The following is a 454410-nucleotide window of genomic DNA, read 5'->3' as shown; positions in this document are numbered from 1 at the left end:
CACCGGTGCCCGGCTGGGGGACCTGTGGGGCCGCCGGCGGGTGTTCCTCGTCGCGGTCGCCGCGTTCGGGCTGGCGAGCCTGGTGTGCAGCCTCGCGCGCGATCCCGGGCAGCTCATCGCGGCGCGGGCGGTGCAGGGGGTGGCCGCGGCGGGGCTGGCGCCGCAGGTCCTGAGCACGTTGCAGGCGATCTTCCAGGGCCGCGAGCGCGCGGCGCGCTCAACCTGATCGTGCCGCCGCTCGGGATGGTGGCACTGGCGGGGGTGCCGCCCGAGCACGCCGGCGCGGCGTCGGGCATGTGGAGCACCGTGCAGCAGTTCGCCGGCGCGTCCGGGGTGGCGGTGCTCGGGTCGGCGTTCGCCGTCTGCGCGGTGCTCGGCCTGGCGCTGGAGCCGCGGCGGCGGGCGGGGGAGGGGTAGCGGGCGGACCCGGCGGTCAGGCGGACCATTCGCGGCGGCGGGCCTCGCCGAGCGCGATGGCGGTGGCGACCGCGACGTTGAGGGATCCGACCCGTCCGATCTGGGGGATGTAGGCGACGGCGTCGGCGGCGGCGAGCAGGGCGGGTGAGCAGCCGTGGTCCTCGCCGCCGACGGCCAGGCAGACGTCGCCGTCGAGGGGGGCCTCGTGCAGCGGGAGCGCGTCGTTGGTGAGCTCGATCGCGATGAGCCGCAGGCCCTTCTTGCGGACGGCGGCGGCGGCCTCGGCGGGGGTGCCGGCGTGCTCCCAGGGGACGAGGCGCTCGGTGCCGAGCGCGGTCTTGCTGACGTTGCGGTGGTCGGGGGGCGTGGCGTTGCCGGCCAGCCACAGGTGCTCGACGCCGAAGACGGCGGCGGTGCGGATGATCGAGCCCATGTTGAAGGGCTGGGTGACCGACTCGACGAGCAGCCCGAGGCGGGACTCGGTGCGGCGGCGCCAGTCGCGGTTGAGGCGCTTGACGTCGGTGGGGCGGAGCTGCCTGCGGGGCTGCGCGGGTTCGGGGGCCTGCGGGGGGTTCGGGGTGCTCATCGGGCGTGACCTTCCGTACGGGCGTCCGCCCGGGCCGACACTTGCAGAATCCGGTAGGCCGAGCGGGACGCGATCCGCTCGGTGGGGAAGCCTTGGTCGTTCAGCCACCGCTGGAGGGAGTCGGAGCCGAGGTGCTTCTGGACGACGAGGTGGGCGAGGCCGCCGGGAACGAGCCGGGGGAGCCAGGCCAGCAGGAGGTCGTGCAGGGCCGGTTTCCCGATGCGGATCGGGGGGTTGGACCAGATCGCGGCGAAGCGCAGGCCGGGGTCGGTCTCGTCCACCAGACTGAACCTTACATTGTCAAGGCCGCTGGCTGAGGCGTTCGCCTCGGCCAGCTCGATCGCCCTGCGGTTCACATCCACACCCCAGACACTCGCCTGCGGCGAGCGCCGCGCCATGGTGAGGGCGATGGGGCCGTATCCGCAGCCCAGGTCGAGCAGGTCGCCAGTGGGCGGGGGAGCGGGGACGGTCTCCAGCAGGATGCGGGTGCCGGCGTCGACGCGGTCGGGCGAGAACATGCCTCGATCGGTCTCCAGCCGCAGGTGCAGGTCGGGCAGGACGAGATCGACGGCGCGTCGGCGGCTGGCCGCTCCGGGCCGTTCCGCGAAGTAGTGTTCCCCCACGTCGGCCGACCGTATCAGCGTCCGGAGGGTGTTGATGCCGCCCGCGGGGCACGGGGGGTGGGACAGTGCAGTTGATGGCGGGTCCATGATCGCGGGGGCGGGATGGTCGTTGCGGGCGGGGTGCTCATCCTGGCGTGGTACGTGCTGCGTGTGCTGGGGCTGTGGTGGGGGCGGGCCGCGGCCATGGTGCGGCGGCTGTCGCCGTGGACGCGCCGGATGCACGCCTGGGTGCTGTCGGCGCCGGCCACGTTCTGCTACGTCGCGATCTTCACCGCGTCCACGCTGGTGCAGGTCGCCGCGCCGCCGTCGCTGATCCGTGTACTGACGACGCTGGAGAGCACCAACCTGGCCAATCTGAGCCGGGCGGAACTGCATGTGCTGCTGGACAGCGCGCTGTGGGTGGCTGACAAGGGCGAGGGGCTGGGCCTGTACATCCTGGTGTTCGTCACGGTGGTGGCGTGGGGCGAGCAGCGGCACGGGACGCCGCGGATCATCGTGATCGGGTTGACCGGGCATGTGCTGGGGTCGCTGCTGACGGCGCTGCTGGAGACCGAGGCGCTGGAGTCGGGGCGGGCGCCGGCGCGGCTGGCGGTGTCGACGGACGTGGGTGTCAGCTACATGATGGTGGCGGGGTGCGCGGCGGCGGTGCTGCTGATGCGGGGCCGGTGGCTCACGGCGGGGGTGTCGGCGCTGGCGGTGGGGGTGCTGGGTCCGCTGGTGTGGAGCAGGTCGTTGTGGGATCTGGGGCATCTGCTGGCCACGTTGTGCGGGCTGGCGGCGGCGTGGGTGATGCTGCTGGTGGTGCCGCCGCGTGCGGCGCCGGACCTGGTGGGGTGCTTGCCGCGTCCTCGGTGGCGGCGGGGCGCCCCGGGTATGGACGCGGGCACAGGTGCGGGCGCGGGCGGGCGGCTAGGGGAGCCGGGCGAACCAGGCGAGTGAGGCGCCGCCGGCGGCGAGGGCGAACAGCAGGGCGAGGCCGGTGAAGCGGGCGGCGACGTCGCGGTGCTCGGTGGTGAAGCCGAGGGAGCTGCCGATGTTGGCGTAGACCTCGCTGAGCTGGCCGGCGTCGGCGGCCTCGTAGGCCTTGCCCTCGGTGTTGTCGGCGAGGCTGCGGAGGGTCTCTTTGTTGACCGAGACGCTGGTGGTCTCGCCTTCGATGTCGACGGTGCCGTAGGGGGTGCCGAACGCGATGGTGGAGACGGGGACGTGGGCGGCGCGGCTGGCGTCGATGGCCTCTTGGACGGTGCGGCCGGTGGTGTTGTCGCCGTCGGACAGCAGGACGACGTGGGCGGGGGGCGGGTCCTGGCTGGCCTGGGAGTCGAAGGAGCGGACGGCCTGGAGTGAGGTGAAGACGGCTTCGCCGATGCCGGTGCGTTTGGCGAGGACGAGCTGGTCGATGGCGGCGGTGGCGGCGTCGCGGTCGGCGGAGGGGGCGGAGATGAGGCTGGCGTTGCCGGCGAAGGAGACGACGCCGACGTTGAAGCGGGTGGGGAGGTCGCGGATGAACTTCTTGGCGGCCTCCTTGGCGGCTTCGAAGCGGGTGGGGGGGACGTCCTTGGCCATCATGGACAGGGAGACGTCGATGGCGACCATGATGGTGGCGCGGTCGCGGGGGACCTTGACGGCGGTGGCGGGGCGGGCGAAGCCGATCATCATCAGGACGAGCATGGTGAGGAACAGCCCGGCGGCGACGTGGCGGCGCCAGCCGGGGCGCCTGGGGGCGACCTGGGCGAGCAGGGCGAGGTTGGTGAAGCGCACGGCGTACTTGCGGCGGCGCAGCTGGAGCAGGACGTAGAGGCCGGCGAGGAGCGGCGCGAGCGCGAGGATCCAGAGGCGCTCGGGGGACAGGAAGGTCATGTGCGTCCCCCGGCGGTACTGAAGGGCCGTCCGGCGGCTCGGCGCTGGCGGAGGGCGAAGCGGGCGACGTCGGCGATCCAGTCGCGGTCGGTGCGCAGGACGAGGTGATGGGTGCCGCAGCGGCGGAGGGCGGCGCGGGTGCGGTCGCGTTGTTCGGCGGCGGCGCGGGCGTACTGTTCGCGGACGCGGCGGTTGAGGACGATCTCGTGGACGGCGCCGGTCTCGGGGTCGGTCATCTCGACCAGGCCGATGTCGGGGAGGTCGAGTTCGCGGGGGTCGATGATCTCGACGGCGAGGACCTGGTGGCGGGTGGAGAGGCGGCGGAGGGGGCGTTCCCAGGGGGGTGGGGTGCCGGGTGTGGCGGGGGTGGGGTCGAGGAAGTCGGAGATGACGACGCGGAGGCCGCGGCGGGTCTGGCCGCGGTCGAGTGCGGTGATTCCGGCGGCGAGGCCGGTGGTGGCGTCGGGTGGGGTGCCGGGTGCGGTGTGGGGGGCCGGGCCGCGTTCGGTGCCTCGGGGTGGGCGGTCTTCGGCGTCGGTGTGGGCGTCGAGGACGGCTTGGAGGAGGGCGTAGAGGGCGGCTTTGCCGGTGCGGGCGGGCCAGCGGCGGGTCTGGTCGTGGTGGAGGAGGTAGGCGCCGACGCGGTCGCCGAGGCGGACGGTGAGGAAGCCGACGGCGGCGAGGGCGGCGACGGCGAGGTCGCGTTTGACCAGGGTGGTGGTGCCGAAGTTCATGCTGGGGGTGAGGTCGACGAGGGCCCAGGCTTCGAGTTCGTGGTCGGCGATGAGGTCGCGGACGTGGGGGGTGGTGGTGCGGGCGGTGACGGCCCAGTCCATGTGGCGGACGTCGTCTTCGCCGGGCTGGTAGAGGCGGGCTTCGGCGGTTTCGGTGCCGGGTCCGGGGAGGAGGCCGAGGTGTTCGCCGTTGAGGAGGCCGTCGAGGCGGCGGGTGACGGAGAGTTCGAGGCGCCGCAGGGTGCGTTCTGGGGCGAGTTCGGCGAGTTTGTCGCTGTGCCGGGTGTGCGGGGTCATGCCTGGGCCACCGCGGCGCCGTGGTTCCAGACCACGCGGGGCGGGGGGACGGCGGTGATGATCTGGGTGATGATGTCGCCGGTGTCGACGCCGTCGGCGAGGGCGTCGAAGGTGAGGACGATGCGGTGGGACATGACGTCGCGGGCGACGGCGCGGACGTCGTCGGGGAGGACGTAGTCGCGTCCGGAGAGCAGGGCGAGGGCGCGGGCGGCGGAGACCAGGCCGAGGGTGGCGCGGGGGCTGGCGCCGATTTCGATGATCTTGGCGAGGTCGGGGAGGCGGTACTGGGCGGGTTCGCGGGTGGCCATGACGAGGCGGACGATGTAGTCGGCGACCAGTTCGTGGACGGAGACTTCGGCGGCGGCGCGTTGGAGGGCGGCGAGGCGGCCGGTGTCGAGGATCTCGGTGGCCTCGGGCGGGTCGACGCTCATCCGCTGGAGGATCTGGAGTTCTTCGTGGGCGCCGGGGTAGCGGACGTCGATCTTCATGAGGAAGCGGTCGCGCTGGGCTTCGGGGAGGGGGTAGACGCCTTCGGACTCGATGGGGTTCTGGGTGGCGAGGACGATGAAGGGTCTGGGGAGGGGGTAGGTGTTGCCGCCGAGGGAGACCTGGCGTTCGGCCATGACCTCCAGGAGGGCGGACTGGACTTTGGCGGGGGCTCGGTTGATCTCGTCGGCGAGGACGAAGTTGACGAAGACGGGGCCGAGTTCGACGTCGAACTGTTCGGTGGAGGGGTGGTAGATGCGGGTGCCGACGATGTCGGAGGGGACGAGGTCGGGGGTGAACTGGAGGCGGGCGAAGGTGCCGCCGGCGACGCGGGCGAGGGTGCCGACGGCGAGGGTCTTGGCGACGCCGGGGACGCCTTCGATGAGGCAGTGGCCTTGGGCGAGGAGGGCGACGACCATGCGTTCGACCATGTGCTCCTGGCCGACGATGACCTTTTTGACCTCGGCCACGGTGTGCTGGAGCAGGGCCGCGGCCTCGTCGACATCGTGGGCGGCGATGGTCATCTGGTGTGTCCCTCACTTGTCCTGCGGGCGTGGGTCGGCGGTTTTCGACCCTACGCGATCACTTGTACCCCGTTGCGCGGCGTTCTGTGCGGGTGGCGGGCGCCGGTTTCGGGCGTGAGGTGCGGGGTGCGGGTGGGGGTGGCCGGATGCGCGCTGGTCCGATGGTAGGGCGCGGTTGTTAGTCTGGCGGCCATGTCGAGGCCGTTGCCCCCAGGGGATCCAGCTCAGCTGGGGCCGTTCCGTTTGTCGGCGCGGTTGTCGGAGTCTCCTGCGGGGATCGTGTTCCTGGGGGTGGACGGTGAGGGGCGGCGGGCGACGGTCGCGGTGTTGACGCTTGGGGCGGCGGGTGATGCGGCGGCGCGTGACCGGTTTCGGGCGGCGATCGAGGCGGCGGTGCCGGGTCCGGGGCGTTCGCCGGGGCTGGGGCCGGGTGATCCGGCGCCGGTGGTGGCGGCGCAGCCGGTGGGGCCGGCGCCGTGGGTGGCGGTGGCGTATGAGGCGGAGCGGGTGGGTGCGGAGCGGTTCTTGGATCCGGTGTTGCTGGGGGCTGGGTTTCGGGGGCGGTCGCGGGGGCCGCAGTTCCGGCCGCATTGGTCGGGGCCCGGGGAGCCGGCGTTGGAGGGTGCTCCGGTGCCGGTGGTGCCGGGGCCGGGTGGGGGGCGGCGGCCTGAGCGGGGTCTGGTCGCGGCGATTTTGACGTTGGCGGGTGTGCTGGTGGTGCTGGCGTTGTTGTTGCTGGTGCTGTTCGCGTGTGAGCCGAGGGCTGAGGATCCGCCGCCGTTGCCGCGTGAGCCGAGTCCGTCGGTGCAGCAGCCGTCGTCGTCTCCGTCGCCGAGTCCGTCGCTGTCTCCGTCCTCTCCGGGGATGCCGTCGCCGGGTCCGACGGGGAGTGCGGGCGGCGATGACGGTGGCCCGCTTTAGGGGGCGTCTGACCTTCGCTGTTGGTGGTCTCGGGGGTGTGGGCCGGAGGGGGCGGGCGGTCTGGCGACAAGATCAGGTTCGGTATGTAGTGTGATCGAGGTGACCGCATTGGATGCCTTCGCCGACCGTTATGTGGACGACTTCGCTGCTCTGGATCCGTGCAGGGCGGCGATGATGGGGATCGCAGGTCAGGAGGCGTGCCTGACCGATTACGGGCCGGACGGCATGGCGGCCCGTGCTGAGCTGTCCCGCCGTACTTTGGCCGGGCTCGCCGCGATTCCCGTCCAGAACGGCGGTGCGGGCGGTGCGGGTGGGGCCGAGAGGGTTGCGGCGGAGGTGCTGCGCGAGCGGCTGGAGACCGAGATCGCGCTGGACGAGGCGGGGGTTCGCGAGGGTTTCCTCGACACCACCGATGGGCCGGTCCAGTGGCTGAGGCAGGCCGTGGAGCTTGTGGACCAGGGCCCGGACACGCCCTGGGAGGCGCTGCATTCCCGTCTTCGGGGGCTGCCGGCCGCGCTGGCCGGGCTCCGCACGTCGTTGGAGCGGGCGCGGGACGGGGGCCGGATCGCGGCGCGCCGCCAGGTCGTCCGCAACGCTGAGACCTGCCTGGAGTTCCCGGCGTATCTGGCGGGGCTGCCGGCCGGTTGTGGCGACGGCCGGTTGCGCGGGGCGCTGGAGGGTGCGGTCGTCGAGGCGTCCGCTGCGCTCGCGGGTTTCGCGGAGTTCCTGTCGCGGGATCTGGCGCCGCTCGCTCCCGAGACCGATGCGCTGGGCCGTGACCGTTACCAGCTCGGTGTCCGTGATTTTCTGGGTACGACGCTGGACCTGGAGGAGACCTACGCGTGGGGGTGGGAGGAGCTGGCCCGGATCGAGGGCGAGATCGCCGCCGCGGCGGGCCAGGTCATGCCGGGGGAGCCGCTGGGGGCGGTGCGGGCGGCCTTGGACGCCGATCCTGCCCATCGTGTGAGCAGTGCGGGGGCGTTCCGCGACTGGATCCAGGAGTTGGCCGACCGGGCGATCGCTGATCTGGACGGGGTGCATTTCGACATTCCGGAGGGGTTGCGGCGGGTCGACTGCCGTATTCCTCCGGTCGAGTCGGGGATCTACTATCTGGCGCCGTCGGAAGACCTGTCGCGGCCGGGGACGGTGTGGTGGACGTTCACCGGTCCGGAGATGGTGACCTGGACCGTTCCGTCGACGATGTTCCATGAGGGTGTCCCGGGCCATCATCTCCAGATAGGTGCGGCCACCCTGAACACCGCGGTGCTCAACCGGTACCAGCGGACGTCGTCGGAGCTGTATCCGGGGGTGTGCGAGGGGTGGGCGCTGTATGCGGAGCGGTTGATGGACGAGCTCGGGCTGTACCGGGATCCGGCGCATCGGCTGGGGATGCTGGCGGGCGGGCAGCAGTTCCGCGCGGCCCGGGTGGTCTTGGACATCGGGTTGCATCTTCGGCTGCGGATCCCGGCGGGGACCGGTTTCCATGAGGGGGAGCGGTGGACGCCGGAGCTCGGCCGCGAGTTCCTGCGCGCTCATATCGGGCCGGAGCCCGAGGCGCGTGTCGCGTTCGAGATCGACCGGTATCTCGGCCGTCCGGGGCAGGCCATCGCCTACAAGGTGGGTGAGAAGGTGTGGCTGGAGGCGCGTGCGGAGGCTCGGCGGCGTGAGGGCGCGGCGTTCGACCTCAAGGCGTTCCATCGCCGTGGCCTGGATCTGGGGCCGATGGGTCTGGACCGTCTCCGCGTCGAGCTCGCCCGCGCGTGACCCTCTGGGGCGCTGCCGTTTCGGGGGTGCCGGGGTGGTGGCTGGGAGTCCTTCGAACTGGGTCTGGCTTGGCCGGTCTCGACCGCCCAACTTATTCCTTGACACGAATATTCTCCATGGTGCATATTTGTGCTCATGGACGCACTCCTCGCCGCCCTGGCCGACCCGGCCCGCTGGCGGCTCGTCACCCTGTTAGCAGAGCGGCCCCGCCCGGTCGGTGTCCTCGCCCAGCTCACCGGGGCGCGACAGCCGCAGACGACCAAGCACCTTCAGACCCTGGAGCGCGCCGGCGTCGTCACCTCCCAGCGCTCCGGCCAGCGCCGCATCTACGCGCTCCGGTCCGCACCCCTGCGGGATCTGGCGGCTGCACTCGGCCGGCTCGCCGACACCGCGGACCGGGCCGGCGGCTCGCGCGAAACCTTTGAGCGCTACGGGCTCAACCTGCACACCGAGCGGCTCGCCGCGGAGGGGTCGGGGTGGGCCGACGGCCGCTCGTTCAGGTTTCTCCGGTCGCTGACGGGGAGCCCTGAGCTGGTCTGGCGCCACCTGACCGAGGCCGGTCTGCTCGCCCGATGGTGGGCGCCCGACGACCTGCGCGTCTCCGAGCTGGTCTTCGAGGCGGGACCGGGTGGGCGGATCGCCCTGGAGTACCGCGACGCCGAGGACGCCGACGGCTCCGACCCGGTCGCCGGGCGCGCGGAGGGTGTCGTCGACGAGGCGCGTCCCGGTGAGCACCTGGCCTACCGGCTCTCCCCGCGGCTCCCCGACGGCGGTCTCGCCTTCACCTCCCACCTCGACATCGGCCTGCGGCCCACCGGCACAGGCACCGACCTCGACGTCCACTGGCGGATCACCGACAGCGCCGTCGACTCCGCGGACTTCGTCGCAGGCATCGAGATCGGCTTCGGCCAGAGCCTCGACCGACTCGCGGCGATCCTCGCCGCGGATTCCCCCGACACCGACGACACCAACACCAACACCAACACCAACACCGACATGAGGAGCACGACATGACCGAGCAGACCGGCCGCAGGGTGACCGCGAACATCAGCCTCTCCCTCGACGGGCGCTACAACGGCCCCGGCGGAGCCAATGACTTCGGCGCCTTCGCCCCGTATGTGACCAGCGAGGTCGCGCGGAACTACCTCACCCGCATCTGGGAGGGCGCGACGACGGCGCTGCTCGGCCGGATCAACGCCGAGGGGTTCCTCGGCTACTGGCCGACGGTCGCCGCGGACGAGAACGCCGACCCCCGTGACCGCGGATACGCCAAGTGGCTGGTAGACACGGACAAGGTGGTCTTCTCGACCACCCTGACCAAGGCGCCGTGGGAACGCGCCCGCGTGGTGAACGCCCCCGTCGCCGACGTCGTCACCGACCTCAAAGCCACCGGCGAGGGCGACATCCTCGTCAACAGCAGCGCCAGCCTCATCAAGGAGGTCCTCGCGGCGGACCTGCTGGACCGGCTGTATCTCATGATCTTCCCCGAGATCACCGGGGGCGGGCAGCGGCTGTTCCGCGACGGCCTGCCGGCCACGCAGTGGACGCTCACCCACCAGGAGACCGGCACGATGGGCGAGATGGCCATGGTCTACGACCGGGTCCGCTGAACCGGCGCGGCCCGCGCCGCGGGGGAGCGGGGCCCCTATGAGGCGCGGCCGGCGTGCGGGGCGTCCGGGAGCGGTGGCCGCCACCGGTAGAGGGAGTCGGCCTGGCGCAGGAGCGCGGTGGGTCCGAGGCGGCCGCTCAGCCACAGGGCGGCGTCGCGGGCCGCGACGGTGGCGTGGCCGTTGAGCGCGGTGAGGCGTCCGATGCGGTGCGAGCGCTGCATCACCTCGGTGGTGCGGGGCCGCCGCGCCGCGGTGTAGGCGGGCAGTCCGCCGCCGGCGGTGACCTCGTGTGCGAGGACGACGGCGTCTTCGAGGGCCTGGCAGGCGCCCTGGCCGAGGTTGGGCGTCATGGGGTGGGCCGCGTCGCCGAGCAGGGCGACCCGTCCGCGATGGTAGGCGGGGAGCGGGTGGTCCATGAACGCGATGTCGTTGCGCAGCACCGGGCCGCCGGCCGCGGCCGACAGCAGTGCGGGGATGGGGTCGTGCCAGGTCCCGAACAGCCGCCGCAGCGCGGCGTGCTCGGTGCCGGCCTCGCGGGTGTTCTCGCGGGTGTTCTCGCGGGTGTTCTCGGGGGCGGGCGCGGTGGCGTAGCAGTAGATGACGCCGCCCGCCATGGGCATCACCCCGAACACCAGGCCGCGTCCCCAGGTCTCGGACGGCCCGGTCCCGGCGGGGCCGGCGGTGGTGAGGAACCGCCAGGCGGTCAGGCCGGAGTAGCGCGTGCCGGGGTGGCCGGGGAACAGGGCGGCGCGGGTGGGGGAGGCGATGCCGTCGGCCGCGACGACCAGGTCAGCGTGCTCGGTGCCGGCGGGGGTGGTGACGGTGCCGTCGGGGGCGACCGAGGTGACGGTGACGCCGAGGTGGACGGTTCCGGGTGGCAGCCGGTCGGCGAGGATCCCGACCAGGGTGCTGCGTTTCAGGACGAGGACCGGGTCGCCGTAGCGGGCGGCGGCGGCCTCGGCGCTGGTGCGGCTCAGCCAGGCGCCGCCGGCGCGACGCAGCCCGCCGCTGCCCTGGAAGGCGGCCAGGTCCCGGACGGCGTCGCCGGCGCCCAGGGTGTCGAGGGCGCGCAGCCCGTTGGGGCCGATCGCCAGCGCCGACCCGACGGGGTCCAGGGACGCCGCCCGCTCGTAGAGGGTCACCGTCCAGCCGTTGCGGTGCAGGGCCGCGGCGGCGGTCAGCCCGCCGATGCCCCCGCCGGCCACGATTGCGTGCCGTGTCATCGAACTCCTCCCTCACTACATCCGTAGTGTCATACTACGGTCGTAGTGGGACTACGCAAGTAGTATCCGGCTGTGACGTCGCCACGCGCCGAGCTCATCGCCGAGACCGCCATCACCCTGCTCGCCGAACGCGGCATGCGCGGGCTGACCCACCGCGCGGTCGACGAGGCCGCCGGACTCCCGCCCGGCTCCACCTCCAACCTGGCCCGCACCCGCGCCGCCCTGCTGGAGCTGACCCTCGTCCGCCTCACCGAGCTGGAGAACCGCCGCTTCGCCCTTTTCGCCGACACCGGCGCTCCCAGACCCGGGACTGGGGACGGGGACGGGGGGACGCTCGACATGGGCGTGCTCGCCGATCTCGTCGCCCGGATGCTGCACCTGCAGGTCACCGACGACCGGCGCCGCACCCTGGCCCGCTACGAACTGGCGCTGGAGGCCACCCGCCGCCCCGAGCTGCGCGCCATCTACAACGCCAGCGGACGGGGCTTCCGCGCCGTCGCCACCGACCTCATGGCCGCCGCCGGATCCTGCGATCCCGTCCGGCACGGCCACCACCTGGTCGTCTTCGCCGAAGGCGTGATGTTCGACGCGCTCGCCGGCGCCGGAGCCCCGCTCGCCCCCGCCGACCTGCGCCGGGGCGTCCACGAGGTCCTCACCGGCCTGCTGCGCTAGCGGTCACCCCTCGGCGGGCGACCCCCCGCCGCCCGCCGCGCCCCCGGCCCGCCACGTCGCCGTGTCCAGCCGCCACAGCACGTGCCGCTCCAGCCGGTGCCCGGCCGGCAGCCGCGGATGATCGAACGCGCCCGCCGCGTCCGGCCGCATCCCGATGCGGCGCATCACCGCCTGCGACCGCTCGTTCGGCACCGAGGTGAACGACACCACCTCCCGCAGGCCCGCGTCCTCGAACCCGAACGCCAGCGCCCGCCGCGCCGCCTCGGCGGCGTAGCCGTGCCCCCACGCGTCCCGCGCCAGCCGCCACCCGATCTCCACCGCGGGCAGGAACGGCGCCTGGAAGGAGGGCACCGACAGGCCGGTGAACCCGATGAACGCGCCCGTCGCGGCGACCTCCAGCGCCCAGAGCCCGAACCCGCGCCGCTCGAAGCCCGCCTCGAACCCGTCCACCAGCGCGTCGCTGCCGGCCCGCGTCAGCGGCGCGGGGAAGTGCTCCATCACCCGCGGGTCGGCGTTCAGCTCCGCGAACGGCGCACGGTCCTCGTCCCGCCAGCGCCGCAGCACCAGCCGCCCGGTCCGCAGCACCGGCCCGCCCTTCTCCGCCAACGCCGCCACCTCCTCCGCAGCCGCGAACGGTACCACCGGCCCGACCCGCCTGACAGGCTCACCGTCGGCGGCCCCGCCCCCGGTACCCGGATCCGCGGTCAGGCGTGGCCGCCGACCGTCACCGGGCCCAGCGTCAGTCGCGGCTCGCCCTCCAGTACCTCACCGACTCGCGCGACCTGCGCCTCCAGCTCCGCGCGGCGCGTCCCGTCCAGGACCGCGAACGACTCCACCGTCATCTCGATCCGGCGGCCCGAGCGACGCTGATGCCACAGCCCCGCCACCCGCCCCTCGACCAGCAGCAACTGGAAATTGCCCCGCAGTGCCCGTTGCCCCGCCGTCCCCGGATACAGCAGCGCGGGCGGCTGGTTCCCCACCCGGTAGGCGTATCCGTCGAAGTAGGGCAGCAGCCGCACCCCCTGAGGCGGATCCGCCGGGACGGCGGTGTCACCGGCCGTCGTCCACGCCGCCTCGCCCTCCACCTCCACCCGCTCCAGTCCCGCACCGAGCGAGGCGAACAACTCCCGCGCCCACGCCGCCGGCACACTCGCCCAATGCGCGAACCGCTCCGGTGTGGAGGGCCCGTAGGCATGCAGGTAGGACCGCACCAGCCAGCCCAGTGACTCCTCCGCTCCGGCCGGCCGGAACCCCGGCACCCGCCGCCGCGGGTCGGAGTAGGTGACTTTGCGGCCCCGGTTCGGGCCGAAGCACACCGCGCCCCGTGCGCCCGCCAGCGGCAGCGCCTGCCGCCACCGCGGCCACATTCCCTGGAACGCCGGCATCACCAGATCGCCCGCCCATCCGCCGGTCAGCGCGACGATCCGGTCGCCCAACTCCTCGACCGTCAGATCCCCGTCCCGCACCGCCTCGCCCGCCGCCGCGACGACCTCCTCGGTCTGCCCCGGCGTCAACGCCGCCTTCTCGGTGAACCCGGGACGCTCCTGCGGCAGCGCCGACAACGCCCCCACCCACCTCGACAGGTCCACGGCCGGCAGCAGATGCACCGTCCCGCGCGGCCCGAACGCCTTGACCAGGCTCCGGTCGCCCCACAGCGCCTCCCGCACGTCCGCGCGGGTCGCGCCCTCCAACCGAAGCCCCACCGCCAGCTCCGCCGCCGACATCACCTGCGCGTGCGTCCCGGCCATCGCCGCGACGACCTCCGCGGGCGTCCCCCGCACCGGCGCCGCCAGCGCGTGCCGCTCCAGCCGCCGAGCGCACACCTGTTCAAACGACAGGCGCAGCACGCTCTCGGCACGAACGTTCATCGGGCACGGCTCCTCGGTGTCGACGGTCTCCGGGCACCCACACTAGGCAGCAACAAGGACAGCTTCGGTCCTCGACTACAGGCTCCGGCGGATGGACCGGCGGGGCGGCGGCGGAGCGATCACGGCGAACGGAAGTTATGGTGATTTGAGGAGCCGGACGGGATATAGGGGCGTGGCCGTGGACGAGAACGCCGAGATCGCCGACGACACCGGCGGGCGGGCGCCCGGCCCGGCGGACGATCCGGCCCGGCGGATCGCGCGCGACGCCGCCGCCCGCGCCGCGTCCCGGATCGTCGAGCAGATCTCCGGGACGCCCGTCATGCGCGCCGTGGAGCAGGCCGCCCACGACGCCGCGGTGAAGATCGCCTCCGCCGCCGCCGGGCGGGCCGTCGCCGAGGCCCGCGCCGCCGCCGCGGCCAACCCGGTCACCGGCACCGCGCTGGAGGTGACCACCGCCGCGATGATCGCCGCAGAGCAGGCCGCCGCGCATCCGATGGCCGTCGCGGCGCGCCGCCTGGCCACCCGCAGCCCGTTCGCCCGCGCCGCCACCGCGACCGCGCTGGACGTCGCCGGGCGCACCGCGTCCGCGCCCCTGGTCCAGGCCGCCACCAAGGCCGTCGTCGACGCCGCCCTCGACACCGTCGCCGACGTCGCGGTCGACGTCGCCCTGGACGTCGGCCGCGACATCGTCGTGCGGGTGGTCAAGGAGACCGCCCGGGAGACCGCCCGCGAGGTCGCCGGGTCCGTGCGCGACCGCGCGCAGGAGGCCGTCACGCTCGCCGAGCTGACCCCCCTCACCGCCGCCGCGGCCGGCCTGGCCGCCCGCGCCGCCGGAAGCGACGCCGCCCGCACCGCCGGCGACCTGGTCGCCGCCGCGGCCGGCAGCGACCTGGCCCGCACCGCCCGCGGCCTGGCCGGACGGCTCGCCGACCGCGCCGCCGCCCTCGCGATCGAGACCGTGATCGCCGACCTCGTCCGCGACGCCCTCAAGATCGCGCTGCGGGAGGTGCTGCGCGCGATGATGCGCGACGTCGCCAAGGACGTCGTCATCGACGTCGTGAAGACGACCTGGACGAGCGCCACCCGCCCCGCACCCGGAACCCCCGTCCCGCCGCCCCAGCCGGGGGCGCCGTCCTCGGCCGCGCCGCCCGTGGTGATCGTGACCACCGGAACGGGACCCGGCGGCGGGTCGGCGTGGGCCGACGCCACCGCCGAGGCCGCCCCAGCCCCCGCGGTCCCGGACGCGCCCGCTGAACCGGGTCTCAGAAGTTCCTGAAAGGACCATGAGAATCGCAGGCCGCGGCACCGGGACGGTCCCGCCGATGGCTACCGTGAGGGCATGGAGTCTGGGAGCCGGGGAGCGGCGCGGATACTGATCGTGGACGACGAGCCCGCCGTCCGCGAGTCGCTGGCCAGCAGCCTGGAGTTCGAGGGCTACCGCATCGCCGAGGCCGCCGACGGGATCACCGCCCTGGACCGCGTCGAGCACGACCGGCCCGACCTGGTCGTCCTGGACGTGCTCATGCCCCGGATGGACGGGCTGACGGCCTGCCGCCGGATGCGCGCCTTCGGCGCCACCATACCGGTCCTGATGCTGACCGCCCGCGACATGGTCGGCGACCGCGTCACCGGCCTGGACGCCGGCGCCGACGACTACCTGGCCAAACCGTTCGAGCTCGACGAGCTGCTGGCCCGCGTCCGCGCCCTGCTGCGCCGCGGCGCGATGGCCGCCGCCGGGCCGCCCCGCGAGGACGTCCTGGCCTTCGACGACCTCCGCATGAACACCCTGACCCGCGAGGTGACCCGCGACGGCCGCCCGCTGGAGCTGACCCGCACCGAGTACATGCTGCTGGAGATGTTCCTGGCGCACCCCCGGCAGGTCCTGACCCGCGAGCAGATCCTGGAGACGGTGTGGGGGTTCGACTTCGAACCCGCCTCCAACTCCCTCGACGTGTACGTCATGTACCTGCGGCGCAAGACCGAGGCCGGTGGGCTCCCGCGCGTGGTCCACACCGTCCGCGGCGTCGGCTACGCGCTGCGCTCGGCCGCGGCGGCGCCGTGACCCGGCGGCTGACGCTGCGCGCCCGCCTGGCCCTGCTGGTCGCGGCGGCCGTGGCGCTGGCCGTCGCCGCCTGCGCGGTCGCCAGCTGGTACCTCACCCGCGACCGCCTCTACCAGGAACTGGACCGCAGGCTCGGCGCCACCGCCGACGGGCCGCCGGGCGCCCGGGCAGGCGGGCCGCCCCGCGAGCAGCGCTTCGCCCACGAGCTGTCCCGCGCCCTGTTGGCCTGCGACCCCGCCGCCAGCACCACCCCCGACGGCAGCCGGCTGCCCGGCCCCGAGTTCATGCAGCTCGTCACCACCGCGGGCGGCCCCTGCACGGTCCCGAACGCCGGATCCCTCACCGTCACCGGCGCCGACCGGCAGGTGGCCCGCGGCGAACGCGCATCGGCCACCCACGACGGCACCGGCGTCGACTCCGCCGGCACCCCCGTGGACGTCCGCGTCCTGACCCGTCGGTTCATCTCGATCGACGGCACCCCCGCGGCGATGTCGGTCGCGATCGCCCTCGACGAGGTCCGCGGCCCGCTGGACGGCCTGGCGCTGCTGCTCACCGCCGTGTCCGCGCTCGGGGTGCTGTTCTCGGCGGGCGCCGGCCTGCTCATCGCGCGCGCGTCGCTGCGCCCGGTCGACCAGCTCACCGGCGTCGTGGAGCACATCGCCCGCACCGAGGACCTCGACACCCGCATCCCCGACGAGGGCGCCGACGAGATCGCCCGCCTCAGCCGCTCCTTCAACACCATGACCACCGCGCTGGCCGCCTCCCGCGACCGCCAGCAGCAGCTGATCGCCGACGCCGGGCACGAGCTGCGCACCCCGCTGACCAGCCTGCGCACCAACATCGACCTGCTGCTGCGGTCCGAGGCGACCGGCCGCGAGCTGCCCGCCGCGGCCCGCCACAACCTGCTCGTCAGCGTCAAGGCGCAGATGCTGGAGCTGTCCAGCCTGGTCGGCGACCTGCTGGAGCTGGCCCGCCCCGCCGAGACCGAACCCGTCCAGGAGACCGTCGCGCTCCACGAGGTCCTCCACCGCGCCGTGGAACGCGCCAGGCTCCGCGGCCCCGGCTTGACCGTGGTGGCCGACGCCGCCCCCTGGTATGTGTCCGGCGACCCCGCCTCCCTGGAACGCGCCGTGGTGAACCTCCTCGACAACGCGGTGAAGTTCTCCCCGCCCGGCGGGCGGGTCGAGGCCCGCCTGGACGGCGGCGTCCTGACCGTCCGCGACCACGGCCCCGGCATTCCCGCCGGCGACCTCCCGCACGTGTTCGAACGGTTCTGGCGCTCCCCGTCGGCGCGCAGCCTGCCCGGCTCGGGGCTCGGCCTGTCGATCGTGGCGCGGGTCGTCCAGGACAGCGGCGGACGGGTCGCGCTCGGCCCCGCGCCCGGCGGCGGCACCCTGGCCCGCGTCGACCTGCCCGGCGCACCCCACCCCTCCGACTGACCCGCCCACCGCCCTGGGGCGCGGGGCTCGGGGCGATTCTCATGCCGTGTTCATCAACGGCTCAGGGACCTCCCACACCCGCCGGCGACCGTGGTCCCATGAATCAGCTGGTCACCGAACGGGGCACGCCCGCCGCGCCGCCCCCGCCCGCGCCGGACCACGGCGGGCGGGAGCGGCTGGTGGAGGTGGTCGTCCCCGTCCACAACGAAGAACGCGTCCTGGCCGCGAGCGTCGAGCGGCTGCACGCCTACCTCGACGACAACCTGCCGTACCCGTTCCGGATCACCATCGCCGACAACGCCAGCACCGACACCACCTGGTGGGTCGCCGAGGAACTCGCGGCCCGGCTCGCCCGGGTGCGGGCCGTCCGGCTGGACCTCAAAGGCCGCGGCCGGGCCCTGCGGCACGTGTGGAGCTCCAGCGACGCCGACGTCGTCGCCTACATGGACGTGGACCTGTCCACCGATCTGGACGCCTTCCTCCCGCTGGTCGCGCCGCTGATCTCCGGGCACAGCGACCTGGCCATCGGCAGCCGCCTCACCCGCGGCTCGGCGGTGGTGCGCGGCCCGCGCCGCGAGGTCATCTCCCGCTGCTACAACCTGCTGCTGCGGACCGCGCTCGCCGCCCGCTTCACCGACGCCCAGTGCGGCTTCAAGGCCGCCCGCACCGAGATCGTCCAGGCACTGCTGCCCTCCGTCCAGGACCAGGAGTGGTTCTTCGACACCGAACTGCTCCTGCTCGCCGAACGCAACGGGCTGCGCATCCACGAGGTCCCCGTCGACTGGGTCGACGACCCCGACAGCCGCGTCGACGTCGTCCGCACCGCACTGGACGACCTGCGCGGCATGACCCGCGTCGGGCGGCGGATGCTGACCGGCGCGTTCCGCGCGCCCGTCGGCGCGCGGCGGCCCCGCCCCGAACTGCCCGCCGGGATGTCGCGGCAGCTTCCCGCGTTCGCCGTCATCGGGATCGTCAGCACCATCGCGCAGCTCCTGCTGTTCGTGCTGCTGCGCACCGTGATGGGGCCGCTGTTGGCCAACGCGGTGTCGCTGGTGGTCACCACGATCGGCAACACCGCCGCCAACCGCCGCTTCACCTTCGGCGTCACCGGCTCCGAACGCGCGTTCCGGCAGCAGCTCGAGGGCGGGCTGACGTTCCTGATCGGCCTGGCCCTCAGCACCGGCGGCCTGGCCCTGCTGCACGCCGCCGCGCCCGGCGCCTCCCGGGCCCTCGAGCCGGCCGCGCTGGTCGCCGCGAACGGCGCGGCGACCCTCGTCCGGTTCCTGCTGATGCGAGCCTGGATCTTCCACCCGCGGCGCCTGCGCCACCACCCCGCCGCCACCGAACCGACCAGCACCGAACCGACCGCCACTGCCGAACCGGTCGGCACCGGGGACCCGGGCGGCGCACCGCCCGCGGGGACCGCGACCATGGCAGATGCCGAGGAGCCCACCCGATGACCCCCGCGCAGACGATGCCCGCGCCCCCCGCCGCGCCGCAGGAACACCCCACCGCCACCCGGCGGCTCCGCGCCCTGCTGCTCGGCCGCCCCGACGACCCCCGCTGGTCCCGGCCCGCGCTCTGGGCCGTCCTGCTCCTGGCCCTGGCGCTGTACGCGTGGAACCTGCCGGGCGGCGGCCACGCCAACACCTACTACTCGGCGGCCGTGAAGAGCGGCACCCAGAGCTGGAAGGCGTTCTTCTTCGGCTCCCTGGACGCCGGATCGTTCATCACCGTGGACAAGCCCCCCATGGCGCTGTGGGCGATGGGCCTGTTCGCGCGGGTCCTCGGGTTCGGCGCCTGGAGCCTGCTGCTCCCGCAGGCCCTGTTCGGCGTCGCGTCCATCGCGGTCCTGCACGCCACCGTGCGGCGCGCGTTCGGGCACCCCGCCGCGCTCATCGCCGCCGCCGTTCTCGCGCTCACCCCCATCACCGTGGCGATCAACCGCGACAACAACCCCGACACCCTCCTGGTCCTGCTGCTGGTCCTGGCCGCGTGGGCGTGCCTGCGCGCGATCGAGGACGGCCGCGCGCGCTGGCTGCCGGTCTCGGCGGCGTTCGTCGGCTGCGGCTTCAACACCAAGATGCTCCAGGCCTACCTGGTCGTCCCGGCGTTCGCGCTGGTCTACCTCATCGCCGCCAGGCCGGGGCCAGTGCGCCGTGTCCTGCACCTGCTCGCCGCCGGCGTCGTGCTCGCGGTGTCGAGCCTGTGGTGGATGGCGGTCGTCGACCTCACCCCCGCCTCCAAACGGCCCTTCATCGGCGGCAGCACCGACGGCACCGTCCGGGACCTGGTCATCGGCTACAACGGGCTCGGCCGCATCTTCGGGCAGAGCGGCCCCACGGCCGGACGCGGCCCCGGCGGCGGAGCGGGCTTCGGCGGCGCGTCCGGCGCCGGGCGGCTCGTCAACGACACCCTCGGCGGGCAGATCTCCTGGCTGCTCCCCTTCGCCGGACTCGCCCTGGCCGCCGGACTGATCCTGCTGTGGAAGCGTCCCCGCACCGACCTCGCCCGCGCTGCGCTGCTGCTGTGGGGCGGCTGGCTGGCCGTGCACGTCGTGGTGTTCAGCTTCGCCGCGGGCACCTTCCACCCCTACTACTCCACCGCGATGGGCCCCGCCATCGCCGCGCTCACCGGCGCCGGCGCCGTCTTGCTGTACGGGGCGTACCGCAGGTCCCGGGCGTGGGCGTGGGCGCCGCCCGTCGCGATCGCCGTCACCGCGGCGTGGGCGTTCGCGCTGCTGGACCGCACCCCGGACTGGAACCCGTGGCTGCGGTGGGCGCTGCTCGCCGCCGCGGCGTTGGCGATCGCGAACCTGGCCGCCGGGCGGCTGATCCGCCGCGCGGGCCGTCCCGTGATGGTCGCCGGACCGGCGCTCGCGCTGGCCGCGGGCCTGGCCGGGCCGTCCGCCTACGCGGTCTCGGCCGCGTCCACGGCGACCACCGGCACCAACCCGCTGGCCGGCCCCGCATCCGGCATGGGCTTCGGCGGACCCGGCGGGCCGGGCGGTGCTCCCGGCGGCCGGCGGGACGGAGACGACGGACGCCCGGAGGGAACGCGGGGACGCCCGTCCGGCGCGCAGAACGGGCCGGGCGGCGGCATGCCCCCCGGAATGCCCGCGGGCGGGACGACGCCCGAAGGCATGCCCCCCGGCGGCGCCGGAGGTCCCGGGGGCGCCGGAGCGCCCGGCGGAGGAGGCGGGACCAGGGGCGGGGGCGGGCCCGGAGGAGCGGTCGACGCGAAGATGACCGCCTACCTGGAGCAACGGCAGGGCACCGCCGACTGGCTGGTCGCCGTCGACAACTCCCAGCAGGCGTCCTCGCTCATCCTGCAAACCGGCAGGCCCGTCATCGCCATGGGCGGCTTCACCGGCATCGACCCGGCCATGACCGTCGCCAAGCTTCAGCGGTACGTCCAGCAGGGCCGCCTGCACTACGTCCTGGTCGGCACCGGACGCGGCGGCGGCTTCGGCGGGCCCGACGCCGGGAACTCCGCCGTCACCGCCTGGGTGGAGCGCAACGGCACCGCCATCGCCGCGAGCACCTACGGAGGCAGGTCCACCACTTCCGGCTCCCAGCTCTACTACCTGCGATAGGGAAACCACGATGACCGTGCTCGACACACCGGCGCCGGCCCGCCGGACCGGGCCCCGCACCGCCCACGACCCGCCGTGGACCCGTCCCGCGCTCGCCGTCCTGCTGGCCGCCACCGCCGCGCTGTACCTGGGGAACCTGGGCGCCTCCGGCTGGGCCAACTCCTTCTACTCCGCCGCCGTCCAGGCCGGAGCCACCAGCTGGAAGGCGTTCTTCTTCGGCTCCTCCGACGCCGCCGGCGCCATCACCGTCGACAAGACCCCCGGCGCGCTGTGGCCGATGGCGCTGTCCGCGCGGATCTTCGGCGTGAACGCCTGGAGCATCCTGGCGCCCCAGGCGCTGATGGGCGTCGCCACCGTCGCCGCGCTGTACGCCACCGTCCGGCGCCGGTACCCGGCCTGGGCGGCGCTGCTGGCCGGCGCCGTCCTGGCGCTGACCCCCGTCGCGGCCCTGATGTTCCGCTTCAACAACCCCGACGCGCTGCTGGTGCTCATGCTGACGCTCGCCGCGTACTGCCTGGTCCGCGCACAGGAGAACGCGAGCACCCGCTGGCTGCTGCTCGCCGCGTCGTGCGTCGGGACCGGGTTCCTGGCCAAGATGCTCCAGGCGTTCCTGGTGGTGCCCGTCCTCGCGCTGGTGTACCTGGTCACCGCGCCCGCGCCGGTGCGGCGCCGCGTCTGGCAGCTCCTGCTCGCCGGGGTCGCGCTGCTGGTCTCGGCGGGCTGGTGGGTCGCCGCCGTCGCGCTCGTCCCGGCCTCCTCGCGCCCCTACATCGGCGGCTCCCAGAACAACAGCGTCCTGGAACTGGCCCTGGGCTACAACGGCCTCGGCCGGCTGAACGGCGAGGAGACCGGCGGCCTGGGCAACCTCAACCAGGACGCGGGCTGGGGCCGCATGTTCGGCGCCACGATCGGCGGCCAGATCTCCTGGCTGCTGCCCGCCGCGCTGATCCTGCTCGCCGCGGGCATGTGGGCCGCGCGGCGGGCCCCGCGCACCGACCCCGGCCGCGCCGCGTTCGCGCTGTGGGGCGGATGGCTGCTGCTCACCGCCGCGACCTTCAGCTTCATGCAGGGCATCTTCCACGAGTACTACACCGTGGCGTTGGCCCCGGCCGCCGCCGCGCTCACCGGAATGGGCGCCGCGCTGCTGTGGTCGCGGCGCCGGGCCCTCAAAGCGCGCCTGGTGCTGGCCGGAACCGTCGCCGCCACCGCCGCGTGGGCGTTCGCGCTGCTGCGCCGCACCCCGGACTGGCATCCGTGGATCGCGCCGGCAGTGCTGGCCGCGGGTCTCCTCGCCGCCGCGGCACTGCTCGCCGCGGCGCGGCTGCCCGCCAGGGCGGCCCTCGCCGCCGGTGCCGTGGCCGCGGTGACCGCGCTGACCGGCCCGGCCGCGTACGCGCTGGACACCGCCGCCACCCCGCACACCGGCGCGATCGTCACCGCCGGCCCGTCCACGCGGGGCGGCTTCGGCGGCATGCGCGGGCCAGGCCGCGCCGGGGGCCCTGGCGGGCAGGGCGGGCAGGGTGCCCGGGCGCCCGGCGGAAGCGGCGCGGGCGCGGGCGCGATGCCGCCGCCTGGAACGGCGGCGGCCCCCGGCGGGGGATTCACCAGGCCCGGCGGCACCGGCGGCCGGCGGAGCGGCGGATCCCGGCCAGGCGGGCCCGGCGGCCTGCTCAACGGGACCACGCCCGGCTCCGCCGTCACCGCGGCGCTCAAGGCGGGCGCGGGCTCCTACACCTGGGTCGCGGCGGCCGTGGGCTCCAACAACGCCTCCGGCTACCAGCTCGCCGCCCGCGAGCCGGTGATGGCCGTCGGCGGCTTCAACGGCACCGACCCCGCGCCGACACTGGAGCAGTTCAGGTCCCACGTCGCCGCCGGGAAGATCCACTACTTCATCGGCGGCGGGACGGTCCGGACGGGCGGCACCGACAGCGGCAGCGACGCCGCCCAGCAGATCAGCGACTGGGTCCAGAAGACCTTCACCGCCAAGACCGTCGACGGCGTGGCCCTCTACGACCTGACCTGACCTGCCCTGAGGTGAACCGGCCCGGCCCGCAGGGGCCGGGCCGGGCGTTCCACCACGGCGGCGCGCGGGTACACGACGGGGAGCACGCCCCGTCCACCCATGATCGAGGAGCGAACCGATGGCCGAACTACTGGACGACGCCGCCGTCGCCGGCCGGTTGAAGGAACTGCCCGACTGGTCCCGCGCGGGCGCGCAGATCAGCAGGACCCTCAAAGCGCCCTCGTTCCTGGACGGGATCGGGCTGGTCAGCGCGGTCGCCGAGGCAGCCGAGGCCGCCGACCACCACCCCGACATCGACGTCCGCTGGCGCACGGTGACGTTCACGCTGTCCACCCACAGCGCCGGCGGCCTCACCGAAAAGGACTTCGACCTGGCCGCCCGCATCGACGGGCTCGCCGCCGAACTCGACACCGCCTAAGCACTAACTCGGTGCGCTATCGGCGCGCGATGATGCTGCTGGCCTCGGCCGGCGGGAATCGGGTGCCGGTGATCGCCCAGCTGGTGGCGGCCGACGAGGACACCGTGCGCGATGTGATCCACCGGTTCAACGAGATCGGCCCGGCCTGCCTGGACCCTCGGTGGGCGGGAGGCCGTCCCCGCCTGCTCAGCGATGACGACGAGGACTTCGTCGTCCAGGTCGATCCGCGCCGCCCGGCCCGACGGCGCCCCCATCTACGTGATCCTGGACAACCTGTCCGCCCACAAAGGCACCGACATCCGCCGCTGGGCTAAAAAGCACAAGGTCGAGCTGTGCTTCACCCCGACCTACGCCTCTTGGGCCAACCCCATCGAGGCCCACTTCGGACCGCTGAGGCAGTTCACCATCGCCAACTCCAACCACCCCAACCACACCGTGCAGACAAGAGCCCTGCACGCCTATCTACGCTGGCGCAACGCCAATGCCCGCCACCGCGACGTCCTGGCCGCCGAACGCAAGGAACGCGCCCGCATCCGAAGCGAGAAGGGCATCCGTTGGTGCGGACGCCCCCTCAACACCAGCCTGACCAACCGCGAACTGACACAGCCACAGCGCATCATCGGTCCGCTCGTGGCCAAACGCGGAAGACCGAAGCGTTGTGAAGATGATCTCGGCTGGGCAGACCCGGAGCCCCGAACGGGGCCGGTTCAGGAGAAGGACGGCGCCAGAGGAGAATGACTCAGGAGGCGGACGGCTCGATCTCTCCCGCGAAGACGATGACCTGGTCGATGAGGCTCCGCCGCAGATGGACGACGTCCGTTCCCGCCAGGCGGGGGCCTCCATCCGGCGTCGTGAAGACCCACTGGTACCGGGCCCACTCGTCCGGCATGTCCACCGCCGAACAGCGCACCATCGTGCCGGTCCCCGCGGGGTGGCGCCGGATGTCCAGCACGAACCGCTCGACCGCCTCGATCCCCTCACTGCGGCCCAACGGTCCCCAGAAGACCACGTCCGAGGTTAGGGCCTGGGAGAGCAGCGCAGTCACATAGCTGTCGTACGAGGCGTTGAACGCGGAGATGAACGTGTCGATCGCGGACTGCGCGGTCTCTTCCTGCATGCACCAGTAATACCAGTCGCCTTGCGGACCGCGCTCGTCCCGTGAGTCGTCTCCCGACCACGGTGAACCATCCCGGTCACAGCACTAGCCGAGCGCCCGGCCGCCGGGCGGGGCCGCGTCGCCGTGCGGCGGGCCTCAGTGGACCGAGAAGCCGCCGTCCACGAAGACCGCCTGCCCGGTGACGTAGCCGGACGAGGGGCCCGCCAGGAACACCGCCGCGCCCGCGAAGTCCTCCGGCAGCCCGTTGCGGCCGGTCATGGTGCGCGCCGCCAGCGCCTCCACCCGCGCGGGGTCGGTCGAGAGCCGCTCGTTGAGCGGCGTCATCACGAACCCCGGCACCAGCGTGTTGGCCGTCACCCCGCGCGCCGACCACGCCTCGGCCTGCGACCGCGCGAGGGCGACCAGCCCCGCCTTGGACACCCCGTAGGCGCCGCTGGTGACGAACGCCCGGAACGCCTGCTGCGAGGCGATGTGGATCAGCCGGCCGTAGCCGCGCTCGGCCATGCCCGGCCCGAACCGCCGGCCGAGCAGGAACGGGGCGTCCAGGTTCACCGCCATCGTGGCGTCCCAGACGTCCTCGCCGAGCTCCTCCATCGGGGGCCGCAGGTTGATCCCGGCAGAGTTGACCACGATGTCGGGCTCGCCGAACGGCTCCGCAGCCGCCTCCGCAGCGGCGCGGACACCCTCGCGGGAGCCGAGGTCGGCGCTCACCCGGGCCGCGCGGCAGCCGAGGGCCTCCAGCTCGCGGACGGTCCGGTCCAGCTCGTCCTCCCGCCGCGCGAGCACCACCACCCGCGCGCCCGCGCGGGCGAGGGCCTCGGCGACGGCCCGGCCGATGCCCGAACTGCCGCCGGTGACCAGGGCGACACGGCCGTCCAGCGAGAACAGCCCGGCCAGATACGGCTCATCGGTCATGACCGCCAGCCTAGAGCGGGCCTGCGGGACCCGCGCCGCCGGACCGGGCGCCCGGACCAGGCGCCCGGATCGCGGGCCAGGGTTTGCGGGCCACGGCGCCGTAGGTCGTCACCACCTCCGGCGTCCCGAACGGGCCCGGCTCGGGACGCCACAGCGACACCGGGACCACACCGGGATTCAGCAGCTCCAGCCCGTCGAAGAAGCGGCCGATCCGCGCGGGGGAGCGCAGATGGTAGGGCACCGCGCCGCTCTCGGCGTAGCGGTCGTGGGCCACCGCGCGTTCCCGGCTGACGTCGGCGCCGTCGCTCAGCACCAGGTGGCTGCCCGGCGGCAGCGCGTCCAGGAGCCGCCGGGCCAGCGACCACGGGTCCTGAGCGTCGGGGATGTGCCCCATGATCCCCAGCATCATCAGCGCGACCGGCCGGTCCAGGTCCAGCAGCCCGGCCGCGTGCCGCACGATCGCGTCCGGGTCGCGCGCGTCGGCGGCGACGTAGGCGGTGGCGCCCTCGGGGGCGCTGGTGAGCAGGGCCCGCGCGTGCACCAGGACGAGGGGGTCGTTGTCGACGTAGACGATGCGGGAGCCGGGCGCGACCCGCTGCGCCACCTCGTGGGTGTTGTCCACGGTCGGGAGCCCGGTGCCGACGTCCAGGAACTGCCGGATGTTCTCCTCCTCCGCCAGGTGCCGGACGGTGCGGGCCAGGAAGTGCCGGGCCGACCGGGCGACGTCCACCATCCCCGGATAGACCTCCAGGAACCGGTCCCCGGCCTCGCGGTCGACCGGATAGTTGTCCTTGCCGCCCAGCCAGTGGTTCCAGATCCGGGCCGAGTGCGGCACGGTCGTGTCGATCCCGGGCTGCCGGCCGGACGCCGGCGTGTCGTGCACCATGACTGCATCTCCTGACGGGACGTCGATGCGGCGTTGCCCTACCGTAGATCGTCCGCGCCGCCGCCCGGGCCCGCGCCCCGGGTGAGCAGGATCGCGTTCTCGGGGACGGCGGCCGGGGGGCAATGAGGCCAGGTCATGGCCTCGTTCGCGGACATACTGGGGCCGTGACCGACACCTCAGCCCGCCTGCTGCGACTGCTGTCCCTGCTCCAGACCCGCCGGGAGTGGACCGGGCCCGAGCTGCGCGAGCGGCTCGGCGTCAGCGCCCGCACCGTCCGCCGCGACATCGAGCGGCTGCGCGGCCTGGGCTACCCCGTGCACGCCTCGCTCGGCGCGCTCGGCGGCTACAGCCTGGAGGCCGGGACCGCGATGCCGCCGCTGCTCCTGGACGACGAGGAGGCCGTGGCGATCGCGGTCGGGCTGCGCGGCGCCGCCGGCGGCGCGGTGGAGGGCATTGAGGAGAGCTCGGTGCGGGCCCTGGCCAAGCTCGCCCAGGTGCTCCCCGAACGGCTGCGGCGCCGGGTCGACGCCCTGCACGCCGCGACCACCCCGCTCCTCGGGACGCCCGCCGGCCCGGTGGTGGACCCCGGGACCCTCACCGTCCTCGCCGCCGCCTGCCGCGACCGCGAGCGGCTCCGCTTCGGCTACCGCGCCAAGGACGACACCGACAGCGGACGCCTGGCCGAGCCCTACGGGCTGGTGTCGGCCGGGCGCCGCTGGTACCTGGTCGCCTGGGACGCCGACCGCCGGGACTGGCGCACCTTCCGCGTCGACCGGATGCGGGACCCCCGGCCGACCGGCGTCCGGTGCCCGCCGCGCGAGCTGCCCGCCCGGGACGCCGCCGCGTACGTGGCGGGGGCGCTGACCGTGGGCCGGCCGGTCCGGCAGGCCGTGCTGACGGTGCACACCTCGGCCGAGCGGCTCGCCGAACGGTTCCGGGTCACCGGCGCCGAGCTGGAGCCCGTCGACGAGCACACCTGCACGGTGCGGACCGCCGCCGACTCGCTCCAGTGGGTCGCGCTGCGCATCGCGTTCCTGGACGTGGACTTCGAGGTCCGCGAGCCGGCCGAGCTCGCCGACGTCCTGCGCGAGGTCGGGCACCGCCTCGTCCGCGCCTCCGGACCGCCCGCCGGACCGCCCCGGACCGCCGGCCCGCTGACCCGTCCGGCCGTCGGGCGCTCGGGAGAATAACTGGGATGTACCTGACAGAAGGTGGCAGGTACGGCGGCCATACTGGCACCAGATCAGCCGAACGACGAAAGGCCCCATAGATGTCCGCCAACGCCGAGTTCATCGCCGTCAACATCGACTGCCCCGAGCCGCCCGTGCTCGCCGCGTTCTACCGGGACATCACCGGCGGCGAGGTCACCTACGAGCAGGAGGACTACGCCGCGACCGTCCTGCCCGGCGGGGTGACGCTGTACTTCCAGAAGGTCGCCGACCACCGCCCGCCGCAGTGGCCGGACGCCGACCACCCGCAGCAGTTCCACCTGGACTTCTACGTCGACGACCTCGACAAGGCCGAGGCGTCCGCGCTGGAGGACGGTGCGACCAAGCCCGCCTTCCAGCCCGGCCCCGACGCCTGGCGGGTCCTGGCCGACCCGGCCGGGCACCCGTTCTGCCTCTGCCTCCGCAAGACGTCCTGACCGTCCCCGGACGTCCAGGGACGGTCAGGGGATGGCGCGCCGGGGCCGGGCGGGATCGTCGGGGACTTCTGCCGTATCCACGCCGTTGTGACCTGTGTTACACACGAGGGGACCGGTGATCGCCCACCAACGGAGTGTGCACATGACAGTGACGCGTCGTCAGCTCCTCGCCCGGACCGGCGCGGCGGGGGCGGGAATCGCCTTCACCGGCGCCGTCGAGCACCTGTTCGCCGGCAGCGCCGCCGCCGCGCAGACCGGCGGCGACGCCGGGTACGGGCCGCTGCGGCCCGACCCGGCGGGCGTCCTGGACCTGCCGCGCGGGTTCCGCTACACGATCCTGTCCCGGGAGGGCGAGCCGCTGCGGTCCGGCGAGGGCCCGGTCCCGAGCCACTGCGACGGCATGGCCGCCTTCCCCGGCCGCGGCGACCGCCTGCACCTGGTGCGCAACCACGAGAACCGCGCCGACGCCGCGCACCGCGTGCCCGCCGTCGACGGCGTCACCTACGACCCCGAGGGGCTGGGCGGCTGCACCGCGCTGGAGGTGTCCGGCGGCGGCCGGGTCCACTCCGAGCGGGTCGCGATCGCCGGCACCGCCGTCAACTGCGCGGGCGGCCCAACCCCCTGGAACACGTGGCTGACCTGCGAGGAGACCGAGGACAAGGCCGGCACCAACGGCTACACCAAGGACCACGGGTTCATCTTCGAGGTCGACCCGTACCGGCGCGACCGGACCGTCCCCGAGCCGCTGACCGCGATGGGCCGCTTCCAGCACGAGGCCATCGCCGTCGACCCCCGCGATGGAACGGTCTACGAGACCGAGGACGCCTTCGAGAGACCGTTCGGGCTGTTCTACCGGTTCCTGCCCGACAAGCCGGGCGGCGGGTCCGGGAGCCTGCGCGCGGGCGGACGGCTGGAGGCGCTGCGCGTGCCCGGCGTCGCCGACCTGTCGCTGGTCGGGGAGACCGGAACGGTCTTCGAGCACGTCGAGTGGGTGCCGGTGCCCGACCCGCTGGCCGCCCGGACCCCCATCCGCTTCCAGGACTTCGGCCGGGGCGGCATCACCCATGCGCAGAAGCTGGAGGGCTGCTTCTGGGGCGGCGACCGCGTCTACTTCGTGTCGAGCTTCGCGCACCGGGAGGACGGCTCGGGCGCCGACCACTTCGGCCAGGTGTGGTCCTACGAGCCGCGCCGCCGGCGCCTCACCCTCATCGTGATGTTCGGCCCCGGCACCGACGTGGACACCCCCGGCGAGTCGCCCGACAACATCTGCCTGGCGCCGCAGGGCGGCCTGATGGTGTGCGAGGACGGAGGCGGCGCGCAGCACGTGTTCGGCGTGACGCGGCGCCGCGAGGTGTACCCGATGGCCCGCAACCGGCAGGACATCGGCACCGCGTCCGAGCCCGCGTGGGGCGAGTTCGCCGGGGTCACCTTCGCGCCGGACGGCCGCACGATGTTCGTCAACGTCTACGAGCCCGGCACCACGTTCGCGGTGACCGGCCCCTGGCGGCGCGGCTGACCCCGGGACGATGACGCCACAAGACCCCCGCGCGGCCCCGGCACCCGAGCCGGGACCGGGCGGTGGCCGTGCGGGGCTGGCCCGGGGACCGGAGCCTGGACCATGATCAAGGGATGAGCATCTCGATCGAGGAGGCGCAGCGCGAGTTCGGCGCCGACGTCGCCTTCCTCAACACCGCGACCTACGGGCTACCACCGCGCGCCGCGCACGAGGCGATGCTGGCCGCCGAACGGGACCGGGCGGCGGGCCTGCTGGACCATGCCGCGATGGACGAGGCCGTGACCCGGTCGCGGGCCTCGTTCGGACGCCTGATCGGGCTGCCCCCCGAACGGATCGCCGTCGGCGGGCAGGTGTCCTACTTCGCCGGCCTGGCCGCGGCGTCGCTGCCCGACGGCGCGACGGTCCTGACCGCCGACAGCGACTTCACCTCCCTGCTGTTCCCGTTCCTGGCCAGACCCGGCCTGACCGTCCGGTCGGTGCCGCTGGAACGCCTCGCCGACGCGGTCGACCGCGACGTCGACATGGTCGCGGTGTCGGCCGTCCAGTCGGCCGACGGGCGGATCGCGCCGATGGAGGACCTCATCGCCGCGGCGCACGCCAACGGCGGCCGGATCCTGCTGGACGCCACGCAGGCGGCGGGCTGGCTGCCGCTGCCCGCAGACCGCGTCGACCTGCTGGTCTGCGGCGGCTACAAGTGGCTGCTCGGCCCGCGCGGCACCTGCTTCCTGGCGGGCACCGCCGAGGCGCTCGCGCAGCTCCCGGCGATCGGCGCCGGCTGGTACGCGGGCGGCGACATCTGGGACTCCATCTACGGCGGGCCGCTGCGGCTGGCCACCGACGCCCGCCGCCTGGATCTGTCCCCGGCCTGGCAGTCGTGGGCCGGGCACGCGCCCGCGCTGGAACTCCTCGAACAGGTCGGCGTCCCGGCGGTCCACGCCCACGACGTCGCACTCGCACGGCGCTTCCAGGCAGGTCTCGGCCTGCCCGAAGGCGACTCGGCCATCGTGTCGATCCCGGTGCCCGAGGGCACCGCCGGGCGGCTGCGGGACAACAACGTCCTCGCCTCGCTGCGCGCGGGCCGGCTGCGCTGCGCGTTCCACCTGACCACCACCGACGCCGACGTGGACCGCGCCCTGGACCTGCTCACCGGCATCCCCGCCGCCCGCCCCCGCCGACCGTGAACACGCCGGCGCGGCGCACCCGCCGTCCCCGGGCGTCGAGCGGCGCTCGGCCGACCGGTCTCCGGGACGGCGGCGGGCCGCCCCCCGAGACCGGCGGCTCGGCGCCCGCCAGGGCCCGGTTCACCATCTGAGCGTCAAACGACTCTTACGAGTCGCGTACGAGACGGCAGCCAGACGCGTTTTCGCCGATCAGCGGGGTGCCCGGCGACCTACGTTCGACCGCATGCGAGTACTGCTCACCGGCTCGGCCGGTTTCATCGGTTCGCACGTCGCGGAGGAGCTGGAGGGATCCGGCCACCAGGTCCGCCGCCTGGACGCGCGCCCGGACGGCGCCGCGCCGCAGACCCCGGCCGCCGACGTCCGCGACGCCGAGGAGGTGGCGCGGCGGCTGCGCGGCGTGGACGCGGTCTGCCACCAGGCCGCGATGGTCGGCCTCGGCGTGGACGTCTACGACCTGCCCGCCTACACCTCGGTGAACGCGCACGGCACCGCCGTGCTGCTGGCCGAGATGGCGCGCGCCGGGGTGGGCACGCTCGTGCTGGCCTCCTCGATGGTGGTGTACGGGGAGGGCGCCTACGCCTGCCACCGGCACGGCGCGGTGACCCCGGGCCCGCGCACCGAGGAGGCGCTGCGCGCGGGACGCTACGAGCCCGGCTGCCCCGAGTGCGGCCGGCCGCTGGAGCCCGGCGTCGTCGGGGAGGACACCGCGCCCGGCCCCCGCAACGTCTACGCCGACACCAAACTCGCGCAGGAGCACCTGGCCGCGTCGTGGGCGCGGATGACCGGCGGGTCGGTCGCCGCGCTGCGCTACCACAACGTGTACGGGCCGAGGATGCCGCGCGACACCCCGTACGCGGGCGTCGCGGCGATCTTCCGGTCCCGGCTGATGCGCGGCGAGGCGCCGCAGGTGTTCGAGGACGGCGGGCAGCGGCGCGACTTCGTCCACGTCCGCGACATCGCGCGCGCCAACGTGCTCGCGCTGGAGCGGCTGGCGATCGCGGCGCCGCGGCCGGGCGGGCTGCGCGCCTACAACGTCGCCAGCGGCGAGCCCCGCACGATCGGCGACATGGCCGAGGCCCTCGCGGGCGCGTTCGGCGGGCCCGGCCCGGTCGTCACCGGCGGTTACCGGCTCGGGGACGTGCGGCACATCGTGGCGCGTCCCGACCGGGCCCGCCGGGAGCTGGGCTTCACTCCGTCGGTGCCGTTCGCCGACGGGATGGCCGAGTTCGCGCACGCGCCCGCCCTCGGGTGACCGCCGTTCCCGTCCGGGCCCGTCGCCAGTCCGTCAGGGCCGCCCACCGTCACCGAAAGTAGCGTCAGAGATCGTGATCGACGTAGTGCTCCCTTGCCTCAACGAGGCCGCGGCGTTGCCCTGGGTGCTGTCGCGGATGCCGGCCGGCTTCCGTCCCCTGGTGGTCGACAACGCCTCCACCGACGACTCCGCGCGCGTCGCGGCGAGCCACGGCGCCCGCGTCGTCCCGGCCGCGGTGCGGGGGTTCGGCGCGGCGTGCGACGCCGGGCTGCGCGCCGCGTCCTCGCCGGTGGTGTGCTTCATGGACGCCGACGCCTCCCTCGACCCCGCCGAGCTGCCCCGCGTCGTCGCCGCCCTCCTCGAGGACCGAGACCCCGGCGCCGGTGGCGTCCCGGCGCTGGTGCTCGGGCGCCGCCGCCCGGTGGGGCGCGGCGCGTGGCCGCCGCACGCGCGGCTGGGGAACGCGGTGCTGGCGCGGTCGCTGAACCGGCGGGCCGGGACGCGGCTGCGCGACCTCGGCCCGATGCGCGCCGCCCGCCGCGAGGACCTGCTCGCGCTGGACCTGGCCGACCGCAGGTTCGGGTACCCGCTGGAGATGGTGCTGCGCGCGGCGCGGGCGGGCTGGCGCATCGCCGAACTCGACGTCCCCTACCTTCCGCGCACCGGCGCGTCCAAGGTCACCGGCACCGTGGGCGGGACGGTCCGCGCCGTCCGCGACATGCGCCGCGTCCTGGCCGAGGTGGCCCCGTGACGGACGCCCCCGTGACGCACGCCCCCGCGACCGGCGGACCGGCGACCGGCGCCGCGGCCCGTCCCGGGCGGCCCACCCCGGACGGGCCCGCCGACCTGATCGTGATCGCCAAGGAACCGGTACCGGGACGGGTGAAGACACGGCTGACGCCCGCCTACACCGCGCGGGAGGCGGCGGAACTGGCCGAGGCGGCGCTGGCCGACACCCTGCGCACCGCCGCGCGCGCCCGCGCGGGCCGGCGGACCCTCGCGCTCGCGGGCGAGCCGGGCCCGTGGCTGCCCGCCGGGTTCACCGTGATCCCGCAGCGCGGCGGCGGCCTCGACGAGCGCCTGGCCTGCGCGTTCGAGGACGCCTACGACGGCCGCCCGCTGGTGCTGATCGGGATGGACACCCCGCAGGTCACCGCCGCGCTGCTGGAACGGGCCGGGGACGCGCTCGGCGCCCACGACGCGGTGCTCGGACCGGCCGACGACGGCGGGTTCTGGCTGCTGGGCCTGGCCCGCCCCGACGCAGCGCTGCTGCGCGGGGTGCCGATGTCGCGGCCCGACACCGGGGCGCTCCAGCTCCGCCGGCTGCGCGCGGCGGGCCTGGAGGTGGCGCCGGCGCCGCGGCTCACCGACGTCGACACCGCCGCCGACGCCGCGCGGGTCGCCGCGCTCGCGCCCCGCGGACGGTTCGCGGCGGCGGTGCGGCGGCTCCAGGACCGGGCGGTCCCGGCGTGATCGGCCAGCTCTACGAGGAGGCGCTGCGGGGCCGTCCGGCCGTGGAGATCGAGGACGCCGACGGGCGCCGCCGCCCGCTGCCGGTCGGGGACTGGCTGGCGCTGCGGCCCGGCGACACCGGGCTGCTGGACCGCTGCGCGGGCGCCACCCTGGACGTCGGGTCGGGGCCGGGCCGGCTGACGGTGGCGCTGGCCGGGCGCGGCCTGCCGGTGCTGGGCATCGACATCGCCCCGTCCGCGGTGGCGCTCGCCCAGGCGGCGGGAGGCCCGGCGCTGTGCCGGGACGTGTTCGGCCGGGTGCCGGGCGCCGGCCGCTGGCGGACGGTCCTGCTGGCCGACGGCAACATCGGCATCGGCGGCGACCCGGTGGTGCTGGTGCGCCGCGTGGCGGGGCTGCTGGCGCCGGGCGGCCGGATCCTGGTCGAGGTGGAGCCGCCCGGGTCGGGGTCGCGGACCGAACCGCTGCGGCTGCGCGCCCCCGGGTCGGTCGGCGAGTGGTTCGCCTGGGCGCGGGTGTCGGCCGACGCGATCCGCGGCGTGGCCGCCGACTCCGCGGTCGCCGTCACCGAGGCGTGGGAGGAGGCCGGCCGATGGTTCGTCGCCCTGAGCTCCTGAGAACCGCCGCCGCCGCGCCCGCCGCGTTCGCCAAGGGGCTGCCGGGACGGTTCACCAGCGCGCTGCACGACGAGCGCGTGGCGTCCTGGCTGGGCATCGCGCTCGGCGTCGGCTTCACCCTCTCGTTCGTCACCGGCCTGATCAGCCACTTCATGCAGCACCCGGCGGGCTGGATGGTCTGGCCGTCCCGCCCGGCCGGCCTGTACCGGGTGACGCAGGGCCTGCACGTCATGGGCGGGATCGCGACGGTGCCGCTGCTGCTGGCCAAGCTGTGGACGGTCTACCCCCGGCTGTGGCAGTGGCCGCCGGTCCGGTCGGCGGTGCACGCGGTGGAGCGGCTGCTGGTCCTGGTGCTGGTGGGCGGCGCGCTGTTCCAGCTGGTGACCGGGCTGCTCAACATCGCCTACTGGTACGCCTTCCCGTTCTATTTCACCGTCGCGCACTACTGGACCGCGTATGTGCTGTTCGGCGCGCTGCTGGTGCACATCGCCACCGAGTGGCCCAAGGTGCGGGCCACGGTGATGACCCGCCCCGGCGACGCCGTCCACCGCCGCGCGTTCCTGGGGGCGGTGGCCGCCGCCGGGGGAGTGACGCTGCTCACCGTGATCGGCGAGACGGTGACGCCCCTGGCGCGGCTGGCGGTGTTCGCGCCGCGCCGTCCGGGCGTCGGGCCGCAGCGGCTCCCGGTCAACAAGTCGGCCGTCGCGGCCGGGGTGACCCGCACGGCCCGCGACGCCGGGTGGCGGCTCACCGTCACCGGGCGCGTCGACCGCGAGGTCACGCTGACGCTCGCGCAGCTCCGCGCCCTGCCGCGCCGGACGGTGCGGCTGCCGATCACTTGCGTGGAGGGGTGGAGCGCCGAGGCGACCTGGGAGGGCGTGCGGCTCCGCGACGTGCTGCGGCTGGCCGGGACGTCCGGGGACGCCCGCGTCCGGGTGGAGTCGCTGGAACCCGGCGGGCTCTACCGGACCTCCGACGTCGACCCCCCGCACTGGCGCGACCCGCTGACGCTGCTGGCGTTCGGGCTGAACGGCGCGCCCCTCGACCTCGACCACGGCTACCCCTGCCGGCTGATCGCGCCGAACCGCCCGGGGGTCATGCAGACCAAGTGGGTGCACCGGGTCGTGGTCGGATGAAAGGCCGCGCCGTGGTGTACGCGGCGGGCCTGGCGCTGATCGCGGTGGGATTGCGCGGGGTGCTGGCGAACGTGGGCGTGCCCGGCTGGGCGCTGTGGTTCGCCGGGGCGGCGGTGCTGCACGACGGCGTCCTGGCCCCGGCGGTGCTGCTGGCGGGGCTGGCCACGACATGGCTGCCCGGCCGGTACCGGTGGATCGCGCGGGCGGCGCTGGCCCTGGCGGGGACGCTGACGCTGGTGGCGCTCCCGGTCGTCCTCGGGTTCGGGCGCGTCCCCGACACCCCCTCGCGGCTCCCGCTGCCCTACGGCCGCAACCTGATGATCGTGCTGGCCGTGATCGCGGTCGCGGCGGCGGTGGCCGCGGTGACGGCGCGGCTGCTCACGGGCCGCCGCGCCCACCCGAAGGGAGAGGGTCCCCGATGACCGTGACCGAGGTCCAGCCGGGCCATCCGGGCCATCCGGAGGCCGCCGCGCCCGAGCGGCGGGCGCGCCGCGCCGGACGGCTCGCGGTGGCGATGTGGGCGGCGGGGATCGCCGCGGCGTTCGTCACCGGGTGGTGGCTGCGGCGCGCGGGGCTGGAGACCGAGGACGCGCTGCCGCCGCTGCACGGCAAGGCCCGGCTGCTGACCTGGCCGTTGCTCCCGGCGGCGGGCGTGGCCGCGCTGGCCGTCGCGGTCCTGCCGCCGCTGGCGCGGCGGCTGCCGTGGTGGGCGGCGCTGGCGGCGGCGTGGGCGGCGGCCGGGCTGTGGGCGGTCGCGCTCGCCGTCACCGACGGCGGCCCGGCCGCGCTGACCCGTCCCCTGGAGGCGCCGACCGAGTACGCGGCCGGGCTCGGCGCGCTCCAGCCCGACCCGCTGGAGTGGCTGCGGACCTTCAGCGACCGCCTCTACGCCTACACCACGCACGTGCGCGGGCATCCGCCGCTGCCGATGCTGGTGCTGTGGGCGCTGGAGCGGATCGGGTTCGGCGGCACCGGCTGGGCGGCGGCGTTCATCATCGCCGCCGGGAGCTCGGCGGTCGCCGCGATCGCCGTCACGGTGCGGCACACCGCGGGGGAGCGCGCGGCGCGGCGCGCGCTCCCGTTCCTGGCGCTGGCGCCGCTGGCGCTGTGGGTGGCGACGTCGATGGACGCCTTCTTCCTGGCCGTGGGGGCGTGGGGGACCGCGCTGGTCGCGGCCGGCGCCCGCCGCGGCGCCCGGCTCGGCGGCGTCCCGGCAGCCGCGGTCGGCGGGATCGCGCTCGGCGCGCTGCCGTACCTGAGCTACGGGCTGCTGCCGCTGGCGGCGGTGCCGCTGGCGGTGCTGGCGTTGAGCCGTCCCCGGCCGCGGGTCCTGGCGGCGCTGGCGTGCGGGCTGGTGGTGGTCCCGGCGCTGTTCACCGCCGGGGGGTTCTGGTGGTTCGACGGTGTGGCGGCCACCCGGGACACCTACCTGGTCAGCCGCGGGTCGGCCCAGCGTTCCTACGCCTACTTCGCGTTCGCCGACCTCGGGGTGCTCGGCCTGCTGACCGGTCCCGCCGTCGCGCATGCACTGCCGTCGGCGCTGGCGGCGCTGTGGCGCGGAGCCCGCGCCCGTGCCCGGGTGCCGGGGCTGCCGGTCGCGCTGCTGGCGGGCGCGGCGCTGCTGGGGACGCTCGCGCTGGACGCGTCCGGGGTGACCAAGGGCGAGGTCGAGCGGATCTGGGTCCCCTACGCCGCCTGGGTCGTGGTGGCCGCCGCGCTGCACCGTCCCCCTGCGCGGCGCTGGCTGGCCGCGCAGGCGGTGACGGCGCTGGCCGTCCAGGCGCTGGTGCTGTCGCACTGGTGAAGGTGCAGGCGGGCCCGCCGCGGGCCGGGGCGGTGTCAGATCATGTCGGGGGTCCAGGGCGCCAGTGCGGTGCGGAGCTGGAGGCCGGCGCGGGCGGCGGCGCCGGGGCGCAGCTCCTCGACCAGGCCCGCCGCGGCCAGGCGCGGGACGGTCCGGCCGCCGAGGTAGAGCGCGGCCAGGGCCGAGGCGTCCAGCGCCAGGTCGGGGTCGGCGGTGGTGGGCGTCAGGGCGCCGGTGCCGTCGGCGGCGGTGTCCAGCAGCCAGCGGCCCGCGACATGGCCCTGGGGGTCGGCGACGTCCAGGACGGTGCGGCCGGGGACGTCGTAGGTGCGGGCGGCGAACGCGCGCGGCGCGTCCAGGACGCGCAGCCACATGTCCTCGGCCTGGTCCCCGGTCCACTCGGCGGCGCGGGGGTTGCGCAGCCACAGCGGGAGCGGGTCGTCGGGCGCGAGGTTGCGGACGGTCACGGTGCGGACCCAGTCGGCCTGGAGCGCGTGCCGCCACAGCGCGGCGGCGGCGCCGGGGCCGGTGGCCAGGACGTCGTCGACGGTGAGGGTCCCGTCGGGGTCGCCGCCGCTCCACCGCACCTGGGTGCGGTAGGTCATCACGCCGGTGGCGCGCCCGGCGGGGTCGCGGTGGACCGCGACGAACGGAGGGGTGAAGGTGTGGCCGGCGTCGACGGCCTCGCCGGTGGCGTACAGCCAGTGCCGCGGCGGGCGGCTGACGGCGCCGTGCCGGGCGGCGCGGACGCGGTCGTGTAGCGCGGGGCCGATCTCGGCGAGGTCGGCGAGGTCGGCCAGGTCGACGCGGCCGGGGGTCTGGCCGATGCCGGGTCGCAGGCCGCCCGAGCGGGGCACGTCGATGGTCAGGCCGCTGGAGCGGGCGGCGTGCCCGAACCCGAAGCGGCCGTAGATGCGGTGCTCGGAGGAGCACAGCGCGGCCAGGGCGTCGCCGCGGTCGCGGGCGCGCGCCAGGCCGGTCTCCAGCATCCGGGTGAGGATCCCGCGGCGGCGGTGGGTGGACAGCACGGCGATGTGGGCGATGCCGTCGGCGGGCAGGGCCGCGCCGCCGGGGACGGTCAGCTCCAGGGGGACGCCGCGCAGCACGCCGACGCAGCGGTCGCCCTCCCAGGCGCCGAGCAGGCGGCCGGGGTCGGCTCTGTGGCGCCACCAGGCGGCGGCGTCCTCCGGCGCGACCGGCGGTGACAGGAACGCGGTCCTGAGCGCGTTCACCCAGGCGGCCGACTCGCGCTCACCGGCGATCCGGATCTCGATGTCTGGCTGCGTCATGGTTCTCAACGCTACCGGGGCCGGGCGGCCAGGCGATCACGGTGTGCGCCCAGGTCAGTCCGGCGCCGAACCCGGCCAGCAGGACCAGCTCGCCGGCCGCGATCCCGCGGGTGCGGACGGCGCGGTCCAGGGCGTAGGGGAGGCTGGCGGCGCCGATGTTGCCGACGTCGTGCCCGGCGATGACCATCTGGCCGGGGTTCAGGCCGGCCGCCCCGGCGAGCGAGGCGACCAGCAGGGGGTTGGGCTGGTGCGGGACGACCAGGGCCAGGTCGGCGGGTTCGACGCCGGCGGCGCCCGCCGCGTCGGCGACCAGCCGGGGCAGGATCGCGGTGATGAAGCCGCGGACGGCCCTGGCGTCCATCTTGATGGTGTGGCCGAGGGACTCCAGCGTCGCGGCGCTGGCGGGGGAGCGGCTCCCGCCGGCGGGGATCAGCACGTCGCCCGCGCGGGTGCCGTCGGACCCGAGGGTCACCGGGCCGGTGCCGTAGGGCGGTGGGACGGGCCCGACCACGGCGGCGGCGGCGCCGTCGCCGAACAGCGCCGAGGTGCTGCGGTCGGCGGGGTCGAGGAACCGGGAGTAGACCTCCACGCCGATCACCAGCGCGTTCGGGGCGGCGCCGCGCTGGGTGGCCAGCCAGCCGAGCGCGGTCTGGAGCCCGAACACGAACCCGGTGCAGGCGGCGGCGACGTCGAACGCGGCGGCGCCGCGGGCGCCGAGCAGCGCCTGGACGCGGCAGGCGGTGGAGGGGCCGAGCTCGTCGGGGGTGGAGGTGCCGAGCACGATGAGGCCGATGTCGCCGGGGCCGAGCCCGGCCGCGCGCAGCGCGGTGCGCGCGGCGGCGGCGGCCAGGTCGGAGGCGGCCTCCCCGGCGGCGGCGACGTGCCGGTGCCGGATCCCGGTGCGGTCCTCGATCCAGCCGGGGGGAAGGCCCATCGCCACCGACAGCTCGCTGCTCGGGATCCGCCGTCGGGGCAGGTGGGATCCGGTGCCGCGGATCGCCCAGGGGTGCCGTGCGGGCGGCTGCTCGGTGCTCATGCGTCGCTCCCTGTGCCCGGCCGGTGGGCCGGTGGTGTCGTCGGCCGGTCGGCGGATTCGGCGGGATCCGGCGCTGAGACGCCACCGATGGTTGTCAGACCGATCTCATGAGTGAATAATCCCATTTCATGACTTTTAATCCATGACACTTTGTGAAGGGACATTTATCCAATAAGAGAAGAGAGACTTCCCCTGAGGTAAGGAGACACCGCGTGTCCCCAGCCGCCACGTCCGCCGCCTGGACCCAGGACCTCGAACCCGACGCCGCCTGCGCCTTCCTGTTCCCCGGCACCGGGTCGGCCGCCGCTCCCGACCTGCACGCCCTGGCCGGCTCCGGACCCGCCGCCGTCCGCATCGTCCACGACGTCCTGGACGCGGTCCAGGAAGGACTCCCGCCCGGCCGGCCGCCGATGCGGTCGATTCTGCTCGAGCACCCCGACCGCTACCGCCCCGCCGCCCGTGCCCCCGGCGTCGCCCAGCTCGCCGCCTACAGTGCCTCGGTCGCCGTCGACCGCGTCCTGCGCGCGGCCGGCATCGCCCCCGCCCACGCCGTCGGGCAGAGCTTCGGGGAGATCGCCGCGCTGGTCTGCGCCGGCGCCTTCTCCATCGCCGACGGCGCCCGCATGGCCGTCAGCCTCGTCGACGTCCTGGCCCGCCGCGGCGCCGGCGGCGGCATGGGCCTGCTGGAGACCGGCGAGGACGGCGCCCGCGCCTGCATCGGCCTCGCCGCCGAACCCTCCGTCGTCGTCGCCTGCCTCAACGCCCCGTCGGTGACCGTCCTCAGCGGCCCCGACGCCCCCCTGGACCACGTCCTGGACGCCGCCCGCCGCTCCGGCGTCCGCGCCGTCCGCCTCGCCGTCCCCTACCTGTCGCACCACCCCTCGATGGCCGGCGCCGACGACGAATGGTACGAGCGGATCCGCCACTACCCGCAGCGCGGCCTGGAGGTACGGGTGCACTCCCCGGTCCGGGGCCGCGCCTACACCGACGGCGACGACCTGCACCGCGCCCTCGCCGACTGCATCGTCAAACCGGTACGGCTCCCCGAGACCCTGCGCGCCGTGGCCCGCGACGGCGCCACCGTCTTCACCGAGGCCGGCGCGGGCAACGCCCTGTGCGCATGCGCCCGCCTCACCATCCCCGGCGCGCAGACGCTGACGCCGCTGCGCGAGCGCACCCACCACGCCCAGACCGGCAAATCCGCGCCCGGAGTCGCCCCCGTCCCCCCACACCAAGACCACACCCCCCACACGGTCCCCGCCCCGCAGCCCGGCACGGCCCCCGGCCCGCCCCCGTCCCCGAACCTGACAGGAGCACCGTGATGGGCACCGTGATGGGCACCGGCACCACCCCCGACCCCGCCCTGCTGCGCCTGGTCCGCGGCGACTCCCTGGACGCCAAGACCCGCGCCCGGCTGGACGAGGCCGTCCCGCCGGAATTCTTCGGCTACCCCGCCGGGCTCACCGCCCGCGAGCACCAGGCCCTCACCTACGCGCGGCTCCGCCGCGCCGGGCTCGCCGCGCCGCCCGCGCCCGAACTGCTGGCCGACCCGCCCGCCCTGTGCGCCCTGCTGGAACGCGCCGCGATCGCTGACCCGGCGCTGTTCCACGTCATGCTGCTGCACTACACCCTGGCGCTCGGCCCGATCCTGCGGTTCGGCGCCGGGCAGCGCGGCCCGGCGCAGGCCCGCGACGACCTGGAGACGATGGCCTCCTTCGGGACGCTGCTGATGACCGAGGTCGGCCGCAGCAACAGCCACCTGTCGCCCCGCACCCTGGCCCGCCACGATCCCGGGACCGGCGGGTTCGTGCTGTCCACCCCCGACGCCGAGGCCGCCAAGTTCCCCACCAACAGCGCCCACCCGCAGATCCCCAAGACCGCCGCCGTATACGCCACCCTCGTCCACGGCGGCCTCGAACGAGGCGTGTTCGTGTTCGTCGCCCCGCTCCGCGGCCCCGATGGCCAGGTCCCCGAAGGCGTCCGGATCGTCCCCGCCCCCGAGACCGGCGGCCTCCAGGTCGACTACGCCGCCGTCCACCTCGACGGCCTGCGGCTGCCGCACGAGGCGTGGCTGCGCGACGGCGCCGGCATCGGCGACGACGGCGCCTTCCACGACCCGGCAGGCGACCCCGCGGCCCGCCTGACCCGCTCGATGGGCATCGCCCCCGCGGTATGGCGCGCGGTCATCGCCGCGTCCGCCGCGATCACCCGCGCGTCGGCGGCGGCGCTGCTGGCCCACTCCACCGGACGCCCCACCCTCGGCCGCCTCGCACCGCGCCGCCCCCTCACCGACTACCGCAACCAGCAGGAGGCGATCCTGGGCGCGCTCGCCTCCGCCTACGCGCTGACCGCCGTCGCCGGGCACGTCAAGGCGCGCCGCACCTCCGCCGACGCCCCCACCGCACCGGACGGGCCGGCACCCCCACCCGGGGCGGGCCCGTCGACGGCATGGGCGCCGTGGTCGGCGGTCGACCGCGACCTGGCCCTCCTCAAGACCGCCGCGACCCTCCAGGCCCAGGAGACGGTGTCGCTGTGCCGCGTCCACAGCGGCGCCCCCGGCTTCGCCGCCAACGACCGCCTCAACGGCTACCGCGGCCTCGCCCACGCCTACACCAACGCCGGCGGCGACAACGAGCTCATCCTGTTCGACACCGCGCGGGCCATGGCCGACCTGGACCGGTACACGCCACCGCACACCGCCGACCAGCCCCCCGGCGACGGCGACCTGACCTCACCGCCGATGTGGCTGCACCTGGCCGGCGGCTGCGAACGGCGCCTGCGGCGGCGCCTGGCCGACCGGGTCGCCGCCGGCCGGCGCGGCGGACAGGACGCCTTCACCGCCTGGAACGACAACCTCGCCCTGGCCACCCGCACCGCGACGGCCCACGCCGACCGCATCGTCCTGGAGATCCTGGCCGCCGCGCACACCGCCCACAAGGGCGTCCTGCGGCAGGTGCTGACCCTGTACGCCCTCGGATGGATGGAACGCCGCGCCGGGATCCTGCTCAACGAGGGGATCATCGCGCCGGGCACCCTGGACCGGGTGTGGGAACTGCGCCGCCGCGTGTGCGACGAACTGGCGCCGCACGCCGCCGGGCTCGCCGCCGCGTTCGAGCTGCCCCCCGAGATCACCGCCCCGGCCCGGTGGGTCACTGAGACTTGACCCGCAGGCCCCACCCTGCGGCCGATCCGGTGCCCGCGGGGCCGGGTCCGCGCACGCCACGCCCGTACTTTCACAAGGAGCCCGGGGAACCAGCGCCGGGTGGCTACCGTTCTCGTTACAGACCGCGCGGCCGAATCGGGCCGCGCGAGCCCGATACGGAGGTAGACACAGTGGGAGTCAGTCTGAACAAGGGCGGCAACGTCTCGTTGAGCAAGGAGGCTCCCGGACTGACCGCGGTCGTGGTGGGTCTGGGCTGGGACGTGCGCACCACCACCGGCACCGACTTCGACCTGGACGCCAGCGCCCTGCTGTGCTCGGCCGAGAACAAGGTGCTGTCAGACCAGCACTTCGTGTTCTTCAACAACCTGAAGAGCCCGGACGGCAGCGTCGAGCACACCGGCGACAACCTGACCGGCGAGGGCGAGGGCGACGACGAGGCGATCAAGGTGAACCTGGCCGGCGTGCCGGCCGAGGTCGCCAAGATCGTGTTCCCGGTGTCGATCTACGACGCCGACGGCCGCCAGCAGAGCTTCGGGCAGGTCCGCAACGCCTTCATCCGCGTGGTCAACCAGGCCGACAACAGCGAGCTGGCCCGCTACGACCTGTCCGAGGACGCCTCCACCGAGACCGCCATGGTCTTCGGCGAGCTGTACCGCAACGGCGCCGAGTGGAAGTTCCGCGCGGTCGGCCAGGGCTACGCCTCCGGCCTGTCGGGCATCGCGTCCGACTTCGGGGTGAACGTCTGATCCACCGGCACGCGTCCGACCGGCGCGTTCCAGGGGGCGGCCCGGCGCCCGGCGCCGGGCCGCCCCCTTGCGCGCCGGCCCAAGAGGCGGGCCCGGCCCAAGAGGCGGGCCAGGCCGGTCAGGTCAGGGGGACCACCGCGAGGGCCTCGACCTCGATCAGCAGGCCCTCGCGGACGAGGCCGGACACCTCGACCAGGGACGCCGCGGGTGTGACGCCGACCGGAAGCATCTCGTCACGGACGGAACGCACCACACCGGCGTGCCGCGCGTCGCGCAGGAAGTAGCCGATCCTGACGACGTGCTCCCAGCCGGCTCCGGCGGCGGTCAGCGCCGCCTCCAGGTTGGTGAACACCTGCCGGGTCTGCGCGGCCACGTCGCCCGCCCCGACGAGCTCGCCGGCACCGTCCACCGCGATCTGCCCGCTGAGCACGACCAGGCGGCCGGGCACGTCGACGGAGACGGCATGGCTGTAGCCGCGGCCCGGCGCGAGGCCGGGGGCGTTGATCTGGCGGATGCCGGCGCCGCCGGGCGCATTGCTCTCGCTCACATGATCAACCTACCGCCCGGCGCCCTCGGGGCCCGGGGCGCGCGCGGGGCGGGTCATGCACCAGGCGTGCGGTCCGCCGTCGGGAACGTCGGTCTCGGCGGTGACCTCGAAGCCGTACCGCCGATAGAAGCGCACGTTGCTCTCGGAGGCGGTCTCTAGATAGACGGGACGGCCCTCACGGTCGGCCTCGGCCAGCCCCGGACGCAGCACCGCGCCGCCGAGCCCGCGCCCCTGATGGCCGCGCCGCACCCCGATGGTCGCCAGGAACCACGCCGGGGTCACCGGCCGGTACGGCGCCACGGCCTGATCGGCCGCATGCGCCTGCGCCGCGCGGTCCCCGTGCAGCTCGGCGAGCTCGGGCGCGGTGAACAACTCCGCCGGGACCACCGTCGCGGGCGTGGTCCACACCGACACCGCGTTGACGGCGCCGTGGCCGCCGGCGACCCAGACGCGGCCGTGGGGCAGCCCGATGCGCTCGGTGAAGTAGAGCTGCAACGCCCGCACGCGGCGGGTGTGGTCGCCGGCGGCGACCGTCCAGCGCATCCAGGCGTAGTCGTGGAACGCCTCGGCGAGGGTGTCGGCGATGGCGGGCAGGTCCTGTGCGGTCGCGGGTCTCACCGCGATGTCTTCAGCGATCATTTGATGGCCACTGTAGGCACGTCCCGACGCGCGGCGCACGCCGGGACGCCGCCCCCGCGCCGTCTCCCCGCGGGCGCGGGGGACCGCACCGCGCATCCACGGCCTGGCCCACGGCGCATCCGCGGGCGCATCCGCGGCGCGCCCGCCCGGGGGCGGGTCAGCCGAGCAGTTCGGCGCGCAGGCGGGTCTTGAGGAGCTTCCCCCCGGGGTTGCGGGGCAACTCCCCCTCCCGGAACCACAGGTGCGCGGGCACCTTGAACGACGCGATCCGCCCGGCGAGGAACTCCCGGAGCGCGGCGGGCGTGGCGGCGGCGCCGGGACGCAGCCGCACCACGGCGCCGACCTCCTCACCGAGGACCTGGTGGGGGACGCCGATGACCGCGCAGTCGAGCACCGCGGGATGCTCGTAGAGCGCGGCCTCGACCTCGGCGCAGTACACGTTCTCGCCGCCGCGGATGAGCATGTCCTTGGCGCGGTCGACGATGTAGACGAACCCGTCGGCGTCGACCCTGGCCAGGTCGCCGCTGCGGAACCAGCCGCCCTCGAACGCCCGTCCGGTCGCCTCGGGCCTGTTCCAGTAGCCCTTGATGACGTTGGGCCCCCTGATCAGCAGCTCGCCGACCTCACCGTCCGGCAGGTCCTCACCCGCCGCCCCGACCACCCTGACGTCGCACACCGCGACCGGAGGCCCCACGCTGCCGGGACGCTCCAGGTAGTTCGCGCCGCTGTTGTAGGTGGTGACCGACGAGGTCTCGGTGAGCCCGTAGCCGTTGCCCGGAACGCGCTCGGGCAGCCGGTCGCCGATCGTGTCGACCAGCGCCGGGGGCGCGGGCGCGCCGCCGTAGCTGACGCCGGTGAGGCTGGAGGTGTCGTGCTCGCCGAACCGCGGATGGGTGAGCACCTGCCAGGCCATGCTCGGCACCCCGCCGAACGCGGTGACGCGCTCGCGCTCGATGAGCTCCAGCGCCCGCCCCGCGTCCCACTTGTGCATCAGCACCACGGTGCCGCCCTGGACGGCGCTGCCCACCAGGACCGAATGGCAGCCGGTCACGTGGAAGAACGGGACGCTCAGCAGCGTGACGCGCGGCCCGGGGGCCATCAGCTCGGCCAGCGGCCGGCCCGCGCGGACCCCGGCCGACAGCGTCCCGTAGGCGAGGTTGAAGGGAGTGCCGGCGATGTTGCGGTGGGTGCCGAGCGCGCCCTTGGCGCGGCCGGTGGTCCCGGAGGTGTAGAAGATCGTGGCGTCGTCCTCGGGGTCCAGCGGCACCGCGGGCAGCGCGGCGCCCCCGGGGACCTCGCCGAGCACGTCCCCGAACGCCTCGGTACCCGGCACCGGCGGCCCGCCGCCACGCACCACGATCACCGGGACGCCCAGGCCGGGCAGCGCCGGCGCCAGCCGCCGGGCGCGCTCGGCGTCGGCGACCAGCAGCCGGGCACCGCTGTCGCGCAGCCCGTACTCCAGCTCGGCGGCGCTCCACCAGGCGTTGAGCGGAACGACGACGGCGCCCGCCACCGCGGCGGCGAAGAACACCACCGGCCACTCGGGATAGTTGCGCATCGCGATCGCGACACGGTCGCCCTTCCCGATCCCGTACCGCTCGATCAGCCGGCGCGCGAACACCGCGACCCGCGCGTGGTGCGCGGCGAAGCTCGTCCGCTCGTCCCCGTAGACCAGGAACGGCGCGTCGCCGTGGGCCAGCGACCCCTCCAGGACGTCCCGGAGCGTGCCGGGACCGTGCTTCCAGACCCGGGTCCGCACGCCGCGGACGTCGATCTCGTCCATCTCGAACGGCTGCCCCGGAGCGGTGATGGCCGCCCGCACCTCAGCGATGCTCCGCACTGCGCACCTCCGGCGATCACGGTGTCCGTCCCGTGGCCGTCCGCCGAAGGTGATCGGCACACCGTGGGGCGAATCTACGATTCGGCCCGGCCGCCGGTCAACGGCCGCGCCGCACCCCCGCCCGACGCCGCTCCCAACCTGCGACAATAGGGGGCATGACCGAGCGCAAGCCCATCGAGTACTGGCTGTCGGACATGGACGGGGTGCTCGTGCACGAGGGCCGGCCCGTCCCCGGCGCCGACGAGTTCGTCCGGCGGCTGTCGGCCTCCGGCAAGCCGTTCCTCATCCTCACCAACAACTCGATCTACACGCGGCGGGACCTGTCGGCCCGGCTGTCGGCGATCGGGCTGGAGGTGCCGCCCGAGGCGATCTGGACCTCGGCGCTGGCCGCCGCCCGGTTCCTGGCCGACCAGCGGCCCGAGGGATCGGCGTACGTGATCGGCGAGGCGGGCCTGACCACCGCGCTGCACGAGGCCGGGTACGTGCTGACCGACCTGGACCCCGACTACGTGGTGCTCGGCGAGACCCGCACCTACAGCTTCTCCTCCATCACCCGCGCGATCCGGCTGATCGACCGCGGCGCCCGGTTCGTGGCGACCAACCCCGACCCGATCGGCCCGTCCCTGGAGGGCTCGCTCCCGGCGACCGGCGCGGTCGCCGCGATGATCACCAAGGCGACCGGGGTGGAGCCCTACTTCGTCGGCAAGCCGAACCCGCTGATGATGCGCAGCGCGCTGAACGTGGTCGGCGGGCACAGCGAGAGCACCGCGATGATCGGCGACCGGATGGACACCGACATCGTCGCGGGCGTGGAGGCCGGCCTGGAGACCATCCTGGTGCTGACCGGCGTGACCCGCCGGGAGCAGGTCGAGCGGTTCCCGTTCCGCCCCTCCCACGTGCTGGCCTCCATCGCCGATGTCATCGGCATGATCGACGGCTGACATCCGAAGGAGCACCCCGGCGATGCGCATGATCAGGGAGGCGGGCTCGCACGCACTGGAGATCCGCAAGTCCCGCTTCGTGTGCACGCTGGCCCGCGCACACGGCGAGGCCGAGGCCGCCGCGTTCCTGGCCGGGCACCGCAAGGCGCACCGCGACGCCACCCACAACTGCACCGCCTACGTGCTGGGCGGGCACGGCGAGATCACCAAGAGCAGCGACGACGGCGAGCCCGCCGGCACCGCGGGGATCCCGATGCTGGAGGTGCTGGTGCGCCGCGGCCTGACCGACACCGTGGCGGTGGTCACCCGGCACTTCGGCGGCGTGAAGCTCGGCGCGGGCGGCCTGGTGCGCGCCTACGGGCGGGCGGTGGCCGGCGCGATCGACGCGGTCGGGCTGGTGGAGCTGAGGCCGGTGGTGACGGTCACGGTGGCCGTGGAGCACGCGCTGGCCGGCCGGTTCCTGGGCGACCTCCACGCCCGCGGCCCGCTCCCCTCCGACGTCCGCTACGGCGCGGGCGTGGAGGCCGACGTGCCGGTCCCGGCGCCCGGGCTGGAGGAGTTCGAGGCGTGGGCCGCCGAGGTCACCGCGGGCCGCGCACGGGTGCGGCGCGGCGCCGCCGGCCACGTCGAGGTGCCGGTCGAGGACTGAGCCGGGAATGCGCGGGCGAGATCAACGGGTTCGTGCTGGTCATGGGGGAGTCGGGGATCGATCGGGAGAGGGTGCGCGCGGTGCTGGCCGCCGAGCGCGAGCGGACGCTGGCGCGGATCGGCGCGCTGGCGCGCGACCGCGCGGGGATCGTGGAGTCGGCGTCGCTGGTCGCGGTCGACGACGAGCACGACCCCGAGGGCGTCACGCTCGGATTCGAGCGCGCCCACGTGGAGAGCCTGCTCGCGGGCGCCGAACGGCGGCTGCGGGACCTGGACGGCGCCGCCGCGCGCCTGGAGGAGGGCACCTACGGCCGGTGCGCCGAATGCGGCGCGCAGATCGGCGCGGGACGCCTGGAGGCCCGCCCCGAGGCGTCCCGCTGCATCGCCTGCGCGTCCAGGCGGGCCTGAACCCGCCCGCTCCGTGCGGCCGTCCGGCCGTCCCGCTCCGTCGAGCCCGGTTTCGCCGGACGGTTCGGCGCCGCCGGTTCGGCACTGCCGGTCAGGCGGGCACGGCCAGGCCGGGACGGCAGCGCAGGCAGGGACGGTACCCGGCGGCCTCGGCGGCGGCGACCGTGCGGAACCCGCGCCGGTGCGCAGGCGTGATGCGGCGCGCGTCGCCGCAGGTGGGGTAGCACACGATGCCGGTGGTGTCGCTGCCGAGGAAGAACACGCCCTCCCGGGCGAACCCGGCGACCGCGTCGAGATCGACGTCCTCGGCCCGCAGCAGCCACTCCTTGGCGGACGCGCCGAACACGTACTGGCCGGGGGAGCCGTCCGAGCGGGTGACGCGGTGGCAGGGGATCAGCAGCGGCACCGGGTTGCGGCCGAGGGCCGATCCCGCCGCACGCACGGCCTTCGGGCGGCCCGCCTGACGCGCCACCCACGCGTAGGGGCGGGTCTGCCCACGGGGGATCGTCGCGGTGGCGCGCAGCACCGCCGCCTCGAACTCGCTCAGCCCCCGCAGGTCCAGCCGCAGCCCGCCGAGCCTGCCGCTGCGCAGCGCCGGCAGCAGCCCGGCGGGCGTACGGCCCGCCGGCAGCAGCGGCCGGGCGAACCGCGCCCGGAACTCGGCGGCGAACTCGCGCTCGTCCACCCCGGCGCGGACGAACGCGACGCCGTGGTCGGTGAAGGCGACGTGCAGGCCGTCCAGCGGACCGGGGACCTGGACGCGGCGCGCGGCGATGCGGTCCAGCAGCGCGGCGGGCGCGTCGGTGGCCAGTGCGGCCAGCCCGGCGGTGAGCGGGTCGTGCCCGAAGCCGCCCTCACCGGTGCCGGGGTTCGGGTCGCGGGTGGGCGGGTCGAAACGCGTCATGAGGTGCCCCCTCGGGTGGCGTGCAGCGTGCGGAGCCGGGCCAGGCCCCGGGAGATGTGGGATTTGACGGTGCCGACCGGAACGTCCAGCACCGTGGCGATCTCGGCGACGGGCAGGTCGGCGACGTGCCGGAGCACGACCGCGGCGCGCTGCGCCTCGGGCAACTCGCCCAGCAGCCCGGCCAGCTCCCGGCCGGTCTCGTGCCGGGCCGCGGCGCCCTCGACGTCCTGGCCGGGATCGGCGGGGTCGGGCGCCTCCTCCAGCGGCCCGGATGCAGGCCGCCGCGCCGCGGTGCGCAGGTTGTTGCGCCACACGTTCATCAGGATCGTCATCAGCCAGGCCCGCGGCCGCAGCTCGGCGATCCGGCCCGGCCCGTAGCCGCACAGCGCCCGGTAGGCGCGCAGGAACGCCTCGGCCGCCAGGTCCTCGGCCTCGGCCCGGCGCCCGCACAGCCGCAGTGCCGAGGAGAACACCGCGCCTCGGTACGCCTCGTACAGGGCGGCGAACCCGGCGTCCAGATCGTCGGCGAGCGCGGCCACGACCGCGTCGCCCACCGGGGCGGCCCCCGGCTCGGCCCCGGGCTCGAGTTCGGGCTCGGTCACCGGGGTGAGAACTTCGTCCGTTACCGTCACATAGTCTCCAACACCGCCGGGCCTCGCCAGGTTGCGCCGCGGCGTCCCGTCCCGTGCGGTCCCCTGGGGGCGGGGGCGTACCCGGGCGGGTCAGTTCAGCCAGCCGGGGCGGATCACCCCGGTCTCGTAGGCCAGGACCACGAGCTGCGCGCGGTCGCGCGCCCCCAGCTTGGACAGGATACGGCTGACGTGGGTCTTGGCCGTCGCGGGGCTGAGCACCAGCCGCGCGGCGATCTCCTCGTTCGACAGCCCCGCCGCGACCAGCTCCAGCACCTCGCGCGCGCGGTCGGTGAGGGCGTTCAGCTCGACCGCCGGCGGCGGGGCGGTGATCCTGGACGCGAACTCGGCGATGAGCCGCCGGGTCACCGTGGGCGCCAGCAGCGCGTCGCCGCGCGCCACCACCCGCACCCCGTGGATCAGCTCGGTCGGCTCGGTGTCCTTGACCAGGAACCCGCTGGCCCCGGCCTTAATCGCGCCGTACACATAGTCGTCCAGGTCGAACGTCGTCAAGATCACCACCCGGACCGCCTCCAGCCGGGCGTCGGTCGTGATCCGCCGGGTCGCCTCCAGGCCGTCCAGCACCGGCATCCGGATGTCCATCAGCACCACGTCGGGGCGCAGCTCGGCGGCCAGCCGGACCGCCTGCTCCCCGTCCCCGGCCTCGGCGACGATCTCGATGTCGTCCTCGCCCTCCAGGATCGAGCGGAACCCCGCCCGCACCAGCGTCTGGTCGTCGGCCAGCACAACCCGGATCACATGATCTCCCTCGTCTGTCCGGCCGGCCCGCCGAGCGGCAGCCGTGCCCATACCCGGAACCCGCCCGCCGGGCCCGGCCCGGCGGTCAGCTCCCCACCCGCCGCGGCGGCGCGCTCCCGCATCCCGCGCAGCCCGTTCCCGTGGACCACCGCGTCCGGATCGGACGGCCCGGTCCCGTCGTCGTCGACCTGCACGACCACCGCCTCGGCCGTCCGGCGGACACCGACCGTGACGGCCGCCGCCCCCGCGTGCCGCAGCGCGTTGGTCAGCGCCTCCTGCACGATCCGGTACCCCGCCAGGTCGACCGGCGCCGGCAACCCCGCCAGCACCTCGAACGCGGCCAACGCCCCACCCCCGGCCACCCCCTCGACCCCGGCTCCCGCCCCCGCCCCGGCCCCCGCCCCGACCTCGGGTTCGGGTTCGGGGCCCGGCTCGCCGGGAGCGGGCCGGGCCGGGGGAGCCAGATCACCGGCGAGGCGGACCCTCAGCCCGGCCGCCGAGGCCCGCTCCAGCAGCTCCCCGAGCCGCACCAGCGACGGCGCGGGCGCGACCGGAGGCCCGCCCCCCGCCCCGTCCTGGTCGACCTGCCGCAGCACCCCCAGCACCCCGCGCAGCTCCCGCAGCGTCACCTTGCTCGCCACCTTGATCGCCTCCAGCGAGGCGTAGGCCTGCGCCGGGTCGTCGCGCCGGAACAGCGCCGCACCCGCCTGCACGTTGATCAGCGAGATCTGGTGGGCGAGCACGTCGTGCAGCTCCCGCGCGATCCGCAGCCGCTCCTCGGTCGCGCGCCGCCGCGCCTCCTCCTCACGGCCCCGCTCGGCCTCGGCGGCGCGCAGCTCGGCCGCCAGGATCCGGGCCCGCCGGTCCCGCACGTACTGGCCGAGCGCGACCGTGCCCACCAGGAACGCGCTGAGGCTCGCGACCGCCCCCGAGTCCACGACCGGGCTCCGACGACCCGGATCGGCGTCGCGCAGCAGCCCGGCGACGACGAACGCGACGTCGATCGCGACGATCGCGCCCAGCGCCACCACCAGCCGGCACTCCAGCGCCGCATTGAACAGCGCCACCAGGAACACGAAGGCCAGCGGCCCGTCGGGATACCCCATCGGGTAGTACAGCGGCGCCACCAGGCCCGACACCACCAGCACCAGGATCGGACGCCGGCGCCGGAACACCAGCGGTACCGTCCCGACCAGGATCAGCAACACCCCGCCCGGCCAGATCGGCGCGTCCCCGGGCCGCGCCGCCGCCCACGACATCACCAGCGTGATCACCGCCGCCGCGGCGGCCAGCGCGACGTCGCCCGCGAACCCGCGCGGCCACCACCGGCCGCGCGGCCCGCCGACGCCGCGCGGGGGACCGGATGTGGGCATACTCACCGCCTCAGCGTAAAACGGCGGATTCGCCCATACCGCCCGGCACTCATCGTATGCCCGGCAGCCCCCGCCGATCCCTGACTTTCGACAGTGTCGACGCAGCTCACCACGCTTGTAACGTGGGGCGCGTGAACGACTCGGCGCCCCCCGTCCGGTCCCCCCGCCGCACGGCGCCCGCGGCGCTGCGGGACGCAGTACGGCGCCCGACCCGCCGCGCGGCCCGGCTCGACGCGCTGCTGTGGGCCGCGCTGGCGTTCCCGCCCGTGACCGGCGACATGATCCCGCCCCGCCCGGACGACCCGCGATGGTGGGCACAGGCGGCCGGGCTCGCGCTGCTCACCGCCGCGGTGGCACTGTGCCGCGCCGCGCCGCTGCCCGCCCTGCTCACCGTGTTCGCGATCATCCCCGCGCACGGCAACTTCGCGTTCGCCCTCCCCGTGATGTCCTACCTGGTGGGACGGCGGACGGTCCGCTCCCGCCCGGTGCTGTGGGCCTTCACCGCCGTCTTCGTCGCCGGAGCGATGCTCAACCTGGTCCGCGGCACGGACGTCACCCTCTGGTTCCCACTGACCATCTGGCTGGTGCTGCTCGGCGTCCTGCCCTGGCTCGCCGGCCACTACTGGCGGCAGTACCAGGAACTCGTCCACGCGGGCTGGGAACGCGCCGAGCACCTGGAACGCGAACAGCAGATCATCGCCGAACGCGAACGGCTCCGCGAACGCGCCCGCATCGCCCAGGACATGCACGACTCCCTCGGCCACGAACTGGTCCTCATCGCGGTCCGCGCGGGCGCCCTCCAAGTCGCCCCCGGCCTGGACGAGCGGCACCGCACCGCCGCGGCCGAACTCCGCGCGGGCGCCGCCGACGCCACCGACCAGCTCAGAAAGATCATCGGCGTGCTCCAGCCCGACTCCGACGGCACAGCGGCCACCGACACAGCGGCCACCGACCCGGGGGAGGACCCCACACCCCCCGGCACCGGCACGGGCACCGCTCCGATCCGTCCCGCCCACGAGAGCATCACCGACCTCATCGCCCGCGCCCGCGCCTCCGGCATCCCCGTGCGCCTCACCGGTGACGACGCCCCCGCACGCCTGGCGCCCATGGCCCGCCTGGCCGCGCACCGCATCGTCCAGGAAGCCATCACCAACGCCGTCAAGCACGCCCCAGGCGCCGCCGTCACCGTCCGCCTGACCCACGACGCCCACGGCACCCTCACCCTCACCGTCGTCAACGACGCCCCACCCCAGCGCCCCGACGAGACCGGCGAACCCGGCAGCCGCGGCGGACGAGGGCTCACCGGGCTCACCGAACGCGCCCGGCTGGCCGGCGGCACACTCACCACCGGCCCCACCCCCTCCGGCGGCTTCCACGTCACCGCCGAACTGCCCCCCGCCGGCGACACCCCCACCGGCCCGCCCACCCCAGGACACCACCACCCCGCCACCGCACCCGGCGAGACCACCACCCCCGAATCGGAATCGGCGCTGCGCCTGGCCCGCGAACGCCGCCAGGTCCGCCGCAGCCTCATTACCGCCATCACCGTCCCCGCCGCCCTCATCACCGTGCTCGGCACCGTCATGGCCGCCTACTACATCGTCGTCACCCCGATCTCGGCCCTGTCCCCCGACCGCTACACCGCCCTGCGGATCGGCGCCCCCCGCGCCGACGTCGAACGCTCGACGCCCCGCATGGAACTGATGAACGCCGGGACCGTCCGCGCCAGGAACCCCGAACCCCAAGGCGCCGACTGCCGCTACTACCGCAGCGACGCCAACCTGCTCGGCAGCGGAGCGGTGTACCGGCTGTGCTTCGTCCAGGGACGCCTGGCCGCCAAGGACGTCCTGCACCCCGCCACCGACCCCGACGACCGCTGACCCCGCCGCCGCCCACGAAAAGGACGATCAGCTTGATCCGCGTACTCCTCGCCGACGACGAGACCATGATCCGCGCCGGAGTCCGGGCGATCCTGTCCGCCGACCCGGGCATCGAGGTGGTCGCCGAGGCCGGCGACGGCCGCGAGGCGATCGAGCTGACCCTCGCCCACCGCCCCGACGTCGCCCTCCTCGACATCCGGATGCCCCGCCTGGACGGCCTCGCCGCCGCCGCCGAACTCCGCCGCACCGCCCCCGCCACCGGGGTCGTCATACTGACCACCTTCGGCGAGGACGAGTACATCGCGCGGGCCCTGTCGGACGGCGCCAGCGGCTTCCTGCTGAAATCGGGCGACCCGCACGAACTCCTCGCCGGAGTGCACGCCGTCGCCGCCGGCGCCGCCTACCTCTCGCCCAAGGTCGCGCACCGCGTGATCACCGAGCTCAGCGGCGGCCGGCTGGAACACGGCGCCGAGGCCCGCCGCCGCACCACCACCCTCACCCCCCGCGAACGGCAGGTCCTGGCGCTGGTGGGCGCCGGACTGTCCAACGCCGAGATCGCCACCAGCCTCCACGTCGTGGAGGGCACCGTGAAGTCCTACGTCAGCGCGATCCTCACCCGGCTGGAGGTCCGCAACCGGGTCCAGGCGGCGATCATCGCCTACGAGGCCGGCCTGGTGAACGGCACCACCTGACCGGCCCCGCAGATCACCCCGAGCCGGTCAGGCGTCCCGGCGGCGCAGGATCACACAACCCGCCCACAGCGCCGCGACCACCCAGGCCACCAGGATCACCAAACCCGCCACCGCCGGATACGGGACCGAGTCGCCCTTCATGAAATGCCGCCCGGCGCTGCTGGGCAGCGAATCGGCGATGTGCGCCATCACCTTCGACCCACCGCTCCCCAGCATCATCGGCACCACCATCAGAAGCAGGAACACCGTCGTCAACGTCCCGGCGGTGCTGCGCAGCACCGCCCCCACCCCCAGGGCGAACACACCGATCAGCGCCAGATAGACCCCGCAGGCCAACGCAGCCGACACCGCGCCGCCGACGGAGAAACGGCCCCACACGCCCAGCATCGGATACGCCACCGCCGTGCCCACCGCACCCAGCGCCACCCCGACCGGGAACAGCACCCCGGCGACCACCGACGCCTTGGCCAGCAGCATCCGCGCCCTCGACGGCGTCCACTGCAACGTGGAACGGATGCTCCCGCTGGAGTACTCACCGGTGATCACCAGCATCGCCAGCGTCAGCACCACGAACTGCACGATGTCGACGGCGTCGACCGCGATCCCGCCGACCGCCACCACACCCTGGTCGTCCTCGGCGATCGCGTTGGTGTTGTTGGAGGCCACCGCCCCACCCAGGATCACGCACATCACCCCCATCACCACGAACGCCCCCACCAGCCCCCACCACGTCGAACGCAGCGACCACAGCTTGGTCCACTCCGCCGCGACCGCGCCCCGGAACCCGCCCGGACCGCCCTCCCCGACCCCGTCCCCGGACCCGCCCGGCGCCCGCTCCATCACCGCCGTCATCGCCCGGCCACCGCCCCCAGGCCAGCCGCCACGCCCGCCCTAGCGCCCGCGCCCGCCGCCGGTATGCCCGCCGCCGCCCCGTACTCCACACTCGCGCCCGTCAGCTCCATGTACGCCTCCTCCAGCGACGCCTCCCGCGCGCTCAACTCATACAGCGGGATCCCGTGCTCATGGCAGAGCAGGCCCACCCGCTCCAGCGACACCTCCACCGCCACCAGATCCCACCCCTCCACCTCGACGACCTCCACACCCTCGGCCGCCAGCAGCGCCGCCAGATCACCCGCCCGCGGGCTGCGCACCCGCACCGCGTTCCGGGAACTCCCCGCGATCACCTCCGCGACCGGCGCGTCCGCGATCAGCCGGCCCCGCCCGATCACCACCAGCCGATCCGCCATGAGCTCCATCTCGCTCATCAGATGACTGGACACGAACACCGTCCGCCCCTCGGCCGCCAGCGACCGCATCAACCCCCGCACCCACAGCACCCCGTCGGGATCCAGCCCATTCACCGGCTCGTCCAACATCACCACCCGCGGATCACCCAGCAGCGCCCCCGCGATCCCCAGCCGCTGCCCCATCCCCAGCGAGAACGACCCCACCCGCCTCCCGGCCACCGCCGTCAGGCCCACCGTGTCCAGCACCTCCTCCACCCGCCGCACCGCGATCCCATTGCTGCGCGCCATCGCCACCAGATGAGCCCGCGCCGACCGGCCCGGATGCACCGCCTTGGCGTCCAGCAGCGCCCCCACCTCCCGCAGCGGATGCCGCAACGCCCCATACGGACGCCCGCCCACCAACGCCACCCCGGCCGTCGGCCGGTCCAACCCGAGAATCATCCGCATCGTGGTCGACTTCCCCGACCCGTTGGGCCCGAGGAACCCTGTCACCCGCCCCGCCGGGACCTCCAGCGTCAGGTCCCGCACCGCCGTCCTGTCCCCGTACCGCTTCGTCAATCCCCGCAACGTGATCATCATGCCTCCGCGGCAGCGCTCTCGGAATCCACCGGTACCCGGCACCACTCGCCGGCACCTGTACCTGCCAACCCCGAAGCTAGGCGCCGGGGGAGTACCGCCACAGTGCGCGAACGTCGGCCGCCCACCCCCACTTTCGTCAACCACCGCCCCTGCCCCCGCCCCCGCCCGGCGCAAGCCCACGCCCCAGAAGGCCCCAGGACATGGACCGCAAGCCCCCGGACACGCGGAACGGGCCGCCCCCGGCGGCGCCGAAGCACCCCCGGGAACGACCCGCACACTCGTACCGACGCCCGATCAGATCAGTCGTGCGGGCGACGGTGCCGCCCCATGCCCCCCATCACGTCCGGCATCGTCTGCGCCGCCTGCCCCGCATCCGGCGCACCGGGCGCCGCGTGCGCACCCGAAGCACCCGGCCGCACCTCCCCGGGCCGAGCCCCGCCCGGACGCGCCGAACCCGGCGGGATCATGCCCGCACCCGCCACCGCACCCGCCGGAGACGGACCCAGCAGGATCACACCGAACGGCAACCCGCGCACCAGCGTCACCACCGGAACCGCCAGCCGCACCAGCACCAGCGCCACCAGCGGCGCCACCACCACCCCGACCAGGAACCCGGCCGCCACATCGTGCGGGTAGTGCACCCCGACGAACACCCGCGACAGCGCCATCAACGCCGCCAGCGGCAGCACCAGCGGCGCCATCGCCCGCCACGCCACCACGATCGCCGCCGCAGACCCCGCCGCGATCGTCGCGTGGTTGCTCGGGAACGACCAGTCGCCCGGAGCCGGACAGGCCGCGATGTTCATCGCCCCCGCCACCGCCCGGCACGGCCGCTCCTCCTGAATGAAACTCTTGGAGACCTCGCTCACCAGATAGGCCGCCACCATCGCGCATGGCGCGGCCAGCGCCAGCCCCATCGCCCGCGCCTCACCACCCCGCGCCCGCCACCAGCCCGCCACGAACAGCACGGCGAACAGCAGCAGCCCCGCATCCGTGCCGACCTCGGCCACCGAATGCACCCACGACGGCGTACCGTGCGCGAACTCGGTGATGCCGCGATACCAGTCGGCGCTGAACTCAGGCGCTTGCATTGTCTCCCTCACGCTCGAGGCGCCCCCACGGGAACGAGACTCCCCGCGGGACCACCGACCTTCACCCTACGTCCATCGATCTGTAGAGAATGTCATGTAACCGAGGTCAGAGACCGGAGATCGACTCCACCGGCACCGCATCCTCGCCCACACCCCCGCCGCGCCCCGGCTCCACGGCCACCGGGCCCGGACGCCTCCGGCCGCGCAGGAAACGGACCCCCTCGGCACCCACCGTCACCGAAACCGCCAACCCGAGCCCCACCACCACCCCCAGCACCGGATCGTCCTCGAACACCACCCCGCCCACATAACCCAGCAGAGTCCCGTACAACGCCCACGACACCGCGGCCACCGCCGCGAACAACGAGAACGACCGCAGCCGAAACCCCACCACGCCCATCGTCAGCGTCACCGCCGTCCGGCCCCCCGGCACGTACCGCGCCACCACCAAGATCAACCCGCCCCGCTCGGCCATCGTCCGCCGCGCCCACCCGAACGCCCGCCCCCGACGCGTGCCCGGCCGCATCCGCCGCACCAGCCGCGGCCCCCATCCCCGCCCCACCCCGTACGACACATGATCACCCGCGAACGCCCCCAGCGCCGCGAGCACCACCACCGCCACCACGTCCGGCTCACCCGACGCCGCGTACACCCCCGCGGTGATCACCATGCTCTCGCTCGGCACCACCGGGAAGAACCCGTCGATCGCCGCCACCGCGAACAGCACCAGGTAGAACCACGGCGAGGTCACCGCCGTATGCAACAGACCGGCCACAACGTCCATGCCCCGACGCTAGGCACCGGACATCCCCGCCGGCATCCGGCGATGGACCACCCCCACCCCCCACTTTCGGCAGCACGACCGAGCGGGCGGCACCTCGACCACGAGCGCCACCCCGGGCCTCACCTGCCCGAGCGCGGGGGAGCGGCGGTCCTCATGACCCGCCCACCGGCGCCCCCACACCGCCACAATGAGCAGTTGTGGGAACCCTGCACATCTTCGACATGGACGGCACCCTGCTGACCGGCACCACCGCCAACCAGGAGGTCGCCCGGCACCTGGGCACCCTCCCCGAACTCCACGGCCTCGAGGCCCGCTTCGCCGCCGGCACCCTGGACACCCGCGGCTTCTCCGCCGCCATCCACCGCCTCTGGCACCACCTCACCCCGAGCACCGTCGCCACCGCCTACACCACCGCCACCTGGCTCAACGGCATCGCGGACGTCTGCGCCGACATCCGCGCCCGCGGCGAGCACTCCGCCGTCATCACCATGTCGCCCGACTTCTTCGCCCGGCACCTGCTGGACCTCGGCTTCGACGACGTCATCGCCTCCCGCTTCCCTCCACTGCCCTTCACCGAACCCCTCGACCCGGACGGCGTCCTCACCCCCGCAGACAAGGTCACCATCACCGAAGACCTCCGCACCCGGCACGACCTGCCGTCCTCCCGCTGCATCGCCTACGGCGACTCCATGTCGGACGCACCGCTGTTCCGCCACCTCACCAACACCGTCGCCGTCAACGCCGACCACCACCTGGCCGACCTCGCCGCCCTCGACTACCGCGGCGACGACCTCACCCAGGCGTACGCCCTCGCCCGCACCCTGCTCACCCCCTGACCACCCCAGGCCACCACCCCAGGCCACCAGCCCCGCGCCGACAGGCCCCGCACCGACAGGCCCCGCACCGACAGGCCCCGCACCGACAGGCCCCGCACCGACCACCACCGGACCCGGCTCCCCGCCACCGGCCCGCGAGCCCGCACGGCGAAGCGGCGCTCACATCAGCGCTCCACCGGCCCCAGCAGCGGATGCACCCGCATCGCCGCCTCCAGCTCACCCGGCAACTCATCCCGATAACGCCCCAACGTCGACAGATCCGAATGCCCCAGCACCCGCCGCACCGCGTCCATATCCGTCGCCGCAGCCAGCAGATGCGTCGCCGTCGTATGCCGCAGACCATGCGGCGTCACACTCCGCCGCCGCCCCGGCTCCACCCGCGCCTGCACCCGATCGATCACCGCCTGCACGTCACCCCGCGCCAGCCGCCGCCCCCGCCACGACAGCAACAACGCCTTCGGCTCACGCCCCCGATCCAACAGCGAACGCCCCTCCGCCACATACGCGTCCAACACCTCGACGACCGGACGGGGGAGCGGCACATCCCTCGTCCGCCCACCCTTACCGAAGATCCGCCAATACCGCGTCCCCGCGTTCACGAAGAAATCCTCGACGTTCGCCCGCGTCAGCTCTGACACCCGAGGCCCCACCGCCGCCAGCAACAACACGATCAGCCCATCCCGCAACTCCGTCCGCTGATCGGCCCGCCGCCCCGGCTCGGGCGCATCCCGCACCAACCCCCGCGCCGCCCCCAGCAGCCCCTCCGCCTGCTCGGCCGTCAGCGCCCGCCGCTCAGCCCGCAACCCGCCCCGCTCCTTCGCCCGCAACGTCACCGCACCCATCGGGTTCAACTGCACCCACCCCGCGATCGTCGCGTACTGGAAGAACGCCGACACCGACCGGCGGAACCGCGCCTGCGACGCCGCACTCTGCAACGGACCCGCACCGGCCGAACCTCCCGGCGCCCGCACCCGCCGCCCGTCCGGCTTACGCGCGAACCTCAGCAGCACCTCATCGACATCCTCACCCGACAGGTCGTCCAGCACCCGCTCCCCACCCGCCAACCCCGCGAACGTATGCACATCACGCGCATACACCTCGGCGGTACCGGGCGCCAGGGCACCCGTCGCGGTCTTCGCCCGAACCATCTCCGCATAACGGTCGACGGCCACGGCCACGGTCAACGGCTGAACATCGGTGGGACGCACCCGCCGACGCTACCGTCCGCCACCGACAGAAGCCCCACTAAGATCGAACAGGAGGTGCACCATGGCCGAATGGGAACTGTTCGACCAGGTCGGCGAAGTCGTCCGGGGAACCACCCCGACCGAACTCGGCGACCTCCACCTGCGCGTCCACCCCCGCGGCGTCAAAGCCTGGTTCGACAGCCCCGAACCCGGCCGCGAACACTACGAGGCCCAGCTCATCAACGCCGACCTCCTCCCACAAGCCCGCACCCGCGCACTGGAGATCGGCTTCCACGCCGAACACCGCGCCGAAACCGACAACGACGCCGCCCTCACCCGCCTGACCGCCGCCGAACCCCGCTGGCGCCCCCAACTCGGCACCGCCCCCGTCGCCGGCCCCTTCATCGGCCCGGCCACTTGGCGCCGTGTCTCCGAAACCTGGCTCGACCCCGACCTCGACGGACCCGACATCGCCATCGAGATCGGAGTCCGACTCGTCGACTACATGCGCGCCCTCGAACCCCACCGCACGGCCCCGGCCACCTGACGCCCCCGACGGCACAGCCACACGCCGCGCCCACTCTCCACGGCCCGCGGCACTCACCCGTGCGGGACGCCTCCCGCGTACTCGGACCGCAGGAACCGCACCAGACGCCCGTTCACCTGGCGCGCACGCTCCTGCTGCGTCCAATGACCACACCCGCGCAGGACCACCACATCGCGCAGACCCGGCACCATCGCGCGCATCGGATCGAGATCCTTGTTGAACACGTACGCGGAGTCCCGATCACCCGTCACGTACAACGCGGGCTGCCCGACCTTCAACGTCCCGATCTCCGGCAGATCCGACCAGTCGAAATCGAGAGACCGATAACGCCGGATCGCCCCGGCAAACCCCGTCCGCCCGAACTCCCGCACATAGTGGCCGAACTCGGCATCACCGAGCCAATGCGACCAGTGTGAAGGACGACCGGGATCGGGAAGGGGATCCAGATAGCCGGACCCCTCGGGCGTCCGCATCAACCAGCGCGGCACCAGATCGGCCGGGGCATCGCCTGACAACGCGAACAACGTCATGCGCAGCGTGCGATCCACATCCGCGTCCAGCTGCGCCTCCGCGACACCCTGCCGCTGAAAGTAGACGACGACGTTGAACATGCCCGGATTGGTCTGCCGCATGTACTGCGTAATGGGCAAGGGAAGCCGCCCCGGATAAGGCACCCCCAACGACACCACCACCGGAAAACGCTCCGGATACAACTGCGCACCCGCCCAGGCGACCGTCGCCCCCTGATCATGTCCGACGACCGCCGCACCCCGCACACCCAGCGCATCGAGCAACCCGGTCAGATCAGCCAGATTGTCGCGCAGGCTGTACCCGCCCGCCACCTTCGGAGCATCCGTACGCCCGTACCCCCGCAGATCCGGAGCGACGGCGCGAAAGCCCGCCGCCGCCAGAACGGGAAGCTGATGACGCCAGGAATACCAGAACTCCGGAAAACCGTGCAGGAGCAGAACGACCGGCCCCCGACCCGCCTCGGCCACATGCATATCGATCCCGTTCGTCCGCACGATCCGATGACGAACGGCGAAACGCCCCCCGGTGACACCGTCGTCCGCCGGCCCCGGCACCGCCCCCGCTGACGCCATTCCAGAACCCGCCGCCACACCGGCGGTCGCCAGCCCCGCGACACCGGACACCCGCAGAAAACCCCGACGATCAAAAGACCCGCGCATGGCAACTCCAATCGGCCACGAATCGATGATGCGGACACCGACGATTGTCAGTCGCACCAGCGCCCCGGGTCGTCGTCCCTCTGCGGTGTCCCTCACTACCGCACCGGACGTACACACCCCCGCAACCGTCCTACTCGCGAACAACACGGCAGGCCCCCGCCAGAAAACCCGGCCGAGGCCGCCCTCGCGGCCCCGTCGGCTGCGAGTCCGGGCCACGACCCGCCGGGGGAGTGGACCTGTACCCCCATCCGTGGCAAGTCCCGCCCATACGCTCGAGGCCTGTGCCACGACCCTCAGCTGCGCACGACCTTCGACAGAGCGGCTTCGCTGTACCAGAAGGCCCGTCCGGACTATCCGGACGAGCTGGATGGCGACCTGCTCACGATGACGGGGGTGAAACCGCCCGCGCGCCTCCTGGAGGTGGGGTGCGGCCCTGGGAAGGCGACACTGCCGCTGGCGCGGATGGGTTTCCGGATCACGGCGATCGAACTGGGGGAGGCCCTGGAGAAGGAGCCCGTCGTTATACGGCGGGGGACTACATCGCCCTGCTGGAGTGGAGGTGATCACCGAAACGTCCGGGAAGTCGGCCTGGTTGTGCCGCGCCCATGGAACCGGCCAAGCGTGAGCACCTCTTCCAGGAGATACGCCGCCGCCTTGCGGCACGTCCAGGCGGACAAGTGACCCGCCATTGGTCGGCCGTCCTGACAGGCGGCCGCCGACTGTGACGCCCTCCGGGCATTGAGTGAAAAATAGCTCATATGTGGTCATACCGAACAGAAACGAAATTCTGTTCGGTATGACAGCCGGAACACGTGGACGGGCCCGACGGGGAGCGGTCCCGTGATGACCACACTTCTCCACCTCAGCCATCAGCAGATGGGAGAACGGCCACCACAAGATCAAACCAACCGACCTCCAGCGACCGCCTGTCAGCGGTTCTGTCACCAGGGCGCGATATCCGCAGATTTGTGAGAACGCTCGGATCGTCGACGGCGGCGTCGTTGTGTGCCGTTCGAGAAGTGGCGCGGGGCCCGGTGTGTGGGGACACCATAGGCCCGGGATGCCGAACACGAACGGAACGACCGGCGCTCTGCCGACCTCAGGCATGCAGCGGAGCTGAGCGGCCCGCATTGGTTCAGTTGGCGTTGGGTGTGCCGAGGGCGCCCTTTGCTGGCCACCAATCGAGCGTTCCACCCGGGGCATACCGTGGGAGTGTTCACTCGGCAGGTCCTCGGCGAGGGGTGTAGCAGGTCGTCGGGGCGTAGGCCGTGCGACAACCTGCTGCTTCACCTTCTCGCATCCGGCGAAGACTCTGGGGTGCAGACGAACTCCGGCTCGCTCGCGCCGCACCTTGGTGCCCGAGGTGAGGGCGATCAGGCTGCCTGGTCGCGCCCCATCCAAGAGCAGAGCCGGTCCTGCGAGGTTTATCGCTTGGCCAGAGGCCCGGTCTGTCGGAGCCTGATCTGGACCCGTTGCCTTGGCCGCAGAGTGAGTCCCAGTTGCGGCCGGGTCGGAGGTGATCCGACCACCTGGGGACGGAATCTGCTGGTGATGGCGGCCAGGATGAGTTGGACTTCCGCGGTGAAGAATTGCTTCCCGACGCAGGCGTGGGGACCGCCACCGAAGGTCATGTAGGCGAATCGGTGGCGTTGCTGGCCGGGATCGTGCCGTCCGGGGTCGAACTCCAGGGGGTTCTCCCAGACATCGGGGAGCCGGTGGGTGAGGTAGGGGCTCATCACGATGAGGCTCCCGCCCTTGATCGGCACTCCGCCGATGACATCGTCGTTGGCGACCATGCGCGGAAGCATCCACCCTGGTGGGTACAGCCGCAGCATCTCCAATGCGACCTTGCGGGCGTAGCCCAGTTCCAGCAGGTGAGCGCCGGTGATCGGCCCATCGCCGACGACTCGGTCGACCTCTTGCTGGAGGGTTTCGGCGACCTGCGGCTGGGAGTCCAGCACCGTCCAGAGGAAGGTCAGCGCGATGGTGGTGGTCTCAGTGCCGGCGACGAACAGGGAGACAAGCCCATCGCGCAACTGTTGTAGATCGAAACGCTGCCCGTCGGCGGTTCGGGCCTGCAGGAGACGGGACACGATGTCCTCGCCATCAGAGCCCTGTCGCTGCGCCTGCTCGACGATGGGGAACACCAGGCTGTCCACGACCCTCACGGCGCGGCGGAACGTGCGGTCACCTGGAAAGGGAACGGCGTTGGGGACGAAGGGGAACGCCAGCCGGGGGCGCAGCGCCGCGGAGGCGGCCTGCAGGGCAGCGCCAATCCGGTCGGCCTGATCATTGGTGATCTTGTCGCCGATGAGCACTTTGGTGATGGCCCGGTACACGATGCGGGCCATCTCATCGGCGGCGTCCAGCGGCCTTCCATTCTCGGCTCGGGCGGCCATTTCTTGGACCGACGCCGAGATCGTTCGCGCCATTGCATCAGAGAATCGCTTGATGCTCGGGCCGGACACCAGATTTTGGAACACTTCACGTTTTGTCCACCACAGATCGTCGCTTCCCGAAGGATCGCCGATCAAGCGACTGAGTGGACGCCATAGCCAGCCCTGACGCTGATAATTCTCCTTGTTGTCATATAGAACGCGATCAAGATGTTCAGGGCGGGTTATGAGGTAGGGACGGAAGGCCCCTAGGTTTATTCGCAGGATATCACCGCCGACTTCTGCGCCGATCAGTTCCACCGCCTCCAGGGGGTCCCGGATGAGAGCCGGAGCGATGCGATGAAAAGGCATGTTCCTGGTCGACCTTGCAGAAACCATCACGCGAACTCCCCAGTCCTCGTTACAGCGCCATCCACGCCGAAATCAGCGCAAATAGGCATGAAAATACTACTAACGGTGCAATCCGTAGTGAAGTATCACATTCCCTGCTTCTGGCAGCAAGATCCACAGGGGTTAGATCGACGTCCCCGGCACCGAGGTGGACACCGGATCGGGGAGCCCCCAGCCACAGCGCCGGGCTGCCCTTGGCGAGGCTCTTTGCTCTCGGTGGAGTTGCGGCCTCGCACCCCGCGCCACCGGCGATAGACTCGGTGGACGGTCCGCGTTCTGTTGGTGCCGGGGCACGCCGAGTGGGAGCGACTCGGACACCAGGTGACCGACCGAACCGGGATCAAGATCTTCACCCCCGGCCCGATCCACCCGGACGAACGGTTGCTGGTCTGGCGCGACCGACTACCCGAGCTAGCCATGCTCGGAAACCACCGCACCGCCATCGTGTTCGATGTCAGCCAGACCACCGCCGACGAATACCGCGAAGCCCAGGCAAGTCCGTCTCCCCTCGATTTCATCGAGGGGAGCGCCCGCGCAGAGCTCCGCCTGTTCGGTGTCAGCACCACCAAGCCCACCGCCGCGCCCAGCGAGGCGAGCGCTCTGCTGCTGCAGAACCTGGCGCACCACTGGTCAGCCGTCGAGGGCCGCGAGGTCGAGGGCCCCCTCTATCGCTCACCTCGTGGCGCGCATGGCCAGACTGCGCAACCTCGGCCCCGCCCCCGTCCCACCGCACGAACCCGGCGAGATCAACTCGGCGATCAAGGCCAGCGCGATTGCCGTCATCTACATGGCGCGCGAGATCTGGGAGCGGCCCAACGAAACCTGCCCTAACTGCTGGGAACTCGCCGATCAGTGCACCGGACGGCCAGGAGATTAGGAGCGGAGTGCCCGCCCCGCCCCACACCACGTTGGCCGTGACCTTGTGGTGGCGCCGTCGACCGGCCGGACCGGGCCAGCGCACGTTCGGCCGCCGCCCCGGAACCGGGGACCGGGAACACCTGTGGTGGTCACCGGCGCGGTCCGGCTTCAGAAGGTCTGAACGAGCAGGTAAGGGCGTCCGCTCTGAGCGGGCGCCCTTACCTGCGTTGCGGCTCTCTCGCTCCGCTGAAAGTGCTGGCCCAAGCCCGACCGCTCCGACAGTGACGGCACCGCGGGAGACCGTCTCCAGCGCGACGCGCCGGTCGGGACCCGGCCATTTTGCGGGACAGCGATCAGCCGCGCAGCCGCGAGCTCGAGCGGCCGTTCACGACGATCGGCGATCAGAGGTGCACCACGAGGCGATGGAGACCCGTTTCGCCCCTCTTCCTGGCGGTCTCGGGGATGGTCGATAATGTACATTATGTTAAGTTGACTCCTCGGGAGTCCCCGCCGGCCACCACATGCGTCGCTCGCCAGTGACGCCAGTGAATGAGCGCGTCCCTGCTCGGCCGCCCGGCACTTCGAGCAGAGCCTTGAGTGGGGCGTGGTCGGCGCCATCGCAGTTCAGTGAGCCTTTTCCACCCCCCCCGAACGAAGGAGCTCGGACGGCTGGCGTGCGTGGTGGGCTGGTGTAGCGCGATTCGACCTGAACCACGCGCAGGGCCGCGCGGATACATAATGGTGCGCGCTACATCATGTGGTGCGCCGTTGCTGCAGCACGACCCCAGACAGGCCGGGCCTTGCGGCAGCACGAGCCGGGACGCCAGACCCAAGGGAGATAAACGCCGTGGGCGTGTACACATACCTGCAGCCGGTACACGGCGCGGAGCCCGCCGGCAAGGAGGTCGACATCGACACGAGCTGGTTCGACCTCGCCGAAGGCCTCAACGCAGTCGGGCTCGACGGCGAATTCATCGTGACCGGGAACATCTTCATCGCGACCGGGGACGAGGACTCTGACGGCGGAGGTATCTACGAGAGGCAGCTCGACCCCGAGGAAGTCCAGCGGAACTGGCAACAACTGCAGATCGTGACCTTCGAGCGATACTTGGCCGCTTACCAGGAAACGCCGCAGGGGAAGGGTTGCAACGACCCGGGCATCGACAACTACCTCAAGGCTCACTTCATGGCCCTCATGGATGTCTACCGAAGGGCGGCCGACGCAGCGGCAGGTATGAAGATCACGGCCTGGTAGCAGGTGAACCAATCATGCTGTGATCAACCGCCCTCGGACGCCGGTGGAAAACACTCAATGCGTCGACGACTACCTCGCCGATCGTGAACGCGGCTTGGGTACCGTAGACCCCGCCTATCCCCCACGACGGGCCTGATCGAGTACCGAGTAGACCTGTGGTGTCGTTGGGCGGCAGTTACACGTTCCGCCGGTGAGCTCGCGCACGTCTTCCGTCTACTTTCGCCGTCGGCGTCTTGCGTAATGGACTCAACGAGTTGCAAGCGGTGCTCGGGCACAAGAACCTCTCTACGACCAGTCTTTACCCCAAGTCGCCGCCGACACAGCCCGCGACCTCGCCAACCTCTCCCCCGTTCTGGCGCACCTCCAGTAAACACAATCCACGATCCCCGCTCAGGAAACAGACTCGCTGTGATCCTCAGCCCACTCCCCTACCGCAACATCTGCCTGTTCCGCGCCCTGACCGATCAGATGCTGTCGAGGGTGGACTTCCCCGGGCTGCTGCTGGGGGTGTTCGACCGGACCGGGCTGGCAGCCGACTTCACCACATCTCCGGTGCCGACCCGGCGATGGAGGACTTTGCGGCCAGCCTGTGCGGGCTGATCGTGGCCGAGGCCCGCAACCTTGCTCTCGTGCCGATCAAGAAGCCGAACATTCCGCCTCACCTGAGTGGCCCGCACCGTCGAGCGCGGTGATGCCGCGGTCGTGGTGCAGATGGGAGACGAGGAACGTCCGGCCCTTCTCGGGCGGACCGAGCGCGCTGCCGAGTGTGCGGCCGACCGCCTCCCATGCAAGGCGGCCACCTGCGCTCGGTTCCTTCGCTAATCCCCCGGCGCAGACTCGGTGCGCCTCCGCTTGTTCGATCTCCACCGACGATCATAGTACGCTCGTTCTGAAAACGACCGTTTAGGATTCGATAGTTCTGAGGAGTGCCGTGAGCACCCGACCACGTACGGAGAGCCCCTCGCGCCCCCTGCCCACGACACGGGAGGAGCAGTCAGGCAGCGCCCGGCTGGCGCAGGTGGACGCGCTGCGCGGCTTTGCGCTGCTCGGCATCCTGATGGTCAACATCACCTACATGGCCTCCGCCTATCACGGCACCGGCCTGGAGGACCCGGGTCTGGGCGGCCCGCTGAGCGAGGCCGTCCGCTGGCTGGTGGCGGTGCTCTTCGAGGCGAAGTTCTTCCTGCTGTTCTCGTTCCTGTTCGGCTACAGCTTCACGCTGCAGATCGACTCGGCCGAGCGACGCGGCACCCGGTTCACGCCACGCTTCCTGCGGCGCCTGACCGGGCTGTTCGTGATCGGCGTCATCCACGCCGTCGTCCTGTTCCCCGGCGACATCCTCACGCTGTACGCCGTCCTCGGCCTCATCCTGCTCGCGCTGCGCCGCATCCAGCCCCGTACCGCGATACGGATCGCCGTGGCGCTGCTGGCGGTGACCGCCGTCGGATACGCGCTCCTCGCGCTCGCCGTCGCCCATGCGGGCGGGGGCGGTACGATCGCTGCCTCCACGGCATCCGCCGCGGCCGAGGCGACCGAGGCCCTGCGTGGCGGGCCGGCATCGGTCGTCGGCGCTCACCTCCAGGTACTGCCGGACGTGGCCGTTCTGCTGGCCTTCTTCCAGGCGCCGTCTGCGCTCGCCGCCTTCCTGCTGGGACTGGCGGCCGGACGCCGGCGAGCCCTCGCGGACACCGACCGGCACCAGCGACTCCTGCGGCGGCTCCAGTGGATCGGCTTCACGGTTGGACTGCTGGGCGGCATCGTGTACGCGGACGCGAGCCTGAACCACCCCGAGTCCGCATACCAGCTCTTCGCCTTGGGCCTCGACGTGATCACCGCTCCCCTGGTGGCCGCCGCCTACGCGGCGACCGTGTTCCGCTTGGTCCGCGGCCGCTTCAGCCGGGCCGTGGTCACCGCGCTCGCACCAGCGGGCCGCATGTCGCTGACCAACTATCTCGGTCAGTCCCTGGTCTGTGCCCTGCTGTTCACCGGCTTCGGGGCCGCCCTGGTCGGCCGTGTCCCGCCCATCGGCATCGCTGCGATCGCCCTGACCTTGTTCGCGGCGCAGACAGTGGCTAGCCGATGGTGGCTGCGACACCACGCCTACGGCCCGCTGGAGTGGCTGCTGCGCGCCTGGACCACGCTGTCGACACCACCGTGGCGCCCGCACAGCGGGACACGGTCGCCCCAGCCATAGTTTTATTTCGTGCGTTTACTCTCTTGTCCGCTTCAAGAGGAAAGGCGCATTGGTTTGTCCGGCACGGAAATGAAGACCGTCATTCGACAGAAAGTGTCGAACCGAATTCTGGTGGCGGCCGGATTTCCGGTCCTGGGGGCGCGCCTACCGGCAAGCACGAGCAGTTCGGTGGCGGCCAGTGCGCAGTTGATGCCCCAGATCCGGGCGGCCGTCAGATCGTGCACCGCCCCGCGCAGCGGCCCGACAGCCGGGCGAGAGCACGCTGGCCGATCTCGCTCGACGGCACCTTCGCGGCGACCAGGCAAGGGACGGCGTGAGGACCGGCTCCCCCTCCTCCCACGCCAGCCTCCCGATCACCTCCGACTGGCGGACAGCGACCGCCCACACCTCCTCCGAGGCCATCAGCACACCCCGCTCAGGGACTTCCGCCGACCCACCGTCCATGCCACACCATCACCCTTGAGCACGGGAGTACTGACAGCGGAAGAATCAGAAGTTCTCTGCAGGGAACGTCTGACATCGACACAGGGCGATCTTCAGAAAACGAAGGGCTTCTTGAAGGTCGGGGCACGGTCAGACGGCGGCAGTGAGGCCGATCTCTCAGCGTAACGCGTTCGGGAATTCTTCTGCCGCCAAGATCGTTTAATTGGCATGCCACAGCACCAGAATGCCGCTTCCGTACGCCCCATCACCGACGCCGACATCCCCACTGCGGTGGACACCCTTACCCAGGCCTTCGCCGACTACCCCTACACGCAGCACGTGATCGCCGCAGATGACCACGAGGATCGGATTCGGCGCTTCCAGAAGCTGTGCCTGACCCGCATCGGGATGGTGTACGGCCGCGTCTGGGTCGCCGACGCGAGCCGCGCTGTCGCTGTCTGGGCCACTCCCGACCAGGACCCCTCGCCCGCCTTCGCCGAAATCGGCCCACTGGTCGGCGACCTCACCGGTAATCGGGCGGCCGCCTACGAGTCCGCAGAGCAGGCCGTCGCCCCGTATCGGCCGCAGGGGCCGGCGTGGTTCCTCAACACCGTGGCAGTCGCACCCGAAGCCCAGGGGCGGGGCCTTGGCAGCGCGGTGCTGGTCCCCGGCATCGAGGCGGCTGCGCGCGACGGACACCCGGCATTCCTGGAGACCTCCAGCGAGCGGAACGTGGTCTTCTACGAGCGCCTCGGCTTCAAGGTCACAGCCGACGTCCAACTCCCCGACAACGGCCCCCGCACATGGTGCATGCGCAGGGATCCTCGCTAAGAAACTGTGTCAGAACCGCTGATGGGCGACTCGGTGAAGCTGGTCGCGGTGATGACGGGCTGCCAGTTCGCGCTCGGTGACATCGCGTTGGAGTTCGAGCCGATGCGCTCCCACAGCGGGCACCAGCCGGTCGAAGACGAGGACACGCTGAGCGTGGAGGTGTCGCTGCGGATGCTCGCCGAGCGAATCGGGCTGTCCTTCCGCACCGTTCGCACTTCCTGTCAATCAGCAGGACAACGAGGACATGATCGTTGGCGAGCGACAAACGGCCCCCTGCTTCGCGGTGCGCCACTCCCCTGGGCCGTGAGGCGGTGTCAGTGTGCGGTGGGGCCGCCGCGCCAGGTTGGGAGCGGGGTGCGGCCGATGGCGGTGTCGAAGGCGGCGGCGGCCAGGAGGCGGGTGGAGTCCAGGGTGGGCAGCGGTGAGACTTCCGGGGTGATCAGGAGCGGGATCTCGGTGCAGACCAGGGCGACGGCGTCGCAGCCGCGGGCGGCGAGCCGTTCGATGACGGCGAGGTAGGCGTCGCGGGCGGGTTCGGTGAAGACGCCGTTCACCAGCTCGGCGAAGATGATCTCGTTGACGGTGCGGCGGTCGTCCGCGTCGGGGATCTCGGCCTGGATGCCGTGGGCGGCGAGGGCCCGGGGGTAGACGGGGCCGTCCATGGTGTAACGGGTGCCGAGGACGGCGACGCGTTCGCGCCCGTCGCGGGATGCCTGGGCGGCGACGGCGTCGGCGATGTGGAGGCCGGGCAGGGCGAGGTCCTCCCCCGGTTGCTCCAGGGCCATGTGGGCGGTGTTGTCGGGGCAGGCGAAGAAGTCGGCGCCGGCGTGGGCGAGGCGTTGGACGCTCGTCGCGAGGGTGGCGCGGATGGATTGGTGGTCTCCGCTGTCCCAGGCGTCCATGCTGCGGGCCATGGAGATGCAGTCCAAGGTGACGTCGGGGTGTTCGTGCGGGCCGAGTTCGGTGAATCCTCGCTGGCAGAAGGCGCGGAAGCACAGGGCGGCGCCTTCGGTGCTGTGCGCGAGTATGCCGAGGTGCTTCATGGGGTCTCCCCTGGACGCTGGACGGATCGTTCGTTCTGGCGAACTTTTGTTCATTAGAATGAACAGCCTTGTGTTCGTCAAGTCGAACGCATCGGAGTCTGGAGCGAACCCGTGGGAGATGGACCGCCGGAGCCGCCGCTCGATCTCATCGCGCTGATCGCGGCGTCGATCCGCCGGGAGCGTGGTCGGGCCGGGCTGTCGCTGACCGAACTGGCGCGGCGGGCGGGGTTGGCGAAGTCCACGCTGTCCCACCTGGAGTCGGGGGCGGGCAATCCGAGCGTGGAGACGTTGTGGGCGCTCGGGACGGCGCTCGGTGTGCCGTTCAGCCGGCTGGTCGATCCGCCGCGTCCGGGGGTGCGGGTGATCCGTGCGGGGCAGGGGCCGGTGGCGCGTTCGGAGCGGTCCGACTATGGGGCGGTGCTGTTGGCCGCCTGTCCCCCGGGCGCGCGGCGGGACGTGTACCGGGTGACGGCGGAGCCTGGTGGTTCGCGGCTCTCCGAGCCGCATTCCCCGGGGACGGTCGAGCATGTGGTGCTGAGCAGTGGGCGTGCGCTGGTCGGTCCCTCCGGGGAGCCGGTGGAGTTGGGGCCCGGTGACTACGTCGCCTACCCGGGTGATGAGCCGCATGTGTTCCGGGCTGTCGAGCCGGGCACGTCCGCGGTCGTCGTCATGGAGAACGGCTGAGGTGGGGCGGGTCTCTACATCCTGAGGTGTAGGGGGCCGGGCGCCGGTACGCCAAAGGCGCAGGGCGGGTGCACGCTCGCGCCTGATTCGCCGGTGGTGGGGATCGGCCCAGGATCGGTGCGTATCGATCGACCGATCCCCCTTGGAGGGTGAACGTGGACCCGCTCATGCTGGCGCGGGTGCAGTTCGGCCTGACGGCCGGAACGCACTTCCTGTTCGTGGCGCTGACGCTGGGCCTGGCGACGCTGGTGGCGCTGGTGCAGACCCGGGCGGCGGTGACGGGTGGCGCGGTCCACGAGCGGATGACGCGTTTCTGGGGCCAGCTCTATGTGATCAATTATGCGGTGGGCATCGTCACCGGGTTGGTGATGGAGTTCCAGTTCGGGTTGAACTGGGGCGGGATGACGAAGGTGACCGGCGGGGTGTTCGGTGCGCCGCTGGCGATGGAGACGATCGTCGCGTTCTTCGTCGAGTCGACGTTCCTGGGGTTGTGGATCTTCGGGTGGGACCGGTTGAACCGGTGGGTGCATCTGGCGTTGATCTGGGTGGTGACGCTGACGGCGTATCTGTCGGCGTACTTCGTGCTGGTCGCGAACGGGTGGTTGCAGCGGCCGGTGGGATACGAGATGCGGGACGGGGTGGCGCGGCTGACCGATCTCGGGGCGCTGCTGACGAATCCGCCGGCGGTGCTGGCGTTCTTCCATGTGCTGTTCGGGGGGTTGCTGACCGCGGGGCTGTTCATGGCGGGGGTGAGCGGTTACCACCTGCTGCGGCGGACGGCGGAGGTGGAGTTCTTCCGGCGGTCGATGCGGATCGGGTTGCTGACGTTGATCCTGTCGGTGTTCCCGGCGGTGGCGTTCGGGGGGATGCAGTTCCAGTACACGCAGCCGACCAAGAGCGGTAGCGCGTCGAGGATGGCGTCGATGGTGGCGGACTTCACGGCGCGGTTCGGGCCGGACGAGTACCGGGCGCCGGCGCTGGCGGCGGTGGGCGAGGCGCTGATGATGACGGCGTGGACGCTGATGCTGGTGCTGGCGTTGGTGGCGTTGGTGAAGTTCCCGTTCGGGCGGTGGCTGGAGCGGGGGCGGGTCTTTCATGTGGTGGTGATGCTGGCGGTGCCGCTCCCCTATGTCGCGATGCTGTCGGGGTGGGTCTTCCGTGAGGTGGGGCGGCAGCCGTGGATGGTGTTCGGGGTGCTGAAGACCCGGGACGCGCTGTCGGAGGTGGGGGCGGGGAGGATCACGGCGTCGTTCGTGGCGTTCGCGGTGCTGTTCGGGGTCCTGTTCGTGGTGAACGCGTGGTTGCTGGTCCGGTTCGCGCGGCGGGGGCCGGAGGGGGCACGGCTGGGAGGTGCTCCCCCGGTGGAGGCGTCGTCGGCGTTGACGCCGACGTTCTGATCCGCGTTTCTCTGGCCTGCTCGTCTCTGACCTGCGTGTTTCTGATGGGAGTTGATGATGGAGCCGCTCGCGGTGTTGATGATGGCCGTGTTCACGGTGGGGTATCTGGTGCTGGCGGGGGCGGATCTCGGGGTGGGGATGGTGCTGCCGTGGTTGGGGCGGGATCAGCGTGAGCGGCGGTTGGTGATCGCGTCGTTCGCGCCGTTCTTCCTGGGGAACGAGGTGTGGCTGGTGTCGGCCGCGGGGATCGCGGCGGGGGCGTTCCCGGGGTTGGAGCATCGGTTGCTGGAGGGGTTGTATCCGCTGTTCGTGGTGTTGCTGGTCGGCTGGGTGGTGCGTGACATGGGGTTGTGGTTGCGCGGGCGGGTGGACGGGGTGCGGTGGCGGGGTGGTTGTGATGGCGCGGTGGTGGCGGGGAGCTGGTTGGTGGCGCTGGCGTGGGCGTCGGTGTTCGGGTCGGTGCTGTTCGGTGGTGTGGGGTTGAACGCGGGCAGTGTCGTGGGGTTGCCGTTGGCGGGGTTGTTCGTGTTGCACGGTGCGGCGTTCGCGGGGTTGCGGCTGACGGGTGCGCCGGCGGGGCGGGCGGGGCGGTTCCCGGGGCAGTATCCGGCGACGGCGGCGGTGCTGGTGGCGGTGCCGGTGGTGGCGGGGTTGCGGTTGCCGTGGTCGGAGATGGCGGCGCCGGGGATGGGGTTGTCGGTGACGGCGGTGGTGGCGGTGGTGATGCTGCCGTTGCTGGTGGGGGCGCAGGCGTTGGTGTGGTGGACGTTCCGGGGGCGGGTCCGGGCCCCGTCGTATCTGTAGGGGTGTGTTGTGAAGGCTGTCGAGCGGCGGTTGTTGCGGGGCTTTCCTCGCGGGGTGCTGGTGGTGCTGGCGTTGTCTGCGGTCGCGCAGGGGGTGCTGCTGGTCGTCCAGGCGGATCTGCTGGCGCGGATGATCGCGCGGGTGGAGGTGGGTCCGTGGCCGTATCTGGTGGCGGCGGTGGCGGGGCGCGGGGTTCTGGTGTGGGCGGGTGCGCGGGTGGCGGGGCGGGTCGCGGCGGGGGTGAAGGGTGAGCTGCGGGGTGCTCTTGTGGGGCGTTCGGGGGTGGGGTCCGGGGTGGTGCCGGCCGTGGAGGGCGGTGCGGGTGCGCGGGTGACGTTGTTGACCCGGGGGTTGGACGCGCTGGATCCGTTCTTCACCGGGTATGTGCCGCAGTTGCTGGCGGCGTGTGTGGTTCCGGTGGTGGTGCTGGCGCGGTTGGCGGTGGCGGATTGGGCGTCGGCGCTGGTGGTGGCGGTGACGGTGCCGCTGGTGCCGGTGTTCGGGGCGCTGGTGGGGTTGCGGACGGCGGCGTTGACGGGGCGGCAGTGGGGGCTGCTGCATCGTCTGGGCGGGCATTTCCGGGATGTGCTGGCGGGGTTGGCGACGTTGCGGGCGTTCGGGCGTGCGGGGCATCAGTCGGGTGTGGTGCGGGCGTTGGCCGATGAGCATCGGCGCGCGACGGTGGGGGCGCTGCGTGTGGCGTTCTTGTCGTCGCTGGTGTTGGAGCTGGTGTGTGCGTTGTCGGTGGCGCTGGTGGCGGTTCCGGTGGGGTTGCGGTTGCTGGGTGGGGAGATGTCGCTGGTCACGGGGCTGCTGGTGTTGATTTTGGCGCCGGAGGTGTATGCGCCGTTGCGGGCGTTGGGGGCGCGGTTCCATGCGAGTGCGGAGGGGGTCGCGGCGGCGGAGGCGGCGTTCGCGGCGGTGGACGCGCCGGTGGTGCCGGTCGGGGGCGGGGTGCCGGTGGGCGGGGGTGCTCCGGAGATCGTGCTGGAGGAGGTGACGGTGCGGTTCCCGGGTGCGGGGCGTCCGGCGCTGGACCGGGTGTCGTTGCGGATCGGGGCGGGTGAGCGGGTTGCGGTGACGGGGCCGTCGGGGGCGGGGAAGTCGACGTTGCTGCTGGTGTTGCTGGGTTTGGTGGTGCCGGAGTCGGGGCGGGTTCTGGTCGATGGGGTCGATCTGGCGGGGTTGGATCCGGTGGCGTGGCGGGCCCGGCTGGGGTGGGTGCCGCAGCGGCCGCATCTGTTCGCGGCGTCGGTGGCCGACAACATCGCTCTGGGTGTGCCGGGTGCGGATGGGGCGCGGGTGGTGGAGGCGGCGCGGGCTGCGGGGGCCGATGGGTTCGTCCGGGGGCTGCCGGGTGGTTATGGCGCGGTGTTGGGTGAGCGTGGGGCGGGTTTGTCGGCTGGGCAGCGGCAGCGGCTGGCGGTCGCACGGGCGTATGTGACGGACGCGCCGTTGATGTTGCTGGATGAGCCGACCGCGCGGCTGGATCTGCGGAGTGAGCGGTTGTTGGTGGAGGCGGCGGGGCGGTTGCTGTCGGGCCGTACGGCGTTGGTGGTGGCGCATCGTCCGGCGTTGCTGGCGGTGGCCGATCGGGTGGTCCGTCTGGATGAGGGCCGGGTGGTCGGTGACGGACGCCGGGTTCGGCCGGTCGCGGCCCCTCTGGCCCGTCCTGTATCGCCGGAGTCCTCCGCTCCCCCGGTCTCCCCGGTTCTGTCGGTGGCTGCGGGGGTGGTGTCCGGTGTCGTGCACGAGGGGGCTCGGCGCGGCGGCGGGGGCGGGATGTGGGGTGCGGTCCGGCCGCATGCGGTGCGGCTGGTGCTGGCGGCGTTGGCGGGGACGGCGGCGGAGCTGTGCGGGCTTGGGTTGATCGCCGCCGCGGCGTGGCTGATCGCGCGGGCGGCGCAGCGGCCGGAGCTGGCGGTGTTGTCGCTGGCGATCGTGGCGGTGCGGGGGTTCGCGTTGGCAAAGGGGGTGCTGCGCTATCTGGAGCGGCTGGCCGGGCATGACGTGGCCTTGCGTGCGTTGGCGGAGTTGCGCGGACGGGTGTTCGATGCGTTGGCGGCGGGGGGTTCGGGTCGTGCGGGTGGGGGGCGTTCTGGTGCGGGGCGTCCGGCGGGGCGGGGCGCGGTGGTGCGGGAGGGGGACGCGCTGACGCGCATGGTGTCCGATGTCGACGCGGTGCAGGACCTGTTGTTGCGGTGCCTGCTTCCGGCGGTCGCGGCGGTGGCGTGCGGTGGTGCGGGGGTCGCGTTGTGCGCGGTGGTGGCGCCGGGTGCGGCGGTCGCGCTGGTGTGCGGGGCCGCCGTCGCGGGTGTGGTGCTGCCGGTGGTGGCGGCGGTGGCGTGCGGGCGTGCCGCGGCGCGGACGGCGGTGGAGCGTCAGGTGTTGGCGGTCCGGGCGCTGGACGTGCTGGAGGGGGCCGAGGATCTGGCGGTGTTCGGTGCGGCCGGGCGGTTCGCGGCGGTGGCCGAGGAGTCGGTGGGGCGGCTCGCGCGGGCGGAGCGGGCGGCGTCCCGGGGCGCGGCGGGGGTGGCGGCGGCGGGGGTGGCGTTGCAGGGTGTCACCGTGGCGGCGGTGGGGGGGGGGGGTGGGGGGGGCGGTGTCGACGAGGTGGGGCTGGCGGTGCTGGTGTTGACGGCGCTGGTCACGGTCGAGGCGGTGCTCGCGCTGGCGGGGGCGGCGCAGCGGTTGCGGGAGGTGTGGCCGGCGGCGCGGCGGGTCACGGATCTGCTGGCCGCTCCCCCGCCGGTGCGGCCCGTGCGGCCTCGGGTGGTTCCGTCCGGTCCGCTGGGGGTGGAGTCGCTGGGGGTGTGCGTGGCGTTCGGCGGGGAGGGGGCCGTGGGGGGCGGGGTGGCGTTGGACCGGGTGGATCTGGGGGTGGAGCGCGGGCGGCGGGTCGCGGTCGTGGGGGCCAGTGGCGCGGGCAAGAGCACGTTGCTGGCGGTGCTGGCCGGTGCGGTGGTGCCCGGGGCGGGTTCGGTGCTGCTGGCCGGTCATGATCTGGCCGAACATGATCCTGGGGATGTGCGGGCGGCGGTGCGGGGGCTGACGCAGGACGCTCATGTGTTCGCGGGGACGGTTCGCGCGAATCTGCTGCTGGCCCGTCCGGACGCGAGCGAGGGGCAGGTGCGGGCGGCGGCGCGGCGGGCGCGGTTGCTGGAGGTGGTCGAGGCGCTGCCGGCGGGATGGGACACGGTGGTGGGGGCCGGGGGGCGTAGTCTGTCGGGCGGGCAGCGGCAGCGGCTGCTGCTGGCGCGGGCGTTGCTGGCCGATCCGCCGGTTCTGGTGCTGGACGAGCCGACCGAGGCCCTGGATCCGGGGATGGCCGATGAGATCACCGGTGAGCTGCTCGGTGCGCCCGGTGGTGGCACGTTGCTGCTGGTGACCCATCGGCTGGCGGCGCTGGGTGCGGCCGATGAGGTGGTGGTGATGGATCGGGGCCGGGTGGTGCAGCGGGGTCGTCATGATGATCTGCTGGCGCTGCCGGGTCCGTACCGGGATCTGTGGGACGTCGAGGTGCTGGCCTCCCCGACCGCCGGGTGAAGCCCGAGGCCGGAGGGAGGGGTGCGGGGCGGGGGTGCGGCGCACCACCACCCACAAAAGCCACATTTCGGATATTAGTCTCACTATCGAACATGTCGTTCAGCCGGCATTGATCACCTCTTGTTCCTGTGCCACCCTGATCCCTGCCCGCTTCAGGCGGCGCCCCCTCCATACCCCGCCCGGTCGGCGCCGCTCGTTCGGCGCCCGTTCAGCGCGGCGCCGCCGGCGTCGCCCCGGCGCGGAGAACCTGGCCCGGGGCGCGTCCCGCCGGGCACCCGACAGTCAAGGCTGGGAAGGACGCTGTGCTGATGCACCGTGCTGAAGACGGCACGAACACCGCCCGGACGAAGCGCGAGGGCGGACCGGTCCTCCGAACCGCCGCACAGGCCGCCGCACAGGCCGCCGCACGGGCCGCCGCACGGGCCGGGGGCGGCAGGTGAGGTGGCGGGGCAGAGACCGGCGGCGACCGCCGCGCCCCCCGGCGCCCGGATGGGGCACCCCCGACCAGCACCCCTCCCCGCCTCCGCACATGCCTGCGCCCACCTTGGCGTCCACGCCCGCGCCCGCATTCGCGCCCACGCCGGCGCCGACGCCCGCACCGGCACGCGAGTCCCTGCCCTTCGCCGCGTCCGAGCCCTCTGCTCCCCCGCCCGGAGCCGGGGCCGCACCCGCGGCCTTCCCCGCGTCCGCCGTGGGCGCGACGATGCCCGAAGGCACGCGCCCCGAAGGCACGCGCCCTGGAGCGGGCGGCACCGGGAGCGAGGACCCGTGGCCCGAGCTGTTCGAGCGGTTCAGCCGTGAGCTCCTCGTCCTCGCCGAGCAGGTGCGCCCCGCCATGGACCACCTGGAACGCGAGGAGGAGGACCCCGACCGGCTCCAGGCGCTCTACGAGATCGACCACGGCATCACCCGGATGCGGCGCCGCGCGCAGGTCCTGCGGGTGCTGACCGGCCGGGACGACGAGGAGGCCTCCGGGCACGTCACCTCGCTGCTGGACATCGTGCGGATGGCCGAGTCCTCCATCGAGCAGTACACCTCGGTCGCGATCGTCAAGGTGGTCGAGCTCTCGGTGCTCGGCTACGCGGCCGAGGACCTGGCGTCCCTGGTCGCCGCGCTGCTGGACAACGCCACCCGCTACTCGCCCGCCAAGGCCACCGTCAGCGCGCACCTGCTCGACAGCGGCGCGGTCATGCTGCGGATCGAGGACACCGGCATCGGCATGGCCCCTGGACGGATCGAGGATCTCAACCGGACGCTCGCCGGGCCCGTCCCGGCGATGACCCCCGAGACCTCCCGGCACACCGGGTTCCCCACAGTGCACCGGCTGGCCCGCAGGCACGGCGTCGGCGTCCGCCTCGACAGCAGGCCGGCACGCCCCGGCGCCGCCGGCGGGACCATCGCGATGGTGACCGTCCCGGCCGCTCTCCTGTGCGAGGCCGAGACGCCCGCCCCCGCCCGCGCCGCCGGCCCCGCCGCCACCCGTCCGGTTTCCGGCAGGCCGGAGCCGCGGAGCGCCGCCGCGCCCGGCGGCGCGATGCCGCACCTGACCATGGCGCACCGCGCGGGACCCGCCCGGCCCGAGGCCCCCGAACCGACCGCCGCCGCGACTCCCGCCGCCAACGGGCTGCCCCGCAGGCAGCGCACGAGCCTGCGCCCGGTCAAGGAGCAGGACGCCCCCGCCGCCGCCGTCTCCCTGGCCGCCGCGCCCCCGGAGGGCCGCGGCGACCCCGCGTCCCCCGCGGGTTCCCAGGCCGCACCGGACCGGTCGTTCGCCGCCGACCTGGACGCCTTCACCACCGGCGCCCGGCGGCTTCCCGACCCGCACGCCGCTGACAACGACTCGGAAGGACGGCCGTGACCCAACCCCCTGGCAGTGCCCCCGGCAGCCCCGCCGGACCTGGCAGGCCGCAGGAGTTCGGCTGGCTGCTCAGCCAGTTCGCCTCCTCCACCCCCGGCGTGAAGTTCGCGCTGATCGTGTCGTCCGACGGGCTCGCGCTGGTCGAGTCCGGCACCCTGCCGGCCGACTTCGTCGACCCGATGGCCGCGCTGACCAGCGGCATGATCAGCCTCAGCAACAACATCGCGCGGCACGTCGGCGAGAGCGGCTGCGACCAGATCATGCTGAAGTTCGCCGCCGGGCACCTGCTGTTCATGAGCATCGGCACCCTGGCCGGCCTGGTCGTACTGGTCGGCGAGGGCGCCAACCTCGGTGCCGTCGCCCACCAGATGACCCAGTTCGTCGGCGGCGCCGGGCACGTGCTGACCCCGCAGATGCGCGACGACCTGCGCCAGATGACCGTGCGGGCGACGTCGTGACCGCCCGGACGGCGCCGTGACCGAGCCGGGAGGACGACCATGACGGCCAATCCCTGGGTGCGGCCCTACGTGCTGACCGGCGGCCGGACCCGCGGCCGGCGGCACCTGCTGGTGCACACCCTGGTGTCGGGGCGCGGCTACGACGCCGCGTTCGCCGCCCGCCTGCTGCCCGAGGCCAGGGCCCTGTACGACCGGGTCCACACCCACGGCGAGTCGGTCGCCGAACTGTCCGCCCACTGCGGAGTGTCGCTCGGGGTCACCCGCGTCCTGCTCGCCGACCTGGCCGCCGGCGACCGGGTCCTGATCGCCGCGGAGCACACCTCGCCGTACGACCCGCGCGTCCTGGAGAGAGTGATCGATGGTCTACGCGAGCTCGCCTGACCTGCCGCCGACCCGCCGCACCTCGGTCAAGCTCGTGGTCGCGGGCGGGTTCGGCGTCGGGAAGACCACCCTGGTGGAGGCCATCTCGGAGATTCCCGCGGTCAACACCGAGGCGTGGATGACGCAGGCCGCCAAGACGGTGGACCCTCTCGCCCCGGACGGCGGCGGGGGCGGGGACGGCAAGACCACCACCACGGTCGCGATGGACTTCGGCCGCGTCACCCTGGCCTCCGACCTGGTCCTCTACCTGTTCGGGACGCCCGGCCAGGATCGCTTCTGGCCCATGTGGGACGACCTGTGCCGCGGCGCCAGCGGCGCGCTGGTGCTGGTCGACACCCGCAGACTGGACGTGTCGTTCGCGGCGGTCAACTACTTCGAGAACGACTCCGACGTGCCCTTCACCGTCGCGGTGAACCTGTTCGAGGGGCGGCAGACCCATCCGCTGCCCGACATCAGGGACGCGCTCCAGCTCGACCCCGCCGTCCCGCTTACCACCTGCGACGCCCGCGACCGCGGCTCGGTCGTGGCGGCCCTCACCGGAACCCTGGGCCACACCCTGGACCGCACCGCCGGGTCCGGGGCACCCCGGATCCGGGGCGGGCCGGCCGCCGAGCCCGTCCACCCGATGACTCCGTCCACCCGATGAACCCGGGCGTCCCCCGGGCGAGGAGGAAGCAGTGCGAAGGATCCTGATCGTCGGCGCCGGGCAGGCCGGGCTCCAGCTCGCCCTGAGCCTCCAGTCCGCCGGCTACGACGTGACGGTCATGTCGGCGCGGACCCCCGAGGAGATCCGCGCCGGCCGGATCATGTCCACCCAGTGCATGTTCTGGCCGCAGCTCCAGCTGGAACGCGACCATGGCCTGAACCTGTGGGAGCACGAGGCCCCCGACATCGTCGCGCAGCGCGTCACCGTCGCCGCGCCGCCCGGCACCGCCGCGTTCCAGACGCTGGGCCGGTGGGACCAGTACGCGCAGTCGATCGACCAGCGCGTCAAGATGGCCGGCTGGCTGGAGCTGTTCGAGGAGCGCGGCGGCAACGCCGTCTACCACAGTGTAATGACCTCCGATCTGGAGGGCCTGTCCGCGCTGTACGACCTGACGATCATCGCGGCGGGCAAGGGCGAGCTGGTGGAGCTGTTCGACCGGGACGTGAGCCGGTCCCCCTACGACCGGCCGCAGCGGCACCTGTCGTGCATCTACCTGCACGGCATGACGCCCTGGCCGGGCCACCCCGAGCCGCATGTGCGGATCACCGCGACCCCCGGTGTCGGCGAGCTGTTCTTCATGCCCGGCTACACCCTCACCGGTCCCTGCGACATCCTGCTCTGGGAGGCGGTGCCCGGCGGCCCCTTCGACTGCTGGTCGGACCGGCCGGACCCCGCCGGTCATCTTGACCGGACCCTGGACCTGCTGCGCCAGTACGTGCCCTGGGAGCACGAGCGCGTCGTCGGCGCCGAGCCGACCGACGCCCGCTCCACGCTGTACGGGGGCTACGCCCCCGTCGTCCGCCATCCGGTCGGCCGGCTGTCGGCGTCCGCGTCGGTCCTCGGCATGGCCGATGTGGTGGTGGCCAATGATCCGGTGACCGGGCAGGGTTCCAACAACGCGGCGCGCTGCGCCGAGGTGTACCTTCGCGAGATCCTCGGCCACGGTGACCGGCCCTTCGACGACGCCTGGATGCAGCGGACCTTCGACGCCTACTGGGACTACGCCCGGCACCCCACCGCCTACACCAACATGATGCTCGGCCCGCTGCCCGACCATGTCCAGAAGGTCCTGGCCACCGCGGCGCAGAACGAGACGGTCGCGCACCGGTTCGCCCACGGGTACGCCAACCCGGCCGATTTCGAGAACTGGCTCATGGACCCCGAGCGGGCCGAGGCCTATCTCGCCTCGGTCACCACCGGCTGAACCACCGAGTGAACCACCGCCCGCATCCCCCGGCCGGCGCCGGACCCCGGCGCCGGCCGGTCAGCGGGACGGGGACGCGGGCCGCCAGTGGGAGGGACGGGCCAGCGCCGCCGGGAGCGTGGTGGCGGCGTCGCCCCGGGCCGCGTTGAGCTGCGCCTGGGTGAGGAAGATGCTGCCGGTCAGGTCGGCGCCGCCAAGGTCGGCGTCGCGCAGGTCGGCGCCGATGAGGTCGGCCGTCCTCAGGTCGGCGCCCCGCAGGTCCGCCGCGATGAGGCAGGCCCCGCGCAGGTTGGCGCCCCGCAGGTCGGCGTGCCTGAGGTCGGCGCCGAGAAGGTCGGCGCCCCGCCTGTTCCTCCTCCGGCCCGCGCCCCGGTCCCGGGCTCCCGCCCGTGCCAGTTCGCTGGCCCGCAGCAGCAGGACGTTGACCTCGTCCCGGTGCGCGGCCACGTCCAGGGCGGTGAGCTCTTGGGCGGTGCCGAGCGTGAGGCGCTCGGTCCGCTCCCGCGCCGCGCGCAGCCCCTCGTGGACGGGACGGGCCGCCGGCAGCGCCAGCGCCTCGGTCAGGTACCAGAGCAGCTCGTGGAGCTGCCGCATGACGGGGAACACGCCGAACATCGAGGGCGCCGAGTCCGGGGCGCGGCGCCAGTCGCGTCCCCCGAAGGTGATCTGGGAGACCTTCTGCCCGGCGCCGAAGCAGTCGAAGACCGTGCAGCCCGCGAAGCCCTCCCGCCGCAGCCGGGAGTGGATGCCGCAGCCGAAGTCGTCGCGCAGGTTGCGGCACGGCTCGCCCGCGTCCTTCCCGACCGCGAAGTCGGCCGAGGCCGCGAACGGCAGCGCGACGCAGCACAGCCCGAAGCAGCTGCCGCAGTCGGCCTCGAGGCCGGAACGGTCCCCGGCGCTGGCCGGGCCTGGGTGGGGCACGTGCACGGCCGCCTTTCGCTGGCCTGACCTGGACTGGCCCATTCTCCCAGTCCGCGGCGGGTGCGGGCTACGCCCCGCCGTGGTCCTCCGGCTCGGCGGCGAGCTGCGCGGCGGTCATCAGGCCCCGGGTCTGGAGCAGCAGCAGGATCGACAGGAGGCGGCCGGACTTCACGCGCCCGCCATGGCGGCCGGTGCCTCGCCAGGCCCGCCCGCGCCCTTCGGTTCGCCCGGTTCGTTCGCGCCGTTCGGGCCGGTGAGGTAGTGGTGCAGGTGGCAGGAGCCCTCGAGCATCGCTCTCGCGCGCTCGGCCAGCCCGGCCCGGCGCTGGGCGATGGCCTCGCGCAGCGCGTCGCTGCCGCCCGTGCGGCGCAGGCCCTCCAGGACGGGACGGATCTCCTCCAGCGGGTAGCGGCCCTGGCGGAGCATGCTGACCATCCGGGCGTCCCGCACGTCGGACGCGCCGTAGCGGCGGTACCCGGTGCCCGGATCGCGCCTGGGGACCAGCAGGCCGGTGGACTCCCACACCCGCAGGGCGGACGTGCGGACGCCGAGATGCGCGGCGACCTCCCCGATGCGCAGCCCCGAACGCGGCAGGACCAAGGCGTCGGGGGGACGCTCCGCCACCGCCTCGAGCGCCTCGCCCGCCGCCTCCAGCGACAGCCGCTGCTCGTGCAGCGCCGCGTGCCCGGCGTCCACCAGGGCCAGCGCCCCGGGAAGGTCCCCGGCGTGGACGGCCCGCATGATCGCCTGGGCGTCGCGCGGGCCGTACCCGCGCACGAGCGTGCGGTGGGCGGCCAGGGCCCGGCGGTGTCGCTCCTGGAACCTGCGGTGGCCTGAGGGAATCCGCTCCGCCGGGGGCAGGATCCCCGCGTCCTCGTAGTTGCGGATCTGCTGGGTGGACACGCCCGCCCAGCGGGCCAGGTCGATGGGGCGAAGCCCCGCCGCCGCGCCGTCCACGGTTCACCGTCCTCCGCGTCTGGCTTCACGGTCGAGTTTAAGATTATCGCGCATATCCCCAGCACCGACCGCCGATAGTCCGCACAAAGTCTCAATGAGCTACTTCAATGAAATACTTGAAGGTATGGCCGTCGCCGACAGCGCCGGCCGGCCGGACGTGCGTGCTCGGCGCCGACCCGGGCCACGGCGACGAGGCCTGGCGCGCGCGACCTGACCGCCCGCCGGGACGGGGACGCGGCCGCACAGCGCTCGACCTGACACCCCCCGTACCGCCCCATCAGACGACCGTCCCACCGGACAGAGGAGTTCCGTGCTTTCCAGCCACCAGGCCGACACCGACACCGACGGGCCCGTGTCCCGTGCCGCCCGCGGAGGACCGGGCCACGCCCCCGCCGACGACCACGACCTCATCCAGGTCCGCGGTGCCCGGGAGAACAACCTGACCGGGGTCTCCCTCGACCTCCCCAAAAGACGCCTCACCGTCTTCACCGGCGTCTCCGGCTCGGGCAAGTCCTCCCTGGTCTTCGACACCATCGCGGCCGAGTCGCAGCGGCTGATCAACGAGACCTACACCGCGTTCGTGCAGAACTTCATGCCGAGCCTGGCCCGGCCCGACGTCGACTCGCTGCGCAACCTCAGCGCGGCGATCATCGTCGGCCAGGAGCGGATGGGCGCCAACGCCCGCTCCACCGTCGGTACCGCCACCGACGCCCACACCATGCTGCGCATCATGTTCAGCCGGATCGGCACCCCCCGCGTCGGCCCGCCCGGGGCCTTCAGCTTCAACCGCGCCGAGGGCATGTGCCCCGAATGCGAGGGCCTCGGCCGGATCTCCGACATCGACGCCAGGCAGCTCGTCGACACCGGCCGGTCGCTGAACGAGGGCGCCATCACCGCCCCCGGCTACGCGGTGGACTCCTGGCACTGGCAGCTGGTCGCGCACTCCGGCCTCCTGGACCCCGACCGCAAGTTGGAGGACTACACCCCGGCCGAGTGGGAGGACCTCCTGCACCGGCCCGCCACCAAGATCAAGATCGGGTCGAGCAACCTCACCTACGAGGGGCTGATCCCCAAGATCCGCCGGCTCTACCTGGCCAAGGACCGCGACACGATGCAGCCCCAGGCCCGCGCGTTCGCCGACCGCGCGATCACGCTCGCCACCTGCCCCGCCTGCGCCGGGTCCCGGCTGAACCCCGCCGCCCGCTCGGCCACCATCGAGGGCCGCGGCATCGCGGACTGCTCGGCCATGCAGATCAACGACCTGGCCCGGTTCGTCCGCGGCATCGACGACGCCTCGGTCGGGCCGATGCTGGAAACCCTCGGCGAGACGCTGGACTCCCTGGTCGGCGTCGGCCTCGGCTACCTCAGCCTCGACCGCGAGTCCTCCACGCTGTCGGGCGGCGAGGCCCAGCGCGTCCGGATGGTCCGGCACCTGGGCTCCAGCCTCACCGACGTCACCTACGTCTTCGACGAGCCCACCGCGGGCCTGCACCCCCACGACGTCCAGCGGATGAACGACCTGCTGCTGCGGCTGCGCGACAAGGGCAACACCGTCCTGGTCGTCGAGCACAAGCCCGAGACGATCGAGATCGCCGACCACGTCGTCGACCTCGGCCCCGGCGCCGGCGCCGCCGGCGGCCGGATCTGCTTCGCCGGCGACCTGGACGGCCTGCGCGCCTCCGGCACCCTCACCGGCCGCTACCTCGGCCACCGCATCGCCCCCCGCGCGAAGGTCCGCGTCCCCACCGGACAGCTGCCGATCAGGGGCGCCTCCCTGCACAACCTGCGGGACGTGAGCGTCGACATCCCCCTCGGCGTCCTCACCGTCGTCACCGGCGTCGCCGGATCGGGAAAGAGCTCCCTGATCCACGGCGCGCTGCCCCGGCGGGACGGCGTGGTCGTCGCCGACCAGTCGGCGATCCGCGGCTCCCGCCGCAGCAACCCGGCCACCTACACCAAGCTCCTGGACCCGATCCGGACCGCGTTCGCCAAGGCCAACGGCGTCAGGCCCGCCCTGTTCAGCGCCAACTCCGAGGGCGCCTGCCCCGCCTGCAAGGGCATCGGCCTGATCTACACCGACCTCGCCATGATGGCCGAGGTCGCCTCCCCCTGCGAGGAGTGCGAGGGCAGGCGGTTCACCCCCCAGGTGCTGTCCTACCGGCTGCGCGGCCGCAATATCGGCGAGGTCCTGGCCATGCCGGTCACCGAGGCCCGCGCGTTCTTCACCACCGGTCAGGCCCGGGTGATCCTGGACCGCCTCGCCGCCGTGGGCCTGGGCTACCTCGTCCTCGGCCAGCCGCTCAGCACCCTGTCGGGCGGCGAGCGGCAACGCCTCAAGCTCGCCATCCACATGGCGCGGAACGGCACCACCTACGTCCTGGACGAGCCGACCACCGGCCTGCACCTCGCCGACGTCGACCAGCTCCTGGCCCTGCTGGATCGCCTCGTCGACGACGGCAACACCGTCATCGTCGTCGAGCACCACCAGGCCGTGATGGCGCACGCCGACTGGATCATCGACCTCGGCCCCGGAGCCGGCCACGACGGCGGCCGGATCGTCTTCACCGGAACCCCCGCCGACCTGATCGACACCGGCACGTCCCTCACCGCCCGCCACCTGCGCGACTACACCGGCCACCCGCAGGACCACCCGCAGGACCGCCGGTGATCCCACCCCCCATCCGGCGCCGCCGGGATGATTGATCTACTTTTGCACCGACTCAACGACATGAATAAGGGTGATGGCGTGCATCCGTTCCGCAAGGCCGTGGAGGACGGCGCCCCCGAGACCTTCGAGGGACTGCTCGCCGAGAACGTCGCGTTCACCAGCCCGGTGGCCTTCAAGCCCTATCCGGGCAGGGCGCTCACCGCCGCGATCCTGCGCGCCGCCTTCCGGGTGTTCGAGGACTTCCGCTACGTCCGCGAGATCGCGAGCCCGGACGGCCGCGACCACGCGCTGGTCTTCCAGGCCCGGGTCGGCGGCCGGGAGGTCACCGGCTGCGACTTCCTGCACACCGGCGACGACGGGCTGATCGACGACTTCATGGTCATGGTCCGGCCGCTGTCGGGCGCCAACGCCCTGGCCGAGGCCATGGGCGCGCAGTTCGAGCGGATCGAACGCGAGGCCTCCGGAGGCTGAGGCCGAAGGAGCCGAGGCCGAACCCGCCGCATCCGCCGCGCCCGGCACCGCCCGCGCCGGCCCCGGAACCCGGCGCGGGCGGCGGACGTCACAGGCCGAGCCGCCGGGCCGCCAGCGCGGTCCCCTCGATCCGCGCCCTGATCTTGGCGAACGCGACCTCGCGGGAGGTGGAGGTGTCGTCGGCGAACGGGGAGAAACCGCAGTCGTCGCCGGTCCCCAGCCGGTCGGCCGGCAGGTGCCGGGCCGCCGCCAGCACCCGGTCGCTCACCTGCTCGGGCGTCTCGACCCGCGGGTCGATCGGGTCGATGACGCCGACGAAGATCAGCGCGTCCTCGGGCAGCCGGTCGGCGATGGCGGCCAGCACCTTGTCGGGCTCGGCCTCGCTCGCGAGCTGGACGTAGAAGCGGCCCGCCTTGAGCTGGAACAGCTTGGGCAGCAGCCCGGCGTAGTCGACGTCCAGGCTGTGCGTGGAGTCCAGGTCGCCGCCCGGGCAGGTGTGCACCCCGATCCGGGCCCGCTCGGACTCGGAGAACCGCTCCAGCACCCGGTTGTTGAGCGCGATGAACTCGTCCAGGACGCCGCCGCTCGGGTCGAGCTTCAGCGACAGCCGCCCCTCGGTGAAGTCGAGCTGCACGACGTGCGCGCCGGCGTCCAGCAGCCCCCGGATGTCGGCCTCCGCCTCATCGGCCAGGTCGTCGAGGAACGCCTCGCGCGGATAGCCGTCGATGCCCGCCGCCGGGTACAGCAGGCTCAGCGCGGACGGCGCGATCACGGCCTGCTTGACCGGGACGGTCGCGTGCCGCTGCGCGGCCTTCAGATACCCCTCGGCCCGGACCTGGTACCGGAACGGCGCGGCGGTGAGCTGCGGCAGCTCCCGCTGGTGGCCGTCGGCGAACGGGATGGCGACGCCGCCGGGGGCCAGCCCCGCCAGACCCGCGATCGGATAGGAGACGAAGCTCGGCTTGGACTGCTCCCCGTCGGTGACGACCGGCGAGCCGATCTCCTCCAGGCGGCCGATGGTGTCGCGGACGGCCTCGTCCTGTGCGGCGGCGAGCGCCGCGTCGCCGATCCCGCCCGCCTCGTGCGCGGCCATCGCGGCCAGCAGCGAGGCGGGACGGGGGATGCTGCCGATCTGCTCTGTGGGCATGGTCATACCCACAGACAGTAGATAACGCATCGCGACTCATCAATCGCTGTAGGTGAATCCCGGAGTCTTTCCGCCGAGCGGACCGGAACCGGTCAGGACGGCGGCGGACACCGGCCGCCGGCGTCCCCGAGGGGCCGCCACCCGGCACACTGCGCCTTCGCGACTCCGTCCCCGCCCGAGATCCCCGGCCTTCATCATCGCGGCCGTATTCGGATACCCCGTGCCCATCGGCGCGCCGACCGGATTCACGCGCCGCGGGCCGAGCATTTTCCTTCCGCGGCGCGGACGGTGCGGAGCCGCGCGGGAAATCGGCCGGGTGAAAGCACAGGATCAGGCCAAAGCACAACCAGACTTCGGTCACCAAGGGGTGCGGGACGGGCCACTGTCAATATCCACCGGAGGATCACCTACTATTGTTCGAACTGAGGAACAAACGAGAGGAAGGCAGCTCATGGCGCAGAAGGTTCAAGTCCTCCTGGTCGACGACCTGGACGGGGGCGAAGCCGTCGAAACCGTGTCGTTTTCGCTCGACGGACGGGCCTACGAGATCGACCTCAATAAGAAGAACGCGGCCAAACTACGCAAGGCCATCGCGCCGTTCCTGGAGAACGCCCGCAAAGCCCGCCCCACCGGCCGGAAGTCGGCCGCCCGCGCCGCCGGCAGCCGGGAGCGCAGCAGCGAGATCCGCGAGTGGGCCAGATCGGCCGGCGTCAAGGTCAACGAGCGCGGCCGCATCCCCGCCAATGTCATCGAGAAGTACGAGGCGGCCCACTGAGCGGACGGATCGACGCGAGCCGCCCGCGCCACGGGCCGCCGCACCGCCGCACCACAACCCGCCGCGCCACGCCCGCCGCACCGGCCTCTCACGCAGGGCCGCCAGGCCGGCGACCGGGCCGGAGCGGCGGCCCCAGAATGGCGCCGGCGTTCTCGGGAACCGGCGCGCGGCCGAAGGCGACCGCGCCCGGCCCGGCGCCGTCAACGTGAATCGGGCCCACCGGAGCGCGCCCGCCGCGGCGGGCGGATAGACGCACGGCCATGTACACCAGGAAGACCGATCCGGCCACCAGATAGCAGTTGGCCACCAGCGTCAGCAATCCATGAAATCCGTACTGGCGCGGGCCGCCGCCCTGAGGCGTCCACCACAGCGGGGCCAGGAGAAAGAGCAGATACCCGCACAGCGCGATGGCCCGGCCGCCATTTCGGACGAGCAGAATCAGCACGGGCACGATCCATACCCAGTGATGCGCCCAGGAGATCGGCGAGACCAGCAGACCGGTCACGCCCGCCACGGCCGCCGCACTCAGCCAGTCGCCCCTTTTGGCCCACCCTGCCGCCACCGCCAGCCCGAAGAACCCGATGGCGAGCGGCACCGGCTCGAACCAGCCGCCCACGTGCGCCACCCCGCCGGAGATCCGGGCGGCCGCGCCGTAAGGCGACTGGTTGCTGATGTAAGGGACGCCGACCCGCGAGGTGTCGTAAAAGGTGTGCAGCCAATAGAGCCGCGAGGCGTCCGGCGCGATGAGGAACGCGGCCGAGCCGCACAACACGAAGGTCACCCCGGCGGTCAACGCGGCCCTGGTGCGCCCGGCGATCAACAGCAGCATCACGAAAATGGCCGGCGTCAGTTTGATCGCCGCCGCGATCCCGATCCCGATTCCGGCGGGACGGCCGAGCGAGACGCGCCGGACGTCGACGAGCACCAGGGCCAGCAGGAACAGATTGACCTGCCCCAGGAACAGCGAATGCCACACCGGCTCCAGCAGCAGCCCCCCGGCCACGGCGGCGGCCACCGCGAGCCGTGAGGGGCGCCGGCCGGCCAGCTCCAGCGCGGCCGAGCAGGCCCAGGCGAACGCCCCGACCGACGCCAGCTGCCACACCACCCGGGCGACGCCGAGCGGCACCGCGGACACGGGCGCGAACAGCGCGGCCATGAAAGGCGTATTGGTGAACCAATGCGCCGCGAGCTGCTCGCTGTAGACGCGCGTGCCCTCGGTGATGGCGCCGCCGCCCAGCCAGTAGATGCGGAAGTCGAGCGAATCGTAGACGGCGGCGAACACCGCGACCCCCACGACCTCGACGAGCAGAGCCCCGCGAACGGCGGTCCTGATCCAACGCTTCACGGCACCGCTCCACACCCCGGGGATCCGACAGGACCGCCCACGGTGCCGGGGGACGCGCCCGGACGGCATCGGACCACCGGCCACATCCGGGGCCGCGCCGGGTAGCCCGCGGGCGTACGCCTCCGGGCTCATGCCCAGGTCAGGGACCGACCGTTACGATCAGGACATGTCCCCCACGACGCCTCCTCCGGCGCGGTCCCCGGAGTCGCCCGCCCGGGCCCGCGCGGGCGCGCGAACGGTCCTGGCCTGGTGCGGGGCCATCGCCTACCCCGCCGTCCTGTACCTCACGATGCAGGAGGCCAAGAACGGCGTCGGAATTCTGGAGACGGTCCCGGCGGCGGCCCTCACGGTCGTGGTCGCGACCCTGCTGCCGCGCCGTCCGCTGCCGGTCCTCGCGCTGCTGCTCACCGGCTGGACCGTCGCCCTGACGGCGATGCCCAACCCGGAGGTCGGCTACCTGGAGATGCTGGTCACCGACCTGGCCGTCGGCCTCATCGCGGCCGTCCACCCGCGCCGGTCCTCGATCATCGCCGCCGTGCTGACGCTCGCCGCCCAGCTCGGCGCCGCCACCCTGTTCACCGGGGCCTGGCCGTGGGAGGCCGGCAGGCCCGCCGCGGTGCTCGTCCTGGTGGCGATCGCCGCGGCCTGGACGGCGGGCAACTCGATCCGGGAGCGCCGCAAGCACGCCGAGGAGCTGGCCTCGCGGGCCGCGTCGCAGGCCGTCACCGCCGAACGGCTCCGGATCGCCCGCGAGCTCCACGACATGGTCGCGCACAGCATCGGCATCATCGCGATCCAGGCCGGGGTCGGCAGCCGCGTCATCGACACCCAGCCCGCCGAGGCGCGCGCCGCGCTGAGCGCCATCGAGGCCACCAGCCGGGACACGCTGTCGGGCCTGCGCCGGATGCTCGGCGCGCTGCGCCGCGCCGAGCCCGGCTCCGCGGCGCCGCTCGACCCAGCGCCGGGCCTGGCCGACCTCGACCGGCTGGCCGCGGCGACGATGGACGCCGGCGTCCGCGTGGACCTGCGATGGCACGGGGAGCGGCGCCCGCTGCCGCCCGACATCGACCTGTCGGCCTTCCGTGTCGTCCAGGAGGCGGTCACCAACGTGGTGCGCCATGCCGGCACCCGCCACTGCCAGGTGTCGATCGGCTTCCAGGACCAGGAGCTGTCGGTCGAGGTCGTCGACGACGGGCGCGGCCACACCGGCCACGGCGGCGGCCCGGGCACCGGGTACGGCCTGGTCGGGATGCGCGAACGGATCGGCCTGCTGAACGGCCGCCTCGCCGCCGGGCCGCGCCCCGAGGGCGGCTTCCGGGTGGAGGCGCGGCTCCCGGTGCCGGTGGAGGCCCGGTGACGGTCCGCGTCGTCCTGACCGACGACCAGCCCCTGATCCGCGCCGGTCTGCGGGTGCTCATCGCCGACACCTCCGACCTGGACATCGTCGGGGAGGCCGGCACCGGCGCCCAGGCGGTCCGGCTGGCCCGGGAGGTTCGGCCCGACGTCGTGGTCATGGACATCCGGATGCCCGGCATGGACGGCATCGAGGCCACCCGGATGATCATGGCGGATCCCGGCACGGTGCGCGTCCTGGTGCTCACCACCTTCGACGACGACGACTACGTGTACGCCGCGCTCCGGGCGGGCGCGAGCGGGTTCCTGGTCAAGGACATGGCGCTGGAGGACATCCTGTCGGCGATCCGCGTGGTCGCCGCCGGGGACGCACTGATCGCGCCGAGCGTCACCCGCCGCCTGATCGGCGAGTTCGCCGCGCGCCCCGAGCCGTCCCCGCCGAGCCGGTCGGTGGAGGGCGTCACCGAACGGGAGCGCGAGGTGCTGACCCTGGTCGGAGGCGGCATGTCCAACGCGGAGATCGCCGCCCACCTGTTCATCAGCATGGCCACCGCCAAGGCCCACGTGAGCCGCCTGCTCACCAAGCTCGACGCCCGCGACCGCGTCCACCTCGTCATCATCGCCTACGAGGCCGGTCTGGTCGCCCCGCCCCGATGACCGCGCGATAACCGATGGGCCGCCGCCGCGCGGCACGCTGGAGCGGCTCGACCAGAGCCCCGGCGACCTCTGCGGCTACCGGGACTGCGGGGCCGGCGTCCGATGATCGGTTGCGGACGGCGGGGGCGTGGGTGATCATGGGATCACGGTGCCGGGTCTTCCCGGCGGAGTGCAGGAGGCGCTGCTGGTGAACGCCGCATATGTGCGGCGCGCCTCGGCATGCGCGCCAGACGTCGTCCCCTTCGCTCCGCCCACCGGCTGAGCCTTCTCACGCGCGGTGGGCGCGTCCCCCATGGGAGACCACCGCGGTGTCCGAACGACCCTTCCCTCATCACGCCCTGCCCGGACCGGGCACGGACGGCCTCACCACGAACCACGCGACCACCGGCGACCCCGCCACCGACACCCCCGCCGGTTCTGGCGGCCGGCTCGCGCTGGTGCTGTCGACCCACCACCTGACCGTCTCGCTCGGGCTGTACACGGTGATGCCGGTGCTCGTGCTGGTGCTCAGCAGCCGGGCCGCGAGCGCCGCCGGGCCGGGGCTGTTCTGCTACACGGCCTCGGCCGGGCTGGGCGCCCTGCTGGTCAGCCGATGGCTGTCACGGCGGCGGTATCTGCCGGCGATGTTCGCGGGCACGGTGCTGGCCGCCGCCGGATTCGGCCTCCTGCCCTACGCCGCCGGCACGGCGGGCCTGCTGGCGCTGCTGCTGGTGGCCGGGCTCGGAATGAGCCTGCACTCGCTGCTGTCGCGCGTCCTGGTCGCCGAGACCGTCGCCGACGACATCGGCAGGCAGCGCGTCTACTCCACCCTGATGATCGCAATCAACGTCGCCGCCTCGGTCGGGCCGTTCCTGGCCATGCTGCTGTACCGGGGCGGCGACGCGCGGCCGCTGTTCACCGTCGTCGCCGGCTGCTACCTGCTGGCCGGAGCGGTCCTGCCCCTCGGCGTCCGCGCGGGACTGCGCACACCGGCCGCCACCACCCGATGGCCGATCGGCCGCAGCACGCTCCGCGCCGCCCTGCGCGAGGCGACCACGAGATCGACGGTGCTCACCACCCTGGCCGGCACCTTCATGTTCGCCCAGTTCGCCTCCGCCCTCGTCCTCCTGCTCGCCGACGAGATCGCCTCGCCGGCGGCGCGCGCGGCGTTCCTGGCCGCGCCCGCCGTCGGCGTCGTGCTGCTCCAGGCGCCCGCCACCGCGCTCATGACCAGGCTGATGAGCCGCGGGACTCCGCCGTACGCCTTCATCGGCGTGGCGTCCCTGGGCTTCGGCGGGACGGCGCTGCTGCTCGGCTCGGGCCTCCCCACCGTGTCCGCCATCGTCTTGGCGGTCGCCCTGTTCACACTCGCCGAACCGTTCTTCCACTCCACGGTCAGCACGGCCTTCGCCGGGCTGCCGCACGGATCCCGCCTGGAGACGTTCAATCTCCGCCAGGTCTGCTGGAGCACGGGCGAAGCCCTGGGCTCGCTGTGCGGCGGAACCGTCTACCTGCTCCTGCGCCATGGCGGCCACCAGCGGCTCTACTGGCTGGCGCTCGGCCTGGGCACGCTGATCACCATCGCCCCGGTCGTCGCAGGCGGCGCCCGGCACCGGCGACATCGGCAATCCCTCGATCTCCACTGACACACCGCGTCAGCGGACCCTCCCGACCTTTTCGACGGCACGTGGCCCTTCCGCCCGCGCTACACCGATGCCGCCGGATTCCGGCTGCACTGCGTGGACGAGGGGCCACGTGACGGCGCGGGCGTCATCGCGCTGCGGGGCCGGCGGACACCGTCCCCCCGCTGCCCTCCTCAGAGAGGCCGCTCAGCTCAGGGCAGCCGCAGGAGGCGGGTCGCGTTGCCGCCGAAGATCTGGCGGAGATCGCGCTCCGGCATGTTCATCTCGTGGCAGATCCGGAGCTGATCGGCGAGGTAGCGGTCGCAGTAGCCGCGCGGGAACCAGGACGAGTCGCTGCCGAAGACGATCCGGTCGGGCCCGATCGTCTCGTAGCAGCGGCGGAACAGGTCCTCCAGGGTGAGCCGGTAGGGCATCCAGCGGACCCACTGGTTGGAGCCCGAGGTGTCCACGCACACGTTGGGGCAGGCCCAGCACAGGAACAGCGCCTGCTGCACGTGCTGCACGCCGAAGTGCGGGATCACGAACGTGACGCCCGGATGGCGCTTGGCCACCGGCTCCAGCCAGGCCGGCTCGATCCGCGCGTTGTGCGCGATCCCGCCGCTGGACCCGCAGTGCCCGAAGTGGATCAGGACGGGGATGTCGTACCGGGCGGCGACCCGCCAGACCGGGTCCGCCGCCGGGTCGTCGATCCGGTGCGGCAGCAGCGGGGCGAACAGCTTGAGGCCGCGCAGCCCGAGCTCGGTGACCGCGTGCTCCAGGCGCGCGGCGGCGTCCGGGGCGGTCAGGTCCGTCAGGTTGGCCATCCCCGAGAACCGGCCCGGGGCCCTGGCCACGAGCCGCGCGACGTTCTCGTCGCCGCAGCCGGTGACGAACGCGGCGTGCTCGATGCGGTGGCGGTCGAGCTCGGCGAGCCACAGGTCGGCCTCGGCCTCCCAGCCGCGTCCGGCACCGGGCCCGGACTCGGGGTCGGGAAAGCCCCAGGCCCGCCGCCAGCGCCGCGACTGCTCGGCGACCTGCTCGCGCCGCCGCGCCTCGGCCCGCTCGTCGTGGTCGGCGCAGCCGAACTGGCCCCCGGCCAGGTCGCGGGTGGCCGGGTCGTGCTCCATGCGGAAGTGCAGGTGGAAGTCGACGACGGGGATGTCGCGCGGTGCCGTGGTCACTGTGCCCCCTCGAGCACGTCGCCCGGGGTGAAGGCCCGGTCGTCGGAGGGTCTGCTGATCACGGTGGCGGCGACGCGGGTCCCGTACTCCACCGCGTCCGCGGCGTCGGCGCCGCCCGCCAGGCGGTGCAGCAACCCGGCGTTGAAGGCGTCGCCCGCCCCCGTCGAGTCGCGCACGGCCACCTCGGGAGTGGCGTGCACGCTCAGCGGCGCGCCCGGGCGGGCGAGCAGCGCGCCGCGCGCCCCGCGCTTGACGACCACGGTGGCCCCGGTGCCGTCGGCGATCTCCTGCGCGCCCGCCTCGGCCGACGCCGCGCCGGTGAGCGCCAGGATCTCGTCCTCGTTGGGCAGGAACACGTCCACGCCGCCGAGCACGGCGACGACCTCCGCGCGGGTGGACGCGGGCCAGCCGCCGGGATCCCATCCGGTGTCGAGCGCGGTGCGGGCCCCGGCCGCCTTGGCGCGCGCGAACAGGTCCCTGGCCGGGTCCCCCTGGACGGCCGGCAGCAGGAAGTAGCCCGACAGGAGCAGGAACTCCGCCGGCAGTGCCTCCTCGGGGACCGAACCGGCGTCCAGCACGGCCATCGCGCCGAGCGCCGACAGGAACGCGCGGTCGCGTCCGGGCGCCTCCACCGCGACCGTCACCCCGGTGGGCCGGTCCGGGACCCGCGTGAGGTGGGTGCGCAGGCCGGGGATGTCGAGCTGCCGGCGCAGCAGGTGCGCGGTGTCGTCGTCCCCGACCAGCCCGGTCAGCACCGTCTCCCGGCCGAGCCTGGCCAGGGTGATCGCGGTGTTGGCCGCCGAGCCGCCCGCGCGCAGCACGACGGGCGGGACGATCCGCTCGGTGCCGGGCGGGGGCAGCTCGGCCACCCCGGAGACCAGGACGTCCAGGTTCACGTTGCCGACCACGGTGATCCGGGCCGGCCCGGCTACGGCACCGCTCACCGGTCGCTCGCGGCGAGACGTTCGTCGACGGCGTCGCGCAGGGCGTCCTCGGCGCGGCGCAGCGCGCCGCGCCGCTCGGCGAACTCGCCGGTCAGCGCCTCGGCCGCCGCGGTCACGCCCGCGGCGGTGCGGCGCACCGCGTCGCGTCCGGGACCGCCCGTCTGGGGGCGGTCCAGCACCCGCTCGGGCCGCAGCCCGGCCTCCAGCGCGGCCCGGACGACCGCGCGGTCGGCGGTGCCGAGCCCGGCGCCCGCGATCGCCGACGCGACCAGGTCCTCGGTCCACTCCGCGGGGGGCGCCTGGCGGACCAGCGCGCCGACCACCGAGTGCGCGCCGCGCCAGGGGACGCCCGCGCCGGCGAGGGCCTCGGCGATCGCGGTGGTGGTGGCGCCGGTGGCGACCACCTGGTCCGGCGCCGGCGGCTCCAGCGGCGTGATCTCGCCGAGCAGGCCGCGCATCAGGGTGAGGAAGCGCAGTGCGCGGTCACCGCCGCGCCACAGGTGCTGCTGGACGTCGGTGGTGGCGTTGTTGGAGTCCTCGTACCAGGCGGCGCCGACGTTGTTGAGCGTGGCGGCCATGTCGGCGGCGGCGGCGCCGGCCATCGACCACATGTGCTCCAGCACCACCGGGTTCTTCTTCTGCGGCATGATGCTGGACCCTTGGCAGTAGGCGTCGGGGGTGGCGATCCAGCGCCAGGTCATCCAGTCCAGCAGGGTGCGGGCCATCCGCGCGCCGGTGGCCAGCGCGCGGGCCTGGATCGCGCCGGTGCGGACCAGGTGCTCGGCCCCGGCGACCGCCTCGTAGCTGGAGGTGAAGCTCTCGCGGAAGCCGAGCAGCCCGGTCAGCCGGTCGGCGGAGATCGGCAGGTCGGTGCCCGCGAACGCGCACGAGCCGAGCGGGTTGACGTTCAGCTCGTCGTAGACCGAGAGCATCTCCCGGGCCTGGCTGATCAGCGCCTCGCCGTAGCCGGCCAGGACGTGGCCGAGGCTGGTCGGCTGCGCGGGGCGGCGGTGGGTCTGCCCGGTGATCAGCACGTCAGCGTACCGGTCGGCCTGCGCGGCGGCGACGGCGGCGGCGCCGAGGGCCTGCTCGGCCTGGTCCAGGACGCCGTCGCGCAGCACCATCCGGAACACTCCGGCGTCCAGGTCGTTGCGGGATCTGGCGAGCTGGACGTCGAGCTCGGACGGCTCGATCCCGGCGGCGGCGGCCAGCCGCTGCTCGGTCAGGTAGTACACGTCCTCGACGCTGCCGTCGAAGGCGAGCGCGTCGTCGTCCTCGGCCAGCAGCGCGCGCAGGCCGCCGAGCAGGCGCCGGGCCCGTTCGGCCGGGAGCAGGCCCTGCTCGGCGAGCATGACGACGTGCGCCAGGCTCGCGTGCAGCATCGGCCGGTACAGCTGCGGCGCGGACTCTTCGAACGCCACCCGCAGGTGGTTCTGCCAGTACACGGAGAGGGGCATCGAGAACACTCTTTCCACGAATCGACGATTTGCACAGGGGGGTCGGCCGGTCAGCCCACCGTCAGGGCCGACGCCGCCGCGGATCCGCTGCCGGCCGGGCCGTCGCGGCGGGAGCGGCGGGAGCGGCCCCTGCGGGGGCCCTCCTCGAGCCGGCGGGAGGCGAACAGGACGAGCAGGATCAGCACGATCTGGAGGCCGCCGTAGGCCGCGGCGGTGCCGAACTCGGAGGCGTAGATCCGGTTGTAGATCTCCACCGACATCGGCACGACGCCGGGCGGGTAGATCACGACCGAGGCCACGTACTCGCCGACGCCGTCGACGAAGGCCAGCAGCGCGCCGGCCAGGACGCCGCGCAGCACCAGCGGGAACGTCACCGTGCGCAGCACCCGCAGCGGCCCGGCGCCCAGGTTGCGGGCGGCCTCCTCCAGCGACGGGTCGAGCTGGTCGAGGGAGGCCCCGGTGGACCGGAACACCAGCGGGACGAACCGGACGAAGTAGGCGACCGGCAGGATCCACAGCGTCCCGACCAGGGTGAGCCCCAGGTTGGAGGCGCCCGGCTCGTTGAACGCGGTGACCAGGTTGACGCCGATCACGGTGCCGGGCAGCGCCCAGGGCAGCATGATGACCACGTCCATCGTCCACCGTCCGGGCAGCTTCCACCGGGCCACCACCCAGGCCGCCGCCGCGCCGACCAGGACCGCCGCCGCGGTGGCGAGCAGGCTGGCCTGCACGCTGACCGAGACCGGCAGCAGGCTGCTCGGCTCGGTGAAGATCTGAAGGTAGTTGTCCAGCGTGTACGAGGGCGGCAGGATCTGGGTGGTCCACGCGCCGTCCGCCGAGAACGACACCAGCACGATCACCAGGACGGGCGCCATCAGCACCACCGTGAGCAGCAGGCTGCCCAGCCCCGCGGCGGCCCGCGCGGGTCCCGACGACGGCCCGCGCCGCACCGCCGCGGCCCCCTTCGACAGGCTCCGGTGCACCCGCCGGTTCTGGTACCAGCGCATCCCCACCAGGAACACGATGGACACCACCGACAGCCCGGTCGCCTGCGTCGCGGCCAGCTCGGCGTTGCCGGACGTGCGCGCCGAGACGATCTCCATCGTCAGCGTCTGCACGTTGAACAACTGCGGCGCGGTGAAGGAGGCCATCGACATCATGAAGGTGAGCAGCGCGCCCGACACCAGCGCCGGGGTGAGCATCGGCAGCAGCACCGTCCGCCACACCCGGAACCGTCCCGCGCCGAGGTTGGTCGCGGCCTCCTCCAGCGAGACGTCCTGCCCGGCCAGGGACGCCGACACCGACAGGTAGAAGTAGGGGTACATGGTGAAGGCGTGCACCAGGACCACCCCGGCCACACCGCCGACCGACACCGCGCCCGGGTTCAGCCCGGTGACCGCGTGCAGGGCCCGCGGCACGATCCCGGTCTCGCTGTAGAGCAGCACGAACGACACCGCGCCGATCAGCGGCGGCAGCGCCATCGGCAGCACCGCGAACACCGAGAGCGCGCGCCGTCCGGGGAACTCGAACCGGTTCAGCAGGACGGCCAGCAGCGTGCCGAGGAGGCCGCAGAACAGCACCGACGCCAGCGAGGTGCCGATCGACAGCAGCAGCGCGTGCGCGCCCGACCCCGACAGCAGCGCCCGGTAGTTGGCCGCGAACCCCGCGCCGCCGGCGGAGGTGCGCGCGGTGGCCAGCATCGGGATGAGGACGAAGAACACCAGGATCGCGATGACCGGCAGCGCCAGCACGTACACGAACCTGTCGGAGTCGCGGGAGGGCAGCCGGCGGCGGGCCCGGCCGCCGGTGTCGGGCGGCGCGGTGGTGAGGGTGCCGGTACTCATCGGCGCACCAGCCATGCGTGCCCGGGGTCCACCCGCAGGCCGACGGTGTCGCCGGGCCGGGGAAGTTCGGCCGAGTCCGGCGCGGTGACCGAGAGCTCGAGGTCGCCGCAGGCCACGTCGAACTGGCTGCTGGCGCCGGTGAACTCGGCCGCGGTGACGACCGCGTCCAGCGTCCCGGTGCCCGGCGCGGTCAGCCGCAGGTTCTCCGGCCGGACCGACACCGCGACCCGGTCCCCCGCGGCGACCGCCAGGTCCGCCGGGCGGGCGGCCTCGACCCGGCCGCCGCTCGCCAGCTCGACCACCGCGCCGTCCGGCGAGCTCGCCACGACCTCGGCGTCCAGCACGTTGCTGCTGCCGATGAACCGGGCGACGAACGCGGTGGCGGGACGGTGGTAGATCTCGCGCGGGGTGCCGACCTGATGCAGGCGGCCGGCGTCCAGCACCGCGATCCGGTCGCTCATCGCCATCGCCTCGGCCTGGTCGTGGGTGACGTAGACGCTGGTGATGCCCGCCTCGCGCTGGGCCCGGCGGATCTCGGTCCGGGTCTCCTCGCGCAGCTTGGCGTCCAGGTTGGACAGCGGCTCGTCCAGCAGCAGCACCTCCGGGGAGATCACCAGGGCGCGGGCCAGCGCGACCCGCTGCTGCTGGCCGCCGGAGAGCCGGTCGATGGGCCGGTCGGCGAGGGCGCCGAGCCCGACCGACTCCAGGGCCCGCTCGACCCGCCGCGTCCGCTCGGGCTTGGGCACCTTGCGGGTGACCAGCCCGTACGCCACGTTCTGCGCGACGTTGAGATGGGGGAACAGCGCGTAGTTCTGGAACACCATGCCGGTGCCGCGCTTGTTCGGCGGGGTGGAGGTGACCTCGCGTTCGCCGAACAGGATGCGGCCGGTGGTGGGGGCGACGAACCCGGCGATCATGCGCAGGGTGGTCGACTTGCCGCAGCCGGACGGCCCCAGCAGGGTGAAGAACTCACCGGAGCCGATGGTCACGTCGATGTCGTTGACCACGAACTCGTTCGTGCCGTAGCGCTTGCCGACGCGGTCGAGCCGGACGGGGATCATGGGTGCCTCACTTAGACGCTCGCGGTGCTCGGGGAGCGCGGACGGAACGAGGGGTGGCACGTTCCAGGGGGCGGCGCGGCGCCCCCTGGAACGTGCGGTCAGCGCGGGCCGGTCAGCCCTTGTTCTTGATGGCCGAGCCCCAGTGGGTGATCCACTCGTTCTCCTTGGCGGCGGCCGCGTCCCAGTCGACCTTCATCTCGGTCAGCTTCAGCGGCGCCAGCCAGCTCGGCGGGGCGTCCATCTTCACGGTCGGGATCTGGAACCACTCCTCGGCCAGCTTCTTCTGCTGCTCCTGGCCGAGCAGGAAGGTCAGGAACGCGTCGGCGCCCGCGGAGTTGGGGCCCTTGGCGATCTTGGCGACGCCGTCCAGCAGCTGCGGGACGCCCGAAGCCGGGGAGACGACGGCGAAGGGGGCCTTGCTGTTCTTGCGCTGGAGCAGCACGTCCTGGAGGTTCCACACCGACACCGGCGCCTCCTGCCGCTGCATGCGCAGGTAGAGGTCGGTGGGGTTGGCCGCGTAGACCTTGGTGTTGGCGTCCAGCTTGCGCAGCCAGTCGTAGCCGGCGGCCGGGTCGCCGTCCTTGCCCTTGCGGGAGATCATCGCCGAGTAGATGCTGCGCATGGTGCCGGACGCGGCCACGTCCCGCACGATGATCTTGTTCTTGTAGGCCGGCTTCACCAGGTCGTCCCAGTCCTTGGGGGCCTGGTCGGGCTTGAGCATCTTGTCGTTGTAGAAGATGACCTCGTTGAGCAGCATCTCGGCCACCCAGCGGCCCTGCGCGTCGCGGTACTTCTCGGGGATGCTGGTCTTGACCGCCTCCGGCACGGGCGCGAGCAGCCCCGCGCCGGCCGACTGGACGAACTGCTGCTGCGTGCCGCCCCACCAGATGTCGGCCTGCGGGCGGCCCTTCTCCGCCGACACCCGCTCGGCGGCCTCCTGCGCGCCCAGCGTGAGCAGCCGGACCTTGCCCTTGTAGTCGGGGTTGGCGGCCTCGAAGGCGTCCACGACGTTCTGGGCCAGGCCCTTGTCCCGGGCGGTGTAAATGGTCAGGTTGGACTCGTCCGAGGCGCTGATACCGCACCCGGCGGTGACACCGGCGAGCGCGAAGGCGCTCGCGACGAGCAGGACGATCTTGCGCATGCTGCTACTCCTTCAGGGGGTCGGCCGGGTTGCGACCACGGCCGACGATGAAACCGCGGGCGACACCGCGCCCACATGCAGGGCACGGGCCCCGAGCTCGGCGAACATCACTTCTGGGGCGGACGGCGCGGACGCGGCGACCAGCGCGCGCAGCTCGGCGAGCCCCGGTTCGCCGAGCCGCACCGCCGCGCCCGCGTACACCACCCGCGCGGGGTTGACCACGCACGAGCAGACGATCGCCGCATACGCCCACGCCTCGATGACCGAGCGCCGCAGCGTGGCGACCTCCGGCTCGCCGGCGCGGCGGGCCAGCTCGCCGACCGGGTCGGCGGGCGCCGGCCCGTCCGGCCCGGCCAGCGCGGCGGCGATGCCTGGCACGCTCCAGCGCTGCTCGAACCGGCCGCGCCCGCCCTCGTGCGGCTCCGGCGGCGGCCCGGCGGGCAGGAAGCCGATCTCCCCGGCGAACCCGGCCGCGCCCCGGCACAGCGCCCCGCCGGTGACCAGCGCGGCGCCGACGCCGTACCCGACGTAGATGAGCACGAGGTCGTCCACGTCGGCGGCGGCCCCCTGCTCGCGCTCGCCGAGCGCGACCAGGTTGACGTCGTTCTCGGTCCGCACCGGCAGCCCGACTCGGTCGGCCAGCGTGCTGGTGAGCGAGTCGTCGCCGAGCGCCCGCAGGACGGGCGACAGGGTCACCGCGCCCTCGACCGTGGCCACCCCGGGCACCGAGAAGACCACCCGGCCCGGGACCGGCCCGGTCGATCCCGCGACCGCCTCGCCGATGAGGGCGACCAGCCCGGTGAACGGGTCGGCCGCGTCGATCCGCCGAGTGTGCTCGCCGTAGGGCTCTCCGGCCAGGTCCACCACCGCGGCGCGGGCCTGGTCGCCTTCCAGCGACACCACGACGAGCGTTTCGGCGGCCGGATTGAAGGCGAGCAGGCGGGGCCTGCGGCCTCCGGAGGAGTCTCCGGTGCCGACCTGGAGGACGTGGCCGCTGCCCATCAGATCGCGCACGATCTCGGTGAGCGAGGACGGCCGGTACCCGGTGAGATCGGCCAGGCCGGTGCGCGACACGGGGCCGTGCTCGCGCAGCGCGGCGAGCACGGCGTCGGTGCGGATCCGGCGCAGCGCCTCGTTCCCGGTCGGGGCAGAACGTCCCGTTGTGTCAGGCATGGCGTACTTTATACGGCATCCGAAGTAACTTTGTGAAGGTGTCAGGCCGAGGAATTCCACCGGTCCGGCGGATGAAGGGGCACGCACCGAACGGTGTGACGCCTAGAGCCGGGTCCAGCGGACGCGGAGGCCGGCGCCCCGCGGTCGCCAAGGCGCTGGACGGGGCGGCCGACGCGGCGTCACCCCGGCCTCCGGCAACCGCGTCGAGGACGGCTACCGATCATCTAGACAACGGCGTCATGGACGGCGCGCACGTCACCTTCGAGGCCGGGCGGGCGGGCCGAAGCGCACCGGGACGCCGGGCGAGTACAGCACGCTCACCGGTGCGCCCACCGGCTCCGGCAGGCCCGCCGCCGACACCAGGTCCTCGTCGCACTCGATCAGCTCGGCCCGGTGCAGGGGCCAGCGCGGATGGTCGTTCGGCAGGTACATCGACCGTCCGAACGAGGCGTTGTGCATCCCCCACCGGGCGGTGAGGAAGTGCTCCAGCTCGCTCGGCTCCTCCAGCGGCCCGCCCACCCGCACGGTGATCCGGCTGTGCGCACCGCGCGGACCCGGCCAGCGCCTCGAGCTGGTGTAGCCGATGGTGTCGCCATCGCGGCGGACGGACATGCGGGACCACAGATAGGGCAGCCGGAAACCGACCCGCGCCATGATCACGGGAATCAGCCGGGAGGCGTCCAGCGAACGGAAGACCACGCCGCGCCGCCCGTGCCCGTCCACCGAGTAGAGGCGGACGTTGGTCTCGGGGAACGTGCCGAGATACGGCACCCCGGGAAGGCGGAACCACCCCACGCGGTGCATCCGGAACGCGACCAGGCCGACGTAGGTGACGCCGCCTAGCGTGTCGGGCGCCGTCCCGGCCGGCAGCAGCCCCGCCACGTCCGCGGGGTCAACGACCCAATGGACGAAGGCCAGATCGAGCCAGGACTGGGTGAGCAGCGGACTGGTGATCGGCACCGGGGGGTCGGCGGTGATCGGCTCCGGAACCGGCGGAACGGTGGGCATCGCGCCAGCATCGCAGAAGGCCGCGGACTCGGTCTGCCATCATCGTCCGGTGACCGATCAACGGCGCAGGGAACCGTCCAAGACCGCCGGCGACCGTGCGTCACTGACGGCGTTCCTCGATTACCAGCGCGCGACCCTCGCCTGGAAATGCGAGGGCCTGACGGACGGACAACTCAAGCGAAAGGCGATTCCGGCCTCGGACCTCTCCCTCCTCGGCCTCGTACGGCACGCGGCCGAGGTCGAGCGCGCCTGGTTCCGTCTCGCGGTCAAAGGCGAGCACGCCCCGCCCCTTTGGCCGCGAGCCGAGGGCGAGCTCGCCGAGTTCCAGGTCGAGGACGCCGAGGTGGACGAGGCGTTCGCGCTCTGGCACACGGAATGCGACCGTTCCCGCGCCACCGCGGACACGATCGCCTCCCTGGACGACACGGTGGATTTTCGAGGCGAATCCATCTCGCTCCGCTACGTCCTCACCCACATGATCGAGGAATACGCGCGACACAACGGCCACGCCGACCTCCTGCGCGAGACCATCGACGGTGCAGTGGGCGAGTGACCCGCCGCCGGGACTGTTCTGTCGGTCCCGGGCGGCAAGCTGGGGCGTCGAGCTTCGAGACCACAGGGGAGTCCATGGCGAACTGGCGTGAGGTATCCGATTCGGCACCGGAGTTCGCCGCCCGGATCCGGGCGGCGTTCGAGGTGAACAAGCACAAGACCATCGCGACGCTCCGCAAGGACGGCTCGCCGCGCGTCAGCGGCATCGAGGCCTACTTCGTCGGCGACGACCTGTGGTTCGGATCGATGCCCGGCGCCCTGAAGGGCCGGGACCTGCTGCGTGATCCGCGGTTCGCGCTCCACGGCCCCCCGGTCATTCTCGGCGACGCCGGTGCGGCGCCCGGTGACGCCAAGCTGTCCGGCCGCGCCGTCGCGGTCACCGACCGCGACCAGATCGCGCCGATGCTGACCGCGCGGGGACTCGACCCCGCCGCCTTCGGCGAGTCGCACTTCTTCAAGACCGACATCCGCGAGGCCGTGCTGACGCGGATCGAGGGGGCCGTCATGGCCATCGACCTGTGGCGGCCGGGCCGGGAACTGCACCACTTCACGCGCGCGTAGCGACCGCTACTCCCCCGGCACGGGCGGCTCCTCGATCGGGAACAGGATCGGGCTGATCAGGTGCCGGGTGCGGTGCGGCGAGGGCTCGTTCGCCAGCCGGGGCGCGATCGCGCCCCGCATCTCGGAGATCATCTCGGCGAGCTCGTCCGGGCTGAGCCAGAGCGCGTGCTGCCGGTAGCCGACGGCATCGGCGGCCGGGTCGGCGCGGTCGCGGTCGAGGTAGGCGTTGAACTCGGCGATCAGGACGGCCATCGCCGCGGCGAACGCGCGGCGGTGGTCGCCGGCGGACAGCGACGCGACCGTGCCGGCGTCGATCACCGCCCGGTCCCGGCTCAGCCGGTACCGGCGCTCGACCGCGCCGCGCACCCGCTGCTCGGCGTCCACCTCCAGGACTCCCCCGTCGGCGAGCACGCCCACGTGCCGGTACACGGTGGCCTTCGAGACGTCGGGGATCAGGGCGCACAGCTCGGAGGTCGTGACGACCCGTCCCCCGGACAGGGCGTGCACGATGCGCAGCCGTACCGGATGCGCGAACAGCTCCAAGGCCTCCACGCCGGAATGATCTCATATGCGATACCGTTCGCAAAGTTGCGAACAGTCGGCGGGATCCCGCCGCTCACCGAGGGAGCCGCGATGCACGGCCGATCAACCGACAGCCGGGCCGGGACGATGGAGGACGCACCGCCGCTGGGGCGTCTCCACGACGCGGGCGGACGGCGGCTGATGCTGCACCGCTCGGGCACCGGCGGCCCGAGCGTGGTGTTCCTGCCCGGGGCCGGCCTGGTCGGCCTGGACTTCCTGAACGTCCAGGACCGGACGGCCGAACTCACCACGAGCGTGCTCTATGACCGCGCCGGGACGGGCTGGAGCGAGCCCGTCGACCTGCCCCGCACGCCGGCCGAGGTCGCGGGCGAGCTCCGGCACCTCCTGCGCGCCGCCGCCGTGCCCGCCCCCTACCTGCTGGTCGGCCATTCGCTGGGGGCCTTCTACGCGCGCCGCTACGCCCAGCTCTTTCCCGGCGAGGTGGCCGGGCTGCTCCTGCTGGACCCCGGCCATGAGGACATCCTCGACTACATGCCGGAGCAGGCGGCCGGAGCGGCCGAGCAGATGAAGCCCGACCTGGAGGAGCTGCCGGAGCTGACCGCCGAGCAGATCCAGGCCGCCCGAGAGCAGTACGCGCAGCTCCACGCCGAATGGCCGGGCCCGGTCCGGACGGCGCTCATCGAACACCACCTCGCGGAGTGGCGGACGAGCCTGCGGGAGACGCAGAACTTCGAGACCGAGGTCTACGACGAACTCCGCCACGGAGGGGAGCTGCCCGACGTCCCCCTGATGGTGCTCACCGCCGGTGGCGAAAACCCGTACTGGGCGCAGTTCATGTCCGAGCAGCTCATGCGCGAAGCGCACGATGGCGTGCGCGCCCTCCATGCGGCGATGGCCGCGTCCGTTCCCCGGGGCGAGCAACGCGTGCTCGAACACGCCTCCCACCAGTACATGCACATTCAGCAGACCGACGCCGTGCTCCAGGCGATCCGCGACCTGCTCGGCAGATGACACGGCGGCGCCCCGCGAGGGCGCCGCCGAGGCCGGTCGCGGCGGTGATGCCGTGCCGGGCGCAGAAGTCGAGCATGTCCTGGGTCTCGCCGGTGCCGCCGCTGCCCGCACCGGCCGGCTCTCAGACCGTCAGCTGTCCGGTGTGGTAGCGGAAGCCGTCGCCATCGCCTCCCGGCCCGAAGCGGGACGCCCATTCCGCCAGCATTCCGGGGGTCGGCGCACCGGCCAGCGCGGGTGCGGCCAGTGCGGGCAGACGATCGGTCCGCTCGAACAGATCCGTCCACTGGTCGTGGCGCAGTGACAGATACAGCAGCCCCGCCATTTCCGAGACCGCCTCGATATCGCGCACCCACGCCTGCGACAGGTCCAGTCCGTACAGCCGCGGGCAGTCGCGAAGCGGCGCGAGGGAGACGGGGCCGGACGCCTTGACCGTCAGCATCCGCAACGTCGGGTGGCCCGCCAACGAGGCCAGATCGGTCTCCCCGGTCAGGGAGAGCACCTGTACTTCATCGCGACGCGGCCCGGTCTCTCGGACGGTGCCCGGGCCGGAGGGCCCGCGCCGCGCGGGCAACTCCGCATCGATCCACAGTTCCGCATTCTCCGCATCGCACGTATAGGCACCGCGTTCCAGCGCCTCCAACTGGAGGCGCAACAGCGTGGTCACGGAATCGGCGACGAAGACGGCACCAGCGTCGTGGTTGCGGCCGATGCGGATGACCTGCCCCGGCCGGCCGGCCTGCGCGGGGTCCATGTCGACGGCGAGGAAGTCGCCGCCGGTGCTCTCGGCGAACGGGATCCAGCCGGGACGGTCGGCCGAACGCCGTACGACGCCCGGCGGGGAGGTCTCATCGCGCACGCGGTGATCGCACCAGGTGTCGCGGGCCGCCCACCAGCGGTCGCCCAGACAGAAGTCGACGAGCCTTCTGAACCCGAACCACGGATGGCGGTCCATGAGCCCGGCGCCGCCGTCGCCGTCCGCCACGGTGTAGAGCGCGCGCAGGTCGTCGGGGAGGTCGAGGCCCAGGGTGTGCGCCAGGTCCTCGATCGCCGTGGATTCGAGCGGCTCGGGCAGGGGTTCGGCGAGGTCCGCCGGACGCTCGAAGATCTCAGCCCGCTTCTCCAGGTGACGCCGCAGCAGCCGCACCGCTTCCCCGGGATCCCCCGCCTGCGCGGCGTCCAACGGCCCCGGCTGGTCGTCCCCGATGTCAGGCGGAGGGACATCGGGATCGAGCGCATAGACGTGACCGCCCGTCCCGGCCCCCGAGTGGCGGCTCGGGCTGATGGCCCGGCTGGTGAGCGCCTCGAATCGGCCCGTCGGATAGACGGCCAGCTCGATGGAGAGCGTCTCGGTACCGGCCCCGTCCAGGTCGTGAATCCTGCTCAGCTGCTTGCGGAAACTCTGCGGGCCGGGGCGCGACCGGCCGTTCGCGAGCACATTGGTCACCACCCCGTCCTCCATGCCGTGCCGGTCGGTCCGGGCACTGAGGGAAGCACGCCGGTAACCCTGCGGCGCCCCCTTGGCCAGGCTCAGGGCCATCTTCTGGAACAGCGCCTCCGCCTCGACGTTCTGGTCGTCTGCCATGGCACTCACTTTCCTCGGCGAAGGTCGGTCCCGCAGCGATCATCTTTATCAGGGCCCACCGACATCGGAGGCCGCCTCCTGATCACGCGCTGACCAGACCGATCAGGAATCGAGAAGCGCCGTTCACCGAGCCGCAACTAGCGTGATCGACATCGACCTCACCGTTCACCGGTGTGACCCACGACTCCAGGAGCGACCATGACCGGCTCTTCCACCCAGGGGATCAAGACCGTGCTGCACCCCGTCTCCGACCTGGCGGCGTCCAAGAAGGTGTACGCCGCCCTGCTCGGCGTGCCGCCGCAGGCCGACGAGTCCTACTACGTCGGCTTCGAGGCCGCGGGCCAGCACATCGGGCTGGTGCCGGGCGGCGGACCGCAGGCCCCGGCCACGCCGGTGGCCTACTGGCACGTGCCGGACATCGAGGCGAAGCTCGCCGAGGTGACCGCCGCCGGCGCCACCGTGCGGGAGCCCGCGCACGACGTCGGCGGCGGCCGCCTGGTGGCCACCGTCACCGACCCCGACGGCAACGTCCTCGGGCTGCTTCAGGACCGCTGAGTACCGACCACGGCTCCCGCGCTCGTACTGTCGCCACACCGGGCATCGGCCCACCGATGACACGAAGGCGGTCCCGGCCGACAGAGGGAGGAACGGTGAACATGGCCACGAGGACGGACGCGCAGCCGCCCGCACCGCACGTTTCCGACAGCCACGACCTGATCCGCGTGCACGGCGCGCGCGAGAACAACCTCAAGGGCGTCAGCATCGAGATCCCCAAGCGGCGGCTGACGGTGTTCACCGGCGTCTCCGGCTCGGGCAAGACCTCGCTGGTGTTCAACACGATCGCCGCGGAGTCGCAGCGGATGATCAACGAGACCTACAACGCGTTCGTGCAGGGCTTCATGCCGGCGCCGGCGCGGCCCGAGGTCGACGTCCTGGAGGGGCTGACGACGGCGATCATCGTCGACCAGCAGCGGATGGGGGCCGATCCGCGCTCGACGGTCGGCACCGCGACCGATGCCAACGCGATGCTGCGCATCGTGTTCAGCCGGCTGGGCGAGCCGCACATCGGCTCGCCCAACGCCTACGCCTTCAACGTCCCCTCGGTCCGGGCGCGCGGCTCGATCACGGTCGAGCGCGGTGCCCGCAAGACCGTGCGGGAGACCTTCAACCGCCTGGGCGGCATGTGCCCGCGGTGCGAGGGCCGGGGCACCGTCTCCGACATCGACCTCACCCAGTTGTACGACGACGAAAAGTCGCTGAACGAGGGTGCGCTCACGGTCCCCGGCTACAGCATGGACGGCTGGTTCGGCCGCATCTTCACCGGCTGCGGCTACTTCGATCCGGACAAGCCGATCCGCAAATACACCAAGAAGGAGCTGAACGACCTCCTCTACCGGGAGCCGACCAAGATCAAGGTCGATGGCATCAACCTGACGTACGAGGGCCTGATCCCCAAGATCCAGAAGTCGATGCTGTCCAAGGACATCGACGCGCTCCAGCCGCACATCCGCGCGTTCGTGGAGCGGGCGACGACGTTCACCGTCTGCCCCGAGTGCGACGGCACCCGGCTCAGCGCGCCGGCCCGGTCGTCGAAGATCGAGGGGATCAGCATCGCCGACGCCTGCGCGATGCAGATCAGCGACCTTGCCGGATGGGTCCGCGGCCTGGACGAGCCGTCGGTGGCGCCGCTGCTCGTCTCGCTCCGGCGGACCCTGGAGTCGTTCGTGGAGATCGGGCTGGGCTACCTCTCGCTCGACCGGCCGGCCGGCACGCTGTCGGGGGGCGAGGCTCAGCGCGTCAAGATGATCCGCCACCTGGGCTCCTCGCTCACCGACGTCACCTACGTCTTCGACGAGCCCACCGCGGGCCTGCACCCCCATGACATCCAGCGGATGAACGGCCTGCTGCTGCGGCTGCGCGACAAGGGCAACACGGTGCTCGTCGTGGAGCACAAGCCGGAGACGATCGAGATCGCCGACCACGTCGTCGACCTCGGCCCCGGCGCCGGCGCGGCGGGCGGCACCGTCTGCTTCGAGGGCACCGTCGAGGGACTGCGGGCCGGCGGCACCACCACCGGCCGCCATCTGGGTGACCGGGCCGCCCTCAAGGACAAGGTCCGGACGCCCACCGGCACGCTGGAGATCCGCGGCGCGAGGATGCACAACCTGCGCGAGGTGGACGTCGACATCCCGCTCGGGGTGCTCGTCGCCGTCACCGGCGTCGCCGGCTCCGGCAAGAGCTCACTCGTGCACGGGTCGATCCCCGCCGGCGCGGGCGTGGTGGCGATCGGCCAGGGCCCGATCCGCGGCTCGCGGCGCAGCAACCCGGCGACCTACACCGGGCTGCTCGACCCGATCCGCAAGGCGTTCGCGAAGGCCAACGGCGTCAAGCCGGCGCTGTTCAGCGCCAACTCCGAGGGCGCCTGCCCCGCCTGCAACGGCGCCGGCGTCATCTACACCGACCTGGCGATGATGGCCGGCGTCGCCGCCACCTGCGAGGAGTGCGGGGGCCGGCGGTTCGACGCCTCGGTGCTGGACTACCACCTCGGCGGCCTCGACATCAGCGAGGTGCTCGCGATGTCGGTGGCCGAGGCCGAGGAGTTCTTCGGCGCCGGCGAGGCGCGGGTCCCGGCCGCGCACACCATCCTCGGCCGGCTCGCCGCCGTCGGGCTCGGCTACCTCACCATCGGCCAGCCGCTGACCACGCTGTCGGGCGGCGAGCGGCAGCGGCTCAAGCTGGCCACCCACATGGCCGACAAGGGCGGCGTCTACGTCCTGGACGAGCCGACCACCGGCCTGCACCTCGCCGACGTCGAGCAGCTGCTCGGCCTGCTCGACCGGCTCGTCGAGTCCGGCAAGTCGGTCATCGTCGTCGAGCACCACCAGGCCGTGATGGCGCACGCCGACTGGATCATCGACCTCGGCCCCGGAGCCGGCCACGACGGCGGCCGGATCGTCTTCACCGGCACCCCCGCCGACCTCGTCGCCGCCCGCTCCACCCTCACCGGCGAGCACCTCGCGGCCTACACCGGCACCTGACCGAGGCCCGCGCGGACCCGATCACCTCCGTCAGTGCTCACCGGCATCAGGGGCCAGCCGCGCGGCCTGGTCCCTCAGGTACCGCTGTTCGGGGAGGCTCGTCGTCAGCCGCGCCGCCGCCTGGTAGCCCTCCCGCGCGGCGGCGGGCTCGCCGGCCAGCTCCAGCAGGTACCCGCGCACCGCGTGGAGGCGGTGATGGCCCTGCATCCGGGCGTCGCGGTCGAGGGTCTCCAGCATCTCCAGCCCGGCGCGCGGGCCGCGGGTCTTCGCGACCGCGACGGCATGGTTGAGGGTGACCATCGGGTTGGGCGCGATCCGGCCGAGGATCCGGTAGAGGACGCGGATCTGTTCCCAGTCGGTGTCCTTGTCCCGCGGCGCCTGCACATGCAGCGCGGCGATCGCCGCCTGGAGCTGGTAGGGGCCGAGGGGGGACGCGGCCATGGCGCCGGCCACCAGGGCGGTGCCCTCCTCGATCATGGCGGCGTCCCACCGGCTCCGGTCCTGTTCGGCCAGCGGCACCAGGGCGCCGTCCGTGCCCGTGCGGCTCGGCCGGCGGGCGTCGGTCAGCAGCATCAGCGCCAGCAGCCCGGCGACCTCGCTGTCACCGGGCAGCGACCGGTGCACCATCCGGGTGAGCCGGATCGCCTCCTCGGTGAGCTCATGGCGCTGGAGATCGGGTCCGGAGCTGGCGGTGTACCCCTCATTGAAGATCAGATAGAGCACGTGCAGGACGGCCCCGAGCCGCTCGGCCCGCTCGGCCGCCGGCGGCGGCGCGAAGGACCCGCCGGCGGCCCTGATCCGCTGCTTGGCCCGGCTGATCCGCGGCGCCATCGTGGCCTCGGGGACCAGGAACGCCCGCGCGACCTCGGCCGTGGTCAGCCCGCCGACGGCGCGCAGCGTGAGCGCCACCTGCGAGGCGGGCGTCAGTGCGGGATGGCAGCACAGGAACAGCAGCGTCAGCGTGTCGTCCCGGTCCCCCGGACCGCCGTCGCCGGGGGCCGGTGCGAGGTCGGCGTCCGGTGCCTCGCGCGCGGCCACGGCGGCCTCCCGGCGGCGGCGCGCCTGCTCGCTGCGCACGTGGTCGACCAGGCGGCGGGAGGCCACGGTGACCAGCCAGGCCGTCGGGTTGTCCGGAACGCCCTCCTCCGGCCACTGCGTCGCCGCCGCCAGCAGCGCCTCCTGGACCGCGTCCTCGCAGGAGTCGAACTCTCCGTGCCGGCGGAGCAGCGCCCCGAGGACCCGCGGCGCCAGCTCGCGCAGCAGGTCCCCGAGGCGTTCGGGTGTGCTCACCCCCCGGCGGCGGCCGCGAAGAGCACCGGGCGGACCTCGATGCCGAGCCCCTCGACCCCGGCGTCCGGGATCAGCGCGGCCAGCTCGAGCGCGCGCTCGCGGTTCTCGCATTCGACCAGGTAGTAGCCGCCGACGTACTCCTTGGCCTCCAGGTACGGCCCGTCGGTCACGGCCGGGACCCCGTCCCGGACGCGCACCACGGCGCTGGCCGACGGCTCCGCGAGCGCCGCGGTCGAGATCATCTCTCCGGACGCCTCGACGGTCTCCATGAACGCGCCGTGGCCGGTCATCACCTCGTTGCGCTCCGCCTCGGTCAGGGCGTCCCAGACCAGCGGGTTGGTGTGCATGATCAGTAGGAACTTCACGTCGTCTCCTTGATGTCACGGCCTTCGGTGGCGCGTCGCGCGCCGCCTTACGGAGGTGGGTCGTAGCGGGCGGCGCGATTTTGACATCCCGCAGGGGACCAATCGCCTGGTGGCGCCACCGGCCACCTCGAAGAAGGCCGCAGTCCAAGGATAGACAGGGACGTTCCATCCATCGGCGCCGGCCTGCCGCAGTTCGGGGCCGCGCGGTCCCGGCGCCCGGCGCCCTTCGCCAGGTGGCGCGCCTGTCAGGCACCCTCCTCGGGACGGGCGGGATTCAGGACGGGCGTGGCCCAGGCGGCGCCCGCGATGAGGACCAGCAGCACCGGAATGAGGCTGAGCGCGATCGGCTGCGAGGTGCGGTCGGCGAGGAACCCGATCACCGCGGGCCCGCACATGAACCCGGTCCAACCGATCGCGGAGACGGTGGCGATGCCGGTCCCCGGAGGGAGGCGCGGCTGGTTGCCCGCGGCGCTGAACACCACCGGGACCACCGAGGCCAGACCGATGCCGAGCGCGGCGAACCCGGCGATCGCGGCGGCCGGCTCGGCCAGCAGGAGCCCGCCGGCCAGGCCCGCGGCGGCGAGCACGGACAGGGCGGTGACCAGCGGGCGGGGGCCGAAGCGGGATTGCAGGTGGCCGCCGGACAGGCGTACGACGACCATGGACGCGGCGAAGGCGGCGTAGCCCAGTCCGGCGGCTCCGCCGTCCAGGCGCAGCGTCTCGCGGAGGTAGACCGCGGCCCAGTCGGCCACCGCCCCTTCGCACAGCAGTCCCGCGAACGCGATGGCCCCGAGGACCAGCAGCGGCCGGGAGGCGCGGGAGCCGCCGCGCCGATCGCCGTGCGGGGGCGCCGGATCATCCGCGAAGCGCGCCGTCGGCCAGAGGCCGGCGAGCATCCCGACCACGCCGAGCGGCAGGAGCTGGGCCGGCAGCGGGACCCCGGCGGCGACGCCGGCCGCCCCGATGCCCGCGCCGGCCAGCGCCCCGACGCTCCAGCACCCGTGCAGCGTCGTCATGATCGGACGGCCCCGGGCCCGTTCGGCCGCGACGGCCTGGGCGTTCATCGCGATGTCCAGGACTCCCTGGAACGCGCCCCAGAGCGCCAGGGCCGCGAACAGCTGCGGCATCGATCCGGCCGCTCCGATCAGGGTGCCCGCCAGGCAGTATCCGGGCAGGGTGATCCGCACGACCGTGCGGCTGCTCAGCCGGGACAGGAGCGCGCCCGCGAACACCATCGCGCAGACCGATCCCACCGGGGCGCCGGCCAGGGCCAGCCCGAGCGACCCGTCCCCGAGCCCGAGACCGGCCTTGACGTCGGGGATGTGCGCGGTCCACGAGGCGAACAGCAGCCCGTGCACGACGAAGACGACCGTGACGGCCGTCCGGGCGGCCCCGCCCCTCGCCGCGGCGGTGACTGGCGGGCGCTCCCGGCCGGACGGGAGCGCCCGCGCATCACACACGGTGCACCTCGATGCCGAGCGCGGCGATGGCCTCGAGGGCCTCCGGCGGCGCGGCGGTGTCGGTCACCAGCACGTCCACCCGGGTCAGGGGGGCCACCACCGCCATCGCGGTCCGGGCGAACTTGGCGGCGTCGGCGGCGAGGATCGTCCGCGCCGCCGAGGAGATCGCCACCGACTTCAGCGACGCGTCCGCCGGATCGTAGGCGGTCACCCCGTGCTCGGCCGAGGCTCCGCAGCAGGACAGGACCGCCGTGTCGAACCGGAGCGCCCGAAGTCCCGCCTCCGCGAGCGGGCCGGTGACCGCGAGCTCGCCCGGCCGCACCTCCCCGCCCGCCTGGATGATCCGGGTCGGCGCCGCGTTCGCCAGGGCGCCGGCCGCCTGCATCGACAGCGGCATCACCGTCACCCGCCGTCCGGCCAGCGCCCGGGCCACCTCCAGGCCGGTGGTGCCGCCGTCGACCACCACCGCCTCCCCGTCCTGGATCAGTCCCGCGACCGCGGCGCCGATGCGCCGCTTGGCCTCGACGTTGTCGACCTCGCGGAAGGCGAACGGCGGTCCCTCGCCCCGGGACAGCAGGCTCACCGCGCCGCCCCGCACCCGCCGCAGCACGCCCTGCTCGGCCAGCTGCTCCAGGTCACGCCGGATCGTCACCTCGGAGGTGCCGATCGCCCGGGCCAGCTCGGCCACGTCCACCCGCTCCACACTTCGAAGCCGGTCAATGATCAGAGCGTGGCGTTCTGAAAGATCCATGTTTTCATACGAACATGGGATGCGACTCTTTTCAAGTGCGAGCTCGTCACCCGGTGAGCTGGGCCCCGACCGGCTCCCCCTGACCCGCCGTCCCCGGCCGCCGGCCGCGCGGTCGGCGATGCTGGTGCCATGAGCTTCCCCAACGACGCCGCGACGCCGCCGTTCACCCGCATCAAGGTCCGCGTCGGCGCCCTGGTGTTCTGCGGCGACGAGGTCGCCCTGATCCGCCGCGACCGGCCCGGATCGGTCCACTACACCCCGCCCGGCGGCAACGTCGAGCACGGCGAGGACCTGCTCGCCGCCCTGCGGCGCGAACTGGCCGAGGAACTCGGCCTGGCCCCCTCCCAGGCCCGCGAGCCGGAGCTGCTGTGGGTGGTCGACCAGATGGTCTCCCGTCCCGGGGCCACTCCCCCGCCGCGCAAGCTGCACCTGATCTACCGGCTCCACGTCACCCCCGAGGTCCGCGCCGGACTCGCCACCGAGGAGTACGACGAGGTCCCCGGCGGGCACGAGATCGGTCTGATCCAGTGGATTGACCACCGCACGGCCGCCGGGTTGCCGATCTTCCCGCCGATCGGCCCGGCGCTCGCCGCGCTCCCCCGCCCGAGCGCCGCGCTCGCCGACGCGGCCCTGCCCGCCGTGACCGACGACAACTACGTGTGGGTGTGACCGCTCGACCGCCCCGGGGATCCGGGCGCCCACGGCGTCGCCGCGAGCGGCGGGCATCGCACGCTCCGGCCCCGGTCAGGTGGCGCGTGCGAGGGCGGCGGCGAGATCGCCGAGGTACCGGGAGACCGGGCCCAGAGTGAGAAGGCCGCTGCCCGCGCCCGCCAGTTCCGCCGCGGCGGGCGCCAGCTCGCGGCGCGCGCGCTCCATCGCCGCCCTGTCGCCGACGGCGATGGCCGCCCGCGCGATGAGGCACCACAGGGCCTCGAGCAGCAGGTCGCGGGGCGGATCGGGGACGTCGCGCAGCGCCCCGGCGGCCTCGGCCGGACGGTCCTGGGCCAGCAGCACCAAGGGGCGGGCCCAGGGCCGGTAGGGGCCCCAGTCGACGCGGTCGTCGGTGGGGGCGGGCAGCCCGTGCTGCACGCGCAGGCCCAACAGGGCGAGCGGCAGCAGGCCGTGTTCCAGCCCGGGCATGCCGGCGCCGTCCAGCAGCGCGGCGGCGTCCCGGTAGGCCGCCTCGGCCACGGGCACGGACGCCCGCTCGGACGCGGCGAGCCGCAGCGCCCGGTACCACCGGGTGAACACCTCCACCAGCGGAAGCTCATGGTGCTCGGCGAGCGCGTCCGCGGCGTCCGCGTGCCGGTCGGCCCCCGGGAAGTCGGCGAGCGCGCTGCGGGCCTGGATCCGGACGAGGTGTCCGAGCACCTCGGAGGTGACCAGGCCGTGCCGGGCCGACAGCGCGACCAGCTCGGCGCCGATCCCGTCCCGGAGCGGCGCCGACCCCGCGCGCTGGAACGCCTGCATGAACACGCCGTTGAGGGCGAAGGCCAGCAGCGCGGGATCGTCCAGGCGGCGGGCGATCTCCTCGGCCCGGCGCGCGGCCTCGGGTCCCCGCGCCGAGCGGGTGCCGCGCGACTCCACGGCGATGGTGGCCAGCAGGCGGGCCCGCGCCGCCTCGTGCACCCCGGGCGGGACGCGGGCCAGGGTGCGTTCGGCCGCGGCCACGATCCGCGCCGCCTGCCGCGGGTCGTCCGACCGGGTCCAGATCGCCGGGACGTCGTAGGCGCCGATCACCCGGGCGGTCAGTTCGGCGTCGCCCAGCTCCTCGGCCGCGGCGATGGCCGCCAGGCGGTGCCGGCGCGCGGCCTCCAGGCCGGTCCCCCCGGTCACCGCGAGATTGCGCAGCAGGCCGACCGTCGACTCGAGCCGGGCCCGGGACCCCGAGCTCACGGTCCGGTCGTAGACGGCGGCCGTCTGCGCCCACACCCGGGCCGCCGCCCCGTCCGGCCCGGACGCGGGGTCGAGGTGGCCGGCGTGGTGGAGGATGTCGCTCTCCAGGCGGCGGAGCGCCGGGCCCGGATCGGCGCCGAGCTGCTCGACCAGCAGCGTGCGCGCGCGGCGCAGGACGGCGAGCGCGTCGCCCTGGCGGCCGGTGCGGTAGAGCGCGAGGGCCAGCAGCCACCAGGCGTCCTCGCGCCAGGGGTGCTCGGCCACGTGCGCGTCCAGGTCCGGCACCGCCTCGGCGGCCAGGCCGAGGGCCAGCCGCGTCCCGGCCCGGCGCTCGACGGCGTGCAGCCGGAGTTCGGCCAGGCGGGAGCGTTCCGTGCGGGCCCACGGCTGGTCGGCGAACTCGGCGTAGGCGGGCCCCCGCCACCAGCCGAGCGCCTCGGTGAGCCGGTCGAGCCCGTCCTCGGGGGGCAGCGTCGCGGCGGCGGTCACCGCCTGCTCGAACCGCCAGGCGTCCACCGCGTCAGGCTCGGCGTGCAGCGCGTACCCCGGCCCCTGCGTGACCAGCAGCCGGGCGGGCGTACGGGGCGGACGCCCGGGTTCCAGCGCGCGGCGCAGCGCGGCTACGAAGGTGCGCACCGCGCCCACCGCCCCGGGAGGCGGATCGTCCCACAGATCCTCGATCAGCCCGGACAGCGGGACGACGCGGCGGCGGGCGATGATCAACCGGGCCAGCACCGCGCGGTGCCGCGGCCCCTTCAGGGCGATCGCGTTCCCGGCACCGTCCCAGGCCGTCACCGGTCCGAGCACCCCGAACACGATCGGCACCCCTCGACCGTCCTTCCCGGCGCGTTCCCCATGGTCACGGTAGCGCGCTGACCGGATGCTCATTCGCGCCGGGCAGGCTGGAGGCGACCGGACAACAAATGGAAGGGCCGAGCCATGACATCGACCATCGCCGACTTCGAATACCGGCGCGTCCCCGTCGCCGACGGCGTGTCCCTGAACGTTGCCGTCGGAGGGACGGGCAGCCCGATCGTGCTGCTGCACGGCTTCCCGCAGACCCACCTGATGTGGCGGCACGTCGCCGCCGACCTGGCGTCCGACCACACCGTCATCTGCCCCGACCTGCGCGGATACGGCGCCAGCGACAAGCCGGCGGAGACCGACGGCACCACCTACGCCAAGCGCACCATGGCCGCCGACATCGTCGCCCTGGCCCGCGCCCTGGGCCACGACCGCTTCGCGCTGGCCGGGCACGACCGCGGCGCCCTGGTCGCGTTCCGCGCCGGCCTCGACCACCCCGGCACGATCACCCATCTGGCCTGCCTTGACGTGCTGCCCACCCTGGACATGTGGGACGTGATGCACGGCACCACCGCCGCCGTCGGCTTCCACCTGTACCTGATGGCCCAGCCGCCGGGCCTGCCCGAGCGGATGATCGCCGCCGGCGCGGACGCCTTCTTCGGTCACTTCCTCGACATCTGGGCCAACGACCCCGCGGCGATCCCCGCCGACGTCCGCGCCGCCTACCTGGATGCGTCCCGCGAGGCCGTCCCCTCGATCGTGGCCGACTACCGCGCCTCCGCCGGCATCGACGTCGAGCACGACAAGGCCGACCTGGAGGCCGGCAACCGGCTGCGGATGCCGGTCGCCGTCCTCCAGCAGGACTGGGGCGCCGCCCTCGGCTTCGACGCCGCGGCGCTGTGGAGCGCCTGGGCGCCCGACCTGCGGCACACCGGCGTCACCTGCGGCCACTTCATGGCGGAGGAGGCCCCCGCCGACATCGCCAAGGCCCTTCGGGACCTGCTCGCCCGCTGACCCCAGCGTCAGCGAAGGCGGGTCGCGGTGACCGTCACCGTGGCATAGCGCATCGCGACGTTGCCCCCGATCGCGTCGATGGCGGCGCCGACGCCCGCCAGCACCTCTGCCAGCGTGGCCGGCGGGAGCCGGGTGTGGCCGCCGGTGGTGGGCAGCTGGTCCAGCCACTTCGCCGACTTCGACGCCTTCCTCGCCGAACTCGTACTGGACCGCGTCGCCCGGATCGACGGCCAGGCCGCCGCCCTGCGCGACTCCGCCGGGACCGGCACCGTCGCCGCCAACCTCACCGGCGCCCTGACGGACCTGTTCGAGTCGGTCGCCGTGGCGATCGTCAGCCTCGTCACCTCCCGGGACGACCTGCGCACCCGGCTCCGCCAGACCACGCCGGCCGGCATCCCGGTACTGACGGAGGCCACGGCCATGATCGCCTCCTACCTCACCGCCGAGCGCGAACTGGGCCGCATCACGGCGGACGCCGACATCGCGACCCTCGCCCCCATGCTGATCGGGACCGGGCACCTGCTCTTCGCCGACCGGAAGTCCGCCCCGCCGGACGCCGGAGCCGTCCTCAAAGCCGTGACGGCGGCCACCGCCGGCGTCACGCCGACGACCGAGCCGGCATGACCGACCTGGGTCGAAGGGCCTACCGGCCAGCGCTCCGGACGAGCCGCAGTATCCGCTCGGCCGGACCAGGGAACAGCGCGCTGGTGATGAACACGGCGAACGACACCGGCACGACGAGGATCAGACCGGTCAGGGGGTAGTCGACCACGGCCCTCCATCACCGGCCTGCCACAGGATGAGGAATGAGGCGACCGGATGCTGAGAAGCACGATCGACCTGCGCCCGACAGACGAACTGAGCGCGAGCATGCCGGCGACCACGGCTGGTGCGGCAAGCATGTCTGGATCCGACGGTGGCGTGGGTCGCCCGCGCTCGCCGGCGTCGCCCGGTGCTCGTCGAACTGCAGCGAGAACGCGAACGGCTCACCGACGCCGTGACCGGCCTCCTGAACGCCCGCGACGCTCTGGACACCGTCATCGGGGCCGGCCCACAGGCCGACACCGCCCGTCCATCGTCCAGGTCATGAGCTCGCCCGCCCGGCGGTCCCGGTGAGGTGGCCGAGGAACGCGAGCGTCCGGGCGACCTGATCGGGCGAACCGAACGGCACGGCGATGAACTCGGTCGCACCCGCGTCCGCGAAACGGCGAAGCTCCTTCTCCACCTCGCGCTCGGCGCCGACGATCGCGACATCCGCGCCGCCGCCCGCGCCTTCCATCTCGAGCAGCGCCCGGTAGCGCGGCACCATGCCGACGCCTGCGAAGTGAGCGGCGATCCGGTTCCGCGTGCCCGCGGGGTCGTCGGTGACGGCGATGGGGAGGTTGACGAGGACGCGCGGCGCAGGCCGTCCGGCGGCGTCGGCCGCGGCGGTGACGCGCGGGGTGATGTGCGTCGCGACCGTCCGCACCCCGGTCCAGATGGCGACGGTTCCGTCGGCGAGTTCACCCGCGATGCGCAGCATCACCGGCCCTAACGCGGCCAGGAGCACGGACGGCGGCTGCGCGCCGGGCGTCGGGACCTGCCCGACGACATGGTGGACGTCGCCGCGGAACTCCACCTGTTCGCCGCGCAGCAGCGGCATCAAGGAGCTCAGGTATTCACGGGTGTGCTGGGCGGGACGCTCGAAGCTCAGCCCCAGTGACGCCTCGACGTGCTGCCTGTGACCTGGCCCGATGCCGAGCGTGAGCCGGTTTCCGATGGCGGCCTGCACGCTCAGGGCCTGGCCGGCCAGTGCCAGCGGATGACGCGGATAGGTGGTGACCACGGCCGTTCCCAGCGGGAGGTCCGGCACGGCCAGACCGGCGACGGTCACGGCCGTGAGTGCGTCGAAGGTGCGCCGCTCCGCCCACCAGGCGCCATCGAGCCCGAGGTCAGCGGCGCGCCGGACTTCGGCGACGGTCTCGTCGAGCGTCCGGGGGCGGTCGATACCGATGCCGACGTTCGTGCTGATGCGCATTCGCCCTCCTTGATCAGATGCTGCGGGCCGCACGGTGCGCGGCTGAGGGGGCGTGCCGCCGGCGGGCCATGGCGGCGGGCGGCACGCCCCGTCAAGGACGCCGGGTCAGGCGGCCACCGCGGTCAGCGAACGATGGTGCTTCGGGGTCTCGATCTCGTCGACGAGCGCGACCGCCAAGTCCGCGTAGGAGAACCCGGACGCGCCTTCACCGGCGGGCAGTACCTGGCCACCGCCGGTCCGGTACCGGCCGGTCCGCGGCGCCTCGTCGTCCAGGACGACGGGCGGCGGGGCGAGCACCAGCCAGTCGATCTCGGCCCCGGCGGTGCGGAGCGCGTCGAGTCCCGCCGCATGCCCGAGGGAGAAGGCCCGTCCCTCCTCAGGGAAACCGGGGGTGTCATGGACCGGCACTCCGGGCGCGGCCTCCAGCATGGTGCCGATCCCGATCCAGAGCAGCCGACCGACTCCCACACGGGGCAGGCCGCTCGACAGAGCGTGCGCGGCGCTCACGTAGAACTCGTCAGAGGCCATGTCGAGCCGGGCCGCGGCGTTGATCGCCGCGTCGTGCCCCGAGGCGACCGCCGCGACGCTGTCCGCGCGGGTGACGTCGCCGGATACCACGGTCACGCCGTCACCGGCCAGACTCCGGTGCTTGGCCGTGTCGCGCACGACCGCGGTGACCTGATGGCCGCGGGCGACGGCCTCGGTGACCGCGTGCCGGCCCGCGCGCCCGCCCGCTCCGAAGATGACGACCTTGCTCATGAGGGATCCCTTCGACAAGGCCGGCTCGACGCCGGCCGATGCCGCGGACGCTAACCCGTGGACCCTTGGTTTCCGCAAAGATAGTTACGTACTCTCGCGAGAGTGAGCCAACCACTCGATCCCGAGATGTTCGCAGGATGCGTCCGCGCCACCCCTCCCATCCGGATCGGCGACAAATGGACCGCGAAGGTCATCAGGTGCCTGGAGAGCGGCCCCCGGCGCTTCTCCGAGCTGAAGGTCCCGCTGCGCGGCATCACGCCGAAGGTGTTGACCGAGACGCTGCGGGCGATGCAGCGGGACGCCCTGATCACCCGTACCGCCTACCCCGAGATGCCCCCACGGGTCGAGTACGAACTGACCTCGCTGGGCCGGACGCTCCTCACGCCGATGGCCGCCTTCTGCGACTGGACCGAGGCGCATCTGCCCGAGTTGCTCGACGCCCGAGATGCCTACGAGGACCACATCCTCGCGCCGCCGCCGTCCGCCCGACCCCCCGCGCGGTGAACCCGGCGCGTGCCCGCTCGTCGTCGCGTGGGCCGTCCCGTCAGAGGTCGGCGTCCGACGGGGGCTCGGCGAAGACGCCGGCGGACGCGGCGAGGGCGGCGGTCCTGGCCGCGTGGTCGGGCAGGTGCGGGTCGAGTGGCGTCTGAAGAAGCACCAGCTCGTGGTAGAGCGGCGCGGTGGCGGCGATGAGCAGTCTCCGCGCGTCGGTGTGCGGCGGGAGTTCGCCGCGCCGGACGGCCCGGCTGACGACGATCTCGCAGCGCGTGTACCGGTCCTCCCAGAGCCGCCGCTGCGCGCGGGCGGCCACGTCGGAGCGGAACGAGGCGGCGATCAGGGCCGCGGCGATCGACGGCCGGGCGGTCAGGGCCTCCTGGATCTCGTGGTTCAGGGCCGCGAGGTCGCCTTGCAGGGAGCCGGTGTCCCGGGGGCGCCAGTCGTCGTCGCCCGCCGCGTCGTAGACGTCGGCGAGCAGGCCGCCGACGTCCCCCCAGCGCCGGTACACCGTGGTGCGGTGCACGCCCGCGCGGGCCGCGACGGCGTCCACGGTGAGCTGGTCATAGCCGTGTTCGCCGAGCTCCGCGCGGACCGCGTCGAGGACCTGCGTGCGGATGCGGGTGGTACGGCCGCCAGGTCGACGCAGGGGCGGAGGCGCCGGTCGGTCGTCCTCCGGCCGTGGCGCTACGGGAGTCATCGTCGAGATTCCGTTTGCTTAGGGGGCGGCGTCGTGCCAGCATCTTAACGCAGCAGTTGTCGCACTAGTGGAGTCTCGTATCATGATGCCGCCCGTTCCCGCCGACCCGACCGTGGTGCATCCGATACCCGGGCAGCCGCGCGTGGTGCTGCTGAAACCCCTGGTCACCTCTCCCCTGATCGAGGTCGGGGAGTTCTCCTACTATGACGACCCCGATGATCCGACCGCGTTCGAGACCCGCAACGTGCTGTACCACTACGGGCCGCAGAAGCTGGTCATCGGGAAGTTCTGCGCGCTGGGCGAGGGCGTGCGCTTCATCATGGACGGCGCCAACCACCGCATGGACGGCCCCTCGACGTTCCCCTTCCCGATCATGGGCGGTTCCTGGGCCGAGCACTTCGACCTCATCACCGGCCTGCCCGGACGGGGCGACACCCGGGTGGGCAACGACGTCTGGCTCGGATACCGGGCCCTGGTGATGCCTGGCGTCCGCATCGGCGACGGAGCGATCGTCGCCTCCGGTGCCGTGGTCGTCGACGACGTCCCCGACTACGGCGTCGTCGGCGGCAACCCGGCCCGGCTCATCCGCCGCCGCTACAGCGACGAGGACGTCAGCCGCCTTCTGGCCCTGGCCTGGTGGGACTGGCCGCTCCAGCACATCACCGAGCACGTCCGCACGATCATGTCCGGCAGCGTCGACGACCTCGAGGCCGCGGCACCCGAACGGCGGTAGCGCCACGTCAAGGCGGAGGGCGGTCCGTATTTCGCCGAGACCGCCCGCGCCCCGCCATTCCCCGACGGACTCGAGCCGCCCTCCTCATGAGCATGAAGACCTTCGAGCTACAGGCGAAAGCGCCACTCGTCGCCGTACAACAGGCCGTGAACGCGCTGCTGTGGACTGAGGCCGAGATGGTGTTCGAGACGTCCGCGCTTCTCCCCGACCCTGACGAGGTCCTCCAGCACCTGGAGCTGCGCACGTTCGTCCTCTGCGAGGACGGCGACTGGACGGTCGTCACCGGCCACCACTCCGGCGAGTGGCACCGCGACACGGGCGGCCACCTCTCGGCCGACCTACAGACCACCGTGCTGACCGGTTGGTACCACGAGGGCAACCTCACGCACGGCTGGACGGCCCACGAGAACGGCGACCGCATCGGCGGGCACGACTGGGTGGACACTTCCACGGCCGGACCGGCGACCGAAGACTCCTGGCCGGACCACGGCTTCGCCACCTGGGGCCGTTCCTACACCCACACTCCACTTTGGTGGGCCATGAGGACGCAGCCTCATATCGTCCTCATCGCCGCCGAGAGCCTCGACTGTCCCGCCTACCTGTACGACCTCTGATCCCGCGCGAGGTGAGCCCGGACGCGGCTCCGCCCAGGCGCAGCGAGCCGGACTCACAGGCGCCGCCCATTCTGGCTGATCGCGGTCAGGCCGCCCAGCGGAGGGCGGGCCCGTCACACCGGGCGTTCGAAGCGGGACTGGCGGCGGGCGACACCGGCCCGGAGGGTCTGGCCGAGGGCGTAGGCGGGTGAGCGGTCGAGGCTCTCGCGGTCTTCGTCGTAGCGGCGGGTGGTGTTGGGGTTGGCGTGGCCGAGGAAGTCCTGGACCACGTGCAGTGCGTGGCTGCCGAGGAGGAGGGTGGCCACGCCGTGCCGGATGCTGTGCGGGGACAACTGGTCGGCGCCCTGGACGTCGGCCGCCGCAGCAATGCGTCGCACCAGCCTGAAGACATACGGCTGGTCGATATGCCGCCCGGTCCTGGTGGCGAAGAGCGGCGCGTCGCCGGGAAGGGGGCCGCCGGGCCCGGCGGTGTCCTCGGCCCGCTGCTCGAGGTAGTCGTCGATGGCCTCGCTGGCCAGCGGGGGCAGCACGAACCGCTTGGTCTTGCCGCCCTTGACGGGCAGGTCGATGGTGCGGTGTCCGGAATCGTGGCCGAGGCTGCCGACCGTGGTGTCGGTGACGGAGCCGACCCGGCAGCCGGTGGAGAACATCACGGCCAGCAGGGCGTAGGTCCGCGTGGATTCCCGGGCCTTGGCGCAGGCCAGCATCCTTTCCATGTCGTCGGCGGAGATGCCGCGGGTGGAGGAGTACTGGTCGACCCGCGGCCGGTCCATGCCCGGGCCGAAGGGATTGCGTGCGGCCAGTCCGGCGCGGTGCAGGTAGGCGTACCAGGAGCTGACGGCCGAGAGCCGCCGCGCCCGGGTGGCGTCCTTCAGGCCCTGCGCGCGCAGCGCCGCGGCGTACAGGTCGGCCTCGACATGGCTGACGTCGGTCGGGTCCAGGCCGCGCGCGGCGACCCAGGTGATCCACCAGGCCACCTCCCGGATGTAGCCGGCCTGCGTGGCCGGAGAGGAGCGGCGTTCGCCCTGAAGCCAGGTCCCGGTCGTGGTACCCATCTCACGCAGGACCCGCTCGGGCAGCCCGGCGCCGGCGCTGCGCAGCAGGTCGGCCAACTGCTGCGGAGTACGGGCCGGAGCCCGTCCGCGCAGGACCACCACCCCCGCCGCCGGCGCGCCGAGGGTGGACACCATGGTTCCCGGCCCGGCGGCGCCGAACCCCGGCCGACGGTCCGGCTCCTGCTGCGGACCTTGGTGCACGGGCGACTGCGGGGACAGGAGTGGTACCTGGGCGGACACCTCTGAATCCGCCCCTGGGGGCCTGGTGGGCAGGTTCATCGTGTCCTTCCGCGGTGGGACGCTGCGCCGGGTGCACATGATCCGGCATGAGCCCACCGGGTTCGGCGAGCCCGGACCGCCTGGCGCCGGCCGGCGCCCATGTGTCGATCGAACGGTACTCCCGCTGACGGTGGCGGTCGTTGCAGGCGTCCCTGCACAGCGTCGGGACGGCCGTGGATCACCTTTGGGGCTGATCCACGGCCGTGTCGGGACTCCGTCCGGGCGCGGCTCGGTCAGGAGGTCAGGAGCTTGGCGCGCAGGGCGGCGATCGTGGCGTCGTCGAGCTCGAGGCCCTGCTTGACGTAGGCGTCGAAGCTGCCGTAGAGGTCGTCGGCCTCGTCGAAGGCGGCGCGGAGCCAGGCGATCTGCACCGCGTCGTCCCTGCCGAGGTAGGTGTTGCTGGCCAGGTAGTCGGCTTCGACGGTGGCGCGGGGGACGCCGAGGATGGTCAGCAGGACGGCGGTGCCCCACCCGGTGCGGTCCTTGCCGGAGCTGCAATGGAAGACCGTGGCGCCGTTGTTGGCCGCGGTGGCGTTGAGCAGGTCGCGGTAGGCGCGGTCGGCGCCGGTGAAGTTGACCATGAACGGGTAGCCGATGCTCTGGCCGAGATCGGAGGAGCCGCTCAGCAGTCCCGCGAGCAGTGCCTCGGCCAGGGTCATCAGCGCGGGGTCGTGGAACTTGACGCCGTGGGTCAGGTCGGCCACATCAGCGACCTGGTACCGGACTCCGGCGGGTAGCCGGTCGGGGTCGTCGCGGCGTTCGCTGATGTTGCGCAGATCGACGTCCAGGGTGATCCCGAGGTCGGTCATGCGCTGCTGGTCGGCCGGGGTCGTGGACGAGAGCTTGTTGGAGCGGTAGACCATGCCCGTGCGGACCCAGTGGCCGTCGGTGGTGCGGTAGCCGCCGACGTCGCGGAAGTTGCGCGCCGTCTCGATGCCGGCCGACCGCTCGGCCACGATGAGGGGCCGGCCCTGGTCGGGGGTGAGCCGGAAGTACCAGCGGGCCGCGGCGGGCAGGCGTCCGGCGGGGACGGTCAGTTGCCCGTTGCCGGGGCCGCTGCCCACCTCGCTCCCGCCCTGGGTGGCGTCGGGGTCGGTGAAGGCGGTGACGTTCACCGTGGCGGCCGGTGAGGCCCAGGTGATCAGGTGGCTCCCGTCGGCGGCGCGTTCGGCCCGCGCCTCGACGAACGGGATCCCGGCGACGGCGCCGGCCGCCGGGCCGGCCGGGCGGGCCGCGACGGCGGCGTGCGCCGGGGCGGCGGTGATGGCTCCGGCCCCGCTCACCAGTGAGGCGGCCAGGAGTACGCGGGGCAGGCGGGCGCGGGACGGGGGGGTGCGCATGGCGGTCCTTTGGCGGGTGGTGAGGGGGTCCGGGGGCAGTCCTGTTGCCGAGGAAAGGGATCTGATTGGTGTTGCTGAAATAATCCAGAAAAGGAGGGATTCATTCAATTGTTGGACAAATCAGAGTCGATCGGGAGATGTTGTTCCGGGAGACAAGCGGCGGTCCGCCGCCAGTTCGGGGCCCGGGTCGAGGTGTCCGGTGGTGCGGACACCCAGACCAGGCTCATCGGTTTCATCGGCCGGGACCCGTTCTGGTCGGGCGGTAAGCCGTCCACTGGAATCCGGGGCGGGCCCGCCGACCGCGGGCTGGGCCGCTCGTCCGCTCTTCCTTCGCTGTCCGTGAACGCATGGGGTAAATGGGCACAAGCCCACTTATGGTGGACGCGTGATCACTCCACCGTCTGGCCCTGAGGGGGACTCCGAGACCGGAACCGGGGGCGACGAGCGGGCGCGGGCATCGCATCTCCAGCGGCAGGTCGCCGAGGGATTCGGTGCTGACGCCGGCCGCTACGACCGGGCCAGGCCCACCTATCCCGTCGACCTGGTGGAGCGCGTCATCGCCGCCAGCCCGGGAAGCGACGTCCTCGACGTCGGGTGCGGCACCGGCATCTCCGCCCGGCTGTTCGCGGCGGCAGGCTGCCAGGTGCTCGGCGTGGATCCCGACCCGCGAATGGCCGAGCTGGCCAGGCGCGGCGGGACCGAGACGGAGGTCGCGAAGTTCGAGGACTGGGACCCGGCCGGCCGCACGTTCGACACGGTCGTCGCCGCGCAGGCCTGGCACTGGGTGGACCCGGTCGCGGGCGCGGCGAAAGCCGCCGCGGTGCTGCGCCCCGGCGGCAGGCTGGCGGTGTTCTGGAACGCCTTCGACCCGCCGAAGGACCTGCGCGAGGCGTTCGCCGGGGTCTTCCGCCGGGTGCTGCCGGACTCGGCACCTGCCGGCTTCTGGGCGAGGCCTGCCGTCGACACCTACCGGGCCGGATGCGCGAGGGTGGCCGACGTGATCCGGCAGGCGGGGACGTTCGGCGAGCCGGAAGAATGGCTGTCCTCCTGGGAGCGGCCCTACACCCGGGACGAGTGGCTGGACCTGGTCCCCACCACCGGCGGCTTCACCCGGCACCCCGAGGCCGTCCAGCAGGAACTCCTCGACGGCCTCGGTGCCGCCGTCGACGCGGCAGGCGGCACCTTCACCATGTCCTGCACGACGATCGCCGCCACCGCCGCCCGGCTGGCCTCTTAGCGAACCGGAGCCGTCCGTCCTCGCCCTGGGCGGTCTGACCGCGCGCAATGCTTGAATCTGTGGATCGGCGGGGAAGGGCGTACCTTCCCGAAGCACTCAGCAGGTTCTCCAAGCAGGCCGATGCCCGCCGAAGCGGTGCAGGCCGAGGTCGACGCCTACATCGCCCGGTTCGCCGGAAGGCCGGCCGAGTCACAATGTCCAACCATACTGAGGGAGTACTGATGAACAGTGACATGCCCCAGTCCGCCCAGCACATCGCGACGCGCTACTTCGAGATGTGGAACACCGGCGACCCCTCGATCGCCGATGAGATCCTCAGCCCCGATTGGATCGACCACGCCCACCCTGAAGTGACCGGTCCGCACCACGTGCGGCAGGCCGTCGAACGGATCCGCACAGCACAACCGGACCTGCGGTTCCAGATCGATTCCATCCTCGGCGACAGCGACTTGGTGGCCATCGTCGGCAGCGCCGGCCACGGACCACAAGACAACCCGACCACCACCCGCCTGGTCTGGCTCATCCGAGTGCAGGACGGCCGGCTCGCCGAGATGTGGACTTACCGCGACGCCACCAAGTGATCAAGATTCAGAGCGTCCACAGGAATCGACAATCGCTCCTCGACGGGCCTACCAGGCGGTGACGGTCAGCTCGTCGCCGACCGACACCTTGCCTTCCCGGGTCACTGAGAACTTGACCCCGAAGGCCACCCCATCGGGGGTGCGCCGGTAGCCGGCCAGCGTGCGCAGCGGTTCGGGCCCGGCCCGTCTCCCGGCCTGATCGACCACCGTGACCGCGCACCGGATGGCGAGCTTGGTGAAACCGAGTTCGGCGTCGCCGACGGCGGCGCGGCGGATCCGATCCTCCAGGTGCGGCTCGTCCCAGCCGTCGATGACGATGTTGGGGCGGAAGCGGCTCATCGGAACGGTCCCGGCACCCCGCGCCGCGATCCGTTCGTTCAGGGCCGCCAAGGACGACACGGCGGTCAGATGCACGGCGCTGCCGTCGGCATAGCCGGCCGTCCCGGGCGTCAGGCCATCGGTGACACGGTGATACTCGGGCGGCAGCCTGACCAGGCGGCTGGATGAGCCGAGCACGTCCGACAGCCACTCGGCCGCCGTGTCGCCCTGGTCGATGCCCGGATACGGGTCGCCGAACATCCGCACTTCGCGGCGCGGGCCGGTCAGGTCCACCGCGACCGTGATGGCGTCCGAGCCGTCCGTCCGGAGGGTGAGCAGCGCGCCGTCCGCGCTGACCCGCGGCCTGACCAGCGCCAGCCTGGGATCGCGGCGCAGGCTACGGAACACGCCGCCGGTGCCGGTGACCATGAACGTCCGGTCGTGCGCGATGCCCGCGGGGGTCAGCACCGCCTGATCGAGCGCGGTGCCGGCGCACCCCTTGACCGGATGGCAGTTCAGTCCGACGATCTTGACCATGCCTGGACGCTACGGTTCCCGCGGACCGGAGCCAAGGGAGAGGGGCGATACCTGCCACAGACCCGTCAGTTTCACCCGACTCGAGGTATCTGCCGATCATGTGCCCGTGACACTGGCAGTTGACGAATCATGGGACCGAATCCTGGCCTGACTCGCCAGGTACGCCCCGGCCGGCGGATTCCATCGGTGGGCCCGCCGGCCGGGCCGGTGCCCGCCAACCTAAGGTTTGGGCTCGTTGACGTGCACGGTCAGCTCGGATTCGTTGGAGGTGACGGGCTGGTCGTCGTCCTCTCTCTGGCCTGTTGCGGTTGCGGTGTTCGTGACGTATCCGCGTTTCCTGTCCTCTTGGGTGACGTTGTGGCGGCCGGTGCAGGTCACTGATTCACCTGGGGCCAGTGTGGTGGTCGGGCAGCTGAGCCCTTCTGCGAGGGTGTCGCTGATGGTGATGGTGTTCAGTGGTTCTTCGGTCACCACCGGGTTCGGCGCGGGCGACACCACGACGTGAACGGTCCGCTTCACCGGCTCCAGCAGCGCCTCGGCCTGTTCCGGTGTGGCGTCGGCGGGAATCTGGGTGAGGTCGCCTTGGAGCCGTCCGGGAAGCGTGGACGTCCAGGGGCCGGTCGTCGTCATGTTGTCGGTCGTCGCGTCCAGCCAGCAGTACCCGGTCGTGCCGTTCCCCGGGCCGCGGACGGTCACCATGTTGGGACCGGGGATCCGCGCCGCCGGGGCATCGCGGACCACGTCACGGCCGACCTGGCGGACCCCGGCAGCATCCGCGCGGCCGTCCATCGCGTCCGAGCCGGCGCAGGCCGCCGCCTGTCTGCTCAGCGACCGCGCCGCCTTCGTCACCGGCGTCGTCCTGCCCGTGGACGGCGGTCTCAGCGTGGAGGCGGCCACCGGCACCGCCCACCCTTCGAAGTCGTCGGCCGCCGGCATGCCGGAGCGCGGTCGCTAGGCCGAAGTACCGGCCTCGGCCGCTGCCGGAGCCTTGCGCGGGCTGTCGTCCTGCCGGCATCGCACCAGCAGGCAGGAGACGGCGCCGACCGTGATCGCGGCGATGGGCAGTGCCAGGGTCGGCCGCATGGCGTGGACGAACCCGTGCTCGAACACCGATGCCGCCGCCTGCTGGATGTGGTGGGCGAGGCTCGCCGGCGTCCCCGGCGGTGGTCGGAGCGTCGCGCCGGTCTGCCCGGCGCCGACCTCCAGGCCGCCCTTGGCGGCGTTGTCGAAGCCGGTCACGAACTGGCCGCGGACGCCCGCCGGAAGGCCGGCGGCCCGGTCGGCCGCCTCGTTCTGGAGTGAGGAGGCCAGGCGATTCTGCAACACCGCGCCGACCGCGGCGCTGCCGATGACCGTGCCGATCTGCCGGATCGTGTTCAGCACGCCGGAGGCGGCCCCGGCCATCTTGGGCTCCACGTTGTACATCGCGACCGTGACCATCGGGCCGAACACGCAGCCGATGCCGACCCCGGCCACGATCAGGGCCGGCTGGAACTCCCACCACGCACGGCCGACACCGGTGACCCAGGTGAGCCAGGCCATGCCGACCGCGAACAGGGACAGGCCGGTCATCAGGACGTACTGGCCGCCGACCCGGTCCGCCATCCGGCCTGAGAACGGCGACAGGACCGCCGATACCACCATCGCCGGCGCCATCACCAGTCCGGCCTTGAGGGCGCTGAAGCCCAGCACCGATTGCAGATAGATCATCACCGGCAGGAACAGGCCGATCATCCCGACCTGGACGGTCGCGGACACGAAGCTCATGACCGCGTAGTTGCGGTCGTGGAAGAGCACGAAGGGCAGCAGTGGTTCGCCCCCCTGCCGGGTGCGCTGGTGGACCAGGAACCCCACCAGCAGCAGCGCGGCCCCGCCGAGCAGCGCCCAGATCCCGGCGTTCCAGTGATAGCGCTGGCCCTCGGTGAGCGCGAAGGTCAGGCACGCCAGCGTCGCCGTGGCGAGCAGCACGCCCGGCACGTCCAGCTTGTGTCGGGTGCCGTGCCGGACGTCCGGCACGAGCGTGACGGCCATCGCGAGCACGATCGCGCCGAGCGGGACGTTCACGAAGAAGATCCAGCGCCAGCCGGCCGTGCTGACCAGGAGTCCGCCGATCGTGGGCCCGGCGATCGTGGCCACGCCCGCGACCGCTCCCCAGACGCCGAGCGCCGTGCCGCGCCGCTCGGCCGGGAAGGTGCCGATGATGATCGTCATCGTCTGCGGCGTCAGCGCCGCCGCGCCCAGGCCCTGCATGGCCCGGGCGGCGATGAGCTGGGCCGGATCCTGCGACAGGCCGCACAGCACGGACGCGACCGTGAACAGGGCGACGCCCCCGATGAACATGGTGCGCGGCCCGTGCACATCGCCCAGCCGGCCGAACGTGATCAGCAGCGCGGCGAGGACGAGGATGTAGATGTTGATGACCCACAACACCCGGTCCAGCGACGCGTCCAGGTCGTCGATCATGCTGGGAATGGCGACGTTCACGGCCGTCAGGTCCAGCAGTGACATGAAGAATCCCAGGCTGAGCGTCAGCAGCACCGCCCAAGGATTGCCGCGCCATCTTTTCATTCGTATCCCTTCGTGGACGTCGGCAGGAATCGCCTGGGCAGGGCACAGGCCCGGTCGGCCGAGGCGGACCGGGCCCGGACGGGTCAGCTCTTGGTGGGCGCCTGTAGGCTCCACAACCGCCCGTCGGGATCCCGGACGGTCATTTCCCGGGTCCCGTAGTGGGTGTCCTGGAACGGGGTCACCACATCGATGGCGGGATCGGCGCGGAACGCGTCGGCATCGGGCACCTTCAAAGCGATCTGTACGCCCGGCTCCCGATCCTCGGGGATCTCCACGAGGACGAGATAAGGCCCCTCGCCGTTACGGAACACACCGGATCCGTCGCCGGCGGACATCTCCATTTCGTACCCCAGTGCCTGGAAGAACTTCGCGGCCTTCCCCCAGTTGCGGGTCTCCAGGAACACCGCCTCGATTCCTTCTGTCCCCATGTCATGACTCCTTTTCGGAAGAGTGATGTTGCTGCCCGTTGGTGTCGTCGAGGTAGACACGCAACGCGTCGGCGACCAACGCCGACAACGACATGCCCGTCTCGATCGCGTGATGCTTGACCTGCCTGATCAGTCCTATCGGCAGGTACACGTTGAACTGCTTGACGTCCTCGTCGCCCATGGGTTCGATGCTAGCATACTAGCTAGCTAGCAAGGCCAGGGAGAGATGTCTGTCTTCATGGCCAAGCCGCACGATCCGGACGTCGTCCGCGCCGGCGACGCCGAGCATCTGCCCGAGATCGGTCACCTTCTGCTGGCCGACGCCAGTGCCGGCAACTGCGCGCTCAGCGCCCACCGCGTCCGACTCCCCCGCGGCGCCGACGGCGCGGTCCCGCATCGGCACGACCACTCGCCCGAACTGGCATGGCCTCGGTTGCTTGCTGCTCGGCTCGAAGGTGTTCCCGATCGCGGAGCCAGGTGTCAGCGGCGTTCGTCGGTGCCCGCGACCCTCGCGGTGGTGATCGCTATACGGTTCCAGGTGTTGATCGCGGAGATCACCGCAAGGACCTGGGCCAGTTCGGCGGGGTCGAACTGCGCGGCGGCGCGGGCGTAGACGTCGTCGTGGACGCCGTCCGCCGCGATCAGGGTCACCGCCTCGGTCAGGGCCAGGGCGGCCCGCTCCTTGGCGGAGAAGTAGTGGGACGCTTCGGACCAGACCGCGACCATGTGCAGGCGCATGTCGTCCTCGCCGGCCTTGCGTGCGGCGCCGACGTGCATGTGCAGGCAGTAGGCGCAGCCGTTGAGCTGCGAGGAACGGATCTGGATCAGCTCGACCAGCGCGGGGTCGAGCCCCTCGCGGGCGGCTGCGTCGAGACCGATCAGGGCCTTGAACGCCCGCGGCGCGGAGGCGGCGAAATCGATCCGGGGTGTGCAGGTGTTCGTCATGGTGCCTAATCTAGGGAGCCGAAAGACCGACGAGGAGGTGCATCAAGGTGCCGGAATCATGGGTCAATTCTGGGGTCGACCTGCATCTTGAGCTGGCCGGTACCGGGCCGCGCCGGGCCGCGCTCAGACAGGCTCTGCGCGAGGCGATCCAGGACGGACGCCTGGGGGCGGGAACGCGGCTGCCGCCTTACCGGTCGCTCGCCGCCGACCTGGGCCTCGCGCGGAACACCGTCGCCGAGGCCTACTCCGAGCTGGCCGCCGAGGGCTGGCTGATCGCCCGTCAGGGATCGGGCACCCGGGTCGCCGAGCGCCCGGCCCCTGGCAAACGGGTGCGGGTGCCGAAGAAGGCCCCCGCTGCGTCGGGTGCGCCCACGCACAATCTGCTGCAGGGTCGTCCGGACATCTCGTCGTTCCCGAGGAACGCCTGGGCGGCCTCGACGCGCCGGGCGCTCACCGCCGCGCCCAACGAGGCCTTCGGGCCGGGCGACCCGCAGGGCCGGATCGAACTGCGCACGGCGCTCGCCGACTACCTCGCCCGGGTCCGGGGCGTGCGCACCTCGCCCGAGAACATCGTGATCTGCGCGGGCTTCTCCGACGCGATCCGCCTGCTGTTCGGCGGGGGCGTGCTCCGCGGGAAGCTCGCGGTCGAGGCCTACGGCCTGGGTTTCCACCGCGCGCTGCTGGCCGGCGCGGACGTCCACACCGTGCCGCTCGGCCTCGACGAGCACGGCTCCAGGACCGAAGAGCTGGACGGGCTGCGCGGCGTAGGCGCGGCCCTGCTCACCCCGGCCCACCAGTTTCCCATCGGCGGCCCGCTCGCTCCGGCCAGACGCATCGCCGCGGTCGACTGGGCGCGGGCCCGGGGCCGGGTGGTCGTCGAGGACGACTACGACGGTGAGTTCCGCTATGACCGCGAGCCGATCGGCGCGGTCCAGGCACTGGACCCCGACCATGTCCTGTACGTCGGGTCGGCCAGCAAGAGCGTGTCGACCGCGCTGCGCCTGGGCTGGATGGTGCTGCCCGAGCGGCTGGTCGATTCCGTCCTGTCGGTGAAGGGAGAGCGGGAGCGGTGGACGAGCGTGGTGGACCAGCTCACCTTCGCGGACCTGATCACCTCTGGGGCCTACGACCGGCATATCCGGCGGATGCGCCAGCGTTACCGCGACCGCCGTAACCGCCTGGTCGACGCCCTCGCCGCGCAGGCCCCGCACATCGACGTCACCGGGATCGCCGCGGGACTGCATGCGGTGCTCCGCCTGCCGCCGGGCACCGAGACCTCCACCGTGAAGGCCGCCACCTGGCTGGGCCTCGCGCTCGACGGTCTCGCGGGCTACCGCCACCCTGGGGCCGCCACCGCGCCGTGGGACGGCCTGGTCGTCGGCTACGCCGCCCCACCCGACCACGCCTACGCCGCCGCCCTCGACACGCTGTGCCAGATCCTGCCGCACCCGCCGTGAACCCCGTCGACTCGATCACGGAGTCAGCGGGGTCCGGCTCCTGCGGTCAGCTCTATTGGCGCGGCGGTGGCGATCCGCCGTCCTCTGCTCAGGTCGAGCGCGGCCAGCAGGACTGCTCCGGCTAGTGCCGCGCCGGCGACGGTCATCGAGTGCGTCTGCGAGGTCGAGTACGTCCCTCAGCGAAGCAGGTCGACACCAGGTTCAGCGTCGCGGGGAAGAGGGACGCGCCGCCGATGCCCTGGACCACCCGGGCGGCGATCAGCGTCGACGGTGACGCGAATGGATGGCGGAACCGTGCTCTCTGCTCCGGTGGTTGGCGTCGGCTCAGCGCGCGGCGAGTTCCTGCTGCCAGACCGGGCTCTCGAAGTAGTGGTTGTCGAACCGCTCGGAACTGTCACGGATGTCCTGGATCGTGGCCTCGCCGCGGTAGACGCGCTCCAGCAGGCGGTAGTAGTCGAACCGGTCCATTCCGGGCGTGAAGGTGACGAGCATCTCGGCCTCCGATCCCAGGGCCGGCGCGAACGCGTGCGGCACGGTCGGCGGGACGGTGAGGAAGTCGCCCTGCCCGAGAGTGAGGACCTGGTCGTCGAGCAGGATCCGCATCGAGCCGCTGAGAACGAGGAACGTCTCGGTGGCACGCGTGTGGAAGTGCGCGGGCGCACCGGGTGAGCCCTTCTGGAACGTCGCACGGTTGGCGGTCAGCGCGCCGCCGGTGGCGTGGGAGTCGGCGAGGAGCGTGATCAGGCTGGTCGCGCCGTCCTGGAGGGACTCGGCCTCCGCGGCACGGACGAGTACGGGCTTCGGTGCGTTGCTGACGGTCATGATCGCTCTTTCCCTCGACGTTCGGTTCTGGCTGCACTGATGAACCTAGAGGCCAGAAAGACCTCTCACAGGGTGCATTCAGACCGGAGAATCATGGGTCAATCTCAGGAGCGCGCCGAAGCGCCGGGACACCATCTTCCGGATGGCCTCGACGTCCAAGCCGGTCACGGTCGCGGCGGCGAAGGTGCTGCTGGACGAGTGCAGGCCGCGGCCGGACGATCTGGTGAAGCCGTGGCTGCCGGAACCCGCAGACCGGCGGGTGCTGACGCGGGTCGGCGGCCCGCTCGACGACACCGTACGGGACGTGCTGACCTCCACGTTCGGGCTCGGCATGGACATGACGGCGCTGGGCACGCCGATCATGAACGCGGTCTTCGAGCAGGGGCTGACCCCGAATCTGCCGGAGCCGATGCCCAAGCCGGATGAGTGGACGCGCCGCCTGAGCGCGCTTCCGCTGATGCACCTGCCCGGAGAGCACTGGCAGTACAACATCAGCAAGGATCTGCTCGGCGTGCTCGTCGCGCGGGTCACCGGCCAGTCGTTCGAGGTGTTCCTGCGCGAACGCATCTTCGACCCACTGGGCATGACCAACACCGGCTTCCACGTGCCCGCCGACCAGATCGACCAGGATGTCCACCCCGGATTCGGCGCGGGCCATCCACGACTTCTGGACCACGCTCCACCGGCCATCGACAACTGACAGTGAGCCCACGTCCCGGGTACGCCCCGAAAGAAGCAGGACGGTTCACCATTCCCGTCGAAGAGCATCAGTATTGTTAAATGTCGGTGGCGCGATGCCACCACCTCGCCGCCCAGGAGGCCGGATGACTGCAGATCCGCACAGCTCGCCCGCGCTGCGTGCGTCCGACGCCGACCGCGACCGGGTCATCGAGCTGCTGCACACCGCCGTCGCCGACGGCCGGCTCGACCCGGTCGAGTTCGACGAGCGGCTGGGCATGGCACTGACCGCCCGCACCCATGACGCGCTGACCCCGCTCATCACCGATCTGGTCGCGACGCCAGGCAGCCACGGCGCACTCACGCCGCCGCCGGCCGACCCGGCCGCCGAACTGCTCACCATCAAGGAGCGGCACGGCTCGGTGCGCCGTGACGGCCGGTGGACACTGCCGCACCGGTTGGTGCTGCGCACCGCGTGGAGCGAGGTGGTCCTGGACCTGACGAGCGCGGTGCGCAGCGCGCCCGAGCTGGTCATCGAGCTACGGGTGAGTGGCGGCACCGTGGAGCTGGTCCTCGCGCCGGGCATGGTGGTGGACGCCAACGAGCTGTCGGCGCGGCACAGCCAGGTGGCGATCAGCAGGAACGCAGGCGGCAACACGCCCGAGACGCTGCACGTCCGCCTGGTGGGCCGAATGCGGCACGGCCGGCTCGACATCCGGTGGCAGGCGCCGCGCCCGTGACGCGGCAGGGCCCGGACACAGCGGCGATATCCGGGCCCTGACATCTCGCGCTTGGTGCAGGCGCACCGCCGGCGCGCCGCGAGGAGTGGGCCCGCACCGTCGAGCGGTACGGCGGCCTGCGCGCGCCCTCCGACCGGATCGCCGACCCCGACGGCTGGGGCCTGCTCGCTGCCTGCTGTCCGAGGTTCCCAACCCGGCCACACCTTTCATCCGCTGACCGGTGACCGTCTGTCGTTCCCTGGTGTTAGCCTCTGCGGCACTCGAAAGTGATCATGAGTGGAGGCCCTTGCAGTGGACGTGTTCTCTCCCATCCCCGAACTCAACCTTCTCAAGGAGTTCTACGACGCCCAGGAAGACTTCTTCGCCAACGGCTTCGAGATGTACGAGTACGGTGACGAGCCCGAGGACCGGCTGGTCTCCTTCGCGCAGGCCAACGGCAGTGGGTCGCGGTACGGAATCTGGCGCAAGGACGACCGCGAAGACCTGGCCGCCCTGCCGGTCGTCGCCATGGGCGATGAAGGCGGGGTCCACGTCATCTCCCTCGACTTCCGGGAATTCCTCCGTCTGCTCGCGTCGATCCCTGCCGACTGCGAGCCGGACATCGATTGGGAGTCTTTCGGCCTCCGCGAGTGCGATGAGCCAGTGGAGAACAAGCCCTACCTCGCCTGGCTGAAGGAGACGTTCGGCATCACGCCCGCCGATGACTGGAAGGCCATCGTCTACGGCGCGGAAGCAGAACTGGGAAAGGAATGGGCTGCCTGGGTCCACCCGATCATCCCGGACGCGGTCTGGTCACCGGTCCACGAACTGAACCTCCTCCCCAATGCGGCCTTCGACGGATTCGCGAACGGCTTCTGGCTGCTCGACGAGTACGGCGAAGACGGAGGGTTGGAGAACCCTGAGCTCACCGCCGATCTGGCGCCGTTCGCCACCAACGACAGCGACACGTTCTTCGCCCTGTGGCGGCTCGACGACCGCCCAGACCTCCCCGTTGTCGCGTTGGGAACCACTGCAGGCGCCCATGTCGTCGCCCGCAACGTCCGAGAGTTCTACCAACTGGTCGCGGCCCTCACCGACACCGAGATCTGGTGCGACGAGACTCGGGTGGGCCTTCGCCCCTGCGAACCTGCGGCCAAGCGCACGATGTTCCTGTCCTGGCTGGAAGAGACCTTCGGCCTGCGACCCACTGACGACCCGGCCGCCGTCATCGCGACCGCACGGGCCGAACTGGGCGAACGACTGGCGACCCGGCCCGCCCGAGGCTGAGAACCGGCTCCCCCCTTACCTGAGTTCCGCGAGGTCCTCCGGACCCGGCTTCAGCCCGGCTCCTCCAGACGCGCCGGGGATCGGCAGGATGTTCGGTGCTACTCGGGATGCCTTGTCTACTCACGCCTACGGCGAACCGGCCTGCGGCGTACTCAAACGCTTGATCAGTCGCGGCATCCTCGTCGCGACAGAGCCGGGGTTGTTCCCTCAGCCGCGTCCATAGCCCGGCAGCGAGTCTCCGACGAGCCCGCCCCTCCCAACCTCAACGACGAAGAGGACATCAACTCGCGAACGGCCCTCTGAAAGCACTTCAGCTCCAGCACCAGCGCGAACAACGCCTCGGGGCTCGCGGTCCGGGCCCGCGCCCAGCCGATCTCCTCACCCGTCGGGGTGAAGAACACGTGCAGCACCCGAGCCGAGGTCACCCTCTTGAACTGCGGATACGCGGTGCGCTCGATCGACGTCAACGCGGGCTCCTCTCCGGCCAACCAGATCCAGAACCCACGCACCGTGACCGTCAGCGATCAGCCCACACCTCACGGTTCATCGAACTGCAACCAAAGCAACGCAGCCCGTCACCAAAGACGACCGACGTCAGGAGACCCGAGCAACCCCACTGCCCCTCTCGCGCTTACTTGGTCTGGCCCCCCAGATCGGCCAGGTTGCCGAACTGACCGGCCTCGGCATGCGCACCATCCGCCACTACGAAGAGGTCGGGCTGGCCCCGCCCACCGCCCGCTCGGCCGGCGGATTCCGGCTCTACACCGACACCGACGTCGCCCGGCTGCGGGTCATCATGCGGATGAAGCCGCTGGAGTTCACCCTGGAGGAAATGCGTGACCTGCTGGAGGTCCTGCACCGGCTCGACGACCCCGGCACCGGCCCCGCCGAACGCGAGCGTCTCCCCTGCCAGGTCGCCGCCTATCGCGACCGGGTCGACCAGCGCTGCGCCAAACTCCCGGCCCGCCTCGCCGGCGCCGAAGACTTCTCCACCGAACTCGGCGACCGCCTTGAAGCCGGCCGGCCCGCGCCACGCCCCTGACGCTCACCGGCCGCCGCGCCGTGCTCAGTCCGGCTCGCCGCAGGCCTGGGCGATCGCGGCCAGGACCTGCTGCCGGGCGGTGTCGGCGGTGCTGACTCCGATCAACGTGTAGTAGGCCAGCCCCTCGGTCAGCGCCACCAGCCGCACCGCCACCTCCCGCGTAGCGGCCACCTGCCGACCGCCGGTGCCGGTGCCGGTGGCCCGGTCTTGGGCGAGCAGGGCGCCGAGCCGGTTGTGCAACACCGCGTACTCGGCGCGCAGGCGGGCGGCAATGGCCTCGTCGGCCAGTGCCAGCGCACTGAAGGCCTGCCGTACCCGCAGATGGGTCCGCCTCGCCCGGTCGTAGGGGAGCAACTCGGTCAGCACCACCGTCAGCACGTGCCGCGCCGGAGCGCTCTGCAGGTCCTGGCCGACCAGCTCGCGGATCCGCTCCTCACTGAGCGCGTTGCCGCGTTCGAACGCCGCCTCGATGAGCTGCTGCTTGGCGGGGAAATAATGCTGGACGCGGCCCGCCGACACCCCGGCCCGAGCAGCGACCCGGTTCTGCGACACCGCCCCCAGGCCGTGATCGGCCACGATCGCCAGCACCGCGTCGGCAATCTGCGCCCGCCGCTGCTCGTACTCGGCCCCCATCCCGCGCGCCCGACGCTGCGCCACCAGCCACCCCTCACGATTACCGATGCGATCACATCGGATTGACCGGACTCCCCGTCGCGGCTAGCCTCCGCCATTAAATCAATGTAACCACATTGTTCTGATGGGAGGGCGATGACGCAGCCAAGCGACGCCCGGGACGCCCCCTCACGCAGGACGGCCGCCGGCGTACTGGCGCTGGCGTGTGCCGCACAGTTCATGGTCGTGCTGGATGTGTCGGTGGTGAACGTGGCGCTGCCCTCCATCCAAGCCGAGCTGCGCCTGAACGCGGCGTGGTTGCCGTGGGCCGCCGGCGCCTACGCCCTGGCCTTCGGCGGGTTCCTGCTGCTGGGCGCCCGACTGGCCGACCTGTACGGGCACCGCAAGGTGTTCACCGCCGGGCTCGCGCTGTTCACCGCCGCCAGCCTGGCCGGCGGCCTGGCGGGCAGCGGCAGCCTGCTGATCGCCGCCCGCGCCGTCCAGGGCCTGGGCGCTGCTGTGCTCGCCCCGATCACCCTGACCGTCTTGACCACCACCTTCCCCGAGGGGCCCGCCCGCGTCCGGGCGCTGGCGATCTGGACCGCCGTCAGCCTCACCGGCGGCGCCGCCGGCAACCTGCTGGGCGGCGCGCTGACCCAAGCCCTATCGTGGCGATCGATCCTGCTGATCAACGTCCCGATCGGGATCGTGGCCGCCCCCGCCGCCGCCCGCCTGCTCACCGCCACCGCCACTGCCGGCCGAGGCCGCCAACGCCTTGACGTGCCCGGCGCGCTGCTGGCGACCGCGGGTCTGACCGGCCTGACCTTCGGCATCTCCGAATCCCGGCACGGCCCCGGTGACCCGGCGGCGCTCACCGCGCTCGTCGTCGCGCTGGCCTGCCTGGCGGCGTTCGTCCTGGTCGAGGCCAGGTACGCATCAGCCCCGCTGATGCCACCGCGGCTGCTGGCCGCCCGACCGATCGCCATCGGCAACACCGTGATGCTGCTGGCTGGCGCCTGCTTCCAGATCCCGATGTGGTACTTCCTGACCCTCTACCTGCAAAACGTCCTGCGCTACTCCGCGCTGCAAACCGGTGCCGCGTTCCTGCCCCACACCCTGCTCACCCTGACCGTCGGCCTGCAGGTGACCCCGCGGCTGATGCGGCGCGTGGACTCCCGGACCCTGATCACCGCCGGCGCGCTGATCGCCGCCGCCGGGTTCTGGTGGCAGAGCCGCATTACCCCCGACAGCACCTACCTGACCGGCGTCCTCGGCCCGGCCATCCTCATTTCGGTCGGCGGCGGCCTGTTCAACACCCCGCTCACCACCACCGTCACCTCCGGCGTCCCCACCGCCGACGCCGGTGCCGCCTCCGGTCTGATGAACACCGCCAAACAACTCGGCGGCGTGCTGGGCCTGGCCGCCCTCACCACCCTGGCGCCCGGCACCAGCACCCAACCCCACACCCTCACCACCGGCTACGGCCACGCCTTCCTCGCCTGCGCCGCGCTACTCACCGCCGTCGCCGCCCTCGCCCGCACCCTCCCCGTCGCACACCCGACCCCGAGCCCACCAGCCCCGCCACCGCCGCGGGCCCCGCACCAGCAAGACCCCCAGCAAGCAACCTGACCCCAGGCACCCGCAGCCAGCCGCGCAGGACGACCGACCTACAGCCCAAGCAGTCGGTGCCCGCCTCGTGCCAGAGGAGTTCTCGATCGGGTGGTCGCCTGCCTCATGAGTGCTGAACACCTCGATCCCGAGTTCCTGGCCAGGGCGTGCACACGATCCTGCCGGGGCCGATGAACTGGCCTCCCAGGTCGAGGATCTCGCCGTCGGCCTCAACAACGCGGGTGCGCCCGCCGACCACCATCAGCGCTGACTCATGGTCTTTGATCATCAGCAGGTGATCTCGGGGTGACTGGCGTCTCGAGGCGATCTGGTCGAACTCTCCTGTACTCCCCCGGTGACCGCAGGCCCCTCAGCGCCTGAAGTGGGAGGGCTTGACCGCATCGGAACGAGAAGTCACGCCAGCGTCCGCCTAACGAGACTTTTCGAGTCACAGTTCCGATGCTGGTCGCCCCCCGCGTGCGGTTCAGGGGTTGATGGTGTGTTCGGTGAACTGGCCGCAGGAGCGGAATCCCAGGCGGCGGTAGACGGGTTCGCCGTCGGTGGACGCCTGCAAGACCGCGATGTGGTGGTCTCGGTCGCGGGCCGTGTGGAGTGCGGCGAGTGTGATGGCACCGCCGTAGCCGCGTCGGCGGTGGGTGGCCAGGGTGGAGATGTTGTAGATCCCGGCAACCCTCGCGTGATGAAACACCTCGGCCGAGCAGACCGGACGGCCGTCTATGTAGCCGACCAGGTAGCGGGCCGGACAGTGCGCGGCCAGTGCCTGCGGGGCGGCATGGGCGAAGAAGCGGTGGACGGTGTCAGCGGGCGGGGTCCAGTTCGCAGCGAGAACCGTGGCGTAGTCGGCGAGCTGTTCGGACGTGGCCACCGTCTGAATGTCCAGCCCTTGGGCGGCGGGCAGCGGCAGGCTGTCGTCCAGCTCGGCCCACATGGCTGTCTCGCGTTCGGATGCCGGAAGACCGGCCGCAATCAGACGGGCGGTGAGGTCTGGTGGTGTCGAAGCAGGTCCCACCCACCAGGAGAAACGGCGGCCGGTGCGAGCCAGCGTCCGGGCGGTCTCGGTGATACGTGCCGCAGCGGTGGCGGCGGTGAAGCGGGCCGCGGCAACGATGTTGAAAGTGTCGTCGTCCAAGCCGCTGTCGGCGACCAGGAGGTCACCAGTCTCCGTTACGGTCGCACCGGCCATACTCCGATGCAGGTGGCAGGCGTGTTCCGCCAGATTCCGCTCCATCCTATCCATCAAGTCGGCTTCATTGAGGAAATGGGCATTCATAGTGATCGATCCCAGCATGAATGGTCGAAGGTCGCACGTGATTTTGGGTCGTCCGCCGAGAGTGTCGCGCTGGCGACGTGATCCGGGCTGAGCGTGCAGGAGGGCTACCGCGCAGGCTCACCCGGGTGCGGCCTGTCGTCCGGGCCGCACTCTACTTCACAGATGTGCCGCTGCCAGGCTTTTGCCCTGTGGGCCCGTAGATTCCCGGGCTCGTGTAAGTGCGCGCCGCTGCGTGCCCGGGAACGGGTGCGCGGTGTCTACGCCTCAGAGGGCGGTGGCGAACTCGTCCGCGCCGGCCTGGAGGTTGCGGAACCGATACGCGACAACGGCATCGACCTTCTGGTGTCTCCGCCGGACTAGGCCCTCCGCTCCCGAACGTGTCCCCAGCCGCCAGGTAGCCAAGTGAAGGGTCACGGTTGCGGTTCGTGATCGTTGCAAGTCGGGTTTACCGAGCGGTAGTGCATCTCGGCCGTTCAAGGGTTTTTCCGACCTCGGGGGGCCGATCGAGCGAATGGGTGCATGGTGCGTCGGGAGTGGGAGCCGGAGGAGCTGATCGCGGCGTGGATGCTGCTGGACGGCGACGGGCGCGGGCCTGGCCGGTGAAGTGTCCGCCGGAGATGACAACATTCCACCACGTGATCAAGTCCGACGAAAACTTCACCTGGGCGGGCCGCTGCCCCGGGACCCTCGCGAGAACTACGCCGTGGCGATGGTGCGCGGCCTGTCCCCTCAGCAGCTCCTGGAGAGGCTGGGGCTTCTCTCGGTCGATCCGCCGCGCATCACCGGGGCCGAAGCCATGCACGAGCTGGACATGGACGAGGACGACGACCTGGTCGGCGTCTTCTCGATCGACGATTGGGCGGTGGCCTTCGAACCCGGCGCGTACCTGCTCGGCCACCGTGACAGGCTCACCCGGCTGTCGGCCGGCACCCGCCTGGTCTGCCACTCCAGCAGCGTCTATACCCAGGATCCGGCCATTCTGGCTCGAGGAGCGGCAGGGCACCGCCGTCACCGACCTCATGGACGCCATGCGCGCCATCGGCTTCCGGTTCATCGAGGACGAAGGCGAGGAGAACCCGATCGCCAAGGCGTTCGCGCTGGCAGAGCACATCACCGGTGTCCCCCTCACCGAGGGGAGGTTCGAGAAGGCGGTCTACCTGCTGGGCGCCGTGCCGAACTGACCGGCACCGAAGTGCGGCCGGGCCCCAGTACATCTGCCCCCACACCGGCCGGCCCCGCCTCGGCTACGAGGGGTGCGGCCGGTCAGGTGGCCCCGGGGTGCGATTCTCCGGGGCCACCCGACCGGCCGCACCCCCAGTGCGCGATCTGGGGCGTGGTCACGTGGCGGCTCCGGCGCGTTCCAGGACCCGGTAGAGCCGGCAACCGCCCCCGCCCACGCCCGCCGCTGGAGGTCCCTGGCAGCAGATCCGTGACCACCGCGGGCAGCTCCCAACAGCCCCGTCCGCGGCCCGTCGCCGACGCCAGGATGAGATGGGCAGCTGATCAGTTACCGGCCCAAGTGCAGAGCACTGTGGACATCAGTGCAGACGACTTCGGAAATCGACAACGCTCTACAAGCACGTCCCCGAAGCCAAAGGCCGGCCCCGCGCCATCAAGGCAACAGCCTCCCACGACGTCCTGGACGAGGCCGCTCCCTGAACTACACCAGCGCTGACCTGGGTGAACTCAATCGCGTGTACCTGCTGACACGGCTCTTACCGACACCCCTTGTCCCCGGGGTGGCCGTTTGTCGGGGTGGCCGCCGGCCAGCTGCCACCTCCACCAGGCGTGGGGGTCGTAGTCGCAGTACGGGTCGGGTGCGGCCGGATCGACGCGCCACAGATCTGCCTCGGGAGGCTCACAGGACACGGTGACGCCCGGCTCCCCGCGGTCCAGGAGGCGCAGCGCGTCCACCTGCTGGGCCGACAGCGGCGGCCTCACCTTAAAGTACCGGCCTCCATGGTCTGGCTCCAGATGGCGGCTGCGTGCGCCGGCCGCGATCAACGCCTCCACCATCCAGTCCCGCGACTCCACCGGCCCGGCGTGCACGTCGAATCTGGGTGAACGGGGATGCGCACGGCACGCAGTGGCAGCCGCGGCGAACACGGCCTGCTCGTCCGCCGCCTCCTCGCCGCCCGCCAGGGGCTGCCAGGGGTAGGCGGTCTTGAGCGTGGTCACGGTGTGGGCGCCGCGGAAAGCCTCCAGGGAGAACCGCCAGCCCTGACCCGCTTCCCACAGCAACGTCGACACATCGGTGTCCGCCTTGGCCAGATCGACCAGCTCGTCCAGACCGAAGAGCACATAATCGGGCGACAATTCGGGGCCGTTGGCGTTCTCGGGCCATACCCAGACACCCGCTCCACCGTCCAGGGCGAGTGCGCTGGCCAGCCGATCAGCAAAGTCCCAGAACTCGCCGTACCGCCAGGCGGTCGCCGGCGGCTGCCGCTGCTCGCGCCCTTCGGTCGGGTCCGTCACGACGTCACGCCCGGGGACGTCGTGGCGGTTCCGCCCGCGCGCAGCGTGCGGCTTTCCTGCGAAGTGACCTGGATATGCACCGGTATGTCTCCTTCGATGACCGAGACTGGCCGGAGGAACATAGCGGGCCCGCTTATCGATCGGTTTACGCCGAGGTCCGCGCCCGATCGCCTTCCCGGCCACCGGCTCTCGGTGGTGGACCGGCCGGCCCTGGAGCCGCGTGCGCCCACCGCCTGGTGGTGGGCGCACGCTGTGGCCGGGGTGGTGGAGATCAGGTGCGCTTGCGGCCCTTGCGGGGGAGGTTCTGGTCACCGGGAATGATCTGCCGACGGGTGGCGTCGGCCTGGTCCTGGATGGTGGTCAGGATGTGCGCGGGGAGGTGCCGGGCGCGGAAGTGGTCGACCATGCGGTCAAGGGTGGTGTCGGCGGCGGTGCGGTCGCCAGCCTTGGCGTGGACGGTGGCCAGGCGGCGCATGGCTGCGTTGAGGGTGATGTCGTTGAGGCCACCCGGGCCGGTGGAGGCGTCGACGGCGGCGGTCAGCTGGGTGACGGCGTCTTGGGTGTCGGGTTGCCGGATGTGAAGCCGGCCGTCGCGGATGTGCTGGTAGTGGCGGCCGGCGTTGGCGCCCTGGGCGAGGTGGGAGTAGACGGCCAGGGGGTGGTCGGCGAAGCGGTCCGACAGTTCGGCCAGGGCGGTGTTGCCCGATTGCAGGGCGGGTGAGTCCGAGCCCAGCAGCGCCATCAGGGTGCCGGCCTGGTCGCCCATGAGGAGTTCGCCAGCGTCCTGGTCGTCGCCGGTGCGCGGCAGCCGGATCCGAATGGTCAGGTCAGGTGAGACCACGCGGGAGCCGTCGGGTGCGGTGTAGAGGGCGCGGACGGTGTAGAGGCCGGGGTCGGTGAAGTACTGGCCGTCGGCTCCCGAGCCCAGGTAGGCCGACTCGTACAGGGCGGGCACCCCGGCGGTCAACGTGGTCAGGGTGTCGTCGCTGTGCCCGTTGCACTGGCGGGCCAGCGGCCGGAACGGCCGGGTGATGCCGGAGGGGGCGGTGATGGCGATGGTGAGGTATTCGCTCTTGGGCGACAGGTCGCGGTGCACGGTGACATCCCGGCCGTCGCGGGCGAGTTTGATCTCGACGGTGACCGGCTCGCCATAGGCGAACGGCCGGGCCGACAAGGTGAGGGCCAGGCCGGAATCGTCGGCGATCGGGTCGTCCATCGCGGCCAGCGCCGGGTCTTGGGTGTTGTAGGCGGCGCTGCCCTGCGCGGCCCAGTTGGCCCCGCCGGGGATGATGTCGTAGCGGAAGGCGTGCCGCAGGTGGGCGAGCTCGTTGGCGGTGAAGGTGAACGGGAACCGGCTCCAGAAGACGTCCCAGCCGCTACTGCCGTTCTCGGCGGTGTACAGGTTCCAGTACTGCATCCACGACAGGTCGCCACGGCCGTCTCTGGGGCCGAGCGGGGCCCCAGAGTCGTTCTTCTGCCACGAGTGCTGCAGGTTGAGGCAGTGGCCAAGCTCATGGACGTACAGGCCCAGGATGAAGTAGCCGGGCTCACCGCTGATCTGGTCGTAGAAGACGGCCATGCCCTGCCGCTGCTTGCCTTCGTTGACATCGAACATGACGCCCGTGTTGTCGTTGACGTGCCGACTGGCTACGAACGTCCACAGCTTCCACTGCTCGGTCTCGGCGTGGCCGGAGAAGTTGTGGAGCATCGCGGTGTGCAGTTCGGAGTCCGACCACCTCAGGTCGGTGCCGGAGTCGGCGGTGCCGACCTCGTTGACCGTGCCCGCGGAGCGCAACTCGATGCCCGCCTCAGCGAAAGCGGAGGCGATGGTCAGCTGCCGGTCGACGTAGTCGGGCGGGCCTGCCACCGCATCGGTGGCGGTGTTGTAGGAGGCCAGCGCGGCCCGGCCGGCCATCGCGTCGATCTCCAGGTCGACGGTACGCAGGTGCGCCGTTTCGTAGGGCAGAACGTAGGGGACGACGTTGCCGTCGTCGAAGCGCAGTTCCAGCCGCAGGGTGGGGGCGGAGGTGCTCTCCGCTACCCGCGGAATGGTGATCTTGGCGGTGCAGCCGACGTACGGTGGTTTCCACTGCACACTGCCGACGGCGGTCACCTCGGTGGCCGAGGCGGCGATGGCCGGCGCACTGACGCGGAAAGAGTACAGGAAGGACCGCGTCGCGCCGTTGAACTGGTCGATGTCGCCGCTGAACTGCCGCGTCGCGCCCAGGCCGTCCAGATCGACACGCACGGTGACCGGGTTGGGTGCGGCCGAAGTGGTCCAGCGGCCCACGATCGGCTTGTACTGCGTGGTGAATGGCGCGGGCAGCGCGGCCAGCTCGGGCATCAGCGTGGTGAGCGCGCCGGTCTTCTCCGGGCCGGTGTTCCAGTTGAACACGCACCCGTTGCCGCCCTTGATCAGCAGGCTGCGCTTGGCGCCCGACACGCCCGGCAGCGGCAGTACGTGGTCGTAGTCGCGCAGCCACTCGGCCGGCAGCTTTGCCCAGCCCGCGGTGGGCTGCGCGCCCTCGTAGATCCGGCACTCCCGGGTGCAGCCGTTTCGCCAGTCGATGGTGGCGACCCGGTCGTTCTTGAACACATAGGTCGTCCAATACGGCGACTCGGCCGTGGAGTCCATCAGCAGCGCGTCCACGCCCTCGCGGTAGCCGGCGGGCAGCATCGTGCCCCAGGCCGGTAGTCCGTCGGCGTGCCTCAGTTCGGTAACTGGGCCCTCGCTGCGGACCTTGGTGTCCCAGTGGTACCAACACACCCGGTCGCCTTTGAACAGCAGCATCTGCCAGGACCCGCCGGTCATCGGCAGCATCAGCGCGCCCTCACAGGCACTCTTGTACGGTTCGGGAATACCGTTCAGCTTCCCGCTGTGAATGCTCGCGGCGCCGATCGGCCCGTTGTGGTCCAGGCCCGCCGCGCTGGTCTGCGCCACCTGATCGCCGCGCACGAACATCGCTTTCCATGCCCCGGTCGGCAGTACCAGCGCCGAGTTGTACCCGGTGTTCTTGATCCGCATGAATCCCAAGAAGAGCAGCCCCTTTGCCGTGTCCCCGGTTTCCGTCGAACCGGGTCCTACGGCACTGTCCCCCCGCCTTCCCGAGAGGGCAACCCGCACCAAGGGCGCCACAATAAGGGACCGAAAACACAAGCCCCAAAACCACGCGCATTCCCCGGCAGGAGCGGTCAGCCCCCCACCGCCGAAGCGATCCGGCTACCACGACAGCACTTCCCGCCCGAGCGATGCACGCAAGTCGGCACAACGCGACACCGGGCTACTTCCGCCCGTCCCGGTCCATTCATCCGAATTAACCGCCCAGTCACCCAGCGTGCTCACATTGGTGTTTCACCCCAGACTCGGGCGAGGCTGCACGGGCGCCTGTTGACTGGAGTAGCCCGTGGGATCGGCCACCAAGACGCACCCACCACGGGCCGACACCGGTCATGACGCAATCGGGCCACTGATGGCGCGCTTTGCCGACAGGCCGGTCACCCTCGAACTCTGTCGCACGCGGTGATGGTGCGCGCAGCGCGGCCGAGTTCTTCAGGGACGCCTGACCATCCACTTCGCTCCTGGTGCGGCGATCCTTGCTCTCGCGGACCGGTGCGTTCATGGCCGCTCGGCTGAAGGGTCGGGGTTCTCGGATGAGGTCGGCCGCGCTTGGTGCGCGTGCAGGGCAAGGATGGCGGAGGCGACTTCCAGTGCGGTCTCGGCGGGGATCCGGGTGGGCAGCCCGTCGAGCACAATGCCACCGTCGGTGGAGGCGGTCTCGGCGAGGACCGCGCCGGAGGCGCCGATCCTGACGCCGGAGACGGAACCGATGTCCGTGATCGCGGGCAGGTGGGCGGCGATCTGAGACGCCGCTTCGGCCGTCACGGCACGGTGCTGGGCAAGGGCGGCGCGTTCGCGCTGGTTGTCGGCGGTGTCGCGGGCGGTGTCGCGGTCCCGGGTGAGGGCGGCGACCTCAGCCTGGCGGCCGGCGCGCTCGGCGGCCAGTTCGGTGCGGGCCGTGTCGGCGGCTGCGCGGGCGCTCTCGGCACCGGTCTCGGCGTGAGCCAGCTGACCACGGAGCGCTGCGGCGGCGTGCTCGGCGTGCTCGGCGCGGACGGTGGCCGAGCGGGCCCGGGCGTCGGCGGCGGCGGCCTGTTCGGCGAGGGCTTCGCGTCGGGTTCGTTCTTCTTCCAAAAGCACTCTCACCTGAGCGAGTTCCTCGCGGACCTGCCCCAGCCGCTGCTCGGCGCCGGCGAGTTCGGCGCGGGTGCTGTCGCGCTCGCCGCGCGCTTCGTCGCGGCCGTCGAGGGCCGACCGTGTCTCCCTCTCGGCTTGGTGGCGGGCCAACTCGTGAGCGGTGGTCAATTCTTCGGCGAGCCCGGCGCGGTTGTCGGCCGCCACCGCCGCCGCGCGGGCCTGGTCGCGTTCTCGTTCGGCCGTGGCGCGGGCCTCGGCCGCGCTCTCTTCTCGGCGCAGGGCCTGCTCCTGGGCAGCCTCGGCCTCGGTCGCCGCCGTGCGAGCCGCAGCGGTCTGACGTTCCAGTTCGGTGTTGCGGGTGGTGACGGCGTCCACAACCTCGTTGAGGCGGCCGGCACCCTCCCGCTCCAGGACGGCAAGATCTCGCAGGGCCGCCATGTGCTGGTCGAGTCGCTCTGCGAACGCGGCACGCTCGGCGGCGGCGCGGTCGGCGAACGCGCGCAGCCCGGCCAGCGGTTCGGCGGCGGCCGTGGCGGTGGCGGTCTTGCGCGCGGCGTCGGCCAGCGCCTTGCAGTTCTGCCCATCCGGCCCTTCGCCCGCCTGGTGGTAGCGCTGCGGGCGGCCGCCGCGGCGGGGGTTGCGGGGCGGCGGAAGCGGCTGCTGGCACCACTCGCATCGCGCCAGGGCCTTCCCCGCCGCGCCCGCGGCCCCGGACGAAGGCTCGCTGTCGGCCGGCCCGGAGCCGGTGACGGCTGAGGCATCTCCTGAATCATTCTCGATCACGACACGATCATAATGCCTTCACGTGAAACGTGGAACTAGTTTCGCGGTTTATTGTTCCGCGAAACTAGGCTACATGACAATGCTGATTATCATGTACTCGCATTGATCGTGGATGGCGGACCGTCTCCGCGCGGAATGAGACTGCCGATTGGGGTGCCGGTAAGAACCGTGTCTAGCCCCAAACGGGCCCGCGGTAGCGGATCAGTACGGTCAGGGGCTGGTGAGCCCGGCGGGGCGGCGTGGTTAGTTGCCGGGCGTCCTCTGCTGTTGAGCAGCTGTGATGCGGGTGGCGTACACCCGGTAGGCCTTGCTTTCGGCCGGCCCGGCGCCCTCGGCGGCGAGGGCTGCGCTCTGTTGCAGCGCGGCGTGGTGGAGTTCGAGCGGCATCGGCCTTGGGGACCAACGGGACAGCCAGTAACGCTAAGCACTTGATCATGGATGGCCGATAGCGCGTGACGGCCCTTCAGCGCCGAGCGTCGGTCACGAGGGAGCTGACGCGGCTCTCATACTCCAGCCGGGCCTTGCGCTGTGCCGGGATCGCCGGGTTGCCGTCAAGGGCCTGGCAGTGGGCGAGGAGTTCGCGGTGGACTGCGGGCGTGGCGCTGACACGCAAGGTGTAGCCCTGGCCGCGTCGTACGGTCACGCCGTGGTCGAGGGCGGCCCGCTCGGTGTCGTCCAGCTCGGTGGTGCGTAGGAAGTCGGCGACCTTGCCGGGCACGTCGAGCGTGACCGCCATCTCCGGGGCTGGGGTGTTTTCGCGGCCGGCGGCGGCGTGCTTGGGAAGGAGGTCAGTGACGGCTGTACGGATGGCCCCGCGGCTGACCTCGTGCTCGCGGGCCAGGGCGGCGATGGACTGACCGTCCAGGTACGCGGCGCGCACGTCGTCGGTCTTCCCGGCGGTGACGGCCGGGCGGCGTCCGCCTTTGTTTCCCTTGGCCTTGGCGGCCCGTAGTCCGTCGTATGTCAGCTCCCGTTGGAGGTCGCGCTGGAGTTCGCCGGCGGCTGCGAGAGCCTGAACCATGAACTTCACGGTGGACAACAGCTCTCCGGTGCGCGGGTGGCGTGCGGTGAGGTCCATCGCGGAGAACGCGCCGTCGTGGATGCGCAGGGCGAGCCGGTCGTGGTGGAGGACATCGAGCACGTCGAGGATGTGCTGGGTACCGCGGACGAGGCGGAACATCTCGGAGATGTGCACGATGTCGCCCGGCCGCGCGTAGGTCGGGCTTGGGGAACATCGGTACAGCGGTTGGCGCTGAGAACGATCATGGTTCCTGGGTGGCGGTCTCCGAGTTCGGGTGAGCCTGGCTCTGGAGTCGCTGGCGGAGATCGGCTTCTTCGGCTGTGAGCGGGTCGCCGGGGCGCCGGATGCGGACTCGGCGGGGGCGAGGGATGTCGTCGACGTCCTGGAGGTCGGCGAAGTCAGCGTGTGCCTGGGCGACGGCCTCGGGGTACGCCTCCTGCTTCTCGTGCTCGGCAAGCGCGCGGTAGACGCTCGCGACGCTGGGGGCCAGATCTTTGCGCTTGCCGGTGGGGATGATCAGGTCGGGCTGGATCTGCTCGACCGACTCGCCGTTCGCCCGGCGCCGGAGCACGGTGTGCAGCATGTCCTCGGTGATGACGGGCGGCCGGCCGCCGTGCTTGCCCTTGCGGGCCGCTGCGTCGAGTCCTTCGAGGGTCGACTCCCGGATGTTCTCCCGCTCGGTCTCCGCCATTGCCGCGAAGAACGCGAACAGCAGCCTTCCGGGCCCGCTCGGGTCGTACATCCCCGGCAGAGGTCCGGCGAGCATCTCCAGGACCAGGCCATGAGCGGTGAGGTGGTCGGCGAGTGCGGTGAGTTCGGCGGCGTCGCGGCCCAGGCGCTTCATCTCGTACACGGTGAAGATGACCCGGCAGTGCGGGGCGTGGGCCTTGATCTGGCGGGCGAGTGCGAGCGCGGCCTCGAACTGCGGGCGGACACGGACCCGGGTGCTGATCTTCTCGGAGAACACTTTGTCGCGCGGGATGCCGTGCTTGGTGAGGGCGTCGAGCTGCGACTGGAGTTCCTGGGTGAGCGTCGAGCACCGCGCGTACCCGATACGGATGTCGGCGGTCGGGGTGTCCGGCGCGAGGGCGAGCGGGACCGGGGTACCGGGGCGCCACGGCTGGCCGGGCCCGCGGTCGGCTGGGGTGGGCACGCGCAGGAGCTTGGCGAGCCGGGGCACCTTGGTGAAGCGGCCGGTGTGGTAGGTGCCGGCGACCGCCCCGGAGCGAGAGCGGCACGGCGAGCCGGGCTCGGCTCGGCAGCGCGGGCAGGGGTGGCGCTCGACATCGTCCGCGTCGCTCGCGGAAGCCTCTAGAGGGACCGTCATGGCACCGGAGACTGTCACAAACGATTCCCAGAAGTACCCCGAACCCACCTTTGAGTGAGAACGAGTTCTGCGAACCGAACCGCCGGTTCGCGATCACGGGGACGCTGTCGCTTTCAGAAGTCCTCTGCACAGATGTCAGAAGATCTCTTCACGTTGGCGGTTGACCGTCAAACCGCGAGGCCCGTGGCGTGGGTGTAGCGGTCCCACGTGGCGCCGAACAGATCCATGGGGGTAGCTGCAATTGCGGGAGTAAAAGTCGGGGCGTTGCTTGGTGATGATGTTGCCGACGTCCGCCGGACGGGCGCAACCGTCGTCGTCGGAGGCGGCCTCCACAGCCCGGAGTCCTGAAGCTACGGCGAGCCGCAGAACGCGCAGCCGCGCTCATGCACGCCTCCCTGACGGGCTTGCGGTCGGTCGGGAACGCGGGCGGACCTTCGAGGAACTGGACGAGGCGACCGCCTCGGAGATCCTCACCGACCTGGAGACCCCTTGCGAACGACGTAAATCGGGATGCGTGGTCGTTTGTCAGGGTGTGTGACTACGGTGAGAGCCCATGGCCGATCATCGAACCGCGGCGGACGAGGACGTCCTGCTGCTCCCGTCCAGCCTGCGCCGCCAGCTCCATCCCCGCCGCGGCGGGCACCCCGGCACCCGGATCCAGCCATTGCCTGCCGCCCCGACATGGATCCCGGAAAAGATCGCCAAGGAGCTGGGGAAGGACCCCGGCCTGGTGGACCGCCTGGCGGACCTGGACTGGCGCGACCGCGTCCGGCGGCACCTGGAGGGCGAGCCCGATCCGATGGGGGCCGCGGCGCTCAGGCTGTTGCTGGAGGTCGCGCCGAGCGCGCGGCGCGGCAAGGATCTGGGGAACTGGCGGCCGGTGGTCTGGAACATCGACGTGGACGGCTGGGTGCACGCGCACGGGGTGGCGTTCGCCGCGTGCGCGCTGGTCGAGACGGGCACTCTCGACTTCGAGGTGGAGGCTGCCGGGCGGGACTGGAAGCTGAGGCTCGACCGCGACGGCGCGATCCACTGGGACCTGGAGGTTGCCCAGCGCATGCGGATCCTGCTCGCCGCCGCGTCCGACGAGGAGTTCCAGGACGCGGTCGACCGGCTGGCGGAGCACCGCACGAACCCGGTCAGGAAGGTGCTCGTCTCCTACCTCGTGCCGACCCGCCTCGACTGGCTGGAGGAGTGCGGCGCCGACGACACCTGGGGGATCGCCTGGACGCTGCTGTGCCATACGTTCAGCACGCCGGGGCGACTGGCCCAGGAGGACGTGTTCAACAGGGAGAACTGCTCGACGGGCCTGTTCGTCACGCTCGCGGACGCCGCTGGTGAGGACGCCCTGCCGCTCTTCCTCGACGCCCTCGACCGTGACCGCGTCTACGGCAAGGAGAAGCGGCTGGTCGAAGTGATCGGCCTGATGCCGTACGACGGGGCCTTCCAGGCGCTGCTCGATCGCAGGAGCCGCCCCGAGGTCCCGACGGTCCTGGCGAAGGCGATGACGCGGTTCCCGGCGCGGGCGCTGCGGCTGCTGGCCGCCGGGCGGAGCGACCTGCTCGCCGAGCACGTCCGGGCGCATCCGGAGGTGACCGCCGCGCTGCTGCCGGACATTCCCGACGCGGAACGCGCCGCGGTCGAGGAGGTCATCGCCGCCGACCCGCGTGTTCCGGACGCGGCGCCGGACGAGCTTCCGCCGCTGCTGGTCGACCCGCCCTGGACGCGGAAGCGCAAGAAGGCCAAGCCCGTCGTCATCACCGGCCTGACGCCGCCGGAGGGGCGGGAGCTGGCCTGGCTCGACGGCGAACGCGATGCCTGGGCGGCTTCCAACCCCGTCCGCAACCAGTTCTGGCGGATCCCGGCGGACACCGACTGGGGCCTCAAGGTGAAGGAGTACCGGACCAGTGGCCGGAACTGGGACGACCTCTTCCCGCAGGGCCCCGAGGAGGTCGTCCGTCCTCTGCTCGCCGACTGGAAAGAACCGGAATACCACTACTGGTCCGAGGCGGACGTGCCGTGGGTGGGGTCCGTGCTGGGCCGGTACGGCACGGACGCGATCCCGTTGGCGCTGTCCGCCGCCCGGGTAGCCCCCGCGGCGTGCGGCAAGCTCCTCGGCCCCTGCCTCAGCGCCGACGTCGCGGCGTTGGCGGCCGCCCTACTGGCGAAGAAGGCGGGCCGCCGCCCTGCCGTTGCCTGGCTCGGCCGGCACGGCGTGGCGGCCGCCCGCTACCTGTTCGCGCCCGCGCTGGGCAAGGCCGGGAAGGACCGCCGGAACGCCGAGGCAGCGCTGCACGTCATCGCGTCCGACACCGGCATCGGGCCGGTCGTCGCGGAGGCCCGGGCAGCCGGTGACGAGGTGGGCGACGCGATCGAGGCGCTGCTGAACGCCGACCCGCTGGAAAAGCTCCCGTCCAAGATCCCCGTCCCGGGGGAATGGGCCGCGGTGGGCGCGCTGCCGCAGATCCTCTTGCGCGGCAGGGAGCGGGCCCTCCCGGCGGAGGCGGCCGGTCACGTGGTGACGATGCTGGCGATATCGAAGCAGGGCGAGGTGTACGCGGGTGTCGAAGCGGTCCGGGAGATGTGCGATCCGCGCTCGCTGGAGGACTTCGCCTGGGAGCTCTTCGAACGTTGGGAGCTGCACGGTTCACCGGTCCCGGACGGCTGGGCGCTGGCGCAGCTCGGCTGGCTCGGCGGAGACGAGACGGTACGGCGACTCACCCCGCTGATCAGGACCTGGCCCACCGCGGGCGGCATCCACAAGGCCACCGTCGGGCTGGACGCGCTCGGCACGATCGGCACCGAGATCGCCCTGATGCACTTGCACGGCATCTCGCGGAAGGCCCCGTCCAAGAGCCTCAAGCGACGCGCCCAGGACAAGATCCAGGAGATCGCGGACGGGCTGGGCCTGGATGCCGAGCGCCTCGCCGATCGGCTGGTCCCGGACTTCGGCCTGGACGCCGACGGCACGATGGTGCTCGACTACGGGCCGCGCTCGTTCACCGTCGGGTTCGACCACACCCTCACCCCCTTCGTCCTCGACGGGGACGGCAAGCGCCTCAAGTCGCTCCCGAAACCGTCCGCAAAGGACGACCAGGAGCTCGCCCCGGCCGCCCACCAGCGCTTCACCGCGGTCAAGAAGGAGGCGCGGAGCGCGGCGACCGAGCAGATCCGGCGGCTGGAGCGGGCCATGGCCACCCGGCGCCGCTGGACCGCCGCCGAATTCCAGGACCACTTCGTCTCCCACCCCCTGATCTGGAACGTGGCGCGCCGCCTGGTCTGGCTGGCAGACGGCCGCGGGTTCCGGATCGCCGAGGACCGCTCGTTCGCCAACGTGAACGACGACGCGCTCACACTCGCGGGCAGCGCGGAGATCGGCATCGCGCACCCGCTCGACCTCGGTGACGAGGTCAAGCTCTGGCGGGAAGTGTTCGAGGACTACGAGCTGTCCCAGCCGTTCCCCCAGATCGACCGGCCCACCTATGCGCTCACCGACGAGGAGTGGCAGGCCGGCCGCCTCATCCGCTTCGAGGGCACCACGGTCCGGTCGGTGTGGCTCTTCGGGCTGTCCTGGCGCGGATGGCTGCGCGAAAGCCCGCGCCTGCTCTCGCGCCCGCTGCCCGGCACCGGCCGCGCACTGGTCGAGTTGCATCCCGGCCTGGCGCCGCACGATCCGGAGGAGGTGCCCGAGCAGCGGCTCGCCGCCATCCGGCTGAACGGGACCGGGGACCTGGACCCGGTCGCCGTGTCCGAGATCATCGGCGATCTCGCGAGGATGCAATGACCGGTGGCAAGGACGAGGAGACCCTCGTCCTTGCCACCAAGCTGCGCCAGCTCAGGACCCTATCCGGAGAAAGTTTCTCGATCACTACCGGAACCCCGCACAGCTCAACGCCGTGATCCCTGCGCGGGCGCGCCCCGCGCGGGCGTTCCTGGCCCGCCCATCGGGCCCAGGCGTTCTCGACTTTGTCTTTCAGACGGACACGGAACTCCTCCGCAGGGGCGCGGGAATAGGTGTTCGGGCCGAAGGTCAGGACACGGCGCTCATCGACGGTCACCGTGGCCCCGGGGGTGAACTCAGAAACCTCGATTCCGCGACCGGCCGCGGCTTGTCAGTCGTTGAGATAGCGGTGCAGGGAGGTCTTGGGGATGCCGGTCTTGGCGGCGATGATGCCGAGGGAGTCGCCTTGGGCCTTGAGGAGCCGGGCGTACTCGATCTTGTCTTCGGGGTGGGCGACAGGGCGGCCGATCTGGCGGCCGGAGGCTTCGGCGACGGTGCGGGCGTGGGCGGCGCGTTCGGCCGTGAAGGTCCGTTCCATCTCGGCGAACAGGGCCAGCAGCAGGAAGGCGATGCGGCCCATGCCCTCGTCGGTGGTGTTGATCGGGAGTGGGTCGGCCAGCGACCGGACGCCGATGTTGTTCTCGGCCAGGTCGTGGACGAGGTTGAGGACCTCGCGCAGGTTGCGGCCGAGTCGGTCGAGGGTGTGCACGACGATGGTGTCGCCGGGCCGGGCATAGGCCAGCAGGGCGTTCAGGCCGTCGCGGTCGACGGTGGTGCCGGTCTTCTTGTCGACGTAGATCCGTTCGTCGCCGATCCCGGCGGCGGCCAGGGCGTCGAGCTGGCGTTCAAGGGACTGCCTGGTGGTGGAGACGCGGGCGTAGCCGAGTTCCATGCCGCCCTGAGAGTGATCGTTGCCGGTTCCCATACCCAGAGCGTACCGAAATTCGTCTTCGTACGCCCTTTCTGGAACGGATCTTGTGGGACGACTTTCGGAACGACTCGTGTCCGACGGTGTCGGCGGTGTTCTCCCGAACGTGACCCCAGGCCCAAAGTAGAGATCTCTGTGCAGGTCACAGGCTGTACACGGTGTCCGGCGTCCGGCCGGGTTTCGGTCCGGGTGCGGCGGGATAAGTCCGGCGCACCGCGCACCGGCGGGGCCGGATAACGGCGTGGCGCCGCCCCGGACGCGGTCGGATCTGTGAAACCGCCGCAGGTCAGGACCGGTGTCCGGCGGCGGCCGCGCGGGTCCGGCGCCGGTCGGGTTCGGACACTATGTCCACTCGCCCGTCACGCTCCGCCACTTTGGCCCTGGGGCCACGTTCGGGAGGAGGACGCCGTGTCCGGTTTCCCGGCCCGGGATCGGGACGCTGCGGGGTCGTTCCACTTCCTTGGAAGTGGAACGAACGGTCAGAGCAGATCCAGGCGGCCCAACTCGCAGGCGTCCGGCAGGAGCGCCTCCGGGATGCCCCAGTCGATCAGGAACCGCCGTTCCCGGTCGAAGTCCAGAAGAGTCCGGCAACGGTGGGTGAACAGGGCCAGTAGCTGGCGGGCGGTGGCCGACTCGGTGCGGGCGGCTTCGAAGACCGCCTCGGCGTCACGGCGGAACTGTGCCCACGGGTCACCGGTGGTGGCGGGTGGTTCTCCGTCGTAGACGGGCTGGTGCGGCTGGACGGTCAGCAGCGGGCCGAGGGTGCCGCGCGGGGTGATCGCGCCGGTCTGGGCCAGGTGGAGCGCGGTGGCGGCGGCGGTGAGCATCGCGTCTTGCTGGTGATCGCGCAGTTGTTCGTACGGTCGCCATACCGTGATGCCGCCGCGTGGCGGGCAGCCGCTGGCCTCCCATATCTGGTCCAGCATGCGCGCGGAGGCGGCGCGGATGCGGGAGGTGGAGATGCTCACCTCGTCGATGAGGGTGCGCAGGAGTCGCAGCCAGACCCCGAGGTGAACCGGACGGGCGGGCAGGGTGACGGTGCCGGTGGTCAGCGCTTCCCAGGTGAGCCGGTCGACGGCGGCGACGGGCTCGGGGGCCGGCCGGGCGGGGGTCGGCTCGCCCAGGAGGTGCCCGATGCGGACAGAGCCCTCGGGTTCCTGCAGGCACCCGTGGTCGGGGCAGCTGAGCATGAGCAGCAGCCCGGCCGTCAGCGCGACGCCACGGTCGGGATCGGCCGCGCACACCGGGCACACGCGGGGCGCCGCTCGGTGGGGTTCTCGATCCACCGGCATCCAGGGCAGCCACCGCCCGACGATGTTGGTGCCAGTCTCCCCGCGGCGCAGCAGGACCGAGTCCTGGCGGGCGTAGGTGGGAAAGGCATCTGGGCCCTCATCGGGGTCGAGCGTGTCGGCCAGCCAGGGCACCCACCGGCGATGGTCATCAACCGCAGCTCGGCGGGCTCGGTACCCGTCCGCTCGGCCAGGACCTCCAGGATCTCCGGCGGCGGGTCCCAGTCCAGCGCGTGCTGCTCCACCGTCGCGGCCAGCGCCGAGGCGGGGCCGAGGTTGTGGTCCAGCAGTTGCCGGACCGATAGGTCGTAGGGCTCGGTGAGCCGGGCGAGCCAGGATGACAGGGCCTCACCCGGCACGGGCGGCGGATGCAGCGGCCACCGCCGGGGCCTGCCGGATCTCACGCCAGTTCGCGTTCGAACAGGCGCCGTCGTTCGGTCGGCCCGGCGTAGTCCGCCATGAGCAGGGTGCGCTGGTTGATCGCCTCTTCGCCGGACTCGATCGCCGCGACGGCGGCGTCGGTGAGCAGCGCGGCCAGCTCGCCGATGGTGCCCTCGCTGCGGGCCAGCAAGTACTCGACCATCTCCGGGGCGGCCAGGTGGGAGCGGCGGCGCAGCGGGAACGCTGCGGCGAAGCTGGCCAGCAGCGCGCCGGCTTCGGTGTCGGGCTCCCAGCGCGGCAGCACAAAGGGAGCGAACCGGTTCTCCAGCTGGTCGTCGGAGCGGACGGCAAGGTAGGCGTCACGGGTGCCGACGCCCACCAGCGGGATCCGCAGCTCGTTGCCCAGGAACCGCAGCAGGTTGAGGAACTCGCGGCGCGCCTCGCCACGTCCGGCCAGCGCATTGTGCAGCTCGTCGATCACCAGTACCCGCACGCCCGTCTCGCGGAGCAGCCGCAGCGTCAGCTGCTCCAGCACCGGCAGCACCTGCCGCGGCCGCAGCGGCGCCCCAAGCGCGGACAGCAACGCAGTGTAGAAACGCGCCACCTTCGGATCCGAGGGCATCTGCACGACCAGGACCGGGATCTCCTCCCGATCAGAATGCGAAACCGGTGGATGGGTGCGGCGGAACTTCTCCACGATCATCGACTTGCCGTTGTTGGTCGGCCCGATCAACAGCAGGTTCGGCATCCGCTGCTTGGCCGGCCACGTCAACAGCTCCTCCAGCCGGGTGACGGCCTGAGTGGCGCGGGTGTACCCGATCCACCGGTCCGCCCGCACATAGGCCAGCCGCTCAGCCGCGGGCAGCCGCGCCACGCGCCGGGCCCCCTCATGCAGATGCGACAGATCCTCCGGGTCGCCGACCTCCAACTCCCCGGTCACCACTGCTCGATCACCTCGAACGGCTCGGCAGTTGCTCCCGCCGCCCGATCGCCCTCACCGGCTGGCGGCAGTGCCGGTGCCGGCACCGGCCGGGCTGGTACGGCCGAACGGCGCTGGGCTTGGCGCCGCGCCTTGCGGGTGGTGGCGGCCGCGGTTTCGGTGATCTGCCGCATCTGCTCCACCATCGCGAACAGCGCGTGCTCATCAACCTGGTCACGGCCTTGCTCACGCAGCCGGGCGATCGCGGCGCGCTGTTCCCACACGCTGATCGGCGGCCGTGACAGCGTCCGGTAGGGCAGCTGCACATAGGAGCCGCCGTCCGGGTCCAAAGCCCAGATCCGGGAGATGTCGCGCGGGTCGCGGCGCAGCACGAACTTCTCCAGCCGGTCGCGGCGGGCGATCCACGGCTTGAGCGCGTCGCTGAAGTACTGGACGTGGTCGATGGTGAACCCGGTCCGGGTCAACGTGCGGCGGACCACCGGCAGGAAGTCGACCAGGAACGCCGTCTCGCCGGCCACCGTGACCGGGCGGCCGGACTCGGCAACGCCCTGCTCCCACCGCCCGGCCGGGGTCTGCCGCAGCGTGCCGTGCACCTGCCCGTGGTAGGACGCCACCGCCAGGGCCAGCCACTTGTTCAGCTCGGCGACGGTCAGCACCGCGCTGGCCTGGCTGTCGTAGTCGCCGCGCTCGGCCGGGTTGGAGAAGGTGGTGCCGGGCAGCTCGTGCACCATCTCCATCATCGTGCCGATCAGCCGCTCGACGATCCCGCCGAAGTGCGGCAACCCCAAGGGCCGGTACTCCAGCGTGATCCCATGCTGGTCACAGCCCCGTCGCAGCGCCTCGCTCTTGAACTCCGCCGCGTTGTCCACGTGGATCATGCGCGGCTTGCCGCTCATCGGCCAGACCGCCTGCACCCCGAGCCGCTCCAGCCAGATCCGCTTGTCGGTCGCCGTGTGCGCCAAGCACAGCCCCACCGACAACGCCGACGGCGGCTCCAGCGTGACGACCAGCCCGACCACGCACCGCGACGCGACATCGATCGCCACAGTGACGTACGGCCTCCCGATCGGCCGACGGTACCGATCATCCACCACCTCCACATCGACCACCGTGTGATCCATCTGCACCTGCTCCAGCAGGCCCTCGACCACCGGCGGCTGCCCGCCCGCCGACCGCAGCGCACGAACCTGGTCCGCGCTCTCGCGCACCGAGGCGACCGCCACCGGGTCCAGCCCCTCGATCCGCCGCACCAGCGTGTTCCTCGCCGGGACCGGCAGCCCCCGGATCCGGCACTGCCGCACCACCTCGCGGTAGACCGCCGCCACCGACCGGCGCTGCCTGCTCAGATACCGCGCCCCGACAACCTCAGCCAGCAGCGCCTCCACCTCCGCCGGCAACCGGCCCCGCCCGCGCCCGCCACTTGAGGTCCCCGGCAGCAGATCCGTAACCACGCCTTCGCCCCGGCGCCACCGGCTCAACAGCGCATACACCTGCCGCCGGGAAATGCCCAGCTGAGCGGCGGCATCATCCGCCGCATCCACACCGACCCGCGACCGCAGCGCCAGCGGGCCGATCACCTCCGCCCGCCGCACCGCGACCGCCCATGCCTCTCCCGAGGCCGTCAGCACACCCCGTTCAACGACCTCCGTCAGCCCCTCGTCCAAGCCACGACCTCACCGTTGCGCACACGAGTGCGGACGAAGAGTGACCGTAGTGCACACGACTACGGACAGCAGGAGGATCCGAAGTTCTCTGCAAACCAGTCCATAACCCAGGACGAACGTGCAGAGGAGTTCGGACATCGACAGGGACGCCATCTTTGATCTTGCTCGGGCAAAGGGTCGTTTGTGAGAATCACTCGGCGTCTGGGTCGACGTCGCTCGGGTGGGCGCCCGTAAGTTCCCATTCCATCATCCGCATCCGTTCGACCTGTCGCCGTGCGACGGCGACCATCCCGGCGTCGAACTCGTGGTCGGGGCCGATGTCTACAGCCTTGGGGACCATCGGGGCAGCCCTTGGCGCTAACGGCTGCCCCGATGGCCCTCAAGGCCGGAGTCCGTGTGCCGGGCAGCCAGGACGATCGGCTGACCGGCACACGGAATGCGTGTCAGCCGGAACACCGGACCGAGGACGGCCGCGCCGATGGCTTCGATGCCGGCCCAGACGGCGTAGCCGACGACGTCGATCTTCTTCAGGGTGACCCGCCGATGCCGTCGCTGTCCCACGTGGGCCACAATGGATCATATGGCGATCATTCAGCTCGGTGAGGTTGCGACCTGGTACGACGAGCAGGGCGACGGTGAACCCGTCGTCCTGCTCCACGGTGGCTTCGTCGACTCGCGGATGTTCGTCCCGGCCCTGCCCGTTCTCGATGGCCTGCGCGTCATCACGGTGGACCGGCGCGGTCACGGCCACACACCCGACGTCCATGGCCCGCTGTCGTATGACGTCATGGCCGACGACATGATCGCCTTCCTGGAGAAGGCGGTCGGCGGCCCGGCGCACCTGGTCGGCCACAGCGACGGCGCGAACGTGGCGATGATCGTCGCGATGCGCCGCCCCGACCTCGTGCGGCGTCTCGTCCTGATCAGCGGCAACTTCCGACACGGCGGCCTGGTGCCCGGCGTTCTGGACGGATTCGCCGAGGCCGTGCCGTACCTGGGTGCCCGCTACGGCGAAGTGTCACCCGACGGCCAGGAACACTTCCCCGTCGTCGTGGACAAGCTGCTGCGCATGGCGCGGTCCGAGCCGAACCTGACAGAGGACGACCTCGGCCGCATCGCGAGCCGCACCCTCGTCATGTCCGGGGACGACGACGCGGTAACGCTGGAGCACACGATCGCGCTCTACCGGGCGATCCCCGAGTCCGAGCTCGCCGTCGTACCCGGCACATCCCACCTCCTGGTGATGGAGAAGCCGGAGCCGGTCTATCGGGCCATCCTGGACTTCCTCACCACCAATCCCACCCAGACCAGGCAGCCCATCCGCCGCGCCCGCTGAGCCGCTGCCCAGGCGGCGAAGTGCCGCGAGACCTCATCGCTCGCACCTTGATGCGCGTCCATCAGAGTTGCCGCAACCGCCCCGGCAGCGAGACGGCCGGGCGATCGATGACCGCTCAGCCCGGCGAGAAGGCTCGATGCGTTCCCAATCAGAGGAGGCGTTCCCGCGATCTCTCCCGACAGTCTGCTCAAGGGCCGTTCAAAGACGGGTTCTAAGGGCCATATCGTCCGGTTCGTTCATCACTCTCCTCTCAGCTTCCACCTGGAGGGCCGAAGCGTTCGCCTCACCCTGCTCCCAGCCCAGTCGTAGTACTGCGAGAAGTTGACGAGTCCTGTGCCGGGGCGGCCCACTCGTCCCCGTCTTCGTCATCGTCGAGCTCGGGAGCGTCCGGGTCGCGCAGCGGACGCAGGCCCTGGCGCGGGGTGGAGGGGGTGAAGCTGTAGCGGCCCAGGACGTTGAGGTTCTTGAACTTCAGCGGGGAGAGGCGGGCGACATCCTCATCGCTGATCTCGTAGCCCTCGGCACGCAGCTGGGCGACCGCAGCGTCGATGTACTTCGTCGTCCAGAGCACGACGGCGTTCAGCACCAGTCCCAGCGATCCGAGTTGGTCCTCCATGCCGTCCCGGTATGCCTGGTGGATGGTGCCCCGCTTGCCGTGGCAGATGTCCCGGGCGAGCGTGTGGCGGGACTCCTGGACGGACAGCTGCTTGCCCATCTGCCGCCGGTAGGTGTCATCGACCGGGTCGACGACCTGGAGCAGGTGCAGGGTCTTGGCAATGCGCCCGTACTCGGCGAACGCCTGCCCCAGCGGCGTCGGTCGTCCATGGCTGCCGAACATCCGCAGCAGGTCATAGGCCCGCACCTGGTTGGTGACCAGCGAGCCGGCCACCTTCAGCATCTCCTCCCACTCTGCGGTCACCTTCTTCAGGTTCACCTTGTTCGTGCGGGCCAGGTCCGTCAGCGGCCCGTAGCCGCCGGTCTCGATCCGTCCATCTCCGCCCGCCACAACCTTTGGTCGTCCAGGTCCTTGAACCGCGGGGAGAAGTTGTAGCCCAGGATCTTGAACAGGCCGAACACCATGTCGCTGTACGAGGCGTTGTCGGTGGCGACCATCTCCGGCTTCACCCCGCCATCGAGGTTCAGCAGGGCGTCCAGGATGTGCAGGGAGTCGCGGGGCGTGCCAGGGACGACCATCTGCCCGATGCCGAAGACCTGGTCATTGACGGCGTTCAGCCAGGTGATGCCGCGCTTGAACCCGAAGTACTTCGGGTTCGGGGCGGTGCTGATGGAGCGGACCGGGACGACGAAGCGCAGTCCGTCGACGGAGGCGAGCAGTCCGTTGCCCCAGTGCGCCACGATCGGCACCTTCGCCTGGGCCTCGATCAGAGCGGCGTTGGCCGCGGCGATGGTGTCGGCGCGAAGGTAGTACTGGTCGACGTGGACCAGCCGGGAGCGGGTCAGCGCCTCGTGGCCGGGGTTGGTCACCGGGGTCATGCCGATGTTGCACGCCTCGCTCACCAGGAGCGCGACGACCGAGGTGGTGAGGTCCTTTATGCGGGTCTTGCCGTCGCCCAGGTGCACGAAGGCGTCCAGGAACCCGGTCCAGGAGTGCACTTCGAACAGCAGGTCCGGCAGGTCGATCTTCGGGAGCATCTTCTCCACCCGGCGCCGCAGCCAGGCCAGCGACTTGGGCACCCCGAGTGCCCCGAGCGCGTCCACGTTCAGCTTGGCCCGCCCGTTGGGCTGCACCTCGATGCTGACCTTCGCATCCGCGCCGGCCTCTTCGAGGCGTTCGGCCATCTGCTTCCACGCCGCGTCCAGTACCCGCACCAGCTCCGCCAGATGCTCCTCGACGGGCGCCTCCAGGCTCAGGCCCGCCAGTACGTCCTCGCGCACCGCCAGCCACGGCTTGCCGTCCAGCAGACGGGCGCGCGGGTTGGAGAAGCGGTGCGAGGGGGAAGCGAAGATGGCGCGGCTGACCAGCGCCCGGTACAGCTGCTCCAGCACGCACACCACATAGGCGTCGCGGTCCACCGCGCCCTGCGGCAGGTCCTTGTTCGCGTACACCGCCTTGCGCCAGTACGGCGGCACCACCTTGTCGTCAACCTCCCGCTTCAGCAGCGGCTTCTTCGTCACCTGGCGCCGGCTGAGCGCGGGCAGGCCCTTGACCGCGGCCAGGACCCGCTCCCCGGCTGGGGCCGCGCCGAGCATCTTGGTGTCGCCGAGCAGCGACAGGAACGGGCGCACCGTGTTGTAGCGGTTGGCCAACGCCTCGCGGATCGCGATCTCCGCCGAGTTGTCGTCCTCCGGGACCAGGCTCGCCACCGTGGCGGCCGCGCTCCACAGCTGGGCCCTCGGCGCGACCTCCTCCAGGGCCTTCCACATCGCGGCCGCATCCACCGCCTTGCCGCTCTCCTCGATGTGCTCCAGCTCCTCCATGAACACCTTCGAGATGCGGGCCGTGATGCGGGACGCCTTCTCCAGCTGCGGCAGCGTGGAGAGCCGATCCTTGTTCGTGAGCCGCTTCGCGGTACTGAGTAGCTTGGTCGACATCAGCACCGTGAACAGCTCCAGCGCGTCGTCGATGGCCTTGGCCTCCAGGTGCCGCATCACCGCGGTCAGCATCGCGGTGCGCTTCGGCTCGCTCGCCCGCTCCAGGCTTGTCGCCTTCGACCCCAGGCCGTAACGGGCCAGCGCGGCGAGCCGGTTCGGCGGTAGCTTGTCCAGCTTCACCCGCCCCAGCCGGTACACGGCGATCTCATCCACCCGCTCCAACGCCCGCTTCATCGCCGTCCCCGTGGTCTTCGTCGGCGGCCGGCGGGTGGTCTCCAGATACGAGTACCGCCTGCCCTCCGGCGTCTCCAGCAGCGCCACCAGGTCGGCGGGCAGCGACCGGTCCGCCCACCAGGCCGCCCTGGCGACTGTCGTGTGCAGGCGCTTGTCCGCGATCTCGCGGACCTCGGACACCTGCCGCGCCAGCACCGACACCCCGGGCAGCAGCACCCGGTGCTTACGCAGCCAGCCCACCGCATAGTCGAACAGCGCCTTCGGCCCCTCCGAATGCGCGGTCCACGCCCGCCCGTGCAAGAACGTCCGGAACTTCCGACCCCACTCCGGGTCGTCGTACTCGTGATACTCGTACGCGTCCCGGATCTCCCACGCGTGCTCGTACGCGGTCTTCGGACGCTCGGTGTACCGCTTCACGACCGAGACGTCCTCGATGCCGAGCTGCTCGGCCAGGTGCTCCACCACCGGCCACGGCACACCCAGAGGATCGTCGGGGAGGAACCTGCCGATGTAGCGCACCGTGCACATCTGCAGCGCGAAGCCCAGTTGGTGGTACCGCGTACGCCGCAGCGCGATCAGATCCCGGTCCACGTCATCCAGGAAGAAGAAGCGCTCCAACTCCGGGCGCGTCGGCTCCTCAACGAACTTCCCGTACGCCTCGGCCTGCTCGTCCGTCAGAAATTCCACCGGCATGCGGCGGAGCCAACCACCCGCCGCTACAGAACGTGGATCTTTGGCCGAAGGGCCCCGGGAAGCAGACCACCCGTGCTAGAAGTTCACCGCTCACGTCTCAAGATCGTTCTCAGCGCCAACCGCTGTACCGATGTTCCCCAAGCCCGGACCTGTTGGATGGCTGAGTTCGCGGCTCATGCCTGACGGTGTTCCGGATTCGACGTATGGATACCGTTTTCGAGCGTGCGGATGACAGCGGAGACGATGCCGTGCCTCGGCAGCCCACAGGCCTCGGCGTCCTGGTACCCGGTGTACACCAGCGACCAGAGCACACGTTGGATCCAGGCGGGAGTGACGTCCGGGTCGAAGGCGCCTTCGGCTTGCCCGCGCTTGATGAGAGTGAGCACCGGGTCATCGAGAGGCTCCGGTGTCTTTGCTGCGCCGCGGCCTTCCAGAACGCGTGGATCGCCGAAGAGGAATACCAGCCGGTCGCCGACCGCCACCATCGCCGTGACCAGCCTGCGCATCGCCTCGATGGGGGAGCCCTGGTCGATGGCCGCGCCGGCCACCGACTCATCGATCGCCGCGATGGAGTCCTCGATGGCTGCGCTGATGAGCCCGGTGCGGTCGGAGAAGTAGCGGTGCAGTGTCGTGCGGCCGACGCCGGCGGCGTCTGCGATATCCGCCAGCGTGGCGTGATAGTCACGGCCGAGCACAGAGGCGGCCGCGCTGAGGATGGCGCGGCGTGTACGACTGCGCGTTCGTGCTCCTGCGGCCTCGGGTCCAGGCTCATTCATACTGGTCACTGTACTACCGGACCCCGATAAGTTACATCGCTGATCATTAATGGAACATCAATGTTCCATTAGGTGATACGTTTGTCCCCCTGGTGACCTTTGCTCAGAGGAGGAACGGCGATGGCCCGCGGAGACCGGCGTCACCCTGAGAACGTGGCCGGAGACTGGTTCGTCGACGACCGCTGTATCGGCTGCGGAGGTTCGGTCTCGCTCGCGCCGACGCTGTTCGGGCTGGCAACTGACGGCGAGCATTTCGTCATGACCCGCCAGCCGGCCACCGAAGACGAGATCCTGCAGGCACAGCTCGCCGCCGAGGTGTGCCCGTCCCGGTCGATCGGCACCGAATCCGGCGTGACGTGGCGGCGACACCACCCCTTGGAGATCACACCCGGCACCTGGCGGACGGGCTCGAACTCGCCCAAAACCGCAGGCGGCAACGCCTTCCTCGTGCAGCGCACCGAGGGCAACCTCCTCGTCGACGCGCCGCGCTTCACCCCGTCGCTCTGCGCCTGGATGGAATCGCTCGGTGGAATCACGGCGATCTTGCTGACGCACCGCGACGACGTCGGCGACGCCGAGCGCTATGCCGATGCATTCGGCTCTGAAGTGGTCATCCATGCCGCCGACGCTGACGCCGCCCCATTCGCAGGCCGGATCCTGAGAAGTGCCGAGACCTGCGAGGTTGCCGCCGGCGTGCTGGCGATCCCCACCCCCGGGCACACCGAGGGACACGTTATGTACCTGAATGACGACGGCACCCTGTTCACCGGCGACTCGCTCGGCTGGGACCCCTATCGTCATGACCTCAGCGCAGAACCGTCCGTGTGCTGGTACTCCTGGCCCGCCCAGGTCGGCTCACTCCAGCGGCTCGACGGCTTCAATTTCGCACGGGTCGTTCCCACCCACGGCACGATGAGCCCGACGCTCGAACCGGGCGACATGCGCCGGCGGCTGCAGGCGCTGGTCGCCCGCCTGCAGCGCGACCTGGCGGACGAGTAGCACGCTCCACTCGCACGGGTTCGCGTCAGCGCCGCGAACCCGTGCGAGTGGAGCGTGAGGTGGGGGCGGTCGGACGGTTCCCGCGTTGCCAGGCGCTGCCAGAGTCGGCAGTTGGCAGGCACGCGGCACCGCTGAAGCCATCCCGGGGGCCACCACGCCGATCGGTACGGCCCCATCCGCGTGACGATCTTCAAGAAACCTTCGTTTTCTGAAGATCGCTCTGGGAGGCCGCCCGGATCCCGCAGAGCCTTCAAAAACCCCTTCAAAAACCTGGGTCATTCAATAACCTCGAATCGCCGTTTTCTGACACGATCCGGGGCCATGACCGCCCTCGAACCGGCCGAGCCGGACCACTCGTCCGCACCGAGATCAAGATCGGGTACGCGCGAGTCTCGACCAGCGGGCAGAAGCTGGAGCGGCAGCTCGACGCGCTCACCGCCGCCGGGTGCCGGAAGATCTTCGCGGACAAGAAGTCCGGCAAGAACGCACTCCGCCCCGAACTGAAGGCGTGCCACGCCTTCCTCGACCCCGGCGACACCCTCGTCGTCCCGAGTCTGGACCGCTACGGCCGCAGCCTCCAGGACCTCATCAACATGGTCGCCGAACTGCGCGAGCGTGGGATCGGCTTCACCTCGCTGCACGAGAACCTGGACACCACCACCCCCGGCGGCCGGCTCGTCTTCCACGTCTTCGCCGCGCTGGCCGAGTTCATCCGCGAGCTCATCGTCATCGGCACCAACGAGGGCCTGGCCGCCGCCCGCGAGCGCGGCCGGGTCGGCGGGCGCCCGAGCGTCGCCACTGAGGAAGTCATCCGCGCGGCCCGCGATCTGCTGCCTGACCCCGGCCGCTCGATCACCTCGATCGCCAAGCTGCTGGGCGTCTCCCCAGGCACCCTCTACAACCACATCCCGGACCTGCGCGAGCTGCGCGCTGGCGCCGTGCCCCGTCAGCTCGAAGCGCCGACGAGGTAAGCCAATTTCAACATGATCAACCTCAGCGGCACTTTCTGTACCGCAACTACTCACACCCGGTCTTGCCGCGCAAGCACGGTGGCGACGGCTTCGGCGGTGACGTCGGCGTGGATGGTCAGGTGCGGATGTACTCGTGCCCGGACGGGGCCATGAGCATGGGAGCTGATCCATGTTGGTCTCCAACGGGCGCGCGCTCGGCAGCGTGGCCTCGGCCGGGCACGGGACGATGTCGTGGTGGTTCGACCTGCGCGCCAAGCCGGGCAGCCCGTTCCGGGGCGACGCTCCCGACGTGATGGACCGGCTGCGCGAACGTTTCGGCCACTGGTCGGAACCGCTCCCCACCGTGCTCGTCCACGCCCAGACCGCCCAGTTCTCCCCGCACTACGGCCACTGCGTCCCGGCGACCTGGGGCCGCGACCCCACCACCCTCATGGGGGACGCCGCCCACACGATGTCTCCGGCGATGGCGATGGGCAGGGTCCAGGCGCTGGAGGACGCCCGGGCGCTGAGCCGGTCCGTCGGCGACCTGCGCGGCTACGAACGCACCCGCGCCAAGATCGTACGCAGGGTCGCCAGGTTCGCGGGTCGGAAGATCCCAGCCGCCGGGGACCGCTGATGGGCCTCATGCCCGACTCGTTCTCCACCAGGTCCTCCATCTCCTGGCTCCGCTCGGCCAGCGGCTACCTCCAGCGAGCCCCCCGACCGCCCAGCGGCTCGAAAGCCGGTGTAGGCCCGCCACCGCCGGTCAGTGGCCGATGTTGCGGTCGCCTGCCTCGACCAGGCCGCTCTCGTAGGCGAAGATGACGATCTGGGTGCGGTCACGTAGGCCTAGCTTGGTGAGGATGCCGGAGACGTGCGTCTTGACGGTCGCGGGTCCGATGAAGAGCTCTTTGGCGATCTCGGAGTTGCTCGACCCGCGGGCCACGGCGGCCATCACTTCGCGCTCGCGGTCGGTCAGGCGTTCCAGACGTTCGGCCACGGCGGTGTTGACGCTCAGCCGCCGGGCGAACCGGCCGATCAGCCGGCGGGTGATCGAGGGGGCCAGCAGAGCGCCGCCGTCGGCGACGGTGCGCACGGCGGTGGCGAGCTGGTCGGGTGGGATGTCCTTGAGGACGAAGCCGCTGGCACCGGCGTGCATCGCCCGGTAGACGTACTCGTCCGGGTCGAACGTGGTCAGGATGAGCACCCTGACGTTCCAATCGGATTCGGCCAGGATCCGCTCGGTGGCCTCCAGACCGTCCATGTCCGGCATCCGGATGTCCATGAGGATCACGTCGGGCCGGTGCCGGCGCGCCGCCTCGATCGCCTCGGTGCCGGTCCCGGCCTCGGCGACGACCTCGATGTCGTCGTGGATCTGCAAGATCATGGCGAAGCCGCCGCGGACGAGAGCCTGGTCGTCGACGATGGCGACACGGATGCTCACGCGGGCTCGCCTCCGGTGGGCAGGTGGGCGGTGACGTCGAACCCGCCGTCCGGGCGCGGCCCGGCGTCGAGTGTGCCGCCCAACAGTAGCGCCCGCTCCCGCATCCCCACGATGCCGTGGCCGCGCGTTCCGTCCCGGGCGTCTCCCGGCAGGGCGGCGGTGCCGCCGCCGTCGTCGCGCACCTCGATGACGATCTCGCCACCGGCGGCCCCGAGCCGGACGTCGGCGTGGGCGCCGGGACCGGCGTGCTTGAGCACGTTGGTGAGCGCCTCCTGAACGATGCGGTAGGCGAACAGGTCCACGCGAGCGGGCAGTCCGGTCGGGAGCGTGGCGAGCGACAGGGTCACCGCGACGCCCGTTGCGCGGATCTGGTCGGCGAGGCGGGAAACGTCGGCCAGGCCGGGCTGGGGCTCGGGGCCGCCCGCATCGTTCTCAGGACGCAGGACGCCGAGCAGGTGGCGCAGCTCGGCCAGCGCCTGCCGTCCCTCCTCTTCGACCGCCCCCATCGCCCGCAGTGCCTGCTCCGGAATCGGGCCGTCGTCGGCGTGCGCGGCCATCGCCTTGGCCGCGCCCGCCTGAACGGTCATGACGCTCACCCGATGGGCCACCACGTCGTGCAGCTCGCGGGCGATGCGCGTCCGCTCCTCGGCCACGATGCGGACGGCCTGTTCGGCGACGAGCCAGGCGGCGTGGCGATCGCGCAGCCGGAGACCGCGCCCCACGTACCACAGGCCGACCATGACGATGACCCCGAAGACGGCCTCACTCCACGGCGTGGATTCCGTACGCAGGTCAACGGTGACCAGGGCGACGGCCGCCACGACGCCCGCGGGCCCCCGCCATGAGTCCGGCGAGTACCGCCCGGCGCTGTACAGGGCGATGAGCACCGGAACGCCGACGAGGTTGCGCGTGGTCGGCAGCAACAGGGCCCAGGCGATCAAGGTGACGCTCAGCACGGCCAGCGGGGCCCGGCGCCGCCAGTACAACGCCGTACCGGCCGCGGCGAAGACCGGCAGGGCGGCGAGATTGAGGTCGCGAAGGGGACGGAAGGCCAGCTCGTCTCCGGGCATGTCGTGCACGAGCACCAGCACGAGGAGGACCAGCCCGGCGAGGACGGCGTCCATGGCGCGCGGCCAGCGGGCGAAGGGCCCCCAGGGCCTTCCGGGGCGGCCTGCCGCGGCCTCGGCGGGCGGGCGGGAAGGCGGCGTTGTGCGGTTCACCAGCGCTCCACGGTGCGAGATGCGGTGCCCTCCGCGGCTTGTCGGCGGGCGCGGGGCCACCGTATGCGGGAACCGCACACCGGTCATCCGCCGCGAGGCGGAGCGGGCCTCCGCTGCGCGACGAGGATCGGTTCCGCCGGTGGAGGGGCGACTGCGGCGGCCCCGGCGAGCACGGTGGGTGCGACAGCTCACCCCGGCGCACTCGCCGCCGCATCCGCCCCCGAAGGAGCACCGTCATGCATCGCGTCATCCGTCGCATCGGCGACGCCAGCGCCCGCCGACCATGGCTAACGATCGGGCTCTGGACCCTCCTGGCCGTCCTGGTCATCGGGCTGGCGGGCACCGCAGGCGGCAGGTTCGCCGACGACCTCGTCGCTCCGGGCAGCCAGAGCGAACGGGCGATGGAGCTTCTGGAGGAGCGCTTCCCGCAGGCGGCCGGTGGCAGCGCCAAGGCGGTCTTCGCCGCTCCGGAGGGTGACCGGCTCGACCGCTACCGACCCGCCATCCAGGCGGCCCTCGCCCGGATCGCCGATGCCGAGGACGTGGCCGCCGTCGCCGACCCGTTCGCCACCGGCACGGTGTCGCGCGATGGGCGCATCGGCTACGCCGAGGTCACCTTCGACCGGCCCTCGGCCGGGCTCGGCCCCGAGCCGGTGAAGGCGATCACCGGCGCGCTGGAGCCGGTACGGGCCGCCGGCGCCGTCGCGGAGGTCGGCGGCGACGCCGCGTTCGTCAACGCCGAGACCGAGACCTCGGGCACCGAGGTGGCCGGTCTGCTGGCCGCTCTGGTCGTGTTGCTCATCGTCTTCGGAACGGTCGTCGCCGCCCTGGTGCCGATCGCGATCGCGATGGTCACGGTGGCCACCGGGCTGTCCGGCATCGCGCTGCTGGCCCATGCCATGGACGTCACGAGCGCCGCAACGAGCGTCGGAATGCTGATCGGTCTGGGCGTCGGCATCGACTACGCCCTGTTCATCGTGACCCGCTACCGCCAGAACCGGACGGCCGGTCAGGACAATCGCACCGCACTGTCGAACGCCATGGCGTCGGCAGGCTCGGCGGTCCTGTTCGCCGGAGGCGCCGTCGTCGTCGCGATGTCGGCGCTGCTGCTGACCGGCTTGGGCCTGCTGGCCTCGATCGGGCTCGGCGCCGCGCTGGTCGTCCTCTTCGCCGTGGCCACCGCCCTCACCCTGCTGCCCGCACTGCTGTCCCTGCTGGGCGACCGCATCGACGCCGGACGCGTCGTCCGCCGCCGCCGCTCCCCCGCCAAGCGCACCGAAGACGGGGCATGGTGGCGTCTGGCGCATCATGTCTCGGGCCGCCCCTGGCCGTATCTGCTCGGCGCATCGGCGCTGCTGCTCACGCTCGCCGCCCCGGCGTTGTGGATGCAGACCGGCTACCCCGACGCCGGCGACGACAGTACGAGAACGACCCACCGCCGCGCGTACGACCTGCTGGCAGAGGGCTTCGGCCCCGGCCACAACGCCCCGCTGCTGCTCGTCGCCGACCTGCGCCGCCCGGGCGTGACCGCCCAGACCATCCCCGACCTCACCGAACGTCTCACCGCCGACCCTGGCATCGCCGCGGTGGGCTCGCCGCGGACCTCTCCCCAGGGAGACGCGGTCGTCGTGCCCGCGATCCCCACCGGCGCCCCCGCGGACGCCGAGACCTCCCGGACGCTGGAACGCGTTCGCGACCTGGCCCCCGCCAACGTCGCCGTCTCCGGCATGACGGCCATGACCGACGACCTCACCCGGCAGCTCGACAAGACCCTCCCGATCTTCATCGCCGCGGTCCTGGCCACGTCGTTCCTGCTGCTGATGGTGCTGTTCCGCGCCGTCGTCGTGCCCCTGAAGGCCGCCGTCATGAACCTGCTGTCGATCGGCGCCGCCTACGGCGTCGTGGTCGCGGTGTTCCAGTGGGGGTGGTGCGCGGACCTGTTCGGCCTGGACGGAACGTATGCGACCGCCTCACCGCTGCCCACGATCTTCTTCGCGGTCCTGTTCGGCCTGTCCATGGACTATGAGGTGTTCCTGCTCTCCCGCATCCGCGAGAGCTACGACGCCACCGGCGACAGCACCGAGTCGGTCGCGCGCGGCCTGGCGGGCACCGGCCGGGTGATCACCTCCGCCGCTCTGATCATGACGGTGGTCTTCCTCGGCTTCGTCGCCCACCCGTCACCGCTAGTGAAGATGCTCGGCCTGGGCCTGTCCACTGCGATCATGCTCGACGCCACGCTCGTCCGGATGCTCCTCGTGCCCGCGACCATGGCCCTGCTGGGCAAAGCCAACTGGTGGCTTCCCCGCTGGCTCGACCGCCGGCTCCCCCACCTGACCGACCCGGCCACCGAGCCCCTCCCCGGCACCCCCGCGTCGACCCCGGCGCCCGCCGCCCGCCGCCGCTGAGAAGAACGCCCAGGTGACCAGCGCGCCCAGCGCGAGAGCGGCCCCGAGAACGGCGGGACCGAGCCAGCCGGTGGCGTCGAACAGCGCCGTCGTCGCGGCCGCTCCCAGCGCGGAACCGAGCGAGTAGAAGACCATGTTGGCCCCGATCGCGGCGCTGGTGCGGTCGGGGTAGGCGGTCGCGAGGGCGCGCTGGTTCGGGTGCCGTTGACCAATCGGCTGCGGGCCTCATTCATCGAGCCGCCGCGGATCCTGTGGAGCGGATCCGGTGACCGAGCCCCAGCTCGACACTGTCCGGCGGACCGCCGTTGTCGGCGAGGCCCGGCGACCGCCCGGATCCCGGTGTTGGTGCCGTACCCGAAGATCGCCAGCATCAGCCGCTCGGCCAACACCTCCGGCGCCAGGCTGGAGGTGCCCGCCACCGAGGTGACGGCGTTCAGGCAGCCGGTGCGCAGCACCGCCTCCTTGAGCATGTCGATCAGCGGCACCGAACCCCAGCGGCGTCCTACCTCGTTCTTGATCTTGCGTAGGTTCCGCGGCTCCTCCGCCGGGCCGATCTTCGTCAGCTGGATCGCACCGGAACCGCTGGGGCCTGGGAGGACCTGGTGTTCAAGCGCGACAAGCGCGGCCGCCGGCGGGTGGTGCGGATGGTGTACGAGATCGTCACCTTCCAGGCGCTGCGCGAGGCGCTGCGCTGCAAGGAGATCTGGGTGGTCGGCGCGGACTCCTTCCGCGACCCGGAGGAGGATCTACCCGCCGATTTCGCCGCCCGCCGTGCGACCAACTACGCCGAGCTGCGCAAGCCGCTGGACCCGGCGGTGTTCAGCGCCGAGTTGAAAGCCGAGATGCGCGCCGAGCTGGAGGCGCTGGACACCGCGTTGCCCACGCTGGACTGGGTGGAGATCAAGGACCGCAAGTTCCCGTCTCCTCGGGGCCGCTCCTGTCGTTTCGGCGTTCAGGCCGCTGATCGCCGTCGACGGCGGGCGCCACGCCCTGACAAACGCCTGACCATCGGGTCCACCGGCGGCGCCGGCACCTGACGTACCCGGGGGGAGACCAAGTAAGCGCGAAAGGGGGTTGCTCGGGTCTTCTGACGCCGGTCGTCTTTGATGACGGGCTGTCTGGGATCAAGAAAGGGCCGGCATCGCCGGGCCCTCATGTGGTGCAGCGAACGTCAGAGGTACTAGAGGTACTCGACCTTGCCGCCGCCGCTGGTGGTTCCCCTGACGACCTCCGGGTCGTATGTCCCCTGAAGGCGATGTTGCCGCCGCCGGAGGTACCTGTGGTTTCGTCCGCGTCTAGCGGCAACGTTTGTCGATGAGTTTAGGCACACCCCGGGGCTTGCGGTGTGCTGGCGGACAGCCGGCGCTAAAGAACAATTTCCGGGCGCGCGATTGTCCCGAGTTCTCGCTTGACCGTTGCGCGTCAGCCTGCAAGGGTGGCGCGTGCTTGCGATATGGATTGGGCTCATAACCCTGGGTGGCGCATCGCTGCAGCGGCTCACGGGTATGGGTTTTGCGCTGGTCGCCGCCCCGGGCCTGGTGCTGCTGCTTGGGCCCTGGCAGGGCGTGCTGCTGACGAACGCCGCAGCGTGCGCGATCAGTTCGATCGGACTCGCGAGCACCTGGCGACGGGTCACGTGGTCGTCGATGCTGCCGCTAGTCGGGGCTGCGGCGCTGACGATCCCTGCTGGAGCGTGGGTCGCGGACAAGCTCAGTGCGCAGTCGTTGTTGGTTGGTGTCGGCACCGTGGTCGTGGTCTCGGTTCTGCTGGTACTCGCAGGCGTTCGCGTACACGCGTTGTCGGGACGCACCGGCGCCATCACGGCGGGCGCGGCAAGCGGATTCATGAACGCTACGACGGGTGCTGGCGGGCCGCCGATTTCGCTGTACGCCACGAACGCCGGCTGGTCGGCGGCGAAGTTCGTTCCGAACATGCAGGTCTACAGCGTGATGGCAAACAGTCTTTCCCTGATGGTGCGCGGTGCACCGAGGCTTACGTGGTTCGCATGGTCGCTAGCCGGTATCGGAGTCGTCGGCGGTGCGCTGATCGGGACCGCCTTGGCGAAGCAGATCACGGATGTTCGCCTCAAGGGCCTTGTGATGGGACTCGCGCTGATGGGTGGCACGGTCCTTCTTCTCAAGGGCCTGACGACGGGCTGACCTGGCATCGCCCTCGCGCCAACGGCGCAAGGCGCCCCGTTCGCCGGACGCCTGGGCTCGCCCGGCTGCTGGAGGCCTGACCCTCTTATCCGGCTTTGGAGACCAGCGGTACAGCCGTTGGCGCTAAGCGCTTGATCATGGACTTGGTGTAGGAACATTCGTGTCAGATCGTGCGCTAAGCCTTCGTCGACCGTCTCGCGGGGAGCCTGTTGGCCAGGGTCTACCGCTACGAGCACACGCCCCCGGAGCCACTGACCGTCGGTCGTCTCCTTCTCCTCCTCGCGGGGGCTGGACGACTCGACTCAGATCGAGGTGGTCGTGCCCACAGGCCCGAGCGCCGAGGGCGGGATCGGTGACGAGCCGCCGCTGATCCTCACCGGCGGTTCCGGGGACTGGACGGTCTTGGGAGAGACGGGCCGACCGGTCCTCCCCCTCAACGCGGACTACCCGGCCGGGCACTACATGCGCCTGGACGATCGACGCCACGTCCCCGACCACAGCCGGTAGCACGCAGGGCAGGCTCTACCGCATCTCGGCGTTCGGGTGGGGCTGGGATTGGAGCCGATCGCGCAGGTCGATCTCCTCGGCGGTGAGCGGGTCTTCGGGCCAGCGGCTCCGTACGGGCTTGGGCCGCAGCGGCAATCCGTCGTCCACCGCGGCGTCATCGGCTTCGGCCAGGGCCCGGTAGAGCGAGGCGACCGAGGGGTGCTTGCCCGCGCTCTTCCCGACCTTGATGGTGAGCTTCTTCGCGATGTCGGGGGACGGGGACGCCCTTGTCCTTCAGGGCGACCGCGAAGTTGAGCATGTCGTCGTCGACGACCTTCGGCCGTCCGCCGTGGTTGCCCTTGGACGCGGCGATGACCTGGCCTTTGAGGGTCTTCTCCCGGATGTAGTTGCGCTCGATCTGCCCGGCGACCGCGAGAACATCGCGCCCATGCCGTTGGGGTCGGAGATCCCGGTGAGCGGCCCGGTGAGGAGCTCGAGCTGGATGCCGCCGGCCTGGAGCTCGGCGGACAGCGTCATCAGCTCGGCGGCGTTCCTGGCCAGACGCTCGAGCTCGTGCACCGTGAGGATGACGGACGTCTCGGGCGCGGCCCGGGGGAACCGGTCGGCGGGGACAAGGATCTCCAGTTCCCCGCGGAGCGCGGGGACGAGGACGAAGCGGGGAGTGGTACTTCGCGGCGGTCCTCCCGCCCCGGGTGCGGCAGGCGCTGCCTGCGGGCGCGTCACAGTTCGGGCAGTCGTGACGTTCTACCGCAAGTGCGGCCTGATTGGGCGTGAGATCCATACGGGAGATCTCTCAGAAGTGCCTCACACAACGCGCAGGTTCTGAGGGGACTTTCGCGAACGGCGACCTGCGGAAACGTGATCACCCGGGGGCCGTTCTCAGAACTCTCACAGATGGTCATTTCTGCGAACCGCACGAGCTACATCCGGGTACGCGCGTACGTGTGCAGCGCGTCGCGGACGAACGTCGCCCCCGCCTCGTCGTCGTACATGGCGGCGAAGCGGGGGTCGTCGACGAACATGTCCCCAATGCCGTTCACCATCTCGATCGAGCGCTCCCGGTCGCCCTCGGCGGTGGGGGTGCCCGGGATCTGACTCAGCCACTGGACGTGCCGGGCAGCCAGTGACTGAGCGTGTTCCGATGTCGGCGAATCCCCGGCCTTCACCGCGGCGATCCATGCGGCAACGAGGTCTTCGGTGTCCTGCTTCCAGGCCCGCTGCTGGTCGAGACTCTTGCCATGCCACCAGTCGTTGCTCACTTGGAACGCGCGCTCGCCCCAACGTGAGATCACCTCGTCCTTGTAGCGGTCGTTGAACCCCGCCAACATGACATCCATCCGCGGTTCCACCCCCGCCTGCATGGCCTCCAGCGTGTGACGCACAGAGTGGATCCGCCGTTCGATGCGGTCCCGTTCCTCTTCCAACGCGGCGATGTGGGCGCGGAGCCCGTCGAGCGCGTCCACCTCCTCGGCCAGGACTTCGGCGATGGCCGGCAAACCCATGCCGAGCCGACGCATGAGCAGGATCCGCTGAAGCCGGGCGACCGCGGCGGGGTTGTAGTAGCGGTACCCGTTCGCGCCGACCCGGGACGGGACCAAGAGCCCGAAACGGTCGTAGTGACGCAGGGTCCGGCTGGTGATGCCGGCCCTCGCCGCGAGCTCCTGGATCGTCCACTCCATCGCTCCATTGTCACCCGCGGCGCAGCGTGGTCGCGATGATCTCCGAGGCGTCGGCGAGCAGGGCCTGCGCCGCCGTCTGCCCGGTCGCCGCCAGGTAGGTGTCGACCAGCCGGTTGCCCGCGGCGTACCCCGCGCCCATCGGCAATCCCACCGGGGCGACGCCGAGGTGCTCCGCGCCGGGGTCGCCGTGCACCCAGGCGGTGAAGTTCTGCATGCCTGTCACGTCGAGCCCGGTGAGCACCTTGGCGAAGACCTCGTCGTCGTGCAGGTGCGGCACGCCGATGCGGGCGGGGCCAAGCTCGTCGCCGTAGAGCTGTCGGGCGAAGGCGTCGGCCAGGCCCTCGCCGACGATGTGCTCGCCGACCGTGACGGTCATCGGGTCCCAGATGACCCCGCCCGGGCTCCAACGCAGGTTGTGATTGAGCTCGTGCACGGCGGTGGCCTCCAGTCGCTCCACGTTCTCGGGGAAGGGCCAGAACGTGATGGCGATGTTGCCCGAGATGCCGCCGAACCCGGTCAATCCTTGGCAGGGACCCATGAAGTGTTCGTCACCCGGATCGCCGAGGACGAACAGCACGGTGATGTCCGGGGCCTCCAGCCCCGGCGTCGCCTCCAGCAGTACGGCGAGAGCGTTGTCGAGCGCGCGTTGCATCCGCTCCCAGGCCCCGGCCGCCGCCAGGGTCTCGAGCGCGTCGAGGCAACGCTCCTCGTCGCGGTCGATGGGGAACCCGGACGATTGGAGGTGTACGGCTACCAGATCGAGCTCGCCTGGGTGGTAGCGGTACATGCCCGCGTTGGCCTCCAGCATCGAACGCAGCAGGCCAACGCGGTCCGCGACCGGGGCCAGCAGGATCTGCCGCATGGCGGAGTAGGTGTCAAGAACGGTGATCGGCATGGCCCCGATGCTAGAAGTTGACGCAGCGTCAAGGTCAAACCAGCGGCGCTCTTCGTCGAGATACAGCCCGGCATGCCGCCACCCAGGCCCGTCGCGACCGGCGGTTCGCCGCTTTGTCCGCCACCACCGCCCGCGCCTTGGCATCCAGGCGGAAGAACTGCTCCAGCTCGCCGACCGTCACCTCATCACGGAACCGTCGATACCGCGCGACCTGCTCATGCGACAAGAAATCAACTGGCATGCCCAGGAACGTAGAGCCCCACCAACCACGCCAGACCTGCCGTCACCGAACCGTCGCCAACCCCGCCGCGCTACCGCCAAACCCGGTCCGATCCTCCTCGTGGGCCGATCCGGCATGTCCGGAGCGGTCGCGCGACCCGTGACGTCGACTGTAGGCAGAGTGACGCCATAGGTCGCTTGACGTGACGTCATTGTGGCGTCATGATTGAGGCATGGATCTGATGCCGTACGTGGAGAACCTCCGCCGCGAGCTCGCCGTCGCCGCCGAGGCGGGCGGCCCGGATGCTCGCGCGCTGGCCGAGCGCCTCACCGGTGCCCTGGAATCGGCCGCCAGGCTCACCATGCTGGAGGTGCTGTCGGCGGCGGCGGACGAGATCACCCGTGATCTCGCGCCGGGTTCGGTCGACGTGCGGCTGCGCGGCGGCGACCCCGCGTTCGTGGTGACACCTCCGCAGCCGGGACCGTCTTCGGTGAGCATGGCCGGCGGGGCGGAGACCGCACGGGAGGCCGGGCAGGCGTCCGCCGAGGTGCCGTCCGCCGAGGAGGGCGGTACCGCTCGGATGACGCTGCGATTGCCAGAGCATCTCAAGGGGCGCGTGGAGGAGGCGGCCGGCCGGCAGGGGATCTCGGTCAACGCCTGGCTGGTGCGCGCCGTCTCCGCGGCGTTCGAGCCTGGCACGAGGAGCGGCTCCACCGACCGGCCGCAGCAGCCCCAGAGCGGGCGCAGCTACACCGGCTGGGTGCGTTAGCGGCACCCGCCCGGCCCCATCACCACTCATCGCCCGGCCCCGAGGCCGGGATGTTCCACCGGACCCATGAGGAGGGCTCCGCCATGCCTGCTTTCGACACCCCCGAGCCGATCACCGCCGACATCCAGATCTACGTCGGCCAGGTCCGCATCCACGCCGGCGACCGCGCCGACACCGTGGTGGAGGTGCGCCCCAGCGACCCGTCCACCGAGGCGAGCGTGCGGGCCGCCGAGCAGACGATCGTCGAGTTCTCCGGTGGACGGCTGCTGGTCAAGGGCCCCAAGCCCAAGGCCCTGGGGTACCTGCTGCCCTGGCGCGGCTCCATCGAGGTGACCGTCGACCTGCCGGCCGGGTCCCGCGTCGAGGCCGAAGTCGCCGCGGACTTCATCGCCACCGGCCCGCTCGGTCAGACCGTCCTGCACAGCTCGAACGGCGACGTCCGGTTGGAGGAGACCGGCCCGCTGGAGGCCAAGACGTCCATCGGCGACATCTCCGTCGACCGGGTGACCGGCCCCGTCGAGGCGACCACCTCCACCGGGACGATCCGGATCGGAACCATCGACGGCCCCGGCACGGTGAAGACCTCCACTGGCGCCATCACCCTCGGCGATGCGACCGGTGAGCTGCAAGTGAAGACCGCCACCGGCGACATCAACATCGACCGCGTGCTGGCCGACCTCACCGCCAAGGCCGCGCACGGCCGGATCCGGATCAGCGCGGCGGTGAAAGGCACCCTCCACTTGGAGAACGGCTCCGGCAAGGTCGACGTCGGGATCGCCGAGGGCACGGCCGCCTGGCTGGACGTGCACTCCAAGAACGGCGTGGTGCGCAACACCCTGACCGCAGCCGAGGGCCCCGAGACCGCCGAGGCGGTTGTCGAGGTGCGCGCGCAGACCAACTACGGCGACATCGACATCCACCGGTCCTGACCCCCCGAACACCAGCGAGGAGACCCCCCATGAGCGACGCGATCACGGCCGAAGGACTGGTCAAGAGATACGGCGAGGTAACCGCGTTGGACGGGCTGAGCTTCTCCGTCCCGCAAGGCACGGTGCTCGCCCTGCTCGGCCCGAACGGCGCCGGCAAGACCACGACGGTGCGGGTGCTGACCACGCTGCTGCGCCCCGACGGCGGACGCGCCACGGTCGCCGGATGCGACATCGTCGATGACGCCCGGCGGCTGCGCTCGTACATCGGGCTGTCCGGCCAGTACGCCGCCGTCGACGAGCACCTCACCGGCGCCGAGAACCTGGAGATGGTCGGGCGCCTGTACCACCTGGGCGCCAAGCGCAGCAGGGCCCGCGCCCGCGAACTGCTCGAACGCTTCGACCTCACCGACGCCGCCGACCGTCCGGTGAAGGGCTACTCCGGCGGCATGCGCCGCCGCATCGACCTGGCCGGCGCGCTGGTCGCCGACCCGCCGGTGCTGTTCCTGGACGAACCCAGCACGGGCCTGGACCCCCGCGCCCGCGCCGCGCTGTGGGACACCATCTCCGAACTCGTCGCGGCCGGCAGCACACTGCTGCTGACCACCCAGTACATGGACGAGGCCGACCGCCTCGCCGACCAGGTCATGGTGGTCGACCACGGCCGCGCCATCGCCCGCGGCACCGCCGACGAGCTCAAGGACCAGGTCGGCGGCAGCCGCATCGAGCTGACCGTGTCCGACGCCGCCGAGCTGGAGACCGCCCGGCAGACGCTCGCCTGGGTCGCCGTCGGCGCCATGCGGACCGTGCCGGATTCGCTCCAGATCACCGTCCCGGTCACCGACGGTCCCGAGTCGCTCCGCCAAGCCCTCGGGCGGTTGGCCGAGGCAGGAGTCCGGGTGCGGGACGCCGGGCTGCGGCGGCCCACCCTCGACGACGTCTACCTCACCCTGACCGGGCACCAGGCGTCCGGCGCCGACGAGCAGGTCCAGGAGGCCACCCGATGAACGCGCTCACCATGCCCGTCGCCGACGGCTGGACCATCGCCAGGCGCAACACCCTGAAGATCCGGCGGTCGCCGGACCTGCTCGGTGCCGCGATCATGTTCCCGATCGTGTTCGTGCTGATGTTCGCCTACGTCTTCGGCAGCGTCATCGACGTCCCGGGGATGTCGTACCGGGAGTTCCTGCTCCCCGGCATCTTCGTCCAAGCCGTGATCATGGGCGCGCAGATCACGGGCTACACGCTGACCCTGGATCTGCAGAAGGGCATCTTCGACCGGTTCCGCTCGCTGCCCATGGCCCCGTCCGGGGTGCTGATCGGCCAGACGGTCAGCGACCTGCTGATGAACCTCGCCAGCCTGGTCGTCATGGCGGTGATGGGACTGATCGTCGGCTGGCGCGTGCACACCTCACCCTACGAGGCCGTCCTCGGCTTCGGGTTGCTGCTGCTGTTCGCCTACGCGTTCTCCTGGTTCACCGCGACCGTCGCGCTGGCCCTGCGCACTCCGGAGAGCTTCAACAACATCGCCACCATGGTCTCCTTCCCGCTGATGTTCATCTCCAACGCCTTCATCGACAGCTCCAAACTGCCCACGCCGCTGCGCGTCGTCGCCGAGTGGAACCCCGTCTCCACCTTCACCCAGGCCACACGCGAACTCTTCGGCAACACCAGCTCCGCGATGAAGACCTCGGACGCCTGGCCCATGCAGCACGCCATCCCGGCATCACTGCTCTGGATCACCGTCATCCTGATCGTGTTCGTCCCGCTGGCGACCCGCCTCTACAAGAAGGCGGTCAGCGGCTGACCGTCGACGCAACGCAAAAGGCGCCCCACTGCCGCCCGCACCGGAGGGGCGCCTTCAGCGTGTTCGCTCGAGCTCCCGCATGACTCCGGACCCGGGGAACAATGGAACAGCCGTTAGCGCAAAGGCATTAATCTTACTGGCTACTCGGTCTCCGTGGGGTGGAGGACCTGGTCCTGGAGGCGTTGCCGGAGGTCGGCTTCCTCCGGCGTGAGCGGATCGTCCGGGCGTCGGATGCGGACTCGGCGGGGGCGGGGGATGTCGGAGCTTGGCGAGCCGGGGTCGGCCTTGCAGTGCGGGCAGGGGCGGCGCTCGACGTCGTCAGCGTCGCTCGGGGAAGCCTATTGAGGGACCGTCATGTCCGTGGATACTGTCACAAACGATTCTCAGAAGTACCCCGAATTCACCTTTGAGTGAGAATGGGGTTCTGTGAACCGAACCGGCGCTTCGCGATCTCCGCACGGCTCTTATTTACCTTGCTCCGGGAAAGGACCGTTTAAGCGAGACGCGTAGTGGAGTCGCCGCTACCACTTGGGAGTGTTCCTGGTACGGATCAAAGTGTGGGATCTGGTTTCCGGGCCGCCGGTCAGCTCATTCCACCGATCCACCCTGCCGTATCGGGCGGTGGTCGCCGCTCCCGGTCTGGACGCACGTCCAGCCGGGCGCTCTTACTTCAGATCGGCGAGGAGGTCATCCAGGGCCTTTGCGAGGGCTGCGGTGTTGGCCGCGTCGAACCAGGTGGTGCGGATGCGCTCGTTGTTCCCCTTGGGCGTCTCGTGGTCGGCGGCGAGTTGGTGCAGAGGGCGGGTCTCGTCGCCCAGGGAGCGGCCGACGTTCTGGAAGAGGCCGCGCACATAACGGTCGGCGGCCTCGGAGGCGATGTCGTGGCCGGTGGCCCACGAGGTGAGCGTGGCGAGATAGGTGTAGTGGGCGGTGAGCGTCCCCGTCAGTGCGGAGAAGACGTTGAAGGCGCCCTCGTCCGCGACGGGGAGCACTCCGCCCAGCTGCTCGAAGAGAGAGTCCACCACGGGGTGCGAGGGGCAGGCCACGGTGACGGAACGGCGCTCGCGCACCGCGGGCAGCGGGATGGCGCGGATCCATCCGCACCGTCGCCGCCGGCGTCAAAGTCTCGGTCGGGGTCGTCCACAAGACCCTTACAGACGTTCAGCCCGACGTCGCAGCCGCCGAGGACACCGCCCGCTGACCAGCCTCCTCAGTGCCTGCTGCCCGGTTGGCATTCTCAGGTGCGGCTGTCGTACACGCGCCGGGCCGTGAGCAGGTCCGGAACGGCGTGGCGTGCCCAGTCGGCGAGCGCCTCCAAGGGGTCGCGGATCTGCTCGGCCAGCCGGGTGATGGCGTACTCCACGCTCGGAGGCGCGGTCGGGTAGACGGTCCGGGTCACCAGGCCGTTGCGTTCAAGGTTGCGCAGGTTAAGGGTCAGCATCCGGCGGCTGACACCCTCGATGGCACGTTCGAGCTGGGTGAATCGTCGAGGTCCCTCGCCCAACTCGACCAGGATCTGGATGCACCATTTGTCGCCGATCAGTGCCAGTACCTCCGGGAGCGGGCAGTCGTCGTTGGGTGCGGGCTCGACCTGGTCTGTTACTGCGGTGTTCCGTCGCGCCAAGAAAGTGCCTCCTTCCCGCAGGACTGATCCTGTCCCAAGATGAGTGTCGTTACAAGTCGTAACGTTCCTGGCCAGAAGGATGTCTTCATGCCTTTCGCGCGAAGTGACGGACGCAAGATCGCCTATGAGGTGACCGGGAGCGGCTCACCCGTGGTGCTGCACCCGGGCATGTTCGAAGACGGCGGGCACTGGGCCCATCTCGGCTACACCGACGCCCTGGCGGCATCGCACACGGTGATCGCCGTCGACCCGCTCGGGCTGGGCGCCAGCGACGCGCCCCGCGAGCGCGCGGCCTACGCGGTCGAGCGGCGCGCCGCGTACGTCGTCGCCGTGCTGGACGACCTCGGCCTGGACCGGGCGGCCTTCTGGGGGTACTCCCTGGGCGCGATGACCGGTTACGCGGTGGCCGCGCACGCCCCAGAACGGCTGACCCGGCTGGTGGCCGGAGCATTCGACCCCAACGGCTTCCTGGCACGGGTCCCCGACACGCTCGCCGCGCTCGGACTGCCCGCCGATTTCGACGTCTACAAGATCGTCAGGAACGGCGCGCTGGAATCCCCCTACCAGACCGCTGTGATGGACGCCGGCGACACGGCCGCATACCGAGCCAACTACGACATGTTCTCCCAGGAGCCCGGCCTGGGCGGCGCGCTGGCCGCCTCCGGGGTGCCCACGCTGATGTATGCGGGCACGGCCGACCCCTGGCACGACCCCATGCAGGACTACGCCCGCGCCCAGGGCATCGAGTTCTTCTCCGTCCCCGACGCCGACCATGGCGGCGCCATCCGCCGACCGGACCAAACACTCCCCCGAGTGCTGCCATTCCTGCGTGAGAGGTAAACGTGCGCCGTGGCGACGAAGGCTCGCCAGAAGCCATTGTGTGCGGTAAGAATCCGCAGCGGGCAGGACGAAAGCGACCTTCTCCACCACGACGCGCTGCGCCTGGCGGCGCTGCCAAAGCCATCGCCACTGGCCAAGAAGTACCAGGGGCATCGGCGGACGGTACGTGAGGCGCTGACCTCGGCGTTGCCGCCGGCTCCGCGTAAGAAGCCACCCCCCCGGTCCTCGCGGCTGGATCCGTTCAAGCCGGTGATCGACCAGATCCTGTGGACGGACCTGGATGCCCCACGCAAGCAGCGGCACACGGTGCGGCGCATCTTCAAACGCCTGGTCGCCGAGCGGGAGATGGAAGGCATCTCCTACTCCGCCGTCGCCAACTACGTGGTCTGCCGCAAACCGCAGATCATGGCCGAGGCGGGCCGGGGCTCGCCGCCCGAGGTGCCCATCGACCAGGTTCACCAGCCCGGGGTCGAGGCCGAGGTCAACTTCGGAGACGTGTGGATCAACCTGGCCGGGACGATGGCCTAGTAACTCCTGTTCGTCTTCCGGCTGTCGAATGGGTCGGAAGGGATACACGCTCTGCCTGATCGGCGACTCGGGCACCGGCAAGTCCACCTACTCATCCCGCATGGCCCACACCCGCGCCCGCCAAGCCGCCGAACCCACTTGACCGAGCTGTCCCGTGCCAGCGAGAGTGAGGCGGTTGAACGGCCGTTGGTGCCTCAGGTCGAGTGACAAGGCCCTCGACCGCTACTTGCCATCGAACCTGAGACATCATGACGGAGGCCGAGCGGAAGCGAGCTGAGGCTGGTCTCGGTGAGGTCCGGCTATGGGAGAAGGGCGAGTTGCCGGGACTGGGCGATCAGAGTGCCCTGGGAGTCCCAGATATCGCAGTCTTCTTCGTGGAAGCCACCGGTGAGGTGCCGGGTGTTGATCTGGCAGGCGAGCCAACCGGGGGCAGGTCGGTTGCGCAGGTGGATGGTCAGTTCAACGGTGGCGGAGGGGAGTTCCCCCAGTTCCATGACGGCCGGGTAGGCGGCGTCGGCGAGGAACGGCAGGCTCACCAGGTCGGGTTCACGGCCGTCGGCGAACCTCATCCAAAAGGTCATGCTGGGTTCGCCGCTGGGCTCGCCGCGCAGCCAGCCGGGCGGCCGGGTCGCGCGGTATTCGACCCGGTCGGCGACGGTGATGCCGGGCAGGGCGACGTCGGCCAGCGGGTCCACGAGCTCGTCCGGCGCGGGCAGGTCGGGCATGGGCGCCAGGGACAGGGTGCGGCCGTTGGACTGGTCGAGGTCGGCGAACGTGGCGACGACGCGCAAGATCTCCTTGCCGTCCTGGTGCATCCGGGCCTCACTGGTGGACGTCCGGCGCCCCTGGCGGGCCGTCTCCACCTGGATCCGGGCTGTTCCGGGTGCCCCGGGCCGGAGAAAGAACGCCGAGGCCACCAGCGGATCGCCGAACTTGGAGTGCTGCTGCAGAGCACGAACACCCACCGCCATCAGGTAGCCACCGTTGGGGTTGCCGCTGGCGGTGTTCCAGCGGTCGGTGAGCTGGGCGGCATAGATGTCGACGCCGGCTGAGGTGAGCCGGGTGTCCTGGTCGAAGAGGTACTCGGTGATCTGCTGCATGAGGCAGAAGCTACTGAACAGCCGGAAGCTTCCTGGACCTGGGGCGGGCGACGGGCCGCCTCTGCCGCTCGATGGCACTGCCTCGGACTCTTGGGCCGGGACACGAGCGAAACCATCAAGTGAGCTTCCCCAGCCAAACGGTGGGGCCCTTTCGCGCTCGCCGGATCAAGGGCAGTCAGGGCCCACGATCGGAACCCTGCGCTGATCCCCCGGGCTGCGGTGTCGGTGGTGGTCGGGCGTCCTGTTCATGGACAGCCCCTGAACAGAACACCGACCAGAAGACCGGACGGAACCCCGGGACGACCGGCGCCGGGTGGGCGCCGCCCGAGGACAGCCCGGCGAGGGCGTCAGCCTGCTCAGCGAGGTTCTCCTCCGGCGAAGGCCCGACAGTACCGTTGGAGTGCAGTGCGATCCGGGCCTTCATCAGGGAGGTCGACGGCGTGGGCGATGGTGCTGCGGAGCTGGGCGGCGATGTCGGCCAGGACCTCGAGGCCGGGCAGCGGCCAGGCCGAGCGTTCCCGGATCCGCTCGGGGGTGTTCCAGTCCGGCAGCGCGGCCGTGCACGCGGGCGCGGACCTGCACACGGTGTGACGCCTGGCAGGACGAGGAGTCGTTGTGCGGTCGGGGCCGGTCGAGGACCTGCCCGGGGCCGGGTGTCACTTGCTGTAGAAGGCGCGGATGCCGGTGCTGCCGTCGCTCTGCTTGACCACCTTGAAGCTCTGCGTCTTCTGACCTGTGTATTGCGCGCCGAACACGCGGCCGTTCTGCATGGTCAGCGCCGTGCGCTTGTAGTAGGAGCGGATGCCGGTGCTGCCGTCCTTCTGCTTGACCATCATGAAGCTCTGCCAGGCGTTCCCGGCGTACTTCTGGCCGGAGACCGACGTGCCGTTCAGCGTCAGCACCATCTTGTCGTCGTAGAAGGAGCGGATACCGGTACTGCCGTCCTTCTGATCAACGAGGCGGAAGCTCTGCGTCTTCAGTCCTTTGTAGGGAGCGGCGCTGACCGAGGAACCGTTCATGGTCACCACCTGCGGAGCCGACGCCCGAGCCGGCCCGGCGCCTGCACCGGCGGCGAGCGCAGCGGTCACGGTGACTGCGGACACGTGGCGTAGGTCGACCGTGCGGCGCGAGTAGCGAACGAACATACCAAGCAACCTTCCGTAGCAAGTTGACCACACTGCGGTCATCTTGCTACGGGGGTGGTCGCCTGAGCGGCGCAACGCGCCGAAACGACTCACTCACATGAGCCGGGGGCCTCGCCGACGGACGCGTCGACCTGCTCTGCATCGACGAACTGGGCTACATGGAACTCGACCGGCGCGGCGCCGAGCTGGCCACCGCGAGTCGACCACACGGCCGATCACCCGGCGACACCCCGCACGAAGGGCGGGACCGCATCGCGGTCCCGCCCTTCACCTGTCCAACCGCCCCGCCGCCGTCGATCCCGATGGCATTCCGACAAATGGATGGCCGCGCGGCGAGATCGTTCTTACCGTTGCCGGATGGTCGTACAAGGAATGCGGCCGGGCGACCGGCGGGTGCGGATCGCTGTTCAGCGGGTGCGGCTGGACGACCGCGAGTATCGCGTCGTCAGGCCCGCCCGCCCTTTGAAGAACGCGTCATTGCGCCAGATGGACGACTGGTTCAACTTCATTGTGGACCGGATGGAAGGGCGCCTGATGGGCGCGTTCTGGCTGTTGGCGGCACGGTCGCGGCGTTCGATCATCTACCTCCCGACCCGCACCGCGCCGTGCCCGTGCCCGTGCACGGGCAGACGCTGTTCCTGACGGGCAGCTCCACCGTGTTCAGGGAACAGGCACGGCACTTCTTCGAGGTGGCGAAGACCGGCCCCGCAGTGGCCGCCCGCAGTTACCGATACTTCCCCGGCGGGTGCAACTACCACTACTGCGTGGGCTTCGACTATTCGATTCATGAACCGGATCGCCAGGGGATAGTGCATGTCGTGTACCTGCCGAGCTGGACGCGGTGACAGTCAGGCTGACGGAGCGGCGGTCCTCCGCGCCGGGTGCGTCACGCCGTGGTGCGCAGAACCCCGATCCACCGCCTGACAGCCGCGCCTGTCCGCGCTCATACCACCTGGCGGTGGCATACGAGAACCGGGCCGTCTCGACCTGGATCTGAGCGCCCGGGCACCCAGCAGTGCCCAAACCGTGCATCGGTGGGAGTGAGCCGGCCGGCAGCCTCGGTAGTGGTGGCTCGATCCAATGAGCCGGGATAATGGATCTCATGAACGCACTACTTACATTGTCTGCCACTGAGATCACCACGAATCGTCTCCGGCTGCGAAAAGCGCACGACGCCGACATCGACGGCCTCATCGAGCTCCAGACCGATCCACAGGTCCGTGCGCACCTCGGCGGACCGCGGCCCCGTGGCGTCGTCGAGCAGTACTTCGACGTGAACGGCATCAGCGCCATTGCAGGCAAGCCCGGTACCTATGTCATCGCCGACGAGGAAACCGACCAGTTCATCGGGACACTCGTACTCGACCGCCGCTCGGCCGACCTGCCCGGACATGTCACCGAGGAAGGCGGGGAGCTGGAGCTGAGCTACCTGCTCCGGCGCGGACGTTGGGGTGCGGGGCTGGCATTCGAGGCCGCCACGGCCATGTTGCGCGCCGCTGCCGGCGAGCTGCCCGACCAGCCGGTCTTGGCGGTGACCCAGACGGCCAACGAGCGTTCCCTCAAACTCGCCACCCGTCTCGGCTTCCAGCGCATGGGCACCTTCGAGGCGTATGACGCGGAGCAAACCCTCGCTGTAGCCGACCTGCACTCGTTCAAGGCCCGGTCTCCCATGTCTGGCCCACGCTGAAAGTTGGGCAGCCGATACGACCTACGACGCGCCAGGAAGGCCACGCACTCCCCTGCATGGGCGTCCACGTGCCGTCCTGGGTGGCGTCGGGCCCTCGACGAGCACGACGTGCGCCACCTCGTCCGTGACCGGCCGGTGCCGCCTTCCCGCCGGGACAACCGGGCCTCACGCACACAGCACCCTTGGAAGGACCCGCTATCGTGCGTTGCGTATCCCGAGAATGTATGCCGCAGTAAGCGCGACGGCACGGTCTTCGTCATGTGACAGGTCTGCGAGTGCACGTGAGGCCGTGCTTCCCGGGATATCCGCGAGCGCCTGTGCCAGCCGTCGACGCGCGGACGAATCACCGGTGCCGCGGGCTAGGTGGTCAATGAGCCTGGTGGCGATCTGATCCGCCAATGCGGGACGACTCGCCAGCGCGCTCAGTGCATCGGCTGCATCGACGTCATTCGTCTCCTCGACGACCATATCGATGAGCGTCGGGACCGCGTCGGCCACTCCACGTGCCCCGAGTGCCAGAGCCGCATACCTGCGGACGACGATGTCGGAGTTCGCGAGGGCGTCCTGTAGCAGTGCGGTCGCCTCACCGTTCGGAATTTCGGCGATGGACTGGACGGCTCGTTTCCGCACCTCGGCTACTGGTGCGCCGAGGCCCTCCTCCAGCAGCGCCAATCCGCCCTCGCCCGATTGCGCCAGAGCCCATCGAAGGGCTCCGGCGACATGCGGGTCGGTCTCGCTCAGCGCTGCCTCAACCAGTGCTTCCACTGGCACCGGAACGTCTTCGACCGAGGACAGGACCGCGCGCTGGCGCTTCCCGGCGCTCTTCGACTCCAGTGCCTGGAGGAGTGCGACGATCTGGAGGACGTCCTCCCAGCCGGCGGGTTCCGCGGCACCGATCCGACGGAGCCGCGTGAGCAGCTCCGTCTCACCTGCAATGCGTTCTCGCGTCTGGCGGATGAGGTCGGCGACGAGCTCTGAGGGCGCGAAACCGGGGTCATCGAGCGCGCGCCTGACATCACGCAGCGACAGCCCCAAGGACCGCAGGCTCTCGATATGGAAGATCCGCCGGATGTCCTCGCCGGAGTACTCCCGATAGCCGGCGGCGGTACGACCCGTCGGCCGCGCCAGGCCGAGCGAGTCGTAGTGCCTGAGCATGCGGGCACTGACCCCGGACCGTCGTGCCACATCACCGATCAACATCGCCTACTCCCCCTCCTGGCCGGTCCCGCCGAGGGCTACGACGCGTTTCGCCTCCTCGATCGCGAACTCGAATCCGGCGTCCGGGTCGCGCCACAGCCGCTCCGTGGCGATCGCGTGCGCGCGCACGCGAGGGGCGAGATCCGTCGTCGCAGCGCGCAGGATCGGCAGAATCGCCTCACCGAGCGCGATCAGCGCCCGGCTGAGGCTCAGCTGCGTCTCACGTTCACCGCGTCCGAGCTGTGTCGACAACACTGCGGCCAACTCGCGTTCTTCACCTTCGGGCACGAGCACGACCGCTGCTCGCCAAGCGCTCCGCGCCACCTCATCGTCGGCGTCGGACAGCAGCGCCCGGGTGATCGCCGGCCACGCCTGCCGATCCCCGATCTTGGACAGCGTGTGCAGCGCCTGGCTCCGTGCCTGCGCACGCTCCGAGCGGACTTCATCGAGAAGCCTGGGGACCGTCAATGATGAGGAGTGGCGCGTGAGTGCCCACGTAAGCGTGTCGCGCACGTGGAACTCTGGTTCGATCGCGCATCGCTCGATGAGCATGTCGATGAACCGCGGGTCAGGGGCCGTGCCGACCGCCAGCGCCGCCCGCAGCCGCACCGACGAGCGGCTGTCCTCCAGCCCCTGGAGAGCTCGAATCGTATCCGTGTCCGGTTTCGGCATGGTCATCGGAACCACCTCCTCGGCAACAGTGAAGACCTTGCCACTGTGTCAAGGTCAAGCAGGACCACTCGCAACACTGCCCTTCTCCACGACCTGTGAGTCCTGGGGATCTCTTTGGCGGCCCGGTCTCGGTCAGCTCCTCCTTTGGCGACGGATTCAGCAGGTCAGCCGTTTCTGCCGGCGCGGGTCAAGAACCATCGATCGGCTCCGACCTCACCGTGACGACCAACCCGAAGGAGGTTGACCCATGAGCACGACGACGACCGAGACGGAGCCGGCCGTGGAGCGGGCCGGGCGGCGGGCCTGGCTCGGCCTGGCGCTGCTGACGCTGCCCACCCTGCTGGTCAGTCTGGACATGAACGTCCTGTTCCTGGCACTGCCGAGGCTGACGGCGGACCTGGAGCCGAGTAGCACTGAGCAGTTGTGGATCACCGACGGCTACGGCTTCATGACGGCCGGGTTCGTGATCACGATGGGCACGCTGGGCGACCGGATCGGCCGGCGCAGGCTGCTGCTAATCGGCGCGGCTGGGTTCGGCGCCGTGTCCGTGCTGGCCGCGTTCTCGACGAGCGCGGAGATGCTGATCGCGGCGCGGCTGCTGCTCGGGCTGGCCGGCGCCGCCCTGATGCCGTCCACGCTGGCGCTGATCACCAGCATGTTCACCGAGGAGCGGCAGCGCGGACGGGCCATCTCGATCTGGGCCACCGGCAACTTCACGAGTGCGGCCCTCGGGCCGGTGCTCGGCGGGTTCCTGCTACAGCACTTCTGGTGGGGTTCGGTGTTCCTGGTGGCCGCGCCGGTGATGGTGCTGGTGCTGGTGGCCGGGCCGGTGCTGCTGCCGGAGTACCGCACCCCGGCCCACGGCAGGCTGGACCTGGCCAGCGTGGCGCTGTCGCTGGTGGCCGTGTTGCCGATCGTCTACGGGATCAAGCGGCTGGCCGTGTCCGAGGGCGGCGGCCCGGCGCTGCCGGTGGCCGCGATCGGCGTCGGTGTCGGCGTCGGCGTCCTGTTCGTCCGGCGGCAACTGCGCCTGGCCACTCCCCTGCTTGACCTGCGGCTGTTCCGGAGCCCGACCTTCACCGCGGTGCTGTGCGCGTTGGTTCTGGTCGGCGCCACGATGGCCGGCACCGGGCTGCTGGGGACCCAGTTCCTGCAGAGCGTGCTCGACCTGTCGCCGACCGCCGCGGCGCTGTGGTTCACGCCGATGGGGCTGGCCGTGGGGCTGAGCACGATGCTGGCGCCGATGCTGGGCCGGAGGCTGCCGGCGCCCGCCGCGATCGCGGCCGGGCTGACCTGCTCGGTGCTGGGCTGTCTGCTGATCACGCAGGTCGGCGCCGGCGGCGGGCCGCTGCTGTTGGTGGTCGCGTTGGCGGTGCTGGCGCTGGGCACCGGTCCGCTGTTCGCGCTCGGCATCGGCGTGGTCATGAGCGCGGTGCCGACGGAGCGGGCCGGCTCGGCCGCGTCGATGTCGGAGACCAGCAACTTCCTCGGCGGGTCGCTGGGCATGGCGCTGCTCGGCGCGGCCGGCGCCGGCCTCTACCGGCAGCAGATGGCCGACTCGGTGGCGGACGCGACGTCGGCCGGGCTGCCTGCGGGTGCGGCGCATTCGGCCCAGGAGTCGCTGGCCGGCGCGGTGGGATCGGCGCATCGGCTTCCCGATCGGGCCGCGGCCGACCTGCTGCGCGCAGCGCACGACGCGTTCACCGGTGGGTTGCACGTGGCGGGAGTCGCCGGCGCGGTCATCTTCGCGGGCCTGGCGGTGTGCTTCCTGCGGGTGCATCGCCGATCCCGGCAGAGCTGACCGGGGCCTGGCGCATCCGCACCTGCCCGGAGCGGGTCATCGCTGCGACCGAGGGGGCATGCCCGTGGCCGCGCCTGCCTTGAGCCGCCTGATGGGGCGTCGGTGATCAGGCCCGCATGCCGCCTCCGGCAGCCCTACCGGAGGCGGCGAGGTCGCATTACGCGACGGCGGTCCCCTCAAGCTCGACCATCAGGGTGGGGATCGCCAGCCGTGTCACTCCGAGCATCGTGGTGGACGGCGCCACCCCGGCGGCGCCCAACCGCGACGCCAGCACGCCATAGTGCTCGAAGAGCCGATCGACGTCGGTGGTGTAGACGTTGAGCCGGACGAGGCTCGCGAGGGACATGCCGGCCTCGGCGAGCACGGCCTCCAGATTGTCGAGGCTCAGCGCCAACTGCGCCTCCATGTCACCGGCATGCTGGGGCTTGCCGTCGCCGCTCATCGCGGTCTGCCCGGCGCAGTACAGGGTCCGGGTGTGCCCGGAGACGATCTCACCCTGGTTGTACCCCATCTCCGCTGACCACGCCCACGGGTTGACCGCCGTTCGCTCCATTGCCACATCAGCTCCGTTCGTTTCGTCGACATCACGGACGTCCATCGGCTCGGTAGCCGCCATCCGTTCCGTCCTGCTGATGAGCCTCCCGGAAAATCACGACATCCTATGTCGTGTATTTCGGTAGAATTCTCGTATGCGCGCCGATCGGTTGGTCTCGCTGGTTCTGCTGCTGCGCCAGCGCGGTCGGCTGTCCGCGGCCACGCTGGCCCGCGAGCTGGAGGTGTCCACCCGCACCGTGCTGCGCGACATCGAGGCGCTGTCGGCGGCCGGCGTCCCGGTCTACGCCGAACGCGGCCGGCACGGCGGTTTCGCATTGCTGCCCGGTTTCCAGACCGACCTCACCGGACTGAACCACGACGAGGCACTCGCCCTGGTGATCGCCGGATCGCGGCGCGGCGCGCAGGCATTCGGCCTCGGCTCGGCGCTCGCTTCGGCCATGCTCAAGGTGGTCGACGCGCTGCCCGAGAGCTATCGGGCCACCGCGACCGGCGCGGCCCAGCGACTGCTCATCGACCCGGAGACCGACCTTCTCTCGCGCCGGCTGGTCGCTGAGGAGGCGCCCGACACCGTCATGTCCGAGGTCCGGCGCGCGGTGCTCGCCGGACACAAGCTGCGCATCCACTACGCGGCCGTGGACCAGACCCCGAAGTGGCGCACGGTGGACCCGATCGGCCTGGTCACCGTGCGCGACCAGGGCTACCTGCTGGCCACGAGGTCTGGGGTGGACCGCACCTACCGGCTGTCCCGGGTCTTGGCCGCCAAGGAACTCGCCGAACCCGCACAGCGACCAGACCGGGTCGATCTGGACCGGGCCTGGCAGGAGCGCAGCACCCGGTTCCGAACCGGCGGCGACCAGGTCACCGTGCTGGTACGGATGAACCCGACGCGCCGCGAGGACCTGGTGGGCACCGCGCTGGCCGTCCTCGCCGAAGAAACCGACGCAGACGGCCGGCTGCGGCTGGAGGTGACCTTCCAAGATCCCAGACACGCCGAATGGGCGCTGTGGCAACTCACCACGAACGCGGAAGCCCTGGCCCCGCAGTGGTTGCGCACCTCCCTGCGCAACCGCGCCGCCGCGATCGCCACCCTCTACGGAGAGTCATCCTGAGAATCGTCGCCTTCTGCGGGCGGCGGGACGGCGGCGGCCTCCGTCCTGATCCTCATCGGCCGGGTGGTGAGCGGGTGGGGCCGGAACGGATGGGCGCGCTTCTACGGCGTCGCCCAGTTAGGGCGTGGGCAGGTCGAGCTTGGCCGCGAGGGCTTCCAGCAACTCGACCTGCTCCTCCGGGCCGGCAGGCAGGAGATGGAGCGCGATGTGCATCTCGTCGGCGCCGACGGCGGTGATGCGGTCGATGTCGCTCAGCACGGCGTTGGTGAAGTCGGCGGGAGAGACCGGGACGCCAGGAGGGACCGGGATCGTGTTCACCACGACGGTGCCGGTGCCGCCGGCCTCTCGGTACCAGCGGATCTGTGTCCGGGTGTCGTCCCAGTCGACCCCGACGGTGACGAAGCCATCCCCGATGCGGGCCGCACGTTCGATGGTGTGGCGGGCCGTCGCGCCGATGAGCAGGGGAATGGTGCTGCCCCACGGCTTCGGGCCGACCAAGGACGGCGGAATCTGGTAGTAGTCGCCGTGGAACTCCACGGGGTCGGGACCCCAGCAGGCCTGCATCGCGGCCACGTGCTCGACGAATCCGGCGCCTCTGCGGCTTGCCGGCACGCCCGCCGCGATGAACTCCTCGGGGATGTAGAACGGCGGCTCCCGGGTGCCGCCGCCTTGGCCGATGCCGACGTCCAGCCGTCCCTGAGACAGCTGGTCGAGCGTGGCGAGCCTGCGGGCCAGGATGACGGGCGACTGGAAGATCGAGTTCAGGATGCTGGTGCACACGCGGATCCGCTGAGTGTGCGCGGCCGCCCAGGTCAGCATTTCCAGCGAGTCCCAGGCATAGGACTCAGGCAGGCCCGCGTCGTTGTTCCAGTGCGGTCCGGCGGGGGTCAGCAGCCGCTCGCTGGCGGACACGGCGTGGAATCCGAGCCGTTCGGTCGCCTGGGCCACGGCGACGACGGCATCGGGACCGGCGTAGGGGCCGACGTGCGGAAGGCTGACGCCGATGCGTGGAAGGTTCATTCCTATCCTCCATGAAAGCCGTTGGGCATGAAACGCCCAGGTCAGGCGTGCCCTCTTCAGTACATGGTCGGAGCGGGCGGGAGATTCTTGCGGCACCGGACCGCAAAAAATCTTCCGCCCGCTCCGATTCAGCGCTTCCGGCCGCTCGGTCAGCGGTCGCCGGTCATCAGTCGCCGGTCATGGTGTGGCGCAGGCGGGCTTAGGCAGGTCTGTTCAGCGCGGGAGAGGGGCTTTCGCGTGCTTCTGGGGGTGGGTGCTCGCGGTCTTGGCGACGGCGAGCCAGAGGACGCCCCAGGTCAGGAAGAAGGGGGACCAGAGGACGAGGTCCCAGCGGGCGAGGTGGCGGGAGAGCTGGAGGTATTGGGCCGGTGGTGGTCGCAGTCCGGTGAGCGTGAGGGTGTCGCCGAGGAGCCCGAAGCCGACCGGCCCGATCGAACGCAGCACCATCAGGACGCCGAGTGTCCAGGCCAGGGTGCTCCTCGACGGCCACGAGTCCCGGCGGGCCGGGCGAGGGTGACCCTACAGTGACACCATGCAAGATCATCTCTGGACGTCTGGCGACGAACCCGCCCCGCCGAGCCATGCCGAACTGCTGGCAGCCATCGGCCGGACCCTCGGGCTGGACGGCTCGTACCGGGAATGGCCGGTCCCCACCGGCTGGTGGCGAGAACCATCCGACGAGGATCGGGAACCACCCGGCGGCGGCCCCGCGGTGACCGTGCTGAGCGGAGCCGTGGACGGGGGCCGGGTCGCCTGGGTCGAACGGTACGTCCATCCGCCGGGGCTCGCCGTCGACGGTGACCTGTGGGTGACGGTACTGGTGAATGTCAGCGGGCCGGGCCTGGTCCAGTCCCCGCGCGGATGGGTGCACGCGCATTCCGACGTACCGCATCGGCCCGAGGTGTCGACGCATCTGGCCGATGACCGCGCCGACCGCGTACACGAGGTCTCGGCCGTGAGGTTCACGTCCGACGACCGCCTCATCGTCAGTTGCGCATGGGGGCGACTCGACGCTGAATGCCACTTGTGGCTGCCCACACCCGCACGCCCGGAACTCCGTCGGACATGGACGACGCGTGAACAGGCGCTTCTCCCGACAGAGTTTCCCCGAGCCCGGTGAACGCGCCGTTCAGAGCCAGGTGGCGCCCAGCCAGGCGGTTGCGGCCGCAGCGGCCAGGAGGGCGATATTGAGTCCGATCTGCCGGGCCTCACCACGGGAGACGTGGACCGCGATTCCGCCGACCTGGATCAGGACGAGGCCGGTCGCCGCGGCGATGGCGAGCCACGGCGTGATCCCGGTCAGCGGCGGCAGGATGAGGCCGGCGGCACCGAGGAGTTCCAGCACCCCGATCAGCCGGACGACCGGCATGGGGACACGGTCGACCCAGCCCATCATGGGCTGGAGCCGTTCCTGGCTCTGGACGGCCTTCTTGCCCCCGGCGTAGAGGTAGAACACCGCCAGCAGTGCGGCGATGATCCAGTAAGCGACGGTCATGTGGGCTCCGAGGTAGATGGTTACCTTTCGTAAGCTGCCCCATGATGCGTCACTATTGAGAGCCTTACAAAAGGCACATGCGTGTGCGTAGGGCACAAGGGGCTGTCATGCCGCAGTACGAGCACACCTGCATGATCCGCGGAGACGGTGGCCGGACGATCCGCACGGTCCTCGACCGGATCTGCGACAAGTGGACCCTTCTGATCGTGGCGACCCTTGATCAGAAGCGGCTGCGCTTCACCGATCTGCATCGGCAGATCCCCGGGATCTCCCAGCGGATGCTGACGCTGACGCTCCGGAACCTGGAACGCGACGGACTGGTCTCCCGGACGGTCTACGCGGAGGTTCCGCCGAGGGTCGAATACGCGCTGACCCCGAACGGGCGGAGCCTCATCCCACCCGCACTGGCTCTCGCCGACTGGGCGATCGAGCACATCGCCGACATCGAGGCCAGTAGAACCGCCTACGAGACCCGGGGCGGACGCCCTTCGCGCCCGGCCGCACCTCTTCCCCCGGCGGCGGAGCCGGGCTGACCTGGTGACCGATGCCTCCCAGGCGTTCACCACGGCGACGGCGTCCGGCGGCGGGGAACGTGCCGGCGACAACGCCGCAGATGGGCGGCTTGCTCGGTGGTCGGAGTCAGCCTGTGAGTTCGCTGAGACTTTGAACGAAGGCGCGGGTCCGGGAGTTCTCCCTGTCGGACGGCCAGACCAGGCCGTACACGATGGGCGGTGCGTCGCTGATGGGGAGGAAGACGAGGTCGGAGCGGCTGTAGTACTGGGCGGCGCGGAAGCACGTGGGTGAGACGCCCTTGCCCAGGGCGACGAGGGAGAGTACTTCCTGCCAGTAGGTGGCGGCCGGGCCGTGCGTAATGGGGCGGCCTGCGGGGGTGTAGTGCGGGTAGTGCTGGTCGAGCCAGTACTGCGGGATGGCGCCGGCGATGGTCACCAGTGGGGTGGAGGCGAGGTCTTCGAGGGAGACCGAATCGCGTCGGGCGAGCGGATGGTCCGCTGGGACTATGAGCGCGCGGGGTTCGTGGGAGACGACGGGGCCGGCGACGATGTCGGGTTCGTCGATGGGGAACTCGCTGATCTGAAGGTCGAGTGCGCCGGTCCGCAGCGGGCCGAGGGGGTCGTGGAGCTGTACCTCCCGGATGTGGACGTCGCACTCGGGGTGGCGGGAGTGGAAGGCGTCGGCGGCCTTGATCATCAGGTTGCCGTTCCACGGGGCCGAGTAGCCGACCCGCAGCGTGCCGTGGATGCTGCCGGCCATGTTGACGGCCCGTTCCAGTCCGGCTTCCATCTGCTGATGGGCCTGGCGCAGATCCTCGTGAAGCTGCCGCCCTATCGCGGTGAGGGCCACCTTGCGGCTGGTGCGCTCGAACAGCGGCGCCCCGATCTGACGTTCCAGCTTCTTGATCGTCTGACTGATCCTGCCGGTGCTCACGTGCAGGCGCTCGGCAGTGCGCCCGAAGTGCAGCTCCTCGGCCAGCGTCAAGAACGCCTCGAGCTCAAGACGTTCGAGCACCGCGCTCCCCATCGTTGAACGTGACTAAATGACCGTTCCATTATCACCCCTTGTTGCGTTTTCTGCCGCATTACATCCTGATCTGGCCCACTTCCAGCACACGCCGCGATGTGGATCACTCAGGAGAAGGAAGTCATGGAGATCAGCGTCAACACCTTCGTCAGCCTCGACGGCGTCATGCAGGGCCCGGGCGGGGTCGAGGAGGATCGCAGCAACGGCTTCGAGCGCGGGGGCTGGCTCGTGCCCCAGAGCGACGCCGGCCAGCTGGCCCCCGTCGGCGAGTGGTTCCGCCGGGCCGATGCCTTCCTGCTGGGGCGCAGCACCTTCGAGATGATGCGCACCTACTGGTCGCAGGTGACCGAGCCCGACAACATCGTGGCCACCGCCCTCAACACCTGGAAGAAGTACGTCGTCAGCGACACCCTGGCCGACGCCGATGCGGCCTGGGGGGACACCACGGTGCTGCGCGGCGACATCGTGGAGCAGGTCCGCGGGCTCAAGGAGCAGCCGGGCGGTGAGTTGCAGGTGCACGGCAGCTGGCAGCTGGTGCGCAGCCTGCACGACGCCGGGCTCGTCGACATCTACCGGTTGCTCCAGGTTCCCGTCGTGGTCGGGGACGGCAAGCGCCTGTTCGCCGGCGGCGCCGTCCCGGCGACCTACCGGATCACCGAATCGGAGGTGCTGGACGGGGGGTCGGGAGCGGTCTCGCTCACCCTGCGCCAGACCGGCTTCGCCACCACCGGCACCGGCGAGTTCGTGGTGCACGACGGTCAGGAGGCCATCGCCTGAGCGGGTGAGAGTGGCAGATGATCGGCACGCGGCGGTCTCGGCGCAAGCTCGGCCGAGACCCCCGCGAGGGCCCGATTCCGTCCAGACCGGCATCGGGCGCCTCGCCGACCGGCCCGTCACGACGAACCCGTAGGAGGACGATGCATCTGACCAGGGACCAGGCATTGCCCGCCCGAGACGCGGCGGCCATCGCCTGCGAGCTGAAAGACCGAGAAGAGGTCGTCGACGCGCTGTACCGGTTCGCTCAGGGACTGGACCTCCAGGACAGGCAGTTGCTCGCCTCGGCGCTCGCGGCCGATGCGGAGCTGGATTCCCGCTCGGCGGCGGCCAAATGGGGGGCGTACAGCCCACTGATGATCGGCCGCGACACGATCGTGAACCTGCTCCTGGGCCTGATCATCGACCGCGTCGACACCACCCACGTGGTCACCAACCCCCGCGTCCAGGTGGACGGCGACACCGCCCGGTTCACCGCGATGGTGCAGGCCAAGTACCTGCTCAGGGCCGACCACGACCGGCACGCCCTGCTCACCAACCGCTACACCCTCGACCTCGCACGGGACGGAGCGCACTGGGTCATGCACCGCGTCCACATCGAGACCGCCTGGTACACCGGCGACCCCGCCGACGTCCTCGGCGGGTAGAAGCCGCCGGCCGCCGTCAACGGCCTGTGTTGGCGGCGGCGCGGCGGACGCGTAGCGCACCAGGTCAGAGGGCGAGTGCGCACGACCGTGTCGGTGGTCGAATCAGGTCGGCTTTCGGTGCAGTCCCGCCACGTGGAGCTCGTCGAGGGCGTGGAAGGTGAGGGAGTCGCGCCGGCGGTGGCCCGTCAGGCTCATTCCGGGGAAGTCGGTGAAGAGGCGCGGGAGCGTCTCGACGGCCTCCATGCGCGCCAGCGCCTGGCCGAGGCAGTAGTGGATCCCGCTGCCGAAGGCCAGGTGGGGCAGCGGGTCCCGGGACAGGTCCAGCGGGCCCTGCGCCCGGTTGACGTCCTGGAGGAGGACCTGCACGGTCTGGCCCGCCTCGATCCGCCGGCCGGACAGCTCATGCCCGGTCACGGCGACGCGGACGACGCGCTTGATGGGGCCTTCGACCCGGAGCAGCTCCTCGACCGCGCGGGCCGGGTCTGCCAGCAGGAGCGGGATCTGGCCGGGATCGCCGAGCAGGGCGAGGACGGAGCCGGCGATGAGGCCGGCGGTGGTCTCGTGTCCCGCGGTCAGCAGCAGGACGCAGGTGGCGGCGACCTCGGCCTCCGTCAGTCCGTCCGGCACCGCCAGCATCGCGCTGATGAAGTCGGCGCCGGGCCGCTTGCGCCGTTCGGCGATCAGCGGCGCGAGGAACATGGCCAGGTCCGTCGTGGCGGCCGTGCCGGCCACGATCGCGTCGCCGTCGGCGTCCGGCTCCAGCAGGCGGACCAGCGGCGGGGTGAGCTCCAGCAGCAGCTCGGCGCCGTCCTCGCCCACGTCCAGCAGCTCGGCGATGACGGCGACGGGGATCAGGTGGGCGACCTCCCGCAGCAGGTCGGTCTCGTCGTCCAGCCCGGTCAGCACGGCCTCGACGATCTCCACGATCCGGGGACGGAGCGACTCGACCGCCCGCGGGGTGAAGGCGGGGCTGAGCAGCCTGCGCATCCGGGTGTGGTCGGGCGGGTCGGAGAACAGCAGGTTGCCGGGCGGCATCTCGCGGAGCTCGGCGGGGGCGTCCGGCCTGAGCGCGGGACTGCTGCTCCAGCCGACGCCGCGCAGCACCGCCGCGGCCTCCTCGTGCCCGGACACCAGCCAGGTGGCCGACGGCTCGTCCCAGCGGACGGGTTCAGCGCACACGGACGCCTCCCCAGAACTCCTTGTCGAGCTCGCCCATCGGCGTCGCGGGCGGCCCGTCCCAGTCCCACTCCTGCCGGATCCGCTCCCAGTCGGCGGTGGCGCGGAACTGGCTCAGGACGGCCGACATGCCGAGCTGGATCCGGGTCAGCGTCGTCATCGCCGGGTCCATCCGCCACTTCCTGATGAACTCGCCGTACGGGCCGGTGAGGCCGAACTCGCCCCGGGTGGCGACCGCGTCGGTTTCGGGGGTGTAAGTGAACGGCTGCGGCCGGGTCCAGGCGTAAAGGGTCGAGGTCCACCAGCCGAGGACCTGATCGGCGGGCGGCGGGTCGTCGCGGTCCAGGACGCCCTCGTCGTAATGAAGGCGCAGCAGGGTCTCGGCATCGCCCGTGACCGTCGCCTCGGCGACGGCCGTCATGAAGCGGACCTGCTCCGGCTGGAAGCGCTTGACGCAGCCGAAGTCCAGGAAGGTCACCGTCCCGTCGTCGTGGAAGAGGAAGTTGCCGGGGTGCGGGTCGGCGTGGAACAGGCCGAGCCGGCGGATCCCGCCGATGTAGAAGCGGAACACCGCCTCGCCCCAGCGGTCCTTGAGCTCCTGGCCGGCGCCGAGCGCCTCGCGGTGGCGCATCCCGTCGACCAGGTCCATGGTCAGCACCCGCCGCCCGGACAGCTCCGGGACGATCTCGGGGATGCGGATGAACGGGTGGCCCCGGTAGTGGCCGGCGAACTCGCGCTGGTTGCGGGCCTCGGCCCGGTAGTCGATCTCCTCGCCGATCCGTTCGGAGACCTCCTTGGCCACCGCCCGGACGTCCATCCGGGTCATCCCCGGCAGCAGGCCCCGGCCCATCTGGAAGAAGGTGGCGATCAGCTCGGTGTTGGCGAGGTCGGCCCGGATCGCCTCCTCGACGCCCGGGTACTGGACCTTGACCGCGACCCGGCGGCCGTCGCGGGTGGTGGCGCGGTGCACCTGGCCGATCGAGGCGGCGGCGATCGGCTCGGGCTCGAACTCGGCGAACACCTCCTGCGGCGGCGCCCCCAGTTCGGCCTCCACCATGGCAGCCGCCATCTCCGGCGGCATCGGCGGGGCGTCGTCCTGGAGGCGGGCCAGGGCCCGCTGGTAGATCGACTGGTTCTCGCCCTCCACCGTGAAGCCGACGAAGGACATGATCTGGCCGGCCTTCATCAGCACCCCCTTGGAGCGCCCCAGCCGCTCGGCGTACCGTTCGGCCGCCCGCGCATGGAACTCCGCGGTGTCGGCGCCGCGCACCCGCTTGCGCAGCGAGGCCACGACCGCCTCCCCCGCCGTGCGGCCCGCCAGGCCGACCAGCGGCGCCGTCCGGGCCACGCGCCCGCTCCTGATGTCATGCTCAGCCATCCCAGACCCCCGGAAGTAGCTTCTTTGGTTTCCTCAGTGTTTACTTAGGAGCATGACGACGTCAACCCGTGACCGCATCGTCGACGCGGCGATGGAGCTGTTCGGCCGCAACGGCTACAAGGGAACCAGCGTGGTTCAGATCGAGAAGGCGGCCGGGCTGACCCCGGGGGCGGGCGGCATCTACCACCACTTCCGCAGCAAGGAGGCGGTGCTGGCGGCCGGGATCGAACGGCACCTCGGACGGGTCGCCGCCCTGCGCGACCTCCGCCGCGTCTTCGCCGGGGTCGGCGACCTGCGGACCGAGCTGACCCTGACCGCCCGCTATGCCCTGGCCGAGCTGGACAACGAGACCGAGCTGCTGCGGATCATCGCCTCCGAGGCCCGTGCCCGTCCGGAACTGGTCGGGGGCGCGGTCCAGCAGCTCATCGGCGCGACCTACACCGGCTTCGCGGGCTGGCTGCGCGACGGCGCGGGGCTCGCCGAGGAGAAGGCGACCGCCGTCGCCGCCGTGGGCCTCGGCGCACTGCTCTCCTCCCGGCTGCTCCCCGTCCTGCTCGACTCCGACCCGATCGGCGTCTCCGACGACGCGTTGGTCGAGACCTGGGTCGAGATGATGCACGCCCAGCTCGAACGCGACTGAACGGGCTACGTCGTCGCCGCCAGGCGCCGTCGGGTGCGGGACGGCACCGACGCGGGCAGCGTGGCGAGGACGTCGGCGAGGGTGACCCCGGCGAGGCTGCTCCGCCACGCCTCGTGCGCGTCGGCCATCTTCTCGGCGAGGACGCAAGTGCGTTGGCAGTCTTCGGGGGGCAGCGCCCCGCGTCCTTGCTGGCGGATCTCGCGGCATTCGTACGGCGGGGACGCGCCGGCGACGGCCTCGACGATCTCCAGGAGCGTGATCTCGGAGGTGGGCCGCGCGAGCCGGAAGCCTCCCCGTGGGCCCGTGGTCGCGGCCAGCAGGCCGGCTCTGGTGAGCGCCTGCAACTGCTTGGCGAGGTAGGCCGCCGGGAGGTCGAAGTACTGGGCGAGCTGCGCCGCCGAGGCGGTGGTCCCCGGGTCGAGCTGTGCCAGCGTCGTGGTGCAGTGCAGGACCCATTCGGTGCTCACAGGCAGCTTCACGGCACACAGCCTATCGCAGACATTGCGGACCTTTTTAGTCCTTGATACTGTCCGTACGACACCGTGATACGAGGAGAGATCGTCATGAGACTTGCCGTCGCCGGCGCGACCGGGAACATCGGGGCCCTCACCGTCACCGCCCTCGAACGGGACGGGCACGACGTCGTGCGCATCAGCCGTTCGCTCGGCGTGGACCTGTCGACCGGCGACGGGCTCGACGGCGCCCTGTCGGGCGTCGAGGCGGTGATCGACGCGACCAACGCGGCGGCGTCCGACGTGGCCGGGACGGTGGCGTACCTGGGCACCGCCACCCGGAACCTGCTCGCCGCCGAGGAGCGGGCCGGGGTCCGCCACCATGTGCTGCTGTCGATCGTCGGGATCGCCGGGATCGCTCACGTCGACGGCAACGCGCACCACGCCGGCAAGCGGGAGCAGGAGCGCCTCGTGGCCGAGGGACCGGTGCCGTGGACGATCGTCCCGGCCACCCAGTTCCACGACTTCGCGGCGATGGTGGCGGGCTGGACCGAGCAGGACGGCGTCGCCACGATCCCGCCGCTGCTCGTGCAGCCGGTCGCGCCGGCGGACGTGGCGGCCGTCCTCGCCGAGGTCGCGGTGGGCGAGCCGCGGGGGCATTACGCCGACGTCGCCGGGCCCGAACGGCAGGACCTGGTGGACATGGCCCGGCGCACCAACGAGGCGCGCGGCCGTGCCGTGAAGCTCGTGCCGACGTGGACGGCGATGTTCAGCCCGGTGATGGCCGGCAACGTGATGCTGCCCGGCGACGGCGCCCGCATCATGCCGACCACCTTCGACACCTGGCTCGCGGACCAGACGTCCTAGCGGACCGCGGGCCTCACCGCTCGGCCCGTCCCTTCGCGCAGATCAATGCGCGCCCGCATCCGGGGCCGGCCTGCTCCTGCTGCGTCTGGTCTTCCATGATCCTCCTCGAACGGACATCGCGGCCTGTGCGCGAACTCCTGAGCGGTTCTGGCCTCCAGCCTGGTGTGGAGAGCATCGTCAACGACCGTCCGCCCCCGGCATGGCCGCCCCCTCCGGTCCATCCGCACCGGCTCCCGGTTCATTCGTCGGGAACAGGATCAGGCTCAGCAGATGGGGGGTGCGGCCAGGCGCGGGCCGGTTGCCCCTCCGGGCGGCGAACACGCCGCGGAGCGCCTCGATCATCTCGGCGAGCTCGTCGGGGCTGAGCCAGAAGGTGCCCTGCCGGTAGCTCACCGAGTCGGCGGTGGGGTCGGCTCCGTCCCGGTCGAGGTAGCCGTTGAACTCGGCGTGCAGGGCGGCCATGGCGGCGGTGAAGCCCTGGCGGTGGTCGTCCAGGGACATGGACGCGGCCGTGTCGGCGTCGATCACCGCCTGCTCGCGGCGCAGCCGGTAGTGGCGTTCGACGGCGCCGTGCACGCGCTGCTCGCCGGCGACTTCCAGCACTTCCGCCTCGGCCAGCAGGCCGACGTGCCGGTACACGGTGGTCTTGGGGACGTCGGGCAGGCAGGCGCACAGGTCGGAGGTCGTGCGGGTGCCTCCGCCGGACAAGGCGTGCACGATGCGCAGCCGCACCGGGTGCAGGAGCAGTTCAAGGGTGTCCATGCCCTTACGTTTCCATATTTGGTACTGTTTCCAAAGTTGGGAATGCGATCGGCGGACAAGGAGTCAGGGATGCATCAAATGACCGGGGCGATCCCGCCGGTGGGACGGCACCACGAGGTCGGGGGCCGGAGGCTGCTGCTCCACCGATCGGGCAGCGGGAGCCCGGCGGTGGTGTTCCTCCCCGGGGCCGGCTCGTCCGGCATGGACGGCTATATCGTCCACCGGCGAGTCGCCGAGCTCACCACGAGCGTGATCTACGACCGGGGCGGGACGGGGTGGAGCGACCGGGTCGAGCTGCCGCGCACCTGCGCCCAGGTCACCGACGAACTGCGCGAGGCACTGCGGGTCGCCGGCGTGCCCGCCCCCTACCTGCTGGTCGGTCACTCACTCGGCGGCCTTTACGCACGCCACTACGCGCAGCGTTTCCCCGGCGAGGTGGCGGGTCTGGTCCTGGTGGAGACCGAGCACGAGGACTACGACTCCTGCATGCCCCGGGAACTGAACGAGCTGTACCAGGCATGGGACCCCGGCGAGGCGTTGCCCGACGAGCTGCCGGACGAGATCGTCCAGTTCTACCGCGACCTGTTCGCGCGGGAGATGGCCGACTGGCCGGAGGAGATCCGCGCGCCGCTGATCGAACGTCACGTCAGCCCGGAATGGCTGAGGATCGGCGGTCAGGAGGCGGCCAACCGCGACCGGCTCCACGACGAGGTGCGCACTGCGGGACCGATGCCCGACATCCCGCTGATCGCGCTCACCGCCACGGCCATCGACCCCTTCAAGGAGGCGGTGACCCAGGGCATTCCCAGGTCGCTCCTCCTCCAGGAGGCCGAAGCCAAGACGCGGCTCTACACCGCGCTGGCCGCATCGGTTCCGCACGGCGAGAACCGCGTTGTCGGCGATGCCGGGCACGCCTCCGTCATCTTCCGCCGTCCCGACGCCGTCGTCCAAGCGGTCAAGGATCTCCTGGGCGGTCTCGGCGGCTGATCAGGGAGGTGGTGTCCCCGGCGTCGGGACGCCGCCTCCTGCGGGCTTGCGTCAGAGCACGAGCGGTGGCGGAAGGACCCGGCGCCGCGCCGGTCGGCCGAGCCGGCCGAGCCGGCCGAGTGCGGGATGGGCGCGGCCGTCACGCGGGCGGCTGTGGCCCGACCGGCCCCGCCCGTTCCCTCAGCCGCCGCAGCAGGCCCGTCCACCCGTCACCGGTCTCACCTTCGAGCGGGAGCGGGAGGCCGCTGTGACGGAGCGTGAGACTCGTCCCGCCGTCCGCGGGCGTTAGGGTCACCTCCACCCGTGACGCTCCGGGCGGGATGGCAGGCGCTTCCGGCATCGGCTCCCAGCCGAAGGTGAAGACGATCCGCTCGTGCGGGAGGAGCTCCACGAACTCCCCGCGCATCACCGGGCGCGGCCCGTCCGGCATTGACACCCTCAGGGCGCCGCCGGGCCGGGCGTCGGCCTCGGCTTGTCCCCACCAGTGCGCCAGCCGCGCGGGGTCGGTGAAGAACCGCCAGACCGTCTCGGGCGGCGCCTGGATCCACACCGTCCGCTCGATCGTCGCGTTCACGATGGTCCCCCCTCTTCCTGTTCGGCCGCGCGCTTCAGGCGCGCGAGCGGACCGGACCACAACGTGTCGAAGAACGCCGCCGCCTCGACGAGGCCCGCCGTCTTCAGCCGGTAGAGGCGGCGGTTGCCCGCGCGCCGGACGTCCAGGAGGCCGGCCGTGACCAGGATCCGCAGGTGCTGGGAGACGGCCGGGCGGCTGATGCCGGGGCAGTGCGCGGCGATCTCGCCCGCCGGCACCTCCCCGTCGCGGACCAGCATCAGGATCGCGCGGCGGGTCGGGTCGGCGACCGCCCGCAACACCTCGTCCACCGCTGAGCCTCCTCGGTTGCCTGACCGAAGGCAACATGTAAGTATTTAAGCAACATCTTACACAAGTTGGCAGAGAGAAGTGGACCATGACACCCGAGAACGCGCGACTGGAACCCCTCGTGGGCCGCTGGCGCACGGCGGGCCGGACGGTGTCCGGCCCGGCCGTCGAGATCGCCGGAACCGACAGCTACGCGTGGATGGCCGGCGGAGCCTTTCTGATCCACCGCGCCGAAGTGCGCGTGGGCGATGAAGAGCTCGAGGTCATCGAGATGATCGGCCCCTACGACCCGGCGACCGGGACGTGGCCCATGCGCTCGTTCGACAGTCGGGGCGCGTTCGGCACCATGCACGCCACCGTGGACGACGACGTTTGGACGTTCACGGGCGCAACCGAGCGCGCGACGCTCACCGTCACCGACTCCACCATGGCGGCCAGATGGGAACGCACCGAGAACGGTTCGGACTGGACTGGCTGGATGGACATGACCTTCACCCGGATCCCGTGAGCGATCACCGCACCAGCGACCGCCCGATACCCCCGGGCCGGGTGTCGTTGCTGGTGGGGCCCGGCGCGGAGCGGTTCGAGACTCTGCCCTAGATCGTTATATGGGAGACTGGCGTGTTCGCTGGCGGGAACGCGAGGACTGGAGCGTCTGGTGGGGGATGTGCTGCGGGTTTCGCGGCCCAACGCGCGGTTCCAGCAGTGGGAGGCACTGCTGCGGAACCGGAACAAGCGGCAGCGGGCGGGAGAGTTCCTGGTCCAGGGGGTTCGGCCGATCAGCCTGGCGGTGGAGCGCGGCTGGCCGGTGCGGGTGCTGATCTACGATGCCGAGCGGCCGCTGTCGCGGTGGGCGGCCGAGATGCTGGAGCGGGCCGGGGCCGAGCGGGTGGCGATGGCGCCCGAGCTGCTGCGGGAGCTGAGCGGCAAGGAGCAGGAGGTTCCCGAGCTGGTGGCGGTGGTGGCGCTGCCGGACGATGACCTGTCGCGGATCGCGGTGGGGCCGTCGTTCCTGGGAGTGGTGTTCGACCGGCCGGCCGGGCCCGGCAACATCGGCACGATGGTGCGTTCGCTGGACGCGTTCGGCGGCGCCGGGCTGATCGTCACCGGGCACGCCGCCGACCCCTACGATCCCAAGGCGGTGCGCGCCTCCACCGGGTCGCTGCTGGCGGTCCCGGTCGTCCGCGTCCGCTCCCACCGCGAGGTGCTGGACTGGGCGCAGCGGGAGCGGGCGGCCGGACGTCCGCTCACCGTGGTCGGCACCGACGAGAACGGCACTGCCGACATCGCCGAGGTGGACCTGACGGGGCCCGTGCTGCTGGTGATCGGCAACGAGACCGCCGGGCTGAGCGCGGGCTGGCGGCAGGGCTGCGACACGATGGCGCGGATCCCGATCGGCGGCGCGGCCAGCTCACTCAACGCCGCCAGCGCCGCCACGATCACGCTGTACGAGGCCGCCCGCCAACGCGGCCGCCGGCCTTAGCCCCCTGTGGCCTACCGTTGCCTTCCCGGTGGGAACCGGACGCCCTGCCGGTTCCCGTCGGCTCCCGGTACTGACACGGTCCCCCGCCGCGGCCCGATCGCCCTTGACGGCCTCGTCGTCCTGACCGCTGGGTCGCTGCGGACGCGGACCCTCAGGCGGGGGCGCGGTGACGGGCCAGCGGAGCGTGCGGGTCGGTGTCGCCGTGACGGGTGGCCGGATCGGCGTGGACCAGGGCGGCGGCCAGCCGGGGAACGGCGTGCAGGAGGGCGTGCTCGGCCTCGACGGCGATCCGGTGCGCGTCGCGGACGCTGAGGTCGCCGGCCACGACGATGGCGATCTCGGCTCGCAGCCGGTGGCCGATCCAGCGCATCCGCAGCTCGCCGACCTCGACGACCCCGTCGACCGCGCGCAAGACGTGCTCGGCGCGGTCGATCAGGGCGGGATCGACGGCGTCCATCAGGCGCCGGAAGACCTCGCGGACCGCGTCCTTGAGGACGGCCAGGATCGCGATGGTGATCAGCAGGCCGACGATCGGGTCGGCCAGCGGCCAGCCGAGCGCGGCCCCGCCCGCGCCGAGCAGGACGGCCAGGGAGGTGAAGCCGTCGGTGCGGGCGTGCAGCCCGTCCGCGACCAGGGCCGCCGATCCGATCCGCCTGCCGGTGGCGATGCGGTAGCGGGCCACCCACTCGTTGCCGATGAACCCGATCACCGCCGCGGCGGCGACCGCGGGCAGGTAGCCGATCGTCCGGGGATTCAGCAGCCGGTCGACCGCCGTCCAGGCCGCCAGTGCGGAGGAGGCGGCGATGGTGAGCACGATGACGATGCCGGCCAGGTCCTCCGCGCGGCCGAAGCCGTAGGTGAACCGGCGGGTCGCCGCCCGCCGTCCGAGGACGAACGCGACGCCGAGCGGAAGCGCGGTCAGCGCGTCGGCCGCGTTGTGGACGGTGTCGCCCAGCAGTGCCACCGAACCGGACAGCACCACCACGCCGGCCTGGAGGACGGCGGTGACCGCCAGCACACCGAGCGAGATCCACAAGGTGCGCATGCCTTCGGCGGAGGTCTCCATCGCCGGGTCGACCTTGTCGGCGGCCTCGTGGCCGTGCGGCCTGGCCAGGTGCGCCACCTGGTGCCCGAAGCGCGACCACCGTCCCGGACCGTGCTCGTGGCCGTCGTGACGGTGGCCGCCGGGCCGGCGGTCGTGGTGGTGCGGCTCGCGGGATGTGCTCTGGTCGCTCACGTCGGCTCACGCTTCCCGGATCGGAGGTCGGCGCGGCGGACCGGCTGGACACCGTCCGCCCACCCGTCCATTATGTGCATATGAGTGCACGCATGCACCTATCAGGTGCGCAGGACCCGCAACAGCGAGACGGAGGCGATCGCCACGCGGTGGCCGCGCAGGTGCTGGGGCTGCTGGCCGACCGCACCCGGCTGATCCTGCTGGAGCGCCTCGCCGAGGGCGAGGCCGACGTGGGCACCCTGACCGAGGCGTGCGCGGTGGCCCGTCCGTCGGTCAGCCAGCACCTGGCCCGGCTCCGGCTGGCCGGGCTGGTCACCACCCGCAAGGAGGGCCGCCGGGTGATCTACGCACTGCCGCACGGGCACGTCAAGCGCCTGGTCGACGAGGCTCTCCGGTCCGCCGACCACCGGCTCGGCGACCTCCCGCCCCACGACTGACCGGGCGGGCCATGTCCGCACGCCAGGTCCTCCACGGCGACGACCTCGCCCTGCTCGCTCAGCTACTCCGGTGGCTCCGCGAACGGGCGGTGAGCCTCAGGGCGGGCCCGGTGCTCCAGAAACTCTGACGGCGGCCGGGCGACGCCGTCCTGGAGGAACTCGACGGCATATCGTATATCGACGAGCGACTGCCTCCATCGATCACCCACCTCAGCCGCTGGAGCCGTGCGGACGGCGCGGCACTGGAGGGCCTGCTCGGCATCGCCTTCGTGGCTGTTCCTGCTCACCCGCACGCTGCGCAAGGGTGATCCGTTCGCGCCCGGCAACCTGCGCCGCCTCTACGGGATCGCCTTACTGGTCCTCTTGGGCGGCGTGCTCGGCAACTGGCCGGAAGCCATCACCGGCACCCTGCTCGTCACCGGGACGCCCCTGAGGGCCGGGTCCTGACCTCATTGGAGATCTCACTCCTGCCCGTGGTGGCCTTCTTCCTCGTCGTGGCTCTGGCCGAGGCGTTCTGGCTCGGCACCCGGCTGCGTGAGGACACCGAGGGGCTGGTCTGATGCCACCAGAGGACGCCCACCGCGTCCAGGTCCATCTGGCCCGCCTGCTGGCCGAGCGCGACATGACGCTCACCGAGCTGGCCTAACGGGTCGGCGTGACGGTGGTGAACCTGTCGATCCTCAAGAACGGCCGGGCCAAGGCCATCCGCTTCTCCACCCTCACCGCCGTCTGCGAGGCCCTGGAGTGCCGGCCCGGCGACCTCCTGGGCCTGAGCGACGACGACTGAACGCATCGTCCCCCCGACCGAACGCGCCCCTGCCCGCCGCCACCGCTGAGCAGCACCACGCCTGCTTCACCCCTGCCGCGTCGATCCTTGACGGCATCCCCGGGAGGGGGGAACGGGCGCCGTCTCACCGGAACCGCCGGACGAACCGGAGGCGGCGAGGTCGAGGAGCATCATCGCGTCGTGGTCCGGGCTGCCGGGCGGCGCCATGTAGACGATGAGGCGCTGGCCTTGCGCGCGGTTCAGGGACAGTCCCTCGTGCGAGAGCGTCATCGTGCCGACCTCCGGGTGCCGGAGGGTCTTCTCGCCGTCGCCGATCGTGCGCACCTCGTACCGCTCCCAGAGCCGGCTGAAGTCGGGGCTCTTGACGATCAGCTCGCCCACGAGCGAAGCGAGCTCCGGGGCGTCCGGATCGGTGCCAGCGATCGCCCGCAACTGGGCGACGCAGCCCTCCGCCTTCTGCTCCCAGTTCGTCCACAGCTCGCGGGCCGCCGGGTGCAGGAAGACGTACCGGATGGTGTTCCGCTGCCGCTCAGGCCAGTCGGCGATGCCGTGGAGCAGCCGCAGCCCGGCGGGATTGGCCGCCAGCAGGTCGTTGGTGCGGCTCACGACGTAGGCCGGGTTGGGCCGGAGCGTCTCCAGAAGCCGCCTGACGGTCGGACGGACCCGCCGTGACGGCACGGGACGGGGACCGGGCGCACGCTGCGCCGCCCGCGCCGCCAACTCGCGCAGGAAGCCGCGTTCCTCCCCGTCGAGGCGGAGTGCGTCGGCCAGCGCCTCGACCACGGAGGGGCTCGGACGGGTCTCCTTGCCGCGTTCCAGCCGTACGTAGTAGTCGATGCTCACACCGGCCAGCGCCGCCACCTCCTCCCGGCGCAGGCCCGGCGTACGGCGCGTGCCGGTTCCGGCGGGCAGCCCGACGTCCGCCGGGCGGAGGCCGCCACGGCGAGCCAACAGAAACTTCCCGAACTCGGTCACTTCGTCATTCTGCCAGCGTGTGGTCACGGGTCCGGCCCGGAGCCTGGCCCTGTCACACCCCTGGTGGCGCACCCCGGAAGATCGCGGTCTGCCCCGCCCCCGCGAGCCTCACCAGGCTGGACGGATGACCACCCCCGCACCTGCCCGCGCGTCACAGGACGCCCGGCAACGCACGGCCGCACCGAAGCTGATCCTGGCGACCACGTTCATGGGCATCTTCCTGCTCAACCTCGATGCCATGGCGGTGACCGTGGCGCTGCCCGGGATCGGGCGGGCGCTCGGTGGCGGCACGGCGGGACTGCAATGGATCGTGGACGCCTACACGCTGATGTTCGCCGCACTCCTGATCTCCGCGGGCACGCTCTCCGACCGCATCGGGGCGAGCCGCGCGTTCGGCGCCGGCGTCGCGGTCTTCACGGTCGCCTCGGCGGCCTGCGGACTGGCGCCGGGGCTGGACGAGCTGATCGCCGCCCGCCTGCTCCAGGGGAGCGCGGCGGCGATCATGCTGCCCTCCTCGCTGGCCCTCGTCCGGCAGGCCTTCCCGGACGCGGCCGAACGGGCCCGGGCCATCGCGCTGTGGACCGTGGCCGGAGCCGTCGCGGTCGCCGCCGGCCCGGTGGCCGGCGGGGTGCTGTCCAGCACCCTGAGCTGGCGGGCGATCTTCGTCGTCAACCTGCCCGTCGGCCTCGCCGTCCTCGCGGTGCTGACCCGCGTGGAGCGTTCGCCGCGCCGGGCCGCGCCACTCGATCCGTACGGCCAGCTCACGGCGATCGTCGCGCTCGCGGCCCTCACCTTCGGGGTGATCGGCGGAGGGGAGTACGGCTTCGGCGAGCCCCTGGTGCCGGGCTGTCTGGGGCTCGCCGCGGTGGCGGCGGTCGCGTTCGTCATGATCGAGGCGCGTACCGCCGCGCCGATGGTCCCGCTCGGCCTCTTCCGTTCGCGCACGGTGACGGTTTCAGTCGTGATCGGCTTCGGCGTCAATGCCGCGTTCTACGGGCTGGTGTTCGTGCTGAGCCTGTTCTTGCAGGACGTTCTACACCTGTCCGTCATGGCCGCGGGGGTGATGTTCCTGCCGATGATGGCCGTGATCGCCGGAGCCAATCTGGTCTCGGCCAGGGCTGCGGCACGCTTCGGGCCGCGGATGCCGATCGCCGCGGGACAAGCGATCTTCGCGCTGGCGATGTTCGGCCTGCTCTGGATGGACGAGGGGACCGGCAGGCCGGTGATCGCGGCGATGCTCGTCCCGGCCGGCCTCGGCCTGGGTCTCGCCGTGCCCTCCCTGACCGCCGTCCTGCTGAACGACATCGCCGCGGACCGGGCCGGCACGGCCGCCGGGATCCTGAACTCCTTCCGGCAGACGGGCGGCGCGCTCGCCGTGGCCGTCGTCGGAGCCTTGGTCGCGGACCGGGGTGAGTTCATGGTGGGTCTGCGGGTCGCCTTGTGCGTCGCGGCCGTGATGCTGGTAGTCACCACGGCCGCGGCCCTCAAGCTCCCGCGCGGTTGATGACGCAGCCCGTACGACGGGCTCGGCGCCAGGACGGCACGGACGAGACGCGACACCGGTGGCGCCGAGCTGGTCTGTATCCGTCGCCCCGACGGTTCAGCCGGGCGGCTCGTCCAGTACCAGCCCCAAGGCGGCCGCCAGGTCGATGGTTCTGCGGGGTGTTGAGCACTGCTTGGCCAGGCTGATCTGGTCGAGGCGGCCGTTACGGGCTTGGAAGAGAGTCCTCGCTGCGGGATGCCGGCGCAGTTCGTCCGTGGTGAGCTCGTCGGCTACTCGATGCGCTGCGGCGGCCAGGGCGGGGAAGGCCGACTGGAGATCGGCGGCCCATTCTCGGAGTGCCTCCAGCCACTTCAGCACGGCGGCGTCATGTGCCGAGGAGAACCGCTCTGTCGCCTGAGCCAACTCGCCCCAGGTGGAGTCAGGCCATGTCCTGGTCTTCAGGACGGGCAACTGCCACTGGCGCTTGGTGGTCGACCAGTGGTCGGCGCGTGCCTGGACCGAGTGGACCGTGAATCCCGGGAGGCACACTGCGGTCAGGTTCCAGCCATGGCAGGCACCGGTGTCGAGGCCGAAGATCCTGCCGTCGCGGATCATCGGTTCCCGGCCGGTCACGTGATGGCCGAACACCACCGGCTTGGCATCGGTGTAGTGGTCGTGCCAGTAGCCGTCCGGGAACAGCGCCGTGAGCTCCCGTTCCCCTCTCGTCGAGCCACAGAGGATTTCCTCCTTCTGGTCGGACAGCGGAATTCCGGACAGCATCGCGGCGTGGACGACACGGACGTGCTCGTCCTCGAAGTAGTACGGCAGCGTCCGCATCCAGTCGACCGTTTCGGCGTAGTGGTCGCCAAGCTGCAGGCGCGTGATCTCCTGTGCGTAGGAGAAGATCCCGCGTACGTGCTTCCGCTCATGGTTGCCCATGACCACGACCGAGTTCGGGCGCTCGCGGAAGAGCCCGACCACGTCACCGGGCGCTGGGCCGCGGTCGACCAGGTCACCGACGCTGACCAGCAGGTCGTCCGGTCGGATGTCGACGTCCTCGAGCAGTTCGAGCAGCTCGTCGAAGCAGCCGTGGATGTCGCCGATGATGATCGTGCGCCTCATGCGCGCGATCCTAGGGAGCCGTCGGTTCGGCGGGCAAAGGATTATGTGCGTTGCTCCCGTGGTTCGCCGGTGATCGTGGTGCGCATCAGGGGGGCGGCGGCCTGGAGATGGTGGGGATGCAGGGGGAGCAGGGCACCGGCGCGTTTGACGGTGCGGATGACCGGAGCCGTCTCGATGCTGCGGATCGCGTCCAGGGACGCGATCCGCTCGGTCAGATAGCGGGAGAGGTCGAGCGGGTCACGGCAGTTGACGGCGGCGAGCAGGTTGGTGGGTCCGGTGGTCAGCGCCACCAGGGAGACCTCGGGGTGATCGGCCATCGCCGCCGCCACCGCGGTGAGCTGTGACGGGCGCACCGACATCCAGAGGCGCGCTTCGGTGCGGTAGCCGAGCGCGGCGGGCGGGACGTCGACCAGGAAGGTGAGCGCCCCGGCCCGGCGCAGGGAGCTCAGGCGGCGCCGCACGGTGGACTCCGACCATCCGGTCGCGGCGGCGAGCTCGGTGTGGCTCGTCCGGCCGTCCCGGGACAGCAGGTCGAAGAGGGGGCGGTCCGCCGGGCTGAGGGAGACGTCGGAGCCGTCGGCGGGCGGCGGGGCGAGCAGGGCGACCTGCTCGGGGGTGAGGCGCGCCGGTCCCGCCCAGTTGTTGGGCAGCGCGTAGTGGCCGAGCAGGAGGTGGGCGGAGACGGCGGTGACGCGGGTGGTCCGGGGCAGCTTGTGCAGGAGCAGGGCGTCGCTCTCGTCGCTGGTGGGGGTCTGGGTGCTACAGGAGATCTCGGTTCCGCCGGAGAGGAGGTGGACGTACGACGTGTCGGTGCGGGCGGCGAGCGCCCTGGCGATGGCGTCCGCCGCGTCCGGTGTGCACTGCACCCGGATGGTCCAGGCGTTGTAGCCGAGCCGGGCGCCGTTGAGCGTGCCGACGACCCGCAGGATTCCGGCGGTGCGCAGGCGGCGGTAGCGGCGGGCGACGGTGTTCTCGGAGACGCCGAGGGCCCGTCCGATGAGGCGGTGCGAGGCGCGCCCGTCGATCTGCAGGGCGTGCACCAGGCCTTGGTCGATCTCGTTGAGGGGGACGGCATCGGTCTTCATGAGCCGAGAGTGTGCCAGTTTCCGCCGCGAGGACGGGCACTGCTGGCGGTGATAGGCCGGTGACTCCGAACGTATGGGGCGACCGATCTAGGAGGAAGTCCCATGCGCAAGTGGTGGCCCTTGGCGGCCGTCTGTCTCGGCACCTTCATGTTCCTGCTCGACACCACCGTGCTGTCCGTCGCCCTGCCCGGCATCGGAGCCGAGCTGTCCGCGCCGTTGTCCTCGCTCCAGTGGGTCGCGAACGTCTACACGCTCGTCCTGGCCGTGCTGATGCTCCCGATGGGGTCGCTGACCGACCGGTTCGGCGCGCGGACGGTGTACATCGCCGGGCTGGCGGTGTTCGGCGCCGCCTCGCTCGGCTGCGGCCTGGCGCCGAACGCGGGCGTGTTGATCGCCGTCCGCGGGGTGCAGGGAATCGGGGGTGCGGCTCTGGCCGTGACCTCGTTCGCCCTGCTCGGCGCGGTCTACCGGGGGCCCGACATGGGCCGGGCGATGGGGGTGTTCGGTGCGGTGACGGGGCTCGCCGCCGCTGCCGGGCCGGTGCTCGGCGGCGTGCTCACCCAGTACCTGGGCTGGCGGGCGGTCTTCTTCGTCAACCTTCCGCTCGTCGTCGCCACCATCGCGGTGTCCTTCCGGATTCCGGCGGCGGAGCGCCGGCCGGCTCCGGCCCGTGTCGATCTGCCGGGCGTGGTCGCGTTCGCGCTGTGCGCGGCCTCGCTCACCTACGCCCTGACCTTGGCCGGTGAGGACGGCCGGCCTTCGCTCCCGGTGATCGGTCTGCTGGTGCTCGCCGCGCTCGCGCTCGCCGCCTTCGCCCGCATCGAGCTGCGCGCCTCCGCGCCGCTGCTCGATGTGCGGCTGTTCTCGCGGGCCTCTTTCTCAGCGGTGATGATGTGCGTGGTCGCCTCCACCGCCGCCTTCGCGGCGCTCGTCTACACGTCGGTGTGGCTCCAGTCGGGGCTCGGGCTGGGCCCGGTGCGCGCCGGGCTGGCGCTCCTGCCTCTGGCCCTGGCGTCCTTCGCCACCTCGCTGCTCAGCGGACGCAGGCTGCACGGCCGGTCGCCGCGCGCGGTCCTCGGCACCGGGCTGCTGCTGAGCGGGATCGGCTGCGCGCTCCAGGCCGGACTGGACGCGGGGTCGTCCGCCGGATCCATCGCGGCGGGGCTGGCGGTCGCCGGTGTCGGGGTGGGGCTGATGGGACCGGCGATGGGAGCCGCGGTCTTCGCGGCGCTGCCGCCGGAGCGGGGCGGCATGGCCGCCGGGGCCATGACCACGTTCCGCCAGTTGGGGCAGACGCTCGGCGTCGCGGTGTTCGGCGTGCTGTTCCAGCAGGGCGGCACCGCGTCCGGCGGGCTGAACCGGGTCCTGATCGCGGCCGCGGGGATCGGGCTTGCCGGAGCCGCGCTCGCCCGCGTCCTCGTTCCGCGTCCGGTGGCGGGTGAGGCAACGGACGCGGTCAGCCGGGACCTCACCGGCTCCCGATGATTTGCACTGGTCATGGGGATGTGTGCTGAGATAGGGCCCGCTTCGCAAAGATCGAGAAGGGTGTGGCCCACGCATGCGCACGACACTGAGCGTCACGGCCCTCGGGCTGGCCGCCGTCCTGCTGTCCGGCTGTGGCGGTGACGGTGACGAGAAGGGCGGCGGTGAGACGCCGTCCCTGGCCGCGACCGCTCAAGAATCGCAGCAGGTGGCGGAGCCGGCGGGCTCGAAGGGGCTCGCGGGGACCTGGAAGCCGATCAACAAGAGCCCGATCGCCGAGCTCACCATCACGGGGAACACCGTGCGGACGACCGGTCGGCTCGCCTGCCCCGGCACCATCACCGGGGCCGGCACCCCGAAGCCGGTCCTCACCCTGAAGTGCGCCACCGAGAACGCCGACCGCAAGCGCGGCACCCTGAAGCTCAAGCCGGACGGGTCGGCGCTCGTTGTCACCTGGGACGGCCCGTCCTACGGAGGCGTGATCGACAGCCTGAAGCGGTCCGGCTGACGATCCGGGTGGGCCCGGCCCCTGGGCGGGGCCGGGCGTTCAGGCGTCGCGGCGGTGGCGGGCGGCGACCACGGAGATCCAGAGCATCGCGGTGAGGGCGCCGACGGCCAGGGTCAGGGAGCCGCCCTTGCCGCCGGTCATCGACCAGCCGTTCCCGATGAGCAGGGCGGTGCCGGCCACGCGGGACGCGATGGCGTGGCCGCGGTTCCCGGCGCGGCTGAAGTGGCGGCCCAGCACGTAGCAGGCGGCGATCAGGGCGGTGAAGGCGATCGTCCCGGCGGCCATGTGACCGTAGCTGTGCCAGGTGAGGGCCTCGGGCATCCCCGCGGGGGTGCCGGTCGGGAAGCCGTCGGCCGGGTCCATCACGAAGGCGCCCGCGGCGATCATGCCGAGCCCGTTGACCCGGATCAGCCGCGGCGCCCAGGTGCCTCCCGGGGTGCCGGACAGGGCCCGGCGCAGCCCGGTCGCCCCGGCGATGGTCAGGGCGCCGGCGACCATGAAGTTGGTGATCTGGAGCCAGCCGAGGGAGCCGTTGCTCAGCGTGCTCAGCGGGTGGCGGGTCAGGTCGAAGCCCTCGCGGGTGGCGGCCTGGGCCAGGGAGACGGCCCCCCACAGCGGCGCCGAGGCGATCGCGCAGGTGAGCAGGGCGCGGGTGGACGGGGCGCGGGTGGACGGGGCGACGGCGGCGTGGGCGGGGGTCTGGACGGTGGCGGTCATGGTCTGTCCTCTCGGGTCCGACTGGTTCTGCCCACACGTCGATCCGAGCATATGACAGGGAACGCCACCCTTCCCTGTCGGATAACGTCGTTCGACGTGGTGGCAGAGCAACCGATCAGAAGGAGAACGGCCCGTGCGCTACCTGATGATGACCAAGGCATCCGACTCCGTCCCGGACGAGAGCCTGTTCACGGAGATGAGCAGGTTCACCGAGGAGCTGGCCTCCGCGGGCGTGCTGCTGGCCACCGGCGGCCTCGAGCCGGGCGGCGTCCGGGTGACGTCCTCCGGGGGCGAGATCAGCGTGACGGACGGCCCCTTCGCCGAGGCCAAGGAGGCGGTGGCCGGCTTCGCGCTGGTCGAGGTCCGGTCACGGGAGGAGGCGATCGAGCTGGCCCGCCGGTTCCGCAAGATCACCGGCGACGGGGAGAGCATCCTCCAGCAGGTCTTCGGCCCTTGATCACCGGCATCGCCGTCCCGGCCGGGGCCCCGGCCGGGACGGGGACCGCGCGATGACCGGCGCGATGACCGGCGCGCACCGCACGGTCGACGCGGTCTGGAAGCTGGAGTCGGCCAAGATCATCGCCGGGCTGACCCGGATGGTGCGCGACGTCGGCCTCGCCGAGGAACTGGCCCAGGACGCGCTCGTCGCCGCGCTGGAGCAGTGGCCCGCGGCCGGCGTCCCGGACAATCCCGGCGCCTGGCTGATGGCCGTCGCCAAGCGCCGGGCCGTCGACCACATCCGCCGCTCGCAGCGGCTGGAGCGCAAGCACGAGCAGCTCGCCCACGAGCTGGAGCGGCGGCCGGAGCCCGAGCAGGACGACGTCCTGCGGCTGATGTTCATCTCGTGCCATCCGGTGCTGCCGACCGAGGCGCGGGTCGCGCTGACGCTGCGGCTGCTCGGCGGCCTCACGGCCGCGGAGATCGCGCGGGCCTTCCTCGGCAGGGAGGGGGAGATCGCCCAGCGCATCGCCGCGGCGAAGCGGACACTGGCCGAGGAGCGCGTCTCGTTCGACCTGCCGGAGCGGTCCGAGCTGGCCGAACGGCTGTCCTCGGTGCTGGAGGTCATCTACCTGATCTTCAATGAGGGCTACTCGGCGACGTCCGGGGACGATCTGATGCGGCCGGAGCTCTGCCTGGAGGCGCTGCGGCTGGGCCGGCTGCTGGCCGAGCTGGCGCCGGACGAGGCCGAGGTGCACGGGCTGGTCGCGCTGATGGAGATCCAGGCGTCCCGCTCGGCCGCGCGGATCGGGCCGGCGGGCGGGATCGTCCGGCTGGACGAGCAGAACCGGGGCCGCTGGGACCGGCTGCTCATCCGCCGCGGCTTCACCGCGATGCTGCGGGCCCGCGAGATCGGAGGCCCGCCCGGCCCGTACGTGCTCCAGGCGGCGATCGCGGTCTGCCACGCGCAGGCGCGGACCGCCGACGACACCGACTGGGCGCGGATCGCGGGCCTGTACGAGGCGCTCGCGCGGCTGCTGCCGACCTCGGTCGTGCGGCTCAACTGGGCCGTAGCGCTCGGGAGGGCGCGTGGCCCGGAGGCGGGGCTCGCCCTGGTCGACTCCCTGGCCGCCGATCCGTCGCTGCGCGATTACCACCTCCTTCCCGGCGTCCGGGGCGATCTCCTGGCCCGGCTCGGCCGGAACGAGGAGGCGCGGCTGGAGTTCGCGCGCGCCGCGTCCCTTACCGGGAACGTCACCGAGCGCGCCTTCCTGCTGCGCCGCGCGGACGAGATCGAGGTGGACGGCGCGCCTGGGACCATGCTCGGGGACGCCGCTCAGGACTTCCTCGGACGCGACGGCCTGACCGCCGAGACGGTCCGCTCGTACGGGCAGACGCTCCGGCGCCTGCGCCTGGCCTTGGGTGATCGGATGCCGCTGGAGTCCCTGACCGCCGACGATGTGGCGCGGGTGTTCGCCACGTCCTGGGGCGGGGCCGCCGCCAAGACGTGGAACCGGCACCGGTCGGCCGTCCGGTCGTTCGGCGCCTGGGCGTCCCTGGACGGTCTCGATGCGGGACTCGACCGGCGCGCGGAGACCCGTCCCCGGACGGAGCCGATCGGCCCGGCCGAGCTGGAGGCGCTCTGGAGCCGTCCCGGCCTGCCGCTGCGGGAACTGGTCCTGTGGCGGCTTCTGCACGAGTCGGGCGCCGGGGTGACGGCCGTCCTGGCGCTGAACGTCGAGGACCTGGACCTGGACGACCGCCGGGCCCGTTCGGGCGACGCCTGGGTGAGCTGGCGTTCGCAGACCGCCCGGCTGCTCCCCCGGCTCGTGGCCGGACGGGCCCGCGGGCCGCTGTTCCTCTCCGACCGGCGGCCCTCCCCCGCCCGCGCGCCGCAGCCCGCCGACCTGTGCCCGGAGACGGGCCGCCGCCGGCTGTCCTACCCGCGGGCCGAGCACCTGTTCAAGCAGGCCACCAGGTCGCTGGACCCGGCGGGCGACGGCTTCACACTGCGGCGGCTCAGGCCCCGTCCCTGACCGGCGAGACGAACTCGGGCTGGTCGAGCAGGCGCAGCCAGCTCCCGTCGGGCTGGCGCCGGACGACCTGCGCGCGGGCGCCGGAGCCGTCCTTGGGCGGGGTGGAGGTGAGGGCGATGCCGTCGCTGACCAGCGTCGGCAGCGGCTGCTCCGGCTCGAAGTGGGGACGGCCGGCCAGCACCTTCTCCCACAGGGCGCGGATGGCGTCCCGGCCGACCGTCCGCTCCCCCGGCGGGAAGGCCATCACCGCGTCCCGCTCGTAGAGCGCGGCGACCCCGGCGGCGTCGCCGGCGTTGGAGCGCTCGACGAACAAGCGCGTGATGTCCTCGGGCCGCATGGCCTTCTCGTATTCCGGCATTGGTTCCTCCTGAGGTCGGGCTTCGTGCTCGCTCGTCCAGCGTGCCCAGTCACCCGTCAGAAGTCCAACAGATGGATCTGATCGAAGCTAGAATCAGCAGTCATGGAACTGAGGCAGCTCGAGTACTTCGTCGCGGTGGCCGAGGAGCGGAACTTCACCCGGGCGGCCGAACGGGTGCACATCAGCCAGTCCGGCGTCAGCGCCCAGATCCGCCGGCTAGAACGGGAGCTCGGCGCCGAGCTGTTCGACCGGTCGGCGCGCGCCGCCACCCTCACCGTCGCGGGGAAGGCCGCGCTCGAACACGCCCGCGACGCGCTCGCCGCCGCCAAGGCCGTCGGCCAGGCGGTCGGCGAGGTGACCGGCCTGATCCGGGGCGGGCTGACCGTCGGCATGGTCATGGGCTGCACCCTCACGCCGCTGTTCGACGCCCTCGCCGCCTTCCACCGGGCGCATCCCGGCGTGGAGATCTCGCTGCTGGAGGACCGCTCCGACCGGCTCGTCGAGGAGGTGCGCGCCGGCACCGTCGACCTGGCCCTCATCGGGACCGCGAGCGCCACCCCCGAGGGGCTGGAGGCGCTGACGATCACCAGCGAGCGGCTCGTCGCGGCGGTCCCGGCCGGGCACCCCCTGGCGGGCCGGGGGCACGTCGCCCTGCGCGACCTGGCCGGCCATCCGATCGTGTGCATGCCGCCGGGCACCGGCCTGCGCACGGTGTTCGACCGGGCCTGCGCCGCGCAGGACCTCCACCCCGCGATCGCGCTCCAGGCCAGCGCCCCCGACGCCATCGCCGACCTCGCCGCCCGCGGGCTCGCCGTCGCCGTGCTCAGCGATTCGATGGCCGTCCACTACCGCGACCGGCTCACCGCCGTCACCATCGACGACGTCGGGACGCCCGCGCTGCTCGCCCTCGTCTGGAGGAGCGCGCACGGTCCGGCCGTGCGCGAGCTGCTCGTGCACGGCCGGCGGGCGTTCGCCGGGCCGGGCCGGACCGGCGCGCCCGGCTGAGTCCGGCGTCGCGTGCAGCCGGATGGACGCACGTTCGGCCGGGCGTCACGTCCAGCCGTAGCTCAGCCGTGTGAGCCTGGGGTTCAGGGCGAGGCGGAGCGTCGAGCGGCAGATCTGTTCTTTGATGAGCGCTCCCGCCCGTCCGGTCACGATCAGCGATGCCGGTTCGTCGGAGAGCCTCGTGCGCTGCCACAGGGCCGAGCGCCGGCCGAGGCTGACGCACTGCGAGGTGAACTTGGGGCGCACCGGCCGGGGCTCGGTGCCGTCGATCAGGTGCAGGACGGTCTGCGCGGCGTGCGCGCCGAGCGGGATCGCCGCCTGGCAGCTCATGCGCAGCGGGCCCGCGCCGATCCAGGACGCGTCGCCCGCGCCGACGATGGCGGGACTGCTCGCGCTGACCAGCGTCCGGTCGACCGCGAGGGCGCCCCCAAAGCCGACCCTCAGGCCGCTGTCCCGGGCCAGCGCGGGCGTCTCGAACGCCGCCGTCATCACCGCGAGGTCGCTGCGCAGCACCCGGCCGTCCGCCAGCACGACCTTGGCCGCCTGGACCTCGGCCACCGCGGCGTCCTCGGTCACCTCGGCCCCGAGCGCGGCGAGATGGCGCCGGATGTACCGCCGGCCCCCCTCGCCCACGCTGGCGGCGATCGCCCCGCCGGTGACCAGGTGGACGCGGTGCGTCCGGAGTTCGGCGAGTTCGGCGGCCAGTTCCACGCCGGTCAGCCCGCCGCCGATGATCGTGACGGACGACCCGCGGGGAAGCCCGTCGAGCCGCTTCCGGGCGGTGATCGCGTCCTGGAGACCACCCACGTTCACCGCGTGCTCGGACGCTCCCGGCACGAGGTCGAGGCGGCTCCGGCTGCCGGCGGCGTAGATGAGGTAGTCGTAGTCGACGGTCCCGCCGCCGCCGAGCTCCACCTTCTTCCGATCGGCGTCGATCGTCCGCGCCGAGTCCCGCACCAGCGCCGTCGAACGCGGCAGCAGCGAGGCGAGCGGCCGCGTCGCCGGATGGTTCCCGGCCATGAGCTGGTGCAGGCGGATCCGCTCGACGAAGTCGGGACGCGGGTTCACGACGGTGACCTCCACGTCGTCCCGGGCGAGCCTCTTGGCCGCGCTCACCCCCGCGTAACCCGCTCCCACGATGACAACCTTCGCACTCATGCTGGGCTCCTTCCCACCGAGTCGTCATCAGTAGGACTGGGCGGCCCGCCGGAATGTGACAGGCCGGGCGGGACGCCGGAAGGCGGCCCTACTGCTCCGCCGGGCCGGCCGGGGGCTCGCCCGCGGTGCGCAGCGTGATCTCGCCGTTCTCGGTCCGCGCGATATAGGGGCGCAGGGCTGCGCCGAGCTCGTCCGGGATCTTCTCCGGGACGAGCCCGTCGCCCGTCCGGACCATGCACGCGACCGTCTGCTCGCCCCGCGCGACCAGGAGCGCCGGGCCCCGGCCCACCCGGTAGTAGTCGAAGGCCATGGTCATCTGGTTGCCCTCCTGGCGGACGAGGGTCATCCGCACCGACACCTCGTCGAGCGCGAAGAGCTCGGAGAAGTACTCGCACGAGCACGACACGGTGACCAGGGCCAGATCGCGATGCAACCGGTCGATGACCTGCGGGGCCTTGTCGGCGAGGAAGAGCTCGCGGCAGGCGCCCTGCCAGGACAGGTAGCCGGTGAAGTACACGTTGCCGACGACGTTGGTCTCGGCGAACGTCACCCGGTGCCCGAACTCGTAGTACGGCCTCACGTCCGTCCCTCCACGGCCACCGCGAGTGCGATCGGGCCGTCCAGTCCCCCGATCGTGAGGACCACCGAGACCACCTCGTGCGCGCCCGCGCGCAGGACCACCCACCCGTTCTCGTAGACGCCCTGGACGGTGAGGGACTCCGGTGACCCGCGTCCGGCCTTGGAGAGGCACTCCTGCACGGTGCGGAGGCGGCTGCGCACGTGCGCGCCGGGCTCATCGGTCAGCTTCCCGAGCCGGTCCGCCAGCGCGGTCCGGGCATCGTCCGCCCGGTCGGTGACCCGGTCGCAGGCGACCAGGCCGCCCGGCGACACGGCCACCGCGAAGCCGCCGGCGTCGTCGCGGTTCCAGCCGGGCTCCGCCGCCGGCCCGGTGGCGCCAGCGTAGTTCACGGTGAGGCGGAGGTTCGCGCCGGGCAGCAGGGCGCGGAGACTTCCTTGCAGGTAGGGGCCGACGAGGACGGGCTCCAGACGGGGAGCGAGCTGGAGCGGCCCGGTGTCGCGCAGGCGCAGCCCGGTCCAGCTCAGGAGGGGTTCCCCCGCGCCGTCACCGAGCACCACGTCGTAGGTGTAGTCGTCGCCGTCGTGCGATCGTTCGACCGCGTCCAGGACGAGCCCGCCTCCCCCGTCGTGGTCGCCGTGCACGGCGAAGTGGTCGCAGCCGACGGGCAGCAGCCGCCGATGCGGGACGCACGCCTGTAGGACGTGGACGGAGGCGTCGTTGCGTGCGACGTCACCGAGGACCGCGCCCGCCGGCCCCTCCGGACGGTCTCCGCTGAGCAACGCGGTGCACGAGGTGGCGTCCAGGTGCTCGTAGCGCAGCAGCCGCTGGAAGCATGGGCCGTGGAAGAACGTCGGCCCGTACAGCGTCCGGCCGTCGTGAGGCGGAACGCCGCCGTGCCGGCGCGGAACCTTGGGCGGCTCCCCGGCGCCGGTGACGGTGCCGGAGAAGTGGTCGACCGCGAAGTCGGTCTCATCGCTGCGCAGCACGATCCGCACACCGCCGCCCTCCTCGGCGAGCGCGCACACCCGAAGCGTCCGGGCGCCCTCCTCCGGGACGATGACCGGACGATCGAAGCGGCCGTCGGCGATGCCCGCGCGACGCTCGCCGGTGAGCATCACGGCGGCCTCGGCCATCATCTCCAGCGCGCTCACCGCGGGGAGGACCACCATCCCGTCGATGCGGTGATCGGCCAGGTGGGGGGCGTCCCGCAGGCTCAGCCCGGTCTCGATGACCAGCTCGACTCCGGGCGTGCGCGTCCGCACGCGCACCGGGACACCGGTGGTCTCCTGCGCCGCGGTCTCTTGCACGGTGGTCTCCCGCGCGGCGTCGTCGAGTTGCGGAAGGCGGCCGGTCGCCAGGACCGTGGGTCCTCCCGCCGCGGACTCCGCGATCTCCGCGAGGAGCCGCACGCCCGCCTCGACCGGCAGCGGCGTGACGCCCGCGCTGGTCAGGGCGTCGAGCACGTCGAGGCGTTCGCCCATCCCGGCGCCGGACCAGGCCGTCCAGTCGACGTTGCGGACCCGGCAGCGGGGAAGCTCCCGGGCCAGCACCCGGGCGAGTTCGCGCTGGCGGCCGTTGGCGAGGGCGTAGTGGGCCTCGCCGGGCAGGCCGAACCGGCCGATCACCGAACCGTGGGTGATCAGCAGCCGGAGCGCGCCGCGGTCGAGGGCGCCGAGCAGGGTGCGCAACCCGTGATGCTTGGGAGCGGCGTGCTCGGCGAAGTCCGCCGCGTCGAGGTCGGTGAAGCGGGCGGGCCGGTTGACGGCGCTGCCGTGCACGACTCCCCGTACGGGGCCGAGCCTCGCGGTGAAGCGCCCGATCGCGGCCCGCACCGCCGCGGGGTCGGTCACGTCGGCGGACTCGTACTGGAACGCCGTCCCGGCTCCGTCCAGCCGGGCCAGGTTCGCGCGGAGCCCGGCATCGTGTGCGGGCTCGCCCCGTCCGACGAGGGCGAGCCGCACCCCCCAGCGCTCGCCGAGGAAGGCGGCGGTCTCCAGGCCGATCCCCCGGGCCCCGCCGGTGACCAGGAGGACGTCGCCGGGGGCGAGGGGCGGCCCGTCCGGCCGGGACGGCGCGGGACGGTAGGTCGTCTCGCACGTCCGTCCCGCCGCATCGATCACGATCTCGGCGTGCCCCCGCCACGTGCCGGCCAGCGCCGCGGCGGTCGCGGCGGCGGACCTCGCAGACGCGACGCCGATCCACCGGAAGTCGAGGCCGGGGTGCTCCTGGGCGAGCGTGCCGACGAATCCCGGCGCGGTGTCGCCGAGGTCCACCACGGTCAGCGGCACACCGGACCCGACCGCGCTCGACGCCGCCCCCACGAGCCATTCGGCCGCCCGGTCATCAGGGTCTTCGGGCAGGAACACCACCATGGCGGGCGGAGCCCCGGCGGCGACGTCCAGCAGGGGCTCGACGGCGGAACGCAGCGGCCCTTCCCCCGAGATCCGCCAGTCGCGCGGCGGCCTCTGCCCGTCCGGCCGAACCGGGGACGGGACGCCGGTCAGGACCCGGTGCCACTCGGCGACGCCCGCGGGCACGCCGCCGCCCGGCCCCGCGGACCGCTCGGCTTCCGGCAGTGCCGCGACGACCGCGGCCAGGTCGGCGACGGTCGCGGTGGCGAGGGGCGGCGGCGCGGACGGTACCGCGCGCCCGAAGCGCACGGCCGCCTCGACCGCGAGCTGCGTGCTCCTGAGGGAGTTCAGATGAAGGTCGCCGAGCAGCGCGTCATGGTCGCCGACCATCTCGACCGGCAGTTCGAGGACCTCGGCGACCAGGGCGCGCACCACGTCCAGCGCGTCGCCTGTCCGGATGCCCGGATCAACGCCTGTCCCCACCCCCGGCCCGTCGTCCTCAGGCTCCTCACGGGCCGTTCCGTGTGCAGCGGCGGGGGCTGCGTGCTCCGGCTCGGCGGGGAGCCGCGGGGCGCTCTCGCACGGGTTGGCGAGGAAGCGCGGCGGGCGTTCCAGGTCGAACGGACGGTGGAAGCGCTCGGCGAACAGCGCCTTGAGGTCGCCGACCGCTCCAGCCGCGAACAGCGCACCGGTCGCCCGCGCGACCGGCTCGGCCGACTCGGCGCCCGCGTCGAGCGCGATCACCGGGACGCCGGTGACCGCCGCCGCCAAGGCGGTGAGCGTCTGGCCCGGACCGCACTCGACCAGCAGGTCGCAGCCGTCCGCGAGCGCCTCCAGCGCGGCCCGGAACCGGACCGGCCCGGTGATCTGGTCGGCGAGCAGCCCGCGCAGGTCATGGTCGGCGGCGAGGACGGCGCCGGTGACCGTGGAGTGCACCCGCCGCCGCAGCGGGCCGGTCCGGACGCCGCGCAGCAGCCGGGCGAACTCCGGCCGCGCGGCGGCGACGGCGGGGGTGTGGAAGGCGTGGCTGACGTCCAGCCGACGGGCCGCCACCCCGGCGCGGCGGGCGCGGCCGAGGACCTCCTCGACGGCGGCGAGCGGCCCGGCGGCGACCTGCGCGGCCCCGTTGTCGGCCGCGATCACCAGCCCGGTACCGGCGATCAGCTCGGCGACGGCGGCGGGCGGGGCGGCGAGCGAGACCATGCCCGTTCCGGGGGCGCCGGTCTCGGCCATGATCCGTCCCCGGGCCGTCACCAGGTCGAGCGCCGCGTCCTCGGCGAGCGCACCCGCCCAGCACAGCGCGGTGATCTCGCCGAGGCTGTGCCCGGCCGCGGCCACCGCGTCGACCCCGATCCTGGCGAGCCAGTGCAGCCCGGCCATCGAGGTCCGGAAGACGGCGGGCTGGGCCACGGCAGTGCCCGCACCCCCTTCCCCGGCCGGGGCGCCGATGGGCGGGCCGCCCAGATCGGGTAGCAGCACACCGAGGGCTCCGGCCCCCGTCCGCACCGGGGCTCCCTGGCCTGGGAACAGCAGGCCGACCCGGCCCGCGGCGCCGCGTCCCAGGTAGACGCCCGGACCGGCGACCAGGCCGGGCCAGTCGGACCCGCCGAGCAGCGCCGCGGCCCGGCGGGCGCGGCGCGCCAGCTCGCCGGGGTCGCCGGCGACCACCGCCGCGCGGAACGGCGGCGCGGCGTGCGCGCCGGACTCGGCGAGGGCGGCGGCCATGTCGATGTGCTCGGCCTCGGACATCCCGTCGGCGCGGGCCGCCGCGCGCTCCAGCGCCGCGGCGAGGTCGGCGGGCGTGTCGGCGGTGAAGGCGAAGACCTCGGCGTCGAGGCTCCGCCGGGCCAGGCGCCGCTCGCGGACCGACAGCCCGCGGGCGCGGCGCGGGACCGCGGCCTCCAGCACGACATGGGTGTTGATGCCGCCGAACCCCACGGCGCTCACCCCGGCCCGCATCGGCGCATCGGGCCACGGCGCCGCCTCCCGGACGATGCGCAGCGGCGTCCCGGAGCCGCGCAGCGACTCGTGCGCGTCGACGCATCCGACGGTCGGCGGGACGACCTGATGGTGCAGCGCGAGCGCCGCCTTGATCAGCCCGGCCGCGCCGGCCGCGGCCTTGGTGTGCCCGATGTTGGCCTTGACGGAGCCGAGCGCCGCCGGGGGCAGCCGCCGCCGACCGCCCTGGACCTCGATCAGCGCGCCGATCTCGGTCCGGTCGCCGACCTCGGTGCCGGTGCCGTGCCCCTCGAACAGCGCGACGGTCTCGGGCCCGAATCCCGCCCGCGCGTACGCCCGGCGCATCGCGAGCATCTGCCCGGCGCGCTCGGGCCTGGTCAGACCGCCCCGCCCGTCGGAGGACACGCCCCAGCCCCGGATCAGCGCCAGCGGCCGGTGCCCGGCGGCGACCGCGTCGCCGGCCCGCATCAGCGCGACCATCCCACAGCCCTCGCCGGGGAGGAACCCCGTCGCGCGCGCGTCGTAGATCCGCATCGCGGACGTCGCCAGCGCCCCGATCCGCGCGAACCCGACGAGCTCGAACGGGTCGAGGCTCAGGTCGACGCCGCCTGCGAGCGCGAAGTCGAGGTCGCCATCCACCAGCGCGGCGCACGCCGCCGTCACCGCGAGCAGCGAGGACGAGCAGGCGCCGTCGACGGTGTAGCCGCCGCCGCGCAGGTCGAAGTGGTTGCAGACACGTCCCGCGATGGCGTTGGCCAGGCCGCCCACCAGGGTCTCGTCCGTCGGCTCGGGGAAGGGCTCCTTGAACCGCCGTTCGAGCCGCGCCATCAAGCCGCCGAGGTCCCTGCCGGCCCAGCCCTCCGCCGTAAGGGCGTCCTGGACCACCCTCCGGACGTACGGCCAGCGCAGCCGCAGCAGCGACGCGCGGCTGAACTCTCCGGTGAGGGTGTTGCCCAGCACGACGCCGGCGCGTTCGCCGTCGAGCCCGCGCCCTTGGGGGAAGCCCGCGGCGGCCAGGGTCTCTGCGGCCACCTCCAGGGCCAGCCAGTGCGTGGGGTCGGTGACCCGGTACGCGGCGCCGGGGACGCGGTGGGCCGCCCGGTCGAACGTCCAGTCCTCCAGTACCGCCGCGGACCGCACGTACGTCGAGTCGGGCCCGCCGCCCCCGTAGTCGCCGAGGTCGAGCCGCTCGGGCGGGATCGGCCGGAAGGCCCGCCGTCCGGCGAGCACCGTCTCCCACAGCCGTTCGGGGCCGGCGGCGTCGGGATACCGGCACCCCGCGCCGACGATCGCGATCGTGCCGGGGGCCTCCCCCGCCGGGGTCATCGCGCCTCATCGGACGAGGCCGCGCGCGCCGGCTCGGGGGACGGCCCGTCAGCCGCCCCGGCCGTTCCCTTCGCCCCTTTCGCTCCGTCCGCTTCGGCCCCGTCCGCCGGAGCGTCCGGCACGGCCCGCGCCTGGTGCTCCGGCGGAGGCACCGGTGCGGCGGGCTCGCCGACGCGCCGCCGGGCTGACTGCGCGCCGAGGGCGAACGCGCGCAGGGCGCACACGATGACCAGCGCGAAGAACAGGCCGTAGACCACGTGGACGGCGACCAGCAGCCCGTAGACGCCGGCCGTGGCCGCGCCGAACCAGAACTGGTTGCGCGGCCGGAACGGGGTGGTGCCCGGGTCGGTGATCATGTAGTTGGTGAAGAGCACGAAGGCGACCCCGGTCATGGCCAGCAGCGCGCTGGCCGTCGCGGTGCCCTCGACCGTCGTGCGGACGACCGCCTGGAGGGCGAACCCGCCCACCCAGCCCAGGATCAGCGGCACCTTCTTGGTCAGCATCGCGTTCAGCATCGTGCCCGAGACCAGGATCAGCGCCGGGACGACCCAGTCGAGCGCCCCGCCGATCCACTCGGTGAACTGGTAGGGCGGCGCGATCCCGACCCACGGGAAGAGCACCAGCACGACCGCGATGCCCAGGTTGGACGGGTTCATCACGTGCCGGACCTTGCCGTTGATCCGGATCCGGATCAGGTACTTGGAGGTGATCCCGACGGCCACGGCGAGGACCACCGGCCCGAGCCTGCTGTTGGCGTAGAGCAGCATCGCGCAGGCCAGCGCGGTGATGTGCGCGGGGAGCAGGAACTCCATCAGCGCCCGCGGGCCGCCGGCGAACTTGCGCGGGCGCTGCGCCGCCCAGGCGTCCAGCGCCTCCAGGCCGAGCTCCAGCACGTAGGCCGCGGCGAGCGCGGCGAGCGGTGTGGCGTACGCCTGCTCGAATCCGAGCACGGTGTGCCCGAGCACGGTGAACACCGTGATGGAGAGCGCGAACCGGCGCAGCGCGATGAGGCGCGGGTCCTTGGCCGGCCGCGCGGCGGGCGGTGCCGTGGTGGGCGTGGTCGCTGAGCTCACGGGGTCATCTCCCGGATCGAGCCGTCGGAGTTCAACAGGAGGGTGTGCCAGCCCGGGGTGGGCCGGACGTCGCCGGTACGGCGGACACCGCAGGCGTCCCGCCAGGACAGCGTGACCGGCACCGACGCCGTTCCGCGCTCCAGGCCGAAGAGCAGCTCGGGCGAGGAGGCCCCGGCGTGCCCGTTGGTCGGGTAGACCTGCCCCACCCGCACGCCCTTCGTGCCGCCGTGCAGCTCGGCCGCGGCGCCGACCGCGGGCGTCACCGCGCCGCCGCCTGCCGTGCCCGCCGTGCCCGGGGTGCCCGTCCCGGCCGGACGAGCGGTTCCGGCGGCGCAGCCTCCGGCCGGGCGCACCAGCCGCAGCCCCAGGTAGGGGGGACGGTTCGTCCTGGTGTTGCGGAAGAGGTACGACCGGCCCCACTGGTTGGCGATCGCGTAGTCGAGCCTGCCGTCATGGTCGATGTCGGCCAGCCCGATGCCGCGGGTCACGCTCGAGTCGTCCACGCCGAGCCGCGCGGAGATGTCGTGGTAGCGGCCGTCGGTCCCCCGGACGAAGAAGGGATCGTGGTCGTCGCCTGAGACATCGTCCTCGCCGGGACGGAAGTCGGGCCACATCGCGGGGTGCGCCAGCAGGTCGTCGTTGGTCATCGCCAGCTCTTGCAGCTGGGGCCAGCGATCGACCCTGCCCTTGACGAACCCGGTCGCCTGGACGATCTGGGTGCTGCCGTCGCCGGCGAAGTCGCCCGCCTTGATGTCCCAGCCCCAGCCGCTGCGGGACAGGCCGAGCGGCTCGCTGTGGTCGTCGTACTCGACGACGTCGCCGCGCAGGATCCGCCGGCCCCGGCTCATCCAGGCGAAGTTGCTCTCCAGCAGCCCGTACGTCTCGGTGATGTTGCTGACCAGCATGTCGGGCACCGTGTCGCCGTTGAGGTCGGCGAACGCCACCCCCATGCCCTTGAACGAGTCCTTGCCGAGCACCTTCGACTTCGGCGTGGTCAGGTGCCGCCGGCCCTGGACGAGCCGGAACCGCACCCTTCCCGGGCGGGAGAGGTTCTGGAAGAGCCGGTCGGGCCCGAAGTCGTTGGCGAAGTAGAGCTCCGGAAGGCCGTCGCGATCGAGGTCCTGGGCGCCGACCGCCAGCGTCCACCCCTGGCCCTCCCGGTCGCCGAACGGTTCGGGGACCTCGGTGTAGGAGGCCGACGGGCGCGCGCCGCCCTGCCCGGACCGCCACAGCAGCACCCTGTTGGGCCCGCCGTTGTAGGCCGCGGACATGGACCGCTGCATGACCAGCTCGCGCTGGCGCGCGTGGACGTCGAGCACGCGGGCGCGGTCGGGGAAGTAGTTGCCCACGATGATGTCGCTGTGCCCGTCGCCGTCGACGTCGGCCACCGAGACCGCGTCGGTGTTCCACACCTGGGACGGCCTCACCAGCTCCTGGGCGGTGAAGGCACCCGGATCGCCGAGCGCCACCGGCGTGCGCAGGAACAGCACCGGTGAACGTCCCCAGTAGGAGACCAGCAGATCGGTGCGGCCGTCCTCGTTGAAGTCGCCGGGGGTGCAGACCATCGGCGCCATGGTCGCGTCGTAGGGCAGCCCGGCCGGCGTCAGCCGGATCGGCGGCATCCGACGCCCCGTCCCGGGCGCCGGAGCGAGCGTCACCGAGTCGTCGCGCGGGTCGACCAGGCACACGTCGTCGGCCCGCCCGTTGCCGTCGACGTCGGCCAGCGCCACCGCGGCGCCGACCGCCGAGATCCAGTGCTGGATGTGCTGGTAGGCGGGGGCCACCGGGCGGGCGATCCGCTGCGGGCCCGTGCCGTTGAGCGCGACCTTGGCGAACGAGAAGCGCTGTGCGAGCCGCGCGTTCTCGCTCGAGGACTCGGACGGCAGGGCCGCCGTGTACCAGGCCACGAGAAGCAGCGCGATCGAGAGGATCTGCACCAGCCGGGTGCGCAGGCCACCGATCATGTCGGGACACCGCCGCTCTGGTTCTGCCACGCGTTCCGGATCCGGGCCCGCCAGAACTGGTAGGCGGCGACGCCGTCGCCCCGGCCGGTCGCCTCGGCGAGGGCCGCGTCGGTCCATCCCGCCGCGACCTTGACCGGGACCCCGCACAGCGCCAGCGCGGCCGGCTCGCAGTGGTCGGGCACCTCGCCCGACAGCACGTGCGCCTTGGCGGCGAAGGCCGCACCCTGGGCGAGGTGGTCACGGTGGCCGGCGGCAGCATCGGAGAGCCGGGCGAGCACCTCGGGCGGCTGCGCGCCGGTGTAGACGGCCGCCAGCCCGATCCCCGCCCACACGTCCGCGCGCCGTTCCGCGGGGAACGCGCCGATGATCCGCGCGATGTGCGCGGGGTCGGCGCAGGTGTGGAACCACAGCGCGCGCCCGATCCCCTGGTCGCGGACGGGGCGGACCGCGCCGCGCGCCGCGCGCTCGATCCGCTGCCGGGCGAACACCGTCTCGGGGTGGAAGTAGGCCTGGTGGAAGCCCCATCCGTCCCAGGCGAGCCAGCGCGACAGCCCGGTGCCGTCCTTGATCCCGCGCCAGGGCCGGACGCGCAGCCGGGCGAACGCCCACCCCGCGCCCACGTCGATGAGGTGGAGGTAGCGGCGGCCGGATCCGGCGAGCAGGTCGTTCAGGCCCCGCCCGCGGGACAGCGTCATGAGGTCCAGCAGCGTCCGGCTCATCGCCGCGCCCTCGTGCGCGAAGCCCCGCAGTTCGTGTGGGACCGCGCCGAGGTCGAGGGGCCCTCGGCGGACGGCGAGCGCGGCGTTGTAACCGGTCGCGAACGAGCCGACCACGGTTTCGAGCCGGTGCCGGATCTCGGGATCGCCCAGGGCGAACAGAGCATGACCGGTCTTGTCGGGCGCGATCCGGTGCGGGTCGAGCGCGAAGGGCCGCAGAAGCCTTGGACAGAGCGGGGGGCTGTTCAAAGTCACTTATCGACCTCCGCCGGGAAGTTGGACCAAATCCAACAACTAGTTAATATTAAAGCGAATAGTCAAGACCGTCTGACTTGACTGACCAGATCCGGACAGCTCACTTTTGGTCGACTTTTCAGCGTGTTATGCTCCGCCGCCAGAGAAATTCGAAACTCTTTCACGATCGACATCATCCCAGGTCAGGGCGCGACCATCCGGCCGAGGGCGTCGACGATCTATCAATTCGAGCGCTCATCGGTTTTTATCGGACAAATTATTACAAAACAATCACGATGGGAGATCTTGGATGCGGTCCGTGGGTCGCATTTCTCTCCCACGAACTCTATTCATTTCGCCGGATATGGTCACTCGACCGAGAGGGAGAACTTACCTGGAGGGAACGCCCCTCAGAAGAATGCGGGCGCGTCCTCATGGTCGGGATCCTCGTGGTCGGGATCGCCGTCCATGGCGAGCAGGCCCTGCATCGCGTACGGGGCGGCCTCTAGCTGGAAGTCCATCGACGGGTGATTCCTGCGGACCGTGCCCTCCAGGGTGAGCAGGCAGAGCATCGGGAAGGCGAACTCCGGTTCGGCGAGGAGGCGGTGCCTGCGCTGGAGGTCGAACAGCTCGACGCAGAACGCCGAGAGGCTGAAGCTCCCGGCGGTCAGGCCCGCGTTCCGGACGACAAGCTCGGCGACCCGCTCGCGGAACGCCGCGACGTCGGCGTCCCGTGCGGGGCCCCGCACGGTCGACAGCAGGACGCCGGCGCACGCCTCGCCGTCCCCTCTGACCATGCCGCCGAAGAACTCGGTGAACTTGCGGCGGGCCTGCCCGCTCATCTGGAAGACGAGGCCGGCGTCCAGCAGCACGACCCTCCCGTCCGGCATGAAGTAGACGTTGCCCTGGTGCAGGTCGACATGGACGAGGCCCTCGACGAACAGCATCCGGTAGACGGCCCGGGTCAGCTCGGTGGTCTGCGCCCGGCGGTACTCCGGCGGCAGCGCGCCGGCGCGGGCCCGATCCAGGCCCTCGACGAACTCCATCGTGATGACGCCGTCCCCGCACAGCTCGGGGACGATGTCCGGGACGACCACGCCGGGGGTGTCGGCGAAGACGTCGTGCAGGCGCCGCAGGCACTCCGCCTCGGCCCGGAAGTCGAGCTGCCGGACCAGCAGGTCGCCGAGCTGCCCGGTGATCTCGCCGACCGGCACCCGGCGGAGCGCGGGGAGGCCGGACGCGGCGCGCGCCAGCCGGCGCAGGATCGCGATGTCACCCGCGATGGTGTCGCCGACGCCGGGACGGCGGACCTTCACCGCGACCGCCCGGCCGCGGTACTCCGCGCGGTACACCACCGCGATCGACCCGCCGGCCACCGGCGGCCGGGTGAACGCGGCGGCGAACCCGTCCGGCAGCGGGCCGAGCCCGGCCCGCACCGCCCGCAGCGCGGCGGGCCCGGTGGGCGGGGCGACGTCGTCGTGCAGCCGGCCGAGCGCGGCGGCGACCGGCTCGCCGACCAGGTCGACGCGGGTGGCGAGCAGCTGCCCCGCCTTGATGAACGCCCCGCCGAGCCGTTCGAGCAGCCGGGCGGTCTCGGCCGCGAGGCGGTGGGTGCGGACCTCGCCGGACGAGGTCGCCGCGATCCAGACCATCCGCGTCAGCGCGGGGCCGCCGATCGCGGCGATCGCGGCGACCCGCCCGGCCAGGATGCGCCGGCGCGTCTTGGCGGCCACGTCACGCGGGCCCGTCGGGCCTGGCGGGGAACCGGTGCTCGAGCGCCTCCCGCAGCCGCTGCGGCCCGCCGTCGAAGTCGGCCGCGGGGACGGCCGCCGGCTCGCCGACCCGGCGGAAGTCGGTCCACCGCTCCGCGCCGGGACGCTCCCCGCCGGAGACCCCCGCGCGGGCACACCCTGCGTCGGGAGACCCCCTGCCGGGACGTCCGGCCCGGATGAGCCTCGGCAGGCCCGTCACGCTCGGATCGCCGAGCTCCACCACCTCCCAGCGCCGCTCGGGCTCCCGGCGCCGGTCGACGGCGCGGGCGACGACGATGCCGCTCGCCGGATCGACCGCCTCGGTGACGGTCAGCCCCGGCGTGGAGGCCGGTCCGAGGAAGCAGTACGCCTCGGCCCCCGGCCAGCCGCTCCAGGACAGGTCGGAGTCGCGGTCCTCGGGGGTGCTCCCGAGGCCCGGATAGCGCCAGGCCATGAGGTCGAGGTAGCCGACCTCGGTGAGCGGCAGGCAGCCGAACAGGTAGCGCTCGGCCAGGCGCAGCGAGCACCTCATCGTCGGCACGTAGGTCTGCACCTCGCAGGCGCCCCGTCTCCGGTCCTCGCTGATGCGCACGTGAGTGCCCGCCAGGGTCTCGGGCTGGGTCACGAACAGGCAGGTGAGAGCGGTGTCACCGGTGAACCGGCGGCCGATCAGGTAGCGCATGGGCCGCCGCCCGATGGCGGCCTCCACGGCGAATCCGAAGGAGCCGAGCGAGCCCGCGCTGAGGTTGGCGCGGTCCTGGCGAGTCGTCCGGCGACTTGGCTGATGCAGGCCCACGATGTCCCTGCCCGTCCCTTCGAGCGGTGGCGGTGCGCGCGATGGCCTCCACCGGGCCGCCCACCGGTCGAACGTGGCCGGCCGGGCCGTGACGGCGCGCGCGATCCGCCCGCCGGGGCGCCGGGCCGGGTACCGGAGGACGGCTTCGAACGGGGTGCCGTCCGCGCTGTCCGATTGGGAGTAGAGCACCGGGGAAACCCGGAGTCAAGGGGGCGGTCAGGGCCCCCGGACGGTTCAGCGGACCAGGCCGAGCAGGCGCGAGCAGCGCAGCACCGCGTCGTCGTCGCCCTCCATGACCAGCCGCCGGGTGAGCGTGGCCTCGAGGGGGTTGAGCCGGCCGGCCCCGATCTCGACGAAGGTCACCGCGTCGGTCGTGACCAGCAGCGCGGGGTCGAAGTCGGGCTTGCCGTGCCGCACCGCGACCCGGCCGCCCTCGATCGCGATGTGGAACACCTCGTCGTCGATCCGGAACTCGTACTGCTCGTCCTGCACCACGGCGCCGAGGTCGACCATCGCCTCGACCGCGAGCACCGCCCACCGGGGCCGGACGACGTCCTCGGCGGCCGGTGCCTGGAGCAGGCCGAGGCCCCAGCGCGCCACGGAGAGGACCGCCTCGCGCAGCCCCTCGCCCTGCTCGGTCAGCTCGTACATTTTGATCTTCGACTCCGGGCTCATCAGGCGCTGCCGGATGAGCCCGGTCTCCACCAGGAACCGGAGCCGGTCGGCCAGGAGGTTGGTGCCAATGCCGGGCAGGTTGGCCTGGAGTTCGTTGTAGCGGCACGGGCCGGTGAGCAGCTCGCGAATGATCAGCAGCGTCCAGCGCTCGCCGATGACGTCGAGCGCGCTGGCGAGACCGCAGTACTGGCCGTAATTGCGACGCTGTTGCTTGGCCACGACCGAACCTCCCGTGTTCACTTGACAAGTGTATTCCGAACGGGAGGCAACTGGGGCACCGCGGTCACTCCTGGACACGGCGCGAGAAGGCGGGCACCGCCCGCCCTCCGCCGTGCTGCGGGTCAGCCCGCCGCGGTGTGCTCGTCGAGGTTGGCCAGTACCTGCGGCCATGCCTCGTCGTGCCGGTCGCGCGCGGCCTGGTCGGAGAATCCGGCGTGCGTCAGGCGCAGCGCGGACCCGCTCCCGGCCGGGGTGAGGTCGATCGTGACGACCGTCTCGGCGCCATCGGTGCCGCCGGCCCCGGTGATCCAGGTCAGCTCGATGAGCCGGGCGGGGTCCAGCTTGAGAAAACGACCGTAGTGGGAGTGGAGCTCGCCGTCCGCTTCGACCTGGAAGAAGAACGGGGCGTTCACGGCGGCGGTCATCGAGAGTGTTCCGGGGGCCGCGAACCACTGGTCGAATCGTTCTGTCCATTCGGTGTAGAGGGCCTGCGGCGTCGCCCTCATCGACCGTTCCACCTGCACGCGCCATGGCCGGGACGAGAGTCCGGGCACCGTCAACGGGTTCACCATGGGCTCCATGACTATCCGCGGCGCCGGAGGGCTGTCAACACTACTGGCCGCACTGGCTTGAGATAAATATAGTTCTGGTCTGTACGGTCCGAACACAGTCCGGCGGCCGTCCCCCCGGCGCCGCCGCCACCGGAGGTGGCCGATGACGGAGCTGGACGCGGCGTTCGAGAGTCTGCCGCTGCACGCGATCGCCGACGCCGCGCTCGACCGGGCCGCCCGGCTGGGCGCCAAGCACGCCTCCGTCCGCGTGGGACGGGTCCGCGCGGGCGGTGCGCTCCTGCGGGACGGCGTCACGGCCGGGAGCCACGACACCACGCACACCGGCCTCGCCGTGTCCGTGGTGTGCGGCGGGACCCGCGGGTTCGCGGCCACCACCGAGCCGACCCCCGAGGCCGCCGCGCAGGTCACCGAGCGCGCGGTGGCGGTCGCCCGCGCCTGCGCCGCCCTCGGCGGCGACCTCGGAGAGCCCGCGGACGAGCCGGTCTACCCCGGGGCCGCGTGGTCGTCCAGCCATCGGATCAACCCCTTCGACCTTCCCCAGTCGGAGTGGGCGGCGCCGCTGGCCGAGTGGAGCCGGCGGCTCATGGCCGCGCCCGACGTCGTCCACGTGCACGCGAAGGTCAAGGTCACCCAGGAGAACACCTTCTACGCCGACCTCGCCGGCACGACGGCCGTCCAGCAGCGCGTCCGGATCCATCCGCAGCTACTGGCGCTGGGGGTGGACCCGCGGACCGGGCGGGCCGAGACCCTCCGCACCCTGGGGCCGCCGACGGCCCGCGGCTTGGAGTACCTCACGGGCGAGGGATGGGACTGGGACGACGAGGTCGCCGGGATGCCCGCGCACCTCGGCGCGAAGCTGCGCGCCGCGGCGGCCGAGCCGGGCCGCCACGACCTGGTGATCGATCCGTCGAACCTGTGGCTGACCATCCACGAGACCGTGGGCCACGCGACCGAGCTCGACCGCGCCCTCGGGCACGAGCTGGGCTACGCGGGCACCACGTTCGCCGCACCGGACCGGCTCGGCTCGCTGCGGTACGGGTCCGGGCTGATGAACGTCACCGCCGACCGCATCGCCGAGCACGGCCTGGCCACGGTCGGGTTCGACGACGAGGGCGTCGCGGCGCAGTCCTGGGACCTGGTGACCGGTGGTGTGCTGACGGGGTTCCAGACCGACCGGCGGAACGCGCGGATCGTCGGGGCCGAACGCTCCACCGGCTGCGCGTTCGCCGAGTCGGGGTCGCGCGAGCCGCTCCAGCGGATGCCCAACGTCTCCCTGCGGCCCGCGCCCGGCGGCCCGTCCACGGCGGATCTGATCAGCGGCGTCTCCGCGGGCATCTACGTCGTCGGATCGGGAAGCTGGTCGATCGACACCCGGCGCCAGAACTTCCAGTTCACCGCGCAGCGCTGCCACCGGATCAGGCACGGGCGGCTGACCGGCCAGATCCGCGACGTCGCCTACCAGGGCGACAGCACCGACTTCTGGGCGTCGCTGTACGCGCTCGGCGGCCCGGCCGACTACCGGGAGTTCGGCGCGGACCTGTGCGGCAAAGGGCAGCCGGTGCAGGCGGCGGCGGCCAGCCACGGCTCCCCCGCCGCCCTGTTCCGCGACGTCCGCGTCCTCAACGCCTCGCAGGAGGCCGCGCTGTGAGCGGCGGGCGCGCGGTGCGGGCGGGCACGCCCCAGGAGATCGCGGAGCGGGCGCTGGCGGCGAGCCGGGCCGACGGGTGCGCCGTGATCGTCGACGAGTCGGACGGCTCGCACCTGCGCTGGGCCGGCAACACCGTGACCGCCGCAGGACACGTCCGCGACCACCGGGTGACCGTCATCGCGCTGGCGGACGGGCGTGGTGGCACGGCCACGGGGGTGGTGACCCGGCACGGTGTGGACGGGCCCAACGGCACCGGCGGGGCGGACGGCGATGTGCTGACCGGCCTGGTCCGCGCCGCCGAGTACGCGGCGCGTCAGGGCGGCCCCGCCGAGGACGCCTGCCCGCTGCCGCCGGCCGGCGGCGGGCAGGGCTCGCAGGACTGGTCGGCGCCTCCGGCCACGCCACCGGCCGAGGGCCTCGGCATCCTGGCCGACGGCCTGCGGACGGCGATCGGGCAGGCGCGGGCGGAGGGCCGCCTTCTCTACGGGTACGCCGAGCACGGGCTCCTCTCCAGCTACCTGGCTACCACCTCCGGGTTGCGGCTGTGCCATGTCCAGCCGACCGGCCTGGTCGATCTGACCGCACGGGCCGAAGACGGCGACGCGACGTCCTGGACGGGCATGAGCCTGAGCGACCGCGCTCCGGACGAGCCTCCGCGCGCCGACCTCGCGGCGATGGACCTGCGGCTGCGGACGCGGCTCGGCTGGGCCCGCCGCCGCGCCGACCTGCGGCCCGGCCGCTACGAGGTGCTGCTCTCGCCCTCGTGCGTCGCCGACCTGATGCAGCACCTCTACGACGCGGCGGGCGCCAAGGACGCGCTCGACGGACGGTCGCCCTTCAGCGGCGATGGCGACGCTCACGGCGGCGGCCTGCGGATCGGCGCGCGGGTCGCCCCGGCCGGCCTGACGCTGAGCAGCGACCCCGGCGCCGCCGGGCTGGAGTGCGCGCCGTTCGTCATCGCCCGGTCCTCCGGCGACACGTCCTCGGTCTTCGACAACGGCCTGCCGCTGCACCCGACGAACTGGATCGCCGACGGGGTCCTGACCGCCCTGGTGCAGACCCGGCACACCGCCCGCCTGACCGGCCTGCCCGCCACGCCCCGGGTCGACAACCTGCGGCTGGACGGCGGGCCGGGCGGGCGCACCCTCGCCGAGATGGTGGCCGGCACCGAACGCGGGCTGCTGCTGACGTCCCTGTGGTACCTCCGAGAGGTCGACCCGCGGTCGCTGACGCTCACCGGCCTCACCCGGGACGGCGTGTACCTGGTGGAGAACGGCGAGATCGTCGGGGCGACGCGCGACTTCAGGTTCAACGAGAGCCCGCTCGGAGTGCTCCAGCGGACCGTCGAGACCGGACGCACCGAACGCGCCCTCCCCCGCGAATGGGACGACGGGCTCACCCGGGCGGCCATGCCGCCGCTGCGCGTCGGCGACTTCACCGTGTCGGCCGTCAGCGGCCGGTGACCTCCGGTCCGGGCACCCATGACAACACTAGACTTTTTTAAAGTGACTTCTTAGAGTGAGGCTGAATTCGTCCTCCTGCCCCCTGAACGGAGGGTGTCATGGACAGCAGCGGAACAGACTCGGCGATCGTCGAGATGGCGCGCCGGCGCACCGAGGCCGAGGCGGCGTCCACCGGCTCCGGTCCCCGGCCCCCGGCGGAATGGGCCGCGCACGTCCCGTCCGGCCCCCTGGAGGACCCGTCGAACTGGCGGGCGCTGCGCGCGCTGTTCCCCCTGGACCCCGAGCTCGTGCACCTGAACGTCGGAACGCTGGGGTCGACGCCGCGTCCCGTGCTGGAGATGCTGCGGACGGCCGACGCCGAGTACGCGCGCTACCCCCGCGACCCCTACCCGCCGACCACCTTCAGCGAGCCGCGGGCCGTGCTGGCGCGCTGCTACGGCTGCGACCCCGACGAGATCGCGATCGTGCAGGGCGCGACCGACGGCAACGCCCGGATCCTGAACGGGCTGGAGCTGGCCGAGGGCGACGAGGTCATCACGACCACGCACGAGTGCTACACGATGCAGGCCCCGCTCAACGTGCTGCACAACCGCCGCGGAGTGGTGGTGAAGAAGCTGACGCCGCGGCTCGGCCCCGACCAGTCGGCCGAGGAGATCGTCGAGATGTTCGAGGCGGCGATCACGCCCCGCACCAAGGTGATCGAGTGGGCGGCGGTCACCTTCACCGTCGGCACCACCATGCCGACCAGGGCGCTCGCCGAGCTGGCGCACCGGCACGGCCTGATCAGCGTCGTCGACGGCGCCCACCTGCCGGGACAGTTCGACATGGACCTGCACGAGCTGGGCGTCGACTTCCTCAGCGGATCGGGCGCGAAGTACCAGTGCGGCCCGATGGGCACCGGGATCGTGTACGCGCGCAACAAGGTGCTGCGCGAGCACAACCCGCTGCCGCTGCCGGCGTTCTGGCCGGTGATCTCGCTGTGGTACCCGATCGAGGGCGAGCTGCCGCCCCGGGCGACGGGCCGCGAGCCGACCTACGACATCGGCACCTTCCTCCAGAAGACCGGCTCGGCCGACCTGTCCCGCGGGCCCGCGCTCCAGGCCGCCGCCGAGATCTGGGAGCACATCGGCAGGGACAACGTCCAGCGCTACGTGCACGGGCTGTGCGACCGGCTCAAGGAGCGCGTCGTCGACCGCTGGGGGGCGGAGTCGCTGTTCAGCCCGCTGAACGACCGGCGGCTGCACTCGGGGATGGTCGCCTTCCAGCCGTTCGCCGACCCGGCCGACGCGGTCGACCCGGCCAAGTTCATGGAGTTCGAGGAGCGGATGGAGAGCGAGTACGGGGTGAACCTGCGCTTCACCTTCTTCCCCGTGCGCGGCGCGTCCTCCGAGCGCTACGCGATCCGCCTCGCCCCGCACCTCTACAACAGCCCCGAGGAGATCGACGGCGCGGTCGACGCGATGATCAAGCTGACGGACGAGATGGCCACCCGGTGACCCGCACGCCGGACGAGCCCGTGGTGCGCGACTACCTGCTGCTCGGGCTGCGGCTGGGCCGGCTCGTCGACGGGTTCGTGGACTGCTGGTTCGGCGATCCGGCGCTGGCCCGGCGGGTCGCCGCCGAGCCGGCGCCCGACCCGGCCGCCTTGGCCCGCGACGCGTCCGGGCTGCTGCGCGCGCTGGACGACAGCGGCCTCGCCGAGGACCGCCGGCGGTTCCTGCGCGCGCAGGTGCGGGCCCTGGAGTGCTCGGCGAACCGGCTGGCCGGTGCCGGGACGACCTTCCTGGACGAGGTCGAGGCGTACTTCAACGTGGAGATCGGGCTCGCCGACACCGGCCGCTACGCGGAGGTCCACGATCAGATCGCCGCGCTGCTGCCGGGGCCCGGGGACCTGCGCGCCCGGCTGATGGCCCACCACGACCGCGACCGGCTGCCACCGGAGCTGCTGGGCCCGGCGCTGCGCGCCCTGTCGGGCGGGCTGCGCGACCTGGTCGGCGCGCGGTTCGGTCTTCCGGCGGACGAGACCGTCGAGTACGAGGTGGTCGGCGACAAGCCGTGGAACGCCTTCAACCGCTACACCGGCGGGTTCCGCTCCCTGGTGACGATCAACGCGGACGCGGGGCACGGCATGTCGGCGCTGCCCCACCTGGCGACCCACGAGTGCTACCCGGGCCACCACACCGAGCACTGCGCCAAGGAGGCCGGACTGGTCCGTGCCGGAGGCCACGGCGAGCAGGTGATCTCGCTGGTCAACACCCCGCAGTGCCTGATGGCCGAGGGCACGGCCGAGCTGGCCCTGACCGCGGTGATGGGCGAGGGCTGGGGCCCGTGGACGGCCGGGATCCTCACCGGGATCGGCGCCCGCATGGACGGCGGCCTCGCCGAGCGCCTGCTGCCGCTGACGGCGCGGCTGCTGGCGGCCCGCCAGGACGCGGCCATCCTGCTGCACGACCGCGGCACCGACCCCGACGCCGTCGTCGCCTACCTCCAGCGGTGGATGCTCGTCAGCGAGGAACGGGCCCGGCACATGGTCCGGTTCCTGACCGATCCCCTCTGGCGCGCCTACACCGTCACCTACATCGAGGGGGCACGGCTGGTGGGCGCGTGGCTGGCCGCCCGTCCCGCCGGGCAGTCCGTCACCGAGCGCTACCGCAGGCTGCTCGACGAGCCGCTGCTCCCCGCGACGCTGTCGGCGGACCTCGCCGCCGCCTCATGACGATCGCCGCCGTCTCATGACGGCCCGCCCGGCCCCGCTCCGGATCGCCCGGTCCGCGCTGTGCCGGGACGGCGGAGCAGGCCGGGACTCCGGGAACGGGCGGGCCGCCGGGCCGGACGGCGTCCAGGCGTGGCTCGACCAGGCCGCGCTCCGGACCCACATGGAGGTGACGCGGGTCCCGCTGAGCGGGCTGGCGGCCTGGTCCCGCGATCCCGGCACCGGCGACCTCGGCCACCGCAGCGGCGGCTTCTTCACGGTCCGCGGGCTGGAGGTGGACCATCCGCTCGGGCCGGTGCCGCACTGGAGCCAGCCGATCATCGACCAGCCGGAAGTCGGGATCCTCGGCGTCCTGGTCAAGGAGTTCGGCGGCGTCCTGCACTGCCTGGCCCAGGCCAAGGTCGAGCCGGGCAACCTCGACGGGCTCCAGCTCGCCCCGACCGTCCAGGCGACGTACAGCAACTACACCCGGGTGCACCGCGGGCTGCACGTCCCCTACCTCGGGTACTTCCTGGACGTCTCCCGCCATCACGTGATCGCCGACGTGTGCCAGTCCGAGCACGCGGCCTGGTTCCTGCGCAAGCGCAACCGCAACATGGTGGTCGAGGTCGCCGGCGACGTCGAGGCGGCGCCGGGCTTCCGCTGGATGACGGTGGGGCAGCTGCACCGGCTCCTCACCCGCGACGACCTGGTCAACATGGACCTGCGCTCGGTGCTGTCCTGCCTGCCGTTCGCCGGCCCGGACGTCCGGGCGGCGTTCGGGGCGCGCGGCGACGGGTTCCGGGCCGCCCTCACGCGGTCGTGCGACGCGGCCGGGCGCGCGCTGCACGGGGACGCCGAGATCCTGCGCTGGATCGCCGAGACCCGCGCCCGTACCGCCGTCCGCACCCGGCGGGCGCCGCTGGACGGGCTGCGGCACTGGCACTCCGGCGACGACGCCGTCACGCACGAGAGCGGGCTGTTCTTCGACGTGATCGGGGTGGAGGTCGAGGCCGCCGGCCGGGAGGTGGGCCGGTGGGCGCAGCCGATGCTCCGCCCGCACGGGACGGCCGTCGTCGCGTTCGTCGTCACCCGCATCGACGGCGTGTTGCACGCGCTCGTCCACGCGCTCGCCGAACCCGGCTCCATCAACGGCGTCGAGCTGGCGCCGACCGTGCAGTGCACGCCGGAGAACCACGGCCACCTGCCCCCGTCCGCCCGTCCCGCCTTCCTGGACGAGGTGCTGCGGGCGGGGCCCGACCAGATCAGGTTCACGGCCCGCCTGTCCGAGGAGGGCGGACGTCTCTACCACGCGCGAGGCCGCTATCTCATCGTCGAGACGGAACCGGGCGGCCGGTGGGAGCGCCCCGGCTACCGCTGGCTGACCCTGCGCCAGCTCGCCGCGCTCCTGCGCCGCGGCCACTACGTCAACGTCCAGGCGCGCAGCCTGGTCACCTGCCTGTTCAGCCTGACCGGGGACACGGCGGTCGCATGAGCGCGGCCGTCCGCCCCGCCCGGGAGCCCGCCCCCCAGCCACGAGGACTGTCATCGATGAAGAGATGCCGTATCTGCGATGGCCCGGTGCGCGAGACGCTCGACCTCGGCCGCCAGCCGCTGTCGGACGCGTTCATCGACCCGACGGCCCCGCCCGGCCCGGGCGGCGAGTTCTTCTTCCGGCTCGGCGTCGGGGCGTGCGAGTCGTGCACGATGGTGCAGCTCGTCGAGGCGGTCCCCAGGGAGCGCATGTTCCACCACGACTACCCGTACCGCTCGTCGCGCTCGGACCGGATGCGCGAGCACTTCGAACGCACCGCCCGCACCCTGCTGGACGGGGTCCGGGCCGGCCCGGACCCGTTCGTCGTCGAGATCGGGTGCAACGACGGCGCCATGCTCGCGGCGATCGACACGGCGGGCGTCCGGAGCCTCGGCGTCGACCCGTCCGGCCGGGCGGCAGCGGTGGCCGCCCGGAACGGCCTGCGCGTCCGGACCGACTTCTTCGAGGAGTCCTCGGCGGCCTCGATCCGCGCCGCCGAAGGGCCCGCCGACCTCATCTACTCGGCCAACACCATCAGCCACATCCCCTACCTCGGCTCGGTCTTCCGCGGCGTGGACCGGCTGCTCGCGCCGGACGGCCTGTTCGTCTTCGAGGACCCCTACCTGGGCGACATCCTGGACCGCTCGGCCTTCGACCAGATCATCGACGAGCACTTCTACTTCTTCACCGTCCGCTCCGTGCGGGCCACGGCGCGGCGCTTCGGGTTCGAGCTGGTCGACGTCGAGCGGCTACCCGTCCACGGCGGCGAGATCCGCTGCACGGTGGCGCGCGCCGGCCGGCGCCCGCCCGCGCCCGCGGTCGCGGCGCTGCTGGCCCGGGAGGACGCGCTCGGCCGCACCAGCGGCCCCGCCTTCCGCGGGCTGGCGACCGCCGCCCGGCGCATCCGGGACGATCTCCTCACACTGCTGCGCACGCTGCGCGCGGACGGCCGGCGGGTGGTCGGGTACGGCGCCACCGCCAAGAGCGCCACGGTGCTGAACTACTGCGGCATCGGCCCCGGCCTGGTCCCGTTCGTCTGCGACTCCACCCCGGAGAAGCAGGGCAGGCTGACGCCCGGATCGCACCTGCCGGTGCGTCCGCCCGCCGCCTTCTCCGACCCCTACCCCGACTACGCCGTGCTGTTCGCCTGGAACCACGCCCAGGAGATCATGATGAAGGAGCAGGCGTTCCACGCGGCCGGCGGCCGGTGGATCCTGTACGTCCCCGACGTCCACCTCGTGTGATGGCCGCCCAGTCGCTCCTCGACGGCGCCGCGCTGCTCGGGGCGTGCGTCGTCGCCGCCGGGGCCCTGCTGCGCCCGTTCGCGGGCGTCCCGTCCCGGACGGTCTCGCGCGCCGTCACGGTCGCCGCCGCCGTGACCGTCACGTGCACCCTCATGGCCGTGCACCGCCCCCTCATCGCGATCCCGCTCGCGGTCCCGGCGCTGCTGGCCGCCCTCACGCTGGACCGCGCGCGGTGGGCTTTCGCGTTCGGGCTGGCGACGGCCGCGACGCTGATCGCGACCGTGACGGTCACCGCGATCACGCGGTCCGGGCCGGTCGAACCCGGCGTGCCGCTGCTGGCCGCCGCCACGGGCGACCGCGGGCCGGTCCTCGTCGTCCCGCACCGCCCCGGCTGGAACCTCGTCCACGTGGGCGCCGCCGCCGAGGTGGGGACCGACCGCGCCCGTCTCCGGGCCGCCGTGCCCGTCCCCGGGACGAACGGACGATGGGCGATGGTGCGGCTGCCGGACGGACCGGGCCGGCTGTGGATACGGCAAGGCGGCCGAGTCTCCTCCCAGCCCGTCGACACCGGCCGCACGACCGCGTCCGGCATCACCTGGAACGACGGCCCCGAATGCGCGAGCGCCGCCCTCGGCGGCCTGGCCGCGGGCCGCGCCGAGCCCCTGCGGGCCTGCCCGGCCGACGGGCTCGACGCCCGGGACGCGGCAGCGCTGCGTGCCACCGTGCGCTTCATCGCGGCGCGCCGGGCCCGCTCCATCACCCTGATCGGCGACTCCTCGCCCCGTTCGGCGGCGGCGGCGCGGGCCGTCCGGGCGGCGAGCGGCGCCGCGGGGATCACCGTGGCGGACCGGCCCCGGCCGGAGCAGCCGATCGTCGTCGTCTCCGGCTGGTCCACCGCTCACACCCGGCTGCGCGACGTCGCGAAGGGCCGGCTGCCGGGCGCGGGCGCCTACCTCGCGCCGTGGCTCCTCGCCGCTCCGCTGCTCACCATCCCGGCCGGGCAGCTTCTCCCGCTGCGCTTCTCCCCCCGTGACGAGCTGCCGCTGCGCTACGCGACCGCGCTGGCGGAGCGGTTCCCCGGCGAGCCGCCCACAAGCGCCGGATATGACGGCTGGCTCGCCGCGAGAGGGTCCGCGCCCGCCGACGAGACACGCCTGTACGCCGCATCGGTGGTCCGGTTTCCGACACCGGGGGGCGGCGGCCACGCGCACGGGGACTGGGGGTGGCTGCCCGAGGGGACGGTCACCGCGGTGTCAGGTCCCCTGAAGTGATCGCGCGGACGGACTCCATCAGCGCCACGCCCCGCACACTGGCCTCCAGCGCCCCCGCGTCCCCTCCGCCGCCGCGCACCGAGGCGACGAAGACCTCGAGGGTGTTGAGGTAGTGGTTGCTCGGCCGGAGGGTGAGGGTCTCCTCCCGGTCCTGCCGCTCGATGCGGACGACCGGCTGCCAGGTCTTCGGCGGCGTGAACGCGCGATCGACGATGATGCGGCCTCGGCCGCCCCACAGCTCGTAGCGGGACCGGTAGAAGTGCTGGAAGCCAAAGGTGAGATGGGCCGCGGCGCCGTCCGAGCCGCGCAGTAGGACGTCGCCGCCGATCTCGACGCCCCGGGCCGCATCATGGTGCAGGACCGCGCCCGCCACCTCGAGCGGTGCGCCGAGATAGGCCATCGCGGCGTGGATCGGATAGAAGCCGACGTCCATCAGCGCGCCCCCGCCCAGCTCGGGGGCATAGCGGATGTCGTCGGCGGGCCGGGGCGGAATGGCCATCGCCGCGGTGAACACCCTCAGCTCGCCGATGACCCCCTCGGACACCAGCCGGCGGACGGTCTCGTGCTGCGGATGGTGGACGAACATGCGGTTCTCCATCAGCCGGAGATCATGGCTCCCAGCCAGGGCCACCAGTTCGTCGGCCTCCCGCACGCTCGTCGCCAGGGTCTTCTCCACCAGGACGTGCTTGCCCGCCTCTAGCGCGCGGCCCGTCCACTCGGCGTGCATTCCGGTCGGCAGCGGAATGTACACCGCGTCGATGTCGCCGCGGCCGAGCAGCCGCTCGTAACCGACCACCGCCTCGCCCCCGAACCGGTCGGCGAACCGGCGGGCCCGCGCCTCGGTCCTGCTGGCGACGGCCACGAGCCGCGCGGACGGGCACTCGGCCAGGGCGGGCAGCACATGGCGCCAGGCCACGTCGGCGCAGCCGACGACTCCGAACCGAAGCGAGCGCTCGCACATCGCCCGGATCTCCCTTCCCGCGATCGGACCGGGCGGCCGGCGCCGCCCGGCGTGCTCATCCGGAGAGCGCGAGGTCGAGCAGCCTCGGGACCATGGCCGCCGGAGAGGGCAGCGCGGCCGACTCCGCGCGGACGTCAGCGGTCGCCTTCCGCAGGCTCTCGTCGGTGAGCAGCCGCTCCAGAGTCGCGGCGGTCACCTCGTCCTGGAGGGTCACCAACCCCACGCCACCCTTCTCCACCGCCGGGGCCAGGGTCTTGTGGCCGAGATAGCGGGGATCGAGCGCGACGAGCTGCGGCACGCCCGCCTCGACGGCCGCCATGGCGGTGCCGCCGCCGCCGTGGTGCACGACCGCCGCGCAGGTCGGCAGCAGCAGGTCGAGCGGGGTCCAGCCGATCGGCACGACGTTCGGCGGCAGCTCGCCCAGCGGCGCCGGATCGGCGTCGCCCAGCGCCAGCAGGAAGTCGGCGTCGGTCCGCCCCGCGGCGGCGACCGTCGCCTCCAGCGGGCCGAGCCCGTGCATCCCGGGCCGGATGCCGCCCATCGTGATCACCACGCGCGGGCGGCCCGCCGGCTCGGGCAGCCGCTCCCCCACGACGACGCCGCCCGTGTAAGGGACGTAGCGCATGTACGCGCCCTCGGGCTCGGGAAAGGGCAGCATGCTCGGCGGGACGAATTCCAAGGTCATCGCGGGATCGGGCAAAGCGGCGATGTCATAGCGGTCGAGCACATCGGTCAGCTGCGCCGCGGTCGCCGCGTGCAGACCGCCCGTTCGGATGGTGCCGAGATTGCGCTGGACGGCGGGCACTCCGATCCGGGCGGCGGCGATCAGGCCATAAGGGGCCGATTGTTCGAACACCACCAGATCGGGGCGCCACTGTTCGGCCAGCTCGACGGTCCGCTGCACGAACGGCCGGTTAAGCACGGCCACCCCGGGGGCGAGCGGCGACGGGTCGTCGCCCAACGGTTCCAGCCATCGCCGGACCAGCTCCGGCCGGGCCGTGAAGATCTCCGCCAGCAGTTCGTTCCCGCTGGTGCCGGGCGCGGCGTCGATGATCTGGAGCCCGGTCCCGGCGGCCTTCCCGGTCTGCTCGGAGAAGGTCATCAGGACCTCGTGGCCGGCCGCCCGGAAGGCCCACGCGAGCGGCGCCAGCGCGAACACCTTGCTGAGCGGCGGAGTGGCGGCGAACAGCACGCGCATGGCCTGGCCATCCTTCCCGGATACCGAAACTCCCAGCGAGAGTACACTAATCATTATTCAAGTCAATGAGGAACATTTGCCGACTTGACCGGCTTATCACTCCACCGCGAAGGCGTTATTTTTAAGGCCCCCGATCACCTTTACGGTGCGCCGGATGCGGGCACGCATCGCTGTTGCTACTATCTTTTCAGATAGCCAAGGACGCGTCCGCCGAGTCGCCGGAGCACAGCGCGAACCCGGCCGCCGCGCCCGCTCGTCCACGTCCACCGGGAGGACGGCTTGGATTCCCGCACCGATCTCGCCATCGAGACGTCGGGCCTGGTCAAGGTCTTCGGTGAGACCCGCGCGGTCGACGGCGTCGACCTCGCGGTGCGCGCCGGCTCGGTGCACGGCTTCCTCGGGCCGAACGGCGCCGGCAAGACCACCACGATCCGGATGCTCGCCACGCTGCTGCGCCCGAGCGCCGGCCAGGCCCGCGTCTTCGGGCACGACGTGGTGCGCGAGGCCGACACCGTGCGCGGCCGGGTGAGCCTGACCGGCCAGTTCGCCTCCGTCGACGACGATCTCAGCGGCGCGGAGAACCTCGTCATGCTGGCCCGGCTGCTCGGCCACCCGCGGGCGCGGGCGCGCAGCCGCGCCGAGGAGCTGCTGGCGGCCTTCGACCTGACCGAGGCGGCGGGGCGGCCCGCCAAGAAGTACTCGGGGGGCATGCGCCGCCGGCTCGACATCGCCGCGAGCATCATCGTCCCGCCCGACCTGCTCTTCCTCGACGAGCCGACCGCCGGCCTCGACCCGCACAGCCGCAACCACGTCTGGGACATCGTCCGCGCGATCGTCGCGGCCGGCACCACCGTGCTGCTCACCACCCAGCGCCTCGACGAGGCCGACGAGCTGGCCGACCAGATCGCGGTGATCGACCGAGGGAAGATCATCGCCGACGGCACCGCCGCCGAGCTCAAGGCGTCGGTCGGTTCCAGCGCGGTGCACGTGCGCCTGGCCGACCCCGGGCGGCGCCCCGACGCCGTCCGGGCGCTGGGCGAGACCCTCGGCGTCGCCGTGCACACCGGCTCCGACCCGGCGACCCTGACCGCGGGCGTCCCCGTCGACACGGGCTCCGACGGCGGCGAGCGCGTCGCGCGGGCGCTGGCCGAGCTGGCCCGCTCCGGCGTCGCGCTCATCGACTACACCTTCGGCCCGCCGAGCCTCGACGAGGTCTTCCTCGCGCTGACGGGGCACCGCGCCGACGACGCCGTCGCCACCGGCGAGGAGGACGCGGCATGAGCCAGAGCACCCCGACCACCACCACGCTGAACGGCGGCGGCGCCGACCGGCCCTCCGTCGACGAGGCGCTCCGCGCCGCTCTCGACGCGGGCCCGCGACCGCCCCGGCCGGGCGCCGTCGCGGCCTCGCTGACCTTCTGCAGGCGGGCCCTGCTGAAGGTCAGGCACGACCCCCAGCAGCTCTTCGACGCCATCGCGTTCCCGGTCATGGTGACGCTGGTGTTCACCTTCCTGTTCGGTGGCGCGATCGCCGGCTCCACCCACGACTACGTGCAGTTCCTGCTGCCCGGCATCGTGGTGCTGACGGTGGTGATGATCAGCATGAGCACCGGGGTGGCGCTGAACACCGACATCTCCAAGGGCGTCAACGACCGGTTCCGCTCGATGTCGATCTGGCGGCCGTCGGTCCTGGTCGGCGAGCTGCTCAGCGACACCGTCCGCTACCTGATGGCCTCGACCGTGGCCGTCCTGCTCGGCCTGGCGCTCGGCTTCCGCCCGCACGGCGGGTTCGTCGGCGTCGTCGCCGCGCTGGCGCTGATCCAGGTCTTCGCCTTCAGCCTGGCCTGGGTCTGGACGGCGCTCGGCCTGGTGGTGCACCAGCCGCAGACGATCATGACCCTGAGCGGGCTCGGGGTGTTCCCCCTGCTGTTCTGCAGCAACATCTTCGTCTCGACGCGCAGCATGCCGGGCTGGCTCCAGGCCGTCGTCAACGTCAACCCCGTCACCCGCACGGTGACGGCGGTGCGCGGCCTGATGAGCGGCTCGGTCACCGCGACGCAGATCGGCACGGCCTTCCTGGCCTATGCCGTGCTCATCGTCGTCTTCGGGTCGCTCACCGTACGGCTGTACAACAAGGAGCGCTGACCCGCGCGACGCCACCGACCCCGCGGCGCGGAGCACGTCCCGCCGCGGCCGAGCCAAGGAGGTACCCGCATGTCACACCCCAACCTGGAGATCATCGACCGGTTCTTCGCCGCCTACGGCGACCACGACCTCGAGGCCCTCGGCAAGGTCGTGGCCGAGGACGTGCAGTGGCACTTCCCCGGGCGCAACCCGCTCAGCGGCACCAAGAAGGGCGTCAAGGAGGTCGTCGCCTTCTTCGACGAGATGGGCAAGTACAAGGTGCGCGGCGAACAGTACGTCTCGGGCGTGAACGACGGCGCCGTCATCGAGGGCCAGCGCACCTGGAGCGTGGAGGAGGGCGTCGACTACGAGATGGAGTGGTGCGTCGTCTGGAGGTTCGCCGGCGGCCGGATCGTCTCCGGCACCCACTTCTGCGCCGACCAGTACCGGGCCGACGAGTTCTTCCAGGACCGGGCCGCGGCCCTCGGCTGACGCCGGGCGCCGCCGCTCTCCGCCCCCCCGTCCCTCCGGCCTGGAGCGCGCACATGGACCACCCGACATCCGAACCGGCGACCGCGGAACGGGCCAGCGTGGCCCGCGTCTACGACTACTACCTGGGCGGCGACCACAACTACCCGGTCGACCGGGAGTTCGCCCGCAAGATGATCGAGACCGTGCCCGAGGCGCCGGTGGTGGCCCGGCTGAACCGCGGCTTCCTGGGCCGGGCGGTCCGGTACTGCGCCGAGGCCGGGATCAGGCAGTTCCTCGACATCGGATCGGGCATCCCGACCGTCGGCACCGTCCACGAGATCGCGGAGCGGACGCGGGCGGGCTCCCGGGTGCTGTACGCCGACGTGGACCCGACCGCGGTCGCCTACGGCCGCGACATCCTGGCCGGCCACGACCGGACGGCGATGGTGCGGGGCGACCTGCTCGACCAGGACGGGCTGCTGTCCACGCCCGAGGCCGCCCGGCTGCTCGACTGGAGCGAGCCGATCGCGGTGCTGATGCTCGGCGTCCTGCACTACGTGCCCGACTCCGGCGACCCGCTGGGCCTGGTCGCGCGCTACCGCGACATCATGGCCCCGGGCAGCCGCCTGGTCCTGTCGCACGGGACCGACGAGGCCATCCCGCAGCACGTCAAATCAATGACCGACCTGTCGCAGGACCGGCAGAGCGCCGCCTACATGCGGACCCGCCAGGAGGTCGCGGGCTTCCTCGCGGGGTTCGAGACGGTCGACCCGGGCGTGGTCTTCCTGCCGCAGTGGCGCCCCGAGCCGGGCGACGAGCCGGGCATGCCGAAGGCGCGGGTCATGGCCTACGCCGCGGTCGGCCGCAAACCCTGACGGCGGCCCGGGCCGGGGCACCACGCGGTGCCCCGGCCCGGGCCCGCCAGATCGGGCGCACACCGGACCAGGCTCACCAGACCGTGGGCGGTCCGGCCGCCTGTGGCGGTCACTCCGGCTTGTCTCCGCTGACCAGGAGGATCTCGCCGGTGGGGCGGACAGGGCCGTCCGGGAACGCCTTGGCGAAGGTCCGCTCGGCGTCCTCATCGATCGCCCGCCGCGTCTCGTCCGGCAGCGACGACAGCAACTGGATGAAGGGCCCGGCCGTCTCGGTGAACAGTGCCCACGCGGCGGCCGGATCCGGGGCCTCGAAGATGGGCGCCTCGAACACCTCGGTGCGCACGCCGGTGAAGCCCGCGCCGGTGAGGAGGCCGGCGAGGTCCGCCGGCGACGACAGCGCCACGGGCCCGTCGCCGTCGTCCCCGCCGGTGGGCAGCGGTACGTGCCGGGACACGATTCCGTTGGTGAGCTGGAACGGCATGCAGCGCTCGGCGGAGCCGAGCGTCATCGCGACGAAGCGGCCACCGGGCCGCAGCGCGGCCAGCACCGCGTGCACGGCGCCCCGCCTGTCGGGCATGTACTGGAGCCCGGCCCGGCAGGTCGCGACGTCGAAGCCGCCCGCGGGGACGCCCAGCTCATGCTCGCCGGGGATCGTGCGGAACTCGACGTTGGCCGCGCCGAGTTCGGCCGCCAGCGTGCGCGCCTCCGCCACCATCGGCCCGCTGAGGTCCAGGCCGAGGACGCGGCCCTCGGGCCCGACCAGCCGGGCGAGGTCGAAGGCCGGGTTGCCGACCCCGCAGGCCAGGTCCAGTACGCGCTGACCGGCCCGGGGTGCGGCCAGGCGCAGCATCCGCTCGGTGATCTCCCGGCCGGGCTCGGTGAAGCTGGTGCGGTGGCGCCGCCAGGCCGAGGCGCACAGCGCCCACTCCACCCGCTGCCGCTCACGTGCCGCCTCCATGGTCATCCGGCCTGCCTCCTCGTTCGGGACGGGTTGCTCGATCCCTGCAATGCTAGACATTTTTCAAGTGAATGGATAATGTTCGGATGTCGTGATCCGACGGCCGGGCCGAGCGCGGAGACGGAGGCCCAGACCGGGCGACTGACAGGAGTTCCACGGTGGACACCCTTCACGATCAGGCCATCCCGGACGACCAGGCCGAGCTCGTCTTCTTCCGGATCCTCCAGAATCCGGTGGACGAGGATCCGGCGGAGCATTATCGCTGGCTGCACGAGAACGCTCCAGTTTTCTGTACCGAGACCGGCATGGTGGTGCTGTCGCGCTACGCCGACGTCGACGCCGCCCTGCGCGACCGGCGGCTCGGCCGCGGCGAGGAGTCGGTGCAGCACCTCACGAACCTCCCCCCGGACCTCCTCGAACCGGTGATGGCCCGCTGGAAGCGGACCATGGTGTTCGCCAACCCGCCGCTGCACACCCGGATGCGCCGTCCGATCGCGTCCGCCTTCACGCCCTACCACGTGGAGCAGCTCAGGAAGACCGTCCGCGACACCGCCCGGCGGCTGCTCGAAGGGCTCGCCGACCGGCCGGGGGGCGATTTCGTCCGGACGGTCGCCTCCCCCCTCGGCTCGGCGGTGGTCGGCGACATGCTCGGCGTCCCCGAGCGGGACCGGGCCGAGCTCGCCCGGCTGTCGCCCGAGTCGATGAAGGTCTTCGACCCGCTCACCGCGACGGACGACCTGCCGGCCGCCGCCGCGGCCGAGATCCGCATGGCCGACTACTTCGCCGAACTGCTGGCCGAGCGGCGCCGCGAGCCCCGCGACGACATGCTCACCCGGCTCGCCGCGGCAGCGAGCGACGGGACGCTCGAAGAGGTCGAGGTGGTGGCGGCGTCCGCCAACCTGATGAACGCCGGCAGCGACACCGCCGTGAACCTCATGAGCAACTCCATGGCCATCCTCCTGTCGCATCCCGACCAGCTCGCGCTGCTGCGCGAGGATCCGGGGCGCATCCCGCGCGCGGTGGAGGAGCTCGCGCGCCTCGATCCGCCGCTGAACCTCAATCCGCGCACGGCGCTGACCCCCTGCACGGTGGCCGGCGTCGAGCTCACCGCCGGGCAGATCGTGATCGGGATCCAGGGCGCGGCCAACCGCGACCCGGAGCGCTTCACCGATCCCGACCGCGTCGACGTGACCCGCGACGAGGGCCCCTCGCTGTCGTTCGGCGGGGGCGTCCACTTCTGCCTCGGGGCGCACCTCGGCCGGCTCGTCCTCGCCGAGCTGCTGGCCTGCCTGGTGACCGACTTCTCCGCGGTGGAGCCGGCCGGGCCGGCGCGGCGGCGGCCCGGCCACAACCTGCGCGGGCTCAGCCACCTGCCGGTGAACCTCCGCCGCTAGCGCACCGAGACCGGGACGCCGGCGCGCCGAGGCCGGGGGACGGTCCAGAAGGGCGAACGATGCGTGTGCTTTTCCTGTCCACCCCGCTGGCGAGCCACCTGTACCCGATGGTCCCGCTCGCGTGGGCGCTGCGCGCGGCGGGGCACGACGTGCTCGTCGGGACGACCGGGCCCGCGCTCCAGGTGGCCGGCGCCGGCCTGCACGTGATCGACTTCGACCCGCGCCGGGAGTGCGCGTCGGTGGCGCAGATCAACGCGGGCCGGCCCGACCTGGTGACCGCGCGCGCGACGCGGGTGGCCGACGGGCGCCCCCTGCTGGTCGAGGCGACCCGCCGCTACGCCGACCAGATGATCGCGACCGCGAAGCTGTGCCGGCCCGACCTCGTCGTGCACTCCCAGTTGCAGGGCGGCGGGCCGCTCGCCGCCGCGAGCCTGGGCGTGCCCGCCGTCGAGCACGGCTCCAGCCTGCTGCGCACCGACGACTTCTACGACCGCCTGCCCGAGCTGATCCCGGAGACGTTCGCCGCGCACGCGCTGGACGGCCTGCCGCGGCGCGCGGCGCTCGACGTCGCGCCGCCGAGCATGGTCGCCGAGCAGCCCGGCGCGTGGCCGATGCGGCACATCCCCTACAACGGGGGCGGGCGGCTCCCCGAGGAGCTCGCCGGCCGGCCGCCGGGGCGCCGGATCGCGGTCACGATCGGCACGTCCATCATGGCCCCCAACATGGCGCCGCTCCTGGCCCGCGTCTTCGAGGTCGCCGGCGACGTCGACGCCGAGTTCGTGGTGCTGCTCAGCGGCGTCGCCGGCGATGCCGAGCACGACGCGAAGGTGCCGCCGAACGTCCGGATCATCCGCGACTGGGTGCCGCTGCGCCCGCTCCTGGACGGCTGCGCGGGGATCGTCCACCACGGCGGGGCCGGTTCCACCCTGGCCGCGCTCGACGCCGGAGTCCCCCAGCTCGTGGTGCCCTCGGGGGCGCCCAACTTCCTCCAGTCCGACTCGGTGCGCGAGCGCGGCGTGGGGCGCACCGCCGAGGTCGGAGAGCTGGACGCGGCCCTGGTCGAGGGGGTCCTGGACGACGCCGGGATCCGCGCGGCGGTGGCCGAGGTCCGGGCGGAGATGGCCGCGCTGCCGTCCCCGGTCCAGATGGTGCCCCGGCTCGCCGAACTCGCCGCCTGAGGCGGCGCCGTGCAGGAGCGGGCGGACGTGCGGCCGGGCGGGGCGCTGGCGGGCAGCACCGCCGCGGCGCTCACCGACGTCTCGATCTTCCGTGCGGCGGCCGGGGTCCGGCACCGCGTCGGCGTCGAGATCGCGGGCTGCCGGTATCCGATCTCCCCGGTGTCGGCCGGATTCCTGTCCCTGCACGCGGACCTGTTCCCCGCCGCCCACGACGTCGCCACCGACGCGCTCGGCATGGGGCGGCCGGTGGTCCTTTCGGGCGATGGTGCCGAGGCGGCGGCGCGGCTGACCGCGGCGGTCGGCGGCAGCAGGTGGATCCGCGCGCACGGCCCGGAGGAGGTGCACTTCGTGGTGCCGGCCCGGTTCGTCCGCGACCGGGCCGCGGCGCTCGGCCGCCGCCTGCCGCGCCGCCCGCCCCGGCCGGACGCGCCGCACCAGCACCTCACCGCCGTCGGGGTCGGGCCCCGCCCGCTCGGGACGCAGGCCGAGATCCTCGGCGTGCTCGACCGGGCGGAGGCCGTCGTCGCGACCGACTGGACCTACGCGAACACGCTCCCACGGCTCCTCGGCGCGCCGCTGCCGAGGGGGCCCGGCCGCCATGTCGTGCCGTACGACATCACCGACTACGACGCGACGATCAGCGGGGTCGACGACGTCCTGACCGCGTTGCAGGGCTCCGGGGTGCGCGAGGTGGCGCTCCTGGTCGAGGGGAACCCCGACACCTACGACGTGCTCGACGGCGTCCGCCTCGACCGGCGCCGGCTGCACGTGGTGCCCGGCGTTCCGATCGCGCTGGTCGCGGCCGCGGAGTTCGGCGCGCGCCTGACGCCGAGCCCGTTCGCCTCGCAGCTGGCCTACCTGTCGGGGCTGCCACTGCGGCACGAGCAGACGCCGGCCGAGCTGCGCGTGGAGCTGGGCCGCTACCTCGCGGCCGGGGTGTCCTGCGTCCTGGTCGAGATGACGTTCGGCGATCTCGGTCTCGCGGTCCAGGCGGCGCGCGCGGCCGGCCCGCCCAAGGTCCTCGCGCTGCTCACCGACCGCTATTCGCCGGACGCCCGCGAGATGGTGGCGAGCGCCGCCTCCCCGGACCAGACGCGGGCGCTGCTGGAGCAGGCGAAGGGGACGCTCAGCACTCTGCTGATCTTCGACGCCCCGGCCGGCGGCGGCGGGGGCGGGTGAGCCCGTGACCGCCCCCGGCGCGGTCCCGCTGGCCGAGGTGGTGGCGCTGCTCGACGCGGCCCGTCCGGGCGGGCGGGCGGACGGCGGCGCCCCGGCCGGGCTGGTGTGCGGGGACCCCGGCTCCGGCGCGGCCGTCCGCCGGGTGCTGTTCGTCGTCGACGTCGTGGCCGGCACGGTCGCGGAGGCGGTCCGCGCCGGCGCGGACCTGCTGGTGGCCCACCGCGCGCCGTACGCGCGCGGCATGGGCGCCCCGTCCGGTGCGGGACTCGACGGCCGGCTGCTCTACCGGCTGGCGCGCTCCGGCGTGCCGCTCTACATCGCCGGCCCCGACGGCGAGGGCGGCCGCGATGCCGGGGCCGTTTCGGACGCCCTCGCCCGGCGGCTCGGCCTGCGGGACGTCCGGCCGCTGGTGCCGGTGCGCGAGCGGCTGGACCAGGTGGTCGCGTTCGTGCCGGGCGCGGACGCCGGCAAGGTGATCGACGCGCTGTCCGGAGCGGGCGCGGGCGTCGTCGGCGACTACAGCCGGTGCGTGTGGACGACCGAGGGCACCGGCTCGTTCCTGCCCGGGGCCGGGGCCAGGCCCGCGGTCGGCTCGGTGGGGCGGATCACCGAGGAGCCGGAGACCCGGGTGGAGATGGTCGCGCCGCGCTCGCTGCGCGACGCCGTCACGGCTGCGCTGCACGCTGCACACCCCTACGAGGAGCCGGCCTACTACCTCTACGAGCTGGCGGGGACGCTGAGCGACCGGGGCCGCGGGCGCCTCGGCGAGCTGCCCGAGCCCGCCACGCTGAGCGAGTTCGCCGCGCGCGTAGCGGCCCGGCTCCCGGCGATGCCCGCGGGCGTGCGCGCGGCGGGCGCCCCCGGCCGGACGATCCGCACCGTCGCCGTGCACGGCGGCGACGGCGAGGGTCTTCTCGCCGACGCGGAGCGTTCCGGAGCGGACGCCTTCGTGACCGGCGAGCTGCGCCGGGACCCGGCGGCGGACTGCCTGGCCGCCGGGGGCCCGGCGCTGGTCGTCGCGGGGCATTGGGCGACTCTGCGGCCCTGGCTGGACGTGGCCGCGGCCCGGCTCGGGCGCGATCTCGCGGACGCCGGGCGGCCCCCGGTGGCGGCCCTGGTCTCGGACCTGGTCACCGACCCCTGGACGGTGTTCGGGTCAGGCGGGGCGCGCGATGGTGAGCAGGTAGGGCATCTCGATCGTGAGTGAGCCGGTGCCGTCCTTGCTCTGGGCGGCCAGCATCTCGGTGAGCGCGGCGTACGCCTCCGGCCAGCGCCCGCTCTCCTTGAGTGCGGAGACCGCGCCGGTCAGCGGGCCGCACCGAGTGGTGATCATCGTCGCGGCGTCCTCGGCCGACTCCCACTTGACGTCGATCGACCGTTCGAGCAGCGACAGCTCGACCGGCAGGTCGGCGAAGAACGCCGGGACCTTCTCGGGCCTGGCCCAGTCGGCGGGGTCGTGAGCGGGCGCGGACCCACCGTCCGGTTGGGGAAGGAACCGCGAGACGACGTCGCCGACCTTGGAGAATCCGGCCTCCGGCGACCACGCGGTCGACGCGACGGCTCCGCCGGGACGGCACACCCGCAGCAGTTCGGCGGCCATGAGGGCGGGTTCGGGCGCGCCCATCGCCCCGAACGTCGAGAGCACCCGGTCGAACGATCCGTCCGGGTAGACGAGGTTGCGCATGTCGCCCTCGCCCCACTCGATGTTCAGGCCGCGGGTCTCGGACCGTTCGCGGGCCGAACGCAGCAGCTCGGGCGTGATGTCCTGGCCCGCCACGCGGGCGGCGCCCGCCTCGGCCGCGGCGATGGCGGTGTTCCCGGTGCCGGTCGCCACGTCGAGCACGTGCAGCCCGTCCACGCCGATCTCGTCGACCAGGGCGCGGCCGACCTCGGCGAAAAGGTCGCCGAAGGTCACATAGTCGCCTGCCGCCCACATCTTGCGCATGGCTTCTGTCTGCTCCACGACTACTCCTTACGGAAGCGAATGTGCATGGGCCCCATCGGGGCCCGCCACGCTACCAGAGAGCCCCGTCCGGGCCGGCTCACGCGGACCATTCGGGCGGGCCGGGCCCGGCCATCTCCAGCAATACCCCAGCAACCGAACATAATTCGCAGATCAGCCACCCGCCATGGGCGGGACAATGGTGATGACGTTTCCGGCGCCGACCGTTGTCGAGGACCGGTCGCCACGCGGGACGGCGGTGTCATCGAGGTAGACGTTGAAGTAGGTGCGCGGCTCGCCGTCGGGGTCCAGCAGCCGGCGCCGGTAATGCGGGTGGTCGTCCGCGAATCGCTTGATGACCTCGTGCAGCGGCCCTTCACCGCCGTCGAACTCGCTCTGCCCGCGGTGCGACCATCCGGCCGGTAGGACGATTCTCGCCATCTCAACCTCCCGCGCCCGGTCCGCGTCCGGCCTAGGCGTCGCGCGCGCAGCGGAAGCCGAGCGCGAAATTGGACCACCCGCCGGGATCGCCGTGCATGCGCTCGCTACAGCGGACCTGATAGCGAAAATTCATCCACGACCCGCCGCGGATCACCCGGTAGAAGCCCATGACCTTGCGCACGACGGGATCGCACGCGGCGACCTCGCCGTAGAGGTGGGAGAGCGTGGCGGTCCATTCGTAGACGTTCCCTGCCATGTCACTGCATCCGAAGACGCTGTCGCCGCCCGGGGAGAAGGACCCGACGGGCGTGGTCTGTGGCAACGGACCACTGCGCCGGTGAACCGAGTGCCACCATTCGCGCCAGGCGTCGAGCGAGCCCAGCGGACCGGCGTGGAGTTCGGCCGTGTTCGCCTCGTGCGTCCCCTCGGAGGGCTGCCATTGGTCCCCCCAGGGCCAGACCTTGAAATGAGCGCCTCTGGCGGCGAATTCCCATTCGGTCTCGGTCGGCAGCCGTTTTCCCGACCATCGCGCATAGGAGTTCGCGTCGTTCCAGGAGATGTGCACGACGGGGTGGTTCTCGTAGTCGCGGATCTCGCCGCGGACCTCACCGCCGTGTCCGCCGGGACGTTTCCAGCAGGAGCCTTCCCGTTCCTCCCAGTACTGGTCGCCGTACACCATGCCGTAGCCGGCCCGTTCAGCGTCGGTGACATAGTCGGTGCCGTGCGCGAACTGCCGGAACTCACCCACGGTGACCGGATGGCGGTCCATCCAGTAGGGCTGGACCGAGGCGCGGAACTGCGGGGTCTCGTCGGCGAACCATTCACCGGGGAGCGGCTGCCCCTGATCTTCGAGCCAGTCGCCCATCCACGGCGGGGCGCCCTGGAGGAACGTCCCGCCCGGAACATAGATCATCTTCGCCATCGGAACTGAATTTCGCTATATGTTACATTAGCAACTTCCCGAGGTGGGGGGACGCCATGACCGGATCGCCGCGCGCCGCCGAGGCGGGCGCCGACGTCTTCGAAGGCCGCGTGGACGCCTGGGACACGTGGCGGGCCGCGCCGTGGAACCGGCTGCGCTACCGGCTGGTCGAGCAGACCCTCGACCGGGGGTTCGGCCGGGCCGGTGCCGGCTGCCGGGTGCTCGACGTCGGCGGCGGCGACGGGGGCGACGGCCTGGGGCTCGCCGAGCGGGGGCACCGGGTCACGATCCTCGACCATTCGCCGGCCCTGCTCGACCGCGCGGCGGCGCGGGCCGAGGCGGCGGGCCTGGCGGGCCGGGTCCGGACCGTGCGCGCGGACCTTGACACCATGCCCGCCCTCGATCTCACCGGGCCCGGGGGCGAGGCGCCCGGCGGGTTCGACCTGGTCCTGTGCCACAACGTGCTGCACTACCGGGCCGACGTCGCGGGCACGATCGGCCTCCTGGTGCGGATGGTCGGGCCCGGCGGCACGCTGTCGGTCATGGCCCCGAACCCGGCGATGGACGTCCTGTCCAGGGCCGTCCGGCTGGCCGACCCGGCGGGCGCCCTCACGCTCATCGATGCCCCGACCCTGCGGTCGGAGACCTTCGAGCACGACATGTGGCGGCTGGAGCCGGGGTCCGTCGAGGCCGCGCTGGCCTCCGCCGGATGCCCGGTCCGCCACCGGTACGGGATCCGCTGCGTCATGGACCTCATCACCGATGACGCCCGCAAGGCCGATCCGGCGTTCTCGGCCGCGGTCGAACGGCTCGAGCTGGAGCTGTGCGACCGGGAGCCCTACGTGCGGACGGCCCGGTTCTGGCAGCTCCTCGCCGTCCGCGACGGCGGGCCCGGCGCCGTCCCGCCGGGTCCGCCGGTCACCTGACATCGGCGTCGGCGACGGCGAACAGCACCCCGTGCGGGCGGGCGTGGCCCCAGGAGCCGTGCGGCCACTGCTGCCGGTCGAAGTCCAGGCACGGCGTGCCGTTGTTCTCGTCGCGGAACGACAGGTCGAGCGAGAGCCCGCGGGCGGGGTCGAAGTCGGTCATGCAGATCTTGTGGTCGCCGTCGATGCCGGCCTGCGCGACGAAGTAGTCGCTGGTGACGATGCGGCGGATCTGGTCGGTCTCGCGGTAGTAGCCGTCCGGGCCGGGCCGGAAGTTGTCCATCGCGCCCCAGTGCGGGCCGATCCCGACGCGTCCCTGCGGGCCGCCGATCCCGCCCTTGATCTGCTGGGCGTCGAGCAGCGCCGGGCAGTCGGGTTCGCTGCCACCGCGCGTGATCTCCCCGAGCCGGTCGATGCTGCACCGGGGATCCTTGCCGGAGCGCAGCAGCTTCCGCACGTCCAGGACGAACACCATGCCGCTGTTCTGCTTCAGCGGGACGCGCGGGTCGGAGCCCATGACGGCCTGGAACAGGTAGCGGTCGTCGGGGGTGATCTGGAGCCAGCTGCTCCCGGCGTTGGACCCGGTGAGCGGCGGGTCCAGGCCGAGTCGCCGGTAGGCGGCGGTGCTGTCGAAGATCTCGCGCCACTTGGGCGCCCGCGCGGTGATGTCGGGGGTGTAGAACACCGCTCCGCCGGCCATGGTCGAGGCGAACGCGCCGCGATGCGCCGGCAGTTGGGTCACCGACGTCTCCATGACCATGCGGTCCTCGTCGAACGCCGGGAGCTTGTCGACGCGGGGACCGGTGGGCAGGTGCGAGACCGACAGCAGCCGGGGACGGGCCCGGTCGGCGATGTCGAAGATCCGCACGGTGTTGCGCAGCAGGGTGGGGTCGGTCAGCTTGGTGTCGGGGTCCAGATAGTTGCGGACCTCGGCGAAATCGCTCATCACCAGCCGGTTCAGGTCCTCGCGCGCCTGGATCCCGTGCGGGTTGGCGCAGCTGGCCTTCGGCAGCGCCGGAGCGTTGTGGCACTTGGCGGGGTCCTCGGCCGCCGCGATCGCGGCCGGCGTCTCGCTCACGGTCCTTCCGTCGGTGCCGATCCGCACCAGCTCGCCCGGGGAGCCGGCGAAGCCGTTGCCCTCGCGGGTCTCGCCGTTGGTGTAGCGGCACGGCCCGGACACGTCCGGGCCGCCCAGGTACGACCCGTACGCCGACCCGTCTTTGGTGGTCCAGAAGGCGTCGGGCACCGAGCCGCACGGCGTGTCGCGCGACAGGTTGATCCCGGTCAGCTTCAGCTCGGGCAGCTTGGCGACGTCGAACACGTAGGTGGTGTCGGTGAACATCGTGCCCGCGAAGACGCGGTTCCCCTTGTGCCAGACGTACTGCATGTGGTGCGGCTCGCCCTTGACCAGCGGGCCGAGCGTCACCGTGTTGACCACCCGCCCGTACGTCCGGGAGCCCTTCGTCGCGTCGATCACCGCCATGAAGTCGGGCGGGGTCTGGCCGGTGGTCGCGGCGGGCGACGCGCCGTGCCGGTGGGACGGGGCGGACTCGATGCCGCCCGCCGTCTCCGCCCCGGTCCATGCGAGCAGCCACTCCCGGCGGTGCGCGCCCGTGCCGGGGTCGGCGGTGACCAGGTGGTTGGTCGCCGTGTAGGTCTTGCCGTCCGATCCCTTCACACTCGTCGGGACGACCCGCACCGGTGAGGACGCGGCGGAGCGGCGGGCGGCGGCGGTCAGCGGGCCGATCAGGGCGATCAGGACGGCGACGGCGACCAGGGCCGTCGCGGGGCGCCGATGCGGTGACGTGAGCGCGGGCACGGGGACCTCCTCGAACACGCGGCGATAGTTCGTTTAGAAACATATAGTTATTCGTCAAAGGTGACAAGACTCTAGAACCACCCTCAACGCGCTGATCTTCCGATCTATCGCCGGACGATCGAGCGAGATACTACATAATCAAGAAGTTCGTTCATTTCGGGGGGCGCGTTCAGCGCACGCGGTCGAGGCCGTATCGCGCGTCCGCCCGCCGGTAGGTGTCGAGGCTGCTGCCGACGTCCGTCCACCACCCGGTCACCTCGGTGCAGGCGAGCCGGCCCCTCCGGGCGTACACGCGGTTCAGGTCCCAGATCTCCGTCTCTCCGCGCGCCGAGGGACGCAGGGCGCGGATCTCGTCGAACACGTCGCGGTGGTAGAGGTAGCAGCCGAGGTCCATCAGGCCGGGCCCATGCCTGGCGGGGTCCTTGTCGGGGATGCCGGTCACCCTGGCGCCGGACGTCAGCAGCGGCGTGTAGCCGGCCGTGTCGGGGGTCCGCGTGGCGAGGATCCGCGCCCCGCCGCGCTGCGCCGCGAAGTCGGCCACCGCGGGTGCGAGCGACGGCTCGATGAGCACGTCGCCGCAGGCGACCAGGAACTTGTCGGTGCGCAGATGCCGCTCGGCCTGGGCGATCGCCGACGGCATCCCCCGCCCGTCCGGCGGCTGCCAGACGTAGGCGAGGCTGCGCAGCCCGAACCGCCGGCCGTCGCGGAGCGCGTCCAGGAACCCGCCGGCGTGGCGCTCGTCGATGACCACCAGCACGTCGGCCACGCCGGCCCGCGCGAGCTGGGCGGTCACCCGCGCCACCAGGGGCTCGCCGCCGATGGGCAGGAGCTGCTTGCTGGTCCGGTCGGTGAGGGGGGCCAGCCGCGTTCCGTTGCCTCCGGCGAGGATCACGCCCGTCACCGGTCCGCCCGGCGGATGCCCGGCGTCCACCGGGCCGGTGCCCATCGGACCGCCGCTCATCGGGACGATGGCCGTCCGGACGGCGCTCCTCCGGACGGGGCGACGGCCCGCAGGCACAGTGCGGTGGACGGCAGGGACAGCCCCCCGTCCGCCGACCGGAAGCGCTCGGCGGCGGTCCCGACGGCCCCCCAGGTGGCCGGGTCGTCCTCGGACCCGAACCGCTCCCCCACCCTGCGGATCAGCGCCCGGGGCGTCACGGCCCTGGTGAAGTCGACCCACTCCCGGGTCGAGCCGAACCGGAACGGCACCGTGAACTCCTCCACCGACACACCGGTGAACCCCGCGCCCGCCAGGACGCGGGCGAGCCGTCCGGGGTCGGACATGCTGAACGGTCCGGGCTGCCCGGCGGGCGGCGGCGGCAGCTCCAGCCGCTCGCCGAGCACCGAGTAGCCGAGCGACATCATCGGCACGGCCTGCGGCGGGCCCCAGACCGCGGCGGCGAGGACGCCGCCCGGCGCCAGCAGGCCCGCCAGGCTCCGGAACAGCGCGGCGTGGTCGACGGCGAACATCAGCCCCCAGCGGCTGAGCACCACGTCGAACGAGCCCGGCGCGAGGCCCGGTTCCAGGTCGAGCGACTCCAGGTCGCCCGCCGCGAACTTGACGTTGCCGAGCTCTCCGGCCCGCCGCCGCGCGATCTCGAGCATCGCCGGGGAGATGTCGGTGCCGAGGACGCGGCCCGCGGGCCCGACCATCCGGGCCGCGGCCAGCGCCGGTTCGCCGAGGCCGGTGGCGACGTCCAGGACCCGGTGCCCGCGCCGCACGCCGCCGAGGGCCAGCAGCCGCCCGGTCACCGCCGCCGCGCCCCGTTCGAACGTCTCCAGCGACGCCTCCCAGCCCGGGCCGATGCCGTCCCAGGTGGTGCGCTGCTCCCGCTTCACGGTCCGCGGGTCGAGGGGTGCGGCCTGCATCGGCGTCCTCCTAGACGTTGTCACCCGCCCACCCGCGCCGCCCCGTTCCGGGCCGCCGCGAGATGGGCCGGGGTGGTGCCGCAGCAGCCGCCGAGGATGTCCGGCGCGTACTCCTCGCCCCACCGGGCGAGGAGGTCGGCGAACTCGGCGGGCTCCAGCGCGGCCGGCAGGTGGCGGTCCAGGTGCGTGCGGGCCCACGTCCCCTGGCGGTCCTCGATGTTGGGGTAGGCGCCGATGGGCCCCGAGAGCGCCTCGCGCAGCAGCCGGAGAGCGGTCTCGGTGGCCTCCGGCCCGGCGCAGTTGACCAGGACGGCCTCGGCGCCGTCGCGCTCGGCCGCCTTCGCCGCGTCCACCAGCGGCTCGCCCGACAGCAGCAGGCCGTCGGCGCCGATGACGAACGAGACCCAGGCCCGTCCACCGGCGGCCTGGACCTGCTCGAGCGCGATCGCGGCCTCGCGCGCGGTGTTCATCGTCTCGACCAGGACGAGGTCGGCGCCCGACCGCATCAGCTCGGTCGCCAGCCACCCGTGCTCGGCGCGCAACTCCTCGTCGGACGGCACCAGGTCGGGCCGGTAGCAGTCCTCGACCGGCGCCATGGAACCGGCGATCCGCGCCCGTTCCGCACCGCGCGCCGACCGTGCCACCCCGACCGCCGCGTGCACCATCCAGGCCAGGCCGGCGTCCTCGAGCCCGACGCGGCGCAGGGCCCGCAGGTTGCACCGGAAGGTGTTCGCGGTGATCACCTGGGCGCCCGCGCCGAGGTACCCCTCGTGCACCTCGCGCAGCCGGGTGCGCCGCGCCTCGCCGTTGAGCGCCAGCGTCGTCCACCAGGGCGCCCGCACCGCCAGCCCGGCGCGCTGGAGCTCGCTCCCGGTCGCACCGTCCAGCCAGGTGGTCGTCTTGCCGTTCCGGTCATCGCCCATCGGTCATCGCTCCTCACCCGGCCGCAACGCGGCCACCAGATCCGTCACCAGGTCCTCGGGGTCCTCGATCCCGGCCGAGACGCGGACGAGGCCGTCGGTGATCCCGAGCGCCAGCCGGTCCTCCCGGGGCAGGGGGGCATGCGTCATCAGCGCCGGGCACTCGATCAGGGACCGGACGCCGCCGAGACTGACCGCGCACGCAAACAGCCCGGCCCGGTCCATCAGCTTCTCCGGGTCGCCCGCGTACTCGAAGCTGACGATCGAGCCGGGCGCCGACATCTGGCGTGCCGCCAGCTCGTGCTGGGGATGCCCGGCGAGCCCCGGGTAGTGCACCGCCGTGACGTGCGGCGAAGCGCACAGCGCCGCGGCGATCGCCGCGGCGTTGGCGGTCTGCCGGGCGGTGCGCAGCGAGAGCGTCTTCAGGCCGCGGTGCACCAGGAAGCAGTCGAACGGGCCCGGCACGTTGCCCGTGGCGGTGCGGTGGAAGCGGAACGCTCGGTGCAGGTCGGGGTCGTCGTAGACCAGCGCGCCGCCCAGCACGTCGGAGTGGCCGGCGATGGACTTGGTCGTGCTGTAGAGGGTGATGTCGGCCCCGAGGCGCAGCGGCTGCTGGAGGGCGGGGCCCGCGAAGGTGTTGTCGACCAGCACCAGGGCGTCGTGCGCCCGCGCCCGCCGGCCCACCTCGGCCAGGTCGGCGATCTTCAGCAGCGGGTTGGTGGGCGTCTCGGCCCACACCATCGCCACGTCGTCGCCGAACGCGGCGTCCAGCGCGTCCGGATCGCTGAGATCGACGTGGTCGACCGCGATGCCGAACCGGCCCAGCAGGGAGAACAGCGCGTGGGTGCCACCGTAGAGATCGTCCGAGGCGATCAGCCGGGAGCCGGGGTCGAGCAGCGACAGGGCCGTCGCCCCGGCCGCCTGGCCGGAGGAGAAGGCCGTCGCGTGCCGCGCGTCCTCGAGCCCGGCGAGGCATTCCTCGAGTCCCTCGCGGGTCGGGTTCTCCCCGCGCGCGTAGAAGTAGCGCGGCGGGTCCTGGGCCCGCCGCTCGTAGGTCGCCGCGACGTGGATCGGGGGGACCACGTCGCCCGTGCCGTCCGCTGGTTCCTGGCCGAGCCGCACCAGCCTGGTGTCGAAGCGCATGTCACAGGAACCGCGTGTTCGGGTGCTCGTGCGTCCAGACGCCCGGGCGGACGGTGCGCAGCGCCTCGGCGACCAGGTCGAGCTCGGCGGTGGTGTTGTAGACGCCGAAGGACAGCCGGACGGTGCCGAGCAGCCCCAGATCGTCGAGGAAGGTGCTGGCGCAGTGCACGCCGCTGCGCACCGCGACCCCGTGCCGGTCGAGGTGCCCGCCGACGTCGTAGGGATGGATCCCCTCGACCACCAGGGACACGATGCCGCTCGGCGTCTCCTCCGGGCTGCCGACGACCCTGACCCGGGGGATCTCGCGGAGCGTCCCGACCGCATACTGCACCAGGGCCGCGTCGTGCTCCTGGACGGCGTCCCAGCCGAGGTCGCCCACGTAGCGCAGGGCGGCGGCGAGCCCGACCGCGCCCGCCACGTCCGGCGTGCCCGCCTCCAGCCGCGCCGGCACCGGGACGTAGGAGACCGGCCGGTCGTGGGCGACGCCCTTCACCGTCCCGCCGCCGACCTGGTACGGGGGCAGCTCGGCCAGCAGGTCGCGCCTGCCGTACAGCACGCCGACCCCCGTCGGGCCGTAGACCTTGTGGGCGGAGAAGCAGTAGAAGTCGGCGCCGAGCTCACGGACGTCGACCGGGCGGTGCGGGACCGCCTGCGCCCCGTCCACCACGACCGGGACGCCGGCCCGGTGCGCCGTGGAGATCATCTCGCGGACCGGGTTCACGGTCCCGAGGACGTTGGAGACGTGCGCGACGGCGGCGAGCCGGGTCCGCGGGCCGAGGGCCGCGGTGAAGTCGGCGAGGCCGACCCGGCCCCGGTCGTTCACCGGCACCACCACCAGCCGGGCGCCGGCCTCCTCGCACAGCCGCCGCCAGGGCAGCAGGTTGGAGTTGTGCTCCATGCCGCACACGGCGACCTCGTCGCCCGCGCCGACCAGCCGCCGGCCGAAGGTGTCGGCCAGCAGGTTGATCGCGCCGGTGGTGCCGCCGGTGAAGACCACCTCGTCGGGGTGCTCGGCGCCCAGGGCCCGCTGGACGGACGCGCGGGCCTCCTCGTAGCGGTCGGTCGCGACGTGGCTCAGGGTGTAGAAGCCGCGGCCGATGTTGCCGTTGGCGGTGGAGTAGTGGTCGACGATCGCCTCCAGCACCGCGCGCGGCTTCTGCGTCGTCGCCGCGTTGTCCAGGTAGACCAGGGGCGTCCCGTCGAAGCTCGCCCGGAGGATGGGGAAGTCGTCCCGGATCGACGCGGCGAGGCCGGCCGCGCCGCGCCCGGATCCGGCGGGGTCCGGCGCGGCCCGTGCGGGCGTCCCCTCGCACGGGAGAGGTCGCGGCGACCGTTCCGCGGGCGGCCTGACGTGGGTCATCCGGGCTCCTCCTCAAGCTGGAACATGGCGTGGAACGCGTCCAGGAAGTGGTCGGGGTACGTGAAGACCTTCTGCCGGGGGTAAGGACGGCGGGACGGCGGGACGTAGCCGGGCTCCCCGCGGACGGGCAGGCGGCCCGTCCGGGTGAGCAGGTGCGGCCCGAAGAAGAACCAGCAGAGCTGGCCGATCTGCTCGGTGAACAGCACCGGGTGGACGTCGCGCGTGTACAGGTGCATCTGGCAGCGGGTGGCCAGGAACTCGCCCTTCGGGCCGAAGCCGTGCCCGAACATCACATGGCCGAACAGGTCGTGCACCGCGCGGAGAAGGTCGTTGTGCCGGAATTCGACGCCGCCCTCCCGGACTCCCGACGGTTCGCGCAGCGGATGGGCCCCGGTGTCGGACGGCGGGCCGTGCCCGGCGCCGGTCAGGTACACCTGGAGCCTCCGGGTCAGGGCGACGCTGCCGCACAGGTCGCTGGAGTCGCGGTAGGGCTGCCCCTCGCCCCGCCACGGCTCCACCGCGACCCCGGCGTCGGTGGCCGCCTGGTACAGCCGAAGGTTCTGCCGCTTGAGACTCTCGTAGCGGCGCAGCAGGACGGGATCGTCGGCGGAGCCGTCCGCGGCGTCGTAGCAGGCCGCCACCTCGCGGCAGAACTCCTCGTCGAGCCGGACGCGGGCGCGCCCGAGCCGGGCGATGGGGACGCGCCGGGACCGCCGGCCCGGCAGCCATCGGTCGACATGGGCCTGGGCCGCAGATTGCAGGTCGAGTCGTTCCGCGCGTACCTCCGTGCCTGCCTCCCCCACCGCTCCACGCCCCGGCGGACCGTCGGGCATGCTGCCTGTCCACGTCGCCATCTTACGCATTTTACTTAATAATTCTATAGTAAACGATCGATGGGCTCTCTAGAGTCCAGAGGAGAGCCGGAGACCTGCCGCACCGCGCGCGGGGCAGAAGGAGGCGGACGACGATGGCCAGCACGGCACCAGAGACCACGGCGCGACCCGGCGCCCCCGGGTACGGCGGGACGCTGCGGCTGAGGGGCCCCGGCGGGGTCGACCACATCGACACCGCGAGCGCCTACTACGCCACCTCGGCCCAGATCCTGCGGGCACTGTCACGGCACCTGTTCGCCTACCCGGCGCAGGACGACCTGTCCGCGCCCGGCGCCGCGTTCACCCCGGCGCCCGACCTGGCGGCCGAGATCCCGACCGTCGACAACGGCGGGATCAGCGCCGACCTCCGCACCTACACCATCCGGCTCCGCGAGGGCGTGCGCTGGGACTCCGCGCCGCCCCGAGAGGTCACCGCGCACGACGTCGTCCGCGGCTTCAAGCGGCTGCCCAACCCCGTGTCGGGCGCGGGCGCGCTGCCCTACTTCACCAGCACCATCGAGGGCATGCGGGAGTACTGCGACGCCTACCGGGACGCGTTCGCGGGCGCCGAGCCGACGGCCGCGGCCATGGCCGCGTTCCAGAACTCCCACGACATCGCCGGGCTGCGGGCGGTCGACGACCTGACGCTGGAATTCCGGCTCAAGGGGCCGGCCAACGACTTCCTCAACATCCTGGCGACCGGCTTCACCGCCCCCGCGCCGGTCGAGTACGACGCGCACATCCCCGACAGCATGGACTTCCGGCGCCGGACACTGTCCTGCGCCCCCTACCGGCTCGCGCACTACTCCGACGGCGGGATGGAGATCCTGCTCGAGCGCAACCCGGTCTGGCGCCAGGAGACCGACCCGATCCGCGGCCAGTACGTCGAGCGGATCGAGATCAAGGTGACCGACCTGCCCGTCCCCGAGATGGAGCGGCTGATGGACGAGGGCGAGGTCGACCTCGCCTGGTCCTACACCGCGGTGTCCTGGGACCGGCCCAAGCCGGGCCAGGAGGCGCCGCCGCGCAGCTACCCGGGCTTCGCGATCAACCCCTACCTGGTCTTCAACCTGCGCAGCCCGAACTCCGGGCGCGCCACGAGCGACCTGCGGGTGCGCAAGGCGATCGCCTACGCCATCGACAAGGTCGCCATCGGCGAGATCCTCGACGCGCTGGACGCCCCCAACCTGCCACTCCACTCGGTGATCCCGGCCGGCAGCATCGGCCACCGCGAATACAACCCCTACCCCACCACGGGCGACCGGGGCGACCCGGCCAAGGCCCGCGAGCTGCTGGCCGAGGCGGGGTACGGCGACGGCCTGACGCTGATCGCCGCGGTCCGCAAGATCGGCATCCATCTGAAGGTGATGGAGTGCGTCGCGGCGAGCCTGGCCGAGATCGGCGTCACCCTCGACTGGCGGCACTACACCCAGGCCGAGTACTACGGCTCCGCGCTCTCCGACCCCGAGGCGGGACGGGCCGGCGCGTGGGACATCGCCGAGCCGGGCTTCACCCCCGACTGGTTCGGCAACAACGGGCGGGTGATCGTGCAGCCGCTGTTGCAGAGCAACGACGTCCCCGGGACGACGAACTACGGCGGCTACAGCAACCCCGAGGTCGACGCGCTGATCGAGCGGGCGCTCCAGGAGCCCGACCCGGCGCGCGCCGAGGAGCTGTGGCACCAGGTGGACGTGCGCGCGATGGAGGACCTGCCCCTGGTGCCCATCCTGTCGTTCGCCGCGATGACCTCGCGCTATCACGGCAGCCGGGTGCGCAACCCGGTGCACGTGCCGCAGATCGAGTTCTTCGACATCACCAACCTGTGGCTGGACCCCGCCTCCTGACTTCCAGGCACCGGCTCGGCCCGAGGGCCGTGCCAAAGTGCCGGTAAGGCACAAGCCGCCAGGCGAGTGCCTTACCGGCACTGGAGAAGTACTGCCGGGCTCAGCCTCTGGCCGCGCCCGGGTAGTCGTTGCCGGCATACCACTCGCCCCGGCCCTGTCCCATCAGGTCGAGCACCTGCCAGACGGGCGAGAGCAGGTCGATGCCGCGTTCGGGTAGGTCGGAGGAGACGGTGGCCTGCATGGTGTAGCGGTGCCGCACCTCGTCGCCGTCACGGCTGAACACGCTGATGCCGGGGAACTGCGCGCCGCCGGCCCCCTCGGTACCGAGGTCGGCGTTGAACGTCGAGTCGTGGCTGGAGACCAGGCGCAGGCCGTCCCAGCCCCGGCGGCGCCCCCACTCCCGCAGCTTCGGCAGCGGCGCCTTGGCCACGACGGCGAACCCGGCGTGCCGGGCGAGATGGTGGGAGACGCCATGGAACCCGTCCACCCACATCGAGCACATCGGGCACGCCTCCTGCGCCTCCGGCGCATACATGAGGTGGTAGGTCACCAGCGTGTCGTGCCCGTCGAACAGGTCGTGCAGCCGAGGCGCGGCCACAGGCTCGTCCACGGCCAGGTCGCGGGGCCCCTCGGCGAACTTGTAGGGCGGCAGGACCGGCCCGGCCGGCAGCGCGCGGCGGGCCGCCGCCACCCGCTCGGCGTGTTCGAGCAGTTCCTTCTCTGCGGCGAGCAGCTCGAGCCTCGCCTCGACGTAGCCCGGATCGGTGCCGGCGGGCCAAAGCCGCCGTTCCTCCATGCGATCGGCCATCGCAGCCCCCTTCGTCCGCTTCGGAATCGGGCTGCCCAGGCTATAGGAAAATCAACCGTCAGGCTCGGCGACGGCACCGGAAAGACACGTGGCGCGGAACGTCGGGATCGGGACGGCGGGCCGTGGCGGGGGCTCCCGGCGCGGGCCGTCCCTCGGAGAGCTCCTCCAGATGGAAGCCGCAGCAGCGGAGCTCGTAAAGGTAGCCCTCCAGGGTCCGGTGCCAGATCGCGGTCTCCCCCGGGGTGTCGTCGCGACCGCCGTCGGGGGCGGGGCGTTCGCCCTCGCTGAAGTAGCCGCTCACCCCTCCCCCGCCAAGGTCGCCCTTCCCGTCCGGGCTCGCCGTCACGAACGGGTGCGGGACGGAGAACACCAGCCGTCCGCCCGGCACCAGGTGGTGATGGACCGTCTCCAGAAGCCGGGCGAGGTTGCGCACCCGGTGGAACGTCATCCAGGAGATCACCGCGTCGAACGTGCCCAGGTCATGGCCGGACCAGCGGTGCAGATCCTGCGCGCGCGCCTCGCCCGCGGTGCCCGCCAGGGCGTGCCGCGCCGCGTCCAGCGAGCGCTCGCCGACCGCGAGCCCCAGGTAGGCTGCCGCGCCCCGGTCCAGCGCCGAACGCCCGGCCTCCGGGGCGGCGCAGCCGAGGTCGAGCACCCTCAGCCCGCGCGGGTCGCCGAGGAAGGCCAGGAAGACGGCGTGCCCGTCACCCGCCGTCATGCCCGCGCGCCGAACAGGCCGCGGTTGAGGACGGGTTTGGCCTTCTCCTGGAAGTCGATCTCGGGGTCGAGGTCGCGGATCGTCCCCTCGATCACCAGCAGCGACAGCAGCGGGAAGATCAGTTCGGACGCGGCGTGGATCCCGAACCGGCGTTGCAGGTCGAACATCTCGGCGGCGAACGCGATCAGGCTGAAGTCCTTGGCGGGCAGCCCGTGGCTGCGTTCCACCAGATCGGCCATCCGCACCGTGAAGCCCTCAAGGTCGGCGCCGGGGTGCAGGCCCTCCGAGCTCTCGATCACGATCTCGGCGCAGCGGCGGCCCCGGCCGACCGCCATGTTCATGAAGAACTCGGCGAACAGGCGCCGCAGCCGCTCCGAGAGCTGCACGCTGAAGCCCGCGTCGAGCACGACGACCTGGCCGGCGCGGGTGAAGTAGAGGTTCCCCGGGTGCAGGTCGCAGTGCACAAAGCCGGTGACGAACAGCATGTGGTAAACGGCGGTCAGCGCCGACTCCGCGAACCGCCGGCGCATCGCCGGCGGGCACGCCGCGGCGGCGTCGAGGTCGAGGTCCGGGATGAACTCCATCACGATGCAGCGGGGCCGCGACTCCCCCGGATGCACCCGCGGCACCCACACGCGCGGCACCGCGGACAGGGTGTCCCTCAGCCGGGTGAGGCTGTCGGCCTCGCGGGCGAAGTCGAGCTGACCCAGCACCGCGCCGCACATGCTGTCGACCACCTCGGTCACCGGCATGCCGCGGAACGGGCGCAGCCGGGCGGCGACCCGCGCGCCGGCCCGGATGAGCTCCAGGTCCTGCCGCATCACCCGGTCGATCCCGGGGCGGCGCAGCTTGACCGCGACGCGGCGGCCCGAGGGCAGGACGGCGGTGTAGACGCAGGCGACGCTGCCGCTGGCGATCGGCCGCTGGTCGATCTCGGCGAGCGGCACCGCGACCCGGGCGGTGGCGGCCGTTCCGTCCGGCGCGTACGCCTCGGCGAAGCCCGACCTGGTCTGCGCGCGGGTCAGCGGCACCACCGAGTCCTGGAGCACCGAGAGCTCGTCGCACAGGCCGGCGGGCAGCACGTCGCGGCGGGTACCGAGCACCTGGCCCGCCTTCACGAACGTCGGGCCGAGCGCCATCAGCATGCCGGTGCCGCGCCGGTAGAGGTGCCGCCGCCCGGCCGCCCGTCCGCGCACCGCGCTCCTGACCAGGAATCCCGGCAGTGCGAGCGCGACCATCACCAGGGCCGTCGCCAGCACCCGGGCCGCCCGGGCGAACAGCGCGGCGCTCGTGAGGGCGCCCCGCCGCCGGGCGGCCCGCGCCGGAGCGGATACGGCTTCGGTCATGCCGTCCTCCCTCAGTCTCCGGCGATGCCGGGGATCTCGATCGCCCGAAGTTGCAGGGTCGTGTAGTCGCAGTACCAAATCCGGGTGCCGTCCCAGGCGATCCCGGTCGGGTTCCCGGCGACCGAGATCGAGGCGACCTCGGTCCCCCGTTCCAGGTCGATCAGGTTGATGGTGCCGCCCTTGTAGTCGGAGTAGGCGACGAAGCCGTCCGACACGGTGACGCCGGCCACCGCGTGCCGGACCGGGTAGTGCCCGATCAGGCGCAGGTCGTCCGGATCGCGCAGGTCGATCACCCGCAGGTCCTCGTAGCCGAGCCACAGCCCGTGCCGGGTGGCCTCCATGCCGCACAGCACGTTGCCGGGCCGCGGGTTGGGCTTCTCCTCGACTGTCCCGCCGGACTCGGTGTCGATGACGCGCAGGGCGCGGCGCTCGCCGGCCACCTGGACCAGGTCGCCGTCGAGGGTGGTCAGGTCGGTCCGGACCTCCGGGCACGGGATCCGCCGCGCCACCTCGCCGGTGGCGGGGTCCAGCTCCATGATCTGGTTCGACACGGCCTCGGAGAACCACAGGCACTGCCCGGTCCAGGTCAGCCCGCACAGTTTCAGCGCGCGCACGGGGATGTCCCGCACCGAGCCCGCCGCGAACGGCATCGTCATCTCCTCTGTCTGAGGCCGCAGGACAGCCGGTAGTCCAGGACGTTGCGGACGTCCTCGGGAGGCCGCAGCCCGACCCGGAGCAGGTCGCCCGCCGACACGGGGGTGTGCCGCAGCGGCCAGACCCACACCGCCCAGTTGCAACCGGGGTAGGAGGGAAGGTTGGAGAGCGTGACCCCCTTGGCGAGGGTCGCGGAGAAGTAGCCGACGATCGCCTGGAGCCGTCCGGGCCGGGTGACCGTCAGGGTGCGGCTCTCCCGCGCGTGCGGCCGCCGGCCGTCGCCGGACCGGTGGTCGGCGATGGTGACCGGCCTGCTCAGCAGCGTGGGGGGACGCTGGAAGAAGTGGAGCTGCGCGGCGGGGGCGACGCGGTCCTGCACCGCGTCGAGCCGGTGGCCAAGGAAGTCCTCTCCCCACAGTCCCCAGCCCTCGCCGTCGAACTCGATGGCGGCCAGCCGGGTGGCCAGCCGGTGCGGGACGACGCGTCCGCCGGGCGCGAGGTTGGTCTCGGTGAAGGCGCCCAGGACCTCCATCATCTGCTCTTCGGGTCCGAGGTTGCCCATCATCTCCGACACGACGACGTCGGCCTTCTCGGGGAGCCGGACGGTGCGGGCGTCGCCCTGGACGATGGTGAGCCGGCCCTTGAGGTCGTTGGCCTGGGCGATCTCGGCGGCCAGCGCGGCGGTCTCGGGGTCGGCCTCGATCGCGTAGACGTGCCCCGCGCCGTGGCGCAGGGCCAGCATGGACAGGACCAGCAGTCCGGCGCCGACATCGGCCACCACGTCGCCGGCGCCGACGGCGCGTTCCAGCGCCCGGTCGTAGGCGGCCAGGCGCGGGCGGTCGGCGAGCATAGTCTGGTGCATCAACAGGAGCCGTTGGTCCACGCCGTCCTCCAGTTGCGGATCGTCTCTCCCGGGCATCCGGCGGATGCCCGGGAGAGACGATCCGGCGGGTCGGCACTATGTGTTTTTCCATCAGAACCGAACCCGCCGGACACGTCAAGCGTCGTGCACGGTGGTCAGATGTTCACCGCCGCGGTCTCGCCCACGTGCGCGTCCCGCATCATCAGGCGCGCCCCGGTGAGGCGTGCCCGGACGGTGCCGTCCTCGGTGACCAGCGGCGTGTCGGAGCCCGCCATGGCCAGTTCGGTGCCGGTCGCCTCCATGCTCCTGAGCTTGCCCGCCACGTGCACCGGGCTCGCCGCGTACAGGTTGCCCTGCGGTGTGACCAGCTCGAACTCGGCGTCGATGTGCATCTCGCTCGGGTACCTGATGCGGCTGAGACTGTCCTCGGTCCCTTCGCCGAGGGTGCCGCCGGACGGCCGGGGCCAGCTGGCGCGCAGCATCACCCGTCCGCCGAGGGCCTCGTTGGTGCCGACCATCGCCACCCGCGACATCTGGGCGAGCACGCCGGAACCCTCGTGCTTCTCGGGCCCGAACAGCAGGATCTCGGTGCCCGCGGCGTTGCGGTAGTCGCCGGCCAGCTCGATGGTCTCGGTCCGGCCGTTGACCTCGACGTCGATCTGGCCCTCCAGCGAGACCTGCATGATCATGGAGGGGTCGACCAGCATCGACATGCACGGCCCGGCGCTCTCGGCGAAGAACACCGTCGGGGTGAGGCCGACCGGCTCGTTCTCGTCGTTGGCCGGATACCACGCCTCGGGGAGGGTGGTGCCCCGCACCACGTTCGGCGCCTGGACGACGTCGAACGGGCCGTCGCCGCGCGGGCTGCCCAGGTAGGGGCCGGTGAGCGGCTTCTTGTACGGGGGGATGCTGTCGACGACACCGTAGATGTCGATGACGTTGCGGTGCGCCAGCCGCAGGGTGCTGGTCTCCAGGATCCCGAAGCGGCGGATGTAGAACTCGGCCGGGAAGTTCTTGCCCGGGACGATCTGCCGTACGTGACCGGAGTTGGGCAGGAACGGGTTGGACAGGACCTGGATGCGGTCGTCCAGCTCGTAGCTGAACCCCTTGATCCCGACCTCGGGCGCGCTGATCAGCTCGGTCTCCAGCTCGGCGTGGCCCTTCTCGTCCACCCGGTGCTCGAAGCCCGGCATGGGCCACTTGTTCAGCTGGACGAAGCCGGACAGGTTGATCGTCTCGCGCCGGCCGGCGTAGTAGTCGTCACCGAAGACGACCGTGGCCGCCGCCAGGATGTGCGGCCGGATCGGTTTGGGTTCGAGGTTGAGCGACTCGTACGTCTCACGGAGAGGACTCAAGCCAGACACCTCCAAGGGTCTGTTGAGAGCGTCGTGATGGGCCCCGGCCCGCGGCTCCGAGGACAACCCCATGGGAGACTCACTATAGCTTTTTATAGTTACTCGTCAACAGTCCCCGTGACAGATCAGCATCAGCCAGGATCAACAGTGACGCGAGGGGCGGATGTGCTGACGAATGCTAATGATTATTAAAGCGTCTAGCTTCGGAGTCGGACGCCCGCGCCCTGCTCTCCGGCCTTCCGCGGGATTTGCCCGGCGCCGTCCACCGGGCACCCCCGGGGGGCGCGGCCCGCGGGTGAGGGGGGGCGGGCCCTCGTTTTGACAGACGTCGGGCGGGTGGTTGTAATGGTGCCCGTGTCGCGTGACTCCGGCCAAAGAGCAGTGGGCCGGCCGGAGATCGGGCGAGCACCATTCAGCAAGGGACCGTGCCATGAGTTCGAACTCCGCACCGCGCGCCTGATCTGAGCGCCGCACCCCGCGCCTTCTCTTCCTCTTTCGTTTTCTCGTACTCCCTTTCGCATCGCGGCTCTGCCGCGCCTTGTCTGGAGACCCGCACCGTATGCCCATGTCCTTCAACCAAAAGATCATCGAGGAGTTCCGGGCCAATCGGGGAAAGGTCGGCGGCCCCTTCGAGGGCGGCGACCTCCTCCTCCTGACCACCACCGGCGCGAAGTCGGGGGAACAGCGCACCGTTCCACTCGGGCGCGTCCGCGACGGCGACCTGCTGATGGTCGTCGGATCGAACCTCGGTTCGCCCCGGCATCCCGCCTGGTACCACAATCTGCTGGCCCATCCCGTGGTGCGGGTGGAGACCGGCACCGAGGAGTTCGAGGCGATCGCGGTCCCCGCCGAGGGCGCGCGGCGCGACCGGCTGTTCGAGCACGCGGTCGGCGTGGCGCCGGGCTACGCCGCCTACCAGGCGAGCACCTCCCGGACGCTGCCGGTCGTGGTGCTGGAGCGCCCCGAGAGCGGGGCCCCCCGCGAGATCGCCACCCTCGCCGACAAGATCATGGAGGCGCACGCCCACCTGCGCTCGCAACTGCGGCACATACGCTCCGAGACCGAGGCCCATTTCGCCGCCCGCGCGGCGCACCAGGGGCCCGGCGAACCGCCGGCGCCCGGTCTGGGATTGCAGATCCGGCAGCACTGCCTGGCCTTCTGCGACGCCCTGGAATTCCATCACAGGGGCGAGGACGCACATATCTTCCCCGCCCTCGGCGCCCATCATCCGCAGCTGCGCGGCGCCCTCGAGCAGATCCGCGAGGAACATCGGGAGGTCGCGCGCATCAAGGACGGACTCCAGGCGTTGCTGGCCGATATCGGGAGCGCGGACCCCGGGCGCTTCCGCACCGAGCTGGAGCGCATGGCGCAAGAGCTGACGGCGCATCTCGACTACGAGGAGGAGTCGCTTCTCCCGGTGCTGGCCGAGATCCCCTTCCCGCCGGCCGCTCCGGCCCCGCCGCTCGCCGGCCGGGGCCGCGACACCGCGGGCTAGAGTCGATGATCAGGTTCGGACTTCACTTCGGGAGCGTCGCCGCATGCGGGTCAAGGACTTCGATCATCTGGTGCTCAACGTTCAGGACGTCGAGCGCGCGCTGGCCTTCTACTGCGGGCCGCTCGGCCTGGAGCCGGTCCGGGTTGAGGAGTGGCGGGCCGGCAGGGTCCCGTTCCCGTCGGTCCGGGTCAGCCCGAGCATGATCATCGATCTCCTCGACCGTCCCCGGGGCGAGTCCAATGTGGACCACATCTGCCTGGTCGTCGAGCCGCTGGACTGGCAGGAAGTGATCGACGGGGGCGCGTTCACCGTGCTGGAGGGCCCGGTCGGCCGCTACGGCGCCCGGGGCGAGGCGCAGTCGATCTATGTGCGGGACCCGGAGGGCAACACCGTCGAGCTGCGCTGGTACCCGCAGGACGCCGTCCGGTGAGTCTCGCCGTCCGGTGAGTCTCGCCGTCCGGCGCCCCTCGTCCTCCCCTGCCGTTCATGCCGCGGCGGCGCGGGAGGACGAGGGCCGCGGCGATCGCCAGGAACGCGTGGCCGTAGCCGTCGGTGGGGGCCTGCGGGGTCGGGGGACGGCCAGCCGGCCGCCGGGCGTTGAGGTCGCCAGTCTGATTGGCCCTGACCATCTGGGCCAACGCCCTCGCGTCACCTGAGGAACAGGCTTGTTGCGGCTCATCGCATGGTGCGAGCGGTGCCGGGGAGCCCGCGCCTACGGTGCCTCGACAGTGCTGGTGGTCGCGGTATCGCGTGTTCGGCGCTGTGCGCTCAGCACAGAGTCGAGCAGGCCGGGGAACAGTGCGTTGAGGTCCTCTCGCCGCAGCCGTACCAGCCGGGACCGGCCCTGAAGCCTCGTCCACGTCACGCCGGCCTCGCGCAGTACCCGGTAGTGGTGCGACAGGGTCGTCTGATGCACGTCGATCTCGGCGCCGATCGCGTTGCAGAAGTCCTCGCCCATCCGGTCGAGGCGCAGGACGAGGTCCAGCCGCACCGGATCGGCCAGAGCGCGCAGCACCTCCACCAGCCGGATGGCCTCGGTCGCCGGCTGGGACACCTCACGCATCGCCGCCTCCTGTGTTCCGCACCCCCGCACACTACCAACTCATGGATACATGGACAAGCATCCATGTATTGCTTTAAGGTTCCGCTCGGTACTTCTGAGGTTCGTCCGGAAAGGCGGCACCACCGGTGTTGAAGCGACTTCTGCCCTTGGCCCTGGCGACCTTCGCTGTCGGCACCGACAGCTACGTCATCGCGGGCCTGCTCCCCGCCATCGCCACCGACCTTCGGGTCTCCACACCCGCCGCCGGGCAGCTGGTGACGGTGTTCGCCCTGGTGATGGCCCTGTCCGCGCCCGTCATGGGCGCGCTCACCAGTGGCCTGGACAGGCGGTCCGCGCTGCTGATCGCGTTGAGCGTCTTCGTGGTCGGCAACGCCGCCACCGCCCTGGGCACCAGCTACGAGGTAGTGATGATCGCCCGCATCGTCACCGCGGTCGGGGCCGGAATGATCAACTCCGCCGCCTCCAGCACCGCGGGGGCCATCGCGGCCCCCGAACGCCGAGGCAGGGCACTGGCCTTCGTGTTGGGTGGCCTCACGTTGGCGACGGCGCTGGGCCTTCCTCTCGGCACGCTGATCGGCCGTACCGACTGGCACATCACCCTGTGGGCCGTCGCCGGGACCGGCCTCGTCGCGCTCGTCGGAATCGCCGTCGGCCTGCCCAAGGTGACGCTCCCCGTCGCATCGCTGGGCGACCGGCTGCGCCCGCTCAAGCAGGGTCGGGTCCTTGGGCTGCTGGCCGTCACCACGCTGGTCTTCCTCGGCGCCTACACCCTTTACACCTACATCGGCCCGGCCCTACAGGAGGTGACCGGTGGCTCTGAGTCGCTGCTCACCGTCATCCTGCTGGCCTGGGGAGTCGGCGTCCTGGCCGGGAACATCATCGCCGGACGGCTGGTCGACCGGCGCGACCCCGCGCACGTGTTGACCGGGCCCCTCGCCGTCGCTGCTGTCGCTCTCGCCCTCACGTCGGTGGCGACCGCCACGCTCGTGTCCACCCTGGTGTGGGCCGTGGTCTGGGGTATGGCCCTGGGCGTCGTCGTCGTGCCCCAGCAGCACCGGCTCATCGCCCTCAGTCCGTCCGCGGCACCGGTTCTCCTCGGTCTCAACTCCTCGGCCATCTACGTCGGGATCGCCCTGGGCGGCGGTTTGGGCGGGCTGGCCCAGGAGTGGTTCGCCATCGTGCCCGCAGAGCTGGGGCTGCCGGCCGCCGGTGTCACGGCCCTGGCGCTGCTCTACCACCTGACGACCACGCGCCACCGTGCGCCCGCAGCACCTCAGCCGGCCCCCTCCGCCCCGGAGAAGGCCGAGGCGTAACGCCCCCGCCACGGACATGGCGGCGCTCGGGCTCGGCAACGACCCCGGTGGATCGGTGCGCGTCCCGGCCCACTTCCGCGATGTGGCCGGGCTGAAGCCGTCCATGGGCCGGTTCCCCGCCGACCATCGCATTCTCGGCCCGGACGACCCCGGCCTGGCGTCCCAGATCCTGGTCACCGACGGCCCGCTGGCCCGGAGCGTGGGCGACCTGCGGCGAATGGTTCGGCGACTGGGTGAGCCTGCGCCGTGCCCTCGTGGACGAGGGGCTGTTGCGCAGAAACGAGTCCGGCACCACCTACGGGCGCGTCTGACGGATGGTGCGCGTATCGGCCGCAACTTGCGGCCGGTCCGGCGCCGGATTCCCGGGTGGCGGCGGTGGGTCAGGCGAGGCCGGCGTCGTGGGCGAGCAGGGCGACCTGGGTTCGGTTGTCGAGGCCGAGCTTGCCGAGCACGTGGGATACGTGGGCCTTGACGGTGGCCACGGTCATCAGCAGCTCGGCGGCGATCTCGGCGTTGGTGCGGCCCCGCGCCACGGCGAGGACCACCTCGTTCTCCCGGGGGCTGAGGACCTCCAGCGCGTCGCGGGCGCGCTGGAAGGCGCCCGCCTGGTCGGCGGCGCGGTCCATGAGCCGGCGGGTCACGCGGGGCGACAGGATCGGGTCGCCCGCCGCGACCCGCCGGACGGCCTCGACGATCTGCGCGGGCGGGGTGTCCTTGAGCAGGAAGCCGCTGGCGCCGGCGCGGAGCGCGCGCAGGATGTTCTCGTCGGCGTCGAAAGTGGTCAGCACGATGACCTCGGGCGGGCGCGGGCGGCCCCGCAGCCTGCGGGTGGCGGTGATGCCGTCCACTCGCGGCATCCGCAGGTCCATCAGCACCACGTCGGGCGCGTGCCGGTCGGTGGCGGCCGGTACCTGGTCGCCGTCGGCGGCCTCGCCGGCCACGGTGATGCCGTGGATCCCGTCGAGCATCATGCACAGCCCGGCCCGGACCAGGGCGTCGTCGTCGACGACGAGCACGCGCAGCGGAGGGATCACGCGGGCCATGGTATCCAGGCGTGCAGGCGGAACTCGCCCGCGGCCACCTCGTGGTCGAGCCGCCCGCCGGCGAGCTGGACGCGCTCGGTCAGCCCGACCAGGCCGGTGCCGGAGCCGGGCGCGGCCGGTGGGGCGGCGCGGTCGGCCGGCAGCGGGTTGCGGATCTCGATCACCAGCCGGGCCCCGGGGCGGCCCTCCAGCACCACCTGGACGGGACGGCCCGCGGCGTGCTTGCGGGCGTTGGTCAGCCCCTCCTGCACGACGCGGTAGGCGGTGCGTCCGGCGGCGGGCGGCAGCGCGGCCGGGTCGACCACCTCGTCGCGCAGCCGCACCCGCCCGCCCGCGTCGCGGGACTCCTCGACCAGCCTGGGGAGGTCGGCCAGGACGGGCTGGGGGCGTCCGCCCGCGTCCTGGCCGTCGCCCGCGGAGTCGTCGCCGCGCAGCAGGATGATCACGTCGCGGAGCTCGTCGAGCGCCTGGTGCACGCCCGCGCGGACCACCCCGGCCGCCTGGGAGAGCCGTTCGGGCGGGGCGTCGGGACGGTACTCCAGGGCCCCGGCGTAGGTGGCGACCAGGGACAGCCGGTGGGCCAGCACGTCGTGCATCTCCCGGGCGATCCGGGTCCGTTCGAGCATCCGGGCCTCGGCCACCCGGCGGCCCTGCTCGGCCTCGGCGCGGCGGGCGCGCTCGCGCAGCGAGACCAGGAGCGCGCGGCGCGCGCGGGCCAGCGCGCCCCAGCCGATCAGCGCCCCGTACCCGGCGGTGATCAGGACCAGCCACCAGCCGAGGGAGATCCCGCGGTTGGGGCGCCACATCCCCTGGACCGCGTGGGACGCGATCCCCGCCGCGCCCACCGCGACCGCGACGGGGAAGGGGCGCCGCTGGGCGACCTGGAGCGCGCCGAGCGTGGCGGCGGGGGTCGCCGTCGGCGACAGCACCGCCAGGACGAGCAGGACCAGCGCAGTGGGAACCGGGCGCCACAGCAGGACGGGCACCAGCAGGCAGCCCAGCACCCCGGCGGCGAGGTCGAGCCACAACAGCGCGCCCGGCGGGCTCGTCTCGAACCGGGCCCAGAACGTCAGGGCGGTCATGGCGCCCACCCCGCCGACCATGCCGAGCAGGCCGATCACCGGGAAGGCCGGACGGTCGTGCCGGTCCTCGGTCTCCGCTTCCGCCGTGCCGCAGTTCTCGCTGTTCACGGGCGAAGGGTAGCCGCGGCGGGCGGGGCGCCGACACCTACCAAAGTCGGTGCCCCGCCCTACCCCGGTCGGACCGCCGCGCGCCACGCGACCGATGCGGCGACCGTGCCGGGGCCGCGACTCTGTGCGAGGTGACCAGAGGGACCGGCCGCGCCATCGGCGCACGGCCCGCCGTCGAAAGGGGAATCGCATGTCCAGCAGAACCACTCCCGTACCCGCCGCGCCGGGGCGTGTCCGCCGCACCGCCGGGCGGCGCGCGCTGGCGGTGGCCGGCGCCGCCGCCGCGAGCCTGGCCCTGTGGGCGCTGGCCGGTCCGGTGGCCGGGGTCGACCTGACCGTCCGGAGCGGCGGTGCCGATCAGGCCGTCGGTGCCGGGACGGTCGCCGTCGCGGGCCTGCTCGCGGGCCTGGCGGGCTGGGCGCTGCTCGCGGCGCTGGAACGGCTCGTCAGCCGGCCGGGACCGGTCTGGACGGCCGCCGCCGTCGTGGTGCTGGCGTTCTCGCTGGCAGGGCCGCTGGGCAGCGGCGCCGGAGCCGCGAGCGTGGTGGCGCTGGCGGGGATGCACCTGGTCGTCGCAGCGGTGCTCGTCCCCTGTCTGGGACGTTCGGCGCACCGCCGATGACCGCGGTCCACGGCCGCCCGTCCGTTCGTCCACGTCCACGGCCACATGCGCAGCGCCGGTCCGGTCCCTCCGCTTCGAGACGGTCGTCGATGGGGTCGAGGCGTTCGCCGCGTGGGTACTGACGCGGGAGGGGCGCGGCGCCGGTAGGCGGCGGGACGGTGCGGCGGGGCCCGCGAGCGCGGCCGGGGCGGACGCCGGCCGCCTTCTCGGGGGTCCCCGGACTGTTCCCGGTGCTCGTCAAGGGCGAGCGCCTCCGGTCACGCGCAGACCGTCCCAGGGCCGGGAAACCTCTGGTGCGAGGCAAGAGATCGTCAGGTGATTGAAGATACCCGGCAAAGGCCCGGTCAACGGACCGGCCCGGCGTCCGGCCGGTCCGCGAGCATTCCAGCGGCTCGGGCGCACAAGGGTGCCCGGGCAATGTGATTTCGGGGGGTCGGCATGACCATGGGAATGATCGAAAGCAGAAGACTCGGCCAGCGCTTCCGGTACGCCGGGCAGCGGCCGGGCTGATCGGCGATGAACGGTGTTCTCACCGCGCAGCCCGGGACCACGACGGGTGCGGCGGCCGAGTTCCGGCTGCCCGACCTGTCGCTGCCGTTCCCCGCTCCGCGGACTCGTGACGACGCTGATGCGCTCCGCGCCGACCTGTGCCGGTGGGCCGAGCTGAACGGGCTGATCGGCCCGCGCGGCAGCACCCGGCTGCTGAACTCGCGGCTCCTGGATCTCGGCCTCGGCCTCCTCGGCGACGCCCGCCCCGAGCGGGAGCCGGTGCTGCTGGGCTGGTTCCTGTGGATGCTGCTGCTGGACGACCGGATCGACGACGGCCCCTGGGCCGACGCCGGCGTGCTGGCCGGCTTCGCCGCGTCCGCCGCGGCCATCGTCGCCCCGGCCCGCGAGCCCGGGACCGGGGCCGCGGGCACGGGCGGTGCCGCGGACGGCTGCCCGGACCCCGCGGGCGGGGTCTGGATCCCGGACGACCCAATGCTGCGGACGCTGGCAGGCGACCTGTGGCCCCGCACCGCCGAGCTGGCCGGCTCGGACTGGCGGGCCCGGTTCGCCGGGCACCTCGCGCGGCACCTGTCGGCGCAGAACGCGCTGGTGGGCCTGCGCGGCACCGAGGCGGGCGCCTTGGACGCCTCCACCTACATCGCGCTGCGCCGCGACCTGTTCGGCGCCGATCTGTTCTTCGACCTGTTCGAGGCGGTGGACGGGACGGTGCTCGGCGACGCCGACCGGCCGTCGGGGCTGCGCGACGCGGCGGCCGACGTGATCGCCTGGACCAACGACGTGTACTCGGTGGAGAAGGACCTGGCCTTCCAGGAACGTGCCAATCTGGTGCTCGTCCTCCAGCGCGAGTCCGGCCGGTCGTGGCAGGACGCGATCGACACCGCCCGCGACATGATCGCCGGGCGGGTCCGCGACTTCCTGGTCGCCCGCGCGAACCTCCCCCGCTCCCCCACCGGCGGCGAAGGCCCCGGGCACGCCTTCGCCGACCGACTCCAGGCCGCGATGCGCTCCTCCCTGGACTGGCACCGGTCGGTGCCGCGCTACCACTGGCAGGCGGACGCCGGGACGGGCGTGGTCGACACCCGGTGGACGCCGCCCAGCCTGCTGTGGCCGCAGTTCGAGCGGGACCCGTATCCGCTGTACCGCAGGCTCCGCGAGGAGTTCCCGATCGTCCGGGACGAGCCGATGGACGCCTGGCTGGTCAGCCGCTACGAGGACGTGCGCGCCGCCCTCACCGACCCGCGCTTCACCCCGCGCAACTACGCCTGGCAGCTCGCGCCGATGTTCGGGCGGACGGTCATGCAGATGGAGGGCCGCGAGCACGCGGGGCACCGCGCGTTCCTCACCCCGGCGTTCCGCGGGAAGGCGCTGGCCAGGCTCACCTCCTCGATCGAGCGGACCGCGGCGGGCCTGGCGGGCGCGCTGCGCGGCCGTGCCGAGGCCGACCTGGTCGCGGGGTTCTGCGCCCGGCTGCCCATCACGGTGGTGGTGACCGCGCTCGGCCTGCCCGAAGGCGACATCCCGCTGTTCCAGGACTGGTACCGGGCGGGGTTCTCCTACATGGGGAACTACCGGCAGGACCCGGCGACGCTGGCCCGGGGCCTCAGCTCCCGCGACGAGCTGTACGCCTACCTGAAGCCGCATGTGGCCGCCCGCCGCGCCGGGCCCGGCGAGGACCTGTTGTCGGTGCTGTGCGAGGCGCGGGTGGAGGGCCGCCGGCTGCCGGACGAGATGATCATGGGGTTCTGCGGGGCGCTGCTCGGCGCCGGCGGCGAGACGACCGACAAGTCGCTGTCGTCGCTGCTGCGCAGCCTGCTGGACGACCCGGCGCTGCTGGCCGCGGTGCGCGCCGACCCCGGCCTGATCGCGCCGGCGTGGGCCGAGTCGCTGCGCCGCGATCCCCCCGTCCAGATCGTGCTGCGGCAGACCGACGTCGAGGCCGAGCTGCCGTCCGGGACGGTGCCGGCGGGCGCGACCGTCGCGTGCCTGGTCGGCGCGGCCAACCGCGACCCGGCCCGGTTCACCGATCCGGACCGGTTCGACCCGCACCGGACCGACGGCGCGGTCGACCGGGAGTTCACCGGGGCGGCCACGCACCTGTCGTTCGGCGCGGGCCGGCACTTCTGCCTCGGGTCGCGGCTGGCGCGGGCCGAGGCGGAGATCGGCATCCGGGTGCTGCTGGAGACGCTGCCGGGGCTGCGCTGGGCCGACGGGTTCGCGCCGGTCGACACCGGCCTGCTCACCCGGGCGCCCGGACGGCTCCTGGTCGCCACCGGCTGATCCCCCCCCGGTGACCCGCCCCGGTCGGGTCGCCGCCCGGCCGGGTGTTCCCGGCCGGGTGAGGGGACGCCGCGCACGGCGGCGGCGCTCACCGCCGCCGGAGCGCGGCCGGTTCATCGTGGGCGCTCCGGCTACCTAGGGTCTGTCTCACAGTGCCTCGGCTGTCGCGCGAGCGTGTGTTGCCTGGCCGGTGGGGCGATGCCGGAGGCGAGCCTCACCGGGCAGATCGCGGAGCGATGTCGCGCTCGCCCAAAGCGCGGTCGGCGTCCGAGCCGCCAGGCGAGGATGCCGGGCCGGGCTTGGAATACGGCCTAGGCTGGCCGGTCTGCGGGTGGCGTGGCGGGTGCCTGGGCGGTGGCGGGCGGCGTGGTGAGGTCGGCCCGGCGGAGGGCCGGGCAGGCGGCGGCGACCGCGACGGCGGCCACGACGCAGACGAGCCCGCCGGTGATCACGGCGGCGCGGGCGCTGGTCAGCTCGGCGAGGAAGCCGATCGCGGCGTTGCCCAGGGCGGGTGAGACGGTCGCCTGGACCATCCACAGGCTGCTGACCCGTCCGCGCAGGTCGTCGGGTGTGCCGTGCTGCAGGAGGGCTGAGCGGAGGGTCTCGGAGATCAGGTCGCCGAGCCCGGCGAGGGCGAGCAGTACCAGGGCCAGGGGCAGGAACGAGGTCAGGCCGAAGCCCGCGAGAGAGGCCCCCCACAGCAGGACGGCGCCGATCAGGGCGTGCCCGCCTGCGCGCGCCGTCCAGCCGCTGGTGGCCGCGCCGGCCAGGGCACCGAACGCGGGCGCGGCGTACAGCAGGCCGACCACGCCGGGGCCGCCGCCGAACTGGCGGTCGGCGAGGACGGGGTAGAGCGCCTGCGGCATCGTGAAGACCACCGCGGCGGCGTCGATGAGCAGCAGGCCCATGATGAGGCGGTGGCCGCGGACGAAGCGCGCACCGGCCGCCACCGCCCCGAACGCCTGCCGGACGCCCTTGCCCGCGCCGGTGGCGGTGGCGGCGGGCGGGAGGGGCCGGACGAACAGCAGGGCCAGGGAGAACACCAGGAATCCGGCGGCGTCGACGGCGAAGCACGCGGCCAGTCCCGGGCCGGCGATGAGCAGGCCGCCGAGGGCGGGGCCGACGAGGGCCGCGAGCTGGGTGGAGGCCGAGGTCAGCGCGCCCGCCGCCGCGAGGCGCTCGGGGCCGACCAGGGCGGGGATGGCGGCGAGCATCGCCGGGCCGCCGAGCCCGGCGAGGAGCCCGGTGACGCCGGTGGCGGCGTAGATGACCCACAGGTGCGGGTGCGGGAGCAGCGCGTTGACGGCGAGTGCCGCCGCGACGAGCGTCAGCGGCAGCCGGGTGGCCAGCATCAGCAGGCGGCGGTCCATGCGGTCGGCGAGGACGCCGCCGGCCAGCACGCCGGCGACCAGGGGCAGCGCCCTCGCGAGGCTGACCAGGCCGATCTGCAGCGGCGATCCGGTGAGGTCGTAGATCTGCACGGCGATCGCGACGCTGGTCAACAGCGTGCCGAGCATGGCGCCGAGGAATCCGGCGTACAGCAGCCGGAAGTCGCGGCTGTCACGGAAGGGGGTGAGGTCCATGGCGAGGCCGGCCAGGCGCATGAGCGACTCCAGAGGGAAGTTAGGTGAGCCTTACCTGGGTCACCCTGGCGGCTGCCGCGATTAAAGTCAACATGTGTGAAATTCAAGGGGGTTGCGCTAACCTCGGGGCCGATGAGCAGCCCCACCCCGGCCCGGCGGCGGCCGACCCACCGCAAGGGCCGCGCCACCCTCACCCGCGAGTCGGTCGGCCGGGCGGCGCTGGAGTTCCTCGGCCGCAGCGGCCCGGCCGAGCTGACGATGCGGTCGCTGGCGGCCGACCTCGGCGTCTCGCCCCGCGCGCTGTACAACTACGTCGAGGACCGGCGTGATCTGATCACCGTCGCGGCCGAGATCTTCGAGTCCGGGTGGCGGCCACCGGAGCTGGATCCCGCCCGCTGGCGGGACGCCCTGCGCGCGTTCTGCCGGGACCTGCGGGCCCACCACCGGCGCCATCCCGGCATGACCGCGCTGGCACTGAGCGAGAACATCACGATGGCCCGGCATCCAGTGATGCTGCGCAACGTGGATGCCCTGATCGGGTTCTTCGCGGCGGTCGGGCTGCCGCTGCAGGACGCCTACCGCGCGTGCATGGAGACGATCCGGCTGGTGGTGGGGTTCGTGGAACTACAGGACACCGTCCACGATCGTCCGCCCGCGCACCTGAACCCCGGCGACCTGGAGCGGATGCCGCCGCCGTGGCTGAGCGCCGACGCCGACGCCGACGCCGACCTGCCCTACCTGAGCCGGATCGGTGAGCTGGAGCCGGACGCGCCCGACACCCTCTTCGAGTTCTCCCTGGACGTCCTCGTCGAGGGGATCGCCGCCCGCGCGGGCAGGGACGGCAGCGGCTGAACGCCGTCCGGCGCCCACGTTTCGAGGCTCGGCGTAGCGTCCGAAGGCCGGCCTTGGGAGCATGGACTCGTGCTGGGCGGGTTCCTGTGGACGGCGCGGGCCGGCGCTGGGTCTTCCTGGTGAACGTGCCGCGTTCGGGCCGACCCCATTGGTCGCGGCGCGCTGACCGCCCCGCCGCGGCGGGGCGATATTCGGTTGGCAGGCGGGGCGCGGTTCGTTAGAACGGTCGGCATGCTTCGCAAGTACCCCCGGACCCGGCATGTGCAGGGCTCCCGGTTGCAGCCCGGCGACCACGACCTGGCCGCCGTGCCGTTCCGGGAGATCGCCGGGCGGTACCTGGTGGTGGAGGAGAAGCTGGACGGCGCCAACGCCGGCATCAGCTTCTCCCCCGGCGGGGAGCTGCGGTTGCAGAGCCGCGGGCATTTCCTGGCCGGGGGTCCCCGCGAGCGGCAGTTCGGGCCGCTGAAGGCGTGGGCGGCGTCGGTCCAGCATGTCCTGTGGGAACGGCTCGGCGACCGCTACGTCCTGTACGGGGAGTGGCTCTACGCCAAGCACACCGTCTTCTACGACGCGCTCCCCCACTACTTCTGCGAGTTCGACGTGCTGGACCGGGCCGATGGGACGTTCCTGTCGACCGTCCGCCGCCGCGAGCTCCTGGACGGGACGCCGGTGGTGCCGGTGCCCGTCCTGTACTCGGGCGTCCTGGACGATCTGGGCGCGCTGACGGCGCTGGCCGGTCCATCGGCGTGCCGGACGCCCCGGTGGCGGGACGCGCTGCGCGAGGCCGCGTCCGCCGGGGGCGCCGACCCGGACCGGGTCGCGGGCGAGACCGACGGCGCGGACGAGATGGAGGGCCTCTACATCAAGGTCGAGCGGGGCGGGGAGACCGTGGGGCGGCTCAAGTGGGTGCGGCCGAGCTTCCTGACCGCCATCCTCGATTCGGGCACGCACTGGCAGGACCGGCCGATCGTCGCGAACGGCCTGGCCGATCCGGAGGTGCTGTATGCAGGTGTTCGCTGAGCTGTGCCCCGCGCCGCCGGGCTGGCAGGTGCCGTGGACGGAGATCCGCGAGCGTTTCGGGTGGGTGCGGGGGCTGGCGGGCGTCCCGCAGGACGCGGTCCACCACGCCGAGGGCGACGTCGAGGTGCACACCCGGATGGCGTGCGAGGCCCTGGCGGCGCTGCCGGACTGGAGGGCGCGTCCCGTGGACGAGCGGGTGCGGCTGTTCGCGGCGGTGCTGATGCACGACGTCGCCAAGCCCCGGTGCACCCGGGTCGACGCCGACGGCCGGATCACCGCGCACGGGCATTCGCGGCGCGGTGACCTGATGGTCCGGCGGATCCTGTGGGAGCTGGGGGCGCCGGTGCCGTGGCGGGAGCACGTCGCCGCGCTCGTCCGGCATCACCAGGTGCCGTTCTGGGCGCTGGAGCGGCCCGACCTCCAGCAGATCGCGTTCCGGGTGAGCCTGCTGGCCCGCAACGACGACCTGGTGCTGCTGGCCACCGCCGACATCCTCGGCCGGGTCTGCGGTGACGCCGGGGAGGTGCTGGAGAACATCGCGCTGTACGGGGAGTACTGCGCCGAGCAGCGCTGCCTGGACGGGCCGCGCGTCTTCCCGTCCGACCACGCGCGGTTCTGGTACTTCCGCAAGCCCGGCCGTGATCCCGACTACGCCGCCTACGACGACACGCGGCTGACGGTGACGGTGCTGTCGGGGCTTCCCGGTGTCGGCAAGGACCATTGGATCGCCGCGAACCGTCCGGGCCTGCCGGTGGTGAGCCTGGACCGGCTGCGCGCGGAGCTGGGGGTGTCGCCGCGCGGCGACCAGCGGCCGGTGGCCGCCGCCGCGTACGAGCTGGCCCGCGGGCATCTGCGGGCGGGCCGCTCGTTCGTGTGGAACGCCACCAACGTGTCGCGGATGCTGCGCGAGCAGTGCACCGGGCCGATGGCCGACTACCGGGGCCGGGTCGAGATGGTCGCGCTGGAGGCGCCGCCGCACGTGCTGCGCGAACGCAACCACGGGCGGCCGGCGCCGGTCCCCGACACGGTCATCGAGCGGTTCGTGCGCCGCTGGGAGACCCCGGACCTGACCGAGGCGCACCGGGTGAGCTGGCTGACCACCGCCTGACGCTCCGGCATCCGCGGTGCTTCCGCGGGTGCCGGCGGGGTCAGCCGGCGGCGACGGCTCCGGCGATGAAGGCGACCTGCCGGGTCAGTTCGCGTTCGGCCGCGACGCCGCCGAAGGCGATGAAGCCGTGGGCCGCGTCCGCGACCACGTCGAGTTCGGCGGTGTTCCCGGCGGCCTGCCAGCGCGCGGCCATGAACAGGGAGTCGTCCAGCAGCGGGTCCTCGGTGCCGACGGTGAACCGGGCGGGCGGCATGCCCCGCAGGTCGGCGTACAGGGGCGAGACGGTGGGGTCGCGGCGCTCGGCGGTCCCGAGTCCGGGCAGGTACTGGTCGTAGAACCAGCGCATGGTGCGGGTGGGGATGAACATCTTGTCGTGGCCGGCGAGCTGGCTGGGGGTCATCGACAGGTCGTAGGCGCCGAAGGTGAGCTGCGCGGCGCGGAAGGCGCGGGCGCGGCCGGCCAGCCGCACCAGGGTGAGCGCGGCCAGGTGGGCGCCGGCGGACTCGCCGGCGATGGCCAGGCGGCCGGTGCCGAACTCGGCGGCGGCCTCGGCCATCAGCCAGTTCGCGGCGTCCTCGCAGTCGTCGGCGGCGGCAGGGTGGGGGTGCTCGGGGGCCAGCCGGTAGCCGACGCTGACCACCGCGACGTCCGCGGCGTGCGACATCCCCCACAGCAGCGGATCCTGGGCCCCGGCCGAGCCGAGGGTCCAGCCGCCGCCGTGGAGGTGCAGCAGGACGCCGCGCGGCTCGGCGGGGCGGAAGATCCGCACGGGGATGGCGCCGGCGCGGCCGGGGACGGTGCGGTCGATGCCCTCGGGGATCGGGGCGGCCTGGGCGAAGGGGCCCTCGCCGCGTTCGCGGGCGGCGCGGCTGGCCGCCGGGTCGTCGATCTCCTCCAGGGCGGGCCGGCCCTCCATCGCGGCGGCCAGCCGCTCGTTGGTCGCCCTGGTCTGGTCGGCCACGTCGTCGTCGGTCAAGCTGAATTCGGTGATCGCCATGGCAGGAGTGTGCCATCGCGCGGCGGCGGGGTCAGCCGGTGTAGTTGAAGGTGTCGGGGTCGGGTCCGGTGCGCTCGTCGCGGTTCAGGGCCGAGATGGCCTTGATGTCCTCGCCGGTGAGGGTGAAGCCGAAGACGTCGAAGTTCTCCTGGACGCGGGCGTGCGTGACGGACTTGGGAAAGACGATGTCGCCGCGCTGGAGGTGCCAGCGCAGGGTCACCTGGGCGGGTGTCCGGCCGACGCGGGCCGCGATGCGGCCGATCGTGGGGTCGTCCAGCACCTTGCCCTGGGCGATCGGGGACCACGCCTCGGTGGCGATGCCGTGCTCGGCGTCGAAGGCGCGGGCGTCGTCCTGGGTGAGGTAGGGGTGCACCTCGATCTGGTTGACGGCGGGGACGATGCCGCCCTCGGCCAGGATCCGGCGCAGGTGGGGCGGCTGGAAGTTGGAGACCCCGATCGCCCTGCTGCGGCCCGAGGCGTAGATTTCCTCCAGCGCGTTCCAGGTCTCGGCGAAGTCGCCGACGCCGGGCAGCGGCCAGTGGATCAGGAACAGGTCCAGGTGGTCCAGGCCGAGATCGTCCAGGGTGCGGTCGAACGCCTTGAGCGCGTCGGCCGGGGCGTGGAAGCCGTTGTTCAGCTTGCTGGTGACGAAGATGTCGGCACGGTCGATCCCGGAGGCGCGCACCGCTTCGCCGACCTGCTTCTCGTTGCCGTACATCTCGGCGGTGTCGATGTGCCGGTAGCCGACCTCCAGGGCGCTCAGCACCGCCTCCTTCGTCCGCTCGGGCGCGATCTGGTAGGTCCCGAAGCCGAGCTGCGGGATCTCGACGCCGTTGTTGAGCTCGATGGAGGGCACTGCCGTCATCGTCGCTGCTCCCTACTGATCGTCCATTTATGTCGACTACTGTGTGTATGACCGGATAGGTGGCCGATAAACAGGGAGTGACGGCAGCGGAGGCGCTGCCCGCCGATCGGCCCGGCGCCCCGCCGTCCTGACCCGGACCGCCGCCGGGGGCGCTGGACGGCGTGTCATATCGGTCGCATGTGGCGGAAGGACGCGAATAGGATCACCGCGTGCTGCAACCCACCTTTCCGCTCGAGACCGAACGTCTGACGCTGCGCCCGTTCGACGACGACGACCTCGGGAGCCTGCACGCCTACCAGTCGCTTCCCGAGGTGGCACGCTACCTGTACTGGGAGCCGCGGAATCTGGAGGAGTCCCGGACCTTCCTGAAGCAGAAGATGGCCGCGACCGGGATCGAGCGGGAGGGCGACTGGCTCGTCCTGGCGGTCGTCCCGCGCGAGACGGGCACGCTGATCGGCGAGGTCAACCTCCAGTGGAGCAGCCGCGAGCACCGGCAGGGCGAGATCGGCTACATCATCAACCCCGCCTACCACGGCCAGGGGTTCGCCACCGAGGCGGCCGAGGCCGTGCTGCGGCTGGGGTTCGAGGGGCTCGGCCTGCACCGCGTCGTCGGGCGGCTGGACGGCCGCAACGCCGCGTCGGCGCGGGTGCTGGAGCGGCTCGGAATGCGGCACGAGGCGCATCTGGTGCAGAACGAGCTGGTCAAGGGCGAGTGGACCGACGAGGTCGTGTACGCGATGCTCGCGCAGGAGTGGAAGGCCCGCTCGGCGATCAAGCCGGGCCGGCGGGGGCGGCGCAACCGCCACGACTAGGGCGGGCCCGGTGCGGGCCGGCCCGCGCCCGGGTTCGAGTTCGGGCGGGCGGCCTGCTCGGTCAGGACGCGGGCGAGGTCGCGGATGTGGGCGCGCAGCTCGTCGGGGCGGTGCACGACGAAGGGCCAGCCGAGCCCGGCCAGCATCCGCGCCATGCCGTCCAGGTGCTCGGCGCGGGTGGACATGAGCACTCCCCCGCCGGCCCGGGTGAGTGTGGCGACCGATGGGGGGACGCGGCGGCGCGCCTCGTCCAGGGAGGTCTCCAGCAGCACCTCGACGTCGTGCGCGTAGGGGACGGCGGCCAGGGCGCGGGTGACCTGGCGGACGGGGTCGGCGTCGTCGGGGACCTCGTAGGTCTCGGTGCCGGGCTCGGCGGACAGCACCCGGTCGACGCGGAAGGTGCGGACCTCGCCGCTGCGGTGGTCGTGGCCGGTGACGTACCAGCGGCCCGAGTGGAACACCAGCCCGTAGGGGTCGAGGTCGCGTTCGCTCTCGGCGTCCCGCCATGACCGGTAGCGCAGCCGGACGCGGCGGCGGGCGCGGGCGGCGGCGGCGAGGGTGAGGAGCGCGGCGGTGGCGGGGGTGGTGCCGTCGCGGGCCGCGAGGGTGAATCCGAGGGTCTCCTCCAGCGCCTGGACGCGTTCGCGGAGTGCGGCGGGCAGCACGCGCTGCACCTTGGCGAGGGCGCTCTCGGTCGCCCCGGCGGGGAGCCCGATGCGGCGTCCGGCCAGCAGGCCAAGCACGACGGCGGTGGCCTCATCGTCGGTGAGCATCAGGGGCGGGAGCTTGAAGCCGGGCGTCAGCCGGTAGCCGCCGTACCGCCCGCGTTCGGCCACGACGGGGACGCCGAGGTCGCCCAGCCGCGCCGCGTACCGGCGGACGGTGCGCTCGTCCACCTCCAGGCGCCGGGCCAGTTCGGCGCCGCCCATCCGGTGGTTGGCCTGGAGCAGCTCGAGCATGGTCAGGACGCGGGTGGTCGGGTGTGACACGGGGCACTCTCTTAATCCGGGCGGGTTCTGTCCGGATTCGACCGTACCTTCGGGGCGGCGCCAACGAGGCACCGATGAGGCAGGGAGATCGAGATGGCGACGTTCGTGCTGGTCCCGGGTTATTGGCTCGGCGGGTGGGCGTGGGACGAGGTGGCCGGCGTCCTGCGCGCGGCGGGCCACACGGTGCACGCGGTGACGTTGACGGGGCTGGCCGAGCGGGCCGCCGAGGCGGGTCCGGGCGTGGACGTGGACACCCATGTCGGCGACCTGACCGCGCTCATCGAGGGCGGTGATCTGCGCGAGGTGGTGCTGGTCGCGCACAGTGGCGCGAACATGGCGGTCACCGGGGCGGCCGACCGGCTTGCGGGCCGGGTCGCGCGGGTGGTCTACGTCGACAGCGGGCCGCTGCCGTCGGGGATGGCGGGGATCGACTTCCACGATCCGGCGGAACGGGCGGCGCTGGAGAAGCGGGTCGCGGACGAGGGCGAGGGGTGGCGGATCCCCGTGCCGCCGTTCGATCCGGACGCCGATCCGGGCAATCTGGCCGGACTGGACGCGGAGCGGCTGGCGCAGATGCGCGAGCGCGGAACGCCGCAGCCGTTCGCCACGGCGACGCAGCCCCTGCTGCGTCCCGACCCGCTGCCGTCCACGCCGCGGACCCTGATCGCCAGCACCATCCCGCTCGCGGCGGTCGAGCAGATGGCGGCGGCGGGGAACCCGGTGTTCTCGCTGATGGCCGGGCCGGAGTGGACCCACCGGGACCTGCCGACGGGGCACTGGCCGATGTTCTCCAGGCCGCGCGAGCTGGCGGCGCTCCTGGCCGAGGCCGCCGGCGACCCGATGGGGCGTGAGGCCGTCCGGGAGGTCTAGGCCCTGTTTCAACGCCCGGCCCGGCGTCCTCGCCTGACGGCTGTGTTCCCAACACCCCCGGCCCGGCGTCCTCGCCTGGCGGCTCGGACACCGACCTGGCTTAGGCGAGCGCGACATCGCTTCGCGATCTGGCCGGTGCGGCTCGCCTCCGGCTTCGCCCCACCGGCCAGATAACGCGCTCGCGCGACGGCCGAGGCACTTTGAGACAGGGCCCTAGGCGGGCGGGGCGGCGGGGGGTGGGGTGAAGGTGCAGGGCAGCCTCTTGAAGCCGTTGATGAAGCCGGACATCAGCCGGTCGGGTTCGCCGTCGGCGCGCAGGTCGGGCAGGCGGGTGTACAGCTCGCGGAACATCACGGCGATCTCGCGGCGGGCCAGGTTGGCGCCCAGGCAGAAGTGCGGACCGGGCCCGCCGAACCCGACGTGCGGGTTCGGGGAGCGGGTGATGTCGAAGGCGTCGGGGTCGGTGAAGACCGCCTCGTCGCGGTTGGCGGAGTTGTAGAAGAGGATGACCTTGTCGCCGGCCTTGTAGTGGTGGCCGTTCAGCTCGTGGTCGGCGGCCAGGTTGCGGCGGAACATGATGACGGGCGTGGAGTAGCGGACGATCTCCTCGACGGCGCCGGCGATGCGGCCGTCGAAGTCCTCCATGAGCAGGTCGAGCTGGCCGGGGTTGTCGGTGAACAGCTTCAGGCCGTGCGCGATGGCGGTGCGGGTGGTCTCGTTGCCGGCGACGACCAGCAGCAGGAAGAACGTGCCGAACTCCCGGGCGGTGAGCTTCTCGCCGTCGACGTTGGCGTTGACCAGCGCCGAGGTGAGGTCGCCGGTGGGCGCGGCGATCCGCTCCCTGCCGAGCTTGGCGGCGATGACGTGCAGGTCGCGGCCGGCCTTGGCGACCTTGGCGAGGCCGAGGCCGGTGCGCAGCCGGCCCATGTCGGGGGTGATGCCGGTGTATTCGGGGTCGGTGTTGCCGAGCACGATGTTGGTGAGCCGCAGGACCCTCGGGTACATCTCGGCGGGGATGCCGAGCATGTCGCAGATGACCTCGACCGGCAGCCGCACCGCGACCTTGGCGACGAAGTCGCCGGGGCCGGAGGCGATCAGCTCATCGACGATCCGGACGGCGCGGCGGCGCACGTCGTCCTCGGTGCGGGCGAGCATCTTGGGGCTGAACGCGCGGGACACGATGCGGCGGATCTTGGCGTGCCGCGGGTCGTCCATGTTGATCATGGAGTCGACGTAGCGGGCGAGCCAGCTCGGCGAGTCGATGATGCTGGTGGCGTTGGGCTCGCTGCTGAAGATCGTGGGGTTGCGGCTGGCCTCGACGACGTCGGCGTGCCGGACCAGCGCCCAGTAGCCCTTGCCCCGCTTGGTGAAGGGCACCGGCGGGTCGGCGAAGAAGGAGGGGCCGTCCTGCGCGCGGAGCGTGGCGAAGACCGCGGCCCGTTCCTCCAGCGGGCGGCCCCAGAACCGCAGGTCGCTCAGGTCGATGCCGCCGACTGCCCCGTCCGCGTGCTGGATGGTCACCGTCGTGCCTCCGCTCCTCGTCCTGGCCCCATGCTTGGGTAAGCGACCGGTTACGGTCAATGGCGGACGGAAGCGTGTGACTTACGACACTGCATACATTTCGCTGCGTTCCGGGCGGGTGCCGGCGCGCCGCGGGACCAGGGCGCGGCCCGCGCAGCCGAGCAGCACCCCGAGCGCCCAGCCGGCCAGGGCGTCGGTCGGCCAGTGGTAGCCGAGGGTCACGACCGCGACCGCGACGACGGCGGCCAGGGCGTGCGCGGCGATCGTCCAGCCGCGGGACGCGCCGCACAGCGCCGCGACCAGGAGCAGGCAGGCGGCGGCGTTGGCGGCGTGCCCGGACGGATAGGACAGGTATCCGCTCTCGAACAGCACGTCGTGGCCCGTCCGCGGCGGGGTGCGCGCGAACGCGAGCTGCGCGCCCCGGATGACCGCCTCGGTGACGACCAGCCAGGCGCCCGCCCGCACCGCCGTCCACGGGCCGGCGCCGCGCCGCCACGCCGCAGCCAGCGCGGCCACCGCGACGGCGGAGGCGGCCAGCCAGTGCTGGCCGCCGTTGACCACCGTCCGCCAGATCCAGTGCCAGGCGCCGTCGCGGCGCGGGAGGCCGCCGGAGAAGACCCACTGGTCGAGGTGCCGGAGCGGCCCCCCGGCGAGCACGTCCAGCGTGACCGCGACCGCGACGGCGGCGGCGATCATGGGAAGGGCGGAGGGGCGCGGCGGCACCGGCCGGCGCCCGCCTCCGTACCGGAGCACCTGCATGCCCTCGATCCTGCCGCACACCGCGAGTGCCCGGTCCGCGAGCCGGCGGCGGACGGCGCGGCCGGTGGGGGCGGTGGGGGCGGACGGTCCACGGTCTCAGTCCGCCGCCTGGCCGCCCGGCCCGTCCGCCACGCGCCGGGCGGACTCCTCCTCCTGCTGTTTGATCTTGGCGGCGATCGCGTCGGTGGTGGCGCCGAAGAAGGCCGGCCGGTTCCGCGCCGCCCAGTCGCTGGAGGCGGTCAGCGAGCGCGCCGAGCCCTGGAACACCGGCGCGACGTACCGGGCGAACAGCTCGTAGGAGCGGCGGGTCTGCGCGGTGTCGGCCCACTCGTGGCCCATCAGCAGGTAGGTGCCGAAGCCGCCGGACTGGGCGGTGAGGCGTTCGATCTGCGCGATGGCGTCGTCGGGGGTGCCGATCACGCCCATCCCGGTGGCGTTGATCGCCTCGACCAGCGCGTCGGGGTCGGTGGTGTCGGGCGCGATGGGCAGCGCGGCGATCCGCTGGAAGTAGGCGACCCAGTCGGCCAGGCCGAACGCCACGTCCCGGGCGGCCTGCTCGCGGGTGTCGGCCAGGTGCATGGGGCCGACCAGCCGCCAGTTCCCGCGGTCGGCGGTGGTGCCGTACTCGGCGGCGCGGTCGCGCAGGGCGCCCCAGTGGTAGCCGAGGGCGTCGAATCCGGCGGACTGGGTAGCGCCGAGCGACAGCAGCCCGCAGCCGAACCGGCCGGCGGCGCGGGGGCCGCTCGGCGAGACCATCGCGGCGACCGCGACCTCCAGTTCCCGCTGGTAGGGGCGGAGCTGGAGGCGGGCGTCGCGCAGCTCGAACCAGTCGGTCCGCATCGTGACCGGCTCGTCGCCGCGCAGCAGCAGCAGGATCGCCTCCAGCGCCTGTTCCATCATGTCGCGCTGCCGGGCAACCGGGATGCCCATCATGTGGGCGTCGGAGGGCAGCGCGCCGGGTCCGGCGCCGAGCATGACCCGGCCGCGGGTGAGGTGGTCGAGCAGCACCATCCGGTCGGCGAGCAGCAACGGGTGGTGGAAGGGCAGGGAGGAGACGCCGGTGCCGAGCCTGATGTGCCGGGTGCGTTCGGCGGCGACGCCGATGAACACCTCGGGCGAGGCGATGATCTCGTAGCCGGCCGAGTGGTGCTCGCCGATCCACGCCTCGTCGAAGCCGAGGGCGTCCAGGTGGGCGATCAGGTCCAGGTCGCGTTCCAGCGCGAGGGTGGGGTTCTGTCCGGAGGGGTGGAACGGGGCGAGGAAGATGCCGAACCGCCGGGGCCCGGTCGGAGGGGAGGTGCTCATGTACGTGCCTACCATCCCTGACCGGATCCCGCCACAATGATGCACTTTGACTCACTTTGTAACAGGAGATGGTGGTTTTCTTGTTACTCCGCCCTGTAGATCGTTTAGCCGGATGGCGGGACACTCGGCGGCAGTCGCGCGGCCACGGGGGCCGTGCTGTGCCGCGAGGTGATCCATGACACGCTCCGCCCGTCGAGAGGTCCTCGATCCGTCCTCCCGATGGCGCCGTTCGGTCGCGGCCGGGGCGATCGCCGCGGCCGCCGTGGCGGGCACCGGGACGGCGGGCGCGGTCACCGCCCTCGCCGGGACCGCGGCCGCGGCCGCCCCGATCGGCGCGGACGACGGGGCGAGGATCACCGGCGAGACCCGGATCAACGCCGGCGAGGTCGACCTGACCATCAACTCCCCCGCGCTCGGCAAGTCGGTGAAGACGCGGGTGCTGCTGCCCCGCGGCTGGCAGCGCGGCGCGCGGGCCGCCTACCCGGTGGTGTACGCCTTCCACGGCGGCCAGGACCGCTACGACTCCTGGACCCGCAACACCGACATCGAGGCGTGGGCCGCCAAGTACAACGTGCTGGTGGTGATGCCCGAGGCCGCCGACGGCTCGTACACCGACTGGTACAACTACGGCAAGGGCGGCACTCCCAAGTGGGAGACCTTCCACACCGCCGAGGTCCGCCAGCTCATGGAGCGCAACTACGGGGCCGGGTCGGAGCGGGCGGCGATCGGCAACTCCTCGGGCGCGCAGGGCGCGATGTCCTACGCGGCCCGGCACCCGGGGTTGTTCAAGTACGCGGCGGCGCTGAGCGGGACCCTGGCGATGCGGGCCCCGGGCATGCCGGCGATGCTGATGTTCACCAACGCGGGCAACGGGCAGGACCCGTTCGCGATCTGGGGCATCCCGCGCGTCGACGACGCCAACTGGGCGGCGCACGACCCGTACGCGCTGGCCGACAAGCTGCGCGGCGTGGGCCTGTTCTTCTCCGCGGGAACCTCGGGGCGGCCCGGTCCGGGCGACCCCGACGTGGCTCCGTGGGACATCGGCCTGCTGAGCGAGATCGCGATCGGCGCGAACAACAAGGACTTCCAGAAGCGGCTGGACGAGCTGAAGATCCCCTACACCGCGCACATCTACGGCGACGGGCGGCACAACTGGCCGGCCTGGATCCGGGAGGCGCAGTTCGTGTGGCCGGCGATGATGAAGTCGATCGGCGCCCAGCCCGCGGCGGCGCGCTGACCGGCGCCCTGCGCCGCACCCGGCGTTCATGAGGGGCCCGGCCCTGGAGCGGTGACCGCTCCAGGGCCGGTCTCATCCCGCCGTGCCCGGACCGGAATACCTTGGCGGCCGGTCGGCATGCACACCAGTGACCTGCACGAAGATCTCTACTTTGGGGACCATCGCGCCTTCCCGAGTCCCGGGCCGACTTCAATGCCATCATGGACGACCTCGACGACCTCGACGACCTCGACGACGCCGATGACACTATGCAAGAGATGAGCTGATCGATGCCGCTTCTCGAACCTCAGGTGGAACAGGCCGTTCAGCGCCGGTTGCAGGGAAATCCGCCTTTCAGCGACGCCGACTTCGCCCAGCTCGACACCCTGGCCGTCCTGTTCCCCTGTGACCTCGGCGACCTTGCTCGTTTCCCCATGCTGAGCACGCTGCACGTGGTCGGCTTCGGGGGATGCGATCTCGCGGCGCTGGCCGGCCACCCGCGGCTGGCGTCGCTTTCCATGCGGTTCAGTGCGCTCGCCGACGTGAGCGCGGTGCTGACGCTGCCCATGATCCGCCGCCTCCAACTGCCCCTCAACGCCATCGAGGACATCAGCGCCCTGCGGTCCGGGCTGCCCAAATTGCGCGAGGTCGACCTCACTGGCAACCCGCTCTCCGAGGAGAGCTATTGCGAGGTGGTGCCCGAGTTGCGGCAGCGGGTCAGGGAGACCGTGACCGTCTCCGAGGAACGGGAGTGGCAGATCACCCGCAGGCTCTACGCCGCCGGGGTGCCGTTCGACTACTTCCGGCACGGCGACACCTATCTCCTGTGCCGGCCTGGCCTGGCGTTCACCGGCACGCCGGACGCGGGTCACGCGGAAATCGGCCCCGACGAGCTGGAGGCGGTCCTGCAGCGGGGCCCGGAGGAAGTCCACAAGCTGTTCGCTCGGGAAGCAGGCTAGGCGCACCCGAACCATCGCCGCGAGCGCGGTTGTCTCACGTCTCGTCTCACTGCTTCCCCGGCCCCAACGCGTGCGGGCACGCGCGACTGAGACGACCGCGGCTGAGACTTCGGCAACGAGCACCAGGCGCTCGTCGTCGCCGACACGAAGGCTGTCTTTGCAGGACACCGCCGATCCCCTGCGCCAGGGGAGCCGACTCGCCCTCCCCGGAGTCGCCTCGGGGACCAGGTTGACCAACCTCCCTGGGCGGTACAGCTAGGTGGTCGTTCGCGACCGGGCCGCGGCAGCCCAATGAGGTGCGTTCCACCGGTCGGCGATGGCGGCGGCCTGAGCGAAGTGGGCGGCGGCCTGGTGGTCGCGGCCGAGGAGGACGGCCAGCTCGCCGAGGGTGTGAGCGACCGGGCGCAGCGCCAACGACAGGCTCGTGGCGCCCGCCGGGGGGCCGTCGCGGTGAGGAAGCAGCCTGGCGTAGATCTCCTCGGCCGCGGCGCGGTCGTCCAGGGCGATGACGGCCATCGCGCGGAGGGTCGTGAGGAAGGTGAAGAAGTAGTCGGGCCGGATCGGGGCCGAGGTATCTACCCGGTGGGCTTCGGTGATCAGGCCGTTGCCGTGCAGGGCGAGGGCCAGCAGGTCGGAGGCGATCGGGCCGGACGCCTCGTGGAGGGTGCGCACCTCGTCGAGGTGCTCGCCGAGCGTGCCGTTGTTCACCCACGTCGCGGCCAGCGCGAAGCCGAGGAAGCCGGAGGAGTGCAGGGATCCGGCGCGCCGCATGCCGTTGGCGGCCTGGGTGTAGAGCCGTTCGGCCTCGGCGAACCGGCCCTCGATGAGGGTCAGGGTCGCCAGTGTCACTTCGGCGACGCCTGTCGCCTCGGGCACCCGGTAGGTGCGCGCGAGGTCGAGGGCCTCGGTGGCCACCCGGCGCATGGTGGTCGGGTCGTTGGCCTCGGCGGCGGCACAGGCGTGGTTGAGCAGGCCGGTGACGCGGTAGGCGGGCACACCGTGCTCCACGCCGATCGCCACCAGTTCGCGGCAGAGCTCGGCGCGTCCGGACGGTCCGCCGACGCCGCGGGCCAGGACCCCGATCGCCGCCGCCCGGAGGTGGGGCCCGGTGGCGAGGTCGAGCGCCTCGCGGGCCGCCGCCAGGGCGGTGGGGTCATCCTCGCCGGCCAGTTCGTCGGCGTAGGCGGTGAGGAGGCGGCCGCGTACCTCCGGAGCCAGGTCGGTGCGCTTGAGTAGGCGGCTCAGCCGGTCGACGATGGGCCGGTCCACCGTGCCGTACGGGCGGGACTGCCATGGCGTCGGCTCGGTCCAGGCGGTGAACGCGGCGATCATCAGGTCGTCGCGTCCCAGCGACTCGGCGTACTCGACGGCCTGACGGCGGGTCCGGCGGGCGGCGGCCACGGCACCGGCCCGGACCTGCGCCCGCAGCAGCCTGCCGTGCAGGTCGACGCGTTCCTGTGGGCTGGTCGAGTTCGCGACCGCGTCCTTGAGGAGATCGGCCGCGACGTCGTGGGCGTAGCGCGCCTCGGCCAGTTCGGCGGCCCGAACGCAATAGCCGACGGCCTTGGGAGACCCGGCTCGCGCGTAGTGGTGCGCGAGCGCCGTGATGTCACCGGTGGCTTCCAGGGCGGCGGCGATGCGGGCATGCATGCGGGACGCCCGCAGGCGGCTGACGTCGGCGACCAGGGTGTCGCGAACGAGGGCGTGAACGAACCGCACCCGTCCGGGGCCGGGCTCGCTCAGCAGCCCGGCGATCACCCCCGCGTCCAGTGCGTTCAGCACGCCTTCCTCGTCGGTGTCGGCGGCGTTCACCAGCACCTCCACCGAGCTCTCCCGGCCCGCGACCGCTGCCAGCCGCAGCACGGCCACACCTCCCCCGGGCAGCCGCGCCAGGCGCCGCCGCAGCACGTCCCGTACGCCCTCCGGGACCTCGGAGAGGGCGACCAGCGCGCCCTCTCCGTTCACCAGCCGCGCGCTCTCCCGCACATAGAACGGGTTGCCGCCGGTGCGTTCGGCGATTCCGGCGACGGTCTCGTCGTCGGCCTCGCACTCGTTCCGTACGACCTGCGCGACGGCCGCGTCGTCCAGGCCGGGCAGGGCGAGCCGGAGGGGCGTGGCGCGCGCGAGGGAGGCCAGCGTTTCGGTGAGGTGGCCGCTCTCGTCCGCCCGGTACGCCGCCACGACCAGAACGGGGGCCCGCATGCCGAGGCCGCCGCCGAGCAGCTCCAGCGTGACGGCGTCCGCCCAGTGCAGGTCGTCCAGCACGACGGCGACCGGGCGTTCCGCGGCGACCGCCGCGAGCCACTTCCACACGGCTTGGCGCAGGTGGAACCGTCCCGCGGTGGCGTCGACGTTCACCGGCTCGGTGTCGGCGAGTAGCGGCGCGAGGTCGTCCGCGAACTCGCCCGGGGACGTGGTCGCGGCAACGGCTCTCAGCGCCTCGGTCCAGGCCCACGCGGGCGGCGCGCTGTCGACCTCGGGACAGCGGCCGACGGCGACCAGCCACCCGTCACGTTCGAGCCGCCTGCCGAGGTGTTCCAGCAGCGTCGACTTGCCGAGCCCGGCCTCGCCGGTGACAAGGGCGATGCGGGCGCCGTCGGCCGCGGCCTCGGCGGCGGCCGTGACCAGTGCCGACAGCTGTGCCTCGCGTCCGACGAACGGCGCCTCGATGATCGGAGCCGGCCGCGGCAGCGGTGCGGCCGGCGGTGGCGGGGGCACGGTCGCGCGCATGACGTCCGTGCGCTGGGTGAGGATCGCCTCCTCCAGCGCCCTCAGGTCCGGGCCGGGGTCGAGCCCGAGCTCATCGGCGAGGATGCCGCGGGCGCGGCGGAGCGCCGCCAGCGCGTCGGCTTGGCGGCCACTGCTCCACAGTGCCAGGGCGTGCAGCCGCCAGCCTTCCTCGCGCAGCGGCTCGTGGCGGGTGAGCCGCTCGGCCTCGGGAACCACCGCGGCGGGGTCGCCGATTCGCAGACCCGCCGCGACGTGCAGTTCGGTGGCGACCAGGCGCAGCTCGTTCAGCCGGGCCGTCTCGGCGGCGGCCCACGGCTCATCGGCGGCCTCGGCGAACGCCGGTCCCTGCCACAGCCCCAGCGCCTCGGCGAGCCGAGCCTGGGCGGCGCGCGGGTCGGTGACCGTACGGGCCTGGTCGAGCAGGCCCTCGAACCGCCACGCGTCCACCGACTCCGGCGGCAGCCGCAGCGCATAGCCGGGCGCCGCGCTCACCAGCAGCCGGGCCGGCGTGCGCGGCGGCCGGCCGGGCTCCAGCAGCCGGCGCAGGTTGGACACATACGCCTGCAAGGACATCAGCGCCCGCGCGGGCGGCTCCCCGCGCCACAGATCCTCGATCATCCGGTCGACCGGCACGACCTGCCCGCGCGCCGCCACCAGCAACGCCAGCACACCCCGCTGCCGCGGCCCGCCGAGGTGAACGGCCGCACCGTTCACCTCGGTCGCGAACGAGCCCAGCACCCGGATGAAGACCATGATCCGCACATCGTATGTGGACTGTCCAAGTCGGCTCCAAATCCCCTCCAAACACCCGGGAGCAGCCTGAACACCTCGCGACCGACCAGTCGCAATCGAACAGAGGCAGGAGCAGATGAGCGTCAACACCCAGGACATGGAGATCGTCCACCGCGTCCTCCGCCGTGAGTCACGGCTGCTGGTGGAGCTCGTCGCGGCCGTCGCCCCGGGTGACACCGCTCGCGCCTAACAACACCCCCAAGCCCACCCTGCTCACGCTCTTCGGCGCCGTCCTGGAAGACGCGAACCCGGCCGAGCGCGCCATCGTCCTCAGCGGCCTCCCCGCCCCGGTCCGCGTCATCTGGCACGTCATCGGCCGCCCCCGCTACGCCCGCCACATCCGCCGCGTCCGCGGCTGAACCCTGCCCAGTTTGAACATCGGAGGAGAAGAACCATGTCGCTGAAGAACGTCAACACCGTCCTGGCCACCGCCGGCGTCCTGTTCACCCTCTACCTCGGGGTGTCCTTCATCCTGACCCCCGAGACGTCCGCTCCAGGCTTCGGCCTGCCGAGCTGGCCCGCTGGCGACGGCGGCGGCTTCCTCATCGTGAAGGGCAGCCGCGAGATCGCGATGGGCCTGGCCATGGGCATCCTGCTGGTGTCGGGCCACCGCCGGGCCCTGGGCTGGGTCCTGCTGATGACGGCCGTCGCCCCGTTCGGCGACATGATCACCGTCCTGGCCCACCACGGCTCCGTCGCCGCCGCGTTCGGCATCCACGGCCTGACCTCGGCGCTGATCGTGGCCGCCGGCCTGCTGATCCTCCGCGAGACCGGCAAGGCCCGCAAGGCCCAGGAGGCCGCCGCCCCAGCGCCCGCCGCGCAGCCCGCCTGACGTCTGCACGCCCCGAAGGGGTGGCCCGAGAACTTGCCGAAGCAGCAGCGTGTTGACGTGCACCAGCGCGGACCACCACAGGTGCAGGGCCAGCATCGAGGTTTCGGCGTGATCCTTGTCCGGCCGGTCGGGGCGCCGTCCTTCCCGTAGTGCAGCACGGTATTCCTTCGCATTTTCTGAGAACTCGAAAAGGGAGACGACGATGACGATCAACGATCTGCGCGGTGTCCTCAAAGGGCGCGTGCTCCTGGCCGATGACGACGGCTTTGAACAGGCGGCCACCGCGTGGAATCTGACCGTCAGGCAGCCCGTGGCGGCCGTGGTGGAGGCCGCGGATGCCGATGACGTGGCGGCGCTCGTGCGTTACGCGCGGCGGGCGGGTATGACGGTGACCGCGCAGCCGAGCGGGCATGGCGCCTCGGGTGATGTGGAAGGCCTGATCCTGTTGCGTACCGGCCTGCTGAACGAGGTGGAGGTATGCGCGGAGGAGCGCGTGGTCCGGGTGGGCGCGGGTGTGAAGTGGGGGCAGGTGCTGGCGGCGGCCGGTCCGCTGGGTCTGACCGGCCTGTCCGGCAGCGCGCCGGGAGTCAGCGTGACCGGCTACACCCTGGGCGGTGGGGTCGGCTGGCTCAGCCGCAAGTACGGCTTCGCCTCCGACAGCGTGCGGGCCATCGACATCGTGGACGCCGATGGCGAGCCGGGCCGGGTGACCGCCGAGTCCGATCCCGAGCTGTTCTGGGCGCTGCGCGGCGGTGGCGGGGACTTCGCGGTGGTGACCGCCCTCGAACTCGAGCTGTATCCCGCGCCGGTCCTGTACGGCGGGCGTGTGATCTGGCCGGAGCACCGGACCAGGGAGGTGTACGACGCGTTCCTGGAGATCACCGCTGAGGCGCCGCGTGAACTCAGTGTCTGGATCAACCGGCTCCAGCCACCCGGCGCGTCGCCGATGGTGACGCTGGATCTGGCCTACCTGGGTGAGGCGGCTCAGGGGGAGGATCTGCTGGCGCGCATCGACAAGATCGAGGGTGCGATCTCCGACAGCCGCGGCGTCGTCCCGGTTGCCGACCTGGGTGGCATCACCGCCGAGCCCACCGATCCGGCTCCGTCCATCGCTCGTGCGGAGCTGCTCACCCGCCTGGACGCGGACGCGGTGGAGCTCCTGCTGGCCAAGCCGGTCGAACCGCTCATCAACGTGCAGATCAGGCACCTGGGCGGGGCGCTCGCCGAGCCGGACGGCGGGGCCGGTGCGAGCGGCGCGGTGGCCGAGCCGTACCTGCTCGGCCTGCTGGGTCTCGGCCTGCCGCACGCGGCCGATGCGACGCGCGCCAAGCAGGCCGAGGTCGTGGCCGACCTGGAGGCCTACATCAGCGGCCGCAAGCCGTACACCCTGCTGTCCCCCGGTGAGACGGCGGCGAAGTCCTTCTCCGGCAGCGCGCTCGCGCGGCTGCGGGAGATCAAGCGGGCCCGTGACCCGCACAACGTGTTCCGTGCGAACTACCCGGTGCTCGGATAGATCGGTTCCCAGCAGGTCACGGCCCCTCCGCCCACCGGGGCGGCGGGGCCGCACCGAATTCGCGTGACAGATGTCATCGAGAGCACACGACATCTCCACATCGACACCTATGGTTTGGCACCACTGGTCATCTGCCGCCGTGAGCACTGTGAAGGGCACACCCGCGCGGCAAGGACTCGCACAATGAGCGTCGCCAACCTGAATTGGTCGGTCACGGGGCTGGCCTGTCGGTGGTTTGGTGTGATCGTGCCGGCCCGGACGGGGTTGCGACCTCGAGATCGTCTGCCAGTGTCGGAGGTGCTTTCCGGAGCGAGCGGATGGCGTGGAGAGCTTGACGTCGTGTCCGAAGCCGACGCGTGTGGCGGTAAAGCAGGCCCACGGCTCGATGGTTCCGTTGTCGGGCCAACCGGCCTTGACGTTCTCGCACGGCGGGTTGCCGCGCTTACGGGTGGGATGCCCGCAGAAGGTGTTGTAGTCGTCGCGGTCGATGAGGATCTTGCGGAACCGGGCACGCAACGTGGCGCGTTCGGCGACAACCCCGGCGACGTGCTCGCGGTCATCCGGATCACCATGAGCCTGCCAGTCCCAGACTTCCAGCAACCGCCGCCACAGCCGGAACTGATTCGGGTGTGAGTAGTCGAGGTACAGGAGATCCCGGTGAGATTTTTTGAGAGCTGAAGGACGACGTCGTTCAGATGAGGTGATGGCGGTTCAGCCAGCCGGCGATGGCCTGGCCGATGGCGTGGGGCTGGTCTTCGGGGGCCTGGTGGCCGGCGGGTCCGATCCCTTCGATTTCGAGGGCGGCGATGCTCTGGCGGGCCCAGTCCACGATCTCGGGGGAGGCGATACCGACCCCCTCCTCGACCGTGAGGAGAAGTTTGGGCACCTCGGGGCTGCCGGCGAGCCATTCGCCGTAGGCGTCCATGCGCTCGGCCACATCGGCCGGTTCGCGGTCGTAGGGAATCTCGCGAGGCCACTGGAGCAGCGGACGGCGCGACGCAGGGTCGGTGTAGGGCGCGCGGTAGACGTCGTGGTCCTCTGGGCTGAGACCTGTCTTGATGGCGAACGGGTGGGGCAGGGCGAACTCGATGGCGGCATTCTCCTCCAGCAGTAGCCGCTCGCCGAGCCCGGGGGTGCGCAGCGCCTTGGAATGGTCGATCACGTCCTGCGGTAGCTCCGCCCACATCTGCGGTCGCAGGAACGTCTCCAGGACGGCGACGCCGCGCACCTGGTCGGGGTGGCGTGCGGCACGGTCCAGGGCCAGTGCGCCGCCCCAATCGTGGCCGACCAGGACGGCCTCCTTCAGCTCCATGGCTTCGAACCACGCGTCCAGGTAGCGGGCGTGGTCGGCGAAGCGGTAACCGATGTCGGGCTTTCCGGAGGCGCCCATCCCGATCAGATCAGGGGCCAGGACCTTGGCGCGATCGGCGACGTGCGGGATGACGTTGCGCCAGATGTGGGACGAGGTGGGGCTGCCGTGCAGGAACACCACGGGCGACTCGCCCTGCCCGGTCTCTGTGTAGGCGAGGTGGGAGTCGAGGACGGCGACAGTGTGCATGATCGTCAGACCCTTCGCTGATTTGGTACCTGGAATCTAGATCTACACTCCTCCAACTGTCAACATTCCAACTAATGTCGATGCAACCGTCACTGACAGAAGTATCAGCCTGCTAACATCACGCCCGGAGGTGAGGCTCGTGCCCGACCAGGCAGGAAACGCCGTCGACGACGAATCCGGACCGCTGCATGCGACCACCGGTCACCTGATGCGCCGCGTGTTCACGACCGTCACCGCTCACGCTGTGCAGGACGGGCCCCAGACGCGCGAGTTCGTGGTGCTCGACATCCTCGCCGACGCGGACGCCCCCTCCCAGCAGGACCTCGCCCACCGACTCGGCATCAACCGCACGATCATGGTCAGGCTGCTCGATCGGCTCCAAGAGGCGGGCCAGGTCGTCCGCACCCGCAACCCGGCCAACCGCCGCACCTACATACTGTCGCTGACCGAGGCGGGCCGTACCGCCCTGGACGGCATGCGCCAAGCCGTCGCGGACAGCGACGCCCGGGTCACCACCGCGCTCACCGACCTCGAACGGCGGCGCCTCACCGCGCTGTTGACCATGCTCGTCGCCGACGACGGGCCATCCGCCATCCACAGCATCGAGCACCTGATAGCTCAAGCCCACTACCGCCTGCGCCGTCTTGGGGATCATCGGCTCGCGGCGCACGGCCTGCGCACCCGCCACTTCGCCTTGCTGCCCGCGCTGGACCGGCTCGCCCCCTGCCCGCAAGAACAACTGGCCCGATACCTGCACCTGACCGACCCCGCCACCGCATCGCTCATCGAGGAACTGGTCCAGGTCGGTATCGTGTCCCGCGGCCAGGACCCGCACGACCGACGCCGCTATGCCCTACAGCTCACCGACCTCGGCCGCGCCCGCATGCCTGTAGTGCGTGAAGCCCTGGAGAGCATGGAGCGCGACATCGACGACGTCCTCGGCTCGGACCACGCGCAAGAACTTCGCGCCCTTCTCACCAAGCTCTTGCCGTAAGCAGATCGACACACCCCGCCGCATCTCGCAGCAGTTGGGCCGACGTTGCCGGCGGGCGGCCGCCTTGCAGGCGCGGCTGCAGTAGCGGGCGTCGATCGAGTGTTCCCTAAGGGATCCTCCAACGGAACACCGAACGGTCCGGATCGCGGCCCAGGTGGGAGTGTTCCGTAAGGGTGTTCCGTCAGGCCGGATCGCCTCCCACTGATCGCCCTCCAGCAGCTCGGCCTGAGGATTGCGCCACTTGGTGGAGGCGTCGGCGTAGATAGATCTCACGGCGCTTGAGCGCCCGCCAGAACTGCTCCAGCACGCAGAAGGCGTAGGCGTGCCGGTTCACCGCGCCGTCAGCGTGCGCAGGATGGCCGAACACCAGCCGCCTCCACGGCCCGTTCACCACCTCGACGTCGACCAGACGGCCCGGGATCAGCGGCGCGGGTAGGCGGCTGTGATAGCCGAGCACGTTCGGCACTCGGTATAGCGCTTCACCTGCGAGGGGTCATCAACCCCCAGCTGTTCAGCCACGAACTCCAGCACCACGCCCGGCACGTCCAGAGGATCCTCCAGGAACGTCCCGAGCCACCGCACCGTCACCAACTGGAGCGCGAACCCGAGCCTCATGTGCTCCCCGCGCCGCCGCCCCACCAGCGCCCGGTCCTCGTCATCGAGGAAGAACACCCGCTCCAGATCAGCCTGCGACGGCGGTCCCGTGAACCGCCCGTACGCAGCTGGCACTGGCCAGGCGGCGGCTCGGTGACGGCGTAGCCCTGCACGAGGTCGACCTGGGCGACCCTCTGCCGTTCGACGACGGCGCGTTCGACGACGTGATCGCGTCGCTGGTCCTGCATTACCTGGAGGACTGGGGGCCGACGCTGGCCGAGTTGCGACGGGTACTCCGGCCCGGCGGCCGGCTGATCGCATCGGTGAGCCACCCTTTCACGGACTACGCGCACCGGGATCCTCGGCCCGACTACCACGCGACCACCAGCTACACCTTCGACTGGGCCTTCAACGGCCGGTCCGTCCCGATGAGGTTGTGGCGCAGGCCGTTGCACGCGATGACCGATGCCTTCACCGCCGCTGGCTTCCGCCTTGCCGCCATCAGCGAACCGCAGCCCGACCCGGCCGCCCGGGAGGCGTTCCCGGATGGCTTCCAGGACCTTTCGACCAATCCCAACTTTCTGTTCTTCGTCGTCGAAGTACCGCCGTCGGCCACCGGCTCGGGCGGCTGACCCCCGCGGGTCACGAGAGAGCCAGAGTCGGCGCTTGCCCTTGTACTGTCGCGTCGTATGAACGACCCCGAGATCGAGATCACCGCAGACCTGGTCCACGCCCTGCTGCAGGAGCAGCATCCGGACCTTGCGGGGCTGGCCATCTGCGAGGTAGTGGGCGGATGGGACAACCAGCAGTGGCGCCTTGGGGACGAGTTGGCCGTGCGCATGCCGCGTACGAAGCGTGCCCCGGATCTCCAGCGCAAAGAGTGCCGGTGGCTGCCCGTCCTGGCCCCGCGCCTGCCGCTCCCGGTCCCGAACCCTGTACGGATCGGTGAACCGTCCGAGCGATTCCCGAAGCCCTGGACCATCATGACGTGGGTTCCCGGCGAGCCGCTGGACCACACCTCGATCAGCCGCGGCGACCACGCGGCCGACACTCTGGCGGGCTTCCTCAGAGCGCTCCACGTGGAGGCACCCGCCGAGGCGCCGACCAGTTCGGACCGCGGCGCTCACCCCAAGCAGTACACCGACGGCTTCGACCACTTCTTTCACGCCGTCGCCCTGGGCGGCATCGCCGACGAGGTCCGAGCCGTCTGGGATGACGCCGTTGCGGCCCCCGAGTGGGAGGGCCCGCCGGTTTGGGTGCACGGTGACCTTCATCCCGCGAATGTCATCGTCTCGGACGGGACGCTCTCGGGCGTGATCGACTTCGGTGACATGCTCGCCGGTGATCCGGCGTGGGACCTCGCGGCCGCATGGGTGGTCCTTCCCGCGGGCGGCGCCTCACGCTTCTTCGACGTATACGCGCATGCGGACGAGGCGGCGCTCCGGCGCGCCCGCGGGCTCGCCGCTCTGAAAAGCCTGATCCTCATGCTGATGGGCCAGAACGGAGACCGGGGCCTTCCTGGCGGCAAGCCGACATGGGGACCCGCAGGCCGGGCAGCGCTCGATCGTGTTCTGCAAGGCAGTGTGATGTAGGCACGGGAGCGGAGCGACGATGTTGCAGCTCTCGGAGACCAGCAGCGCGACCAGGGAGACGAGCAGACGACATTTTGGCCCGGCCGCCGCTCTCGGGAACGACGGTCTCCACCTTCGCCTCATCGCCTCCCACCGCGGCCCGTCCAGCAGCCGGGCCCCCCTACCAGGGCCGACGAAGGCTTAGCGCCGGTTTTCGTTCCGATGTTCTTCAACCTCCGGGTAGGCCAGGCCGTGCCCGAAGGGGTAGAGGGTCCGTCCGGGCCGGTCGTGGACGGGGATCGGTACGGGGAGGCGGCCCTTGGGCGGGTTGTCCCCGAACAGGGTCGCGGCGGCGGCCCGGATGGCCTCGGTGGTGTGGGAGTAGGCGGCCAGGTAGGTGGGGACCTCGGTGAACCAGGCGATGTCGTGGGGGTCGCGGGCGGCGATGACGATGACGGGTGTGCCGGTGGCCGCGAGCGCCTTGACCAGGTTCGTCTGCCCGGGGCCGTTGTGGGGGCCGCCGGTCTGGACGTCCCAGGCGCGGTTGGTGACCGCGATGACCAGGTCCCGGCCGCGGGCGGCGGCGACGGCCCGGCCGATCTCGGCGGGGCCGGGGCTGAGGCCGGTCTCGTGGACGGTGGCGGCGGCTCCGCGGCGGCCGAGTTCGGCGGCGAGGGTGGCGGCGGGCCCGTCGGGTCCGGGGCCCCATCCGGTGACCAGGACGTCGCGGGGGCCGGGTTCGAGCGGCAGGAGCCGGGCGTCGTTCTTGACCAGGGTGGTGGCGGCGTCCGCGGCGCGCCGCACGGCGGCCAGGTGCGCGGGGGTGCCGACGAGGTCGTCCAGGCGGGCCTCGTCGGCGTAGGGGTCGCGGAACAGGCCGCGTCTGCGTTTGAGGTCGAGGATCCGGTAGAGGGAGGCGTCGATGCGGTCCTCGGTGAGCTCGCCGCGGCGGACGGCGTCGACGACGGCGTGGAGCTGGGTGGCGAACACGCCGTTCCCGGAGGCGTCGGCGGGGGGTTTGAGTAGGACGTCGACGCCGGCCTTGAGGGCCAGGACGGGGACGCGGTCGTCGCCGTACTTGTCGCGGACGCCCTGCATGTCGAGGGCGTCGGTGACGACGACGCCCTCGTAGTGGAGCCGGTCGCGCAGGATGCCGGTGACGATGGGGCGCGACAGGGTGGCGGGGTCGCCGGAGGGGTCCAGGGCGGGGACGACCAGGTGGGCGGTCATGATCGAGTCGGCGCCGGCGGCGATCGCGGCGCGGAAGGGCGGCAGGTCGGTGCGTTCCCACTGCTCGCGGGTGTGGGTGATGGTGGGGACGCCGGTGTGGCTGTCGACGGTGGTGTCGCCGTGGCCGGGGAAGTGCTTGACGGTGGGCGTCACTCCCCCGGCGCGGTAGCCGCCCGTCTGGGCGGTGACCATGCGGGAGACCAGGGCGGGGTCGGAGCCGAAGGACCGGACGCCGATGACGGGGTTGGCGGGGTTGACGTTGACGTCGGCGTCGGGGGCGTAGTCCTGGTTGATCCCGACGGCGCGGAGTTCGCGGCCGGTGACGGCGGCGATCTCGCGGGCGGTGGCGGTGCTTCGTCCGGCGGCCAGGGCCATGCTGCCGGGCGACTGGGCGGCGGGCGGCGGGACGCGGGTGACGGCGCCGCCCTCCTGGTCGGTGGCGATGGTCGCCGGGACGCGGTGCGGCTGGGCGAGCGCGGCGCGCTGGATGCCGTTGGAGAAGGCGGCGAGCTGGCGGGGGCCGGTGATGTTGGCGGGGTCGGCGGCGTAGTAGATGATCCCGCCGGGCCGGTAGCGGGCGATGACCTGGGCGGCGTTGTCGACGCCGTACAGGCGTCGGTTGCGTGCGACGTCGCCCGGGTCGCGGGTGTCGGCGCTCTTGCCGTGGACCTGGATGACGAACAGCTGCGCGGCCTTCTCCTCCAGGGTCATGGAGGCGATGAGGCGGCGGAGCCAGGGGTCCTCGCCGGGGGTGCGGCCGGGGGCGGGCGCGGCGCCGGCGCCGGTGGCGGAGGTGGGTCCGGCGGTCATGGCGACGGCGGCCGTGGCGAGCAGGGCGAGGCGGCGGGGACGGCGCATGGCGGCTCCTGGCGGGTGCTCGGGTGCTCGCTGTCGGGTGGGCGGGGCGGTGCTGGTCCGGCTCGCACGGTAGTCGCGGGCCGGCCGGGGGGCCCGGGCGGAGGCCGGTGGTCGGCGGCCGTCACCGTCGGTCCCGCCTGTCCTGCCCGTCCTCGTCGGGACTTGCGCGTCCTTCGGCCTCGTCGCCCTCGCCGGGTCCGCGGTCGCGGGGGCGGCGGCGGCGGGGGCGGGGGCGGCGGCGGGCGGGGGTGGTGAGGGGGTGTTCCTCGACGGTGTAGCGGCGGATGTAGGCGCCGAGGAAGGCCTGGAGGCTGGCGCAGACGGGCAGGGCGAGGAGGGCGCCGACGGGTCCGATGATCGCGGTTCCGGCCAGGACGGTGCCGAACGCGACGGCGGGGTGCATGTCGAGGGTGCGGGCGGTGATGCGGGGCTGGAGGAGGTAGTTCTCGAGCTGCTGGTAGGCGGTGATGAACAGCAGTACCCACAGTGCGGTGGAGGGCGAGTGTGCGAGCCCGACCAGGACGGGGACGGCGCCGGCGAGGTAGGTGCCGACGGTGGGGATGAACTGCGACACCACGCCGACCCACAGCGCGAGGGTCAGCGCGTAGGGGACGTGCAGCAGGGACAGGGCGGCGAAGTGGGCGATGCCGGAGATCAGGGCGAGCAGGGCGCGGGAGTAGATGTAGCCGCCGGTCTTGGCGACGGCGATCTCCCAGGCCCACAGGACCTGGCGTTGCCGGTGCGGCGGGAGCAGTGAGCACACGGTGCGGCGGAACTGGGGGCCCTGCGCGGACAGGTAGAAGGTGAACAGCAGTATGCCGAGGCCCTGGAACAGGACGCCGATGGCGGTGGCGCCGATGCCCCAGACGTTGCCGGCCAGCGAGGACAGGTGTCTGGAGAGTTGGTCGGCGGCGCTCGGGAGCTTGTCGAACAGGGTGGCCTGGGACAGGTGCGCGCCGGTGGTGTCGTTGATCCAGCCGATGACCTCGTCGATGTAGCCGGGCAGGCCGTTGACCAGGTTGGTGGCCTGGGCGACGACCAGGGATCCGAGGATGCCGAAGAAGCCGCCGACCAGCAGGGCGATGAGCAGGAACATCGCGCCGGTGGCCAGGCCCCGGCGCCAGCCGCGGGCGGCAAGCCAGGTGACGGCGGGTTCGATCGCAAAGGCGATGAACAGGGAGGTGAGCAGGAGGAGGAGCAGGCCGCGCAGCCGTTCCAGCAGCCACAGCCCGGCGACGAACAGCAGCACGGTGCCGCCGGCAAGCAGGAACGCCCGTGGCAGCCAGGGCGGCATCCGCCGCGTCCCGCCGCCCCGGGTGCCGGGCGGTGGCGTCTCGCCTTCGGTCCCGCCCGTCCAGCGGGTCGCGCCGGTCGCCTCGCCGGTCGCGCCGCCGGTTTCGCCGTGCCCTTGCGGGGGCGGGTCGGCGGGCGTCTGCGGCATGGCCCGCACGCTAGCGGCGGGGTGGGAGCGTGCTGTGGCGGACGCTCCTCTGCGGAGGCAACCTTTGCCGAGACTTCAGCCCGCTGCGTCTGCCGGGGAGCGGGGACAGGCGGCCGGCGCCTCGTCGGTGTCGGTGTCGTCGTTGGTGACGATGCCCAGAGGTGGAGTCCGGTCCGCCCGACGTGCCCGGCACAGTTCCCGTGGTCTGATTGAAGTGGTCCGCGGCGCCGGGGGCAACCGGTTTGCCCGATCGTCTTACGTGCGGCCGGGGCGGGGCGGCCTCTCGGGGCGGTCCTGCCCGGTCATGCGGGCAGGACGCCGAGGAGGCGGTCGGCCTGCCGGTCGAGGGCGTCCAGGCGGGCGTGCAGGGCGGCGCGGAGCCAGGGGGCGCCGGCGTCGCAGTGCCCGAGCATCCAGGGCAGCAGCCCGGCGAGGTCGTCGTGGTTCGGGAGGCCGCGCCGGGGTGGTGCGGGATGGGGCGGTGCTGGATGGGGTGGTGCGGGGTCGTGGCCGCCGGGTGCGGGGTGGCAGAACACCACGGGCGTGGTGACGCCGGTGTGCGGGAGTGCGGCGATGATGCGGGCCAGGTCGCCGGGGTGGTGGTCCTCGTGGCCGCCGGGGACGACGGCGACCAGGTCGGGTGCGGCGGCGAGGGCGTCCAGGACGGCCGTGGCGAGGTCGGCGGCGACGCGGGGGGCGGGTGCGCCGCCGATCTCGATGACCTCCAGGTGTGCGCAGGTCTCGGCGAGGGCGGTGCGCAGTGCGGCGGCCTGCGGTGGTGCGCCGCTGTGGCCGTCGTGGCCGGGTGCGGGCGTGCCGGTGTCCAGGACGAGGGTGAGGGCGCCCTCGAAGCGGTGGCAGGGGGGCACGGCGGCGTTCAGGTGGCGGCCGAGCGCGGCGCAGGGGTCTTCGGCGGGATCACCGCGGTGGACGGGATCGGCGGCGCCGGCGTCCCGGTCGGTGCCGGTGGTGGGTTCGGCGGTGGTGGGTTCGGCGGTGGCGTAGAGGGCGCGGACGCGGGGCAGTGCGAGGTCGGGTGCGGTGAGGAAGCGCAGGAGGCGGCGCTGGAGGTAGTCCGAGCCGGTGTCTCCTTCGGCGACGCGGCGGGCGCAGCCGCGGGCGGTGGCCTTGCCGAGGGCGTGTTCGAAGCAGTCGACCAGGGCGGGGCGGCGGGCGGCGATGAGGGCGTCGGCGCCGGGGTGCTCCAGGACGAACCGCAGCGCGGTGCGGGTGGTGTGCTTGTGGTTGGCGCGCAGCCGGCGCAGGCCGAGGAGCACGGTGACGACGTGCGCGGGCGGCAGCGCGAGGGTGAGGACGCGGGCGGTGCGCGCGAGGGTGGCGCGGGTGGTGTCGTCGAGGCCGGCGTGGGAGGCGGCCAGGACCTGGAGCAGGACGCGGGCGCGCTGCCAGGGCCGGACGCCGGGGGCCAGGCCGAGCAGGGCGTAGCGCTCGGGGCCGGCGGTGTAGGCGGCGCGGTGGAAGTCCGCGTCGTCCCAGCACAGGGTGCCGCCCCGGGGCAGGCTCAGGGCCTCGCCGCGGGTCTGTAGGTGGGCCAGGAGAGTGGGGGTGTCCATGATTGTTCGCCTCCGCAACCATGGAGTCTAAGAATCGCCGGGAGCGCCCGGACACTCATTTTCACCCGGGAGGCCGTCCGGGGGTGTCGCCGGGCGGCCGGGCGCCGTAGCCGCCGATGCCGTGTTCGAGGAGGTCGAAGGCGTGGCGGGCGTTGGCGTAGACGGTGTCGCGAATGTCGGCGAGGGTCTGGCCGGCGAGCCTGCGGCGCAGGACGTCGCCGGTCAGCTCCCGCTGCACAGCGAAGATCATGGCGGCGACGGCGCGGGGGGCGAGGTCGTCGGGGGCGGCGCCGGTCTCCTCGGCGAGGAGGTCGGCGAGCCGGTCCTGGGCGAGTTGGCCGATCTCGCGCTGGCGGGCGGTGAGGGCCGGGGAGTCCTGGACGGTGCGGGCCCAGGTTTCCGAGCCGTCGTGGAAGCCGGTCCGGTGGGCGCCGGTGTCGAGTCCGTCCAGGTGGAGGCGGCGGAACACGGCGGCGGCCGATTCGCCGGGCCGGCGCAGGCGGAAGGCCTGGGCGGCCTGCTCGACGGTCTCTTCCTGGCGGTCGAAGAACAGGTCTTCCTTGGTCTTGAAGTAGTTGAAGACGGTGTTGACCGAGACGTCGGCGGCGCGGGCGATGTCGGCGACGGTGACCTGGTCGAAGCCGTCGCGGGTGAACAGGCCGGTGGCGATGTCGGAGATCCGGCGCCGTGTGGCGAGCTTCTTGCGCTCGCGCAGCCCGAGTTCGCGCGTGCCCGGTCCGGCGGCCGGGGCGACCTGTTCCGCCATGCCGCAGATCCTACCTTCGATGACGTGACCCAATACTTGGTGTGACTAAAATTTTGGGGTTACTCTACGGTGGTGCTGCTGCTGGTGGTGTCAGTGGCCCTCGGTGCCGGCCGGTTCCGCCGGGAGAACGGCTGACCCCGCGGCGCCGGCGGTGCCGGTGGCGGGCGTCCGGTCGATCACCGCACGCTGGGCGATGAACGCGCCGGTCAGGACGATGACGCCGCCGGCCAGCTGCACGGGCGCGAGGCGCTCGCCGAGCACGGCCCAGGCGATGAGCGTCGCCGCGACCGCCTCGGTGTAGCAGATCGCCCCCGCGACCTGCGCCGACAGGCGCTGCACCCCGGCGACGCCGGTCACGTACGCCAGCACGGTGCTGACCAGGACGATCCAGGCGGCCGGCAGCCAGGCGGGCGCGGTGTGCCCGGCGATCGGGACGGTGCCCGCCAGCACGGCCCAGGGGACCGTCCAGGGCGCGCAGAGCGCGGTGAGCACGGCGGCGGCGACCACGCTGCCGGCGGCGGTCATGACCAGCGGGTCGATCCGCCCGGTGAGGCGGTCGACCAGGATGAAGTAGGCGGCCTGGCAGGCGGCGGCGGCGATCCCGGCGGCCAGGCCGAGGGCGTCCAGCCGCAGGCCGGTCCAGACCTGCACCACCAGCGCCAGGCCCGCCATCGCGACCGCGACGCCGAGGACCGCGGTGCGGTGCACGGGCGCGCGCCGCACCAGGCGCAGCCAGCCCAGCACCATGACGGGCCCGGTGAACTCAAGCAGGATCGCGACGCCGACCGGCAGCCGGGACGCCGCCAGGAAGTAGAACGCCTGGCAGCCCGCCACGCCCGTCAGCCCGTACAGGGCCAGGCGGGGCAGGTGCGCGCGGACGCCGCGGACGGCGGCCCGCCCGCGCAGCGCCGCCACCAGCGGCACCAGCACCAGGGCGGCGGCGGCGATCCGCAACCACACCGCCTGGAGCGGGTTCAGCCCGGCGCCGATGAGCGCCTTGCCGAACGGGCCGGACGCGCCGAAGCAGACCGAGGAGAACACCGCCAGGCCGAGGCCCTTCGCCCGCGCCCGTCCCGCGCCCCCGGCCAGGCCGCCGCCCGGGCCGCCCGCCGCGACCTCCGCCACCGTCCACCTCCGCTCGCCCCGATCACGAGCATCGTGCCATAACGCTCCTTACCGGTCGATGCCGGAGATCGCGTGGATGGCGGTCGATCCACGCGAGACCACTACTATTCGCCGAGTGAGCTGGCAGGCGGCCGGGGCGGGACCCGGCGGAAGCGGAGCCGGAGCGGGCGCGGACGCGGGTGCGGACCTGTTCGCGGCGGTCGAGACCAACGTGCGGGATCTGGTCGCCGCGCCCTGGTGGGCGGCTGCGGCACCGCAGCAGCGCGCCGAGCAGATCGCCGCGCGGATGCTGTGGGGCGCCGGCGAGTGGTGGCTGTTCGGCGCCTGGGGCCGCTGGTACCGGTGCGGCCTGGACGGGACCTGGCACCCCTGCCCCCCGCCCGCGGACCCCGGCGACCGCCGCGCCGTCGTCCCCGCCCCGCCCGGCGCCGCGACCCCGCGCGTCCCCCCGCAGCTGTTCCCGACCGGCCCCGACCTGGCCGCGGGACGGATGGCCTCGCCCGGCTTCCTCGGCCCGGTGCCCGACACCGCCGTGGTCGCCGGGATCTCCCAGGCCCTCACCACCGCGCTGGCGGTCGACCCGGCGCAGTTCGCCCAGCGCGACCCGATGTTCCAGCCCGGCACCCCCAGCACCGTCGCCGCCGCCTGGGGCGCGCTGCTGTGGTGCGCGGGCGCGCCGGTCGCGCTGACCGAGCACCCGCTGATCGAGTCGTTCGTGCCGTTCCTGACCACCTCGGCCGAGCGGCTCCACTGGATGATGCCGCCCGACTTCGGCACACTGGCCGGCTACTACATTCACCGGCTCGGCGCCGGCGACATCGGCGGCGCCGCGCACATCGCCCGGGTGATGTACGAGGTCGCCTCCGGCCTCCAGGGCGACCCGCGGTTCCGGCCCGGAGCCGACGCGCTGGCCGCGGTGACCGGCGCGTCCCTGCGGATGGCGCAGCAGGACATGGCCACGGTCCGGTACGGGCCCGAGGCGATCCTCCAGGAGTGGCGGCGCCGCTGCCCCGCCGAGTTCGCCACGCCGATGGTCCGCGACACCGCCCCCGGCGAGTACCTGCGGCTGGCGCTGTACGACCTCCAGCAGATCGTGGCGGGGCTGACCGGCCCGCGGCATCCGGCCGGCGGGCGCGGGCACGACGAGGTGCGCCGTGCCGGGATCGCGGTGCTCGCCGCCGACCTCCAGGCCGCGCCCAACGCGCTGGCCGCGCTCGCGCCCTGGCTCGACCCCGACAGCGCCCGGACGCTCCAAGCGGTGCTGACCGATCCGGCGCATCCGCTGCGGTCGCTGTGGCCGCGCGACGGGCGGCTGCCCGACGCGCTGCGCAGCGATGACCCCGACGCGCTGGCGGCGTTGCTGGCCACGACCTACACCCTCGGGCTGACCTGGTGCCGGCTGGCGCAGGTGCCGCCGCCCGCGACCGGGTTCGCGGTGCCGCAGGCGGTCGCGGCCGAGCTGACCTCCCCGGCGATGCACAGCCCACCCTCCACCGACGAGCTGAGCGCCTGGGACATCATCAAGGCGGCCCGCGCGCACCTGGCCTCCGAGCGGCAGGCGCAGGGCGGCGACCAGCCGGTCGCACCGGCGCCCGAACCGGCCGGGGAGCCGCCGGGCCCGCCGCCCGCGGTCGCGCCGATCGGGCCGCCGTCCGCGCCGATCGGCCCGGTCGGCGCCCCCGGCCCCATGCCCGACGCGCCCGGCCCCGGCCCGGGTCCGCTGGGTGCGGTGTCGCCGGTGCCGCCGCCCGCGCCGCTCGATCCGTTCGGGCCCCGTGCCGAGTCCGCCCCCTCCCCTGCCGCCGAGGAGGTCGGGCCGCGGCCCGACCCGTTCGCCGCCGACGTCCCGCCGCCGAGGATCCCGCCCCCTCCCCCGCCGCCCGCTCCGGCCGAGGCGCCGCCTTCCCCCGCGCCGTTCTCCGCGCCGCCGGGGCATCCGCCCGCACCGCCGATGCCGCCCGCCGCGCCCGCGCCCGCGGTGTTGGAGTGGCCGGCCGAGCCGTCCGCGACGCAGTTCGACCCGGATCCGCGCGGCCGGGATCCGCACGCCACGCAGCTCGACCCGGGTCGGGAGCGGCAGGTGGGGCTGCCGCCGCCGCCCGCTCCGGTGCCCGAGCCGCCGCCGCCGATGCCGCCCGCGCCCGCTCCCGAGCACGGCGCGCAGATCGCCGAGGTCCGCGGGGTCCGGTTCCTGTGCGGCGCCGACGACATCGGGCGCGTCGTGACCGAGGTGCGGCGGCGCGGGAAGTGGTCGCAGCGGCTGCGCGGGCAGGAGGCGACGAGCGCGTCGGTTCCGGCGCTGCTGCTCATCGGCGCGCCGTCCAGCGGGCAGCGGCGGCTGGCGCGGATGGTCGCCGGTGCACTGGCCGAGGTGGAGGTCTCCAGCGGCGAGGTCCGCAGCGTGCACGCCGAGGACCTGCGCGACCTCGGCCCCGCGGGGCTGCGGGCGGCGCTGGAGGAGCACGCGGGGCACACCCTGCTGCTGGACGGGCTCGACGCGCTGATCCTGGACGAGCCGCAGGGCGCGGCCTACACCTCGGTCCTGTACCGGGCCCGCCTGGAGAACGTCAGCGACACCACGCTGCTGGCGACGTGCGAGCCGGACCGGGTCGGCGAGCTGTCGGCGGCGTCGCCGGAGCTGATGACCGACCTGCGGGCCGTCCGGCTGCCCGACTTCGGCGACGGCGGGGCGCGCGCCGCGCTGCTGTCGCTGCTGGCCGGGGAGCGGCGGATGCGGGTGGGGCCGGACGCCTGGGAGGTGGTGCGCGGTGATCTCGGCGCGCTGCGGGGGCGGGGCCGGGTGACCGGCGCCCGGCTCGTCGAGGCGTACCTGGACCGGGCCGCGACGCGGCGGCTGGGCCGGGCCGAGGGGACGCAGGCGCTCGGCAGCGCGTCGTCGCTGACGCTGTCGCGGGCCGATTTCGAAGGCGTGGCCGGGGAGCTGTCCGCGCCCTGACCTCGCCTGGCCTCACCTCGCCGGGACACGTCCGGGGAAGCGGCCGAGGCGGGTGCCTGGGACGGGTCTGGTGGCGGCCGGGTGAGGGTCTTGTGGCGGTCGCGGTGGATCCCGGCGGGGGCCGCATAATGTCGGCGGCGCGGGTCACGATGGTGGGGTGGACCGTGAAGACCGGTTGCTGGCCCTGGTCGCCGAGTTCCGCGCGGCCTCGCCCGAGCCGCTGGGGCCGCGGGTGCTGGCGGGGCGGCTCGGGGTGAGCGAGCGGACCGTGCGCCGCGATGTGGAGCTGCTGGTCCATGGGGGCCTGCCGGTGCGGCCCGGGCGGGGGCGCGGCTATGTGCTGGCGCCCGGTCCGGCTCCTGCGGCGTTGTCCGAGGCGGCGTCGCTGGTGGGGCCGGTCCGCGACACGCTCGCCGAGGCGGTGCGTTCCCGCCGGGTGGTGCGGCTGGCCTACACGGGCCGGTCGGGTGGCCGGACGTTCCGTGACGTGGAGGCGCACGGGCTGGTCATCGCCCCGTACGCGGAGTACCTGGTGGGGTGGTGCCGGTTGCGTGACGCGGCGCGGATGTTCCGGCTCGACCGGATCGGCGCGGCGTTCCTGTCGGGGCGGGGCGCGGGGCCGCGCGATCTCGACGAGCTGCTGGCGGCGCTGCGGGTGCCGTTGCCGCGTCCGCCGTCGGACGCGGCGCCGCCGGGGCCGCGCAGGCCGGGTGGGCCGTCCGGGGCGGGGGGCGCGGCGGGGGCGGTGCGGGCTCGCGCGTGGACGCTGGACCGGGTGGAGTCGGTGCGGGGGCGGCTGGGCGGGGTGGTGGCGGAGGCGCGCGCCGGGCCGGAGGGCGCGGCGGCGCTGCGGGGGGTGCTGGGGCATCTGGCGGAGTGGTCGCGCTGGCAGGTCGCGGCGGTGCGGGCGGCGGCGACGGGTGAGGATCCGGTGCTGGAGGGGCGGCGGCCGGTGTTCCCGCCGGGGTTCGGCGGGGATCTGCCGTACGCGGTGCGGGAGCGGATGATCCAGGACGCGATGGCGGTGCGTTCCCTGGGTGAGGTGGCGTGTGATCTGCGGGAGGTGCTGGAGGGGGCGGCGCATTGGGCGGCGGGCTGCGACGAGGTGCTGTGGGAGGGGCCGCTGCCCGATCCGCGTCCGTTCGGCCCGCCGGGGCCGCCGCGTCCGCTGGCCGATCTGCTGGCGGGGTGGCGGGGGCCGCTGGCGCATGTGGAGTGGCATCTGGACCGGCTGGCCGACGACCGTCCGCGTCCCCCGGACGGCGCCGTCGAGGGCGCCGGTGAGGACGAGGAGGTGTGGGTCGTCGACCGCTGCCCGTTGCAGGTGTGACGGCGCCCGGGCTTCTCAGATCAGCCCGCCCCGTTGCCGCTCCCGTAGACGCGGCTGTTGATGCCGTGCAGGACGCGGGAGAACCACACGGTCTTGCCGGTGCCGGTGCCGTCGTGGTCGGGGTGGGCGCCGAAGTCGGTGGCGAGGGCGTCGACGAGGAGGCCGCGGCCGGCTTCGGCTCTGGTGGAGCACTCAAGGCGATGTGGCCGGTCGTCGGCGGTGCGGCTTTGTACCGGCGGGCTCAGTGATGAGCAGGCGCGGCGTCGGTGTGGTCGGCAGGGCAGCGGGGCTTCTATAGCGTGTGGGGGCCGAAGCGCCCCCAGGCGATGACTGCCGCTGCGATCAGCAGTACCGCGTTGAGCGCGATCGCTGTGGACTCTTTGCGTCGCAAGTGGGTGAGCGCGGCCAGCGCCATCAGCAGAGCCAGGCCAGTGGCTGCCAGGGGGGTGAGGATCGGGACGAGGCCGGTGGCGGCGGGCAGGATGAGTCCGAGCGCGCCGACCAGTTCGGCGAGCCCGATGAATCGGACGGCGTGGGTGGAGAAGTCGACCGTCCAGGGCAGCTTGGGTTCGAGCTTGTCCTTGGGCTGGGTCAAGGTCATCACGCCCGCGGCGCCGAACAGCGCTGCGAGTGCCGCTTGCAGAATCCACAGCAGCAGGTTCATGTCTGGGTTTCCTCATCGTTCAGGGGGTTCAGGGAGGCGGGAACACCGGATGGTGGCGTTCGGGGGAGCTGGAGCCGGTCGCCGGCCCTGTGTGGGCGCGGCTTGACGACTGCGGGCCATGAATCGCCGTGCCCGTCTGCGCTCAGGGCTGGCCGCTGATGTCGGCCCGGTGGTGCAGCCGCACTGGGGTGTAGGTCGCGACTCAACCTGTAGCCGTTGTCTTGCGAGCCGACGCAGCGCGCGTGATGCCGACCGGTGTCCGCCCGCAACTACGGCGAGCTCGTGGCCTCGGGAGAACACCGGCCGGCTGATGCTTCCTAGGCGCTGCGGCGCAGCGTGAACCAGGAGGTCGGCACCGAGTTGGTGCCCGGTGTGACGTCGAGTAGTTCCCAGCCGGGGAACCTGGCGCAGAGCTCGTCGGCTGTGACGCCCGCCGCCCACGACGTGACCTCGGGCTTCGGATTGCCGAGCGGCTCGGGGCCGTACCCGAACATCAGCAACCGTGCTCCGGGAGCGGTGCGGTGGGTGAGCCCGGCGGCGTAGGCGTCGCGGCGGTGCAGCGGGACCCCGCAGTAGCAGCTCAGGTCGAAGAACAGGTCGAAGGGGCCCGGCACGTCCAGCTCGTCGAGGCGGGTGGCGTCCCCGTGCAGCAGCCGTACCTCCACTCCCGCCGCCGCAGCCTTCTCCCTGGCCTGGTCGACAGCTCGGTCGATCAGGTCGACGGCCGTCACCTCCCAGCCGTGCCGTGCGAGGTAGGTGGCGTTGGTCCCCGTGCCGCAGCCGAGTTCCAGGGCGCGGCCGGGCGGCAGCGCGCCGTGCCCCTCTACCAGGGCGACCAGCTCGGGCGGCGTCACGCCGGTGTCCCACGGTGGCTTGCCGGTGCGGTAGTAGCCCTCCAGTGCGCGGTGGACGGACTCCTCCTCAGGGTCTCGCTGCGTTGAGGCCAGGTCCGGTTCCGGCTTCTGGGTGGCGTTGGGCTGGTCCATCGTCGTCTCCTCCAAGAATCTAGAGTTGAACTCTAGTGATGTGCTCTAGAGATATACTCGCAATATGGACAAAGTCAAGCGGCCGGACAAGCGGGCCGAGCGCTCACGCCGCACCCGTGAAAAGGTCGTCGAGGCGGCTCGCGAGCTGTTCGTCGCGCAGGGTTACGGGGCGACGAGCCTGCAGGAGGTCGCGGACCGGGCGGGCGTGGCCGTCCAGACGGTCTACTTCGTCTTCGGCAACAAGCGCACGCTGTTCAAGGACGTCGTCGACACGTCCATCGCCGGTGACGCCGAGCCGGTCGCCACCATGGATCGTGAGTGGTTCCGCGCCGCGTGCGCCGAGCCCACCGCAGCCGGGCAATTGCGCGCGCACGTCCACGGCACCAGCGAGATCCTGGGCCGGGTGGCCCCGATCATGCCGCTGATCGCGGCCGCCGCGGCCACCGATCCGCAGATCGCCGCGCAATGGCCCGACGGCCCCGACCTGCGCTACACCGTGCAGCACGCCGCGGCCCAGACGCTGGCCGGCAAGCCCGGAGCCCGCCCCGACGTCTCCGTCGAGACGGCCGCCGACCTGCTGTTCGGGCTGCTCAGCCCGCAGCTGTACCTGCTCTTCGTCCAGGACCGCAACTGGTCGCCGGAAGAGTGGGAAGAGTGGGCCTACGCCACTTTGACCGCCCAGCTCTGCACCGCCCCTGCGGCAGGAACGGGGCGCCCGTAGAACCACGGCCAGGACGACCATGCTCCAGAACCCCGTAATTCCTCGCCCGGCTCTGCCCTGCGTCCATCGGTGGTGAGGACGCTCCGGGGGCGGGGGTGGTGCACGGGTCCACACAATCCTCACTCCGAGGTCAGGTGACGCAGGACACGTGGGCCCGGGGGGAGGGTGCACCCCCTGGTTGCCGTTATGGTGGACGAGGTCGGTGTGGCATGTGTCCCCCGGGCTCTACACAACGCCTTCGAGGAATACCGTCGGGCCCTCGGTCCGGGCTGGAGCTTCGTTGTGCCTTTCGCCGTGAGGCGGCCTACCACACCGGCCGACGCGTCGAGGCCCCGGCGAGATCTGATCTCGCCGGGGCCTCGGCGTTCGCGTTGCCGGTGGGAGGGCGGGCACCGTGGAGGCGCCGTGCCGCCGTCCGGCGCCGTACGCGGCGCCCGCCCTCCTACGACATGACGATGACGACCGTGGCGACGGCGGCCGTCAGCACGCAGGCGCCGGCGACCGCCAGCGCCGTGATCAGGGCGATCCGGCGGCGGCGCCGGGGGGTGCCGAGTTCGGACAGCCGATGGGCCAGCCGCGGGTCGTTCTCGCTGAGGTGGACCTCGATCTGGGTGAGGATCTGCTGCTCCTCCATCGACAGCGCCATGCTCATACCTCCGGGGGGCGTTCCAGTGCCTGGTTCCTCCCCCGGCTTCAAGATCATTATCCCCGGGGGGCGGTAACCGTTGCGCCGCGTCCGGGGGCGCTCTCGTGGTGCAGCCGGTCCAGTGCGGTGACGTAGTAGGTGTAGGTGCGGCCGGGCCGGGCGGACGGGTCGACGATGCCGCCGCCGCGGACGGCGGCGACGAGGCGGGCCGGGTCGACGGCGGCGCACGCGGGGGCTTTGCCGTCGACGCGGTAGACGCCGTAGGCAGTGGCGTCGCCGGCGGGCCGCCACTGGACCTGGACGCCCTTGGCGCCGCCGGCGGCGGGTCCGGCGCGCAGGCCGCGGGCCGGTGCGGGGGCCTGCCCGCCGCGTCCCTGCACCACGGGCGGGATCGCGGGGCGGGGGTAGTGGTCGTCGCGGAGCCGCTGGGCGAAGCCGCGGCGGTTGGAGGCCAGGTCGGCGGCGGAGAAGTAGACGTCGCCGCGGACGGCGGGGTGGCGCCGGTTGAGGTCGAGGTGGCGTCCCAGCTCGGCGGGCTTCTTCCAGGTGGCGTCCTCGCCGACGCGGTAGGCGGCCTGGCCGATGCTGAGCTGGACGCGGGTGCCGGCGACCTGGCGGGACCACCAGTCGACGAGGGTGGCGTAGTCGGCGCGGGCGTCGCCGACCGCCCAGTACAGCTGGGGGGTGACGTAGTCGATCCAGCCCTGCTTGATCCATTTGAGGGTGTCGGCGTACTGGGCGTCGTAGCTCTCCAGGGCCTTGGTGGCCGAGCCCTTGGGGTCGGTGGCCTTGTTGCGCCACACGCCGAAGGGGCTGATCCCGAACCGCATCCAGGGTTTGGCGCGGTGGATCTGCTCGGAGAGGGTCCGTACGAGGGTGTCGACGTTCTGCCGGCGCCAGTCGGCCTTGTCCATGCCGCGGCCGTGGGCCTTGTAGGTGGCCTTGTCGGGGTAGTCGGCGGCGCCCTCGGGATAGGGGTAGAAGTAGTCGTCGAAGTGGACGGCGTCGATGTCGTACTTGCCGACCACGTCCATGACGGCCTTGGCGGCCAGGTCGCGGACCTGGGGCAGGCCGGGGTCGTACCACAGGCCGGTCCCGTACTTGCGGACCCAGTCGGGGTGCTTGCGGGCGGGGCTGCCGGGCGCGAGCTTGCCGAGGTCGGACTGGCGGCTGACGCGGTAGGGGTTGAACCAGGCGTGGAACTCCAGGTTGCGGGCGTGGGCCTCCTTGAGCATGAAGCCGAGGACGTCGTAGCCGGGGTCCTTGCCCTGCTTCCCGGTGATCCACTGGGACCACGGTTCGTGCGGGGAGGGGTAGAACGCGTCGGAGTTGGGGCGGATCTGCACGAAGACCGCGTTGAGGTTCATCGCCTGGGCGGTGTCCAGGAGTTTGCGGAATCCGGCCTGCTGCCGCTCCTTGGAGGGGCTCTTGGGCCAGTCGATGCCGGCGACGGTGGCGATCCACATGCCGCGCAGTTCCCGTGAGCGCGAGTCGCCGGGCGCGGCGACGGCGGCGCATTCGGCGCGGGCGCCGCCCGGCGCGGCGGCCGGTTCGCCGCCGTGCCCGTCTCCGCCGCCGCAGGCGGCCAGCACCGCCGCAGACGTCGCCGCCGCCAGCACTCGGATTACCGTCCCCGCTCGCCATGCCATAGCGGCCCATTGTTACGTACGTGTTGTGGTGCTACGTACCGAACGCCGATGCCGGTGGCCGGGCCGGGCCGCTGCTGAGGGGCTCGATTGGGGAGGGTCAGTTCTGCGGGACGTCCTTGACGAACACGATGCCGTCGCTGTCGGCCAGGTGGGCCGGGTCGAACGAGGCGTAGCCGAACCAGGGGGATACGCGATGCGCGGGCTGGCTGTCGCCGAGCGCGATGACGAGCCGGGGGGCGTCGATGAGGCAGCGGTCCTGCGGGAGCGCGTACAGGAGTCCTTCGAGGGTGCCGGGCGGCGGGGTGTCCACTCCCCGGTGCCGGATCGTGCCGAGGGCGGTGGCCACGAAGGCGTAGTCCCGGCCCAGGTGCGCGTGCACGATCGCGCCGGCGCTCCACCACTCCAGCGGCATCCCGCCCAGCCGCATGGAGCTCTTCTCCCGCTGGAGGTGGAAGTTGTGGGCGTGGACGAATGCCGGGCCCCGCTCGGCGACGGCGAGGAGGTTGTGGGCCATCATCTGGCCCCGCACGCCGAGCAGCCGGGTCATGCGTGCCGGTGAGGTGTCGGCCATCCAGTGGTGGTAGCGCAGCAGGCCGGTGGCGGTCCGCCCGTACAGGCGGGCCCGGTCCCACTCGCCCCGCGAGGCCGCCGTGATCAGGTGCGGGGTCTGCGCGTCGAGCAGCGCCACCAGGTCGTCGGCGAGCAGCCGCAGGCGGCCGGCCTCGGCCGACTGCCCCACGGACCGGGACGGGTCCATCATCACGGCGGGGTCGGTCCACCGGTCGTCGGCGCCGATCAGACGGTCGAGTGTTTCCGCGGTGCAGGGGAGCAGGTCCGCGTCCACGTGGGCCGCGAGGTGGCCGTGGAGTGCGGTGAGGGCCTGCCGGGGGCTGGCGGCGCCGGTGATCTCCAGCGGGCCGTCGAAACCGGCGAAGCGGACCTGCTCGGACGCGGGCCGGCCGTCGTTGTGGGCGCGCATCCAGCGGACGAGCTCGCGGTTGGCCGCGGAGGCGCCGAAGCCGTGGCTGAATCCGTGCTCCATGACCTCCTCGAGGGTGCCCGTGCCCGAGGTGACGTAGTCGTCCACGACCAGGCCCATCATGCAGTCGCTCTCGATCGTGATCGTCTGGTGGCCCTCCTGCTCGACGAGCTGCCGGAAGAGCTCGTTGCGCAGCTCGAGCAGGGTGTCCTCGCCGTGGGTGGGTTCGCCCAGGGCCAGCAGCCGTGGCCGGGCCGGGAGCAGCCTCATGACGGCGGCGGCCTCGACGGCATGGGCGGTGTCGGTGATGTCGGGTGCCATGCCTTCAACGGTATCGTTGAACCTTCGGTTGAAACTTTTCCGCGACATTGGCAGGCCTATGAGGCAGAACCTTCAAAACGGTGTGCGGCTCAGGCCGGTGGATCTGGCGCGCGGGCACGGTCTGTCCACGCAGGCGGTCAGGAATTACGAGGAGGCCGGCGTCCTTCCGGCCGCCGGCCGCACACCCCACGGCTACCGCATCTACACCTCGCTGCACGCGGGGGCCCTGGACGCGTTCCTCGCCCTGGTGCCCGGCCACGGCCACCAGGCGGCGACGTCGATCATGCGGGCCGTGAACCAGGGCGCGCTCGAGGAGGCGTTCGGCCTCATCGACGAGGGCCACGCCCAGCTCCTCGACGACCGGCGGACCCTCCAGGCGGTGGAGGGCGCCCTGCGCGACCTGGGGCCGGCCGCGATACCCGGACCCGGACCCGGACCCGGACCCGGGTCCGGCGGGACGTTCATCGGGCCGCTGGCGGGCAGGCTCGGGATCCGGCCCGCGACGCTGCGCAAGTGGGAGCGCGCCGGGCTGGTGAGCCCGCGCCGCGACCCGCGGACGGGGTACCGCGTCTACGGCGAGGCCGACGTGCGGGACGCCCTGCTGGCCCACCAGCTCAGGCGGGGCGGCTACCTGCTGGAGCAGATCGCCCCGCTGATCGCCCAGGTGCGGGCGGCCGGCGGGCTGGAGCCGCTGGAGGCCGCCCTGCGGGACTGGCGCGGCCGGCTGTCGGCCCGCGGGCGGGCGCTGCTGGCCGGGGCCGCCGAGCTGGAGGGCTACCTGCGCGAGCGCGGGTGAGTTCCGTCTGAGCTCGCGTCCGGCCGGGGGCCTGCCGGCCGGACACGTCCGTCGGGCCGATGACGTTTGGGTGGACGGTGGTCAGGGGGCCGGCGGTCAGGGGGCCGGCGGTCAGGGGGCGGTGACGCCGCTGAGCCGTGCGCACAGGTCCCCCACCGCGCGGGTGTTGCGCTCGTCCAGGACGGTGGCGGGCCAGGGGGTGCGGCGTGAGTGGGCGTTGTAGTAGGCGCCGGTGACGCCGTCCAGGTCGGGGCTTGAGGCCAGGTGGAGGCTGGACCGGGCGGGTTTGGCGAGGTCGCTGAGCAGGAGCGGGCCGAGGAGCCGGATCAGGGGGGCCAGGGGCCGGTAGGCGTAGGGGAACGCGCGGATCGGCAGGGCCTGGTTGCCGGGGGTGTGGGCGTGCCCGGGGTAGGCGACGTTGACGGTGACGCCGGTGTCCTCCAGGCGGGCGGCGAGGTGGCGGCTCATCGCCATGACGGCGGTCTTGGCGTGGTTGTACTGGGAGAACCTCCAGCCGAGGTAGGCCTTCTCGCCCTGGAGGTTGGCGGGGTCCAGGGCGCCGCCGGGGATGCCGCCGGTGAGGTTGACCACGCGGGCGTCGCCGGCGGCGCGCAGGGCGGGCAGCAGCAGGCAGGTCAGGGTGTAGGGGGCCAGGACGTTGGCGGCGAAGGTCTGCTCCACGCCGTCGGGGGTGAGGGTCCGGGCGGGGGTCATCCCGCCGGCGTTGTTGATCAGGATGTGCAGGCGGGGGTGCCGCTGGGTGATCTCGGCGGCCAGGCGGCGCAGGTCGGCGCGGCGGGTGAGGTCGGCGGTGTGCGCGGTGATCTCGGCGCCGCCGCGGGCGAGCTCGGCGGCGGCGGCGTCCGCGCGGCGGCGGTCGCGGCCGACCAGGACCACCCGGGCGCCGAGGGCGGCGAGCCCGCGCGCGGTCTCCTTGCCGATGCCGCCGGTGCTTCCGGTCACCAGGGCCGTCCTGCCTCGCAGGGTCATCGGGGCCTCCCGTGGTTCGCTCATCCCGGCACTATATGACACCGAGTGCCATCTTTGACACCTGGTGCCGTCTCGGTAGCCTGGGCGCATGGCGCATGGGGACGGGACGGGCGGGGCGGGGCTGCGGGAGCGGACGCGGCGCGCGGTGCGGGCCGAGCTGGCCGGGGTGGCGGTGGCGATGTTCGCCGAGCGGGGGTTCGAGGAGACGACGGTGGAGGACATCGCCGCAGCGGCAGGGCTGTCCAAGCGGACCTTCTTCCGGTACTTCCCGGCCAAGGAGGACGTGGTGTTCGGCGACGTGGAGGAGGTCGCCGCGCGGATCGCCGAGGCCGTCGGGGCCCGTCCGGCCGGGGAGCCGGCGTGGACGTGCCTGCACGTGGTGCTACGCGAGTGGGAGGGCCGGGTGCACGCCGCGCAGCGCGAGCTGGCGGGGCTGCGGCTGATCGAGTCGACCCCGGCGCTGCGGGCCCGGCTGCACCACAAGCGCGACGAGATGCGGACCCTGATCGCGCGGGCGCTGCGCGAGCGGCCGGGCGCGGAACTGGACGCCTTCACCGCCGACCTGCTGACGGGCGCCGCGGCGGCGGCGCTGGACGCGGCGGGCCGCGAGTGGCTGCGTTCGGACGGCGCCGCCGACCGCGCCGGTCTCCTCGACCGCGCGTTCGCCGCCCTCGCCCCGCCCGCCGCCGGCTAGACCCCGCCGGTGCGGCCCACCCCGCGGCGGTCCCGCGCACCGGGCGCGTGCCGCGCCCCGGCCGCCGCTCCCCCGTTCGCCGCGATGATCCCGGGCGCCGGACGCGGCGGCGGTTCTGGTTTACTCCCCCGGTGGACGCTTCACTTGCCGGTACCGAGGACGTGCCCGATCTGCTGGTCAGGGCCGGAGAGCTGGCGCTCGAATGGTTCCGCGCCGATCCGGCGCGGCTGGGCGAGCTCGACAAGGGCGGGCCGGGCGGCTACGACCCGGTGACCGAGGCCGACCGGGCAGTGGAGGGGCTGCTGCGGGCCGAGCTGTCGGCGCGGTTCCCGGGCGACCGCGTGGTCGGCGAGGAGGCGGGCGCGAGCGGCCCGGGCACCAGCGGTCGGACGTGGCTGATCGACCCGGTCGACGGGACCAAGGCGTTCGTCAGCGGGGTGCCGCTGTGGGGGGTGCTGCTCGGCCTGTCGGTCGGCGGCGAGCCCGTCGCGGGCTGGCTGCGCCAGCCGTACCTGCGCGAGACGTTCAGCGCGGTCGGCGGGACGGGCCTGTTCGAGGGGCCGGGGCTACGGTCGGCCCTGCGGACGCGGCCGACGACCTCGCTCGGCGACGCGGTCATGTACAGCACCCATCCCGGGATGTTCGGGACGCCCGCCGAGCGGGCGGCGTTCGAGAAGGTCGCCGGCGCGGTGCGGCTCCAACGGTTCGGCGGCGACTGCTACTCCTACGGGCTGCTCGCACTCGGGCAGCTGGACCTGGTGGTGGAGGCGAGCCTGGAGCCCTACGACGTCGGCGCGCTGATCCCGATCGTGCGCGCGGCGGGCGGGGTGATCACCGGGCTGGACGGGACGGCGCCGACCGGCGGCGGCTTCGTCGTCGCGGCGGCGACGGCGGAGCTGCACGCCGAGGTCCTGGACCTGATCGGCCACTGAACCGCCCGCCGCCCTCGCATCCGCCGCGCCCGCACCCGTCCTCCCGGCTGCCGCCCTCGCCTCGGTACTCATGCCCGTCCGCACGCCCCCGGGGGGTCAGGCAGAGTCCTCGCGGAGGTGGACGCCGAGGCCGGCGCGCCCGGGGGCCAGGTCCGGGCGCAGCACCAGGTCGCCGTCGAAGTCGCCGCCGTGCTCGGGCCGGTAGGGCAGGGCCGCGTCGTCCGGGAGGCCGCGGAGCCGGTCGCGGAGCGCGGCGACGGCCTCGTCGTGGCCGTCCGCGGTGATCCGGTCGGCGCCGAAGACCGTCAAGGGCGGCAGCGCGGCGACACCGGTGTACCACAGGACGCCGTGCAGCAGGGGGAACAGGACCTCGGCGGCGTCGCCGTGCACGCCGCGGGGCCCGAAGGCGCTCGCGCGGGCGCCGATGGTGGTGATCACCAGGGCGCGCTTGCCGCCCAGGCCGCCCTCTCCGTAGCGGCGGACGCGCCCGTCGGGTGCGGTGAGCCCGAACGCGAACCCCTGGACCAGGACGCGGTCGAACCAGCCCTTGAGGATCGCCGGGACCCCGGCCCACCACAGCGGGAACTGGAACACGAGCACGTCGGCCCAGGCGATCTTCTCCTGCTCGGCGCGGACGTCCTCGGGGAGGGTGCCGGCGGCGTGGGCGCGCTCGGACTCCGCGCCGACGATCAGCCGTTCCCGGGGGGCGAGGCCGTAGTCGGCGGCGCTGACCAGAGGGTTCCAGTTCATCGCGTACAGGTCCGACTCGCGGACCTCGTGGCCGAGTTCCTTGAGGGTGTGCAGCCCCTCGTCGCGCAGCGCGCCGTTCAGCGAGCGCGCTTCGGGGTGCGCCAGGACCCACAGGACCTTCAGGCTCGGGCTCCCGGCGCCGCCGATCACCCCCGTGATGGTGTCGCCGGTGCTGGTGGCCGTGGTGGCGTGGGTGCTCATGGGTGTCATCATGCGCGGCCGGCGCGGGCGGCCACGAGTGGCCGGTCGGCCATCATGTGAAAGGATCGGGCCATGAGCGCTCCGGAGTGCCACCGGGTGGCGGTGCTGGTGCGGCCGGGCGTGCTGCCCCTGGAACTCGGGATCGCCCACCAGCTCTTCGGGAACGCCTCGAGCGCGGCCGGCGACCCGCTGTACGAGATCGTGACGTGCGCGCCGGAGCCGGGAACGGTCCGCACCGGCGCCGACTTCACCGTCGAGGTCGAGCGGGGCCTGGAGGAGCTGGAACGGGCCGGGACGGTGATCGTCCTGGCCTCGCACGAGGAGGACGAGGCGCACGCCGGGTGGGGCGCGGCGGCGCGGGCGCTGGCGGAGCTGCGGCCGGGCCCCCGGATCGCCTCGATCTGCACGGGGGCGTTCGTGCTGGCGGCGGCGGGCCTGCTGGAGGGACGGCGCGCGACCACGCACTGGCTGTCGGCCGATCTGTTCCGGGAGCGGTTCCCGGGGGTGCGGCTGGACCCGGACGTCCTCTACACCGACGAGGGCCTGGTGCTGACCTCGGCCGGGGAGGCGGCGGGCATCGACCTGTGCCTGCACATGATCCGCGGTGATCACGGTGCGGCGGTGGCGAACGGGGTGGCGCGCCGCACCGTGGTCCCGCCGCACCGCGAGGGCGGCCAGGCGCAGTTCGTCCCGCGGCCGGTGCCCGAGGCGGGGGCGTCCTGGACGGGCACCGCGCGGGCCTGGGCGCTGGAGCACCTGGACCGCCCGCTGACGCTGCGGGACCTGGCCGGGCGCGAGTCGATGAGCGTGCGGACCTTCACCCGCCGGTTCCGGGAGGAGACGGGCGAGTCGGCGTCGCGGTGGCTGGCCCGGCAGCGGGTGGAGCGGGCCCGGCAGCTGCTGGAGGAGACCGACCTCCCAATCGACCGGGTGGCCGAGAAGGCGGGTTTCGGGACGGGCGCGTCGCTGCGCCAGCATCTGCGCGCGGTGCTCGGGGTGTCGCCCGGCGCCTACCGGGCGACGTTCCGCGGAGTGCGGGGCGGTCCGGGGACCTGACCCCGCCCACCGCCGCCCGGCCCGCCCGACCCGGACCGCTCCTCACACCGCGACCCGCATGCCCCTCACCTCAGCCCGGTCACCTCGGCCCGGTCATCTGGACTCGCCGCGCAGGATGCTGTAGATCACCGCATCGCGCCAGCGGCCGTCGCGGAAGTTCCAGTTGCGCAGGACGCCCTCGCGGGTGAACCCGGCCCTCTCCAGCGCCCGCCGCTCGGCGATGTTGGCCGCGTCGGTCTCGGCCTGCACCCGCGCGACCTGGGTGTGGGCGAACAGGTACCGGGCCAGGAGCCGTTGCGCCTGGGTGCCGGCGCCCTGGCCGCGCGCGGAGGGCAGCAGCGCGATGCCGATGCTCCAGCAGTACGAGCTGCGGGAGGTGCCGATCCTGCGGTACGCGACGAACCCGAGGCGCTCGCCGCCGCACACCACCATGAGCCGTCCGCCGTCCTGCCCGGCCAGGCCGTCGCGTTCCCAGCGGTGTCGCAGCAGGAACACCGCCGCGTCGGCGACCTCCCACGCGGTGCCCTGCCGGCGCATCGGGATCGCACGGACGGCCCGGTCGCGGCCCGCGTTCCCGGCCGACGCGGCCCGTCCCATCACGGTGTCGATCAGGCCGGGCGCCACCACGTTGGCGCGCACGCTTCGGCTCCCGCCACCAGGCCCCAGTCGATCCTCACCGGGGAGCGGCCGCCGGCGCGCTTCGGCCGCCCGCCCCTTCTCCAGCGGGCCGCCGCGGGCCGCCGGAACGCGAGGGCAGCAGCACGACGATGAGCACGGCGCCGAGCGCTACGCACACCGCGCCCGCCACGAGCCCGCCCGAGTAGCCCATGACGGTCAGCGCGGCCACCCCGACGGCGCCGCCGATCTGCTGGACGGAGGTGAACAGGGCCGAGCCGAGACCGGCGTCCTCCTCGGTGGTGCCCTCGACCGCGGCCGCGGCTATGACGGGCAGGCTCAGCCCGTTGCCCACGCTCAGCACGAGCATGCCGGGCAGGACGTGGGCGGCGTAGGAGTCGCCCGCCGCCACGCCGGACAGCAGCAGCAGGCCGGCGATGTTGACCAGGAACGCCAGCAGGAGCGCCTGGCGCGTCCCGATTTTGAGGGAGATGCGGGAGGACAGCCACATGCCCGCCAGGATGCCGGCGCCATAGGGCAGGTAGGCGATGCCGGCCAGGAGCGGGCTGTATCCCAGAGCGGTCTGCACCTGGATCATCAATAGGAACGACATCGCGTACATGGCCATCGAGAACAGCAGGGTCGCGCCGTTGGCGACCGCCCGCGTCCGCGAGGCCAGGAACGCCCTGGGCACCAGCGGTGCCACCGCCCGCGACTCGGCCACCAGGAACGCCACCACCAAGGCGGCCGACAGCACGACGGCGCCGATCGCGACCGGATCGCTCCAGCCGGTCCCGCCGGCACGCAGCAACCCGTACACCAGCGACACCGCGGCACCGGTGACCAGGACCGCGCCGGGAACGTCGAGGTGGCGCCGGCCTGGGGCGCGGGACTCGGGGACCAGCCGGGGAAGCAGCGCCAGGGCCACGGCGACGATGGGCAGGTTGATCAGGAAGATCCCGCGCCAGGACACCAGGTCGGTCAGCACCCCGGACAGCACCAGGCCCGAGGTCCCGCCCAGGGCCGCGATGCCACCCCAGACGCCCAGCGCCCTGGTCCGCTCCTCCGGCCCCGGGTACAGCAACGTGATCATCGACATCGCCGCCGGGCCGGCCATCGCGGAACCGGCGCCCTGCACGAACCGCCCGATCACGAGCTGCCACGGCTCCTGCGCGACCCCGCAGGCCAGGCTGGCCACCCCGAACAGCGCCACACCGATGAGGAAAACGCGGCGGCGGCCCAGCACGTCCGCCAGCCGGCCGCACAGCAGCAGCAGCCCGCCGAAGGCCAGGAAGTAGGCGTTGACGACCCAGGGCAGCCCGGACGTGCTGAAGCCCAGCTCATCACGGATGCTGGGCAGGGCCACGTTCACGACGGTGTCATCGAGCACGAGCATGAATTGGACAAGACACAACACGAACATCGGCATCGGACGACGCTATGATTCGCCGCATTTGGCCACAATCCGCGACGAGGCCAGACCATAGCGCATAGAGGACATGGACGCGATCATCGTCCGCGCTCGCCGGAGGGGCCGTCGTCCTGACATTGGCCGGAGCGGGCGCCGCCGTCGCGACCACCGCCGTGGGCGGCGTCTACCAGGCCGTCCGGCCTGAACCGGCGGAAACGGCCCGTGGCGCCACCGCGAGCCCCAGCCCGCCGCGCAGATGATGGCGAGGACGGCGACCGCGGCACAGGTCTACGGCCCGCCAACAAACAGGCCGACGGCACCGCATAAATCAATGGGAAATTCATTTTGTAGCACAATAATTGTCGTATAACAATGGCCGTGAGCCTTTCTGTCGAGTCTCCACGCACGCTGTCGCCGCGCGGACGGACCGTCGTGCTGGTGACCTGCTTCCTGAGCGTGATCGTGGCGGGGCTGGACACGACGATCGCCAATGTGGCGCTGCCCTCGATCCAGAAGGCACTGCACGCGCCGGTCAGTGGCCTGCAGTGGGTGGTCGACGCCTACACGCTGGTCATCGCATGCCTGTTGATGTTCGCGGGTTCGGTGGCCGACCGGTTCGGCCGGCGCCGGGTGTTCCAGGTCGGGCTGGGATTCTTCTCGCTCGGTTCCCTGCTGTGCGGCCTCGCGCCCTCCCTGGGTGCCCTGGTCGCCTTCCGCGCGCTCCAGGCGGTGGGCGGCGCGATGCTGAACCCGGTCGCGATGTCGATCATCGCCACCACCTTCACCGACCCGAAGGAGCGCGCTCGCGCGGTGGGCGCATGGGGAGCGGTGGCGGGTCTGAGCGGGGCCGGCGGCCCCGTGCTCGGCGGCCTGCTGGTCAGCGGCCTCGGATGGCGGTCCATCTTCTGGGTCAACGTGCCGCTCGGCGCCCTGGCCATCTACCTGACCCAGAGGTTCGTCCCCGAGTCCAGGGCGGCGCGCGGCAAGCGGTTCGACCCCCTCGGCCAGCTGCTCGTCGTCACCTTCCTCGGCCCGGTCACCGCCGCCGTCATCGAAGGGCCCCGGCACGGCTGGAGCTCACCGTTCATCATCGCGCTGTTCGTCCTGGCCGCCGTCTCGCTGTCCGGGCTGGTCGTGACCGAGTCCCGGCGCGCCGAACCACTGGTGGACATCCGGTTCTTCCGCAGTCCGGCGTTCTCGGGGGCGGCGATCATCGCGCTGGTCGCCTTGATGACCCTGGGCGGGTTCTTGTTCCTCAACACCCTCTACCTGCAAGACGTCCGCGGCTACAGCGCGCTGCACGCGGGCCTGCTCACCATCCCGATGGCCGCCGCACTGGCGGCATGCGCGATGATCTCGGGGCGCATCGTGGCCGCCCGGGGCCCCAGGCCGGCGCTCGTGCTGGCCGGGCTGCTGCTGGCGGCGGGAACCGGCCTGCTCGTCGGGGCCGGACGCGAGACCGGGGCCTGGTACCTCGTGCTCGCCTATCTGCTGTTCGGTGCCGGCTTCGGCCTGGTCGGCACCCCGATGACCACCACCGCCCTGTCAGGGATGCCACGCGACCAGGCCGGGGTCGCCGGAGCGATCGCCTCGACATGCCGCCAGACCGGCGGCGCGATCGGTGTGGCGGTGTGCGGTGCGATCGTCGCGGGCGGCTCGACCGGGTTCGTCGCGTCCAGCCGTACCGCCTGGGCCGTTCTGGCCGGCTGCGGCATCGCGACCGCGCTGCTCGGCCTGATCTCGACCGGGCGCTGGGCCCGCGCCCAGGCCGAACGCAGCGGCCGGCAGCTGAGCACGCACGCCATGGAGACGCCCCGATGACACGGAAAGTCACGCCCACGCCAGCCACGACGGTTCACCAGCGCGGATTCTCGTCGACCCCGTTTACTGGTAGGCCGTACATCGACCCACCGAAGGGGTACGACGATGACCTCGCGCCGCCATCCGCTGTTCGCCCGCGCCTACTCCCGTATGAGCCCGCGGTTGGAGCGCGGCCTTGTCCCGCACCGCGCCACTCTGCTGGCCGGTCTGGCCGGTGACGTCATCGAGGTCGGCGCGGGCCCGGGAGCCACCTTCGGCCACTACCCGGCCCAGGTCACCAGTGTGCTGGCCGTCGAGCCCGAAGCGCGCCTGCGGCGGCTCGCCCGGGCCGCCGCCACCCGGGCCTCCATGCCGATCGAGGTCGTCGACGGGTTCGCCGACCGGCTCCCCGCCGCCGATGCCTCCCGTGACGCGGCCGTCGTCTCGCTGGTGCTGTGCACGGTGCCCGACCCCGCCGCCGCCCTCGCCGAGATCTTCAGAGTGGTCAGACCCGGCGGGCAGTTGCGGTTCTTCGAGCACGTCCGCGCCGACACCCCCACCCGCCAACGGCTCCAACGCCTCGCCGACGCCACTCTCTGGCCGCTGTTCGGCGGCGGCTGCCACACCAGCCGCGACACCGCCGCCGCCATCCGGGACGCCGGATTCACCCTTACCCGCCTGGACCGGCTCGGCCACGCCGACACCGGCCTGCCGTTCCCCGCCGCTCCTCAGATCCTCGGCACCGCCACCCGCCCCCGAGCCTCTGCCACGACCGCCTGAAATACGGCTGGACGGAGGGCTCGGTCCCACCGGAGATGCCGTCGGCCTCCCGGCCGTTGACGGGGAGCTGGGCATCGTCGCTGGTGAGGAGCGTCCCGGATCGGGGTAGCCGGATGGTGTGGACGGACGGGCTCTGATCGGGAGGTGTTGGTCATGCGAGTGTTCGTGGCGGGTGGGACCGGGGTGCTGGGGCGGCGGCTGGTACCGCGGCTCGTGGAGGGTGGCCACCAGGTGACGGCTTCGACGACGGGCGCGGCCAAGCTGAGGCTGCTGGAGCGGCTGGGCGCGGAGGGCGTCGTGATGGACGGGCTGGATGCGGCGTCGGTCGGTGAGGCGGTGGAGGCCGCCCGGCCGGACGTGATCGTGCACCAGATGACCGCGATCTCGGTGGCGCACGCCGGTGAACCCGATATGAAGCACATGGATCGGTGGTTCGCCGGCACCAACCGGCTGCGCACCGAGGGGACCGACCACCTGCTGGCCGCCGGCGAGGCGACCGGCGTCCCCCATTTCGTCGCCCAGGGCTACGCCGCCTGGAACGGCATCCGCGAGGGCGGCCGGGTGAAGACCGAGCAGGACCCGGTGGACCCGATGACCGGAACAGCGGCGGAGCCCGCGATGGCGGCGATCCGCCACGTCGAGGACGCGGTCGTCAGGGCCGGCGGCGCGGTCCTGCGCTACGGCTGGTTCTACGGGCCGGGCGCCACCGACGGCCTGGTCGAGCCGGTGCGCAAGCGGCGGTTCCCGATCGTCGGGGGCGGCGTCGGCTACTGCTCGTGGGTGCATCTGGACGATGCTGCGAGCGCCACCGTGCTGGCTGTGGAGCAGCGGGCGAGGGGCGTGTTCGACATCGTCGACGACGAACCGGCCCCGGCCGTCGAGTGGCTGCCCTATCTGGCCGAGTGCGCGGGGGCGAAGCGGCCGATGCGTGTCCCCGCCTGGCTGGCCCGGCCGCTGGCGGGGGAAGTGGCGGTGACGATGATGACCGAGGGGCGCGGCTTCTCCAACGCCAAGGCCAAGCGGGAGCTCGGCTGGGAGCTTCGCTTCCCGTCCTGGCGCCAGGGTTTCAGGGAAGAGCTGGCGTGACCCGTTGGCGCGGCCGGCCGTCCCGCCCCACGTCGTGGCCGGCCAGGCGGCCAACGGGGTGCCGTTGGCCGCCTGGCCGGTTCCACTTCCCTGAACGGTCCGTCAGCCGCAGTGCATCCAAGGGCTGGTGTAGCTCGTATTGTTGTGGTATCCGAAGAAGCGCACGCACCTGACGCGGTCTTAATCGTCACCACGCAGTTATATGTGCCATTGTAGAGCAGGTAGACCCTGGTGCCGGAGAGCGGCGCCTGCTCCTGCACGTAGTAGCCGCTCCCGCAGATGGACTCGGGAGTATACGCCGCAGCCTTGGTGGTTACGTTGCTGCCGGGCTCCGCCGCTTGGGCAGTACCGATACCGCCTAGCAGCACGGTTGCACCGAGCATGCCGAGGGCGGCGGTGTTCCTCGTCCGCGCGCAGCGCTTGACTCTTTCCGCGTCCTCTCGCGCCAACCGCTGAGAATCGCGTTGCGCAACTCGTTAGTACCTTCTGCGGGCCGTTTCGGCCTCAGCGGGTCACGGTGGTCTCTCGTTCTATCCGCGACAGTTTCTCGGGGTTGCGCACGTGATAGAGGCCGGTGACGCGGCCATTCTCGACCCGTACCGCCAGTACGCCATCGAGCTCCCCGTCGAGTCGGACGAGCAGCGCCGGGCCGCCGTTGATCTGCACCGGTTCGACCGATATTCCGGTGCCGCGCTTGTACCAACCGGTGGCCAGCAGGCGAACCACCTTTGCGGCCCCCAGGATGGGCCGCGGCAGGGCGTGTTTGATGCCGCCGCCGTCGCTGAGGGCGACGACGTCCGGCGCGAGGATGTCGAGCAGGCTCTGTAGGTCGCCCGTTTCGATCGCCCGCTGGAACGCTTGGAGTGCGTCGCGGGTGTCGGCCGCGGAGACGGCCCCGCGGGGTCGGCGGGCGGCGACGTGCGCGCGTGCCCGGTGCGCGATCTGGCGGACGGCGGCGGGGGTCTTGTCGACCGCTTCGGCGATCTCGCCGTACTCCAGGTCGAACACCTCGCGCAGCACGAACACCGCCCGTTCGGTCGGCGTGAGCGTCTCCAGGACCAGCAGCATCGCCATCGAGACGCTCTCGGCCAACTCGACGTCGTCGGCCACGTCGGGCGCGGTCAGCAGCGGCTCGGGCAGCCACGGACCGACGTAGGACTCCTTGCGCCGGCGGAGTACACGCAGCCGGTCCAGCGCCTGCCGGGTGACGATCCGGACCAGGTAGGCACGCTGATCCCGGACGGTGTCCAGCTCGACGCCGACCCATCGCAGCCAGGTTTCCTGGAGGACGTCCTCGGCGTCGGCGGCCGAGCCGAGCATCTCGTAGGCCACGGTGAACAGCAGGTTGCGGTGGGCGACGAACGCCTCGGTGGCGGAGTCCACGCGGTCGGCACGATCGGGCGGCTCGTCCGTGGTTCGTTCGCGGTGCTCGCTCATGTCCGGCTCCTGCTGGTTCGCTCTCAGCCCTGCCACACGCACAAGACGCCGGTCCCCACCGCTTTGTGACACCTGCGATCAGTGGCCCGTATCACATGGCCGAGCTGTCACAAGGGGTCGGATCGCCCACGTCTGGTGTTCGTCAGGACACCGCGCGAACGATCCGGGCGGCGCACAGGCCGCATTCCGAGCGGTCCAAACATCGTTTGGCGATCGAGGAAAGGCACGGAGCATGAGCATCGGGAAGTTCGCAGTGGCAGGAGCGACCGGGCGGCTGGGACGCCACGTCGTGGACGTCCTCGCCGAACGGGGGTACCGGGTCGTTCCGATGCCGGGTACGCCGCCGGTGGCGGGCTCCTGCCCGACGCTCACGCCGAACTCGCCGGCCCCCCACCTTCCAGGAGTGGCTCGACGCCCACCCCTGAGGCCCTGATGCCCGGCTTCACCCGCCTGACCCGGCGCCGAGCGGCACCGCCGGCCCCCGACCGCGCCGCAGCACGATGCCGGCCCACCGCGGTCGGCCCGAACCGACCCCGAACACGCACATGTGGAAGGCAGCCGAACACATGACCGACACAGTCGTGCCCGAAAACGGCCCCGAACGCCCCGGCACATCCCCGGGCGAGCGGGAGGACGCCCCGCCGCCCGACCCCCGCCGCTGGTGGGGCCTGGTGGTCATCGCGCTCGCCCAGCTGATCGTGATGCTGGACATGACCATCGTCAACATCGCCCTGCCGTCCGCCCAGCGGGACCTCGGCATGACCGACGGCGACCGGCAGTGGACCATCACCGCCTACACCCTCGCCTTCGGCGGCCTGCTGCTGCTCGGCGGCCGACTCGGAGACCTGTTCGGACGCAGGCGCAGCTTCATCATCGGCCTGATCGGCTTCGCCGGCGCCTCCGCGCTCGGCGGCGCCGCCACCGGCCCCGGCATGCTGTTCGCGGCCCGCGCCCTGCAGGGCGTCTTCGCCGCGCTACTGGCCCCCGCCGCGCTGTCCCTGATGACCACGACCTTCACCGACCCGCGCGAACGCGGCAAGGCGTTCGGCGTGTTCGGCGCCATCGCCGGAGCCGGCGGCGCCATCGGCATGCTGGTCGGCGGCTTCCTGACCGAGTACCTGGACTGGCGCTGGTGCCTGTACGTCAACGCCCCGGTGGCCGCCCTCGCGGTGATCGGCGCGATCGTGATGCTCAAGGACCCGGGCCGCAGGACCGGCGCCCGGCTGGACCTCCTCGGCGCCGTGCTGGGCACCTCCGGCGTGCTGTCCATCGTCTACGGCTTCAGCGAGGCCGAGTCCCGCGGCTGGGGCGACACCCGGGTGCTGACCCTGCTGATCGGCGGCGTGGCGGTCCTCGGGGCCTTCTCCCTGTGGCAGACCCGCGCCCGGACACCGCTACTGCCCCTGCACATCGTCAAGGACCGCCAACGGGCGGGCGCCTACCTGACGATGGCCCTGGTCACCATCGCCATGTTCGGCGTCTTCCTGTTCCTGACCTACTACCTTCAGGGCATCAAGGGCTGGTCGCCGCTGAAGACCGGTGCGGCCTACCTGCCGCTGACCGCCTGCATGATCATCGGTTCCACCCAGGTCTCGGCGCGGCTGCTGCACAAGGTGCCGGCCCGGGCGCTGATCACGCCCGGTCTGACGCTGGCCGCCGGCGGCCTGGCCTTCCTGGCCTCCATGGACGTCGACGCCACCTACCTCAGCCACGTCCTGCCCGGCATCTGCATGATGGGTCTCGGCCTGGGCGCCACGTTCATGGCGGCCATCTCCACGGCCACCGGCCGCGTCGCCCCGCACGAGCAGGGGGCGGCCTCGGCGACCCTCAACACCATGCAGCAGGTGGGCGGGTCGGTCGGCACCGCGCTGCTCAACACGATCGCGGCCGGCGCGACCACGGACTGGCTGACCGACCACCGGGGCGACCCCGCCCGGCAGATGCCGCAGGCGAAGGCGGCACTGGCGGCGGCGACGGTGCACGGCTACTCCGTGGCGACCTGGGTCTCCGCGGGCATCATGCTGCTGGCCGCGGTGGTCGCGGGTGTCTTCATCAACGCCAAGGCGCCGGGCCGGCAGCCCGGCGCGGCGGCGGGCGGCCCTGCGATCGGCCCTGCGGGCGGCCCGGCGGGCGGCCCGGCGGGCGGTGACCGTGAAGCCGGGGCCGTCGAGGCGCCGGTCCGCACGGGCTAGCCCCCGGCAGGTTCCGGCCAGGGGGGGCCGAGTCCGGCCCCAGCCCGACCCCCCGGAAACTCGATGACTTTCGGCCGGGGCAGTGGCTAGGGTCGTCGGTCATGCGAATCTCCACGGGGTGTGATGAGGGGCCCGACGTCGTCGAACGGGCCGAGGGACAGGGCGGCGAGCTGGTGCTGCGCCGCGACGGCGCCGACTTCGAGATCATCAGCAACGGGATGTTCCTGATGGACACCCGCGACGGCGAGTCCGAGCGACTGCTGGTCCGGCTCGCGGCCGGCGGCGACGGCCCGCCCGCCGCGGTCCTGATCGGCGGCCTCGGCGTCGGGTTCTCCCTCGCCGAGGCCGTACGGCTCCCCCGGGTCCAGCGGGTGACGGTCGTCGAGCGCGAGCCCGCCGTGATCGCCTGGCACGACACCTTCCTGCGGGCCTGCTCCGAAGGCGCCCTCGACGACCCCCGCGTCACCCTCGAACGCGCCGACCTCCTCGACTGGCTGCGGTCCCCGCCCGCCGGCACCGGCCGCTACGACGCGATCTGCCTGGACATCGACAACGGCCCCGAATGGACCGTCACCCCCGGCAACGCCCGCCTCTACGGCGACGCCGGCCTGGACCTGCTGGCCCGCCACCTGGCGCCCGGCGGCGTCCTGGCGGTGTGGAGCGCGGGCGCCGCCCCGGCGTTCGAGGACCTGCTGCGCCGCCGCTTCGACCGGGTCCAGGCCCGCGAGGTCCCCGCCCGCCGCGGCGAACCCGACGTGGTCTACCTGGCCCGCGGCACCCGCGAAGCGGCCGGCCCGACAAACCCGGAGACGGCGAAGTTGTAGCCCGCGTGATCCCCCCTGCCCAGCCGGTTCGCTAAGTTTCGGCTAGACAGGAACCAATAGGAGGATTCGTGGCTACTGCCCATGCCGCCCAGCGACGCCCCGCCGTCCTGGGCGACCTGCTCCCCGGCACCCTCGCCCGCGACGCCGCGCTGGTCGCGGGCGCCGCGGTGCTCGTCGGCGTCGCCGCCCAGATCGTGGTGCCGCTGCCCGGCACCCCCGTCCCGGTCACCGGCCAGACCTTCGCGGTGCTGCTGGCCGGCGCCGCCCTCGGCTGGCGCCGCGCCGCGCTCGGCATGGTGGTCTACCTGCTGGCCGGCCTCGCCGGGATGCCGTGGTTCGTCGACGGCGGGTCCGGCGCCGGCGCCCCCACCCTCGGCTACGTGCTGGGGTTCATCGTGGCCGCCGCGGTGGTCGGCCGGATGTCGGAACGCGGCGGCGACCGCACCCCCGGACGCACCGTCGCGACGATGCTGACCGGCACCGCGATCATGTACGCGGCCGGAGTGCCCTACCTGATGGCCTCCCTGCACATCGGGCTCGGCAAGGCGCTGGGCCTCGGCGTGACCCCGTTCCTGGCGGGCGACGGGCTGAAGGTGCTGCTGGCCGCCGGGCTGCTCCCGGCCGCGTGGAAGCTCGCCGGCCGGGGCCGCGACCGCTCCGCCTGACCGCTCCCGCCCACACCGCCGCCCCACCGGCGGCGGTGTGGCGCACGCCTCACCGGCACCGGGCACCCGCCCTGTTTGAACAGGTTCAACTCTGTCGTAGAGTGGCAGACGTGAAGCTGGCCGTGAGCGCACCCGAACGCCTCGTCGTGCGGACCGTCCCCATCGCCGACCCCGGCGACCTGATCCCCCGCCTCCCCGACCCCGCCGCACTGGCCTGGATCCGGCACGGCGAAGGCATCGTCGGCTGGGGCCAAGCCGCCCGCCTGCCCCTCCCCGGCGGCCCGGACCGGTTCACCGACGCCGCCCGCCACCTGCGCGAACTGTTCGCCGCCGCCCACATCGACGACCCCGTCGGCCTCCCCGGCACCGGCCCCGTCGCCTTCGGCACCTTCGGCTTCGACCCGGCCTCACCCGACTCGGTCCTCATCGTCCCCCGCCACGTCCTCGGCCGCCGCGACGGCCGCGCCTGGCTCACCACCATCGGCGACGACACCCCCACCCCCGCCCCCACCCGCCAACCCGCGCCCCCCACCCGGCTCAGCTGGAGCGACGGCGCCCTCACCGCCCCCGCCTGGGAACGCGCCGTCGCCGCCGCCGTCGAACGCATCCGCGCCGGCCACCTCGGCAAGGCCGTCCTCGCCCGCGACCTGTACGCCCACGCCGCCGAACCCATCGACCCCCGCGTCCTGCTCCGCCGCCTGGCCGGCCGCTTCCCCGCCTGCTACACTTTCTCGGTCGCCGGCCTCGTCGGCGCCACCCCCGAACTCCTGATCCGCCGCACCGGCGGACGCGTCGACTCCCTCGTCCTGGCCGGCACCACCGCCCGCGGCACCGGCACCACCGACGACGCCGCCCGCGCCGCCCGCCTCCTCGCCTCCGCCAAGGACCGCCAGGAACACGCCTACGCCGCCGAGATGGTCCGCGACGCCCTCGCCCCCCTGTGCGCCGAACTCCACGTCCCCGCCGAACCCGAACTCCTCACCCTCCCCAACGTCATGCACCTGGCCTCCGCCGTCCACGGCCGCCTCGCCGGCGAACGCTCCGTCCTGGACGTCGTCGCCGCCCTGCACCCCACCCCCGCCGTCGGCGGCACCCCCACCGGCCGCGCCCTCGACCTCATCCGCGAACTGGAGGGCATGGACCGCGGACGCTACGCCGGCCCCGTCGGCTGGGTCGACGCCCGCGGCGACGGCGAATGGGGCATCGCGCTGCGCTGCGCCGAGATCCAGGGCGACCGCGCCCGCCTGTTCGCCGGCTGCGGCATCGTCGCCGACTCCGACCCCGCCGCCGAACTCGCCGAAGCACAGAACAAGTTCCGCGCCATGCAGTACGCCCTGGAAGGCTGACCCCGCCCCCGGACGTCCCAGCGCCCGGAACACACCCCGCCCGAACACCGTCCCCGCACGCATGCCTACTGTGAGTCAATGACCTGGGGGCTGCTGGGGGCGTTCGCCGCCGCCGTGTGCTTCGGCCTCGGCACCGCCCTCCAGGCCGCCGGAGCCCGCACCGCCGTCGCCGCCCACGGCACCGGCCCCCGCATGCTGATCCGCCTCACCACGCAGCTCCCCTTCCTCGCCGGCCTCACCCTGGACCTCCTCGGCTTCGCCGCCGAACTCGGCGCCCTCCGCGCACTCCCCCTGTTCGTCGTCCAGGCCGTCGTCGCCGGCGAACTCGCCGTCACCGCCCTCGCCGCCGGCCCCCTCCTGAAGATCCACATCACCCGACGCGAAGGGGCCGCCATCGCCCTGGTCTGCGCCGGCCTCGTCCTCCTCGGCATCTCCTCCGGCCACGAAGGCCCCGCCCACGTCCCCGCCGCCCTCCGCTGGACCCTGCCCGCCGCCGCAGCCGCCCTCGTCCTGCTCGGCGCCGCCGCCACCCGCCTCACCGGACGCACCGCCGCCGCCGCCCTCGGCGCCATCGCCGGCCTCGGCTTCGGCCTGGTCTCCATCTCCGTCCGCGTCATGACCAGCCTCGCCCCCCTCGAGCTGCTCCGCGACCCCGCCACCTACGCGCTGGCCGCCGGCGGCACCGCCGCCTTCGCCTTCTACGCCACCGCCCTCGGCCGCGGCTCCGTCACCCCCACCATCGCCGCCCTCGTCGTCGCCCAGACCGCCGTCCCCGCCGGCATCGGCGTCTGGCTCCTCGGCGACCGCAGCCGCCCCGGCTTCGCCCCCGTCGCCATCACCGGATTCACCCTGGCCGTCCTGGCCACCCTCACCCTCACCCGCTTCGGCGAACCCGAACCCCGCCCCCGGGCCGAGCCCGGAGGCGGCCCGGCGCCCGCCACCGGACGCACACCCGACCACCCCACCGGCCCCTGACCCGGCAACCCCGCGCCGGACCGTTCCCGATCACCGCCACCGAACCCACCGAGGACCTCCCCGGCACCCCCGCCGGATGCGATGATCACTCCCGTGACTCCCGACGCCCCGAAGACCCCGCCAGGCATGGACGTCATCTGGCCGTCCCCGGCACGCACCTACGACTACTTCCTGGGCGGCAGGGACAACTACGCCGTGGACCGCCAGACCGCCGACAGCATCCTGCGCATGGCCCCCGAGATCCGCGACCTCGCCCTCCAGAACCGCGCCTTCCTCCGCCGCTGCGTCACCCACCTGACCCGCGACCTCGGCATCGACCAGTTCCTGGACATCGGCTCCGGCCTCCCCACCGCCGACAACGTCCACGAGATCGCCCTCCGCAGCGACCCCGCCGCCCGCGTCGTCTACGTCGACTCCGACCCCGTCGTCCACCTCCACAGCCGCGCCCTCCTCAAAGGCGCGGGCAGCACCGGATTCCTCCTCGCCGACGCCCGCGAACCCGAGACCATCCTCACCGCCCCCGAAACCCGCCGCCTCATCGACTTCGGCCGCCCCACCGCCGTCCTCCTCGTCGGCGTCCTGGACTTCATCCCCGACGACGACGACCCCGCCGCCATCGTCACCGCCATCGCCGGCCACCTCCCCACCGGCAGCCACTTCGTCATCGTCCACGCCACCAGCGACGACGCCCCGCCCCAGCTCGTCGAACGCGTCACCGCCCTCTACCGCGGCGCCGCCGCCCAGCCCCACCCCCGCACCCGCACCGCCGTCCAGGCCCTGTTCACAGGCCTCGACCTCCTCGAACCCGGCCTCGTCGACGTCCAGGACTGGCGCCCCGAGAAGAAGGTCCCGATCGGCACCTGGCGCGCCCTCGCAGGCGTCGCCCGCATCTCCTGACCCGCACCGACCCTCCGGCCGCCCTGAAGCGCCCCGTGCGGCCCGCCCACGCGGGCCGCACCCATCCCGGGCATCGGCCACACTGGAACGATGCGCGCCGGCCGACTCCTCTCCCTGCTGCTCCTGCTCCAGACCCGGGAACGGATGACCGCACGCCAGCTCGCCGACGAACTCGAAGTATCGGTCCGCACCGTCTACCGCGACGTCGAATCCCTCAGCGCCGCCGGCGTCCCCGTCTACGCCGACCGCGGCCCCGACGGCGGCTACCGCCTCCTCCAGGGATTCCGCACCCGCCTCAACGGCCTCACCACCGGCGAGGCCGAGACCCTCTTCCTCACCGGAATGCCCGGCCCCGCCTCAGAACTCGGCCTCGGCAACGTCCTGGCCGCCGCCGAGCTCAAGCTCATGGCCGCCCTCCCCCCGGACCTGCGCACCCGCGCCGGACGCATCCGGGAACGCTTCCACCTCGACACCTCCGGCTGGTTCCGCACCCCCGACCAGGCCCCCCACCTCCACCGCGTCGCCGACGCGGTCTGGAACCACCAGCGCATCCAGATCCGCTACCGCCGCTGGGCCCACCCCCAGCACGTCACCCGCACCCTGGAACCCCTCGGCGTCGTCCTCAAGGCCGGCTCCTGGTACCTCATCGCCCGCACCATCTCCGGCTCCACCCCCGAGGCCGACACCCGCCCCGAACCCGGCCCCGAACCCGGCCCCGAACGAGACACAGAGGCCGGGGCGGACGCCGCCATCCGCACCTACCGCATCGCCCGCGTACTCAACCTCGACGTCCTCCCCCAACGCTTCACCCGCCCCCACGACTTCGACCTCGCCACCTACTGGCAGCACTACACCCAGCGCTTCGAAGCCGACTCCTACCGCGACCGCGCCGAAATCCTCCTCACCCCCCAAGGACGGCACCGCGCCGCCCACCTCCTGCCCCCCACCATGGCCCGCGCCATCGCCGCCCACCCCGCCCCCGACGAATCCGACGACCGCACCCACGCCACCGTCCCCGTCGAATCCGTCCGCCACGCCCACGTCGAACTCCTCAAACTCGGCGCCGACGTCGAAGTCCTCAGCCCGCCCGAACTGCGCCGCCTCATGACCGACACCGCCCACGCCCTCACCGCCCTCTACTCCTCCCCTGACACACCCGCACCGCCCGCGAACGGAACGACCGCCACCGCGACCGCCCGGATACCGTGTGAGTGATGGCGGCCGGCCACGCCCCGACCGTTGGCGATCAGCACCCTGATCTGCGATGATTTCGGGCTTATGTCGGGAACCAACCAGGAGGACGAACGAGCGTGGACGTCGAGCGGACCGCGCTGCCGGGCATCGGCCTGCAGCACGTGCTGACCACCGGCAAAGGCCGCCAGATCGGGGTCATCTCCCACCGCACCGGCCGCCGGGACATGGTCATCTACGACAAGGAAGACCCCGACAGCTGCGTCGCGACCGTGCCCCTCACCCCCGAAGAGGCCAACGCCATCGCCGAACTCCTCGGCACCGGCCGCATCATCGAACACCTCGCCGAACTCCAACGCCAGGTCGAGGGACTCGTCACCGAACAGATCCCCATCGTCCCCGGATCCCCCTACGACGACCGACCCCTCGCCGACACCCAGGCGCGCACCCGCACCAGCGCCTCCATCGTCGCCGTCGTCCGCGACGGACAGGTCATCGCCAGCCCCCGGCCCGACTTCGTGTTCACCGCCGGCGACACCATCGTCGTGGTCGGCACCGACGAGGGAACCGCGGCCGTCGCGCGGATCCTCGCCGACGGCTGAACCGCATGCACACAGCCGTCCAACTGATCGAACTCGGCGCCATCATCCTCGGCCTCGGGCTGCTCGGAGCCGTATCCGTCCGCTTCTCCATCTCCCCCATCCCCCTCTACCTCATCGCCGGCCTCGCCTTCGGCGCCGGCGGCATCCTCCCCCTCGGCGCCAGCGAGGACTTCGTCGCCATCGGCGCCGAGGTCGGAGTGATCCTCCTGCTGTTCACCCTCGGCCTCGAATACACCGCCGACGAACTCGTCGGCACCCTCCGCACCTCAGCACCCGTCGGCCTCGTCGACATCACCCTCAACGCCGCCCCCGGCGTCCTGGCCGCCCTCATCCTCGGCTGGGGACCCGTCGCCGCCGTCGCCATGGGCGGCATCACCTACGTCACCTCCTCCGGCATCACCGCCAAGGTCATCGGCGACCTCGGCTGGCTCGGCAACCGCGAAACACCCGCCGTGCTGTCCGTCCTGGTCTTCGAAGACCTCGCCATGGCCGCCTACCTCCCCATCCTCACCGCACTCCTCGCCGGCGCCGGCCTCATCGGCGGCGCCGCCGCCCTCGCCATCGCCGCCGTCACCATCGCGGTCATCCTCTACGTCGCACTCCGCCACGGCTCCCTCGTCGAACGCTTCGTCGCCAGCCCCAGCGAAGAAGTCCTCCTCCTCAAAGTCCTCGGCCTCACCCTCCTGGTCGCCGGAGTCGCCCAGCAACTCCAGGTCTCCGCCGCCGTCGGCGCCTTCCTCGTCGGCATCGCCCTCTCCGGCCCCCTCGCCCACACCGCCCAGAAACTCCTCGCCCCACTCCGCGACCTCTTCGCCGCCGTCTTCTTCGTCTTCTTCGGCCTCCACACCGACCCCGGCGACCTCCCCCCGGTCCTCGGCATCGCCGCCCTCCTCGCCCTCGCCGGCGTCGCCACCAAACTCGGCACCGGATGGCTCGCCGCCCGCCGCGCCGGAGTCGGCACCATCGGACGCATCCGCGCCGGAACCGCCCTGGTCCCCAGAGGCGAGTTCAACATCGTCATCGCCGGCCTCGCCGTCACCGCAGGCGCCAACCCCCGCCTCGGCCCCCTCGCAGCCGCCTACGTGCTCATCCTCGCGGTCGTCGGCCCCCTCCTCGCCCGCACCGCCGAACCCCTCGCCCACGCCGTCCGCGCCCGCCGCGACAAACGCGCCTCAGGCGACGACGCGAACGCCGCCCGCGCCGCCGTCAAAGCCACCGCCCAGAACGACGCGGCCGACCGGAACACCGTCAAGAACACCCCGCCCGACACCAAAGGCGCCACCGGGGACGACCACACCAGCAACGGCAAAGGCACCGGCAAAGCGGGCGGCGACAGAACCGAGAAAGACCAAGAGCACGACGAACAGGACACCCCCGGCGACGGCCCGAGCGGCGGCGCCCACCAGGACGTCCAGCTCTGACCCACACGGGCCCTCCGCCCCAGACCGCTCCGACTCACGCGGCGGGCTGACACCCCGGACACCAGAACAGATTCCGGCCCGCCGCCACCTCGGCACGGACCACGCTCCCGCACACCAGGCACGCCAGCCCCGCACGCCGGTAGACGTAGACCTCACCACCATGATCGTCCACCCGCGGCGGCCGGCCCATCGCCTCCGGCGTGTGCTCGGGCCGCACCGTGTCGATCCGCCCCGTCCGCACCCCCTCGGCCATCAACCGCCGCAGATCCCCCCAGATCGCCAACCACCGATCACGCCCCAGCGCACGCCCCGGCACCCACGGATCCACCCCCTGCCGGAACAGCACCTCCGCCCGGTAGATGTTCCCCGGCCCCGCCACCACCGACTGATCCAGCAGCAGGACCGCCACACTCGTCCGGCTCAGGCGGATCCGCCGCCACGCCTCGTCGGGATCGGCGTCGGCGCGCAGCGGATCGGGCCCCAGCCGGTCCCGCAGCAGCTTCACCTCACCCCGCTCGAGTAGCTCGCAGGTATTAGGCCCACGAAGATCGGCGTGACCGCCCGGCCCGACCAACCGCAACCGCACCAGCCCCACCGGATCAGGAACCGGCAGCCCGCCGAACGAGAACTTCCCGTAGATCCCCAGATGGACGTGAAGCAGCAGCTCGTCCTCGAACCGCAGCAGCAGATGCTTGCCGTACGCCCCCGCGTCCAGCAGCACCCGCCCGTCGAGCCGCGCCGCACCGGCGGCGAAACGCCCCTGCGGGCTCAGAACGCGAACGGCCTGGCCGCCGAACACCCGCTGGTGTTCGACGGCCAGGCGATGAATCGTGTGACCTTCGGGCATAATCGGCCAAGCATAGGAGACCGGCCCCCGGACGGTCCGCCGATCATCCGCGCAGCGGCTCGCCCACCTCGTGCATGTGCGCCAGCGCCTGCCGGTACGAGTCGATCAGCCCGGTCTCGGCGTACGGCAGCCCCACCGCCGCGCAGTGCTCGCGGACCAGCGGCCTGACCTTGCGCAGGTTCGGCCGGGGAATGCTCGGGAACAGGTGGTGCTCGATCTGGTAGTTGAGGCCGCCGGTGAACCAGTCGACGGCCAGGCCGCCCCGGACGTTCCGCGACGTCAGGACCTGCCGCTGGAGATGCCCCAGCTTCGCGCCCGGCTCCGGCATGACCATGCCCTTGTGGTTGGGCGCGAACACCGACCCGAGGTGCACCCCGAACAGCCCCTGGTGCAGCAGGATCAGCACGACCGCCTTGCCCGGCGACAGCAGCGTGAACACCAGCGCGAGGTAGCCGGCCGCGTGAAGGGCGAACAGCCCGCCCTCCACCAGCTTGTCCCGGACCGACCGGCCGCGCAGGTAGAGGACGCTGTTGACCTGGAGGTTGAGCCCCTCCAGGAGCAGCAGCGGGAAGAACAGCCGGGCCTGGTGCCGGCCGATCCAGGCGAACACGCCCCGGCCGCGGGCCTTCTCGGCCTGCTCCTGCGTCCACACCAGGACGCCCTCACCGACGTCCGGGTCCTTGCCGACATGGTTGGGGTTGGCGTGATGCCGGTTGTGCTTGTCGGTCCACCAGCCGTGGCCCATGCCCAGCATCAGGTTGCCGACCAGCAGCCCGAGCAGCCGGTTGGCCTTGGCCGAACCGGCGATCTGACGATGCCCCGCGTCATGCCCGAGGAAGGCCGTCCGCCCCGACAGCAGCGCCAGCGGCACCGCGAGCAGCACCACCCACCACGACCCGCCCGCCCACGCGACCGCCGCCCAGGCCGCCGCGGTGGCGCCCAGGTTCAACCCGATCGCCCGCACGTAGTAGCCGATGCGCCGGTCGAGCAGCCCGCTGGCACGGACCTGCCGCGCCAGCGGGGCGAAGTCACTACCGGCCGCCCGGACGGGCGGGGCATCGAGAGTGGCGGGCATGGAGCCTCCGTTTCTGGGCGGGATCGCGTTGCCTCAAGGCTATGAGCCGCGGTCCCGGAGGGCGCCACGCTGCGGAGCCAACCCCGGTCTGGCTCGCAGGTCTCAGACCCGGCCGGTCTTCGTCGTCCCAACGGCCGACGCCCCCGTCCCGGGAAAACTGGTAAGGGCCCGCCGCCCCACTTACCCATTTCTCCCCATCAGGCACTTCCGTCCTACGGGGGACCCTGCGTCCAGGACGGATCATGTACGCCATATAGGGTCATAAGCCATGAGCGAACGCAGTCGTTGGATCGATCTGGACGGCGCGGTCAATGTCCGCGACCTCGGCGGGCTCCCCACGGCCGACGGCCGGGCGACGCGGCGCGGGCGGGTGCTGCGCTCGGACAACCTACAAGACCTCACGGTCGCCGACGTGCGGCTGCTCCTCGACGACTACGAGCTGAAGAACGTCATCGACCTGCGCAGCGACGCCGAGGTCGAGCTCGAGGGGCCCGGCCCGCTGGCCCGCATCCCCACCATCACCCTGCACCACCTCTCGCTGTTCACCGAAGGCGGCCGGCACACCGATGTCGCCGCCGACAACCCCAAGGAGCCCGTCGCCGCGGGCGTGGACGCCGACAAGGTGCTGCCCTGGCAGAACGCCGCCGGCCCCGAGCACGATCGCTCGACCGGCCACTACCTCGGCTACCTGGAAGAACGCCCCGACTCGGTGGTGGCGGCCCTGCGCGTGATGACCCGCACCGACGGCGCGTCCCTGGTGCACTGCGCCGCCGGCAAGGACCGCACCGGGGTCGTGTGCGCGCTGGCACTGGAGGCGTCCGGGGTGACCCGGGAGGCCATCGTGGCCGACTACGCCCAGACCGGGGACCGGCTCGAGGCGATCCTCCGGCGGCTGCGGTCCAGCGACACCTACGCCGCCGACCTGGATTCGCGGCCCGCCGACAGCCACCGGCCGCACGCCTCCATCATGGAGAAGTTCTTCGCCCGGATGGACGAGCGGCACGGCGGTCCGATGACCTGGCTCGCCTCCAATGGCTGGACCGACGAGGACACCGATGCCATCCGCGAACGGCTCATCGGCTGACCCTCCCCCGCCCCGCGATTCTCGCTCGTCGGTCGGGGAGGGTTTGGTCTTTGCTGTTTCTTGGGGCTTGGGACTGTCCAAGCCCCAAGCCTTTACGTTGTAAGTTTATTATTCAATTGATCGAGGATCGGGCCGACAACGCCGCCGGCCTGCGCGATCATGTCCGGCTCCGAAGCGTCGAGAACCTGCCCACCGGTTCCCCGCGGTCGACGCCTCCGCCGATGTGAGCCCCCGCTCCCCCGGTGAGGTGGAGGGGCCACCCGCTCGGCGCCCCTCCCCCGCCCCGGTGGAGCGGCGTGGGGCTCACTGGACGGCCGGCAGCTCCCGGACGGCCCGGTGCGCGGCCTTGCGCATCTCGGCGTGCAGCACCGCGTTGGCGTCGCGGTCGGTCCGGGCCTCCACGATCCGCAGCCCCTCCCCCGCGATCACCTTCGGCAGGTCGGCCGCGGCCTCCAGCCGCCGGTACGGCACCCCGTGCGCGTTCGCCAGCAGCTCCAGGTCGACCTGGTGCGGGGTGCCGAACACCCGCTCGAACGGGCCCGGCAGCGCCGCCTGCGGAAGCAGCGAGAAGATCCCGCCGCCCCGGTTGTTGACCACCACGATGGCCAGATCGGGGCGGCGCTCCTGCGGCCCGAGGACCAGCCCGTTCTGATCGTGCAGGAACGCCAGATCGCCCAGCAGCGCGTACGACCGGCCGCTGTGCGCCAGCGCCGCGCCCATCGCCGTCGACACCAGCCCGTCGATCCCGCTGGCCCCCCGGTTCGCCATGATCCGGATGCCGCGCCGCGGCCGCATCACCTGGTCGAGGTCGCGGATCGGCATGCTCGCCGCGCTGAACAGCAGCGAACCGCCCGGCAGCACCGACACCAGGTCGCGCGCCAACCGCGGCTCGCTGACCTCGGCGACCGCGTCCAGCACCGCGTCGACCGCCGCCGCGGCGGCCACATCCGCCGACCGCCACGACTTCAGCCACGCGTCGTCGCCCGACACCACCGGGATCTCCACGTCCTGAGCCACCTGCGTCGCCGACCGAACCGGATCGGGCCAGTGCGCCAGATCCGGCGCCAGCACGATGTGCTCCTCGGCCCGGCGCAGCAGCGACAGCAGCGGGCGCGACAGCCCCGGCTTGCCCAGGGTCACCACGACCTCGGGACGGTGCCGCTCGACGAACTCGGGGACCCCGAGCAGGAAGTGGTGCGAGGACAGCGCGTGGTCGCCGTACCGGGCGTTGCCGCTCGGCTCCGCCAGCACCGGCCAGCCCGCCATCGACGCCGCCGCCACGTACCGCTTGACGTTGACCGCGCCGTCGCCCACCACCAGCACCCCGCGCCGCGTCGGCGGGACGTGCAGCACCGACCCCGGCGTCGCGTTCCGCACCTTCGTCCAGGCGCCCGTCGCGTCGCCGCCCAGCGGCTCGCACCAGTTCTCGTCGCCGTCGGGGACCAGCGGCTCGCGAAACGCGGCGTTGACGTGCACCGGACCGGGCGCCGGCGCCAGCGACCGCCCCCACGCCCGGCTCATCAGCGACCGCCAGTAGGCGACCATGCCCGGACGGTTCTCCGGGACGCCGACCTCGGTGCTCCACCGCGCCGCCGACCCATACAGCCTGACCTGGTCGATCGTCTGGTTCGCGCCGGTCTGACGCAGCTCCGGCGGCCGGTCCGCGGTGATCACGATCAGCGGCACCCCCGACTCGTGCGCCTCGATCACCGCCGGATGGAAGTTGGCCGCGGCCGTCCCCGAGGTGCAGACCAGCGCCACCGGACGGGCCGACCGCTTGGCCAGGCCCAGCCCGAGGAACGCCGCCGAACGCTCGTCGATCCGCACGTGCAGGCGGACCCGGCCGTCCTCGGCCGCGGCGTGCAGCGCCAGCGCGAGCGCCGCCGAGCGCGATCCCGGGGCCAGCACGGCGTCGGTCATCCCGCAGCGCAGCAGCTCGTCCACCATCACGGTGGCCAGCGCGGTGGCCGGGTTCATCGGCCCACGCCCCCGGGCAGCGGCGCCCCGTCCAGGTGGGCCCCGGCCTCGGCGACCCGGCGCCGCCAGCCCTCGTCGTCGACCTCGCAGCGGCGCAGCGCGCCCTCGTCGACCTCGGGGCGCCGCACCGCGATCTCGCCGCCGACCGGCGCCAGCGGATCGGCCACGACGTCGCCGTCCAGCAGCGACAGCGTGCCCAGCCCGCACGCGTAGGGCAGGTCGGGCAGGGCGGCGGCCAGTGCCAGCCCGGCCGCCAGCCCCACCGACGTCTCGACCGCGCTCGACACCACCACCGGCAGCGCGCACGCCTCGGCCACCCGCAGCGCCGCCCGGACCCCGCCGAGCGGCTGCACCTTCAGCACCGCGATGTCGGCGGCGCCCGCCGCGCGGACCTTCAGCGGGTCCTCGGCCCGGCGGATCGACTCATCGGCCGCGACCGGCACGTCGACCCGCCGCCGCACCAGCGCCAGCTCCTCCAGCGTCGCGCACGGCTGCTCGACGTACTCCAGGCCGAACCGGTCGAGCGCGCGGATCATCCGGGCCGCGTGCTCGACGTCCCAGCCGCCGTTGACGTCGACGCGGACCTGGCCGCCGGGGCCGATCGCGTCGCGGACGGCCTCCACCCGCGCCAGGTCGTCGGCGTCGCACTGGCCGCGCTCGGCGACCTTGACCTTCGCGGTGCGGCAGCCCGACGCCCGGGTCATCGTGAACGCCCGCTCGGGCCCGACCGCCGGGATCGTCACGTTCACCGGGACCCGGTCGCGCACCGGCGCGGGCCACCCGTCACAGGCGGCCTCACGGGCCGCGGCCAGCCAGCGCGCGCACTCGGCCGGGCCGTACTCGGCGAACGGGGAGAACTCCCCCCAGCCGGCCGGGCCCTGGATGAGCACACCCTCCCGCTGCGTGATACCGCGGAACCGCGTCCGCATCGGGATGGAGTAGACCCGCACCCGTTCGACCCCCCAACCATGCAATTCGAACGTCAGTAATACCACGGGTAAGGCGACCAGTCGGGCTCGCGCTTCTCCAGGAACGAGTCCCGCCCCTCGACCGCCTCACCGGTGCCGTAGGCCAGCCGCGTCGCCTCGCCGGCGAACACCTGCTGCCCGACCAGCCCGTCGTCGATGAGGTTGAACGAGTACTTCAGCATCCGCTGCGCGGTGGGGCTCTTCCCGTTGACCTTACGGGCCCATTCGAGCGCGGTGGCCTCGAGTTCGGCATGCGGGACGACCGCGTTCACCATGCCCATCCGGTGCGCGGCCTCGGCGTCGTAGGTGTCGCCCAGGAAGAAGATCTCCCGGGCGAACTTCTGCCCCACCTGGCGGGCCAGGTAGGCCGACCCGAACCCGCCGTCGAAGCTCGCCACGTCGGCGTCGGTCTGCTTGAACCGGCCGTGCTCGCGGCTCGCCAGGGTCAGGTCGCAGACCACGTGCAGGCTGTGCCCGCCGCCGGCGGCCCAGCCCGGCACCACGCAGATGACGACCTTGCCCATCATCCGGATCAGCCGCTGCACCTCCAGGATGTGCAGCCGCCCGGCCCGCGCCGGGTCGATCGACTCGGCCGTCTCGCCCTCGGCGTACCGGTAGCCGTCCCTGCCGCGGATCCGCTGGTCGCCGCCCGAGCAGAAGGCCCAGCCGCCGTCCCGCGGGGACGGCCCGTTCCCGGTCAGCAGCACGCACCCGACGTCGCTGGACATCCGGGCGTGGTCGAGCGCCCGGTACAGCTCGTCGACCGTGCGCGGCCGGAACGCGTTGCGGATCTCCGGACGGTCGAACGCGATGCGCACCGTCCCCTGGTCCACCGCCCGGTGGTAGGTGATGTCGGTGAAACCGAAGCCCTCGACCTCTTTCCACGCGCCCGCGTCGAACAGCTCCGAGACCATGTGCTCCCCTCTCAGCCCGCCCGGCGCCGGCCCTGTGCGCGTCGCCGGCCCCCATTCAACCGCCTCACCGATTCGAACGTGTTCAGCGGGGTCGTCTAGGCTGATCGCGACATGGAACGCCGCCTGCACGCCGTCGTGCTCCCGCCGGGGCCCCGCCTGTACGGGGCCCTCACCGCCGCCCTCGACGGCAGCGGCCCCGCCATCTGCCCGCTCTCCCCCGACCTGCCCGCGCCCGCGCTCCGCGGGCTCCTCGGCACCCTGGCGCCGCACGCGGTCGAGACCGAGGACGGCGTCCAGCCCTACCGGGCGGCCGACCCCGCGACGCCGACCACCTCCACGACGCCGGCCGATCCCGCGACGCCGGCCGATCCGGGGGCTCCCGCCGCTCCGGGCACCGCGGTGCTCATCGCCACCTCGGGCTCCACCGGCACACCCAAGATCGTCGAGCTGTCCGCGACCGCCGTACTCCACTCCGCCACCGCCACGCTGGCCCGGATCGGCGCGGGGCCCGGCGACCGCTGGCTCTGCTGCGTGCCGACCAGCCACATCTCCGGGATCCTGGTGCTCGCCCGCGCCCTGCTCGGCGGCGCCGCGCCGGTGATCCACCCCCGCTTCGACCCCGCGTCCGTCGAGGCCGCCGGCGACGTGCACATCGCGATGGTCCCCACCCAGCTCAGGCGGCTGCTGGACGCCGGGACCGACCTCGGCGCCCTGGGCGCGATCATCCTCGGGGGCGCCGCCGCCTCCCCCGGCCTCCTCGCTGAGGCGCGCGGCCGGGGCGCCCGGGTCTTCACCACCTACGGCATGAGCGAGACCAGCGGCGGCTGCGTCTACGACGGCGTCCCCCTTGACGGCGTCCGCGCCGCCGTCGGCGATGACGGCCGGATCCGGCTGGCGGGCGAGGTCCTGTTCACCGGGTACCGGCGGCGCGCCGCCCTCACCGCCGCCGTCCGCGACGGTGAGTGGTTCGTCACACCGGACCTCGGCACCGTCGAGGACGGCCGCCTCCGGGTGCGCGGCCGGATCGACGACGTGATCAACACCGGCGGCGAGAAGGTCGTCGCGGGCGAGGTCGCCACGGCGCTGTCGCGCCACCACAAGGTCCGGGACGTGGTCGTGGTCGGCCGCCCCGACCCCGAGTGGGGCGAGCGCGTCACCGCCGTCGTCGTCCCCGCCGCCGACGCCCCCGCCCTCGCCGAGCTCCGCGCCTGGGTCCGCGAGACCATGCCGGTGCACGCGGCCCCGCACGAGCTGGAGCTGGTCGAGGCGATCCCGCTGCTCCCGTCCGGCAAGCCCGACCGGGCCCTGCTCCGCCACGCCTGACCTCCGCCGGCCCCTGCCCCCCGTCGCGGTTGCCCCGCCGCGATCACCGGGTAGGGCCCCGGACAGGAGATCACCGAGGGGGACCGATGGCAGCGGAGCAACCGCCGGAGAGCACGCTGACGGTGGTGCTCGCGCTCGCCGCCAACCTGGGGATCGCAGTGGCGAAGATCGTCGCCGCGGTGCTCACCGGCTCCGCGTCGATGGCCGCCGAGGCCGCGCACTCGGTCGCCGACACCTTCAACGAGGTGCTGCTGCTGGTGGGGCTGCACCGCAGCGGCCGGCCCGCCGACCGCAGGCATCCGCTCGGGTACGGCAAGGAGCGCTACATCTGGACGCTGCTCGTCGCCGTGGCGATCTTCGGGATGGGCGCGCTGTTCGCCTTCTACCAGGGCGTCCAGACCTTCACCGGGCACTCGGGCGGGGAGGCCGATCCGCTGATCGGCTACATCGTGCTGGCGGTGTCGTTCGTCCTGGAGGGCATCTCCTGGCGGCAGGCGGTGCGGCAGGTGCGGGCCGCGGCCCGCGACGACGGGCTGCCGCTGCTCGCCCACATCCGGCGGACCGACGAGCCGACCGCGGTCAGCGTGCTCCTGGAGGACTCCGCGGCGCTGCTCGGGCTGCTGCTGGCCTTCGCCGGCCTCGGCCTGCACCAGCTCACCGGCTCGCCCCTCTGGGACGCCGCCGGCTCGATGCTCATCGGCGTGCTGCTCACCGCGGTCGCGCTGATCCTCGGCCGGATCAACCTCAACCTGCTGATCGGCAACCAGGCCGACCCCCGGCTGGTGGCCGACGTCCGCGAGCGCCTCGGCGCCGCCCCCGAGGTCGAGTGGGTGGTCGACATCGTGACGATGACGCTCGGCGCGGACCGCGTGCTGGTCTGCGCCCGCCTGGACTTCCGCGAGGCGCTGACCTCCGGCGACGTCGAGCGGGCCTGCGTGCGGATGGCGCACGGGCTGCGGGAGGCGCACCAGGAGGTGGACGAGGTGTTCCTGGAGCCGGTCCCCCGCGACGACCCCGAGCTGCGCGAGCGCGTGATCGCCAGATACGGGGGGACGCTCCGGCAGCTCCCTCCGGACACCGGCTCTCCGGAGGGAGGCGGGCCCTCGGGGCGAGGCGGTGTCGCAGGGTGACGGGATGTGACAGGGGATGCGCGACCGGCCCGGCGTCTTTACGCAGTAAGGTAGATTCGTCCGGAAATGGCGAGAGCCCCTGTCCCGCACCGCCCTGCGCGGACCGGGCCGCTCACCGCGCCGCGCTGTGAGACGCTTGACGTGGAGGGCCGGGAACAACAGGCCGCCCGCGCGACGTTCGGATAAGTGCGAGCGCTATCAGCGATACCGCCTCCGCGTCGCACTCAGACCACGAAGGGAGAGGGGTGTCCGCATGCCACGAACCGCCATAGAGACCCCGCTCACGGAGCCCGCGGGCCCTGCCCTCGGCGACCTCCTGGAGCGTGGCCGGCAGCAGGGACGCCTCTCGCTCGACGAGGTGCGCAAGGCCTTCGAGGCCGCCGGCATCAGCCCGGCGCAGGGCCGCTCGATGCTGCGCGAACTCTCCGAGGCCGGCGTCAGCCTCGCCAGCGAGGACGACCCCGGCACCAGCAAGGCCGGCGCGAAGAAGCGCGCCGCCAAGAAGGCCCCCGCCGACGCGAAGAAGACCCCCGCCAAGAAGCCGTCCGGCAAGACGGCCGGGCAGTCGGCCGCGGCCCGGCCCGCCTCCCCCGACTCCCCTGACTCCCCTGCCTCCCCCGCGGCCGGTTCCGACGACGAGGGCTCGTTCGAGGTCACCGAGGTCGAGGCCGAGCCGCCCGCCGACCTGGACGACCAGTCGACCACCATGGGCGACTCGGTGCACACCTACCTCAAGGCGATCGGCCGCCGCCAGCTCCTCACCGCCGAGCAGGAGGTCGACCTCGCCAAGCGCATCGAGGCCGGCCTGTACGCCGAGCACAAGCTGGAGACCGAGTCGCCGAGCCCCCGCCGCCGCGCCGACCTCGAATGGGTCGCCGCCGACGGGCGGCTCGCCAAGTCCCACATGCTGGAGGCCAACCTCCGCCTGGTGGTCTCGGTCGCCAAGAAGTACTCCGACCGGGGACTGTCGCTGCTGGACGTCGTCCAGGAGGGCAACCTCGGCCTGATCCGCGCCGTGGAGAAGTTCGACTACTCCAAGGGCTACAAGTTCTCCACCTACGCGATGTGGTGGATCCGGCAGGCCATCCAGCGCGGCTTCGCCGACTCGGCCCGCACCATCCGGCTGCCCGTGCACGTGCTGGAGATGCTCAGCAAGCTGAGCCGCGTCGAGCGCGACATGCACCAGCGGTTCGGCCGCGAGCCCACCCCCGAGGAGCTGGCGGTGGAGCTCGACCGGAGCCCCGAGCAGATCCGCGAGCTGCTGCGCACCAGCCGACAGCCGATCAGCCTCGACTCCACCATCGGCGAGGACGGCGAGACCCGGATCGGCGACCTGATCGAGGACACCGACAGCCCCGAGGCCGCCGAGCTGGTCGACCGCCAGCTGATGGCCGAGCAGCTGCGCCGCACGCTGGACATCCTGTCCCCGCGCGAGGCCAAGATCATGGCGATGCGGTTCGGGCTGTACGACGGGACGCCGCGCACCCTCGACGAGATCGGCAAGGCCCTCGGACTGACCCGCGAGCGGATCCGGCAGCTCGAGAAGGAGTCGCTGTCCAAGCTGCGGCACCCGAGCAACGCCCAGCCCCTGCTCGACTTCGCGGTCTGAGACCGCCACGCGGGCAGGCCCCGCGAGACCGGTGACAGCCGGCCTCGCGGGGCCTGCCCGCTTCCTCGTGATGGTTCGGCTTCATCGCGATGGTCAGCAGCCCTTGACGGAGAACGCCAGGAACTGGGTGACCTCCTGCGCGTCGAAGTTGTCGTCAGAGCCGACCACCAGGCTGCACTGGCCGCCTCGCAGGCGCGGCCCCCAGCTCAGGCTCTCCAGGTTCTGCGTCGGCCTGCTCACCGAGCCGAGGTCGGCGACCAGGCGCTTGCGCGCGGCACGGTACGGGCCGCCGGCCGACAGGCTGTCGCGGGCCAGCACGTTGGTGGCGCCGCGCACGTCGAACTCGTACAGCTTGACGTTGTAGCCGACCCCTTCGGCCCAGAACCGCTCCAGCGCCAGGTAGCGGTGATCGTCGACCGCCAGGATCTCCGAGACGCCCCCGTCGGAGTACCCGCTCGCCGGGACCGGCGCGGCGGGGGCCGGGTCGACGGGGTAGGCGTACTGGGCGCGGACCCGTCCGGCCCGGTCCCACAGGGTCAGGCGGGCCGGGCCCCCGTGCCGGACGGTCGGTGGCTCGCCGTCCTCGTAGCGCGGGCCCTCCACCATCGCGGCGATGCCGTGGGGCGGGAACGTCAGCGCCTCGAAGCCCAGGTTGCGGCGCGGCCCCTTGTCGGTGTCCGTCAGCCTGAGGCCGCCGGGGATCGGCAGCGCGCCCCGGTAGGCGCCGTCCCGGCCCGCCCACCGGATGGACATGTCCGATACCGGGATCGTCGGGGCGGACGCGTCGGGGCGGTCGCCCTCGCTGCCCCAGAGCACCCGCCGGGTGCGCGGGTCGTACCGGATCGTCTCGGGGTCGGCGGACTCGGGCTTGCCGTAGCCCGGGTACGGGGTGCCGTCCGGCCGCCGGAGCGTGGTGACGCCGCTGAGCCGCACCCCGGTGAACGCGCCGGTGGCCGGATCGATGTCGAGCCTGCCGGTGTAGTAGCGGGCCGGATCGTAGCGCCACCGGTCGTCGGAGACGAAGTACCAGGTGCCCGTCCGGGGGTCGCGGTCGATGCCCGACAGGCCGCCGACGGTCGTCCCCTGGAACTTCATCATGTGCGGGAGGCGCCGCTCGCCGAGGAACCGCGTGATCGTCACCGTCCGCGGCGCCGCCTTCGCCTTCCCCGCCGCCGCGGCCTCCGGCGGCGGTCCCCCGGCGAGCCCCGCGGCGACCACCGCGGCGATCCCGGTGACCACCGCGGTCACGCTCCGCCGGCCAGTCCTGTTCGCGTTCACGTGCCTGAACTCACCCCTCGAATACGGTCGGCTCCGCTCTGTTCCAGAGCTCTGTCAGTATCCGGGCGCGCACGGGCCGGGGCCCCGATCTTCACCAAAGTCCACGGTCATGAAAGTGTCACCACTTCCCCAAGGACAAGTAAACGCACTCGTCAGTCGACGCGGCGGAACTCCAGGATCGCCACGCCCATCAGCCCGAACCCCATGACGAGCACGAGCACGATCTCCAGCCATACCGGGACCACCCAGCCGTTCCAGGTGACGCCGGGATTGAACGTCCGCTGGAGCGCGGGCGAGACGTCCAGGTGGGCGAAGACCGCGCGCCGCAGCGGGTCGACGGCGTAGGTCAGCGGGTTGAACCGGGTCAGGACGGCCAGCCAGGCGGGCAGCCCGTTCAGCGGATACAGCGCGCCGGACAGGAACAGCATCGGCATCATGGCCATCTGCATCAGGCCGAAGAACGACTGCATGCTGGTGATCCGCGCGGCCATCATCACGCCGAACCCGGTGAGCGCGAACGCCCCGATGAACATCAGGCCGAGCAGCTCCAGCAGCAGCAGCGGGTCGTAGGGCACTCCCGCCAGCCCGGCCAGGGCGACGATCACCGTGCCCTGCACCGTCGCGACCAGCGCGCCGCCGAGGCACTTGCCGACCACGATGGCGCTGCGGCTGACCGGCGCGACCAGCATCTCGCGCAGGAACCCGAACTCGCGGTCCCACACGATCGACCCGGCCGAGAACATCGCGGTGAACATCACCGACATCGCGCACACGCCGGGGAAGATGAAGGTCTTCAGGTCGACGCCGCGGTCCGAGCCGCCGCCGCGGGCCAGCAGGTTGGACAGCCCGGTACCCATGACCAGCAGCCACAGCACGGGCTGGATCAGCCCCGACACCATCCGCAGCTTGTCCCGCCAGAACCGGATCAGTTCCCGGTGCAGGACGATCTTCACCGCGCGCAGGTCGTGCCGGACGCTGCGCTCGGGCACCCGGACCCGCGCGACGCCGGGGACCTCCGGCTCGCCCATGGTCGCCGCCGGCATGGCCGTCACCGTCCCCTCGCGCTCCGCTCCAGGCCAGGGCCGTTCTCGACACACCCTGCCCCGTTCCCGGCACGGTCACTCGCGCTTGATCGTCTCCACCCGATCACGGAGGCGGGGCGGGCCCCCTGCGGGGGCGAAACGGGCGGCCAGACCGTGGAGGACGCATTCGAGTCCGCTGTCGAACTCGTCGTCGCGGGCGGCGGTCCGGTCCTGGTTCCGCTGGGCGGCGTACAGCTTCCGCAGCCGTGGGTAAGCCTGTGCCGCCTGCTCGGCGGCCGGCCAGAGCCCCTCGACCCATTCCTGTTCGCTCTGGCCGCTGCGGGCCAGCGTGGTCAGCCACGCTGCCTCACTGGTCGACACCCCGATGACGTAGGCCACGACCGTGTTCAGGGCCCGATCGGCCGCTTCCAGCGTGAAGCCGCCCTGCTCGAACACGGCGAGGAGTGCCTCGTTCTGCCGCATCACGTTCGGCCCCAGATAGGCCACGCCCGCCTCACCGAGCACGGAGACGATCCAGGGGTGGCGCAGGACCATGGCCCGCATGCTGTGGGCGTAGCGGGTGACGGCCGCGCGCCAGCCCGCCGGATCGTCGGCGGCCGGGACCTCGACCTCGCCGTAGACCTCGTCGACGACCAGCTCCATCAGTTCGTCCTTGTTGGCCACGTGCGTGTACATCGAGGTGGCCCCGGCGTTCAGGCGGGCGCCGAGCCTGCGCATGCTCAGGGCGTCGATGCCCTCGGCGTCCAGCAGTCCGAGCGCCGCGGACACGATCTGCTCCCGGCCCAGCGGCGGCTGCTCGCGCCGGGGCCGCTGCGGGCGGGCCCACACCGACGGGTAGGGCTGCTTGTCGGCCGGCATGCGGTCTCCTCACGACGATCCTTTCCGAACAGTGTACGGCTTTGCGAACGACGCATGGTGTCCGTACAGTGTGCGGCGTACCGAACATTGTATGGAAGGACCCGTCATCATGCCGTCATTCGACGCCGACCACTGGCAGGCCAGGCTCGATGAGCTGCGCACCGTCCATCACGTGCCGGGCGCGGCGCTCGCCGTGCTGGCGGGCGGGACGATCCATGAGCTGGCCAGTGGCGTGCTGCACCGAGGGACCGGCGTGGAGGTGACCACGGACTCGGTGTTCCAGTCCGGTTCGATCGCCAAGGTGTACACGGCGACGCTGGTGATGCAGCTCATCGACTCCGGTGACCTGCGGCTCGACAGCAGGGTCGTCGACGTGCTGCCCGACTTCGCGGCCGCCGACGACGAGGTCACCGAGAGCGTGACGATCGGGCGGCTGCTCAGCCACACCAGCGGGATCGCCGGGGACTTCACCCTCGACACCGGTCGCGGTGACGACTGCCTCGCCCGCTACGTGGAGGCGTGCGCGAACGTGGGCCAGGACTGCCCGCCCGGGACCGTCATCTCCTACTCCAGCACCGGGTATGCGATCCTCGGCCGGATCGTTGAGGTGGTCACCGGGCAGACCTGGGACGAGGCGCTGCGCGACCGGCTGCTGGTGCCGCTCGGTCTCGAGCATTCGATGACCCTGCCGGAGGAGGCGCTGCGGTTCCGGGTGGCGATGGGCCATCTCGGCGGGCCGGGAACCGACCCGGAGCCGGCACCGGAGTGGGACATGCTGCCGCGCTCGGCCGGGCCGTACGGGCGCGTCCTGGTCACTGCCGCCGACGTCGTCCGCTTCGCGCGGATGCATCTCGACGGCGGTACCGCGCCCGACGGCACCCGCGTGCTGTCCGCCGAGTCGGCGGCGACGATGCGGCGGCGCGCCGCCGACTGCCTGGACGGCTGGTCGTTCATGGCGGACGGATGGGGCCACGGGTGGCCGCTGTACGACTGGGACGGAGTCGCCGGCTACGGTCACGACGGCGCCGCGGTCGGGCAGTTCTCCTACCTGCGTGTCGTGCCCGGCAGCGGCGTCGTCGCCGCGCTGCTGACCAACGGCGGCGGTGCGACCGAACTGTTCGTCGATCTGTTCCAGGAGCTGCTCGGTGAGCTCGCCGGGGTGCGGATGCCCGGCGCCTTCGCTCCCGCCGCGGAACCGCCGGCGGTCGACGTCAGCGCGCTCGCGGGCACCTATGAACGCGAGGGCGTGCGCCTCACGATCGGCGAGCGGGACGGCGTGCCGCATCTGCGCTTGGAGCTGACCGGCGGGATGGCCAAATACTCACCGCCGATCGAGACCGACCTGGTGGCGGTGTCCGACACGGTGCTCGCCATGCCGGCCATCGGCCCTGTCAGCGCGCCGTGGCTGCCCCTGGTGTTCGGGACGCTTCCGGACGGCACACCCTACGTCTACTTCGGCATGCGGGCGGCACCGAAGACGTCCCCGGCGGCACCGGTGAACACGACGGTGACTCCGGCGGCCACCGGCTCCCGCTGAGCCCTGGACGACGGCCAGACCTCGGCCCACCCGCGTCCGCCCGCTGCGCGCCCCCGCCCGGCGTGATCAGGAGAGGGTCCGGTCCGCGGCGTACTCGGGCAGGCCGGTGTCTGTCGCCAGCGACTTGGTGCTGCTGATCAGGAGCCGCCGGCCCAGGCGGCTGGCGAACAGCGTGTTGCGGCTGCGCAGGCCGAGACGGCTGGCCGGGGCGAGGAACCTGCCGGGGTTGGCGCCGCGCTGCCATCTGGCGGCGTAGGGCCGCAAGCGGTTCTCGTAGGCGGCGAGGCCGACGCGGTGATCGCCGCGGGCGGCGGCGAGTTCGCCGGCCAGTACGTAGGCGCCGACGATGGCCGTCCCCACGCCCATGCCGCCGAGCGTCACTCCCCAGGCGGCATCGCCGAGCAGCGCGGTTCGGCCGGATGACCAGGCGGGGACGCGGACCCGGCTGATGGAGTCGAAGTACACCTCGGGTGCGTCGCGCAGGCCGTCGAGCAGGTGCGGCACATGCCAGCGCAGGCCGGTGAACGCGTCGGCGATGAACTTCTTCTGCTCGTCGAGGTCGTGCCAGTCGTAGTCCAGCCGCCGCGAGGTGAACATCGCGAAGACGCCCGCCCTGTCCGGATCGCGATGGTCGGCTCCAACGCTGACCATCCGTCCGGGCACGTTGTACTGCCGGGGTGTGGCGTCCGCCCCCAGCGTGTTGGGCAGTTGCCAGCCGGCCAGGTAGTAGCCGAGGTGTCGCACGTAGTCCTGCTCGGGCCCGAACGCGAGGCGGCGCACACCGGAGTGCAGGCCGTCGGCGCCGATCACCAGGTCGAACGCGCGCGAACCGTGGCGGCCGAACTCCACCTGGACGCCGTCGGCGGTCTCCGCCGCGTTGGCGATCACGTCGCCGAACAGGTAGTCGGTGCGCTCGGCACTGCGCTCGTAGAGCATCCGGGACAGGTCGCGGCGCAGTACCTCGATGTCGCCGCCGGCGAACTCGGCGGGCAGCCGGAAGATCTGGCGGCCGTGCTCGTCCACGCAGCGCATCGCGCCGCCGTGGGTCTGCCGTGCGCGCAGTTCCTCCAGGACGCCCATCTTCTCCAACACGCCCAGGTGGGTGGGGCCGCGGAAGTCGACGGCGAAGCCGGAGGTTCGCAGCGCGGGCGCCACCTCGACAACGGTGGTGTCGGCCCCGAACCGGGCCAGCCAGTAGGCCAGGGCGGGGCCGGCGACGCCGGCGCCGGAGATCAGGACTCGCATGCCGCGTAGGGCGGGAACGCTCACGTCACTCTCCTGTCAAACAATTGTGTCCAGAAGACACAGTGTACGATAGACACAGTGATCTCTTCAAGCAAGGGAGTGCCGATGGCGGCCGAGACGACAGCGATCACGCTGCTGTGGGAACAGTGGTCCGCGCCCAGACGCGGACCGAAACCGACACTGAGCCTCGACGCGATAGCCGCCGCCGGCATCGAGATCGCCGACGCCGACGGGCTCGCCGCCGTGACGATGCAACGGGTCGCCGAGCGGCTGGACGTCACGAAGATGGCCCTGTACCGCTACGTGCCGGGCAAGGCGGAGCTGGTCGCGCTGATGGTCGATCTCGCGGTCGGTGAACCACCGCCCCCGGAGACGGCCGCCGGCGCCTGGCGGCCGGGACTCGAGGCCTGGGCGCGGCGGCTGCACGCCCGATTCCAGGCGCATCCGTGGGCGCTGGAGGTCACCGTCGGGGCACGCGCGACCGGTCCCAACGAACTCGCCTGGCTGGAACAGGCCACCGCCGCGCTCACCGGCACCGGACTGACCGGCCCGCAGAAACTCGACGTGGCCGCCACCCTCACCGGCCACGTCCGGATGATCGCGCAGCACGCTGCGGTGTCACCTGCCGACGCCCCGGAGCAGGCGATGGCCGACACCATGAACGCGCTACTGGCCGGACGCGAAGACCGATTCCCCACGCTGACCGAGGCATTGGCCGACCCGTCCGGCAAGGACGAGGCACTCGACTTCGGCATGCGGTGCATCCTCGACGGTGTAGAACTGCTGATCGGCCGATCGCGATGAACGGCGGAGCCGCTACTGCGTGCTGAGCGCCCTATGGCGGTATTCGCTGGGAGGAACATCGAAGGCGGCGCGGAATGCGCGGGTGAAGACCGAATGGTGGGTGAAGCCCCAGCGTGCCGCGATGTCATGGACCGGGACGGTGCGCAACGCGCCGTCCCGACGCCAAGGAGCCCGAAATGGTCACCCATGCGGAACTGGTATCGGCATTCGGCTCCGATTGGGTCGAGACCATGCCGCCGGAGGTCGCCGAGCGACACTTCGGCGATCCGGAAGACCGGCGGGTCCTGACCGAGGTGGGCCTGCCCGGCTCGCTCATGGAGGTGCTGTTCTTCGGCGACCTCGGGACCGAGCAGCCTCGTACCATCGCCCAGGTCCTCGACATCGGAGAGCCGGGTAGCGATCCGCCGGACATCGAGGACGACATCGTGATCGTCAACAGTATCGGCGGCCTGGCCTGCCTGTCCCAAGCGGAGCACCACATCTACTGGTACAAGCCGGGGGACGAGAAGCGGAACCGCGCACTCATCAACAGTTCCCTGGAGCTGTTCGTCGAGACCCTCTACCGGGTCTGGCTACGGTTGAAGGACCTCAACCTGGAGTACGCCTCCTACGACGAGGAATCACCAGCCGAGATCGGTGCGGAGCTCCGCCGTCTGGTGGCGGAGATCTGCGACATCGACCCACCGTCCTTCGAGAGCCCGGTCATGTACTGGCAGCACGTGCTGCTCTTCGCCCTGAAACTCATCGCGGAGGAGTGAGGTCGGTCGGCCGCTCTGGGCTGACGACCACTGGCATCGTCCTGCACGTCAACACCATGCGTCACCATGGTGAGATGCGCTTCGGCTCGAACGGTCCAGGCTCCGGCACGTGGTCGAATGCAGGCGATGACCTGGGCTGCCGTCACCTCGCGCGCATCGCCAGGCGCATCTGGTCGCTGGCGGAACCTTCGGCGTCGCGGATCGTCGTGCCGGTGAACGACATGGTCACGGGCAGCACGCCCGGATGACCCACCCTTGTCACACGCCGACCTTCGCCGCGCCGTCGATAAGCTCCGAGCGCTCGAGCTCCTCGTCCGCCAGCCCCTGCTCCGGCTCCCCCGCCTCGCCTGGTCGGCCTCTGACGACGGCACCCTGGTCGGCACCCCCACCCAGCGGCGGCTGGTGGACCTGGCCCGCTACGGCATGGGCGCGACCGCGCTGCTGTCACGCCCGCACCACCCTGGCAGCAGCACCAGCCACCATCAAGCGAACGGTCAGACGGCCGACCCGCCTACGCCATCAAAGCCACCCACCGCGGCCAACGCAGACGGCAACCCCACCCAGCTCGGCGAGGCGATCGCACACTACGGCCGGATCCTCAAGACCCTGCACATTCCTCACCTACGCTGCGACAGGGCCTCCAGCTTTCCGGGTGCGGCCGGGTTGGTGCGGCCGATGACCGCGAGCCGCCGCTCGGTCCCGGGCATCCTGGTGAGCCGGCGGCGCTCCAGTTCGTATCGGCCGCGCGGGCCAGCGGCCGGAGCTGGCGCAGCAGCTCGCCGAGGAGGTCGAGGTCGCGGCACCGGTCCGGCTCGGCCAGCGTCGGGTCGAGGGCCAGCGCGCCGGCGACGGCCGCGAGGGCGCGGCCCCGGGCCTGCGCGACGACGGGCGCGCCTTCGGCGGGCACGCCAGGCCAGGTGCCTGGCCTGGCGGCCGGGCATCTACCACCGGTCCCAGTGCAGGACCTGGTCGCGTGGGATGCGGGGCGCGGGTTTGAAGTCGGTACCGATGGTGTAGGCGAGCGGGATGAACGCGGCGAGCATGACTTTGTCGTAAGGGACGCCCAGTGTGGCGGCGAGTTCGCGTTCGAGCGGTCCTTGGGCGGTGGTCCAGGTGGTGCCTAGGCCGCGGGCGCGGGCGGCGAGCATGAAGTTCCAGGTCGCGGGCAGGATCGACCCCCATGTTCCGGATTGGACGGCCGCCGAGGCGCGGTCGGTGCGCCCTTCGATGGCGGGGATGACAAACGCCGGGACACGGTGGATGTTGTCGGTCAGGTGCCGCAGTCCGTCGAACACGCCCTGGGTGGAGCGCGGAGCATGGTTCATGCGGCGGATGTCGTGCTCGTTCAGCGGTTGGCCCTCGGCGGCGGCCAGCGCGCGGCGGAAGACGTCGCCCACCTTGCGGCGCGGGCCTGGCTCGGTGACCACAATGAAGTGCCAGCGTTGCCGGTTGCGTCCGGTGGGCGCCTGGGTGGCCAGGTCGATGCATTCTTCGATGAGCTTGCGCGGGACGGGCCGGTCGAGGTCGAGCCGCTTGCGGACGGCTCGGGTGGTGGACAGCAGTTCGTCGGGGGTCAGGTCGAGGGTCATCGTGGTCCTCAGGCTCGGGTGGAGGTCGGTGCGGTGCGCGTCGGCTCGGGTGCCGCAGGTTCGGCCCGAACGCGCAGGCCGAGATAGGCGGTGAACGCGCCGAGCAGCGAGAAGGTCCCGGCGGTCAGGAACGCCGCGTGGTAGCCGTCCAGCGGGGACGCCGGGATGGCCATCACGGCCGCCAGCACCGCTACGCCGATGCCGGCCCCGACCTGGACGGCGGAGGTGACCAGGCCGGAGGCCAGGCCCTGACGGTCGTCGGGCAGGCTCCCGACGGCGGCGATGTTGAGGCTGGGGAACGACAGGCCGTTGCCCACCCCGTGCACGATGAGCGCGGGTAGCAGCACGGTCGCATAGTCACCGGACGCGCCCGCCCGCAGGAACAGCAGGATCCCGGCGCCTTGGACGAGCAGCCCGAGTGCGGCGGTGCGCCGCAGACCCCAGCGCCCGATCAGCCGTCCGGCGAGGTTGGCGGTCACGACGATGGCCAACCCCATCGGGACGATCCCCAGCCCGGTGGCCAGCGCCGAGTACCCCAGCACACCCTGCAGGTAGAGGACGGCCACGAACTGCCAGCCGATCGTCGCGCACGCCCAGGCCAGCGCGGCCAGATTCGCTGAGGTGAGCCGTCTTGAACGGAACACGCCCAGCGGGACGAGCGGATCCCGCCGGCGCCGCTCGATCGCCACGAACCCGCCGAGCAGCAGGAGCGCCGCCACGCCGGCGAGCCAGTTCGTTTCGGTGAGCGCGTAGACCAGCAGCAGGACGCCGCCGGTGACAGTGCCGGCGCCTGCCGCGTCGAATCCGGTGCGCGGGCCGTCGGTGTGTCCGGCCGGGATCACCCTGGGGGCGACGGCCAGCACGAGCAGCGCGACGGGCACCGGCAGGAAGAACACCAGCCGCCAGTTCACGTCGGTGAGCAGCCCGGAGGCGATCAGCCCGGCGCTGTAGCCGGTGGCCCCGGCCAGCGCGTACCCGCCGAGCGCCCGGTTGCGGCGCGGCCCCTCGGGGAACCTCGTGGTGATCAGCGACAGCGCCGCCGGGGCGGTCAGCGCGGCCGCGATGCCCTTCACCACGCGGGTGGCGACCAGGAGCCAGCCGTCCGAGAGCAGGCCGCCTGCCAGGCTCGCGGCCGCGAAAACCGCCAGCGACGCCAGGAACATCCGGCGCCGTCCGAACAGGTCGGCCAGTCTCCCACCGAGCAGCAGGAACCCGCCGTAGGCGACCGCGTAGCCGGACATCAGCCATTGCAGCGTGCTGTCGGGCAGTGCCAGATCTGCGCCGATGGCCGGCAGCGCCACGCCCATCAGCGACAGGTCCATCGAGTCCAGAAACACCGCCGTGCACAACAGAATCAGGGCCGCCGTCGCCCGGCGGTCGGAACGCATCACCACAACACTCCATCTTTGAGCAGATAATCTATGGACAGACGATCACGACCGTATGATCGCCAATGATCTGCTGTCAAACAATCGCCCAAAAGATGGTTCTGGTAGTCTCGGGCAGGTCGACAGAGCAGGAGACCCATGCCGTCCAAGACCGCCCGTCCGGCGTACTTTCCGGCGCTCGCGGCCGAACGTCCCGACATCGCGATGTGCCGCGCCTCGGCGTACCTGGCCCGCGCCGCCGACGCCCACGCCACCCGGCACGGCCTCGGTGTCGGCCAGCACCTGGTGCTCAAGATGCTCGACACCGTCGGCCCCTGCTCCCAGCAGGTGCTGAGCGAGGAACTGCGCATCGACCGCAGCGTCATGGTGAACGTGTGCGATGACCTGGAGCAGTCCGGATTCGTCCGCCGCGAACGCAACCCCGAAGACCGCCGCTCTTACGCCGTCACCCTCACCGACGAGGGCCGCGAACGCCTCGCCGGGGCCGAGAGCACTGTCTCCTCCTACCTGGACGAAACATTCGCCCCCCTCACCACCAGCGAACGCGCCCAGCTCACCGCCCTCATCAACAAGCTCATGCAGCTCTGATTCCAGGGGAGGCGCGGACCACGCGTTGATCAGCTTTGACCGTCCCCCGGACCGTGAATGATGCGGTGGATGGTGGAGCGTCCGACGCTGTACTCCGTAGCCAGGTCGGCCAAGGACACCTAGGCTCCGAACCTGATCCAGGAAACAGCTCCTAGTCGCCGAGTGGAAGGGCGCTGTACTCGACGGCTGCAGCATCGAGGAGTGGATGCGAGCTTTGGAGGGGCAACGCGCGGCCGACAGACGGCTTCGAGGTGAGCGCGACCCGGCCCTACACGCCGTCACCTTGGGGGAATGGCTGTTGACCACATGGCTGCCCAGCCAGCAACTGGAGGACAGCAGCGTCAAGAACTACCGGCATCACATCGAGCAGCGGATCAATCCCTGGTTCGGAGAACGCACCCCCGACAGCATCACCGATCCCGGGGAGATCCGGCTCTGAGAGATGAGCCTGCGCGGACGATTCGCCGGATCGACTCCCCTGCAGCTCCTTCTGACGGCCGAGCGGATCGCTCTGCTGACCGGCCGCGACATCGACCTGGCGATGTGGGTGCTGTGCGCATGGTGCGGGCTGCGCTGGGGCGAACTCATGGGGCTCCAGCGGCAGCCTTCACGGGCACCAAGTTGAAGATCGACACCCAGCTCCACAATGCCGGATCCGGGTACCGCTGCAAGTTCCCCAAGGATGCTTCGTTCCGCAACGACGACCCGCGGTTCTTCGGCGCGCTCGAAACAGGGCGGCCATCCCGCCTGGCGGACCCACGGAGACACGTGCTGGACGCCGGCCTGCGACGGCCCGCACCCGACGGTCGCCGCAGGCCGCATCAAACCTCGGACTGCCAGGCCGGTGCTGGTCGACCTCGGCGGCGGCTGGCCCGGCGTACCTCTGAGGCCGGCGCCGCCTCCGGCCGTGGGTTCGGCGATATGGCCGCCACGCGAGCACGGGTTCCCCAGGTACGACCTACCAGCGGATGCGGGACAAACTGGTGGCAGCGCTGCAGCGGCGGTGGGAGAGTGCGCTCGATGCCCGACTGGCGATGAGTCCGACCTCGCCTGTGCCGCTGTTGAACCGGCTTCTCGAGGGCCGGCGCCGGAAGATCGCAGGAGTGCCCCCGTCATGATCATCTCCCAATCGTCTCCCAATCGTCCGTCTCCCAGCGGCGATCGGGGTTTGGCCGCCGCTGCTTCGGATCGGCTGGCCCGGCCCGAAGAAGGGTCAGATATGAGTGCTGAGCTGGGCTATCGTCCCTTCGCGTGCATCGCCAGGCGCATCTGGTCGCTGGCGGAACCCTCGGCGTCGCGGATCGTCGTGCCGGTGAACGACATGTAGACGTCGTCCAGCGACGGCCGCGCCACGCTCACCGAGCGGATCGGGACGCCGAGCTCGGCGAACAGCCTCGGGACGAACACCTCGCCCGAGGCGACCGGGAAGGTCACCGCGCCCTCGGCGACGACGGCTTCCAGGCCGAACCGCGCCTTCAGCGCGGTGATCGCGGCCGGGTCGTCGGCGGTGCGGATCTGCACCCGGTCCTTGCCGACGCCGGCCTTGAGCGCCTCGGGGGTGTCCAGCGCGACGATGACGCCGGAGTCCATGATCGCGATGCGGTCGCAGTACTCCGCCTCGTCCATGTAGTGGGTCGTCATGAAGATCGTGATCTCCTCCGTCTCCTTGAGGTGACGGATGTACTCCCAGATGGACGAGCGGGTCTGCGGGTCGAGGCCGACGGTCGGCTCGTCCAGGAACAGCACGCGGGGCGAGTGCAGCAGGCCGCGGGCGATCTCCAGGCGGCGCTTCATGCCGCCCGAGTAGGTCTGCACGAGATCGCGGCGGCGCTCCCACAGTCCGACCATCTCCAGCACCTGCCCGATGCGGTCGGCGGTGAGCGAGCGCGGCACCCCGTACAGCTCTGCGTGGAAGCGCAGGTTCTGCTCGCCCGACAGGTAGCCGTCCAGCGTCGGGTCCTGGAAGACCAGGCCGATGCGGCGGCGCACGTCGTCGCGCTGCCGCACCACGTCGAACCCGGCCACCCGAGCCGAGCCCGAGGTCGGCCGCAGCAGCGTGCAGAGCATGTTGATCGTGGTCGACTTGCCGGCGCCGTTCGGGCCGAGGAAGCCGAAGACCTCCCCCGGCCAAACGGCGAAGTCGATCCCGCGCACCGCCTCCGCGTCGCCGAACCGCTTGATCAGTCCGGCGACCTCGATGGCGGGTTCCCCGTCCGTCATGCGGCCTCCTCGGCGTCGCGGATCGGCCGACGGAGCCGGAGACGCCGGACGGTCAGGAGTTCATCTGGATGATGGAGAAACGGCCGCCCTGCGGGTCGGTCAGGGCGGCGATCCGGCCCACGGGGATGTCGAGGGCCGGGCCCGGCGCCGCGCCGCCCAGCTCGACGGCCCGCGCCCTGGTGGCGTCGCAGTCGGCCACGGCGAAGTAGACCGTCCAGTACGGCGCGACGTCGGCGGGCCAGGAGCCGCCCATCTCGATCATGCCGCCCACGGTCGTGCCGCCGTTCTCCCACTCGGTGTAGGGGATCGGGCCGGAGGACTGGGTGTCGCCCCGCCAGCCGAGCACGGTGCCGTAGAACTCCTTGGCGGCCTCCACGTCGCGGCAGGCCAGCTCGCTCCATACGTAGGTGCCGGGCTCGTTCACCACGGCCGCGCCGGAGAACTCCTTCGGCTCCCACAGGCCGATCGCCGCGCCCGACGGGTCGGCCAGCAGCGCCATCCGGCCGAGGTCCATGACGTCCATCGGGCCCATGAACACCCGCCCGCCCGCGCCCTCCGCCGCCTTGGCCGTGGCGTCGGCGTCGGCGACGCTGATGTAGGTGGTCCACAGGACCGGCTGCCCCTCGGCCTGGAGGGGCATCATCCCGGCGATCGGGCGGCCCGGATCGCCGGCGAGGGAGACCATCGTGTAGCCCCCGGCGGCCGGATCGGGCTCGGTCCGGGTGTGCCAGCCGAGGAGCGCACCGTAGAAGGCGATGGCCGCCTCCAGATCGGACGTGCCGAGATCGGTCCAGCACGGCGTGCCGGGCTCGTACGAGGTTCTTTCCGGCATGTCCGACTCCCCTTTCCTCACCGGGCCGCGCGTTCGGCGGCCCCTTTTGAAGGCTAGGTCGGACCTGGCAAAACACCCGGATATGGACGGACACGGTAGGGGCAAGAGCCCTCGGCGACCGGCGCCGCGGCCGGCGCCGGGTTCAGCCGCCGAGGCCCGCGCGGAGCTGTCCGGCCGGCCGGGGGTCGCCGGCGAGCCGGTAGCCGCGCTTGACGACCGTCTCGACGATCCCGTTGCGGCCGAGGCCACGCCGCAGCCGGGCCACCGCCATCTCCACCGCGTGCTCGTCGGCCTGCGGGCGCGCGTCCCGCGACCATGGCGAGCCGCCCACGACCAGCCGGCCGGGCAGCACCCCGCACAGCTCCGCGCGCGACACCACGTGCCCGGGGTGCCGCGCCAGCGCCCGTAGGATCGCCATCGGCGCCGGCGCGATCGGCCGCAGCTGCCCGTCCAGCACCACCGCGTGGCCGCGCAGCTCCAGCAGGAGGCCGCGGACGTGGACCCGGCGGGCCCGCCGCAGCGGCAGGTCGGACACCAGTGCGCGGACCAGCGCGCCGATCCTGGCCCGCTCGGGCTGGACGGTCGGCACGCCCCGGTCGGTGAGGGCCTGGGCCGTCACCGGCCCGACACAGGCGGCCACCACGTGGGTGCGCAGCGCCTCCAGCAGCGGCTCCTCCAGTCCGTCCTCGGCCGCGACCGCGAGCGTCGCGGCGACGGCGGGCGCGCTGGTGAAGGCGACCGCGTCCACGGTCCCGGTGACGGCCTGGCCGACGAGCCGGCGCAGCGGCGTGGAGTCCTCGGTCCGCGACCAGCGGTAGACCGGGATGTCGATCACCTCGGCGCCGGCGTCGCGCAGCGCCTCGATGAACTCCGGATGCCGCTCGCCGTAGAGCTGGACGGCGACGCGGGCGCCGTCCAGGTCCCTGTCCAGCAGGTGGTCGATCACCTCGGCGCAGCCCTCCGACGCCGGCGACCACCGCTCCCGGAGCCCGGCCGAGCGGATCGCCTCGCGCGCTTTGGGGCCGCGCGCCACGATGCTGGTCTCGGCGAGCCGGCCGAGGAGGGCCTCGCGCATGCCCCATCCGTCCGCGGTCTCCAGCCAGGCCCGGAAGCCGATGCCGGTGGTCACCACGGCGTAGTCGAGGGGCCGTTCGATGCACGCGCGGGTCGCGGTCAGCAGGTCGCCGTCGTCGGGCAGCGGGACGAGCCGGATCGCAGGGGCGTGCACCACCCGCGCGCCGTGCCGCTCCAGCAGCGAGGTCAGCTCCTCGTGCCGGCGGGCCGCGGTCACGCCGACGGCGAACCCGGCCAGCGGCTCACTCTCGGTGGTCATGGGCGAACGCCACCTCCACGCGGTCTCCGGCCGGGTCCCGGGTGAGGACGGCGTCGTGGGTCGTGGTCATCGGGCGGCAACCTCCAGGCGGGGCCGGTCACCGGGACCGGCGGGATCTGCTGCGTTCGGGCTCGAGGACGCGGGACGTGAAGCGGCCGGGCCGAGTGTCGGCGACGCCACGGCCCCGGGCCTTGACGTTGTAAGGTCGAGGCGGAGCGCCCGCGCCTGGTCCGCCCGCCCCCCTCCGAGGTCCATGAGCCGATCCTCAGCAGGGGCCGTTTCGCGTTTGCGTCACCTTTGTCACCGGCGTGTTAAAAGACGCTCACCGCGAAATCGAATCGTGCCCGACGGACGATCCGCACCGAAAGAATTCCCGGCATTCTTTCGAAAAGCACAAAACCCGCCGCGGTCGCGCGTGTCTCCGCACACGCGGCGGGCGCGTCCCGTCTCGGCGCCCGCTCCGGCGACAACCCACTCGGCCGGCTGTCACTCAGCGTCGTCCCGTGTCGCAGCGCGCAGTGCGGACGGTGCGGTGGGTCCCGGACGCACAGCGAGCCCGTTCGCGCCGGATATACCCCTTGTGTCCCGTGTGTGACCTGCCGGTCAAGAGCCGCTCACGGCGGCCCGTTCGCCAAGGTCAGGCGGCACCTTCCCGGAGCCTCGGGCGGGCCCGGGCGAGAATTCTTGACGATCACGTGTCAAGCGTTGTCGACCGTTGTCATGGCCCATTCGTCGCCGCAGGGCCGGTTACCGAACGGATTGGCGGCGGCCCGCCGATCTCGCGAACGGATGCGGCCCCCACCCCCGCCGCGGGCGGGTGGGCGCGCGCCCATCCGGCCTAATCTCGGAGCATGCCCGACCTTGAGTACTACGCCTCGCTGCCGCGGACGCGCGGCGCGGCGTCGGCCCTGCTGCTCGACGATCTGGGGCGGGTGCTCCTGGTCAAGCCCACCTACAGCGCGGGCTGGTTCCTGCCGGGCGGGGTCATCGAGGAGGGCGAGTCCCCGCTGACCGCGTGCGTGCGCGAATGCCAGGAGGAACTCGGCCTCGTCCCCCGGCTCGACGGCCTCGTCTGCGTCGACTGGGGCGCCCCCCGCGACGGCATCGACGCAGTGAACGTCTTCGTCTTCGGCGGCGCGATCACAGGTGCCGAGCTCGGCGCGATCCGGCTGCCGCCCGACGAGCTGTCGGGCCACGTGCTGGTGGCCCCGGAGCGGATCCCCGACCTGGCCCCGCCGCACGTCGCCCGCCGGATGGCGCCGAGCCTGCGGGCCCTCGCCGAGCAGCGTGTGCTCTACCTGGAGGACGGCCGCGAACCGGTGTTCGGCCAGCCCGGGGCCGTCCGGGGATACAACCGCGCGCCATCTGGGTAGATCGCCTACGGAGGCGACGGACGGAGAACTGGGGGAACCGTCGATGGCGGCCTGTGAGGTCTGCGGCAACGACTACGCGATGAGCTTCGAGGTGCACGCGCAGGGCGTCGTGCACACCTTCGACTCGTTCGAGTGCGCGATCACCCGGATGGCACCGATCTGCGAGCACTGCGAGTGCCGCGTCGTCGGGCACGGGGTCGAGGTCGACCGGCACTGGTACTGCTCGGCCCACTGCGCCAGGGCCGCCGACCCGCGCGGCGCCGAGCTCGTCAGCGACCACGCCTGACCGGGCGTCCGCCCGCCGGGGAGGGCGGGCCCGGGGGCCCGCCCTCGGGGACGGTTCACAGGTAGCAGAACACGTCCTGGATGAACTCGTCGTCGAAGTCCACGTCGTCGGCGCGGCGCTGGTCGGAGTAGGCCCAGCTCAGGCTGCGCGAGCCGTCCTCGGAGTGGACCGACCAGGTCCGGTACCCGGGGATGCTGCCGTCGTGCCAGTAGACGTTCTTGCCGCACCAGGTGGTCCGGAAGATGCCGAGGCCCGCGTACTTGCTGCCCACTCCGCTGTAGACCAGGCTGCTCTTCATCTCGTTCGCTCCGGCCGCGCCGGTGACCGAACCCCTCAGCAGGGCCTTGTAGAAGGTGTTGAGGTCGGAGACGCTGGAGATCATCTGGCCGCCGGTGGCCCAGCGCGAGGCGTTCTGCCCGGTCACCTCCACCGCGTCGGACGCCGCCGGGTCCCACCAGTAGCCGCGCAGCCGCACCGAGGAGATCGCGGTGTCGGACGGCACGGACGTGGCGGACAGCCCGAGCGGGCCGATGATGTCGCGGAAGACCGCGTCGGAGTAGGAGCGCCCGGTGAGCCGCTCGATGATCATGCCGATGACCAGGTAGTTGCTGTTGGAGTAGCTGTAGCGGGCGCCCGGGGCGAACACCGGGGCGTGCCGGTTCACGATCTCCAGGAGCTGCGCGTAGGTGAACCCCTGGGTCATCGTGGTGGCGAAGTCGGGCTGGTCCTCGGTGAAGTTGTACAGGCCGCTGGTGTGCCGCAGGAGCATCCGCAGCGTAATCGAGCCGCCCCCGTTGACGCCCGGCAGGTAGGTGGAGACCGGGGCGTCCAGCGACACCGTGCCCGCCGCGGCCAGCTTCATCAGCTCGGCGGCGGCGAAGGTCTTGGAGACGCTGGCGATGCGGACCCGGGCGTCCACCGTGGTGCCGAACGCGTAGCCGATCTTGCCGAGGGTGGAGTCGCTCAGCTCGGCGACGGCCCCGCCGCCGTGCGCGAGCGCGGTGTGCACCACGGTGTTCTGCACCATCGCCGTGGCGAGCGGGGTGCCACTGGCCGCCTCCCTGCTCATCGTCCCGATGAACCGCTCGCGGCCGTTCTCGGTGTACCCCTGTGCGGTGATCAGCCGGCCGCCCATCCGCAGCGCCTTCTGTTTCAGCTCGTCGTGGGTGAACCCGTGCCACCAGCCGGGCGAGTAGCCGGTGGTGTTGCGGAGCATGATCGCGTTGAAGGTGCCGTCGTCGTTGCGGCTCGCGTCCACGATCCGCGCGCCGTTCTGCCGGATCTGGTCGTTGACCGCTCCGTCGGAGCCGCCGAACCACCACCAGAACGTCTGGTCGCTCCCCGACATGAGCATGTCGTAGCGGCGGGTGCCGCCGTCGTCGAACGGGCGGACCCGGGTCACCCGGCCCCCGATCGCCTGCTGCTGGCCGATCACGTAGTTCTGGTCGCCGTAGTACCACCACCAGCCGCGCGCCCCGGCGCCGGTGTTGTCCAGCAGCGCGACCGCGAAGCGCCAGCCGTCGGACGTCCAGTACCGGCTGATCGACACCGGGCGCTGGCTGTAGGCGTTGGCCGTGTCGACCACCCCGGCCTCGGTGAGGCCGTACCAGAGGCCCCAGCCGCTCACCCAGTACGCGCCGGTGTTCTTGACCAGGGTCGCGGTGAACAGCACCTGCGAGCCGGGCTGGACGGCCAGGTCGCTGATCCGCGCGTCCTGCGACCGCGCGTAGTCGACGATCTGCTCGGCGGTCCAGCCGTTGACCGTCCACCACTGGGTGGGCGCGGTGAGCAGCTGATCGTCGCCGTAGGACTCGTCGAACGCCGCCGCGGCGCGCGCGCGGCTCGCCGGCCTGGGCGTCGCGGCCTTGACGTTGCGGCCCCCGGACGAGCGGTCGCCGACGACGGGCGTGCCCGACCGGGGTTTCGGCGCGGACGCGGCGCGCTGCGCGCCGTGCCCACCGCGCGCGCCCTGCCGGCCGGCCGTACTGGACGGGCCGGGCGGCGCGGCGCCCGCCGGGCTCGCCAGCCCCAGCAGCAAGGCCAGGGTCGTCAAGAAGGACAGGACGCGTCGCCCCACGGAAGCCCACCTTTCACCAGTGATCACTGGCAAGGAAACAGGCGATCGCGACCGTGATCAAGCCCCAGGACCAAGATCACCAATTTTCGGGCATCCGAATGCGGCATTCGGTACCGGGTCAGGCGGGCCAGCCCGGAGACCGGCCGGACGAGCGGAGCACAGTCTCCCACGGGTCGCCCGCGCCGAGCGGCAGGTGCGGGACGCCCCAGTGCCAGGCCGACACCAGCAGCTCGGGATCGCGCGGCCGGTAGTCGCCGCCCGCCGCGCGGGCCAGGTCCCAGGCGTGCAGGTGCCATTCGACGCAGGCCGCGCCCGCGTGGTCGCCGACGGTGTACTTGGTACCCCGGTAGATCAGGTGGGTGCGGTCCCACATGTCGGGCATCAGGTCGGCGTAGGCCCCGGCGGACACGGTGAAGGCGACGATCCGCTCCGGACCCGGCTCGGGGTGCAGCACCGCCAGCTCGGTGGCGTTCTGCCGGGCCTGCTGGCGGATCAGCACCGCGCTCGCCACCTCCCGGGCGAACAGCTTGGCCAGCCGGCTGTCCGGCGCGTCCTGGAGGTACTCCAGGTAGTTCTCGGCCACGCAGCGCAGGTGCCCGGCCAGGTCGATGGCCTGCCAGTCGGCGCAGGGGGTCGGCACGCTCCAGTCGTCGACACGGGCCGCCATCGCCCGGATCGCCCGCACCCCGTCCGCATAGGACCCGAGGACGCGATGCCGGTCCGGCGGCGTGCGCTCCAAGTGAATGTTCCCCCCGCGTCCAGAGCACCGTCTCGGTGTGCGGCCCCCTTCGCCGGAGCGCGTCCCGCGCGCCCGTCGCGGTCCCGCGCGACGTCGGCGCGGAGCGCCCCGGCGTTCCCCAAGGGGGCAGAATCTCAAAGTTCGGCGGCCGGTGCCACTCGGTGACGTGGTGTCGCGCGAGTGGCCGCTGCACGCCCCCGGCGCGCCGGCCGCGGCGTCAGACGCCGATCGCCGGTCCCGGCCGGAAGCTCAGCTTGTGGGTCTCGCGGGCGGTGCGCAGCCGGTCGACCTCGGCGGTCCACGGCCGGACCGAGTGCCGGGCCCCGGCCCGGCGGCGGGCGATCTCGGCGGCGCGGCGGGCCTTGGCGTCCTGGGCGCCGGTGACGTAGACCTTGGGGCCCATCTCGACGCGCTCGCCGGCCTCGGCGGCGGCGAGCACCTCGGTCAGCGTGGCCTCGAACGCGCGGGCCAGCGGCCGGAGCTCGGCGGCGGGCCGCTCGTCCGCCTGGGCGGCGCGCAGCGCGTGCTCGGCCCCGGTGGCGGCGGCGAGCCGGTCCCGGTAGGTCGCGGCCAGCCGCCGGTCGGCCTCATACGGCTCTGCGACGTCCTTGCTCACCCGGCGGCCCAGCGACATGGCGGTGCTCCTCAACGTTCCGATCTTCAAGACGCGATCCAGGCAAGGGTACGCGCGGCGCCCGGCGTGTTGTGCCAGGGGACACCAAACTCCGGCCCTTTACGCAGTAAGGTGATCACTTATGGTCCGTCAGCCCAGCATCAACGCGCAGCACCGCCCGCCGCTCTCCATCGAGCGGATCATCGAGGCCGCCCTCCAGATCATCGACGGCCAGGGACTCGGCCGACTCACCATGCGCAGGCTCGGTGACGCGCTGGAGGTCGAGGCCATGGCGATCTACCACCACCTCCCCCGCGGCAAAGAGCAGCTCCTGGACGGCCTGGTCGAGCACGTCGCCGCCGTCCCGGCCGAGACGCACAGCAGCGCGAGCTGGCATCGCGCGCTGCGTGAATGGGCGGGCGCCTACCGCGAGCGGCTGCTCGCCCACGCCGGGGTGCTGCCGCTGGTGGTCACCCGGCGCAACCCGGTGGCCCTCGTCCCGACCGCCGCCTCGATCCAGGAGCTGCTGCGGCAGGGCGGCGTCACCGAGGCCAAGGCCGCCGTCGCGGCGCACACGCTGCTCGGGTACGTGATCGGGCACGCGGCGCTGGAGGTGCGCGGCACGGCCGAGGGCGTCCCGCCCCTCCCCGAGGGGCCGGTCGACTGGGACGCCCGCTTCGTCGCTGGCCTCGACCTCGTCCTCGCGGGCGTCGCCGCCCGCTGACCACCGCCGCCTTCCAGACCGCCCCCTGCGCCGTCCGCCGCCGGGACCATCGCGGGGCGCGGTCAGTCCTCGACGACGAGCACCTCCAGCAGGCGGGGGCCGTGCACGCCCTCCACCCGGGACGCGCCGATGCCGCGGGTCGCCGACGGGCCGCTGATCCAGGTGAGCGGACGGCGCGGGTCGAGGCGCCCGATCGCCTCCGGGACGGTCCCGACGATCTGGTCGGCGTGCACCACGCACAGGTGGTAGCCGGGCACCAGCGTGAGCGCCCGGCGTCCCTGGGCGCGCCCGGCGTCCAGCACGACCGTGCCGGTCTGCGCGACCGCCACCGCGCAGCCGGTCACCACGCCGTCCACGTCGCCGAGGGTCTCCAGGTCGGTCGCGGGCGAGTCGGCGAGCGCGCGCACCCCGTCCAGCTCCGACAGCCATCCGAACGGCAGGTCGGCCGGGACGATGATCCGCTTGGCCTCCCTCCCCCACAGCGCGGCGGCGACGGCGGTGGCCAGGTCGTCGGCGCTCACGTGCCGGACAAGCGCGCGGTGGTCGGCGACCCGCTCGCTGAACAGCGCGAGCACGTCGGCCCGGCCCTCGGCGCCCGCCCCGGGATCGGCTCCGGCGCCCGGCCCGGGAAGCTGCCGGCGGTAGCCTCGCGGGACGTCGGCCGCCGCGCCGCGCGCGCCGCCGATCGCCTCCCGCACCCGCCGCAGCACCTCGTCGCGGGAGCTCACGGGCGCCCGCCGCGCGCGCGGGACGGCCGGCCGGCCCACCAGAAGCGGAAGCTCTCGGCCGGCGGGGCGGGCAGGTCGCGGGCGTCGCTCCATGTGCCGAGCAGGCCGGGCAGCCGCCGGATCCGCCCGCCGCGCGACAGCAGCCGGGCCCAGCGGGTGCCGCGCCGCAGCGCCGTCTCGTAGCGGCGCCGGTCGCCCAGCGTCCACGCCGCTCCGCGCATCATCAGCAGCTCGGGCGAGGGCACCGGGCGGTGCCGGCGCGACTCGACCACCCGTCCGCGCAGGTGGACCAGGATCTCCGGGATGTCGATCTTCACCGGGCAGACGTCCGCGCACGCCCCGCACAAGGTGGAGGCGAACGGGAGGGACGCGTGGTGCGCGCTCTTGACACCGCGCAGCTGGGGGGTGAGCGCCGCGCCGATCGGGCCCTGGTGGACCGGTCCGTAGGGGACGCCGCCGGTGCGCTCGTACACCGGGCAGACGTTCAGGCAGGCCGAGCAGCCGATGCAGCGCAGCGCGGCCCGCCCGATCTCGTCGGCGAGCGCCTTGGTGCGCCCGTTGTCGAGCAGCACCAGGTGGAACGCGCGCGGGCCGTCGCCCGGCGTGATCCCCGTCCAGGTGGACACGGCCGGGGTCATCCGCTCCCCGGCGGACGAGCGGGGCAGCAACTGGAGGAAGACCTCCAGGTCGGTCCACGACGGCACGACCGTCTCGATGCCGGCCACCGCGATCAGCGTGCCGGGCAGGGTCAGGCACATGCGGCCGTTGCCCTCGGACTCCAGCAGCACCATCGTGCCCGTCTCGGCCACCATGAAGTCGACGCCGCAGACCGCGACGCCCGCGGTCAGGAACCGCTCGCGCAGATCGGCGCGGACGGCCGCGACCAGGTCGGCGGGATCGTCGGTCAGGTCCGGCGGCGCGCCGGGCAGGCCCCGCAGGAACAGCTCGCGGATCCGCGCCGGGTCGGGATGCGCGTCCGGGCCGTCCGGGACGGCGCCGAGGCCGGCGATCACCTCGGCCAGATCGGTCTCGTGGGTGGTGACGCCCACCGCGGCCAGTGCCGCGTCCAGCCCGATCTCCCGCGCCGCCGCGGGCTTGACCTTGAGCACCCCGGTCTCGCCGGTCGCCCGGACCAGCCCGGTGACGACGCGGCGGGCCTCGGCCGCGCCGGCCGCCCAGTGCACGGTGCCGCCGGCCTCGGTGACGGCGCGCTCCAGCTCCTCCAGGTGGACGTCGAGGCCGAGCAGCGCCGCGTCCTTGATCGCCCGTCCGGCCTCGCGGAGCGCCTCCCAGTCGTCCAGCTCGGCGGCGGCGCCCGCCTGCCGGGCCCGTCCGGCCTCGGTGGCGCTGCGCAGGCCGCGGCGCAGCCGGGTGTCGGCCAGGGCGTCCCGGGCGGCGGTCGCGAACTTGGGCATGGGCGGCGGGACCGGCCCGTCCCCCGCGCCCGGCGCTCTGCCGGCCGGTCCGGAGGGGGTCATCCCGGCCCCGTCTCCGCGAGGATCTCGGCCAGGTGCATCACCCGCACGCCGCTGCGCAGCCGGGACAGCGCCCCGCCGATGTGGGTCAGGCAGGAGTTGTCGACCGAGCAGACCACGTCGGCGGACGTGCCCCGGACGTGCCGGACCTTGTCGGCCACCATCGCCACCGACACGTCGGCGTTCTTCAGCGCGAAGGTGCCGCCGAACCCGCAGCACTCGCCGGCGGCGGGCAGCTCGACCAGCTCCAGGCCGCGCACCGCGCGCAGCAGCCGCAGCGGCCGGTCGCCCACCCGCAGGCCCCGCGTCGAGTGGCAGGTCGGATGGTAGGTGACGCGGTGCGGGAAGTAGGCGCCGACGTCGGTGACGCCGAGGACGTCCACCAGGAACTCCGACAGCTCGTAGACCGCCAGGTCCTCGGCGGCGCGGGCGATCGCGGGATCGCGCGCCGCCCGCGCAATGCGCGGGAAGGCCTCGCGGACGGTCGCGGCGCAGGACGCCGACGGCGTCACCACCACCTCGCGGCCCTCGAACGCGGCGGCGAAGCCCCGGGCGAGGTCGGCGGCCTCCCGGTGGTAGCCGGTGGTCCAGTGCATCTGGCCGCAGCAGCCCTGCCCCGGCGGGAAGACGACCTCGTGGCCGAGGCGCTCCAGCAGCCCGGTCACCGCCCGGCCGGTGCCGGGGAACAGCGCGTCGTTGAAGCACGCGACGAAGAGCGCCACCCGCACGGCGGCCTCACCTCCCCCTTCACCCGCTCCGCGTGGCCATCGTAGGGGCCGTGGCCGCCAGGTCCAGGGCGAACGACCGCACACCCGTGGCCACAGGGGGACGCGGCCTCCGCCCAGGGACCGGCGGCGGCAGGACGGCGTCCCGGCGGCGTCCAGGGGCGTCCCCGGCGGGCGGTTCGGGGCGGCCCGCCGCCGTCCGGCCGAAAGATCGGGGCAGAGTTCACCGAACCGACGGCGTGTCGTTCTTCGCCCGATATCGCGCAGAGGGCACGCTATGCCTGACACCTCGGGGTGAGACGGGTCACAGCCGTCCGGTACTCCGGTACCAGGGACAACCGTCCCAACGGGCTATGGCCGCGATGAAGCGAACCGTTCCACACTGAGGTGCGTCACAAGAGGAAGCACCAACCACCGAGTAGTTGAGACCGGAGGCACGCCGATGTGCCCGCACCAGCCGCCCTGTCCCTCTCCCGACCGATCCGATCGCGACGCCGCGCGGACGCTGGCCAGCCACCCCGAGCAGGGGTGGAGCCTGCTGTGCAACGGCGTCGTGCTCTTCGAGGACACCGGTGAGCTGCTGCCCAACGGGGGGATCATCGCACCGCACCGGCCGACGGACCTGAAGGCTCCGTCCGCCGCCTGACCGGTTCCCGCACGGGGACTAGTCCGAACGGGTGATCATTCTCGGGGGCAACGCCACCTGCCCGGAACCTCTGGGCCGATCCCGGTCCGGAGGCGCGCTCCACCCCGCCGCTAGGCGGTCGTCCGGCCCGCTCCGGCGGGCCGGCGTCCAGCCGCCCGCGGTCCGGCCGACCAGCGGCGCAGCCACGGCCCGGCCGCCGCGCCCGCCGCCGCGGGGTCCTTCGCCAGGTCGTGCCGCTCGCCGGGGAGCACGGCCACCTGCGCCGCGTCCGCCGCGTCCGGTATCCCGAACGGGTCCCGGTCGCCGTTGACCACCAGTACCTCCACGCCCGCCGCGCGCAGCTCGCCGGCGCGCGACTTGTCCGGCTTGCCCGGGGGGTGCAGCGGGAATGCCAGCGCGATCACGCCGGCCGCGCCCGCCTCGCGCGCCGTCCGGCACGCCACCCGCGCGCCGTTGCTGCGCCCGCCCTGCACCAGCGGGACGTCGCCGTACCGCCGCCGGAGGGCCCCGACGATCTCCAGCCACGCCTCGTCCTGCTTGGCCGCCGGGCCGGGCGCCCGCCGCCCGGCGGCGCGGAACGGCTGGAGCACGCGTGCGACGGCGCCGCCGAGCCCGAGCGCCACGTCGCGGACGGCGAGCAGGTCGGGGGCGTCCACTCCCCCGTTCGACCCGTGCGTGAGGACCAGGAGGAACGGCAGGCCCGCCGGGCCGTCCGGCTCGTCGAGGACGGCCTCGGCGGGGCCGTGCGCCGTCACGATCTCCATGCCTCCACGCTAGCGGCCCGCCCGCGGCCCGCCCGCACCGGCCTCCGGGTAGGAAGATCGCTTGAGGCAGACTGGGGGGCATGAGGGAAATGACTGAGGACGAGTGGCGGGCGTTCGTCTCCGCGGGCACCCGGACCGGCAAGGTCGGCGTGACCCGCAAGGACGGCGCCCCGCACGTGACCCCGATCTGGTTCGTGCTGGACGGCCCCGACCTGGTGTTCAACACCGGCAAGGAGACCATCAAGGGCCGCGCCCTGAAGCGCGACCCCAGGGTGTCGATCTCCGTGGACGACCAGGTCCCGCCGTACTCCTACGTGGCGATCCAGGGCGAGGCGACGCTCATCGACGAGCACGCCGAGAAGCTGGAGTGGGCCACCAGGATCGGCGAGCGCTACATGGGCGCGGACCGGGCCGAGGAGTTCGGCACCCGCAACGCGGTGCCCGGCGAGTACCTGGTGCGGGTGCGGATCGGCAAGGTGGTCGCCCATCGCGACCTCGCCGGCTAGGTCCTGTCTCAAAGTGCTTCGGCCGTCGGCGAGCGCGTTACCTGGCCGGCGGGGCGAAGCCGGAGGCGAGCCCTCACCGGCCAGATCGCGAAGCGATGTCGCGCTCGCCCAAGCACGGTCGGCGTCCGAGCCCTAGGCGAGAACGCCGGGCCGGGCGTTTGGAAACACGGCCTAGGCGTCGGGCCAGCCGGGCGGGAGGGCCTGGGCGGGGGCGCCCATCGCCAGCCGGAGCCGCTCGGCGAAGCTCTCGTGCAGCAGCGGGCCCCAGGCGTAGTCGCTCGGTACGCGGACGGCGCCGCCGAGCAGCTCGTGGGTCTGGTCCGGGGGACGCTCCCCCGGACCCTCGGCGTACCGGACGGCCAGCAGCGCGTACATGTGGTCGAGGGCCCCGAACGCCTCGCCGGTCAGGGCCGGCAGGGTGCCGTCGGAGACGGACTGCTCGACCACGGGCTCCCACCACAGGTCGGCGGGGTCGGCCTCGTCCTCGTCGCCGCCGAAGTCGCGGCGGAGCCGGGCCCGCACGTGCGCGGCCACCCCGGGGTCGGCCAGGCCCCGGCGCCACACCTCCCTCGCCTCGGCGCCACGGCCGCGCAGCGGCAGCGTCCGGGCGAGCAGTTCGGTGGCGAGCGGGCCCACCTCGGCGTCGGCGGGCGTGCCGTCCTCGCCGAGAGCGGCGCCGAACGCGCCGATCGCCTGGTCGAGGCAGGCGATGCCGAGCGCGACGGCGAGCCGCGCGTAGGCGTACGGGGCGGTGCCGCGGTCGATCAGCTTCAGGCCCGCGGTGAGGATCCGCTGGGCGCGGGCGGCCTCGCCGCGCTCCAGCAGCCGCTGGGCGAGGTCGTGCGCGGCGAGGGAGCCGTACTCGGCGTCCCCAGTCGCGATCGCGTCCTCCCAGTGGCCGCGCGCGGCCTCGAACTCGCCGGCGTCGTCGGCGAGCCGGGCCAGCGCCAGGTGCGCCGGGGGCAGGTAGGCCGGGTTGCCGAAGCCGACCACGGCCCGCCAGGCGGGCCCGGCCCGGTCGTGCTCCCCGGCCCGCTCGTGGGTGAGCGCCAGGTGGTAGGCCGCGCGCGGGCCGTACTCGGGATCCCCGGTCGCGATGGCGGCGTCGTCGGCGGCGCGGGCGCCCGCCACGTCGCCCGCGTCGTCGAGGAGGACCGCGAGCCCGAGCGCCGCGCGGGCCCGGTAGGGGGTCTCGCCCAGCGCGAGCACCCGCTCGAACAGGGCGGAGGCCCGCTCGGCCTCGCCGTCCTCGGCGAGGCGCCGGGCCTCATCGCACAGGCTCGCCGGGTCGTCGGCGGCGGACGCCGCGTCCGGGGACTTGGTCATCGGTCTTCTGCCCTCTGGGGGTCGGGGTCTGCGGAGAGCCTAGCGACCCGGCCCGCCCGCGTCTCGCGACGGCGCGGGTCAACCCGGCAGTCAAGATCACGATTGGGGACGGCCGCCGCGTCCCGCCGCGCCCCACCGGGCGGGACGCGGCGGGACGCGGCGGGCCCGCGGCTCAGTCCTCGAACGCCTCGGGCGGCGGGCAGGAGCACACCAGGTTGCGGTCGCCGTAGGCCTGGTCGATCCGGCCGACCGGCGGCCAGTACTTGCCCTCGCGCAGCGACGGCAGCGGGTAGGCGGCCTCATCGCGTGTGTAGGGGTGCTTCCAGTCCTCGGTGACGAGGGCCACGGCGGTGTGCGGCGCGTTCTTCAGCGGGTTGTCGTCGGGGTCGTGGCCGCCGTCCGCGACCCGCTGGATCTCCCCGCGGATCGCAATCATGGCCTCGGCGAACCGGTCGAGCTCGGCCAGGTCCTCGCTCTCGGTGGGCTCGATCATCAGGGTGCCGGCCACCGGGAAGGACAGCGTCGGAGCGTGGAAGCCGTAGTCGATCAGCCGCTTGGCCACGTCCTCGGCGGTGATCCCGGTCTCCTTGGTGATCTTGCGCAGGTCGGCGATGCACTCGTGCGCGACCAGGCCGTTGCGGCCGGTGTACAGGATCGGGAAGTGCGGGGCGAGCCGGGCGGCCAGGTAGTTGGCGCCGATGATCGCGCCCTCGGACGCGGCGCGCAGCCCGTCCGGGCCCATCATCGCGATGTAGGCCCAGGAGATCGGCAGGATGCCCGCCGAGCCCCACGGCGCGGCCGAGATCGGCCCGACCCCGGTCCCGGCGGGGCCGGCCTCGGCGCGCAGCGGGTGGCTCGGCAGGAACGGCGCCAGGTGCTCGCGGACGCCGACCGGGCCGACGCCGGGGCCGCCGCCGCCGTGCGGGATGCAGAACGTCTTGTGCAGGTTGAGGTGGGAGACGTCAGAGCCGAAGTCGCCGGGCCGGGCGAGGCCGACCAGCGCGTTGAGGTTGGCCCCGTCGACGTAGACCTGGCCGCCCGCCTCGTGCACGGCCGCGCAGACGTCGGAGATGGTCTCCTCGAACACGCCGTGCGTGGACGGGTAGGTCACCATGATCGCGGCCAGCTCGTCCCCGTGCTTGGCGATCTTGGCGTGCAGGTCGGCCATGTCGATGTTGCCGCCGTCGTCGCACTTCACCACGACCACCCGCATCCCCGCCATCACGGCGCTGGCGGCGTTGGTGCCGTGCGCCGACGAGGGGATCAGGCAGACGGTGCGGTCCGTCCGGCCGCGCGAGGCGTGGTAGCCGCGGATCGCCAGCAGCCCGGCCAGCTCGCCCTGCGAGCCGGCGTTGGGCTGCACCGACACCCGGGCGTACCCGGTGATCTCGGCGAGCCGGTCCTCCAGCTCGCCGATCAGCTCCAGGTAGCCGGCGGCCTGCTCGACCGGGGCGAACGGGTGGAGGTCGGCGAACTCCGGCCAGGTGACCGGCTCCATCTCCGAGGTCGCGTTCAGCTTCATCGTGCAGGAGCCGAGCGGGATCATCGACCGGTCGAGCGCGATGTCCTTGTCCTGGAGGCGGCGCAGGTAGCGCAGCATCGCGGTCTCGGAGCGGTGGGCGTGGAACACCGGGTGGGTCAGGTACGGGCTCTCGCGCCTGAGGAACGCCAGGCCGTCCGCGCCGGACCCGGCCGGCACCGCGCCGTCCAGGCCGAACGCCCGCCGCACCAGCGCGACGTGCTCGTGGGTGGTGGTCTCGTCGCACGCGACGGCGACGTGGTCGTCGTCCACCAGCCGGAGGTTGATCTCCAGCTCGCGGGCGCGCGCGACGATGCCCGCGGCGCGTCCCGGCACGCGGGCCAGCACCGTGTCGAAGAACGCGCGGTGGACGATCTCCACGTCCGGACCCTCGAGCCCGGCGGCCAGCGTGGCCGCGTGGCCGTGGACGCGCTGGGCGATCGCGGCCAGGCCCTCAGGGCCGTGGTAGACGGCGTACATGCTCGCCATCACCGCGAGCAGCACCTGGGCGGTGCAGATGTTGCTGGTGGCCTTCTCGCGGCGGATGTGCTGCTCGCGGGTCTGGAGCGCCAGCCGGTAGGCGGTCGCGCCCGAGGCGTCGACCGACACGCCGACCAGGCGGCCGGGGAGCTGCCGCTGGATGCCCTCGCGGACGGCCATGTAGCCGGCGTGCGGCCCGCCGAACCCGTACGGGACGCCGAACCGCTGCGCCGAGCCGACGACGATGTCGGCGCCGGACTCGCCGGGCGGGCGCAGCAGCGTCAGCGCGAGCAGATCGGCGGCCACGACCGCCTGGGCGCCGCGCTCGTGCGCCTGCGCGATGGCCGGCTCCAGGTCGCGGACGGCTCCCGACACGCCCGGGTACTGGAGCAGCACGCCGAAGAAGTCGCCTTCGGGCAGCCCGCCGGACAGGTCGGCGGTGACCACCTCGATGCCGAGCGGGACCGCGCGGGTCCGTACGACCTCGATCGTCTGCGGGAGCGCGTCGGCGTCCACCAGGAAGGTGCCCGGGTCCTTGCGCTTGGACAGCCGGTGCGCGAGCGCCATGGCCTCGGCGGCGGCGGTCCCCTCGTCCAGCATCGAGGCGTTGGCGACGGGCAGGCCGGTGAGGTCGGCCACCACGGTCTGGAAGTTGAGCAGCGCCTCCAGCCGGCCCTGGGAGATCTCCGGCTGGTACGGGGTGTAGGCGGTGTACCAGCCGGGGTTCTCCATCACGTTGCGCAGGATCACGCCGGGGGTGATCGTGCCGTGGTAGCCGAGGCCGATCATGGAGGTGAGCACGGTGTTGCGCGCGGCCAGCTCGCGCAGCCGGGCGAGCGCGGCGGTCTCGCTCAGCGCGGGCGGCAGGTCCAGCGGGCCGGCGGCGCGGATCGCGGCGGGCACCGCGGCGTCGATCAGCTCTTCGGGGCCCGAGTAGCCGATGGCCGCGAGCATCCGGTCCCGGTCGGCCGGGGACGGCCCGATGTGCCGGTCGGCGAAGGTCGAACGGGGATTCTGCGGCGACGCCACCGGCGCGAAGTACTGGGCTGTCATTCGGGGAGCCTCCTGGGCTGCTGCGGTCGCTCAGGGCCACCGCCGGCCTCCGCGGGCCGGCGGCAGGTCTCCCCCTCTGTCATCGGCACCTGAGAGCTTCACCCGCCTGGCGGGGTTTCCCCTTCGGTGAGGCGGCGTTCCCATGGAGGGACGCGCCTGCTTTCCAGAGGTGCCTCGCCCGAGCGGTCCTTTTTGCCTGAGAGGTTCCGGGGAGGTTGCCCCTTCGGCGTCCCACGCTGGCGGCGTGGGATCTCTCCCGCACAGGGTCGACGGCATGTCCGATACGACCCTACCCAACCCGCGGGCCGGACGATCGTGGCGCCCCCACCCCGCCGCCGGGGCCGGGGCGCACCGTCCCGCCACCCGTTCGCCACCCGTTCGCCGCCGGCCCGGCGGCCGTTCGCCCTTCCCCCCGCGGTTCGCCTGACAAGTACGATATCCACAGCTCACGGCGAGGAACGGGGCCTGGGCACGGGACGACGAGGGGGATGTGAGCCGGGTGGACGCGCGCGGCCGGGTCGACGCCGCGCCGCCGGATCTGGGACGCTGATCACAGTGACAGGCCCCGACGGCGGTGCGGTGTGACGCGGACCCGCGGCGAGACGGCCCCGACCGGGCCGAACACGGTGTCCGCCGTGCCCGTGGACGAGCCGCCCCGCCCCGACCGGATCCGCCGCCCCGCCGACGCGATCCGCTTCGCGGCCGCCCTCGCCGGGCTGGCCGCGATCATGCTGCTGGTGTCCATCGCCCAGCAGACCACGCACGGGCTCCAGACCGACATCGCCGAGGGCACCGCGCACGCCCCGCGGCTGCTGCTGTCCCTGGCGACGCTGGCCTCCAGCTTCGGCGTCCTGGCGGTGCCGGTCGCGTTCGCGGTCGAGCGGCTGCTGCACAAGGACGGGATGCGGGTCGCGATCGCGCTGCTGGCCGCGGTGATCGCGTTCGGGCTCACCGTCGTGCTGGACGACTGGGTGGTCCCGGCCGCGCCGGGCGGGGTGCTCGACTCGCTGATCTGGGGCGGCACCGAGACCGCGCCGGTGCACACCGACATCGCGCCGGTGATCGCGTTCGTCAGCGCGGTCGGGATGACCGGCCGGGCCCGCTGGCAGGCCGCCACCTGGACGATGATCGGGCTGGCCGCGCTGACCGGCCTGACCGCCGCCTACGCCTCGGTCGCCGCGCTCGCCGCCACCTACCTCCTCGGCCGGGCCATCGGGCACGGCACCCTGTACGCCGTCGGCACGCCCAACCCGAGGCCGCCCGGCGCCGCCGTGGTCGCCGCGCTGGAACGGATCGGGCTGCGGCCCGTCCGCGCCCGCAGCCTCTGCGACGACGACCTGCCGGTCAACGCCGACGACCCGCGCCGCTACGCCGTCACCCTCGGGCCCGCGCCGGACGCCGCGCCCGGCGGCGACGGCCTCGCCGCCGCCGGGAACGGGCACGGGCCGTCCGGCGCCGGGCAACGGCTCGAGGTGCGGGTGCTCGACCGCGACCAGCAGAGCGCCGGGCTCTTCTACCGGATCTGGCGGCTGCTGCGGCTGCGCGGGGCGACCACCGGGCGGGCGCTGCGGTCGCTGCGCCGCTCCCTGGAGCAGGAGTCGCTCATGGCGTACGCGGTGGACGCCTCGGGCGCCCGCACGCCCCGGCTGGTCGGGACCGCGGAGGTGGGCACCCAGGCGGCGCTGCTCGCCTACGCCCAGGTGCCCGGCCGCCCGCTCGGCGCGGTGCCCGACGACGACCTCACCGACGCGCTGCTCTCCGACGTGTGGCGGCAGTTCCAGCGGCTCCAGGCGAGCCGCCTCGCGCACCGCCGGCTGGAGGGCGAGGCGATCCTCGTCGGCGACGACGGCCTGGCCTACATCACCGACCTGCGGGCCGGGGAGATCTCGGCGGGCGACCTGGCGCTGCGGCTCGACCTGGCGCAGCTGCTGACCACCCTGGCGCTGCGCACCGGGCCCGAGCGCGCCGTCGCCGGCGCGGCGGCGGTGCTGGGCGAGGAGGCGCTGGCCTCGGCCGTGCCGCTGCTCCAGCGGGTGGCGCTGTCACGCGCCACCCGGTCGGCGCTCCGGCACGACCGGGATCTGCTCTCCCGGATCCGCGAGCAGATCGTCCGGCTGAAGCCCGAGACCGAGGCCGCGCCGATCCGGGTGGAGCGGTTCCGGCCCCGCACGATCGTCAGCATCGTGGCGCTGACGATCGCCGCCTACATCGTCTTCCCCCAGCTCAGCAGCGTCGACCTGAAGGAGCTGGTGACCAGCGCGACCTGGTGGTGGGTCGCGGTGGCGCTCGGCGCCGCGGCGGTCACCTACCTGGCGGCGGCGTTCATGCTGATGGGCTTCGTGCCCGAGCGGCTGCACCTGGGGCGCACGGTGCTGGTCCAGGTGGCGGCCTCGTTCGTCAAGCTGGTCGCGCCCGCCGCGGTCGGCGGCGTGGCGATGAACACCCGCTACCTCCAGCGCTCGGGGGTCCGTCCCGGCCCAGCGGTGGCGAGCGTCGGCGCGTCCCAGCTGATGAGCATGATCACGCACATCCTGCTGCTGATCATCTTCGGGTTCATCACCGGTTCGACCCACACCGCCACCCGCGACCTGGCCCCGTCCCGCAAGATCGTCATCGTGCTGCTGGCGGTGGCGGTCCTGGTCGGGGCGGCCCTGACCATCCGGCGGGTGCGGCGGGTGGTGACCGGACGGCTGAAGGCGATGTTCTCCGGGGTGGTGCCGCGCCTGGTGGACGTGCTTCAGTCGCCGAAGAAGCTGTGCACCGGGATGGGCGGCACGCTGCTGCTCACCCTCGGCTTCGTGGTCTGCCTGGACTCCTGCATCCGGGCCTTCGGCGGCTCGCTGCCCTGGACCGCGGTCGTGGTGGTCTTCCTCACCGCCAACGCGCTCGGCTCGGCGGCGCCGACGCCGGGCGGCCTGGGCGCGGTCGAGGGCGCGCTCACGCTGGCGCTGACGATCTCGGGGCTCACCGCCGAGACGGCGACGTCGGCCGTGCTGCTGTACCGCCTGCTGACGCTGTGGCTGCCGGTGCTGCCCGGCTGGGCCGCCTTCGCCTACCTCCAGCGCAAAGAGGCCATCTGAGGTCCGTCCGGGCCGGTCCGCGGGCGCGCGGAGGGGGTCAGCCGGTCCTGCGGACGCGGCGGCGGTGCGCCAGCTCGTCCTGCGGGTGCCCCGCGTCGTCGTCATCGTCGCGGGCGGCCTTCTCGCCGGGCAGCTCGGCGAGGCTGCCCTCGACCTCCTGCCACACCCGGCCGAGCGCTATGCCGAAGACGCCCTGGCCGCCCTGGAGCAGATCGACGACCTCGTCGGGCGAGGTGCACTCGTACACGCTCACGCCGTCGCTCATCAGGGTGATCTGCGCCAGGTCGTTGACGCCGCGGTCGCGCAGGCAGGACACCGCGACGCGGATCTGCTGCAACGAGACGCCGGTGTCGAGCAGCCGCTTGACGACCTTCAGCACCAGGACGTCGCGGAAGCTGTAGAGCCGCTGGCTGCCCGAGCCCTGCGCCGCGCGGACGCTCGGCTCCACCAGCGCCGTGCGCGCCCAGTAGTCGAGCTGGCGGTAGGTGATGCCCGCCGCCGCGCAGGCCGTGGGACCGCGGTAGCCGACGTCCTCGGGCGGCGACGACACCTGGGTGTCGAAGAGCAGGCCCTGCTCTCCGGCGCGCTGGGACGCCATGTGCCTGTCGGGGGTCGCCCTGCCCTCGCCGCTGCTCACCGCCACGCGGACCTCCGGCTTCTATCAGCCCGCCGCGCTCCGTCAAGGGGGTTTGACGGATTGCACCACGGGTGTTCCACCAGCACGGTAGGTGCCGGTCAGAGTGTGGTCAACGTTCGCCGTCGGCGCGTCGCATGCCCGGATGAACCGGCTTCACGTGGGCAAACTGCGCACCTCCGACCTCTACGCACTCCTACCCCGGTCGTCACCCAGCGGAAACGGCCTGGTCCCGGGCAATGCACGAGCACGCAGCGGGGAGCACGAACGTGCAATCCACGCCCCCGGTCACCGGAAACCATCGGTGAGCGCGCCACCTCGGTCAACGCGACGCGCCGGGCGGACGGCCACCCGGATAAGACCGGAGACGCCGGGAGAGGACGGAAGAGGGCGGAGACGGCACGGAACGCACTGTAACGCCCGATGCGTCACACGGGCGCCGCCGGGCCGAAGGCAAGGACGAAACCACCCCGGCCGGACGGCGGGCCCGGTCCGCGCACAAGGGCCGGGGGGCGGGCCGGTCGGCGCACAAGGGCCGGGGGCGGGCCCGGTCGGCAGGTAAGGGCGGAGGTGGGCCCGGGTGCGCACGAGAGACCGGACGCCGGAGTCGGTGGGGGCTCACGGGGCCGGAACCGGCGGGTCGGGCGAGAAGCCCAGAGCGGCCGGTCGGGCGAGAAGGCCGCGGCGGACGGCCGGGCCGGACGGGTCAAGCTCCCGTGTCAAGTCTCCGGGGCGCCCCGCGGGGGCGGACTCCTGTGGGAGGGGTGGCCTGGCGGAGGGTCAGCCGGCGCGGCCGAAGTCATCGGGGGAGATCGTGTCGAGGAACTCGCGGAACTTCTCGACCTCGTCCTCCTGCTCGTCGGGGATGGCGACGCCCGCGTCCTCCAGCACGTCCTCGCTGGCGAAGATCGTGGCGCCGGTGCGCAGGGCCAGCGCGATGGAGTCGGAGGGGCGGGCGCTGACCTCGACGCCGTTGGAGAAGACCAGGTCAGCGAAGAAGATGCCCTCGCGGAGCGCGGTGATGTTGACGGTGCGCAGCTGGACGCTCAGCGCGTCGAGGACGTCGCGGAACAGGTCGTGGGTGAGCGGGCGCGCGGGCAGCACGCCCTGCTGGGCGAAGGCGATCGCGGTGGCCTCGACCGCCCCGATCCAGATGGGCAGGTACCGATCGCCGTCCGTCTCCTTCAACAGGACGATCGGCTGATTGGAGGGCATCTCGACCCGGACGCCGACGACCTCCATCTGCTTCACTGCGGCTCCCTGCTGGTCGCTTTCCCGATCACCACGTGCCCGGATCGACTCCTGACCGAACCCTGTAGCCAACGTACACCCCGCCTCGGACGGCGCGCGGCGCCGCCGGCGGGGCAAAAAACACCGCGGCCCGCGATCAGGGGTCGAGGCTTTCGCGGAGCCCCATGGAGACCAGGGCGGCGTGCAACCGGACCGACAGCGCGGCGATCTCGCGGGCGGTCTCGGCGGCCTCCTCGTGGGCGCCGGGGCTGCGGCGGCGGAGCTGGGGGGCGACCAGCTGCTCGACCAGGGCCACCTGCCGGTCGGCCGCGGCCTTGATCGTGCGCAGGTGCCGGACCTCCAGCCCGAACGCGCCGAGCGCGGCGGCGGCGCGGGCGACGCCGAGGGCCTCGCCTCCGTAGTGCGCGCCGCTGCGCCGGACCAGCCCGTACTCCTCGAGCCGGGCCAGCATCTCCTCGTCGACGCCCGCGCCGTCGAGGAGCTGGCGCCGGGTGAGCCGGACCGCGGGCTCGTCGGCGGTGGTGTCGGCCGCGACCAGCGTGCGCTCGCGGCGCGGGGCGGGTTCGCCGCCGGTGCGCCGGGGCGGGGTCTGCGGCACGGCCTCGCCGTTGTCGCGGGCCTCCAGGTGCTGCCGGATCACCCGGAGGGGGAGATACCGGTCACGCTGGGCGGCCAGGATGTAGCGGAGCCGGTCGACGTCGGCCTCGCAGAACTTGCGGTACCCGGACGGGCTCCGCTGCGGCTCGACCAGGCCCTCCGCCTCCAGGAACCTGATCTTGGAGATCGTGATGTCCGGGAAGTCCGCGCGCAGCAGCCCCAGGACGTCCCCGATCGTCATCAGCGACCGGGCTGCCTGCGCGCTCATCGCCCCACCCATCGTCGCGACCCCGTACTCCCCCGTTCTGCCCGCACTGTGCTCCGGCCGCCTGGTCAGCCGTGCTGCGGGTTGGTCAGGAACACCAGGCGGAACTTGCCGATCTGGACCTCGTCGCCGCCGGACAGGCCGGCCTGGTCGATCCGCTGCCGGTTGACGTAGGTGCCGTTGAGGCTGCCCACGTCGCTGACGGAGAAGACCCCGCCCTGCACCGCGAACTCGGCGTGGCGGCGGGACACGGTGACGTCGTCCAGGAAGATGTCGCTCTCGGGGTGGCGGCCCGCCGACGTGCGCTCCTTGTCGAGCAGGAAGCGGCTGCCGGCGTTGGGCCCGCGCCTGACCACCAGCAGCGCCGTCCCGGGGGGCAGCGCCTCCACGGCGATCTGGTCGGCACCCGCGGGCTCCTCGGCGGCCGGGGCGTCGGTGTCGAGCGCCTCGATGCCCTTGATAGAGATCGTGGAGGTGGACTCCCCGGGGGACTCCCGGGGAGGTGGGGACGAGGGGCCACTCCGGCTCAGCGGAGTGCCACAGTTCGAGCAGAAGCGGGCATCATCCGGGTTGGCGTGACCGCACTGCGTGCAGTAGACGCTCGGCATCGATCGGCTCGGCCTCCTACCATCGGCGTGCCGCCCGCGTCCCCCCGTACCGGCGGAGCCGCCTGCGCCACGCGCATCCATCAACCAACCCACGCCGGGGACCCGCCCCCGACCACGGTCCGACTCGCCGCCCGCTTTCCCGACGGTTGCCGCAACTTACGCGGGTAGTACCCGAGGGGTCAACTGGAACGGCCTGCCGGCCGACCCCCAAGCTACCTTCGACAATGATCGCAGGTCTACGCCGCCGCGCGGACCGCGTTCCGTCACCATTGGTGACGGCCCGGCCTCCGTCCGCGGCACCGGGTGCCCCGCGCCCCCGTCGCCCCTCACCGAGACCGTATCGCGCTGACGGCCATCCGTGTGCGCGGGGTGATCGAGACGGCGGCCCCGGCGGCCTCGAGCGTCCTGACGACGCCACCGGGGATGTTCAGGGCCGTGGTCATGGTGTGCGGGTCGCCGATGGCCAGGAAGCGGTACGGGGGCCGCAGGAGGCGGCCGTCGGCCTCGATCCCGCCGGCGGCGTCCAGGAAGTAGGTGCCGGCGCCGGCGCGGACGTCGTTGACCTGGATCACCTCGGCCCCGGAGTCGCGCAGCTCCTGGAGGCCATCCAGCAGGTTCACCGAGCGGACGGCGGTGCGCGGGTCGGTCACCAGCATCTCGATGCCCGGCCCCTCGGCGGGCAGGGTGCCGGCCAGCAGCCCGTAGGTGGTCGCCCGCTTGCGCGCCTCCTCCAGCGCGGTCTCGCCCTGGACGTCGCGTTCGAGGTCGCCCTTGGTGTCCTCCAGCTCGCGCAGGTCGCCGCGGAGCCGCTCGGAGCGCTGGCCCAGGTCGGACAGGACCCCCACCAGCTCGTCCTGGCGGGCGGTGGCGAAGGTGGTGTCGCGCTTGTTGGACTGCACCTGGGCGACCACGGCGAACCCCAGCACGAGGCACAGCAGGCCGCCGGCGAGCTGCCCCCAGGTGGTGCGGGGCCGCAGCAGGTCGATCAGCCCCGCGAAGCCCCTCGGCGGGCGTTCGGCGGGCGCGTCGTCCGGTTCGGGCGCGGCGGTCATGCGCCGAACAGCTTCCGCCGGATGGCCGCCGCGTTGGAGAAGATGCGGATGCCGAGGACCACCACGACGCCGGTGGAGAGCTGGGAGCCCACGCCGAGCTGGTCGCCGAGGAAGACGATCAGCGCGGCGATGATGGTGTTGCTGACGAAGGAGACGACGAACACCTTCTCGTCGAAGATCCCCTCCAGCCGGGCCCGGACGCCGCCGAACATGGCGTCCAGCGCCGCCACGATCGCGATCGGCAGGTAGGGCTGGAGCCACAGCGGCACGGTCGGCTCCAGCACGAAGCCCAGCACCACCCCGGCCACCAGGCCGATGAGCGCGATCACCCTCGGCCCTCCTCTCGCCCGGTCACCGTGTCCCCCGTCACTGGCCGCCCCCGTCCCCGTTCCCGCCGTCCTGCCCGTCGCCCTGCTCCTGGGGCCGCGCGTACCGCGGTTGCAGCGCGCCCGCGGCGGGCAGCCGCACGCGGTCCGCGCGGCGGGTCTCGTACCGGATCCGGTAGCGGTCCTCCAGGAGGCGCAGCCGCCGGTCGGCGGCGGAGTCGCGGAAAGCGTCCCGGACGGCCCCGGCGTCGCCGAGGGCGGTCACCTCGTACGGGCCGGTCAGCGGCCGGTAGTCGACCAGGATCGCCTCTCCGGCGGTGCGGATCGCGGTGGTCGCCGTGAGCCGCTGGCCGTTGACGCCGATCGCGGTGGCCCCGGCCGCCCAGAGCCCGTTCACCAGGATCTGGAGATCCTGATCATAGACCCGGCCGTCCTCGGCGCCCCGGCCGTCCCGGCCGGGGCGCGGGGCGTCGTCGAGGGTGACGACGAAGGCGGGGCCGGACGCGGGGGTGGCCGCGGCGGCGGCGCCCGCGGCGGCGAGGTCCTCGCGCGCGTGCCGTCCCGCGGTGCTGCGGGCCAGGGCCACGGCCCGCGCCCGCTCGGTCTCGGCCCGCAGCCGGTCCAGCCGCCGCTGGAGCTCGTCGCTCTCGCCGGTGCGGGCCCGGATCTCGTGGACGAGCCGGGACCGCTGCTCGGCGGCGACCGGCTCGCTGCGCCGCACCTCGGCGCCGGTCACCGCGACCAGCACGCCGACCAGTGTCAGGACGAACAGCACGCCGGCGCCCCCGAGCCGGCCGCGGCGCGGGGCCGGGGCGGCGCCCTCGGCGGCGCGGCGGGCGGCGGCCTCGGTGTACCCGGGGTCCAGGACCTTGCCGGCGAACAGGTCGGACAGCAGCGACATGGACGCGTCGGGCCGCCGCCATCCCCGCGCGGGGCCCGCCCCGGACGCCCCGGACGCCTTGGCGGGCTCGGCCGGGCTGTGCGCCTCGTCCGGCCCGGGGGCGCGTTCTGGTCCGCTCACGGCCCCATCATGGCAAGCACCGCCAAATCGCGGCGCAGGTCAACGGCGGGCCGGGGGCGGCGCGGCGCGGCGCGGCGGGCTGCGGCCCGTACTGGACTCGGCGACCACGTTCGGTCATCGTTCGTAGCGGCGGGCGGCGCGGGCGACCTACGGGGAGTGGCCGGAGATGATCGAGGTAGTGGCGGTCGGGCAGCGGGCGGACGGCGGGCGGCGCACGCTGCGGGACGTGTCGCTGACGATCGGGACGGGGCAGCTCGTCGCGATCATCGGGGGCAGCGGCGCGGGCAAGACCACGCTGCTGGACGCGATCGCGGGCGTGCGGCCCCCGGCGGAGGGCGAGGTCCGGTACGACGGCGACCGGGGCGCGCTCGGGTACGTGCCGCAGGACGACATCGTCCATCTGGAGATGCCGCTGCGGCGCACCCTCCGGTACGCGGCGGGCCTGCGGCTCCCGGCCGGGACGGGCGCGCGGGAGATCGACCGGGCGGTGGACGCCGCGCTGGAGGCGCTCGCGCTGACGGGGCTGGCCGGGCAGCGCGTCGGGTCGCTGAGCGGCGGCGAGCGCAAGCGGGCCAGCATCGCGGTGGAGCTGCTCACCCGGCCGGGGACCTTCTTCCTGGACGAGCCGACCTCAGGCCTCGACCCGGCCACGGCCGCCGACCTGATGCGGCTGCTGCGCGGCCTGGCGAACTCGGGCACCACGGTGGTGCTGACGACGCACCACGCGCCCGACGCCGCCGTGTGCGACCGGCTGGCGGTGCTGACGCCGGACGGGGCGCTGGCCTTCTTCGGCTCTCCGGACGAGGCGCGGGCCCGGTTCCGGGTGGACGCGATCGAGGACATCTACCTGCGCCTCGGCGAAGCGGAGGCGCCGCAGGACTGGGACCGGCGGTTCGGCGGCGCGTCCGCCGCCGTCCCCTCCTCGCGGCCCGCGGCGGAGCCGCAGGCGCCGCCGCCGGGACGGCCGGTCGGCGCGGTGCGGCAGTGGCTGCTGCTGACCCGCCGCAACCTCGACCTGCTCACCCGCAACCGGCTCACGCTGGCGGTCCTGGCGGGGTCGCCGGTGATGGTGCTGGTGATGTTCGCCGTCCTGTTCCGGCCGGGGGCGTTCTCCCCGCAGGCGCCGAGCCCGTCGGCCACGGTCATGATCCTGTTCTGGATCGCGTTCGGCGGGTTCTTCTTCGGGCTGACCTACGGCCTCCTCCAGATCTGCACGGAGCTGCCGGTGCTGCGGCGCGAGCGGCTGGCGGGGCTGCGCGCCGGGCCGTACGTGCTGGCGAAGGCGGCCGTGCTGCTGCCCCTGCTGGCCGTGGTCGACGCGCTGATGCTCGGGGTGCTGCGGGCGCTCGAGCGGCTCCCACGGGCCGACTGGGGGACGTACGGGGGGCTGTTCGTCACGCTGCTGCTGTGCTCGGTGGCTGCGCTCGCGCTCGGGCTGCTGGTGTCGGCCGCCGTCACCGACCCGGCCCAGGCCACCATGGCGCTGCCGATGCTGTGCTTCCCCCAGGTGCTGTTCGTGGGGGCGATCCTGCCGGTTCCGGTGATGGCGGCGCCGGGTCGGTGGCTGAGCTACGCGATGTCGAACCGCTGGGCCTTCGAGGCGCTGGGCCACAGCCTCGGTGTCGAGCGGCTGTGGGCGGCGGGCGGCTCCCCGCTGGGGCCGCCGCTGCTGGCCTCCTACGGCGGGACGTTCTCCAGGGCGGTGGGCGTCGACTGGGCCCTTCTCGGCGGCTTCACGGTGTTCTTCCTGGCCGCCACCTGCCTCGTCGTGGCCCGGCGGACCTGACCGGCGAGGGGACCGGGGCGGCCGGAAACCTGCGAGGCCGATAGAGGCCATATCGAATCTTTGTCGACATTCACCCGGCATTCGGATCACCCTGGTGGGAACGGCGATTCTCGCTCGGGGGGCACCATGGGGACCACGTCCGGATCCACCCTCGGCGCGATGCCGGGGCACCCCGGCGGCGCGGCGGAGGACCGGCTCGACGAGCTTCGCGCGGCCGAGTACGGCTATCTCGACGCCGAGGGCCACGCCTACCTGGACTACACCGGCGCGGGCCTGCCGGCCGACGCGCAGCTCCGCGCGCACGGCGAGCGGCTGCGCGGCCACTGCTACGGCAACCCGCACTCGGAGAACCCCACCTCGGCGGCCTCGACGCGGCTCGTCGAGCAGACGCGGACCGCCGTGCTCGCCTTCTTCAACGCCTCCCCCGAGGAGTACGCGGTCGTGTTCACGGCGAACGCGACCGGCGCGTGCAGGCTGGTCGGCGAGGCGTACCCGTTCGAGGACGGCGCCCGGCTGGTCCTCACCGCCGACAACCACAACTCCGTCAACGGGATCCGGGAGTACGCCAGGGCGCGCGGCGCCCGCGTCACCTACGTCCCGGCATGCCCGCCCGACCTGCGCGCGCGTGAGGAGGACGTCGTGGCCGCGTTCGGCCAAGGGGCGCCGGACGGGCGCCGGGGGCTGCTGGCGTTCCCCGCGCAGAGCAACTTCACCGGAGTGCAGCACCCGCTGAGCTGGGTCGGCCTCGCGCACGAGCGCGGCTACGACGTGCTGCTGGACGCCGCCGCGTTCGTGCCCGCCAACCGCCTCGACCTGAGCGAGGTGCACCCGGACTTCGTGCCGGTGAGCTGGTACAAGGTGTTCGGCTTCCCGACCGGCGTCGGCTGCCTGGTCGCGCGGCGGGAGGCGCTGGCGCGGCTGCGGCGTCCGTGGTTCGCCGGCGGGACGATCCAGGCGGTCAGCGCGCTCGGCGGATGGCACGTTCCCGCGGGCGACGAGACGGCGTTCGAGGACGGCACGCTCAACTTCCTCGCCATCCCCGACGTAGCGTTCGGCCTGGACTGGATCACCGCGATCGGCCTCGGCCCGATCCACCGGCGGGTCGCCCGGCTGACCGCCCTGCTGCTGGAGCGGCTGACGTCCCTGCGGCACCCGGACGGGACGCCGCTCGTCCGCCTCTACGGGCCGTCCGGCGCGGAAGGGCGCGGCGGGACGGTGGCGTTCAACGTCCTGGACGCGCGGGGCCGGGTCGTCGACGAGCGGATCGTCGCCCGCGACACCGCCGCCGCCGGGATCTCGATCCGCACCGGCTGCTTCTGCAACCCGGGCGCGGGCGAGGGCGCCTTCCGCATCGGCGCCGGCGCCCTGCGCGGCGACCTCGGGCACGGGACGCGGTCGCTGGACGAGTACCTGGAGCTCCTCGGCCTGCCGAGCGGCGGGGCGGTGCGGGCCTCGCTCGGGCTGGTCTCCAACACCGCCGACGTGGGGCGGCTCGTCGGGTTCCTGGCCGGCGCCTACACCGGGAGCGTGCCGGACACGTCCGGCCTGGCCCCCCGCGAACGCTGCTAGGCCGTGTTTCCAAACGCCCGGCCCGGCGTCCTCGCCTAGGGCTCGGACGCCGACCGTGCTCGGGCGAGCGCGACATCGCTCCGCGATCTGGCCGATGGGGCTCGCCTCCGGCTTCGCCCCACCGGCCAGATAACGCGCTCGCGCGACGCCCGAGGCACTTTGAGACAGGCCCTTGCACCTGTTTCCAAGCCCGGCGCGGCCTCTGCGTGTTCCGGGTCCGCGGGCGCGGTCTCCGGGGGTCGTGGAGACCTCTCTAGGCCCCGGCCTGCTCGATGACGGCGGCCCACTCCTCCAGGAGAGCCTGCGCGGCGTCGGCGTCGGCGCCCTCGGCCCATAGATGGGTGACGGCGTCGGCCGGGTCGGGCAGCACCAGCACCCAGCCGCCGTCCGCCTCGACGACCCGGACGCCGTCGGTGGTGTCGATCTCGCGGCCGCCCGCCGCCTCGACCACGTGCCGCATCACGCTGCCCTTGGCGGCCCACGGTGTCGGCACCGAGCGGCGCAGCAGGTGCGCGGCGGGGATCCGGCCGTCGATCTGCGACAGGGTCAGCCGGGTGCGGGCGACCAGCCCGACGAGCCGGACGAACGCCGCGATCCCGTCGACCGTGCTGCTGAACTCGGGCATCAGGAACCCGCCGCGGCCGTCGCCCGCGAGGATCACCCCGGGGCTGGACGCGGCCTTGGTCAGCACGTCCTGGGAGGTGGAGGTCCACTCGACCTCGACGCCGTGGGAGCGGCAGACCCGCTCGGCGACGCGGGTGGTGGTGACCGGCAGCGCGACCCGCCCGGTCCGCCGCTCGGCCGCGACCAGGTCGAGCATCACCAGCAGGGCCCGGTCGTCGGGGATCAGCTCGCCGTTCTCGTCCACCAGGGAGATCCGCTCGCCGACCGGGTCGAACCGGACGCCGAACGCGGCACGGGAGGAGGAGACCAGCTCGCCGAGCCGCTGGAGGTCGCGCATCCGCTCGGCGAGGGTCTCGGTCGGATTGACCTCGTCGAGGCCGCCGTTGCGGGTGAGCACCTCCACCCCGCCCTGGCCGAGCAGCATCGGCAGCACCAGCGCGACGGCGCCGCCCGCGCAGTCCAGCACGATCCTCAGCCCGGCCTCGCGGACGCCGCTGATGTCGACCCGGCGCAGCAGGTCGCGGGTGTAGGTCTCGATGATCCGGGGCGGGTAGTTGAGCTCGGCGATCTCACCGGGGAAGGCCCGCCGGTACTCCTGCCGCCCGTACACCCGTTCCAGCTTGCGCTGGGCGCCCAGCGACAGGTCCGAGCCGGCCGCGTCCAGGAACAGCACGTCGATGCCCTGCGGGTCGCCGAGCGTGGTGCGGATGTAGATGCCGCCCGCGCAGTCCTCCCGGGCGGTCTCGAAGCGCGCCACCGGCAGCGGGCACGCCTCCAGGTCCTGCACGTTGATCGCGCCGGCGGTGAGCGCGCTGATCACCGCGCGCTTGAGGGTGCGCGCGCCCCGGGAGGCGTCCCGTCCGGTGACGACCGTGGTGCCCTTCTTCAGCGTGGTCGCGTACGCGCTGGCGAGCCGCACCGCGAGCTCCGGCGTGATCTCCACGTTGATCAGGCCGGACACCCCGCGCGGGCCGAACAGGTTGCGCTGCCCGCGCGACTCCCAGATGACGCTGGTGTTGACCACCGCGCCGGCCTCGATGGTCTTGAACGGGTAGATCTTGACCTGGCTGGACACGTACGCCTCGGCCTCGATGACGCACTCGTCGCCGATGACCGCGCCCTCCTCGACCCGGGCGCCGGACATGATGTCGGTGTTCTTGCCGACCACGCAGCCGCGCAGGTTGGTGGACGGGGCGATGAACACGTTGTCGTGCACGACGGCGCGGTGCAGGAACGCGCCCTCCTTGACCACCACGTTGCTGCCGAGGACGGTGAACTCGCGCAGCTCGACGCCCGCCTCGACCTTGGCGTAGTCGCCGATGTAGAGCGGGCCCTTCAGCACCGCCTCGGCGTCGACCTCGGCGCCCTCGCCGATCCACACGCCGGGCGAGACCTCGAACCCGTCGATGCCGACGTCGACGAGGCCGTTGAGCATGTCGGCCTGCGCCTTGAGGTAGCTCTCGTGGGTGCCGACGTCCTCCCAGTAGCCGTCCGCGACGTACCCGAACATCGGCGCGCCCTCGGCCAGCAGCCTCGGGAACACGTCGCCGGACCAGTCGACGGACTCGCCCGCCGCGACCCGGTCGAGGACCTCGGGCTCCATCACGTAGATGCCGGTGTTGACGGTGTCGGAGAACACCTGCCCCCAGGTCGGCTTCTCCAGGAACCGCTGCACCCGGCCCGCGTCGTCGATGATGATGATGCCGAACTCGAGGGGGTTGGGGACCCGCTTGAGCCCGATGGTGACCATGGCGCCGTTCTCCTCGTGGAAGCGCACCATGTCGGTCAGGTCGATGTCGGTGAGCGCGTCCCCGGAGATCACCAGGAACCGGTCGTCGCGCAGCGCCTCCCCGGCGTTCTTGACGCTGCCCGCGGTGCCGAGCGGCACCTCCTCGGTGGCGTAGCTCAGCGACATGCCGAGCTCCTCGCCGTCGCCGAAGTAGTTGCGGATCAGCGCGGCCAGGAACTGCACGGTGACCACGGTCTCGGTGAAACCGTGCCGCTTGAGCAGCCGCAGCACGTGTTCCATGATCGGCCTGTTGACGAGCGGAAGCAGGGGCTTGGGCTGGTTGGCGGTCATGGGACGCAACCGCGTCCCCTCGCCTCCCGCCATCACGACGGCCTTCATCGGGGGGTCTGCGCTCCCTTCTGCTCACCGGCCGATGGACCCGGGTCCGGCGCGGGGCCGGAGCGGGGGTTCGGGTCGGGGCCGGGGGTCGGATCCGGGTTCGAGTCAGGGGTCGGGTCAGGAGTCGGGTCGGGGTTCGGATCGCCGTTCGGGCCGGGGTCCGGCGGCGCGACGCGGTCGGCGCGCACGAGCTGCCCCGTCTGTGTCCAGTAGAGGACGGCCGCCCACCAGTACAGCGCGGTGCCCCAGATGGCGAAGGACCAGCCGGTGACCTTCGCCGCGGTGGCGACCCCGCCGTCGTGGTCGCCGAGCAGCAGCAGCGGGAAGGCGTACAGCAGGCACATCGTGCCCGCCTTGCCGATGAAGTGCACCGGCAGCGTGCCGCCGTAGCCGAGCCGCCGCACGATCGGCGCGATCGGCAGGATCGCGAACTCGCGGGCGACCAGCAAGATCACCAGCCAGAGCGGGATGATGTCGCGGATCGTCAGGCCGACGAGCGTGGCCAGGATGTAGAGCCGGTCGGCGGCCGGGTCCAGCACCATGCCGAGCCTGCTGGTCTGGTTGAGCGCCCGCGCGAGCTTGCCGTCGAGCCAGTCGGACAGGCCGGCGAACACCAGCAGGCCGAGCGCCCACCAGTCGGCCTCGGCCAGCACCAGCCACAGGAACAGCGGGACGCCGAGCAGCCGGGCCATGCTCAGCAGGTTGGGCACCGTCCAGACGCGGCCCGACACCTCGTCCGGACCGTCCCCGGGCGTCTTGCCGACCTCAGCGCTCACTGCGGTGCCCGCCTCCCCTGTCCCCCATGATCCTGACCCTACCGGTCAGATTGCGAAAGCCCCCGATAGCGTCCGGGGCATGCGATGGACGACGCACGGCGAGAGACCGGTTTACGACAGCCCCTGGATGAGCGTGCGGCTGGCCGACGTCGAACTGCCCGACGGGCGGCGGTTCGACCACCACCTCCTGCGGGTCCGGCCGGCCGCGTGCGTGGTGGCGATCGACGCCGGCCGGGCCCTGCTGATCTGGCGGCACCGCTTCATCACCGACCGGTGGGGCTGGGAGATCCCGGGCGGCCGGGTCGAGGAGGGCGAGGAGCCAGGACCGGCCGCCGCCCGCGAGCTGCTGGAGGAGACCGGGTTCCGGGCCGGACCGATGCACCATGTTTTGGACATCCGCTCCTCGCCGGGCGTGCACGACGGCGTCCACCACGTCTTCCGGGCCGAGGGCGCCGAGCGGGTCGGCGAGCCCACCGACGTCGAGGCGGAGCGGATCGAGTGGGTGCCGCTGGCCCGGATCCCGGAGCTGGCGGCCCGCGGCGAGATCGGCTCGGGCTCCACCCTGGCCGGGCTGCTGTACCTGGTCGCGCGGGGGTGCGACGGCGTCACGTCCTGACGGTCCGGGCGCCGCGCGGCGCCGGGACGCCGTCCGCCGCCGGGCCCACCGGGAGGGTCGCGACGACGGCGAACCCGCCGCCCGCGCACGCCCCGGCGTCGAGCGTTCCGCCGACGCTGCGGGCCCGTTCGATCATGCCGAGGACGCCGAATCCGCCGGGCGCCCCGCCCGCCGGGCCGCGGCCGTCATCGGCCACCCGCACCACCAGGTCGCCGCGCACCCGGGTGAGGCGGACCTCGACGGCGGCAGCCCCGGCGTGCTTGACGACGTTGGTCAGCGCCTCCTGGACGATCCGGTAGGCGGCGACGCCCACCTCCGGCGGCGGGGCGTGGCTCTCGTCGACCAGCTCGACCTCCAGCCCGGCGGCACGTGCGGCGGCCACCAGGTCGGCGATCGCCGCCGGGCCGGGCAGCGCCCCGGGTCCGGGGTCGGCGTCGTCCGCGCCGCGCAGCACCTGGAGCGTGCCGCGCAGCTCGGTGCGGGCGTCGCGGCACGTCGCGGCGATCGCGGCGAGCGCGTCCGCGAGCTCGGCCCGGTCGAAGGGCCGGTCGCCGCCGACCAGATGCGCGGCGGCGCCCGTCTGGACCCCGATCACGGTGATGCTGTGCGCGAGCAGGTCGTGCAGGTCGCGGGCGATGCGCAGGCGCTCCTCGGCGACGCGGCGGCGGGCCTCCTCCTCGCGGGTCCGCTCGGCCCGCTCGGCCCGCTCGGTGATCGCCGCGACCCGGGCGCGGTGGCTCCGGAACACCTGCACCGCGATCACCGCGGCGACGACGGCCTCGATCACCGCGACCTGCTCCAGCGCGGTGCCCCCGCCCGCCCGCATCGCGAAGCCCGTCCCGCACAGGAACAGCAGGAACCCGGCCACGGTCAGCACCAGGCGCACCCGGCGGCCGAGCACCGCGTACGCGAACAGCGCGATCACCTCGGCGGGCACCGCGGCGTGGTGCTGGTACTGCAACAGGTGGAACGGGACGGCGAGCGCGACCAGCACGGCCAGCCCCGGGGCGGGCCACCGGCGGATCACCGCGAGCGGGACGTGCGCCGCGACCAGCAGCGCGGCACCTCCCGCGTCCAGCGCGCGCACCCCCGGCCACGCCATCGCCGCCGCCACGGCGCACGCCGCCAGGACGAGCGCGAGCGCCGCGTCTCGCGTCTGGGCGTTCGTCCGGGGCACCGTCACCACGCCCCCATCCTGCCCGACCGCCGCGCCCGGCCGGGCACTCCCCCGGACGGGCGCCGCCGGACTCAGCCGCCGCCCAGGTCACGGCGGTGCGCGGGCGAGCGGTGCGCGGGCGCCAGGAACTCGGCCCACACCACCGTCCGCGCCCCGGCCTCGTCGAACCCCCACCGGTCGGCGAGCGCGCTCAGCAGCAGCAGTCCGCGTCCCCGCTCGCAGAACGCGTCCGGTTCGGGGGGCCGGGAGCGCGGGCGCCGCCCGTCCGCCCCGTCGTCGGTCACCTCCGTCCGCACCAGGCCGTGCACCCCGCGCACCCGCACGGTGACCCAGCCGCCTTGTCCGGACGCCGTATGCAGCGTCGCGTTCGTGAACTTCTCCGTCAGGCACAGCCCGATGTCGTCCAGCCGTGGATGCGCCGGGCCGAGGATGTCGCGGGCGAACACCCGCAGATACCGGGCCGACCTTCCCTTTCCGGGAAGGGTGATGCTGCCGAGCACACTGAGTTCGTTCGCCATGAGCCGAGCCGTCCCGCGTCCGTTTCCGATGTCGCCGGACACGTTCGCCGCCGGACGCGGCCCCCGGACCCCGTTCGGGCACCGTACGAAGGATCTCCGGCCTGAAGCGTCAGCGGACTGAACCTTCAGTTCCGTGGCAGCCCGATCGCGGAGCGTGAAAGCGTGAGGTCATGGCCCACCCGAACCGGCCCTCCGTGCGCTTCCGCCGCATCGGCGGCGCGCTCCGGCAAGCCCGCGAGGACGCCCGGCTGACCATCGACACCGCCAGCCGCAGGTTCGGCCGCTCCCCCGACTGGTTCAGCACCGTCGAGAACGGCCTCCACCTCATCCGCGTCGACGACCTCGGCGAGCTCCTCGACTTCTACGGCATCACCGAGGGCCCCCTCCGCGACTCCCTCATCCACCTCGCCGCCCAAGGCCGCCGCAAGAACTGGACCCGCGCCTTTCAAGGCCGGATCTCTCCGGCCGCTCTGGACCTCGCAAGTTTGGAAGCCGATTCCGCTTCTATCCACACCTTTCAGCCCAACCTCGTCCCCGGGCTGCTTCAGACCCAGGACTACACTCGCGCGGTCATGGCGGCCGGACTCCCTGGAGCGGTAGAGGACATCGACTCACTTGTGGACTTCCGGATGGCCCGCCAAGCCGTGCTCAACCAGCCCGACGCACCACGGTACGACGCCATCATCAGTGAATCCGTGCTGGGGCATCAGGTCGGAAACCCCTCGATCATGCATGGCCAACTGATGCACCTGGCCCGAGTCGCAACGCTGAGCCACATAGGGCTACATGTGCTCCCCAACTCCGCCAGCGCATACCTTTGGATTTCCGTGCCATTCAATATCTTCACACTGCGACCGCCCGGCCAGTTGACCGTGGTTGTAGCCGATCAAGTCACTCAATTCGCATTTACGGAAGATGATGCGGGGGTGGAGGCGCACAACGAGATCTATGATCATCTACTCTCTGTCACTCTCGATCAACCCCGATCGCTAGAGGTCATCCAGCGGCTAGTGTCGGATTCATGAGAGAAACTGATCTGCTCCACACTCCCTGGCGGAAGAGCAGCTACAGCGGCGCCAACGAAGGTGAATGCGTCGAGATCGCCCCTGCCGGACGGATGGTGGCGGCGCGGGATTCGAAGGATCCGTCCGGGCCGGTGCTGTGCTTCGGGACGGACGCGTGGCACGCGTTCTGCGGCCAGATCAAGAGCGGCGCCTACGACCTGGCGGCGGGGTTCAGCCGCGTCTGACAGTGTCCGGCGCGGTCCCCTCACAGGGAGCGGACGAGCCGGAAGCCGAGGTCGTCGATGCGCAGGGTCGGGTGGCTCTTGCGGCGGCACGAGGCACGGCATCCCCGCGGAAGGTCGTGCGCGCCGCCGCCGCGGAAGACGCGGTACGGGCCGTAGACGCCGGGGTCGTAGAGGTCCCAGCACCACTCCCACACGTTGCCGATCATGTCGTGCAGGCCCCACGCGTTCGGCGCCCTGGTCGCGACGTCGTGCACCTGGCCACCGGAGTTCCCGCGGTGCCAGGCGATCTCGTCCAACTCCCCGTGGCGGACGCCGGTCGTCCCGGCGCGGCACGCGTACTCCCACTCGGCCTCGGACGGGAGGCGGTAGCCGTCGGCCTCCCAGTCGCAGGCCGCGTCCAGCCCGTCGGGGTCGTCTCCGACCGAGTAGCACGGCCGGAGCCCGGACGTCCGCGACAGCAGGTTGCAGAACCGGACCGCGTCCAGCCAGGAGACCTCGGTGACCGGCGTTCGCGGCCCGGCCGGGCTCGCGGGCGCCGCTCCGTGAACGGCGCCGTACAGCTCGCGGGTCACGGGAGACGGCGCCATCCGGAAGCCCGCGACCTCGGCGTTCCAGGTCGTCTTCGTGCCCTCGTCCCGCAGGACGATCCGCCCGGTGGGGATCTCGATCATGGGACGGCGCGCAGCCGGGCGACGATCAGGTGCGGCGCGTCCTGCTCGGTGACCAGCGGCGGCCCGTCCGGGTCGCACATCAGCACCGGCACCCCGGCGCGTTCCCGGATCACGTCAGGCATCGCCGGCCTCCCCGGCGAGCAGGCCGTTGTCGCCCTCGACCACCGCTTCGACCAGGCGCAGCAGGTCGGCGGTGGCGGCGGCGCCGCCGAGTATCACGATCTTCATGCGGTTCCGCTCCTCGTCGTGGACGGTCTGGACGCGCAGCGGCTGCGCGCCGTCGCCACCGGTGCCCGTCCCGGCCAGGACGAGCGTGCCCAGCCGGTCGGCGGCGGCCCGGTCGACGCCGTCGACCTGCACGATGCTCGACACCTCGACCGGCGCTGCGGCGGTGGGCCGGGCCGGGGCCGGACGCGGCCGTCCGGTCAGCTCGTCGAGGTCGGCGCGGGCGATCCGGTACTGCTTGCCGATCCGCACCGCCTTGAGCCGTCCGGCGCGGATGTAGCCGCGCACCGTCCGCACGTGCAGGCCGAGCAGCTCGGCCACCTGCTCCACAGAGTACATTTCTTCCGTCATCGCTCCTAATATAGGTCACATAGGGAGTGATAGGGAAGTTTGCCACCACTGGCGGCAAGAGTCACTTCTGGTTCGAGGGGATCTTCAACAGCCGGGGTCATGCCGCCGGAGCGAACCTGGTGCCCGTGACGTTGGAGCCATGTGCAGCGGGGCCTCAGGGGCCGAGCCAGGTGAGGGCGGCGGTGACCATGGCGGTGATGCCGGTGCCGAGCGTGGGATCGATGACCGGGGCGAACTCGGCCGAATGGTTGGACGGGATGTCGCGGTCGGCCGTACCGGCCTTCAGGGCGGCCTTGAACGTGTCCGAATCGGTGCCGCCGAAGATCCAGTAGCAGATCGGGACGCCGGCGGCGGTGGCGATCTCGCCGACGTCCTCGCTGCCGGTGACCGGGCCCGGGTCGATGACGCGGTCCGCGCCGAAGCGGTCGCGGAACGCCCGGACGGTGCGGTCGACCGCGTCCGGGTCGTTGACCAGGAGCGGGAAGTCGCCGATCGCGGTGATCTCCGGATCGCGCTCCGCGCCGGACGCGGCGGGCACGATCCGGTCGACGGCCGAGAGGATCGCCGTGCGGGTCGGCTGGGCGTACGACCGGGTAGATGCCCGTGGCGGTGCTGGCGTACGGGAGCCCGGTCCGCTCGGCGACGGGCAGCGCGTCGAAGTCGGCGCGCAGCAGCACGGCCGGGCCGTCGCCGTTGCGCAGCAGCCCGGTGACGCCGGTGCGGCCGACGCCGGTGGTGGTCTCCAGGCCGAGGCCGCGGAGCCTCCGGGCGATCTCGGCGGCCGTGCGCTCCTCGGCGAAGGACAACTCCGGATGGGCGTGCAGGTCCTTGTAGAGCGCGGTCAGGCCGGGCCGGATCCCGTCCAGCCGGGCGAGGACCGCGTCGGCGTTGGAGGTCATACCGTCCTCCTGCCCGGTTGATCATGCACTGCCCCGCCCTCCCCGGGCGGAGGCGGATATGTGGATCGACCACACGGCGATGACGGGGCGTGCCGCGGCCATTACCGGGCTCCACCATGCGGATCTTCGTCCTGCACCCGGAGAAATAGGGACCTATTTCCCCCGAGTAGGCAGAGCGAAATCGGATCGGCTCGATCTCCATGAAGCGGTCACGGTCGGTGGCATACCGTTACCGTCCGATTCCTTGCCACTCTTCGGGCCTTTGAGTCATTGAGCCCGCACCATGATCCAGGATACGCTCGGGCAGCGGTAAACCTGCCGCAGACCGATCGGCGCGCGGGGGTGGCACAATAGACTTCTCCAGTCCCCGAAGAGTGGTCATCGTCGGAGCCGGCTTGGGCGGCACCGCCACCGCCATCCGCCTCTTACAGTTCGCCCGTGAGCCTTTACAGGTGGTGGTGATCGAGCGGCGGCCCGAATACCGGAGCGCCGGGGTGGCCTACCACCCGGCGGGCAACCACTGGCACCACGTCTTCAACATCCAGGCGGGCCGCATGTCGATGTTCCGGGAGGACGTCGACGATTTCGTGGCCTGGGCCAATGGCGAAGCCGACCGGACCGGCTGGCCCTCGGAGTGGAGCGGCTCCACCTTCACCGAGTCCGGACCGGCGCCCCGGCGGCTCTACGCCGACTACCTCGCCACCCGCCTCGCCGAGGCCGCCCGCGAGGCCCCGGACGGCGTGACGCTGCTCGAAGTCGACGGCGAGGCGGTCGACATGGCGGTCGGCACCGGCCGCGTGCAGGTCGTCGTCGAAGGCCGTTCCCCGCCGCGCACGGGACCGGGTCGGATGACCCTCCACGCCGACCACGTCGTCCTCGCCACAGGTCTCGAGGAACGGGACCTCCCGTTCGCGGCCGGCGTGAGAGACCACCCTTCGTTCGTGCGGCACCCCTACTCCGAGGCGGAGATCGAGCGGGTCCTCGGCCTCCGGCAGGACGCCGTGGTCGCCATCGTCGGCACGCTGCTGAGCGCCTACGACTCGGCCTCGCTCCTCCTGCGGCGTGGCCATACCGGGCCGATCCACATGATCTCGCGTTCCGGTCTCACGCTCCGCACCTACCCTTCGGACCACCGGCACCACGTCCTCAGCCTGCCGACCCCACGGCTGCACGCCGACGGCTACGAAGGCCGCGACGAGCTCGTCCGGCGTTTCAGGGACGAATGGGAACGGGCGTGCGCCATCGTCGCCCGGGAGCATCCCGCCGTGGCACCCGCGGTGGTGACCGAACGGGTCGCCAAGTCCTGGGAGCCCCACCTGCCCGAGATCCTGGCACGCGTCCCCTCACCCGATCTCCATGCGCTCCTGGACCGCTACGGGAGCCTGCTGGCCACGCTGCGGGTGAGCGCCGTCGCGTACATCACCGAGTTCGTCGACGCCGCGATCGAGGACGGCGGGCGGATCGTCCTCACCACCGGGAAGGTCGACGAGATCGTCGGCACCGAGGCCGGCACCCTGAGGCTGTCGGTGTCCGGGGCCGCGGCGCAGACGATCGAGGCGGATCTGGTGATCTCGAACTTCGGGCGGGAGACCGACTACGAACGGGTCGGCTCGGCGCTCTGGACGAACCTGCTGCGGAAGGGGATCGCCGTGCGGCACCGGCGCACCGGGCGCGGCGTCGAAGTGGACGGCTGCGGCGTCCTCCTCGGGCCGACCGGCGCCCGCTCCGGGCCGGTCACCGTGGTCGGCGGGCCGCGCGAGGGCGACGAGATCGTGCGGTACGGCCGGGTGGGCGCGTTCGCGTTCAACCTCGCCGCGATCAAGAACCATTCGGTCGGAGTCGCCGCGACCGTGCTGCATCAGCTCGAGTCCTGCTACGACGAACAGGCCGACGACGTGGCCAAGACCGTGACCGACGCGGAGGACCGCCAGGTGCGCGCGGCCTTCGCCCGCTCGGTCCTGCTCGATGTGCACCGCATGGCCGCTCGGCGCCGTCGCGACCGCGAAGCCTTGACGATCCGGCTCGAGGAGAGTCTCGACACCGTTCGCGGCGCCATGACCGGCTACGGCGAAGCCCCCATGGCGGACCGCGCGCTGCGGTTCGTCGTGAACACGGCCGCCATGGCCAAGCTCAACGACCTGTCCGTGACGCCGCGGGGCCTCCGTTCGCTGCTCGGGCTCGATGAGCCGCCGGAGCCGGATCAGCGGTAGTCCACGTTGGCATTCGAGAAGGTGCGTCGCCGTCTCGACGGCTGCCAGCCTCTAACCATGCTCTGCCCGGATGAGACGGATCGCGGACCGCGTCGAACCGGCCCCGGACCAGCCACCCGGGAACTGGTGAGAGAGAGGACGCCCGTGAGCCTTCGCGAAGTACCAGGGGTATTGCTCGTCGATTCGCACAAGCGGTCTGTTCGCGGCCCCTGCAATCGCAGCGGGAAGCCGGTCGACGGTGCCATTCTGGTGGTGGATGCGCTCGGCCCCGAACTCTACGAGGCCATCGTCGGCTGTTCCGCGGTGATCTGCGCGAGAGGCGGCCGGACCGGCCATATGCAGTCCCTCTGCCGTTCGCGCGGAATCCCCGTCCTTCGGATCGACCCGTCCGAGCTGGATGCGCTCGACGACGAGGTCACCCTTCTACTCGATCGCGAGTCGGTCGTCCTCGGCGGTGCCGAACCCGTGATGCGGGCGCCGGAGCCCCCCGCCGCGACCTTCGGCGACATCGAGTCCATCTGCGTGGTCATCGCCGACGCCACCGACATCCGGTCGACGAACGCTCTCGCACCGCGCGTCGAGCACGCGGACTCGTTCTTCATCCGCGAGGAGTTCCTCTGCTTCTCCGCCGCCCTGAGCCCGATCGACGCGCTCCGGGCGGGGGTGCGCGAGGCCGAGCGGTACGGCGCCGCCGTCGCCTCGGAGCTGTGCTCGATGGTGGACGAGCTCCTCCCCGGCCAGCGCCTGATCATGAGACTGCTCGACCTCCGCTCGGACGACGCCGCCAAGATCACGACCGGCGTCCGCGTGGACGACGAGCCGAACCCCGAACTCGGCCGCCACGGCGCCAGATGGCTGCTGCACGAGCGCCACTACCCGCATGCCTTCCAGGCGCTGCGCACCCACGTGCGGGAACGCCTGGGCGCCGACGCGGACCGGTTGAGCTTCGCGGTCCCGTTCATCAACGACCGGGACGAGTTCCTGCGCCTGCGGCAGTTCCTCGGCTTGGGGGACGACACCCCGCTCGGCGTCTTCGTCGAGACGCCGGCCGCCGTGCATTCAGCAGCCGAGTTCTGCGCCGCTGGAGCCAGCGAGCTGTTCGTCGGCACCAAGGACCTGATCCAGTTCTACCTCGCCGCCGACCGAGGCAACCACCTGGTCTCCTCCGTCTACCAGACACGGCATCCGGCCGTCCTGGCCGCACTGCGCGAAGCCGTCGGGTCCGGCCGCGACGCCAGGGTCCCGGTGCACGTGTTCGCGCTGGGCGTCGACCTGGACCACTACGTGCAGCACCTTCCGACACGCAGGCTGATGATGTGCACCGCCGAGTTGCAGCAACTCGCCGTGCGGGCGGCGGCTTAGCCGACGCCGGCATCTCGGCGGCGTGGGCCGCTCGCACGGGGGCGGGCATCGCGCGGAAGATCATCTCTCGGAGGGGGTCGCGGTCGGTGGCCTCGGTCAGGAGCAGCAGGCGCAGCCGGGCGCGCACGTCGCGCAGGCACCGGCCCGGTCGGGGGCGTCGACGGAACCACAGGCAGTCGCGGCGTCCCGGCCGTGGGGAACCGGGCGAGGGACACGGTGAGGGGCAGAGCCGGGAACGGGTTGGGGAAGGGCGCAGCAGGTGTCGCCGCGCCAGGCCTGGCGGCCTTCCTTGACCGCGACGGCGGCGATGACCAGCGCGGCGATCGGATCGGCCCAGGACCAGCCGAACAGGCTGTTGACCGCCAGCCCGAGTAGCAGCACGCCCGAAAGGTAGGTGCACAGCAGGGTCTGCTTGGAGTCGGCGACCGCGCTGGCCGATCCGAGCTCGCGGCCGGCGCGGCGCTGAGCGTGCGACAGGAACGGCATGATCGCCAGGCTGAGGGCGGCCAGCACCAGTCCCGGCGTGGAGTGCCCGGCTTCGCCGCCGCCGGCGGCCAGGCCGCGCACCGCGTCGACGCCGACGTAGGCGGCCAGCGCGAAGAACGACACCGCGATGATCCGCAGCGCCCGCTTCTCCCGCCGCTCCACCAGGTCGGGGTCGCGCGCGGAGAACTGCCAGGCGACCGCCGCCGCCGAGGCGACCTCGATCACCGAGTCCAGCCCGAACGCCACCAGCGCCGCCGACGACGCGACACTCCCCGCCGTGATCGCCACCACGGCCTCGACCACGTTGTAGGTGATGGTCGCGGCCACCAGCCACCGCACCCGCCGTGCCAGCACGTCCCGCCGCCGCGCGGACGGCCCCGCCGTCACCGCCGTCACGACCTCACCCGCGCCGGGTCGCCGACCGCTGCGGCCCTGCCTTCGGCGCTGCCGGTGGAGGTAGTGGCGGTGCCGTAGGTGGGGCACAGCGCCACCGCCCGGTCGGTCGCGGCCAGCAACTGCTCGGCCGAGCGCAGCAGGTCCGGCAACTGCGGGGCGGCGATGAAGTAGAACGACTGGCGCCCCTCGGCCCGGTAGTCCACCAGCCTGCAGCCGCGCAGGCACCCCAGATGCTTGGACACCGTCGACTGCGCCAGCCCCAGCTCGCGGGTCAGGTCCACCACCCGCGCCTCGCCGCACGCCAGCCGCTGCACGATCGACAACCGCACCGGGTCGGCCAGCGAGTGGAACAGCGCCGCGGCGGGCGCGAGCCCGTCCAGCGAGGTCATTCTACAATCGGAATCAATCACCATATGGCGATGATATTCCACATCTGGGTACGGTCAAGAGGTGACCGGTGGCGATGGCCCTGGCCAGCGGGAGGCTCGGCGCCGCCCTGGGGCGCGGGGCCGGGCTGCGGAGATCGAGGCGGGGGTTTTGGCTGTAGCGAGACCCCCGCCCCCACTCGGGAGTGTCGACCTCCTCGAGCACATCAAGAGGCTCTGGGGTCGGCCGGCGATGTGGAGGCGGTGAGGAATTCCCTCGAATCCCGCTTCCATATCAGGATAAGGGCGATCAGACCGCAGGCCCAGGTGAGAATGGCGATGCCGTGGTTGATGTAGGACTTCGTCCCATAGTCGTACTTGGAGACCGCGTTGGAGACGATCGTGATGACGACGAAGGCCGTCGACACGGTGAACAGACCGAACAGGACGCCGGCGGCGATACGGACATAGGAGCGGCCTTGACGTGCATGAACAGCAATGAGGCACCACAGGCCGATCTCCATCAGAAGGAAGGCCATGTCGACGAGTTTGAATCCCCGAACAGGGGCGCCGATGTACAGATCAACCAATTTCAAGTGCAATCCAAAGGCGGTCAGGCCAGCGGCCGCCAGCATGACTCCGAACGCGAGCGTAATACTGGAAGGACGCACGGAACCCTGACAAAAGCGCTCGCGGAACATGGAATGCATCAACTTCCTCCCGGATGGCTCGCAGCGGTGCCCTGGTTGGATGCCACCGAGCAAGACCAGGTTCGCGGATCCAATGCTCCAAAACGCGACGAGGGGCAGCTCTCCGAAGAGGAGGCCGCGGCCCTCACATGGCGGCAGCCACCCCGGTCGGGCACTCAGAGGCCGACAGAGGGGAAGGGCGCCGGGGAGCCCGTTCGGGGAGCCCGCGCCGGTCGGTGTGCGCCGACCCGGCCGGACCGTCCCGGACGGTTCCCCTGCTCTCTTCCCTTGTCTGTGCAGGTGGGTGGCTCCCTGGTCGACTCCCCCGGACGTGGCGGTACAGGCCTCTTCAACGCCGCGTTTATCGGATCGATAACGCGACGCGGGATGATCTCTTGCTCCCGCCGCCCGTCCGGGCTGCGGGGAGGTCACCCTGCCCGGAGAGGATGCGATGGATCGGCTGATGACGGAGGATCCCCGGTGGGTCGGGGGGTACCGGGTACTCGGCCGGCTGGGTGCGGGCGGTATGGGCACGGTGTATTACGGGACGTCGCCGTCGGGGCTGCCGGTGGCGATCAAGGTGATCCATGCGCAGCAGGCCCAGGAGCCGTCGTTCCGCAGCAGGTTCGCTCGTGAGGTGACCGCGGCGCGGGCGGTGAGCGGTGCGTTCACCGCGCCGGTGATCGACGCCGATCCGGAGGCGGCGACGCCGTGGCTGGTGACGGGGTATCTGCCGGGGATGTCGCTGAATGAGGCGGTCAAGGCATGGGGGCCGTTTCCTGTTCCGGCGGTGTTCGGTCTGGGGGCGAGCCTGGCCGAGGCGCTGGTGTCGGTGCATCAGGCCGGGATCGTGCACCGTGACCTCAAGCCGGGCAATGTGATGCTCGCTCCGGACGGTCCCCGGCTGATCGACTTCGGCATCGCGCACGCGTCCGACACGGCGGGCATCACCCAGGCCGGAACGGTGATGGGCTCGCCGGGGTTCCTCGCGCCGGAGCAGGCGGTGGGCGGCACGACCGGCCCGCCCGGCGACGTGTTCGCACTCGGCTCCGTCCTCACCTTCGCCGCGACGGGCCAGAGCCCGTTCGGGCGGGCGGGCGGCGCCGAGGCGCTGATCTACCGGGTCGTCCACGACGAGCCGATGCTGGGCGGCGTCACCGATCCGGAGTTGCGTTCGCTCATCGCGGCTTGTCTGGTGAAGGATCCGGCCAAGCGGCCCAGTCCGCGTTGGTTGCTTCCCCGGCTGGCGGCGCGGGCGCCCGGTCCTGAGGCGTTGCAGGGCACCGGCTGGCTGCCGGATCCGGTTGCCGAGGGCATCAGCCGGTCGGAGGGCGCCGTCCCGTCGCGGGGGCCGGGTAGGCGCACGTTGCTGCTGGCCGGGCTCGGGGCCGTGGCCGTTCTTGGGGGCGGCTCCGCGACGGCCGTCGCGTTCGCCCGGTCGGGCGATGCGCGCAAGACCGTCCCCACTCCCCCGCCGCCGGCCGGGAACACTCCGACACCGGCGGCGGCGGTGATCCCCGTGCCCACAAAGGGCAAGCGACTGTGGAAGCGCGATGCCGGCGTCGACCCCTACAGCGGGCTGACGGTCGCGGGCGACACCATGTGCGTGGGCGGCGACCAGGGGAACCTCATCGGCCTCAAGACCGGTGACGGGAAGCGCCGCTGGGGGCACCGAACCGGCGGCCGGGGCGCGGGCGCCGCCACCTGGCGGCAGCCTGTGGCGTCGGGCGGCGCCTTCTACGCGGGCTGGGCCGACGAGCGCGGACCGCTGTACGCGTTCGACGCGGCGACGGGCGCGGAGCGGTGGCGGGCACCGATGTCCCACGACGTCCGGACGCCCACGGTGGGCGGCGGCCTCGTCTTCGTGGGCTCGGGCGACGGATTCCACGCCGTGGACGCGGCGACCGGGAAGGCGCGATGGCAGCGTCCCATCGGCGGCGTGCTCACCTCCACGCCGTGCTTCGACGCGGGCACGGTCTTCGTCGACACGCAGGACGGCCTGTATGCGCTGAACGCCGCGTCCGGGGCGACCCGCTGGCACTGGAAGGGCGGCGGCGGCCGTCCGTCCGCCGCGCGGGCTCCGGCGGCCGGGGGCGGACGGGTGTTCTTCCCCGACGCGAAGGGGACCTTGCACGCTCTCGACGCCAAGACCGGCAAGGAGCTGTGGACCTATGCCGGCGGCGCCTCGGTCGGGCTGCCGACGCTGGCGGGGCAGGCCGTCTACGTCGCCGACGGGAGCGCGAACATCGCCGCGCTGGACGCCGCGAACGGCGCCGTCCGCTGGCTCTGCCCGACCGCCGGCAAGGAGATCGGCCGCCCGTGGGCCGCCGACGGCATGCTCTGCCTCACCGTGGACGAGGACGCGGTGGGCATCCAGATCGTCACCGGCCACATCCGCTGGCGAGCGGCCCTCGGCTCCCGGGTCCGTGGGGACGCCTCGGCCGCCGGCTCGTACTACGTCGCCTGCGAAGACGGCGGCGTCCACGCTTTCACTGTGAAGGGGGCCTGAAGTGGAGGCTTCGCGTCCGACCGACCCGCGGCGGGTCGGCGATTACCAGGTGCTGGCCCGGCTGGGGTCGGGTGGTATGGGCCAGGTGTTCCTCGGCCGCTCGGCCTCGGGCCGCAGCGTCGCCATCAAGCTGGTGCACGACGAACTGGCCGGCGACCCCGACTTCCGGGTGCGGTTCGCCCGGGAGGTCGCGGCGGCGCGGGCAGTCGGCGGCGCGTTCACCGCGCCGCTGATCGACGCCGACCCCGACGCGCAGCGGCCCTGGCTGGTCACCACCTACCTGCCCGGCCACTCGCTCCAGGCCACGGTCGACCGGTACGGGCCACTGCCACCCGCCTCGGTACGGTCGCTGGCCGCCGGGCTCGCCGAGGCCCTGGTCGGGATCCACCGGGCGGGCGTGGTGCACCGCGACCTCAAACCCTCCAACGTGCTCCTCACCCCCGACGGCGCCCGAGTGATCGACTTCGGCATCGCCCGCGCCGCCGACGCCGGCACGGTGACCCGGACCGGCACCGCCCTCGGCTCACCCGGCTTCCTCCCCCCCGAACAGGCACTCGGCACCGGCAGCGGGGCGCCCGGCGACGTGTTTTCCCTCGGCGGCGTGCTGATCTTCGCCTCGACCGGGGAGGCGCCCTTCGGCGGCGGCACGGTACCCGAACTGATCTACCGGGTCGTCCACGAACCACCCCGCCTGAACGGCATCGCCGACCTGAAGCTACGCGCGGTCATCGCCGCCTGCATGGAGAAGGACCCGGCCAAACGCCCCGCCATCGCCGACGTCCTACGGTGGCTGGCCGAACTCGCGCCCGCCGCCCCACACGGCGTCGGCTGGCTGCCCCAAGCGGTCGCGACCGAGATCACCCGGCCGCCCCAGGTGCCCCCGCCACTCGCCGAGCACGCGGCCGGCGGACGCGGGGACGGCCGGCCCGCGGTCGGCAGGCGCGGGCTGCTCCGGGCCGCCCTCGCCGCCGCGGCCGTCACCGGAGTCGCCGGCGCCGCGAGCGCCGCGGTGCTGGTCCTCCGCGACCGGCCGGCCGACGCGGCCCCCAAGGGCGAATGGACGTTCCGGCCGCCGAGCGCGCCCATCGCCGGGCCGCTCGCGGCCGGCGACCTGGTGTTCGTCGCCGTCCGCAGCACGGGCGGCCCGACGAGGAGGCTGGTCGCGGTGGACCGCCGCACCGGGGCGCTGCGCTGGACCGCCGACGGGATGACGCGGCCGAACCCGGTCGTCCCGATGCACCTGACCATCGCCGGGCAGCTCGCCTACCTGCCCGGCTCGATCTCCCTCAAGGCGATCGACCTGCGGACCGGCTCGTCCCCCTGGACGGCTCCGGGCGCGTTCGACCAGGTCGACGCCACCCCGCCGGCCGCGGCCGGCCTGGTGTTCACCACCGTCAGGCAGGGCAACGCGCTCAACGCCCACGACGCCGTCACCGGCGCGCAGCGGTGGACGTTCAACACCGGAGGGCCGCTGAAGGCCGACCCGGTGGCGGTCCTCGGCTCGGTCGTGTGCGCCACCGAGGACGGGCGGGTCCTCGGGGTCGACCTCGCGACCGGGCAGGCGCGGTGGCGCTTCGACCTCCCGCCCGGAGGGTCGGGCGAGGTGAAGGCGGCCCCCGTCGTCATCGGCGGCGTCTACTACGTCATCGACGACTCCGGCGCGATCAACGCCGTCGACATCCCGGCGGGGAGGCGCAAGTGGCTGTCGGAGCCCACCCGGGGCGGTGACCGCATGGCGCTGGGCGGCGCGGGCGACACGGTGTTCGCGGCCGACCAGGGCGGTGCCCTGTACGCGTTCGGCACGGCCGACGGCAAGCTGCGCTGGCAGCGGACCTTCCCCGGCGCGAGCCGCAACGCCGAGATCCTGATCCCGGGGGTGGCGGGCGGGCTCGCGTACTGCTTCGCCAAGGACACCCTCTACGCGCTGGACCTGGCGACCGGCAAGGACCGGTGGCGCGTGGGCGGGCTCGCCAACGACTTCGACCGTCCCGCCCTCGGCGAGGGCGCGGTGCACTTCGCCAGCGGGAACAGCGTGGTGTCGTTCGCGGCGGCGACCGGGAAGGTGCTCCGCAAGCGTGACGCCCCCGGGGCCCGGGGCGTCACGGCGTCGGGCGGCTTCCTCTACTGGTACGACTCCGCGGGCGTCCACGCCGCCAAGGGGTGACCCGCCGGGCGGCCCTACCGGCGGGCCGTCCTGGCCCAGGCGTCCAGGAGGCGGCGCGCCGAGCCGCCGATCGGGCCCGCGGCGTCCGCGACCGTCGCCGCGTCCGCCGGGCGGGCGCGGGCGACGGCGTCCACCGCGCCGGCGGCGTCGGCGATCGTGGACGAGCAGACCGACAGCAGGTGCCCGGGGACGGTGAGCGCGGGGTCGGTGCAGCCGACCAGCGGCGTGCCGAGGGCGGCGATCAGGGGGAACACCGTCCCGGGGATCCCGATCGCCGCCTCGGCGCGCGCCGCCGCCCGCAGCGTCGGGACGTCGCTGATCTCGTACCGCTCCCACAGGGTCCGGTCCTCGCGCGGGTGCAGGCCGACCAGGACGCGGCGCCCGGACGCCTGGATCCGCTCGGCCGCCGCCAGGAGCAGCTCCGTGCCGGGTGCCGCCCCGCCGGTCCCGTCGGGACGGGTGACGGAGGTGACGACCAGCGTCACCCCGGGCTCGGGCGCACGGCGCGGCAGGTCGTCGGTCTGCGGGGAGCCGACGACGAGCGGGCGCCGCCGGGTGCCGAGGTACCCGGCGAACGCGCGCCCCTCCGCCGGGGACGAGGCGGTGACGGCGCGCAGGCGGGGCCGGAGCCGGCGGGCGCCCGGGGCCTCGGCCGGGCCGAGGTAGGCCAGGGAGCTCGCGGCGAGGGGCAGCCGCCGGAACCGAGCCGCGCACTCCAGCGGCCAGTCCCCGGCGCCGGTCACCACCAGCAGGTCGGCGGGCGGCGCGTGGCGCGGCGTCGCGACCGGCACCGGGCCGTCCGGGCCGGCCTGGGTGTAGTCGGGGACGAGCTGGGTCAGCCGTGCCCCGCGCCGCGCGGCCTCGGCGAGCAGCGGCTCGACATGGTAGGTCCCCCACGGCTCGTTCGTCGCGACCAGCACCCGGAGGCGGCGGCGCGGCGACGCCTCGGCGGGGGCGCCGAGCCCGATCAGCCCGGCCGCGCCGAGCGCGCCTCCGAGCACCGTCCGGCGGGATGCGGTGTGCACTCTTCGATCGTCGTTCACGCGGGTCACCGTAGGCGCGGCCGGCGACCCGCGGGTGAACCGCAGGGAAACCCCGGGTCAGGTGAAGGAGGCGACGGCCATCCGGACCGCGCGGTCGGTGACGGCGTCGAAGTCGTCGCCGGACTCGACCGCGGTGACGGCGGCGTTGACGATGCCCTGGAGCAGGTGCGCGGCGCGGCGGGGGTCGGGCTCGCCGAGCTCGGCGAGGGCCGCCTCGACGGGGCCGAGCAGGGCGCCGTGGGCGAGCGCGGCGCTGCCCGCGAGGGCGGCCGAGTCGGGCCCGCCCGCGAGCGCCTGCGCGACGCGGTGGCCGCCCGCGCGGACGACGTGGAGCTGGGCCCGCACGTAGGCGGCGATCCGCTCCTCGGGGGTGCCCGCCGCGGCCATCGCGGCGGCGATCGCGTCCACCCACTGCGGGACGACGGCGGCGACGACGGCGGCCAGCAGCTCGTGCCGCCCGGCGAAGTACTTGTAGACGCTGTTGCGCGCCAGGCCGGTGCGGCGGGCGACCGCGGCGAAGGTCACCGCGGCGCTGTCGCCGTCCTCCTCCAGCAGGGCGCGGGCGGCCTCGACGAGCAGCCGGCGCTGCCGCTCCCGGTGATCCGCGACCGTCGCGGCTTGGATCTTGGGCATCCGGACAGTCTACGGCGGGCGGTCCGGGCCGGACCCAGTTGGGGACGCGGCGTCCCTAACATGTATGTTGGCGACACCACGTCCCCAACTCTCCGCAAGGGTCCCACCATGTTCCTCGCGCTCCGCGAGCTGCGCGCGGCCAAGGGCCGCTTCGCCCTGATGGGCTGCGTCGTCGTGCTAATCGCCGCGCTGGTCGGCATCGTGTCCGGCTTCACCACCGGCCTCGGCGACGACACGGTCTCGGCGCTGCGCCGGCTGCCCGCCACCCATATCGCCTTCTCCGGCGACGCCCGCACCGACCAGTTCGCGCGGAGCCTGGTCGACTCCCGCACCGCCGCCGGATGGGGCGCGGAGAAGGGCGTCCAGGCCACCCCGATGGGGGTGTCGATCACGCGCGGCAGCACCGGCCGGGGCGTCCCGGTCGACCTGGCCGCCTTCGGCGTCGACCCCGGCTCCTTCCTCGCCCCGCGCGTCGAGTCGGGCGCCGGGCTGCGGCCCGGCGGCGACGGCGTGGTGATCTCCCGGCAGATCGCCGACGACGGCGTGCGGGTCGGCGACACGATCGTCATCGACCGGCTCGGGATCCGGCTGCCCGTGCTCGGCGTCACCGGCCGCTCGTCCTACGGGCACGTCCCCGTCGGGTACATGCCGCTCGGCACCTGGCAGCGGATCAGGTTCTCGGTCCCCGGCGCGGCCGGCGCCGGGGCCGCGCCGCCCGGCCAGTACAGCGCGGTCGCGCTGCGCGCCGGCGGCGGCGCCGTGCTCGGCGCCGCCGACGAGCGGCTCGGCACCCGCACCCTCGCCCGCGACGAGGCGTTCGCCGCCGCGCCGGGCTACTCGGGCGAGCGCATCACGATGAACTCGATCCTGCTGTTCCTGTACCTGATCGCGCCGCTGGTCGTGGGCGCCTTCTTCGCGGTCTGGACGGTCCAGCGGCAGCCGGAGCTGGCGCTGCTGCGGGCGCTCGGCGCGGCGCGGCGGCGGCTGCTGGCGCACACGCTGGTCCAGGCCGCGACCGTGGTGGTCGCCTCCACCCTCGTCGGCGCCGGGCTCGCGGCGGGCGCCGGGCTGGCGCTCGGCTCGGCCGTCCCGTTCAGCCTGCCGCTCACCACCCTGCTCGGCACCGTCGCCGCCGTCACCGCCGCCGGACTCGCCGGCACCGCCCTGACCCTGCGCCGCGTCACCTCGGCCGACCCCCTCACCATGCTCGGAGGCAACCGATGACCCTGCGTCTCGAGGACGTCACCGTCGTCCACGGCAAGGGCGACGCCGAGAACCGCGTGCTGGACGGCCTGGACGTGGAGTTCGCCTCCGGCGGGCTGACCGCCGTCGTCGGCCCGTCCGGATCGGGCAAGTCCACGCTGCTCGCCGTCGCCGGGGCGCTGCTGCGCCCCGCGTCGGGCCGCGTCCTGCTGGACGGCACCGACCTCGCCGCGCTGAACGACGCGCAGCGGGCCCGGATCCGGCGCGAGCGCATCGGCTACATGTTCCAGTCGGGCAACCTGCTGCCGAACTTCACCGCCGTCGACCAGATCCTCACCGTCGCCCACCTCACCGGCCGCCGTCCCGGACGGCACCGGGCCCGCGCCGAGGAGCTGCTGGAGGCCGTCGGCCTGGCGCACCGGCGCGGGCACCGGCCCGAGCAGCTCTCGGGCGGCGAGCGGCAGCGCGTCGCCCTGGCCCGCGCCCTGTTCCTGGACCCCCCGCTGCTGCTGGTGGACGAGCCGACGGCGGCGGTCGACCGCGGCCAGGCCGGGGCCCTGACCGGGCTGCTGGTCGAGACCGCCGAACGGCAGGACTGCATCGTGGTCGTCGCCACCCACGACCCGGTGGTCGCGGACGCCGCCGGACGCGTGGTGGACATGGCGCGCCTCACCGCCATGTCCACCTGAGCCGCACCCGTCCGGGCCGCACCCGTCCAGGCCGCACCCGTCCGGGCTGCACCCGGCTGGGGCCGTGCCCGGCGCTACCAGCGCATCCGGACCTCCTCGGCCCAGCCGAGCAGGCCGTCGACCTGGACGTCCTCGCCGGCGGCGGTGCGGATCCGCCCCGAGTAGCGGCCGAAGCACTGGTCGGTGCGGTTGGCGAGCAGGCCGGTGTCGATCCGGGCCGTCCGGTCGTGGAACGGGGCGAAGGTCAGGTCGACCAGCTCCGCGTCGGGCGTCCGGATCGTCCACGGGGCCAGCGGGTCGGCGAGGTCGTAGCGCCAGTCGAGCTCCTCGCCGATCTTGGTGAGCCGGCCGTCGACGCAGAGCGCGTTCTCGGTCGTGCCCGTCCCCTCGGTCCACCTCCCGCCGAGCTGGAGCCCGACGAGGCGTCCCCCGGTGCGCCCGGACGCGGCACCCCAGTTCCAGGTGACGGCGCGCGGCCAGCGGCCCCGCCCGTGGTCCAGGACGCCCCACGCGTCCTCGCCGAACGCGTACTCCTCGGTGCCGATCCGGACGCTCCCGGAGGCCGGGCGCGCCGTGTGCTTGGAGGTGTACTGGAACCGGTCGTCGCTCCACGGCACCACCACGCTGAGCGTCTCGTGCCCGTCAGGCAGGCCGACCGTCAGGTCCGCCTCGACCGGCAGCCCGTCGGGGGTGACGCACCGCGCGCGCAGGCGGGTGCCGCCGGGCGCCTTCCGGATCGCGACGCGGACGCGCCCGCCGGTCGGGCGCTCCGGGCCGACCGTCACGTCGGCGCCGCCCGCCCCGGCGATGCGCTCGGGCAGGCTCACGCCGAGGGCGAACGGCGCGATCGCCGAGCGCTCGAACTCGCGTCCCCCGTACTCCAGGAAGTAGACGCTGCTGAGCGCCAGGTAGTCGAGGTCGCTCACCGTCAGCGCGATCAGGTGCCGGGGCGTGGTGACGCACCAGTACTCCCAGCGTTTCGTCCGCCCCCAGCCGCGCAGGTTGGCGCGGTGCACGGGCGACCGGGACCAGCCTGCGGCGGCCGGGTTCAGCCGCCCGTCCGGCAGGCACAGGTCGACCGGGCCGGTGATCTCACGCTCCGGCATCGCCCCTCCAGCCGCGGGGGTCGAGGCCGCCGGGGACGGGCGCGGACGGGTCGTAGGGCTCGCGGGTGAACACGAAGGTGTTCACGTCGAGGTGGCTCACCGTGCCGTCGGCGCGCCGGACGACGCGCAGGGTCTCCCCCTGGTGGTAGCCGTCCAGGCCCGTCCACGTGCCGTCGCCCTCGGGCCGGAACCGCCCGCCGGGCGCGCGCTTCGCGGACGGGACGAGCGACAGCCACCCGTCCGGGAGCAGCCGCAGCGTGTACGGCGCCGGGCCCCAGTACCAGGGCCCGGTCAGCGCGAGCAGCGCCGGATCGGGGTCGTCCATCGGCGTCCACTCGGCGGGCAGGCCCGGCTCCAGCTCGGCGACGAGGTGCACCAGGTCGGCGGCGAGGCCGCCGATGGCGATCCCGGCGGTGGAGTTGGACAGCACGACGGCGCCGATGCCCTCGCCCGGCTCGGCCCACACCGCGGCGCGGAACCCGGGCATCGAGCCGGTGTGCCCGGCCAGCCGCATCCCGCGGTCGCGCAGGAGCTGGATCCCGAGGCCGTAGCCGGAGGTCCAGGTCAGGGCATCCTCCACCACGGCGGGCTCGCGCATCTCGGCGACCGTGTCGGGGCCGAGCACCCCCCCGGTGTCGCCGCCGACGAACGCCGCCCAGCGGGCCATGTCGCCGGCGGTCGACCAGAGCTGCCCGGCGGGGGCCATCGCCGCGGCGTCGTGCTCGGGCTCGTCGAGGACGGCGTCGGCCCACGGGTGCACCGCGAGCCCGGCGGCGTGCGGCGCCTCGGGACGCGTGGTCGTCCGCGCCATCTCCAGCGGGCGGAGGATCTCCTCGCGCAGCGCGGTGGTCCACTCGGTGCGGCGCAGGACCGCCACGAGCTGCCCGAGCACCCCGAACCCGACGTTGGTGTAGTGGAACCGCCGCCCGGCGCGGTGCCGGACCGCGTCCTTGCCGAGTGAGGCGTTCAGGGCGTCCCACTCCCCTCCCGGGGTGCGTTCCCACCACTCGCCGGGCGGTTCGGCGGCGAGCCCCCCGCTGTGCGCCAGGAGCTGGCCGATCGTGCGGTCGCCCACGGCCGTGCCGGGCAGGTGCCGGTCGAGCGGGTCGTTCAGGTCGATCAGGCCCTCGTCGCGGAGCCGCATCACCAGCACGCCCACGAACGTCTTGGTGATGGAGCCGACGCGGTACTGGGTGCCGGCGTCGGGGGCCCGCCCGTCCACCCGGCCGCGCCCGCCCGACCAGACCGCGCGGCCGTCGCGCACCACCGCGGCCGACACCGACGGCGCCCGCTCCTCGGCCTGGGCCACCGCGATCCGCCTGAGCAGCGCGCGTTCGGTTCCGGGCAGCAATGACATCGTCGTCCTCTCGTTCGGCTCTCCTTGCCTTCGCGTTCTACCAGTACGGGGCGCGCAGTTCCCGCTTGTTCAGCTTGCCCATCTCGGTGCGCGGCAGTTCGGCGACGAAGTCGACCGAGCGCGGGCACTTGAAGTGGGTGAGGCGGTCGCGGCAGAACGCGATCAGCTCGTCCTCGGTGACCGCCCCGTCGCGGGCGACCACCACGGCCTTCAGCTCCTCGCCCATCTCCGGGTGCGGGACGCCGACGCAGGCGGCGTCGGCCACGCCCGGATGCTCGAACAGGACCTTCTCGGCCTCGGCCGGGTAGAGGTTCACGCCGCCCGAGACGACCATGTCGGAGAAGCGGTCGGTGAGGTAGACGAACCCGTCGGCGTCGACGTAGCCGATCTCGCCGAGGGTGAAGACGCCCGGCTCCAGGTGGGCGGCGGCGGTCTTGTCCGGGTCGCCCTCGTACAGGACGCCCCGGCCGGTGGGGTCGCGGAAGTACAGCCGGCCCTCGGTGCCGGCCGGGACCGGGTCGCCCGCCTCGTCCACCACGAGGGTCTCGAACGGCGGGACGGGCCGTCCGACCGAGCCGGGACGGGCCAGCCAGTCGGATGAGTCGATCACGGCGACGGTGCCGGCCTCGGTCGCGCCGTAGGCCTCGACGAGCACCGGCCCCCACCACTCGATCATGGCGCGCTTGACCTCGACCGGGCAGGACGATCCGGTGTGCGCGACGAGCGCGAGGCTGGACGGGTCGTACCGGTCCCGGACGGCCCGCGGCAGCTCCAGCAGCCGGACGAAGTGGGTCGGCACCATCACCGAGGCCAGGGGCCGCCACCGGTCGATCGCGCGGAGCACCCGCTCGGCGTCGAACCGGCCGAGCACCCCCAGCTCGTTCCCGGCGGCGAACGCGCGCACGCCGATCAGCGGGCCGGTGTGGTAGAGCGGGCTGACGGCCAGGTGCGGGCCGAGCATCGTCAGGGGCTGCTCGCGGAGGGCCTCGACGTGCTCGGCGATCGTGCGGCCGCCCGCGAACATGTTGGGCGGCAGCGGGGCGCCCTTGGGCACGCCCGTGGTCCCGGAGGTGTAGAGCAGGTTGGCCCGCGGCTCCAGGTCGGACGGCGGCTCGGCGGGGGACGCGGCGGCGAGCACGTCCTCCCAGGGCTCGGCTCCCGGGACGTCCCGGCAGCGCCAGGCGATGACGCGGGAGATCCCCGCCAGCCGCGCGGCCTCCACCGCCCGCGCGGCGTTCTCCGGCCCGGTGAGCAGCAGGGCCGCCCGGGAGTCACCGAGGATGTAGGCGGTCTCGGCGGCGGTGAGGTGGAAGTTGACCGGCACCACCGACATCCCGGCCAGCAGGCCCGCCACGTGGGCGAAGACCGTCTCGGCGGAGTTCTCGGCGTACACCGCGACCCGCGCCCCCGGCCCGAGCGGCAGCAGCGCGTTCACCGCGCGGTTGAGCAGGTCGTCGGCCTGGGCCCAGGTCAGCTCTCTCCGCTCGTCCCGCAGGGCGATCTCACCGGGCCGGGACGCGGCGTTGGATGCGGTGGCGACGGCCATGGGCGGTCCTCCCGGAGAGCATGTTCCACGTCACACCACCCAAGCACATCGGGGATCAGGAGTCCCGGCCCCACAGATACGCGCCGTAGCCCATCAGCAGCACGCCGCCGAAGGAGAACAGCGCCCTGACCCCGTTCCAGAGCGTCCAGCGCCCCGAGTAGTCCGACCAGATCCCGGCGGCCTCCGCGAGGTCGGACGGGACCTTGACGGCGTCCAGGTCGTTGTTCATCGGCACGTTGACCACGACGGTCGGCATGAAGGCGCCGACGAAGTACACCGCCGCCGCGGCGAAGAACAGCAGCGCGGCGGACTTCTGGCCCGCCGTCAGCAGCAGCACCCCCGCGATCACCGCCAGCACCGGCGCCAGCATGAAGGCGCCGAGGAACAGCGGGTTCTGGATCCTCTGGTTGATCGCCTGCATCGCGGCGATCGCCGACGTCGCCCGGGTCGCGTTCAGGCCCGGCATCACCCCGACCGAGAAGGCGAAGAAGGTGCCGGCCATCCCGGCGGCCATCAGGAACGACAGGGCCGCCGTGACGGCGGTGAGCGCGGATCTCATGGGCACGATGTCCTTTCGGAGTACTCAGGCGTTCCAGACACCGGTGGCCGCGGTCTCCCGCGCGTAGTCGGCGAAGTCCCGGGCATCGCGGCCGAGGGCGCGGCGCACGCCGTCACCGACCCCGGAGTTGCGGCCGTCGAGCACCGTGGTGAACAGGTAGGTCAGCAGGCCGGCGACCTCGGCGGGCACGCCGTGCCCCTCCAGCGCACCGGCGTACTCCTCCGGCCTCACCCGGACGTACCGCACGTCCCGCCCGGCGGCGCCGGCGATCTCGGCGACGGCCTCGGCGAAGGTGAGCGCGCGGGGGCCGGTCAGCTCGTACACCCGCCCGGCGTGCCCGTCCTGCGTCAGCGCCGCCGCGGCCACGTCGGCGATGTCGCCGGCGTCCACGAACGGCTCGGGCACGTCCCCGGCCGGGAGGACGACCTCGCCGCCCCGCACCGGGTCCAGGAGGTAGTCCTCGCTGAAGTTCTGGGCGAACCAGCTCGCCCGCACGATCGTCCAGGCGAGGCCGGACGCGCGCACGATCTCCTCGCACGCCCGCGCCTCCTCCTCGCCGCGCCCCGACAGGAGCACCACCCGGCAGACCCCGGCCGCCTCGGCGGCGGCGGTGAACGCCGCGATCGCGGCGGGCGCGCCGGGCGCCGCGAGGTCCGGGTAGTAGACGAGGTAGACCGCGGCGGCGTCGCGGAGCGCGGGCGCCCAGGTCCCCTCGTCGGTCCAGTCGAAGGGCCGGTCGGCGGTCCGGGAGCCGATCCGCACCGGGACGCCGAGGGCCTCCAGCCGCTCCGCCACCCGGCGGCCGGTCTTGCCCGTCCCGCCGAGTACCAGGGTCAGGCCGGTGTCGTTCGTGTGCTTGGTCATGCCCTTCAGTCAACAGGCGGGCAGGTCGGGCCACCATCGCCGAGAAGCTCGCCACCATGTCCGAGCGTCTAGGGTGACGCGCATGGACGCGCTCGCCGATCTGCTGGACGGGCCCCGCGCCCGAGGGGCGTTCATGCTCCGCTCGACGCTCGCGCCGCCCTGGTCCGTGCGGATCCGGGACGAGGCGCCGCTCACCCTGCTGGTGATGGTCCGCGGCGAGGCCTGGATGCTGCCGGACGGCGGCCCGCCGGTGCAGGTGCGGCCGGGCGACATCGCGATCGTCCGCGGGCCGGGCCCGTACACCGTGGCCGACGACCCCGCGACGCCGCCGCAGGTCGTGATCCATCCCGGGCAGCACTGCACCACGCCCGACGGGGTGAGCCTCGCGGAGGCGATGGACCTCGGCGTGCGCGCGTGGGGCACCGACCCGGACGGGCCGGCCGAGATGCTCATCGGCACCTACCAGCTGCGCGGCGCGGTCACCCGGCGGCTGCTCGCCGCGCTGCCCGCGATGCTGGTGGTGCCCGGCGAGACCTTCGACTCGCCGCTGCCCGGCCTGCTCGGGCAGGAGATCGTCAAGGACGAGCCGGGGCAGGACGTGGTGCTCGACCGGCTGCTCGACCTGCTGCTCATCGCGGCGCTGCGCGCCTGGTTCTCCCGTCCGGGCGCCGCCGCGCCCGGCTGGTACCGGGCGCACGGCGACCCGGTCGTCGGGCCGGTGCTGAAGCTGCTGCACCGCGACCTGGCCCGGCCCTGGACGGTGGCCGGGCTCGCGGCCGAGGCGGGCGTCTCCCGCGCGGCGCTCGCGCAGCGGTTCGGCCGGTTGGTCGGCGAGCCGCCCATGGCGTACCTGACCGGCGTGCGCCTCGCGCAGGCCGCCGACCTGCTCCGGGAGACCGACACCACGCTCGACGCGGTGGCCCGCCGGGTCGGCTACGGCGACGCGTTCGCGCTCAGCACGGCGTTCAAGCGCGAACGCGGCCTCAGCCCGCAGGAGTACCGCACGGGCGCCTCTGCCTGACCGGCGGCGAGCCGCCGCACCGGCAGTACGGCCAGCGCGGCGGCTCGGCGGCTCGGCGATCAGCCGGTGAGGCGGGCGGTGGAGCTGGCGGTGCCGCCTCCTCTCGCCTGGAACGCCACCGCGAGCACGCCGGTCGCGCCCGGGAGGGTCACCGAGCGGGTCCCGGCGCCCGCGACAGTGATCTTCTTGGTGCCGAGGACCTTGCCGTCCCAGACGTGCGCGTAGGCGGTGCCCGGCCCGGTCACGCGGAACCGGAACGTGGTGGTCCCGCCGGAGACCGCGGGGCGGCCCACGATGCGGGCCGTGTCGGACGGCGGCGCGGCGGGCCCGCCCGCGAGCGGGATGCCGGTCCCGGCGGCCTGGACGATGGACTGCGGCGAGTTCACCGACGCCGCCGCGTCCGTCGGCATCACCGGCGGCGGGGCGGTGGTGGGCAGGCCGGGCGGCGGGGTGTGGCCGGGCAGGGCGGCCAGGCCCCAGCGGTACGGGTCGCCCTGCACCCCGCCCCACGTGGACCAGCCGATCCGGGTCTGGCCGGTCTTGTCCCGGGTGTCGGAGTCGTAGACGAACAGGTCCAGGCCCATCCGCTCGGGGTCGACGGCGGCGGGCAGCGCCCTGAACGGGATCTCCGCCTCGACCGTGTAGCCGGTGTACGGCTCGGAGACCGTCGCCGCGACCCGCATGCCGGGCGCCGTCTCGGGCCCCGCGCCCTGGTGGTGGTCGGCGTCGCGCTCGAAGCACGGCCCGCCGTCCGACGTCCTCGGGAGGATCCCGGTCTTGAACGTGGTGGAGGTGTTCTCCGAGTCGCCGCGCGGGTCGATCCCGATCTCGACCGCGTCGGTGCGCCAGTGCCGCTTGCAGTCGTCGGCGCCGAGCACCGTGCCGGGCGTGTCGTCGCGCACGGCGACCAGCACGTGCAGCGCGTCATCGGTCCAGGTCACCTTGCCGGTGGCCGAGCAGTCCGCGGCCGAGCCGCAGGCCGTGCCCTCCCACAGGCGCGACAGGTCCAGTGCCTTGCCGGGATACTCGCCGGGCTCCTCCCTGCCGTCCACGGTGGGGGCGGCCGCGGCCTTGGGCAGCTCGGCCACCGGGACGAGCTCGAGCGCGCCCCGCTGCCGGTCGGGCGTGCCCGGACCGCCGGTCGTGGTGACGGTGACCGGGTAGTCGCCGCCGTCGCCGCCCGCGTTGGACGTCGGGAGCGCGGCGTCGGTGTTGGTCACGGTGAAGGTCACCGAGCCGGTCCTCCCGGCCGCCAGCTCGTACGGCCTGGAGGCGGGCGCGGCGGCGAAGCCCTTCGGCAGGCCCAGGGTGACGGTGCCCGACCGCGCCGAGCCGGTGGTGTTGGCGAGGTCGACGCGCACCTCGCGGGACCGGCCCGACCCGAGGGTCAGGACGCGCTTCACCCTGCCGGTCGTCGCGGGGAGCCCGGTGCGGGCCGCCCAGCCGTCGAAGTCGGCGACGCGGGGCAGCGGTTCCAGCGCGCCGGTGACCTCCGGCCTCACCTCCACGGACGTCGCCGTGCCGCCGCTCCCGCGCGCGCTCCGCAGCGCCCCTTCGATCCGGACGCGGCCGGGGCCCGCCGTGGCGGGCGGCCGGACGGTGAACGTGGCGGTGCGCTCCCTGCCGCCGCCGCCGACCGTGCCGAGTGCGCCCGAGCCCGAGACCGTCCACCCGCGCGGGACCGAGAGCGCGGCCTTCGCGTCCGGCAGGGCCTTGGGCGAGCGGGCGTGCGCGGTCACCGTGAACGCGCCGCCGGCGGTGACGCCGAACGAGCCGGTGGTCAGGGAGAACCCGGTGCCGGCCGGGAGTCCCCCGGCGGCCGGGGCGAGCGCGCCCTCGAGCATCGCCGCCGCGTCCCGGTTCCCCGGGGTGAACGGCACCCGGCTGTGCGCCTGGGTGAAGTAGTCGCAGCCGATCTCGCCCGGATCGGACGGCGCGTCCGGGAACCCGCCCCAGCCCTGGCTGACGTACACCCGCTGCGCCTCGCGCTCGACCTGCGCCCAGGTCTTCCCGCCGTTGCGGGCGGACGCGCGCCCGCCCCACACCCCGTACACGACCGCGCCGGGGTCGTCCGGCGTGAACGCGCTCGCGCACGCGGAGCCGGCCGGCCCGGACGCGCCGCCGCTGGTGAACAGCCGTCCGGGCGCCCAGGTGCGCATGCCCGGCAGCACCCGGGGATCGGCGGCGGCGAAGTACGCCTCGGACGCGAGCCGGGCCGCCTCCTGGTGGTTGCCGTGCTGGCCGGGCAGCGGCGCGGGCTCCATCGTGACGATCACCTTGGGCCGGGTCTCGCGGACCACCCGCACGACCTTCTCCAGGGACGCGGCGTGGTCCCAGACGTCCTGGGTCAGCGGCGTGCTGACGGTGTAGTAGAAGTCGACCTTGTCGAGGTAGTGGACGTCCCGGACGCCGGCCTTCCCCACCGCGCGCCGCTCCTCGTCCTCGCGGAGCAGGCCGAGGGGCGGTCCCTCCTCGGTGCCCGCCGCGTTCCCGCCGCCCTCGCCGCGGGTGACGGTGAGCACGCCGACCTTGGCGCCCGCGTCCTCGCCCCACTGGCCGAGGGTCGAGAGCGAGCCGGCCTCGTCGTCGGGGTGGGCGCCGACGAACAGCACGTCCAGCCGCCCGTCGCCGGTGTGCCGGGCGGCGGCCGGAGCGGGTGGCGGCGGGTCGGCCGCGCTTGGGGGCGCGGGAACGAGCCACGCGGCGAGCGCGGCGGCGATGACGGGTAGGGCGAGTCTCCTCATGAACGCTCCTGTGGTCGGTCCCTACTCCTTGATGGCCCCCGAGAGCATGCCCGCGATGAAGTGCCGTTGCAGGAAGAGGTAGACGGCCACGATGGGCGCCGCGATGATCAGCGCGCCGGCCATCAAAAGCGCGTAGTCGGTCTGGTGGCCGCCCTGGAAGAACGACAGCCCGAGCGGCGCGGTACGGACCCCGTCGTCGGCGTTGAGGATCACCAGCGGCAGCAGGAACTCGTTCCAGGTCCACATCGAGGTCAGCACGACCATGGTGAGGATCGCCGGGCGGCCCATCGGCACCAGCACCCGCCACAGCGTGGTCCAGCTCGACGCGCCGTCCATCCGGGCCGCCTCCAGCAGCGAGCGCGGCACGCCCCGGAAGTAGGCGCGCATCCAGAACGCGCCGAACGCCACCGACTGCGCGGTCTGCGGCAGGATCACCCCGGCGTAGGTGTTGTCCAGGCCCGCCGAGCGCAGGTCGAAGTAGAGCGGGACCACCACGGCCTCGGTCGGGATGGTCAGCCCGGCCAGGAACAGCAGGAACAGCGGGCCCGAGCCGCGGAAGCGCAGCGCGCCGAGCGCGTACCCGGCGGTGATCGACAGCAGCGTCCCGGCCACCACGGTGACGGTGCTGACGATCAGGCTGTTGCGCAGGTAGAGGGCGAAGTGGCCCTCGCGCCAGGCGTCCGCGAACACCCCCGGATCGGCGTCCGGGAGGCTCAGCGCCGTCGCCACCACCCCGATCATCGGGAACAGCGCGATCACCGCGAAGACGACCAGGATCGCGTGGTTCAGCCACCGCTCGCGCGCGGAGATCACGGCGCCTCCCCCGGCCGGCCCTCGGCGAGCCGCCCGACGGCCGCGGTGACGGCGAACACCAGCACCGCCAGGGTGACCCCGATCGCGCAGGCCAGCCCGACCTCGCCGGTGTTGAACGCCCGGTTGTAGACCTCGTAGGCGGGGACCTTGGTCGAGTCGCCGGGGCCGCCCTTGGTGGTGATGTAGACCAGATCGAAGTTGCGCAGCGCCGCGATCGTCGTCAGCGTCAGCGCGACCGCCAGCTCGCGCCGCAGGGCGGGCAGGGTGACGGCCAGGAACTCGCGCACCGGTCCGGCGCCGTCGATCCGCGCCGCCTCGAACAGCTCGCGGGGGATCTTCTGCACCCCGGCCAGGAACAGCACCATCGCCAGCCCGATCTCGACCCAGGTGCCGATCAGCCCGACCGCCGGGAGCGCGAAGGTGAAGTCGCCGAGCCAGCCGCGCGACCAGTCCGGCAGCCCGAGCCGGTGCAGCCCGCGCAGGACGGTGTTGACCGGGCCGTCCGCGGAGTAGACCCACTGCCAGGCGACCGCCACCGCGACCATCGCGACCACCTGCGGCAGGAACAGCACCGTGCGGAAGACCGCCAGCCCGCGCACCCGGGTCCGGGAGATGATCGCGACCAGCACGAACGCGATCAGGCACGGGACGATCGCGTAGAAGACGGCCAGGATCAGCGCGTGCCCGAACGCGGCGCGCAGGGACGGGTCGGTCAGCGTCTCGGCGTAGTTGGACAGGCCCGCCCAGGTCCCCGCGCTCACCCCGTCCCAGTCGTACAGCGAGAACCAGACGCCGCGGACGAGCGGCCAGAGCAGGAACACGGCGTACACCAGCAGCGCGGGCAGCACGTACAGCCAGCCGATGGTGCGCGGCTCGCCGGGCGGGCGCGCGTGCGGGGGGCGGGCCCGCGGCGTGCGGAGGCTCACTTGCCCTTCAGGAATTCTTCGTAGTCGCGCTGCGCGGCCTCCAGCGCCTTCTCCGGGGTGGTCCTCCCCGCGATCAGCTCCTGGAGCGGGCCGCCGAGGGTGTCGGCGAGGCCGGGGGTCGCGTAGTCGATGTACGGGGTGATCCCGTCGCCCTTGCTGAGCTCCGCCCACGCCGCCGCGACGTCCTTGGTCAAGGCGCCCTCGGGCCGCTTGGACGGGGCGGCGAGCGCGGGCAGGTTGCCCGTCTCGACCGACACGTCCATGGCCTGCGGTGAGGTGATGTAGTCGATGTAGGCGGCGGCGACGTCGGGATGCCTGGACTTGGAGGTGATCGAGAACGGCAGCGACTCGCCGCCCATCGTCGTCGGCGGCGCGCCCGCCTGGGCGGGCGGCGGCGCCATGAAGCCGGCCTTGGCGCCCATCTTCTTCTGGAGGTCGGCGGCCCACCAGTTCCCGCCGATCATGAAGACGCCCTGGCCCTTGGCGAAGTCGACCGGGGTGTCGTCCCACTTCACGGCGTTGGCGTCCTTGTTGAAGTAGCCCCGCTCGGCCCAGTCCGCGAGGGTTCGCGCGGCCTGGACGTTCGGGCCGTCGGTCCACTTCCCGCCCGTGCCGAAGATCAGCGACCGCACCGGGTCCTTCCCGGCGAGCTGGTCCTGGATCACCCCGTAGGTCTGCATCGCCGGGAGCTTCTCCAGATTGCCGAACACGACGGGCAGCTCGCCCTTGCCCTTGGCGGCGGCGAGCGCGCGCTCGAACTCGGCCCACGTCCGCGGCGGCCCGATCCCGAGGCGGGCCAGCTTCTCGCGGTTGACGTAGATGCCGACGATCTCGCCGTTCAGCGACACACCGTACAGGTCGCCGGTGCCGATCGACCTGCCGTCGGGGCTGACGCTGTTGAGGTCGGTCAGGGCCTTGGGATAGCGCTTCCTCCACCCGTAGACCCGGTCGTAGGGGGTGAGGGGCAGCAGCATCCCGGCCTTCACGAACTGGCCCATCGACGCGTACCCCTGGTTGGCCTGCACGACGTCGGGCGGGTCGCCGCCCGACAGCGCGAGCCGCAGCGTCTTCTGGAGGTCGGAGAACGACCGGGCCACCCGGTGGATCCTCACGTTGGGGTACTTCGCCTGGAAGCCGGCGTTGAGCCGCTCGATCTGCGCGCGCTGCCCGCCCTGCACCTCCTGGTCCCAGACGGTGAGGGTCACCTGGCCCGCCTTGGCCACCTCGGTGCTCACCTCCGACGGCGCCCTGCCTCCGGGCCTGCCGCCGTCCGCCCCGGGCGCGCACGCCACGGCGCCCGCCACCAGGACCGAGGCCGCGAGCAGCCTCCCAACCGGCTTCAGCATCTCCTACGGCTCCTTCCGAAGGGTCGGCTCGGCCCGGACGACCGTGTCGTCCGGCGCGTCGGGGATGAACGGGACGACGAAGGCGTAGTCGGCGAGCACCGACTCGGGGACCTCGCCGGACTCGCCGAACGCGGCGATCTCGCCCCAGCACGGGGAGCCGAGCGAGCCGCTGCGGTGCCGCACCGACAGCCCCGCGCACAGGTTGGCGAACCGCAGCCGCTCGGCGAGCGGGAGGCCCGCCAGGGTCGCGAACACGAACCCGGCGCCGAACACGTCGCCCGCGCCGGTCGCGTCGAGCGCCTCGACCGGCAGCGCCGGGGTCTCGGCCCGCTCCCCGGTCGCCGAGTCGATCGCCACCGCGCCGTCGCCGCCGCGCTTGACCACCACGACCGGGACCCGCCGGGCGAGCGCCGCCGCGGCGTCCTCGGGGCTGCCGGTCCGGGTGTAGGCCATCGCCTCGGCCGCGTTCGGCAGGAACACGTCCACGTGCTCCAGCCGGTCGAGCACGTCCGCCGACCAGGCCCCGGTCGGGTCCCAGCCGAGGTCGGCGAAGACCAGCGCGCCCGCGGCGCGCATCCCGGCCGCCCACGGCGGGACGGGCCGGTCGATGTCGACGAAGCAGGCCCGCGCCGCGGGCGGCGGCCCGTCCAGCAGGTCGCCGGCGGGGTGCGGGACGGGCCGCGCGAAGGTGACCATGCTGCGGTCGGCGGCGTAGGCCAGCGACACCGTCACCGGCGTGGACCAGCCAGGCAGCCGCCGGGACCGGCCGAGGTCGACGCCCTCCTGCTCGGCGAGGGTCCGCCACAGGTAGGAGCCGAACAGGTCGTCCCCGAACGGGGCCGCCAGCCCGACCCGCAGGCCGAGCCGGCTCATCGCGACCGCGATGTTGGCGACGCCGCCGGGCGCCGAGCCGAGGCCGTCGGTGACGACCTCGGTGCCGGGCGGCGGCAGGCCCGCCAGCCCGGTGAAGATCATGTCCATGAACACCGAACCGCTCAGGAACACGTCCAGGCCGCGCGCGGGAGCGCCGCCGTGCAGCAGCTCCCCCGCGGGCTCCCGTCCGGCGCACGGGTCGGCGAGCGAGGGTTCGGGCGGGCGGCCGGGGGCACCGGTCGGGGCCGCGGACGGCAGCGGGGGTGAGAACGGGGGCGGGAGCGGGGGTGGGGGGTAGGGATGCTCGACGTGGGTCTCGGTCACGGTCACGGCGCCTCCACACCGAGGCGGACATCGACGCCGGGAGCCTTTCCGGCGGTGCCGCCGGTCACACCTCCCGTACCGTCCTGTGATCAGATCTTGTCCGAATCCCCCGCCGTGGACGACCGAAGGCCCCGCGGACCGCCGCGGGGCCGCCGGCCGGGGTGTTACCGGTGTGACGGGACGTACATCCGCACGTCGTCCACCTGCGCCTTGCCCTCGTAGAAGTTCATGTGCGGGTCGCCGATGACGAACCGGTCGGGATAGGCCGATCCGGCGGGCCACACGTCACGGTCGGTGACCGTCCCGCCCGGTCCCTGCCACGTCCACTCGCCGTTGAACCGGCCGTCGTACTCGCCCGGCGTCTGGTTGTAGTGCCAGATCGGCTCGCCGTCCTGGACGAACGCGCGGGTGTAGCGGAAGGTGGCGCGGCCGGTGTGCGCGAAGACGCCCGACATCTCCATCGTGTAGGCGCCGCCCCGCCGCTCGACGGCGAACCGGTAGCTCTCCTCCGGGAGCAGCTCGGGCTTCAGGTCAACCTGGGACACGATCGCGCCGGCCTTGGCGAGGCCGCACTCGCTCGGCATGAGGTACTCGGTGCCGGGCATCGTCGGGTAGCGGCGGTCGTCGGTCATGAAGATCGCGTTGACGCCGTTGCCGGTTCCGGCGGAGTACTGCTCGTACTGCTTGGTCGCGGGGTTGCAGTAGCGAAGCCCCGAGCCCGTGTACTTGTAGCGGTTGTAGGAGTCCATGGCGACCTTGCGGTGCCCGTGGATGAAGACGTTGTTGTGCGGCGCGGGCCGCTCGTAGTCCATGATCCCCAGGTAGTAGAACCCGTTGGAGTCGGTGCGGACGTCGGCCCAGGCGCACTCGGGCCGGGAGAAGTCGCCGCCCGAGGCCCACGGGAAGTTGGTCTTGCAGCCCTCCGGCGAGTACCCGTTGACCCGCCCGTCGGGGTAGTCCCACGAGCCGTTGCGCTGCCCCCCGAAGTCGAGGCCGCGCAGGGTCATCTCCACCCGGTACTCGGCGGGCAGCGCCCTGGTCGAGCGGATGACCACCCCGCCCTGGTGGCCGGGCTCGTCCATCTGCGCGACGCCCCTGCGCGAGGTGAGCGTGGGCGCCCCGTCCGGGCGGCCGTCGCCGTCGGTGTCGCGGGCCGCGAGCTCGGCCGTGAGCCAGCCGCCGTCCCCGAACGGGAACGACTTGCGGTAGGTGCTCATCTTCGCGAGCTGCTGCTTGAACGCCGGGCCGCCGACGGTCTCGAAGTAGGCCCCGTCGTTGTCGTACATATCGACGTCGTAGAGGCTGCCCGGCCCGTCGCCGTCGCTGAACCAGGGGGCCTTCCGGTCGTCCAGCGGCCGGTCGAACGACTCGGCGTTCACCAGCCGCCAGCCGCCCGCACCGCCCGCGCCGCCGGCACCGTCCGCCCGCGCCGGTGCGGCGCCCAGGGCCACCGGCAGCACCAGGGGCAGCGCCAACGCCACGGCGCCCCTCACGATCCTTCTCATCCCGCCGCCTTCCTCACCGCGCTTCCGTCGCACGGACCTCAGCCGACCTGCGACGACCGTAGATCCGCGCGGCGGCGCCCGCCACGGCAAACATCGCCAAAGTGGTATTGACCAGTCGCCGAACCGGACATACAGTGACCGGACGCACTATCGGCGCTCCAGGAGGTGACAGGCGTGCTATCCAGTGGTGAACCGGCCAACGGGAGCACCAAACGGCAGGTCGTGCGGCGCGAGCTGCTCGCCATGCTGGACGAGCTGGGCGTCGGCGACGCCCTGTCCTCCGAGCGCCGGCTGGCCGAGGAGCTCGGCGTCTCCCGCCCGACGCTGCGCGCGGCGATCGACGGGCTGGTCAACGACGGCCTGCTCGAACGGCGCCACGGGAGCGGCACCTACGTGGCCGAGCCCAGGATCGCGGTGCCGCTGACCATGACCTCCTTCACCGAGGACATGCGGCGGCGCGGGATGCGCCCGGACGGCCGCGTCCTGTCGTTCCGGACCGAGACCGCGGGGGCCCGGATCGGCAGGAGGCTGGCCCTCTCCCCCGTCGAAGAGGTATTTACCATTCGGCGACTCCGGCTCGCCGACGGCGCCACCATGGCGATCGAGACGCTCTACCTGCCGCGCCGCCTCCTGCCGGACCTGCGCCGGCAGGACCTGGAGGGCCGGTCGTTCTACGACCTGCTCCGCTCCGGCGGCGTGGAGATCGCCTCGGGCACCGAGACGATCGAGCCGAGCGTCACCACCGCCGAGGAGGCCGCCGAGCTCGGCGTGCCGGTGCACTCGCCGGTGTTCCTCTTCGAACGGGTGACGCGGGACGAGGAGGGCGGCCCGCTGGAGTACGTCAGGTCCCTCTACCGGGGGGACCGCTACCGGCTCCAGCTCGACCTGCGCCCGCCGCCGCACTGACGGCGCCGGACTCCACCACGACCGCCGGAACACCACCGGGACCCACCGGAACACCATCAGTACCACCGGAACATCAGAACGCCGCGACCCGACCGTCAGGATCCATCCGCGCTGACGGGGGCGACAGCGCAAATCTCCAACCCCCTTTAGTGAGGTGCACCATGGACTTCGTCAAAGACGTCCTCACCTTCCTGGCCGACAACGTGTTCGGCCAGGTGCCCATCCTGATCGGGCTGATCACGCTCGCCGGGCTGCTGCTCCAGCGCAAACGCTTCGAGGACACCCTCGCCGGGGCGCTGCGCGCCACCATCGGGGTGGTGATCCTTTTCATCGGCGTGGAGATCTTCACCGGCGGGCTGACCAGCTTCCAGACCGTGCTGGCCAGCGCGATGAACTCCACACCGCCGAAGGCCGACCACTCGCTCAACGACTTCCTGGGCTCGCAGGGCGGCACGATCGCGCTGGTCATCACCGTGGCGTTCCTGCTGCACGTGGCGATCGTCCGGCTGTTCCCGGCCGCCCGCTACCTGTACCTGACCGGGCACCTGATGTTCTGGGTCAGCACGGTCACGGTCGCCTCGCTGGTCACCATCGCGCCGGACGCCGACCAGCTCACGCTGGTGCTGTGCGGCGCCGGGTTCGTGGCCGCGTACTGGACCGTCCAGCCGCTCTGGATGCGCCCGCTGATGCGCAAGGTGATGCCCGACGACCGGTTCGGCTTCGCACACACCAGCTCGCTGACCGCCCTGCTCACCGGCTACGCGGCCAAGCCGCTCGGCAGCCGCGACAAGCACGACACCGAGAAGCTCAAGCTGCCCCGCCAGCTCTCGTTCTTCAAGGACGTCAACGTCAGCACCGCGCTGATCATCTCGGTGATCATGCTGGTGGCGGTCGCCTTCGCCGACCACGGGGTGGTGACCAAGGCCGCCGCCGAGCTCGACCCCAAGCTGTCCCCGTGGGTGTGGGCGCTGCTGGTCGGCCTGCGGTTCGCCGGCGGCATCGCGATCCTGATGTTCGGCGTGCGGATGTTCCTCGGCGAGATCGTCCCGGCGTTCAAGGGCTTCAGCGACCGGGTGATCCCCGGCACCCGCCCGGCGCTGGACGCGCCGACGATCTTCCCGGTGGCGCCGACCTCGGTGATGGTCGGCTTCGTGACCTCGACCGGGGTGTTCCTGGTCTGCCTGGGGGTGTTCGCGGGGGCCGGCTGGTTCACCCTCGCCCCGCCCATGATCATGCTGTTCTTCGTGGGCGGCGCGGCCGGGGTGTTCGGCAACGTGGTCGCGGGCTGGCGCGGCGCGGTGCTCGGCGGCGTGATCAGCGGCCTGGTCCTGGCGATCGGGCAGGCCGTCACCTGGGGCCTGTTCGAGAAGACCGCGCCGGAGCTGTCGGCCCTCGCCGACCCCGACTGGTACGCGATCGCCTGGCTGCTCAAGGCCACCGACCCGGTCATCGGCGGCGCGTCGGTGTGGGCCATCCCGGTCGTCGCGCTGGCCGCCACGGCCGCGACCCTGCTGATCCTCGGCCGCCGCGAGAGCCGCGCCGCGGCAGAGGCGGAGGTGGCGGCGGAGACCGCCGAGTCCGGGAACAAGACCTCCCTGGACAAGGGCTGACAACGAGAGACGAGAGGGGTACTGAGATGGCACTCGACCGGCAACTGGAGGTCCTCGCCGTCTGCGGCCTGGGCATGGGCACCAGCCTCATCCTGAGGATGACCGCCGAGGACGCGCTGCGCGCCCTCGGCGTGGAGGCCCGGGTGGAGAACACCGACGTGTCCGCTGCGCGCGGGATGAGCCCCGACGTGATCATCGGGCAGGGCATGCACACCAGCGAGATCGCCGAGCTGGCCCCCGTCGTGATCACCATCAGCGACTTCCTCGACAAGGAGGGCCTGGAGGCGCAGCTGCGCGAGCGGCTGACCGAGAAGGGCTGGCTGGCGTGACGGTGCTGACCGCGACCGACGGCGCGACCCCGGCGGACTGGCGCGAAGCGGTCCGGCGGGCGGCGCGGGGCCTGGTCGAGGCGGGCGCGGCGGGCGAGGGCTACCCGGACGCCTGCGTCCGGGTGGTGGAGGAGAACGGCCCGTACATCGTGCTGGCCAAGGGCCTCGCGCTCGTGCACGCCCGCCCTGAGGAGGGCGGGCTGGCGGTCGGCGTCGGCGTGACCCGGCTGGCGGCGCCGGTCGAGTTCGGCCACCCCGACAACGACCCCGTCGACCTGCTCCTGGCCTTCTGCACGCCCGACCCCGACTCCCACGTCGGGACCCTGTCGACGCTGGCCCGCGCTCTGTCGGCCGGGCTCGCGGACCGGCTCCGCGGCGCCTCGGACGAGGACGCGCTGACCCGCGCCCTCGAGGAGGCGCTGCGCGATGCCTGACTCCCCCCGGCCCCGCCTCCCCGACCAGGTGCGGACTCTGCTCGACGACTTCGACGCGCACGGCGCGGACGCCGCCCGCACCGCCGCGCTCCTGCTGCTGGAGGCGATCGAGGCCGACGGCATCGTGCACGTCGCCGGGGCGGGGCACTCGCTGGCGATGGTGTGCGAGACGTTCTACCGGGCCGGGGGCCTCGCCCCGGTCCGGCCGATCTGGGATCCGCGCGTCTTCCCCCTCGACGACGCCGTGCGCAGCACCCGCGCCGAGCGCCAGGACGGGGTCGGGCGCGCGGTCGCCGAGGCCGCCGCGCCCGCCCCGCCCGATGTGGCGGTGGTGTTCTCCACCAGCGGGCGCAACCCGTACCCGGTCGAGATCGCGCAGGAGTGCGCGGCCCGGAACGTGCCGGTGATCGCGGTGACCTCGGTGCCGGCCTCGCGGGCCGCCTCCGCGCGCACCGAGACCAGCCTCGCCGACCACGCCGGGGTGGTGCTCGACACCCGCGTCCCCCCGGGCGACGTCGTGCACCCGGGCGGGGCGCCGCGCACGGCGGCGGTGTCGACGATCCTGGCCGCGTACGCGTGGTCGCGGGTGCTGGCCGACCTCGACGACCTCGCCTCCGCGCGCGGCACCGAGCTGCCCCGCTGGACCAGCGCGAACGTGCCCGGCGGCGACGCGGTCAACCAGGAGCTCCTGGCCCGCTACCGGCACCGCGTCCCGGAGCTGTCGGCCGGGACCTGAGCGGCGCCGCCGCCCGTGCGGAACGGCGGTCCATGCGTGGCGGTGTCCCCCCGGGCGGGGGGACACCGCCACGTCCGCGCCGGGCCCGGTGCGCGCCTCGCGGTGCACACCGGGCCCGCGGCGCGGGGCGTCAGACCGCGCGGCCCCGCAGCTCGCGGTAGCGGCGCACCAGCGCGGCGGTGGACGGGTCCGGAGCCGACGCGGGGGGCTCGGCGCCGGTCAGCGCGGGCGTGAGGTCGCCTGCCATCACCTTGCCGAGCTCGACGCCCCACTGGTCGAAGGAGTCGATCCCCCAGATCGCGCCCTCGACGAACACGATGTGCTCGTACAGCGCGACGAGCTGCCCCAGGGTGGACGGGGTGAGCCTCGGCACCAGGATCGTGCCGGTCGGCCGGTTGCCCGGCATCACCTTGTGCGGCACGACCGCGGCGGGCGCGCCCTCGGCGGCGATCTCGTCGGCGGTCTTGCCGAACGCCAGCGCCGAGGTCTGGGCGAACAGGTTGGCGGCCAGCAGGTCGTGCATGCCCGGACCGCCGGCCGAGGCGTCCTCGAACGGCTCGGCGAAGCCGATGAAGTCGGCGGGGACCAGCCGGGTGCCCTGGTGCAGGAGCTGGTAGAAGGCGTGCTGCCCGTTGGTGCCCGGCTCGCCCCAGAAGATCTCGCCGGTCTGCGCCACGACCGGCGCCCCGTCGGCCCGCACCGACTTGCCGTTGGACTCCATCGTGAGCTGCTGGAGGTAGGCGGGGAACCGCGCCAGCCGCTGCGCGTACGGCAGGACGGCGCGGGTCTGCGCGCCGAAGAAGTCGGTGTACCAGACGCCCAGCATCCCCATCAGCACCGGCATGTTGGCCTCGAACGGCGCGGTGCGGAAGTGCTCGTCGACGGTGTGGAACCCGGCGAGCATCTCGCGGAACCGGCCCGCGCCGATGGCCAGCATCAGCGACAGCCCGATCGCGCCGTCGAAGGAGTAGCGCCCGCCCACCCAGTCCCAGAACCCGAACATGTTGCCGGTGTCGATGCCGAACCCGGCGACCCGCTCGGCGTTGGTCGACACCGCCACGAAGTGCCGCGAGACCGCCTTGTCGTCGCCGAGGCGGTCGACCAGCCACTGCCGGGCGACCTTGGCGTTGGTCAGCGTCTCCAGCGTCCCGAACGTCTTGGAGCTGATGACGAACAGGGTCTCCTCGGGGTCGAGCGCGGCCAGCGTGCCGGTGATGTCGGCCGGGTCGACGTTGGAGACGAAGCGGCAGGAGATCCCGGCGTCGGCGTAGTCGCGCAGCGCCTCGTAGGCCATCGCCGGGCCGAGGTCGGAGCCGCCGATGCCGATGTTGACGACCGTCCGGATGGGCCGGCCGGTGAAGCCGGTCCACTCGCCCGAGCGGACCCGCCCGGCGAACGCCTCCATCCGGTCGAGCACCGCGTGCACGTCGGCGGCGACGTCCTGCCCGTCCACGGTCAGCGCGGCGCCGCGCGGCAGCCGCAGCGCGGTGTGCAGGACGGCCCGGTCCTCGCTGGCGTTAATGTGCTCGCCGCCGAACATCGCCTCGATCCGCCCGCGCAGCCCGGCGCGCTCGGCCAGCGCCACCAGCAGCCCGAGCGTCTCGCCGGTGACCCGGTGCTTGGAGTAGTCGAGGAAGAGGTCCCCCGCGGTCACCGTCATCCGCGCGGCCCGCTCCGGGTCGTCCGCGAACAGCTCCCGCAGGTGCCGTCCGGACAGCGCCTGCTGGTGGTCGGCCAGCGCCGACCACTCGGGCGCCTCGGTGATATCAGCCATCTGCCCCTCATCCCCTCGCGTGCCTGACCGGCGCGGGCGGCTCCCGGCTCCCCCGGCGCGCCGCCGCCGGCCCACGGAGATCATAGGTCGGCGGGCGTCCGCGGGACCAAGCGTCCCGCGATCCGGGACGGCCGGTCAGCGGTCCGGCGGCCCGGTGGACCCGCGGACGACCAGCTCGGGCGGCGGATCGTCGACCACCTCGTGCGGGGCGGGCTCGCCGCCGAGCTGGCGGAGCAGCGCGGCGGCCGAGCGGCGGCCGAGCTCGCGCAGCGGCATCCGGACCACGGTGAGCGGCGGGGTCAGGTGCGGGGCGAAGAACACGTCGTGGACGGCGACGACCGACACGTCCCCGGGGACCCGCAGGCCCCGCTCGCGCGCGGAGCTCATCGCGCCGACGGCGGCGAGCACGTTGCTGACCACCACGCCGGTCGCGGCGCCCGGCTCCAGCCGGTCCATCGCGCGCTGCCCGTCGGCGGTGGTGTGCCCGCCGCGCAGCTGGGGGCCCTCGGGCAGGCCGGCCTCCTCCAGCGCCCGCCGCCAGCCCCGGGTCCGCGCGGCCGAGCGGCCCCGCGGCATGCCCAGGTGCAGGTGCGCGACGCGGGTGTGCCCGAGCCCGGTCAGGTGGCGGGTGGCCAGGTAGGTCGCGGCCTCGTCGTCGAGCCCGACGCTGCCGACCTCGCCGCGGGTGCGGTCGTTGACCAGCAGCAGCGGCAGCCGGGTCGACACGACCTTGGCGACGGTCGCGTCCGACCCGCCGGGGCCGCGCTGGAGCAGCAGCCCGTCGATCCGGTTGCCGCGCACCAGCTTCTCGAACGCCCGGCCGGTGCGGGCCAGCTCGTCGGCGTCGGCCAGGAGCAGCGCGTACCCGGCGGCGCTCGCCTCGGCCTGCGCCCCGGCGAGGATCTCGCTGTAGACCGGGTTGCTGGTGTCGTGCACCGCCATCCCGAGGATGCCGACCGCGGAGCTGCGCAGCGCGCGGGCCACCTCGTTCGGGGTGTACCGCAGCTCCTCGGCGACGGCGAGCACCCGGAGCCGGGTCTCCTCGCGGATGCGCAGGGCCGCGTCGCCGCGCAGCAGCCGGGACACCACCGCGGGGCTCACCCCGGCGGCCCTGGCCACGTCGCTGATCTTCGCGCGGCCGGCGGCGGGCGGCGGCGGGTCGTCGGTGGGTTGACAGCGCTCGGGCATGCCTGCGAGCGTACGGCATCGGTAAAACGATTTACCGACCTACTACCCCATCTGCCTGCGAGGAGGGTCGATCATGGAGTCGGCTATGCGGGACGCACCCCGTCCCGGCGGCCCGGTGACCACGCTGCACGGGATGGCCTGGGACCACCAGCGCGGGATCGGGTGCCTGCGGGCGGTGTCGGCCGCCTACACCGCCACCCGCCCGGACCTGAGCATCACCTGGGACTCGCGCTCGCTGCGCGAGTTCGAGGACGTGCCGGTGGCCGAGCTGGCCGCCCGCTACGACCTGGTGGCGATGGACCACCCCTACGTCGGGCAGGCGCACGCCACGTCCGCCCTGGTACCGCTCGGCGAGATCCTGCCCGCGGCGGTGCTGGAGGCGCAGCGCACGGCGTCGGTCGGCCCGAGCCACGCCAGCTACACCTGGGGCGGCGGCCAGTGGGCGGTGGCCATGGACGCGGCGGCCCAGGTGTCGGCGTACCGGCCCGACCTGCTGGCGGCCCTGGGCTGGGACGCCCCGCCCCGGTCGTGGGACGGGGTGATCGAGCTGATGGAGGCGATGCCGGCCGGACGGGCGGTGCTCCCCGCCAACCCGACGCATCTGCTGTGCGCCCTGCTCACGCTCTGCTCGCAGGAGGCGGGCGGCCGGTCCGGCTGGCTCGGCCCGGAGGGGTTCGACCCCGAGGTCGCCGTCCCGGCGTCCGAACGGCTGCTGCGGCTGCTGGCCCTCGCCGGCCCGTCCTCCCTGGAGCTGGACCCGATCGGCGTGCTCGACCGGATGAGCGGCGGCGACGACGTCGCCTACGCGCCGATCGTGTTCGGGTACGTCAACTACGCGCGGCCCGAGGCCGGGCGGCGCGGCGTGCGCTTCGCCGGAATCCCGTCGCCGGACGGCGGGCCCGCCGGGTCGCTGCTCGGCGGCGTCGGCCTCGCGGTGTCGGCGCGGAGCCGGGAGCCGGAGGCCGCCGCCCGCTTCCTGGAGCACGTGGTCGGCTCCGCCTGCCAGCGCGGGGAGTACGTCCGCTCGGGCGGGCAGCCCGGCAACCGCGACGCGTGGACCGACCCCGCCGTGGACGCCGCGAACGGCGGCTTCTTCTCCGGCACGCTCGCCACCCTCGACCGCGCGTTCGTCCGGCCGCGCGACCCGGTGTACCCGCTCGTCCACAAGCGGGTCGGCGACGAACTGCACCGGCTGGCCGGCGCGGGCGCGGGCGCGGCGGAGCTGGCCGCCCGCGCGAGCGAGGTGTGCGCGGCGACGTACGCGGAGCACGGCCGGTGAACCCGCTGGCCGACCTGGTCGCCGCCGCGCACCGCCGGTACGCCGCGCACCCGGCGGTGCTGGCCGGCGGCGGACCGGCGGGCGCCGGGACGACCGGTGCCGGGACGGCCGATTTCGCCGAGCTGGGCGCGCGGGCCCGCGCGGCGGCGGGGGCGCTGGCGCGGCTCGGGCTGCGGCCGGGCGACCGGGTGCTGATCGCGCTGGACAACCGCGCCGAGACGCTGCCGCTGGAGCACGGGATCTGGCTCGGCGGCCTCGTCCGGGTCGCGGTCGGCACCCGGCTGCACCCGGAGGAGATCGGCGCGATCGCGGCCGACTGCGCGCCCGGCGCGCTCGTCTGCGAGTCCCGGATCGCCGGGGCGCTGGCCGGGCTCCCGGCGGGCTGTCGCGTGATCACGCCGGACGCGGGCCTCGGCGCCCTGTTCACCGGCCCTCCCGGCGGGCCGGGCGAGGGGCCGGCGGACGGCCTGGCCGCACTGATGTACACCTCGGGGAGCACCGGCCGCCCGAAGGGCGCGCGGGTGACCGGCGCCGCGTGGGCGGCGATGCTGGAGGCGATGTGGGCGGCGCTGCCGCCGATCGGCCCCGGCGACGTGGTACTGCACACCGCGCCGATGAGCCACTTCGGCGGCTCGGTCGGGTCGGCGTACACGCTGGCCGGGGCGGCGGCGCTGCCGCTGGCCCGGTTCGACGCGGGCGCGGTGCTCGAGGCGGCCGAGCGGCACGCGGTCACGGCGATGCCGATGGTGCCGACCATGCTGGAGCGGCTCACCGCCGCCGCGGTGGAGCGGGGCGCGCGCCCCGCCGCGCTGCGCGCGATCGTCTACGGCGCCGCGCCGATCTCGGTGCCGGCGCTGCTGCGCGCCCGGGACGCGTTCGGCGACGTGCTGCACCAGTTCTACGGGCTGAGCGAGGCGCTGGCGCCGCTGACCGTGCTCGCGCCCGGCGACCACGCCTCCGGCGACGCCGCGCGGCTGGCGTCGGCGGGCCGTCCGGTCGCGTCGGTGCGGCTCTCGGTCCTGGACGGGGACGGCGCGCCGCTGCCCGCCGGGGAGACCGGCGAGCTCGCGGTGAGCGGACCGCAGATCATGCCGGGCTACTGGAACGACGAGGCCGCGTCGGCGGCGGCGCTCACCGGCGGCGTGTTCCGGACCGGCGACCTCGGCTTCGTCGACGCGGGCGGCTACCTGCACCTGGCCGGGCGGCGCAGCGAGGTGATCGT

General features: G+C 72.8%; 426 protein-coding genes, 8 pseudogenes and 2 riboswitches (2 of these 436 only partly in view). Of the genes and pseudogenes, 209 read left to right on the top strand and 225 right to left on the bottom strand.

All coding sequences use genetic code 11. The features are described 5' to 3' along the window. Together QP090_RS32730 and QP090_RS32725 are read left to right on the top strand one after the other, a co-directional pair. On the top strand, nucleotides 1-226 hold the 3' portion of the coding sequence (locus QP090_RS32730) for an MFS transporter (RefSeq protein ID WP_285943527.1). 149 nt of this gene lie to the left of the window's left edge; the window shows 226 of its 375 coding nt (coding positions 150-375); its start codon lies beyond the left edge, outside the window; it ends in the stop codon at nucleotides 224-226. Nucleotides 227-228: 2 nt separating this feature from the next. Beyond that, the gene (locus QP090_RS32725; RefSeq protein WP_285943526.1) at nucleotides 229-417 is read left to right on the top strand and encodes a hypothetical protein; all 189 of its coding nucleotides are present in this window, start codon (nucleotides 229-231) and stop codon (nucleotides 415-417) included. A 16-nt stretch (nucleotides 418-433) separates the two neighbouring features. On the opposite strand, the gene QP090_RS32720 is transcribed toward QP090_RS32725, so the two are convergent. Together QP090_RS32720 and QP090_RS32715 are read right to left on the bottom strand one after the other, a co-directional pair. Next, nucleotides 434-1003 (bottom strand): TrmH family RNA methyltransferase, encoded by a 570-nt coding sequence (locus QP090_RS32720; protein WP_285943525.1) that lies wholly within the window; start codon nucleotides 1001-1003, stop codon nucleotides 434-436. Beyond that, the gene (locus QP090_RS32715; RefSeq protein WP_285943524.1) at nucleotides 1000-1626 is read right to left on the bottom strand and encodes a class I SAM-dependent methyltransferase; all 627 of its coding nucleotides are present in this window, start codon (nucleotides 1624-1626) and stop codon (nucleotides 1000-1002) included. Before QP090_RS32715 ends, QP090_RS32720 begins: the two co-directional genes overlap by 4 nt. A gap of 102 nt (nucleotides 1627-1728) precedes the next feature. On the opposite strand from QP090_RS32715, the gene QP090_RS32710 reads away from it, so the two are divergent. Next, entirely contained in the window at nucleotides 1729-2565 is an 837-nt protein-coding gene (locus QP090_RS32710) for a rhomboid-like protein (RefSeq protein WP_285943523.1), read from the top strand. On the opposite strand, the gene QP090_RS32705 is transcribed toward QP090_RS32710, so the two are convergent. The 3 genes from QP090_RS32705 to QP090_RS32695 are packed head-to-tail and all read right to left on the bottom strand — an operon-like array spanning nucleotide 2536 to nucleotide 5524. Continuing rightward, on the bottom strand, nucleotides 2536-3483 hold the full coding sequence (locus QP090_RS32705; RefSeq protein WP_285943522.1) for a VWA domain-containing protein: 948 nt from the start codon (nucleotides 3481-3483) through the stop codon (nucleotides 2536-2538). The two genes, QP090_RS32710 and QP090_RS32705, sit on opposite strands and share 30 nt — an antisense overlap. Beyond that, nucleotides 3480-4514, bottom strand: coding sequence for a DUF58 domain-containing protein (locus QP090_RS32700; RefSeq protein WP_285943521.1), 1035 nt, complete (start codon nucleotides 4512-4514; stop codon nucleotides 3480-3482). Before QP090_RS32700 ends, QP090_RS32705 begins: the two co-directional genes overlap by 4 nt. Next, a complete protein-coding gene (locus tag QP090_RS32695) occupies nucleotides 4511-5524 on the bottom strand; it encodes an AAA family ATPase (RefSeq protein WP_285943520.1) in 1014 nt (337 codons plus the stop codon). Before QP090_RS32695 ends, QP090_RS32700 begins: the two co-directional genes overlap by 4 nt. Before the next feature lie 1020 nt (nucleotides 5525-6544). Between QP090_RS32695 and QP090_RS32690 the strand changes: the two genes are divergently transcribed. The 3 genes from QP090_RS32690 (at nucleotide 6545) to QP090_RS32680 (ending at nucleotide 9819) form a co-directional block, all read left to right on the top strand. Beyond that, nucleotides 6545-8209 carry a DUF885 domain-containing protein gene (locus QP090_RS32690; RefSeq protein WP_285943519.1) on the top strand — a complete coding sequence of 555 codons (1665 nt, stop codon included), beginning with the start codon at nucleotides 6545-6547 and terminating at the stop codon, nucleotides 8207-8209. A gap of 135 nt (nucleotides 8210-8344) precedes the next feature. Then, the gene (locus QP090_RS32685) at nucleotides 8345-9223 is read left to right on the top strand and encodes a metalloregulator ArsR/SmtB family transcription factor (RefSeq protein ID WP_285943518.1); all 879 of its coding nucleotides are present in this window, start codon (nucleotides 8345-8347) and stop codon (nucleotides 9221-9223) included. Next, complete coding sequence (locus QP090_RS32680) at nucleotides 9220-9819, top strand: dihydrofolate reductase family protein (protein WP_285943517.1); 600 nt, start codon at nucleotides 9220-9222, stop codon at nucleotides 9817-9819. Before QP090_RS32685 ends, QP090_RS32680 begins: the two co-directional genes overlap by 4 nt. Before the next feature lie 35 nt (nucleotides 9820-9854). Here QP090_RS32680 and QP090_RS32675 read toward each other — a convergent pair whose 3' ends face one another. Further along, entirely contained in the window at nucleotides 9855-11042 is a 1188-nt protein-coding gene (locus QP090_RS32675; RefSeq protein ID WP_285943516.1) for an FAD-dependent monooxygenase, read from the bottom strand. Nucleotides 11043-11114: 72 nt separating this feature from the next. Here QP090_RS32675 and QP090_RS32670 point away from each other — a divergent pair, with 72 nt between their 5' ends. Further along, complete coding sequence (locus tag QP090_RS32670; RefSeq protein ID WP_285943515.1) at nucleotides 11115-11714, top strand: TetR/AcrR family transcriptional regulator; 600 nt, start codon at nucleotides 11115-11117, stop codon at nucleotides 11712-11714. Between the two features lie 3 nt (nucleotides 11715-11717). On the opposite strand, the gene QP090_RS32665 is transcribed toward QP090_RS32670, so the two are convergent. Further along, nucleotides 11718-12320, bottom strand: coding sequence for a GNAT family N-acetyltransferase (locus QP090_RS32665; protein ID WP_285943514.1), 603 nt, complete (start codon nucleotides 12318-12320; stop codon nucleotides 11718-11720). A gap of 98 nt (nucleotides 12321-12418) precedes the next feature. Further along, the gene (locus QP090_RS32660; protein ID WP_285943513.1) at nucleotides 12419-13582 is read right to left on the bottom strand and encodes a winged helix DNA-binding domain-containing protein; all 1164 of its coding nucleotides are present in this window, start codon (nucleotides 13580-13582) and stop codon (nucleotides 12419-12421) included. Nucleotides 13583-13760: 178 nt separating this feature from the next. Here QP090_RS32660 and QP090_RS32655 point away from each other — a divergent pair, with 178 nt between their 5' ends. The 8 genes and pseudogenes from QP090_RS32655 to QP090_RS32615 form a co-directional block, all read left to right on the top strand. After that, a complete protein-coding gene (locus QP090_RS32655) occupies nucleotides 13761-14858 on the top strand; it encodes a hypothetical protein (protein ID WP_285943512.1) in 1098 nt (365 codons plus the stop codon). Between the two features lie 63 nt (nucleotides 14859-14921). Next, a complete protein-coding gene (locus QP090_RS32650; protein WP_285943511.1) occupies nucleotides 14922-15644 on the top strand; it encodes a response regulator transcription factor in 723 nt (240 codons plus the stop codon). Continuing rightward, complete coding sequence (locus QP090_RS32645; protein ID WP_285943510.1) at nucleotides 15641-17083, top strand: sensor histidine kinase; 1443 nt, start codon at nucleotides 15641-15643, stop codon at nucleotides 17081-17083. The genes QP090_RS32650 and QP090_RS32645 overlap by 4 nt, the downstream gene beginning before the upstream one ends. A gap of 98 nt (nucleotides 17084-17181) precedes the next feature. After that, a complete protein-coding gene (locus tag QP090_RS32640) occupies nucleotides 17182-18543 on the top strand; it encodes a bifunctional glycosyltransferase family 2/GtrA family protein (protein WP_285943509.1) in 1362 nt (453 codons plus the stop codon). Continuing rightward, the gene (locus tag QP090_RS32635) at nucleotides 18540-20678 is read left to right on the top strand and encodes a glycosyltransferase family 39 protein (protein WP_285943508.1); all 2139 of its coding nucleotides are present in this window, start codon (nucleotides 18540-18542) and stop codon (nucleotides 20676-20678) included. The genes QP090_RS32640 and QP090_RS32635 overlap by 4 nt, the downstream gene beginning before the upstream one ends. A gap of 10 nt (nucleotides 20679-20688) precedes the next feature. Continuing rightward, nucleotides 20689-22701, top strand: coding sequence for a glycosyltransferase family 39 protein (locus QP090_RS32630; RefSeq protein WP_285943507.1), 2013 nt, complete (start codon nucleotides 20689-20691; stop codon nucleotides 22699-22701). A 118-nt stretch (nucleotides 22702-22819) separates the two neighbouring features. Beyond that, nucleotides 22820-23119 carry a 4a-hydroxytetrahydrobiopterin dehydratase gene (locus tag QP090_RS32625; RefSeq protein ID WP_285943506.1) on the top strand — a complete coding sequence of 100 codons (300 nt, stop codon included), beginning with the start codon at nucleotides 22820-22822 and terminating at the stop codon, nucleotides 23117-23119. Next, nucleotides 23005-23704 (top strand): annotated as a pseudogene (locus tag QP090_RS32615) (helix-turn-helix domain-containing protein); the annotation flags it as partial. The gene QP090_RS32625 and the pseudogene QP090_RS32615, both read left to right, overlap by 115 nt. Nucleotides 23705-23858: 154 nt before the next feature. Here the strand turns inward: QP090_RS32615 and QP090_RS32610 are convergent. The 3 genes from QP090_RS32610 to QP090_RS32600 all read right to left on the bottom strand — a co-directional run bounded on the left by QP090_RS32610 (nucleotide 23859) and on the right by QP090_RS32600 (nucleotide 26037). Continuing rightward, nucleotides 23859-24236, bottom strand: a complete 378-nt coding sequence (locus QP090_RS32610; protein WP_285943504.1) for a nuclear transport factor 2 family protein — start codon at nucleotides 24234-24236, stop codon at nucleotides 23859-23861. A gap of 135 nt (nucleotides 24237-24371) precedes the next feature. Then, nucleotides 24372-25151 carry an SDR family NAD(P)-dependent oxidoreductase gene (locus QP090_RS32605; RefSeq protein WP_285943503.1) on the bottom strand — a complete coding sequence of 260 codons (780 nt, stop codon included), beginning with the start codon at nucleotides 25149-25151 and terminating at the stop codon, nucleotides 24372-24374. A 10-nt stretch (nucleotides 25152-25161) separates the two neighbouring features. Further along, nucleotides 25162-26037 carry an SAM-dependent methyltransferase gene (locus QP090_RS32600; RefSeq protein ID WP_285943502.1) on the bottom strand — a complete coding sequence of 292 codons (876 nt, stop codon included), beginning with the start codon at nucleotides 26035-26037 and terminating at the stop codon, nucleotides 25162-25164. A gap of 164 nt (nucleotides 26038-26201) precedes the next feature. On the opposite strand from QP090_RS32600, the gene QP090_RS32595 reads away from it, so the two are divergent. From QP090_RS32595 to QP090_RS32545, 11 genes are all read left to right on the top strand, one after another. Continuing rightward, a complete protein-coding gene (locus QP090_RS32595) occupies nucleotides 26202-27227 on the top strand; it encodes a helix-turn-helix transcriptional regulator (RefSeq protein WP_285943501.1) in 1026 nt (341 codons plus the stop codon). Between the two features lie 80 nt (nucleotides 27228-27307). Next, on the top strand, nucleotides 27308-27682 hold the full coding sequence (locus tag QP090_RS32590) for a VOC family protein (RefSeq protein WP_285943500.1): 375 nt from the start codon (nucleotides 27308-27310) through the stop codon (nucleotides 27680-27682). A gap of 142 nt (nucleotides 27683-27824) precedes the next feature. Next, nucleotides 27825-29198 (top strand): alkaline phosphatase PhoX, encoded by a 1374-nt coding sequence (locus QP090_RS32585; protein ID WP_285943499.1) that lies wholly within the window; start codon nucleotides 27825-27827, stop codon nucleotides 29196-29198. A gap of 113 nt (nucleotides 29199-29311) precedes the next feature. Continuing rightward, complete coding sequence (locus QP090_RS32580; protein ID WP_285943497.1) at nucleotides 29312-30379, top strand: aminotransferase class V-fold PLP-dependent enzyme; 1068 nt, start codon at nucleotides 29312-29314, stop codon at nucleotides 30377-30379. A gap of 223 nt (nucleotides 30380-30602) precedes the next feature. Next, nucleotides 30603-31631 carry an NAD-dependent epimerase/dehydratase family protein gene (locus QP090_RS32575; protein WP_285943496.1) on the top strand — a complete coding sequence of 343 codons (1029 nt, stop codon included), beginning with the start codon at nucleotides 30603-30605 and terminating at the stop codon, nucleotides 31629-31631. A 73-nt stretch (nucleotides 31632-31704) separates the two neighbouring features. Continuing rightward, the gene (locus tag QP090_RS32570; RefSeq protein ID WP_432763099.1) at nucleotides 31705-32382 is read left to right on the top strand and encodes a glycosyltransferase family 2 protein; all 678 of its coding nucleotides are present in this window, start codon (nucleotides 31705-31707) and stop codon (nucleotides 32380-32382) included. Then, the gene (locus QP090_RS32565; protein ID WP_432763098.1) at nucleotides 32379-33104 is read left to right on the top strand and encodes a TIGR04282 family arsenosugar biosynthesis glycosyltransferase; all 726 of its coding nucleotides are present in this window, start codon (nucleotides 32379-32381) and stop codon (nucleotides 33102-33104) included. The genes QP090_RS32570 and QP090_RS32565 overlap by 4 nt, the downstream gene beginning before the upstream one ends. Beyond that, on the top strand, nucleotides 33101-33718 hold the full coding sequence (locus QP090_RS32560; RefSeq protein WP_285943495.1) for a class I SAM-dependent methyltransferase: 618 nt from the start codon (nucleotides 33101-33103) through the stop codon (nucleotides 33716-33718). Before QP090_RS32565 ends, QP090_RS32560 begins: the two co-directional genes overlap by 4 nt. Continuing rightward, nucleotides 33694-34854 (top strand): molybdopterin-dependent oxidoreductase, encoded by a 1161-nt coding sequence (locus QP090_RS32555; protein ID WP_285943494.1) that lies wholly within the window; start codon nucleotides 33694-33696, stop codon nucleotides 34852-34854. The genes QP090_RS32560 and QP090_RS32555 overlap by 25 nt, the downstream gene beginning before the upstream one ends. Further along, nucleotides 34851-35276, top strand: coding sequence for a hypothetical protein (locus QP090_RS32550; RefSeq protein ID WP_285943493.1), 426 nt, complete (start codon nucleotides 34851-34853; stop codon nucleotides 35274-35276). The genes QP090_RS32555 and QP090_RS32550 overlap by 4 nt, the downstream gene beginning before the upstream one ends. Then, a complete protein-coding gene (locus tag QP090_RS32545) occupies nucleotides 35273-36658 on the top strand; it encodes a glycosyltransferase family protein (RefSeq protein WP_285943492.1) in 1386 nt (461 codons plus the stop codon). The genes QP090_RS32550 and QP090_RS32545 overlap by 4 nt, the downstream gene beginning before the upstream one ends. 35 nt (nucleotides 36659-36693) lie before the next feature. On the opposite strand, the gene QP090_RS32540 is transcribed toward QP090_RS32545, so the two are convergent. Together QP090_RS32540 and QP090_RS32535 are read right to left on the bottom strand one after the other, a co-directional pair. Beyond that, on the bottom strand, nucleotides 36694-37947 hold the full coding sequence (locus QP090_RS32540; RefSeq protein WP_285943491.1) for a GNAT family N-acetyltransferase: 1254 nt from the start codon (nucleotides 37945-37947) through the stop codon (nucleotides 36694-36696). Beyond that, a complete protein-coding gene (locus tag QP090_RS32535) occupies nucleotides 37910-38983 on the bottom strand; it encodes a 3-oxoacyl-ACP synthase III family protein (protein ID WP_285943489.1) in 1074 nt (357 codons plus the stop codon). The genes QP090_RS32540 and QP090_RS32535 overlap by 38 nt, the downstream gene beginning before the upstream one ends. Nucleotides 38984-39195: 212 nt before the next feature. Between QP090_RS32535 and QP090_RS32530 the strand changes: the two genes are divergently transcribed. From QP090_RS32530 to QP090_RS32520, 3 genes are all read left to right on the top strand, one after another. Beyond that, nucleotides 39196-40305, top strand: a complete 1110-nt coding sequence (locus tag QP090_RS32530; protein WP_285943488.1) for an ACP S-malonyltransferase — start codon at nucleotides 39196-39198, stop codon at nucleotides 40303-40305. Continuing rightward, nucleotides 40305-42146, top strand: coding sequence for an acyl-CoA dehydrogenase (locus QP090_RS32525; RefSeq protein WP_285943487.1), 1842 nt, complete (start codon nucleotides 40305-40307; stop codon nucleotides 42144-42146). The genes QP090_RS32530 and QP090_RS32525 overlap by 1 nt, the downstream gene beginning before the upstream one ends. A gap of 170 nt (nucleotides 42147-42316) precedes the next feature. Continuing rightward, a complete protein-coding gene (locus QP090_RS32520; RefSeq protein WP_285943486.1) occupies nucleotides 42317-42892 on the top strand; it encodes a TerD family protein in 576 nt (191 codons plus the stop codon). Nucleotides 42893-43010: 118 nt separating this feature from the next. Here the strand turns inward: QP090_RS32520 and QP090_RS32515 are convergent, their stop codons facing one another. The 3 genes from QP090_RS32515 to QP090_RS32505 all read right to left on the bottom strand — a co-directional run bounded on the left by QP090_RS32515 (nucleotide 43011) and on the right by QP090_RS32505 (nucleotide 45918). Further along, nucleotides 43011-43439, bottom strand: coding sequence for a RidA family protein (locus QP090_RS32515; protein ID WP_285943485.1), 429 nt, complete (start codon nucleotides 43437-43439; stop codon nucleotides 43011-43013). A gap of 9 nt (nucleotides 43440-43448) precedes the next feature. Further along, entirely contained in the window at nucleotides 43449-44078 is a 630-nt protein-coding gene (locus QP090_RS32510) for a GNAT family N-acetyltransferase (RefSeq protein WP_285943484.1), read from the bottom strand. Nucleotides 44079-44235: 157 nt separating this feature from the next. Next, the gene (locus QP090_RS32505) at nucleotides 44236-45918 is read right to left on the bottom strand and encodes a class I adenylate-forming enzyme family protein (protein ID WP_349666526.1); all 1683 of its coding nucleotides are present in this window, start codon (nucleotides 45916-45918) and stop codon (nucleotides 44236-44238) included. A gap of 155 nt (nucleotides 45919-46073) precedes the next feature. Here QP090_RS32505 and QP090_RS32500 point away from each other — a divergent pair, with 155 nt between their 5' ends. The 3 genes from QP090_RS32500 to QP090_RS32490 are packed head-to-tail and all read left to right on the top strand — an operon-like array spanning nucleotide 46074 to nucleotide 47915. After that, on the top strand, nucleotides 46074-46859 hold the full coding sequence (locus QP090_RS32500) for an HAD-IIA family hydrolase (RefSeq protein ID WP_285943483.1): 786 nt from the start codon (nucleotides 46074-46076) through the stop codon (nucleotides 46857-46859). Between the two features lie 22 nt (nucleotides 46860-46881). Continuing rightward, the gene (locus QP090_RS32495; RefSeq protein ID WP_285943482.1) at nucleotides 46882-47508 is read left to right on the top strand and encodes an IMPACT family protein; all 627 of its coding nucleotides are present in this window, start codon (nucleotides 46882-46884) and stop codon (nucleotides 47506-47508) included. Between the two features lie 41 nt (nucleotides 47509-47549). Next, nucleotides 47550-47915 carry a TraR/DksA family transcriptional regulator gene (locus QP090_RS32490; protein WP_285943838.1) on the top strand — a complete coding sequence of 122 codons (366 nt, stop codon included), beginning with the start codon at nucleotides 47550-47552 and terminating at the stop codon, nucleotides 47913-47915. 91 nt (nucleotides 47916-48006) lie between these two features. Here QP090_RS32490 and QP090_RS32485 read toward each other — a convergent pair whose 3' ends face one another. The 4 genes from QP090_RS32485 to QP090_RS32470 all read right to left on the bottom strand — a co-directional run bounded on the left by QP090_RS32485 (nucleotide 48007) and on the right by QP090_RS32470 (nucleotide 51586). After that, nucleotides 48007-48819 (bottom strand): methylated-DNA--[protein]-cysteine S-methyltransferase, encoded by an 813-nt coding sequence (locus QP090_RS32485; RefSeq protein WP_285943481.1) that lies wholly within the window; start codon nucleotides 48817-48819, stop codon nucleotides 48007-48009. Then, entirely contained in the window at nucleotides 48816-49451 is a 636-nt protein-coding gene (locus tag QP090_RS32480) for an RNA polymerase sigma factor (RefSeq protein ID WP_285943480.1), read from the bottom strand. The genes QP090_RS32485 and QP090_RS32480 overlap by 4 nt, the downstream gene beginning before the upstream one ends. Nucleotides 49452-49541: 90 nt before the next feature. Then, nucleotides 49542-50207, bottom strand: a complete 666-nt coding sequence (locus QP090_RS32475; RefSeq protein ID WP_285943479.1) for a response regulator — start codon at nucleotides 50205-50207, stop codon at nucleotides 49542-49544. After that, on the bottom strand, nucleotides 50204-51586 hold the full coding sequence (locus QP090_RS32470) for a sensor histidine kinase (RefSeq protein WP_285943478.1): 1383 nt from the start codon (nucleotides 51584-51586) through the stop codon (nucleotides 50204-50206). Before QP090_RS32470 ends, QP090_RS32475 begins: the two co-directional genes overlap by 4 nt. A 125-nt stretch (nucleotides 51587-51711) precedes the next feature. Between QP090_RS32470 and QP090_RS32465 the strand changes: the two genes are divergently transcribed. Beyond that, complete coding sequence (locus QP090_RS32465; protein ID WP_285943477.1) at nucleotides 51712-53460, top strand: sensor histidine kinase; 1749 nt, start codon at nucleotides 51712-51714, stop codon at nucleotides 53458-53460. A 32-nt stretch (nucleotides 53461-53492) separates the two neighbouring features. Next, a complete protein-coding gene (locus QP090_RS32460) occupies nucleotides 53493-54152 on the top strand; it encodes a response regulator transcription factor (protein WP_285943476.1) in 660 nt (219 codons plus the stop codon). 27 nt (nucleotides 54153-54179) lie between these two features. Here QP090_RS32460 and QP090_RS32455 read toward each other — a convergent pair whose 3' ends face one another. From QP090_RS32455 to QP090_RS32440, 4 genes are all read right to left on the bottom strand, one after another. Next, nucleotides 54180-55004 carry an ABC-2 transporter permease gene (locus QP090_RS32455; protein WP_285943475.1) on the bottom strand — a complete coding sequence of 275 codons (825 nt, stop codon included), beginning with the start codon at nucleotides 55002-55004 and terminating at the stop codon, nucleotides 54180-54182. Continuing rightward, a complete protein-coding gene (locus tag QP090_RS32450) occupies nucleotides 55001-55975 on the bottom strand; it encodes an ABC transporter ATP-binding protein (RefSeq protein WP_285943474.1) in 975 nt (324 codons plus the stop codon). Before QP090_RS32450 ends, QP090_RS32455 begins: the two co-directional genes overlap by 4 nt. 302 nt (nucleotides 55976-56277) lie before the next feature. Further along, nucleotides 56278-57069 (bottom strand): phosphatase PAP2 family protein, encoded by a 792-nt coding sequence (locus tag QP090_RS32445; protein ID WP_285943473.1) that lies wholly within the window; start codon nucleotides 57067-57069, stop codon nucleotides 56278-56280. Between the two features lie 106 nt (nucleotides 57070-57175). Continuing rightward, nucleotides 57176-57853 carry a DedA family protein gene (locus QP090_RS32440; protein WP_285943472.1) on the bottom strand — a complete coding sequence of 226 codons (678 nt, stop codon included), beginning with the start codon at nucleotides 57851-57853 and terminating at the stop codon, nucleotides 57176-57178. 197 nt (nucleotides 57854-58050) lie between these two features. Between QP090_RS32440 and QP090_RS32435 the strand changes: the two genes are divergently transcribed. Further along, nucleotides 58051-58689 (top strand): HAD family hydrolase, encoded by a 639-nt coding sequence (locus QP090_RS32435; RefSeq protein WP_285943471.1) that lies wholly within the window; start codon nucleotides 58051-58053, stop codon nucleotides 58687-58689. A 164-nt stretch (nucleotides 58690-58853) separates the two neighbouring features. Here the strand turns inward: QP090_RS32435 and QP090_RS32430 are convergent, their stop codons facing one another. Beyond that, complete coding sequence (locus QP090_RS32430; protein ID WP_285943470.1) at nucleotides 58854-59897, bottom strand: tyrosine-type recombinase/integrase; 1044 nt, start codon at nucleotides 59895-59897, stop codon at nucleotides 58854-58856. Between the two features lie 61 nt (nucleotides 59898-59958). Between QP090_RS32430 and QP090_RS32425 the strand changes: the two genes are divergently transcribed. Next, a complete protein-coding gene (locus QP090_RS32425; protein WP_285943469.1) occupies nucleotides 59959-60423 on the top strand; it encodes a hypothetical protein in 465 nt (154 codons plus the stop codon). Between the two features lie 53 nt (nucleotides 60424-60476). Here the strand turns inward: QP090_RS32425 and QP090_RS32420 are convergent, their stop codons facing one another. Further along, a complete protein-coding gene (locus QP090_RS32420; protein WP_285943468.1) occupies nucleotides 60477-61670 on the bottom strand; it encodes an alpha/beta fold hydrolase in 1194 nt (397 codons plus the stop codon). 1367 nt (nucleotides 61671-63037) lie between these two features. Then, entirely contained in the window at nucleotides 63038-64309 is a 1272-nt protein-coding gene (locus tag QP090_RS32415) for a cytochrome P450 (protein WP_285943466.1), read from the bottom strand. 411 nt (nucleotides 64310-64720) lie between these two features. Between QP090_RS32415 and QP090_RS32410 the strand changes: the two genes are divergently transcribed. The 3 genes from QP090_RS32410 (at nucleotide 64721) to QP090_RS32400 (ending at nucleotide 67112) form a co-directional block, all read left to right on the top strand. Beyond that, complete coding sequence (locus QP090_RS32410; protein WP_285943465.1) at nucleotides 64721-65230, top strand: hypothetical protein; 510 nt, start codon at nucleotides 64721-64723, stop codon at nucleotides 65228-65230. 874 nt (nucleotides 65231-66104) lie between these two features. Further along, entirely contained in the window at nucleotides 66105-66512 is a 408-nt protein-coding gene (locus QP090_RS32405; protein ID WP_285943464.1) for a DUF1877 family protein, read from the top strand. A gap of 408 nt (nucleotides 66513-66920) precedes the next feature. Continuing rightward, complete coding sequence (locus tag QP090_RS32400; protein WP_285943463.1) at nucleotides 66921-67112, top strand: hypothetical protein; 192 nt, start codon at nucleotides 66921-66923, stop codon at nucleotides 67110-67112. Nucleotides 67113-67148: 36 nt separating this feature from the next. Here the strand turns inward: QP090_RS32400 and QP090_RS32395 are convergent, their stop codons facing one another. Then, the gene (locus QP090_RS32395) at nucleotides 67149-67379 is read right to left on the bottom strand and encodes a hypothetical protein (RefSeq protein ID WP_285943462.1); all 231 of its coding nucleotides are present in this window, start codon (nucleotides 67377-67379) and stop codon (nucleotides 67149-67151) included. Between the two features lie 64 nt (nucleotides 67380-67443). Here QP090_RS32395 and QP090_RS32390 point away from each other — a divergent pair, with 64 nt between their 5' ends. Together QP090_RS32390 and QP090_RS32385 are read left to right on the top strand one after the other, a co-directional pair. After that, nucleotides 67444-68706: a DUF418 domain-containing protein gene (locus tag QP090_RS32390; protein WP_285943461.1), complete on the top strand. Its 1263-nt coding sequence runs from the start codon at nucleotides 67444-67446 to the stop codon at nucleotides 68704-68706. A gap of 651 nt (nucleotides 68707-69357) precedes the next feature. Then, nucleotides 69358-69960: a GNAT family N-acetyltransferase gene (locus QP090_RS32385; RefSeq protein ID WP_285943459.1), complete on the top strand. Its 603-nt coding sequence runs from the start codon at nucleotides 69358-69360 to the stop codon at nucleotides 69958-69960. On the opposite strand, the gene QP090_RS32380 is transcribed toward QP090_RS32385, so the two are convergent. Together QP090_RS32380 and QP090_RS32375 are read right to left on the bottom strand one after the other, a co-directional pair. After that, nucleotides 69957-70166 (bottom strand): hypothetical protein, encoded by a 210-nt coding sequence (locus tag QP090_RS32380; RefSeq protein WP_285943458.1) that lies wholly within the window; start codon nucleotides 70164-70166, stop codon nucleotides 69957-69959. The two genes, QP090_RS32385 and QP090_RS32380, sit on opposite strands and share 4 nt — an antisense overlap. A 108-nt stretch (nucleotides 70167-70274) precedes the next feature. Continuing rightward, entirely contained in the window at nucleotides 70275-71003 is a 729-nt protein-coding gene (locus QP090_RS32375; protein ID WP_285943457.1) for an aspartate/glutamate racemase family protein, read from the bottom strand. A gap of 111 nt (nucleotides 71004-71114) precedes the next feature. Here QP090_RS32375 and QP090_RS32370 point away from each other — a divergent pair, with 111 nt between their 5' ends. From QP090_RS32370 to QP090_RS32330, 9 genes are all read left to right on the top strand, one after another. Continuing rightward, complete coding sequence (locus QP090_RS32370) at nucleotides 71115-71687, top strand: helix-turn-helix domain-containing protein (protein WP_285943456.1); 573 nt, start codon at nucleotides 71115-71117, stop codon at nucleotides 71685-71687. Nucleotides 71688-71842: 155 nt separating this feature from the next. Next, nucleotides 71843-73084, top strand: a complete 1242-nt coding sequence (locus QP090_RS32365) for a cytochrome ubiquinol oxidase subunit I (RefSeq protein ID WP_285943454.1) — start codon at nucleotides 71843-71845, stop codon at nucleotides 73082-73084. A 54-nt stretch (nucleotides 73085-73138) separates the two neighbouring features. Beyond that, nucleotides 73139-73888, top strand: a complete 750-nt coding sequence (locus QP090_RS32360) for a cytochrome d ubiquinol oxidase subunit II (RefSeq protein WP_285943453.1) — start codon at nucleotides 73139-73141, stop codon at nucleotides 73886-73888. Nucleotides 73889-73897: 9 nt separating this feature from the next. Continuing rightward, nucleotides 73898-77434, top strand: a complete 3537-nt coding sequence (gene cydD / locus QP090_RS32355) for a thiol reductant ABC exporter subunit CydD (protein WP_285943452.1) — start codon at nucleotides 73898-73900, stop codon at nucleotides 77432-77434. Nucleotides 77435-78137: 703 nt separating this feature from the next. Then, on the top strand, nucleotides 78138-79292 hold the full coding sequence (locus tag QP090_RS32350; protein WP_285943451.1) for a sensor histidine kinase: 1155 nt from the start codon (nucleotides 78138-78140) through the stop codon (nucleotides 79290-79292). Further along, nucleotides 79289-79750, top strand: a complete 462-nt coding sequence (locus QP090_RS32345) for a roadblock/LC7 domain-containing protein (protein ID WP_285943450.1) — start codon at nucleotides 79289-79291, stop codon at nucleotides 79748-79750. Before QP090_RS32350 ends, QP090_RS32345 begins: the two co-directional genes overlap by 4 nt. 39 nt (nucleotides 79751-79789) lie before the next feature. Then, nucleotides 79790-80131, top strand: coding sequence for a DUF742 domain-containing protein (locus QP090_RS32340; protein ID WP_285943449.1), 342 nt, complete (start codon nucleotides 79790-79792; stop codon nucleotides 80129-80131). Beyond that, nucleotides 80109-80777: a GTP-binding protein gene (locus tag QP090_RS32335; RefSeq protein ID WP_285943448.1), complete on the top strand. Its 669-nt coding sequence runs from the start codon at nucleotides 80109-80111 to the stop codon at nucleotides 80775-80777. Before QP090_RS32340 ends, QP090_RS32335 begins: the two co-directional genes overlap by 23 nt. 31 nt (nucleotides 80778-80808) lie before the next feature. Beyond that, nucleotides 80809-82041: a styrene monooxygenase/indole monooxygenase family protein gene (locus QP090_RS32330; RefSeq protein WP_285943447.1), complete on the top strand. Its 1233-nt coding sequence runs from the start codon at nucleotides 80809-80811 to the stop codon at nucleotides 82039-82041. A gap of 60 nt (nucleotides 82042-82101) precedes the next feature. Here the strand turns inward: QP090_RS32330 and QP090_RS32325 are convergent, their stop codons facing one another. Both QP090_RS32325 and QP090_RS32320 read right to left on the bottom strand, forming a co-directional pair. After that, the gene (locus QP090_RS32325) at nucleotides 82102-82962 is read right to left on the bottom strand and encodes a pentapeptide repeat-containing protein (protein ID WP_285943446.1); all 861 of its coding nucleotides are present in this window, start codon (nucleotides 82960-82962) and stop codon (nucleotides 82102-82104) included. A 168-nt stretch (nucleotides 82963-83130) separates the two neighbouring features. After that, a complete protein-coding gene (locus QP090_RS32320) occupies nucleotides 83131-83919 on the bottom strand; it encodes a MerR family transcriptional regulator (protein WP_285943445.1) in 789 nt (262 codons plus the stop codon). Between the two features lie 352 nt (nucleotides 83920-84271). On the opposite strand from QP090_RS32320, the gene QP090_RS32315 reads away from it, so the two are divergent. Continuing rightward, on the top strand, nucleotides 84272-86587 hold the full coding sequence (locus tag QP090_RS32315; protein ID WP_285943837.1) for an ATP-binding cassette domain-containing protein: 2316 nt from the start codon (nucleotides 84272-84274) through the stop codon (nucleotides 86585-86587). Between the two features lie 78 nt (nucleotides 86588-86665). Beyond that, nucleotides 86666-87058: a nuclear transport factor 2 family protein gene (locus QP090_RS32310; protein WP_285943836.1), complete on the top strand. Its 393-nt coding sequence runs from the start codon at nucleotides 86666-86668 to the stop codon at nucleotides 87056-87058. Nucleotides 87059-87146: 88 nt separating this feature from the next. Here the strand turns inward: QP090_RS32310 and QP090_RS32305 are convergent, their stop codons facing one another. Next, the gene (locus QP090_RS32305; protein WP_285943444.1) at nucleotides 87147-88211 is read right to left on the bottom strand and encodes a cobalamin-independent methionine synthase II family protein; all 1065 of its coding nucleotides are present in this window, start codon (nucleotides 88209-88211) and stop codon (nucleotides 87147-87149) included. A gap of 445 nt (nucleotides 88212-88656) precedes the next feature. Here QP090_RS32305 and QP090_RS32300 point away from each other — a divergent pair, with 445 nt between their 5' ends. Further along, nucleotides 88657-88980: a histone-like nucleoid-structuring protein Lsr2 gene (locus QP090_RS32300; RefSeq protein ID WP_285943443.1), complete on the top strand. Its 324-nt coding sequence runs from the start codon at nucleotides 88657-88659 to the stop codon at nucleotides 88978-88980. An 88-nt stretch (nucleotides 88981-89068) separates the two neighbouring features. On the opposite strand, the gene QP090_RS32295 is transcribed toward QP090_RS32300, so the two are convergent. Beyond that, nucleotides 89069-90325 carry a glycosyltransferase 87 family protein gene (locus QP090_RS32295; RefSeq protein ID WP_285943442.1) on the bottom strand — a complete coding sequence of 419 codons (1257 nt, stop codon included), beginning with the start codon at nucleotides 90323-90325 and terminating at the stop codon, nucleotides 89069-89071. 166 nt (nucleotides 90326-90491) lie between these two features. Between QP090_RS32295 and QP090_RS32290 the strand changes: the two genes are divergently transcribed. The 3 genes from QP090_RS32290 (at nucleotide 90492) to QP090_RS32280 (ending at nucleotide 93960) form a co-directional block, all read left to right on the top strand. Further along, complete coding sequence (locus QP090_RS32290) at nucleotides 90492-91682, top strand: sensor histidine kinase (RefSeq protein ID WP_285943441.1); 1191 nt, start codon at nucleotides 90492-90494, stop codon at nucleotides 91680-91682. Then, nucleotides 91679-92335: a response regulator gene (locus QP090_RS32285; protein ID WP_285943440.1), complete on the top strand. Its 657-nt coding sequence runs from the start codon at nucleotides 91679-91681 to the stop codon at nucleotides 92333-92335. The genes QP090_RS32290 and QP090_RS32285 overlap by 4 nt, the downstream gene beginning before the upstream one ends. Before the next feature lie 308 nt (nucleotides 92336-92643). After that, nucleotides 92644-93960: an MFS transporter gene (locus QP090_RS32280; RefSeq protein WP_285943439.1), complete on the top strand. Its 1317-nt coding sequence runs from the start codon at nucleotides 92644-92646 to the stop codon at nucleotides 93958-93960. A 188-nt stretch (nucleotides 93961-94148) separates the two neighbouring features. Here the strand turns inward: QP090_RS32280 and QP090_RS32275 are convergent, their stop codons facing one another. The 8 genes from QP090_RS32275 to QP090_RS32240 all read right to left on the bottom strand — a co-directional run bounded on the left by QP090_RS32275 (nucleotide 94149) and on the right by QP090_RS32240 (nucleotide 103745). Continuing rightward, a complete protein-coding gene (locus QP090_RS32275; RefSeq protein WP_285943438.1) occupies nucleotides 94149-95117 on the bottom strand; it encodes an amidohydrolase family protein in 969 nt (322 codons plus the stop codon). Further along, nucleotides 95114-96061: a carbohydrate kinase family protein gene (locus tag QP090_RS32270; RefSeq protein WP_285943437.1), complete on the bottom strand. Its 948-nt coding sequence runs from the start codon at nucleotides 96059-96061 to the stop codon at nucleotides 95114-95116. Before QP090_RS32270 ends, QP090_RS32275 begins: the two co-directional genes overlap by 4 nt. Beyond that, nucleotides 96058-97518: a lyase family protein gene (locus QP090_RS32265; protein WP_285943435.1), complete on the bottom strand. Its 1461-nt coding sequence runs from the start codon at nucleotides 97516-97518 to the stop codon at nucleotides 96058-96060. Before QP090_RS32265 ends, QP090_RS32270 begins: the two co-directional genes overlap by 4 nt. Nucleotides 97519-97568: 50 nt before the next feature. Further along, a complete protein-coding gene (locus QP090_RS32260; RefSeq protein ID WP_285943434.1) occupies nucleotides 97569-99362 on the bottom strand; it encodes an ABC transporter permease in 1794 nt (597 codons plus the stop codon). Further along, a complete protein-coding gene (locus tag QP090_RS32255) occupies nucleotides 99359-100423 on the bottom strand; it encodes an ABC transporter ATP-binding protein (protein WP_285943432.1) in 1065 nt (354 codons plus the stop codon). The genes QP090_RS32260 and QP090_RS32255 overlap by 4 nt, the downstream gene beginning before the upstream one ends. A gap of 112 nt (nucleotides 100424-100535) precedes the next feature. Beyond that, nucleotides 100536-101564: an extracellular solute-binding protein gene (locus QP090_RS32250; RefSeq protein ID WP_285943431.1), complete on the bottom strand. Its 1029-nt coding sequence runs from the start codon at nucleotides 101562-101564 to the stop codon at nucleotides 100536-100538. A 12-nt stretch (nucleotides 101565-101576) separates the two neighbouring features. Then, nucleotides 101577-102737: an ROK family transcriptional regulator gene (locus QP090_RS32245; RefSeq protein WP_285943430.1), complete on the bottom strand. Its 1161-nt coding sequence runs from the start codon at nucleotides 102735-102737 to the stop codon at nucleotides 101577-101579. Between the two features lie 255 nt (nucleotides 102738-102992). Beyond that, on the bottom strand, nucleotides 102993-103745 hold the full coding sequence (locus QP090_RS32240; protein WP_285943429.1) for a YqjF family protein: 753 nt from the start codon (nucleotides 103743-103745) through the stop codon (nucleotides 102993-102995). A gap of 49 nt (nucleotides 103746-103794) precedes the next feature. Here QP090_RS32240 and QP090_RS32235 point away from each other — a divergent pair, with 49 nt between their 5' ends. Together QP090_RS32235 and QP090_RS32230 are read left to right on the top strand one after the other, a co-directional pair. After that, on the top strand, nucleotides 103795-104298 hold the full coding sequence (locus QP090_RS32235) for a DinB family protein (RefSeq protein WP_285943428.1): 504 nt from the start codon (nucleotides 103795-103797) through the stop codon (nucleotides 104296-104298). A 74-nt stretch (nucleotides 104299-104372) separates the two neighbouring features. Further along, the gene (locus QP090_RS32230; protein WP_285943427.1) at nucleotides 104373-104858 is read left to right on the top strand and encodes a pyridoxamine 5'-phosphate oxidase family protein; all 486 of its coding nucleotides are present in this window, start codon (nucleotides 104373-104375) and stop codon (nucleotides 104856-104858) included. Between the two features lie 6 nt (nucleotides 104859-104864). Here QP090_RS32230 and QP090_RS32225 read toward each other — a convergent pair whose 3' ends face one another. After that, on the bottom strand, nucleotides 104865-105410 hold the full coding sequence (locus tag QP090_RS32225; RefSeq protein WP_285943426.1) for a helix-turn-helix domain-containing protein: 546 nt from the start codon (nucleotides 105408-105410) through the stop codon (nucleotides 104865-104867). A gap of 81 nt (nucleotides 105411-105491) precedes the next feature. Between QP090_RS32225 and QP090_RS32220 the strand changes: the two genes are divergently transcribed. Then, on the top strand, nucleotides 105492-106412 hold the full coding sequence (locus tag QP090_RS32220; protein ID WP_285943425.1) for an alpha/beta fold hydrolase: 921 nt from the start codon (nucleotides 105492-105494) through the stop codon (nucleotides 106410-106412). A 121-nt stretch (nucleotides 106413-106533) separates the two neighbouring features. Here the strand turns inward: QP090_RS32220 and QP090_RS32215 are convergent, their stop codons facing one another. Beyond that, nucleotides 106534-107994: an SMI1/KNR4 family protein gene (locus QP090_RS32215; RefSeq protein WP_285943424.1), complete on the bottom strand. Its 1461-nt coding sequence runs from the start codon at nucleotides 107992-107994 to the stop codon at nucleotides 106534-106536. A gap of 198 nt (nucleotides 107995-108192) precedes the next feature. On the opposite strand from QP090_RS32215, the gene QP090_RS32210 reads away from it, so the two are divergent. Both QP090_RS32210 and QP090_RS32205 read left to right on the top strand, forming a co-directional pair. Continuing rightward, on the top strand, nucleotides 108193-108549 hold the full coding sequence (locus tag QP090_RS32210) for a VOC family protein (protein ID WP_285943423.1): 357 nt from the start codon (nucleotides 108193-108195) through the stop codon (nucleotides 108547-108549). Between the two features lie 101 nt (nucleotides 108550-108650). Continuing rightward, nucleotides 108651-111032 (top strand): ATP-binding cassette domain-containing protein, encoded by a 2382-nt coding sequence (locus QP090_RS32205; RefSeq protein ID WP_285943422.1) that lies wholly within the window; start codon nucleotides 108651-108653, stop codon nucleotides 111030-111032. A 30-nt stretch (nucleotides 111033-111062) separates the two neighbouring features. Here QP090_RS32205 and QP090_RS32200 read toward each other — a convergent pair whose 3' ends face one another. From QP090_RS32200 to QP090_RS32185, 4 genes are all read right to left on the bottom strand, one after another. Further along, complete coding sequence (locus tag QP090_RS32200; protein ID WP_285943421.1) at nucleotides 111063-112322, bottom strand: RNA polymerase sigma factor; 1260 nt, start codon at nucleotides 112320-112322, stop codon at nucleotides 111063-111065. Further along, nucleotides 112319-112687, bottom strand: a complete 369-nt coding sequence (locus QP090_RS32195) for a YciI family protein (protein ID WP_285943420.1) — start codon at nucleotides 112685-112687, stop codon at nucleotides 112319-112321. The genes QP090_RS32200 and QP090_RS32195 overlap by 4 nt, the downstream gene beginning before the upstream one ends. A gap of 245 nt (nucleotides 112688-112932) precedes the next feature. Then, nucleotides 112933-114147 carry an MFS transporter gene (locus QP090_RS32190; protein ID WP_285943419.1) on the bottom strand — a complete coding sequence of 405 codons (1215 nt, stop codon included), beginning with the start codon at nucleotides 114145-114147 and terminating at the stop codon, nucleotides 112933-112935. Further along, nucleotides 114140-114898, bottom strand: a complete 759-nt coding sequence (locus QP090_RS32185; protein WP_285943417.1) for a DeoR/GlpR family DNA-binding transcription regulator — start codon at nucleotides 114896-114898, stop codon at nucleotides 114140-114142. Before QP090_RS32185 ends, QP090_RS32190 begins: the two co-directional genes overlap by 8 nt. A 129-nt stretch (nucleotides 114899-115027) precedes the next feature. On the opposite strand from QP090_RS32185, the gene QP090_RS32180 reads away from it, so the two are divergent. Further along, the gene (locus QP090_RS32180; RefSeq protein WP_285943416.1) at nucleotides 115028-115567 is read left to right on the top strand and encodes an NUDIX hydrolase; all 540 of its coding nucleotides are present in this window, start codon (nucleotides 115028-115030) and stop codon (nucleotides 115565-115567) included. 75 nt (nucleotides 115568-115642) lie between these two features. On the opposite strand, the gene QP090_RS32175 is transcribed toward QP090_RS32180, so the two are convergent. Beyond that, nucleotides 115643-117619, bottom strand: a complete 1977-nt coding sequence (locus QP090_RS32175) for an AfsR/SARP family transcriptional regulator (RefSeq protein WP_285943415.1) — start codon at nucleotides 117617-117619, stop codon at nucleotides 115643-115645. A 114-nt stretch (nucleotides 117620-117733) separates the two neighbouring features. Between QP090_RS32175 and QP090_RS32170 the strand changes: the two genes are divergently transcribed. Together QP090_RS32170 and QP090_RS32165 are read left to right on the top strand one after the other, a co-directional pair. Next, the gene (locus QP090_RS32170; RefSeq protein ID WP_285943414.1) at nucleotides 117734-118612 is read left to right on the top strand and encodes an alpha/beta fold hydrolase; all 879 of its coding nucleotides are present in this window, start codon (nucleotides 117734-117736) and stop codon (nucleotides 118610-118612) included. 114 nt (nucleotides 118613-118726) lie between these two features. Beyond that, nucleotides 118727-119236 carry a TetR/AcrR family transcriptional regulator gene (locus QP090_RS32165; protein WP_285943412.1) on the top strand — a complete coding sequence of 170 codons (510 nt, stop codon included), beginning with the start codon at nucleotides 118727-118729 and terminating at the stop codon, nucleotides 119234-119236. A gap of 19 nt (nucleotides 119237-119255) precedes the next feature. On the opposite strand, the gene QP090_RS32160 is transcribed toward QP090_RS32165, so the two are convergent. The 3 genes from QP090_RS32160 to QP090_RS32150 form a co-directional block, all read right to left on the bottom strand. Beyond that, nucleotides 119256-119384, bottom strand: a complete 129-nt coding sequence (locus QP090_RS32160) for a hypothetical protein (RefSeq protein ID WP_285943411.1) — start codon at nucleotides 119382-119384, stop codon at nucleotides 119256-119258. 312 nt (nucleotides 119385-119696) lie between these two features. Next, nucleotides 119697-120629: a TIGR03564 family F420-dependent LLM class oxidoreductase gene (locus QP090_RS32155; protein ID WP_285943410.1), complete on the bottom strand. Its 933-nt coding sequence runs from the start codon at nucleotides 120627-120629 to the stop codon at nucleotides 119697-119699. A 105-nt stretch (nucleotides 120630-120734) separates the two neighbouring features. Continuing rightward, nucleotides 120735-121388: an NAD(P)-dependent oxidoreductase gene (locus QP090_RS32150; protein ID WP_285943409.1), complete on the bottom strand. Its 654-nt coding sequence runs from the start codon at nucleotides 121386-121388 to the stop codon at nucleotides 120735-120737. Nucleotides 121389-121490: 102 nt separating this feature from the next. Between QP090_RS32150 and QP090_RS32145 the strand changes: the two genes are divergently transcribed. Then, the gene (locus QP090_RS32145; RefSeq protein ID WP_285943408.1) at nucleotides 121491-121892 is read left to right on the top strand and encodes a winged helix-turn-helix transcriptional regulator; all 402 of its coding nucleotides are present in this window, start codon (nucleotides 121491-121493) and stop codon (nucleotides 121890-121892) included. A gap of 40 nt (nucleotides 121893-121932) precedes the next feature. Here QP090_RS32145 and QP090_RS32140 read toward each other — a convergent pair whose 3' ends face one another. Continuing rightward, nucleotides 121933-122583, bottom strand: coding sequence for a TetR/AcrR family transcriptional regulator (locus QP090_RS32140; RefSeq protein WP_285943407.1), 651 nt, complete (start codon nucleotides 122581-122583; stop codon nucleotides 121933-121935). A gap of 67 nt (nucleotides 122584-122650) precedes the next feature. Between QP090_RS32140 and QP090_RS32135 the strand changes: the two genes are divergently transcribed. Both QP090_RS32135 and QP090_RS32130 read left to right on the top strand, forming a co-directional pair. Next, complete coding sequence (locus QP090_RS32135) at nucleotides 122651-123316, top strand: CatB-related O-acetyltransferase (protein ID WP_432763097.1); 666 nt, start codon at nucleotides 122651-122653, stop codon at nucleotides 123314-123316. 92 nt (nucleotides 123317-123408) lie between these two features. Continuing rightward, nucleotides 123409-123930 (top strand): hypothetical protein, encoded by a 522-nt coding sequence (locus tag QP090_RS32130; RefSeq protein WP_285943405.1) that lies wholly within the window; start codon nucleotides 123409-123411, stop codon nucleotides 123928-123930. 113 nt (nucleotides 123931-124043) lie between these two features. Here the strand turns inward: QP090_RS32130 and QP090_RS32125 are convergent, their stop codons facing one another. Beyond that, nucleotides 124044-125225: a tyrosine-type recombinase/integrase gene (locus QP090_RS32125; RefSeq protein WP_285943404.1), complete on the bottom strand. Its 1182-nt coding sequence runs from the start codon at nucleotides 125223-125225 to the stop codon at nucleotides 124044-124046. Nucleotides 125226-125497: 272 nt separating this feature from the next. Continuing rightward, nucleotides 125498-126604, bottom strand: coding sequence for a tyrosine-protein phosphatase (locus QP090_RS32120; protein ID WP_285943403.1), 1107 nt, complete (start codon nucleotides 126602-126604; stop codon nucleotides 125498-125500). A gap of 385 nt (nucleotides 126605-126989) precedes the next feature. Here QP090_RS32120 and QP090_RS32115 point away from each other — a divergent pair, with 385 nt between their 5' ends. Together QP090_RS32115 and QP090_RS32110 are read left to right on the top strand one after the other, a co-directional pair. After that, nucleotides 126990-127841 (top strand): class I SAM-dependent methyltransferase, encoded by an 852-nt coding sequence (locus QP090_RS32115; RefSeq protein WP_285943402.1) that lies wholly within the window; start codon nucleotides 126990-126992, stop codon nucleotides 127839-127841. Between the two features lie 221 nt (nucleotides 127842-128062). Further along, complete coding sequence (locus tag QP090_RS32110) at nucleotides 128063-128422, top strand: ester cyclase (protein WP_285943401.1); 360 nt, start codon at nucleotides 128063-128065, stop codon at nucleotides 128420-128422. Nucleotides 128423-128470: 48 nt separating this feature from the next. On the opposite strand, the gene QP090_RS32105 is transcribed toward QP090_RS32110, so the two are convergent. The 7 genes from QP090_RS32105 to QP090_RS32075 all read right to left on the bottom strand — a co-directional run bounded on the left by QP090_RS32105 (nucleotide 128471) and on the right by QP090_RS32075 (nucleotide 133218). Next, on the bottom strand, nucleotides 128471-129277 hold the full coding sequence (locus QP090_RS32105) for an MOSC domain-containing protein (protein ID WP_285943400.1): 807 nt from the start codon (nucleotides 129275-129277) through the stop codon (nucleotides 128471-128473). A 219-nt stretch (nucleotides 129278-129496) separates the two neighbouring features. After that, nucleotides 129497-130213, bottom strand: a complete 717-nt coding sequence (locus QP090_RS32100) for a DUF7507 domain-containing protein (RefSeq protein ID WP_285943399.1) — start codon at nucleotides 130211-130213, stop codon at nucleotides 129497-129499. Nucleotides 130214-130228: 15 nt separating this feature from the next. Next, complete coding sequence (locus QP090_RS32095; protein WP_285943398.1) at nucleotides 130229-131845, bottom strand: MFS transporter; 1617 nt, start codon at nucleotides 131843-131845, stop codon at nucleotides 130229-130231. A gap of 83 nt (nucleotides 131846-131928) precedes the next feature. Next, nucleotides 131929-132273: a VOC family protein gene (locus QP090_RS32090; protein ID WP_285943397.1), complete on the bottom strand. Its 345-nt coding sequence runs from the start codon at nucleotides 132271-132273 to the stop codon at nucleotides 131929-131931. A 1-nt stretch (nucleotide 132274) separates the two neighbouring features. Beyond that, a complete protein-coding gene (locus tag QP090_RS32085; protein ID WP_285943396.1) occupies nucleotides 132275-132454 on the bottom strand; it encodes a ribbon-helix-helix domain-containing protein in 180 nt (59 codons plus the stop codon). Nucleotides 132455-132472: 18 nt separating this feature from the next. After that, on the bottom strand, nucleotides 132473-132682 hold the full coding sequence (locus QP090_RS32080) for a hypothetical protein (RefSeq protein ID WP_285943395.1): 210 nt from the start codon (nucleotides 132680-132682) through the stop codon (nucleotides 132473-132475). A 71-nt stretch (nucleotides 132683-132753) separates the two neighbouring features. Continuing rightward, nucleotides 132754-133218, bottom strand: a complete 465-nt coding sequence (locus QP090_RS32075; protein ID WP_285943394.1) for a carboxymuconolactone decarboxylase family protein — start codon at nucleotides 133216-133218, stop codon at nucleotides 132754-132756. A gap of 47 nt (nucleotides 133219-133265) precedes the next feature. Between QP090_RS32075 and pdxR the strand changes: the two genes are divergently transcribed. Further along, nucleotides 133266-134675, top strand: coding sequence for a MocR-like pyridoxine biosynthesis transcription factor PdxR (pdxR, locus tag QP090_RS32070; protein ID WP_285943393.1), 1410 nt, complete (start codon nucleotides 133266-133268; stop codon nucleotides 134673-134675). A 324-nt stretch (nucleotides 134676-134999) separates the two neighbouring features. Here pdxR and QP090_RS32065 read toward each other — a convergent pair whose 3' ends face one another. After that, complete coding sequence (locus QP090_RS32065; RefSeq protein ID WP_285943392.1) at nucleotides 135000-135497, bottom strand: cupin domain-containing protein; 498 nt, start codon at nucleotides 135495-135497, stop codon at nucleotides 135000-135002. Nucleotides 135498-135573: 76 nt separating this feature from the next. Here QP090_RS32065 and QP090_RS32060 point away from each other — a divergent pair, with 76 nt between their 5' ends. The 3 genes from QP090_RS32060 (at nucleotide 135574) to QP090_RS32050 (ending at nucleotide 138181) form a co-directional block, all read left to right on the top strand. Then, nucleotides 135574-136197: a serine hydrolase domain-containing protein gene (locus QP090_RS32060; protein WP_432763103.1), complete on the top strand. Its 624-nt coding sequence runs from the start codon at nucleotides 135574-135576 to the stop codon at nucleotides 136195-136197. A gap of 124 nt (nucleotides 136198-136321) precedes the next feature. Further along, nucleotides 136322-136915 carry a DUF1707 SHOCT-like domain-containing protein gene (locus QP090_RS32055; protein ID WP_285943390.1) on the top strand — a complete coding sequence of 198 codons (594 nt, stop codon included), beginning with the start codon at nucleotides 136322-136324 and terminating at the stop codon, nucleotides 136913-136915. A gap of 291 nt (nucleotides 136916-137206) precedes the next feature. Then, nucleotides 137207-138181 (top strand): hypothetical protein, encoded by a 975-nt coding sequence (locus QP090_RS32050; RefSeq protein WP_285943389.1) that lies wholly within the window; start codon nucleotides 137207-137209, stop codon nucleotides 138179-138181. Between the two features lie 287 nt (nucleotides 138182-138468). Here the strand turns inward: QP090_RS32050 and QP090_RS37795 are convergent. After that, nucleotides 138469-138648 (bottom strand): annotated as a pseudogene (locus tag QP090_RS37795) (hypothetical protein); the annotation flags it as partial. Between the two features lie 149 nt (nucleotides 138649-138797). On the opposite strand from QP090_RS37795, the gene QP090_RS32040 reads away from it, so the two are divergent. Further along, nucleotides 138798-139223: a MerR family transcriptional regulator gene (locus tag QP090_RS32040; RefSeq protein WP_349666531.1), complete on the top strand. Its 426-nt coding sequence runs from the start codon at nucleotides 138798-138800 to the stop codon at nucleotides 139221-139223. Nucleotides 139224-139247: 24 nt separating this feature from the next. Here QP090_RS32040 and QP090_RS32035 read toward each other — a convergent pair whose 3' ends face one another. Further along, nucleotides 139248-139880 (bottom strand): TetR/AcrR family transcriptional regulator, encoded by a 633-nt coding sequence (locus QP090_RS32035; protein WP_285943387.1) that lies wholly within the window; start codon nucleotides 139878-139880, stop codon nucleotides 139248-139250. Nucleotides 139881-139991: 111 nt separating this feature from the next. On the opposite strand from QP090_RS32035, the gene QP090_RS32030 reads away from it, so the two are divergent. After that, nucleotides 139992-141464 carry an MFS transporter gene (locus QP090_RS32030; RefSeq protein ID WP_285943386.1) on the top strand — a complete coding sequence of 491 codons (1473 nt, stop codon included), beginning with the start codon at nucleotides 139992-139994 and terminating at the stop codon, nucleotides 141462-141464. 463 nt (nucleotides 141465-141927) lie between these two features. Here the strand turns inward: QP090_RS32030 and QP090_RS32025 are convergent, their stop codons facing one another. Next, nucleotides 141928-142752, bottom strand: coding sequence for a GNAT family N-acetyltransferase (locus QP090_RS32025; protein WP_285943385.1), 825 nt, complete (start codon nucleotides 142750-142752; stop codon nucleotides 141928-141930). Between the two features lie 586 nt (nucleotides 142753-143338). On the opposite strand from QP090_RS32025, the pseudogene QP090_RS37790 reads away from it, so the two are divergent. Both QP090_RS37790 and QP090_RS37785 read left to right on the top strand, forming a co-directional pair. Beyond that, nucleotides 143339-143680 (top strand): annotated as a pseudogene (locus tag QP090_RS37790) (DUF6461 domain-containing protein); the annotation flags it as partial. Next, nucleotides 143634-143915, top strand: a complete 282-nt coding sequence (locus tag QP090_RS37785) for a DUF6461 domain-containing protein (RefSeq protein ID WP_432763096.1) — start codon at nucleotides 143634-143636, stop codon at nucleotides 143913-143915. The pseudogene QP090_RS37790 and the gene QP090_RS37785, both read left to right, overlap by 47 nt. 505 nt (nucleotides 143916-144420) lie before the next feature. Here QP090_RS37785 and QP090_RS32015 read toward each other — a convergent pair. From QP090_RS32015 to QP090_RS31995, 5 genes are all read right to left on the bottom strand, one after another. Then, a complete protein-coding gene (locus QP090_RS32015; RefSeq protein WP_285943383.1) occupies nucleotides 144421-145209 on the bottom strand; it encodes a hypothetical protein in 789 nt (262 codons plus the stop codon). Nucleotides 145210-145480: 271 nt separating this feature from the next. Continuing rightward, a complete protein-coding gene (locus tag QP090_RS32010; RefSeq protein WP_285943382.1) occupies nucleotides 145481-148234 on the bottom strand; it encodes a zinc metalloprotease in 2754 nt (917 codons plus the stop codon). Between the two features lie 591 nt (nucleotides 148235-148825). Further along, complete coding sequence (locus QP090_RS32005) at nucleotides 148826-150187, bottom strand: coiled-coil domain-containing protein (protein ID WP_285943381.1); 1362 nt, start codon at nucleotides 150185-150187, stop codon at nucleotides 148826-148828. Nucleotides 150188-150650: 463 nt separating this feature from the next. After that, nucleotides 150651-151430, bottom strand: coding sequence for a recombinase family protein (locus QP090_RS32000; protein ID WP_285943834.1), 780 nt, complete (start codon nucleotides 151428-151430; stop codon nucleotides 150651-150653). A 19-nt stretch (nucleotides 151431-151449) separates the two neighbouring features. Beyond that, nucleotides 151450-152535, bottom strand: coding sequence for a recombinase family protein (locus tag QP090_RS31995; protein WP_285943380.1), 1086 nt, complete (start codon nucleotides 152533-152535; stop codon nucleotides 151450-151452). 553 nt (nucleotides 152536-153088) lie between these two features. Here QP090_RS31995 and QP090_RS31990 point away from each other — a divergent pair. After that, entirely contained in the window at nucleotides 153089-156319 is a 3231-nt protein-coding gene (locus tag QP090_RS31990) for a DUF4132 domain-containing protein (protein ID WP_285943379.1), read from the top strand. 328 nt (nucleotides 156320-156647) lie between these two features. Here QP090_RS31990 and QP090_RS31985 read toward each other — a convergent pair whose 3' ends face one another. The 7 genes and pseudogenes from QP090_RS31985 to QP090_RS31960 all read right to left on the bottom strand — a co-directional run bounded on the left by QP090_RS31985 (nucleotide 156648) and on the right by QP090_RS31960 (nucleotide 162079). Further along, complete coding sequence (locus tag QP090_RS31985; RefSeq protein ID WP_285943378.1) at nucleotides 156648-157241, bottom strand: recombinase family protein; 594 nt, start codon at nucleotides 157239-157241, stop codon at nucleotides 156648-156650. A gap of 482 nt (nucleotides 157242-157723) precedes the next feature. Further along, nucleotides 157724-158668, bottom strand: a complete 945-nt coding sequence (locus QP090_RS31980; RefSeq protein ID WP_285943377.1) for a hypothetical protein — start codon at nucleotides 158666-158668, stop codon at nucleotides 157724-157726. A gap of 56 nt (nucleotides 158669-158724) precedes the next feature. After that, a pseudogene (locus QP090_RS37780) lies at nucleotides 158725-158892 on the bottom strand (hypothetical protein); the annotation flags it as partial. Between the two features lie 41 nt (nucleotides 158893-158933). After that, nucleotides 158934-159854 carry a TniB family NTP-binding protein gene (locus QP090_RS31975; protein WP_285943376.1) on the bottom strand — a complete coding sequence of 307 codons (921 nt, stop codon included), beginning with the start codon at nucleotides 159852-159854 and terminating at the stop codon, nucleotides 158934-158936. Continuing rightward, nucleotides 159851-161251 carry a TnsB C-terminal domain-containing protein gene (locus QP090_RS31970; RefSeq protein ID WP_432763095.1) on the bottom strand — a complete coding sequence of 467 codons (1401 nt, stop codon included), beginning with the start codon at nucleotides 161249-161251 and terminating at the stop codon, nucleotides 159851-159853. The genes QP090_RS31975 and QP090_RS31970 overlap by 4 nt, the downstream gene beginning before the upstream one ends. Before the next feature lie 457 nt (nucleotides 161252-161708). Continuing rightward, entirely contained in the window at nucleotides 161709-161858 is a 150-nt protein-coding gene (locus QP090_RS31965; protein ID WP_177328314.1) for a hypothetical protein, read from the bottom strand. A gap of 17 nt (nucleotides 161859-161875) precedes the next feature. Beyond that, nucleotides 161876-162079 (bottom strand): DMT family transporter, encoded by a 204-nt coding sequence (locus QP090_RS31960; RefSeq protein WP_285943375.1) that lies wholly within the window; start codon nucleotides 162077-162079, stop codon nucleotides 161876-161878. Between the two features lie 19 nt (nucleotides 162080-162098). Here QP090_RS31960 and QP090_RS31955 point away from each other — a divergent pair, with 19 nt between their 5' ends. After that, nucleotides 162099-162854: an alpha/beta fold hydrolase gene (locus QP090_RS31955; protein WP_107408357.1), complete on the top strand. Its 756-nt coding sequence runs from the start codon at nucleotides 162099-162101 to the stop codon at nucleotides 162852-162854. Between the two features lie 370 nt (nucleotides 162855-163224). On the opposite strand, the pseudogene QP090_RS31950 reads toward QP090_RS31955, so the two are convergent. Both QP090_RS31950 and QP090_RS31945 read right to left on the bottom strand, forming a co-directional pair. Continuing rightward, nucleotides 163225-166334, bottom strand: a pseudogene (locus QP090_RS31950) (Tn3 family transposase); the annotation flags it as partial. A gap of 173 nt (nucleotides 166335-166507) precedes the next feature. Next, complete coding sequence (locus QP090_RS31945; RefSeq protein ID WP_285943374.1) at nucleotides 166508-167110, bottom strand: TetR/AcrR family transcriptional regulator; 603 nt, start codon at nucleotides 167108-167110, stop codon at nucleotides 166508-166510. A gap of 153 nt (nucleotides 167111-167263) precedes the next feature. Between QP090_RS31945 and QP090_RS31940 the strand changes: the two genes are divergently transcribed. From QP090_RS31940 to QP090_RS31930, 3 genes are all read left to right on the top strand, one after another. After that, nucleotides 167264-168109 (top strand): 4Fe-4S domain-containing protein, encoded by an 846-nt coding sequence (locus tag QP090_RS31940; protein WP_160330259.1) that lies wholly within the window; start codon nucleotides 167264-167266, stop codon nucleotides 168107-168109. A gap of 236 nt (nucleotides 168110-168345) precedes the next feature. Beyond that, on the top strand, nucleotides 168346-169080 hold the full coding sequence (locus tag QP090_RS31935) for a recombinase family protein (protein ID WP_432763102.1): 735 nt from the start codon (nucleotides 168346-168348) through the stop codon (nucleotides 169078-169080). Between the two features lie 169 nt (nucleotides 169081-169249). Then, entirely contained in the window at nucleotides 169250-169696 is a 447-nt protein-coding gene (locus QP090_RS31930) for an FAD-dependent oxidoreductase (protein WP_285943372.1), read from the top strand. Between the two features lie 129 nt (nucleotides 169697-169825). On the opposite strand, the gene QP090_RS31925 is transcribed toward QP090_RS31930, so the two are convergent. Together QP090_RS31925 and QP090_RS31920 are read right to left on the bottom strand one after the other, a co-directional pair. Beyond that, entirely contained in the window at nucleotides 169826-170503 is a 678-nt protein-coding gene (locus QP090_RS31925) for a response regulator transcription factor (protein ID WP_285943371.1), read from the bottom strand. Beyond that, entirely contained in the window at nucleotides 170500-171723 is a 1224-nt protein-coding gene (locus tag QP090_RS31920; RefSeq protein ID WP_285943370.1) for a sensor histidine kinase, read from the bottom strand. The genes QP090_RS31925 and QP090_RS31920 overlap by 4 nt, the downstream gene beginning before the upstream one ends. Before the next feature lie 236 nt (nucleotides 171724-171959). On the opposite strand from QP090_RS31920, the gene QP090_RS31915 reads away from it, so the two are divergent. The 4 genes from QP090_RS31915 to QP090_RS31900 all read left to right on the top strand — a co-directional run bounded on the left by QP090_RS31915 (nucleotide 171960) and on the right by QP090_RS31900 (nucleotide 176794). Further along, nucleotides 171960-174128, top strand: coding sequence for an MMPL family transporter (locus QP090_RS31915; RefSeq protein ID WP_285943369.1), 2169 nt, complete (start codon nucleotides 171960-171962; stop codon nucleotides 174126-174128). Between the two features lie 602 nt (nucleotides 174129-174730). Further along, the gene (locus tag QP090_RS31910) at nucleotides 174731-175165 is read left to right on the top strand and encodes a hypothetical protein (RefSeq protein ID WP_285943368.1); all 435 of its coding nucleotides are present in this window, start codon (nucleotides 174731-174733) and stop codon (nucleotides 175163-175165) included. A 378-nt stretch (nucleotides 175166-175543) separates the two neighbouring features. Continuing rightward, the gene (locus QP090_RS31905) at nucleotides 175544-176287 is read left to right on the top strand and encodes a TSUP family transporter (protein ID WP_285943367.1); all 744 of its coding nucleotides are present in this window, start codon (nucleotides 175544-175546) and stop codon (nucleotides 176285-176287) included. 318 nt (nucleotides 176288-176605) lie between these two features. Further along, on the top strand, nucleotides 176606-176794 hold the full coding sequence (locus tag QP090_RS31900; RefSeq protein WP_285943366.1) for a hypothetical protein: 189 nt from the start codon (nucleotides 176606-176608) through the stop codon (nucleotides 176792-176794). Between the two features lie 15 nt (nucleotides 176795-176809). Here the strand turns inward: QP090_RS31900 and QP090_RS31895 are convergent, their stop codons facing one another. From QP090_RS31895 to QP090_RS31875, 5 genes are all read right to left on the bottom strand, one after another. Continuing rightward, nucleotides 176810-176941, bottom strand: coding sequence for a hypothetical protein (locus tag QP090_RS31895; protein ID WP_285943365.1), 132 nt, complete (start codon nucleotides 176939-176941; stop codon nucleotides 176810-176812). A 7-nt stretch (nucleotides 176942-176948) separates the two neighbouring features. After that, nucleotides 176949-177575, bottom strand: coding sequence for a zinc finger domain-containing protein (locus QP090_RS37775; RefSeq protein ID WP_432763094.1), 627 nt, complete (start codon nucleotides 177573-177575; stop codon nucleotides 176949-176951). Nucleotides 177576-177714: 139 nt separating this feature from the next. Continuing rightward, the gene (locus QP090_RS31885) at nucleotides 177715-178473 is read right to left on the bottom strand and encodes a MerR family transcriptional regulator (RefSeq protein WP_285943363.1); all 759 of its coding nucleotides are present in this window, start codon (nucleotides 178471-178473) and stop codon (nucleotides 177715-177717) included. Between the two features lie 10 nt (nucleotides 178474-178483). Then, complete coding sequence (locus tag QP090_RS31880; RefSeq protein WP_285943362.1) at nucleotides 178484-179368, bottom strand: DUF2268 domain-containing putative Zn-dependent protease; 885 nt, start codon at nucleotides 179366-179368, stop codon at nucleotides 178484-178486. A 34-nt stretch (nucleotides 179369-179402) separates the two neighbouring features. Further along, nucleotides 179403-179609: a hypothetical protein gene (locus QP090_RS31875; RefSeq protein ID WP_285943361.1), complete on the bottom strand. Its 207-nt coding sequence runs from the start codon at nucleotides 179607-179609 to the stop codon at nucleotides 179403-179405. Between the two features lie 211 nt (nucleotides 179610-179820). Between QP090_RS31875 and QP090_RS31870 the strand changes: the two genes are divergently transcribed. The 4 genes from QP090_RS31870 to QP090_RS31855 all read left to right on the top strand — a co-directional run bounded on the left by QP090_RS31870 (nucleotide 179821) and on the right by QP090_RS31855 (nucleotide 183090). Continuing rightward, nucleotides 179821-180357 carry a toxin-antitoxin system HicB family antitoxin gene (locus QP090_RS31870; protein ID WP_285943360.1) on the top strand — a complete coding sequence of 179 codons (537 nt, stop codon included), beginning with the start codon at nucleotides 179821-179823 and terminating at the stop codon, nucleotides 180355-180357. 83 nt (nucleotides 180358-180440) lie between these two features. Further along, entirely contained in the window at nucleotides 180441-181286 is an 846-nt protein-coding gene (locus QP090_RS31865; protein ID WP_285943359.1) for a DUF4097 family beta strand repeat-containing protein, read from the top strand. Between the two features lie 29 nt (nucleotides 181287-181315). Further along, complete coding sequence (locus QP090_RS31860; RefSeq protein WP_285943358.1) at nucleotides 181316-182290, top strand: ATP-binding cassette domain-containing protein; 975 nt, start codon at nucleotides 181316-181318, stop codon at nucleotides 182288-182290. Continuing rightward, nucleotides 182287-183090, top strand: a complete 804-nt coding sequence (locus QP090_RS31855) for an ABC transporter permease (RefSeq protein ID WP_285943357.1) — start codon at nucleotides 182287-182289, stop codon at nucleotides 183088-183090. The genes QP090_RS31860 and QP090_RS31855 overlap by 4 nt, the downstream gene beginning before the upstream one ends. 665 nt (nucleotides 183091-183755) lie before the next feature. Here QP090_RS31855 and QP090_RS31850 read toward each other — a convergent pair. After that, a complete protein-coding gene (locus QP090_RS31850; protein ID WP_285943356.1) occupies nucleotides 183756-184115 on the bottom strand; it encodes a hypothetical protein in 360 nt (119 codons plus the stop codon). Between the two features lie 212 nt (nucleotides 184116-184327). Continuing rightward, nucleotides 184328-184714 (bottom strand): winged helix-turn-helix transcriptional regulator, encoded by a 387-nt coding sequence (locus QP090_RS31845; RefSeq protein WP_285943355.1) that lies wholly within the window; start codon nucleotides 184712-184714, stop codon nucleotides 184328-184330. Nucleotides 184715-184801: 87 nt separating this feature from the next. Here QP090_RS31845 and QP090_RS31840 point away from each other — a divergent pair, with 87 nt between their 5' ends. Together QP090_RS31840 and QP090_RS31835 are read left to right on the top strand one after the other, a co-directional pair. Then, complete coding sequence (locus tag QP090_RS31840; RefSeq protein ID WP_285943354.1) at nucleotides 184802-185554, top strand: alpha/beta fold hydrolase; 753 nt, start codon at nucleotides 184802-184804, stop codon at nucleotides 185552-185554. 9 nt (nucleotides 185555-185563) lie between these two features. Next, complete coding sequence (locus QP090_RS31835; protein WP_285943855.1) at nucleotides 185564-186082, top strand: hypothetical protein; 519 nt, start codon at nucleotides 185564-185566, stop codon at nucleotides 186080-186082. A gap of 299 nt (nucleotides 186083-186381) precedes the next feature. Here QP090_RS31835 and QP090_RS31830 read toward each other — a convergent pair whose 3' ends face one another. Beyond that, on the bottom strand, nucleotides 186382-187182 hold the full coding sequence (locus QP090_RS31830) for a thioesterase family protein (RefSeq protein WP_285943353.1): 801 nt from the start codon (nucleotides 187180-187182) through the stop codon (nucleotides 186382-186384). 447 nt (nucleotides 187183-187629) lie between these two features. Between QP090_RS31830 and QP090_RS31825 the strand changes: the two genes are divergently transcribed. Beyond that, the gene (locus QP090_RS31825; RefSeq protein WP_285943352.1) at nucleotides 187630-187773 is read left to right on the top strand and encodes a hypothetical protein; all 144 of its coding nucleotides are present in this window, start codon (nucleotides 187630-187632) and stop codon (nucleotides 187771-187773) included. Nucleotides 187774-187838: 65 nt separating this feature from the next. Here the strand turns inward: QP090_RS31825 and QP090_RS31820 are convergent, their stop codons facing one another. Continuing rightward, the gene (locus tag QP090_RS31820; protein WP_285943351.1) at nucleotides 187839-188327 is read right to left on the bottom strand and encodes an RICIN domain-containing protein; all 489 of its coding nucleotides are present in this window, start codon (nucleotides 188325-188327) and stop codon (nucleotides 187839-187841) included. A gap of 357 nt (nucleotides 188328-188684) precedes the next feature. Here QP090_RS31820 and QP090_RS31815 point away from each other — a divergent pair, with 357 nt between their 5' ends. Together QP090_RS31815 and QP090_RS31810 are read left to right on the top strand one after the other, a co-directional pair. Next, nucleotides 188685-188969 (top strand): hypothetical protein, encoded by a 285-nt coding sequence (locus QP090_RS31815; protein WP_285943350.1) that lies wholly within the window; start codon nucleotides 188685-188687, stop codon nucleotides 188967-188969. Between the two features lie 460 nt (nucleotides 188970-189429). Next, on the top strand, nucleotides 189430-190014 hold the full coding sequence (locus QP090_RS31810; RefSeq protein WP_285943349.1) for a GNAT family N-acetyltransferase: 585 nt from the start codon (nucleotides 189430-189432) through the stop codon (nucleotides 190012-190014). Nucleotides 190015-190209: 195 nt separating this feature from the next. Here the strand turns inward: QP090_RS31810 and QP090_RS31805 are convergent, their stop codons facing one another. Together QP090_RS31805 and QP090_RS31800 are read right to left on the bottom strand one after the other, a co-directional pair. Then, nucleotides 190210-191214 (bottom strand): HEAT repeat domain-containing protein, encoded by a 1005-nt coding sequence (locus tag QP090_RS31805; RefSeq protein ID WP_285943348.1) that lies wholly within the window; start codon nucleotides 191212-191214, stop codon nucleotides 190210-190212. Between the two features lie 3 nt (nucleotides 191215-191217). Then, nucleotides 191218-191889, bottom strand: a complete 672-nt coding sequence (locus QP090_RS31800; RefSeq protein ID WP_349666524.1) for a HEAT repeat domain-containing protein — start codon at nucleotides 191887-191889, stop codon at nucleotides 191218-191220. A gap of 241 nt (nucleotides 191890-192130) precedes the next feature. On the opposite strand from QP090_RS31800, the gene QP090_RS31795 reads away from it, so the two are divergent. Further along, a complete protein-coding gene (locus QP090_RS31795; RefSeq protein ID WP_285943347.1) occupies nucleotides 192131-193684 on the top strand; it encodes an MFS transporter in 1554 nt (517 codons plus the stop codon). A gap of 157 nt (nucleotides 193685-193841) precedes the next feature. On the opposite strand, the gene QP090_RS31790 is transcribed toward QP090_RS31795, so the two are convergent. Then, complete coding sequence (locus tag QP090_RS31790; protein ID WP_285943830.1) at nucleotides 193842-194237, bottom strand: RidA family protein; 396 nt, start codon at nucleotides 194235-194237, stop codon at nucleotides 193842-193844. A gap of 136 nt (nucleotides 194238-194373) precedes the next feature. On the opposite strand from QP090_RS31790, the gene QP090_RS31785 reads away from it, so the two are divergent. Continuing rightward, on the top strand, nucleotides 194374-195348 hold the full coding sequence (locus QP090_RS31785; protein ID WP_285943346.1) for a helix-turn-helix transcriptional regulator: 975 nt from the start codon (nucleotides 194374-194376) through the stop codon (nucleotides 195346-195348). Between the two features lie 117 nt (nucleotides 195349-195465). Here the strand turns inward: QP090_RS31785 and QP090_RS31780 are convergent, their stop codons facing one another. Next, nucleotides 195466-196368, bottom strand: coding sequence for a TIGR03619 family F420-dependent LLM class oxidoreductase (locus QP090_RS31780; protein ID WP_285943345.1), 903 nt, complete (start codon nucleotides 196366-196368; stop codon nucleotides 195466-195468). Nucleotides 196369-196581: 213 nt separating this feature from the next. Continuing rightward, nucleotides 196582-196815 carry a hypothetical protein gene (locus tag QP090_RS31775; RefSeq protein WP_285943344.1) on the bottom strand — a complete coding sequence of 78 codons (234 nt, stop codon included), beginning with the start codon at nucleotides 196813-196815 and terminating at the stop codon, nucleotides 196582-196584. An 85-nt stretch (nucleotides 196816-196900) separates the two neighbouring features. Here QP090_RS31775 and QP090_RS31770 point away from each other — a divergent pair, with 85 nt between their 5' ends. Then, the gene (locus QP090_RS31770; protein ID WP_285943343.1) at nucleotides 196901-197488 is read left to right on the top strand and encodes a hypothetical protein; all 588 of its coding nucleotides are present in this window, start codon (nucleotides 196901-196903) and stop codon (nucleotides 197486-197488) included. Nucleotides 197489-197497: 9 nt separating this feature from the next. Here the strand turns inward: QP090_RS31770 and QP090_RS31765 are convergent, their stop codons facing one another. Continuing rightward, nucleotides 197498-197863: a DoxX family protein gene (locus QP090_RS31765; protein WP_285943342.1), complete on the bottom strand. Its 366-nt coding sequence runs from the start codon at nucleotides 197861-197863 to the stop codon at nucleotides 197498-197500. 107 nt (nucleotides 197864-197970) lie between these two features. Between QP090_RS31765 and QP090_RS31760 the strand changes: the two genes are divergently transcribed. Then, nucleotides 197971-198396, top strand: coding sequence for a winged helix-turn-helix transcriptional regulator (locus QP090_RS31760; protein WP_285943340.1), 426 nt, complete (start codon nucleotides 197971-197973; stop codon nucleotides 198394-198396). Nucleotides 198397-198502: 106 nt separating this feature from the next. On the opposite strand, the gene QP090_RS31755 is transcribed toward QP090_RS31760, so the two are convergent. Continuing rightward, nucleotides 198503-199390 carry a LysR family transcriptional regulator gene (locus tag QP090_RS31755; RefSeq protein ID WP_285943339.1) on the bottom strand — a complete coding sequence of 296 codons (888 nt, stop codon included), beginning with the start codon at nucleotides 199388-199390 and terminating at the stop codon, nucleotides 198503-198505. Nucleotides 199391-199525: 135 nt separating this feature from the next. Between QP090_RS31755 and QP090_RS31750 the strand changes: the two genes are divergently transcribed. Together QP090_RS31750 and QP090_RS31745 are read left to right on the top strand one after the other, a co-directional pair. Further along, nucleotides 199526-200179: a dihydrofolate reductase family protein gene (locus QP090_RS31750; protein ID WP_285943338.1), complete on the top strand. Its 654-nt coding sequence runs from the start codon at nucleotides 199526-199528 to the stop codon at nucleotides 200177-200179. Between the two features lie 140 nt (nucleotides 200180-200319). Next, a complete protein-coding gene (locus QP090_RS31745; protein WP_285943337.1) occupies nucleotides 200320-200823 on the top strand; it encodes a nuclear transport factor 2 family protein in 504 nt (167 codons plus the stop codon). 102 nt (nucleotides 200824-200925) lie between these two features. Here QP090_RS31745 and QP090_RS31740 read toward each other — a convergent pair whose 3' ends face one another. Continuing rightward, nucleotides 200926-202002, bottom strand: a complete 1077-nt coding sequence (locus QP090_RS31740) for a cytochrome P450 (protein ID WP_285943336.1) — start codon at nucleotides 202000-202002, stop codon at nucleotides 200926-200928. Then, a complete protein-coding gene (locus tag QP090_RS31735; RefSeq protein WP_285943335.1) occupies nucleotides 201992-203347 on the bottom strand; it encodes an ABC1 kinase family protein in 1356 nt (451 codons plus the stop codon). Before QP090_RS31735 ends, QP090_RS31740 begins: the two co-directional genes overlap by 11 nt. A gap of 82 nt (nucleotides 203348-203429) precedes the next feature. Here QP090_RS31735 and QP090_RS31730 point away from each other — a divergent pair, with 82 nt between their 5' ends. Further along, complete coding sequence (locus tag QP090_RS31730) at nucleotides 203430-204017, top strand: TetR/AcrR family transcriptional regulator (protein ID WP_285943334.1); 588 nt, start codon at nucleotides 203430-203432, stop codon at nucleotides 204015-204017. Nucleotides 204018-204022: 5 nt separating this feature from the next. Here QP090_RS31730 and QP090_RS31725 read toward each other — a convergent pair whose 3' ends face one another. After that, nucleotides 204023-204496 (bottom strand): RrF2 family transcriptional regulator, encoded by a 474-nt coding sequence (locus QP090_RS31725; RefSeq protein ID WP_285943333.1) that lies wholly within the window; start codon nucleotides 204494-204496, stop codon nucleotides 204023-204025. Nucleotides 204497-204580: 84 nt separating this feature from the next. Here QP090_RS31725 and QP090_RS31720 point away from each other — a divergent pair, with 84 nt between their 5' ends. Further along, on the top strand, nucleotides 204581-205336 hold the full coding sequence (locus QP090_RS31720; RefSeq protein ID WP_285943332.1) for an SDR family oxidoreductase: 756 nt from the start codon (nucleotides 204581-204583) through the stop codon (nucleotides 205334-205336). 177 nt (nucleotides 205337-205513) lie between these two features. Here the strand turns inward: QP090_RS31720 and QP090_RS31715 are convergent, their stop codons facing one another. After that, nucleotides 205514-206098: a helix-turn-helix domain-containing protein gene (locus QP090_RS31715; protein ID WP_285943331.1), complete on the bottom strand. Its 585-nt coding sequence runs from the start codon at nucleotides 206096-206098 to the stop codon at nucleotides 205514-205516. Nucleotides 206099-206167: 69 nt separating this feature from the next. Here QP090_RS31715 and QP090_RS31710 point away from each other — a divergent pair, with 69 nt between their 5' ends. Next, nucleotides 206168-207085, top strand: a complete 918-nt coding sequence (locus QP090_RS31710; protein WP_285943329.1) for an alpha/beta fold hydrolase — start codon at nucleotides 206168-206170, stop codon at nucleotides 207083-207085. A 139-nt stretch (nucleotides 207086-207224) separates the two neighbouring features. Here QP090_RS31710 and QP090_RS31705 read toward each other — a convergent pair whose 3' ends face one another. Continuing rightward, entirely contained in the window at nucleotides 207225-207659 is a 435-nt protein-coding gene (locus QP090_RS31705; protein ID WP_285943328.1) for an SRPBCC family protein, read from the bottom strand. Continuing rightward, nucleotides 207656-207967, bottom strand: a complete 312-nt coding sequence (locus tag QP090_RS31700) for an ArsR/SmtB family transcription factor (RefSeq protein ID WP_285943327.1) — start codon at nucleotides 207965-207967, stop codon at nucleotides 207656-207658. Before QP090_RS31700 ends, QP090_RS31705 begins: the two co-directional genes overlap by 4 nt. An 86-nt stretch (nucleotides 207968-208053) precedes the next feature. Between QP090_RS31700 and QP090_RS31695 the strand changes: the two genes are divergently transcribed. Both QP090_RS31695 and QP090_RS31690 read left to right on the top strand, forming a co-directional pair. Then, the gene (locus QP090_RS31695) at nucleotides 208054-208473 is read left to right on the top strand and encodes a DUF1579 family protein (protein WP_285943325.1); all 420 of its coding nucleotides are present in this window, start codon (nucleotides 208054-208056) and stop codon (nucleotides 208471-208473) included. Nucleotides 208474-208623: 150 nt separating this feature from the next. Continuing rightward, nucleotides 208624-209448 carry a TrmH family RNA methyltransferase gene (locus tag QP090_RS31690; protein ID WP_285943324.1) on the top strand — a complete coding sequence of 275 codons (825 nt, stop codon included), beginning with the start codon at nucleotides 208624-208626 and terminating at the stop codon, nucleotides 209446-209448. A 151-nt stretch (nucleotides 209449-209599) separates the two neighbouring features. On the opposite strand, the gene QP090_RS31685 is transcribed toward QP090_RS31690, so the two are convergent. Next, the gene (locus QP090_RS31685) at nucleotides 209600-210685 is read right to left on the bottom strand and encodes a cation diffusion facilitator family transporter (RefSeq protein ID WP_285943323.1); all 1086 of its coding nucleotides are present in this window, start codon (nucleotides 210683-210685) and stop codon (nucleotides 209600-209602) included. 149 nt (nucleotides 210686-210834) lie between these two features. Here QP090_RS31685 and QP090_RS31680 point away from each other — a divergent pair, with 149 nt between their 5' ends. The 3 genes and pseudogenes from QP090_RS31680 (at nucleotide 210835) to QP090_RS31670 (ending at nucleotide 211909) form a co-directional block, all read left to right on the top strand. Then, the gene (locus tag QP090_RS31680) at nucleotides 210835-211122 is read left to right on the top strand and encodes an ArsR/SmtB family transcription factor (RefSeq protein WP_349666523.1); all 288 of its coding nucleotides are present in this window, start codon (nucleotides 210835-210837) and stop codon (nucleotides 211120-211122) included. Between the two features lie 225 nt (nucleotides 211123-211347). After that, nucleotides 211348-211569, top strand: a complete 222-nt coding sequence (locus QP090_RS31675; RefSeq protein WP_285943319.1) for a hypothetical protein — start codon at nucleotides 211348-211350, stop codon at nucleotides 211567-211569. 112 nt (nucleotides 211570-211681) lie between these two features. After that, nucleotides 211682-211909, top strand: a pseudogene (locus QP090_RS31670) (helix-turn-helix domain-containing protein). A gap of 66 nt (nucleotides 211910-211975) precedes the next feature. Here QP090_RS31670 and QP090_RS31665 read toward each other — a convergent pair. Beyond that, on the bottom strand, nucleotides 211976-212884 hold the full coding sequence (locus QP090_RS31665) for a helix-turn-helix transcriptional regulator (RefSeq protein WP_285943318.1): 909 nt from the start codon (nucleotides 212882-212884) through the stop codon (nucleotides 211976-211978). A 124-nt stretch (nucleotides 212885-213008) separates the two neighbouring features. Between QP090_RS31665 and QP090_RS31660 the strand changes: the two genes are divergently transcribed. Continuing rightward, nucleotides 213009-214388, top strand: coding sequence for an MFS transporter (locus tag QP090_RS31660; protein ID WP_285943316.1), 1380 nt, complete (start codon nucleotides 213009-213011; stop codon nucleotides 214386-214388). A gap of 96 nt (nucleotides 214389-214484) precedes the next feature. On the opposite strand, the gene QP090_RS31655 is transcribed toward QP090_RS31660, so the two are convergent. Then, nucleotides 214485-215489, bottom strand: coding sequence for a metallophosphoesterase family protein (locus QP090_RS31655; RefSeq protein WP_285943314.1), 1005 nt, complete (start codon nucleotides 215487-215489; stop codon nucleotides 214485-214487). A gap of 41 nt (nucleotides 215490-215530) precedes the next feature. Continuing rightward, nucleotides 215531-216574, bottom strand: coding sequence for an Lrp/AsnC family transcriptional regulator (locus QP090_RS31650; protein WP_285943313.1), 1044 nt, complete (start codon nucleotides 216572-216574; stop codon nucleotides 215531-215533). Nucleotides 216575-216676: 102 nt separating this feature from the next. Between QP090_RS31650 and QP090_RS31645 the strand changes: the two genes are divergently transcribed. Together QP090_RS31645 and QP090_RS31640 are read left to right on the top strand one after the other, a co-directional pair. Next, entirely contained in the window at nucleotides 216677-218059 is a 1383-nt protein-coding gene (locus QP090_RS31645) for an MFS transporter (RefSeq protein WP_285943311.1), read from the top strand. Nucleotides 218060-218132: 73 nt separating this feature from the next. Beyond that, the gene (locus tag QP090_RS31640; RefSeq protein WP_285943310.1) at nucleotides 218133-218564 is read left to right on the top strand and encodes a hypothetical protein; all 432 of its coding nucleotides are present in this window, start codon (nucleotides 218133-218135) and stop codon (nucleotides 218562-218564) included. Between the two features lie 39 nt (nucleotides 218565-218603). Here QP090_RS31640 and QP090_RS31635 read toward each other — a convergent pair whose 3' ends face one another. Continuing rightward, nucleotides 218604-219281 (bottom strand): DUF998 domain-containing protein, encoded by a 678-nt coding sequence (locus tag QP090_RS31635; protein ID WP_285943309.1) that lies wholly within the window; start codon nucleotides 219279-219281, stop codon nucleotides 218604-218606. Nucleotides 219282-219414: 133 nt separating this feature from the next. Here QP090_RS31635 and QP090_RS31630 point away from each other — a divergent pair, with 133 nt between their 5' ends. Next, complete coding sequence (locus tag QP090_RS31630; RefSeq protein WP_285943307.1) at nucleotides 219415-219738, top strand: YciI family protein; 324 nt, start codon at nucleotides 219415-219417, stop codon at nucleotides 219736-219738. A 52-nt stretch (nucleotides 219739-219790) separates the two neighbouring features. Beyond that, entirely contained in the window at nucleotides 219791-221755 is a 1965-nt protein-coding gene (locus QP090_RS31625) for a DUF6596 domain-containing protein (protein ID WP_285943306.1), read from the top strand. Here QP090_RS31625 and QP090_RS31620 read toward each other — a convergent pair. After that, nucleotides 221739-222113: a YybH family protein gene (locus tag QP090_RS31620; RefSeq protein ID WP_285943305.1), complete on the bottom strand. Its 375-nt coding sequence runs from the start codon at nucleotides 222111-222113 to the stop codon at nucleotides 221739-221741. The two genes, QP090_RS31625 and QP090_RS31620, sit on opposite strands and share 17 nt — an antisense overlap. A gap of 102 nt (nucleotides 222114-222215) precedes the next feature. Here QP090_RS31620 and QP090_RS31615 point away from each other — a divergent pair, with 102 nt between their 5' ends. Next, nucleotides 222216-223118, top strand: a complete 903-nt coding sequence (locus tag QP090_RS31615; protein ID WP_285943304.1) for a LysR family transcriptional regulator — start codon at nucleotides 222216-222218, stop codon at nucleotides 223116-223118. A 45-nt stretch (nucleotides 223119-223163) separates the two neighbouring features. Here the strand turns inward: QP090_RS31615 and QP090_RS31610 are convergent, their stop codons facing one another. The 10 genes from QP090_RS31610 to QP090_RS31565 form a co-directional block, all read right to left on the bottom strand. Continuing rightward, nucleotides 223164-224276: an NAD(P)/FAD-dependent oxidoreductase gene (locus QP090_RS31610; RefSeq protein WP_285943303.1), complete on the bottom strand. Its 1113-nt coding sequence runs from the start codon at nucleotides 224274-224276 to the stop codon at nucleotides 223164-223166. An 88-nt stretch (nucleotides 224277-224364) separates the two neighbouring features. Continuing rightward, nucleotides 224365-224856, bottom strand: coding sequence for an acyl-CoA thioesterase (locus QP090_RS31605; protein WP_285943302.1), 492 nt, complete (start codon nucleotides 224854-224856; stop codon nucleotides 224365-224367). Further along, on the bottom strand, nucleotides 224853-230492 hold the full coding sequence (locus QP090_RS31600; RefSeq protein WP_285943301.1) for a type I polyketide synthase: 5640 nt from the start codon (nucleotides 230490-230492) through the stop codon (nucleotides 224853-224855). Before QP090_RS31600 ends, QP090_RS31605 begins: the two co-directional genes overlap by 4 nt. Beyond that, nucleotides 230489-231565: an enediyne biosynthesis protein UnbU gene (locus QP090_RS31595; RefSeq protein ID WP_285943300.1), complete on the bottom strand. Its 1077-nt coding sequence runs from the start codon at nucleotides 231563-231565 to the stop codon at nucleotides 230489-230491. The genes QP090_RS31600 and QP090_RS31595 overlap by 4 nt, the downstream gene beginning before the upstream one ends. Then, entirely contained in the window at nucleotides 231562-233529 is a 1968-nt protein-coding gene (locus tag QP090_RS31590) for an FG-GAP repeat domain-containing protein (RefSeq protein WP_285943298.1), read from the bottom strand. Before QP090_RS31590 ends, QP090_RS31595 begins: the two co-directional genes overlap by 4 nt. Then, complete coding sequence (locus QP090_RS31585; RefSeq protein ID WP_285943297.1) at nucleotides 233526-234500, bottom strand: DUF1702 family protein; 975 nt, start codon at nucleotides 234498-234500, stop codon at nucleotides 233526-233528. Before QP090_RS31585 ends, QP090_RS31590 begins: the two co-directional genes overlap by 4 nt. 389 nt (nucleotides 234501-234889) lie before the next feature. Next, nucleotides 234890-236212, bottom strand: coding sequence for an ABC1 kinase family protein (locus tag QP090_RS31580; protein ID WP_285943296.1), 1323 nt, complete (start codon nucleotides 236210-236212; stop codon nucleotides 234890-234892). 1 nt (nucleotide 236213) lies between these two features. Then, the gene (locus QP090_RS31575) at nucleotides 236214-237026 is read right to left on the bottom strand and encodes a hypothetical protein (protein WP_285943295.1); all 813 of its coding nucleotides are present in this window, start codon (nucleotides 237024-237026) and stop codon (nucleotides 236214-236216) included. Nucleotides 237027-237260: 234 nt separating this feature from the next. After that, complete coding sequence (locus QP090_RS31570; protein WP_285943294.1) at nucleotides 237261-237941, bottom strand: winged helix-turn-helix transcriptional regulator; 681 nt, start codon at nucleotides 237939-237941, stop codon at nucleotides 237261-237263. 101 nt (nucleotides 237942-238042) lie between these two features. Further along, the gene (locus QP090_RS31565) at nucleotides 238043-238426 is read right to left on the bottom strand and encodes an SRPBCC family protein (RefSeq protein ID WP_285943293.1); all 384 of its coding nucleotides are present in this window, start codon (nucleotides 238424-238426) and stop codon (nucleotides 238043-238045) included. Between the two features lie 208 nt (nucleotides 238427-238634). Between QP090_RS31565 and QP090_RS31560 the strand changes: the two genes are divergently transcribed. The 7 genes from QP090_RS31560 (at nucleotide 238635) to QP090_RS31530 (ending at nucleotide 248344) form a co-directional block, all read left to right on the top strand. Continuing rightward, a complete protein-coding gene (locus QP090_RS31560) occupies nucleotides 238635-240140 on the top strand; it encodes a TldD/PmbA family protein (protein WP_285943292.1) in 1506 nt (501 codons plus the stop codon). Further along, the gene (locus QP090_RS31555) at nucleotides 240137-241603 is read left to right on the top strand and encodes a metallopeptidase TldD-related protein (protein ID WP_285943291.1); all 1467 of its coding nucleotides are present in this window, start codon (nucleotides 240137-240139) and stop codon (nucleotides 241601-241603) included. Before QP090_RS31560 ends, QP090_RS31555 begins: the two co-directional genes overlap by 4 nt. A gap of 98 nt (nucleotides 241604-241701) precedes the next feature. Further along, nucleotides 241702-243099: an aminotransferase class V-fold PLP-dependent enzyme gene (locus tag QP090_RS31550; protein ID WP_285943289.1), complete on the top strand. Its 1398-nt coding sequence runs from the start codon at nucleotides 241702-241704 to the stop codon at nucleotides 243097-243099. Beyond that, entirely contained in the window at nucleotides 243096-244319 is a 1224-nt protein-coding gene (locus QP090_RS31545) for a DUF885 domain-containing protein (protein ID WP_285943288.1), read from the top strand. Before QP090_RS31550 ends, QP090_RS31545 begins: the two co-directional genes overlap by 4 nt. Nucleotides 244320-244335: 16 nt before the next feature. Continuing rightward, on the top strand, nucleotides 244336-245790 hold the full coding sequence (locus QP090_RS31540; protein ID WP_285943287.1) for an NDP-hexose 2,3-dehydratase family protein: 1455 nt from the start codon (nucleotides 244336-244338) through the stop codon (nucleotides 245788-245790). 56 nt (nucleotides 245791-245846) lie between these two features. Beyond that, nucleotides 245847-247073 carry a class I SAM-dependent methyltransferase gene (locus tag QP090_RS31535; RefSeq protein ID WP_285943286.1) on the top strand — a complete coding sequence of 409 codons (1227 nt, stop codon included), beginning with the start codon at nucleotides 245847-245849 and terminating at the stop codon, nucleotides 247071-247073. Then, a complete protein-coding gene (locus QP090_RS31530; protein WP_285943285.1) occupies nucleotides 247073-248344 on the top strand; it encodes a hypothetical protein in 1272 nt (423 codons plus the stop codon). The genes QP090_RS31535 and QP090_RS31530 overlap by 1 nt, the downstream gene beginning before the upstream one ends. On the opposite strand, the gene QP090_RS31525 is transcribed toward QP090_RS31530, so the two are convergent. Both QP090_RS31525 and QP090_RS31520 read right to left on the bottom strand, forming a co-directional pair. Beyond that, a complete protein-coding gene (locus tag QP090_RS31525) occupies nucleotides 248316-249305 on the bottom strand; it encodes a Gfo/Idh/MocA family protein (protein ID WP_285943284.1) in 990 nt (329 codons plus the stop codon). The genes QP090_RS31530 and QP090_RS31525 overlap by 29 nt on opposite strands. A 55-nt stretch (nucleotides 249306-249360) precedes the next feature. Further along, nucleotides 249361-250503: a nucleotide disphospho-sugar-binding domain-containing protein gene (locus QP090_RS31520; protein WP_285943283.1), complete on the bottom strand. Its 1143-nt coding sequence runs from the start codon at nucleotides 250501-250503 to the stop codon at nucleotides 249361-249363. Between the two features lie 279 nt (nucleotides 250504-250782). On the opposite strand from QP090_RS31520, the gene QP090_RS31515 reads away from it, so the two are divergent. The 4 genes from QP090_RS31515 (at nucleotide 250783) to QP090_RS31500 (ending at nucleotide 253972) form a co-directional block, all read left to right on the top strand. Beyond that, nucleotides 250783-251784 carry an ATP-binding cassette domain-containing protein gene (locus tag QP090_RS31515; RefSeq protein ID WP_285943282.1) on the top strand — a complete coding sequence of 334 codons (1002 nt, stop codon included), beginning with the start codon at nucleotides 250783-250785 and terminating at the stop codon, nucleotides 251782-251784. Then, entirely contained in the window at nucleotides 251781-252647 is an 867-nt protein-coding gene (locus QP090_RS31510) for an ABC transporter permease (RefSeq protein WP_285943281.1), read from the top strand. The genes QP090_RS31515 and QP090_RS31510 overlap by 4 nt, the downstream gene beginning before the upstream one ends. Nucleotides 252648-252716: 69 nt before the next feature. Further along, nucleotides 252717-253118, top strand: a complete 402-nt coding sequence (locus QP090_RS31505; protein WP_285943280.1) for a nuclear transport factor 2 family protein — start codon at nucleotides 252717-252719, stop codon at nucleotides 253116-253118. Between the two features lie 53 nt (nucleotides 253119-253171). After that, on the top strand, nucleotides 253172-253972 hold the full coding sequence (locus tag QP090_RS31500; RefSeq protein ID WP_285943278.1) for an SAM-dependent methyltransferase: 801 nt from the start codon (nucleotides 253172-253174) through the stop codon (nucleotides 253970-253972). 109 nt (nucleotides 253973-254081) lie between these two features. Here QP090_RS31500 and QP090_RS31495 read toward each other — a convergent pair whose 3' ends face one another. Continuing rightward, complete coding sequence (locus QP090_RS31495) at nucleotides 254082-254990, bottom strand: methyltransferase domain-containing protein (RefSeq protein ID WP_285943277.1); 909 nt, start codon at nucleotides 254988-254990, stop codon at nucleotides 254082-254084. A gap of 98 nt (nucleotides 254991-255088) precedes the next feature. On the opposite strand from QP090_RS31495, the gene QP090_RS31490 reads away from it, so the two are divergent. The 4 genes from QP090_RS31490 to QP090_RS31475 are packed head-to-tail and all read left to right on the top strand — an operon-like array spanning nucleotide 255089 to nucleotide 259888. Next, nucleotides 255089-256324 (top strand): cytochrome P450, encoded by a 1236-nt coding sequence (locus tag QP090_RS31490; RefSeq protein WP_285943276.1) that lies wholly within the window; start codon nucleotides 255089-255091, stop codon nucleotides 256322-256324. Nucleotides 256325-256383: 59 nt separating this feature from the next. Continuing rightward, a complete protein-coding gene (locus QP090_RS31485) occupies nucleotides 256384-257502 on the top strand; it encodes a nucleotide disphospho-sugar-binding domain-containing protein (protein WP_285943275.1) in 1119 nt (372 codons plus the stop codon). Between the two features lie 9 nt (nucleotides 257503-257511). After that, entirely contained in the window at nucleotides 257512-258681 is a 1170-nt protein-coding gene (locus QP090_RS31480; RefSeq protein ID WP_285943274.1) for an SAM-dependent methyltransferase, read from the top strand. Nucleotides 258682-258685: 4 nt separating this feature from the next. Then, nucleotides 258686-259888: a Nif3-like dinuclear metal center hexameric protein gene (locus QP090_RS31475; RefSeq protein ID WP_285943273.1), complete on the top strand. Its 1203-nt coding sequence runs from the start codon at nucleotides 258686-258688 to the stop codon at nucleotides 259886-259888. Here the strand turns inward: QP090_RS31475 and QP090_RS31470 are convergent. The 3 genes from QP090_RS31470 to QP090_RS31460 all read right to left on the bottom strand — a co-directional run bounded on the left by QP090_RS31470 (nucleotide 259838) and on the right by QP090_RS31460 (nucleotide 261986). Beyond that, nucleotides 259838-260644: a class I SAM-dependent methyltransferase gene (locus tag QP090_RS31470; protein ID WP_285943272.1), complete on the bottom strand. Its 807-nt coding sequence runs from the start codon at nucleotides 260642-260644 to the stop codon at nucleotides 259838-259840. The genes QP090_RS31475 and QP090_RS31470 overlap by 51 nt on opposite strands. A 153-nt stretch (nucleotides 260645-260797) precedes the next feature. Then, nucleotides 260798-261064 carry a MoaD/ThiS family protein gene (locus tag QP090_RS31465; protein ID WP_285943271.1) on the bottom strand — a complete coding sequence of 89 codons (267 nt, stop codon included), beginning with the start codon at nucleotides 261062-261064 and terminating at the stop codon, nucleotides 260798-260800. 31 nt (nucleotides 261065-261095) lie between these two features. Then, nucleotides 261096-261986 (bottom strand): formylglycine-generating enzyme family protein, encoded by an 891-nt coding sequence (locus tag QP090_RS31460; RefSeq protein ID WP_285943269.1) that lies wholly within the window; start codon nucleotides 261984-261986, stop codon nucleotides 261096-261098. 56 nt (nucleotides 261987-262042) lie between these two features. On the opposite strand from QP090_RS31460, the gene QP090_RS31455 reads away from it, so the two are divergent. Continuing rightward, a complete protein-coding gene (locus QP090_RS31455) occupies nucleotides 262043-262912 on the top strand; it encodes a methyltransferase domain-containing protein (RefSeq protein ID WP_285943267.1) in 870 nt (289 codons plus the stop codon). On the opposite strand, the gene QP090_RS31450 is transcribed toward QP090_RS31455, so the two are convergent. The 7 genes from QP090_RS31450 to QP090_RS31420 all read right to left on the bottom strand — a co-directional run bounded on the left by QP090_RS31450 (nucleotide 262905) and on the right by QP090_RS31420 (nucleotide 270877). Continuing rightward, on the bottom strand, nucleotides 262905-264731 hold the full coding sequence (locus tag QP090_RS31450) for a hypothetical protein (protein WP_285943266.1): 1827 nt from the start codon (nucleotides 264729-264731) through the stop codon (nucleotides 262905-262907). The two genes, QP090_RS31455 and QP090_RS31450, sit on opposite strands and share 8 nt — an antisense overlap. A 169-nt stretch (nucleotides 264732-264900) precedes the next feature. Further along, on the bottom strand, nucleotides 264901-265692 hold the full coding sequence (locus QP090_RS31445) for a sugar phosphate nucleotidyltransferase (protein WP_285943265.1): 792 nt from the start codon (nucleotides 265690-265692) through the stop codon (nucleotides 264901-264903). Continuing rightward, a complete protein-coding gene (locus tag QP090_RS31440) occupies nucleotides 265689-266600 on the bottom strand; it encodes a class I SAM-dependent methyltransferase (RefSeq protein WP_285943264.1) in 912 nt (303 codons plus the stop codon). The genes QP090_RS31445 and QP090_RS31440 overlap by 4 nt, the downstream gene beginning before the upstream one ends. Before the next feature lie 20 nt (nucleotides 266601-266620). Next, the gene (locus tag QP090_RS31435; protein ID WP_285943263.1) at nucleotides 266621-267523 is read right to left on the bottom strand and encodes a homocysteine S-methyltransferase family protein; all 903 of its coding nucleotides are present in this window, start codon (nucleotides 267521-267523) and stop codon (nucleotides 266621-266623) included. A 3-nt stretch (nucleotides 267524-267526) separates the two neighbouring features. Beyond that, nucleotides 267527-268663, bottom strand: coding sequence for a trans-sulfuration enzyme family protein (locus QP090_RS31430; RefSeq protein WP_285943261.1), 1137 nt, complete (start codon nucleotides 268661-268663; stop codon nucleotides 267527-267529). Between the two features lies 1 nt (nucleotide 268664). Further along, on the bottom strand, nucleotides 268665-270023 hold the full coding sequence (locus QP090_RS31425) for an aminotransferase class V-fold PLP-dependent enzyme (RefSeq protein WP_285943259.1): 1359 nt from the start codon (nucleotides 270021-270023) through the stop codon (nucleotides 268665-268667). Further along, nucleotides 270020-270877: a hypothetical protein gene (locus tag QP090_RS31420; protein ID WP_285943257.1), complete on the bottom strand. Its 858-nt coding sequence runs from the start codon at nucleotides 270875-270877 to the stop codon at nucleotides 270020-270022. The genes QP090_RS31425 and QP090_RS31420 overlap by 4 nt, the downstream gene beginning before the upstream one ends. A gap of 113 nt (nucleotides 270878-270990) precedes the next feature. Between QP090_RS31420 and QP090_RS31415 the strand changes: the two genes are divergently transcribed. Further along, complete coding sequence (locus tag QP090_RS31415; RefSeq protein WP_285943254.1) at nucleotides 270991-272739, top strand: ABC transporter substrate-binding protein; 1749 nt, start codon at nucleotides 270991-270993, stop codon at nucleotides 272737-272739. Nucleotides 272740-272839: 100 nt separating this feature from the next. On the opposite strand, the gene QP090_RS31410 is transcribed toward QP090_RS31415, so the two are convergent. From QP090_RS31410 to QP090_RS31385, 6 genes are all read right to left on the bottom strand, one after another. Continuing rightward, complete coding sequence (locus QP090_RS31410; RefSeq protein WP_285943252.1) at nucleotides 272840-273547, bottom strand: DUF899 family protein; 708 nt, start codon at nucleotides 273545-273547, stop codon at nucleotides 272840-272842. A 58-nt stretch (nucleotides 273548-273605) separates the two neighbouring features. Further along, the gene (locus QP090_RS31405; protein ID WP_285943251.1) at nucleotides 273606-274265 is read right to left on the bottom strand and encodes a class I SAM-dependent methyltransferase; all 660 of its coding nucleotides are present in this window, start codon (nucleotides 274263-274265) and stop codon (nucleotides 273606-273608) included. Next, nucleotides 274262-275611 (bottom strand): ABC1 kinase family protein, encoded by a 1350-nt coding sequence (locus QP090_RS31400; protein WP_285943249.1) that lies wholly within the window; start codon nucleotides 275609-275611, stop codon nucleotides 274262-274264. The genes QP090_RS31405 and QP090_RS31400 overlap by 4 nt, the downstream gene beginning before the upstream one ends. Before the next feature lie 11 nt (nucleotides 275612-275622). Beyond that, nucleotides 275623-276261 (bottom strand): YncE family protein, encoded by a 639-nt coding sequence (locus QP090_RS31395; RefSeq protein WP_285943247.1) that lies wholly within the window; start codon nucleotides 276259-276261, stop codon nucleotides 275623-275625. A gap of 2 nt (nucleotides 276262-276263) precedes the next feature. Next, complete coding sequence (locus QP090_RS31390) at nucleotides 276264-277148, bottom strand: class I SAM-dependent methyltransferase (protein ID WP_285943245.1); 885 nt, start codon at nucleotides 277146-277148, stop codon at nucleotides 276264-276266. Between the two features lie 134 nt (nucleotides 277149-277282). After that, nucleotides 277283-278482 carry a DUF6004 family protein gene (locus tag QP090_RS31385; protein ID WP_329520757.1) on the bottom strand — a complete coding sequence of 400 codons (1200 nt, stop codon included), beginning with the start codon at nucleotides 278480-278482 and terminating at the stop codon, nucleotides 277283-277285. 565 nt (nucleotides 278483-279047) lie between these two features. Between QP090_RS31385 and QP090_RS31380 the strand changes: the two genes are divergently transcribed. Both QP090_RS31380 and QP090_RS31375 read left to right on the top strand, forming a co-directional pair. Further along, the gene (locus QP090_RS31380) at nucleotides 279048-279977 is read left to right on the top strand and encodes a nitroreductase/quinone reductase family protein (RefSeq protein ID WP_285943241.1); all 930 of its coding nucleotides are present in this window, start codon (nucleotides 279048-279050) and stop codon (nucleotides 279975-279977) included. A gap of 43 nt (nucleotides 279978-280020) precedes the next feature. Further along, nucleotides 280021-280407, top strand: a complete 387-nt coding sequence (locus tag QP090_RS31375; protein WP_285943238.1) for a VOC family protein — start codon at nucleotides 280021-280023, stop codon at nucleotides 280405-280407. Between the two features lie 282 nt (nucleotides 280408-280689). On the opposite strand, the gene QP090_RS31370 is transcribed toward QP090_RS31375, so the two are convergent. Next, nucleotides 280690-281040: an ArsR/SmtB family transcription factor gene (locus tag QP090_RS31370; protein ID WP_285943236.1), complete on the bottom strand. Its 351-nt coding sequence runs from the start codon at nucleotides 281038-281040 to the stop codon at nucleotides 280690-280692. Nucleotides 281041-281165: 125 nt separating this feature from the next. On the opposite strand from QP090_RS31370, the gene QP090_RS31365 reads away from it, so the two are divergent. The 3 genes and pseudogenes from QP090_RS31365 to QP090_RS37765 all read left to right on the top strand — a co-directional run. Then, the gene (locus tag QP090_RS31365) at nucleotides 281166-282353 is read left to right on the top strand and encodes an MFS transporter (RefSeq protein WP_285943235.1); all 1188 of its coding nucleotides are present in this window, start codon (nucleotides 281166-281168) and stop codon (nucleotides 282351-282353) included. A gap of 16 nt (nucleotides 282354-282369) precedes the next feature. Continuing rightward, a pseudogene (locus QP090_RS37770) lies at nucleotides 282370-282570 on the top strand (amidase family protein); the annotation flags it as partial. A gap of 4 nt (nucleotides 282571-282574) precedes the next feature. Continuing rightward, nucleotides 282575-282664: pseudogene (locus tag QP090_RS37765) on the top strand (DUF2087 domain-containing protein); the annotation flags it as partial. Between the two features lie 69 nt (nucleotides 282665-282733). On the opposite strand, the gene QP090_RS31355 reads toward QP090_RS37765, so the two are convergent. Next, nucleotides 282734-283396: a response regulator gene (locus QP090_RS31355; protein ID WP_285943231.1), complete on the bottom strand. Its 663-nt coding sequence runs from the start codon at nucleotides 283394-283396 to the stop codon at nucleotides 282734-282736. After that, the gene (locus QP090_RS31350; RefSeq protein ID WP_285943229.1) at nucleotides 283384-284586 is read right to left on the bottom strand and encodes a sensor histidine kinase; all 1203 of its coding nucleotides are present in this window, start codon (nucleotides 284584-284586) and stop codon (nucleotides 283384-283386) included. Before QP090_RS31350 ends, QP090_RS31355 begins: the two co-directional genes overlap by 13 nt. A 190-nt stretch (nucleotides 284587-284776) precedes the next feature. On the opposite strand from QP090_RS31350, the gene QP090_RS31345 reads away from it, so the two are divergent. Continuing rightward, nucleotides 284777-285208 (top strand): DUF6069 family protein, encoded by a 432-nt coding sequence (locus tag QP090_RS31345; protein WP_285943226.1) that lies wholly within the window; start codon nucleotides 284777-284779, stop codon nucleotides 285206-285208. A gap of 516 nt (nucleotides 285209-285724) precedes the next feature. Continuing rightward, complete coding sequence (locus QP090_RS31340; RefSeq protein WP_285943224.1) at nucleotides 285725-287995, top strand: cytochrome P450; 2271 nt, start codon at nucleotides 285725-285727, stop codon at nucleotides 287993-287995. A gap of 311 nt (nucleotides 287996-288306) precedes the next feature. Here the strand turns inward: QP090_RS31340 and QP090_RS31335 are convergent, their stop codons facing one another. Beyond that, nucleotides 288307-289599 (bottom strand): MFS transporter, encoded by a 1293-nt coding sequence (locus QP090_RS31335; protein WP_285943222.1) that lies wholly within the window; start codon nucleotides 289597-289599, stop codon nucleotides 288307-288309. A 111-nt stretch (nucleotides 289600-289710) separates the two neighbouring features. On the opposite strand from QP090_RS31335, the gene QP090_RS31330 reads away from it, so the two are divergent. The 3 genes from QP090_RS31330 (at nucleotide 289711) to QP090_RS31320 (ending at nucleotide 292558) form a co-directional block, all read left to right on the top strand. Beyond that, nucleotides 289711-290430 (top strand): TetR/AcrR family transcriptional regulator, encoded by a 720-nt coding sequence (locus tag QP090_RS31330; RefSeq protein WP_285943220.1) that lies wholly within the window; start codon nucleotides 289711-289713, stop codon nucleotides 290428-290430. 231 nt (nucleotides 290431-290661) lie between these two features. Continuing rightward, nucleotides 290662-291450, top strand: a complete 789-nt coding sequence (locus tag QP090_RS31325; protein ID WP_285943218.1) for an RNA ligase family protein — start codon at nucleotides 290662-290664, stop codon at nucleotides 291448-291450. Further along, nucleotides 291434-292558 carry an AAA family ATPase gene (locus tag QP090_RS31320; protein ID WP_285943216.1) on the top strand — a complete coding sequence of 375 codons (1125 nt, stop codon included), beginning with the start codon at nucleotides 291434-291436 and terminating at the stop codon, nucleotides 292556-292558. The genes QP090_RS31325 and QP090_RS31320 overlap by 17 nt, the downstream gene beginning before the upstream one ends. A gap of 40 nt (nucleotides 292559-292598) precedes the next feature. On the opposite strand, the gene QP090_RS31315 is transcribed toward QP090_RS31320, so the two are convergent. Together QP090_RS31315 and QP090_RS31310 are read right to left on the bottom strand one after the other, a co-directional pair. Then, the gene (locus tag QP090_RS31315; protein ID WP_285943214.1) at nucleotides 292599-293555 is read right to left on the bottom strand and encodes an alpha/beta hydrolase fold domain-containing protein; all 957 of its coding nucleotides are present in this window, start codon (nucleotides 293553-293555) and stop codon (nucleotides 292599-292601) included. A 31-nt stretch (nucleotides 293556-293586) separates the two neighbouring features. Beyond that, complete coding sequence (locus QP090_RS31310; RefSeq protein ID WP_285943213.1) at nucleotides 293587-294420, bottom strand: aldo/keto reductase; 834 nt, start codon at nucleotides 294418-294420, stop codon at nucleotides 293587-293589. 209 nt (nucleotides 294421-294629) lie between these two features. Between QP090_RS31310 and QP090_RS31305 the strand changes: the two genes are divergently transcribed. Further along, nucleotides 294630-295232 (top strand): GNAT family N-acetyltransferase, encoded by a 603-nt coding sequence (locus QP090_RS31305; RefSeq protein ID WP_285943211.1) that lies wholly within the window; start codon nucleotides 294630-294632, stop codon nucleotides 295230-295232. On the opposite strand, the gene QP090_RS31300 is transcribed toward QP090_RS31305, so the two are convergent. Then, nucleotides 295229-296221 (bottom strand): helix-turn-helix transcriptional regulator, encoded by a 993-nt coding sequence (locus tag QP090_RS31300; protein ID WP_285943209.1) that lies wholly within the window; start codon nucleotides 296219-296221, stop codon nucleotides 295229-295231. The genes QP090_RS31305 and QP090_RS31300 overlap by 4 nt on opposite strands. 93 nt (nucleotides 296222-296314) lie before the next feature. Here QP090_RS31300 and QP090_RS31295 point away from each other — a divergent pair, with 93 nt between their 5' ends. Further along, nucleotides 296315-297091 carry an alpha/beta fold hydrolase gene (locus QP090_RS31295; RefSeq protein ID WP_285943207.1) on the top strand — a complete coding sequence of 259 codons (777 nt, stop codon included), beginning with the start codon at nucleotides 296315-296317 and terminating at the stop codon, nucleotides 297089-297091. A 213-nt stretch (nucleotides 297092-297304) separates the two neighbouring features. On the opposite strand, the gene QP090_RS31290 is transcribed toward QP090_RS31295, so the two are convergent. From QP090_RS31290 to QP090_RS31280, 3 genes are all read right to left on the bottom strand, one after another. After that, on the bottom strand, nucleotides 297305-298612 hold the full coding sequence (locus QP090_RS31290; RefSeq protein WP_285943205.1) for a cytochrome P450: 1308 nt from the start codon (nucleotides 298610-298612) through the stop codon (nucleotides 297305-297307). A gap of 81 nt (nucleotides 298613-298693) precedes the next feature. Further along, on the bottom strand, nucleotides 298694-299371 hold the full coding sequence (locus tag QP090_RS31285; protein ID WP_285943203.1) for a phosphatase PAP2 family protein: 678 nt from the start codon (nucleotides 299369-299371) through the stop codon (nucleotides 298694-298696). Between the two features lie 96 nt (nucleotides 299372-299467). Next, the gene (locus QP090_RS31280) at nucleotides 299468-300676 is read right to left on the bottom strand and encodes an LLM class flavin-dependent oxidoreductase (RefSeq protein ID WP_285943202.1); all 1209 of its coding nucleotides are present in this window, start codon (nucleotides 300674-300676) and stop codon (nucleotides 299468-299470) included. A gap of 175 nt (nucleotides 300677-300851) precedes the next feature. Here QP090_RS31280 and QP090_RS31275 point away from each other — a divergent pair, with 175 nt between their 5' ends. Then, nucleotides 300852-301913 (top strand): alpha/beta hydrolase, encoded by a 1062-nt coding sequence (locus QP090_RS31275; RefSeq protein WP_285943200.1) that lies wholly within the window; start codon nucleotides 300852-300854, stop codon nucleotides 301911-301913. Nucleotides 301914-302182: 269 nt separating this feature from the next. Then, nucleotides 302183-302851: a leucine-rich repeat domain-containing protein gene (locus QP090_RS31270; protein ID WP_285943198.1), complete on the top strand. Its 669-nt coding sequence runs from the start codon at nucleotides 302183-302185 to the stop codon at nucleotides 302849-302851. Nucleotides 302852-303106: 255 nt separating this feature from the next. Here QP090_RS31270 and QP090_RS31265 read toward each other — a convergent pair whose 3' ends face one another. Continuing rightward, nucleotides 303107-306334, bottom strand: a complete 3228-nt coding sequence (locus QP090_RS31265; protein WP_285943196.1) for an ATP-binding protein — start codon at nucleotides 306332-306334, stop codon at nucleotides 303107-303109. A 209-nt stretch (nucleotides 306335-306543) separates the two neighbouring features. Between QP090_RS31265 and QP090_RS31260 the strand changes: the two genes are divergently transcribed. The 4 genes from QP090_RS31260 (at nucleotide 306544) to QP090_RS31245 (ending at nucleotide 309351) form a co-directional block, all read left to right on the top strand. Further along, entirely contained in the window at nucleotides 306544-306732 is a 189-nt protein-coding gene (locus tag QP090_RS31260; RefSeq protein ID WP_285943194.1) for a hypothetical protein, read from the top strand. 35 nt (nucleotides 306733-306767) lie between these two features. Beyond that, on the top strand, nucleotides 306768-307205 hold the full coding sequence (locus QP090_RS31255) for a DUF4267 domain-containing protein (RefSeq protein ID WP_285943192.1): 438 nt from the start codon (nucleotides 306768-306770) through the stop codon (nucleotides 307203-307205). Between the two features lie 202 nt (nucleotides 307206-307407). After that, nucleotides 307408-308718, top strand: coding sequence for an FAD-binding oxidoreductase (locus QP090_RS31250; protein WP_285943190.1), 1311 nt, complete (start codon nucleotides 307408-307410; stop codon nucleotides 308716-308718). A 183-nt stretch (nucleotides 308719-308901) separates the two neighbouring features. Continuing rightward, nucleotides 308902-309351 (top strand): hypothetical protein, encoded by a 450-nt coding sequence (locus tag QP090_RS31245; RefSeq protein WP_285943189.1) that lies wholly within the window; start codon nucleotides 308902-308904, stop codon nucleotides 309349-309351. A gap of 58 nt (nucleotides 309352-309409) precedes the next feature. On the opposite strand, the gene QP090_RS31240 is transcribed toward QP090_RS31245, so the two are convergent. Next, nucleotides 309410-310276 (bottom strand): haloalkane dehalogenase, encoded by an 867-nt coding sequence (locus QP090_RS31240; RefSeq protein ID WP_285943187.1) that lies wholly within the window; start codon nucleotides 310274-310276, stop codon nucleotides 309410-309412. Nucleotides 310277-310415: 139 nt separating this feature from the next. On the opposite strand from QP090_RS31240, the gene QP090_RS31235 reads away from it, so the two are divergent. Continuing rightward, complete coding sequence (locus QP090_RS31235) at nucleotides 310416-311270, top strand: MarR family winged helix-turn-helix transcriptional regulator (protein ID WP_285943185.1); 855 nt, start codon at nucleotides 310416-310418, stop codon at nucleotides 311268-311270. 181 nt (nucleotides 311271-311451) lie between these two features. On the opposite strand, the gene QP090_RS31230 is transcribed toward QP090_RS31235, so the two are convergent. Further along, nucleotides 311452-311736: a hypothetical protein gene (locus tag QP090_RS31230; protein WP_285943854.1), complete on the bottom strand. Its 285-nt coding sequence runs from the start codon at nucleotides 311734-311736 to the stop codon at nucleotides 311452-311454. Further along, nucleotides 311691-311942: a DUF4158 domain-containing protein gene (locus QP090_RS31225; protein ID WP_432763093.1), complete on the bottom strand. Its 252-nt coding sequence runs from the start codon at nucleotides 311940-311942 to the stop codon at nucleotides 311691-311693. The genes QP090_RS31230 and QP090_RS31225 overlap by 46 nt, the downstream gene beginning before the upstream one ends. A gap of 50 nt (nucleotides 311943-311992) precedes the next feature. Between QP090_RS31225 and QP090_RS31220 the strand changes: the two genes are divergently transcribed. Then, nucleotides 311993-312496 carry a class I SAM-dependent methyltransferase gene (locus tag QP090_RS31220; RefSeq protein ID WP_349666528.1) on the top strand — a complete coding sequence of 168 codons (504 nt, stop codon included), beginning with the start codon at nucleotides 311993-311995 and terminating at the stop codon, nucleotides 312494-312496. A 57-nt stretch (nucleotides 312497-312553) separates the two neighbouring features. Then, nucleotides 312554-313456, top strand: a complete 903-nt coding sequence (locus QP090_RS31215) for an aminoglycoside phosphotransferase family protein (RefSeq protein ID WP_285943183.1) — start codon at nucleotides 312554-312556, stop codon at nucleotides 313454-313456. Nucleotides 313457-313636: 180 nt separating this feature from the next. On the opposite strand, the gene QP090_RS31210 is transcribed toward QP090_RS31215, so the two are convergent. The 5 genes from QP090_RS31210 to QP090_RS31190 form a co-directional block, all read right to left on the bottom strand. Further along, nucleotides 313637-315523, bottom strand: coding sequence for a glycoside hydrolase family 3 protein (locus tag QP090_RS31210; RefSeq protein WP_285943181.1), 1887 nt, complete (start codon nucleotides 315521-315523; stop codon nucleotides 313637-313639). A 121-nt stretch (nucleotides 315524-315644) separates the two neighbouring features. Next, nucleotides 315645-316964, bottom strand: a complete 1320-nt coding sequence (locus QP090_RS31205) for an AI-2E family transporter (RefSeq protein ID WP_285943179.1) — start codon at nucleotides 316962-316964, stop codon at nucleotides 315645-315647. A gap of 302 nt (nucleotides 316965-317266) precedes the next feature. Continuing rightward, nucleotides 317267-318538, bottom strand: coding sequence for a hypothetical protein (locus QP090_RS31200; RefSeq protein WP_285943177.1), 1272 nt, complete (start codon nucleotides 318536-318538; stop codon nucleotides 317267-317269). Between the two features lie 61 nt (nucleotides 318539-318599). Further along, complete coding sequence (locus QP090_RS31195) at nucleotides 318600-319304, bottom strand: TetR/AcrR family transcriptional regulator (RefSeq protein WP_285943175.1); 705 nt, start codon at nucleotides 319302-319304, stop codon at nucleotides 318600-318602. 90 nt (nucleotides 319305-319394) lie between these two features. Continuing rightward, nucleotides 319395-320429 (bottom strand): EamA family transporter, encoded by a 1035-nt coding sequence (locus QP090_RS31190; RefSeq protein ID WP_285943173.1) that lies wholly within the window; start codon nucleotides 320427-320429, stop codon nucleotides 319395-319397. Nucleotides 320430-320544: 115 nt separating this feature from the next. On the opposite strand from QP090_RS31190, the gene QP090_RS31185 reads away from it, so the two are divergent. Continuing rightward, a complete protein-coding gene (locus tag QP090_RS31185) occupies nucleotides 320545-323385 on the top strand; it encodes a hypothetical protein (protein WP_285943171.1) in 2841 nt (946 codons plus the stop codon). Between the two features lie 157 nt (nucleotides 323386-323542). Then, complete coding sequence (locus tag QP090_RS31180) at nucleotides 323543-324715, top strand: helix-turn-helix transcriptional regulator (protein ID WP_285943169.1); 1173 nt, start codon at nucleotides 323543-323545, stop codon at nucleotides 324713-324715. Nucleotides 324716-325007: 292 nt separating this feature from the next. Here QP090_RS31180 and QP090_RS31175 read toward each other — a convergent pair whose 3' ends face one another. Beyond that, nucleotides 325008-325379: a DoxX family protein gene (locus QP090_RS31175; protein ID WP_285943168.1), complete on the bottom strand. Its 372-nt coding sequence runs from the start codon at nucleotides 325377-325379 to the stop codon at nucleotides 325008-325010. A 317-nt stretch (nucleotides 325380-325696) separates the two neighbouring features. Further along, nucleotides 325697-326365: an SAM-dependent methyltransferase gene (locus tag QP090_RS31170; RefSeq protein ID WP_285943166.1), complete on the bottom strand. Its 669-nt coding sequence runs from the start codon at nucleotides 326363-326365 to the stop codon at nucleotides 325697-325699. Between the two features lie 64 nt (nucleotides 326366-326429). Here QP090_RS31170 and QP090_RS31165 point away from each other — a divergent pair, with 64 nt between their 5' ends. Further along, nucleotides 326430-327086 (top strand): TetR/AcrR family transcriptional regulator, encoded by a 657-nt coding sequence (locus tag QP090_RS31165; RefSeq protein WP_285943164.1) that lies wholly within the window; start codon nucleotides 326430-326432, stop codon nucleotides 327084-327086. Nucleotides 327087-327528: 442 nt separating this feature from the next. Here the strand turns inward: QP090_RS31165 and QP090_RS31160 are convergent, their stop codons facing one another. The 3 genes from QP090_RS31160 to QP090_RS31150 form a co-directional block, all read right to left on the bottom strand. Further along, on the bottom strand, nucleotides 327529-327732 hold the full coding sequence (locus QP090_RS31160; protein ID WP_285943163.1) for a DUF3040 domain-containing protein: 204 nt from the start codon (nucleotides 327730-327732) through the stop codon (nucleotides 327529-327531). A gap of 56 nt (nucleotides 327733-327788) precedes the next feature. Further along, nucleotides 327789-329381, bottom strand: coding sequence for a glycoside hydrolase family 10-like protein (locus tag QP090_RS31155; protein ID WP_285943161.1), 1593 nt, complete (start codon nucleotides 329379-329381; stop codon nucleotides 327789-327791). A gap of 97 nt (nucleotides 329382-329478) precedes the next feature. After that, nucleotides 329479-330681: an erythromycin esterase family protein gene (locus tag QP090_RS31150; RefSeq protein ID WP_285943159.1), complete on the bottom strand. Its 1203-nt coding sequence runs from the start codon at nucleotides 330679-330681 to the stop codon at nucleotides 329479-329481. A 58-nt stretch (nucleotides 330682-330739) separates the two neighbouring features. Here QP090_RS31150 and QP090_RS31145 point away from each other — a divergent pair, with 58 nt between their 5' ends. Then, nucleotides 330740-331477, top strand: a complete 738-nt coding sequence (locus QP090_RS31145) for a TioE family transcriptional regulator (RefSeq protein WP_285943157.1) — start codon at nucleotides 330740-330742, stop codon at nucleotides 331475-331477. Nucleotides 331478-331588: 111 nt separating this feature from the next. Here the strand turns inward: QP090_RS31145 and QP090_RS31140 are convergent, their stop codons facing one another. Further along, nucleotides 331589-332491 (bottom strand): SDR family NAD(P)-dependent oxidoreductase, encoded by a 903-nt coding sequence (locus QP090_RS31140; protein WP_285943155.1) that lies wholly within the window; start codon nucleotides 332489-332491, stop codon nucleotides 331589-331591. A 64-nt stretch (nucleotides 332492-332555) separates the two neighbouring features. On the opposite strand from QP090_RS31140, the gene QP090_RS31135 reads away from it, so the two are divergent. Beyond that, nucleotides 332556-333161 carry a TetR family transcriptional regulator gene (locus tag QP090_RS31135; RefSeq protein WP_285943154.1) on the top strand — a complete coding sequence of 202 codons (606 nt, stop codon included), beginning with the start codon at nucleotides 332556-332558 and terminating at the stop codon, nucleotides 333159-333161. Nucleotides 333162-333292: 131 nt separating this feature from the next. Next, the gene (locus QP090_RS31130; RefSeq protein ID WP_285943152.1) at nucleotides 333293-334093 is read left to right on the top strand and encodes an inositol monophosphatase family protein; all 801 of its coding nucleotides are present in this window, start codon (nucleotides 333293-333295) and stop codon (nucleotides 334091-334093) included. Nucleotides 334094-334189: 96 nt separating this feature from the next. Here QP090_RS31130 and QP090_RS31125 read toward each other — a convergent pair whose 3' ends face one another. Further along, the gene (locus QP090_RS31125) at nucleotides 334190-335044 is read right to left on the bottom strand and encodes an NAD(P)H-dependent oxidoreductase (RefSeq protein ID WP_285943150.1); all 855 of its coding nucleotides are present in this window, start codon (nucleotides 335042-335044) and stop codon (nucleotides 334190-334192) included. Between the two features lie 72 nt (nucleotides 335045-335116). Here QP090_RS31125 and QP090_RS31120 point away from each other — a divergent pair, with 72 nt between their 5' ends. Continuing rightward, complete coding sequence (locus tag QP090_RS31120; RefSeq protein ID WP_285943148.1) at nucleotides 335117-336100, top strand: GlxA family transcriptional regulator; 984 nt, start codon at nucleotides 335117-335119, stop codon at nucleotides 336098-336100. Between the two features lie 93 nt (nucleotides 336101-336193). On the opposite strand, the gene QP090_RS31115 is transcribed toward QP090_RS31120, so the two are convergent. Beyond that, nucleotides 336194-336739 carry a GNAT family N-acetyltransferase gene (locus QP090_RS31115; protein ID WP_285943146.1) on the bottom strand — a complete coding sequence of 182 codons (546 nt, stop codon included), beginning with the start codon at nucleotides 336737-336739 and terminating at the stop codon, nucleotides 336194-336196. 34 nt (nucleotides 336740-336773) lie between these two features. Next, nucleotides 336774-338138 carry an MFS transporter gene (locus tag QP090_RS31110; RefSeq protein WP_285943828.1) on the bottom strand — a complete coding sequence of 455 codons (1365 nt, stop codon included), beginning with the start codon at nucleotides 338136-338138 and terminating at the stop codon, nucleotides 336774-336776. 360 nt (nucleotides 338139-338498) lie between these two features. Between QP090_RS31110 and QP090_RS31105 the strand changes: the two genes are divergently transcribed. From QP090_RS31105 to QP090_RS31095, 3 genes are all read left to right on the top strand, one after another. After that, nucleotides 338499-339947, top strand: a complete 1449-nt coding sequence (locus QP090_RS31105) for an MFS transporter (protein WP_432763092.1) — start codon at nucleotides 338499-338501, stop codon at nucleotides 339945-339947. 105 nt (nucleotides 339948-340052) lie between these two features. Beyond that, on the top strand, nucleotides 340053-340706 hold the full coding sequence (locus QP090_RS31100) for a class I SAM-dependent methyltransferase (RefSeq protein WP_285943143.1): 654 nt from the start codon (nucleotides 340053-340055) through the stop codon (nucleotides 340704-340706). A 153-nt stretch (nucleotides 340707-340859) separates the two neighbouring features. After that, entirely contained in the window at nucleotides 340860-341792 is a 933-nt protein-coding gene (locus QP090_RS31095; protein WP_285943141.1) for an NAD-dependent epimerase/dehydratase family protein, read from the top strand. Nucleotides 341793-342296: 504 nt separating this feature from the next. Here QP090_RS31095 and QP090_RS31090 read toward each other — a convergent pair. Continuing rightward, nucleotides 342297-343229, bottom strand: coding sequence for an RNA polymerase sigma-70 factor (locus tag QP090_RS31090; protein ID WP_285943140.1), 933 nt, complete (start codon nucleotides 343227-343229; stop codon nucleotides 342297-342299). Nucleotides 343230-343795: 566 nt separating this feature from the next. On the opposite strand from QP090_RS31090, the gene QP090_RS31085 reads away from it, so the two are divergent. The 9 genes from QP090_RS31085 to QP090_RS31045 all read left to right on the top strand — a co-directional run bounded on the left by QP090_RS31085 (nucleotide 343796) and on the right by QP090_RS31045 (nucleotide 353342). Then, nucleotides 343796-345421 (top strand): MFS transporter, encoded by a 1626-nt coding sequence (locus tag QP090_RS31085; RefSeq protein ID WP_285943139.1) that lies wholly within the window; start codon nucleotides 343796-343798, stop codon nucleotides 345419-345421. Nucleotides 345422-345522: 101 nt separating this feature from the next. Beyond that, entirely contained in the window at nucleotides 345523-346245 is a 723-nt protein-coding gene (locus QP090_RS31080; RefSeq protein ID WP_285943137.1) for a spermine/spermidine synthase domain-containing protein, read from the top strand. A gap of 68 nt (nucleotides 346246-346313) precedes the next feature. Further along, nucleotides 346314-346910: a biotin transporter BioY gene (locus QP090_RS31075; protein WP_285943136.1), complete on the top strand. Its 597-nt coding sequence runs from the start codon at nucleotides 346314-346316 to the stop codon at nucleotides 346908-346910. A 110-nt stretch (nucleotides 346911-347020) separates the two neighbouring features. Further along, nucleotides 347021-348256: an isochorismate synthase gene (locus QP090_RS31070; protein ID WP_285943134.1), complete on the top strand. Its 1236-nt coding sequence runs from the start codon at nucleotides 347021-347023 to the stop codon at nucleotides 348254-348256. 78 nt (nucleotides 348257-348334) lie between these two features. Further along, on the top strand, nucleotides 348335-349231 hold the full coding sequence (locus QP090_RS31065) for a hypothetical protein (RefSeq protein WP_285943132.1): 897 nt from the start codon (nucleotides 348335-348337) through the stop codon (nucleotides 349229-349231). A gap of 93 nt (nucleotides 349232-349324) precedes the next feature. Next, entirely contained in the window at nucleotides 349325-350128 is an 804-nt protein-coding gene (locus QP090_RS31060) for an SAM-dependent methyltransferase (RefSeq protein ID WP_285943130.1), read from the top strand. A gap of 90 nt (nucleotides 350129-350218) precedes the next feature. After that, nucleotides 350219-351343 carry a helix-turn-helix transcriptional regulator gene (locus QP090_RS31055; protein ID WP_285943128.1) on the top strand — a complete coding sequence of 375 codons (1125 nt, stop codon included), beginning with the start codon at nucleotides 350219-350221 and terminating at the stop codon, nucleotides 351341-351343. Between the two features lie 95 nt (nucleotides 351344-351438). Beyond that, the gene (locus QP090_RS31050) at nucleotides 351439-351921 is read left to right on the top strand and encodes a cation:proton antiporter regulatory subunit (RefSeq protein WP_285943126.1); all 483 of its coding nucleotides are present in this window, start codon (nucleotides 351439-351441) and stop codon (nucleotides 351919-351921) included. 5 nt (nucleotides 351922-351926) lie between these two features. After that, nucleotides 351927-353342 carry a cation:proton antiporter gene (locus QP090_RS31045; protein ID WP_285943125.1) on the top strand — a complete coding sequence of 472 codons (1416 nt, stop codon included), beginning with the start codon at nucleotides 351927-351929 and terminating at the stop codon, nucleotides 353340-353342. A 34-nt stretch (nucleotides 353343-353376) separates the two neighbouring features. Here the strand turns inward: QP090_RS31045 and QP090_RS31040 are convergent, their stop codons facing one another. Next, entirely contained in the window at nucleotides 353377-354189 is an 813-nt protein-coding gene (locus QP090_RS31040) for an Fpg/Nei family DNA glycosylase (protein ID WP_285943123.1), read from the bottom strand. 43 nt (nucleotides 354190-354232) lie between these two features. After that, nucleotides 354233-355264: a fatty acid desaturase family protein gene (locus QP090_RS31035; RefSeq protein ID WP_285943121.1), complete on the bottom strand. Its 1032-nt coding sequence runs from the start codon at nucleotides 355262-355264 to the stop codon at nucleotides 354233-354235. A gap of 268 nt (nucleotides 355265-355532) precedes the next feature. Here QP090_RS31035 and QP090_RS31030 point away from each other — a divergent pair, with 268 nt between their 5' ends. Next, on the top strand, nucleotides 355533-356348 hold the full coding sequence (locus tag QP090_RS31030; protein WP_285943119.1) for a tyrosine-protein phosphatase: 816 nt from the start codon (nucleotides 355533-355535) through the stop codon (nucleotides 356346-356348). A 303-nt stretch (nucleotides 356349-356651) separates the two neighbouring features. Here QP090_RS31030 and menD read toward each other — a convergent pair whose 3' ends face one another. Genes menD through QP090_RS31015 form a run of 3 tightly spaced genes read right to left on the bottom strand, consistent with a single transcriptional unit; the run spans nucleotide 356652 to nucleotide 360207 of the window. After that, nucleotides 356652-358325 carry a 2-succinyl-5-enolpyruvyl-6-hydroxy-3-cyclohexene-1-carboxylic-acid synthase gene (menD, locus tag QP090_RS31025; protein ID WP_285943117.1) on the bottom strand — a complete coding sequence of 558 codons (1674 nt, stop codon included), beginning with the start codon at nucleotides 358323-358325 and terminating at the stop codon, nucleotides 356652-356654. Continuing rightward, nucleotides 358322-359275, bottom strand: coding sequence for an o-succinylbenzoate synthase (locus tag QP090_RS31020; RefSeq protein WP_285943116.1), 954 nt, complete (start codon nucleotides 359273-359275; stop codon nucleotides 358322-358324). The genes menD and QP090_RS31020 overlap by 4 nt, the downstream gene beginning before the upstream one ends. 32 nt (nucleotides 359276-359307) lie before the next feature. Then, nucleotides 359308-360207 (bottom strand): 1,4-dihydroxy-2-naphthoyl-CoA synthase, encoded by a 900-nt coding sequence (locus QP090_RS31015; protein WP_285943114.1) that lies wholly within the window; start codon nucleotides 360205-360207, stop codon nucleotides 359308-359310. 111 nt (nucleotides 360208-360318) lie between these two features. Here QP090_RS31015 and QP090_RS31010 point away from each other — a divergent pair, with 111 nt between their 5' ends. The 3 genes from QP090_RS31010 to QP090_RS31000 all read left to right on the top strand — a co-directional run bounded on the left by QP090_RS31010 (nucleotide 360319) and on the right by QP090_RS31000 (nucleotide 364269). Further along, the gene (locus tag QP090_RS31010) at nucleotides 360319-361530 is read left to right on the top strand and encodes an AMP-binding protein (protein WP_285943112.1); all 1212 of its coding nucleotides are present in this window, start codon (nucleotides 360319-360321) and stop codon (nucleotides 361528-361530) included. A gap of 86 nt (nucleotides 361531-361616) precedes the next feature. After that, nucleotides 361617-362660, top strand: coding sequence for a cation diffusion facilitator family transporter (locus tag QP090_RS31005; protein WP_285943110.1), 1044 nt, complete (start codon nucleotides 361617-361619; stop codon nucleotides 362658-362660). Nucleotides 362661-362913: 253 nt separating this feature from the next. After that, nucleotides 362914-364269 (top strand): RNA polymerase sigma factor, encoded by a 1356-nt coding sequence (locus tag QP090_RS31000; RefSeq protein WP_285943108.1) that lies wholly within the window; start codon nucleotides 362914-362916, stop codon nucleotides 364267-364269. A gap of 93 nt (nucleotides 364270-364362) precedes the next feature. Here the strand turns inward: QP090_RS31000 and QP090_RS30995 are convergent, their stop codons facing one another. The 3 genes from QP090_RS30995 to QP090_RS30985 all read right to left on the bottom strand — a co-directional run bounded on the left by QP090_RS30995 (nucleotide 364363) and on the right by QP090_RS30985 (nucleotide 367448). Continuing rightward, nucleotides 364363-365517 (bottom strand): esterase-like activity of phytase family protein, encoded by a 1155-nt coding sequence (locus QP090_RS30995; protein WP_285943106.1) that lies wholly within the window; start codon nucleotides 365515-365517, stop codon nucleotides 364363-364365. Between the two features lie 182 nt (nucleotides 365518-365699). Continuing rightward, complete coding sequence (locus QP090_RS30990) at nucleotides 365700-366590, bottom strand: ABC transporter permease (RefSeq protein ID WP_285943104.1); 891 nt, start codon at nucleotides 366588-366590, stop codon at nucleotides 365700-365702. Between the two features lie 75 nt (nucleotides 366591-366665). After that, on the bottom strand, nucleotides 366666-367448 hold the full coding sequence (locus tag QP090_RS30985; protein WP_285943101.1) for a TetR/AcrR family transcriptional regulator: 783 nt from the start codon (nucleotides 367446-367448) through the stop codon (nucleotides 366666-366668). Nucleotides 367449-367557: 109 nt separating this feature from the next. Between QP090_RS30985 and QP090_RS30980 the strand changes: the two genes are divergently transcribed. Beyond that, on the top strand, nucleotides 367558-368985 hold the full coding sequence (locus QP090_RS30980) for a serine hydrolase domain-containing protein (RefSeq protein ID WP_285943099.1): 1428 nt from the start codon (nucleotides 367558-367560) through the stop codon (nucleotides 368983-368985). A gap of 66 nt (nucleotides 368986-369051) precedes the next feature. Here the strand turns inward: QP090_RS30980 and QP090_RS30975 are convergent, their stop codons facing one another. Next, entirely contained in the window at nucleotides 369052-370254 is a 1203-nt protein-coding gene (locus tag QP090_RS30975; RefSeq protein WP_285943097.1) for an FAD-dependent monooxygenase, read from the bottom strand. Between the two features lie 54 nt (nucleotides 370255-370308). Between QP090_RS30975 and QP090_RS30970 the strand changes: the two genes are divergently transcribed. Then, the gene (locus QP090_RS30970) at nucleotides 370309-371034 is read left to right on the top strand and encodes a TetR/AcrR family transcriptional regulator (protein ID WP_285943096.1); all 726 of its coding nucleotides are present in this window, start codon (nucleotides 370309-370311) and stop codon (nucleotides 371032-371034) included. A 12-nt stretch (nucleotides 371035-371046) separates the two neighbouring features. Here QP090_RS30970 and QP090_RS37580 read toward each other — a convergent pair whose 3' ends face one another. After that, entirely contained in the window at nucleotides 371047-371181 is a 135-nt protein-coding gene (locus tag QP090_RS37580) for a helix-turn-helix domain-containing protein (protein WP_329520809.1), read from the bottom strand. A 29-nt stretch (nucleotides 371182-371210) separates the two neighbouring features. Here QP090_RS37580 and QP090_RS30965 point away from each other — a divergent pair, with 29 nt between their 5' ends. Both QP090_RS30965 and QP090_RS30960 read left to right on the top strand, forming a co-directional pair. Continuing rightward, nucleotides 371211-371792 (top strand): SUKH-4 family immunity protein, encoded by a 582-nt coding sequence (locus QP090_RS30965; RefSeq protein WP_285943095.1) that lies wholly within the window; start codon nucleotides 371211-371213, stop codon nucleotides 371790-371792. Between the two features lie 74 nt (nucleotides 371793-371866). Further along, nucleotides 371867-372040 (top strand): hypothetical protein, encoded by a 174-nt coding sequence (locus QP090_RS30960; RefSeq protein ID WP_285943094.1) that lies wholly within the window; start codon nucleotides 371867-371869, stop codon nucleotides 372038-372040. 693 nt (nucleotides 372041-372733) lie between these two features. Here the strand turns inward: QP090_RS30960 and QP090_RS30955 are convergent. Both QP090_RS30955 and QP090_RS30950 read right to left on the bottom strand, forming a co-directional pair. Then, nucleotides 372734-373381: a nitroreductase family protein gene (locus tag QP090_RS30955; RefSeq protein ID WP_285943092.1), complete on the bottom strand. Its 648-nt coding sequence runs from the start codon at nucleotides 373379-373381 to the stop codon at nucleotides 372734-372736. Between the two features lie 8 nt (nucleotides 373382-373389). Beyond that, the gene (locus QP090_RS30950) at nucleotides 373390-374769 is read right to left on the bottom strand and encodes an MFS transporter (RefSeq protein ID WP_285943090.1); all 1380 of its coding nucleotides are present in this window, start codon (nucleotides 374767-374769) and stop codon (nucleotides 373390-373392) included. Nucleotides 374770-374907: 138 nt separating this feature from the next. Between QP090_RS30950 and QP090_RS30945 the strand changes: the two genes are divergently transcribed. From QP090_RS30945 to QP090_RS30935, 3 genes are all read left to right on the top strand, one after another. Further along, complete coding sequence (locus QP090_RS30945) at nucleotides 374908-375357, top strand: MarR family winged helix-turn-helix transcriptional regulator (protein WP_285943087.1); 450 nt, start codon at nucleotides 374908-374910, stop codon at nucleotides 375355-375357. 298 nt (nucleotides 375358-375655) lie between these two features. Continuing rightward, nucleotides 375656-375796 carry a hypothetical protein gene (locus QP090_RS30940; protein WP_285943085.1) on the top strand — a complete coding sequence of 47 codons (141 nt, stop codon included), beginning with the start codon at nucleotides 375656-375658 and terminating at the stop codon, nucleotides 375794-375796. A 3-nt stretch (nucleotides 375797-375799) separates the two neighbouring features. Next, nucleotides 375800-375982 carry a hypothetical protein gene (locus QP090_RS30935; RefSeq protein ID WP_285943084.1) on the top strand — a complete coding sequence of 61 codons (183 nt, stop codon included), beginning with the start codon at nucleotides 375800-375802 and terminating at the stop codon, nucleotides 375980-375982. 611 nt (nucleotides 375983-376593) lie between these two features. Here QP090_RS30935 and QP090_RS30930 read toward each other — a convergent pair. From QP090_RS30930 to QP090_RS30920, 3 genes are all read right to left on the bottom strand, one after another. Beyond that, complete coding sequence (locus tag QP090_RS30930) at nucleotides 376594-377577, bottom strand: ATP-binding cassette domain-containing protein (protein WP_285943083.1); 984 nt, start codon at nucleotides 377575-377577, stop codon at nucleotides 376594-376596. A 52-nt stretch (nucleotides 377578-377629) separates the two neighbouring features. Beyond that, a complete protein-coding gene (locus tag QP090_RS30925) occupies nucleotides 377630-378409 on the bottom strand; it encodes a VOC family protein (RefSeq protein ID WP_285943081.1) in 780 nt (259 codons plus the stop codon). Nucleotides 378410-378551: 142 nt separating this feature from the next. Beyond that, nucleotides 378552-379742 carry a uroporphyrinogen-III synthase gene (locus tag QP090_RS30920; RefSeq protein WP_285943080.1) on the bottom strand — a complete coding sequence of 397 codons (1191 nt, stop codon included), beginning with the start codon at nucleotides 379740-379742 and terminating at the stop codon, nucleotides 378552-378554. Between the two features lie 851 nt (nucleotides 379743-380593). On the opposite strand from QP090_RS30920, the gene QP090_RS30915 reads away from it, so the two are divergent. Both QP090_RS30915 and QP090_RS30910 read left to right on the top strand, forming a co-directional pair. Beyond that, nucleotides 380594-381115 (top strand): NUDIX domain-containing protein, encoded by a 522-nt coding sequence (locus QP090_RS30915; RefSeq protein ID WP_285943078.1) that lies wholly within the window; start codon nucleotides 380594-380596, stop codon nucleotides 381113-381115. A 43-nt stretch (nucleotides 381116-381158) separates the two neighbouring features. Next, entirely contained in the window at nucleotides 381159-381401 is a 243-nt protein-coding gene (locus QP090_RS30910; protein WP_285943076.1) for a hypothetical protein, read from the top strand. Nucleotides 381402-381456: 55 nt separating this feature from the next. On the opposite strand, the gene QP090_RS30905 is transcribed toward QP090_RS30910, so the two are convergent. The 3 genes from QP090_RS30905 to QP090_RS30895 form a co-directional block, all read right to left on the bottom strand. After that, nucleotides 381457-383478 carry a serine hydrolase domain-containing protein gene (locus QP090_RS30905; RefSeq protein ID WP_285943074.1) on the bottom strand — a complete coding sequence of 674 codons (2022 nt, stop codon included), beginning with the start codon at nucleotides 383476-383478 and terminating at the stop codon, nucleotides 381457-381459. 118 nt (nucleotides 383479-383596) lie between these two features. Further along, nucleotides 383597-384217 carry a maleylpyruvate isomerase N-terminal domain-containing protein gene (locus QP090_RS30900; RefSeq protein ID WP_285943072.1) on the bottom strand — a complete coding sequence of 207 codons (621 nt, stop codon included), beginning with the start codon at nucleotides 384215-384217 and terminating at the stop codon, nucleotides 383597-383599. A 217-nt stretch (nucleotides 384218-384434) separates the two neighbouring features. Continuing rightward, the gene (locus QP090_RS30895) at nucleotides 384435-384851 is read right to left on the bottom strand and encodes a plectin (RefSeq protein ID WP_285943070.1); all 417 of its coding nucleotides are present in this window, start codon (nucleotides 384849-384851) and stop codon (nucleotides 384435-384437) included. A gap of 121 nt (nucleotides 384852-384972) precedes the next feature. On the opposite strand from QP090_RS30895, the gene QP090_RS30890 reads away from it, so the two are divergent. Then, a complete protein-coding gene (locus QP090_RS30890; protein WP_285943068.1) occupies nucleotides 384973-385554 on the top strand; it encodes a TetR/AcrR family transcriptional regulator C-terminal domain-containing protein in 582 nt (193 codons plus the stop codon). Between the two features lie 62 nt (nucleotides 385555-385616). Here QP090_RS30890 and QP090_RS30885 read toward each other — a convergent pair whose 3' ends face one another. From QP090_RS30885 to QP090_RS30875, 3 genes are read right to left on the bottom strand one after another with little or no spacing between them, the layout of a single operon-like run. Beyond that, nucleotides 385617-386282, bottom strand: a complete 666-nt coding sequence (locus QP090_RS30885; protein WP_285943067.1) for a LutC/YkgG family protein — start codon at nucleotides 386280-386282, stop codon at nucleotides 385617-385619. Next, nucleotides 386279-387697, bottom strand: coding sequence for a lactate utilization protein B (locus QP090_RS30880; protein WP_285943827.1), 1419 nt, complete (start codon nucleotides 387695-387697; stop codon nucleotides 386279-386281). Before QP090_RS30880 ends, QP090_RS30885 begins: the two co-directional genes overlap by 4 nt. Before the next feature lie 59 nt (nucleotides 387698-387756). Continuing rightward, the gene (locus QP090_RS30875; RefSeq protein ID WP_285943065.1) at nucleotides 387757-388485 is read right to left on the bottom strand and encodes a (Fe-S)-binding protein; all 729 of its coding nucleotides are present in this window, start codon (nucleotides 388483-388485) and stop codon (nucleotides 387757-387759) included. 439 nt (nucleotides 388486-388924) lie between these two features. On the opposite strand from QP090_RS30875, the gene QP090_RS30870 reads away from it, so the two are divergent. Beyond that, nucleotides 388925-389128 (top strand): DUF5999 family protein, encoded by a 204-nt coding sequence (locus QP090_RS30870; RefSeq protein ID WP_285943064.1) that lies wholly within the window; start codon nucleotides 388925-388927, stop codon nucleotides 389126-389128. A gap of 110 nt (nucleotides 389129-389238) precedes the next feature. Here QP090_RS30870 and QP090_RS30865 read toward each other — a convergent pair whose 3' ends face one another. Further along, nucleotides 389239-389892, bottom strand: a complete 654-nt coding sequence (locus QP090_RS30865; protein WP_285943063.1) for an alpha/beta hydrolase family protein — start codon at nucleotides 389890-389892, stop codon at nucleotides 389239-389241. 80 nt (nucleotides 389893-389972) lie between these two features. On the opposite strand from QP090_RS30865, the gene QP090_RS30860 reads away from it, so the two are divergent. Further along, nucleotides 389973-390398, top strand: coding sequence for a PPOX class F420-dependent oxidoreductase (locus QP090_RS30860; protein ID WP_285943062.1), 426 nt, complete (start codon nucleotides 389973-389975; stop codon nucleotides 390396-390398). Between the two features lie 171 nt (nucleotides 390399-390569). Here QP090_RS30860 and QP090_RS30855 read toward each other — a convergent pair whose 3' ends face one another. Both QP090_RS30855 and gcvP read right to left on the bottom strand, forming a co-directional pair. Continuing rightward, nucleotides 390570-391724: a tetratricopeptide repeat protein gene (locus QP090_RS30855; RefSeq protein ID WP_285943061.1), complete on the bottom strand. Its 1155-nt coding sequence runs from the start codon at nucleotides 391722-391724 to the stop codon at nucleotides 390570-390572. Nucleotides 391725-391896: 172 nt separating this feature from the next. Beyond that, the gene (gene gcvP, locus QP090_RS30850; RefSeq protein ID WP_285943059.1) at nucleotides 391897-394776 is read right to left on the bottom strand and encodes an aminomethyl-transferring glycine dehydrogenase; all 2880 of its coding nucleotides are present in this window, start codon (nucleotides 394774-394776) and stop codon (nucleotides 391897-391899) included. Nucleotides 394777-394842: 66 nt separating this feature from the next. Next, nucleotides 394843-394949, bottom strand: a riboswitch (glycine riboswitch). Next, a riboswitch (glycine riboswitch) is annotated at nucleotides 394950-395045 on the bottom strand. It lies immediately after the preceding riboswitch. A gap of 366 nt (nucleotides 395046-395411) precedes the next feature. On the opposite strand from gcvP, the gene QP090_RS30845 reads away from it, so the two are divergent. Then, complete coding sequence (locus QP090_RS30845; RefSeq protein WP_285943058.1) at nucleotides 395412-397856, top strand: lysylphosphatidylglycerol synthase transmembrane domain-containing protein; 2445 nt, start codon at nucleotides 395412-395414, stop codon at nucleotides 397854-397856. A gap of 37 nt (nucleotides 397857-397893) precedes the next feature. Here the strand turns inward: QP090_RS30845 and QP090_RS30840 are convergent, their stop codons facing one another. The 7 genes from QP090_RS30840 to QP090_RS30810 all read right to left on the bottom strand — a co-directional run bounded on the left by QP090_RS30840 (nucleotide 397894) and on the right by QP090_RS30810 (nucleotide 403610). Next, nucleotides 397894-398499 carry a MerR family transcriptional regulator gene (locus QP090_RS30840; protein WP_285943056.1) on the bottom strand — a complete coding sequence of 202 codons (606 nt, stop codon included), beginning with the start codon at nucleotides 398497-398499 and terminating at the stop codon, nucleotides 397894-397896. Nucleotides 398500-399270: 771 nt separating this feature from the next. After that, entirely contained in the window at nucleotides 399271-399741 is a 471-nt protein-coding gene (locus QP090_RS30835) for a bifunctional nuclease family protein (RefSeq protein ID WP_285943054.1), read from the bottom strand. Between the two features lie 136 nt (nucleotides 399742-399877). Next, complete coding sequence (gene ftsR / locus QP090_RS30830) at nucleotides 399878-400606, bottom strand: transcriptional regulator FtsR (protein WP_285943053.1); 729 nt, start codon at nucleotides 400604-400606, stop codon at nucleotides 399878-399880. A 65-nt stretch (nucleotides 400607-400671) separates the two neighbouring features. Beyond that, complete coding sequence (locus QP090_RS30825) at nucleotides 400672-401211, bottom strand: FHA domain-containing protein (protein WP_285943051.1); 540 nt, start codon at nucleotides 401209-401211, stop codon at nucleotides 400672-400674. 326 nt (nucleotides 401212-401537) lie between these two features. Further along, nucleotides 401538-402263 carry a DUF881 domain-containing protein gene (locus QP090_RS30820; RefSeq protein ID WP_285943050.1) on the bottom strand — a complete coding sequence of 242 codons (726 nt, stop codon included), beginning with the start codon at nucleotides 402261-402263 and terminating at the stop codon, nucleotides 401538-401540. Next, nucleotides 402260-402592, bottom strand: coding sequence for a small basic family protein (locus QP090_RS30815; RefSeq protein WP_285943048.1), 333 nt, complete (start codon nucleotides 402590-402592; stop codon nucleotides 402260-402262). The genes QP090_RS30820 and QP090_RS30815 overlap by 4 nt, the downstream gene beginning before the upstream one ends. Before the next feature lie 37 nt (nucleotides 402593-402629). Continuing rightward, a complete protein-coding gene (locus tag QP090_RS30810) occupies nucleotides 402630-403610 on the bottom strand; it encodes a DUF881 domain-containing protein (RefSeq protein ID WP_285943046.1) in 981 nt (326 codons plus the stop codon). Between the two features lie 166 nt (nucleotides 403611-403776). Here QP090_RS30810 and QP090_RS30805 point away from each other — a divergent pair, with 166 nt between their 5' ends. Both QP090_RS30805 and QP090_RS30800 read left to right on the top strand, forming a co-directional pair. Then, entirely contained in the window at nucleotides 403777-405396 is a 1620-nt protein-coding gene (locus QP090_RS30805) for an ABC transporter ATP-binding protein/permease (RefSeq protein WP_285943045.1), read from the top strand. A gap of 126 nt (nucleotides 405397-405522) precedes the next feature. Further along, nucleotides 405523-406965 carry an aminotransferase class V-fold PLP-dependent enzyme gene (locus tag QP090_RS30800; RefSeq protein ID WP_285943043.1) on the top strand — a complete coding sequence of 481 codons (1443 nt, stop codon included), beginning with the start codon at nucleotides 405523-405525 and terminating at the stop codon, nucleotides 406963-406965. A 253-nt stretch (nucleotides 406966-407218) separates the two neighbouring features. Here the strand turns inward: QP090_RS30800 and QP090_RS30795 are convergent, their stop codons facing one another. After that, nucleotides 407219-409717, bottom strand: coding sequence for a mannose-1-phosphate guanyltransferase (locus tag QP090_RS30795; protein WP_285943041.1), 2499 nt, complete (start codon nucleotides 409715-409717; stop codon nucleotides 407219-407221). Then, nucleotides 409714-410409, bottom strand: coding sequence for a CDP-alcohol phosphatidyltransferase family protein (locus tag QP090_RS30790; RefSeq protein ID WP_432763101.1), 696 nt, complete (start codon nucleotides 410407-410409; stop codon nucleotides 409714-409716). Before QP090_RS30790 ends, QP090_RS30795 begins: the two co-directional genes overlap by 4 nt. 163 nt (nucleotides 410410-410572) lie before the next feature. Here QP090_RS30790 and QP090_RS30785 point away from each other — a divergent pair, with 163 nt between their 5' ends. Then, nucleotides 410573-411109: an NUDIX hydrolase gene (locus QP090_RS30785; RefSeq protein WP_285943038.1), complete on the top strand. Its 537-nt coding sequence runs from the start codon at nucleotides 410573-410575 to the stop codon at nucleotides 411107-411109. On the opposite strand, the gene QP090_RS30780 is transcribed toward QP090_RS30785, so the two are convergent. Beyond that, entirely contained in the window at nucleotides 411099-412295 is a 1197-nt protein-coding gene (locus tag QP090_RS30780; protein WP_285943036.1) for a sensor histidine kinase, read from the bottom strand. The genes QP090_RS30785 and QP090_RS30780 overlap by 11 nt on opposite strands. A gap of 62 nt (nucleotides 412296-412357) precedes the next feature. Then, nucleotides 412358-412804 carry an ATP-binding protein gene (locus tag QP090_RS30775; RefSeq protein WP_285943035.1) on the bottom strand — a complete coding sequence of 149 codons (447 nt, stop codon included), beginning with the start codon at nucleotides 412802-412804 and terminating at the stop codon, nucleotides 412358-412360. Nucleotides 412805-412974: 170 nt separating this feature from the next. Here QP090_RS30775 and QP090_RS30770 point away from each other — a divergent pair, with 170 nt between their 5' ends. Both QP090_RS30770 and QP090_RS30765 read left to right on the top strand, forming a co-directional pair. Further along, entirely contained in the window at nucleotides 412975-413829 is an 855-nt protein-coding gene (locus tag QP090_RS30770; protein WP_285943034.1) for a helix-turn-helix domain-containing protein, read from the top strand. Continuing rightward, nucleotides 413826-414053, top strand: a complete 228-nt coding sequence (locus tag QP090_RS30765) for a DUF397 domain-containing protein (protein WP_285943032.1) — start codon at nucleotides 413826-413828, stop codon at nucleotides 414051-414053. Before QP090_RS30770 ends, QP090_RS30765 begins: the two co-directional genes overlap by 4 nt. 20 nt (nucleotides 414054-414073) lie before the next feature. Here the strand turns inward: QP090_RS30765 and QP090_RS30760 are convergent, their stop codons facing one another. The 4 genes from QP090_RS30760 to QP090_RS30745 form a co-directional block, all read right to left on the bottom strand. Beyond that, nucleotides 414074-414724, bottom strand: coding sequence for a formylglycine-generating enzyme family protein (locus QP090_RS30760; RefSeq protein ID WP_285943030.1), 651 nt, complete (start codon nucleotides 414722-414724; stop codon nucleotides 414074-414076). Next, nucleotides 414721-414846, bottom strand: a complete 126-nt coding sequence (locus QP090_RS30755) for a hypothetical protein (protein WP_285943029.1) — start codon at nucleotides 414844-414846, stop codon at nucleotides 414721-414723. Before QP090_RS30755 ends, QP090_RS30760 begins: the two co-directional genes overlap by 4 nt. Beyond that, a complete protein-coding gene (locus QP090_RS30750; protein WP_285943028.1) occupies nucleotides 414839-415300 on the bottom strand; it encodes a helix-turn-helix domain-containing protein in 462 nt (153 codons plus the stop codon). The genes QP090_RS30755 and QP090_RS30750 overlap by 8 nt, the downstream gene beginning before the upstream one ends. A 154-nt stretch (nucleotides 415301-415454) precedes the next feature. Then, nucleotides 415455-415838: a zinc-binding metallopeptidase family protein gene (locus tag QP090_RS30745; protein WP_285943026.1), complete on the bottom strand. Its 384-nt coding sequence runs from the start codon at nucleotides 415836-415838 to the stop codon at nucleotides 415455-415457. Nucleotides 415839-415866: 28 nt separating this feature from the next. Between QP090_RS30745 and QP090_RS30740 the strand changes: the two genes are divergently transcribed. The 3 genes from QP090_RS30740 to QP090_RS30730 all read left to right on the top strand — a co-directional run bounded on the left by QP090_RS30740 (nucleotide 415867) and on the right by QP090_RS30730 (nucleotide 419771). Beyond that, complete coding sequence (locus QP090_RS30740; RefSeq protein ID WP_285943024.1) at nucleotides 415867-416220, top strand: hypothetical protein; 354 nt, start codon at nucleotides 415867-415869, stop codon at nucleotides 416218-416220. 353 nt (nucleotides 416221-416573) lie between these two features. Then, complete coding sequence (locus QP090_RS30735; RefSeq protein WP_285943023.1) at nucleotides 416574-418409, top strand: FAD/NAD(P)-binding protein; 1836 nt, start codon at nucleotides 416574-416576, stop codon at nucleotides 418407-418409. A 57-nt stretch (nucleotides 418410-418466) separates the two neighbouring features. Continuing rightward, nucleotides 418467-419771: a putative PEP-binding protein gene (locus tag QP090_RS30730; RefSeq protein WP_285943015.1), complete on the top strand. Its 1305-nt coding sequence runs from the start codon at nucleotides 418467-418469 to the stop codon at nucleotides 419769-419771. A 96-nt stretch (nucleotides 419772-419867) separates the two neighbouring features. Here QP090_RS30730 and QP090_RS30725 read toward each other — a convergent pair whose 3' ends face one another. The 3 genes from QP090_RS30725 to QP090_RS30715 all read right to left on the bottom strand — a co-directional run bounded on the left by QP090_RS30725 (nucleotide 419868) and on the right by QP090_RS30715 (nucleotide 421728). Then, nucleotides 419868-420653 (bottom strand): cation efflux transmembrane domain-containing protein, encoded by a 786-nt coding sequence (locus tag QP090_RS30725; RefSeq protein ID WP_285943013.1) that lies wholly within the window; start codon nucleotides 420651-420653, stop codon nucleotides 419868-419870. Continuing rightward, nucleotides 420650-421066 carry an ArsR/SmtB family transcription factor gene (locus QP090_RS30720; RefSeq protein ID WP_285943012.1) on the bottom strand — a complete coding sequence of 139 codons (417 nt, stop codon included), beginning with the start codon at nucleotides 421064-421066 and terminating at the stop codon, nucleotides 420650-420652. The genes QP090_RS30725 and QP090_RS30720 overlap by 4 nt, the downstream gene beginning before the upstream one ends. 179 nt (nucleotides 421067-421245) lie before the next feature. Beyond that, nucleotides 421246-421728, bottom strand: a complete 483-nt coding sequence (locus tag QP090_RS30715; RefSeq protein ID WP_285943010.1) for a hypothetical protein — start codon at nucleotides 421726-421728, stop codon at nucleotides 421246-421248. 442 nt (nucleotides 421729-422170) lie between these two features. On the opposite strand from QP090_RS30715, the gene QP090_RS30710 reads away from it, so the two are divergent. Next, complete coding sequence (locus tag QP090_RS30710; protein WP_285943009.1) at nucleotides 422171-424216, top strand: outer membrane protein assembly factor BamB family protein; 2046 nt, start codon at nucleotides 422171-422173, stop codon at nucleotides 424214-424216. 1 nt (nucleotide 424217) lies between these two features. Next, nucleotides 424218-426380, top strand: coding sequence for a serine/threonine-protein kinase (locus QP090_RS30705; RefSeq protein ID WP_285943007.1), 2163 nt, complete (start codon nucleotides 424218-424220; stop codon nucleotides 426378-426380). A gap of 14 nt (nucleotides 426381-426394) precedes the next feature. Here the strand turns inward: QP090_RS30705 and QP090_RS30700 are convergent, their stop codons facing one another. After that, on the bottom strand, nucleotides 426395-427423 hold the full coding sequence (locus QP090_RS30700) for a hypothetical protein (RefSeq protein ID WP_285943006.1): 1029 nt from the start codon (nucleotides 427421-427423) through the stop codon (nucleotides 426395-426397). Between the two features lie 57 nt (nucleotides 427424-427480). Beyond that, nucleotides 427481-428056 (bottom strand): TetR/AcrR family transcriptional regulator, encoded by a 576-nt coding sequence (locus tag QP090_RS30695; protein WP_285943004.1) that lies wholly within the window; start codon nucleotides 428054-428056, stop codon nucleotides 427481-427483. Between the two features lie 108 nt (nucleotides 428057-428164). On the opposite strand from QP090_RS30695, the gene QP090_RS30690 reads away from it, so the two are divergent. Both QP090_RS30690 and QP090_RS30685 read left to right on the top strand, forming a co-directional pair. Next, on the top strand, nucleotides 428165-429280 hold the full coding sequence (locus tag QP090_RS30690; RefSeq protein WP_285943003.1) for an ABC transporter permease: 1116 nt from the start codon (nucleotides 428165-428167) through the stop codon (nucleotides 429278-429280). Beyond that, the gene (locus QP090_RS30685; RefSeq protein WP_285943001.1) at nucleotides 429277-429948 is read left to right on the top strand and encodes an ABC transporter ATP-binding protein; all 672 of its coding nucleotides are present in this window, start codon (nucleotides 429277-429279) and stop codon (nucleotides 429946-429948) included. Before QP090_RS30690 ends, QP090_RS30685 begins: the two co-directional genes overlap by 4 nt. A gap of 74 nt (nucleotides 429949-430022) precedes the next feature. On the opposite strand, the gene QP090_RS30680 is transcribed toward QP090_RS30685, so the two are convergent. The 5 genes from QP090_RS30680 to QP090_RS30660 are packed head-to-tail and all read right to left on the bottom strand — an operon-like array spanning nucleotide 430023 to nucleotide 435380. Beyond that, entirely contained in the window at nucleotides 430023-431054 is a 1032-nt protein-coding gene (locus QP090_RS30680) for a DUF2804 domain-containing protein (RefSeq protein ID WP_285943000.1), read from the bottom strand. Continuing rightward, a complete protein-coding gene (locus QP090_RS30675; RefSeq protein WP_285942999.1) occupies nucleotides 431041-432411 on the bottom strand; it encodes a serine hydrolase domain-containing protein in 1371 nt (456 codons plus the stop codon). Before QP090_RS30675 ends, QP090_RS30680 begins: the two co-directional genes overlap by 14 nt. A 37-nt stretch (nucleotides 432412-432448) precedes the next feature. Beyond that, the gene (locus QP090_RS30670; protein ID WP_285942998.1) at nucleotides 432449-433957 is read right to left on the bottom strand and encodes an AMP-binding protein; all 1509 of its coding nucleotides are present in this window, start codon (nucleotides 433955-433957) and stop codon (nucleotides 432449-432451) included. Nucleotides 433958-434012: 55 nt separating this feature from the next. Beyond that, nucleotides 434013-434516 (bottom strand): anthrone oxygenase family protein, encoded by a 504-nt coding sequence (locus tag QP090_RS30665; protein ID WP_285942997.1) that lies wholly within the window; start codon nucleotides 434514-434516, stop codon nucleotides 434013-434015. A 24-nt stretch (nucleotides 434517-434540) separates the two neighbouring features. Continuing rightward, nucleotides 434541-435380 (bottom strand): NAD(P)H-binding protein, encoded by an 840-nt coding sequence (locus QP090_RS30660; RefSeq protein WP_285942996.1) that lies wholly within the window; start codon nucleotides 435378-435380, stop codon nucleotides 434541-434543. 82 nt (nucleotides 435381-435462) lie between these two features. Between QP090_RS30660 and QP090_RS30655 the strand changes: the two genes are divergently transcribed. After that, entirely contained in the window at nucleotides 435463-436401 is a 939-nt protein-coding gene (locus QP090_RS30655; protein ID WP_285942995.1) for an AraC family transcriptional regulator, read from the top strand. A 59-nt stretch (nucleotides 436402-436460) separates the two neighbouring features. Here QP090_RS30655 and QP090_RS30650 read toward each other — a convergent pair whose 3' ends face one another. From QP090_RS30650 to QP090_RS30625, 6 genes are all read right to left on the bottom strand, one after another. Next, nucleotides 436461-439145: a sugar-binding protein gene (locus QP090_RS30650; protein ID WP_285942994.1), complete on the bottom strand. Its 2685-nt coding sequence runs from the start codon at nucleotides 439143-439145 to the stop codon at nucleotides 436461-436463. Between the two features lie 21 nt (nucleotides 439146-439166). Continuing rightward, nucleotides 439167-439958: a carbohydrate ABC transporter permease gene (locus QP090_RS30645; protein WP_285942993.1), complete on the bottom strand. Its 792-nt coding sequence runs from the start codon at nucleotides 439956-439958 to the stop codon at nucleotides 439167-439169. Next, complete coding sequence (locus QP090_RS30640; RefSeq protein ID WP_285942992.1) at nucleotides 439955-440884, bottom strand: carbohydrate ABC transporter permease; 930 nt, start codon at nucleotides 440882-440884, stop codon at nucleotides 439955-439957. The genes QP090_RS30645 and QP090_RS30640 overlap by 4 nt, the downstream gene beginning before the upstream one ends. Continuing rightward, the gene (locus QP090_RS30635; protein ID WP_285942991.1) at nucleotides 440881-442230 is read right to left on the bottom strand and encodes an extracellular solute-binding protein; all 1350 of its coding nucleotides are present in this window, start codon (nucleotides 442228-442230) and stop codon (nucleotides 440881-440883) included. Before QP090_RS30635 ends, QP090_RS30640 begins: the two co-directional genes overlap by 4 nt. A gap of 3 nt (nucleotides 442231-442233) precedes the next feature. Then, nucleotides 442234-443433: a PfkB family carbohydrate kinase gene (locus QP090_RS30630; RefSeq protein WP_285942990.1), complete on the bottom strand. Its 1200-nt coding sequence runs from the start codon at nucleotides 443431-443433 to the stop codon at nucleotides 442234-442236. Nucleotides 443434-443591: 158 nt separating this feature from the next. Then, complete coding sequence (locus QP090_RS30625) at nucleotides 443592-444932, bottom strand: hypothetical protein (protein ID WP_285942989.1); 1341 nt, start codon at nucleotides 444930-444932, stop codon at nucleotides 443592-443594. A 174-nt stretch (nucleotides 444933-445106) separates the two neighbouring features. Here QP090_RS30625 and QP090_RS30620 point away from each other — a divergent pair, with 174 nt between their 5' ends. The 5 genes from QP090_RS30620 to QP090_RS30600 all read left to right on the top strand — a co-directional run bounded on the left by QP090_RS30620 (nucleotide 445107) and on the right by QP090_RS30600 (nucleotide 448947). Beyond that, a complete protein-coding gene (locus QP090_RS30620) occupies nucleotides 445107-445838 on the top strand; it encodes a GntR family transcriptional regulator (protein ID WP_285942988.1) in 732 nt (243 codons plus the stop codon). A gap of 161 nt (nucleotides 445839-445999) precedes the next feature. Beyond that, the gene (locus QP090_RS30615) at nucleotides 446000-447448 is read left to right on the top strand and encodes a PTS ascorbate transporter subunit IIC (protein WP_285942987.1); all 1449 of its coding nucleotides are present in this window, start codon (nucleotides 446000-446002) and stop codon (nucleotides 447446-447448) included. A gap of 26 nt (nucleotides 447449-447474) precedes the next feature. Further along, nucleotides 447475-447777: a PTS sugar transporter subunit IIB gene (locus tag QP090_RS30610; RefSeq protein ID WP_285942986.1), complete on the top strand. Its 303-nt coding sequence runs from the start codon at nucleotides 447475-447477 to the stop codon at nucleotides 447775-447777. Beyond that, on the top strand, nucleotides 447774-448211 hold the full coding sequence (locus QP090_RS30605) for a PTS sugar transporter subunit IIA (protein WP_285942985.1): 438 nt from the start codon (nucleotides 447774-447776) through the stop codon (nucleotides 448209-448211). Before QP090_RS30610 ends, QP090_RS30605 begins: the two co-directional genes overlap by 4 nt. Further along, nucleotides 448204-448947, top strand: a complete 744-nt coding sequence (locus QP090_RS30600) for a sugar isomerase domain-containing protein (protein ID WP_285942984.1) — start codon at nucleotides 448204-448206, stop codon at nucleotides 448945-448947. Before QP090_RS30605 ends, QP090_RS30600 begins: the two co-directional genes overlap by 8 nt. Before the next feature lie 130 nt (nucleotides 448948-449077). Here the strand turns inward: QP090_RS30600 and pgi are convergent, their stop codons facing one another. Both pgi and QP090_RS30590 read right to left on the bottom strand, forming a co-directional pair. Continuing rightward, a complete protein-coding gene (gene pgi, locus QP090_RS30595) occupies nucleotides 449078-450721 on the bottom strand; it encodes a glucose-6-phosphate isomerase (protein WP_285942983.1) in 1644 nt (547 codons plus the stop codon). A 135-nt stretch (nucleotides 450722-450856) separates the two neighbouring features. After that, nucleotides 450857-451909 (bottom strand): LacI family DNA-binding transcriptional regulator, encoded by a 1053-nt coding sequence (locus QP090_RS30590; RefSeq protein WP_285942982.1) that lies wholly within the window; start codon nucleotides 451907-451909, stop codon nucleotides 450857-450859. 85 nt (nucleotides 451910-451994) lie between these two features. Here QP090_RS30590 and QP090_RS30585 point away from each other — a divergent pair, with 85 nt between their 5' ends. Beyond that, a complete protein-coding gene (locus QP090_RS30585) occupies nucleotides 451995-453188 on the top strand; it encodes an ABC transporter substrate-binding protein (RefSeq protein WP_285942981.1) in 1194 nt (397 codons plus the stop codon). Then, nucleotides 453185-454410, top strand: partial view of a class I adenylate-forming enzyme family protein gene (locus tag QP090_RS30580; protein ID WP_285942980.1) — the 5' portion only. 289 nt of this gene lie beyond the right edge of the window; only the first 1226 of its 1515 coding nucleotides appear in the window; it begins with the start codon at nucleotides 453185-453187; its stop codon lies off the right edge, out of view. Before QP090_RS30585 ends, QP090_RS30580 begins: the two co-directional genes overlap by 4 nt.

Source organism: Actinomadura xylanilytica (genome assembly GCF_030283145.1).
Classification (GTDB): Bacteria; Actinomycetota; Actinomycetes; order Streptosporangiales; family Streptosporangiaceae; genus Spirillospora; species Spirillospora xylanilytica.
The sequence above is the reverse complement of the archived record's forward strand: the minus strand, read 5'-3'. Positions and strand labels throughout refer to the sequence as shown.

Coding starts and splice junctions, on each gene's coding strand:
- QP090_RS30755 (WP_285943029.1), bottom strand. CDS start 414,846: ATGCCTGACGTGATCCGGGAACGCGCCGGGGTGCCGGTGCTGATGTGC.
- QP090_RS32660 (WP_285943513.1), bottom strand. CDS start 13,582: ATGAACGTTCGTGCCGAGAGCGTGCTGCGCCTGTCGTTTGAACAGGTG.
- QP090_RS31615 (WP_285943304.1), top strand. CDS start 222,216: ATGGAACTGAGGCAGCTCGAGTACTTCGTCGCGGTGGCCGAGGAGCGG.
- QP090_RS30945 (WP_285943087.1), top strand. CDS start 374,908: ATGCCGTCCAAGACCGCCCGTCCGGCGTACTTTCCGGCGCTCGCGGCC.
- QP090_RS31295 (WP_285943207.1), top strand. CDS start 296,315: ATGGCGACGTTCGTGCTGGTCCCGGGTTATTGGCTCGGCGGGTGGGCG.
- QP090_RS31395 (WP_285943247.1), bottom strand. CDS start 276,261: ATGCCGTTCGCGGCGGGCTCGGTGCGGGACATCCCCGTGCGCGCGCTG.
- QP090_RS30985 (WP_285943101.1), bottom strand. CDS start 367,448: ATGCCGGCCGACAAGCAGCCCTACCCGTCGGTGTGGGCCCGCCCGCAG.
- QP090_RS32360 (WP_285943453.1), top strand. CDS start 73,139: ATGATGGAGCCGCTCGCGGTGTTGATGATGGCCGTGTTCACGGTGGGG.
- QP090_RS30880 (WP_285943827.1), bottom strand. CDS start 387,697: ATGCCCAAGTTCGCGACCGCCGCCCGGGACGCCCTGGCCGACACCCGG.
- QP090_RS30650 (WP_285942994.1), bottom strand. CDS start 439,145: ATGAGGAGACTCGCCCTACCCGTCATCGCCGCCGCGCTCGCCGCGTGG.
- QP090_RS32455 (WP_285943475.1), bottom strand. CDS start 55,004: ATGACGGCGGTGATGGAGCGGGCGCCGGGCGGGTCCGGGGACGGGGTC.
- QP090_RS31715 (WP_285943331.1), bottom strand. CDS start 206,098: ATGGACACCCTTGAACTGCTCCTGCACCCGGTGCGGCTGCGCATCGTG.
- QP090_RS32240 (WP_285943429.1), bottom strand. CDS start 103,745: ATGCCCACCGTTCCGCCGGTTCCGGAGCCGATCACCGCCGACCCCCCG.
- menD (WP_285943117.1), bottom strand. CDS start 358,325: ATGAACCCGGCCACCGCGCTGGCCACCGTGATGGTGGACGAGCTGCTG.
- QP090_RS31620 (WP_285943305.1), bottom strand. CDS start 222,113: ATGCCGGAATACGAGAAGGCCATGCGGCCCGAGGACATCACGCGCTTG.
- QP090_RS32490 (WP_285943838.1), top strand. CDS start 47,550: ATGGGGGAGTCGGGGATCGATCGGGAGAGGGTGCGCGCGGTGCTGGCC.
- QP090_RS32335 (WP_285943448.1), top strand. CDS start 80,109: ATGGTCTACGCGAGCTCGCCTGACCTGCCGCCGACCCGCCGCACCTCG.
- QP090_RS31040 (WP_285943123.1), bottom strand. CDS start 354,189: ATGCCCGAAGGTCACACGATTCATCGCCTGGCCGTCGAACACCAGCGG.
- ftsR (WP_285943053.1), bottom strand. CDS start 400,606: ATGAGCGCGCAGGCAGCCCGGTCGCTGATGACGATCGGGGACGTCCTG.
- QP090_RS31520 (WP_285943283.1), bottom strand. CDS start 250,503: ATGCGCGTGCTGTTCGCCGCCACTCCGCCGCTCAGCAAGGTGTTCGCG.
- QP090_RS31995 (WP_285943380.1), bottom strand. CDS start 152,535: ATGACGGTCCCTCTAGAGGCTTCCGCGAGCGACGCGGACGATGTCGAG.
- QP090_RS31110 (WP_285943828.1), bottom strand. CDS start 338,138: ATGTTCGTGTTGTGTCTTGTCCAATTCATGCTCGTGCTCGATGACACC.
- QP090_RS31650 (WP_285943313.1), bottom strand. CDS start 216,574: ATGAAGACCGATGCCGTCCCCCTCAACGAGATCGACCAAGGCCTGGTG.
- QP090_RS31405 (WP_285943251.1), bottom strand. CDS start 274,265: ATGACGGCGGGTGACGGGCACGCCGTCTTCCTGGCCTTCCTCGGCGAC.
- QP090_RS32720 (WP_285943525.1), bottom strand. CDS start 1,003: ATGAGCACCCCGAACCCCCCGCAGGCCCCCGAACCCGCGCAGCCCCGC.
- QP090_RS31255 (WP_285943192.1), top strand. CDS start 306,768: ATGTCGCTGAAGAACGTCAACACCGTCCTGGCCACCGCCGGCGTCCTG.
- QP090_RS31400 (WP_285943249.1), bottom strand. CDS start 275,611: ATGACCGAAGCCGTATCCGCTCCGGCGCGGGCCGCCCGGCGGCGGGGC.
- QP090_RS32610 (WP_285943504.1), bottom strand. CDS start 24,236: ATGCAGGAAGAGACCGCGCAGTCCGCGATCGACACGTTCATCTCCGCG.
- QP090_RS32305 (WP_285943444.1), bottom strand. CDS start 88,211: ATGACCATGCCCACAGAGCAGATCGGCAGCATCCCCCGTCCCGCCTCG.
- QP090_RS32555 (WP_285943494.1), top strand. CDS start 33,694: ATGGTTCGTCGCCCTGAGCTCCTGAGAACCGCCGCCGCCGCGCCCGCC.
- QP090_RS31915 (WP_285943369.1), top strand. CDS start 171,960: ATGCATCGCGTCATCCGTCGCATCGGCGACGCCAGCGCCCGCCGACCA.
- QP090_RS32230 (WP_285943427.1), top strand. CDS start 104,373: ATGGCGAACTGGCGTGAGGTATCCGATTCGGCACCGGAGTTCGCCGCC.
- QP090_RS32055 (WP_285943390.1), top strand. CDS start 136,322: ATGACTGCAGATCCGCACAGCTCGCCCGCGCTGCGTGCGTCCGACGCC.
- QP090_RS31540 (WP_285943287.1), top strand. CDS start 244,336: ATGACGGCCCGCCCGGCCCCGCTCCGGATCGCCCGGTCCGCGCTGTGC.
- QP090_RS31340 (WP_285943224.1), top strand. CDS start 285,725: ATGAACGGTGTTCTCACCGCGCAGCCCGGGACCACGACGGGTGCGGCG.
- QP090_RS30990 (WP_285943104.1), bottom strand. CDS start 366,590: ATGCCGGCGGCGACCATGGGCGAGCCGGAGGTCCCCGGCGTCGCGCGG.
- QP090_RS31985 (WP_285943378.1), bottom strand. CDS start 157,241: ATGGGAACCGGCAACGATCACTCTCAGGGCGGCATGGAACTCGGCTAC.
- QP090_RS31095 (WP_285943141.1), top strand. CDS start 340,860: ATGCGAGTGTTCGTGGCGGGTGGGACCGGGGTGCTGGGGCGGCGGCTG.
- QP090_RS30950 (WP_285943090.1), bottom strand. CDS start 374,769: ATGCGTTCCGACCGCCGGGCGACGGCGGCCCTGATTCTGTTGTGCACG.
- QP090_RS31205 (WP_285943179.1), bottom strand. CDS start 316,964: ATGCCGCAGACGCCCGCCGACCCGCCCCCGCAAGGGCACGGCGAAACC.
- QP090_RS32630 (WP_285943507.1), top strand. CDS start 20,689: ATGACCGTGCTCGACACACCGGCGCCGGCCCGCCGGACCGGGCCCCGC.
- QP090_RS32140 (WP_285943407.1), bottom strand. CDS start 122,583: ATGACTCCCGTAGCGCCACGGCCGGAGGACGACCGACCGGCGCCTCCG.
- QP090_RS31415 (WP_285943254.1), top strand. CDS start 270,991: ATGGCCAGCACGGCACCAGAGACCACGGCGCGACCCGGCGCCCCCGGG.
- QP090_RS31495 (WP_285943277.1), bottom strand. CDS start 254,990: ATGTCTAGCATTGCAGGGATCGAGCAACCCGTCCCGAACGAGGAGGCA.
- QP090_RS31005 (WP_285943110.1), top strand. CDS start 361,617: ATGGCAGCGGAGCAACCGCCGGAGAGCACGCTGACGGTGGTGCTCGCG.
- QP090_RS32535 (WP_285943489.1), bottom strand. CDS start 38,983: ATGAGCACCGAGCAGCCGCCCGCACGGCACCCCTGGGCGATCCGCGGC.
- QP090_RS30710 (WP_285943009.1), top strand. CDS start 422,171: ATGACGGAGGATCCCCGGTGGGTCGGGGGGTACCGGGTACTCGGCCGG.
- QP090_RS32075 (WP_285943394.1), bottom strand. CDS start 133,218: ATGACGAACACCTGCACACCCCGGATCGATTTCGCCGCCTCCGCGCCG.
- QP090_RS31535 (WP_285943286.1), top strand. CDS start 245,847: ATGAAGAGATGCCGTATCTGCGATGGCCCGGTGCGCGAGACGCTCGAC.
- QP090_RS31790 (WP_285943830.1), bottom strand. CDS start 194,237: ATGGAGCGAACGGCGGTCAACCCGTGGGCGTGGTCAGCGGAGATGGGG.
- QP090_RS31375 (WP_285943238.1), top strand. CDS start 280,021: ATGCGGGTCAAGGACTTCGATCATCTGGTGCTCAACGTTCAGGACGTC.
- QP090_RS31175 (WP_285943168.1), bottom strand. CDS start 325,379: ATGAACCTGCTGCTGTGGATTCTGCAAGCGGCACTCGCAGCGCTGTTC.
- QP090_RS31590 (WP_285943298.1), bottom strand. CDS start 233,529: ATGATCGGTGGCCTGCGCACCCGGCTGGTGCAGATCCTCTCGATCGCG.
- QP090_RS32170 (WP_285943414.1), top strand. CDS start 117,734: ATGACATCGACCATCGCCGACTTCGAATACCGGCGCGTCCCCGTCGCC.
- QP090_RS32220 (WP_285943425.1), top strand. CDS start 105,492: ATGCACGGCCGATCAACCGACAGCCGGGCCGGGACGATGGAGGACGCA.
- QP090_RS32250 (WP_285943431.1), bottom strand. CDS start 101,564: ATGCGCAAGATCGTCCTGCTCGTCGCGAGCGCCTTCGCGCTCGCCGGT.
- QP090_RS30715 (WP_285943010.1), bottom strand. CDS start 421,728: ATGCATTCCATGTTCCGCGAGCGCTTTTGTCAGGGTTCCGTGCGTCCT.
- QP090_RS30805 (WP_285943045.1), top strand. CDS start 403,777: ATGATCGAGGTAGTGGCGGTCGGGCAGCGGGCGGACGGCGGGCGGCGC.
- QP090_RS31145 (WP_285943157.1), top strand. CDS start 330,740: ATGAGGCAGAACCTTCAAAACGGTGTGCGGCTCAGGCCGGTGGATCTG.
- QP090_RS32450 (WP_285943474.1), bottom strand. CDS start 55,975: ATGATCACGTTGCGGGGATTGACGAAGCGGTACGGGGACAGGACGGCG.
- QP090_RS30690 (WP_285943003.1), top strand. CDS start 428,165: ATGTTCCTCGCGCTCCGCGAGCTGCGCGCGGCCAAGGGCCGCTTCGCC.
- QP090_RS32640 (WP_285943509.1), top strand. CDS start 17,182: ATGAATCAGCTGGTCACCGAACGGGGCACGCCCGCCGCGCCGCCCCCG.
- QP090_RS31720 (WP_285943332.1), top strand. CDS start 204,581: ATGAGACTTGCCGTCGCCGGCGCGACCGGGAACATCGGGGCCCTCACC.
- QP090_RS30750 (WP_285943028.1), bottom strand. CDS start 415,300: ATGACGGAAGAAATGTACTCTGTGGAGCAGGTGGCCGAGCTGCTCGGC.
- QP090_RS31335 (WP_285943222.1), bottom strand. CDS start 289,599: ATGCGCCTGGCCGGCCTCGCCATGGACCTCACCCCCTTCCGTGACAGC.
- QP090_RS32290 (WP_285943441.1), top strand. CDS start 90,492: ATGTCCCCCACGACGCCTCCTCCGGCGCGGTCCCCGGAGTCGCCCGCC.
- QP090_RS32300 (WP_285943443.1), top strand. CDS start 88,657: ATGGCGCAGAAGGTTCAAGTCCTCCTGGTCGACGACCTGGACGGGGGC.
- QP090_RS32155 (WP_285943410.1), bottom strand. CDS start 120,629: ATGCGCATCAGCACGAACGTCGGCATCGGTATCGACCGCCCCCGGACG.
- QP090_RS31800 (WP_349666524.1), bottom strand. CDS start 191,889: ATGACCATGCCGAAACCGGACACGGATACGATTCGAGCTCTCCAGGGG.
- QP090_RS31760 (WP_285943340.1), top strand. CDS start 197,971: ATGCCGCAGTACGAGCACACCTGCATGATCCGCGGAGACGGTGGCCGG.
- QP090_RS31120 (WP_285943148.1), top strand. CDS start 335,117: ATGAGCGCTCCGGAGTGCCACCGGGTGGCGGTGCTGGTGCGGCCGGGC.
- QP090_RS30775 (WP_285943035.1), bottom strand. CDS start 412,804: ATGGCGAACGAACTCAGTGTGCTCGGCAGCATCACCCTTCCCGGAAAG.
- QP090_RS30765 (WP_285943032.1), top strand. CDS start 413,826: ATGAGAGAAACTGATCTGCTCCACACTCCCTGGCGGAAGAGCAGCTAC.
- QP090_RS31805 (WP_285943348.1), bottom strand. CDS start 191,214: ATGTTGATCGGTGATGTGGCACGACGGTCCGGGGTCAGTGCCCGCATG.
- QP090_RS31045 (WP_285943125.1), top strand. CDS start 351,927: ATGCACACAGCCGTCCAACTGATCGAACTCGGCGCCATCATCCTCGGC.
- QP090_RS30675 (WP_285942999.1), bottom strand. CDS start 432,411: ATGTCATTGCTGCCCGGAACCGAACGCGCGCTGCTCAGGCGGATCGCG.
- QP090_RS31745 (WP_285943337.1), top strand. CDS start 200,320: ATGCATCTGACCAGGGACCAGGCATTGCCCGCCCGAGACGCGGCGGCC.
- QP090_RS31485 (WP_285943275.1), top strand. CDS start 256,384: ATGCGTGTGCTTTTCCTGTCCACCCCGCTGGCGAGCCACCTGTACCCG.
- QP090_RS32215 (WP_285943424.1), bottom strand. CDS start 107,994: ATGGCAGACGACCAGAACGTCGAGGCGGAGGCGCTGTTCCAGAAGATG.
- QP090_RS32030 (WP_285943386.1), top strand. CDS start 139,992: ATGACGCAGCCAAGCGACGCCCGGGACGCCCCCTCACGCAGGACGGCC.
- QP090_RS31275 (WP_285943200.1), top strand. CDS start 300,852: ATGACACGCTCCGCCCGTCGAGAGGTCCTCGATCCGTCCTCCCGATGG.
- QP090_RS30670 (WP_285942998.1), bottom strand. CDS start 433,957: ATGGCCGTCGCCACCGCATCCAACGCCGCGTCCCGGCCCGGTGAGATC.
- QP090_RS31080 (WP_285943137.1), top strand. CDS start 345,523: ATGCGAATCTCCACGGGGTGTGATGAGGGGCCCGACGTCGTCGAACGG.
- QP090_RS30615 (WP_285942987.1), top strand. CDS start 446,000: ATGGACTTCGTCAAAGACGTCCTCACCTTCCTGGCCGACAACGTGTTC.
- QP090_RS31600 (WP_285943301.1), bottom strand. CDS start 230,492: ATGACCCCGGCGGGGGAGGCCCCCGGCACGATCGCGATCGTCGGCGCG.
- QP090_RS31165 (WP_285943164.1), top strand. CDS start 326,430: ATGGACAAAGTCAAGCGGCCGGACAAGCGGGCCGAGCGCTCACGCCGC.
- QP090_RS31635 (WP_285943309.1), bottom strand. CDS start 219,281: ATGACCGCCACCGTCCAGACCCCCGCCCACGCCGCCGTCGCCCCGTCC.
- QP090_RS31420 (WP_285943257.1), bottom strand. CDS start 270,877: ATGGCGACGTGGACAGGCAGCATGCCCGACGGTCCGCCGGGGCGTGGA.
- QP090_RS31090 (WP_285943140.1), bottom strand. CDS start 343,229: ATGAGCGAGCACCGCGAACGAACCACGGACGAGCCGCCCGATCGTGCC.
- QP090_RS32265 (WP_285943435.1), bottom strand. CDS start 97,518: ATGCCCCTCTCCGTGTACTGGCAGAACCACCTGCGGGTGGCGTTCGAA.
- QP090_RS31100 (WP_285943143.1), top strand. CDS start 340,053: ATGACCTCGCGCCGCCATCCGCTGTTCGCCCGCGCCTACTCCCGTATG.
- QP090_RS31870 (WP_285943360.1), top strand. CDS start 179,821: ATGGATCTGATGCCGTACGTGGAGAACCTCCGCCGCGAGCTCGCCGTC.
- QP090_RS31085 (WP_285943139.1), top strand. CDS start 343,796: ATGACCGACACAGTCGTGCCCGAAAACGGCCCCGAACGCCCCGGCACA.
- QP090_RS31215 (WP_285943183.1), top strand. CDS start 312,554: ATGAACGACCCCGAGATCGAGATCACCGCAGACCTGGTCCACGCCCTG.
- QP090_RS30935 (WP_285943084.1), top strand. CDS start 375,800: ATGAGCCTGCGCGGACGATTCGCCGGATCGACTCCCCTGCAGCTCCTT.
- QP090_RS31660 (WP_285943316.1), top strand. CDS start 213,009: ATGACCACCCCCGCACCTGCCCGCGCGTCACAGGACGCCCGGCAACGC.
- QP090_RS31550 (WP_285943289.1), top strand. CDS start 241,702: ATGGACAGCAGCGGAACAGACTCGGCGATCGTCGAGATGGCGCGCCGG.
- QP090_RS32675 (WP_285943516.1), bottom strand. CDS start 11,042: ATGACACGGCACGCAATCGTGGCCGGCGGGGGCATCGGCGGGCTGACC.
- QP090_RS31170 (WP_285943166.1), bottom strand. CDS start 326,365: ATGGACCAGCCCAACGCCACCCAGAAGCCGGAACCGGACCTGGCCTCA.
- QP090_RS32635 (WP_285943508.1), top strand. CDS start 18,540: ATGACCCCCGCGCAGACGATGCCCGCGCCCCCCGCCGCGCCGCAGGAA.
- QP090_RS31530 (WP_285943285.1), top strand. CDS start 247,073: ATGGCCGCCCAGTCGCTCCTCGACGGCGCCGCGCTGCTCGGGGCGTGC.
- QP090_RS32600 (WP_285943502.1), bottom strand. CDS start 26,037: ATGGTGCACGACACGCCGGCGTCCGGCCGGCAGCCCGGGATCGACACG.
- QP090_RS31710 (WP_285943329.1), top strand. CDS start 206,168: ATGCATCAAATGACCGGGGCGATCCCGCCGGTGGGACGGCACCACGAG.
- QP090_RS32350 (WP_285943451.1), top strand. CDS start 78,138: ATGCCCGAAGGCACGCGCCCCGAAGGCACGCGCCCTGGAGCGGGCGGC.
- QP090_RS31330 (WP_285943220.1), top strand. CDS start 289,711: ATGAGCAGCCCCACCCCGGCCCGGCGGCGGCCGACCCACCGCAAGGGC.
- QP090_RS31345 (WP_285943226.1), top strand. CDS start 284,777: ATGTCCAGCAGAACCACTCCCGTACCCGCCGCGCCGGGGCGTGTCCGC.
- QP090_RS30965 (WP_285943095.1), top strand. CDS start 371,211: ATGGTCACCCATGCGGAACTGGTATCGGCATTCGGCTCCGATTGGGTC.
- QP090_RS30790 (WP_432763101.1), bottom strand. CDS start 410,409: ATGGCCCGGCTGCTCGGCGTCCCGCTGTTCCTGTGGCTGGTGCTGGCC.
- QP090_RS31370 (WP_285943236.1), bottom strand. CDS start 281,040: ATGCGTGAGGTGTCCCAGCCGGCGACCGAGGCCATCCGGCTGGTGGAG.
- QP090_RS30770 (WP_285943034.1), top strand. CDS start 412,975: ATGGCCCACCCGAACCGGCCCTCCGTGCGCTTCCGCCGCATCGGCGGC.
- QP090_RS31775 (WP_285943344.1), bottom strand. CDS start 196,815: ATGGTGCTGCGTTCGATCGGGCCGGTCGGCTTCGGGCTCCTCGGCGAC.
- QP090_RS31750 (WP_285943338.1), top strand. CDS start 199,526: ATGGAGATCAGCGTCAACACCTTCGTCAGCCTCGACGGCGTCATGCAG.
- QP090_RS31810 (WP_285943349.1), top strand. CDS start 189,430: ATGAACGCACTACTTACATTGTCTGCCACTGAGATCACCACGAATCGT.
- QP090_RS31815 (WP_285943350.1), top strand. CDS start 188,685: ATGGTCGTACAAGGAATGCGGCCGGGCGACCGGCGGGTGCGGATCGCT.
- QP090_RS31065 (WP_285943132.1), top strand. CDS start 348,335: ATGACCTGGGGGCTGCTGGGGGCGTTCGCCGCCGCCGTGTGCTTCGGC.
- QP090_RS30635 (WP_285942991.1), bottom strand. CDS start 442,230: ATGCTGAAGCCGGTTGGGAGGCTGCTCGCGGCCTCGGTCCTGGTGGCG.
- QP090_RS31435 (WP_285943263.1), bottom strand. CDS start 267,523: ATGGGCGATGACCGGAACGGCAAGACGACCACCTGGCTGGACGGTGCG.
- QP090_RS30800 (WP_285943043.1), top strand. CDS start 405,523: ATGGGGACCACGTCCGGATCCACCCTCGGCGCGATGCCGGGGCACCCC.
- QP090_RS31695 (WP_285943325.1), top strand. CDS start 208,054: ATGACACCCGAGAACGCGCGACTGGAACCCCTCGTGGGCCGCTGGCGC.
- QP090_RS31965 (WP_177328314.1), bottom strand. CDS start 161,858: ATGGTCCCCAAGGCTGTAGACATCGGCCCCGACCACGAGTTCGACGCC.
- QP090_RS32550 (WP_285943493.1), top strand. CDS start 34,851: ATGAAAGGCCGCGCCGTGGTGTACGCGGCGGGCCTGGCGCTGATCGCG.
- QP090_RS32680 (WP_285943517.1), top strand. CDS start 9,220: ATGACCGAGCAGACCGGCCGCAGGGTGACCGCGAACATCAGCCTCTCC.
- QP090_RS32545 (WP_285943492.1), top strand. CDS start 35,273: ATGACCGTGACCGAGGTCCAGCCGGGCCATCCGGGCCATCCGGAGGCC.
- QP090_RS31625 (WP_285943306.1), top strand. CDS start 219,791: ATGACCGGCGCGATGACCGGCGCGCACCGCACGGTCGACGCGGTCTGG.
- QP090_RS32010 (WP_285943382.1), bottom strand. CDS start 148,234: ATGCGGATCAAGAACACCGGGTACAACTCGGCGCTGGTACTGCCGACC.
- QP090_RS31010 (WP_285943112.1), top strand. CDS start 360,319: ATGGAACGCCGCCTGCACGCCGTCGTGCTCCCGCCGGGGCCCCGCCTG.
- QP090_RS31640 (WP_285943310.1), top strand. CDS start 218,133: ATGCGCACGACACTGAGCGTCACGGCCCTCGGGCTGGCCGCCGTCCTG.
- QP090_RS32710 (WP_285943523.1), top strand. CDS start 1,729: ATGGTCGTTGCGGGCGGGGTGCTCATCCTGGCGTGGTACGTGCTGCGT.
- QP090_RS31135 (WP_285943154.1), top strand. CDS start 332,556: ATGGCGCATGGGGACGGGACGGGCGGGGCGGGGCTGCGGGAGCGGACG.
- QP090_RS31310 (WP_285943213.1), bottom strand. CDS start 294,420: ATGACGGCAGTGCCCTCCATCGAGCTCAACAACGGCGTCGAGATCCCG.
- QP090_RS31160 (WP_285943163.1), bottom strand. CDS start 327,732: ATGGCGCTGTCGATGGAGGAGCAGCAGATCCTCACCCAGATCGAGGTC.
- QP090_RS30980 (WP_285943099.1), top strand. CDS start 367,558: ATGCCGTCATTCGACGCCGACCACTGGCAGGCCAGGCTCGATGAGCTG.
- QP090_RS30955 (WP_285943092.1), bottom strand. CDS start 373,381: ATGACCCTCGACCTGACCCCCGACGAACTGCTGTCCACCACCCGAGCC.
- QP090_RS31880 (WP_285943362.1), bottom strand. CDS start 179,368: ATGCCGATCACCGTTCTTGACACCTACTCCGCCATGCGGCAGATCCTG.
- QP090_RS31510 (WP_285943281.1), top strand. CDS start 251,781: ATGAGCCAGAGCACCCCGACCACCACCACGCTGAACGGCGGCGGCGCC.
- QP090_RS31430 (WP_285943261.1), bottom strand. CDS start 268,663: ATGCGCTTCGACACCAGGCTGGTGCGGCTCGGCCAGGAACCAGCGGAC.
- QP090_RS32185 (WP_285943417.1), bottom strand. CDS start 114,898: ATGGATCTTTCAGAACGCCACGCTCTGATCATTGACCGGCTTCGAAGT.
- QP090_RS31955 (WP_107408357.1), top strand. CDS start 162,099: ATGGCGATCATTCAGCTCGGTGAGGTTGCGACCTGGTACGACGAGCAG.
- QP090_RS32105 (WP_285943400.1), bottom strand. CDS start 129,277: ATGGTCAAGATCGTCGGACTGAACTGCCATCCGGTCAAGGGGTGCGCC.
- QP090_RS30930 (WP_285943083.1), bottom strand. CDS start 377,577: ATGACGGACGGGGAACCCGCCATCGAGGTCGCCGGACTGATCAAGCGG.
- QP090_RS30870 (WP_285943064.1), top strand. CDS start 388,925: ATGTGCCCGCACCAGCCGCCCTGTCCCTCTCCCGACCGATCCGATCGC.
- QP090_RS31785 (WP_285943346.1), top strand. CDS start 194,374: ATGCGCGCCGATCGGTTGGTCTCGCTGGTTCTGCTGCTGCGCCAGCGC.
- QP090_RS31280 (WP_285943202.1), bottom strand. CDS start 300,676: ATGAGCACCTCCCCTCCGACCGGGCCCCGGCGGTTCGGCATCTTCCTC.
- QP090_RS31945 (WP_285943374.1), bottom strand. CDS start 167,110: ATGAATGAGCCTGGACCCGAGGCCGCAGGAGCACGAACGCGCAGTCGT.
- QP090_RS30825 (WP_285943051.1), bottom strand. CDS start 401,211: ATGCCGAGCGTCTACTGCACGCAGTGCGGTCACGCCAACCCGGATGAT.
- QP090_RS31425 (WP_285943259.1), bottom strand. CDS start 270,023: ATGACCCACGTCAGGCCGCCCGCGGAACGGTCGCCGCGACCTCTCCCG.
- QP090_RS31315 (WP_285943214.1), bottom strand. CDS start 293,555: ATGGCGATCACCGAATTCAGCTTGACCGACGACGACGTGGCCGACCAG.
- QP090_RS31355 (WP_285943231.1), bottom strand. CDS start 283,396: ATGGCCCGCGTGATCCCTCCGCTGCGCGTGCTCGTCGTCGACGACGAC.
- QP090_RS31560 (WP_285943292.1), top strand. CDS start 238,635: ATGACGGAGCTGGACGCGGCGTTCGAGAGTCTGCCGCTGCACGCGATC.
- QP090_RS31525 (WP_285943284.1), bottom strand. CDS start 249,305: ATGTGCGAGCGCTCGCTTCGGTTCGGAGTCGTCGGCTGCGCCGACGTG.
- QP090_RS32180 (WP_285943416.1), top strand. CDS start 115,028: ATGAGCTTCCCCAACGACGCCGCGACGCCGCCGTTCACCCGCATCAAG.
- QP090_RS32625 (WP_285943506.1), top strand. CDS start 22,820: ATGGCCGAACTACTGGACGACGCCGCCGTCGCCGGCCGGTTGAAGGAA.
- QP090_RS30865 (WP_285943063.1), bottom strand. CDS start 389,892: ATGGAGATCGTGACGGCGCACGGCCCCGCCGAGGCCGTCCTCGACGAG.
- QP090_RS32585 (WP_285943499.1), top strand. CDS start 27,825: ATGACAGTGACGCGTCGTCAGCTCCTCGCCCGGACCGGCGCGGCGGGG.
- QP090_RS30785 (WP_285943038.1), top strand. CDS start 410,573: ATGCGATGGACGACGCACGGCGAGAGACCGGTTTACGACAGCCCCTGG.
- QP090_RS30920 (WP_285943080.1), bottom strand. CDS start 379,742: ATGACCACCGAGAGTGAGCCGCTGGCCGGGTTCGCCGTCGGCGTGACC.
- QP090_RS31460 (WP_285943269.1), bottom strand. CDS start 261,986: ATGGCGAAGATGATCTATGTTCCGGGCGGGACGTTCCTCCAGGGCGCC.
- QP090_RS32150 (WP_285943409.1), bottom strand. CDS start 121,388: ATGAGCAAGGTCGTCATCTTCGGAGCGGGCGGGCGCGCGGGCCGGCAC.
- QP090_RS32445 (WP_285943473.1), bottom strand. CDS start 57,069: ATGCAAGCGCCTGAGTTCAGCGCCGACTGGTATCGCGGCATCACCGAG.
- QP090_RS31565 (WP_285943293.1), bottom strand. CDS start 238,426: ATGAGGGCGACGCCGCAGGCCCTCTACACCGAATGGACAGAACGATTC.
- QP090_RS31035 (WP_285943121.1), bottom strand. CDS start 355,264: ATGCCCGCCACTCTCGATGCCCCGCCCGTCCGGGCGGCCGGTAGTGAC.
- QP090_RS31655 (WP_285943314.1), bottom strand. CDS start 215,489: ATGAGGCGCACGATCATCATCGGCGACATCCACGGCTGCTTCGACGAG.
- QP090_RS30625 (WP_285942989.1), bottom strand. CDS start 444,932: ATGAGAAGGATCGTGAGGGGCGCCGTGGCGTTGGCGCTGCCCCTGGTG.
- QP090_RS30730 (WP_285943015.1), top strand. CDS start 418,467: ATGCTCTGCCCGGATGAGACGGATCGCGGACCGCGTCGAACCGGCCCC.
- QP090_RS32425 (WP_285943469.1), top strand. CDS start 59,959: ATGGCCGAATGGGAACTGTTCGACCAGGTCGGCGAAGTCGTCCGGGGA.
- QP090_RS31240 (WP_285943187.1), bottom strand. CDS start 310,276: ATGCACACTGTCGCCGTCCTCGACTCCCACCTCGCCTACACAGAGACC.
- QP090_RS30695 (WP_285943004.1), bottom strand. CDS start 428,056: ATGCCCAAGATCCAAGCCGCGACGGTCGCGGATCACCGGGAGCGGCAG.
- QP090_RS32695 (WP_285943520.1), bottom strand. CDS start 5,524: ATGACCATCGCCGCCCACGATGTCGACGAGGCCGCGGCCCTGCTCCAG.
- QP090_RS31610 (WP_285943303.1), bottom strand. CDS start 224,276: ATGAGTGCGAAGGTTGTCATCGTGGGAGCGGGTTACGCGGGGGTGAGC.
- QP090_RS32575 (WP_285943496.1), top strand. CDS start 30,603: ATGCGAGTACTGCTCACCGGCTCGGCCGGTTTCATCGGTTCGCACGTC.
- QP090_RS31440 (WP_285943264.1), bottom strand. CDS start 266,600: ATGCAGGCCGCACCCCTCGACCCGCGGACCGTGAAGCGGGAGCAGCGC.
- QP090_RS30890 (WP_285943068.1), top strand. CDS start 384,973: ATGGTCCGTCAGCCCAGCATCAACGCGCAGCACCGCCCGCCGCTCTCC.
- QP090_RS32130 (WP_285943405.1), top strand. CDS start 123,409: ATGAAGACCTTCGAGCTACAGGCGAAAGCGCCACTCGTCGCCGTACAA.
- QP090_RS31285 (WP_285943203.1), bottom strand. CDS start 299,371: ATGCAGGTGCTCCGGTACGGAGGCGGGCGCCGGCCGGTGCCGCCGCGC.
- QP090_RS30915 (WP_285943078.1), top strand. CDS start 380,594: ATGCCCGACCTTGAGTACTACGCCTCGCTGCCGCGGACGCGCGGCGCG.
- QP090_RS30855 (WP_285943061.1), bottom strand. CDS start 391,724: ATGACCAAGTCCCCGGACGCGGCGTCCGCCGCCGACGACCCGGCGAGC.
- QP090_RS31860 (WP_285943358.1), top strand. CDS start 181,316: ATGAGCGACGCGATCACGGCCGAAGGACTGGTCAAGAGATACGGCGAG.
- QP090_RS31155 (WP_285943161.1), bottom strand. CDS start 329,381: ATGGCATGGCGAGCGGGGACGGTAATCCGAGTGCTGGCGGCGGCGACG.
- QP090_RS32340 (WP_285943449.1), top strand. CDS start 79,790: ATGACGGCCAATCCCTGGGTGCGGCCCTACGTGCTGACCGGCGGCCGG.
- QP090_RS31500 (WP_285943278.1), top strand. CDS start 253,172: ATGGACCACCCGACATCCGAACCGGCGACCGCGGAACGGGCCAGCGTG.
- QP090_RS32260 (WP_285943434.1), bottom strand. CDS start 99,362: ATGAGTACCGGCACCCTCACCACCGCGCCGCCCGACACCGGCGGCCGG.
- QP090_RS32110 (WP_285943401.1), top strand. CDS start 128,063: ATGAACAGTGACATGCCCCAGTCCGCCCAGCACATCGCGACGCGCTAC.
- QP090_RS30895 (WP_285943070.1), bottom strand. CDS start 384,851: ATGTCGCTGGGCCGCCGGGTGAGCAAGGACGTCGCAGAGCCGTATGAG.
- QP090_RS32580 (WP_285943497.1), top strand. CDS start 29,312: ATGAGCATCTCGATCGAGGAGGCGCAGCGCGAGTTCGGCGCCGACGTC.
- QP090_RS30590 (WP_285942982.1), bottom strand. CDS start 451,909: ATGCCCGAGCGCTGTCAACCCACCGACGACCCGCCGCCGCCCGCCGCC.
- QP090_RS31250 (WP_285943190.1), top strand. CDS start 307,408: ATGACGATCAACGATCTGCGCGGTGTCCTCAAAGGGCGCGTGCTCCTG.
- QP090_RS30910 (WP_285943076.1), top strand. CDS start 381,159: ATGGCGGCCTGTGAGGTCTGCGGCAACGACTACGCGATGAGCTTCGAG.
- QP090_RS31125 (WP_285943150.1), bottom strand. CDS start 335,044: ATGAGCACCCACGCCACCACGGCCACCAGCACCGGCGACACCATCACG.
- QP090_RS31885 (WP_285943363.1), bottom strand. CDS start 178,473: ATGGAGTGGACGATCCAGGAGCTCGCGGCGAGGGCCGGCATCACCAGC.
- QP090_RS31990 (WP_285943379.1), top strand. CDS start 153,089: ATGGCCGATCATCGAACCGCGGCGGACGAGGACGTCCTGCTGCTCCCG.
- QP090_RS31465 (WP_285943271.1), bottom strand. CDS start 261,064: ATGGCGAGAATCGTCCTACCGGCCGGATGGTCGCACCGCGGGCAGAGC.
- gcvP (WP_285943059.1), bottom strand. CDS start 394,776: ATGACAGCCCAGTACTTCGCGCCGGTGGCGTCGCCGCAGAATCCCCGT.
- QP090_RS37775 (WP_432763094.1), bottom strand. CDS start 177,575: ATGGATCTCACGCCCAATCAGGCCGCACTTGCGGTAGAACGTCACGAC.
- QP090_RS31855 (WP_285943357.1), top strand. CDS start 182,287: ATGAACGCGCTCACCATGCCCGTCGCCGACGGCTGGACCATCGCCAGG.
- QP090_RS32510 (WP_285943484.1), bottom strand. CDS start 44,078: ATGATCGCTGAAGACATCGCGGTGAGACCCGCGACCGCACAGGACCTG.
- QP090_RS32605 (WP_285943503.1), bottom strand. CDS start 25,151: ATGACCGATGAGCCGTATCTGGCCGGGCTGTTCTCGCTGGACGGCCGT.
- QP090_RS32590 (WP_285943500.1), top strand. CDS start 27,308: ATGTCCGCCAACGCCGAGTTCATCGCCGTCAACATCGACTGCCCCGAG.
- pgi (WP_285942983.1), bottom strand. CDS start 450,721: ATGGCTGATATCACCGAGGCGCCCGAGTGGTCGGCGCTGGCCGACCAC.
- QP090_RS31930 (WP_285943372.1), top strand. CDS start 169,250: ATGTTGGTCTCCAACGGGCGCGCGCTCGGCAGCGTGGCCTCGGCCGGG.
- QP090_RS31200 (WP_285943177.1), bottom strand. CDS start 318,538: ATGGACACCCCCACTCTCCTGGCCCACCTACAGACCCGCGGCGAGGCC.
- QP090_RS32375 (WP_285943457.1), bottom strand. CDS start 71,003: ATGAAGCACCTCGGCATACTCGCGCACAGCACCGAAGGCGCCGCCCTG.
- QP090_RS31320 (WP_285943216.1), top strand. CDS start 291,434: ATGCAGGTGTTCGCTGAGCTGTGCCCCGCGCCGCCGGGCTGGCAGGTG.
- QP090_RS30720 (WP_285943012.1), bottom strand. CDS start 421,066: ATGGTGATTGATTCCGATTGTAGAATGACCTCGCTGGACGGGCTCGCG.
- QP090_RS31780 (WP_285943345.1), bottom strand. CDS start 196,368: ATGAACCTTCCACGCATCGGCGTCAGCCTTCCGCACGTCGGCCCCTAC.
- QP090_RS30925 (WP_285943081.1), bottom strand. CDS start 378,409: ATGCCGGAAAGAACCTCGTACGAGCCCGGCACGCCGTGCTGGACCGAT.
- QP090_RS31140 (WP_285943155.1), bottom strand. CDS start 332,491: ATGAGCGAACCACGGGAGGCCCCGATGACCCTGCGAGGCAGGACGGCC.
- QP090_RS31105 (WP_432763092.1), top strand. CDS start 338,499: ATGGCCGTGAGCCTTTCTGTCGAGTCTCCACGCACGCTGTCGCCGCGC.
- QP090_RS31875 (WP_285943361.1), bottom strand. CDS start 179,609: ATGCCAGTTGATTTCTTGTCGCATGAGCAGGTCGCGCGGTATCGACGG.
- QP090_RS30795 (WP_285943041.1), bottom strand. CDS start 409,717: ATGAAGGCCGTCGTGATGGCGGGAGGCGAGGGGACGCGGTTGCGTCCC.
- QP090_RS32485 (WP_285943481.1), bottom strand. CDS start 48,819: ATGACGCGTTTCGACCCGCCCACCCGCGACCCGAACCCCGGCACCGGT.
- QP090_RS31820 (WP_285943351.1), bottom strand. CDS start 188,327: ATGTTCGTTCGCTACTCGCGCCGCACGGTCGACCTACGCCACGTGTCC.
- QP090_RS31840 (WP_285943354.1), top strand. CDS start 184,802: ATGCCTTTCGCGCGAAGTGACGGACGCAAGATCGCCTATGAGGTGACC.
- QP090_RS31380 (WP_285943241.1), top strand. CDS start 279,048: ATGTCCTTCAACCAAAAGATCATCGAGGAGTTCCGGGCCAATCGGGGA.
- QP090_RS31210 (WP_285943181.1), bottom strand. CDS start 315,523: ATGCGCCGTCCCCGCCGCCTCGCCCTGCTCGCCACGGCCGCCGTCGCC.
- QP090_RS31265 (WP_285943196.1), bottom strand. CDS start 306,334: ATGGTCTTCATCCGGGTGCTGGGCTCGTTCGCGACCGAGGTGAACGGT.
- QP090_RS32100 (WP_285943399.1), bottom strand. CDS start 130,213: ATGCCGGCGGCCGACGACTTCGAAGGGTGGGCGGTGCCGGTGGCCGCC.
- QP090_RS32210 (WP_285943423.1), top strand. CDS start 108,193: ATGACCGGCTCTTCCACCCAGGGGATCAAGACCGTGCTGCACCCCGTC.
- QP090_RS30660 (WP_285942996.1), bottom strand. CDS start 435,380: ATGACCAAGCACACGAACGACACCGGCCTGACCCTGGTACTCGGCGGG.
- QP090_RS32540 (WP_285943491.1), bottom strand. CDS start 37,947: ATGACGCAGCCAGACATCGAGATCCGGATCGCCGGTGAGCGCGAGTCG.
- QP090_RS30665 (WP_285942997.1), bottom strand. CDS start 434,516: ATGAGATCCGCGCTCACCGCCGTCACGGCGGCCCTGTCGTTCCTGATG.
- QP090_RS31445 (WP_285943265.1), bottom strand. CDS start 265,692: ATGAGCGGCGGTCCGATGGGCACCGGCCCGGTGGACGCCGGGCATCCG.
- QP090_RS32385 (WP_285943459.1), top strand. CDS start 69,358: ATGCCACAGCACCAGAATGCCGCTTCCGTACGCCCCATCACCGACGCC.
- QP090_RS31770 (WP_285943343.1), top strand. CDS start 196,901: ATGCAAGATCATCTCTGGACGTCTGGCGACGAACCCGCCCCGCCGAGC.
- QP090_RS31865 (WP_285943359.1), top strand. CDS start 180,441: ATGCCTGCTTTCGACACCCCCGAGCCGATCACCGCCGACATCCAGATC.
- QP090_RS32090 (WP_285943397.1), bottom strand. CDS start 132,273: ATGGGGACAGAAGGAATCGAGGCGGTGTTCCTGGAGACCCGCAACTGG.
- QP090_RS31455 (WP_285943267.1), top strand. CDS start 262,043: ATGACCGGATCGCCGCGCGCCGCCGAGGCGGGCGCCGACGTCTTCGAA.
- QP090_RS32685 (WP_285943518.1), top strand. CDS start 8,345: ATGGACGCACTCCTCGCCGCCCTGGCCGACCCGGCCCGCTGGCGGCTC.
- QP090_RS32120 (WP_285943403.1), bottom strand. CDS start 126,604: ATGCGCACCCCCCCGTCCCGCGCCCGCCTGCCCCGCGTACTCCTGGCC.
- QP090_RS32500 (WP_285943483.1), top strand. CDS start 46,074: ATGACCGAGCGCAAGCCCATCGAGTACTGGCTGTCGGACATGGACGGG.
- QP090_RS30600 (WP_285942984.1), top strand. CDS start 448,204: ATGCCTGACTCCCCCCGGCCCCGCCTCCCCGACCAGGTGCGGACTCTG.
- QP090_RS31030 (WP_285943119.1), top strand. CDS start 355,533: ATGAGCGAACGCAGTCGTTGGATCGATCTGGACGGCGCGGTCAATGTC.
- QP090_RS32495 (WP_285943482.1), top strand. CDS start 46,882: ATGCGCATGATCAGGGAGGCGGGCTCGCACGCACTGGAGATCCGCAAG.
- QP090_RS31150 (WP_285943159.1), bottom strand. CDS start 330,681: ATGGCACCCGACATCACCGACACCGCCCATGCCGTCGAGGCCGCCGCC.
- QP090_RS32085 (WP_285943396.1), bottom strand. CDS start 132,454: ATGGGCGACGAGGACGTCAAGCAGTTCAACGTGTACCTGCCGATAGGA.
- QP090_RS31765 (WP_285943342.1), bottom strand. CDS start 197,863: ATGACCGTCGCTTACTGGATCATCGCCGCACTGCTGGCGGTGTTCTAC.
- QP090_RS32650 (WP_285943511.1), top strand. CDS start 14,922: ATGGAGTCTGGGAGCCGGGGAGCGGCGCGGATACTGATCGTGGACGAC.
- QP090_RS32025 (WP_285943385.1), bottom strand. CDS start 142,752: ATGCTGGGATCGATCACTATGAATGCCCATTTCCTCAATGAAGCCGAC.
- QP090_RS31245 (WP_285943189.1), top strand. CDS start 308,902: ATGAGCGTCGCCAACCTGAATTGGTCGGTCACGGGGCTGGCCTGTCGG.
- QP090_RS31410 (WP_285943252.1), bottom strand. CDS start 273,547: ATGGCCGATCGCATGGAGGAACGGCGGCTTTGGCCCGCCGGCACCGAT.
- QP090_RS32525 (WP_285943487.1), top strand. CDS start 40,305: ATGGGCACCGTGATGGGCACCGGCACCACCCCCGACCCCGCCCTGCTG.
- QP090_RS31055 (WP_285943128.1), top strand. CDS start 350,219: ATGCGCGCCGGCCGACTCCTCTCCCTGCTGCTCCTGCTCCAGACCCGG.
- QP090_RS31795 (WP_285943347.1), top strand. CDS start 192,131: ATGAGCACGACGACGACCGAGACGGAGCCGGCCGTGGAGCGGGCCGGG.
- QP090_RS31015 (WP_285943114.1), bottom strand. CDS start 360,207: ATGGTCTCGGAGCTGTTCGACGCGGGCGCGTGGAAAGAGGTCGAGGGC.
- QP090_RS32255 (WP_285943432.1), bottom strand. CDS start 100,423: ATGATCCCCGTCCGGCTCGACCGCGTCGGCAAGCGCTACGGCACGAAC.
- QP090_RS31505 (WP_285943280.1), top strand. CDS start 252,717: ATGTCACACCCCAACCTGGAGATCATCGACCGGTTCTTCGCCGCCTAC.
- QP090_RS30585 (WP_285942981.1), top strand. CDS start 451,995: ATGCGGGACGCACCCCGTCCCGGCGGCCCGGTGACCACGCTGCACGGG.
- QP090_RS30680 (WP_285943000.1), bottom strand. CDS start 431,054: ATGCCGGAGCGTGAGATCACCGGCCCGGTCGACCTGTGCCTGCCGGAC.
- QP090_RS32700 (WP_285943521.1), bottom strand. CDS start 4,514: ATGACCCCGCACACCCGGCACAGCGACAAACTCGCCGAACTCGCCCCA.
- QP090_RS32065 (WP_285943392.1), bottom strand. CDS start 135,497: ATGACCGTCAGCAACGCACCGAAGCCCGTACTCGTCCGTGCCGCGGAG.
- QP090_RS31000 (WP_285943108.1), top strand. CDS start 362,914: ATGCCACGAACCGCCATAGAGACCCCGCTCACGGAGCCCGCGGGCCCT.
- QP090_RS32440 (WP_285943472.1), bottom strand. CDS start 57,853: ATGGACGTTGTGGCCGGTCTGTTGCATACGGCGGTGACCTCGCCGTGG.
- QP090_RS31645 (WP_285943311.1), top strand. CDS start 216,677: ATGCGCAAGTGGTGGCCCTTGGCGGCCGTCTGTCTCGGCACCTTCATG.
- QP090_RS31730 (WP_285943334.1), top strand. CDS start 203,430: ATGACGACGTCAACCCGTGACCGCATCGTCGACGCGGCGATGGAGCTG.
- QP090_RS30760 (WP_285943030.1), bottom strand. CDS start 414,724: ATGATCGAGATCCCCACCGGGCGGATCGTCCTGCGGGACGAGGGCACG.
- QP090_RS30960 (WP_285943094.1), top strand. CDS start 371,867: ATGCGCTTCGGCTCGAACGGTCCAGGCTCCGGCACGTGGTCGAATGCA.
- QP090_RS31270 (WP_285943198.1), top strand. CDS start 302,183: ATGCCGCTTCTCGAACCTCAGGTGGAACAGGCCGTTCAGCGCCGGTTG.
- QP090_RS31325 (WP_285943218.1), top strand. CDS start 290,662: ATGCTTCGCAAGTACCCCCGGACCCGGCATGTGCAGGGCTCCCGGTTG.
- QP090_RS31195 (WP_285943175.1), bottom strand. CDS start 319,304: ATGGCGGAACAGGTCGCCCCGGCCGCCGGACCGGGCACGCGCGAACTC.
- QP090_RS32205 (WP_285943422.1), top strand. CDS start 108,651: ATGGCCACGAGGACGGACGCGCAGCCGCCCGCACCGCACGTTTCCGAC.
- QP090_RS31830 (WP_285943353.1), bottom strand. CDS start 187,182: ATGCAGCAGATCACCGAGTACCTCTTCGACCAGGACACCCGGCTCACC.
- QP090_RS32095 (WP_285943398.1), bottom strand. CDS start 131,845: ATGAAAAGATGGCGCGGCAATCCTTGGGCGGTGCTGCTGACGCTCAGC.
- QP090_RS32245 (WP_285943430.1), bottom strand. CDS start 102,737: ATGCCTGACACAACGGGACGTTCTGCCCCGACCGGGAACGAGGCGCTG.
- QP090_RS30860 (WP_285943062.1), top strand. CDS start 389,973: ATGAGGGAAATGACTGAGGACGAGTGGCGGGCGTTCGTCTCCGCGGGC.
- QP090_RS30610 (WP_285942986.1), top strand. CDS start 447,475: ATGGCACTCGACCGGCAACTGGAGGTCCTCGCCGTCTGCGGCCTGGGC.
- QP090_RS31825 (WP_285943352.1), top strand. CDS start 187,630: ATGGTGCTGCGGAGCTGGGCGGCGATGTCGGCCAGGACCTCGAGGCCG.
- QP090_RS32705 (WP_285943522.1), bottom strand. CDS start 3,483: ATGACCTTCCTGTCCCCCGAGCGCCTCTGGATCCTCGCGCTCGCGCCG.
- QP090_RS30655 (WP_285942995.1), top strand. CDS start 435,463: ATGGACGCGCTCGCCGATCTGCTGGACGGGCCCCGCGCCCGAGGGGCG.
- QP090_RS30685 (WP_285943001.1), top strand. CDS start 429,277: ATGACCCTGCGTCTCGAGGACGTCACCGTCGTCCACGGCAAGGGCGAC.
- QP090_RS30820 (WP_285943050.1), bottom strand. CDS start 402,263: ATGACCGCCGCGCCCGAACCGGACGACGCGCCCGCCGAACGCCCGCCG.